The organism is Bacillus sp. FSL W8-0920, assembly GCF_038593215.1.
Lineage (GTDB): Bacteria > Bacillota > Bacilli > Bacillales > Bacillaceae > Bacillus > Bacillus pumilus.
This window is the reverse complement of the sequence record NZ_CP151974.1, coordinates 2017376-2478748: the sequence shown is the minus strand read 5'-3', so window position 1 is coordinate 2478748 and position 461373 is coordinate 2017376. Positions and strand designations below refer to the sequence as shown.

General features: G+C 41.3%; 507 protein-coding genes, 1 tRNA gene, 2 other RNA genes, 5 pseudogenes, 4 riboswitches and 4 other annotated features (1 of these 523 running past the window's edge). Of the genes and pseudogenes, 423 read left to right on the top strand and 92 right to left on the bottom strand.

Translation table 11 applies throughout. The annotated features are described in order from the left end of the window. The first annotated feature begins 184 nt into the window (after positions 1–184). From NSS78_RS12570 to yajC, 7 genes are all read left to right on the top strand, one after another. Entirely contained in the window at positions 185–685 is a 501-nt protein-coding gene (locus tag NSS78_RS12570) for an intercompartmental signaling factor BofC (RefSeq protein WP_170966011.1), read from the top strand. Positions 686–833: 148 nt separating this feature from the next. Continuing rightward, positions 834–1439, top strand: a complete 606-nt coding sequence (gene ruvA, locus NSS78_RS12565; protein ID WP_044140019.1) for a Holliday junction branch migration protein RuvA — start codon at positions 834–836, stop codon at positions 1437–1439. Between the two features lie 11 nt (positions 1440–1450). Then, positions 1451–2455, top strand: coding sequence for a Holliday junction branch migration DNA helicase RuvB (gene ruvB, locus NSS78_RS12560; RefSeq protein ID WP_050943663.1), 1005 nt, complete (start codon positions 1451–1453; stop codon positions 2453–2455). Further along, a complete protein-coding gene (locus NSS78_RS12555) occupies positions 2448–2648 on the top strand; it encodes a DUF2905 domain-containing protein (RefSeq protein WP_003216361.1) in 201 nt (66 codons plus the stop codon). The genes ruvB and NSS78_RS12555 overlap by 8 nt, the downstream gene beginning before the upstream one ends. Before the next feature lie 34 nt (positions 2649–2682). Further along, positions 2683–3711: a tRNA preQ1(34) S-adenosylmethionine ribosyltransferase-isomerase QueA gene (gene queA / locus NSS78_RS12550; RefSeq protein ID WP_044140021.1), complete on the top strand. Its 1029-nt coding sequence runs from the start codon at positions 2683–2685 to the stop codon at positions 3709–3711. 31 nt (positions 3712–3742) lie between these two features. Then, positions 3743–4888 carry a tRNA guanosine(34) transglycosylase Tgt gene (tgt, locus tag NSS78_RS12545; RefSeq protein WP_003216540.1) on the top strand — a complete coding sequence of 382 codons (1146 nt, stop codon included), beginning with the start codon at positions 3743–3745 and terminating at the stop codon, positions 4886–4888. A 48-nt stretch (positions 4889–4936) separates the two neighbouring features. After that, positions 4937–5203: a preprotein translocase subunit YajC gene (gene yajC / locus NSS78_RS12540; protein WP_003216659.1), complete on the top strand. Its 267-nt coding sequence runs from the start codon at positions 4937–4939 to the stop codon at positions 5201–5203. A 51-nt stretch (positions 5204–5254) separates the two neighbouring features. Here yajC and NSS78_RS12535 read toward each other — a convergent pair whose 3' ends face one another. Beyond that, positions 5255–5632: a TIGR04086 family membrane protein gene (locus tag NSS78_RS12535; protein ID WP_003216839.1), complete on the bottom strand. Its 378-nt coding sequence runs from the start codon at positions 5630–5632 to the stop codon at positions 5255–5257. A 165-nt stretch (positions 5633–5797) separates the two neighbouring features. On the opposite strand from NSS78_RS12535, the gene NSS78_RS12530 reads away from it, so the two are divergent. Then, positions 5798–6460 carry a DUF421 domain-containing protein gene (locus tag NSS78_RS12530; protein WP_003216185.1) on the top strand — a complete coding sequence of 221 codons (663 nt, stop codon included), beginning with the start codon at positions 5798–5800 and terminating at the stop codon, positions 6458–6460. 1 nt (position 6461) lies between these two features. On the opposite strand, the gene spoVB is transcribed toward NSS78_RS12530, so the two are convergent. Beyond that, complete coding sequence (spoVB, locus tag NSS78_RS12525) at positions 6462–8012, bottom strand: stage V sporulation protein B (RefSeq protein ID WP_309217034.1); 1551 nt, start codon at positions 8010–8012, stop codon at positions 6462–6464. A gap of 115 nt (positions 8013–8127) precedes the next feature. Here spoVB and NSS78_RS12520 point away from each other — a divergent pair, with 115 nt between their 5' ends. The 8 genes from NSS78_RS12520 to dtd all read left to right on the top strand — a co-directional run bounded on the left by NSS78_RS12520 (position 8128) and on the right by dtd (position 17575). Then, positions 8128–8424 carry a post-transcriptional regulator gene (locus tag NSS78_RS12520; RefSeq protein ID WP_309217033.1) on the top strand — a complete coding sequence of 99 codons (297 nt, stop codon included), beginning with the start codon at positions 8128–8130 and terminating at the stop codon, positions 8422–8424. Positions 8425–8465: 41 nt separating this feature from the next. Beyond that, positions 8466–10694 (top strand): protein translocase subunit SecDF, encoded by a 2229-nt coding sequence (gene secDF, locus NSS78_RS12515; RefSeq protein ID WP_003216337.1) that lies wholly within the window; start codon positions 8466–8468, stop codon positions 10692–10694. 179 nt (positions 10695–10873) lie between these two features. Further along, positions 10874–11362, top strand: coding sequence for a cation:proton antiporter regulatory subunit (locus NSS78_RS12510; protein ID WP_309217032.1), 489 nt, complete (start codon positions 10874–10876; stop codon positions 11360–11362). A gap of 102 nt (positions 11363–11464) precedes the next feature. Continuing rightward, on the top strand, positions 11465–11818 hold the full coding sequence (locus NSS78_RS12505; RefSeq protein WP_003216178.1) for a lipopolysaccharide assembly LapA domain-containing protein: 354 nt from the start codon (positions 11465–11467) through the stop codon (positions 11816–11818). A gap of 81 nt (positions 11819–11899) precedes the next feature. Then, the gene (gene recJ, locus NSS78_RS12500) at positions 11900–14224 is read left to right on the top strand and encodes a single-stranded-DNA-specific exonuclease RecJ (RefSeq protein WP_212046167.1); all 2325 of its coding nucleotides are present in this window, start codon (positions 11900–11902) and stop codon (positions 14222–14224) included. 23 nt (positions 14225–14247) lie between these two features. Continuing rightward, positions 14248–14760, top strand: a complete 513-nt coding sequence (locus NSS78_RS12495; RefSeq protein ID WP_003216770.1) for an adenine phosphoribosyltransferase — start codon at positions 14248–14250, stop codon at positions 14758–14760. A 142-nt stretch (positions 14761–14902) separates the two neighbouring features. Next, positions 14903–17113 carry a bifunctional (p)ppGpp synthetase/guanosine-3',5'-bis(diphosphate) 3'-pyrophosphohydrolase gene (locus NSS78_RS12490; RefSeq protein WP_012010732.1) on the top strand — a complete coding sequence of 737 codons (2211 nt, stop codon included), beginning with the start codon at positions 14903–14905 and terminating at the stop codon, positions 17111–17113. 18 nt (positions 17114–17131) lie between these two features. Then, positions 17132–17575 (top strand): D-aminoacyl-tRNA deacylase, encoded by a 444-nt coding sequence (gene dtd, locus NSS78_RS12485; protein WP_003216527.1) that lies wholly within the window; start codon positions 17132–17134, stop codon positions 17573–17575. A gap of 96 nt (positions 17576–17671) precedes the next feature. Here the strand turns inward: dtd and NSS78_RS12480 are convergent, their stop codons facing one another. Then, on the bottom strand, positions 17672–19252 hold the full coding sequence (locus NSS78_RS12480) for an SH3 domain-containing protein (RefSeq protein ID WP_309217030.1): 1581 nt from the start codon (positions 19250–19252) through the stop codon (positions 17672–17674). 137 nt (positions 19253–19389) lie between these two features. Between NSS78_RS12480 and NSS78_RS12475 the strand changes: the two genes are divergently transcribed. The 5 genes from NSS78_RS12475 to NSS78_RS12455 all read left to right on the top strand — a co-directional run bounded on the left by NSS78_RS12475 (position 19390) and on the right by NSS78_RS12455 (position 24118). Beyond that, the gene (locus NSS78_RS12475; RefSeq protein WP_003216250.1) at positions 19390–19560 is read left to right on the top strand and encodes a YrzK family protein; all 171 of its coding nucleotides are present in this window, start codon (positions 19390–19392) and stop codon (positions 19558–19560) included. Positions 19561–19618: 58 nt separating this feature from the next. Next, positions 19619–19858 (top strand) — a binding site (T-box leader). A gap of 73 nt (positions 19859–19931) precedes the next feature. Then, positions 19932–21206 (top strand): histidine--tRNA ligase, encoded by a 1275-nt coding sequence (hisS, locus tag NSS78_RS12470; RefSeq protein WP_003216423.1) that lies wholly within the window; start codon positions 19932–19934, stop codon positions 21204–21206. Positions 21207–21224: 18 nt separating this feature from the next. Continuing rightward, positions 21225–23003, top strand: coding sequence for an aspartate--tRNA ligase (aspS, locus tag NSS78_RS12465; protein WP_309217027.1), 1779 nt, complete (start codon positions 21225–21227; stop codon positions 23001–23003). Positions 23004–23080: 77 nt separating this feature from the next. Beyond that, a non-coding RNA gene (ssrS, locus tag NSS78_RS12460) (6S RNA) lies at positions 23081–23261 on the top strand. A 92-nt stretch (positions 23262–23353) separates the two neighbouring features. Next, positions 23354–24118, top strand: coding sequence for a tRNA threonylcarbamoyladenosine dehydratase (locus NSS78_RS12455; RefSeq protein ID WP_044140034.1), 765 nt, complete (start codon positions 23354–23356; stop codon positions 24116–24118). Positions 24119–24355: 237 nt separating this feature from the next. Here the strand turns inward: NSS78_RS12455 and NSS78_RS12450 are convergent, their stop codons facing one another. After that, on the bottom strand, positions 24356–25621 hold the full coding sequence (locus NSS78_RS12450; RefSeq protein ID WP_212046165.1) for a replication-associated recombination protein A: 1266 nt from the start codon (positions 25619–25621) through the stop codon (positions 24356–24358). A gap of 207 nt (positions 25622–25828) precedes the next feature. Here NSS78_RS12450 and NSS78_RS12445 point away from each other — a divergent pair, with 207 nt between their 5' ends. The 8 genes from NSS78_RS12445 (at position 25829) to NSS78_RS12410 (ending at position 32692) form a co-directional block, all read left to right on the top strand. Then, positions 25829–26248, top strand: coding sequence for an Rrf2 family transcriptional regulator (locus NSS78_RS12445; protein WP_034620651.1), 420 nt, complete (start codon positions 25829–25831; stop codon positions 26246–26248). Between the two features lie 18 nt (positions 26249–26266). After that, a complete protein-coding gene (locus NSS78_RS12440; protein ID WP_212046164.1) occupies positions 26267–27409 on the top strand; it encodes a cysteine desulfurase family protein in 1143 nt (380 codons plus the stop codon). A 95-nt stretch (positions 27410–27504) separates the two neighbouring features. Further along, positions 27505–28623, top strand: coding sequence for a tRNA 2-thiouridine(34) synthase MnmA (mnmA, locus tag NSS78_RS12435; protein WP_050943674.1), 1119 nt, complete (start codon positions 27505–27507; stop codon positions 28621–28623). A gap of 60 nt (positions 28624–28683) precedes the next feature. Next, entirely contained in the window at positions 28684–29337 is a 654-nt protein-coding gene (locus tag NSS78_RS12430) for a tetratricopeptide repeat protein (RefSeq protein WP_003216571.1), read from the top strand. Positions 29338–29356: 19 nt separating this feature from the next. Then, positions 29357–31741 carry an ATP-dependent RecD-like DNA helicase gene (locus tag NSS78_RS12425; protein WP_327839435.1) on the top strand — a complete coding sequence of 795 codons (2385 nt, stop codon included), beginning with the start codon at positions 29357–29359 and terminating at the stop codon, positions 31739–31741. Positions 31742–31816: 75 nt separating this feature from the next. Then, positions 31817–32335: a hypothetical protein gene (locus NSS78_RS12420; protein ID WP_003216813.1), complete on the top strand. Its 519-nt coding sequence runs from the start codon at positions 31817–31819 to the stop codon at positions 32333–32335. 13 nt (positions 32336–32348) lie between these two features. Beyond that, on the top strand, positions 32349–32540 hold the full coding sequence (locus NSS78_RS12415) for a hypothetical protein (protein WP_003216308.1): 192 nt from the start codon (positions 32349–32351) through the stop codon (positions 32538–32540). Between the two features lie 20 nt (positions 32541–32560). Next, positions 32561–32692 carry a YrzQ family protein gene (locus NSS78_RS12410; protein WP_003216198.1) on the top strand — a complete coding sequence of 44 codons (132 nt, stop codon included), beginning with the start codon at positions 32561–32563 and terminating at the stop codon, positions 32690–32692. A 42-nt stretch (positions 32693–32734) separates the two neighbouring features. Here the strand turns inward: NSS78_RS12410 and NSS78_RS12405 are convergent, their stop codons facing one another. The 4 genes from NSS78_RS12405 to NSS78_RS12390 form a co-directional block, all read right to left on the bottom strand. Further along, positions 32735–33385 (bottom strand): amino acid ABC transporter permease, encoded by a 651-nt coding sequence (locus NSS78_RS12405; RefSeq protein ID WP_003216394.1) that lies wholly within the window; start codon positions 33383–33385, stop codon positions 32735–32737. A 15-nt stretch (positions 33386–33400) separates the two neighbouring features. Next, complete coding sequence (locus tag NSS78_RS12400) at positions 33401–34054, bottom strand: amino acid ABC transporter permease (RefSeq protein ID WP_310426390.1); 654 nt, start codon at positions 34052–34054, stop codon at positions 33401–33403. 80 nt (positions 34055–34134) lie between these two features. Beyond that, positions 34135–34944, bottom strand: coding sequence for a transporter substrate-binding domain-containing protein (locus tag NSS78_RS12395; RefSeq protein WP_327839434.1), 810 nt, complete (start codon positions 34942–34944; stop codon positions 34135–34137). 13 nt (positions 34945–34957) lie between these two features. After that, positions 34958–35686: an amino acid ABC transporter ATP-binding protein gene (locus NSS78_RS12390; RefSeq protein WP_327839433.1), complete on the bottom strand. Its 729-nt coding sequence runs from the start codon at positions 35684–35686 to the stop codon at positions 34958–34960. A gap of 167 nt (positions 35687–35853) precedes the next feature. Here NSS78_RS12390 and NSS78_RS12385 point away from each other — a divergent pair, with 167 nt between their 5' ends. From NSS78_RS12385 to udk, 13 genes are all read left to right on the top strand, one after another. After that, on the top strand, positions 35854–36918 hold the full coding sequence (locus tag NSS78_RS12385) for an AI-2E family transporter (protein ID WP_327839432.1): 1065 nt from the start codon (positions 35854–35856) through the stop codon (positions 36916–36918). Between the two features lie 46 nt (positions 36919–36964). Then, positions 36965–37174 (top strand) — a binding site (T-box leader). Positions 37175–37255: 81 nt separating this feature from the next. Next, positions 37256–39892 (top strand): alanine--tRNA ligase, encoded by a 2637-nt coding sequence (gene alaS, locus NSS78_RS12380; protein WP_327839431.1) that lies wholly within the window; start codon positions 37256–37258, stop codon positions 39890–39892. 89 nt (positions 39893–39981) lie between these two features. Then, positions 39982–40248, top strand: a complete 267-nt coding sequence (locus NSS78_RS12375) for an IreB family regulatory phosphoprotein (RefSeq protein WP_034620648.1) — start codon at positions 39982–39984, stop codon at positions 40246–40248. A 3-nt stretch (positions 40249–40251) separates the two neighbouring features. Beyond that, positions 40252–40668, top strand: coding sequence for a Holliday junction resolvase RuvX (gene ruvX / locus NSS78_RS12370; RefSeq protein ID WP_003216519.1), 417 nt, complete (start codon positions 40252–40254; stop codon positions 40666–40668). A 15-nt stretch (positions 40669–40683) separates the two neighbouring features. Further along, positions 40684–40968 (top strand): DUF1292 domain-containing protein, encoded by a 285-nt coding sequence (locus NSS78_RS12365; RefSeq protein ID WP_003216483.1) that lies wholly within the window; start codon positions 40684–40686, stop codon positions 40966–40968. A 154-nt stretch (positions 40969–41122) separates the two neighbouring features. Next, positions 41123–41689: a biotin transporter BioY gene (locus tag NSS78_RS12360; RefSeq protein WP_284906817.1), complete on the top strand. Its 567-nt coding sequence runs from the start codon at positions 41123–41125 to the stop codon at positions 41687–41689. Continuing rightward, positions 41686–43149, top strand: a complete 1464-nt coding sequence (locus NSS78_RS12355) for an acyl-CoA synthetase (protein WP_284906818.1) — start codon at positions 41686–41688, stop codon at positions 43147–43149. Before NSS78_RS12360 ends, NSS78_RS12355 begins: the two co-directional genes overlap by 4 nt. Next, a complete protein-coding gene (locus tag NSS78_RS12350; protein ID WP_251190270.1) occupies positions 43137–44225 on the top strand; it encodes an acetyl-CoA C-acyltransferase in 1089 nt (362 codons plus the stop codon). The genes NSS78_RS12355 and NSS78_RS12350 overlap by 13 nt, the downstream gene beginning before the upstream one ends. Before the next feature lie 73 nt (positions 44226–44298). Then, positions 44299–45381: an endolytic transglycosylase MltG gene (mltG, locus tag NSS78_RS12345; RefSeq protein ID WP_137054921.1), complete on the top strand. Its 1083-nt coding sequence runs from the start codon at positions 44299–44301 to the stop codon at positions 45379–45381. Positions 45382–45591: 210 nt separating this feature from the next. Further along, positions 45592–46257 (top strand): O-methyltransferase, encoded by a 666-nt coding sequence (locus NSS78_RS12340; RefSeq protein ID WP_003216230.1) that lies wholly within the window; start codon positions 45592–45594, stop codon positions 46255–46257. Next, on the top strand, positions 46254–47183 hold the full coding sequence (locus NSS78_RS12335) for a peptidase U32 family protein (protein ID WP_212046157.1): 930 nt from the start codon (positions 46254–46256) through the stop codon (positions 47181–47183). The genes NSS78_RS12340 and NSS78_RS12335 overlap by 4 nt, the downstream gene beginning before the upstream one ends. Positions 47184–47203: 20 nt before the next feature. Next, positions 47204–48472 (top strand): U32 family peptidase, encoded by a 1269-nt coding sequence (locus NSS78_RS12330; protein WP_212046156.1) that lies wholly within the window; start codon positions 47204–47206, stop codon positions 48470–48472. 7 nt (positions 48473–48479) lie between these two features. Continuing rightward, entirely contained in the window at positions 48480–49106 is a 627-nt protein-coding gene (udk, locus tag NSS78_RS12325; protein ID WP_003216283.1) for a uridine kinase, read from the top strand. A gap of 71 nt (positions 49107–49177) precedes the next feature. Here udk and NSS78_RS12320 read toward each other — a convergent pair whose 3' ends face one another. Continuing rightward, complete coding sequence (locus NSS78_RS12320; protein ID WP_212046155.1) at positions 49178–49936, bottom strand: site-specific integrase; 759 nt, start codon at positions 49934–49936, stop codon at positions 49178–49180. A 149-nt stretch (positions 49937–50085) separates the two neighbouring features. Here NSS78_RS12320 and NSS78_RS12315 point away from each other — a divergent pair. The 3 genes and pseudogenes from NSS78_RS12315 to NSS78_RS12305 all read left to right on the top strand — a co-directional run. Continuing rightward, positions 50086–50241, top strand: a pseudogene (locus tag NSS78_RS12315) (DUF5776 domain-containing protein); the annotation flags it as partial. 256 nt (positions 50242–50497) lie between these two features. Beyond that, positions 50498–50701, top strand: a complete 204-nt coding sequence (locus NSS78_RS12310) for a hypothetical protein (RefSeq protein WP_249118298.1) — start codon at positions 50498–50500, stop codon at positions 50699–50701. Positions 50702–50825: 124 nt separating this feature from the next. Beyond that, positions 50826–51326: a hypothetical protein gene (locus NSS78_RS12305; RefSeq protein WP_137054925.1), complete on the top strand. Its 501-nt coding sequence runs from the start codon at positions 50826–50828 to the stop codon at positions 51324–51326. Between the two features lie 46 nt (positions 51327–51372). Here the strand turns inward: NSS78_RS12305 and NSS78_RS12300 are convergent. The 3 genes and pseudogenes from NSS78_RS12300 to NSS78_RS12290 all read right to left on the bottom strand — a co-directional run bounded on the left by NSS78_RS12300 (position 51373) and on the right by NSS78_RS12290 (position 53181). After that, positions 51373–51559, bottom strand: a pseudogene (locus NSS78_RS12300) (hypothetical protein). Positions 51560–51630: 71 nt separating this feature from the next. Continuing rightward, the gene (locus NSS78_RS12295; RefSeq protein WP_212046154.1) at positions 51631–52461 is read right to left on the bottom strand and encodes a hypothetical protein; all 831 of its coding nucleotides are present in this window, start codon (positions 52459–52461) and stop codon (positions 51631–51633) included. A 132-nt stretch (positions 52462–52593) separates the two neighbouring features. After that, a complete protein-coding gene (locus tag NSS78_RS12290; RefSeq protein WP_309217011.1) occupies positions 52594–53181 on the bottom strand; it encodes a hypothetical protein in 588 nt (195 codons plus the stop codon). A 1022-nt stretch (positions 53182–54203) separates the two neighbouring features. Between NSS78_RS12290 and greA the strand changes: the two genes are divergently transcribed. The 3 genes from greA to NSS78_RS12275 all read left to right on the top strand — a co-directional run bounded on the left by greA (position 54204) and on the right by NSS78_RS12275 (position 57203). Further along, positions 54204–54677 carry a transcription elongation factor GreA gene (gene greA / locus NSS78_RS12285; RefSeq protein WP_003216248.1) on the top strand — a complete coding sequence of 158 codons (474 nt, stop codon included), beginning with the start codon at positions 54204–54206 and terminating at the stop codon, positions 54675–54677. Positions 54678–54727: 50 nt separating this feature from the next. Next, positions 54728–56470, top strand: a complete 1743-nt coding sequence (locus tag NSS78_RS12280; RefSeq protein ID WP_327839430.1) for a penicillin-binding protein 2 — start codon at positions 54728–54730, stop codon at positions 56468–56470. A gap of 67 nt (positions 56471–56537) precedes the next feature. Further along, the gene (locus NSS78_RS12275; RefSeq protein WP_050943687.1) at positions 56538–57203 is read left to right on the top strand and encodes a YrrS family protein; all 666 of its coding nucleotides are present in this window, start codon (positions 56538–56540) and stop codon (positions 57201–57203) included. A 35-nt stretch (positions 57204–57238) separates the two neighbouring features. Here the strand turns inward: NSS78_RS12275 and NSS78_RS12270 are convergent, their stop codons facing one another. Beyond that, positions 57239–57442: a YrzA family protein gene (locus NSS78_RS12270; protein WP_034620637.1), complete on the bottom strand. Its 204-nt coding sequence runs from the start codon at positions 57440–57442 to the stop codon at positions 57239–57241. Positions 57443–57628: 186 nt separating this feature from the next. On the opposite strand from NSS78_RS12270, the gene NSS78_RS12265 reads away from it, so the two are divergent. The 7 genes from NSS78_RS12265 (at position 57629) to NSS78_RS12235 (ending at position 62308) form a co-directional block, all read left to right on the top strand. Next, positions 57629–58270 carry a class I SAM-dependent methyltransferase gene (locus tag NSS78_RS12265; RefSeq protein WP_050943688.1) on the top strand — a complete coding sequence of 214 codons (642 nt, stop codon included), beginning with the start codon at positions 57629–57631 and terminating at the stop codon, positions 58268–58270. A 15-nt stretch (positions 58271–58285) separates the two neighbouring features. Further along, the gene (gene mtnN, locus NSS78_RS12260; RefSeq protein ID WP_050943689.1) at positions 58286–58981 is read left to right on the top strand and encodes a 5'-methylthioadenosine/S-adenosylhomocysteine nucleosidase; all 696 of its coding nucleotides are present in this window, start codon (positions 58286–58288) and stop codon (positions 58979–58981) included. 46 nt (positions 58982–59027) lie between these two features. Then, the gene (locus tag NSS78_RS12255) at positions 59028–59951 is read left to right on the top strand and encodes a cysteine synthase family protein (RefSeq protein ID WP_137054929.1); all 924 of its coding nucleotides are present in this window, start codon (positions 59028–59030) and stop codon (positions 59949–59951) included. Between the two features lies 1 nt (position 59952). After that, complete coding sequence (locus NSS78_RS12250) at positions 59953–61101, top strand: bifunctional cystathionine gamma-lyase/homocysteine desulfhydrase (RefSeq protein ID WP_003216259.1); 1149 nt, start codon at positions 59953–59955, stop codon at positions 61099–61101. A 72-nt stretch (positions 61102–61173) separates the two neighbouring features. After that, a complete protein-coding gene (locus tag NSS78_RS12245; protein WP_003216296.1) occupies positions 61174–61404 on the top strand; it encodes a YrhC family protein in 231 nt (76 codons plus the stop codon). A 447-nt stretch (positions 61405–61851) separates the two neighbouring features. Next, complete coding sequence (locus tag NSS78_RS12240; RefSeq protein ID WP_137054930.1) at positions 61852–61986, top strand: YrzI family small protein; 135 nt, start codon at positions 61852–61854, stop codon at positions 61984–61986. A 166-nt stretch (positions 61987–62152) separates the two neighbouring features. Beyond that, a complete protein-coding gene (locus NSS78_RS12235; protein ID WP_223251167.1) occupies positions 62153–62308 on the top strand; it encodes a hypothetical protein in 156 nt (51 codons plus the stop codon). Between the two features lie 43 nt (positions 62309–62351). Here NSS78_RS12235 and NSS78_RS12230 read toward each other — a convergent pair. Continuing rightward, positions 62352–62426: pseudogene (locus NSS78_RS12230) on the bottom strand (YjcZ family sporulation protein); the annotation flags it as partial. 317 nt (positions 62427–62743) lie between these two features. Here NSS78_RS12230 and NSS78_RS12225 point away from each other — a divergent pair. From NSS78_RS12225 to NSS78_RS12205, 5 genes are all read left to right on the top strand, one after another. Then, complete coding sequence (locus NSS78_RS12225) at positions 62744–63346, top strand: class I SAM-dependent methyltransferase (RefSeq protein WP_003216605.1); 603 nt, start codon at positions 62744–62746, stop codon at positions 63344–63346. Between the two features lie 419 nt (positions 63347–63765). Continuing rightward, the gene (gene fdhA / locus NSS78_RS12220) at positions 63766–64980 is read left to right on the top strand and encodes a formaldehyde dehydrogenase, glutathione-independent (RefSeq protein ID WP_058014590.1); all 1215 of its coding nucleotides are present in this window, start codon (positions 63766–63768) and stop codon (positions 64978–64980) included. A 198-nt stretch (positions 64981–65178) separates the two neighbouring features. Continuing rightward, positions 65179–66123, top strand: coding sequence for an ABC transporter ATP-binding protein (locus tag NSS78_RS12215; RefSeq protein ID WP_050943692.1), 945 nt, complete (start codon positions 65179–65181; stop codon positions 66121–66123). A 19-nt stretch (positions 66124–66142) separates the two neighbouring features. Then, positions 66143–67309 (top strand): ABC transporter permease, encoded by a 1167-nt coding sequence (locus NSS78_RS12210; RefSeq protein ID WP_212046149.1) that lies wholly within the window; start codon positions 66143–66145, stop codon positions 67307–67309. Further along, the gene (locus tag NSS78_RS12205; RefSeq protein WP_050943694.1) at positions 67302–68420 is read left to right on the top strand and encodes an ABC transporter permease; all 1119 of its coding nucleotides are present in this window, start codon (positions 67302–67304) and stop codon (positions 68418–68420) included. Before NSS78_RS12210 ends, NSS78_RS12205 begins: the two co-directional genes overlap by 8 nt. Positions 68421–68552: 132 nt before the next feature. Here NSS78_RS12205 and NSS78_RS12200 read toward each other — a convergent pair whose 3' ends face one another. Continuing rightward, positions 68553–69446 carry a LysR family transcriptional regulator gene (locus NSS78_RS12200; protein ID WP_309217008.1) on the bottom strand — a complete coding sequence of 298 codons (894 nt, stop codon included), beginning with the start codon at positions 69444–69446 and terminating at the stop codon, positions 68553–68555. 138 nt (positions 69447–69584) lie between these two features. Here NSS78_RS12200 and NSS78_RS12195 point away from each other — a divergent pair, with 138 nt between their 5' ends. The 5 genes from NSS78_RS12195 to NSS78_RS12175 all read left to right on the top strand — a co-directional run bounded on the left by NSS78_RS12195 (position 69585) and on the right by NSS78_RS12175 (position 75807). After that, positions 69585–71036 carry an alanine/glycine:cation symporter family protein gene (locus NSS78_RS12195; protein ID WP_309217007.1) on the top strand — a complete coding sequence of 484 codons (1452 nt, stop codon included), beginning with the start codon at positions 69585–69587 and terminating at the stop codon, positions 71034–71036. Beyond that, complete coding sequence (locus NSS78_RS12190) at positions 71033–72190, top strand: iron-containing alcohol dehydrogenase (protein ID WP_327839429.1); 1158 nt, start codon at positions 71033–71035, stop codon at positions 72188–72190. Before NSS78_RS12195 ends, NSS78_RS12190 begins: the two co-directional genes overlap by 4 nt. A 164-nt stretch (positions 72191–72354) precedes the next feature. Then, positions 72355–73104 (top strand): SDR family oxidoreductase, encoded by a 750-nt coding sequence (locus NSS78_RS12185; protein ID WP_106032673.1) that lies wholly within the window; start codon positions 72355–72357, stop codon positions 73102–73104. 77 nt (positions 73105–73181) lie between these two features. After that, positions 73182–73423: a binding site (T-box leader), on the top strand. A 52-nt stretch (positions 73424–73475) separates the two neighbouring features. Further along, a complete protein-coding gene (locus NSS78_RS12180) occupies positions 73476–74696 on the top strand; it encodes an MFS transporter (protein ID WP_327839428.1) in 1221 nt (406 codons plus the stop codon). 70 nt (positions 74697–74766) lie between these two features. Further along, entirely contained in the window at positions 74767–75807 is a 1041-nt protein-coding gene (locus tag NSS78_RS12175; RefSeq protein WP_050943700.1) for a 2,3-butanediol dehydrogenase, read from the top strand. A gap of 155 nt (positions 75808–75962) precedes the next feature. Here NSS78_RS12175 and NSS78_RS12170 read toward each other — a convergent pair whose 3' ends face one another. From NSS78_RS12170 to NSS78_RS12155, 4 genes are read right to left on the bottom strand one after another with little or no spacing between them, the layout of a single operon-like run. Continuing rightward, complete coding sequence (locus NSS78_RS12170) at positions 75963–76676, bottom strand: amino acid ABC transporter permease (RefSeq protein WP_050943701.1); 714 nt, start codon at positions 76674–76676, stop codon at positions 75963–75965. 12 nt (positions 76677–76688) lie between these two features. Further along, complete coding sequence (locus NSS78_RS12165; RefSeq protein WP_050943702.1) at positions 76689–77387, bottom strand: amino acid ABC transporter permease; 699 nt, start codon at positions 77385–77387, stop codon at positions 76689–76691. Further along, entirely contained in the window at positions 77384–78244 is an 861-nt protein-coding gene (locus NSS78_RS12160) for an amino acid ABC transporter substrate-binding protein (RefSeq protein ID WP_309217004.1), read from the bottom strand. Before NSS78_RS12160 ends, NSS78_RS12165 begins: the two co-directional genes overlap by 4 nt. Next, complete coding sequence (locus NSS78_RS12155; RefSeq protein WP_309217002.1) at positions 78241–79029, bottom strand: amino acid ABC transporter ATP-binding protein; 789 nt, start codon at positions 79027–79029, stop codon at positions 78241–78243. Before NSS78_RS12155 ends, NSS78_RS12160 begins: the two co-directional genes overlap by 4 nt. Before the next feature lie 120 nt (positions 79030–79149). Between NSS78_RS12155 and NSS78_RS12150 the strand changes: the two genes are divergently transcribed. The 11 genes from NSS78_RS12150 to NSS78_RS12100 all read left to right on the top strand — a co-directional run bounded on the left by NSS78_RS12150 (position 79150) and on the right by NSS78_RS12100 (position 93598). Then, complete coding sequence (locus NSS78_RS12150; protein WP_137054940.1) at positions 79150–80313, top strand: acyl-CoA dehydrogenase family protein; 1164 nt, start codon at positions 79150–79152, stop codon at positions 80311–80313. 128 nt (positions 80314–80441) lie between these two features. Continuing rightward, entirely contained in the window at positions 80442–81230 is a 789-nt protein-coding gene (blaBPU, locus tag NSS78_RS12145; protein ID WP_309216999.1) for a BPU family class D beta-lactamase, read from the top strand. 167 nt (positions 81231–81397) lie between these two features. Further along, positions 81398–88432, top strand: coding sequence for a DNRLRE domain-containing protein (locus NSS78_RS12140; RefSeq protein ID WP_212046144.1), 7035 nt, complete (start codon positions 81398–81400; stop codon positions 88430–88432). A 3-nt stretch (positions 88433–88435) separates the two neighbouring features. Continuing rightward, positions 88436–88678 (top strand): DNA-binding protein, encoded by a 243-nt coding sequence (locus NSS78_RS12135; RefSeq protein WP_050943707.1) that lies wholly within the window; start codon positions 88436–88438, stop codon positions 88676–88678. 579 nt (positions 88679–89257) lie between these two features. Continuing rightward, positions 89258–89605: a YxiJ family protein gene (locus NSS78_RS12130; protein WP_050943708.1), complete on the top strand. Its 348-nt coding sequence runs from the start codon at positions 89258–89260 to the stop codon at positions 89603–89605. A gap of 18 nt (positions 89606–89623) precedes the next feature. Next, entirely contained in the window at positions 89624–90001 is a 378-nt protein-coding gene (locus NSS78_RS12125; protein WP_050943709.1) for a hypothetical protein, read from the top strand. Between the two features lie 53 nt (positions 90002–90054). After that, on the top strand, positions 90055–90924 hold the full coding sequence (locus NSS78_RS12120) for an alpha/beta hydrolase (RefSeq protein ID WP_212046143.1): 870 nt from the start codon (positions 90055–90057) through the stop codon (positions 90922–90924). 75 nt (positions 90925–90999) lie between these two features. Further along, entirely contained in the window at positions 91000–91356 is a 357-nt protein-coding gene (locus NSS78_RS12115; RefSeq protein ID WP_065098474.1) for a winged helix-turn-helix transcriptional regulator, read from the top strand. Positions 91357–91545: 189 nt separating this feature from the next. Further along, positions 91546–92178 carry a 3-hexulose-6-phosphate synthase gene (hxlA, locus tag NSS78_RS12110; protein ID WP_003216301.1) on the top strand — a complete coding sequence of 211 codons (633 nt, stop codon included), beginning with the start codon at positions 91546–91548 and terminating at the stop codon, positions 92176–92178. Then, on the top strand, positions 92175–92732 hold the full coding sequence (hxlB, locus tag NSS78_RS12105) for a 6-phospho-3-hexuloisomerase (protein WP_212046142.1): 558 nt from the start codon (positions 92175–92177) through the stop codon (positions 92730–92732). The genes hxlA and hxlB overlap by 4 nt, the downstream gene beginning before the upstream one ends. 140 nt (positions 92733–92872) lie before the next feature. Next, entirely contained in the window at positions 92873–93598 is a 726-nt protein-coding gene (locus tag NSS78_RS12100; RefSeq protein WP_137054950.1) for a DsbA family oxidoreductase, read from the top strand. Positions 93599–93631: 33 nt separating this feature from the next. Here the strand turns inward: NSS78_RS12100 and NSS78_RS12095 are convergent, their stop codons facing one another. Next, positions 93632–94732 (bottom strand): GntR family transcriptional regulator, encoded by a 1101-nt coding sequence (locus NSS78_RS12095; protein ID WP_003216759.1) that lies wholly within the window; start codon positions 94730–94732, stop codon positions 93632–93634. A gap of 273 nt (positions 94733–95005) precedes the next feature. On the opposite strand from NSS78_RS12095, the gene NSS78_RS12090 reads away from it, so the two are divergent. The 4 genes from NSS78_RS12090 (at position 95006) to NSS78_RS12075 (ending at position 100190) form a co-directional block, all read left to right on the top strand. Then, positions 95006–96631, top strand: coding sequence for an FGGY-family carbohydrate kinase (locus NSS78_RS12090; protein WP_327839427.1), 1626 nt, complete (start codon positions 95006–95008; stop codon positions 96629–96631). Then, the gene (locus NSS78_RS12085) at positions 96625–97329 is read left to right on the top strand and encodes an L-ribulose-5-phosphate 4-epimerase (protein ID WP_106029116.1); all 705 of its coding nucleotides are present in this window, start codon (positions 96625–96627) and stop codon (positions 97327–97329) included. Before NSS78_RS12090 ends, NSS78_RS12085 begins: the two co-directional genes overlap by 7 nt. Positions 97330–97346: 17 nt before the next feature. Further along, on the top strand, positions 97347–98768 hold the full coding sequence (gene araA / locus NSS78_RS12080) for an L-arabinose isomerase (RefSeq protein WP_106029117.1): 1422 nt from the start codon (positions 97347–97349) through the stop codon (positions 98766–98768). Between the two features lie 81 nt (positions 98769–98849). Further along, positions 98850–100190 (top strand): sugar porter family MFS transporter, encoded by a 1341-nt coding sequence (locus NSS78_RS12075; protein WP_050943716.1) that lies wholly within the window; start codon positions 98850–98852, stop codon positions 100188–100190. A gap of 35 nt (positions 100191–100225) precedes the next feature. On the opposite strand, the gene NSS78_RS12070 is transcribed toward NSS78_RS12075, so the two are convergent. Together NSS78_RS12070 and NSS78_RS12065 are read right to left on the bottom strand one after the other, a co-directional pair. Beyond that, a complete protein-coding gene (locus tag NSS78_RS12070) occupies positions 100226–100438 on the bottom strand; it encodes a hypothetical protein (protein ID WP_003216677.1) in 213 nt (70 codons plus the stop codon). Between the two features lie 35 nt (positions 100439–100473). Then, positions 100474–100791, bottom strand: a complete 318-nt coding sequence (locus NSS78_RS12065; protein ID WP_050943717.1) for a hypothetical protein — start codon at positions 100789–100791, stop codon at positions 100474–100476. 178 nt (positions 100792–100969) lie between these two features. Here NSS78_RS12065 and NSS78_RS12060 point away from each other — a divergent pair, with 178 nt between their 5' ends. The 6 genes from NSS78_RS12060 to NSS78_RS12035 all read left to right on the top strand — a co-directional run bounded on the left by NSS78_RS12060 (position 100970) and on the right by NSS78_RS12035 (position 104297). Continuing rightward, a complete protein-coding gene (locus tag NSS78_RS12060) occupies positions 100970–101263 on the top strand; it encodes a CotD family spore coat protein (protein ID WP_003216648.1) in 294 nt (97 codons plus the stop codon). Between the two features lie 18 nt (positions 101264–101281). Beyond that, positions 101282–101449 carry a hypothetical protein gene (locus tag NSS78_RS12055; protein WP_253622411.1) on the top strand — a complete coding sequence of 56 codons (168 nt, stop codon included), beginning with the start codon at positions 101282–101284 and terminating at the stop codon, positions 101447–101449. A 107-nt stretch (positions 101450–101556) separates the two neighbouring features. Next, on the top strand, positions 101557–101862 hold the full coding sequence (locus tag NSS78_RS12050; RefSeq protein WP_327839426.1) for a GNAT family N-acetyltransferase: 306 nt from the start codon (positions 101557–101559) through the stop codon (positions 101860–101862). Positions 101863–101893: 31 nt separating this feature from the next. Then, the gene (locus NSS78_RS12045; protein WP_268459559.1) at positions 101894–102433 is read left to right on the top strand and encodes a delta-aminolevulinic acid dehydratase; all 540 of its coding nucleotides are present in this window, start codon (positions 101894–101896) and stop codon (positions 102431–102433) included. A 159-nt stretch (positions 102434–102592) separates the two neighbouring features. Beyond that, positions 102593–104005 carry a polysaccharide deacetylase family protein gene (locus NSS78_RS12040; RefSeq protein WP_309216983.1) on the top strand — a complete coding sequence of 471 codons (1413 nt, stop codon included), beginning with the start codon at positions 102593–102595 and terminating at the stop codon, positions 104003–104005. A 100-nt stretch (positions 104006–104105) separates the two neighbouring features. Then, positions 104106–104297: a hypothetical protein gene (locus NSS78_RS12035; RefSeq protein WP_050943721.1), complete on the top strand. Its 192-nt coding sequence runs from the start codon at positions 104106–104108 to the stop codon at positions 104295–104297. Between the two features lie 53 nt (positions 104298–104350). Here NSS78_RS12035 and NSS78_RS12030 read toward each other — a convergent pair whose 3' ends face one another. Beyond that, positions 104351–104482 carry a hypothetical protein gene (locus tag NSS78_RS12030; RefSeq protein WP_267875469.1) on the bottom strand — a complete coding sequence of 44 codons (132 nt, stop codon included), beginning with the start codon at positions 104480–104482 and terminating at the stop codon, positions 104351–104353. Positions 104483–104634: 152 nt separating this feature from the next. Here NSS78_RS12030 and NSS78_RS12025 point away from each other — a divergent pair, with 152 nt between their 5' ends. The 3 genes from NSS78_RS12025 (at position 104635) to NSS78_RS12015 (ending at position 105816) form a co-directional block, all read left to right on the top strand. Continuing rightward, positions 104635–105060, top strand: a complete 426-nt coding sequence (locus NSS78_RS12025) for an NUDIX hydrolase (RefSeq protein ID WP_309216980.1) — start codon at positions 104635–104637, stop codon at positions 105058–105060. A gap of 32 nt (positions 105061–105092) precedes the next feature. Continuing rightward, on the top strand, positions 105093–105509 hold the full coding sequence (locus tag NSS78_RS12020; RefSeq protein WP_309216979.1) for a hypothetical protein: 417 nt from the start codon (positions 105093–105095) through the stop codon (positions 105507–105509). Between the two features lie 139 nt (positions 105510–105648). Next, positions 105649–105816 (top strand): hypothetical protein, encoded by a 168-nt coding sequence (locus tag NSS78_RS12015; protein WP_268458434.1) that lies wholly within the window; start codon positions 105649–105651, stop codon positions 105814–105816. Positions 105817–105933: 117 nt separating this feature from the next. Here NSS78_RS12015 and sigK read toward each other — a convergent pair whose 3' ends face one another. Beyond that, a complete protein-coding gene (gene sigK, locus NSS78_RS12010; protein WP_034738387.1) occupies positions 105934–106662 on the bottom strand; it encodes an RNA polymerase sporulation sigma factor SigK in 729 nt (242 codons plus the stop codon). Between the two features lie 231 nt (positions 106663–106893). Here sigK and NSS78_RS12005 point away from each other — a divergent pair, with 231 nt between their 5' ends. The 4 genes from NSS78_RS12005 to NSS78_RS11990 all read left to right on the top strand — a co-directional run bounded on the left by NSS78_RS12005 (position 106894) and on the right by NSS78_RS11990 (position 109973). Further along, entirely contained in the window at positions 106894–108015 is a 1122-nt protein-coding gene (locus NSS78_RS12005; protein WP_137054956.1) for a Rap family tetratricopeptide repeat protein, read from the top strand. Between the two features lie 176 nt (positions 108016–108191). Continuing rightward, complete coding sequence (locus tag NSS78_RS12000) at positions 108192–108932, top strand: polysaccharide deacetylase family protein (protein WP_050943726.1); 741 nt, start codon at positions 108192–108194, stop codon at positions 108930–108932. Positions 108933–109016: 84 nt separating this feature from the next. Further along, entirely contained in the window at positions 109017–109745 is a 729-nt protein-coding gene (locus NSS78_RS11995) for a GDSL-type esterase/lipase family protein (RefSeq protein ID WP_223251386.1), read from the top strand. A gap of 78 nt (positions 109746–109823) precedes the next feature. Next, positions 109824–109973, top strand: coding sequence for a hypothetical protein (locus tag NSS78_RS11990; protein WP_003217499.1), 150 nt, complete (start codon positions 109824–109826; stop codon positions 109971–109973). A 134-nt stretch (positions 109974–110107) separates the two neighbouring features. On the opposite strand, the gene NSS78_RS11985 is transcribed toward NSS78_RS11990, so the two are convergent. Next, complete coding sequence (locus tag NSS78_RS11985) at positions 110108–110248, bottom strand: sporulation histidine kinase inhibitor Sda (protein WP_003217327.1); 141 nt, start codon at positions 110246–110248, stop codon at positions 110108–110110. Positions 110249–110610: 362 nt separating this feature from the next. Here NSS78_RS11985 and NSS78_RS11980 point away from each other — a divergent pair, with 362 nt between their 5' ends. Genes NSS78_RS11980 through NSS78_RS11945 form a run of 8 tightly spaced genes read left to right on the top strand, consistent with a single transcriptional unit; the run spans position 110611 to position 115628 of the window. Then, entirely contained in the window at positions 110611–111132 is a 522-nt protein-coding gene (locus tag NSS78_RS11980; protein ID WP_034620856.1) for a YqeG family HAD IIIA-type phosphatase, read from the top strand. Between the two features lie 2 nt (positions 111133–111134). Further along, entirely contained in the window at positions 111135–112235 is a 1101-nt protein-coding gene (gene yqeH / locus NSS78_RS11975; protein WP_044139444.1) for a ribosome biogenesis GTPase YqeH, read from the top strand. A 21-nt stretch (positions 112236–112256) separates the two neighbouring features. Beyond that, the gene (aroE, locus tag NSS78_RS11970) at positions 112257–113099 is read left to right on the top strand and encodes a shikimate dehydrogenase (RefSeq protein ID WP_050943728.1); all 843 of its coding nucleotides are present in this window, start codon (positions 112257–112259) and stop codon (positions 113097–113099) included. Further along, the gene (gene yhbY, locus NSS78_RS11965) at positions 113093–113383 is read left to right on the top strand and encodes a ribosome assembly RNA-binding protein YhbY (RefSeq protein WP_003217501.1); all 291 of its coding nucleotides are present in this window, start codon (positions 113093–113095) and stop codon (positions 113381–113383) included. The genes aroE and yhbY overlap by 7 nt, the downstream gene beginning before the upstream one ends. 13 nt (positions 113384–113396) lie before the next feature. Then, positions 113397–113966: a nicotinate-nucleotide adenylyltransferase gene (locus NSS78_RS11960; RefSeq protein WP_106029125.1), complete on the top strand. Its 570-nt coding sequence runs from the start codon at positions 113397–113399 to the stop codon at positions 113964–113966. Beyond that, complete coding sequence (gene yqeK, locus NSS78_RS11955) at positions 113956–114519, top strand: bis(5'-nucleosyl)-tetraphosphatase (symmetrical) YqeK (RefSeq protein WP_003217386.1); 564 nt, start codon at positions 113956–113958, stop codon at positions 114517–114519. Before NSS78_RS11960 ends, yqeK begins: the two co-directional genes overlap by 11 nt. A 12-nt stretch (positions 114520–114531) precedes the next feature. After that, positions 114532–114888 carry a ribosome silencing factor gene (rsfS, locus tag NSS78_RS11950; protein ID WP_342468124.1) on the top strand — a complete coding sequence of 119 codons (357 nt, stop codon included), beginning with the start codon at positions 114532–114534 and terminating at the stop codon, positions 114886–114888. Then, complete coding sequence (locus NSS78_RS11945; protein WP_212045894.1) at positions 114885–115628, top strand: class I SAM-dependent methyltransferase; 744 nt, start codon at positions 114885–114887, stop codon at positions 115626–115628. The genes rsfS and NSS78_RS11945 overlap by 4 nt, the downstream gene beginning before the upstream one ends. 48 nt (positions 115629–115676) lie before the next feature. Here the strand turns inward: NSS78_RS11945 and comER are convergent, their stop codons facing one another. Further along, entirely contained in the window at positions 115677–116525 is an 849-nt protein-coding gene (gene comER, locus NSS78_RS11940) for a late competence protein ComER (protein WP_003217379.1), read from the bottom strand. Between the two features lie 90 nt (positions 116526–116615). Between comER and NSS78_RS11935 the strand changes: the two genes are divergently transcribed. The 3 genes from NSS78_RS11935 to NSS78_RS11925 all read left to right on the top strand — a co-directional run bounded on the left by NSS78_RS11935 (position 116616) and on the right by NSS78_RS11925 (position 120200). Continuing rightward, a complete protein-coding gene (locus NSS78_RS11935; RefSeq protein ID WP_050943730.1) occupies positions 116616–117245 on the top strand; it encodes a helix-hairpin-helix domain-containing protein in 630 nt (209 codons plus the stop codon). A 65-nt stretch (positions 117246–117310) separates the two neighbouring features. Continuing rightward, the gene (locus NSS78_RS11930) at positions 117311–117880 is read left to right on the top strand and encodes a ComE operon protein 2 (RefSeq protein ID WP_003217422.1); all 570 of its coding nucleotides are present in this window, start codon (positions 117311–117313) and stop codon (positions 117878–117880) included. Then, positions 117873–120200, top strand: coding sequence for a DNA internalization-related competence protein ComEC/Rec2 (locus NSS78_RS11925; protein ID WP_050943731.1), 2328 nt, complete (start codon positions 117873–117875; stop codon positions 120198–120200). Before NSS78_RS11930 ends, NSS78_RS11925 begins: the two co-directional genes overlap by 8 nt. A 39-nt stretch (positions 120201–120239) precedes the next feature. Here NSS78_RS11925 and NSS78_RS11920 read toward each other — a convergent pair whose 3' ends face one another. Then, on the bottom strand, positions 120240–120374 hold the full coding sequence (locus tag NSS78_RS11920; protein ID WP_012010638.1) for a YqzM family protein: 135 nt from the start codon (positions 120372–120374) through the stop codon (positions 120240–120242). Positions 120375–120610: 236 nt separating this feature from the next. Between NSS78_RS11920 and holA the strand changes: the two genes are divergently transcribed. After that, a complete protein-coding gene (gene holA / locus NSS78_RS11915; RefSeq protein WP_212045896.1) occupies positions 120611–121630 on the top strand; it encodes a DNA polymerase III subunit delta in 1020 nt (339 codons plus the stop codon). 133 nt (positions 121631–121763) lie between these two features. Here holA and rpsT read toward each other — a convergent pair whose 3' ends face one another. Continuing rightward, positions 121764–122030, bottom strand: coding sequence for a 30S ribosomal protein S20 (rpsT, locus tag NSS78_RS11910; protein ID WP_003217506.1), 267 nt, complete (start codon positions 122028–122030; stop codon positions 121764–121766). 198 nt (positions 122031–122228) lie between these two features. On the opposite strand from rpsT, the gene gpr reads away from it, so the two are divergent. From gpr to mtaB, 12 genes are all read left to right on the top strand, one after another. Then, entirely contained in the window at positions 122229–123344 is a 1116-nt protein-coding gene (gpr, locus tag NSS78_RS11905; RefSeq protein ID WP_003217353.1) for a GPR endopeptidase, read from the top strand. Between the two features lie 66 nt (positions 123345–123410). Then, positions 123411–124619: a stage II sporulation protein P gene (locus NSS78_RS11900; protein WP_003217396.1), complete on the top strand. Its 1209-nt coding sequence runs from the start codon at positions 123411–123413 to the stop codon at positions 124617–124619. 14 nt (positions 124620–124633) lie between these two features. Further along, a complete protein-coding gene (locus tag NSS78_RS11895) occupies positions 124634–124966 on the top strand; it encodes a YqxA family protein (RefSeq protein WP_050943734.1) in 333 nt (110 codons plus the stop codon). 131 nt (positions 124967–125097) lie between these two features. Continuing rightward, positions 125098–126936: a translation elongation factor 4 gene (gene lepA / locus NSS78_RS11890; RefSeq protein WP_050943735.1), complete on the top strand. Its 1839-nt coding sequence runs from the start codon at positions 125098–125100 to the stop codon at positions 126934–126936. Positions 126937–127053: 117 nt separating this feature from the next. After that, a complete protein-coding gene (hemW, locus tag NSS78_RS11885) occupies positions 127054–128193 on the top strand; it encodes a radical SAM family heme chaperone HemW (RefSeq protein WP_050943736.1) in 1140 nt (379 codons plus the stop codon). 81 nt (positions 128194–128274) lie between these two features. Next, positions 128275–129306 (top strand): heat-inducible transcriptional repressor HrcA, encoded by a 1032-nt coding sequence (hrcA, locus tag NSS78_RS11880; RefSeq protein ID WP_050943737.1) that lies wholly within the window; start codon positions 128275–128277, stop codon positions 129304–129306. 64 nt (positions 129307–129370) lie between these two features. Then, complete coding sequence (gene grpE, locus NSS78_RS11875) at positions 129371–129928, top strand: nucleotide exchange factor GrpE (RefSeq protein WP_003217485.1); 558 nt, start codon at positions 129371–129373, stop codon at positions 129926–129928. Between the two features lie 24 nt (positions 129929–129952). Next, positions 129953–131791, top strand: coding sequence for a molecular chaperone DnaK (gene dnaK / locus NSS78_RS11870; protein WP_050943738.1), 1839 nt, complete (start codon positions 129953–129955; stop codon positions 131789–131791). A gap of 165 nt (positions 131792–131956) precedes the next feature. Further along, on the top strand, positions 131957–133090 hold the full coding sequence (gene dnaJ, locus NSS78_RS11865; protein ID WP_050943739.1) for a molecular chaperone DnaJ: 1134 nt from the start codon (positions 131957–131959) through the stop codon (positions 133088–133090). Positions 133091–133112: 22 nt separating this feature from the next. Next, positions 133113–134048 carry a 50S ribosomal protein L11 methyltransferase gene (prmA, locus tag NSS78_RS11860; RefSeq protein ID WP_003217481.1) on the top strand — a complete coding sequence of 312 codons (936 nt, stop codon included), beginning with the start codon at positions 133113–133115 and terminating at the stop codon, positions 134046–134048. A gap of 23 nt (positions 134049–134071) precedes the next feature. Continuing rightward, the gene (locus NSS78_RS11855; RefSeq protein ID WP_050943740.1) at positions 134072–134842 is read left to right on the top strand and encodes a 16S rRNA (uracil(1498)-N(3))-methyltransferase; all 771 of its coding nucleotides are present in this window, start codon (positions 134072–134074) and stop codon (positions 134840–134842) included. After that, on the top strand, positions 134842–136200 hold the full coding sequence (gene mtaB / locus NSS78_RS11850) for a tRNA (N(6)-L-threonylcarbamoyladenosine(37)-C(2))-methylthiotransferase MtaB (RefSeq protein ID WP_050943741.1): 1359 nt from the start codon (positions 134842–134844) through the stop codon (positions 136198–136200). Before NSS78_RS11855 ends, mtaB begins: the two co-directional genes overlap by 1 nt. A 38-nt stretch (positions 136201–136238) precedes the next feature. On the opposite strand, the gene NSS78_RS11845 is transcribed toward mtaB, so the two are convergent. Next, a complete protein-coding gene (locus NSS78_RS11845; RefSeq protein ID WP_003217427.1) occupies positions 136239–137168 on the bottom strand; it encodes a Na/Pi symporter in 930 nt (309 codons plus the stop codon). Positions 137169–137350: 182 nt separating this feature from the next. Here NSS78_RS11845 and rpsU point away from each other — a divergent pair, with 182 nt between their 5' ends. The 25 genes from rpsU to NSS78_RS11720 all read left to right on the top strand — a co-directional run bounded on the left by rpsU (position 137351) and on the right by NSS78_RS11720 (position 160700). After that, positions 137351–137524, top strand: a complete 174-nt coding sequence (gene rpsU, locus NSS78_RS11840) for a 30S ribosomal protein S21 (RefSeq protein WP_003152957.1) — start codon at positions 137351–137353, stop codon at positions 137522–137524. Between the two features lie 14 nt (positions 137525–137538). Beyond that, complete coding sequence (locus NSS78_RS11835) at positions 137539–137988, top strand: GatB/YqeY domain-containing protein (RefSeq protein WP_003217508.1); 450 nt, start codon at positions 137539–137541, stop codon at positions 137986–137988. A gap of 141 nt (positions 137989–138129) precedes the next feature. Continuing rightward, a complete protein-coding gene (locus tag NSS78_RS11830; RefSeq protein WP_050943742.1) occupies positions 138130–139443 on the top strand; it encodes a nodulation protein NfeD in 1314 nt (437 codons plus the stop codon). 26 nt (positions 139444–139469) lie between these two features. Further along, positions 139470–140462 carry a flotillin-like protein FloA gene (gene floA, locus NSS78_RS11825; RefSeq protein WP_003217317.1) on the top strand — a complete coding sequence of 331 codons (993 nt, stop codon included), beginning with the start codon at positions 139470–139472 and terminating at the stop codon, positions 140460–140462. Positions 140463–140493: 31 nt separating this feature from the next. Continuing rightward, on the top strand, positions 140494–140991 hold the full coding sequence (locus NSS78_RS11820; protein ID WP_003217339.1) for a hypothetical protein: 498 nt from the start codon (positions 140494–140496) through the stop codon (positions 140989–140991). A gap of 208 nt (positions 140992–141199) precedes the next feature. Continuing rightward, complete coding sequence (gene yqfC, locus NSS78_RS11815) at positions 141200–141481, top strand: sporulation protein YqfC (protein ID WP_012010618.1); 282 nt, start codon at positions 141200–141202, stop codon at positions 141479–141481. A gap of 18 nt (positions 141482–141499) precedes the next feature. Then, entirely contained in the window at positions 141500–142690 is a 1191-nt protein-coding gene (gene yqfD, locus NSS78_RS11810) for a sporulation protein YqfD (protein ID WP_212045897.1), read from the top strand. A 3-nt stretch (positions 142691–142693) separates the two neighbouring features. Continuing rightward, positions 142694–143653 carry a PhoH family protein gene (locus NSS78_RS11805; protein ID WP_003217430.1) on the top strand — a complete coding sequence of 320 codons (960 nt, stop codon included), beginning with the start codon at positions 142694–142696 and terminating at the stop codon, positions 143651–143653. A 138-nt stretch (positions 143654–143791) separates the two neighbouring features. After that, on the top strand, positions 143792–145879 hold the full coding sequence (locus NSS78_RS11800) for an HD family phosphohydrolase (protein ID WP_212046021.1): 2088 nt from the start codon (positions 143792–143794) through the stop codon (positions 145877–145879). Next, entirely contained in the window at positions 145880–146359 is a 480-nt protein-coding gene (ybeY, locus tag NSS78_RS11795) for an rRNA maturation RNase YbeY (protein ID WP_012010615.1), read from the top strand. Continuing rightward, on the top strand, positions 146337–146723 hold the full coding sequence (locus tag NSS78_RS11790; RefSeq protein WP_003217363.1) for a diacylglycerol kinase family protein: 387 nt from the start codon (positions 146337–146339) through the stop codon (positions 146721–146723). Before ybeY ends, NSS78_RS11790 begins: the two co-directional genes overlap by 23 nt. A 113-nt stretch (positions 146724–146836) precedes the next feature. Beyond that, positions 146837–147235: a cytidine deaminase gene (locus NSS78_RS11785; RefSeq protein WP_003217296.1), complete on the top strand. Its 399-nt coding sequence runs from the start codon at positions 146837–146839 to the stop codon at positions 147233–147235. Beyond that, positions 147228–148133 carry a GTPase Era gene (gene era / locus NSS78_RS11780; RefSeq protein ID WP_003217394.1) on the top strand — a complete coding sequence of 302 codons (906 nt, stop codon included), beginning with the start codon at positions 147228–147230 and terminating at the stop codon, positions 148131–148133. The genes NSS78_RS11785 and era overlap by 8 nt, the downstream gene beginning before the upstream one ends. A 148-nt stretch (positions 148134–148281) precedes the next feature. Beyond that, positions 148282–148425 carry a YqzL family protein gene (locus NSS78_RS11775; protein ID WP_003217288.1) on the top strand — a complete coding sequence of 48 codons (144 nt, stop codon included), beginning with the start codon at positions 148282–148284 and terminating at the stop codon, positions 148423–148425. A 35-nt stretch (positions 148426–148460) separates the two neighbouring features. Further along, positions 148461–149231 (top strand): DNA repair protein RecO, encoded by a 771-nt coding sequence (gene recO, locus NSS78_RS11770; RefSeq protein WP_113387154.1) that lies wholly within the window; start codon positions 148461–148463, stop codon positions 149229–149231. A gap of 329 nt (positions 149232–149560) precedes the next feature. After that, the gene (glyQ, locus tag NSS78_RS11765; protein ID WP_003217487.1) at positions 149561–150448 is read left to right on the top strand and encodes a glycine--tRNA ligase subunit alpha; all 888 of its coding nucleotides are present in this window, start codon (positions 149561–149563) and stop codon (positions 150446–150448) included. Further along, the gene (gene glyS, locus NSS78_RS11760; RefSeq protein ID WP_212045898.1) at positions 150441–152486 is read left to right on the top strand and encodes a glycine--tRNA ligase subunit beta; all 2046 of its coding nucleotides are present in this window, start codon (positions 150441–150443) and stop codon (positions 152484–152486) included. Before glyQ ends, glyS begins: the two co-directional genes overlap by 8 nt. A gap of 166 nt (positions 152487–152652) precedes the next feature. Further along, positions 152653–153291, top strand: coding sequence for a helix-turn-helix transcriptional regulator (locus NSS78_RS11755; RefSeq protein WP_034620854.1), 639 nt, complete (start codon positions 152653–152655; stop codon positions 153289–153291). 25 nt (positions 153292–153316) lie between these two features. Continuing rightward, positions 153317–154138: a pyruvate, water dikinase regulatory protein gene (locus tag NSS78_RS11750; RefSeq protein WP_008342399.1), complete on the top strand. Its 822-nt coding sequence runs from the start codon at positions 153317–153319 to the stop codon at positions 154136–154138. 261 nt (positions 154139–154399) lie between these two features. Then, on the top strand, positions 154400–154900 hold the full coding sequence (locus tag NSS78_RS11745) for a YaiI/YqxD family protein (protein ID WP_003217513.1): 501 nt from the start codon (positions 154400–154402) through the stop codon (positions 154898–154900). 33 nt (positions 154901–154933) lie between these two features. Beyond that, entirely contained in the window at positions 154934–156763 is a 1830-nt protein-coding gene (gene dnaG / locus NSS78_RS11740; RefSeq protein WP_050943746.1) for a DNA primase, read from the top strand. 201 nt (positions 156764–156964) lie between these two features. Further along, on the top strand, positions 156965–158086 hold the full coding sequence (gene rpoD / locus NSS78_RS11735; RefSeq protein ID WP_008342392.1) for an RNA polymerase sigma factor RpoD: 1122 nt from the start codon (positions 156965–156967) through the stop codon (positions 158084–158086). A gap of 303 nt (positions 158087–158389) precedes the next feature. Beyond that, on the top strand, positions 158390–158749 hold the full coding sequence (gene cccA / locus NSS78_RS11730; RefSeq protein WP_003217503.1) for a cytochrome c550: 360 nt from the start codon (positions 158390–158392) through the stop codon (positions 158747–158749). 120 nt (positions 158750–158869) lie between these two features. Next, positions 158870–159586 (top strand): tRNA (adenine(22)-N(1))-methyltransferase TrmK, encoded by a 717-nt coding sequence (locus NSS78_RS11725; protein ID WP_106029136.1) that lies wholly within the window; start codon positions 158870–158872, stop codon positions 159584–159586. Then, positions 159579–160700, top strand: a complete 1122-nt coding sequence (locus tag NSS78_RS11720; RefSeq protein ID WP_003217458.1) for a Nif3-like dinuclear metal center hexameric protein — start codon at positions 159579–159581, stop codon at positions 160698–160700. Before NSS78_RS11725 ends, NSS78_RS11720 begins: the two co-directional genes overlap by 8 nt. A gap of 37 nt (positions 160701–160737) precedes the next feature. Here the strand turns inward: NSS78_RS11720 and NSS78_RS11715 are convergent, their stop codons facing one another. Together NSS78_RS11715 and vrrA are read right to left on the bottom strand one after the other, a co-directional pair. After that, the gene (locus tag NSS78_RS11715) at positions 160738–161682 is read right to left on the bottom strand and encodes a 4-hydroxy-3-methylbut-2-enyl diphosphate reductase (RefSeq protein WP_003217509.1); all 945 of its coding nucleotides are present in this window, start codon (positions 161680–161682) and stop codon (positions 160738–160740) included. A gap of 158 nt (positions 161683–161840) precedes the next feature. After that, entirely contained in the window at positions 161841–162539 is a 699-nt protein-coding gene (gene vrrA, locus NSS78_RS11710; RefSeq protein WP_106029137.1) for a VrrA/YqfQ family protein, read from the bottom strand. Positions 162540–162694: 155 nt separating this feature from the next. Between vrrA and NSS78_RS11705 the strand changes: the two genes are divergently transcribed. After that, positions 162695–164014, top strand: coding sequence for a DEAD/DEAH box helicase (locus tag NSS78_RS11705; protein WP_003217519.1), 1320 nt, complete (start codon positions 162695–162697; stop codon positions 164012–164014). A gap of 9 nt (positions 164015–164023) precedes the next feature. Further along, complete coding sequence (locus NSS78_RS11700) at positions 164024–164917, top strand: deoxyribonuclease IV (RefSeq protein ID WP_113387151.1); 894 nt, start codon at positions 164024–164026, stop codon at positions 164915–164917. 48 nt (positions 164918–164965) lie between these two features. Here the strand turns inward: NSS78_RS11700 and NSS78_RS11695 are convergent, their stop codons facing one another. Then, positions 164966–165220: a DUF2624 domain-containing protein gene (locus tag NSS78_RS11695; protein WP_212045900.1), complete on the bottom strand. Its 255-nt coding sequence runs from the start codon at positions 165218–165220 to the stop codon at positions 164966–164968. Positions 165221–165360: 140 nt separating this feature from the next. Between NSS78_RS11695 and NSS78_RS11690 the strand changes: the two genes are divergently transcribed. The 5 genes from NSS78_RS11690 to NSS78_RS11670 all read left to right on the top strand — a co-directional run bounded on the left by NSS78_RS11690 (position 165361) and on the right by NSS78_RS11670 (position 169469). Continuing rightward, entirely contained in the window at positions 165361–166242 is an 882-nt protein-coding gene (locus NSS78_RS11690; RefSeq protein WP_003217308.1) for a YitT family protein, read from the top strand. A gap of 135 nt (positions 166243–166377) precedes the next feature. After that, positions 166378–167154 carry a metal ABC transporter ATP-binding protein gene (locus NSS78_RS11685; protein ID WP_050943751.1) on the top strand — a complete coding sequence of 259 codons (777 nt, stop codon included), beginning with the start codon at positions 166378–166380 and terminating at the stop codon, positions 167152–167154. Next, positions 167154–168014, top strand: coding sequence for a metal ABC transporter permease (locus NSS78_RS11680; RefSeq protein ID WP_003217436.1), 861 nt, complete (start codon positions 167154–167156; stop codon positions 168012–168014). The genes NSS78_RS11685 and NSS78_RS11680 overlap by 1 nt, the downstream gene beginning before the upstream one ends. Then, complete coding sequence (locus NSS78_RS11675) at positions 167992–168420, top strand: Fur family transcriptional regulator (protein ID WP_003217433.1); 429 nt, start codon at positions 167992–167994, stop codon at positions 168418–168420. Before NSS78_RS11680 ends, NSS78_RS11675 begins: the two co-directional genes overlap by 23 nt. Positions 168421–168551: 131 nt before the next feature. Next, the gene (locus tag NSS78_RS11670; RefSeq protein ID WP_212045901.1) at positions 168552–169469 is read left to right on the top strand and encodes an ROK family protein; all 918 of its coding nucleotides are present in this window, start codon (positions 168552–168554) and stop codon (positions 169467–169469) included. Between the two features lie 18 nt (positions 169470–169487). Here the strand turns inward: NSS78_RS11670 and NSS78_RS11665 are convergent, their stop codons facing one another. Next, complete coding sequence (locus NSS78_RS11665; protein WP_050943753.1) at positions 169488–170066, bottom strand: nucleotidase; 579 nt, start codon at positions 170064–170066, stop codon at positions 169488–169490. Positions 170067–170205: 139 nt separating this feature from the next. On the opposite strand from NSS78_RS11665, the gene NSS78_RS11660 reads away from it, so the two are divergent. Beyond that, on the top strand, positions 170206–170568 hold the full coding sequence (locus NSS78_RS11660; protein ID WP_003217474.1) for a DUF308 domain-containing protein: 363 nt from the start codon (positions 170206–170208) through the stop codon (positions 170566–170568). 43 nt (positions 170569–170611) lie between these two features. Here the strand turns inward: NSS78_RS11660 and ispG are convergent, their stop codons facing one another. After that, complete coding sequence (ispG, locus tag NSS78_RS11655) at positions 170612–171724, bottom strand: flavodoxin-dependent (E)-4-hydroxy-3-methylbut-2-enyl-diphosphate synthase (RefSeq protein ID WP_003217392.1); 1113 nt, start codon at positions 171722–171724, stop codon at positions 170612–170614. 105 nt (positions 171725–171829) lie between these two features. Then, positions 171830–172132, bottom strand: coding sequence for a hypothetical protein (locus tag NSS78_RS11650; RefSeq protein WP_003217371.1), 303 nt, complete (start codon positions 172130–172132; stop codon positions 171830–171832). Between the two features lie 190 nt (positions 172133–172322). Between NSS78_RS11650 and NSS78_RS11645 the strand changes: the two genes are divergently transcribed. Continuing rightward, the gene (locus NSS78_RS11645; RefSeq protein ID WP_212045902.1) at positions 172323–172868 is read left to right on the top strand and encodes a GNAT family protein; all 546 of its coding nucleotides are present in this window, start codon (positions 172323–172325) and stop codon (positions 172866–172868) included. 55 nt (positions 172869–172923) lie between these two features. On the opposite strand, the gene NSS78_RS11640 is transcribed toward NSS78_RS11645, so the two are convergent. Further along, the gene (locus tag NSS78_RS11640) at positions 172924–173694 is read right to left on the bottom strand and encodes a DUF1189 domain-containing protein (RefSeq protein ID WP_003217320.1); all 771 of its coding nucleotides are present in this window, start codon (positions 173692–173694) and stop codon (positions 172924–172926) included. A 143-nt stretch (positions 173695–173837) separates the two neighbouring features. Between NSS78_RS11640 and NSS78_RS11635 the strand changes: the two genes are divergently transcribed. The 9 genes from NSS78_RS11635 to pstB (NSS78_RS11595) all read left to right on the top strand — a co-directional run bounded on the left by NSS78_RS11635 (position 173838) and on the right by pstB (NSS78_RS11595) (position 183441). Beyond that, positions 173838–174323, top strand: a complete 486-nt coding sequence (locus NSS78_RS11635) for a DUF456 domain-containing protein (RefSeq protein WP_003217408.1) — start codon at positions 173838–173840, stop codon at positions 174321–174323. A gap of 187 nt (positions 174324–174510) precedes the next feature. Then, on the top strand, positions 174511–175119 hold the full coding sequence (gene sodA, locus NSS78_RS11630; RefSeq protein WP_003217313.1) for a superoxide dismutase SodA: 609 nt from the start codon (positions 174511–174513) through the stop codon (positions 175117–175119). Between the two features lie 122 nt (positions 175120–175241). After that, positions 175242–176528 (top strand): MFS transporter, encoded by a 1287-nt coding sequence (locus NSS78_RS11625; protein WP_003217361.1) that lies wholly within the window; start codon positions 175242–175244, stop codon positions 176526–176528. Between the two features lie 122 nt (positions 176529–176650). Then, the gene (locus tag NSS78_RS11620; RefSeq protein ID WP_050943970.1) at positions 176651–178786 is read left to right on the top strand and encodes a penicillin-binding protein 2; all 2136 of its coding nucleotides are present in this window, start codon (positions 176651–176653) and stop codon (positions 178784–178786) included. A gap of 214 nt (positions 178787–179000) precedes the next feature. Continuing rightward, positions 179001–179918 carry a phosphate ABC transporter substrate-binding protein gene (locus NSS78_RS11615; RefSeq protein ID WP_342468123.1) on the top strand — a complete coding sequence of 306 codons (918 nt, stop codon included), beginning with the start codon at positions 179001–179003 and terminating at the stop codon, positions 179916–179918. A gap of 79 nt (positions 179919–179997) precedes the next feature. Continuing rightward, a complete protein-coding gene (gene pstC / locus NSS78_RS11610) occupies positions 179998–180924 on the top strand; it encodes a phosphate ABC transporter permease subunit PstC (protein WP_003217329.1) in 927 nt (308 codons plus the stop codon). Continuing rightward, entirely contained in the window at positions 180924–181808 is an 885-nt protein-coding gene (gene pstA, locus NSS78_RS11605) for a phosphate ABC transporter permease PstA (RefSeq protein WP_003217489.1), read from the top strand. Before pstC ends, pstA begins: the two co-directional genes overlap by 1 nt. A gap of 32 nt (positions 181809–181840) precedes the next feature. After that, positions 181841–182644 (top strand): phosphate ABC transporter ATP-binding protein PstB, encoded by an 804-nt coding sequence (pstB, locus tag NSS78_RS11600; RefSeq protein WP_170938397.1) that lies wholly within the window; start codon positions 181841–181843, stop codon positions 182642–182644. A gap of 14 nt (positions 182645–182658) precedes the next feature. Then, complete coding sequence (pstB, locus tag NSS78_RS11595) at positions 182659–183441, top strand: phosphate ABC transporter ATP-binding protein PstB (protein WP_034620853.1); 783 nt, start codon at positions 182659–182661, stop codon at positions 183439–183441. A gap of 43 nt (positions 183442–183484) precedes the next feature. Here pstB (NSS78_RS11595) and NSS78_RS11590 read toward each other — a convergent pair whose 3' ends face one another. Next, entirely contained in the window at positions 183485–183985 is a 501-nt protein-coding gene (locus NSS78_RS11590) for an endolytic transglycosylase MltG (RefSeq protein ID WP_003217472.1), read from the bottom strand. Then, positions 183982–184329: a hypothetical protein gene (locus NSS78_RS11585; RefSeq protein WP_003217285.1), complete on the bottom strand. Its 348-nt coding sequence runs from the start codon at positions 184327–184329 to the stop codon at positions 183982–183984. Before NSS78_RS11585 ends, NSS78_RS11590 begins: the two co-directional genes overlap by 4 nt. Positions 184330–184750: 421 nt before the next feature. Here NSS78_RS11585 and rpmG point away from each other — a divergent pair, with 421 nt between their 5' ends. The 11 genes from rpmG (at position 184751) to NSS78_RS11530 (ending at position 194327) form a co-directional block, all read left to right on the top strand. Beyond that, a complete protein-coding gene (rpmG, locus tag NSS78_RS11580) occupies positions 184751–184900 on the top strand; it encodes a 50S ribosomal protein L33 (protein WP_012010579.1) in 150 nt (49 codons plus the stop codon). A 48-nt stretch (positions 184901–184948) separates the two neighbouring features. Continuing rightward, positions 184949–185509 carry a 5-formyltetrahydrofolate cyclo-ligase gene (locus tag NSS78_RS11575; protein ID WP_106029145.1) on the top strand — a complete coding sequence of 187 codons (561 nt, stop codon included), beginning with the start codon at positions 184949–184951 and terminating at the stop codon, positions 185507–185509. A 78-nt stretch (positions 185510–185587) separates the two neighbouring features. After that, the gene (locus NSS78_RS11570) at positions 185588–186052 is read left to right on the top strand and encodes a hypothetical protein (RefSeq protein ID WP_137054971.1); all 465 of its coding nucleotides are present in this window, start codon (positions 185588–185590) and stop codon (positions 186050–186052) included. A gap of 89 nt (positions 186053–186141) precedes the next feature. Next, positions 186142–186315, top strand: a complete 174-nt coding sequence (locus tag NSS78_RS11565; RefSeq protein WP_212045904.1) for a hypothetical protein — start codon at positions 186142–186144, stop codon at positions 186313–186315. A gap of 86 nt (positions 186316–186401) precedes the next feature. Beyond that, entirely contained in the window at positions 186402–187940 is a 1539-nt protein-coding gene (locus tag NSS78_RS11560) for a rhomboid family intramembrane serine protease (RefSeq protein ID WP_309216942.1), read from the top strand. A gap of 70 nt (positions 187941–188010) precedes the next feature. Then, on the top strand, positions 188011–188214 hold the full coding sequence (locus NSS78_RS11555; protein WP_034620832.1) for a YqgQ family protein: 204 nt from the start codon (positions 188011–188013) through the stop codon (positions 188212–188214). A 13-nt stretch (positions 188215–188227) separates the two neighbouring features. Beyond that, on the top strand, positions 188228–189181 hold the full coding sequence (locus NSS78_RS11550; protein ID WP_003217302.1) for an ROK family glucokinase: 954 nt from the start codon (positions 188228–188230) through the stop codon (positions 189179–189181). Positions 189182–189394: 213 nt separating this feature from the next. Next, positions 189395–191314, top strand: coding sequence for an LTA synthase family protein (locus NSS78_RS11545; RefSeq protein ID WP_212045907.1), 1920 nt, complete (start codon positions 189395–189397; stop codon positions 191312–191314). An 86-nt stretch (positions 191315–191400) separates the two neighbouring features. Further along, complete coding sequence (locus tag NSS78_RS11540) at positions 191401–192525, top strand: M14 family metallocarboxypeptidase (RefSeq protein ID WP_212045908.1); 1125 nt, start codon at positions 191401–191403, stop codon at positions 192523–192525. A gap of 155 nt (positions 192526–192680) precedes the next feature. Continuing rightward, positions 192681–193934, top strand: a complete 1254-nt coding sequence (locus tag NSS78_RS11535) for an MFS transporter (protein ID WP_003217413.1) — start codon at positions 192681–192683, stop codon at positions 193932–193934. A gap of 78 nt (positions 193935–194012) precedes the next feature. Next, complete coding sequence (locus NSS78_RS11530) at positions 194013–194327, top strand: MTH1187 family thiamine-binding protein (protein ID WP_003217504.1); 315 nt, start codon at positions 194013–194015, stop codon at positions 194325–194327. A 25-nt stretch (positions 194328–194352) separates the two neighbouring features. On the opposite strand, the gene NSS78_RS11525 is transcribed toward NSS78_RS11530, so the two are convergent. Continuing rightward, positions 194353–194526: a DUF2759 domain-containing protein gene (locus tag NSS78_RS11525; protein ID WP_003217333.1), complete on the bottom strand. Its 174-nt coding sequence runs from the start codon at positions 194524–194526 to the stop codon at positions 194353–194355. Positions 194527–194683: 157 nt separating this feature from the next. Here NSS78_RS11525 and NSS78_RS11520 point away from each other — a divergent pair, with 157 nt between their 5' ends. Beyond that, positions 194684–195322 carry an MBL fold metallo-hydrolase gene (locus tag NSS78_RS11520; RefSeq protein WP_003217463.1) on the top strand — a complete coding sequence of 213 codons (639 nt, stop codon included), beginning with the start codon at positions 194684–194686 and terminating at the stop codon, positions 195320–195322. Positions 195323–195566: 244 nt separating this feature from the next. On the opposite strand, the gene NSS78_RS11515 is transcribed toward NSS78_RS11520, so the two are convergent. Next, positions 195567–195809, bottom strand: a complete 243-nt coding sequence (locus tag NSS78_RS11515; protein ID WP_003217440.1) for a DUF2626 domain-containing protein — start codon at positions 195807–195809, stop codon at positions 195567–195569. Positions 195810–196021: 212 nt separating this feature from the next. Here NSS78_RS11515 and NSS78_RS11510 point away from each other — a divergent pair, with 212 nt between their 5' ends. Next, positions 196022–196402, top strand: a complete 381-nt coding sequence (locus NSS78_RS11510) for a Spx/MgsR family RNA polymerase-binding regulatory protein (RefSeq protein WP_003217382.1) — start codon at positions 196022–196024, stop codon at positions 196400–196402. 54 nt (positions 196403–196456) lie between these two features. Here the strand turns inward: NSS78_RS11510 and NSS78_RS11505 are convergent. Next, positions 196457–196527 (bottom strand) — tRNA-Gln (locus NSS78_RS11505). A gap of 98 nt (positions 196528–196625) precedes the next feature. On the opposite strand from NSS78_RS11505, the gene NSS78_RS11500 reads away from it, so the two are divergent. From NSS78_RS11500 to NSS78_RS11455, 10 genes are all read left to right on the top strand, one after another. Beyond that, positions 196626–197498: an STAS domain-containing protein gene (locus NSS78_RS11500; protein WP_003217438.1), complete on the top strand. Its 873-nt coding sequence runs from the start codon at positions 196626–196628 to the stop codon at positions 197496–197498. A 177-nt stretch (positions 197499–197675) separates the two neighbouring features. Next, positions 197676–198746 carry a competence type IV pilus ATPase ComGA gene (gene comGA / locus NSS78_RS11495; protein ID WP_249118252.1) on the top strand — a complete coding sequence of 357 codons (1071 nt, stop codon included), beginning with the start codon at positions 197676–197678 and terminating at the stop codon, positions 198744–198746. Then, positions 198727–199122, top strand: coding sequence for a type II secretion system F family protein (locus NSS78_RS11490; RefSeq protein ID WP_342468122.1), 396 nt, complete (start codon positions 198727–198729; stop codon positions 199120–199122). Before comGA ends, NSS78_RS11490 begins: the two co-directional genes overlap by 20 nt. A gap of 51 nt (positions 199123–199173) precedes the next feature. Further along, positions 199174–199767 carry a type II secretion system F family protein gene (locus NSS78_RS11485; protein ID WP_342468121.1) on the top strand — a complete coding sequence of 198 codons (594 nt, stop codon included), beginning with the start codon at positions 199174–199176 and terminating at the stop codon, positions 199765–199767. Positions 199768–199783: 16 nt separating this feature from the next. Further along, positions 199784–200077 carry a competence type IV pilus major pilin ComGC gene (comGC, locus tag NSS78_RS11480; RefSeq protein WP_212045910.1) on the top strand — a complete coding sequence of 98 codons (294 nt, stop codon included), beginning with the start codon at positions 199784–199786 and terminating at the stop codon, positions 200075–200077. Continuing rightward, positions 200070–200516, top strand: coding sequence for a competence type IV pilus minor pilin ComGD (comGD, locus tag NSS78_RS11475; RefSeq protein ID WP_212045911.1), 447 nt, complete (start codon positions 200070–200072; stop codon positions 200514–200516). The genes comGC and comGD overlap by 8 nt, the downstream gene beginning before the upstream one ends. After that, complete coding sequence (gene comGE, locus NSS78_RS11470; protein ID WP_003217390.1) at positions 200500–200817, top strand: competence type IV pilus minor pilin ComGE; 318 nt, start codon at positions 200500–200502, stop codon at positions 200815–200817. Before comGD ends, comGE begins: the two co-directional genes overlap by 17 nt. Further along, on the top strand, positions 200726–201256 hold the full coding sequence (gene comGF / locus NSS78_RS11465) for a competence type IV pilus minor pilin ComGF (protein ID WP_249118253.1): 531 nt from the start codon (positions 200726–200728) through the stop codon (positions 201254–201256). Before comGE ends, comGF begins: the two co-directional genes overlap by 92 nt. Continuing rightward, complete coding sequence (gene comGG / locus NSS78_RS11460) at positions 201253–201636, top strand: competence type IV pilus minor pilin ComGG (protein ID WP_212045913.1); 384 nt, start codon at positions 201253–201255, stop codon at positions 201634–201636. Before comGF ends, comGG begins: the two co-directional genes overlap by 4 nt. A gap of 59 nt (positions 201637–201695) precedes the next feature. After that, the gene (locus NSS78_RS11455; protein WP_034620826.1) at positions 201696–201890 is read left to right on the top strand and encodes a YqzE family protein; all 195 of its coding nucleotides are present in this window, start codon (positions 201696–201698) and stop codon (positions 201888–201890) included. Between the two features lie 33 nt (positions 201891–201923). Here the strand turns inward: NSS78_RS11455 and NSS78_RS11450 are convergent, their stop codons facing one another. Further along, complete coding sequence (locus NSS78_RS11450) at positions 201924–202202, bottom strand: DUF3889 domain-containing protein (RefSeq protein WP_249118272.1); 279 nt, start codon at positions 202200–202202, stop codon at positions 201924–201926. A gap of 299 nt (positions 202203–202501) precedes the next feature. On the opposite strand from NSS78_RS11450, the gene tapA reads away from it, so the two are divergent. Genes tapA through NSS78_RS11435 form a run of 3 tightly spaced genes read left to right on the top strand, consistent with a single transcriptional unit; the run spans position 202502 to position 204511 of the window. Further along, positions 202502–203029, top strand: a complete 528-nt coding sequence (gene tapA, locus NSS78_RS11445; protein WP_212045914.1) for an amyloid fiber anchoring/assembly protein TapA — start codon at positions 202502–202504, stop codon at positions 203027–203029. Between the two features lie 51 nt (positions 203030–203080). Next, a complete protein-coding gene (locus tag NSS78_RS11440; protein ID WP_003217306.1) occupies positions 203081–203653 on the top strand; it encodes a signal peptidase I in 573 nt (190 codons plus the stop codon). Positions 203654–203710: 57 nt separating this feature from the next. After that, positions 203711–204511, top strand: a complete 801-nt coding sequence (locus NSS78_RS11435; protein ID WP_003217403.1) for a TasA family protein — start codon at positions 203711–203713, stop codon at positions 204509–204511. 67 nt (positions 204512–204578) lie between these two features. Here NSS78_RS11435 and sinR read toward each other — a convergent pair whose 3' ends face one another. The 4 genes from sinR to NSS78_RS11415 all read right to left on the bottom strand — a co-directional run bounded on the left by sinR (position 204579) and on the right by NSS78_RS11415 (position 207777). Beyond that, positions 204579–204914, bottom strand: a complete 336-nt coding sequence (sinR, locus tag NSS78_RS11430) for a transcriptional regulator SinR (RefSeq protein WP_012010555.1) — start codon at positions 204912–204914, stop codon at positions 204579–204581. Positions 204915–204947: 33 nt separating this feature from the next. Then, positions 204948–205112: an anti-repressor SinI family protein gene (locus NSS78_RS11425; RefSeq protein WP_003217357.1), complete on the bottom strand. Its 165-nt coding sequence runs from the start codon at positions 205110–205112 to the stop codon at positions 204948–204950. A gap of 182 nt (positions 205113–205294) precedes the next feature. Further along, positions 205295–206092, bottom strand: a complete 798-nt coding sequence (locus tag NSS78_RS11420; RefSeq protein WP_003217448.1) for a YqhG family protein — start codon at positions 206090–206092, stop codon at positions 205295–205297. Between the two features lie 14 nt (positions 206093–206106). Next, positions 206107–207777 carry an SNF2-related protein gene (locus NSS78_RS11415; protein WP_327839411.1) on the bottom strand — a complete coding sequence of 557 codons (1671 nt, stop codon included), beginning with the start codon at positions 207775–207777 and terminating at the stop codon, positions 206107–206109. 250 nt (positions 207778–208027) lie between these two features. Further along, positions 208028–208135, top strand: a riboswitch (glycine riboswitch). 204 nt (positions 208136–208339) lie between these two features. On the opposite strand from NSS78_RS11415, the gene gcvT reads away from it, so the two are divergent. From gcvT to gcvPB, 3 genes are read left to right on the top strand one after another with little or no spacing between them, the layout of a single operon-like run. Then, on the top strand, positions 208340–209437 hold the full coding sequence (gene gcvT / locus NSS78_RS11410) for a glycine cleavage system aminomethyltransferase GcvT (RefSeq protein WP_212045916.1): 1098 nt from the start codon (positions 208340–208342) through the stop codon (positions 209435–209437). Positions 209438–209453: 16 nt separating this feature from the next. Then, complete coding sequence (gene gcvPA, locus NSS78_RS11405; protein WP_212045917.1) at positions 209454–210800, top strand: aminomethyl-transferring glycine dehydrogenase subunit GcvPA; 1347 nt, start codon at positions 209454–209456, stop codon at positions 210798–210800. Then, a complete protein-coding gene (gene gcvPB, locus NSS78_RS11400) occupies positions 210793–212250 on the top strand; it encodes an aminomethyl-transferring glycine dehydrogenase subunit GcvPB (RefSeq protein WP_212045918.1) in 1458 nt (485 codons plus the stop codon). Before gcvPA ends, gcvPB begins: the two co-directional genes overlap by 8 nt. Positions 212251–212294: 44 nt before the next feature. Here gcvPB and NSS78_RS11395 read toward each other — a convergent pair whose 3' ends face one another. Next, positions 212295–212675 carry a rhodanese-like domain-containing protein gene (locus NSS78_RS11395; protein ID WP_034620482.1) on the bottom strand — a complete coding sequence of 127 codons (381 nt, stop codon included), beginning with the start codon at positions 212673–212675 and terminating at the stop codon, positions 212295–212297. 220 nt (positions 212676–212895) lie between these two features. Here NSS78_RS11395 and NSS78_RS11390 point away from each other — a divergent pair, with 220 nt between their 5' ends. From NSS78_RS11390 to NSS78_RS11380, 3 genes are all read left to right on the top strand, one after another. After that, positions 212896–213732: a biotin/lipoate A/B protein ligase family protein gene (locus NSS78_RS11390; RefSeq protein WP_003216009.1), complete on the top strand. Its 837-nt coding sequence runs from the start codon at positions 212896–212898 to the stop codon at positions 213730–213732. An 85-nt stretch (positions 213733–213817) separates the two neighbouring features. Continuing rightward, the gene (mntR, locus tag NSS78_RS11385) at positions 213818–214252 is read left to right on the top strand and encodes a transcriptional regulator MntR (RefSeq protein ID WP_003215946.1); all 435 of its coding nucleotides are present in this window, start codon (positions 213818–213820) and stop codon (positions 214250–214252) included. Between the two features lie 103 nt (positions 214253–214355). After that, complete coding sequence (locus NSS78_RS11380; protein ID WP_003215585.1) at positions 214356–215231, top strand: patatin-like phospholipase family protein; 876 nt, start codon at positions 214356–214358, stop codon at positions 215229–215231. Here NSS78_RS11380 and NSS78_RS11375 read toward each other — a convergent pair. After that, positions 215228–215623: an SA1362 family protein gene (locus NSS78_RS11375; protein WP_003215754.1), complete on the bottom strand. Its 396-nt coding sequence runs from the start codon at positions 215621–215623 to the stop codon at positions 215228–215230. The two genes, NSS78_RS11380 and NSS78_RS11375, sit on opposite strands and share 4 nt — an antisense overlap. Before the next feature lie 38 nt (positions 215624–215661). Beyond that, entirely contained in the window at positions 215662–216618 is a 957-nt protein-coding gene (locus NSS78_RS11370; RefSeq protein ID WP_212045921.1) for a DUF1385 domain-containing protein, read from the bottom strand. 223 nt (positions 216619–216841) lie between these two features. Here NSS78_RS11370 and NSS78_RS11365 point away from each other — a divergent pair, with 223 nt between their 5' ends. The 29 genes from NSS78_RS11365 to NSS78_RS11225 all read left to right on the top strand — a co-directional run bounded on the left by NSS78_RS11365 (position 216842) and on the right by NSS78_RS11225 (position 242169). Next, complete coding sequence (locus NSS78_RS11365) at positions 216842–217369, top strand: YqhR family membrane protein (RefSeq protein ID WP_212045922.1); 528 nt, start codon at positions 216842–216844, stop codon at positions 217367–217369. 108 nt (positions 217370–217477) lie between these two features. Next, the gene (gene aroQ / locus NSS78_RS11360; RefSeq protein WP_003215787.1) at positions 217478–217921 is read left to right on the top strand and encodes a type II 3-dehydroquinate dehydratase; all 444 of its coding nucleotides are present in this window, start codon (positions 217478–217480) and stop codon (positions 217919–217921) included. Next, on the top strand, positions 217915–218979 hold the full coding sequence (locus NSS78_RS11355) for a Xaa-Pro peptidase family protein (protein WP_170966016.1): 1065 nt from the start codon (positions 217915–217917) through the stop codon (positions 218977–218979). The genes aroQ and NSS78_RS11355 overlap by 7 nt, the downstream gene beginning before the upstream one ends. 25 nt (positions 218980–219004) lie before the next feature. After that, positions 219005–219562: an elongation factor P gene (gene efp / locus NSS78_RS11350; protein WP_003215497.1), complete on the top strand. Its 558-nt coding sequence runs from the start codon at positions 219005–219007 to the stop codon at positions 219560–219562. A gap of 177 nt (positions 219563–219739) precedes the next feature. Next, positions 219740–220021 carry a YqhV family protein gene (locus NSS78_RS11345; RefSeq protein WP_050943774.1) on the top strand — a complete coding sequence of 94 codons (282 nt, stop codon included), beginning with the start codon at positions 219740–219742 and terminating at the stop codon, positions 220019–220021. A gap of 66 nt (positions 220022–220087) precedes the next feature. After that, the gene (gene spoIIIAA / locus NSS78_RS11340; protein ID WP_212045923.1) at positions 220088–221011 is read left to right on the top strand and encodes a stage III sporulation protein AA; all 924 of its coding nucleotides are present in this window, start codon (positions 220088–220090) and stop codon (positions 221009–221011) included. Continuing rightward, positions 221005–221520 carry a stage III sporulation protein SpoIIIAB gene (gene spoIIIAB, locus NSS78_RS11335; protein ID WP_327839410.1) on the top strand — a complete coding sequence of 172 codons (516 nt, stop codon included), beginning with the start codon at positions 221005–221007 and terminating at the stop codon, positions 221518–221520. The genes spoIIIAA and spoIIIAB overlap by 7 nt, the downstream gene beginning before the upstream one ends. Before the next feature lie 19 nt (positions 221521–221539). After that, positions 221540–221746: a stage III sporulation protein AC gene (gene spoIIIAC, locus NSS78_RS11330; protein ID WP_003153142.1), complete on the top strand. Its 207-nt coding sequence runs from the start codon at positions 221540–221542 to the stop codon at positions 221744–221746. Continuing rightward, entirely contained in the window at positions 221743–222156 is a 414-nt protein-coding gene (spoIIIAD, locus tag NSS78_RS11325) for a stage III sporulation protein AD (protein WP_095117840.1), read from the top strand. Before spoIIIAC ends, spoIIIAD begins: the two co-directional genes overlap by 4 nt. Before the next feature lie 19 nt (positions 222157–222175). Further along, positions 222176–223369: a stage III sporulation protein AE gene (spoIIIAE, locus tag NSS78_RS11320; protein WP_003215689.1), complete on the top strand. Its 1194-nt coding sequence runs from the start codon at positions 222176–222178 to the stop codon at positions 223367–223369. 14 nt (positions 223370–223383) lie between these two features. After that, positions 223384–224016 carry a stage III sporulation protein AF gene (gene spoIIIAF / locus NSS78_RS11315; RefSeq protein ID WP_327839409.1) on the top strand — a complete coding sequence of 211 codons (633 nt, stop codon included), beginning with the start codon at positions 223384–223386 and terminating at the stop codon, positions 224014–224016. After that, positions 224009–224680 carry a stage III sporulation protein AG gene (gene spoIIIAG / locus NSS78_RS11310; protein WP_003215656.1) on the top strand — a complete coding sequence of 224 codons (672 nt, stop codon included), beginning with the start codon at positions 224009–224011 and terminating at the stop codon, positions 224678–224680. Before spoIIIAF ends, spoIIIAG begins: the two co-directional genes overlap by 8 nt. After that, positions 224680–225312 (top strand): SpoIIIAH-like family protein, encoded by a 633-nt coding sequence (locus NSS78_RS11305; protein WP_003216063.1) that lies wholly within the window; start codon positions 224680–224682, stop codon positions 225310–225312. The genes spoIIIAG and NSS78_RS11305 overlap by 1 nt, the downstream gene beginning before the upstream one ends. Before the next feature lie 196 nt (positions 225313–225508). Next, positions 225509–225985: an acetyl-CoA carboxylase biotin carboxyl carrier protein gene (gene accB / locus NSS78_RS11300; RefSeq protein WP_003215926.1), complete on the top strand. Its 477-nt coding sequence runs from the start codon at positions 225509–225511 to the stop codon at positions 225983–225985. 11 nt (positions 225986–225996) lie between these two features. Further along, positions 225997–227346: an acetyl-CoA carboxylase biotin carboxylase subunit gene (gene accC / locus NSS78_RS11295; protein WP_003215702.1), complete on the top strand. Its 1350-nt coding sequence runs from the start codon at positions 225997–225999 to the stop codon at positions 227344–227346. Positions 227347–227371: 25 nt separating this feature from the next. Then, positions 227372–227779 (top strand): Asp23/Gls24 family envelope stress response protein, encoded by a 408-nt coding sequence (locus NSS78_RS11290; protein ID WP_034620383.1) that lies wholly within the window; start codon positions 227372–227374, stop codon positions 227777–227779. Between the two features lie 211 nt (positions 227780–227990). Continuing rightward, positions 227991–228386 carry a transcription antitermination factor NusB gene (gene nusB, locus NSS78_RS11285; protein WP_003216031.1) on the top strand — a complete coding sequence of 132 codons (396 nt, stop codon included), beginning with the start codon at positions 227991–227993 and terminating at the stop codon, positions 228384–228386. A gap of 11 nt (positions 228387–228397) precedes the next feature. After that, positions 228398–229249, top strand: a complete 852-nt coding sequence (folD, locus tag NSS78_RS11280) for a bifunctional methylenetetrahydrofolate dehydrogenase/methenyltetrahydrofolate cyclohydrolase FolD (RefSeq protein ID WP_003215670.1) — start codon at positions 228398–228400, stop codon at positions 229247–229249. A gap of 70 nt (positions 229250–229319) precedes the next feature. Next, entirely contained in the window at positions 229320–230666 is a 1347-nt protein-coding gene (gene xseA / locus NSS78_RS11275) for an exodeoxyribonuclease VII large subunit (RefSeq protein WP_050943776.1), read from the top strand. After that, complete coding sequence (locus NSS78_RS11270; protein ID WP_003215880.1) at positions 230663–230923, top strand: exodeoxyribonuclease VII small subunit; 261 nt, start codon at positions 230663–230665, stop codon at positions 230921–230923. Before xseA ends, NSS78_RS11270 begins: the two co-directional genes overlap by 4 nt. Next, positions 230913–231803: a farnesyl diphosphate synthase gene (locus NSS78_RS11265; protein ID WP_327839408.1), complete on the top strand. Its 891-nt coding sequence runs from the start codon at positions 230913–230915 to the stop codon at positions 231801–231803. The genes NSS78_RS11270 and NSS78_RS11265 overlap by 11 nt, the downstream gene beginning before the upstream one ends. Positions 231804–231953: 150 nt before the next feature. Continuing rightward, a complete protein-coding gene (gene dxs / locus NSS78_RS11260; protein WP_327839407.1) occupies positions 231954–233855 on the top strand; it encodes a 1-deoxy-D-xylulose-5-phosphate synthase in 1902 nt (633 codons plus the stop codon). Then, positions 233852–234706 carry a TlyA family RNA methyltransferase gene (locus NSS78_RS11255; protein WP_137054989.1) on the top strand — a complete coding sequence of 285 codons (855 nt, stop codon included), beginning with the start codon at positions 233852–233854 and terminating at the stop codon, positions 234704–234706. Before dxs ends, NSS78_RS11255 begins: the two co-directional genes overlap by 4 nt. 159 nt (positions 234707–234865) lie before the next feature. Further along, positions 234866–235315: a transcriptional regulator ArgR gene (gene argR, locus NSS78_RS11250; RefSeq protein WP_003215836.1), complete on the top strand. Its 450-nt coding sequence runs from the start codon at positions 234866–234868 to the stop codon at positions 235313–235315. A 33-nt stretch (positions 235316–235348) separates the two neighbouring features. Next, positions 235349–237085 carry a DNA repair protein RecN gene (gene recN, locus NSS78_RS11245; RefSeq protein WP_003215540.1) on the top strand — a complete coding sequence of 579 codons (1737 nt, stop codon included), beginning with the start codon at positions 235349–235351 and terminating at the stop codon, positions 237083–237085. Between the two features lie 198 nt (positions 237086–237283). Further along, a complete protein-coding gene (gene spoIVB / locus NSS78_RS11240; protein WP_212045925.1) occupies positions 237284–238561 on the top strand; it encodes a SpoIVB peptidase in 1278 nt (425 codons plus the stop codon). 285 nt (positions 238562–238846) lie between these two features. Beyond that, positions 238847–239650, top strand: coding sequence for a sporulation transcription factor Spo0A (gene spo0A, locus NSS78_RS11235; protein WP_003215740.1), 804 nt, complete (start codon positions 238847–238849; stop codon positions 239648–239650). 455 nt (positions 239651–240105) lie between these two features. Then, on the top strand, positions 240106–241206 hold the full coding sequence (locus NSS78_RS11230) for a Rap family tetratricopeptide repeat protein (RefSeq protein ID WP_212045926.1): 1101 nt from the start codon (positions 240106–240108) through the stop codon (positions 241204–241206). A gap of 225 nt (positions 241207–241431) precedes the next feature. Further along, positions 241432–242169, top strand: coding sequence for a glycerophosphodiester phosphodiesterase (locus NSS78_RS11225; protein ID WP_106029162.1), 738 nt, complete (start codon positions 241432–241434; stop codon positions 242167–242169). 34 nt (positions 242170–242203) lie between these two features. Here the strand turns inward: NSS78_RS11225 and NSS78_RS11220 are convergent, their stop codons facing one another. Continuing rightward, positions 242204–242440, bottom strand: coding sequence for a DUF2627 domain-containing protein (locus tag NSS78_RS11220; protein ID WP_050943781.1), 237 nt, complete (start codon positions 242438–242440; stop codon positions 242204–242206). Positions 242441–242589: 149 nt separating this feature from the next. Between NSS78_RS11220 and NSS78_RS11215 the strand changes: the two genes are divergently transcribed. The 9 genes from NSS78_RS11215 (at position 242590) to NSS78_RS11175 (ending at position 253011) form a co-directional block, all read left to right on the top strand. Further along, positions 242590–244662 carry a sigma-54-dependent Fis family transcriptional regulator gene (locus NSS78_RS11215; protein WP_050943782.1) on the top strand — a complete coding sequence of 691 codons (2073 nt, stop codon included), beginning with the start codon at positions 242590–242592 and terminating at the stop codon, positions 244660–244662. 42 nt (positions 244663–244704) lie between these two features. Next, positions 244705–245682 (top strand): phosphate butyryltransferase, encoded by a 978-nt coding sequence (gene yqiS / locus NSS78_RS11210; RefSeq protein WP_223251154.1) that lies wholly within the window; start codon positions 244705–244707, stop codon positions 245680–245682. A 25-nt stretch (positions 245683–245707) separates the two neighbouring features. Then, positions 245708–246802: a branched-chain amino acid dehydrogenase gene (gene bcd, locus NSS78_RS11205; protein ID WP_003215658.1), complete on the top strand. Its 1095-nt coding sequence runs from the start codon at positions 245708–245710 to the stop codon at positions 246800–246802. Positions 246803–246829: 27 nt separating this feature from the next. Further along, entirely contained in the window at positions 246830–247957 is a 1128-nt protein-coding gene (gene buk / locus NSS78_RS11200) for a butyrate kinase (protein ID WP_095117839.1), read from the top strand. Next, positions 247947–249371, top strand: coding sequence for a dihydrolipoyl dehydrogenase (lpdA, locus tag NSS78_RS11195; RefSeq protein WP_137054994.1), 1425 nt, complete (start codon positions 247947–247949; stop codon positions 249369–249371). Before buk ends, lpdA begins: the two co-directional genes overlap by 11 nt. Before the next feature lie 17 nt (positions 249372–249388). Next, positions 249389–250381, top strand: a complete 993-nt coding sequence (locus NSS78_RS11190) for a thiamine pyrophosphate-dependent dehydrogenase E1 component subunit alpha (protein ID WP_050943786.1) — start codon at positions 249389–249391, stop codon at positions 250379–250381. Positions 250382–250393: 12 nt separating this feature from the next. Continuing rightward, on the top strand, positions 250394–251377 hold the full coding sequence (locus NSS78_RS11185; RefSeq protein ID WP_003215848.1) for an alpha-ketoacid dehydrogenase subunit beta: 984 nt from the start codon (positions 250394–250396) through the stop codon (positions 251375–251377). Positions 251378–251395: 18 nt separating this feature from the next. After that, complete coding sequence (locus tag NSS78_RS11180; RefSeq protein WP_327839406.1) at positions 251396–252652, top strand: dihydrolipoamide acetyltransferase family protein; 1257 nt, start codon at positions 251396–251398, stop codon at positions 252650–252652. A gap of 65 nt (positions 252653–252717) precedes the next feature. After that, positions 252718–253011 carry a YesK-like family protein gene (locus tag NSS78_RS11175; RefSeq protein ID WP_111911012.1) on the top strand — a complete coding sequence of 98 codons (294 nt, stop codon included), beginning with the start codon at positions 252718–252720 and terminating at the stop codon, positions 253009–253011. 15 nt (positions 253012–253026) lie between these two features. On the opposite strand, the gene NSS78_RS11170 is transcribed toward NSS78_RS11175, so the two are convergent. Continuing rightward, positions 253027–253920 carry a YegS/Rv2252/BmrU family lipid kinase gene (locus NSS78_RS11170; RefSeq protein WP_050943789.1) on the bottom strand — a complete coding sequence of 298 codons (894 nt, stop codon included), beginning with the start codon at positions 253918–253920 and terminating at the stop codon, positions 253027–253029. 170 nt (positions 253921–254090) lie between these two features. Between NSS78_RS11170 and NSS78_RS11165 the strand changes: the two genes are divergently transcribed. The 6 genes from NSS78_RS11165 (at position 254091) to NSS78_RS11140 (ending at position 258625) form a co-directional block, all read left to right on the top strand. Continuing rightward, positions 254091–254528 (top strand): BrxA/BrxB family bacilliredoxin, encoded by a 438-nt coding sequence (locus NSS78_RS11165; RefSeq protein WP_003215907.1) that lies wholly within the window; start codon positions 254091–254093, stop codon positions 254526–254528. 195 nt (positions 254529–254723) lie between these two features. Next, positions 254724–255491 (top strand): transporter substrate-binding domain-containing protein, encoded by a 768-nt coding sequence (locus NSS78_RS11160; protein WP_212045928.1) that lies wholly within the window; start codon positions 254724–254726, stop codon positions 255489–255491. 126 nt (positions 255492–255617) lie between these two features. Beyond that, positions 255618–256274 carry an amino acid ABC transporter permease gene (locus NSS78_RS11155; protein ID WP_003215691.1) on the top strand — a complete coding sequence of 219 codons (657 nt, stop codon included), beginning with the start codon at positions 255618–255620 and terminating at the stop codon, positions 256272–256274. Then, positions 256267–256989, top strand: a complete 723-nt coding sequence (locus tag NSS78_RS11150) for an amino acid ABC transporter ATP-binding protein (RefSeq protein WP_003215712.1) — start codon at positions 256267–256269, stop codon at positions 256987–256989. The genes NSS78_RS11155 and NSS78_RS11150 overlap by 8 nt, the downstream gene beginning before the upstream one ends. A 120-nt stretch (positions 256990–257109) precedes the next feature. Next, positions 257110–258063 (top strand): aromatic acid exporter family protein, encoded by a 954-nt coding sequence (locus tag NSS78_RS11145; protein ID WP_003216109.1) that lies wholly within the window; start codon positions 257110–257112, stop codon positions 258061–258063. Positions 258064–258115: 52 nt separating this feature from the next. Continuing rightward, entirely contained in the window at positions 258116–258625 is a 510-nt protein-coding gene (locus tag NSS78_RS11140) for a L,D-transpeptidase (RefSeq protein WP_003215693.1), read from the top strand. A gap of 38 nt (positions 258626–258663) precedes the next feature. Here the strand turns inward: NSS78_RS11140 and NSS78_RS11135 are convergent, their stop codons facing one another. Further along, entirely contained in the window at positions 258664–258744 is an 81-nt protein-coding gene (locus tag NSS78_RS11135; RefSeq protein WP_257736823.1) for a hypothetical protein, read from the bottom strand. Positions 258745–258858: 114 nt separating this feature from the next. Between NSS78_RS11135 and mce the strand changes: the two genes are divergently transcribed. Genes mce through NSS78_RS11115 form a run of 4 tightly spaced genes read left to right on the top strand, consistent with a single transcriptional unit; the run spans position 258859 to position 262354 of the window. After that, on the top strand, positions 258859–259281 hold the full coding sequence (mce, locus tag NSS78_RS11130) for a methylmalonyl-CoA epimerase (protein WP_137054997.1): 423 nt from the start codon (positions 258859–258861) through the stop codon (positions 259279–259281). After that, complete coding sequence (locus NSS78_RS11125) at positions 259268–260737, top strand: acyl-CoA carboxylase subunit beta (RefSeq protein ID WP_212045929.1); 1470 nt, start codon at positions 259268–259270, stop codon at positions 260735–260737. Before mce ends, NSS78_RS11125 begins: the two co-directional genes overlap by 14 nt. A 16-nt stretch (positions 260738–260753) precedes the next feature. Then, entirely contained in the window at positions 260754–261875 is a 1122-nt protein-coding gene (locus tag NSS78_RS11120) for a M20/M25/M40 family metallo-hydrolase (RefSeq protein WP_050943793.1), read from the top strand. Positions 261876–261889: 14 nt separating this feature from the next. Further along, on the top strand, positions 261890–262354 hold the full coding sequence (locus NSS78_RS11115) for a chemotaxis protein CheW (protein ID WP_003215942.1): 465 nt from the start codon (positions 261890–261892) through the stop codon (positions 262352–262354). Between the two features lie 36 nt (positions 262355–262390). Here NSS78_RS11115 and NSS78_RS11110 read toward each other — a convergent pair whose 3' ends face one another. Both NSS78_RS11110 and NSS78_RS11105 read right to left on the bottom strand, forming a co-directional pair. Beyond that, positions 262391–263173 (bottom strand): membrane protein insertase YidC, encoded by a 783-nt coding sequence (locus NSS78_RS11110; RefSeq protein ID WP_249118275.1) that lies wholly within the window; start codon positions 263171–263173, stop codon positions 262391–262393. Positions 263174–263239: 66 nt separating this feature from the next. Beyond that, complete coding sequence (locus NSS78_RS11105; RefSeq protein WP_003215677.1) at positions 263240–263521, bottom strand: hypothetical protein; 282 nt, start codon at positions 263519–263521, stop codon at positions 263240–263242. A gap of 97 nt (positions 263522–263618) precedes the next feature. Here NSS78_RS11105 and NSS78_RS11100 point away from each other — a divergent pair, with 97 nt between their 5' ends. The 9 genes from NSS78_RS11100 to NSS78_RS11060 all read left to right on the top strand — a co-directional run bounded on the left by NSS78_RS11100 (position 263619) and on the right by NSS78_RS11060 (position 272579). Then, a complete protein-coding gene (locus tag NSS78_RS11100; RefSeq protein ID WP_212045931.1) occupies positions 263619–264875 on the top strand; it encodes a DNA polymerase IV in 1257 nt (418 codons plus the stop codon). 98 nt (positions 264876–264973) lie between these two features. Next, positions 264974–266383 (top strand): NADP-dependent phosphogluconate dehydrogenase, encoded by a 1410-nt coding sequence (gene gndA, locus NSS78_RS11095; protein WP_106029174.1) that lies wholly within the window; start codon positions 264974–264976, stop codon positions 266381–266383. 119 nt (positions 266384–266502) lie between these two features. After that, complete coding sequence (locus NSS78_RS11090; RefSeq protein ID WP_170966017.1) at positions 266503–267351, top strand: GRP family sugar transporter; 849 nt, start codon at positions 266503–266505, stop codon at positions 267349–267351. Between the two features lie 12 nt (positions 267352–267363). Continuing rightward, positions 267364–268149 carry an SDR family oxidoreductase gene (locus tag NSS78_RS11085; protein WP_003215568.1) on the top strand — a complete coding sequence of 262 codons (786 nt, stop codon included), beginning with the start codon at positions 267364–267366 and terminating at the stop codon, positions 268147–268149. A gap of 144 nt (positions 268150–268293) precedes the next feature. Further along, positions 268294–268605, top strand: a complete 312-nt coding sequence (locus tag NSS78_RS11080) for a PTS sugar transporter subunit IIB (protein WP_044141029.1) — start codon at positions 268294–268296, stop codon at positions 268603–268605. 3 nt (positions 268606–268608) lie between these two features. Continuing rightward, a complete protein-coding gene (locus tag NSS78_RS11075) occupies positions 268609–268941 on the top strand; it encodes a PTS lactose/cellobiose transporter subunit IIA (RefSeq protein ID WP_012010488.1) in 333 nt (110 codons plus the stop codon). 25 nt (positions 268942–268966) lie between these two features. Beyond that, the gene (gene celB, locus NSS78_RS11070; protein ID WP_050943798.1) at positions 268967–270313 is read left to right on the top strand and encodes a PTS cellobiose transporter subunit IIC; all 1347 of its coding nucleotides are present in this window, start codon (positions 268967–268969) and stop codon (positions 270311–270313) included. Further along, positions 270297–271703, top strand: a complete 1407-nt coding sequence (locus NSS78_RS11065; protein WP_342468120.1) for a glycoside hydrolase family 1 protein — start codon at positions 270297–270299, stop codon at positions 271701–271703. Before celB ends, NSS78_RS11065 begins: the two co-directional genes overlap by 17 nt. Before the next feature lie 153 nt (positions 271704–271856). Then, complete coding sequence (locus NSS78_RS11060) at positions 271857–272579, top strand: GntR family transcriptional regulator (protein ID WP_137055001.1); 723 nt, start codon at positions 271857–271859, stop codon at positions 272577–272579. Between the two features lie 46 nt (positions 272580–272625). Here the strand turns inward: NSS78_RS11060 and zwf are convergent, their stop codons facing one another. Next, complete coding sequence (gene zwf, locus NSS78_RS11055; protein ID WP_003216112.1) at positions 272626–274101, bottom strand: glucose-6-phosphate dehydrogenase; 1476 nt, start codon at positions 274099–274101, stop codon at positions 272626–272628. A gap of 221 nt (positions 274102–274322) precedes the next feature. Between zwf and rnz the strand changes: the two genes are divergently transcribed. Together rnz and NSS78_RS11045 are read left to right on the top strand one after the other, a co-directional pair. Further along, a complete protein-coding gene (gene rnz / locus NSS78_RS11050; RefSeq protein ID WP_137055003.1) occupies positions 274323–275252 on the top strand; it encodes a ribonuclease Z in 930 nt (309 codons plus the stop codon). A 139-nt stretch (positions 275253–275391) separates the two neighbouring features. Then, on the top strand, positions 275392–276699 hold the full coding sequence (locus NSS78_RS11045) for an aminotransferase class I/II-fold pyridoxal phosphate-dependent enzyme (RefSeq protein ID WP_050943801.1): 1308 nt from the start codon (positions 275392–275394) through the stop codon (positions 276697–276699). Between the two features lie 45 nt (positions 276700–276744). On the opposite strand, the gene NSS78_RS11040 is transcribed toward NSS78_RS11045, so the two are convergent. After that, positions 276745–277509, bottom strand: coding sequence for an alpha/beta hydrolase (locus tag NSS78_RS11040; RefSeq protein WP_212045932.1), 765 nt, complete (start codon positions 277507–277509; stop codon positions 276745–276747). Between the two features lie 119 nt (positions 277510–277628). Further along, positions 277629–278645 (bottom strand): NADPH dehydrogenase NamA, encoded by a 1017-nt coding sequence (gene namA, locus NSS78_RS11035; RefSeq protein WP_309216909.1) that lies wholly within the window; start codon positions 278643–278645, stop codon positions 277629–277631. Between the two features lie 140 nt (positions 278646–278785). Between namA and NSS78_RS11030 the strand changes: the two genes are divergently transcribed. Continuing rightward, positions 278786–280399 (top strand): M20/M25/M40 family metallo-hydrolase, encoded by a 1614-nt coding sequence (locus NSS78_RS11030; protein ID WP_212045933.1) that lies wholly within the window; start codon positions 278786–278788, stop codon positions 280397–280399. A gap of 158 nt (positions 280400–280557) precedes the next feature. Here the strand turns inward: NSS78_RS11030 and NSS78_RS11025 are convergent, their stop codons facing one another. Both NSS78_RS11025 and proC read right to left on the bottom strand, forming a co-directional pair. Next, positions 280558–280830, bottom strand: a complete 273-nt coding sequence (locus NSS78_RS11025; protein WP_137055006.1) for an antimicrobial peptide LCI — start codon at positions 280828–280830, stop codon at positions 280558–280560. A 153-nt stretch (positions 280831–280983) separates the two neighbouring features. After that, positions 280984–281811, bottom strand: coding sequence for a pyrroline-5-carboxylate reductase (proC, locus tag NSS78_RS11020; RefSeq protein WP_212045934.1), 828 nt, complete (start codon positions 281809–281811; stop codon positions 280984–280986). 41 nt (positions 281812–281852) lie between these two features. Continuing rightward, positions 281853–282064 (bottom strand) — a binding site (T-box leader). 169 nt (positions 282065–282233) lie between these two features. On the opposite strand from proC, the gene NSS78_RS11015 reads away from it, so the two are divergent. Then, complete coding sequence (locus NSS78_RS11015; RefSeq protein WP_212045935.1) at positions 282234–283184, top strand: MBL fold metallo-hydrolase; 951 nt, start codon at positions 282234–282236, stop codon at positions 283182–283184. 12 nt (positions 283185–283196) lie between these two features. Beyond that, a complete protein-coding gene (locus tag NSS78_RS11010; protein WP_137055009.1) occupies positions 283197–283973 on the top strand; it encodes an SDR family oxidoreductase in 777 nt (258 codons plus the stop codon). 67 nt (positions 283974–284040) lie between these two features. Here the strand turns inward: NSS78_RS11010 and NSS78_RS11005 are convergent, their stop codons facing one another. Next, positions 284041–285369 carry a CoA-disulfide reductase gene (locus tag NSS78_RS11005; RefSeq protein WP_212045936.1) on the bottom strand — a complete coding sequence of 443 codons (1329 nt, stop codon included), beginning with the start codon at positions 285367–285369 and terminating at the stop codon, positions 284041–284043. A 187-nt stretch (positions 285370–285556) separates the two neighbouring features. Here NSS78_RS11005 and coaA point away from each other — a divergent pair, with 187 nt between their 5' ends. Next, complete coding sequence (gene coaA / locus NSS78_RS11000; RefSeq protein ID WP_212045937.1) at positions 285557–286516, top strand: type I pantothenate kinase; 960 nt, start codon at positions 285557–285559, stop codon at positions 286514–286516. A gap of 30 nt (positions 286517–286546) precedes the next feature. Here the strand turns inward: coaA and NSS78_RS10995 are convergent, their stop codons facing one another. The 4 genes from NSS78_RS10995 to NSS78_RS10980 form a co-directional block, all read right to left on the bottom strand. Continuing rightward, positions 286547–287782 (bottom strand): MFS transporter, encoded by a 1236-nt coding sequence (locus NSS78_RS10995; RefSeq protein WP_003215590.1) that lies wholly within the window; start codon positions 287780–287782, stop codon positions 286547–286549. 188 nt (positions 287783–287970) lie between these two features. Then, positions 287971–288315 (bottom strand): YolD-like family protein, encoded by a 345-nt coding sequence (locus tag NSS78_RS10990; protein WP_050943808.1) that lies wholly within the window; start codon positions 288313–288315, stop codon positions 287971–287973. 15 nt (positions 288316–288330) lie between these two features. After that, the gene (locus NSS78_RS10985; protein WP_106028734.1) at positions 288331–289563 is read right to left on the bottom strand and encodes a DNA polymerase IV; all 1233 of its coding nucleotides are present in this window, start codon (positions 289561–289563) and stop codon (positions 288331–288333) included. A 150-nt stretch (positions 289564–289713) separates the two neighbouring features. Continuing rightward, positions 289714–290163, bottom strand: a complete 450-nt coding sequence (locus NSS78_RS10980) for a YfmQ family protein (RefSeq protein ID WP_050943810.1) — start codon at positions 290161–290163, stop codon at positions 289714–289716. Between the two features lie 277 nt (positions 290164–290440). Between NSS78_RS10980 and NSS78_RS10975 the strand changes: the two genes are divergently transcribed. The 3 genes from NSS78_RS10975 to NSS78_RS10965 are packed head-to-tail and all read left to right on the top strand — an operon-like array spanning position 290441 to position 291891. Continuing rightward, positions 290441–290920, top strand: a complete 480-nt coding sequence (locus tag NSS78_RS10975) for a GNAT family N-acetyltransferase (RefSeq protein WP_034620502.1) — start codon at positions 290441–290443, stop codon at positions 290918–290920. Beyond that, on the top strand, positions 290917–291423 hold the full coding sequence (locus tag NSS78_RS10970; RefSeq protein WP_249118255.1) for a GNAT family N-acetyltransferase: 507 nt from the start codon (positions 290917–290919) through the stop codon (positions 291421–291423). The genes NSS78_RS10975 and NSS78_RS10970 overlap by 4 nt, the downstream gene beginning before the upstream one ends. Positions 291424–291435: 12 nt before the next feature. Beyond that, positions 291436–291891: a GrpB family protein gene (locus NSS78_RS10965; protein ID WP_309217187.1), complete on the top strand. Its 456-nt coding sequence runs from the start codon at positions 291436–291438 to the stop codon at positions 291889–291891. Positions 291892–291908: 17 nt separating this feature from the next. Here NSS78_RS10965 and NSS78_RS10960 read toward each other — a convergent pair whose 3' ends face one another. Continuing rightward, positions 291909–292616 carry an expansin EXLX1 family cellulose-binding protein gene (locus tag NSS78_RS10960; protein WP_044141052.1) on the bottom strand — a complete coding sequence of 236 codons (708 nt, stop codon included), beginning with the start codon at positions 292614–292616 and terminating at the stop codon, positions 291909–291911. A 212-nt stretch (positions 292617–292828) separates the two neighbouring features. Between NSS78_RS10960 and NSS78_RS10955 the strand changes: the two genes are divergently transcribed. The 3 genes from NSS78_RS10955 to NSS78_RS10945 all read left to right on the top strand — a co-directional run bounded on the left by NSS78_RS10955 (position 292829) and on the right by NSS78_RS10945 (position 294975). Further along, positions 292829–293155, top strand: coding sequence for an iron-sulfur cluster biosynthesis family protein (locus NSS78_RS10955; protein WP_003215572.1), 327 nt, complete (start codon positions 292829–292831; stop codon positions 293153–293155). A 12-nt stretch (positions 293156–293167) separates the two neighbouring features. Continuing rightward, entirely contained in the window at positions 293168–293407 is a 240-nt protein-coding gene (locus NSS78_RS10950; protein ID WP_003215790.1) for a YqkC family protein, read from the top strand. A gap of 305 nt (positions 293408–293712) precedes the next feature. Further along, on the top strand, positions 293713–294975 hold the full coding sequence (locus NSS78_RS10945) for a tetratricopeptide repeat protein (protein WP_003215654.1): 1263 nt from the start codon (positions 293713–293715) through the stop codon (positions 294973–294975). Between the two features lie 26 nt (positions 294976–295001). Here NSS78_RS10945 and NSS78_RS10940 read toward each other — a convergent pair whose 3' ends face one another. After that, positions 295002–295934, bottom strand: coding sequence for an alpha/beta hydrolase (locus NSS78_RS10940; protein WP_050943813.1), 933 nt, complete (start codon positions 295932–295934; stop codon positions 295002–295004). A gap of 125 nt (positions 295935–296059) precedes the next feature. Here NSS78_RS10940 and NSS78_RS10935 point away from each other — a divergent pair, with 125 nt between their 5' ends. Together NSS78_RS10935 and NSS78_RS10930 are read left to right on the top strand one after the other, a co-directional pair. Then, the gene (locus NSS78_RS10935; RefSeq protein WP_003215614.1) at positions 296060–296281 is read left to right on the top strand and encodes a YqkE family protein; all 222 of its coding nucleotides are present in this window, start codon (positions 296060–296062) and stop codon (positions 296279–296281) included. Continuing rightward, positions 296244–296759 (top strand): antimicrobial peptide LCI, encoded by a 516-nt coding sequence (locus NSS78_RS10930; RefSeq protein WP_249118256.1) that lies wholly within the window; start codon positions 296244–296246, stop codon positions 296757–296759. The genes NSS78_RS10935 and NSS78_RS10930 overlap by 38 nt, the downstream gene beginning before the upstream one ends. An 80-nt stretch (positions 296760–296839) precedes the next feature. Here NSS78_RS10930 and NSS78_RS10925 read toward each other — a convergent pair whose 3' ends face one another. Further along, positions 296840–297763 (bottom strand): aldo/keto reductase, encoded by a 924-nt coding sequence (locus tag NSS78_RS10925; RefSeq protein ID WP_212045939.1) that lies wholly within the window; start codon positions 297761–297763, stop codon positions 296840–296842. 167 nt (positions 297764–297930) lie between these two features. Between NSS78_RS10925 and NSS78_RS10920 the strand changes: the two genes are divergently transcribed. The 23 genes from NSS78_RS10920 to lysA all read left to right on the top strand — a co-directional run bounded on the left by NSS78_RS10920 (position 297931) and on the right by lysA (position 315894). Continuing rightward, positions 297931–298488 (top strand): NUDIX hydrolase, encoded by a 558-nt coding sequence (locus NSS78_RS10920; RefSeq protein WP_003215785.1) that lies wholly within the window; start codon positions 297931–297933, stop codon positions 298486–298488. Further along, positions 298485–299666 (top strand): TIGR00375 family protein, encoded by a 1182-nt coding sequence (locus NSS78_RS10915; RefSeq protein WP_212045940.1) that lies wholly within the window; start codon positions 298485–298487, stop codon positions 299664–299666. The genes NSS78_RS10920 and NSS78_RS10915 overlap by 4 nt, the downstream gene beginning before the upstream one ends. Beyond that, positions 299653–300105, top strand: coding sequence for a GNAT family N-acetyltransferase (locus NSS78_RS10910; RefSeq protein ID WP_106028737.1), 453 nt, complete (start codon positions 299653–299655; stop codon positions 300103–300105). The genes NSS78_RS10915 and NSS78_RS10910 overlap by 14 nt, the downstream gene beginning before the upstream one ends. 68 nt (positions 300106–300173) lie before the next feature. Further along, entirely contained in the window at positions 300174–300395 is a 222-nt protein-coding gene (locus NSS78_RS10905) for a hypothetical protein (RefSeq protein ID WP_003215884.1), read from the top strand. Between the two features lie 109 nt (positions 300396–300504). Beyond that, positions 300505–301635 (top strand): S8 family peptidase, encoded by a 1131-nt coding sequence (locus tag NSS78_RS10900; RefSeq protein ID WP_212045941.1) that lies wholly within the window; start codon positions 300505–300507, stop codon positions 301633–301635. A 116-nt stretch (positions 301636–301751) separates the two neighbouring features. Further along, positions 301752–302399, top strand: a complete 648-nt coding sequence (gene spoIIM, locus NSS78_RS10895) for a stage II sporulation protein M (protein ID WP_034661156.1) — start codon at positions 301752–301754, stop codon at positions 302397–302399. A 118-nt stretch (positions 302400–302517) separates the two neighbouring features. Beyond that, positions 302518–302970 (top strand): ferric iron uptake transcriptional regulator, encoded by a 453-nt coding sequence (gene fur, locus NSS78_RS10890; protein WP_003215577.1) that lies wholly within the window; start codon positions 302518–302520, stop codon positions 302968–302970. Between the two features lie 118 nt (positions 302971–303088). Next, positions 303089–303316, top strand: coding sequence for a YqzK family protein (locus NSS78_RS10885; protein ID WP_003215798.1), 228 nt, complete (start codon positions 303089–303091; stop codon positions 303314–303316). 6 nt (positions 303317–303322) lie between these two features. Then, positions 303323–304213: a site-specific tyrosine recombinase XerD gene (xerD, locus tag NSS78_RS10880; protein ID WP_003215982.1), complete on the top strand. Its 891-nt coding sequence runs from the start codon at positions 303323–303325 to the stop codon at positions 304211–304213. 151 nt (positions 304214–304364) lie between these two features. Further along, positions 304365–305549, top strand: coding sequence for a phosphopentomutase (deoB, locus tag NSS78_RS10875; RefSeq protein WP_003215717.1), 1185 nt, complete (start codon positions 304365–304367; stop codon positions 305547–305549). A 12-nt stretch (positions 305550–305561) separates the two neighbouring features. Further along, positions 305562–306374 (top strand): purine-nucleoside phosphorylase, encoded by an 813-nt coding sequence (locus NSS78_RS10870; RefSeq protein ID WP_003216045.1) that lies wholly within the window; start codon positions 305562–305564, stop codon positions 306372–306374. Positions 306375–306498: 124 nt separating this feature from the next. Next, the gene (locus tag NSS78_RS10865; protein ID WP_050943817.1) at positions 306499–307686 is read left to right on the top strand and encodes a D-alanyl-D-alanine carboxypeptidase family protein; all 1188 of its coding nucleotides are present in this window, start codon (positions 306499–306501) and stop codon (positions 307684–307686) included. A 162-nt stretch (positions 307687–307848) separates the two neighbouring features. Beyond that, entirely contained in the window at positions 307849–308202 is a 354-nt protein-coding gene (gene spoIIAA, locus NSS78_RS10860; protein ID WP_012010448.1) for an anti-sigma F factor antagonist, read from the top strand. Beyond that, on the top strand, positions 308199–308639 hold the full coding sequence (gene spoIIAB / locus NSS78_RS10855) for an anti-sigma F factor (RefSeq protein ID WP_012010447.1): 441 nt from the start codon (positions 308199–308201) through the stop codon (positions 308637–308639). Before spoIIAA ends, spoIIAB begins: the two co-directional genes overlap by 4 nt. 13 nt (positions 308640–308652) lie before the next feature. Beyond that, entirely contained in the window at positions 308653–309420 is a 768-nt protein-coding gene (sigF, locus tag NSS78_RS10850) for an RNA polymerase sporulation sigma factor SigF (RefSeq protein WP_003215778.1), read from the top strand. Positions 309421–309533: 113 nt separating this feature from the next. Continuing rightward, on the top strand, positions 309534–310154 hold the full coding sequence (locus NSS78_RS10845; protein ID WP_003215534.1) for a stage V sporulation protein AA: 621 nt from the start codon (positions 309534–309536) through the stop codon (positions 310152–310154). Then, positions 310144–310560 carry a stage V sporulation protein AB gene (locus NSS78_RS10840; RefSeq protein WP_044141069.1) on the top strand — a complete coding sequence of 139 codons (417 nt, stop codon included), beginning with the start codon at positions 310144–310146 and terminating at the stop codon, positions 310558–310560. The genes NSS78_RS10845 and NSS78_RS10840 overlap by 11 nt, the downstream gene beginning before the upstream one ends. Before the next feature lie 19 nt (positions 310561–310579). Beyond that, the gene (gene spoVAC, locus NSS78_RS10835; RefSeq protein ID WP_003215687.1) at positions 310580–311032 is read left to right on the top strand and encodes a stage V sporulation protein AC; all 453 of its coding nucleotides are present in this window, start codon (positions 310580–310582) and stop codon (positions 311030–311032) included. A 12-nt stretch (positions 311033–311044) separates the two neighbouring features. Then, positions 311045–312061 (top strand): stage V sporulation protein AD, encoded by a 1017-nt coding sequence (gene spoVAD / locus NSS78_RS10830; protein WP_003215736.1) that lies wholly within the window; start codon positions 311045–311047, stop codon positions 312059–312061. Beyond that, positions 312061–312411 carry a stage V sporulation protein AE gene (spoVAE, locus tag NSS78_RS10825; protein WP_003215479.1) on the top strand — a complete coding sequence of 117 codons (351 nt, stop codon included), beginning with the start codon at positions 312061–312063 and terminating at the stop codon, positions 312409–312411. Before spoVAD ends, spoVAE begins: the two co-directional genes overlap by 1 nt. A 6-nt stretch (positions 312412–312417) precedes the next feature. Next, entirely contained in the window at positions 312418–313026 is a 609-nt protein-coding gene (locus NSS78_RS10820) for a stage V sporulation protein AE (RefSeq protein ID WP_309216891.1), read from the top strand. Next, positions 312971–314452, top strand: a complete 1482-nt coding sequence (locus NSS78_RS10815) for a spore germination protein (protein WP_106918382.1) — start codon at positions 312971–312973, stop codon at positions 314450–314452. The genes NSS78_RS10820 and NSS78_RS10815 overlap by 56 nt, the downstream gene beginning before the upstream one ends. A 116-nt stretch (positions 314453–314568) precedes the next feature. Beyond that, complete coding sequence (gene lysA / locus NSS78_RS10810; protein WP_268458455.1) at positions 314569–315894, top strand: diaminopimelate decarboxylase; 1326 nt, start codon at positions 314569–314571, stop codon at positions 315892–315894. Between the two features lie 38 nt (positions 315895–315932). Here the strand turns inward: lysA and NSS78_RS10805 are convergent, their stop codons facing one another. Then, the gene (locus tag NSS78_RS10805; RefSeq protein WP_003215933.1) at positions 315933–316817 is read right to left on the bottom strand and encodes a DUF1002 domain-containing protein; all 885 of its coding nucleotides are present in this window, start codon (positions 316815–316817) and stop codon (positions 315933–315935) included. 321 nt (positions 316818–317138) lie between these two features. On the opposite strand from NSS78_RS10805, the gene NSS78_RS10800 reads away from it, so the two are divergent. Further along, positions 317139–317576: a peptidylprolyl isomerase gene (locus NSS78_RS10800; RefSeq protein ID WP_309216890.1), complete on the top strand. Its 438-nt coding sequence runs from the start codon at positions 317139–317141 to the stop codon at positions 317574–317576. Positions 317577–317612: 36 nt separating this feature from the next. Here the strand turns inward: NSS78_RS10800 and NSS78_RS10795 are convergent, their stop codons facing one another. Further along, a complete protein-coding gene (locus tag NSS78_RS10795; RefSeq protein ID WP_309216889.1) occupies positions 317613–318869 on the bottom strand; it encodes an MFS transporter in 1257 nt (418 codons plus the stop codon). A gap of 250 nt (positions 318870–319119) precedes the next feature. Here NSS78_RS10795 and NSS78_RS10790 point away from each other — a divergent pair, with 250 nt between their 5' ends. The 7 genes and pseudogenes from NSS78_RS10790 (at position 319120) to NSS78_RS10760 (ending at position 323461) form a co-directional block, all read left to right on the top strand. After that, positions 319120–319701, top strand: coding sequence for a TetR/AcrR family transcriptional regulator (locus NSS78_RS10790; protein WP_106032594.1), 582 nt, complete (start codon positions 319120–319122; stop codon positions 319699–319701). Between the two features lie 209 nt (positions 319702–319910). Beyond that, complete coding sequence (locus tag NSS78_RS10785; protein WP_003215556.1) at positions 319911–320144, top strand: DUF2164 domain-containing protein; 234 nt, start codon at positions 319911–319913, stop codon at positions 320142–320144. Positions 320145–320368: 224 nt separating this feature from the next. After that, entirely contained in the window at positions 320369–320713 is a 345-nt protein-coding gene (locus NSS78_RS10780) for a hypothetical protein (protein WP_003215701.1), read from the top strand. 105 nt (positions 320714–320818) lie between these two features. Next, a riboswitch (FMN riboswitch) is annotated at positions 320819–320960 on the top strand. 253 nt (positions 320961–321213) lie between these two features. After that, positions 321214–321864: a riboflavin synthase gene (gene ribE / locus NSS78_RS10775; RefSeq protein WP_212045942.1), complete on the top strand. Its 651-nt coding sequence runs from the start codon at positions 321214–321216 to the stop codon at positions 321862–321864. An 11-nt stretch (positions 321865–321875) separates the two neighbouring features. After that, positions 321876–322454: pseudogene (ribB, locus tag NSS78_RS10770) on the top strand (3,4-dihydroxy-2-butanone-4-phosphate synthase); the annotation flags it as partial. A gap of 75 nt (positions 322455–322529) precedes the next feature. Next, a complete protein-coding gene (ribE, locus tag NSS78_RS10765; protein ID WP_012010433.1) occupies positions 322530–322994 on the top strand; it encodes a 6,7-dimethyl-8-ribityllumazine synthase in 465 nt (154 codons plus the stop codon). A 113-nt stretch (positions 322995–323107) separates the two neighbouring features. Further along, positions 323108–323461, top strand: a complete 354-nt coding sequence (locus NSS78_RS10760) for a GNAT family N-acetyltransferase (protein WP_106028745.1) — start codon at positions 323108–323110, stop codon at positions 323459–323461. Positions 323462–323485: 24 nt separating this feature from the next. Here NSS78_RS10760 and NSS78_RS10755 read toward each other — a convergent pair whose 3' ends face one another. Together NSS78_RS10755 and NSS78_RS10750 are read right to left on the bottom strand one after the other, a co-directional pair. After that, positions 323486–324010: a DUF309 domain-containing protein gene (locus tag NSS78_RS10755; protein WP_212045943.1), complete on the bottom strand. Its 525-nt coding sequence runs from the start codon at positions 324008–324010 to the stop codon at positions 323486–323488. Positions 324011–324097: 87 nt separating this feature from the next. Next, positions 324098–324190 (bottom strand): YjcZ family sporulation protein, encoded by a 93-nt coding sequence (locus NSS78_RS10750; protein ID WP_012010430.1) that lies wholly within the window; start codon positions 324188–324190, stop codon positions 324098–324100. A gap of 208 nt (positions 324191–324398) precedes the next feature. Here NSS78_RS10750 and NSS78_RS10745 point away from each other — a divergent pair, with 208 nt between their 5' ends. The 15 genes from NSS78_RS10745 to NSS78_RS10675 all read left to right on the top strand — a co-directional run bounded on the left by NSS78_RS10745 (position 324399) and on the right by NSS78_RS10675 (position 338414). Next, positions 324399–325157 carry a segregation/condensation protein A gene (locus tag NSS78_RS10745; RefSeq protein ID WP_050943826.1) on the top strand — a complete coding sequence of 253 codons (759 nt, stop codon included), beginning with the start codon at positions 324399–324401 and terminating at the stop codon, positions 325155–325157. Then, positions 325147–325740: an SMC-Scp complex subunit ScpB gene (scpB, locus tag NSS78_RS10740; RefSeq protein ID WP_034661126.1), complete on the top strand. Its 594-nt coding sequence runs from the start codon at positions 325147–325149 to the stop codon at positions 325738–325740. Before NSS78_RS10745 ends, scpB begins: the two co-directional genes overlap by 11 nt. A 113-nt stretch (positions 325741–325853) precedes the next feature. Next, a complete protein-coding gene (locus NSS78_RS10735; RefSeq protein WP_003215803.1) occupies positions 325854–326333 on the top strand; it encodes a YpuI family protein in 480 nt (159 codons plus the stop codon). A gap of 313 nt (positions 326334–326646) precedes the next feature. Continuing rightward, a complete protein-coding gene (locus NSS78_RS10730; RefSeq protein WP_212045944.1) occupies positions 326647–327798 on the top strand; it encodes a D-alanyl-D-alanine carboxypeptidase family protein in 1152 nt (383 codons plus the stop codon). Beyond that, positions 327786–328373, top strand: coding sequence for a nucleoside recognition domain-containing protein (locus tag NSS78_RS10725; RefSeq protein ID WP_003215919.1), 588 nt, complete (start codon positions 327786–327788; stop codon positions 328371–328373). Before NSS78_RS10730 ends, NSS78_RS10725 begins: the two co-directional genes overlap by 13 nt. Positions 328374–328377: 4 nt before the next feature. Then, positions 328378–328914, top strand: a complete 537-nt coding sequence (locus NSS78_RS10720; protein ID WP_003216139.1) for a spore maturation protein — start codon at positions 328378–328380, stop codon at positions 328912–328914. A 137-nt stretch (positions 328915–329051) separates the two neighbouring features. Next, positions 329052–329786 carry a 23S rRNA pseudouridine(2605) synthase RluB gene (gene rluB, locus NSS78_RS10715; RefSeq protein ID WP_034620508.1) on the top strand — a complete coding sequence of 245 codons (735 nt, stop codon included), beginning with the start codon at positions 329052–329054 and terminating at the stop codon, positions 329784–329786. Between the two features lie 90 nt (positions 329787–329876). Beyond that, positions 329877–330407, top strand: coding sequence for a thiol-disulfide oxidoreductase ResA (locus NSS78_RS10710; RefSeq protein WP_327839395.1), 531 nt, complete (start codon positions 329877–329879; stop codon positions 330405–330407). A 1-nt stretch (position 330408) separates the two neighbouring features. Then, positions 330409–332088 carry a cytochrome c biogenesis protein ResB gene (locus tag NSS78_RS10705; RefSeq protein WP_327839394.1) on the top strand — a complete coding sequence of 560 codons (1680 nt, stop codon included), beginning with the start codon at positions 330409–330411 and terminating at the stop codon, positions 332086–332088. Further along, complete coding sequence (gene ccsB, locus NSS78_RS10700) at positions 332072–333250, top strand: c-type cytochrome biogenesis protein CcsB (protein WP_050943828.1); 1179 nt, start codon at positions 332072–332074, stop codon at positions 333248–333250. Before NSS78_RS10705 ends, ccsB begins: the two co-directional genes overlap by 17 nt. Positions 333251–333337: 87 nt before the next feature. Next, positions 333338–334060, top strand: coding sequence for a response regulator transcription factor (locus NSS78_RS10695; protein ID WP_003215596.1), 723 nt, complete (start codon positions 333338–333340; stop codon positions 334058–334060). After that, the gene (locus NSS78_RS10690; protein ID WP_003216141.1) at positions 334057–335838 is read left to right on the top strand and encodes an ATP-binding protein; all 1782 of its coding nucleotides are present in this window, start codon (positions 334057–334059) and stop codon (positions 335836–335838) included. The genes NSS78_RS10695 and NSS78_RS10690 overlap by 4 nt, the downstream gene beginning before the upstream one ends. A 201-nt stretch (positions 335839–336039) precedes the next feature. Further along, positions 336040–336648 carry an RNA polymerase sigma factor SigX gene (sigX, locus tag NSS78_RS10685; protein WP_212045945.1) on the top strand — a complete coding sequence of 203 codons (609 nt, stop codon included), beginning with the start codon at positions 336040–336042 and terminating at the stop codon, positions 336646–336648. Beyond that, positions 336560–337669: a sigma X negative regulator gene (locus NSS78_RS10680; RefSeq protein WP_327839391.1), complete on the top strand. Its 1110-nt coding sequence runs from the start codon at positions 336560–336562 to the stop codon at positions 337667–337669. The genes sigX and NSS78_RS10680 overlap by 89 nt, the downstream gene beginning before the upstream one ends. Positions 337670–337769: 100 nt before the next feature. Next, the gene (locus tag NSS78_RS10675; RefSeq protein ID WP_226803640.1) at positions 337770–338414 is read left to right on the top strand and encodes a M23 family metallopeptidase; all 645 of its coding nucleotides are present in this window, start codon (positions 337770–337772) and stop codon (positions 338412–338414) included. Positions 338415–338449: 35 nt separating this feature from the next. Here NSS78_RS10675 and serA read toward each other — a convergent pair whose 3' ends face one another. Next, a complete protein-coding gene (gene serA, locus NSS78_RS10670) occupies positions 338450–340024 on the bottom strand; it encodes a phosphoglycerate dehydrogenase (protein WP_012010415.1) in 1575 nt (524 codons plus the stop codon). A 287-nt stretch (positions 340025–340311) separates the two neighbouring features. Next, positions 340312–340443: riboswitch (FMN riboswitch) on the top strand. Between the two features lie 144 nt (positions 340444–340587). Between serA and NSS78_RS10665 the strand changes: the two genes are divergently transcribed. Next, positions 340588–341169 carry an ECF transporter S component gene (locus NSS78_RS10665; RefSeq protein WP_012010414.1) on the top strand — a complete coding sequence of 194 codons (582 nt, stop codon included), beginning with the start codon at positions 340588–340590 and terminating at the stop codon, positions 341167–341169. A 34-nt stretch (positions 341170–341203) separates the two neighbouring features. On the opposite strand, the gene NSS78_RS10660 is transcribed toward NSS78_RS10665, so the two are convergent. After that, a complete protein-coding gene (locus NSS78_RS10660; protein ID WP_003215700.1) occupies positions 341204–341452 on the bottom strand; it encodes a ferredoxin in 249 nt (82 codons plus the stop codon). A gap of 267 nt (positions 341453–341719) precedes the next feature. Here NSS78_RS10660 and NSS78_RS10655 point away from each other — a divergent pair, with 267 nt between their 5' ends. The 17 genes from NSS78_RS10655 (at position 341720) to fni (ending at position 357747) form a co-directional block, all read left to right on the top strand. Then, complete coding sequence (locus NSS78_RS10655; RefSeq protein WP_212045947.1) at positions 341720–342772, top strand: helix-turn-helix domain-containing protein; 1053 nt, start codon at positions 341720–341722, stop codon at positions 342770–342772. Then, positions 342765–344273 (top strand): ATP-dependent DNA helicase RecQ, encoded by a 1509-nt coding sequence (locus NSS78_RS10650; RefSeq protein ID WP_212045948.1) that lies wholly within the window; start codon positions 342765–342767, stop codon positions 344271–344273. The genes NSS78_RS10655 and NSS78_RS10650 overlap by 8 nt, the downstream gene beginning before the upstream one ends. Then, complete coding sequence (locus NSS78_RS10645) at positions 344270–344911, top strand: CPBP family intramembrane glutamic endopeptidase (protein ID WP_212045949.1); 642 nt, start codon at positions 344270–344272, stop codon at positions 344909–344911. The genes NSS78_RS10650 and NSS78_RS10645 overlap by 4 nt, the downstream gene beginning before the upstream one ends. Continuing rightward, the gene (locus tag NSS78_RS10640; RefSeq protein ID WP_212045950.1) at positions 344856–345617 is read left to right on the top strand and encodes a LysM peptidoglycan-binding domain-containing protein; all 762 of its coding nucleotides are present in this window, start codon (positions 344856–344858) and stop codon (positions 345615–345617) included. The genes NSS78_RS10645 and NSS78_RS10640 overlap by 56 nt, the downstream gene beginning before the upstream one ends. Before the next feature lie 64 nt (positions 345618–345681). Then, complete coding sequence (locus tag NSS78_RS10635; RefSeq protein ID WP_327839389.1) at positions 345682–346134, top strand: DUF2663 family protein; 453 nt, start codon at positions 345682–345684, stop codon at positions 346132–346134. Positions 346135–346221: 87 nt separating this feature from the next. After that, a complete protein-coding gene (locus NSS78_RS10630) occupies positions 346222–347010 on the top strand; it encodes a metallophosphoesterase (protein ID WP_212045952.1) in 789 nt (262 codons plus the stop codon). A gap of 165 nt (positions 347011–347175) precedes the next feature. Next, complete coding sequence (locus tag NSS78_RS10625) at positions 347176–347757, top strand: genetic competence negative regulator (protein ID WP_003215601.1); 582 nt, start codon at positions 347176–347178, stop codon at positions 347755–347757. A 195-nt stretch (positions 347758–347952) separates the two neighbouring features. Then, positions 347953–349227, top strand: a complete 1275-nt coding sequence (locus tag NSS78_RS10620; protein ID WP_003215501.1) for a Glu/Leu/Phe/Val dehydrogenase — start codon at positions 347953–347955, stop codon at positions 349225–349227. 123 nt (positions 349228–349350) lie between these two features. After that, positions 349351–350322, top strand: coding sequence for a YpdA family putative bacillithiol disulfide reductase (locus tag NSS78_RS10615; protein WP_003215846.1), 972 nt, complete (start codon positions 349351–349353; stop codon positions 350320–350322). 155 nt (positions 350323–350477) lie between these two features. Next, positions 350478–351140 carry a glutamic-type intramembrane protease PrsW gene (prsW, locus tag NSS78_RS10610; RefSeq protein ID WP_003215795.1) on the top strand — a complete coding sequence of 221 codons (663 nt, stop codon included), beginning with the start codon at positions 350478–350480 and terminating at the stop codon, positions 351138–351140. 127 nt (positions 351141–351267) lie between these two features. Beyond that, positions 351268–352179 (top strand): spore cortex-lytic enzyme, encoded by a 912-nt coding sequence (gene sleB / locus NSS78_RS10605; RefSeq protein WP_212045953.1) that lies wholly within the window; start codon positions 351268–351270, stop codon positions 352177–352179. A gap of 16 nt (positions 352180–352195) precedes the next feature. Beyond that, the gene (gene ypeB / locus NSS78_RS10600) at positions 352196–353545 is read left to right on the top strand and encodes a germination protein YpeB (RefSeq protein ID WP_268458328.1); all 1350 of its coding nucleotides are present in this window, start codon (positions 352196–352198) and stop codon (positions 353543–353545) included. A gap of 102 nt (positions 353546–353647) precedes the next feature. Next, positions 353648–354295, top strand: coding sequence for a flagellar brake domain-containing protein (locus tag NSS78_RS10595; RefSeq protein WP_309216874.1), 648 nt, complete (start codon positions 353648–353650; stop codon positions 354293–354295). 63 nt (positions 354296–354358) lie between these two features. Then, on the top strand, positions 354359–354541 hold the full coding sequence (locus tag NSS78_RS10590; protein ID WP_003215744.1) for a DUF5359 family protein: 183 nt from the start codon (positions 354359–354361) through the stop codon (positions 354539–354541). Positions 354542–354612: 71 nt separating this feature from the next. Next, entirely contained in the window at positions 354613–355290 is a 678-nt protein-coding gene (cmk, locus tag NSS78_RS10585; protein WP_003216003.1) for a (d)CMP kinase, read from the top strand. A gap of 223 nt (positions 355291–355513) precedes the next feature. After that, on the top strand, positions 355514–356665 hold the full coding sequence (gene rpsA / locus NSS78_RS10580; protein WP_003215529.1) for a 30S ribosomal protein S1: 1152 nt from the start codon (positions 355514–355516) through the stop codon (positions 356663–356665). A gap of 14 nt (positions 356666–356679) precedes the next feature. Further along, the gene (gene fni, locus NSS78_RS10575) at positions 356680–357747 is read left to right on the top strand and encodes a type 2 isopentenyl-diphosphate Delta-isomerase (RefSeq protein ID WP_212045955.1); all 1068 of its coding nucleotides are present in this window, start codon (positions 356680–356682) and stop codon (positions 357745–357747) included. 53 nt (positions 357748–357800) lie between these two features. On the opposite strand, the gene NSS78_RS10570 is transcribed toward fni, so the two are convergent. After that, complete coding sequence (locus tag NSS78_RS10570; RefSeq protein ID WP_003215762.1) at positions 357801–357932, bottom strand: YpzI family protein; 132 nt, start codon at positions 357930–357932, stop codon at positions 357801–357803. A 348-nt stretch (positions 357933–358280) separates the two neighbouring features. Here NSS78_RS10570 and NSS78_RS10565 point away from each other — a divergent pair, with 348 nt between their 5' ends. The 36 genes from NSS78_RS10565 to ypjB all read left to right on the top strand — a co-directional run bounded on the left by NSS78_RS10565 (position 358281) and on the right by ypjB (position 389809). Continuing rightward, on the top strand, positions 358281–358655 hold the full coding sequence (locus NSS78_RS10565) for a hypothetical protein (protein WP_223251245.1): 375 nt from the start codon (positions 358281–358283) through the stop codon (positions 358653–358655). Then, on the top strand, positions 358652–359536 hold the full coding sequence (locus NSS78_RS10560; protein WP_003215905.1) for a YIEGIA family protein: 885 nt from the start codon (positions 358652–358654) through the stop codon (positions 359534–359536). Before NSS78_RS10565 ends, NSS78_RS10560 begins: the two co-directional genes overlap by 4 nt. A 6-nt stretch (positions 359537–359542) precedes the next feature. Next, positions 359543–359737, top strand: a complete 195-nt coding sequence (locus tag NSS78_RS10555; RefSeq protein WP_003215794.1) for a hypothetical protein — start codon at positions 359543–359545, stop codon at positions 359735–359737. 159 nt (positions 359738–359896) lie between these two features. Beyond that, positions 359897–361207 (top strand): ribosome biogenesis GTPase Der, encoded by a 1311-nt coding sequence (gene der, locus NSS78_RS10550; protein WP_003215663.1) that lies wholly within the window; start codon positions 359897–359899, stop codon positions 361205–361207. A 14-nt stretch (positions 361208–361221) separates the two neighbouring features. Next, entirely contained in the window at positions 361222–362259 is a 1038-nt protein-coding gene (locus NSS78_RS10545; RefSeq protein WP_044141099.1) for an NAD(P)H-dependent glycerol-3-phosphate dehydrogenase, read from the top strand. A 266-nt stretch (positions 362260–362525) separates the two neighbouring features. Next, positions 362526–362729 (top strand): DUF2768 domain-containing protein, encoded by a 204-nt coding sequence (locus NSS78_RS10540; protein ID WP_034318888.1) that lies wholly within the window; start codon positions 362526–362528, stop codon positions 362727–362729. 18 nt (positions 362730–362747) lie between these two features. Then, a complete protein-coding gene (locus tag NSS78_RS10535) occupies positions 362748–363473 on the top strand; it encodes a hypothetical protein (protein WP_212045958.1) in 726 nt (241 codons plus the stop codon). 205 nt (positions 363474–363678) lie between these two features. Further along, the gene (gene spoIVA / locus NSS78_RS10530) at positions 363679–365157 is read left to right on the top strand and encodes a stage IV sporulation protein A (protein WP_003215616.1); all 1479 of its coding nucleotides are present in this window, start codon (positions 363679–363681) and stop codon (positions 365155–365157) included. Between the two features lie 374 nt (positions 365158–365531). Continuing rightward, entirely contained in the window at positions 365532–365810 is a 279-nt protein-coding gene (gene hbs, locus NSS78_RS10525; RefSeq protein ID WP_003215863.1) for a non-specific DNA-binding protein Hbs, read from the top strand. A 190-nt stretch (positions 365811–366000) separates the two neighbouring features. Then, complete coding sequence (gene folE / locus NSS78_RS10520) at positions 366001–366570, top strand: GTP cyclohydrolase I FolE (protein WP_003215789.1); 570 nt, start codon at positions 366001–366003, stop codon at positions 366568–366570. Positions 366571–366598: 28 nt separating this feature from the next. Continuing rightward, entirely contained in the window at positions 366599–366829 is a 231-nt protein-coding gene (mtrB, locus tag NSS78_RS10515; RefSeq protein WP_003216082.1) for a trp RNA-binding attenuation protein MtrB, read from the top strand. Between the two features lie 114 nt (positions 366830–366943). Next, complete coding sequence (locus tag NSS78_RS10510) at positions 366944–367711, top strand: heptaprenyl diphosphate synthase component 1 (RefSeq protein WP_003215666.1); 768 nt, start codon at positions 366944–366946, stop codon at positions 367709–367711. Positions 367712–367714: 3 nt separating this feature from the next. Further along, positions 367715–368419: a demethylmenaquinone methyltransferase gene (locus tag NSS78_RS10505; protein ID WP_003215527.1), complete on the top strand. Its 705-nt coding sequence runs from the start codon at positions 367715–367717 to the stop codon at positions 368417–368419. A gap of 24 nt (positions 368420–368443) precedes the next feature. Then, positions 368444–369406 (top strand): heptaprenyl diphosphate synthase component II, encoded by a 963-nt coding sequence (gene hepT / locus NSS78_RS10500; protein ID WP_003215649.1) that lies wholly within the window; start codon positions 368444–368446, stop codon positions 369404–369406. Between the two features lie 130 nt (positions 369407–369536). Beyond that, the gene (gene ndk, locus NSS78_RS10495; protein WP_212045959.1) at positions 369537–369983 is read left to right on the top strand and encodes a nucleoside-diphosphate kinase; all 447 of its coding nucleotides are present in this window, start codon (positions 369537–369539) and stop codon (positions 369981–369983) included. 144 nt (positions 369984–370127) lie between these two features. After that, positions 370128–370907 carry a protein-glutamate O-methyltransferase CheR gene (locus NSS78_RS10490; protein ID WP_050943841.1) on the top strand — a complete coding sequence of 260 codons (780 nt, stop codon included), beginning with the start codon at positions 370128–370130 and terminating at the stop codon, positions 370905–370907. Between the two features lie 73 nt (positions 370908–370980). Next, entirely contained in the window at positions 370981–372153 is a 1173-nt protein-coding gene (gene aroC, locus NSS78_RS10485) for a chorismate synthase (protein ID WP_212045960.1), read from the top strand. Further along, positions 372153–373244, top strand: a complete 1092-nt coding sequence (gene aroB / locus NSS78_RS10480) for a 3-dehydroquinate synthase (protein WP_106028760.1) — start codon at positions 372153–372155, stop codon at positions 373242–373244. The genes aroC and aroB overlap by 1 nt, the downstream gene beginning before the upstream one ends. Further along, positions 373241–373624, top strand: a complete 384-nt coding sequence (gene aroH / locus NSS78_RS10475) for a chorismate mutase (protein WP_034661065.1) — start codon at positions 373241–373243, stop codon at positions 373622–373624. Before aroB ends, aroH begins: the two co-directional genes overlap by 4 nt. Positions 373625–373855: 231 nt before the next feature. Further along, positions 373856–375403, top strand: a complete 1548-nt coding sequence (trpE, locus tag NSS78_RS10470; RefSeq protein WP_342468119.1) for an anthranilate synthase component I — start codon at positions 373856–373858, stop codon at positions 375401–375403. After that, positions 375375–376397 carry an anthranilate phosphoribosyltransferase gene (trpD, locus tag NSS78_RS10465; protein ID WP_003215742.1) on the top strand — a complete coding sequence of 341 codons (1023 nt, stop codon included), beginning with the start codon at positions 375375–375377 and terminating at the stop codon, positions 376395–376397. Before trpE ends, trpD begins: the two co-directional genes overlap by 29 nt. Continuing rightward, positions 376390–377142, top strand: a complete 753-nt coding sequence (gene trpC, locus NSS78_RS10460) for an indole-3-glycerol phosphate synthase TrpC (RefSeq protein WP_137055038.1) — start codon at positions 376390–376392, stop codon at positions 377140–377142. The genes trpD and trpC overlap by 8 nt, the downstream gene beginning before the upstream one ends. Positions 377143–377147: 5 nt before the next feature. Next, on the top strand, positions 377148–377807 hold the full coding sequence (locus NSS78_RS10455; protein ID WP_212045961.1) for a phosphoribosylanthranilate isomerase: 660 nt from the start codon (positions 377148–377150) through the stop codon (positions 377805–377807). Next, positions 377788–378987, top strand: a complete 1200-nt coding sequence (trpB, locus tag NSS78_RS10450) for a tryptophan synthase subunit beta (RefSeq protein ID WP_212045962.1) — start codon at positions 377788–377790, stop codon at positions 378985–378987. Before NSS78_RS10455 ends, trpB begins: the two co-directional genes overlap by 20 nt. Beyond that, positions 378984–379787, top strand: a complete 804-nt coding sequence (gene trpA, locus NSS78_RS10445) for a tryptophan synthase subunit alpha (protein ID WP_212045963.1) — start codon at positions 378984–378986, stop codon at positions 379785–379787. Before trpB ends, trpA begins: the two co-directional genes overlap by 4 nt. Before the next feature lie 10 nt (positions 379788–379797). Beyond that, on the top strand, positions 379798–380895 hold the full coding sequence (gene hisC, locus NSS78_RS10440) for a histidinol-phosphate transaminase (RefSeq protein WP_003215818.1): 1098 nt from the start codon (positions 379798–379800) through the stop codon (positions 380893–380895). A gap of 113 nt (positions 380896–381008) precedes the next feature. After that, the gene (locus NSS78_RS10435) at positions 381009–382124 is read left to right on the top strand and encodes a prephenate dehydrogenase (RefSeq protein WP_212045964.1); all 1116 of its coding nucleotides are present in this window, start codon (positions 381009–381011) and stop codon (positions 382122–382124) included. Between the two features lie 10 nt (positions 382125–382134). Continuing rightward, positions 382135–383421, top strand: coding sequence for a 3-phosphoshikimate 1-carboxyvinyltransferase (gene aroA / locus NSS78_RS10430; RefSeq protein ID WP_212045965.1), 1287 nt, complete (start codon positions 382135–382137; stop codon positions 383419–383421). A 292-nt stretch (positions 383422–383713) separates the two neighbouring features. Further along, the gene (locus NSS78_RS10425) at positions 383714–384985 is read left to right on the top strand and encodes a tetratricopeptide repeat protein (protein WP_034620428.1); all 1272 of its coding nucleotides are present in this window, start codon (positions 383714–383716) and stop codon (positions 384983–384985) included. A gap of 75 nt (positions 384986–385060) precedes the next feature. Then, complete coding sequence (locus tag NSS78_RS10420) at positions 385061–385600, top strand: ReoY family proteolytic degradation factor (RefSeq protein WP_003215573.1); 540 nt, start codon at positions 385061–385063, stop codon at positions 385598–385600. Between the two features lie 61 nt (positions 385601–385661). Continuing rightward, positions 385662–386108 carry a YpiF family protein gene (locus tag NSS78_RS10415; RefSeq protein WP_044141115.1) on the top strand — a complete coding sequence of 149 codons (447 nt, stop codon included), beginning with the start codon at positions 385662–385664 and terminating at the stop codon, positions 386106–386108. A 144-nt stretch (positions 386109–386252) separates the two neighbouring features. Further along, the gene (locus tag NSS78_RS10410; protein ID WP_007500911.1) at positions 386253–386759 is read left to right on the top strand and encodes a ubiquinol-cytochrome c reductase iron-sulfur subunit; all 507 of its coding nucleotides are present in this window, start codon (positions 386253–386255) and stop codon (positions 386757–386759) included. 2 nt (positions 386760–386761) lie between these two features. Then, positions 386762–387436 carry a menaquinol-cytochrome c reductase cytochrome b subunit gene (gene qcrB / locus NSS78_RS10405; protein ID WP_003215804.1) on the top strand — a complete coding sequence of 225 codons (675 nt, stop codon included), beginning with the start codon at positions 386762–386764 and terminating at the stop codon, positions 387434–387436. 42 nt (positions 387437–387478) lie between these two features. Beyond that, positions 387479–388246: a menaquinol-cytochrome c reductase cytochrome b/c subunit gene (locus NSS78_RS10400; RefSeq protein ID WP_003215888.1), complete on the top strand. Its 768-nt coding sequence runs from the start codon at positions 387479–387481 to the stop codon at positions 388244–388246. Between the two features lie 100 nt (positions 388247–388346). Next, entirely contained in the window at positions 388347–388940 is a 594-nt protein-coding gene (locus NSS78_RS10395) for a DUF1405 domain-containing protein (RefSeq protein WP_113387110.1), read from the top strand. 65 nt (positions 388941–389005) lie between these two features. Next, positions 389006–389809, top strand: coding sequence for a sporulation protein YpjB (ypjB, locus tag NSS78_RS10390; protein WP_044141118.1), 804 nt, complete (start codon positions 389006–389008; stop codon positions 389807–389809). A gap of 30 nt (positions 389810–389839) precedes the next feature. Here ypjB and NSS78_RS10385 read toward each other — a convergent pair whose 3' ends face one another. After that, positions 389840–390712, bottom strand: a complete 873-nt coding sequence (locus NSS78_RS10385) for a YitT family protein (RefSeq protein WP_003215598.1) — start codon at positions 390710–390712, stop codon at positions 389840–389842. Between the two features lie 137 nt (positions 390713–390849). Between NSS78_RS10385 and NSS78_RS10380 the strand changes: the two genes are divergently transcribed. The 17 genes from NSS78_RS10380 to NSS78_RS10300 all read left to right on the top strand — a co-directional run bounded on the left by NSS78_RS10380 (position 390850) and on the right by NSS78_RS10300 (position 405801). Continuing rightward, positions 390850–391185 carry a nucleotide pyrophosphohydrolase gene (locus NSS78_RS10380; protein WP_024422788.1) on the top strand — a complete coding sequence of 112 codons (336 nt, stop codon included), beginning with the start codon at positions 390850–390852 and terminating at the stop codon, positions 391183–391185. A 5-nt stretch (positions 391186–391190) separates the two neighbouring features. Then, complete coding sequence (dapB, locus tag NSS78_RS10375) at positions 391191–391994, top strand: 4-hydroxy-tetrahydrodipicolinate reductase (protein WP_058014826.1); 804 nt, start codon at positions 391191–391193, stop codon at positions 391992–391994. 17 nt (positions 391995–392011) lie between these two features. Next, positions 392012–392431: a methylglyoxal synthase gene (gene mgsA / locus NSS78_RS10370; protein WP_050943855.1), complete on the top strand. Its 420-nt coding sequence runs from the start codon at positions 392012–392014 to the stop codon at positions 392429–392431. Next, on the top strand, positions 392418–393122 hold the full coding sequence (bshB1, locus tag NSS78_RS10365; protein WP_050943856.1) for a bacillithiol biosynthesis deacetylase BshB1: 705 nt from the start codon (positions 392418–392420) through the stop codon (positions 393120–393122). Before mgsA ends, bshB1 begins: the two co-directional genes overlap by 14 nt. Before the next feature lie 2 nt (positions 393123–393124). Further along, complete coding sequence (bshA, locus tag NSS78_RS10360; RefSeq protein ID WP_327839384.1) at positions 393125–394270, top strand: N-acetyl-alpha-D-glucosaminyl L-malate synthase BshA; 1146 nt, start codon at positions 393125–393127, stop codon at positions 394268–394270. Next, entirely contained in the window at positions 394263–395465 is a 1203-nt protein-coding gene (locus tag NSS78_RS10355) for a CCA tRNA nucleotidyltransferase (protein WP_327839383.1), read from the top strand. The genes bshA and NSS78_RS10355 overlap by 8 nt, the downstream gene beginning before the upstream one ends. Then, entirely contained in the window at positions 395438–396421 is a 984-nt protein-coding gene (locus NSS78_RS10350; protein WP_212045967.1) for a biotin--[acetyl-CoA-carboxylase] ligase, read from the top strand. Before NSS78_RS10355 ends, NSS78_RS10350 begins: the two co-directional genes overlap by 28 nt. A gap of 197 nt (positions 396422–396618) precedes the next feature. Further along, positions 396619–397458, top strand: coding sequence for a 3-methyl-2-oxobutanoate hydroxymethyltransferase (gene panB / locus NSS78_RS10345; RefSeq protein WP_050943859.1), 840 nt, complete (start codon positions 396619–396621; stop codon positions 397456–397458). Next, on the top strand, positions 397455–398321 hold the full coding sequence (gene panC, locus NSS78_RS10340; RefSeq protein ID WP_106028768.1) for a pantoate--beta-alanine ligase: 867 nt from the start codon (positions 397455–397457) through the stop codon (positions 398319–398321). Before panB ends, panC begins: the two co-directional genes overlap by 4 nt. Continuing rightward, a complete protein-coding gene (gene panD, locus NSS78_RS10335) occupies positions 398314–398697 on the top strand; it encodes an aspartate 1-decarboxylase (protein ID WP_034620444.1) in 384 nt (127 codons plus the stop codon). Before panC ends, panD begins: the two co-directional genes overlap by 8 nt. 113 nt (positions 398698–398810) lie before the next feature. Further along, positions 398811–401603, top strand: coding sequence for an ATP-dependent DNA helicase DinG (gene dinG, locus NSS78_RS10330; protein WP_226803627.1), 2793 nt, complete (start codon positions 398811–398813; stop codon positions 401601–401603). A gap of 132 nt (positions 401604–401735) precedes the next feature. After that, positions 401736–401906, top strand: coding sequence for a YpmA family protein (locus NSS78_RS10325; RefSeq protein ID WP_003215469.1), 171 nt, complete (start codon positions 401736–401738; stop codon positions 401904–401906). Positions 401907–401918: 12 nt separating this feature from the next. Then, positions 401919–402404, top strand: a complete 486-nt coding sequence (gene tseB / locus NSS78_RS10320) for a cell wall elongation/penicillin-binding protein regulator TseB (RefSeq protein WP_050943862.1) — start codon at positions 401919–401921, stop codon at positions 402402–402404. Between the two features lie 115 nt (positions 402405–402519). After that, positions 402520–403812: an asparagine--tRNA ligase gene (gene asnS / locus NSS78_RS10315; protein WP_088001079.1), complete on the top strand. Its 1293-nt coding sequence runs from the start codon at positions 402520–402522 to the stop codon at positions 403810–403812. A 98-nt stretch (positions 403813–403910) separates the two neighbouring features. Beyond that, entirely contained in the window at positions 403911–404615 is a 705-nt protein-coding gene (locus NSS78_RS10310) for a DnaD domain-containing protein (protein ID WP_034661036.1), read from the top strand. 17 nt (positions 404616–404632) lie between these two features. Continuing rightward, entirely contained in the window at positions 404633–405295 is a 663-nt protein-coding gene (gene nth, locus NSS78_RS10305) for an endonuclease III (RefSeq protein WP_012010351.1), read from the top strand. Continuing rightward, entirely contained in the window at positions 405292–405801 is a 510-nt protein-coding gene (locus tag NSS78_RS10300) for a YpoC family protein (protein ID WP_212045969.1), read from the top strand. The genes nth and NSS78_RS10300 overlap by 4 nt, the downstream gene beginning before the upstream one ends. A gap of 34 nt (positions 405802–405835) precedes the next feature. Here the strand turns inward: NSS78_RS10300 and NSS78_RS10295 are convergent, their stop codons facing one another. Then, positions 405836–408550 (bottom strand): PBP1A family penicillin-binding protein, encoded by a 2715-nt coding sequence (locus tag NSS78_RS10295; protein WP_212045970.1) that lies wholly within the window; start codon positions 408548–408550, stop codon positions 405836–405838. 43 nt (positions 408551–408593) lie between these two features. Continuing rightward, complete coding sequence (gene recU / locus NSS78_RS10290) at positions 408594–409205, bottom strand: Holliday junction resolvase RecU (RefSeq protein WP_212046026.1); 612 nt, start codon at positions 409203–409205, stop codon at positions 408594–408596. A 46-nt stretch (positions 409206–409251) separates the two neighbouring features. Between recU and NSS78_RS10285 the strand changes: the two genes are divergently transcribed. Next, entirely contained in the window at positions 409252–410208 is a 957-nt protein-coding gene (locus tag NSS78_RS10285) for a DUF2515 domain-containing protein (protein ID WP_050943865.1), read from the top strand. Between the two features lie 23 nt (positions 410209–410231). Here the strand turns inward: NSS78_RS10285 and sspM are convergent, their stop codons facing one another. Continuing rightward, on the bottom strand, positions 410232–410336 hold the full coding sequence (gene sspM, locus NSS78_RS10280) for an acid-soluble spore protein SspM (RefSeq protein ID WP_050943866.1): 105 nt from the start codon (positions 410334–410336) through the stop codon (positions 410232–410234). A 193-nt stretch (positions 410337–410529) separates the two neighbouring features. Here sspM and NSS78_RS10275 point away from each other — a divergent pair, with 193 nt between their 5' ends. The 3 genes from NSS78_RS10275 (at position 410530) to NSS78_RS10265 (ending at position 411754) form a co-directional block, all read left to right on the top strand. Continuing rightward, positions 410530–410766, top strand: coding sequence for a DUF5446 family protein (locus tag NSS78_RS10275; protein WP_044141135.1), 237 nt, complete (start codon positions 410530–410532; stop codon positions 410764–410766). Between the two features lie 57 nt (positions 410767–410823). Further along, entirely contained in the window at positions 410824–411195 is a 372-nt protein-coding gene (locus NSS78_RS10270; RefSeq protein WP_137055055.1) for a YppE family protein, read from the top strand. Positions 411196–411301: 106 nt separating this feature from the next. After that, positions 411302–411754, top strand: a complete 453-nt coding sequence (locus tag NSS78_RS10265; protein WP_212045971.1) for a YppG family protein — start codon at positions 411302–411304, stop codon at positions 411752–411754. Positions 411755–411774: 20 nt separating this feature from the next. On the opposite strand, the gene NSS78_RS10260 is transcribed toward NSS78_RS10265, so the two are convergent. Next, complete coding sequence (locus tag NSS78_RS10260; RefSeq protein WP_003215994.1) at positions 411775–412194, bottom strand: Hsp20/alpha crystallin family protein; 420 nt, start codon at positions 412192–412194, stop codon at positions 411775–411777. Positions 412195–412361: 167 nt separating this feature from the next. Here NSS78_RS10260 and NSS78_RS10255 point away from each other — a divergent pair, with 167 nt between their 5' ends. Continuing rightward, on the top strand, positions 412362–412868 hold the full coding sequence (locus NSS78_RS10255; RefSeq protein WP_003216086.1) for a PTS glucose transporter subunit IIA: 507 nt from the start codon (positions 412362–412364) through the stop codon (positions 412866–412868). 52 nt (positions 412869–412920) lie between these two features. Here NSS78_RS10255 and NSS78_RS10250 read toward each other — a convergent pair whose 3' ends face one another. The 4 genes from NSS78_RS10250 to NSS78_RS10235 all read right to left on the bottom strand — a co-directional run bounded on the left by NSS78_RS10250 (position 412921) and on the right by NSS78_RS10235 (position 418092). Then, entirely contained in the window at positions 412921–414039 is a 1119-nt protein-coding gene (locus tag NSS78_RS10250; RefSeq protein WP_212045972.1) for an NADH-dependent flavin oxidoreductase, read from the bottom strand. 606 nt (positions 414040–414645) lie between these two features. Beyond that, positions 414646–415950 carry a (Fe-S)-binding protein gene (locus tag NSS78_RS10245; RefSeq protein ID WP_050943870.1) on the bottom strand — a complete coding sequence of 435 codons (1305 nt, stop codon included), beginning with the start codon at positions 415948–415950 and terminating at the stop codon, positions 414646–414648. Between the two features lies 1 nt (position 415951). Then, on the bottom strand, positions 415952–417361 hold the full coding sequence (locus tag NSS78_RS10240; protein ID WP_034319021.1) for an FAD-linked oxidase C-terminal domain-containing protein: 1410 nt from the start codon (positions 417359–417361) through the stop codon (positions 415952–415954). A gap of 23 nt (positions 417362–417384) precedes the next feature. Then, complete coding sequence (locus NSS78_RS10235) at positions 417385–418092, bottom strand: FadR/GntR family transcriptional regulator (protein WP_050943872.1); 708 nt, start codon at positions 418090–418092, stop codon at positions 417385–417387. A gap of 287 nt (positions 418093–418379) precedes the next feature. Between NSS78_RS10235 and NSS78_RS10230 the strand changes: the two genes are divergently transcribed. From NSS78_RS10230 to pbuX, 14 genes are all read left to right on the top strand, one after another. Next, positions 418380–419711: an MFS transporter gene (locus NSS78_RS10230; RefSeq protein ID WP_050943873.1), complete on the top strand. Its 1332-nt coding sequence runs from the start codon at positions 418380–418382 to the stop codon at positions 419709–419711. Between the two features lie 84 nt (positions 419712–419795). Continuing rightward, positions 419796–420974, top strand: a complete 1179-nt coding sequence (locus tag NSS78_RS10225) for an iron-containing alcohol dehydrogenase (protein ID WP_050943874.1) — start codon at positions 419796–419798, stop codon at positions 420972–420974. Between the two features lie 137 nt (positions 420975–421111). After that, positions 421112–422536, top strand: coding sequence for an NAD-dependent succinate-semialdehyde dehydrogenase (locus tag NSS78_RS10220; RefSeq protein WP_309217182.1), 1425 nt, complete (start codon positions 421112–421114; stop codon positions 422534–422536). A 72-nt stretch (positions 422537–422608) separates the two neighbouring features. After that, positions 422609–422800, top strand: coding sequence for a hypothetical protein (locus NSS78_RS10215; RefSeq protein ID WP_050943875.1), 192 nt, complete (start codon positions 422609–422611; stop codon positions 422798–422800). Positions 422801–423753: 953 nt separating this feature from the next. Continuing rightward, positions 423754–423990 carry a spore coat protein CotD gene (gene cotD / locus NSS78_RS10210; RefSeq protein WP_080984739.1) on the top strand — a complete coding sequence of 79 codons (237 nt, stop codon included), beginning with the start codon at positions 423754–423756 and terminating at the stop codon, positions 423988–423990. A 49-nt stretch (positions 423991–424039) separates the two neighbouring features. Beyond that, entirely contained in the window at positions 424040–424582 is a 543-nt protein-coding gene (locus NSS78_RS10205; RefSeq protein WP_221450818.1) for a DUF1273 domain-containing protein, read from the top strand. Positions 424583–424657: 75 nt separating this feature from the next. Next, positions 424658–424963, top strand: coding sequence for a cell division regulator GpsB (gene gpsB, locus NSS78_RS10200; RefSeq protein ID WP_003215578.1), 306 nt, complete (start codon positions 424658–424660; stop codon positions 424961–424963). A gap of 61 nt (positions 424964–425024) precedes the next feature. Then, an RNA gene (rnpB, locus tag NSS78_RS10195) (RNase P RNA component class B) lies at positions 425025–425408 on the top strand. Positions 425409–425518: 110 nt separating this feature from the next. Next, positions 425519–426673 carry a class I SAM-dependent RNA methyltransferase gene (locus NSS78_RS10190; RefSeq protein ID WP_212045973.1) on the top strand — a complete coding sequence of 385 codons (1155 nt, stop codon included), beginning with the start codon at positions 425519–425521 and terminating at the stop codon, positions 426671–426673. A gap of 106 nt (positions 426674–426779) precedes the next feature. After that, a complete protein-coding gene (locus tag NSS78_RS10185) occupies positions 426780–426977 on the top strand; it encodes a hypothetical protein (RefSeq protein WP_050943878.1) in 198 nt (65 codons plus the stop codon). Positions 426978–427052: 75 nt separating this feature from the next. Next, on the top strand, positions 427053–428990 hold the full coding sequence (locus NSS78_RS10180) for an ATP-dependent DNA helicase (protein ID WP_212045974.1): 1938 nt from the start codon (positions 427053–427055) through the stop codon (positions 428988–428990). 128 nt (positions 428991–429118) lie between these two features. Further along, positions 429119–430624, top strand: a complete 1506-nt coding sequence (locus NSS78_RS10175) for a carboxypeptidase M32 (protein WP_212045975.1) — start codon at positions 429119–429121, stop codon at positions 430622–430624. A gap of 136 nt (positions 430625–430760) precedes the next feature. Next, a riboswitch (purine riboswitch) is annotated at positions 430761–430860 on the top strand. A 118-nt stretch (positions 430861–430978) separates the two neighbouring features. Beyond that, positions 430979–431563 (top strand): xanthine phosphoribosyltransferase, encoded by a 585-nt coding sequence (gene xpt / locus NSS78_RS10170; RefSeq protein WP_003215672.1) that lies wholly within the window; start codon positions 430979–430981, stop codon positions 431561–431563. Next, positions 431560–432879 carry a xanthine permease PbuX gene (gene pbuX / locus NSS78_RS10165; RefSeq protein ID WP_003215893.1) on the top strand — a complete coding sequence of 440 codons (1320 nt, stop codon included), beginning with the start codon at positions 431560–431562 and terminating at the stop codon, positions 432877–432879. Before xpt ends, pbuX begins: the two co-directional genes overlap by 4 nt. Positions 432880–432929: 50 nt before the next feature. Here pbuX and NSS78_RS10160 read toward each other — a convergent pair whose 3' ends face one another. Further along, a complete protein-coding gene (locus tag NSS78_RS10160; protein ID WP_212045976.1) occupies positions 432930–433784 on the bottom strand; it encodes a polysaccharide deacetylase family protein in 855 nt (284 codons plus the stop codon). A 364-nt stretch (positions 433785–434148) separates the two neighbouring features. Between NSS78_RS10160 and NSS78_RS10155 the strand changes: the two are divergent. From NSS78_RS10155 to NSS78_RS10120, 8 genes and pseudogenes are all read left to right on the top strand, one after another. Next, positions 434149–434917 (top strand): annotated as a pseudogene (locus tag NSS78_RS10155) (transposase); the annotation flags it as partial. 392 nt (positions 434918–435309) lie between these two features. Further along, on the top strand, positions 435310–435816 hold the full coding sequence (locus tag NSS78_RS10150; RefSeq protein WP_106032571.1) for a GrpB family protein: 507 nt from the start codon (positions 435310–435312) through the stop codon (positions 435814–435816). A 302-nt stretch (positions 435817–436118) separates the two neighbouring features. Beyond that, a complete protein-coding gene (locus NSS78_RS10145; protein ID WP_327839382.1) occupies positions 436119–437219 on the top strand; it encodes a 3-oxoacyl-[acyl-carrier-protein] synthase III C-terminal domain-containing protein in 1101 nt (366 codons plus the stop codon). After that, positions 437216–437725, top strand: a complete 510-nt coding sequence (locus NSS78_RS10140) for an isoprenylcysteine carboxyl methyltransferase family protein (RefSeq protein ID WP_285859399.1) — start codon at positions 437216–437218, stop codon at positions 437723–437725. The genes NSS78_RS10145 and NSS78_RS10140 overlap by 4 nt, the downstream gene beginning before the upstream one ends. A 64-nt stretch (positions 437726–437789) precedes the next feature. After that, the gene (gene fbpC, locus NSS78_RS10135; protein WP_306172627.1) at positions 437790–437897 is read left to right on the top strand and encodes a Fur-regulated basic protein FbpC; all 108 of its coding nucleotides are present in this window, start codon (positions 437790–437792) and stop codon (positions 437895–437897) included. Between the two features lie 133 nt (positions 437898–438030). Next, complete coding sequence (locus NSS78_RS10130) at positions 438031–441630, top strand: dynamin family protein (protein WP_327839380.1); 3600 nt, start codon at positions 438031–438033, stop codon at positions 441628–441630. A 41-nt stretch (positions 441631–441671) separates the two neighbouring features. Beyond that, complete coding sequence (locus tag NSS78_RS10125) at positions 441672–441935, top strand: YpbS family protein (protein WP_050943884.1); 264 nt, start codon at positions 441672–441674, stop codon at positions 441933–441935. A 274-nt stretch (positions 441936–442209) separates the two neighbouring features. Next, the gene (locus NSS78_RS10120; RefSeq protein WP_212045978.1) at positions 442210–443097 is read left to right on the top strand and encodes a 5'-3' exonuclease; all 888 of its coding nucleotides are present in this window, start codon (positions 442210–442212) and stop codon (positions 443095–443097) included. Positions 443098–443113: 16 nt separating this feature from the next. Here the strand turns inward: NSS78_RS10120 and NSS78_RS10115 are convergent, their stop codons facing one another. The 3 genes from NSS78_RS10115 to NSS78_RS10105 are packed head-to-tail and all read right to left on the bottom strand — an operon-like array spanning position 443114 to position 444370. Next, on the bottom strand, positions 443114–443239 hold the full coding sequence (locus NSS78_RS10115) for a hypothetical protein (protein ID WP_003215584.1): 126 nt from the start codon (positions 443237–443239) through the stop codon (positions 443114–443116). A 44-nt stretch (positions 443240–443283) separates the two neighbouring features. After that, a complete protein-coding gene (locus tag NSS78_RS10110) occupies positions 443284–443679 on the bottom strand; it encodes a reverse transcriptase-like protein (protein ID WP_212045979.1) in 396 nt (131 codons plus the stop codon). Between the two features lies 1 nt (position 443680). After that, positions 443681–444370 (bottom strand): queuosine precursor transporter, encoded by a 690-nt coding sequence (locus tag NSS78_RS10105; protein ID WP_003215661.1) that lies wholly within the window; start codon positions 444368–444370, stop codon positions 443681–443683. 93 nt (positions 444371–444463) lie between these two features. Between NSS78_RS10105 and NSS78_RS10100 the strand changes: the two genes are divergently transcribed. From NSS78_RS10100 to NSS78_RS10090, 3 genes are all read left to right on the top strand, one after another. After that, complete coding sequence (locus NSS78_RS10100; RefSeq protein WP_050943886.1) at positions 444464–445135, top strand: ribonuclease H family protein; 672 nt, start codon at positions 444464–444466, stop codon at positions 445133–445135. Between the two features lies 1 nt (position 445136). Then, positions 445137–445319, top strand: a complete 183-nt coding sequence (locus tag NSS78_RS10095) for a zinc-finger domain-containing protein (RefSeq protein WP_003215998.1) — start codon at positions 445137–445139, stop codon at positions 445317–445319. Between the two features lie 169 nt (positions 445320–445488). After that, complete coding sequence (locus tag NSS78_RS10090; protein WP_003215507.1) at positions 445489–445671, top strand: hypothetical protein; 183 nt, start codon at positions 445489–445491, stop codon at positions 445669–445671. A gap of 45 nt (positions 445672–445716) precedes the next feature. Here NSS78_RS10090 and cspD read toward each other — a convergent pair whose 3' ends face one another. Beyond that, positions 445717–445917: a cold-shock protein CspD gene (gene cspD, locus NSS78_RS10085; RefSeq protein ID WP_003215784.1), complete on the bottom strand. Its 201-nt coding sequence runs from the start codon at positions 445915–445917 to the stop codon at positions 445717–445719. A gap of 259 nt (positions 445918–446176) precedes the next feature. Here cspD and NSS78_RS10080 point away from each other — a divergent pair, with 259 nt between their 5' ends. After that, positions 446177–446878 carry an AIM24 family protein gene (locus NSS78_RS10080; protein WP_050943887.1) on the top strand — a complete coding sequence of 234 codons (702 nt, stop codon included), beginning with the start codon at positions 446177–446179 and terminating at the stop codon, positions 446876–446878. Between the two features lie 33 nt (positions 446879–446911). Here the strand turns inward: NSS78_RS10080 and NSS78_RS10075 are convergent, their stop codons facing one another. Continuing rightward, entirely contained in the window at positions 446912–448063 is a 1152-nt protein-coding gene (locus tag NSS78_RS10075; protein ID WP_003215454.1) for a diglucosyl diacylglycerol synthase, read from the bottom strand. A gap of 228 nt (positions 448064–448291) precedes the next feature. After that, entirely contained in the window at positions 448292–449200 is a 909-nt protein-coding gene (gene metA / locus NSS78_RS10070; RefSeq protein ID WP_003215782.1) for a homoserine O-succinyltransferase, read from the bottom strand. A 138-nt stretch (positions 449201–449338) separates the two neighbouring features. On the opposite strand from metA, the gene NSS78_RS10065 reads away from it, so the two are divergent. The 12 genes from NSS78_RS10065 to NSS78_RS10010 all read left to right on the top strand — a co-directional run bounded on the left by NSS78_RS10065 (position 449339) and on the right by NSS78_RS10010 (position 460335). Further along, on the top strand, positions 449339–451021 hold the full coding sequence (locus NSS78_RS10065) for a formate--tetrahydrofolate ligase (protein ID WP_212045981.1): 1683 nt from the start codon (positions 449339–449341) through the stop codon (positions 451019–451021). Positions 451022–451095: 74 nt separating this feature from the next. After that, entirely contained in the window at positions 451096–451578 is a 483-nt protein-coding gene (locus NSS78_RS10060; RefSeq protein ID WP_003216059.1) for a glutathione peroxidase, read from the top strand. Between the two features lie 13 nt (positions 451579–451591). After that, positions 451592–452203, top strand: a complete 612-nt coding sequence (locus tag NSS78_RS10055) for an HD domain-containing protein (RefSeq protein WP_212045982.1) — start codon at positions 451592–451594, stop codon at positions 452201–452203. Between the two features lie 30 nt (positions 452204–452233). Then, positions 452234–453370 (top strand): conserved virulence factor C family protein, encoded by a 1137-nt coding sequence (locus NSS78_RS10050; RefSeq protein ID WP_003215956.1) that lies wholly within the window; start codon positions 452234–452236, stop codon positions 453368–453370. 306 nt (positions 453371–453676) lie between these two features. Next, complete coding sequence (gene ilvD / locus NSS78_RS10045; RefSeq protein WP_212045983.1) at positions 453677–455353, top strand: dihydroxy-acid dehydratase; 1677 nt, start codon at positions 453677–453679, stop codon at positions 455351–455353. A gap of 81 nt (positions 455354–455434) precedes the next feature. Beyond that, complete coding sequence (locus tag NSS78_RS10040) at positions 455435–455869, top strand: BrxA/BrxB family bacilliredoxin (RefSeq protein ID WP_003215999.1); 435 nt, start codon at positions 455435–455437, stop codon at positions 455867–455869. Positions 455870–455935: 66 nt separating this feature from the next. Continuing rightward, on the top strand, positions 455936–456724 hold the full coding sequence (locus NSS78_RS10035) for a class I SAM-dependent methyltransferase (protein WP_212045984.1): 789 nt from the start codon (positions 455936–455938) through the stop codon (positions 456722–456724). A gap of 432 nt (positions 456725–457156) precedes the next feature. Further along, the gene (locus NSS78_RS10030) at positions 457157–457762 is read left to right on the top strand and encodes a YpjP family protein (RefSeq protein ID WP_003215665.1); all 606 of its coding nucleotides are present in this window, start codon (positions 457157–457159) and stop codon (positions 457760–457762) included. 18 nt (positions 457763–457780) lie between these two features. After that, positions 457781–458308, top strand: a complete 528-nt coding sequence (locus NSS78_RS10025) for a phosphatidylglycerophosphatase A (protein WP_003215861.1) — start codon at positions 457781–457783, stop codon at positions 458306–458308. 107 nt (positions 458309–458415) lie between these two features. Beyond that, entirely contained in the window at positions 458416–459210 is a 795-nt protein-coding gene (locus NSS78_RS10020; RefSeq protein WP_212045985.1) for a thymidylate synthase, read from the top strand. After that, the gene (locus NSS78_RS10015) at positions 459207–459692 is read left to right on the top strand and encodes a dihydrofolate reductase (protein ID WP_003215564.1); all 486 of its coding nucleotides are present in this window, start codon (positions 459207–459209) and stop codon (positions 459690–459692) included. Before NSS78_RS10020 ends, NSS78_RS10015 begins: the two co-directional genes overlap by 4 nt. A 19-nt stretch (positions 459693–459711) precedes the next feature. Beyond that, positions 459712–460335 carry a 1-acyl-sn-glycerol-3-phosphate acyltransferase gene (locus NSS78_RS10010; protein WP_212045986.1) on the top strand — a complete coding sequence of 208 codons (624 nt, stop codon included), beginning with the start codon at positions 459712–459714 and terminating at the stop codon, positions 460333–460335. Between the two features lie 35 nt (positions 460336–460370). On the opposite strand, the gene NSS78_RS10005 is transcribed toward NSS78_RS10010, so the two are convergent. After that, entirely contained in the window at positions 460371–461009 is a 639-nt protein-coding gene (locus NSS78_RS10005; protein WP_003215766.1) for a hemolysin III family protein, read from the bottom strand. A 14-nt stretch (positions 461010–461023) separates the two neighbouring features. Continuing rightward, positions 461024–461373 carry the 3' portion of a sigma 54-interacting transcriptional regulator gene (locus NSS78_RS10000; RefSeq protein WP_212045987.1) on the bottom strand. 619 nt of this gene lie beyond the right edge of the window, so only the last 350 of its 969 coding nucleotides appear in the window; the start codon falls outside the window, past its right edge; its stop codon occupies positions 461024–461026.

The window sequence follows — 461373 nt, the reverse complement described above, 5'->3', positions numbered from 1 at the left end:
AACCGAGCATTCGATAAAGCAATGGATTGTATAAAACATACCATTTACGAATGAAGGATACAACGAAAGACTCTTCCCATATATTCATGTCATCGATTTGGTTAATGTTTAGAAAAATGGGTCAAACTACATATGTCATGCATCGATCTCATGTTTTAAAGAGGTGTAAATAGTGAAAGTGAAGATGAAATGTTTCGTTACAGGACTTATCATGACAAGTGTGCTTTTTTTCGCTACGGATATGGAAGGAAAAGAACACTTGCAAAAGCAGTCAAACTCGATCACCGTACAGCTTGAAAAAGTTTATCTAGACGGAGATGTGAGTATTGAAAGACACCGGGCATCATTAGAAGACAAAGACACATTCTGGTCGCAGTATAAAGGCTGGACGCTAGTAGAGCAGAAAGAGGATTTTGCGCTTTTTAGAAAGCAAATTGATGATATCTCTCCATTAAGTAAAGCAAATGGATATATCGGATTATCAGAGGACGGTGTGATTTCTACGTTTCATGGAAGGCCTGACGGCTGGGCGGAGCCCATTCATCTCTTTTTTCAAATTGATACGTCCCGTTTAGAAAGTCATGTGGAGGAGCAGCTTGAGCAAGGCATTCCTTTTCGAACAAAGGATGAATTTGAGCATGTGCTTGAAGTCATGAAGCCTTACCGAAATGAAATATCGTTTTAAAGCGTATAACAGCTTGCTGGTGTGAAGGCCGCAAGCTGTTTTTCGTAGTGTCATCGTAAAAATGCATTGAGCGAACGTATGTTAACTTTTATTGCGGTTTTCTTCTCGATTTATGTTACAATGAAGAACAGTCAAAGAGGTGAAAACGGTGATAGAGTTTGTAAAAGGGACCATTGATTATGTGTGCCCGCAATATGTTGTCATAGAAAACGGCGGAGTGGGATATCAAGTCTATAGCCCAAACCCGTTTATCTATCAAATCAATAAACAAGAAACGATTTATACGTATCATTACATAAAGGAAGACGCTTTTTCGTTATATGGATTTCAAACACGAGAAGAAAAAGCGCTGTTCACAAAACTGTTAAATGTCACAGGGATTGGGCCGAAGGGGGCTCTAGCGATTCTTGCTTCAGGAGATCCTGGCGCTGTCATTTCAGCGATAGAACGTGAAGATGAAGCGTTCCTGATTAAATTCCCTGGTGTTGGCAAAAAGACAGCTCGCCAAATCATTCTCGACCTAAAAGGAAAGCTAGCTGATGTTGTGCCTGAAATGATTGGCAATCTATTTAATCACGAGGACCATATTCAGGTCGAAACGCAGCAAACGGCATTAGACGAAGCGCTTGAAGCCTTAAGTGTTCTCGGATACGGTGATCGCGAAATTAAAAAGGTTCTTCCATTGTTAAAAGAAGAAAAGAATCTCACAACCGATCAATATGTGAAAAAAGCTTTACAAAAAATGTTGAAATAGGGTGATGTCTCATGGATGAACGGCTCGTCTCAACTGAAGCAGACAACCATGAATCAGCCATTGAGCAAAGTCTGCGGCCACAGACACTTAGCCAATATATCGGTCAGCAAAAAGTAAAGGATAACCTCAGCGTGTTTATTGAAGCTGCCCGGATGAGGCAGGAAACACTCGATCATGTCCTTTTATACGGACCGCCCGGACTCGGGAAAACAACGCTCGCCTCGATTATTGCCAATGAAATGAATGTTCAGCTGCGGACGACATCTGGACCAGCGATTGAACGTCCTGGTGATTTGGCGGCGATTTTAACGTCTCTTGAGCCAGGTGATGTGCTGTTTATAGATGAAATTCATCGCTTGCAGCGCTCAATTGAGGAAGTGCTTTATCCAGCAATGGAGGATTTTTGTTTAGATATCGTCATTGGCAAAGGAGATACAGCGCGCTCTGTACGGCTTGATTTACCGCCATTTACACTTGTAGGTGCTACGACCCGTGTCGGGCTTTTAACAGCGCCGCTTCGTGACAGGTTTGGAGTACATGCAAGATTGGAATACTATGAGCAAAGAGATTTGGCTCACATTGTTTCAAGAACAGCAGAGCTGTTCGAGATTGGGATCGATCTTCGCTCAGCCGAAGAGATCGCAAGACGTTCCCGCGGTACGCCGAGGGTTGCCAATCGTCTACTCAGAAGAGTAAGAGATTTTGCGCAGGTGCTTGGGAATCACGCGATTACCGAGGACATTGCAGAAGATGCCCTTGAGCGCCTTCAAGTCGACAAGCTTGGTCTTGATCATATCGACCATAAGCTGCTTTTAAGTATGATTGAAAAATTTAGAGGCGGGCCTGTTGGGCTTGATACGATCTCAGCGACAATTGGAGAAGAATCACATACGATTGAAGATGTGTACGAACCGTATTTACTGCAAATTGGTTTCCTGCAAAGAACACCAAGAGGACGGGTCGTCACAAGAGAAGCGTATGAACATTTTCAAATGGAGGTTCCGATTCGTGACTGAATTCCCTAAAATATTGATGATTTTAGGTGGTGTCCTTTTTGCCGCAGGATTAGGTTTTCAATTGGTTGGTAAGCTTCCAGGTGATATTTTTGTGAAAAAAGGAAATGTGACGTTCTTTTTTCCTGTGATCACATGCATTGTCATTAGCATCGTGCTCACGATATTACTGAATATCTTTGGACGGATGAAATAACGTTAACTAGTTAACTACAGAATAGGTGAAGGAAATGAAGCTAGAACTATTTGATTTTGATTTACCAGAAAGATTGATTGCACAAGTACCGCTTGAAAAACGAGATGCATCAAGACTGATGGTCTTAAATAAACAAACGGGTGAGGTGACACACGATACATTCTCACAAATTACCGATTATTTTCAAACGGGTGATTGTCTCGTTTTAAATAATACACGCGTTCTGCCGGCACGGTTGTTTGGAATGAAAGAGGATACAGGTGCAAAAGTTGAACTTCTTCTCTTAAAACAAGAGGAAGGCGACAAATGGGAGACACTTGTAAAGCCAGCCAAACGGGTGAAAAAAGGAACAGTGATCACATTTGGTGATGGACGGCTTCAAGCGGTATGTACAGAAGAATTAGAACATGGCGGAAGAAAAGTTGAGTTTCAGTATACCGGTATTTTTTACGAAGTACTTGAATCCCTTGGTGAAATGCCGCTGCCTCCTTATATTAAAGAGCAGCTTGACGATCGTGAACGCTATCAAACGGTGTATTCGAAAGAGGTCGGCTCCGCTGCTGCTCCGACTGCTGGTCTTCACTTTACAAACGAGCTGCTGGATGCGCTGAAAGCAAAGGGTGTGCACATCGCATTCATTACACTGCACGTGGGGCTTGGTACTTTTCGTCCGGTCAGTGCAGATCGTATTGAAGAACACGAAATGCACGCGGAATTTTACGAAATGAATGAAGAAACAGCGGCAGAGCTTAATCGCGTTCGCAAAGAAGGCGGGCGGATTATTTCAGTGGGGACAACGTCAACGAGAACGCTAGAAACCATTGCAAGTGCGCATGACGGTGAATTCAAAGCGTCAAGCGGCTGGACGTCAATCTTTATTTACCCCGGCTACACATTCAAGGCAATTGATGGCATGATCACGAATTTCCATCTGCCAAAATCCTCGTTAATCATGCTTGTCAGCGCATTAGCTGGACGAGAGCATGTCCTAAAAGCGTACAATGAGGCTGTAAAAGAGGAATACCGATTCTTCAGCTTTGGCGATGCCATGCTGATTCAATAACATCATACAACAAAGACAGGAGGGCTCATTTTTGTCGCAATTACCGATACGTTATGAGTTCATTAAATCATGCAAACAAACAGGTGCACGACTAGGACGTGTTCATACACCGCACGGCTCCTTTGACACACCTGTATTTATGCCGGTAGGTACACTGGCTACAGTCAAAACGATGGCGCCTGAAGAACTAAAGGCAATGGAAGCAGGCATCATCTTAAGCAATACGTACCACCTATGGCTCCGTCCGGGTCATGACATTGTGAAAGAAGCAGGCGGCCTGCATAAATTTATGAACTGGGATCGAGCGATTTTGACCGACTCAGGCGGATTCCAAGTCTTCTCTTTGAGTGAATTTAGAAAAATTGAAGAAGAAGGCGTCCACTTCCGTAATCACTTAAATGGAGATAAGCTGTTCCTTTCTCCTGAGAAGGCCATGGACATTCAAAATGCGCTTGGCTCTGATATTATGATGGCATTTGATGAATGCCCGCCATATCCAGCAGAATACGATTACATGAAACGTTCTGTAGAGCGGACAAGCAGATGGGCAGAACGCTGTCTAGAAGCACATCAGCGTCCAGAGGATCAAGGGCTGTTTGGAATCATCCAAGGCGGAGAATACGAAGAGCTTCGTAAACAAAGTGCAAAAGATCTCGTGTCACTTGATTTCCCAGGCTACGCCATCGGAGGCTTATCTGTTGGGGAACCAAAAGATGTGATGAACCGTGTACTCGAGTTCACAACGCCATTGTTACCAGCAGACAAGCCAAGGTACTTAATGGGTGTCGGCTCACCAGATTCCTTAATTGACGGCGCCATTCGCGGTGTAGATATGTTTGACTGCGTGCTGCCAACACGAATTGCTAGAAACGGTACGTTGATGACAAGCGAAGGACGTCTAGTTGTGAAAAATGCAAAATATGAGCGTGATTTCAGACCAATCGATGAAAATTGTGACTGCTACACATGTAAAAATTACACACGCGCTTATATTAGACATTTGATCAAAACAAATGAAACGTTCGGAATTCGATTAACAACTTATCATAATCTTCATTTTCTGTTAAAATTAATGGAGCAAGTGAGAGAAGCTATCCGTGAGGATCGTTTAGGTGATTTTAAAGAAGAGTTTTTTGAGCGTTACGGCTTTAACGAACCGAATGCGAAAAACTTTTAACGCATAAACGAAAAGGCTTTACAATGCTTTAGAAAGGGGTGAAATAGAATGGATGGTGGTATGGGTTCAATCATTATGATTGTTGTCATGTTTGCTGTGCTTTACTTCTTATTAATCCGTCCACAGCAAAAGCAACAAAAAGCTGTGCGTCAGATGCAGCAATCTTTATCAAAAGGCGATAAAATCGTCACAATCGGTGGTTTACACGGTGAAATCGACTACATTGATGAATCAAAAGTGGTCATCAAAACAAGCGAAAACAACCGTTTAACTTTCGATCGTCGTGCTATTAGAGAATTAGCTGACAAAGGCTAATCCTCCGATACATAGCCATAAAAAAAAGAGCGATATAGATCCGCTCTTTTTTTATTTGCCTCGAAGATTGACGCCAATCATTCCGCCGAGCATACAAATCCCTAGAAATGCCCCATGATAGATGAACTGCTCTGGTGAAAAGGTTTCTCCAAACCCTAAATATTGAAACAAAAATACAGTGAGGGAAAAGATTAGCGAAGTAATCGCACCAATGAACCAGCCGCGCTCCTTTGCCTTTCCTCCAGAAATGATCCCCCCTAATAAAAGTGCCACAAAGGACAAAATCATAATCATCCATTTAAACGATGATTCCTGCATACTTGTGAAGGTAAGCATGAGCGATACAAGTAAGCTTGTGACAATCATGACGATAAAAATGGCCATTAAGCCGGATAAAATCCCTTTTCCGATTTGTTTCGTTTCCTGCATGTGATTCGTCTCCTCTCCAATTGACCGAAGCTTGTCTTTTACTAAAATGTATTCACATAGAAGAAAAAATAGACATGTTTCTCACGATAAAAACAGAGGCTTTCTTTTCTACATAAATAAAGGGTTTTGACACAAGCTATGGTGGAGAAGGAGGGTTTACATCACATGCAGGACATCTTGATTATCTCCATGAGAACAATCATTTTATATTTTCTTATTTGGTTTATTTTTCGGTTAATGGGAAAGAGAGAAATTGGCGAATTGAGTATTTTAGATCTTGTCATTTTTATGATGATCGCAGAAATTGCGGTTCTCGCTATAGAAGAAGTCGAGGATCACATGTTACATACGGTATGGCCGATCCTGCTGTTAACCTTCATTCAAATCACACTTGCCTATCTCTCATTGAAATTCCAAGGTGTCCGGCGCTTTCTTGACGGCAAACCGGTCCTGCTCATCATTAATGGGAAAATTGACGAGGGTGCGATGAGAAAACAGCGATACAATTTTGATGACCTGCTCATTCAATTAAGAGAAAACAACATCGATAGCATTCAGGATGTGTCTTACGCCATTTTAGAGCCATCCGGAAAGCTTGCGGTTGTCGAAAAAGAAAACAAGCACACACACGGAGCGCTTGAGCTGCCACTTATTGCTGATGGCGTTGTACAGCACGATCATTTGAAGCAAATTAATCAAAATGAACAGTGGCTGAAAGATGAGCTTGCCAAAAGAGGCTATCATGAAATTGATCAAATTTCCTACTGCAGCTTTAATCAAAAGACGTTTTATATTGATTTGAAAGATGAAGTGATCAAGAAGAAATGAGCTAAAGCAGTTTCCCTATAAACGGGATACGGCGAAGCTCTTCTCGCTTCACTAGCCCTAGACAGATTAATAGAATGACATACATTACGCACGTAACAAAGATCAGCATCACAAGCTCAATCGGGGCAGAAAAGAGCCCGTTTACTTGAGATTTCAGCCAAAGGCTCACGGCTCCAGTGCCGATGATCACAAGAACGCATATCCCATATTCCTTCATTGGTAAATGAATAGGCAGTACTTTACCGACAGTTGCCGCATGAAGCAGCGTGACAAGGACGATGCCGATTAATATTGCAAGTGCTGCCCCCATAATGCCAAAGCCCGGCTGTGAAGCAAGAACAAAGATCATTCCTGTTTTCACAACAGCACCTATCAGACTATTCGTCATCGCCGCACCAGCTAAATTGAGTGCTTGCAAGACGGCTTGAAGCGGCCCTTGAAAATAATATAGAAGAAAAAATGGTGCCATGAATTTTACATAAATAGCCGCATGCGATGAACCATACATAAAGAGCGTTAAATCTTCTGCGTAAACGAAAAGAATAATACAGGAAATACCTCCGCTGAGTAGACAAAGACGCATCGCCTGCTTCAGCCTGTATTCGACCGTTTTGCGTTTGTTCTGCTCCATTCCTTCACTGATTGCTGGGACCAGTGCAGTGGAGAGAGAATACGTAATAAAGCTAGGCAGTGTCAAAAGGGTCAGCGCAAGACCAGTCAATTCCCCGTATTGTCTTGTCGCCTCGACGGCCGCATATCCAGCAATGGCAAGACTTTGCGCGACAACTATCGGCTCTAAAAACCATGAAATATTCCCGATAAAACGGCTGCCTGTTGTTGGCAGGGCAATACTCATCAGCTGCTTAAACGTGTCCTTACCGTCATGAATCGCCTTAAAAAATCGTTTTCGAATACGAATGGTCTTTTTATAACGAAAGGCAATCAGTAAATAAGTAAGTGAAATCATCTCTCCAATAACAGATGAAATCATCGCACCTGCTGCCGCATATTCAATCCCATAAGGAAGGAAAGCCGTTGTACATACTGCCACTAGAGAAATTCTTGCAACCTGTTCCAGTACTTGAGATATGGCAAGCGGGCTCATTTGCTGTCTGCCTTGAAAATATCCTCTTAGCACACTGGAAATGGCGATGACTGGGACAACGGGCGTAATGGCAAGCAGTGGATAGACCGTTCTAGGATCTGTCAGCATATTTTCTGCCATGATGGGTGCAAACCATAAAAAGAGCGGCGTGAATATCAGGCTGAGAGTCCCTGTTATCGCAAGAGACATGACAAGAATTCGTTTTGTTTTCTGTTTGTCACCCCGGGCTTCTGCTTCTGCGACAAGCTTGCTGATAGCGACAGGCAGTCCGAATTGTGTTAGCGTCACAGCGAGAAAAAAGGTAGGAGCAGCCATCATATAAAGCCCGACTCCTTCTTCGCCAATGAACCTTGCAATGACAATTCGATTGACAAAACCCAATATTCTCGTGATAAAACCTGCTAAAATTAAAATAATCGTGCCCTTTAAAAACGTTTGCTTCGTCAAATCAAAGATCACCTGCCTTCTCAAACGACATAGAATCATATACAATAAGATATGCGTGTATATCGTCCAAGCATGACAAGTCTCTCGATAAAAACTGAAAAGGGGGAGCGTCCCATTGACACAACATCCGGCTGCAATTTTCAAAGACCATTTAAAGCCTTTTCTGTTCAGTAAGCTTGAAGAATTCATCGTTTTGGGCTATAAAGATGTAGATTTAGAGGAATTATGGTCATACTTAGAGAATAAGAAGTGGAAGAAAAAACAAGAGTATCCGATTCATGAAATGGTTGCAGATATTTTATCTGTGAAAATTGGCGAATTTATGAACTATGCAACCGTTCAGTCGTTTAAAACGTCTGCTTTTTTGGACAGTGAAGATGGCAAGAATATGCTAGATGAACTGTTGAAATAAGCCATCTTAATGGATTCAGGTGTTTAAGGAGGAAATACATAATGAAAAAAGGGCGCATTCTTGCGTTTTTCTTAGTGGTTCTGTTAATCGGAACTGGCGTAGGCTTACTAACAAAGCCTGTTGCGAAAGATATGACGCTAGGGCTGGATTTACAGGGTGGATTTGAGGTCCTGTATGATGTACATCCAGTGAAAAAAGAGGATAAAATCACAAATAGTGTCCTCGTCAGTACAGTGGAGGCTTTAAACCGAAGAGCCAATGTGCTAGGTGTAAGTGAGCCGAACATCTCGATTGAAGGCAACAATCGTATCCGTGTGCAGCTTGCGGGAGTAAAAGATCAAAACAGAGCTAGGGAGATTCTTTCCACTGAAGCACAGCTATCCTTCAGAGATACGAATGATAAAGAACTCCTTAACGGGGCTGACCTGGTCGAAAACAGTGCAAAACAAACATTCAGTCAAACGAATGAGCCAATTGTGACGGTTAAACTAAAGGATGCGAAAAAATTTGGTGACGTCACAAGAAAAGTAGCGGCGATGGCGCCGAATAACCAGCTTGTCATTTGGCTTGATTACCACAAAGGAGATTCCTTCAAAAAAGAAGTCTCAAAATCAAACCATAAGTATGTCTCTGCGCCGAATGTGAATCAAGAAATTAACAGCAGTGACGTGCAAATTGAAGGGAAATTTACTGTCCAAGAGGCAAAGGACCTTGCAAGTATTTTAAATGCCGGGGCATTGCCAGTGAAATTAACAGAAAAATATTCAACATCTGTGAGTGCACAGTTTGGTGAACAAGCACTGGACGAAACAGTGTTCGCAGGAATTGTAGGAATCGCATTTATCTTCTTATTCATGCTGCTTTATTACCGATTACCTGGTCTTATCGCTGTCATCACACTTTCAGCTTATATTTACATTACGCTTCAAGTGTTTGATTGGATGGGTGCAGTCATGACGCTGCCTGGAATTGCGGCATTGATTCTAGGGGTAGGGATGGCTGTTGATGCCAACATTATTACTTATGAGCGGATCAAAGAAGAGCTCAAGCTCGGCAAATCAGTCCGTTCTGCTTTCAGATCAGGGAACCGCCGATCATTTGCAACCATCTTTGATGCAAACTTAACAAGTATTATTGCCGGCGGCGTGCTGTTCTTCTTCGGGACAAGCTCGGTAAAAGGATTTGCAACGATGCTCATCCTATCGATTTTAACTAGCTTTATCACAGCTGTCTTCCTATCAAGATTCCTTCTTGGTCTTCTTGTTGAAAGCCGCTATCTTGACCGGAGAAAAGGCTGGTTTGGTGTTCGTCAAAAAGACATTATGAACATTCATGAAACAACAGAAACCACCGAGCCAAAAACACCGTTTGATAAGTGGGATTTCGTCAGCAAACGTAAAGGATTTATGATTTTCTCAGCTACTATCACCATTGCGGGAATCATCGTTCTTTCCATCTTCAAGCTGAATGCGGGAATTGACTTTACTAGTGGAACTAGAATTGATATCCAAAGTGATCACAAGCTGTCAACTGAACAAGTCGAGCAAGACTTTAAAAAGCTGGACCTTGAGACAGACAGTGTCGTGTTATCGGGTCAAAAAGAAAATCAGGCAGCAGCGAGATTTGTCGGTGTGCCGAACAAAGAAAAGATTGCTGAAGTGAAAGATTACTTCAAAGATAAATACGGAACGGAGCCGAACGTAAGTACAGTGTCTCCGACTGTTGGGAAAGAACTTGCCCGAAATGCATTATATGCTGTCATCATTGCTTCAATCGGGATCATTTTATATGTCTCCGTTCGATTTGAATATAAAATGGCCATTGCAGCGATTATTTCACTGCTGTATGACGCGTTCTTTATCGTGGCCTTCTTTAGTATTACGCGTTTAGAGGTGGATGTCACCTTCATTGCGGCGATCCTCACAGTCATCGGATATTCGATCAACGACACGATCGTCACCTTTGACAGGGTTCGTGAACAAATGAAGAAGCGCAAACCAAAAACCATTGAAGATCTATCGTACATTGTGAACTTAAGTTTACAGCAAACCTTTACGCGATCTGTCAACACGGTATTAACCGTACTTGTCGTTGTAATCGCACTGCTTATCTTTGGATCAGCGTCAATTACGAACTTCTCCATCGCCTTACTTGTCGGTCTGTTAACAGGGGTGTACTCATCTCTATATATCGCAGCGCAAATTTGGCTCATGTGGAAAGGCCGTGAGATGAAAAAACCGGCGAAGATTGATACTGAGCAAGATATTTAATTGAGTGAGACTGCCTGAATGGCAGTCTTTTTTCTTTAGTTTTTCCGAAAATAAGACGATTCGAAAAAACATTCCGGGTATCATTGATCTTGAAATGGTCTTTTGCTATAATGACATACGTTTAGACAAGTATAGAAAGCAAGTGTCCGTTTGAGGCATTTGGCTTTGGAGGGGCTGTTATGAAGGTTCGGGAAACTGAACTGCCAGGTACCGGTCACAAAGCCGAAATGATCACAAGAAATAATGAGAAGCTTGCCATCATTACACACGATGACGGCAGGAGAGAAATGTATCATTTTCAAGAGGACGATCATGAAGAATCTATTTCTGGTATCTTGCTAAACGATGAAGAAGCAAGACAAATTGCAGCAATCTTAGGTGGCATGGTATATAAGCCGAAAGCGCTTGAAACTGTAGAAGTAGCCATTGATAAACTGATGATTGAATGGTTTAAGATTGAAAAGAATGCACCAGCTGTTCAGCAAACCATCGGAGACCTGAGTGTCCGCCAATATGATCAAGTAACAGTCATCGCTATCGTGAGAAAATCATATGAGAAAATGTTAAATCCAGGACCTGAAACGGTCATTGAAGAAGGGGATACCCTTGTTATTTCTGGAGAAAGACAAGAAATAAAGAATCTCATTTTAAAAAAACTCAGCAGCTAATTCATGTCCATGCTGTTAGATTTTCTTCCGCACTTTTCTTTCTGTGTTTAAAAAGGACTATGAAAAGGGAAGAATAAAAGAAAAAGCTTGGGGGATATGTAGATGAACAAACAACAATGGACCATCATACTCGCATTTATTTTCGTATTAATTGTCTCAGTATTTGCCGTGATCAATGTGCGGCCGGTGCAAGTTGACTACTTATTTGGATCGGCTGAATGGCCGCTGATCCTTGTCATTATTGGTTCTGTGCTCATGGGCGGACTCATTGTGGCTTTTGCAGGGATTTTCCAAATTATGAAACTAAAACGTGAACTAAAGGCATTAAAAGCTGAGCGTGCAGCCGCACCTGCACCTGCTGTTTCGAATAAAAAGATCGACAAAGACGTTCAAAAGAAACCGAATGTGACGCCTTTAAAAGAACAGCCAGCATCATTTAACCGGAAGGAAAAATAATCTTCCAGCACAATTTCATAAAATAAAAATTGAAACCCCTCAGGCCACTCTAGTATAATAGTGTGGTTGAGGGGTGAATTTATGTTATTATCCAAAATGCGCTGGGAATATGAACATCCAAGCGAAGAAAAAGTGAAATCACTCTCTGAAAATCTGAATATTTCAGCGCTGACTGCATCGCTTCTTGTAAAAAGAGGACTTGAAGAAGTAGAAGAAGCGAGGTCTTTTTTATTTGATCAAAAAGCCGAATTTCATGATCCATTTCTATTAAAAGGAATGAAAGAGGCAGTAGAGCGCATCAACAAAGCGATCGAAGAGCAGGAATCGATTGTGATCTTCGGAGACTATGATGCGGATGGTGTGACAAGTACGTCTGTGCTTTTACATACATTAAAAGAGTTGTCTGCGAAAGTAGACTTTTATATTCCAGATCGATTTAAAGAAGGCTATGGGCCTAATGAACAGGCTTTCCGATATATCAAAGAGCAAGGCGCATCGCTTGTCATCACCGTCGATACAGGCATTGCAGCTGTAAATGAAGCACGTATTGCAAAAGAAATAGGGTTAGACCTGATCATTACAGATCACCATGAACCAAGTGAGGAGCTGCCTGAGGCACTTGCGATTGTTCATCCTAAGCAGCCAGGCTGTGAGTATCCCTTTAAAGAACTTGCCGGTGTAGGCGTAGCATTTAAAGTGGCGCATGCACTTCTTGGAAAGCTGCCAACTCAGCTGTTAGATCTTGCGGCAATTGGGACAATAGCGGATCTTGTGCCGCTTCATGATGAGAATAGATGGCTCGCTAAAAAAGGGCTTATGCAGCTTAGGCAGTCGAATAGACCAGGGCTGAAGGCGTTATTGAAAGAAGCAGGTGCTACTCTTGAAGAAGCAAATGAGGAAACGGTCGGCTTTCAAATTGCGCCAAGGCTGAATGCTGTAGGACGAATTGAACAGGCCGATCCAGCTGTTCATCTTCTCATGACAGAGGATAAGGATGAAGCAGAAGAACTCGCTCGTTTTGTACAAGAACTGAATAAAGAACGTCAAAAAATTGTGAGTACGATCACAGAAGAAGCCATTCAAATGGTGGAAGAGACAGGTGATGACCAGTCTGCAATCGTAGTAGCGAAAGCTGGCTGGAATCCGGGTGTTGTCGGAATTGTTGCCTCTAAATTGACGGATAAATTTTCTCGTCCGGCGATTGTGCTTGGAATAGATGAAGAGACGCAAATGGCAAAAGGATCAGCGCGGAGTATTCCTGGCTTCGATCTATTTTTCCATTTAAGCAAATGCCGTGACATTCTGCCGCATTTTGGCGGGCACCCGATGGCTGCGGGTATGACACTTCGAGCGGATGATGTTCCTTTACTAAGGGAAAGATTAAATCAATATGCGAATGAAACGTTGACGGAAGAAGACTTTATTCCGATTCAGCGGGTTGATGCTGTATGCAAGGTAGACGAGTTGTCGGTTGAAGCAATTGAAGAAGTGGGGATGCTGTCACCATTTGGCATGCAGAATCCAAAGCCGTTCATCATGATTGAAGATGTGAGACTTGAAGAAATTCGAACAATTGGAGCAAATCAGAATCATATTAAAATGTCTCTGAAAGACGAAGACCAGCTGCTTGACTGTGTCGGTTTTCATCAAGGTCAATTAAAAGAAGAAGTTGTCACAGGTAGCCGCATTTCCGTCATTGGTGAAATGTCCATCAATGAATGGAATAACCGGAAGAAACCACAGCTCATGCTAAAAGATGCCCGAGTAGATGAGTGGCAGCTGTTTGATTTGCGCGGCAAAAAAGATTGGGAAAAGACAATCTCCACGCTTGACCCAGAAAAATATGTGGTGGTCTGTTTTGACGAAGAAACAAAACAGGAAGTCAAAATCCCGATTCATCATGTCCATGCAGAAAATGTTTCAACATTCGATGTAGAAGGCAAGTATGTTGTCTTTGCAGATGTTCCAGCAGATGAACACTTACTAAGGCAGCTGTTAGAAAACCAAAAGCCAGCTAGAGTTTATACGGTTTTCCAAAGAAAAGAAGATCATTTCATGTCCTCTTTCCCTAGCCGCGATCAATTCAAATGGTTTTATGGATTCTTGTTAAAGCGAGGAAGTTTCCCTCTCAAGGAGCAAGGAATGGAGCTTGCGAAACATAGAGGCTGGACAAAAGATACAATGATTTTTATGACAAAGGTGTTTTTTGAACTCGGTTTTGTTAAAATAGAGAATGGTGTGCTGTCAATAGTACGTGATGCCCCTAAAAAAGATTTAACGGCATCAGCATCCTATACAGCAAAACAACGATTGATGGAACTCGATCAAACACTAACATATTCCTCAGCTAAAGAGCTGAAGGAATGGCTGAATAGCATGATGAGCGAAGTCTCACCTGTGCTTTGACGTACGAGGAGGAAAAGGAAAAGATGGATTTAAAACAATATGTGACAGTTGTACCTGACTACCCAAAGGAAGGTGTACAATTTAAAGATATTACAACGTTAATGGATAAAGGCGAAGTGTACCGTTATGCAACGGATCAAATCGTTGAATACGCGAAGGAAAGAGACATTGATCTCATTGTTGGACCTGAAGCGCGTGGATTCATTATTGGCTGCCCTGTAGCTTACGCACTTGGTGTAGGTTTTGCACCGGTTCGTAAAGAAGGAAAGCTTCCTCGTGAAGTCGTTAAAGTCGAATACGGCTTAGAATATGGGAAAGATGTATTAACGATTCATAAAGATGCGATTCGTCCTGGTCAACGTGTATTGATTACAGATGACTTACTTGCGACTGGTGGAACAATTGAAGCGTCCATCAAGCTTGTAGAGGAATTGGGCGGCGTTGTGGCAGGAATTGCATTCTTGATTGAGCTGACGTATCTGGACGGCAGAAAGAAGCTTGACGGTTACGACATCTTGACGTTAATGCAATATTAATGGAGTTTTACGAAAAAAGCACTCGGTAAGAAGGGTGCTTTTTTCCTATCAAAAATCTTTTAGCGGACTTCTTCTCTTTACATCTATCGAATTTTTCTTGATAATAAACTACAATACAGTTTTCATTTAAAAAGGTGATTCCATGGCGAACGAACAAGTTTTAACGGCGCAGCAGGTCATTGACAAGGCAAGAGAATACCTGTCCGCTGAACATATTCAATTTATAGAGCGAGCATATGAATATGCTGAAAATGCACATAAGGAGCAATACCGGAAGTCTGGTGAGCCTTATATTATCCATCCAATTCAAGTGGCGGGGATTCTTGTTGACCTTGAAATGGACCCATCGACCATTGCAGGAGGTTTCCTGCACGATGTTGTCGAGGATACAGATGTGACATTACAGGATTTAAAAGAGCATTTTAACGAAGAAGTTGCGATGCTTGTTGATGGTGTAACAAAGCTCGGGAAGATTAAATATAAATCACAAGAAGAACAGCAGGCCGAAAACCATCGAAAAATGTTTGTGGCAATGGCGCAGGATATACGCGTCATCTTGATTAAACTGGCAGACCGTCTGCACAATATGAGAACGCTCAAACACCTTCCTCAGGAAAAGCAGCGTAGAATTTCAAATGAAACCCTTGAAATCTTTGCACCGCTTGCGCACAGATTAGGGATTTCAAAGATTAAGTGGGAGCTTGAAGATACAGCGCTCCGTTACTTAAATCCGCAGCAATATTACCGGATCGTGAACCTCATGAAGCGCAAACGAGCGGAACGTGAGGAATACTTGGACGAGGTTGTCAATGAAGTAAAAGATCGGGTGTCAGAGGTAAACATCAAGGCTGAATTTTCCGGAAGACCAAAGCATATTTATAGTATTTATCGCAAAATGGTCCTGCAAAATAAGCAGTTTAATGAAATTTATGATCTGCTGGCCGTTCGTATTTTGGTTGACAGCATTAAAGACTGCTATGCCGTGCTCGGGATTATCCATACATGCTGGAAGCCGATGCCAGGCAGGTTTAAGGATTATATTGCAATGCCAAAGCCGAACATGTACCAATCGCTTCATACAACAGTGATTGGGCCAAAAGGTGACCCGCTTGAAGTTCAAATCCGAACAGTGGAAATGCATGAAATTGCAGAGTACGGAATTGCTGCGCACTGGGCATACAAAGAAGGAAAAGAGTCAGCAGAATCAACGGAGGAAGCTGTCTTCCAGAAGAAGCTCTCTTGGTTTAGAGAAATCCTTGAATTCCAAAATGAATCGACAGATGCAGAAGAATTTATGGAATCATTAAAGATCGATCTCTTCTCTGATATGGTGTTTGTCTTTACTCCAAAAGGAGACGTCATTGAACTGCCATCGGGTTCCGTGCCGATTGACTTCTCTTACCGGATTCACTCGGAAATTGGGAACAAAACGATCGGTGCGAAGGTCAACGGAAAGATGGTCACGCTCGATCATAAATTGAAAACAGGTGACATTATTGAAATTCTGACATCAAAGCACAGCTATGGACCAAGTCAGGATTGGGTCAAACTTGCCCAAACCTCCCAAGCGAAGCACAAGATCAGACAGTTTTTCAAAAAACAGCGCCGTGAAGAAAATGTCGAAAAAGGCCGAGAACTCGTGGAGAAAGAAATCAAAAACCTTGAGTTTGATGTCAAAGACATCCTGACAGCTGAAAACCTGCAAAAAGTGGCTGACAAATTTAATTTCTCAAACGAAGAGGACATGTATGCAGCGGTTGGTTATAACGGAATTACTGCACTCCAAGTCGCCAATCGTTTAACTGAAAAAGAAAGAAAACAAAGAGATCAAGAAGAACAAGAAAAAACAGTTCAAGAAGTGACTGTAGAGCCAAAGACGTATCACGGGAAGAAACGAGAAGCAGGTGTAAGAGTCAAAGGGATAGATAACCTGCTTGTCCGCTTATCTAAGTGCTGTAATCCTGTTCCAGGTGATAGCATTGTTGGTTTTATTACGAAAGGCCGAGGCGTATCTGTTCACCGTGATGACTGTCCGAACGTGAAGACAGGAGAAGCGCAGGAACGGTTAATCCCGGTTGAGTGGGAGCATGAACAGCCTGCTCGAAACCGTAAAGAATACAATGTGGAAATTGAAATATTAGGATATGACAGACGCGGCTTACTCAATGAGGTGCTTCAAGCAGTCAACGAAACCAAAACGAACATCTCGTCGGTTTCTGGTAAGTCTGATCGTAACAAAGTGGCGACGATCCATATGGCGATCTTTATTCAAAATATTAACCATTTACACAAAGTGGTAGAACGCATTAAACAAATCAAAGACATTTACTCTGTTCGCCGATTCATGAATTAGAAAGGAAGTATATCGTCTATGAGGCTTGTTGTACAGCGTGTGACAAGTGCATCTGTGAAGGTAGAAGAAGAGATCACAGGAGCCATCAATGAAGGATATATGGTACTCGTTGGTGTCACACACGAAGATACAGAAGAAGATGTGCATTATTTAGCTGATAAGCTTGCACATTTACGTATTTTTGAGGATGAAAACGGGAAAATGAATCATTCGTTATTGGATGTAAAAGGAAGCGTGTTGTCTGTGTCTCAGTTTACCCTTTATGGTGATACGAGAAAGGGCAGAAGGCCAAATTTTATGAAAGCAGCCAAGCCAGATGCGGCGAACGCCCTTTACGAATGTTTCAATAAAGCCCTTAGAGAAAAAGGCATTCATGTAGAAACTGGCCGTTTTGGCGCGATGATGGATGTGTCATTGACCAATTCAGGACCCGTCACCATCTGGATGGATAGCAAAGAATAGATTCACTTTAGACTGTAGATAAACTCATGCAGGAGTTTGTTTAGAGTCTTTTTCTTTTGCGACCAAACAAAAAAGAGGCACAGTGGCCTCTTTTTTCTAGCGGAAATATTGTTTTAATCCTTCTGTCATTCCTTCTGTGACTCGTTCCTGGTAAGAGGCGCTATAAATGATGGCTTCCTCCTGAGGATTGCTTAAATAGCCGAGTTCATATAAAAGAGAAGGACGTTTGTTTTCTCTTAACACAAAATAATCTCCGAATTTGACACCCTTATCAGGGATTTGAGAGCGTTTAGCGACTTCTGTATGAACGTTTGTCGCTAATTGCTGGTCTTTTGCTGCTTGATAATAATACGCCGTACTTCCTCTGACACTTTGGTCCATAAAACTATCATAATGAAGACTAATAAATGCATCTGCATTTCTGTAATGAGATGTCGCGACCCTCGATTGAAGGCTGATAAAAGTATCTTCACTTCTAGTTAAATAAACATTTGCTCCAGAAGCCCTTAATTTGCCTGCCAGTAAATTAGCGGTTTTGATGGTAATGTTCTTCTCAAACGCACCATCTGCGCCAATCGTACCGCTGTCTTTTCCGCCATGACCTGGATCAAGAACAATCGTTTTTCCTTTTAAAGAACCAGTTCCTGACGATGAATCCTGCTGTGGTCTTGGTGCCTCGCTGCTATTTTTATTCGTTTGAACGACCCAGCTTGCCACATAACCAGTTCCGCCGTTTGATAATGTCACCTCGTACCAGTCACCTTGCGTGCGAACAATTTGATAGGCAGCACCTTTTGTGGCTCTTTCTGCAATCTGAGCAGAGGTAGAAGCACTTTTTCGAATGTTGGTGCCATCGTAGACAATGTACGCTTTCTTTTGGGAAGCCGATGAAGATGAGTTCTTTTCACCCTCCGAACTCGCTCCATTGCTTGTGACGATGTAATAGCTTGCTGCCCAGCCTTTCACGCCTTTTGCCTCAATTTCATACCAGCCGTTCTGCTCGCGCAAAATGGTGATCTGTGTGTTGCGGGCAAGTGAAGCGACGACTTGTGCATTAGGTGCCGCCGATTGCCTTACATTCAAGCTCGATACGCCAACTGTGCCTGTCTGTTTAGAGCGAGAGGACTCGCCAGCGCTTGATTGAGAAGCTTTTTGGCCGCCTGACACATAATCAGAGTGAACCCAGCCTACTGCTTGTTTATACGAAATTTTTGTCCATTCGCCGCTTGTCTGCAGCTTTTTAGCCGAAGCGCCTTGCGGGAAAGTTCCGACGACTTGATAGGAAGTCCCTGGGCCCGTCCGTATGCGAAGATCAGAGGCTGTCGATGTAATGGAACTGCTCTCTGCTGAGCTTTGATTTTGTGTCTTCGGCTTAGCAGACTTTTGGCCGCCAGATGATGTCGTAATCAGCCATGAGACGACCCATCCTTTTTGACCGTTCGATAGCCCGATCTGCACCCATTCTCCTTGTTTCGTGAGAATGGGATAGCTTTCTCCGCGCTTCACAACAGCTGCGATTCCATAGCTTAAACCAGGACCTGTTCTCACATTGATTTCATCTGTAGCGACCACAGCTTGATCTGTTTGTGCTGTAGCATGTGCCATAGGCAAAGTACTTGCGATAAGAACAAAACAGGTAAGAAGCATCATCATTTGATTGTGTTTTTTTAGATTCAAAACGGTGTTTTCCCCTCCCTTGTAAAACCGATGAATGTAAATTCGTTATGTAATGGACTAATTCCTTGCAGTTTCCCTAATAAAATTGAATCAATCTGTTTATACTAAATAAAAACGTGATAAAAGGATGTACAAACATGAGATTAAGCAGAAAATTAGGACGAGTGCAATATAATGGACATCGTGATATCGATCGCTGGCAGCACGACGAAATGGATCAACCAGGCTTCCTTGAAGAAACCGCATCTGAATACGGATGTACGTCAAAAGAAGAGCTGGAAAAGAAAAAGAGGCACGGCAAGGGTTGACAGAGTGGCAGCACCGACCTTATTATAATATAAATCAACACACTTGAAAATTTAAAATGTGGAACTGATGATAGAGAATAGTAGGGTAAATTGCGTGAGCAGAGAGGAATCGCCTTAGGCTGAAAGCGAATCCGCATGGCATTTATCACGAAAGAACACTCTGTAGGTTTCCTGCTGAACGCTCTAAAAATGAGTCAATAGGCGGAGAACGTGAATCTGCGTTAAGGATTTGAGCGGGGACATGGCTAGATCATGTTCCAACTAGGGTGGCACCACGGGTATAACTCTCGTCCCTACTATACACATAGTAGAGGCGGGGGTTTTTTATATGTCCACATAAAAAATGAATGATGGTCGTAGGAGGACGAAAAATGAGTTTTAATATTCCAAGAGGCACACAGGATATTTTACCTGGAGAGTCAGAACGCTGGCAGTATGTTGAACAAATTGCAAGAGATACATGTGCGGCCTTTCAATACAAAGAAATCCGCACACCGATTTTTGAGCATACAGAGCTGTTTGCACGGGGAGTAGGCGAATCAACCGATATCGTTCAAAAAGAGATGTATACATTTGAAGATAAAAAGGGACGCAGCATCACCCTTCGTCCAGAGGGAACGGCATCAACCGTACGTTCTTATGTTGAAAATAAATTATTTGCACAGCCGGCGCAGCCAACAAAGCTGTATTACATCGGACCAATGTTCCGCTATGAACGTCCGCAAACGGGAAGATATCGTCAATTTTATCAGTTTGGGATTGAAGCGATCGGTTCAAAGGACCCAGCCATCGATGCAGAAGTTATTTCCCTTGCGATGAGTGTTTATGAGAAAGCAGGTCTTTCAAACTTAAAGCTCGTCATTAACAGCCTTGGTGACAAAGAGAGCCGTGCAGACTACCGCAAGGCACTTGTCGAGCACTTTGAGCCAAGAATCGATGAATTCTGTCATGACTGTCAAACCCGTTTACATCAAAATCCGCTGCGAATTCTTGATTGCAAAAAGGATCGTGACCACGAATTGATGGCAACGGCTCCATCCATTCAAGATTACTTAAATGATGAATCACGGACTTATTTTGAAAAGGTCAAACAATACTTAACAGATATAGGCGTTGAATATGTCGTCGATCCGAACTTAGTGCGCGGCCTTGATTACTACAATCACACGGCATTTGAGATCATGAGTAATGCTGAAGGCTTTGGTGCGATTACCACATTAGCCGGCGGAGGCCGATATGATGGACTTGTTGAAGGAATTGGCGGTCCTGAATCACCAGGAATCGGTTTTGCTATGAGTATTGAGCGTTTCTTATCAGCAATCGATGCTGAAGGGATTGATCTTCCATTGCAAGATGGCATTGATCTATACATTGCTGCACTCGGTGATGATGCGAAAGATTACGCTGTTTCATTATTAAATCGTCTAAGAAAAGAAGGCATTTCAAGTGAAATGGACTATACAGGGAAGAAATTAAAAGGACAATTTAAAGCGGCTGATCGATTAAAAGCCAAGTTTATTGCTGTCCTTGGTGAAGATGAGCTGGCGCAGCACATTGTGAATGTAAAAGATACGACAACGGGTGAACAAATTGAAGTGAAGCTTGATGAGCTGATTCAAATGATGAAGGCCCACAAGAAGGCGTAAAGAAGGAGTGGAATGTTTGTGTTTGGTAGAACTTTTTATTGTGGAGAAGTAACAGAAGACCAAATCGGTCAAACCGTTGTATTAAAAGGATGGGTTCAAAAAAGACGTGACCTTGGCGGATTAATCTTTATTGATCTGCGTGACCGTACAGGAATTGTACAAGCTGTCTTCAATCCAGACCTTTCAAAAGAGGCACTTGAGACAGCAGAATCGATTCGTAATGAATATGTCCTTGATATTAAAGGAACGGTTGTCGCAAGAGAAGAAGCAACAATTAATTCAAATCTAAAAACAGGGAAAATTGAAATACAAGTCGAAACGGTCAGCGTGTTAAATGAAGCGAAGACCCCTCCTTTTGTGATTTCAGATCAAGCGGACGAGGTATCAGAAGATGTGCGCCTTAAATACCGTTACTTAGACCTTCGCCGTCCTGCTATGTTTGAAACGATGAAAATGCGACACGAGGTCACAAGAGCATTCCGCCATTTCTTAGATGACAACGGCTTTCTAGATATTGAAACACCGATTTTAACAAAAAGTACGCCAGAGGGTGCACGTGACTATCTTGTTCCAAGCCGTGTACACGAAGGAGAGTTCTATGCCTTGCCTCAGTCCCCGCAATTATTTAAACAATTGCTGATGGTCTCAGGAATGGATCGTTACTATCAAATTGCCCGCTGCTTTAGGGATGAAGACTTGCGTGCTGACCGTCAGCCGGAATTCACACAAGTCGATATCGAAATGTCCTTTATGAGTCAAGAGGACATTATGACGCTTGCTGAAGAGATGATGGCAAAGGTGATGAAAGATGTCAAAGGCGTAGAGCTGACATTGCCATTACCTCGTATGACTTATGATGAAGCGATGAATTCTTATGGTTCTGATAAACCAGATACACGTTTTGAGATGAAGCTTGTCAACATTTCAGACACGGTAAAAGACTCTGATTTCAAAGTCTTTAGCGGAGCTGTAAAAAATGGTGGAGCTGTGAAAGCCATCAATGTCAAAGGGGCTGCAGCGAATTACTCAAGAAAAGACATTGATGCCCTTGGTGCATTTGCTGCGAACTACGGTGCAAAAGGTCTAGCTTGGCTTAAAGCAGAAGGCACAGAATTAAAAGGGCCGATTGCTAAATTCTTTGACGAAGCAAAGCAAGCAGAATTAAAAGAGCAGCTTCAAGTCGAAGAAGGCGACCTTTTACTCTTTGTTGCAGATAAGACGTCTGTTGTCCATGACGCACTTGGTGCCCTTCGCTTAAAACTCGGCAAAGAGCTTGAACTCATCGATGAGTCTGTATTCAACTTCTTATGGGTCGTTGATTGGCCGCTGCTTGAAAAAGATGAAGAAGAAGGACGCTTCTATGCTGCCCATCATCCTTTCACAATGCCAGTACGCGACGATCTTGAATTAATTGAGACAAGCCCAGAGGACATGAAGGCACAGGCATACGATCTTGTCCTGAATGGCTATGAGCTTGGCGGAGGTTCGATTCGTATTTTCGAAAAGGACATTCAAGAAAAAATGTTTAGCTTACTTGGGTTTTCAAAAGAAGAGGCTTATGAACAATTCGGCTTCCTTCTAGATGCTTTTGAGCACGGTGTTCCTCCGCACGGCGGAATTGCGCTTGGTCTTGACCGCTTAGTGATGCTGCTTGCCGGCCGCTCTAACCTAAGAGACACGATTGCATTCCCGAAAACGGCAAGTGCGAGCTGCGTGCTAACAGATGCTCCAGGTCATGTGAGCGAAGCGCAGCTGGATGAGTTAAGTTTAGCCATTAAAACAAAAGCAAAACAGTAAAATAGACGCTTGGATATAGGCATGTAAACGCTTGAAAAAGCGGCATGCCTATGATATGCTTTCTTCAATCAATAAATAAAGTCCTGATACGTACGGTGGTTACCTAGTTTTGACCGAACATTTTTTTATACGGGAGCTTGCCTTTCCTTTCTGCATAAATGCCTCTTTAGAGGACTTATAAAGTCAGGAAGAAAGCACCCACCTGCATGGTGCGGGGTTCAAAACGAAGGAAAAGCTGGCGGCGTTGTCGGGACTTTTTTGTGTTTTTTTCTTTTTCAGAAGGATGACGAAGAAGGTTGAATATGATATGATTCTTTCGATTCATTTTAAATAAAGGTGGAGTGAGGCACTTGTTACATCAGTTTTCAAGAAACGAGCTTGCCATTGGCAAGGAAGGCTTAGATATATTAAAAAACAGTACAGTTGCAGTGCTTGGTGTGGGCGGCGTTGGTTCATTTGCAGTTGAGGCACTCGCTCGTTCAGGCGTTGGCCGTATTGTTCTTGTTGATAAAGATGATATTGATATTACAAATGTAAATCGTCAGCTGCCAGCATTGCTTTCAACAGTTGGTCAGCCAAAGGTTGACTTAATGCAGGCGAGAATCGCTGATATTAATCCAGAATGTGAAGTTGTTGCACTCAAGATGTTTTATACAGAGGAAACATATGAGCAATTTTTTGAATATCCACTTGATTATGTCATCGATGCGTCAGATACGATTCACTATAAAATTCATTTAATGAAAGAGTGTCTGAAACGCAATGTGAACATCATTTCGAGTATGGGAGCTGCAAACAAAACAGATCCGACCCGCTTCAAAATTGATGACATTTCAAAAACACATACCGACCCAATTGCAAAAGTCGTGAGAACGCGTCTACGCAAAGAAGGGATTCGTAAAGGAATTGAAGTCATTTTCTCTGATGAAAGTCCGATTGTCATCCGCGAAGATGTCAGAAAAGAAGTTGGAAATGATGAAGCGAAGATTCGTAAGGCACAAATGCCGCCATCATCCAACGCATTCGTCCCATCTGTTGCAGGACTGATCATGGGTGGTCATGTCATTATGCAGCTTTTAAAAGATATTCCAATTACACGTGTGAAGGATAAATAAACAGCCCACCTGCTAATTACGCAGGGGCCAGCGTGTAGACAAACCCTCGCATTCGGTGTCAGATATGCGCTTCGGTGCTCACGAATGTTAAATTCGCTCCGCTCCGATGCTCGTCCTTCCTAGACTGCAAAGGTTTTCTATCACGCTGAAAAGAAGACAAAAGGCTAAAATCAAGATCATTTTAGCCTTTTGTCAACAATCTGACAGCCCACCTGCTAATAGGCAGGGGGGCTTTTTTTATTTTTGGCGTTTTAAATTCTCATATACCTGTTTTAGTGCGCCTTCAAATTTACCTGTTTGCTTTGGTTCATAGTATTGCTTGTTTTTCAGCGGATCAGGTAAGTATTGCTGCTTCACCCAGCCGTTTTCATAATCGTGTGGGTATAAGTAATCGACGCCTCTGCCAAGTGCTGTGGCTCCTTTGTAGTGAGCATCCTTTAAATGAACAGGGATTTCACCAATTTTCCCTGAACGAATGTCACCAAGTGCCGCATCGATCGCCTTATATGCTGAGTTGGATTTAGGAGAAAGACACAGTTCAATGACTGCGTTAGCCAGCGGAATTCGTGCTTCCGGGAAGCCGATTCTTTCTGCTGTTTGAACAGCGCTTAACACACGAGGGCCTGCCTGCGGACTAGCTAAGCCAATATCTTCGTAAGCCATCACGAGTAATCTCCTTGAAATGCTTTCGAGGTCCCCTGCTTCAATCAGTCTGGCAAGGTAATGCAGCGCCGCATCTGCGTCAGAGCCTCTAATGGATTTTTGAAAAGCCGAGAGGACATCATAATGAGCATCACCATTCTTATCATGTGAGAAGCTCTTTTTTTGTAAACATTCTTCTGCTGCGGCAAGAGTGATCATAATATGCCCAGCATCATCTGCTTTTGTCGATAAAACAGCTAGTTCTAACGCATTTAAAGCAGAGCGTACGTCCCCGCCGCATCCATTGGCAAAATGATTCATCGCTTCATCGTCCACTGTCACCTCATAACCGCCAAGTCCGCGATGTTCATCCTGTAACGCTCTTGTTAATGCGGCCTTGATTTGCTCTGTTTCAAGCGGTTTTAGCTCAAATATTTGTGCCCGGCTTCGGATGGCAGGGTTGATCGCATGATAGGGGTTAGCTGTCGTTGCGCCAATTAAAATGATCATGCCATTTTCTAAATAAGGAAGAAGAAAATCCTGCTTTCCTTTATCAAGTCTGTGAACCTCGTCTAAAATGAGGATGACCTGGCCGCTCATTTTCGCTTCAGCAGCGACAGCTTCCATATCCTTTTTGTTATGAATGACCGCATTCAACGTCCGAAACGCAATGCTTGTACTGCCAGCGATCGCCGTCGCAATCGATGTTTTCCCGATGCCCGGCGGTCCGTATAAAATCATCGAGGATAAATGTTTTGCCTCGACCATTCGTCTAATAATTTGACCTTCTCCAACGAGATGCTCCTGCCCAATGATGTCTTCAATATGACTTGGGCGCATCCGGTACGCTAAAGGTTTCATGATTATCTCTCCTAAAGCAATGTCTTGTTTGTATAGAGTACCGAAATTTCTTCAAATAGAAAAGGGATGCGTCCTCTTATAGCGCTCAGAACCGGCAAATGAAAGTTGGCTAAAAGTATGATATAATTGCTTTTGGTCTATATAAGCGTATATGAAATCAGAAAAATAATTGATGACATAGAAATAGAAAACGCAGAGGTGTTTAACTTGAAAATTTCTACTAAAGGCAGATATGGTCTGACGATCATGATCGAATTAGCCAAAAAACATGGCGAAGGCCCTACATCATTAAAATCAATCGCTCAAAACAATAATTTGTCTGAGCATTATTTAGAGCAGCTTGTATCACCACTTCGGAATGCCCGTCTTGTGAAAAGTATTCGCGGTGCATATGGCGGCTATGTTCTTGCACATGAACCAAACGAGATCACAGCCGGTGATATTATTCGTGTATTAGAAGGACCGATTAGTCCTGTCGAAGTCATTGAAAACGAAGAACCAGCAAAACGTGCACTTTGGATTCGAATTCGTGATGCAGTAAAAGACGTACTGGACAATACAACTCTTGAAGACTTGGCAAGCTATAAAGATGACGAGGATCAAGAGGCGTATATGTTCTATATTTAGATCAGAGGTGTACCGGGAATGGAACGTATCTATTTAGATCATGCAGCCACAACGCCGATGGATCAGCGGATTGTGGACAAGATGATGCCTTACTTTACAGAGATATTTGGCAATCCCTCTAGCATTCATTCATATGGGCGCGAGGCAAGAAAGTGGCTCGATGAAGCAAGAGAAGTGATTGCAGGAGAATTACACTGTAAACCACAGGAGATCATCCTCACAAGTGGAGGAACAGAGGCGGACAACCTGGCGATTACAGGTGTGGCCATGGCAAGACAGCATGAAGGAAAACATATCATCACAGCAAAAACAGAGCATCATGCGGTGCTGCACACATGTGAACGCCTAGAGAAGCTAGGATTTGACGTGACATATTTAGATGTGGATGAAACTGGATTGATTCATCTTGAACAACTAAAACAAGCACTAAGAGATGATACGATTCTTGTGACCATCATGTACGGCAATAATGAAACAGGTGTGATTCAGCCAATCAAAGACATTGGTGAGCTTTTACACAATCACACTGCTCATTTTCATACAGACGCCGTGCAGGCGTTTGGAACAATGCCAATCGATGTAGCAGACCTTCATATTGAACTCTTATCTGCTTCTGGCCATAAGCTAAATGGTCCAATGGGAACGGGCTTTTTATATGTAAACGAAGGCGTGAAACTTTCTCCGCAAATTTTCGGAGGAGAACAAGAAAGAAAACGCCGTGCTGGCACTGAAAATGTGGCAGGGATCGTCGGACTTGCAGAAGCTGTTCAATTAACGAAGCAAAATAGAAGAGAAAAAGCCATGCATTATGGTAAGCTCAAAGAAATCATGCTACAAGTATTCGAAGAGGAATCACTCGACTTCTCTATCAATGGGCACCCGGAAGAGACATTGCCGCACATTTTAAATGTTCATTTCCCGGGCGTTTCTATTGAATCGTTACTTGTGAATTTAGATATGGAAGGAATTGCTGTTTCAAGTGGGTCTGCATGTACGGCTGGATCCATCCTTCCTTCACACGTGTTAAGCGCCATGTATGGCGAAGAAGCAGACAAGCTGACGTCCTCAGTCAGAATAAGCTTCGGTCTTGGGAATGAAGAGGATCATGTGAAGCAGGCGGCGCGCAAGATAGTAGCTGTTGTCAAACGCTTAGCCAAATAAACGTTCCTCTTTTGTTCGTGTGTGAAAAATGAAACAGCCAGGCACCTGAAGAACGAAACGCACATGCTGTTTCATTGAAAATGGAGTTGATGAAGATGACAAAAAGACCAGAAGACACAAGAGTTGTGGTCGGTATGTCCGGAGGAGTCGATTCATCAGTTGCTGCTCTTATGTTAAAGGAGCAAGGCTATGATGTAATCGGCATATTTATGAAAAACTGGGATGACACAGATGAAAATGGTGTATGTACAGCAACGGAGGACTATGAGGATGTCATCCGCGTATGCAACCAAATTGGAATCCCTTATTATGCAGTGAATTTCGAGAAGCAATATTGGGACAAAGTGTTTCAATATTTCCTTGATGAATATAAAGCGGGCAGAACGCCAAACCCTGATGTCATGTGCAACAAAGAAATTAAGTTCAAAGCGTTCCTTGAGCACGCATTGTCACTCGGTGCGGATTATTTAGCAACAGGTCACTATGCGCGCGTCGACAGAACTGGCGATGAAGTCAAAATGCTAAGAGGTCTTGATGCCAACAAAGACCAAACGTATTTCTTAAATCAGCTGACTCAGGAACAGCTTGATAAAGTCATGTTCCCAATCGGTGATCTAGAGAAAAAAAGGGTTCGTGAATTGGCAAAAGAAGCAGAGCTCGCAACAGCAACGAAAAAAGATTCAACGGGTATTTGCTTTATTGGAGAAAGAAACTTTAAAACGTTCCTCAGTCAATATTTGCCTGCACAGCCTGGCGTGATGCAGACGATGGACGGAGAAGTCAAAGGGGAGCACGATGGACTGATGTATTACACGATCGGTCAGCGCCAAGGTCTAGGCATTGGCGGCAGCGGTGATCCTTGGTTTGTCGTTGGAAAAGACTTGGAACAAAATATTCTGTTTGTCGAACAAGGTTTCCACAATCCACTTTTATATTCTGAAAGCATTTCAGCCGTCAATATTAGCTGGACTCGTCCTCATATTGTCGGTGAAAACGGTGAATTAATCTGCACAGCTAAATTCAGATACCGTCAAGAAGATCACCATGTGAAGGTGAAAATGACTGGTGAGCAAGAAGCGATGGTCATCTTTGATGAACCTGTTCGTGCTGTCACACCAGGACAAGCGGTTGTCTTTTATGATGGCGACGAATGTCTCGGTGGCGGAACAATTGACGATGTCTTTAAGGACGGCCAAAAGCTGTCGTATGTGTAACATGTTTTCAAAACCTCAACGTCGCTGTTGAGGTTTTTTAATGAAAGGATGAGAGAGCGAATGAATCATAACGAAATCGGCATAGAAGCCTTAAATCAAGGGAACATCGAAAAAGCAGCAGAAGCTTTTACGAAAGCCATTGAAGAAAGCCCGAAAGACCCGGTTCCATATATTAACTTTGCGAACTTGCTTTCAAGCATCAATGAATTTGAACGTGCGTTAAACTTCTTTCAAAAAGCAATAGAACTTGATCACGCCGCAGCTGCAGCCTATTACGGGGCAGGAAATGTATACACATTAAAAGAAGACTTTATGAAAGCAAAAGACTATTTTGAACAAGCACTTCAAGCTGGGATGGAAAATAGTGATTTATTTTATATGCTGGGGCAAACGCTCATCAAATTAGAGCAGCCGAAGCTTGCGATGCCTTATCTTCAGCGTGCCATCGAACTGAATGAAGATGATAATGAAGCAAGGTTCCAATTTGGCATGTGCTTAGCCAATGAACAATTGCTGGAAGAAGCGGTGACGACCTTTACCGAGGTGATCGCGCGTGATCCGCAGCATGCAGATGCCTTTTATAATTTAGGGGTTGCGTATGCATACTTAGAGAAAAAAGACGAAGCACTTGAGATGCTAGGAAAAGCGATTGACGTGCAGCCTGACCATATGCTGGCACTACATGCGCAAAAGCTAATTCAAGAGGCAGAATAGACGGAAGGAGGGAAGACCTGTGCAGGAACATCCAGATCAAATGAAGCTTGAGGACGAACCATTTTTAAAGGGGACAGTTCAAGCCGTTATTTTCCATAATGAAAGTAATTTATACTCGGTGTTAAAGGTGAAAGTCATTGAAACATCGGAAAACTTAGAGGAAAAAACAGCATCTGTCACAGGCTACTTCCCAGCACTTCATGAGGAAGAAACTTACACCTTCTATGGCAAAGTCACAAGCCACCCGAAATTTGGTGAACAGTTTCAGGCAACTCATTTTCAAAAGGAAGTACCGACAACAAAGCAAGGAATCATCCATTATCTTTCAAGTGATTTATTTGAGGGGATAGGCAAAAAGACGGCGGAAGAAATTGTAGGGCAGCTTGGCAGTCAGACGCTTCATAAAATAATGCGTGACCCAGCGGTTTTGTATGACGTTCCGCGCTTATCAAAAAAGAAGGCAGATAAGCTGGCCGCAGCGCTCCAGGAGCATCAAGGATTGGAACAAATTATGATCAGCCTGAATCAATACGGCTTTGGTCCGCAGCTCAGCATGAAGATATACCAAGTGTACGAGAGTGAGACGCTGCAGAAGATTGAAGAAAACCCTTATCAGCTCGTCAAGGATGTCGAAGGAATCGGATTTATTAAGGCGGATGAGCTTGGCGCTAGAACCGGTATCTCAGGAAATGACCCAGAGCGAATCCGTGCAGCCTTGCTTTATACAGTGGAGACAGTCAGCCTTCAGGACGGTCATACGTACATACAAACAAAGGATTTGATCGTCGAAACCCGAAAACTGCTCAATCAGACAGGCAATGAGTACAAAGTGACGGAAATGGACGTCGCCAATCAGATCATTGCACTTGGCGAAGGGAAAGAGATGATCATTGAAGATGAGCGCTGCTATCATCCGTCCTTATTTTATGCCGAGCAAAGTGTCGCCAAACGTATACAAAAAATCGTCTCCCAAACGGAATATGCAGACCAATTCCCTGAATCAGAATTCCTTCTAGCCCTTGGTGAGCTAGAGGAACGGCTGGGCGTCCAGTATGCACCGACACAAAAAGAAGCGATTCAAAAGGCGCTCATGTCCCCAATGCTGCTTTTAACAGGCGGACCTGGGACTGGGAAGACAACAGTCATTAAAGGGATTGTTGAGCTTTACAGCGATCTTCACGGTGTATCTCTTGATCCGAGTGATTACAAAAAAGATGAATCCTTTCCATTTGTGCTTGCGGCGCCAACTGGACGAGCAGCTAAACGAATGACAGAATCAACAGGGCTTCCAGCTGTGACGATTCACCGGCTGCTTGGTTGGAATGGGTCAGAGGGATTCTCGCATGATGAAGAACAGCCGATTGAAGGAAAGCTTGTCATTATTGATGAATCAAGCATGCTAGATATTTGGCTTGCGAATCACTTGTTTAAGGCCATTCCTGATCATATCCAAGTGATCATGGTGGGGGATGAACATCAGCTTCCGTCTGTCGGACCAGGCCAAGTGTTAAGAGACTTGCTTGCATCACAAGCTGTGCCAGCTGTTACCCTGACAGATATTTACCGTCAGGCAGACGGCTCCAGCATTGTTGAGCTTGCACATGATATGAAAAATGGCGTCCTGCCAAAGGATATTACCGCACGTTCAAAGGATCGATCTTTCATAAAATGCTCAGTTGATCAAATGAAAGAAGTGATTGAGAAAGTCGTCAGCAATGCTGCTCAAAAAGGCTATTCAGCTAAAGACATTCAAGTGCTTGCGCCCATGTATAGAGGAAAAGCAGGCATTAATGAGCTCAATAAAATGCTGCAGCACATTTTAAATCCTAAAAAACCAAAAGGCAGAGAAATCCCGTTTGGTGATGTGGTGTACCGGACCGGTGATAAAGTGCTTCAGCTTGTGAATCAGCCGGAGAACAATATTTTTAACGGTGATATTGGCGAAATTGTCTCGATTTTTTATGCGAAAGAAAACACGGAAAAAGAAGACATGGCTGTGATCTCCTTTGATGGGAATGAAATTACCTTTACAAAAAAGGATTTTCATCAATTTACACATGCCTATTGCTGCTCCATCCACAAATCACAAGGCAGTGAATTCCCCATCGTTGTGCTTCCAGTCGTGAGAAGCTACTATAGAATGCTTCGGCGAAATCTGCTGTACACAGCCATTACACGAAGTAAAAAGTTTTTAATTCTGTGCGGCGAGGAATCAGCACTGGAGTGGGGCGTGAAAAACAATGAGGATTCGCTCAGACAAACGTCCTTAACGATGCGGCTCGTGCAAACCGAAGAGGTTATGGATGCGGAGCTTGCAGCACTTCAAAAAGAACTGCCGTTTAGCGTGCATGATGCAAATATCGGTATGGAGGGAATCACTCCATTTGATTTTATGCATGAATAAAAGGCTTCCAGATGGGAGCCTTTTTTAGCATGAAAAGAAATCCTCATATTTCGTTCATGGAAGCCATTTCTTCGTATGAGTCTTGCAGTAAACGCACACGATAAGACTGTTCCGCAAAAGGTGGTTGAGCACATTTTGAGAACATGTCGAGAGCTTGAAGGAATGTCAATCTATACAGGTGAAACGTCTCATTCACTTGGTTCGATAAAAGATATTTGCTTATTAGCCGGAGGCAGCTGCGGAGGATATGTGTTAGATGGGAAAAAGAAAGACTGTGCACTCGTTCCATTCTCGGCTGGGGATCAGCTGACAGACAAAGGCTTATATGTGAGCTGCCAGGAGGGAATAGGCATGGATTCCTCCGCCCCATCCTTCTTATTTTCGAAATTGAAAAAGAAAATGATGCAGTCGCCTGATGGTGAAAATTTAGGCATTTTGGAAGATGTATACTTTTGCACAAATTCGGGCACAATCGTAGCATATGAACTCTCGGACGGCTTCTTTACAGAGCTATCAGGGATTCGAAAACAGCTTCAGGCTGCCGGAACCTTGATCAACGTTCAAAAGGAAGCACTTGTTCTAAACCGAACGTAAAGAGGTGCTGATTATGCTCATTTGCCCAAATTGCAAATGTAAAGACATCGGAAAAATTGGGGTCAATCAATATTATTGCTGGGGCTGTTTTATTGAATTGACGCTGTCAAAAGGCAAAATATCTACACACCAAGTGGAAGAAGACGGAACACTAAGCAGCTTAGATGATCTGTTTAGTGATGATGAACGTTCAATTCAACTATAAGTGTTAAGGGGGAATTTCGAATGGGCAAAATGACTTCTTCACTATTAACGCTTGGTGCAGGTGCACTCGCATATCACTTTGCAAGCCGATATGATATGCCATCAAAGCGGGATATGAAAAAGCTAAGAAAACGCGTTATGAGAATGATGTAAACAAAAAGACATCCGCCAAAAGCCAAAAGCGGATGTCCTTTTTTATGCCTGCCTATATTCTAATCGGCGCGCGAGTAATGATAAGCTGAAATTGACGACAAAATACATCATCGCTGCTAATAGGAAAATGGGCAGTAAGTAAGATTGGCTCTGACCGTTTAATATTTGAGCGTGATGCAATAGCTCTGGAAGGGCAATGACAACAGCTAGTGACGTATCTTTTAAAAGAGAGATGAACTGACTAACAATTGGCGGTACCATACGGCGTAAAGCCTGCGGCATAATAATCATTTTTAACGTTTGGATATAGGTTAAACCAGAAGACCTAGCTGCTTCGATCTGCCCCTTATCAATTGATTTTAAACCGCTTCGAATAATTTCTGACAGCATCGCTGATTCAAATACGGTTAAAGCTGCAATAGCCGAGGCTGTAATGCTCAGCTTAATGCCGATTTCGGGCAGTGCAAAATATGTGAAAAAGATGATCAATAAGAGCGGCAGGTTTCGAATGGTTTCGACGACGACTGCAAGTATCTTTGATAAAACCGGAATCTGAGCGAACCGCAATGTGCCAATGACTAATCCAATGAGAAAGCTCAAAATGATGGAGATAAAAGCCACTTTTAAGGTGACAGCAAATCCTTCAAGTAAAAAGGCGAGATGATCAGGCTGGTAGGCACCTAGAAAATCCATGATGTTTCCTCCTTTCTAGTGGCTTCTTGCTAATCTTTTTTCTAAATAACCAACGCCTAAACTGAGCGGAATCGTTAATAGTAGATAGAACATGGCAACAAAGATGTAGACATCAAATGTCACAAATGTTCTAGAAGCGATGAGGTCTCCTTGATACATGAGATCAAACCCTGCAATGACACCTAAAATAGAGGAGTTTTTGACAAGATTAATAAATTGATTCCCAAGAGGGGGAATGACAATTTTAATCGCTTGCGGCAGAATGATATACCGCATCGTCCCGCCATAGGATAGACCTGAAGCACGCGCTGCTTCCATTTGTCCAAGCGGTACAGCTTGTATCCCTGCGCGAATGGCTTCAGCAATAAAGGCAGAGGTATAAATGGCAAGGGCAATTGTGCCAGCGGTGAAGCCATCTGCTACAATGCCAAGCACGGGTAATCCAAAGAAGAAGACAAATGTAATCAATAATAACGGAATATTCCGAACAAACTCCACGTAAGCCGTTCCTAACCAGTTGAGCGGCCTAAGTGGCGCAATTCTCATAATGGCAATGAGTGTACCGATCAAAAAGCTTCCAATCAAAGCAATGACACTTGCACCAATGGTATATTTAAAGCCTTCTATATAAAGCTGAAAATTTTCAATAAGAATGGAAAACCGTAGCAATCAGTTCACTTCCTTCCTGATCAACAGGTGAGCCAATGAGCGGCTCACCCTGAGAGAATCATTCTTCACACGTCAAACGGTCATTCTTTGATCCATTTTTGATGAATCTTGTCATACTCTCCATTGTCTTTTAAGGTTTTTAGGGCTTTATTGATCGCAGCTGTTAATTTCTGATCACCTTTTTTCACAGCAATACCATAAGGCTCATCTGTAAAGGTGCCGCCGACGACTTCGTAATTTGAATCCTCATCTGCCATACCAAATAAGATCGCATTATCAGTTGTCAGCACTTGCCCTTGGTTTGATTTTAAAGCTGTAAAAGCCTCCTGATAGTTCTCAAATTCTAATACAGATGCTTCAGGTGCTTTTTCGCGGATATTTTGAGAAGAAGTAGATCCTTTCACTGCAAGCACTTTCGTTCCTTTTCTAAGATCATCAATCGATTGAATGTCGCTTCCTTTTTTCACAAGCAATGATTGTCCTGCTTCAAAGTAAACATCTGAGAAATTGACTTCTTTTTTACGCTCTTCGGTAATCGTCATAGTTGCGACGATCGCATGAATATCTCCTTTTTGCAGTAGAGGAATTCTCGTTTTTGATGTCACTTCTTTGAATTCTGCTTTTCCTTCATCGCCGAGCATTTCCTTTGCGATGGCTTTTGCAATATCGATATCAAACCCTTCGATATCTCCGTTGCTAGGATTTTTTAGACCGAAGAGACGTGTATCATTCTTGACCCCGAATATGATTTTTTTGTCTTTTTGAATGGCTTCTAAAGAGCTTCCTTTTTTTGCATCAGTCGAGCCTTTTTCAGCAGATCCGCAAGCAGCCAATGCAGCAATACAGCAAGTCATAAAGAGTAGTAGGCCAAAGCGTTTCATTTTTTTCATCAAATCATTCCCCCTAGTGATTTAAAATACGGCTTAAAAAGAGCTGAGCGCGTTTCTCACGCGGTTTCTCATAAAATGCAGCCGGTGTTGACTCTTCAAGAACTCTGCCTTCATCAATAAAGACAATACGGTCGGCGACCTCTCGGGCAAATCCCATCTCATGTGTGACGACAACCATGGTCATTCCTTCTCGGGCGAGCTGCTTCATCACATCTAGTACCTCTCCGATCATCTCTGGGTCAAGAGCCGATGTCGGTTCGTCGAACAGCATGACCTCTGGCTTCATCGCAAGCCCTCTTGCAATCGCAACACGCTGCTGCTGTCCGCCTGAGAGTCTTGAAGGGTAGGCGTCAGCTTTATCAGGAATGCCAACTTTATGTAAATAAAATTCGGCTGTTTCCCTCGCTTCTTCCTTGCTCACCTTTTTCACCTTCATTGGGGCAAGCATAATGTTTTCAAGCACCGTCTTATGCGGGTAGAGGTGAAAATGCTGAAACACCATCCCAATATTTTGCCTGACAAGATTGATGTTGGTCTTCGGATGCTGAACAGGCACTTCATTGACGAGTACCTTTCCCTCATCAATGCTTTCAAGACAATTGATGCATCTGAGCATCGTGCTTTTACCTGATCCTGAAGGACCGATGATCACGACAACCTCACCTTTTTGAATATGTAGGTTAATGTCTTTCAGTACATGGAACTGGCCATAATGCTTGTTGACTTCTTCGAATGTGATCATGAAGAACCTCCTCTTGTACATGATGGAATATTCAGTGTAGACATTTTAGTGACTTTGGATGGAGCTGTATGTTTCATGTGTATTCATTTTTAACAAAGTTAGGACAAATTTTATTTACATGGATAATTACAGAAGATGGATAAACAATAAGAAAAGAGGTGAAAAAGGTGAAGAAACGTCCGGTCCAATTTCTGATATATGCCGCAGGGGTCCTGCTTGTCCTTGCATCCTTGCTCATTTTACTGCAGCTCGACGAGTTATGGATGCCTATTTTTTTGTTGTTAAAGGCGGTTCTAATTCCGCTGCTCATTGCCATTTTTATTTCTTATCTGCTTTATCCGATAGTGGAAAAATTGCACGCGGGGGGCTTGCCAAGGACTGTTAGTCTCTTATTGATTTATGTACTGTTTTTTGGCGGGATTGGGCTTGCGGTTTATAAAGGAGCGCCTGTCATGATCAAGCAGTTAAATGAGCTGTCAGAACAAATTCCTGTACTTGCGGAAACGTATAATGGCGCTTTATCACATATTCATCATCATACAAACCATTGGCCCGACGGACTTCACGACCGCTTGGATCGCTTAATTGTTCAATCGGAGACATATGCAGCTAACGGCGCGGAGCGAATGATTCTTAGCTGTAAAGTATTACTTGATTACGCATTAGTTGCAGCGCTCATTCCTTTTCTTGTTTTTTATATGGTGAAGGACATGAATACGATGAAGCGGACTGCATGGTATTTGACGCCGCCATCATTTCGGAAGAGGGGACATGCGTTTGTGAAGGCAGTTGATGAATCGCTTGGTAATTATATTAGAGGGCAGCTGCTTGTCTGTTCATTAATTGGAGGTGCAGCAGCCATTGTGCTTTGGCTGTTTCATATCCCGTATCCGCTTGTCCTAGGTATGCTGATTGGCGCAACGAATGTCATTCCGTATTTTGGACCGATTATCGGTGCGGTTCCCGCTGTCTTTATTGCGTTTACCATCTCGGTTAAATCGGTTATGATTGTGCTGATTACAGTAGCGGTGCTGCAATTTTTAGAAAGCAACGTCCTTAGCCCGATCATCGTAGGAAGAAGTCTTCATATGCATCCTGTCGTCATTATGCTTGTCTTGCTAGCAGGAGGAGAGTTATTTGGTTTAATAGGCATGATTTTAGCCGTACCAACTGCCGCTATCATCAGAGTGATCATTGTGCAATATATCCTCATGAGACGAAGCGTTTATTGACAAGAGAAGCCGAGTTGTCTATAATAATTTCGATTCATACTACATACTGAATTCAATGACGGACCCGAGTACGTTAAAAAGCTGTTGCAGAGAGAGGCTTTATTTTGCTGAGAAAAGCCTTATCAGACCTTTAACGGAAGCTAGTCCCGAGTGCAGATAAACACTGCCGCTCTCTTCCGGCGTTATCGGATGTGAAGGTGATAGACGGAATAGGTCTATAATCAGGGTGGTACCGCGAGAGCATCTCGTCCCTGTGTAAGTCGTTTTGTGCTTGCATAGGGCGGGATGTTTTTTCGTTTGTGTGGAGATTGATGAATGATAAGGGAGGATTTTTTGAATGAAAACTTTAACTTCAGCTCAAGTACGCCAAATGTTTTTAGACTTTTTTAAAGAAAAAGGACATGCTGTAGAACCGAGTGCATCACTCGTACCGCATGATGATCCGACACTTTTGTGGATCAACAGCGGCGTGGCAACATTAAAGAAATACTTTGATGGCCGCGTCGTACCTGAAAATCCGCGTATTTGCAACGCGCAAAAATCGATTCGTACAAATGATATTGAAAACGTAGGAAAAACGGCACGCCATCATACGTTCTTTGAAATGCTCGGCAACTTCTCTATTGGTGATTATTTTAAAGAAGAAGCGATCGAATGGGCGTGGGAATTCCTCACAAGTGACGAGTGGATTGGTTTTGACCCGAATTTGTTATCTGTCACTGTCCATCCAGAGGACGAAGAAGCGTATGTTCTATGGAGAGATAAAATCGGTGTACCTGAAGAACGTATTATTCGCCTTGAAGGCAACTTCTGGGATATTGGCGAGGGCCCAAGTGGACCGAATACAGAAATTTTCTATGACCGTGGTGAATCGTACGGTGACGACATGAACGATCCAGAATTATATCCTGGTGGAGAAAATGAGCGTTATCTAGAAGTGTGGAACCTAGTGTTCTCTGAATTTAACCATAATCCAGATGGGTCATACACGCCGCTGCCGAAGAAAAACATTGATACAGGGATGGGTCTTGAACGAATGGTATCTGTCATTCAAAACGTGCCAACGAATTTTGATACAGATCTATTCATGCCAATTATTCGTGCAGTTGAGACCATTTCTGGAGAAAGCTATGGCGAGACAAATGAAAAGGATACAGCATTCAAAGTCATTGCGGACCACATCCGAACGGTTGCCTTTGCTGTAAGTGATGGAGCGCTTCCTTCCAATGAAGGCCGCGGGTATGTGTTAAGACGTTTGCTTCGCCGTGCAGTGCGTTATGCAAAAACCATTCACATCCATCGCCCGTTTATGTTTGACCTAGTTCCAGTTGTGGCGGAAATCATGAAGGATTTCTACCCAGATGTACAAGCGAAAGAAGAATTTATTGCGAAAGTCATCAAGAATGAAGAAGAACGCTTCCATGAAACACTGAACGAAGGCTTAGCTATTTTGTCAGAAGTCATCAAAAAAGAAAGAGACAAAGGCAGCACGCAGATTTCAGGTGAAGATGTATTTAAGCTGTATGACACGTATGGATTCCCTGTCGAGCTCACAGAAGAATACGCAGAAGATGAGAACATGACAGTGGATCGAGAAGGCTTTCAGGCTGAGATGGAGAAGCAGCGTGAACGTGCTAGAAATGCGAGACAAGATGTCGGCAGTATGCAGGTTCAAGGTGGCGCTTTAGGAGATATTAAAGTAGAAAGCACATTTGTTGGCTACGAAAATCTAACGGCAGATGCCCATATTGTCGAATTGCTTCAAAATGGTGAAATTGTTACAGAAGCACATGAAGGCGATATAGTACAAATTTTGTTAGATGAAACACCTTTCTATGCGGAAAGCGGCGGACAAGTGGCTGATAAAGGGACATTGAAAAGCGCTGAAGTGAACATTGACATCAAAGATGTGAAAAAGGCGCCAAATGGTCAGCATGTTCATGAAGGAGTAGTCGTAAGCGGTACAGCCAAAAAAGGACTTGAAGTCACTGCGGAAGTGGAATCAGCTCTTCGAAAAGGCATTGTGAAAAACCATACAGCGACACATCTTTTGCATCAGGCGCTAAAAGACGTTTTGGGCAGCCACGTGAACCAGGCAGGATCATTGGTGAATGAAAATAGACTTCGCTTTGACTTCTCTCACTTTGGACAAGTCACAAAAGAAGAATTGTCACAGATTGAAAAAATCGTGAACGAAAAGATCTGGGAAGGCATCTCTGTTGCTATTGACCTGAAGCCGATTGCTGATGCAAAAGAAATGGGTGCAATGGCGCTCTTTGGCGAGAAGTATGGTGATATTGTCCGAGTTGTCCAAGTAGGCGATTACAGCATCGAGCTATGCGGCGGCTGTCATGTGCAAAATACTGCGGAAATCGGGTTGTTTAAAATTGCATCTGAATCGGGTATTGGTGCTGGAACACGCCGGATTGAGGCGGTGACTGGTAAAGGAGCATACGAAGAATTAAATGACCAGCTGACGATTTTAGAGCAGGCAGCGAGTGAGCTGAAGTCAAATACGAAGGATGTACCAAAACGTATCGCTTCATTGCAGGCAGATTTAAAAGAGGTTCAAAGAGAAAACGAATCTCTTCTTGCAAAATTAAGCCAGGCTGAAGCAGGCTCTATTTTAGAGAAAGTGACAGAAATCGGCGGAGTAAAAGTGTTAACTGAAAAAGTAAACGCGAAAGACATGAACCATTTAAGAACAATGGTTGATGACTTAAAAGCCAAATTAGGATCAGCTGTCATTGTGCTCGGAGCCGTTCAAAACGGAAAAGTAAACATTTCAGCAGGAGTGACAAAAGACGTCATCGAAAAAGGTCTGCATGCAGGGAAACTTGTGAAACAGGCAGCTGAAATCTGCGGCGGAGGCGGAGGCGGACGCCCAGACATGGCACAAGCAGGCGGAAAACAACCGGAAAAGCTAGAAGAAGCACTGGCAATTGTCGAAGAATCTGTCAAATCCGTTTTATAATCAGGCGATGTAGTGTAGAATAATGGTATTAGATGAGCGGTTAGAAAAAAGCTTGCTAGTAGAATGTTGGAAGAGAGGTGCAAGAAGCAGTGAGTTCATTTGATAAGACAATGAAGTTTAACTTCTCTGATGATTCAGCTGAAACCAATGTGAATGAAGTGCTCATTAAAGTACATGACGCACTCCAAGAAAAAGGATACAACCCGATCAATCAAATTGTCGGATACTTGCTGTCAGGCGACCCTGCTTATATTCCAAGACATCAGGATGCTCGCAACCTAATTCGTAAACTAGAACGAGACGAATTAATTGAGGAATTGGTTAAATCGTACTTAGAGACACATAAAGAGGCGTAAAACATGAGAATTTTAGGCTTAGATTTAGGCACGAAAACCCTTGGTGTTGCGATCAGTGATGAAATGGGCTGGACAGCGCAAGGGATTGAAACAATTAAAATTGATGAAGCAGGCGGAGACTTCGGTCTCAGCCGCCTGTCCGAAATCGTCTCGCAATATGGAACGGATAAAATTGTACTTGGTTTTCCAAAAAATATGAACGGTACGGTCGGTCCTAGAGGCGAAGCCAGCCAATCATTTGCGAAAGTGTTAGAAAACACGTACAATGTTCCTGTTGTGCTTTGGGACGAGCGCCTGTCGACAATGGCAGCGGAAAAAATGCTCATCTCTGCAGATGTGAGCAGACAAAAGCGTAAAAAAGTCATTGATAAAATGGCGGCTGTTATGATCCTGCAAGGGTACTTAGACAGCTTAAATTAAAATGAGGTGAATCAAATGGAACACGGAGAAAAGCAAATTACAATCGTTGATGATAATGGAAATGAACAGCTTTGCGAAGTACTATTTACTTTTGAAAGCGACCATTTTAACAAATCATATGTTCTTTACTACCCAATTTCTGAGCAAGACAATGAAGAAATTGAAATTCATGCATCAAGCTTCACGCCGAACGAAAACGGTGAAGATGGCGAGCTAGAGCCTATTGAAACGGATGAAGAGTGGGACATGATTGAAGAAACGTTAAATACGTTCTTAGATCAAGAAGAAGACGAAGAATAGAACGAATAAAAGGCCTGTGAACGGATCTTAGTGATCTTTCTTCACAGGTCTTTTTTTACGATCAATATGTTAACTTTATTTTATTTTTTGTTGACATAATAAGTCGTACCTTTTACTCTATTTTTAACAATGAATTGAGTGAGGGGTATGAATATTGAAAATCCAAGACATGATGCAAATGGCGCTAATGACTGCGGTTATAGGGATGTTAGGATTGATCCCGCCGATTTTACTTACGTTTACACCTGTACCCATCACATTGCAAACGGCAGGTCTTTTGCTTGCTGGGGGTCTGTTAAAGCCAAAACATGCACTGATCAGTTTACTTCTGTTTCTTTTGGTTGTGGCAGCAGGCGCACCTCTTTTGTCAGGTGGGAGAGGCGGAATAGGGGTCTTTTTTGGTCCAAGCGGTGGATTTTTACTTGCCTATCCAGTAGCTGCCCTCATGATTAGTTTGTGGATCAACCGACTAAAAAAAGTGACCGCTCTGCGTCTTTTTATGATCTATGCGGTATGCAGTATCGGAATTTTGTATGTATGCGGCATTCCTTTTCAAGCGATGATGATGGATATCAAGGTCACTCAGGCAGCTCTTCTTAGTCTGATTTATATTCCAGGTGATTTCATCAAAGCGGGCATATGTGCCGTTCTCACGGTGAAAATCATTTCGGCCATGTCATATCGAAAAAGGGATGTGCGTAAAGGGAGGCGTGCAGTTTGAATAGAATAACGGAATGCTATGCATCACATGCAGAAATGAACCCAGATCATATCGCCATGATTGATGGACAAGAAAGGATCACTTATCAAGATTGGTATGAGCGTGTCCGGCTATCAGCGCAATGGTTACAACAAACGGCTCATGAGCAAAAAAGAGTCGCTTTTTTATTATCAAATGGTGCTTCTTTTCTCCAAATATTTGCTGGCGCTGCTTATGCAGGGTGGACAGCTATCCCGCTTGATCCGAGATGGAGCCATGAAGAATGTGTAGAAAAGCTTTTGTTAAGTGAGGCAGCTCTCGTCATTATCGAGGATCGATATTTAAATAGATTTGAAAAGTACAGCGAAGACATGCAGGTTCTTTCTTTATCTGAATGGAAGGAAAAAATGAGCCTCATCACACAAGGTCCATTTAACAAATGCGACAGCGAGATCGACCCTATCTTTTATATGGGATTTACGTCAGGATCAACGGGTTCGCCTAAGGCCTTTATCAGGCGTCAGCAGTCATGGATCGAAAGCTTTCGAACGACAGCCGGTACATTTGGAATCACTCATCAAGATCATGTTCTGATAGCAGGTACACTCTTATCCTCTCACTTTTTATATGGTGCCATCAGTACATTATACTTTGGCGGCACAGTGACGCTTTTAGAAAAATTTACGCCAGTGAAAGCGAAAAAAACCTTACAGACAGGAGACATTACTGTGATGTATACTGTCCCGACAATGACAGAATCGTTGCTGGAAATAGACGCTTTTGCGAGAGACAATTCGCTTCTTGTCATATCATCTGGAGCAGATTGGGGCATTCCTTCAAAGAAACAACTCGTGACCAACTATCCGCATGTGACATTTTTTGATTTTTACGGCACATCAGAGCTAAGCTTTGTTTCCTACTTATCTTCAAATGACTTTCTACAAAAGCCTTCTTCTGTCGGACGGCCTTTCTCTCCCATTCAAATTGAAGTGAGGCGAGCTGATCAAACTGTCTGCCAGCCAAATGAGACAGGAAGAATTTATGTGAAGAGCCCGATGTCTTTTGCAGGCTACTTACATGAGGTGAAACCGCCGGAAGAGTGGATAACCGTTTATGATATGGGCTGGCTGGATGAAGACGGCTATTTGTATATGAGCGGCCGTGAAAATGGCATGATCGTCTATGGAGGGCTGAATATTTTTCCAGAGGAAATTGAGCGTGTGCTAAATGAACAGCCAGAGGTGAAGCGATCGGTTGTAGTTGGCGTTCCTGACCCATATTGGGGTGAAATTCCTGTTGCCATTATTGAACAAGGACAGCACACAAAGACGGTTCGGCAAGCTGTCAAAGAAAAACTTGCGGCCTACAAGGTGCCTAAAAAATGGCTTGTCATTGATCAAATAATTGAAACATCCGGCGGAAAAATAGCACGTGCCAGCATGAAAAAGTGGGCGGAGGAACAATTGTCATGCAAGCAGTAATCGTACAAGCAAAACGGACACCCTTCGGTGATAAAAACGGGATGCTGAAGGATTATCGTCCAGAGCAATTAGCTGCGCCTCTTATTCAGTATTTGTCTAAAGGGATGACACCGGACGACATCATATTAGGAAATGTTGTAGGAGGCGGCGGAAATATGGCCCGTCTGTCCTCATTAGAAGCAGGGCTTTCTTTAGGAGTGCCCGGTATGACGGTTGATAGGCAGTGTGCCTCTGGTCTAGAAGCAATCCGAACAGCTTGCGTCATGGTTCGATCAGGGGAAGGCTCAATGTATATCGCTGGCGGGACTGAGAGCATATCCAGATCACCAATGAAAGAAAGAGCACGCTTTTCTCCGGAGTGGATAGGAGATCCGTCTATGGGAGAAGCAGCAGAGCTAACGGCTTCTAGATTTTCCGTCACAAGAAAAGAACAAGATGACTATGCACTTTTAAGCTGGGAAAGAAGTATAGACGCAATCAAACGTGGTACATATTCTGAAGAAATCGTTTCGATTGACGGACTGAGCATAGATGAAGCGGCCGCGAAAATAAGACCGATGGCGAAACTGATCCAGCGGGCAAAGCCTATATTTTCACCGGGAAAAGGATCTGTGACTGCCGCCAATAGCTGCAAAGAAGCAGATGGTGCAGCAGCGGTCGTTGTGATGGAAAGAGCGCTAGCGGAGGCGAATGGATTTCAGCCAATGCTGCGATATGCCGGAAGTGCTGTGGCGGCGATGCATCCCGATTTTCCAGCTGCTGCGCCGATTGATGCGATGAAGAAACTTCTAGATCAAGAGAAAATCAAGGCAGAGGATGTCGCACTGTTTGAAATCAATGAAGCTTTTGCTCTGAAAATAGCGCTGATTGCTCGTACGCTGGATATTCCTTATGACCGAATCAATAAAAGAGGCGGTGCACTTTGTCTTGGGCATCCATATAGCGCATCGGGCGCTGCGATGATGGTGAGACTATTTTATGAAGCGCGCACCTTACAGAATGGAAGCTATGTCATGGCTGCTATTGGGAGCGGTGGCGGCGTTGGTTTAGCCGTATTATGTCAAGTTCTGTCATGACATGCATGAGCAAGTAATTGCCGAACTCCGTCGAATCATGTACTATAAAAGCTAGATGTGAGGAGGGCCATGCATGTTTTCAGAACAAAAGAAACGACCATTTTTCAAAAGGAAAATGGGGATCGTCCTGTTATCTGTCCTTGCTGTCATCATCATTGCAGCATTATCAGGCTTTTTATATGTTAAATCAGCACTTGGACCGGTCGATCAAAAAAGCAAACAAACGATTAATATTCATATTCCTAATGGGACATCAGTCCGTGAGATTGCGGGCATTTTAAAAGAAAATGGGCTCATTTCGAATGACACGATTTTTACTTATTATGCAAAATACAAAAATGCGTCCGGCTTTAAAGCAGGATACTTTCATTTGAAACAAACGATGGACGCAGACACGCTGATTCAAAAGCTGACATCTGGAGGGACAGACTACGCCTTTCAGCTTGTGATTCCAGAAGGAAAACAGCTGTCTGATATTGCGGCAGTTATTGCAAACCAGACGAATTTTTCAGCGAAGGAAGTGGAAGCGAAGCTAGATGATCCAGCGTTTATTCAAACGTTAATGAAAAAATATCCGAAAACGGTGACTTCACAGGTAAATGGCAAACAGGTGAAACATCCGTTAGAAGGTTATTTATTCCCTGCGACGTATCCATTTTATCGTGAGGATGAATCACTCGAAACGATCATTGAAACAATGATTAAACAAACAGATCAATACGTGAAAACGTATGAAAAAGACATGAAAAAGAGAAACATGTCCATACATGATGTGTTAACGATGGCATCACTGATTGAAATGGAAGCAACGGAAAAGACGGATCGTGCAAAAATCTCCAGTGTTTTTTATAACCGGTTGAAAAAGGACATGCCGCTTCAAACCGATCCAACCGTTCTCTATGCACTAGGTGAGCATAAATCCCGTGTTTATTACAAAGACCTTAAGGTGAAATCGCCTTATAATACGTATAACAACAAGGGACTGCCGCCTGGACCTATTGCAAATGCTGGCGAATCTTCATGGAAAGCCGCACTGCATCCAGATAAAACAGATTATGTGTACTTCCTTGCGAAGAAAGATGGAGAAGTCGTCTTTACAAAAACGTTAAATGAGCACAACAAAGCGAAAGCCAAATACATCACAGGCAGCAATTAATGTACATGTGAATCGAAAAAGACTGTAGACAATACAAGATTGCCTGCAGTTTTTTTCGTTGGAATATCCATTTTATAGGTTCGCAATTACCACTTCTTTGTGGTAAAATATATCGGGTTGTTTTACTTAGATGAACGAAAGATTGACGAGAAAGAGAGCTGCAACAGGCAGGACTCTTCTTTTTCAGGTCATGAAGGAGCTAGACAAATAATGACTATCGAAGATGATCAAATGAATGATTATATTGAACATTTAATTCACCCAAGTCCTGATGCAATCGCTCAATTAGAGGCATATGCAAAAGAGCATCATGTGCCAATTATGGAAAAGGTGAGCATTGAACTTTTACTGCAGCTGCTGTCGATGAAGAAGCCGAAGAAAATTCTTGAGGTTGGGACAGCGATAGGCTACTCCGCCATTCGAATGGCGACAGCTCTACCAGCTGCTGAAATTTTTACGATTGAGCGAAATGCGAAACGCTATGAAGAAGCGACACGGAACATTGAGGAATTAAAGTTAAAAGAAAGAATACACGTGTTCTTTGGTGATGCCATGGAATCGGCTAAAACAGTCCAAACGATGGCGCCCTATGATGTGATCTTTATTGATGCCGCAAAAGGGCAGTACAAACGTTTTTTTGAGCTGTTTGAACCGATGCTTGCTCATGACGGAATGATTATTACAGACAACGTATTATTTAAAGGCTTAGTGGCAACGAACTATGAAGAAGAAATAGAAGATAAAAGAAAAAAACAATTAATTGGAAAAATTGATCGATACAATCAATGGCTTATGTCAAACCCCGATTTCCAAACGTGCATTATTCCAGTGGGAGACGGGATCGCCATTAGTACAAAAAGAGGTGACCAATCATGAAAAAACCAGAATTGCTTGTGACGCCAAGCAAGGTGTCAGATGTACTGCCATTAATCGAGGCGGGAGCTGATGCATTCTTAATAGGCGAACAAACATACGGTATTCGTCTTGCAGGCGAGTTTTCAAGAGAAGATGTGAAACAGACGGCTCTGCTTGCACATGCGCAGCACAAAAAAGTGTATGTGGCGATGAATGCGATTTTTCATAATGATCGTGTGCAGCTGCTTGGAGATTACTTAACCTTTCTCGACGCATTAAACGTAGACGGCGTCGTCTTTGGAGACCCAGCTGTGATCATGGCCGCCAAAGAAGCAGGGGTAAGCCTGAATCTCCACTGGAGTACAGAAACGACTGGGACAAACTATTACACTTGTAACTACTGGGGCAGAAAAGGTGCAACGCGTGCTGTTCTTGCCAAAGAACTGAATATGGACAGTGTCATCGACATCAAAGAAAATGCCGAGGTGGAAATCGAAATTCAAGTCCATGGCATGACATGTATGTTCCAATCAAAACGTACGCTCATTGGCAACTACTTTGAATATCAGGGCAAACAAATGGACGTCGAAGGCAGAAATATGGAGGAAGGACTATTCCTTCATGATCAAGAGCGTCAAAACAAATACCCTATTTTCGAGGATGCAAACGGCACTCATATTATGAGTCCAAATGATGTGTGTATGATTGATGAATTAGAGGAATTTGTTGATGCAGGCATTGACTCATTTAAAATTGACGGAATTTTAAAGTCACTTTCTTATATGACAGAGGTGACGTCTCTATATAGAAAAGCAATTGATTTATTAGCGACTGACAAAGACGCGTATGAAGATCAGAAAGAGGACTGGGTGAAGCGGATTGAAGAGATTCAGCCAGTGAATCGTTCAATTGATACAGGGTTCTTCTTTAAAGAAACGGTTTATTAATATAAGAGGAGGCAGAGGAAATGGCACTATTGAAAGATGGTATTTCTGAAATGATTGACGGGAAACGTGTCATTACAAAAAAACCAGAACTGCTTGCACCAGCAGGAAACTTGGAAAAGCTGAAAATTGCTGTACATTACGGAGCAGACGCTGTCTTTATAGGCGGAAAAGAATTTGGACTTCGTTCAAATGCCGATAACTTTTCGATTGAGGAAATGGCTGAAGGTGTTGCATTTGCAAAAAAATACGGTGCACGAATCTATGTGACAACGAATATCTTTGCCCACAACGAAAACATGGACGGGCTGGAGGAATACCTTCAAGGGATTGAAGGCGCTGGAGTAGCGGGCATTATTGTGGCTGACCCGCTGATCATTGAAACGTGTAAACGTGTCGCACCGAAGCTTGAAGTCCATTTAAGCACACAGCAATCTCTTTCGAACTGGAAAGCTGTTCAGTTTTGGAAAGAAGAAGGGCTTGAGCGTGTGGTGCTGGCTCGCGAGACAAGTGCGCTGGAAATTAGAGAAATGAAAGAAAAGGTCGATATTGAAATTGAAACGTTCATTCACGGTGCGATGTGTATTGCTTACTCTGGCCGCTGCGTGCTCAGTAACCATATGACGGCAAGAGATTCTAATCGCGGAGGCTGCTGCCAGTCCTGCCGCTGGGATTATGATCTTTATAAACTAGAAGGTTCTGAGGAAGCGCCATTATTTGGAGAGGAAGACGCATCATTTGCGATGAGTCCAAAAGACTTAAAGCTTGTCGAATCCATTCCTCAAATGATCGAAATGGGAATTGACAGCTTGAAAATCGAAGGGCGAATGAAATCAATTCATTATGTGGCAACTGTCGTGAGTGTGTATCGCAAAGTCATCGACGCCTATTGTGCAGACCCGGACAATTTTGTCATTAAGCAGGAATGGTTAGATGAATTAGATAAATGTGCAAACCGCGATACAGCACCAGCCTTTTTTGAAGGTGTACCAGGAACGGATGAGCAAATGTTTGGCATTCATGGAAAGAAAACGACTTTTGATTTCGCAGGTCTCGTTCTTCATTATGATGAAAAAGAACAAATCGTCACATTGCAGCAGCGTAACTTCTTTAAAGCTGGTGACGAAGTCGAATTTTTCGGACCAGAAATTGAGAATTTCACATGCAAAATTGAGACGATTTGGGATGAAAAAGGAAATGAACTAGATGCCGCTCGTCATCCGCTACAAATCGTCAAATTCAAGCTAGATCAAAAAGTATACCCAAGCAACATGATGAGAAAGGGGAAATAACAGGCACATGAGGAGTAAACCAGTTGTCATTGGGATTGCTGGCGGCTCGGGTTCAGGTAAAACGAGCGTCACCAATTCAATCTATGAAAAATTTAAAGGACATTCCATCCTCATGCTTCAGCAAGATTTATATTACAAAAATCAAAGTCATATGCCATTTGAAGAGCGTCTGCTTACGAACTATGATCATCCGCTCGCATTCGACAATGACCTGATGTTTGAGCATTTGGAACAGCTCTTAAAGTACGAATCCATTGAAAAACCAATATATGATTTCAAGCTCAACACACGTTCAGAAGAGACTGTCCATGTTGAACCAAAGGATGTTATCATTGTTGAAGGCATCTTTGCACTAGAAGACGAACGTCTAAGAGACTTAATGGATATTAAACTGTATGTCGATACAGATGCAGATCTTCGCATCATTCGCCGCATTTTACGCGATACGAAAGAAAGAGGCCGTTCAATCGATTCTGTGATTGAACAGTATGTATCTGTTGTCAGACCCATGCATAATCAATTCATTGAACCGACAAAGCGATACGCTGACATCATCATCCCAGAAGGCGGCCAAAATCATGTGGCGATTGACTTAATGGTGACAAAAATTCAAACGATTCTTCAAGATCGTTGATTTAATAGGGGTGTAATCAAGTGAGCAAAGTGTAATTAGATGACTTTGCCCACTTTCTGCCCACAAATATTCTAAAAAATATCATTTGCTATTGCGTTAAACTGTATAACAGATTCTATTTTTGTTTCACGCATTACGTGCGAATAGACATCAAGAGTGGTTTTGGAGCTAGAGTGGCCCAAGCGCCTTTGTGCTTCTTTAAGGTCTATTCCTGCTGCAAAAAGCAAAGACGCATATGTGTGTCTAAGATTGTGGGGTGTTATTTTTGTAACACCCGCCTTTTTTATATAGGTGGCCATTCTATAATTGAAGTTTCGAGCCGGTTCAGGCATTCCAGAATTATCAGCAAAAACGAAATCTTCATCTTTGTATAGTTCGCCCACATCATTCTTTACTTGTTCCTGAACGTTCTTTAAAATCCTTAATTGCATTATGACTTGAGGTGGCACAGGTACATTTTGAATAGACGATTCAGTTTTGGGACTGAGTAATTCATAATTACTCTTTAAATCTTTTTCTCTAAAAAGAGTGTATCTCACTTTAATCTCCGATTTTTTAAAGTCTACTTTATCCCATGTCAATGCAACTGCTTCACCTATCCTCAAACCCGAATAAATGAGCAGGAGAAACATAGCTAAATCTCTGGGACGCCCTTTTCTGCTGACAACTTGAAGGAACAGTTTTAATTCTTCTTTCTCCCAAAATTTCATATCCTTTAAATCTTCATCTAATTCCTCTACTTTTTTCTCTTTTGCCTTTTTCGGAAGATTCACGGCATGAATTGGGTTATCCTTAAAGTAAGAATCTCGCACAGCTTCACTGATCATCATATTAAAAACTTGATGAATATTAGTTCATGTGTTTTTAGCATACTCTGGTGCGATCTTATAAAACAAGCCCTAAAAAGGAAACGGCACCAAAAGGCGTTAAAATGACCGTAGTGAAGCCGAATGCTGACGGGTGACTATGGGTCTATGATAAGCCGAACTGGTCAGCAAAGCACAAAAAAGTAAAGCCGGGTGAAGCATTTACGATTGATAAGTCCGTTACGGTCAACGGGTCAAAAATGTATAAACTGAAATCAGGTCTTTATATCACAGCTGCATCTAAATATATTGAAGTTAAACAGAAGTAAACAGAGAAGCCCTTCCTTATTGGAGGGGCTTTTTTGTCTTTATTCAGTTACCACAAGTTCACCTATATATTTTCGAAAACAAGCAGCAAAAGGAGGTTTTCACCTATTATGTGTCATGATTCTTATTGCTTATTTTTACATAAATATTGGAAAGTGAAAGGATATTTGCGATAATAAATTGAAATCACGTTGAATAGTGATTAAAAGTCAGCGTGTGGACTGTTTGATTTTTCTCTGAATTAGGAGGTGAACTATAATGAATGGCATAGATATATTGGAGAATGTCTCGAAAATTGGTCAATTAATACTGTTGTTATCTGGTTATGCTCTTCATCGGCGATTGTCGAAATTAAAAAAGGAACGTCCTCTTACAAAGTACGAGAGTTTTCTGAAAGTATTCGTAATGCTTGGTATATATGCTTGGACGCTATCATTCTTCCTTCTATTTATGTGGGGTTAACACCCAACTATTATGTGTCACGATATGTCGATTTTTGTAATAAGAGATTAACTCTCTATTAAAACCCTTTATTTTCTAAAAATGTATGATAAAGTTATTTCGAAAACTTAAAGGGGGTTTTAATATGAAGAGATTATTATTTTTCATGTTAGCATTAGTTCTGGCTGTAACTGCATTTGCGCCAGCTGCTGCCGCAAAGACACAAAGCACAAAGGGATTAGAAGGTTTGACAGAAGAACAAATCGATAAGTCTTTAAAAGAAATTGAATACATTTTCACAAAGATTATCGTTTCTGAGAAAAAGGGCTTCGTTATTAATGACGAAGAGCTTGCAAAGTCACCTTACTCGGCTGAAGTGAAAGATGGAATGGTCGCTTTTGCAAAATACATGAATCAAGAAGTGACTACAAAAAGTAACACAGTAACTCGCTGTGTCGAGGATGCAATTGGTGTCGCTAAGGGCACATTAAAGCATCTGCAAAAATCAATTGAAAAGGGAGATTGGATATCTGTATTAGGCGCTCTTGCAGTTATGAATATAGCAATTAAGCCGCCTATATTATTCGCATTCATGCTGGTTTGTGGTGCGCCAGTAGCCAAAATTGCTCCTGCTCAATATGAATAAGATTATTATGTGAAATTAGCCGTCCATTTGGGCGGCTTTTTTTACATTACTTGAACTTCCACGTTTTCTTCTCTTTATCCCATTGTATTTCATTTCTTGACATAAGGTTTTTAATCGCCTTACGAATCGTTGGCTTATCTTTACCCGTTTTCCTTTTAAGGTCATCCATCGAGGGATTCTTATCTGCTCATGTTGTAGATGATTCGGTAAAGTTTCCTTTCAAGATCGGTCATGGCGTACCTCCTGTAAAATGGAATATACGTTCGATTATAAACGGAAATAAATAGCCCTTCAAGTCGAAGGACTATTTCAGAATGGTTGATTTGCTTTTAATTATCATGTTATCCCCTGATCGTTCGTAGGAGAATTTGGCTGCGCTCTTATCGCTTTTGTATGGCACTTTCCAGAATACGGATAACTGCGAAATTGAGTCATTATCCGATCCAATCTTAGCAGCTAGATCTTCACTAAACATTTCCGTCATATTATAAGAGGTTTGAGCAGAATTCTTTGCATCAAATGACAAGTGAACAAGAGCAATTAATTTATTTGGCTCACTCGATCCCATATCTTCATTAATTTCAATTTTTTCAATTGAGGCAGTAGTGTAATTATCTTCTACAATAGATTCAATTTCATATTCAGCATCACTTTTCAAAGATTCTAATTCATCTTCTTCACCTGCTACTTCTGACTCGTATACCTGTTCGGAATCTGTTTCATTGTGCTTTGTCAGCAAACCACTTTCAAATTTAGAACTTAGTCGATCATCTTCAAATATTAAGTCTGCCGAGGCATCATTTTCAATTCCTTTTTCCCCTTCATATTCCCAAATGAAATAATTATCTTCTTTTATTTCTTCTGATCTAGCGGAACCACCAACAATTTTCTTAACTTCTTTAGGAGTCATACCTTCCTTTAATTGATTATATTTTTCAGGAGTTATTGATGCTATTTCTGAGCTTTCATATTTCCAAACAAATGAATTCAAAAATGATATTGATAACAATATAAGAAGACAAGTAATAAAAACGCCTTTTCCTACTTTCCTTGATTTCGAGAAAATTAATAGAATAAGTCCTACACAAATTCCTATAATCATTAAACCGGCAAATATTGAAATGAAAATTCCCATTTTGTTCCCCCTAAGAATGGCGCTCTTTTAAGTAAATAACCATTATATAACAATAAAGGAATTTATGAATAGTTTTCAACGAAATCTTCAAATATGATGACCACTCTTCAAGATCAGTCATGATGAACTTCCTTAGATATCAAAACTTACTTCTTTTCCATAGACGATTGCATCAGGCTTGTTGTTGTCATTCTTTAATACATCTTCGGCTTTTATTCTAATAGCCCTCTCATTTTCTTTTACAGGAATCCAGACCATGTTATTTTCCAATTTTAATTCTGGCAACATTTCTATAGATGATGGATTTGGTAATCCCATATATAAATCAAAATCTAAATTCACTTGGTGTTTTCCCTGAGTGACAGCAGTTCTAAATCCTCTCCAAGAGATTTGATCTTTACCTGTGTTTTCTGTTTCATAAAGGATTTGGGCATAAGTGAATTTATTTAGTTTCCCATCGAAATGTTCCTCCAATTCAGCTTTGAATTTATCAGTAAGATCGGTGACTGTAATAACTTTTATATTGTTGAAAACAATTTTCAAATTACCTATTTGGACCTTTTTATCGCTTATATCTTTTACATTGTTTAAAGTGATTGTTCCAGTATCAGGGTCGTATAAACTGTCACCAACTTTATCTAATGTTTTTGTTATTGGAATTATAGCTTTCACTCTCTGTGGTTGTTGTCCCGCTTTCTTTTGAAGTGGTGTTGCATCCACTTAACAATGTAATACATAGTAATAGGAAGAAACACGATTTTATGTGATTCAATATAAACCCTCCATAACAATTATTTTCCATAATAGTTTACCATAATATCCATAATTGAAGTTTAAAAACAAAGGGTTTTTGAAGAAGTATGAATCTAAAAACAGTATTCAAAAAGATTTCTGTTGCAAAATCTGTCTCTGCCCACAGATTGCCCACAAAAAAATATAATTGATCTAAAAATAATGAAAATAGCAACATAGTGGAACAGGGAGAAACTCTGAAAGCATTGGGTTTTTTCGTTATCAATAAATAACATATCAAGACCATTGACCTCATGGTGACAAAAATTCAAACGATTCTTCAAAACCGAGCAGAGTAAACGGTGGAGAAGAAAAAGACCTTTACATTGTAAAGGTCTTTTCAACATCATAATAAAGAGAATAAATACCATATTTCACTTGTTTCTAAAAGTAGAAGCTGCTTAAATATTTTAAGAAGTAACACTTTGAATGAAAGATTTGATATGATAGGAAAACAATGATGTGAAATAGATGTAGAAAAATGTCGTTTTCAAGCTGAATATTGAAGTGGTTTCGATTTTGTAAAAGTATATTAAAAAAACGACAAACAAATCATCACAAATTTTCAAACAATTCTTGATCAAAAAGCAATTATGTAATAATATAGCATAGACATATCGTACACTGACCATATTATGTATTGGGAAGATGGAGAATGGATAAGCTATTCTTCTACATATGATCGAAATGGCGAACGAGGTACAGGAGCTTCCTGTGCCTTTCCACAGTTTGTGCGATAAGATAGATCATCTTTTGACCGCTGCGGATGGTCCTATCTGAGAAAAGGCATAATAGTTGCATCTAAAAGGGCCGCCATGTAAGATGGACTTTTACAAATATGGGACAGAAGGAATGAGGGCATGAAGAAGTCCTCATTCTTGTATATTTCAGTCGTCACTCACGTGCAGAAAGTATGTATGATGAGGATTAATAGAAGGAGTGAATGATTCATGGCACAAGAGAAAGTATTTCCAATGACAGAAGAAGGAAAACGTAAATTAGAAGAAGAGCTTGAACATTTGAAAACGGTTAAACGTAAAGAGGTTGTAGAGCGTATTAAAATTGCTAGAAGCTTTGGAGACCTCTCTGAAAACTCGGAATATGATTCTGCTAAAGAAGAGCAAGCGTTTGTAGAAGGGCGTATCACTACGCTTGATAATATGATTCGCAATGCCAAAATTATCGAAGATGAAGGAAACTCAAATATTGTCTCACTTGGTAAAACAGTCACTTTCGTTGAATTACCAGACGGAGAAGAAGAGTCTTACACAATCGTCGGAAGTGCAGAAGCTGATCCGTTCGAAGGAAAGATTTCAAACGATTCACCAATTGCAAAAAGCCTATTAGGCAAACAAGTAGACGACAAAGTAACCGTTCAAACACCTGGCGGAGAAATGTTCGTCCAAATTGTAAAAATTTCATAATCACGTTTATACGATAAACACCTCGTCCACAATAGGGACGAGGTGTTTTTATGCGCAAAAAACGTAGAATTCAATGGACAGGTGCTATTATATTTATACTGCTGCTTGGTCTTCTCATCAGACTGGCAGAAATTCAACTGTTTTTCACAGAATCTTTTTCAAAGCTTGATATCAATTTAATACAAGAAAGTGTCAAACAGCGTACAGAAGAAGTGGTCATTTCAGATGGCCGCGGTGAATTTTTAGATCGAAACGGCGAGGCGCTTCTCACAAAAGAACAGCCTGCGGTGATCTTATTTCCTTTTCTGCAATATGATCTTCCTCATTTAAAACAAACCGCCTCTATTCTTGAGATGGAAGAAGATGAACTCAAAAAACAGCTGATAGAAACCAAAAAACCTCTGATTCTCAAAGATGACATCACGAAAAAAAAGCTGAAAGACATCAATGATATGAAATATTCAGGTGTGTACGGCGTATATATGAAAGAGAAGGACAAAAAAAGACTTGCCCTCCACACATTAGGCTTCACGAGCGAGAATCCAGAATTGCTCAGAAAGCGTTATCCTGACAAAAAAGAGCTTTCCATCCGTACAGAAATCGGCACTTTTGGGCTGGAAAGTACCTTTGACGAATTTTTATTACCCGAGCAAGACACAAAATTGTTATATCATGTGGACGGAAGGGGAAACCCTTTGTTTGGGATGGACGTCAAATATACAGCAGAGGCTCATTCATTTTATCCTCTTCAAGTTCAAACAACAATTGATGAAAACATGCAAGCTGACATGGAGAAGGTACTGAAAGACCAGGGCGTCGAAAAAGGCGGGGCCGTTCTGCTCGACATTGAAAGCAGCAGTGTGCTGGCGATGGCAAGTATGCCAAACGTCACAAGCAAAAACCGGCATGAAGCAAGAAATTACATGCTGACTGCCATGGCACCAGGCTCTGTCTTTAAAACCGCTGTACTTGCCGCAGCAATCGAAAAAAACCTCGACCAGCCACAAACGATGTATGACTGTCGAAAGAATTTATATGGAGAGCCAGAAGGAACGCAGGAAGTCCTGAATCTGTCTGAGAGCTTTTCGCAGAGCTGTAATTATACCTTTGCAACACTTGCTGACAAGCTGATCCAAACAGATGATCAAATCATTGAAAAGACGGCTGCAAAGCTTGGACTCATTGATCGAGCTGGCTGGGAAGGGGATGTCTATCATAAGCAGCATTTCAAACAGTTTGATCGTGAAGAAACCGGCAATGTGTGGGGGGATAAAAGAGACAAGCATGTTAAAAAGGCTATTGCCCAAACCGCAATAGGGCAAAAAAATGTCAAAACGACTCCTTTGCAAATGGCCAATATGATGGCGTCGATTGCAAGAGGCGGAGAACGAAAAGAAGTGAAAATCGCTGAAAAAGTGCTGTATCAAAACGGAACAACGATGCTAACCTTTCAAAACAAACGACCAGAAGGGGGCAGTATTGACCGCTATACAGCACAAAAACTGCAAAGGTACTTAAGGCAGGTGGTAACGTCTGACAAAGGAACAGGAAGAAGGTTTCGAGACCTTCCATTTGATGTGGCGGGGAAATCAGGCACTGCCCAAACTGGCAGTAAAGATAAAAAGGGGAATCCGCTTTATCATAAGTGGTTTGCTGGATACTTTCCGGTGGAAAAACCAAAATATGCTCTTGTCGTTGTTCACCTTGATGAGACAAGTGGGCGGGCTAAGACAAATGATGCGTTTTATGATATTGTAAAAAAGGTCAACGAAATTGAAAAGAAACAGACATAGAACATCCCTTCATGTCATGTTAAAATAGTAACGACTTAGGGAACAGAGGCAAAGGAGTGCAGAGATTTTGAGTAGAAATTCTCGATTTGAACATCGTGATAAGCGCAGAAAGGCCAATATGGTGCTTAACATATTAATTGGTATCGTTGTGGTGCTTATTTTGGTGGTCGCAACGAGTTTATTAATTTTTAATAAACCGAAAGACACAGATGTAGCGAAAGAACCATCTAAAACAGCGCCTGCAACAAGTGAAAATAAACAAAAATCAGATGAAGATGTGAAAGATCAAAAGAAAGACACATCCGATGATTCAGATGCAAAAAAAGATGACTCATCTGATCAAGACGACGATGCGAAGAAGTCAGATGATGAAAAAGAGCCTAATAAAGATGCGTTAAAAGACGCCAAAGAAACAGATGGCGGCAAAACGAGTGACGTAGACAAAACATACGAAAGCGATGACTGGGAGCCTGTAGGAACAGAGCAATCCGGTTCACATACAGCAACCTATGATTCTAACTCAAAAGACTGGAAAGAAATGATGAAAGCCATGTCCTATGCAACGGGAATTTCAGAAGATCAAATGACAGTTCTTTGGTTAGGAAATAACGGAGGCCCTCAAGATGCAAAGGGAACCATCCGTGACAAATCAACAGGCGAACGCTACCGCGTGGAAATCACATGGGTAGATGAAAAAGGCTGGAAACCTGTAAAGGTTGAAAAATTAAAATAAACATGAAAAAAAGATAGCAGCCATGCTATCTTTTTTTAGATATTCGCCTTAAAATGAACAACCGCTGTATACAAAATCCGGTCATCGATCACAGTCGTTTGATGACTGACAGAATGAACGGTCAGCAAGATTGCCTGATTATGTTCAATTTGTTTTTGGATCTTTTGTTCAAGTTCTTTTAAAGACGATGCTTCAAAGAATTCAATTTTATCCTTTAGAAAATCCAACTGGAAATCCATTTGATTCACCTCTCCATACTCTTCATTCATCTTAATCTCTCTCCTCTAAAAGAGCAAATATTTTTCTACCCCTCCCAGTATTTTTTAGTAGGAAAGAAACTGAAGATGTGGTAGGATAGGAACTGTTCGACGGATTAAAACATACTATACGCATAGGAATAAATAGATAAAGTGGAGGGAAAGAAAATGGGACGTGAGTTTCTTTCTTTATTTGATCATTGGGCTGACTCTTATGACGACACGGTAAGTGGTCATGATGAGCAGTATGAAGAAGTGTTTCGCCGGTATCCGGTTATTTTAAAAGAAATTGTTCTGCGTGCAGGTCAAGATGTTCTTGAGTTTGGAAGCGGCACGGGGAATTTAACAGCGGCACTGCTCGCAGCTGATAAGAACGTATTTGGCGTTGAACCATCAGACGCCATGAAGAAAGCGGCTCTTCAAAAGGGAATACCCGATGTGATTCATGATGGGGATTTTTTATCATTTCCAGCGCTGCCATTTGAGCCGGATACAATCGTCAGTTCATATGCTTTCCACCATTTAACGGACGAAGAAAAAAAACAAGCCATTCACACCTATAGCAACATCCTTCACTCAGATGGTAAAATAGTCTTTGCTGATACAATGTTTCAAAATCAAGCAGCACATCAAGCTGAAATTGACAAAGCGAAAGCGGCAGGATTCGATCAGCTTGCTGAAGATTTAGAAACAGAATATTATCCATCCATTGATGTGCTAAAGCAAATCTTTGAAGAAGAAGGTTTTAGTACGTCCTTTCATCAAATGAATGATTTTGTTTGGATCGTAGAAGCGAAGAAAAGGGAATGAAAGGATGTTTTTGATTTGAAAATCGCAGTCATAGGTGCAATGGAAGAAGAAGTGACGATATTAAGAGATCAACTAAAGAATGCTACACAAGAAAACATCGCTGGGTGTGAATTCACAACAGGTGTTTATGAAGATAAAGAAGTGATTTTATTAAAATCAGGGATTGGAAAAGTGAATGCAGCGGTCAGCACAACACTTCTGCTTGACCGCTTTCAGCCGGATTATGTGATCAATACAGGATCAGCTGGCGGTTTCCATCACACATTAAATGTAGGGGATATTGTCATCTCTACTGATGTTAGACATCATGATGTGGATGTCACGATCTTTAATTACGAATACGGACAAGTACCAGGATTGCCAGCTGCTTTTGTTGCAGACGAAAAGCTTGTGAAGCTGGCAGAGGAATCGGCTTTAGAGATCGATCATATCCAAGTGGCAAAAGGAACGATTGCAACCGGAGATTCATTTATGAATGATCCGGATCGTGTAGCGTTTGTGAGAGAGAAGTTTCCAGAGCTATATGCGGTGGAAATGGAAGCCGCAGCCGTTGCACAAGTTTGCCAGCTCTTTGGAACGCCATTTGTTGTCGTTCGAGCGCTATCTGATATTGCAGGGAAAGAATCCAATGTCTCATTTGATCAATTTCTTGAACAAGCAGCGATTCACTCAACCGACCTTGTCTTGCGTATGATAAAGCAAACTCAATAAAAGAAGGGGATTCCCCCTTCTTTTCCATACAAAGGAAGGGAATCATATGGCTGTCATAAAGGATATTACAGAATTAATTGGCCGCACACCGCTTTTAAAACTGTCAGGAATCGGCATCCCGGAAGGTGTAGAGGTATATGCAAAGCTTGAAATGATGAATCCGGGTGGAAGTATTAAAGATCGTTTAGGTGATATGCTCATAAGAGAAGCATTAGCATCTGGCAAATTGCGCCCTGGTGGAACCATCATTGAAGCAACTGCTGGAAACACAGGAATTGGGCTTGCCCTCAGTGCAAGAAAGCATCAATTGCGGACCATTTTTTGCGTACCAGAACATTTTAGTCAAGAAAAACAACAGCTCATGAAAGCGCTCGGTGCAGAGATTATTCATACACCAAGAAAAGAGGGCATGCAGGGTGCGATTGATCGAGCCCTTGAACTAGAGGCAAGCCTTGACAATGCCTATTGCGTTTTACAATTTAAAAACCAAGTAAATCCATTGACTTACTATAAAACACTTGGCCCAGAATTATGGTCCGATTTGCAAGGAAATATCGATGTATTCGTGGCAGGAGCGGGATCTGGCGGGACTTTTCAAGGGTGTGCTGCCTATTTAAAAGAGCAGCATCCTGCGTTAAAAACAGTTGTTGTCGAACCTGAAGGATCGATTTTAAATGGAGGAGATCCGGGTCCGCATAGAACGGAAGGAATCGGCCTTGAATTTATCCCAGATTATATGGAATCTGCTTTATTCGATGAGATATATACCGTCAGTGATGATGATGCTTTCCAAATGGTGAAAGTAGCTGCTGAAAAAGAAGGCGTTCTCATCGGGAGTTCTTCGGGTGCAGCGTTATTTGCCGCTTTAGAAGAAGCGAAGAAGGCAGCACCTGGGACAGTCATCGTCACCATTTTTCCTGACAGCAGTGAACGGTATTTAAGTAAAGGAATTTATGAGGGAGGAAAATAAAATGAAACGAAAAACAATGATGATACACAGCGGAACAACTGGTGATGAAAAAACGGGCGCTGTGTCTGTGCCGATATATCAAGTGAGCACATATAAGCAGCCGAAAGCAGGCGAACATACAGGATATGAATATTCAAGAACTGCGAATCCAACAAGAACGGCACTAGAAACCGTCATTCGTGACCTTGAAGGAGGAGCAAACGGCTACGCATTTGGTTCAGGAATGGCTGCCATTACGGCAGTGATGATGCTGTTTAACAGCGGAGATCATATTGTCCTGACAGATGACGTATACGGCGGAACGTACCGCGTCATCACAAAGGTACTCAACCGTATTGGCATTCAAGCGACCTTTGTTGACACAAGTGATCCTGAAGCAGTGAAAAAGGCGATTTTACCTGAAACAAAAGCGGTTTACATTGAATCACCAACCAATCCTTTACTGAAAATGACTGATCTCAAAGCGATCGGCCAATTGACAAAAGAAGCCAACATCTTAATGATTGTTGATAATACATTTTTCACACCTTATTTCCAAAGGCCGATTGAATATGGGGCGGACATTGTCCTGCATAGTGCCACTAAATATTTAGGCGGCCACAGTGATGTCGTAGGCGGGCTAGTTGTAACAGCGACTGAAGAGCTTGGGGAAGAACTGCATTTTGTTCAAAATTCTACTGGTGGAATTCTTGGACCGCAGGATTCATGGCTTCTCATGAGAGGAATCAAAACGCTTGGACTAAGAATGGAAGCACATCAGCAAAATGCACAGAAAATCGCTGAGTTTTTAGAACAACATCCAGCAGTCACACGTGTTTATTACCCAGGTCTTGATGCTCACCCTGGACATGAACTTGCAAAAACGCAAGCATCAGGCTACGGCGGCATGATCTCTTTTGACATTGGAAAAGAAGAACATGTCGATGTGTTTTTAAGTCAGCTTAAGCTGTTTACGATCGCAGAAAGCCTTGGAGCGGTTGAAAGCTTAATCTCTGTTCCTGCTCGAATGACTCATGCGTCCATTCCAAAAGACCGCCGCGAGGAGCTTGGCATCACTGATGGGTTAATTCGTATATCTGTCGGGATTGAAGATGTGGATGATTTACTGAATGATATGAAGCAGGGACTAAACGCACTAGTGAATGGATAGATTTACATGCCACTACCTTTCTTTTACTATGTTAAGCTATCAATAGACATGTTAAACAGGAAGGTGATTCAAGTGAAGAAAAAGTGGAGTGGTTTAGTGACAGATTACAAGCAGTACGCTTTTATTTTGCTTGCTGTCAGCACCTTTTTATATATTGGTACGATCATACCAAGCCAACACATCGAAGCATCTCCAAAAATGCTGATGATGGGAATTGATTGTATTTTCTTATTAGCAGCTTTTCTTTGTGTGAGACGCGCGATCTTTTTTCAAAAGAAACTGCAAGAACTAGATGAAGATTAATTCGAAAAGTCTCCTCATATACGTGAGGGGGCTTTTTTGATTGTATTGGACAATCGGACAAGAATAAATGTAGAAATTTAGTCAAACACACAAAAATCATCTATTTTACTAAAAACAGGTTTACAAAATGGTGCTTGCTGGATATACTAACAAAGTAATTAAAAACGTAAAGGAGGCTGAAGAATATGTTATTCGTATCTACTTGTGAACAATTCAACCAACAATTTCATCATGTCATCAGCCTGTGGAAGAGCTCGTGTCCTTCCTTTACCTTATACGGTGCACACGCTTCAAAACTGTTAAAGTAAACGAGGATTTTACGTATCATCCATTGCAGGTTGGAAGACACTGTCTTTTGATCTGCATTTTTGTGTGCCCACAGGTCAACTGACAAAGAAGATCTGCGGGCTATTTCGCGTGCTGCGAACTGAAGGGAGGTGAGCGTATATGACAATCCATTTATTTTTTATCACATTGACGATCCGACGAAAATACAAAGACATTGAAACAGTTCTTTATGAACAACAAATCGAAACATTTTATGAAGAAATGAAGCAGAAACAACTAAAGTACATGAACTAAAATACGAAAAGAAAAATGCGAAAAGGAGGAGATTGACATGTTTATGATGCTTGCAATACTTGATTGTTATACTATGGAGAAGGACCAGGTTTAGACACGCTCCACATTGATCATCTGCACATATGATATCCGTAAAAGGAGATTGTGAGGTGATCAACGAATGTCGATGTCACCATATATGAGGTTTCCGTCAGTGGGGCACGGATATGCATCCATTCCGCATTCCTTAAAGCATGGATACGGTAATCCGTACCGAATGCAAAGAGAGCAAGAGGAAATGCTCAGACAATATATGTATCAGTACCGAGCTTATTGGTATTAAAGAAAAGGAGCAGGAAACGTTATCGTTTCCTGCTCCTTTTACATTAGCAAATCCAGCTTGCACCGATGATGATCAACAAAATGAACAGTACAACAAGCAATGCGAATCCGCCTGCAAAGCCGCCACCGTAACCACCGCAGCCTCCAGCATAACCTCCACCAAAGCCCATAATCTAGCACCACCTTTATCTAATCAAGATACATTCATAAAATATGCAGCTCATGCAGAAAACGAAATCAATCTGAGCACAATTAATGAAAACGCCTATTCGGATTAAATTTTTTGAAGTTCTGCGAAACATTTTCTGAAAAGATGCCGTCTAATCAATAACAAATGATTAGGACTAGGTCTTAAACTTTGTTAGGTGTGAGCCGATATGAAAAGTAAGAAAATTCGTAAATAGTTTTATTTACTGGTGCAAAGCAGGTGTTAACATTGATTCAAAGCTGGATTGGAAAACAAATGAGGGAACCAAAAGGCTTGTTCTCAAAATGGGTTGCCCGCTATATGGAAAAAAATCATCATAATATCAATGAATGGACGATTCAACTCTTAAATATACAAGAAAATGACCGGATTTTAGAAATCGGTACTGGAAGAGGCATGACATTATCGAAGGTAGCAGAGAAACTTGATCGCGGTAAAGTATATGGAGTGGATGCCTCTCGTCATATGATCAAATATGCAAAAAGAAAACATAAGAAGCTTGTGGAACAGGATAAAGCCGTTGTGACTCTTGGTAAAGCCGAGCATTTACCTTTTGAAGACAGATCATTCAATAAATTATTTACGGTGCAGACCATTTATTACTTGAAGGATATTGAGCAAGTCATGAAGGAAGTGTACCGCGTTCTTCAAGTGGATGGAGAAGTATTCTTATCATTCCAACAGCAGGAACTGATGAAGGAACAAAAGCGGTCACATTCTTTTTCATCGTATAGTGAACAAGAGATCAGCCGCCTATTTTCAGCGTATCACTTTAGAGAAGTTTCGGTTTATCACTATGATACATACATCTGTATCAAAGCGTTAAAATGATGAAAATATTTCCCAGGTAATGAACAAGCATTCTAAAAGAGGCTCTTCGTGAGAGGAGCTTCTTTGCGTGTCATTGAATCATGTTTGAGCGAATTAAAAAAAGTCTCTTCATCAGAAGAGACTTTTGTATATGATGTAGGCGCCAGCCAGGTGTGTAAGGAATGATAGTATATATAAGGAATTTGTTTGTCGATTAAGGATACCTGTCTGGCTTATTTATTATATCGACACCGTTCTTCAAAAGTTTAGCTTTTTTTTCAATATTTTCTTTTTTATTTGACTGGAAGATACATTTTTCTCTCCGTGATAGACATTTTTCGCTTTTTTTATCAATTGTGCCATTTGGAGCAGGGAATTGCTTCAGAAGTAGAGAAAATTGTAGAGACTTCATTTTTAAACAAAAAGGGAGGAATGAAAATATGTCGGGAAACAAAGGTGTCGTTTATAAAGGAGCAGGAAATGTAGCAGTTGAGGATATTGGATACCCTGATTTGATTTTAAGAGATGGCCCGGGTGTACCGAAAGCCAATGTGGGGCGCAAATGTGAGCATGGCGTCATTTTAAAAGTAGTGACGACGAATATTTGCGGAAGTGACCAGCACATGGTGAGAGGTCGTACCACTGCGCCTGCAGGACTAGTCCTTGGTCATGAAATTACAGGTGAAGTCGTTGAGGTTGGACGAGATGTGGAGTTTATTCAAAAAGGAGACCTTGTGTCCGTTCCCTTTAATATTGCTTGCGGACGATGCGTCATGTGTAAGGAACAAAAAACCCATGTGTGCTTAAATGTAAACCCGGACCGTCCAGGCTCTGCCTATGGATATGTCGATATGGGCGGATGGGTTGGCGGCCAATCCGAGTACGTCATGGTGCCGTATGCAGATTTCCAGCTGCTGAAATTTCCAGACAAAGATCAAGCGATGGAAAAAATACTTGATCTGACGATGCTTTCCGATATTTTCCCGACAGGTTTTCACGGTGCATATTCGGCTGGAGTAAAGCCTGGTTCAACCGTATATATTGCCGGTGCAGGGCCAGTAGGTCTTGCCGCAGCGCATTCCGCTCAGCTTCTTGGCGCTTCTACGGTCATTGTCGGTGATTTGAATGAACAAAGGCTGGAGCAGGCCAGAAGCTTTGGCTGTGAGACGATCAATTTAAGAAAACATGATCGAATCGGCGAACAAATCACCAATATCTTAGGAGAGCCAGAAGTAGACTGTGCCGTCGATTGTGTCGGCTTTGAGGCTTCAGGTCATGGAGATCAAGGAGAAGCGCCTGCAACCGTTTTAAATACAATTATGGATATTACCAAAGTTGGCGGTAAACTCGGAATCCCAGGGCTTTACGTCACAGAAGACCCAGGTGCAGTGGATGCTGATGCAAAAGTTGGATCACTGAAAGTGCGAATTGGACTCGGCTGGGCAAAAGCCCATACCTTTGTGACAGGCCAAACCCCTGTCATGCAATATCACCGCAGTCTAATGAAATCCATTTTAAGCGGAAGAGCACAAATCGCCAAAGCGGTGAATGCAACCGTCATTAACCTTGATCAAGCCCCTCAAGGATACAGCGACTTTGATTCCGGTGTAGCGAAGAAATTTGTCATTGACCCGCATGGGATGATTTCTAAATAATGAATCAATGAGAATAATCGAAAAAACTTACGGGAGATTATATCCTGTAAGTTTTTTTATGTTCAATTTTAAAATGACCTGTACTATTCTCCTGCAATACATCTCATGTTAAAATATATGAATTGGAAAAATTATTCTACAGTTGAAGTTCATACCAGATAATTTAATTGATATTAAATGACTAGGGAGAGGTATTGATTGCTAAACGTACACAACATCAAGAAATATTATGAAGATAAACAGGTATTAAAAGGGATAACCTTTCACTTAAAAAAAGGAGAATCTTTTGGACTATTAGGTCCGAATGGTGCGGGGAAATCCACATTGATTGGCATCTTGACAGGGCTGATTCATGCCACAAGCGGCACCATAACGATTGAAGGTATAGATGTAAAAAAAGAAACAAAAAAGGCGCAGCAAATGATAGGAATTGTTCCGCAAGAGATCGCTTTATATTTACATTTGACAGCAAAAGAAAATTTAATGTTTTGGGGGAGAATGTATGGACTCAAAGGAAAAGAGTTGAAAAGCAGAGTACAAGAAACACTTGAGCTAATTGGTCTTAAAGATAGAGCAAATGATCAAGTGAAAGTATTCTCTGGAGGAATGAAAAGAAGAGTAAATATCGGTTGCGCGATATTACATCAACCAAAACTATTAATCATGGATGAGCCTACTGTAGGCATAGATCCCCAATCTAGAAGTCATATATTAGAAACAGTTAAGACATTAAATGGAGAAGGAATGACCATTATATATACTAGTCATTACATGGAAGAAGTTGAATTTTTATGTGAAAGAATGGCCATTATGGATCATGGGTCTATCATCGCTTTAGGGGATCAGCATGAATTAAGTGAGCTTGTCGGAAATCAAAGAGAAATTGTTTTGACCATAAAATGTGAACATGGACAAAATGATATAGATCGAGTGCGTCAATTCATACATGAAGTCGACCCTTTAAAGGAAATCGACGTTCAAGGAAATCAAATGAAAATATTTGATCAACATCCTCAGCAATTATTAAGTCATCTCATTCAAGGTGTGACCGCATTAAATATTCAAATTATTTCAGCAGAAATCGTAGAACCAAATTTAGAAAATGTCTTTTTGTATTTAACTAGTAAAAATTTGAGGGATTAGACTGTTTAGAGGTGAACACATGAGCATCTGGGTTGTACTAAAAGATCTATTATTGTTTTTTAGAGATAAGAAAAGCTTTTTTACACTTTTTTTTATGCCTATTATATTGATTGCTATTTTAGGTGCAGCATTTGGAGAGAATATGAAGCAAGAAAGTGAAGTCAGCATCAATTCATTTCGTGTAGGAGTTACAGATCAAGATAAGTCCGCTACAAGTAAAATGTTTCTATCGACATTGTCTAAGAATGAGCTCAGTGACATCATTGATGTAAGGGTCATCTCCAAAGATCAGCTAGAGAAAGATTTAAATAATAGAGAAATCAAAGTGGGCATCATCATCAAGCCAAATTTTGAAAAAAGCCTATTTAATCATGAACATGTGCAATTGAATATTTTGAAAGGACCAAATTCAGCCTTACAAGAAATAGTCTTAGAAAATGTGGTTCTACAATTCTTTCAAAATTATCATATGAATCGTATTCTGATGCCGTTAAATCAAGGTGAAAAAGTGGAAATCGTTTCTCATCAACTAAAGAAGGAACTGGTGAACGAAAGGGATATTCATATGAACAACCAGCCGATCACTTCTTTCCAATACTACTCGGGCGGGATGGGTGTTCTCTTTTTATTAATGACTGTTGTTTTCTTAGTTGGAAGTATGATAGAGGAAAAAGAGGAAGAGGTTTATAAAAGGTTAGTTGTATCAAAATTAAGCAATACTAGTTACATCGTTGGGAAGTTATTGGGTATTGTTTTGATGAGTATGATTCAACTTGCGGTCATTATTTTATTTACTAGCTTTGTCTTTAAGGTGAACTGGGGAGAGCCTTTTAGTGTTTTCATGATAGGATGCAGTTTTATAGTTAATGCTGCGGGCTTCGGGGTGCTGATTGGTTCTTTTATCAAAAGGGAAAAAACGTTTAACAGTGTGGGGATTTTAGGCACTCAAGTGTTAGCTGCTTTAGGTGGAAGTATGGTTCCCTTATACTTATTTCCACAATGGTTGATCAACATAAGCTATTTCTTGCCTAATTCTCTTGCACTTCAAATGTTTTTGAAAAGTATGGCAGGTGCTGATTTTAGTGAAATTCAAAGCGGGTTTATACTAAGCTGCGGGATGGGACTAGTTTTCTTCATCACTGCTTTAATTAGAATGTCTTTTGAAAGGAAGCATCGCTATGCATAAAATATCAGCCATTATTGCTTTAAAGCTAAAAGAAACATTAAAGTCCCCAGTGACCCTTATTTTTTTATTTGTTATGCCAATCGTATTTAGTTTTATTTTTGGAAGTACCGCATCTGATACAAAGAAACCTACAGTTGCTTTTATTCTAGAGCATAGTGATGGTAAACTGAATCAAGAAATTTTTCATATCCTTGAAAAGAACACTAAATTTCATTGGATAAAGACGACTGAAAGCGAAGCAAAAGATTTAGTTTATGATGAAAAGGCAGTTGCGTCAGTTAAAGTCGCAAGCCAATTAAAGAGCCAATTAAAAGAAAATAAAGAGATTTTTGATGTGACAGTTTATAAGAAAACTGAGGAATATGCAATCTTATCTCCCTATTTAAAAGAGACAGCGGCCATTATTTATCAGTTAAATCGAGGTGTAAAGGAGCAGAAAAGTGTTTCTCTTATCAGTGCACTCAACGAATTAAATGAATCTGGCAGCATGTCTTTAATTGAAAAAAAAGGTGGTCAAGCAAGCCAGCATCCAAATTTAATACCGCTTGGCTTTACCATCATGTTTATGATGTTTGCGATCTCAAGCTCGGCATCCTCTATTCATCTGGAATATAAAGATTATACATGGCAAAGATTGCTTTCAAGTCCCATCCAGAAAATATCTGTGCTATTGGGGTATTTCATAGCTTATTTTCTTCTTGGATGGATACAACTGGGTGTCCTTCTGACCATCTTATCAATATTCTTCAATGTATACTTAGGAAACTTTATGCTTATTTTAGTGTTTGGATCATTTGTTATAGGGCTTGTTGTGAGTTTAGGTTTTATGATTGCAACCTTATCTCATACAAAAAAGCAAGCTGAAGTATTTAGTGCAATTATCATTGTAGGAACTTGCATGCTAGGGGGTATTTATTGGCCATTAGATATCGTTCCAGACATGATGAAGAAAATCTCGTTGGCTATACCTCAAACATGGATGATGTCTGGTTTTGGTGAGATGATGAGCGGTACTGTCAATTACTCAATCTTATTATTAGACATAACAATTTTAGCTGCGTTTACGATTGTTTTTATGGTGATTGGTTTGAAAAATATACGATCCTATTAATCTCTTTGCATGAAATTACTTTTATCATTTAGAAAGCTTAAGCCCTCTATATAGCTATAGAGGGTTTTTATATACAATAACTCTTCAGTATTTTGGAGGCGGGGCAATGAAAGAAATAGAAAACGGCTCATATTACCCGTTTAAAAGGATATAATCCTCTGTTAAATCCACAAATGCTTTTAAAGCAGGGGACATCCATTTGTTTTTATGCCAAAATAGTTGAATTTTTGTTGAGAAACAGGGTTCCATCCAATTGATTTTGATGATATTGCCTTCCGCTATTTCTCTTTTCACAGAAATTTCGGGAAGTACAGCAATTCCTAAGCCAGCCATTACACATTTTTTTATGGCTTCTACATCTGCTAATTCTAGTTTACTTCTCGGTTTTGCTCCCGCTTGTGTTAATGAATGTTCAAAGGCGTAGCGATAATCACAGTCTTCAGTTAACAACAATCTTTGCTCGTTCAAATCAATTGGATATACTTTTTGTTTTTTGCTCAAAGGATTTGTTGGGCAGCATACAATGGCCATCGGTTCATCTTTTAATTCTTTTACAAGTAAATGTGAGGATACTACAGGATTCATGGACAATAAAGCGACATCAATTTGTCCTTCTAATAATAGATTTAGAACATCCTTTTCCGCTATTCCTGGGCGGAAGATCAGTTCGACTTTTGGATACTTTGTTTGAAAGTCCGTTAAAATATGAGGAAGCCGGTAGGTGCATTGTGTTTCAGATGCACATATTCTCAAAATGCCGCTTGGCTCATTCATTCCGCCAACAGCCTCTAATGCTTCCCCTGTTAAGCCTAAAATTTTATCCGTATAATGTTGAAATTGTTTGCCAGCTTCTGTTAAGATCACCCTTTTTCCAAGCCTTTCAAATAGAGGGGTTCCTAGCTCTTCTTCCAATGCAACAATATTTGCTGTGATGCTAGATTGAGCATAACCAAGCATTTGTGCAGTTTTTGTAAAGTTTAATACTTTTGATGCTGTTTGGAACATCATCAGTTGTTTGATCTCCAACTTCAAGCCTCCCTAAATCGGACGAGCCGATTGATATCATCAGAAAACCTCTATAGATTGATCATAACATTTTTACTATCATAAAAGTAAGCGCTTGCAAGTTGTATTATTTCAAATATTCAGATTTGCAAAGGGGAGATGGCTTTGTTTGAAGTGATTGTCAATTCAGTGAATGATTTTTTATGGACATATATTTTAGTAGTCATGTTAATCGGCATAGGAATTTACTTTACAGTGAGAATGAAATTTATGCAAATTGTCTTACTAAAAGAGATTTTCCGTTCTATTTTTGAAAAAGAGCCCAAAACCAAAAAGGGAAGTCATGAAATTTCATCTATGCAAGCTTTTTTTATTGGAGCTGCTACAAGAATTGGTACTGGAAATATGGCAGGCGTTGCGATTGCCATCACAGTGGGCGGTCCAGGAGCTATTTTCTGGATGTGGTTTGCGGCCGTTTTAGGGGGAGCTTCTGCGTTTGTTGAAAGTACACTAGCTCAAATTTATAAAATTAGAACAAATGATGGATTTAAAGGGGGACCAGGCTACTATATTCAAAAGCAATTCGGAATGAAGTGGCCAAGCAGGGTTTTTGCCTTTTCTGTTATTCTTAGTTTCGGCTTAATTTTTAACGCTGTACAAACGAATACAATTACAAATGCCTTTCAATATTCATTTGGGATCAGCCCAATTGCCATGGGGCTATTTGTCACAATTTTTACTGCTTGCATCATTTTTGGTGGTGTCAAGCGAATCGCTAATTTTACACAAATCATTGTGCCAATTATGTCGGCATTTTATATCATTTTAGCACTTTATGTGATTGTCACAAATATCGGTGCTGTACCCGCGGCATTAACAAGTATTATGAAAAGTGCGTTTGGGTTAGAGCAAATCGTTGGGGGCGGGATTGGTGCTGCGATAATGAACGGTGTAAAACGTGGGCTCTTTTCCAATGAAGCAGGAATGGGAAGTGCTCCAAATGCCGCTGCTGCCGCTAATGTTTCGCATCCAGTAAAACAAGGGTTTGTTCAATTATTAGGTGTATTTTTTGATACATTAGTTGTTTGTAGCTGTACTGCCTTTATTATTATGCTATCGACAGTAGAAACAGCTGGTGAATTATCTGGTATCGAAATTACACAAGCAGCAATGGCACAGCATTTTGGATCTTGGGCTAGTATTTTCTTAGCATTTGCTATATTTACTTTTGCTTTTAGTTCTATTGTAGGTGGCTACTATTATGGTGAAGCCAATATCAGTTTTATCCATAAAAGTGTAACAGCGCTATTGATGTATCGAATTATGGTATTAATGATGATCATGTTTGGGGCTGTGGCCAACATACAAATCGTTTGGACTTTGGCCGACTTGTCGATGGCCATTATGGCAATTGTCAACTTGATTGCGATTGCAATTCTAGGCAAGTTCGCTTTTGCCGCTTTGGATGATTACATTCAACAAAGATTGTTAGGCAAAGATCCTGTCTTTTATGCATCTAGCATACCAGGTTTAAAAGAAATAGAATGGTGGGGAGCAGAAAAACAAACTGCTAACTCCATAAACACAAATGAAGGAGTAGAAAAATCATGATGAATTTTGAATATCATTGCCAAACAAAAATGATGATGGGGACTGGTCAATCAAAAGAAATCGGATCTATAGTAGAAGATATTGTATTGCCGGGTGCCACAGTTATGCTGGTGACGGACTCTGGTGTGAAGAGCGCAGGGCTCGTTCAGCCTATTGAAGCGTATTTGCAGGAAGCTGGTTATTCTGTCGTTGTATTTGATCAAGTATCTCCAAATCCTAGAGATAGTGAATGTCTAGCTGGTGCAGAGCTCTTTAGAAAAGAACAAGCATCAGCGGTCATTGCGATTGGTGGCGGAAGTCCAATGGATACGGCGAAAGCGATTGCTTTATTAGGTCCAAATGGCGGCATTCCTGAAGATTATATATCAGGGAAGAAGGCGTATGCTAATCTATCTCCATTAATTTGTATCCCAACAACGGCTGGTACTGGTTCTGAGGTGACCCGTTCATCTGTCATTACGTTAGCTGCTTCACATAAAAAAATCACATTAAAGCATGGCTTGCTTCGGCCAACCATTGCGATTTTAGATCCTGCTCTTACATTGACGGTGCCAAAAGGCATAACAGCCGCAACAGGCGTGGATGCATTGGTACATGCTATTGAAGGCTATTCATGTAAAGTAACAAATCCTATTTCCGAAGCAATGGGTGCAAGTGCAATGGAGACAATTGTGAAATACTTACCCAAGGCATATGAAAATGGATCTGATCTAGAAGCGAGATATAAAATGCAGGAAGGGAGCTTACTAGCCGGCTTATGCTTCGGTTCAGCCGATGTCGCAGCCGTTCATTGCTTAGCAGAAGCACTTGGTAGTCTTTATGATACACCTCATGGTATCGCAAACGCGGTATTTTTGCCTTATGTTATGCAATTCAATGCAGTCGAAAACAAGGTATTACACGCAGAGCTTGCCAAAATAATGAGCTTTGCAGATAAAACGGATTCAGATGATGTGGCGATTCAAAAATTAATTGATGGCATGTATACATTCACAAAAAATTTAGGTATTCCAGCACTAAAAGATTTATCTTATGTAAAAGAAGAGGATTTTGAAAAAATGGCTGAATTAGCAGAACAAAACGGCTCTACATCAAGTAATGTTCGTACTGTTACGAAAGCCGACTACTTAGATATTTTAAAGGCGGCTTTTTAAAATCACCATATAGAAAAATAGAATCAATGAATTCCAAAGAAACACCCTCTTCATGACACGATCACTTGGAGGGTGTTCTTTTATGTTTCATGTGGCTAGGTATCGTCTATATATGAGTGGTATGATAGACGACAACATCTGATGGAGAAAGGGTTGGATAAACAATGAAATTTCACAATAAAACCGTTATCATCACAGGCGCAGCCAATGGAATTGGTGAAATGATCGCCTGGGGCTATGCAAAAGAAGGAGCACGAGTGGTGCTTGCGGATATAGATGAAGAAAAGGGTAAGCGCTTAGAGGAAGAGCTAAAAAAAGAATCATTAGAAGCTTATTTTAAGAAAACGGATGTGAGGCAAGAAAAGGAGATTCAGCAGTTCATGTCGTTTGCGGCGGAGCGCTGTAAAACGATTGATATTCTCATTAATAATGCTGGTGTCATGTGCACAGTATCGCCTTATGAATTAACGCTTGATGAGTGGGATCGTGTGTTACAGACGAACCTAAGAGGGACTTTTTTATGTGCAAGAGAAGCAGCACGTTATATAAAAGAGAATCCAAAAGGCGGTTCTATTGTGAACATTTCATCCACCCGCGCGACCATGTCAGAGCCTCATACAGAAGCATATGCCGCATCAAAAGGCGGAATATCTGCGCTGACTCATGCCTTAGCGGCTTCTTTTAGTTCGGATCATATCACGGTGAATAGCATTTCACCTGGATGGATTGAAACGAAGGATGAGGAGAATCTTCGAGAGATCGATCACCAACAGCATCTTTCCAATCGAGTCGGCACGCCAAAGGATATTGTGAAGGCCTGCTTTTATTTAACCGATGAGGAGAATCAATTTGTGACCGGCACAGATTTAGTCGTTGATGGCGGCATGACCAGAAAGATGATCTATGCTGATTAACTTGAAAAAACATTGACGCTTTGATCAAGGCGCAGTACAATATGTAACAATTCAACTGAAGATCGTGATGAAATAAAGACATAGCGCAAATAGAGAAGAGTACATCATGAGCTGTCCCGCACAGAGAACTCCGTGAAGCTGAGAAGGAGCCGGGCAGCATGATGGAACCAAGCCTCTTAGCTCTGCACCGGATTCCTTCAGATGATGGTGCAGCGATATTCTCCCGTTACAGAGATGGGTTCATGATGACCGGCTAAGGTTCATCTGGCAACAGATGAATAAACTGAGGTGGCAACGCGGAGTAAATCCCGTCCTCAAGACAGAAATGTCTTGGGGGCGGGATTTTTTTATGACAAATAGGGGGAAAAGTGATGAAAAAACATTGGCGGGATATGAGTTTGCTGCTTGGAGCCATCGGAATTGCGAACATAGGAGAATGGATTTATATGATTGCTCTCCATCTGCTCATTTTTCAAGAAACGGGCTCTGTGCTGGCTGTAACAGCTGTCTATATGCTGAGACCGGCTGCGGCTCTTTTGACAAACAGCTGGTCTGGCAGTTTGATTGACAGGCTGAATCAGCGGAAAGTGATGATCAGCTTAGATATCAGCCGAGCTATCCTGATCGCATGCATACCCTTTGCGTTATTTTCAGGACATCTGCTCATCCTGTATGTGATGGTGTTTCTCATTCAAATGGCACAAGCGATGTTTCATCCAGCGTCGATGGTCTATATGACAGGATTGATCCCGGCGAATAACCGAAAACGGTTTAATGCTATTCGCTCATTATTACAATCGGGTGGGTTTTTACTTGGCCCCGCTGCAGCAGGTCTGCTTTTTTTAGTCGGTACACCTGTTTTTTCAATTTATATAAATGCGATCTGCTTGTTGGTATCTGCTCTATTAACAATGTGTTTACCGAATTTGCTCAAACAAGATGCTGGCCAAAAGGGTTTTACCCTTTCAATGTTAAAAGAGGATGCGAGGCTTGTTCTTCGATTTAGTTTGACATCACGCCAAATTATGGCGGTGTATTTATTGTTTAGTGCCGCTATCACGGTACTTCCTACTGCCATAGACTCTCTTGAAACAGCCTTTGCAAAAGAAGTGCTTCTGCTAACTGATACACAATATGGTCTTCTTGTGAGTATAGCTGGGGCAGGCATTATCGCAGGCGCAGGTCTCAATTCGGTGATTGTGGAGAGGCTGCCTGTTTCGATCATGCTTGGGATTGGCAGTTTGTTGGTGGCATGTGGCTATCTCATTTATGCTTTTTCCAGCACATTGTTTATAGCCGCTGTTGGATTTTTTATATTAGCATTCTTTTTAGCATTTGCGAACACAGGTTTTATGACTTTCTATCAAACGAATATTCCGATAGAGGTGATGGGGAGGGTAGCCAGTTTTTATGCTTTAGTTGAAGCCATTCTGACGATCATGCTGACAGGTGTCTCTGGTGGGCTTGCACATGTTTTATCAATCCGAACCTCCGTTGTCACCGGGAGTCTATGTATGCTTCTTGTCTGTTTATTGCTATGTTTTGTCATCTTTCGTCCATTGACTGGCAAAAAGATAGTGCATCCTACTTAGAAAATTAAAAAAATTATGTTATGATTATTTAAGTAAGTTAATTAAATTGATGAGAAAAGGAGTCTTACACATGAAAGCACTACGCTGGCACGATCAAAAAGACATTCGACTAGAGGAAATTGATGAACCAAAAGTTGCTCCAGGAAAAGTGAAACTTAAAGTGAAATGGTGCGGCATTTGTGGTAGTGATTTACATGAATATTTAGGAGGACCTATCTTCATTCCAGTGAATGAACCTCATCCACTGACAAAAGAAAAAGCACCTATTACACTGGGGCATGAATTTTCTGGTGAGGTTGTTGAAGTAGGAGAAGACGTCAGCAATTACAAAGTAGGCGACCGAGTGGTTGTTGAGCCTATTTTTGCAACTCACGGACATCAAGGTGCTTACAACTTAGATGAAAACATGGGCTTTTTAGGACTTGCCGGAGGCGGCGGTGGATTCTCTGAATATGTATCTGTCGATGAAGAATTACTTCATTTATTACCAGACGAAATTTCATATGAGCAAGGGGCACTTGTAGAGCCTTCAGCAGTTGCTTTATATGCGGTTCGTTCTAGTAAAGTACAAGCTGGGGATACAGCGGCTGTGTTTGGTTGCGGACCAATTGGCTTGCTTGTTATTGAAGCATTAAAAGCAGCTGGTGCTACTGATATTTACGCAGTAGAATTATCTAAAGAACGCCAAGAAAAAGCGAAAGAGCTTGGAGCGATCATTGTTGATCCTTCTCAATATGAAGATGTTGTTCAAGAAATTGCACGCCGTACAAACGGTGGCGTCGATGTTTCTTTTGAAGTGACAGGTGTACCTGTTGTATTGAAGCAAGCAATCCAATCAACTAGAATTTCAGGTGAAACAGTCATTGTAAGCATTTGGGAAAAAGGCGCAGAAATTATGCCAAATGACATCGTCATTAAAGAACGTACAGTTAAAGGGATCATCGGCTATAGAGACGTATTCCCATCTGTATTAAACTTAATGAGAAAAGGCTATTTCTCTGCTGATACACTCGTTACGAAAAAAATCAAGCTTGACGATGTAATCGAGGATGGCTTCAATGCATTAATCAATGAAAAAGATCAAGTGAAAATTTTAGTTAGTGCTGAATAGTAAGACAACGAAGGGGAATGGCAAAAGCCATTCTCTTTTCTATTCATAGTGATCAATCAATGGAAAGAGCAGGACAATTTCCTTTAACATACTTAAAAAAGGTGAATAAATGGATCAAAAAAAGTCGATCAGGTTCTCGTGCCTGATCGACTTTTTTATCGTCCAAGAGATCTTCCGTACACGCTGACACGTTTCTCTAACAAGGCAAAAGCGAGTTCAAAGAAAATGCTCAGCAGCCAATAGATCAACGCAGAGACGAGATACGTTTCTAAAAACTGATAGCCGTCGTTCGCAATGATTCGGGAAATCCCCATGATCTCAAGTACTCCAATCGTAAACGAAAGAGAGGTGGCTTTTAATAGCTGAATGAGCTGATTGCCTAAGTTCGGCAGGGCTACCACAAATGCCTGCGGCAAAATAATGCGCATCATCGCTTGGCGTGTCGTCATCCCCACAATTTTTGCCGCTTCAAGCTGTCCTTTGTCTACTGCAAGAAGTGCACTCCGAACGACCTCTGTTAAATGGGCGGCTGAATGAAGGCTGAATGTAATAAGGGCAACAGCTAATGGAGAGACCATATCTGGATGAAAGGTCAGCCCGAATGTACCGCTCACTTTGGTTAGAACAAAAGGAAGTCCATAAAAGAAAGCGAACAACTGAACAATAAGAGGCGTTCCTCTAAAAAAGGAGACATAGAGCGTCACAAGCTGCCTGAGTACAGGAATGCGAAAGAGACGAATGAAAGCAAAAACAGATCCAATCATCAGGCTTACAGCCATGGAAACGAGTGCAATCAATAAAGTAAAAGGAACGCCTTTTAGAATATGAGGTACTTGGTCAATCGCAAATTGAATATCAATGGTTTGCATCAAATCGCCTCCTTAACGTGACAGGCTGGTGCGGCCTTTTACAAATTTCCTTTCAAGCAGCATGGTGATCAGTTCAATACTCATGCAAATAAGCCAATACACAATCGCAATGATCACATACACCTCAAACAGACCGATTCCGTAGTTATTTCCTAAAATGATCTTCACCTGTCCCATGATATCAATGAGTCCGATTGTAAAGGCAATTGCCGTGTCTTTGACGAGATCAATGGTGTAATTTCCGAGGTTCGGCAGTGCAATGAGGAAGGCCTGCGGGATAATGATCCTAATCAACGCTTGTGTATCTGTCATCCCAACAATGTAGGCGGCCTCCAGCTGATCCTTCCCGACAGATGAATACGCACTGCGAAAAACTTCAGATAAATAAGCGCCCGTATGTAAAGAAAACGTCATCATCACAAATAGCACACGATCCCAATGATTGATTTGAATCCCTGCCACAAGCAAAAGCTGAGGCAGTCCAAAATAAATCAAGAAAAGCTGAACAATTAAAGGTGTACTCCGTGTAAAAGATAAATAAATAACAGCCAATTGCTTCAGTACTGGGATTTGCTTGATACGAATACATGCAAATAGCAAGCCGATGATGATGGCAAAAAACAATGACACGATAATAATGAGAAAAGTGATTGGCAGGCGTTCAAGCACCTGTAAAAAAATGCGCAGCCAATCTCCAGCTGTAAACGTCATGACGCTTCATTCCTTCCTTCATTTTGATCGCCTTGCTCTGAGATGTCATCAATATCTTGAAAGAAATCAATCCCAAACCACTTTTTCGCCAGCTTAGGCAGTGTTCCATCATCAATCATCTCTTGTGTGATCCGGTCCAAATCTGCTGCAAGCTGCTTTTCGCTTGGCTGTAAGACAAGAAAGATAGGCTCCTTTGACACAATGCCGCCAACTTTGACCTTTAGGTTTAAATGCTTTTGAATGGTATCAAAGGTTGAAATGTTCATAAATGCTGCATCGGACCGTCCACTTTCAACGCGCTTTAAGTTAAGCTCATTTGAAGGGCTCTCAATAGTCGTCAGCGGAATATCCGGATCATGCTCTTGATTATATTGATTTAATATCGAACGCAAGCCTCCGCTAGGGCTGACAGGAGCCAGCTTTTTAGATGTCATATCATCAAGCGATCGAATCTCTTTGTCTGATTCATTCACAATTAAACCTGTCATCGAATAACCATACGGAACCTTAGGGTAAAGGAAACGCTTTTCACGTTCAGGATTACTAAAAAACCAATTAGCCGCCATTTCAAACTTCCCTGCGCCTACACCAATTAAATTCGATTCTTCCTCGCCAAAAATGTAATCAAAATGTACGTGAGGAAGTCTTTTTTCCACTTCATTTAAATAATCAATGTTATAGCCAATCGGTTCGTTTTGGTCATTTGTTGCTAAAAAGGGTGGATTGACCTCTGCACTCAGTGCGACTTTTACAATTTTTCTACCATCATCGGTCGTGGTTTTCACACTGCTGCAGCCCATCAGAGAAAGAAAAAACAGAAGGACACCGGACATCATGAATGCTATCTTTTGTTTCATTTGTCTTTCTCCGATTCTTGCCACATGCCGCGATGAATTCTTGATAAAAATCGTTTCGTTCGTTCATGCTGTGGCTTCAATAGGACGTCTTCTGGTGAGCCTTTTTCAACGATTTCGCCATCTGCCATAAAGATCACCGTATCCGCCACGTCCTTTGCAAAAGAAATTTCATGCGTCACAATGACCATCGTCATGCCTTGACTTGCAATATCTTTGATCATTTCTAGAATTTCTCCTACCATCTCTGGGTCCAGTGCCGACGTAGGTTCATCAAACAAAAGCACTGAAGGGTTCATCGCAAGAGCGCGGGCTATGCCAATTCGCTGCTGCTGACCGCCGGACAATTCACTCGGAAATGCATCCTTTTTATGAAGCAGTCCAATCCGCGTTAAAAATTGCTCCCCTACCTTTTCAGCTTCTTTTTTAGACATGTTTTGAGACACGATCAATCCTTCTGTAATATTTTCAAGTGCTCGTTTATTCTGAAACAAGTGATAATGCTGAAACACCATGGAGGATTGCTGCCTGAGTTTTAGCAGATCTTTTTTATGATATCGTTCAAATTGAATCGTGGCTTCACCAACCGTCAGCTCACCTTTGTCTGGAATATCGAGGCTGTTTAAGCTGCGAAGAAGTGTTGTTTTTCCTGACCCGCTCGGTCCAATAATGGCGACCACTTCACCTTCTTGTACGGTGAAATCAATGCCTTTTAACACATGGGTCTGCCCATAAGATTTATGTAGATTAGTAGCTGAAATCATAAAAGCATCACGTTCCTTTGACATATGTACTTAATATTGATAAAATTTAACACATTAAATCCTATAAGTAAAGTGTGTTTTATTTATTCCGATTGGAAAAATCAGATATGATAGATTGTGAGATATAGAGGAGTTGGATACGTTTTGTCTAAAGCATTATTTGTCGATACCGATTTTCAAAAAACATGGCTCAATCAACTAGAATCTCTTCGTGAAACGATCGAACAAACGGCAAAAGAACATGATGAAGGCGCTTATTTTCCTGAAAAAAATATTGAATCATTAGTAGAGATGGGCTATACGACGTTGTCTCTTCCTGCTGAATACGGAGGCGGAGGTCAATCTGTGAAGGATATGGTTCTGTTTCAAGAGACGCTCGGCAGTATGGACGGAGCGACTGCCTTATCAATCGGCTGGCACCAAGGGGTTGTAGGCGAAATTTACGAAAAGAAACAATGGAATGAGCAGCAGCTGCAATTCTTTGCGGAAGAAGTGAAGAAGGGCGCCCTTGTCAACCGTGCCGTGAGCGAGGCGCAGACAGGCAGTCCAACAAGAGGCGGGAAGCCTGGGACAACAGCCACTAGATCAGGTAATGAGTGGATCATCAATGGACGTAAAATTTTCACAACGATGTCACCGGCACTTACATACTTTTTAGTCGGCGTATGGATCGAGGAAAAAGAGGCCATGGGCTTCTTCTTAATTCACCGTGAGACAGAAGGTGTTTCAATAGAAGAAACGTGGAATGTTGTGGGCATGAGAGGAACTGAAAGTCATGATTTAATCTTAGATCAGGTGAAGGTTTCAGATGACATGCTTGTGGAGGTGCAAAAAGGGCCGCGGGGTGTTACGCTAAATCCTTGGATTGCACATATTCCTTCCTGCTATTTAGGGATTGCGCAAGCAGCAAGAGATTATGCTGTTCAATATGCCATCACACACTCACCGAACAGCATCAGCGGAACGATTAGTGATCTGCCAAATGTCCAAACACTGATTGGCGAAATCGACTTACTATTAAAGCAAGCACGCCACGTCATCTACTCAACGACCACTTTGTATGAAAAGCCAGAGAAAAGAGAGCTGTTAATCAATGAATTTGGTGCTGTAAAGCATACCGTCGTTAATCATAGTTTGCAAGTTGTCGATAAAGCTATGCGTTTAGTGGGTGCGAAAAGCTTAAGCCTAGACTGTCCACTGCAGCGTTACTATCGAGATATTCGTGCCGGGCTCCATAACCCGCCAATGGACGATATGACGATATCAAAAATGGCGAAACAGGCCATTCAAGAGAAAAAAGAGAGCTAATATATAGAGCAAAAAGCCGGATATAAACCGGCTTTTTTTATTTGAAAGAAAAGAGAACAAGCGTACCTTATGTCCCATCGCTTAAACATGTTACAATCATGGCAATCATGGGAAAAGGAGCGGTTGACTTGAAGAAAAAGTATATAAAATGGCTGTTTTCTAGCATCATGCTGATGGCACTTTGTATCAGCCAGCCTTCATCAACTGAAGCAAGATCACCAGCGTGGTCAGTAGATGAATTCTTTAAAAATCGGGAAGGCACGTTTGTGATTCAAGAAGTAAAAGAAAAGTCTCCTTGGGTGTATAACAAAAATAGAACGAAAGAGCGCTTTGCACCTCAATCGACATTTAAGGTAGCAAATGCTTTAATCGGACTCCAAACGGGCGCAGTGAGAGATGAATACGACATCAAATATTGGGATGGCGTAAAAAGAGAGATTGACAGCTGGAATAGGGATCATACATTAGGATCTGGCATGAGAGATTCAGTCGTCTGGTACTATCAAGCCATGGCACGTGACATTGGAGAAGAACGTATGAATCATTGGGTGAAAGCCATTCATTATGGGAACAAAGACATATCTGGCGGAATCGATCAATTTTGGTTAAGCAGTACCCTGCGAATTTCTCCTATCGAACAAGTTCGTTTCCTCAAACAGCTATATGAAGAGACTCTTCCATTTGACCTAAAGAACATGAGAACAGTTAAACGAATGATGGTACAAGAAGAAGAGAAACACGCCAACCTATACGGAAAAACAGGCTCTGGATCAGGTATCGGCTGGTACGTAGGCTTCATCAAACATGAAAATAAAACCTACATTTTCGCCACAAATATCGAAGGCACCGGCATAGAAGCAAAAGACATCACCTATCGCATTTTGAAAAAATATCATTTGATTGAAGCATCCGTTTAGGGTGCTTTTTTTATGTGAAAAAGGGGATTTATTGATAAGTTGATGATATATGGTTTAGTTTGAAAGAATGATATATTTATTGAAATATATTGAAGTATCATTTCAAATGTATTATTATATATGGCGTAATGTTACAAATGTTACAAATGTATGATAAGGAGATTAATATGAATCTAAAAAGAAAAGTAAATTGGAAAAAGAATATTGCAGCACTACTATCGTTTGTGATGCTTTTATCAATGTTTCCTTCTGATATTTTTGCAGAAGAACATGACGAAAATACAAAACCAAGTCATAACAGCTTAGAAGAATTAGATAATTCAAAAGCCCTAGAAATGGCAGGTATTGACGAAGATGAAATTGGAAAAGACGGAGAAATTCTTTCAGAAAGAACAGAAAACAGCAAGCTTTTTTATGAAGGAGAGGGTGTATTTACACAAGAGGTATATCCTGATCCAATTCATATAAAAGAGACCCCAGATGCTGAGTGGGAGGATATCTCTCCTGAATTAAAGACGAGCTCGAAAAAAGAAATAGAAACAGAAAATGCAAGATTAGAATCAACTTTTCAAAAGCAAATGAAACAAGGGCTATATGCCACATTTGAACACAAGAAGCATCAAATTGAATTTTCAATTTTAAAAGCTTCAGGGAAAAATAAATCAGAAATCGATTCCAAAGATTCATCTGCACAATTTAAAGAGAACACCAACGAGCTTACATATGAAGAGGTATTTCCAAATATAGATTTACGTTCATTTACCTTTAATGAAAATATCAAAGAAGATATTGTACTCAATCGATATGATGGCTACAATTCATTTACATTTAAAATAAAGACTGATCTAACTGGGGAAATCGAGGAAGACGGTTCTATCACATTTTATGATCAGAAGAAACGGACCATTTTTCAAGTCCCAAAACCGTTTATGACTGATTCTAATTTAGATGAAAAGTCAGGTGAAGTGGCTCGCTCAGAAGATGTGAGCTTTAAATTAGAAAAAGAAGATGATGGCTATTTACTTCGTGTGACAGCAGATGAAAAATGGCTAAAAGATCCTGAACGAGTTTATCCTGTGTCTATCGATCCTTCGACTTCTTTATCTGTGTCAGCAGACACATTTATCATGAGTAAATACCCAACAACAAATTATTCATCCTCTACGCAAAAATGGGATGCTAAACTTAAAAGTTATGTACTGAAAACAGGTTATTATGATAAAACAACTGGTACAAACTATGCGTTTATGAAGTTTAATTCATTCAAGCCGATTCAAAATATGAATGTAACGAAAGCGACGCTCAAAACGTATGTTGCTCATTCATATTACGGGACGAAGGCTACTGGTCTTTGGCTGGATACAGTGAATGCCAACTATGATCATACAAAACTAACATGGAATAATAAACCAAGCTCCAAAAATATCGGCAAAGCCAATGTATATAAAGGACAATGGGCGAGCTATGATGTGACATCGACCATCAAAGCTTGGAATAGCGGAACAGCTAACTATGGATTTAAATTACATGCAAATGGAAATGGGCAAGACCATTGGAAAAAAATAATCTCATCAACAAACTCTACCAATAAACCAGTCATTGAAGTAACGTATACCATTCCGCAGGCAAATGCACCAACTGTAAAAGGTTTTAGTAATGGAAATGGGACAGGCTACTTCAATTTAAGTTGGAAAAAGGTGTCTGGCGCAAAAGGCTACAAAGTATGGCTGTACAACGGAAAAGAGTATGAAGCCATTTCAGTTGGAAATGTGGCATCATGGAGTACAAAAGGAAAGAATATATGGCCGACAGCAAGCGAGATTGCAGCAAAAAAATACAAACTCCATTTAGATGGAAAAGGCGGGACTGAATTAGCAGTTGATCCTTCCCCGGTTTACAAAAACTCAGGCGGCAATTATGCGGCAAGTAAAAATTATTGGGTAGCTGTAAGTGCGATTTTTGACCAAGGTGAAGGCGCAATGTCCGCAAAAGTAAAACCTGTCGTGCCGAATGTGGCTAGAGCGAAAGCACCTAGTACAAAAGGATTCAATAATAATAACGCAACAGGTTACTTTGATCTTTCTTGGAATTCAGTATCCGGTGCGACCGGTTATAAAATACAAATGTTTAATGGGAAAAGCTATGAGACATTGGATCTTGGGAATCAAACATCATGGTCAACAAAAGGGAAAAAAGTATGGCCGACAGCTGCTGAGATTAAAGTAGGTAAATATGCATTGCACCTCCAAGATGGAAAAGGTGCTGAGCTTCCAATTCATCCTGGTGCGACTTACAAAAATGCTGGAGGAGATGGGGCTCAAAAACATTATTCCTTCAGAGTGATTGCCTATAATAAAGATGGAGAAGCCATTGCTTCACCGCCAGCTGGACCAACTTTACCTGATTTATCTAGACCGAAAGCTTTATCTGGATATGCTTATACCAATACAAAAGAGAGCCAAACAGGTTATATCAATTTACATTGGGACAAAGTGAAAAATGCAAAAGGGTATAAAATTAACATCTATAATGGTAAGGCATATCAAACATTTGATGTTGGTGATGTCGATCATTGGACTACACAAAACAAGAACATTTGGCCGACTCCTACTGAAGTTAAAAGTGGGAAATATGTGCTTCATACAGATGGAAAGGGCGGAGAATTAGCGCTAGACCCATCACCAGTATATGAAAATGCGAATGGAAATTATAAAGGACGCAAGAACTACTCCTTTACTCTTTCCGCCTACGATGCAAATGGAGAAACCATTCCGACACCAGCCTTTAACCCGACATTCCATGAAGGGGCTGAATTCCTTGGAACAGAGGATTACTGGTCGATTATTGATATACCAGACGGCCAGCTAAATGGTGCGACTGGTAATGTGATTGTCAGTGAAGAAGAAATGTCGATTGATGGAAGAGGACCGGGACTTGGAATTGGTCGCACATACAATAGTTTAGATGCAGCTGACCACCTGTTTGGTCAAGGGTGGTACGCAGATGTAGAAACGAGTATCACGCCAACAAAAGAAGGTGCCATCTATCTTGATGAAGATGCCACAACTCATGTTTTTACAAAAAAAACAGATGGTACGTATCAACCACCAACAGGTATTTTCCTTGAATTAACGGAATCAAAAGATGAATACATGTTAAAAACGAAGGATCAAACCTTTGCACACTTTAGTAAAAATGGTGGGAAAATCACCAAGGTTGTAGATGGACATAAAAATACAACGACATACAAATATAACGAAAACAATCAGCTCACATCAATAGAAGATGCATCTGGCCGAAAAATAACAATGGAATATGATGAAGATGGTCATATCATCTCGGTTCAAGGACCAAAAGGAAAAAAGCTTTCATATGAGTATGATGCAGGCTTCCTAATGAAAATCATTGATTCAGATGGAACGAGCATCTCGTATGAATACGACAAAGATGGCAAACTGATTAAACAATTCTCTCAAAACAGCACAGAAGATCAGCCTGTTTTTACAGAATACCAATATGAAAATCATCGTTTAGTCAAGGCAATCAATGCAAAAAAAGAAACCTTTGAGTACGCATATGATTTATCTAAAAAGACACTCATGCTGACGCAGCCAAACGGTCGGAAAATACAGTATACGTATAACGAAGCAGCCAATCCAATTCAAGTTGTAGATGATGCGGAAGGGCTTAAAATTACCACTAAAACGAAATATGAAGGCAACCAAATCGTAGAAGAAACTGACCCAAATGATGTAGAAAAAGGAAAAGCTACAGAAAGCTATTCGTATGACAAAAATGGCAACGTCATTCAGGCGAAAGATGCTTATGGCACAGAAACCTACGAGTATAACAAAAACAATGATGTCACTAAAGTGAAAGATACAGAAGGAGATATCACAGATATCGCCTATGATGGATTAGATGCTGTATCTGAGACAGATCAAAGTGGAAATATGTCTTCAGCAAGTATTTATGATTCTTACGGGAATTTGGTACAAACGAGTAAAGAACTTGCTTCAGGTGCGAGTATATTAAAAAATAGCAGTTTTGAAGATACGCTAACTGGCTGGAAGCTTACCTCATCTAAGGATGACGGGAAACTAGCACAAACAGCTGGGAAAAGTGGTGCTTTATCTGGCGGCCGAGTATTAGAGATCAGTTCACAATCGACAACTGAAGGAACAGAACTTGGCTATTCTTCTGCTACTCAAGAAGTAATACTAGAGCCAAATACGACGTATACACTTAGTGGAAAAATAAAGACAGAGCTAACGAAAGCAAGAGCATTTTTTAACATCGATTTAAGAGATACAAATAACAAACGAATTCAATGGATCAGCAACGGCTACAGCACATTATCAGGCAAAAACGATTGGACAAAACGCCAAGTCACGTTTACGACGCCATCTCATGCAGGCAAAGCTGTAATCTATATGGAAGTGGATCATCGAGATAAGGCTGGAAAAGGAAAAGCCTGGTTCGATGAGATTCAGCTAGAAAAAGGAGAAGTTTCATCAAGTTATAATCCAGTCAAAAATAATTCCTTTACGGATAAAACAACAAGCTGGAGCGGAACAGGTGGTTCATTAGATAATGAAGAAGGCTTTAACGATGACGTTTCGTTAAAAATGACAAGAACCTCTACAACTCAAGCAAATGCCATCTATAAACAATCTGTACCGATTGAACAAAGTGTGAATGATCAATCTGTGTATGTCACATTGACTGGGATGTCTAAGGCTGAAAATGTCAAAGCCTCAATTGAGAATGATTACTCACTTCAAGCGTCCGTTACATATACAGATGGCACAACAGGAACGTTTAATGCGAAATTCCCAACCGGTACACAAGAGTGGAACCGAGCGGCGGTTGTCATACCAAAAACAAAACCTTTGAAAAAAGTCGACGTTCAGATTGTTTTCCAAAAAAGCGCGACTGGAACGGCTTGGTTTGATGATATCCGTCTAGTAGAAGGTAGTCTGTTAACGAAAACCACTTACGATGAGAAAGGGAACTATGCTGTTAAAGAAGAGGATGAACTTGGTTACTCATCTCAATCTGCCTACGACGAAACGGGCAAAAAGCTTTCTGAAACAGATGCGAAAGGCGAAAAAACAACATTCGAATATGACCAGGCTGATCAGCTGAAGAAAATCACTTTATCTAACGGGACATCCATTGTGAGAACGTATGATAAAGAGGGCAATGAACAGTCGAAAACGATTCGTGCAGAGTCAGATCAGACGTATCAATTTGAATACGACCTGATGGGCAAATTGACGAAAACCATTGATCCTTTAGGAAATGTGTTAAAAAGTGAATATGATGCGAATAGCAACTTAATCAAAACCATTTCTGCTAATGGACATGAAGTGTCTCTCACGTATGATGGAACAGACCGAGTGAAATCAAAGTCGTATAATGGAACAGAAAAATATCACTTTAGCTATGATAAAAACGGAAACGAAACAACGGTTGTCAACAAAGAACAAAACACAACCAAAAATCGCACGTTTGACCAACAAAATCGCATCACAAAGTTAACAGAGCGTGGCAGCAGCCAAACTTGGACGTATCCAGCCGATTCAGATAAACTGAAATCCTTTGAGTGGACACACGGAAATCAAAAAGGGAAGAACCAATTTAGTTACAATAAGCTTGATCAAATGACGCAGATGAAGGATTCGAGTTCTACGTATTCGTTTGATTATGATGAAAATGGAAATGTTCAGTCCTTTATTACAGGTAACGGCAGTGGTGCTAGCTTTGCTTATGATGAGCGCAACTTAATCAATGATTTGCACATTGGAACAAGCCAAGGCACGACGATCTTAAACGAAGCTTACGAATATGGTCAAAATGGAAACAGAATAACGGTTGATCAAGGAAGCAACGGGAAGATTCGTTATGAATATGGAAAATTAGATCAATTGATCAAAGAAAGTCATCCAGATGGCACGGTCATTGAGTACACATATGATGGGTTTGGAAACAGAAAAACAGTTACGACTGAAAAAAATGGCACTAAAAAAACAATCAACGCATCATTCAACATCATGAACCAACTGACAAAGGTAAATGATGAGACTTTAACTTATGACAAAAATGGCAACCGAACGTCTGACGGACAATTCCTTTATGAATGGGATGCAGAAGATAACATAACGGCCATCACGAAAAAAGGCGAAGACAAGCCATTTGTCACTTACAAATATGATGAGCGTGGATACAGAATTCAAAAAACAGTGAATGGAAAAGTCACCAATTACTTTTATGACGGCGACAGCCTGAATGTTTTATACGAAACAGATGGAGACAACGAAGTCACAAAAGCATACACATACGGTGACAGTGGACAACTCCTTGCATTCACGCAAAATGGAAACAAATATTTCTATCACTACAATGCACACGGTGATGTCATGGCCATCACAAATAGTGCAGGAAAAATCGTTGCTGAGTACGAATACGATACATGGGGCGTTCCAACAAAGGTAAAAGAAGATGAAGAAGTAAAAGGCAACCCATATCGCTATGCTGGTTACCGCTTCGACGAAGAAACAGGACTGTACTATTTAATCGCACGCTACTATGAACCAAGAAACGGCGTATTCCTATCACTTGACCCAGATCCAGGAAGCGATGGAGATTCACTAGATCAAAACGGATATACCTATGGAAACAACAACCCAGTCATGAATGTAGACCCAGACGGCCATTGGGTATGGTTTGTTGTCAATGCAGGATTTGCAGTATATGATGGATACAAAGCTTATAAATCGGGCAAGGGCTGGAAAGGCGCAGCTTTAGCAGCAGCATCGAATTTTGGACCTGGGAAGGTATTCAAGGTGTTAAAAGTAGTAAAGCGTGCTAAACGATCTTCAAATATTGCCCACAATGCTGCTAGGCATAGCAAATTAAAAGAACATTATAAGCAATCACAAAAATATGGCAAGGCAAAAGTTAGGCATTTATCTGGGGGACGTTACCGTTACTATGGCCACGTAACACCGGCTAAGAAAAAAGGGGAAATGGCGGGCAGAAGAGTAGTAAGAGAATGGAATTATAAAACAGGAAAAAAGAGAACATGGCATGAAACTATTGATCATCGTGGTAAAGTAAGACAAGTAAGACCACAAAATGGTAAAGTTAAAGTGCATTACCGCTTTAACAGTAAAGGTCAGTATATAGGGAAGTGGTAATTTATGGTCGAACCAGAAATGATAGACTGTATAAATAAAATACAAAAAGTCTTAAATGGGACTATGACTAGAGAAGAAGTTTCTGATTGGGCTGAGATTTATGTTAGTGCAGATGATCCTGAAGTCGATGATGAAAAAGTTTGGGATATGCTGATTCTTCTAAGTGGAATTGATTTGAAAGATGCTCCCAATTCCTATTTCCACACAGAAGAGGATTTGGAAGAATGGATAAGAAAATATAAATAGCTTTAGTAGAAATGTGCCTTTTAGTATGTTATTCACTATAAGGCGCATTTTTTGTTATTTATTTGTTGCCCAAATTTTAAACATGAGAAGATATGCCAAAAGGGTATATAGTTTTATGAAACCTTATAAACTTTTACGAAAGTTAAAGTAAGTGTATTGTTATAGAGGTAATACAAAAGAAGTCCAAGAATTAAAAATTATTCTACAAATATAAGTAAAAAGTAATTCAAGAGAATAATTGAAAATAAAATAATCAAAATTACAAAATGTCACTCATCATGAAATACGATTTATAAATGTGGTAAGGTAATTCTAGATTTGAAGAATTAATAACAGAAGGGGTAAAATAGAAAATTTTAAATCTGTCTTTCATCTTTATGTTACAGGGAACTTGAACAATGAACTACTTGAAGAATTTGAAGCAAATGCAAATTTTCTATTTAACATCAATGGGATGTTACTCGCAATAGAATCGAAAAACGTATGTTTCGATTCACAAGAATTTATCTGCAGTGTATAGGAAGATCTCATTAGCGTCTAAATAAGAATTTAAAACAATGAGAGATTGGGGAAAGGTCCATGAAAATCAGCCGTGATAAACAAGATTTATTCGATGATTTAAAACAACGTTATCAATACTTATTAGATTCAGCTTATCCAGATGAAATCGTCTCTTTTGAGGAAGAAACTGGTATATGTTCAGGTGATTTTTATATGTTTTTTTCACTTGTTGCAGGCAGCTTAAGTTATGTGATCGATCATAAACGAATACCGAAAAAACAGTTAAACGTGCTACGTCAGTCATTTGAAGAGCAATATCCCCAAATCAAATCGTATCAACAGATCCTTGAATCGTATCCTTTATTGCATTCCTATGTTCAATACCATGAAGAAACAAGAAAACGAATGATTGCACTTATACAATAACCTTTTAGAGGACAAACGATGACATGGTTTTTAGATAAAAAAATCCAGAAACAAATCCCTGATTTCAATATCAACCATCTAAAGCAAATCAATGAATTTCACTACTTTAAAGAGTATAATGAACATTACGACTTGATCAACTGTATTGTAATGCACATCCCATATGTATCCCCGAATCTACAAGCAGACATTCATCTGAAATTCACCAATGTCGCTTCTGTTCAAATCAAAAATTTGGAGTTAACAAACGATGACCATATTTTATTGGACATTCAGTTTTTGGATAGAGGCTGGGAAAATTTGAATTACTTTGTCGAAGACTTTGAAGAACAGTATTTTTCTTTTTATTGTCAAACGGTACAAGTCATACAAGTCGTATCAAATGAATCGGGCTAGTCTCTTTACATATGTGCGAATCAAGCTTCCCCATCCCAACACAGAAAGGTGCAATGACATTGAATCGAATCATGAAATGGCTCTTATTTGCGGTGGTCATCGCTGGATTATTGGTATGCGCATTCTTTGTGTTCCGTTTAAATCAGCCTAAGCCGACGACAAACATCCATTATGCAGACACACAAAACAAACAGCAAACACTCGATATGTATATGCCAAAGGGAAAAGATGAAGACAAAAAGAAGAAGCATCCAGTCATGATCTATCTCCATGGCGGCGGCTGGACAGGCGGAGATAAGAATAGAGTCGCTTCAAAGGCGGATTATTTTACTGGTCAAGGGTATGTGTTTGTTTCGATGAATTATAGGCTTCACCCTGATGCCAACTATGAGCAGATGGCAGATGATACGGCAAACGCCATTAAATGGGTCAAGGATCATGCAGATGAGTATCTAATTGATTCATCAAAAATCAATGTCATGGGTCACTCAGCGGGCGGTCATTTAACGGCACTGGTAGCCACAGATTCGACTTACTTAAAACGTGTGGGGCTGTCGCCAAAAACGATCAATTCTATCGTGATTTTAGATGGTCCGTTAAACATCAATCAATTTATCCAAGCCATTCCATCGTATAAAAAAGTATTTGGTAAACAGGAGAAGAACTGGACAAAGGCATCACCTGTCACTTATATGAATCAAGCGAATGTACCGCCTGTTTATTTGGTCACGGGGTGGGAAAATCCTGAGGTGTATCGATTTGCAGAAAAACTGAACCATGATAAAGGTTCTAAGTTTGTGTTTCGGGTCCATTCGCTGAGCCACAGTGATTTAAATAAATGGTTTGGATCAGACAGAGCGCCAAAAGAAGCGCAAAAAATGACAGAGTCTGTTATGACATTTGTGAACAAACAAAATCAATAACAAAGACTGTATGCTCGACAATCCATTTTGCCGCAGTATATGATAAAGCGTAAATGGTTTGTACCAAAGGAGTGTATGTTGTTGTCATCACGTATGGAAAATAAAGTGTTCAATTGCGAAAAAGAGCTGACGCTAAATATTATCGGCGGTAAGTGGAAAATGCTGATTTTATGGCACCTGGGCAGAGAAGGGACAAAACGGTTTGGTGAGCTAAAGTCGTTAATGCCTGGGATTACGCAAAGAATGCTTGTCAATCAGCTAAGAGAATTAGAGGAAGATCACATTGTGCATCGGGAGGTTTATCCTGTCGTTCCGCCAAAGGTTGAGTATTCTCTGACAGAACTAGGAGAAAGCTTAATGCCGATTTTAGAATCGATGTATGATTGGGGAAAACAGTATCTCGACAGCAATTTTTTAAAGGATGATAAATAGTAATACATGCAAAAGATACTGGTCGAAAGACAGTATCTTTTTTGTAACCATATGCGAAAAAGTATAGTATGTAAAAAAAAAGTGCGTACTTGGATTGCTTCCATCCAGTTGTTATACTCATTTCATCGTTCAAGAAGCCCTATTCACGGAGCTCTTGAAGATGAGATGAAAAAACGGGAGTGAACGTTCATGAAATTACAATTAGCGTTAGATTTAGTGAATATACCAGAAGCGATTGAGCTGATCAAAGAAGTAGAAGGATCTATTGATGTAGTCGAAATTGGAACACCTGTTGTGATCAACGAAGGCTTGCGTGCCGTCAAAGAAGTCAAACAGGCATTTCCAAACTTACGTGTACTCGCTGATCTGAAAATTATGGATGCGGCCGGCTATGAAGTGCAGCAGGCATCCGAAGCTGGAGCAGATATCGTGACCATTCTTGCAGCGGCAGAAGATATGTCCATTCAAGGAGCGGTGAAAGAAGCGAAAGCAAGAGGGAAACAGATTTTAGTTGATATGATTGGTATCAAAGATATCGCTGGCCGGGCAAAAGAGCTGGATGAGCTAGGAGTCGATTATATTTGTGTGCACACAGGCTATGACCTGCAAGCGGTTGGACAAAACTCATTTGCTGACCTGATGACCATTAAACAAGTCGTCAAACAAGCGAAAACAGCCATTGCAGGCGGAATTAAGCTTGATACGTTACCTGAAGTCGTGAAATTAAACCCTGATTTGATCATTGTCGGTGGCGGTATCGCAAGCCAGGATAATAAAGCAGAAGTGGCCGCACAAATGAAGCAGCTGATCGCACAATCATGAAGACCAGTGACTATGTGAAAGCCATTTTGAATGAGCTTTCTGAGCACTCGCCCGCTATTCAAGACGAACAAACGGAGCGACTTGTCTCAAGCATTTTAGCTGCAAGAAAGGTCTTTGTGGCAGGGGCTGGTAGGTCTGGTTTGATGGGAAAATCATTTGCCATGAGACTCTCGCATATTGGCGTCAAGGTCTATGTGATCGGTGAAACCAATACACCTTCCTTTACAGAAGAAGATCTCTTGATTGTGGGGAGCGGATCTGGCCGAACAGAGACTTTGCTTGTCCTTGCAAAAAAGGCGAAAGCAATTGGCGGAAAAGTGGCAGCTTTCACGCTTTCTGCTGAGTCACCTCTAGCTGATCTATCGGATAAAGTCATCTTACTGTCAGGTGCACCAAAGGATCAACAGGAAGGAAGCCATCATACCATTCAGCCAATGGGCTCGCTATTTGAGCAAGCGCTACTTCTGACATACGATGCGGTCATTTTACGTTTAATGGAAATAAAAGAACTCGACACTCATAAAATGTACGGTCACCATGCCAATTTAGAATAGTCATTTTCAAAGCCTTTCCTTTCTTAAAAGGAGAGGCTTTTTCATTCCAATCAAGATCAGAATCTTGACATAACCGATTTGTTGTAACTATAATTGTTACATCGTTAAAGAAAAAGCGTAAACATGGAAGGAAGATGAAGATGAAAGTACAAATCTGGTCAGATATCGCCTGTCCTTTTTGTTATATAGGAAAAAAACAACTAGAAACAGCGCTTGAACAATTCCCTCAAAAGGAACAGGTAGAAATCGAGTTTAAAAGCTTTGAGCTTGATCCACATGCACCTGCTCAGGTCGATTATGATGTCCATGATATGCTCGTTAAAAAATATGGGATGAGCCGCAGCCAGGCCATGGCGATGAATGAGCAGGTGAAGCAGGCCGGCAAAGAGAAAGGAATCGATTTTCAATTTGATCCACTCGTGTTGACAAACACCTTTGATGCCCACCAGCTGGCGCAATATGCTGGTCAAATGGGAAAAGGCGATTTCGTCATGGGAGAGCTGTTTCAAGCATATTTCACAGATGGAAAGCATGTTGGTGATCGTCAAACCCTTTTAGATATTGCAGAAAAAGCAGGTCTTGATTTGCAGGAAGTACAGCAAGTTCTAGGCGGCGAAGAGTTTGCTGATCATGTCCGAAAAGACGAACAAGAAGCGAGACAGCTTGGTATCAATGCTGTTCCGTTTTTCTTGATCAATGGCAAATATTCAGTGGCAGGTGCACAGCCAGCCGATACCTTCCTGCGTGCACTTGAAACGGCTTGGACAGAAGAAGCAGCTCAAGCTGAGAAAGAGGCTGCCAATTCATTTGAAGCAGCATGTGCAGATGGCGTATGCGCAGTGCCTGCCCCTAAAGAAGAGATCTAACCATATAAAAAATGAGCCTTCTCCAAAAAGGGCTCATTTTTTTCTTGCATTCATTTGTTTGATCGTTTCACCTGGAACCAATTCAGGTTCGTAAAAGGTTTGATGAGGGAGATTCTTCTTCCCTTGCACCTTTTTAATCATCCAGTCTGCTGCATCCCGGCCCATTTGCTCCTGAGGGTGCGTCAGTGTTGTCAGCTTCACATGGGCATTTTTCTGGGCAATATACGAATTGTCCTGTCCAATAATGGAAAGGTCCTCTGGAATGGACAGACCGATGTCACTGCATACATTGGCAACTTCTAATCCAACCTCATCGTTATAGCAAACAAGGGCAGTCAGCTCATGCTGATGCTTTAATAAGAAAGTTTTAATATCATCCCCCAAATGCTGCTTCGATTCTGTATCGAAAAAGAGTACGTGCTCAGGCAGGAAATTAAGCTTGGCTTCACCGAGCGCTTGAATATAGCCCTTCATTCGGTACTTTCCCTGTAAATCATCTGTTTTTGAGATCAGGCCGATTTGCTGATGTCCCGAGGTGATCAGCTCTTTTGTGGCTAAATAGCTGGACTTCACATCATCCAAACAGAGAAAAGGGACCTCTAACTGCTCATAATAGGCATTGATCATAATGAGCGGTACATCCTGTTCTTTAAAAGATAGGTAGTACGAGATGTTCGGGTTGTATAAATTGCTTTTCGTCGGCTCGACAATGAGTCCGTCCACACCAAAGGACAGCATCATTTCGAGCGCTTTTTTCTCCTGTTCTACATCATTATTCGTACTCGCCAGTAACAAAGAATAGTTCTCTTCGTTTAATCGGCTTTCAATGCCTCGAATGATGGAAGGGAAAATGTAATCGGATATGTATGTCGTGATAACCCCAATCGTTCTCATATGCGTATGTCCAGCAGGCTTTGTTTGATATTGATTGGTCACAAATGTGCCTGAACCCTTTTCACTTCGCAAAAACCCTTCACTCGACAATTCTAAGATGGCCTTTCGAACCGTATGCCTGCTCACTTGATACATCTCCTGCAGGCTTGATTCAGTTGGAATACGTTCCCCGATCCGGTAATCCCCTGTGAGTATTTTGCTTTTTATATCATCGATAATGATCTGGTACTTCTTTTTCATCGTTTCACTTCTTTCTCAGTTGATCATCTACTCGGATTGAGAAGAAATTGTATGGACATATTTTAACATGGTTGTCGAATCAAAAACAGGCGCTTCCCCTTTCTGTCGTACCTGCTTTAGAAAAGTGCAGGTTTTTGTCATATTGTGTATGTACAACTATATTTATTATTGACATATGTACGTACAAATATTATATTGTGAATGTGCACAGAGAATCAATGAATCTAGAAAACGAAAATTGAAACCGTTATCATTCATGGAGGTGAACGCAGAATGAATCATGAAGAGACGACCAAAGCCTTAAAAGAAGGACGGACATCTTTAGGGATTGAATTTGGTTCAACACGAATTAAAGCCATTTTAATAGATGAAGCGTTTCAGCCAATTGCCCAAGGTGCATTTGAGTGGGAAAGTTCTCTCCAGGAAGGAATTTGGACGTACAACTTAATTGATATCATTACAGGTCTTCAAGTAGCGTACCGAGAGATGAAAGAGCAAGTCGAGCAAAGGTATGGCGTGACCATTCAAACCATTGGCTCAATTGGGGTATCAGCTATGATGCATGGCTATGTGGCATGTGATCATACAGGAGAGGTCCTCGTTCCGTTTCGCACATGGCGGAATGCAACAACCATTGAGGCGAGTCAAAAACTGACGGATGTCTTCCAATTTCATATTCCAGAAAGATGGAGCATTGCCCATTTGTATCAAGCCATATTAGAAGAGGAAAAACACCTTGCCCGTTTAGAATATATAACCACTCTATCAGGATACATTCACTGGCTGTTAACAGGAAAGCAGGCCATTGGCATTGGGGATGCGTCAGGCATGTTCCCAATTGATGAACAAACGAAAGATTACAATGAAGAAATGCTCCATCAATTTGAAGACTTGATCGCAGAAAAAGGCTATCCGTGGAAGCTCCGTCACCTTCTGCCGCGTGTTTATTTAGCAGGCGAGGAGGCTGGCGTGTTAACGGCAGCAGGAGCAGCCATTTTAGATCAAGGCAAACATTTGCGGCCAGGCATTCCATTTTGCCCCCCGGAAGGTGACGCCGGAACGGGCATGGTGGCAACAAACAGTGTAGAAAAACGGACAGGGAACATTTCAGTTGGGACATCTGTTTTTGCCATGATTGTGCTAGAGCAGGAGCTAAAGGGTGTGTATCCAGAAGTGGATATGGTCACAACGCCGGACGGACTGCCAGTCGCAATGGTTCATGCGAACAACTGTACAAGTGACTTAAATGCTTGGATGAATATCTTTAGAGAGGCATTTGACGCACTAGGCGTGCAAGTGTCGTCAGGAAAGGTATACGAAGCCTTATTGCAGCAGGCGTTAGAAGCAGATCGAGATGGCGGCGGGCTCTTAAGCTATGGCTATTATTCTGGTGAAAATATTACAAGACTGCCAGAAGGAAGACCTCTTTTTGTCAGATCAGCTGAAAGCCGCTTTAATCTGGCTAACTTCATGCGTACCCATCTTTTTTCTGCTTTTGGCGCAATGAAAATAGGGATGGACCGTTTAAAAGAACATGAACAGGTTGCGATTGATCGGTTATTAGGGCATGGAGGGTTATTTAAAACACCGCTCGTTGGTCAAAAAATGGTGGCAGCAGCGCTTGATACACCTGTATCAGTCGTTTCTACTGCGGGAGAAGGCGGTGCGTTTGGAATGGCTGTCCTCGCTTCCTATATGGTCCATCATCAAAAGCAAACATTGGCTGAATTTCTCACGCATCAAGTGTTTGCCCATACATCAGAAGAACTGATAGAACCCGATCCACTTGATGTCAAAGGCTTTGGCGAATTTTTAAAGCGCTATCAAGACGGCCTTCCGATTGAAGAGGCGGCAGTATCACATCTGATGCCAAAGAAAGGAGTGACAACCGTATGCTAGAACGCTTAAAAGAAGAAGTATACGAAGCCAATTTAGATTTACCGAAATATGGACTTGTGAAATTCACATGGGGCAATGTCAGTGCGTGTGATCGTGACAGCGGTCTATTCGTTATTAAGCCTAGCGGTATAGCGTATGACCAATTATCAGCTAAAGACATGGTTGTGGTCGACTTTGACGGTGAAGTAGTGGAAGGGGAATACAGCCCTTCATCAGATACAGCAACACATGCTGTTCTTTACAAACACTTTGAAGAAATTGGCGGTATTTCACATAGCCATTCCATGTGGGCAACCGTTTGGGCGCAGGCAGGTCTCGATTTACAGGCAATGGGCACAACACATGCCGATACATTTTACGGCGCTGTTCCGTGTGCTCGATTTCTGACAGAAGAAGAAGTCAATCGCGGTTATGAGGTAGAAACGGGCCGGCTGATCATCGAAACGTTTGAGAAAAGAAACCTAGATGTGATGGCGGTGCCGGGTGTATTGCTTCAAGGCCACGGCCCATTTACGTGGGGGAAAGATGCAAAAAGTGCGGTCACAAACAGTGTGATTTTAGATGAAGTTGCCAAAATGAATTTGTTCGCAAAGCAATTAAATGAATACGCAGAACCTCTTCCGCAGCGAATTTTAGATAAACATTACTTAAGAAAACACGGCGAACATGCGTATTACGGACAAAAACCTTCAAGATAAAGAAAAGAGGGATTTCTATGTTAACAAGTCAACATAAAGAATGCTGGTTTATTGTCGGATCACAGCATTTATACGGAGATGAAGCACTGCAGAAAGTAAAAGCAGATGCACAAAAAATGACGGATGCCTTAAATGAGAGCGGTTTACTTCCTTATCCAGTGATCTTGCAGGAGCTAGCTGTCAGCGCGGATCAAATCACAAAGCTGATGAAAGAGGTCAATTATCGTGATGAAGTTGTCGGCGTCATGACGTGGATGCATACATTTTCACCGGCAAAAATGTGGATACGCGGGACCAATCTTTTGCAGAAGCCTCTTTTGCATCTTGTCACACAGTATTATGAAAAGATTCCGTGGGACACGATCGACATGGACTATATGAATCTTCATCAATCTGCCCATGGAGACAGAGAATATGGCTATATCAATGCACGTTTAAATAAACAAAACCAAATTGTTGCCGGTCATTGGTCTAAGCCGGATGTGCAGCAGCAAATCGCTGATTGGATGGACGTGGCAGCTGCCTATCATGAAAGCTTTCAGATCAAAGTGGCTAGGTTTGGTGACAACATGCGCCACGTGGCTGTAACAGAAGGTGATAAAATCGAAGCCCAGATTCAGTTAGGGTGGACCGTTGATTACTTTGGCATAGGCGATCTTGTCGAATATGTGAGTGCAGTAGAAGAAGCAGAGGTAGATGCATTATTTGCAGAGTATTTAACGCAATATGATGTGGATTATGGAACGTATTCAGTTGAAGATTGGGAAAAAAGTGTTAAGGTGCAAGCGCGCTATGAAATCGCTATCAAACGCTTTTTAGATGAAGGCGGGTACAATGCCTTTACGACAAACTTTGAAGATTTACATGGAATGAAGCAGCTGCCAGGACTTGCGGTACAGCGGCTAATGGCAAAGGGATATGGCTTTGCGGGGGAAGGCGATTGGAAAACTGCTGCGCTGGACCGGTTATTAAAAGTGATGAGTCATCATCAATCCACTGGTTTTATGGAGGACTACACGTATGAAATGACCTCTGGACAGGAAGCAGTGCTGCAATCTCATATGTTAGAAGTAGATCCAGCGCTCGCCCATACGAAACCTGTCATTGTCGTATCTCCGCTTGGAATCGGAAACAGGGAAGATCCAGCTCGCCTTGTGTTTGATGGAAAAGCAGGGGAAGGTGTTGTCGTTTCTATTGCTGACTTTGGAACTCATTTCAAATGGCTCATACAAGAAGTTGAAGCCTTTGAGCCGGAGGAAGCAGCACCTCATTTACCGGTTGCACGTGTGCTCTGGAAAATCAAGCCGAATTTTCAGGACGGCGTCAAAGCATGGATTAAGCAAGGTGGGGGTCATCATACAGTCGTATCCCTCAATTTAACGGTTGATCAAATTGTTCATTTTGCAAAACTTGTCAATGCAGAATATGTGGTTTTATAGAAGGGTAAAAGGTCTTCTACTGAGTGCAGTAGAAGCACGGGATGAAATGAAAGCGGTTAATTAAGTGAGGGGGTCATCCACTTGGAGAAAAAAGTGTCAAGTAAATTTATTTTCTTTTTCGGATCCTTTGCAGGCATCTTATTCGGATATGATATTGGTATTATTGCAGGGGCAGAAGGACATATTCAGCAAGAATTTCAGCTCAGCCCATTATGGCTTGGAATTGTCGTCTCTTCATTAATGGGCGGGGCGATTATCGGCTCCATTTTAAGCGGTCTGTTAGGGGATAAATTTGGTCGCAGAAAGCTTATTTTGGTCTCATCCGTTATCTTTTTTGTCGGAGCGATCGGATCAGCTATCGCACCAGAAGAGATTTCATTAACCATTGCACGTATCTTTTTAGGAACAGCCGTAGGAACTGCCTCATCTTTGGTGCCGGCATACATGTCTGAAATTGCTCCTGCTAAAATTCGCGGGAAATTGTCTGGGCTCAATCAGCTCATGATCGTGAGCGGACTATTGCTGAGCTATATTGTTGCATTTGTGTTTGAACCTGTTCCAGACAGCTGGCGCTGGATGCTCGGTAGTGCCGCTTTATTTGCCATCGTACTTTATATTGGGATGCTGAAACTTCCTGAATCTCCGAGATATTTAATTAAGCACGGAATGCCTCATAAAGCACGAGAGGTATTAGGATCACTACGCTCTTCTCGTGAAGAAATCGAAGCAGAGATGCAGGAAATTTTAGAAGTCGCAAAAGAAGAACGCTCTGGTATTCGTGAATTGTTCCAAAAGAAATTTAGAATGGCTCTTTTCATAGGGGTTGGGATGGCGACCCTTCAGCAAATACAAGGCGCGAACTCCATAGTGTATTATGCAACGAGTATTGCTCGGAATGTAGGCCTTGCACCTCAGGTTGCCGCAGGTTTTACAGTCATTGTCGGTGTCATTTTTGTCGTCACCACCGTGATCTTTTTACAATTTGTCGACCGGTTCGACCGCCGAACGATTCTCACCGTAGGGGGAACGGGCATGGCCCTTTCTTTCTTTGCACCAGCCGCATTAGGTGCACTTGGTGTGAGTGAAGGGATTTTAAACTGGGTGACATTGATTTCACTTTGCTGCTTTATCTTGTGCTACGCCTTCTCATGGGCACCGATCACGTGGATCATCATCGGCGAAATCTTCCCGCTTTCTGTCAGAGGTATCGGCGCAGGTATTTCATCTGCCTTTAACTGGACGGGATCGTTAGCCGTCGGACTCGTGTTCCCTATCCTGGCAGATAAATTCAGCTTTGGGGTTATTTTCTCCTCATTTGGTGTCATCTGCTTAATCGGACTATTGTTCACCCGCTTTGTACTAGTTGAAACAAAAGGAAGAAGCTTAGAGCAAATCGAAACCGATATGGCAGCACGAGTATAAAGAAAACCCTCTATCCCATGTGGATAGAGGGTTTTTTACTCAAGCGTCTGTTTTAGCTCATCTGGCAATAAATCAATCAATTGATCATAAGAAGATAAATCCAGCACTTCAAGCAGCGCATAATATTTTGCATAAACCTCACTCAGCTGATCAGGATGATTCGTTTCATATCGATTCAAATGCAATTGAGTCAGTTCAAGTGCAATGTCCAGCTTGTTTCGTTCGATTGGTTGTGTCGTATTGATCATATCGTTCACCTCGTGTTTGATGATGAGTGGGAAGGTTATGGGGCGGTACCGCAGCTAACCTTATATTCATTTTTCTCGACCTTTTTCGAATAGCAGACAGAAGGTGTCATCCCTGTTTCACTTTTCCAAGCCTGCCAGTAAACATCATAAAGCTGGCCATACTCAGGATCTTTGTACTTCGTTTTTTTCAAAATAGCAAAATAGCTTTGGTAAGGGTATCCTTCTTGGTAAATTGATTTCCGGATAGCGCCTTTTTCGGTTGAATTTGTGAAGATCATAGGTGATAGCATTGGAAGAGCAATGATGATGACAATAAATGTCATGAATAAAAAGAGTTTATGTTTTGTTTTCATAGATGTCCTTTCTGCGCAATATATCATTTGTATAATATGTTAAAAATGACCTTTTGTAAAGAAAGAGAAAACGAGATGAATAGTGGATTTTTTAAAAAATAGACAAGCATCTAATCACAAATGACGTCTCTTACATACGATAGAGTGTAAGTGAAAGACAAATTGAAGGGGTGTTGAGATGAGCCGGAATCGATTAGATGATTTTTTCTTTGGACCTCGCAGAGGAAACCATGGAGAAGATGAAACGGTTGTTTTCCCCACACGTCAAATTGTCAACACAAGAACGAATGAACAAACCATCAGAAAAATTCATCCAACGCATATCACAAACGTCAATAAAAATATCAAAAGAATTGAAAACTACTATCCTGTCACTGAGTCGACTCATAACGAGTATATCGTGAAAGAATACGATTGCGGCAGTGATATCAAAAACCCTTGCTGCCGTCCAGTGAAACGCTGCAAGTGGTAATGAAGGGGGCATCCTTTTATGGGATGCCTTTTTATTTTCAGAAGAAAAATTTTGATCAAAATCTCCTTTCAAGATAAAATTGGACGTATGAATCATTCTGTTGGGGGCGATGTTCTGAATATTCGATTGTTAATTCCAGATGATGCTGAAGAATATGCCGCGTTGAGACTAGAAGCACTACGATGACATCCAGAGGGCTTTGCGATGAGTTATGAAGAAGAGCAAATCGGTACAATACTTCGGTACAATTGATGTGGACCTTTGGCGCCTTTGATCAAGGGAAGCTTGTGGGCATGGTCACGCTCATCCAAGAAAACTTACAGAAATTAAAGCACCGAGCGAATGTGGCAGCGATGTATGTTACAGCGGGCGCCCGCGGAAAAGGAGTAGGCAAGACCTTGATGACAGAAGTTCTTTCATTCGCCGGAGAACGACACGACATCGAGCAAATGTATTTATCAGTCGTGACGACCAATCACTCAGCCAAACGCCTGTATCGCTCTATTGGATTTGAGTCATACGCGCTTGAAGAAAAAGCACTAAAATGGCCAGATCATACATATGCAGATGAGGAAAAAATGGTTTTATTTTTATCATAGTCTGGAGGAGATAGAAGTGGATCAACAAGCCATGTGCATCACATTAGCAGCAGGACCTAATAGTGAGCTGGAATCTTTTGCACTGCGTGCAGCACTTGAAAACTTCGGCGCGAAAGTCGATATGCATTGGATTGGAAGACCGAATGACCTGATTCATGTGTTATCTGGTAGAAATAGAAGAGAAATAGATTACCTTCTTTTATCGTTTCACGGTGAAGAAGGAGCATTGATCATGCCTGAATTAGGGGAAGATGTATACGAAGATGAGGAGCCTAGAGGCGCTGCTTTTGGAGCGGATGAAATCAAGCAGTATGCTTCATTAAAGGGGATTCACGTCATTTCTACAGGCTGCACACTAGGTGAGAAAAAATTAGCAGATGCCTTCTTAGCAGCAGGTGCCCTGTCCTATATAGCGCCGGATGATTACATTGATGGAGATGCGGCATTTATCTTTGTATTGACTATGCTTTATGAGCGCTTGAACAATACAAAGACGGTCAGAGCGGCTTTTGATCGAGCGAGTTCGATTGATGAAGAAACGAGATTATTTCAACTATATATGCAAAAATAATGATAGGGCTGAGAAATCAAGCCCTTTTTCTATTCCTCTTTTAAAATGTGTCTAAAGTGTGACGATTATGTTTTTTGAAAACTAAATTAGGTTCGCACAAAGTCTATCCTACAAACACACGTCATCAAGGCATGACGCCATCACGAGAGGGGAATTATTGTGTCAATGAAATGGAAAATCAGTCTCGTCCTATGCGGACTTGCAATCATCATCGGAATTGCTGCATTTTATCATAATCAGCAGGCAAGTGGGACGGAGAAGAAGAAGGTAGAACCAGATGCGAGCTATAAAGAAGTGGAGATAGTCACCCTCGTGAATGACGGGAGATACATGAGATATGCAGTCAACTATCCGGTCTTTCATCAAGAAAAGCTAGATCAAGAGATGAAAAGATATGCAGAAACAGCGCTAGACAAATTCAAAACATCATTTAGCGAAGCGAGCGATGTCGATGAAGAGAATCGATACGAATTAAATATAGATTACGAGATTATTCATTATGCCAAGCAAACTGCTGCGATTAAATTCAATACATATGAATTGAAAGGCGGAGTAAAAGGCGCACATCAAACGAAGATATTCAATTTTGATTTCAAGAAACAGCATTTTTTATCAATAGATGATTTATTTTTATCAAAGAAAGAAGATCTGCAAAAACTGTCTCAAATGACATTTGAGGAGTTAAAGAAAGATCGTTCTCTTGCTGAAAATGAGCATTTACTCAAGCAAGGAACGTCTCCTGCGGCAGAGCATTATCAGTATTTTGCCATCAAGGATCGTTTTATTGAATTCTACTTTCCAGCAGGGCAAATCGCACCAAGCGAACAAGGCCCTCAAGTGCTGGCGATTAAAAAAACCCTGCTTAAAGGAATGTTAAAGCCTGAATATATTAATAAAGAAAAGAACAAAAATGAGAAAAAAGAACCGATTCCAAAAAGAAAAATCGTAAAACTGCCAAAACAGTCAGCGTTTAATCCAAATCAAAAAGCCATTGCCCTTACGTTCGATGATGGACCAAATCCATCAACGACTTCAAAAATTTTAACAGCTTTAAAAGAAAACAAAGGACATGCGACATTTTTTGTATTAGGCAGCAGGGTTCAATATTATCCCGATATGCTAAATAAAATCAGAAAGGGTGGGAATGAAATCGGAAATCATTCCTATAGCCATCCTTTACTCACAAGACTGCCATTAAAACAAGCCGTCAAACAGGTAGAAGAGACCCAGCAAATCATTGAAAAAGCGAGCGGTTTTACACCGACTCACTTTAGACCGCCATATGGAGGAACAAACGGGCAAATCAACGCGGCTGTCAATATGAAAGTCACGCTTTGGGACGTAGATCCTGAAGACTGGAAATATCGCAACAGCCAGTACGTTGCTAACTACATTCTCACACATGCGTCTAGCGGAGAAACCGTCTTAATGCACGACATCTATGACACCTCGGCAAATGCAGCTGTCACGATTATCAAGGAATTAACCAAACAAGGATATCAATTGTTGACAGTGTCAGAGCTTGAGCAGTGGAAGGAATTGCGGGCGAAGAAAGGTGAATTGAATACGTAATGATCATGCGAATCTTAGTGGATTCGCATCTTTTTTTAAAGCCAATTATGAAAATAAAGGGAAATGATGTTAAAATGAGTGTGGAAAGGGAGGGCTTCGGATGGTATTGATGAGGTTGATCAGCCTATATATGCTGACAGCGTTTTGTTTGGGTTTTATCGTCAACTATGTACCTGGTTTGATGCTGCCCATTTATATTCTTGCGATGATCGGGCTCATTTTATGTCTCGTTCATATTGCGCTGCATTATATTCATAAAATCAGATATATGTTGCTTCATGAGAAACGGTAAGAATTCTCCAATTGCTTTTTCTAAAAAAACTTCCCTCTAAATGAGAGAAGTTTTTATTTTTTCGGTTTTTGATGTTCTAACAGTTGTATGATTTTCTCGTTTGACTTTTTCATTTGTCTTAATAAGGAAACGATATTCCCAGTAAATCCAATGAGGACAATAAGTAAAATGATGATGATCCACATGCTGTGGCCTCCAATCTGCTCACGAATGCTGTTTTGCTTCCTTAACCATTACCTTGTATCAAGGATACCGTATAATGAATGTATTGAAATGAACAGTTCGTGCTATTTATTCGACAATTGATGTGAACAGAGAATGATTGAGGGGGATTCATTTGAAACGAGTAGACGTAGTATCAGCTATTATTTATGATGAGGAAGAAAATATGTTAATGGTCAAAAACGTAAAGGGATATTGGGAAGTTCCTGGTGGTGCTGTAGAAAAAGGAGAACACCTGCATCAAGCCGTGATTCGCGAGGTGAAAGAAGAGACAGGGTATGTTTGCAAAGTAAATGAACTTCATTCGGTTCGAGAAGCATACTTTCAAGACAAAAAGCATCATGCGCTGATGATCACCTTCTTTGCCGAAATCACCGGAGGACAAATGAGTATTCTCGATCCGGATCATGATATCAAAGAAGTAAAATGGGTCAGCAAGCAAACTTTTCAAAAGCTAAATCCCAAGTTATATAACTGGCTAAAATTAAACGAAGAACCACAAGCTTTTTATCAATTTGAAGGAAATAGAACAGTTGGTTAACAAGTTGATATAGGTATGAAGGAGAGATATGGATGTTTTTATACTACGGCCCCACAGGAGCTCCAGTAGAAAATCCGGGAGAAGAATTCTTGAAAAGAATCTTCTTTCAAGAAGATGAAGAGTATTGGAAACAAGGAAATGGGGAATCTTCCATTGAGATTGAGGGAGATTGGGAAAGTGAAAGTCTAGTTTTCTTTTATACGGAACCGTATGGTTTCTTGATCATGAGGTATCCGAATTTTTTGGTTCCTTTTAAAAAGGGAGAAAAAATTGAAACCATCGAACATTTGGTCGCAGGATCCCCATTGTATGTGCCGTCGTGTAGCTACATCAATCGGGATCAAGCATATCAAATCGTTCATCATTTTTTGACGACAAAAACGTTTCCTGATTTTGTTGAATGGATCGAGTTGAGAGATATTGATTTTCAGGAGGATATGGAAAGCTAGGGGTGCCAGATGAAAGTGAGTACAGAAGAAAAATTACATAGCTTAGATGAAACTATGCATTTACATGTAGGGTATTATGAACATGGTTTTGATTATGAAGGCGTGTTTTTTTAAGAGTTTAGAAACAGGAAGATGGCTCTTGTTTTTTGATCAAAAAAGTTATGGAGTAACACTTTTGAAGGAATATGAGAAGTGGAATGATCTAGGGCTATTGATTGGAGAATCTCTGATTGAAGATGACCAAATTGAGGAGGAAGGTCATAAGCTTTTTGAGCGTTACTTAAAAGAAAACAGCATAGTGAAATAAATGGGGATAAAACATGACATAGTTTTCTTTTGTGTATGTGGGCTATATTGTGATGTTCAAATAAAAACAGACCCAACAAGGTCTGTTTTTTTAATAGGAGTTGGGAAAAGTTTGTTTTCACTTCCCCTTCTCCCGCTTCCGCTTCTCCTTCTCCGCCCGGTAAAACTCATGAAACATCTTCATCAGCGCCCGCTTCTCAATACGAGACACATAGCTCCGCGATATCCCGAGCTCCTTTGCTATTTCCCGCTGCGTTTTTTCTTTCTTTAAATCAAGGCCGAACCGGCCGACGATCACTTCTTTTTCCCGGCCGTCGAGAATGTCGATATACTCCTTTACTTTTTCAAGCTCCATGTTGAGCTGAATCGTATCAATCACATCTTCATTTTCGGATTTTAAGACATCAATTAAAGAAATTTCATTGCCTTCTTTATCCTGACCAATGGGGTCATGTAAGGAGACGTCTTTTTTTGTCTTTTTTAGCGCGCGTAAATGCATCAGAATTTCATTTTCAATACACCGCGCCGCATACGTTGCCAGCTTTGTTCCTTTTCCAGAGGAATAGCTTTCGATTGCTTTAATGAGTCCGATCGTCCCGATGGAGATGAGGTCTTCAGCGTCTTCCCCGGTATTTTCAAATTTCTTGACAATATGGGCGACGAGCCGAAGGTTATGTTCAATCAGCATATTTCTTGCGTGTTCATCGCCCTGTGCCATAAGGGCTAAGTATTTTTTTTCATCATCTCCCGAAAGGGGCTGTGGAAAGGCATTGTTTTTGACATAGGACACTAAGAACACCAATTCTTTGACCATCAATCCCATCGCTGTAAATACTCCTGCCACGATTTTCACCTCCACCATGTTTAGGCCACTGCCTATATCCTCAAATGTATGTGAAGGGGGGATTGTCTGTGTCTGTACGATGAAAAAATCATCTTTTTCGAAAAAAACGGGCTTCTGTTCGTCTGTTTTTGCTGCCTTGCTCATATGTTTGCGGTTTCTTTGCGGTGCTTGGCGGTCAAGAAGCGTGCTAAAATATGTAATATTAGACCGAAAAGGAAGGGGTTTTTTCGGAACATGGGGAAGGTTCTATCTTCACATGTAGGTATGAAAATTAATGAATGGTATCGAATGATACGGCAGTTCAGTGTTCCAGATGCGGAAATCCTGAAAGCAGAAGTAGAAGCAGAAATTGAACGGATGGAAGAGGACCAGCATTTACTGATTTATTATCAGCTCATGTGTTTTCGGCACCAGATCATGCTTGACTATATACACCCTTCAAAATATCAACCTTTCTCAGTATCTAATCTTGTCGATAAAATCGAAAACTCCAATCATGAGTTATCTGATATGCTGCATTATTACCATGCATTTTTTCGTGGCATGCATGAGTTTAGTCAAAAAGAATATTTAGAAGCCGTCAAATATTACCGAGTGGCAGAAAAACAGCTGTCTATGGTATTTGATGATATTGAGCAGGCTGAGTTTCATTTTAAAGTAGCAGAAGCCTACTATATTATGAAGCAAACGCATGTCTCGATGCATCATATTTTAAAGGCGCTAGAAATATACGATCAGCATGATGCCTATACTATTCGCATCATTCAGTGCCTGTTTGTGATCTCAGGAAACTACCAAGATTTAAAACGAAAAGATCGGGCACTGCCTCATTTAAAAAAGGCAAAACAGCTCGCATCACAAATTGATCACCCGCGGATATACAGTTCAGCGCTTTATAATTTAGGAAAATGTTACGGGGAGCTGGGCTACCTTGAGGAAGCAGAACGCTATTTAACGGAATCGGCTGATATTGCCTGTAAAGAGAAGCTTCCCACGCTTCCACATACACTCTATACGCTCGCAAAACTGCTTTTTAGACAAAATGAACAAGTAGCAGCACGCCGCATATTAGAAGATGGAAAATTAGCTGCAAAGAAGCATGAAGACCAGCTGTTCTGTCATATGTTTGAGTATCTGGATGCTTTATATGTTCAAGGAATAAATGAAAAACAACTGCAAAAAACCATTGATTATTTGGAAAAACTTAGCCTATACTCTTATATAGAGGATATCTCACTAGAAATTGCGACAGCCTTAGAAGCCTCTCAACAATACCAGAAGTCCAACCAGTATTATCAGAAATTATTATGGGCTCAAAATCAAATCCAAGAAGGAGAGTGTCTGTATGAATTCTAAGCAACGTTCGACAGTTGAAGAGAGAAACCAAACGTGAAACAAAAAGCGGGCCTGATGGGCCGGCTTTTTTTATGTGAAAAAAGAAGTCAGATATGCGGATCGTGACCATGAATGCTGAATGATTCATCAAAAAGCGGGCAATTTAATCTGTAAGAATGTTCTGTGGAGGCGGTCAAATGAGAGGGTTGCATGTCTTGATGTGTATATTGCTGCTATGTGCTTTTGTTCCTAATGAAGTAGAGGCACATACATTAAAACGAGTCGATCTCGAAAAAACGGGACGTGCCTTCTGGGACATGAGAGCGGAACGGAAAAAGATTGCGATCACCTTTGATGATGGACCTCATCCAGTTTACACGAATCAAATATTGGATGTGCTGAAGCAGCATCAAGTAAATGCCAGCTTTTTTGTCGTAGGAAGCCGGGTTCACGCATATCCAAAGATCGCAGAACGGATTGTGGACGAAGGAAATGAGCTTGGCAACCACACGATGAATCATACGTATTTTGACCTGTTATCATCAAAGGAGATCAAGCAGGAGCTAAAAGAATCAGCGGCTCATATCGCTTCACTCCAGCCTGGCGGGCCCTTATTATTTCGTCCTCCTGGCGGCCGCTTGACGATGAAATCTTTCCGCATTTTGTCAAAGCAAGGATATGATGTGGTCATGTGGTCCTTTACGCAAGATCCGAAGGACTGGTCAAGACCAGGCGCGCATAAAATTGCGAGCCGTATTATTGATCATATTCAAGGCGGCGATATCATTCTTTTGCATGATGGCGGGGGAAACCGGAAGCAGACGGTCGAAGCACTGAAACAAGTGATACCTGAATTAAAGGATCGAGGATATGAATTTGTCAAAGTGAGCGAACTGCTGCATCATGACAAAGCGTATGTACCTGTTCAACTGCAATAGGAAGTATTCGTCAAAAACAGTCATTCATTGAAACCAAAAGTCTTGTCGTTTACTATATGAAGAGGGCTTTTGGAGGTGAATGTTGTGAAGAAATATGTTGTCCTTTTCATCCTGCTTTGTGTCGCTGCTGGGTGCTCAAAGCCAGAACAAGAAAGTGTCATTGCATTTGGCGACAGCAATACAAAGGGATCAAACTGGGACTTCCGAGATTATCCAACATCTGAAAAATGGGTGAATCTCATGAAAAACGTCGAGCGCGGTCAAATTCAAGTGAAGAACGCAGGGATTGGCGGGCAGACGACTGAAGATGCGAAGCTTCGCTTTGAGCAGGATATTTTAAAGCAGAAACCAACTTACGTCCTCATCATGTTCGGTACGAATGATGCGGCGATTTTAGACGGGAAACATCCCCGAGTGACGAAAAAAAGATTTAAAGAAAATGTAACCTACTTCATTTCTGAAAGTAGAAAAGCAGGCATTACCCCGGTTCTCATGACTTGTGTACCTGTTGTAGAAGGCGGAAAAAAGGGCTTGTATTATTACTCTAGGTATAAGTCATCTTATTTTGCTGAGAGAGGCGGGGCAAGAGCTTGGCAAAATTCCTATAATGACATCACGAGAGAAATAGCCAAGGATCAGCAAGTACCGCTTGTCGACAACTGGAAAGCGTTCATCCGAGAAGCTGGTGAAGATAGTGACAATGCGTTGATTCAATCAGGTTTAATCGACCCTTCTGGCAATCATATGACGCCAAAAGGGGCAAGAATCATTTATAACGAAATCAAAGAGCGTGATGTCATCAAACATTTTTAAATGATGGCCATCTGCCTAAACAAGATCATCCATTTAGCATAGTCTAACAGTATATCTTCCTAGAAGGAGGTAACTGATATGTGGGGATGCCCTTATCCTTACCCTGCGTGTTCGCCTTATCCAGCTCAAGGAGCAGGAATCGGTTACGCTTTTCTTGTTGTATTCCTTGTGGTTATTTTGGTCGTAGGTGGAGGGTTATGGTTTTGGAATGAACAGCCTTGCAAATAAGACACCTCTTCTTTACTTGAGAAGGGGTGTTTTTTACGGAAAATAGTAGTAAGCCTATAGCGCAAGTGATATAATATCAGTCACCTGAGTTTAAAAAGAGAATGCTCGGGAGGCATGGTTCCTGTGATATGGAATTAAGAGGAAACAGAGAGCATATGCCCGAGCGAACGTCTTTTCATTTCTGTCTCAATTAATTCAATGAAGTCGCGATTTAAGTTCATTTCATTTGCTTTATAATACGATTCTATAAGTAAATCATCTGACAGCTTTTTCATACTAGAAACCCATATGATGGGAAAAACACCTCCCCTGAAAAAGTTGGCATAAAACTTGAGGAAAAGACATATCATCATAGGTTGATCGAATGTCTCTGAAGTACCTTTAATCTACCATGAATGGGAAACAAGAACAATCGTTCTGTTATCCACATGGTGAAGTGGATAACTTGTGGGTAGAGTGTTTATAATTGAATGAAAGCGTGATGAAATATAGGTGGATAATGTGTGTAAAATTATCCACAACTGTTGAAGGTCCTCGTCATATGTCGAAAACTTTTTCATTGTATTCGATAGACAGACAAATTGTGATTTGATTCGACACTATCGCTGAAAAACCAATGGAAGAAAGGGTGCAAATTGTGCTAAAGAAGTATTTCTTACCGGATGAATTTGTGAAAAGCATTTTCCACATTTCACCGCAAAAACTAAAAGAACGAAATGTAAAAGGAATTATTACCGATTTAGATAACACACTAGTAGAATGGGATCGTCCAAGTGCGACGCCCCGCTTAATTGAATGGTTTCAAGAAATGAAGGATCACGGGATACAAGTGACGATTGTATCGAACAATAATGAAAAAAGGGTCAAGCTTTTTTCTGAACCAGTTCATATTCCGTTTATTTATAAAGCGAAAAAGCCGATGGGAAGAGCTTTTAATAAGGCCGTCGCTGATATGCAATTGAAAAAAGAAGATGTGGTGGTCATTGGGGATCAGCTCATGACCGATGTTCTAGGCGGGAATCGTCACGGCTTCCATACGATTTTGGTCGTCCCTGTTGCTGCCTCAGACGGATTTATCACAAAGTTTAACAGGCAGATTGAACGCAGAATTTTAGGAGCCTTAAAGCGTAAGGGCCACATTCAGTGGGAGGAAGAGTAATAATGGAAAAGGTTGTTTGTATTGGCTGCGGTGTAGCCATTCAGACGGAAGATAAAGATCAATTAGGATATGCGCCGGCAGCATCTCTATTGAAAGAAGATGTGATCTGTCAGCGCTGTTTTAGGTTAAAGAACTACAATGAAATACAAGATGTTTCTTTAACAGAAGACGACTTTTTAAATATATTGCACAGTATCGGAGAGACAGATTCTCTGATTGTCAAGGTCGTTGATATTTTTGACTTTAACGGAAGCTGGATTAATGGGCTGAGTCGTATTGTCGGTGGTAACCCGATTTTACTCGTCGGCAACAAAGTAGATATTTTACCGAAATCCGTGAAAAAAGATCGTTTAATTCATTGGATGAAACGGGAAGCGAAAGAAAACGGATTGAACCCGATCGATGTTTTCTTAATCAGTGCAAGCAGAGGTCAGGGCGTACCTGAGGTGATGGAAGCGATCGATCATTACCGCGAAGGAAGAAATGTCTATGTCGTCGGCTGTACGAATGTTGGGAAATCCACATTTATCAATCGAATCATCAAAGAAGTATCTGGTGAAGAGAACGTGATCACCACATCCCAATATCCAGGTACAACACTTGATGCCATTGAGATCCCGCTTGATGACGGATCTGCTCTATTTGATACGCCGGGCATTATCAACCGTCATCAAATGGCGCACTATGTCAGCAAAAATGACTTGAAGATCTTAACGCCGAAAAAAGAATTGAAACCGAGAACGTTCCAATTAAATGAAGCTCAAACGCTTTATTTTGGCGGGCTTGCTCGATTTGATTATGTAAAAGGCGGCAGAACGTCATTTGTCTGCTATATGCCAAATGAGCTGAACATACACAGAACAAAGTTAGAGAACGCAGATGATTTATATGAAAAACATGCCGGTGAACTGCTATCACCGCCATCAAAAGAGGGGATGGAAGATTTTCCTCCACTCGTTCCACATACCTTTACCATTGATCAGCCGAAAATGGATATCGTCTTCTCAGGCTTAGGGTGGATTACGGCAAATGATGCAGGTAAGCAAATCAAAGTCTATGCGCCAAAAGGCGTGCATGTGTTTATGAGACGTTCGTTAATTTAAATGTTCAGAGGGGGAGAGACCTTGAAACCTTTATACGGAGTAATCGGTAACCCTGTTGGCCATTCAATGTCTCCGGATATTCATAATGCAGCATTAAAGGATGCTGGAATTGATGGACATTATCATGGCTTTCAAGTAGAAAATGATGACCTGAAAGATGCCATTAGCGGTATGAAAGCCTTAGGAATCAGCGGCTTTAACGTCACTGTTCCGCACAAGGTAGACATCATGCAGTACCTGGACAAAATTGATGTGACAGCTGAACGCCTGCGTGCAGTCAATACGGTGCGGCTCGAAGGAGGTCAGCTCGTCGGGTACAACACAGATGGGGAGGGCTTTCTTCATTCATTGCTTGAAGCCTTGGATCAGCCTTTATCAGAGCTGTCATTTCTAATGATTGGTGCTGGCGGAGCGGCAAATGCGATTTATACGACAATCGCTGACTATGCACCGAAAAGCTTTGATATCACCAATCGTACCATTGAAAAAGCTGAGGCTTTAATTGAAAGTGCAGATGGGAACTTCACTTCTAGTGCCATTACATTAAAGACGGCGGAAGAGCAGCTTGGGGAATATGATGTCATCATCCATACAACCTCAATTGGTATGCACCCGAATGTTGAAGAAACCCCGATTTCTTTAGTAAACGCAAAAAAAACAGCGGTTGTTTGTGATATTGTGTATAATCCAATAGAAACAAAACTGCTCAGAGAAGCAGCTGGGTTAGGTTTGAAAACAGTAGATGGTGTCGGCATGTTTGTTGGACAAGCAGCTAGAGCCTTTGAACTGTGGACAGGCATCACGCCTGACGCAAGAAAAATGAAGTCAATTGTGATACAGAAATTAGGAGGAACACCATGTTAAAAGGGAAACAAAAACGTTTTTTACGTGCAAAAGCACATCATTTATCACCTATTTTTCAAGTAGGAAAAGGCGGGGTAAATGACAATATGATCAAGCAAATTTCCGAGGCGCTTGAAGTAAGAGAATTGTTAAAGGTCAGCATATTACAAAACTGCGACGAGGACAAAACGGAAGTTGCGAAAGCACTTGTCAAAGGTGCAAAAGCTGAACTTGTTCAAACGATCGGAAATGTGATTGTCCTTTATAAAGAATCAAAGGAAAATAAACAAATTAAGCTGCCGTAAAGGTGGATGTGATATGAAAAAAATAGGGTTGTTTGGCGGTACGTTTGATCCTCCTCATAATGGGCATTTGCTGATGGCAAATGAAGTGCGTTTTCAAGTAGGGCTTGATGAAATTTGGTTTATCCCAAATCACAAGCCTCCTCATAAAACAGACCGGAAGCGAGCAGATAGTCGTCACCGGGTGAAAATGGTGGATGCGGCGATCCAGTCAAATCCACATTTTCGATTGGAGCTCATTGAAATGGAGCGAGAGGGTCCATCTTATACAGTAGATACGGTGGAGCTTTTAAAGAAGCGTCATCCTGAAGATGAGTTCTTTTTTATGATTGGAGCGGACATGGTCGAGTATTTGCCAAAATGGCATCGGATAGATGATTTGCTTCAGATGATTACTTTTATTGGGATGAAAAGACCGGGTTATACCCGAAATACAACATATCCTCTTTTATTTGCAGATGTTCCAGCTTTTGATGTATCATCGACATTGATTAGGCAGCGAATCATGCAGGAAAAACCTGTCGATTATTTGATACCGAAAGCTGTTGAGCGTTATATAAAGGAGCATCACTTATATGAATCGTGAAGAAGCATTAAGCTGTGTCAAAGAGCAGTTAACAGAGCATAGATATACACATACACTCGGGGTTATGGAGACAGCTATTTCTTTAGCGGAACGGTTCGGTGCAGATGTGAAAAAAGCAGAGATCGCCGCTATTTTTCATGATTATGCGAAATTTAGACCAAAGGATGAAATGAAGGGGATTATCCAGCAGGAACAGATGAACCCTCTATTGCTGGAATATTCGCCCGAGCTTTGGCATGCCCCGGTTGGTGCCTATTTGGTTAAAAAGGAAGCAGCTATTAACGACCAAGATATTTTAACGGCCATTGAATTTCATACATCAGGCAGACCAAACATGACATTACTTGAAAAGGTCATTTATGTCGCTGATTATATCGAACCAGGACGTCATTTCCCTGGTGTTGAAGAAGTAAGAGAGTTAGCAGAGCAAGATTTAGATAGCGCACTGATTCAGTCACTAAAAAACACGATCAGCTTTTTATTGAAAAAGAACCAGCCAGTCTATCCAGATACGCTTGCGACTTACAACTCACTTGTGCATAAGAACAATTAAGGAGGAATTTGGATGGATTCATCATCAATTTTAAACGTCGCGGCAGGAGCATGCGATGATAAACGGGTTGAGGATATTATTGCCCTTAATATGCAAGGAATCTCACTTGTTGCCGATTATTTTCTCATTTGTCACGGGAACTCTGATAAACAAGTGCAGGCCATTGCAAGAGAAGTAAAACATCTTGCAGAGGAAAGCGGAATCGAAGTGAAGAAGATGGAGGGCTTTGATGAAGCAAGATGGGTATTGATTGATCTTGGTGATGTCATTGCTCATGTGTTCCACAAAGAAGAAAGAGGATACTACAACCTAGAGAAGCTATGGGGAGATGCGCCGAGAGAAACGCTTTCACTTGGCATTAACTCATGATTTATCAAGGGTTTGCAGGTGTGTATGACGAGCTCATGACACATGCACCTTATGATGAATGGGTTCAGTGGATCCAGCAGAATATCAAACCGAATGCTGCCATTATTGATGTTGGCTGTGGAACTGGAGAGATTTCTCTTCGGTTAGCTGAAAAGGGTCACGCAGTCACAGGAATTGACCTCAGTGAAGAAATGCTGGTTTTCGCGCAGCAAAAAGCACAGGCGAAAAAGCAGTCCATTCAATTTTTACATCAAGATATGAGAGAGCTGACGGGTTTTGAGCAAGTCTTTCAAGCGGCGGTTATATGCTGTGATTCCTTGAATTACTTAAAAAACGAAAATGACGTCAAAAAAACCTTTAAAAACATGTTTCAGCTTTTAGAGGCAGATGGGGTTTTACTCTTTGATGTTCATACTCCTTATAAAATGGAAGAGGTATTCCCAGGTTCAACTTATGCCGATCAAGATGAAGAGATCAGCTATATTTGGCAGAGTGATAAAGGGGATGACATGTATTCGGTCATTCACGATTTAAGCTTTTTTGTAAAGGACGGAGACGTGTATCAGCGTTATGATGAGACACATGAACAGCGTACATTTCCATTTGAGACCTATGCGGCGTTCCTTGAGTCCGCTGGCTTTGAACAAATAGAAGTGACCGCTGATTTTACAAATGAAGCGCCCAGGGAATTCGCCGAAAGATATTTCATTTCAGCTAAGAAGCCAAAAACCATCGTTTAATGGAACGATGGTTTTTTAAAACCCTTTTTTCGCTTGTTGCAGAGTTGATTAATTTCTGCGATCATCAGTAAACACACTTGGCGGATATTGATGCGCAACCGCTTCAAGATCTTCATCGAATTTTTCATGGGTGTTTTGAAAAAGGCGGTGGAACATATCTTGAACACCTGCTTCAAGTGCTTTAATCCCTTCACCCGTAACGCCGCCTTTTACACACACTTTGTCTTGTAGTGTCGGAAGGGTATAGACTCTTTTTTCAATCAAACGGCCAAGCCCTACAAGCATATCTTCTGATAAGGTGGTGGCTTCTTCTTTAGAAATATCTGTTTCTTCAACGGCTGCTTCAATCATTTTCTGAACGAGGAAGCTGATAAAGGCAGGACCGCAGCTGACGATATCTGACGCCGCTCTTGTAATCGAATGATGAATTTCAATAGGTGTTGAAATGCAGGAAGCTAATTGTCTTAACGCTGTTTTCGTCGCGACATTACATGACGATCCAAATGTTAAAAGTGACGCACCTGATAAAGCGCGGTTCGTAATGCTTGGAATCAGCCTGGCTGTTTGACAAGGAACGATATCCTGAAGCTGTTCAGGATGAACCGGACTTGTAATAATGACAATGGTTTGGTGCTCTTTTAAAAGAGGGCTCAGCTCTTTTAAAAGAGGATAAATATCAAGCGGCTTGACACAAACAAAGATGAAATCTTTATCCATGACAGCTCCTGTAAGCTGTTTTGTTACTTCAAGCTCTGGGTGGTTCTTTTTTATATTGAACGCTTTTTCTATGGTCCGGTTTGTAATGGTGATGGATGAGGGATTGACTGCCTTTGATTCAATAAATGCCTCAGTAAGTATGGTACCCATGTTTCCTGTACCGATTATCCCGATATTCAAACGTTCTCCCTCCTTAGGCGCATAGGATCTGTTATCTTCTAAACAGTATGTTGAGCAATAGAAAAATATGATTGAAAGAAGCGTGAGCACGTGAAGCGACTCATTCCATTGAAAAAATACAGTCTTTATATCGGAGCTGGGCTCATGGGCGCGATCATCATCACTTTCTTCCTTTTGGCAGGAAATAAGGGGAGCACTAGAGAGCCAAGTGTATTGAAGGGCGATCAAGACAAACAAGTCACATTAGAAAACAAACAAGAAAAGACCGATAATGAATCATCCTCCATTTTTGTGGAGATCAAAGGGGCTGTAAAAAAGCCAGGTGTTTATACGTTTCAATCTGATGCACGGGTAGAAGAAGCCATTCGAAGAGCAGGAGGTTTTACTAGTAAAGCAGACACGATTGAAATTAATCAAGCAGCAAAATTAGAAGACAGTATGATGATTTATGTCCGGAAGCAGGGAGAAGCAGAGAGAGAGGCACAAACAGCAGGTGCAGACGCTCCATCGGGTAATGAAAAGAGTCAAGGTGTCAATGTGAATCAGGCTGATGCAGCGGAATTGCTAACCATTAATGGAATAGGGCCAGCTAAAGCAGAAGCTATCATTACGTACAGAGAGGAGCACGGAGAATTTCAACAAATTGAAGATTTGCGGAACATTTCAGGTTTTGGGGAGAAGACCATTGAACGGCTGAAAAATGAATTGACCGTTAAGTAGAATTGACGGTATAGAAGGAAGGCATGTACACTTAATACCAACCATCATTCTGGAGGGATCAGCTCGTGGAAAGAATTTCATGGAATCAATATTTTATGGCGCAAAGCCATTTGCTTGCTCTGCGAAGCACCTGTGAGCGGTTAGCTGTTGGGGCGACCATCGTCAGAGACAAGCGTATCATTGCAGGGGGATATAATGGCTCAATTGCTGGTGATGTCCATTGTGCAGATGTGGGATGCTATGTCATTGATCATCACTGCGTTCGCACCATCCATGCGGAAATGAACGCTATTTTACAATGTGCCAAATTTGGTGCACCTACAGCCGATGCTGAAATATATGTCACACATTTTCCTTGTTTGCAGTGCTGTAAAGCCATTATTCAAGCAGGTATTCGAACCGTTTACTATGCAAAGGATTATAAAAATCACCCATATGCCATTGATTTATTTGAGCAGGCAGGTGTTCAAACGGAACAAGTTGAACTCGATGAAATGATCATCGACTTAAAAAATCAAGAAAAATTAGCCTTTGTTGCAGATCTAATTGGCAAACTAAGTGAATCAGGACTTAGTGAATCAGAAATTCGCAATATGCATGAGAAGGCGAATCAATTATTTACTTCCTATGTTTAATTATTTGCCGTTTGGGGCAATTTCAGCAGCTGTTGGAATTGCTCTGGCTGCATATCATCTTCATATGTACTTCCTTCTCTTTCTTCTCATCATCTTCCTTCTCAGCCTACTGAAAAAAATCCCCAAACTCTTTCTCATGATCAGCCTATGTGGAGCCGTCTATACTCTTATTTTTATGGTTCATGAGTTTTTTGAAACGGAGCAACCTGTTCAAGAAAAATTCTTTTCCGGCTCTGTTGTGATTGAAACGATTCCGAAAATAGATGGCAATCGTTTTTCGGCAACTGTGTCAACAGAAGATGACCGGCTAGCCGCTTTCTATACCATTCAAACAGAGCGTGAAAAAGAGACGTTAAAAGACGTAGAGCCAGGTATGAGCTGTCATATGACAGGTGATGTTCGACCGCCTAAACACGCAACCATTCCTAACGGGTTTCAATACGATCAATTTCTACAATCAAAAGGCATTCGCGCTATTTTCTTACCGCAGTCAATCAAAGGCTGTACAACAAATGATCGTCCTTCCTATTATCTTCAAAAGATGAGGCAAAAGGGCTTAAAATTCTTAGAAGATCATGTGCCGAAAAACTCTGTAGGTATTGTACAGGCTCTTATTTTTGGAGACCGTGATTTGATTGATCCTGACACGCTAAGAGACTATCAAATGCTCGGTGTTATTCATCTGTTAGCGATCTCAGGACTGCATGTGCAAACGCTTCTTGCCTGTTTATTTTGGTGTCTGCTTCGTGCCGGTGTGACAAGAGAGACAGCGCGTCTTCTTCTATTATGCTTTCTTCCTGTTTATGCTTGTTTGACAGGTGCTGCACCATCAGTTTTAAGAGCTTGCCTTATGGCAGGAATCTATTTAGTGATGACAAGCCTGCCAAAAGAAATGAAACAGCCTTCTGCTGTCGTATTAAGCGCAACGTTTTTATTCTTATTAGCGATTCATCCTCTATATCTATTCGAGATCGGATTTCAGCTTTCATTCGTGGTTACGTTTTTTATTTTGTTATCGACCAGAATCTTATCGCAAGCGAAAAGCGCCGTGATGCAGTTGTTCCTTGTCTCATTTGTTGCACAGCTTGCCTCGCTTCCTGTTCTTTTATATCATTTTCAGCAATTTTCTTTGCTGAGCATCCCATTGAATATGATATTTGTCCCTTTTTATACAACAGTTGTCCTGCCTCTATCCTTACTCTTTTTTCTTTTGTCTATCATTTATCTTCCGCTTGGAAAAGTGTTGTTCCAGTTGCTTGATTCGGTCATCCAGCTAAGTCATCAGTTGTCAGCACATATGGCAGTTTTTGATGGGTTCAACCTGATTTTTATGAAATCGACTTGGTGGCATATTCTGCTTGAAGTGAGCGCCATTGTTTTTTTGCTGTTTGTGATGGAGTGCAAAATGTCCGTGAAATCCTATGCCGTGCCGATTATATTACTCATCGGTGTCTTGAGTGCACACTATTTCAACCCGAATTTTCTCCAAAAAGGGGAGGTCACGATGCTGGATGTCGGACAAGGGGATAGTTTGTTTATTCAGCTCCCTTACCGAAAGGGACATCTACTTGTGGACACAGGTGGCAGACCTTCTTTTGATGATGAACCATGGAAAAAAAGACGTAAAGTGTCTACGATCGGTGAACAAACACTAATCCCGTTTTTGCATTCTAAAGGTATAGCAAAACTTGATGTGCTGATTCTCACGCATGCAGATCAAGACCACATGGGAGAAGCAGTTCGTTTAATCAAACGAAATAAAGTAAAGCGGCTAGCCATACCAAAAGGTTTTGCCCGAAGTCCAGAAGATGCAAAGCTGCTAAAAGAAGCAGCTGAAAAAGGGATTATGATTGATGAATTAGAAAGAGGAGATCAGCTCCAAGTTGGAGAGCACATATTTGAGGTTCTTCACCCTTCGCAAGACCGGGTGACAAGTAAGAACAATGATTCACTTGTTCTAACTTTTAATCTTGGCGGGAAACGGTTTCTGTTCACTGGAGATCTTGAACATGAAGGGGAACGAGATATTATAGAAGCCTATCCTCACCTGCAAGCAGATGTCTTAAAGGTTGGGCATCATGGGAGCAAAGGGTCAACAAGTGATGAGTGGCTTCGGCATCTGGAGCCGTCGCACGCACTCATTTCGGCTGGTGAACGCAATCGTTATCAGCATCCTCATCAGGAAGTCTTGAAAAAACTAAAGGATCATCAAACGAAGGTGTACCGCACAGATCAAGACGGAAGTGTGACCTATGGATTTCTTGAGAAGGAAGGAACGTTTTACACGCATCCTCCATATGATATCTTACAAAAACAATAAAAAAACTGCCAAAACGGCAGTCATGTAGCAATCATGAAGTTAAGATCCAACGAGGTGTATAATGGTTGCCAAAATAAACATTGAGGCGAAAAATCCGAATGTGACGATAAAACCAACGGCTGAGTCGGTCACATCATTCCGCTTGCTTTGAACATTTTTTTCAAATTCATTCATTTTCATCCCTCCTGGCTAATTTTAGTATACTTGAACTCATTTGGAATTGCTAGAAGGTAAAGTAACCGTTTTCCATTTTCATGATCATTTTATGAATATCGTCTGAAGCAAGCTGACCCGGGAGCTTGCACCAGACGTTTACTATAAATGAGGAGGCGGTACTTTCAGCTTCCTCTTTACTAATGTCTTCGCACACTTTAGGATAGAGGAGGAAGTGAAAGAGAGGGATTCAATTTATGGTCTTTGAGGTTTGGAACAATTTAAAAAGAGGGGATATCCATCCCGTTTATTGCTTATATGGAAAAGAAACGTATTTACTGCAAGAAACAGCAGCTAAATTAAGACAAGCTGTAGTAGACGAAGAGACAAAGGATTTTAATTTCTCCGTCTTTGATATGGAAGAGGTGCCGCTTGAACAGGCTGTGACAGATGCAGAAACCTTTCCGTTCATGGGAGAAAGACGTCTCGTTGTGATCAAGAACCCTTATTTTCTTACAGCGGAAAAGAAAAAAGAGAAGATTGAGCATGAGCTTTCTCTGTTAGAAGCTTATTTAGAAAAGCCGGCGCCTTATACCATTCTCGTCTTATTGGCACCATATGAAAAGCTGGATGAACGGAAGAAAATCACCAAATTGCTAAAAAAGAAAGCGGCTATGGTTGAGGCAAAAGAGTTAAACCCAAAAGAAACAAAGGATTTCACCATTACGCTGGTGAAAACAGAAGGAAAGGCGATGACATCTGAAGCGGCTGAGCAGCTTGTGATGCTGTGCGGCGGAAGCCTATCCTCATTGTTTCAAGAGGTCAGGAAGCTGAGTACATATATTGGAGAGCGAGAAGAAATTGAATTAGCGGATGTCAATCAGCTCGTTGCAAGAAGCTTAGAGCAGAATATTTTCGAATTAATTAACCAAATTGTCAACAGACGCCGCTCTCAGGCCATGCAGATGTTTTATGATTTGCTGAAACAAAATGAGGAACCCATTAAAATATTAGCGCTTATATCCACTCAATTTCGTTTGATTTTACAGACGAAGTATTTCGCTCAGCAAGGATATGGGCAAAAACAAATTGCTTCAAATCTAAAAGTCCACCCATTCCGCGTGAAACTTGCTATGGATCAGGCAAGGCTGTTTTCAGAAGAAGAGCTGAAGCAAATTGTCAAAGAGCTATCAACGATCGATTATGAAATGAAAACCGGTAAAAAGGACAAGCAGCTATTGCTAGAATTGTTTCTGCTTCGCCTATTAGGCGCTTGAACATAAAAAAACGACCTTCTAAAAAGAGGGTCGTTTTTGTTTAGATGTATAATTGTCAGTCTGTCCTAATGGCTGAGCCGGTCAGGACGGACGTACAGTTAAACAGTGCCTCATTACTGAGGCGTTGCAAGCATTATGCAGAAAGTCCGTTTACTTGTTTAGCAAGTCTTGACTTGTAACGCGCAGCTGCGTTTTTGTGTACAAGACCAGTTTTAACGGCTTTGTCAATGCGTTTTGCAGCAGAAGAAAGAGCAGCTTTTGCTTGCTCAGCATCGTTGTTAGCTACAGAAACTTCAACTTGTTTAATCGCAGTACGCATCGCAGACTTGATTGTCACGTTGTGTGCACGGCGTTCGTTATTCGTTTTTGTACGTTTGATCGCTGATTTAATATTTGGCATGTGTTTCACCTCCTAAGATACAACCTAAACACAATTGTCTTAAGGTTAAATCTTCACAATAGAACAAGTTGTATTCTATCAAACACACCTTTAGAATGCAATATAAATGTAAAGTATTTTTCATTGATGAAGCGCTCGAATGTTTCTTTCAAGAGATGGAAAGACTACTGTTAATTACTTGGTGGAAGGAGTCTTTTTATGGAGAAACAGAAACTTGATTTAAGTGCTTATCAAATTCGGACAGACTTGGCTGTTGAAACAAAAGAGATACTAGAACAAGAGAACGATCCGAATGTTGTCAAAAAGGATGGAATTCAAGGGATTGTCGAAAAGGAAAAAGAAGAGCATGGCATCCGTATACGCACGGTGGAGATTACGAAAGAAGGGGAGGCGCTGACCAGCAAAAAGGCAGGAACATACTTGACACTTGAGGCGCAGGGCATTCGGGAGAAAGATTCTGAGATGCAGGAAAAAGTTGTCGAAGTCTTTGCCCATCATTTTGCTCAGTTTTTAAAAGATCGAGGCATTCAGACTGATGCGAGCTGTCTTGTAGTAGGACTAGGAAACTGGAATGTCACGCCAGATGCGCTAGGTCCGCTCACAGTTGAAAGTCTGCTTGTGACTCGGCATCTCTTTGAATTACAGCCGGAAAATGTACAGGAAGGCTACCGCCCAGTGTCCTCTTTATCACCGGGAGTGATGGGACTGACTGGTATTGAAACAAGCGACATTATACAAGGCGTGATCGAGAGGTCCAAACCCGATTTTGTCATTGCAATCGATGCCCTTGCTGCTCGTGCAGTGGAACGGGTGAATACGACGATTCAAATCTCTGATACAGGTATCCATCCCGGTTCAGGTGTAGGGAATAAGCGAAAAGAATTAAGCAAAGAAACGTTGGGAATTCCAGTGATTGCGATTGGCGTTCCGACAGTGGTAGATGCAGTCACCATTGCAAGTGACACAATTGATTATGTCTTAAAGCATTTTGGTAGAGAACTGAAAGATGACAGGCCGTCCCGCTCTCTTGTGCCGGCTGGTTTGACGTTTGGGAAGAAAAAAGTACTAAACGAAGAAGACTTACCAGATGAAGAAACGCGTCAATCATTCTTAGGTATCGTAGGAACTCTTCCAGAAGAAGAGAAACGGCAGCTGATTCATGAAGTGCTTGCGCCGCTAGGGCAAAATCTCATGGTCACGCCTAAGGAAGTGGATACATTCATTGATGATATGGCAAACGTGCTCGCCAATGGATTAAACACAGCGCTTCATCAAAAAATCTCTCAAGATAACATGGGTTCTTATAATCATTAATCGGTTCTACTTTCTCTAGCTCGCTCATAGTGTAATTACTAGAAAGCGTGCTGGAGGGAGTAAATCATGAAAAAAAGACCCCGCCGTCCTCGACAGTTGGTCGTTGCGATTAATGGAACAAAAGTAGTCAAAAGCATTTTCTTATTTATAGCCTCACTTGTTGTAGTGTTTGTGATGTCAGGGGCGTTGACATCTTTAAAACCTGAGCTGAGACCACAAGCCTCGCTATATGGTGTAGCAGATGAGCTTTCCGGGGCGTTTTTCGCCACATTAATGGGCATGGAAAACCAATATTTCGCCTCAGCCGTCCCGAAAGATCAAAAAGGGTTTCATTTCTCTGGACTGTCACTCAAGCTTGCGACCAGTATCAATTTAGAAGACCCGCGTAGTTTTCTAGGTAGAGAACTTCCAGGCTTTGAACATTTTGATACAAAAATCATCTTAGCAGGTGAAGGAACAGACTATACCAACATGCCAATGGAATCGCCGCCGCCAAGTGAAGTCATTCAAGATGAAAAAGAAGCAAATTTAGCAGAGCTGGACAAGCTCGACAAAGATGTGCCGAAAAAGCCTGCGAAAGAGCCGGACCGGTCGACAGGAAAACGAAAAGCTGTGTACATTTACCATACACATAATACGGAATCATATTTACCATTTTTAAAAGGAGAAACGAATCCAAACAATGCACGGCACTCAAAAGTGAATGTCACCCTTGTCGGTGACATGTTCGGAAAGGCGCTTGATCAGCAAGGAATCGGGAATACGGTCGACAAAACAGAAGTTGAAAAACGGCTTCTGCAAAAAGGACTAAAGTATCCCCAGTCTTATAATGAATCAAGACTGGTCGTAAAAGAAGCCTTAGCGAAAAATGATGACCTCGAATATTTAATCGATATCCACCGTGACTCAAGAAGAAAGAAAGACACTACTGCCGAGATCAAAGGGAAAAAATATGCGAGAATTGCGTTTGTTGTGGGAAAGAAGAATCAAAGCTATGAGAAAAACCTCAAGCTTGCGACGGAGTTCCACCATTTGATGGAGAAAAAATATAAAGGACTCAGTGTCGGTGTGTTTGCCAAAGGCGAAATTGGTGATAATGGAATTTATAATCAAGATTTATCCGACAAAGCCCTTCTTTTAGAATTTGGCGGAGTGGATAATAATATGGAAGAATTGAAAAATGCATCCAATGCAGCAGCTGATGTCTTCAGCGACATTTTCTGGGATGCGGAAAAAGTAAACGGCAAAGCAAAGGATGAGAAAAAACGCTCTTGAGGTGGTGACGGTGCATGGGATCATTTATGGGAAAAACCATTATTTTAGGACTGGTCTTGCTATTTGGCGTCTTTTTAGGAATGCAACAGGCAAATAATGGCATGCTGCAAATGAAGGGTTACCATGACCCGCAATTAAAAGGCGCTTTCTCCATCCAAATGAACGACGAAGAAGAACGAGAAGCCTCTATCTTAGGAACGGCTGTTACAGAAAAGGATCTTGCCGAAAAACAAAAGCAGCTTGAGGAAATAGAGAGCTTTAATGCCTTCTCCAAAGCAGGAAAGGTGTTGTCTGATGGCATGACACATGCAGCTCGTTCTCTTTATGATTGGGTAAATGGGAAATAAATAAATCTACACCATATGACTAAAGCCGCTAATCAATGAGCGGCTTTTCTTGATTTCGATTGAATCTTTACAGCCCTATTGATATAATCTAACCTAGCGCAACCCGCGTTTTATAGTAGGAGTGATAGATTGTGACAGATAAAGAAAAACGATTAGAACGGCAATCAAGAATTCGAAATTTCTCCATTATCGCCCATATTGACCACGGGAAATCCACATTGGCCGACCGTATTTTAGAAAAAACAGCGGCGATTACGCAGCGAGAAATGAAAGAACAATTACTTGATTCCATGGACTTAGAGCGTGAACGCGGCATAACGATTAAATTAAACTCTGTCCAGCTGAAATATAAGGCGAAGGATGGAGAAGAATATATTATGCACCTGATTGATACACCAGGGCATGTCGACTTCACCTATGAGGTATCTCGAAGCCTTGCTGCCTGTGAAGGTGCGATTCTCGTAGTAGATGCAGCACAAGGAATTGAAGCACAGACACTTGCGAATGTTTATTTAGCTCTTGATAACAACTTAGAAATTCTTCCGATTATCAATAAAATCGATCTGCCAAGTGCAGAGCCTGAGCGTGTAAGAGGAGAAATTGAAGATGTCATCGGGTTGGATGCGTCTGAAGCTGTTCTCACCTCTGCTAAGGCTGGTATTGGGATCGAAGATATTTTAGAACAAATCGTCGAAAAGGTGCCAGCACCTGCTGGGGACCCAGAAGCACCGCTTCAAGCTCTTATATTTGATTCTCTCTACGATGCGTATCGCGGCGTTATTGCGTACATACGAATTGTGGAAGGAACGGTCAAACCAGGTCAGAAAATCAAAATGATGGCGACGGGCAAAGAATTTGAAGTACTTGAAGTCGGCGTATTCACACCAAAAGCCATGCCGACAGATGAACTCACTGTTGGAGATGTTGGCTACTTAACAGCAGCAATTAAAAATGTCGGCGATACACGTGTGGGGGATACGATCACAAGTGCGGTGAACCCAGCGAAAGAAGCGCTGCCAGGATACAGAAAGCTGAACCCAATGGTTTACTGCGGTCTTTATCCGATTGATACAGCGAAATATAACGATTTACGTGAAGCACTAGAAAAGCTTGAATTAAATGATTCTTCACTTCAATATGAGGCAGAGACGTCCCAAGCACTTGGCTTCGGTTTCCGCTGTGGCTTTCTTGGAATGCTTCATATGGAAATCATCCAAGAACGGATTGAGCGTGAATTTAAAATCGATCTCATTACGACAGCACCAAGTGTTATTTACGATGTGTATATGACAGACGGAGAAAAAATCATCGTCGATAACCCGTCCAATCTGCCTGATCCGCAAAAGATTGAGAAAATTGAAGAACCATACGTGAAAGCAACAATGATGGTGCCGAATGACTATGTAGGCTCTGTCATGGAGCTTTGCCAAGGAAAGCGCGGACATTTCATTGATATGCAATACCTTGATGCAAACCGAGTGAGCATTGTGTACGAAATTCCTTTGGCGGAGATCGTGTATGAATTCTTTGATATGCTCAAGTCCAACACAAAAGGCTATGCGTCCTTTGACTATGAGCTGATTGGCTATCGTCCATCTACTCTAGTGAAAATGGACATCATGCTGAATGGTGAAAAAATCGATGCCCTTTCCTTTATTGTTCACCGCGATTACGCCTATGAACGAGGCAAGATCATCGTAGAAAAGCTGAAAGAACTCATTCCACGCCAGCATTTTGAAGTACCAGTTCAAGCGGCGATTGGACAAAAAATTGTGGCTCGTTCTACCATTAAAGCGATGCGTAAAAACGTACTTGCTAAATGTTATGGTGGAGACATTTCCCGGAAAAGAAAGCTTCTTGAGAAGCAAAAAGAAGGGAAAAAGCGCATGAAACAAGTGGGCTCTGTTGAAGTCCCGCAAGAAGCATTTATGGCTGTGCTGAAGATGGACGACAGCACACCGAAAAAATAACATCCTCCTCAAGGCAACCTGCTTTACAATGTCAGCCTTGGCGTTTATAGTCGAAAACAAACAAAGGTGCCGCAGCGATAAACTGCGGCTCTTTACCTGTAAAGAAGGTGTCATCAAATGAAAGCAGCATACATTCACATTCCATTTTGTGAGCACATTTGCCACTATTGTGATTTCAATAAATTTTTCATTAAAACGCAGCCAGTCGATGAATACTTAGCGGCTCTTGAAAAAGAGATGCAGCACACGATCGAGCAAAAGGGTGAGCAAGAACTCAAGACGATCTTTATTGGCGGGGGAACTCCGACATCATTGACCGTTAGCCAGCTAGACCAGCTTATGAACAGCATTCACCGTGTGTTAAAGCCGGCAAAAAACCTGGTTGAATTTGCAGTTGAAGCGAATCCGGATGAATTATCACTCGAGAAGCTGCATGTGTTAAAAGAAGCCGGTGTCAATCGGCTAAGCTTTGGCGTCCAAACCTTTGAAGATGATTTGCTCAAAAAAATCGGACGAGTTCATCAAAAGAAAGATGTTCTCACGTCCTTTGAGAGAGCTAGAGCGGTTGGATTTGACAACATTAGCCTTGACCTCATGTTTGGCTTGCCGCATCAAGAAAAGCATCATGTTATGAATTCACTTGAGACAGCTTTCTCTTTAGGAGCAGAGCATTATTCTGTCTACTCACTGATTGTGGAGCCGAAAACGGTGTTTTACAACTTAATGCAAAAAGGAAAACTGCATTTACCGCCGCAAGAACGTGAGGCTGAAATGTATGAACTTGTGATGGATGAAATGGAGCGCCATGGATTACATCAATACGAAATCAGCAATTACGCCAAACCTGGCTTTGAAAGCCAGCATAACCTGACCTATTGGAGCAATGAAGATTACTTCGGTTTCGGTGCAGGGGCACACGGGTATGTAGATGGCATCCGAAATGTGAACGCAGGACCAGTGAAGCATTACTTGGAACTGATTGAGCAAACTGGGTTCCCGTATAAAGAAACTCATCAAGTCACAAAAGCAGAGCAGATAGAAGAAGAAATGTTTCTAGGCCTTCGAAAAATCGAAGGGGTGAAAAGTGCCGACTTCCAAGCCAAATATGGTGCTTCACCAGAAGCTCTTTTTCCCTCAGTTCTTGAAGAATTAGAAGAAAAAGGTCTCATTGTAAAAGATGACATTGGAATTCGTTTGACAAGAAAAGGGAAATTGTTAGGAAATGAAGTATTTCAAGCGTTTCTCGGTGAGTTATAATTGACATTTTAATTTGAGTTTGGTAATTTTGTTTATACAATTAGCACTCGTTGAAAGAGAGTGCTAACAGGGGTGATGATGATGTTAACAAATCGTCAGCTTTTGATTCTGCAAGTCATCATTAATGACTTTATTCGTTCGGCGCAGCCAGTTGGATCAAGGACTCTTTCTAAAAAAGAGGACATCACATTCAGCTCTGCGACGATTAGAAACGAAATGGCTGATTTGGAGGAACTTGGTTTTATCGAAAAGACCCATTCTTCATCAGGAAGAATTCCTTCAGAAAAAGGATATCGTTATTATGTAGATCATTTGCTCTCTCCGCGAAAACTGTCGTCTAAAGATCTTGTGCTTATCCAGTCGGCTTTTCAGGAGAAAATTTTTGAGCTGGAAAAAACAGTTCAAAAATCGGCGGAAATTTTATCAGATCTCACAAACTATACATCGATCGTGCTTGGTCCAAAGCTGAGTGAAAATCGATTAAAGCAAATTCAGCTTGTCCCCGTTCAGCCAAATAAAGCCGTAGCAATCATGATTACAGACAGCGGACATGTTGAAAACAAAACCATTACCTTCTCTGAGCATCTCGATGTCTCCGATATTGAGAAGCTGATGAATATTTTGAATAGCCGCTTAGCTGGCGTTCCAATGGACCAGTTGAAGGACAGGATGTATAAAGAAGTAGTCATGCTTCTGCGCACACATTTAAAAGATTATGATCACATTTTAGATGCGCTTGGCAACACATTTACATCGACACAAAATGAATCAAAACTTTTCTTTGGCGGGAAGATTAATATGTTGAATCAGCCTGAATTTCATGACATCGACCGCATTCGCTCACTCATGATGCTGATTGAGCAAAAGAATGATGTCATGCAGCTGTTTCATCCAAATCAGCAAGGTATCACCATTAAAATCGGTTCAGAAAACAATTTGGAAGCAATGGAGAACTGTAGTTTGATCACAGCGACTTATTCGATTGATCAAAAATCACTTGGCTCCATTGCCGTCATCGGACCAACCCGCATGGATTACGGGCGAGTCGTTAGTCTTTTGCATCATGTATCAAAAGACTTGTCAAACGCACTTTCCAATTTGTATGATGAGTAGGGTGATAAAAAGATAGGGGCACTGCCCCTTCGTATTCTTGAATCTTTTGAGGGAGGTGAACACAATGTCAGAAGAAAAACAGACACCTGAGCAAGAAGCAGAGGTTGAAGCACAAGAAGAAGCAGTTCAAGCAGATACTGAGGAAGCAAAGCATGATGAACAGTCTGCCTTCCAAGAGAAAATCGATGAATTGCAGCAGCTTCTAGATGAAAAAGAAAACAAGATTCTGCGTGTTCAAGCAGATTTTGAAAACTATAAACGCCGTGCTCGAACTGAAGTGGAGACCGTGCAAAAATATCGTTCTCAACATGTTGTCAGCGATCTTCTCCCAGCTCTTGACAACTTTGAAAGAGCGCTTGGAATTGATCCAGACAATGAGCAGGCGAAAAGTTTGTTAGAAGGAATGCAAATGGTTTACCGCCAGCTGGTAGAAGCGTTGAAAAATGAAGGCGTTGAACCAATTGAAGCTGTCGGCAAAGAGTTCGATCCAAACCTTCATCAAGCCGTCATGCAAGTTGAAGATGAAAACTTTGATTCAAATATCGTAGTAGAAGAATTGCAAAAGGGCTATAAACTCAAAGACCGAGTTATTCGTCCATCAATGGTAAAAGTAAATCAATAACTACATAATGGGAGGTCATCGATTATGAGTAAAATCATTGGGATTGACTTAGGAACAACAAACTCATGTGTTGCAGTACTTGAAGGCGGAGAGCCAAAAGTCATTGCAAACGCTGAAGGAGCACGTACAACACCATCTGTTGTCGCTTTTAAAAATGGAGAGCGCCAAGTTGGTGAAGTAGCGAAACGCCAATCAATTACAAACCCGAACACAATCATGTCTGTTAAAAGACACATGGGTACAGACTATAAAGTAGAAGTTGAAGGCAAGAACTATACACCGCAGGAAATCTCTGCAATCATTCTTCAACACCTTAAATCTTACGCTGAAGGCTACCTTGGCGAAGAAGTAACAAAAGCTGTTATCACAGTTCCTGCTTACTTCAACGATGCAGAACGTCAAGCTACAAAAGATGCTGGTAAAATTGCTGGTCTTGAAGTAGAACGTATCATCAACGAACCAACAGCAGCTGCGCTTGCTTATGGTTTAGATAAAACAGATGAAGATCAAACGATCCTTGTATACGACCTTGGCGGCGGTACATTTGACGTATCAGTCCTTGAGCTTGGAGACGGCGTCTTTGAAGTACGCTCAACTGCTGGGGACAACCGTCTAGGTGGAGACGATTTTGACCAAGTGATCATTGATCACTTAGTAGCTGAATTCAAAAAAGAAAATGGCATTGACCTTTCAAAAGATAAAATGGCGCTTCAGCGTTTAAAAGATGCTGCTGAAAAAGCGAAAAAAGATCTTTCTGGTGTATCTTCTACACAAATCTCACTGCCGTTTATCACAGCTGGAGATGCAGGTCCTCTTCACCTTGAATTAACGCTAACACGTGCTAAATTCGAAGAGCTTTCTGCAGATCTTGTAGAGCGTACAATGACACCTGTACGTCAATCATTGAAAGATGCTGGTTTATCTGCTAGCGAGATTGATAAAGTCATCCTTGTTGGTGGATCAACTCGTATTCCTGCAGTACAAGAAGCAATCAAAAAAGAAACAGGCAAAGAGCCTCATAAAGGTGTAAACCCTGATGAAGTGGTTGCTCTTGGTGCGGCGATTCAAGGTGGAGTCATCACAGGAGATGTCAAAGACGTTGTTCTTCTTGATGTAACACCACTTTCTTTAGGAATTGAAACAATGGGCGGCGTATTCACAAAGCTGATTGAACGTAATACAACAATTCCAACAAGTAAATCTCAAGTATTCTCAACGGCTGCTGACAACCAAACAGCGGTAGACATCCATGTTCTGCAAGGTGAGCGCCCAATGGCAGCAGACAACAAAACATTAGGTCGTTTCCAATTGACTGACATTCCGCCAGCACCACGCGGCGTACCACAAATCGAAGTATCTTTTGATATCGATAAAAACGGTATTGTCAACGTACGTGCGAAAGATATGGGTACAGGCAAAGAGCAAAACATCACCATCAAATCTTCTTCAGGTCTTTCTGATGATGAGATCGAAAAAATGGTCAAAGAAGCAGAAGAAAATGCTGAAGCAGATGCGAAGAAAAAAGAAGAAATCGAAGTGCGCAATGAAGCAGATCAATTAGTGTTTACAACAGAAAAAACATTAAAAGATCTAGAAGGCAAAATCGATGAAGAGCAAGTGAAAAAAGCAAACGACGCGAAAGATGCACTAAAAGCTGCGATCGAAAAAGGCGAGTTTGAAGACATCAAAGCGAAAAAAGATGAGTTGCAAACAATCGTTCAAGAACTAACGACAAAGCTTTATGAAGAAGCTGCAAAACAAGCACAAGCTCAGCAAGAAGGCGCTGAAGGTGCTCAAAAAGCAGATGACAATGTAGTGGATGCAGAATACGAAGAAGTAAACGACGATCAAGAGAAAAAATAATCACCTTTACTTTTGAAAAAGACTGCTGAAACGTACTCGTCAGAAAGTCAAAGTCAGGATCTCTTGGCTTTGACTTTTTTTCTTTCCAACGATGAAAGCAATTGAAAAAGGTCAAATCAAAATGATACAATCGTACTTATGTGAGAAAATCGGGAGTGTGAAGAGATGAGTAAGCGTGATTACTATGAAGTGCTTGGCGTGAGTAAGAGCGCCTCAAAAGACGAGATCAAAAAGGCATACCGCAAGCTTTCAAAAAAGTATCACCCTGATATTAATAAAGAAGCTGGCTCAGATGAGAAATTCAAAGAAGTAAAAGAAGCCTATGAAACCCTTTCTGACGATCAAAAACGTTCGCAGTATGATCAGTTCGGTCATACCGATCCAAACCAAGGCTTTGGCGGCGGCGGTTTTGGCGGAGGAGGAGACTTTGGCGGCTTCGGCGGCTTTGATGACATCTTCTCTAGTATTTTTGGCGGTGGAGCCAGAAGAAGAGATCCAAATGCACCGCGTCAAGGAGCAGACTTGCAATATACAATGACGCTTTCATTTGAAGAAGCAGCATTTGGGAAAGAAGCAACGATTGAAATTCCTCGTGAGGAATCATGTGAAACGTGTCATGGATCAGGGGCAAAGTCTGGGACAGAAGCGAAGACTTGTTCACATTGCGGCGGCTCTGGTCAATTAAATGTTGAGCAGTCAACTCCGTTTGGTAAAGTGGTCAACCGCAGAGTATGTAACTACTGTAGCGGAACAGGAAAACAAATCGATCACAAATGTTCTACATGCGGCGGCTCTGGTAAAGTGCGTAAGCGTAAGAAAATCAATGTGACGATCCCAGCTGGTGTTGACGATGGTCAGCAGCTCAGAGTGTCTGGTCAAGGGGAGCCAGGTGTAAATGGAGGACCTCCAGGCGATCTATTTGTTGTGTTCCATGTGCGTTCGCATGAATTCTTCGAGCGAGACGGGGATGACATTTACTGCGAAATGCCGTTAACCTTCGCACAGGCTGCATTAGGTGACGAAATTGAAGTGCCGACATTACACGGTAAAGTGAAATTAAAAGTCCCTGCTGGCACGCAAACTGGCACGAAGTTTAGACTCAAAGGAAAAGGTGTGAAAAATGTACGCGGCTATGGCCAAGGCGATCAGCATATCGTTGTACGAGTCGTCACACCAACAAATTTAACGGACAATCAAAAAGATATCATTAGAAAATTTGCTGAAGTGAGCGGAAATAAACCGGACGAACAAGAGATGAGCTTCTTCGATAAGGTAAAACGCGCATTTAAAGGCGAGTAAGACGGATAAGGAGTTGGTAGTATTGAAGTGGTCAGAAATTAGCGTCCATACAACAAATGAAGCGGTGGAACCAATCACCAATATTTTGCATGAAGCAGGTGCGAGTGGTGTCGTGATTGAGGACCCGCTTGATTTAGTCAAGGAACGTGAAAATGTATACGGTGAGATCTACCAGCTCGATCCGAATGACTATCCTGAAGAAGGGGTCATCGTCAAAGCCTATCTTCCAATGAACAGCTTTTTAATGGAAACGGTAGATGAGATCAAAGAAGCCATCAACAATCTTCTTCTATACGATATTGACCTTGGACGAAATACGCTGTCCATTTGTGAAGTAAATGAAGAAGAATGGGCCACCGCATGGAAAAAATACTATCATCCTGTGAAAATCTCTGAAAAATTCACCATCGTTCCAACATGGGAAGAATATACTCCGGTTCATTCTGATGAACTGATTATTGAAATGGACCCAGGAATGGCATTTGGAACAGGGACACATCCAACAACCGTTCTTTGTATTCAGGCGCTTGAGCGCTATGTGAAGGAAAACGATACGGTGATTGATGTTGGAACAGGCTCTGGGATTTTAAGTGTGGCAGCAGCGATGGTTGGTGCAAAGGACATTCAAGCCTTTGATCTCGACACCGTTGCGGTTGAAAGTGCAAAGCAAAACATCGAGCTAAATGGTGTAAGCGAACAAGTGACGGTCAAGCAAAACAACTTACTTGATGGGATTTCAGGTGAACGTGATGTGATCGTCGCCAACATTCTCGCAGAAGTGATTTTGCGCTTTACAGATCAAGCCTATGACTTATTGAAGAAAGATGGCTATTTCATTACATCAGGCATCATTGGACAAAAGAAATTACAAGTCAAAACAGCATTAGAAGAAGCAGGTTTTGACATTGTTGAAGTGCTGTCAATGGAAGATTGGGTCAGCATTATAGCGAAAAAATAAAGCGAGTAGGTGTCAGGACACGTATGCAACGATATTTTATCGACCTCACGAAAGAAGAAGTGATCGCAAAGGGATCTATCGTCATCAATGGTGAAGATGTACATCACCTTTCCAACGTCATGCGCATGAAAGCAGGGCAGGAAATCCTTTGCTTAACGACAGACGGCTTTGAAGCGCTCAGTAAAATTGATACAATAACAAAGGAAGAAGTCATTTGTCACGTTGAAGGCTGGACAAATCAGGACAGAGAGCTTCCGGTAAGAGTAACAATTGCGAGCGGTCTCCCAAAGGGAGATAAGCTTGAGCTGATTATCCAAAAAGGCACAGAGCTTGGCGCAAGCGCATTTATCCCGTTTCAAGCGGCTCGTTCTATTACAAAAATTGACCAAAAGAAGTCACATAAAAAACGAGAGCGCTGGGAGAAAATCGCGAAAGAAGCAGCTGAACAGTCCTACCGGAATATCATTCCTCGTGTTGATCCAGTATCAACATTTAAAGAGCTGACTCAATTAGCTGGTGAATTCGATAAATGTGTCGTTGCATACGAAGAATCATCGAAAGAAGGAGAGCAAAGCCGCTTTCAAACTGTGCTCCAACAGATGAAAGGCGGACAAACCTTGCTAGTGGTTTTTGGCCCTGAAGGCGGTTTAGCAGAAAAGGAGATTGAAGCGCTTGAAACGCATGGTGCAGTCATTTGCGGGCTTGGACCACGCATTTTAAGAACAGAAACAGCTCCTCTTTACGCGCTTTCTGCTATATCTTATCAAACAGAGTTATTAAGAGGTGAATCATGATGGGAACAGTAGCGTTCCATACACTTGGCTGTAAGGTCAATCACTATGAAACAGAAGCGATCTGGCAGCTGTTTAAAGAAGCAGGCTATGAAAGAAAAGAGTACGAATCAAAAGCAGACGTATACGTCATTAATACATGTACGGTCACGAATACTGGCGATAAAAAAAGCCGCCAAGTCATTAGAAGAGCCATTCGTCATAACCCGGATGGTGTCATTTGTGTAACAGGCTGTTATGCGCAAACATCTCCAGCAGAAATCATGGCGATTCCTGGTGTTGATATTGTCGTGGGAACACAAGACAGACATAAATTACTCGGTTACATTGAAGAATATCGCAGAGAAAGACAGCCGATTAATGGGGTTGGCAATATTATGAAAGCACGTGTGTTTGAAGAACTCGATGTTCCTGCTTTTACAGACAGAACACGTGCGTCATTAAAAATCCAAGAAGGCTGTAACAATTTCTGTACATTCTGCATTATTCCTTGGGCTCGCGGACTTCTTCGTTCTCGTGATCCAGAAGAGGTCATCAACCAAGCGCAGCAGCTTGTGGATGCCGGCTATAAAGAAATTGTATTAACAGGTATTCACACAGGTGGATACGGAGAAGACTTAAAGGATTATAACTTTGCAAAGCTTCTGAAAGAATTAGATGAACGTGTCAACGGCTTAAAACGAATTCGTATTTCATCTATCGAAGCAAGTCAAATTACAGATGAAGTGATAGAAGTGCTTGATCAGTCAGATAAGATTGTCAGACACCTTCACATCCCGCTTCAATCTGGCTCTAATACAGTGCTGAAAAGAATGCGCCGTAAATATACGATGGAATTCTTTGCAGAGCGTTTGACAAAGCTGAAAAAAGCATTGCCAGGTCTTGCTGTCACCTCTGATGTGATTGTAGGATTCCCTGGAGAAACAGAAGAAGAGTTTTTGGAAACATACAACTTTGTCAAAGACCATCAATTCTCTGAACTGCACGTATTCCCTTACAGCAAACGTACAGGTACGCCAGCTGCAAGAATGGAAGATCAAGTGGATGAAAATGTGAAAAACGAACGTGTCCACCGCTTGATCGCTCTTTCTGACCAGCTTGCGAAAGAATACGCATCAGCTTATGAAGGAGATGTCCTAGAGATTATTCCGGAAGAATCCTTCAAAGAACAAGAAGGAAAGCACAATCTTTATGTGGGCTATACAGATAACTATATGAAGGTTGTTTTTGAAGGAACAGAGGACATGATCGGCCGTTTGGTCAAAGTGAAAATTACGAAAGCGGGTTATCCTTATAACGAAGGACAATTCGTTCGTATAAGCGATGAAGTACAAACAGACAAAGTGAGAATGACCTCATAATCAATCAAACACCGGTGCCAAAAGGGCAAGCCGGTGTTTTATTTTGATTGATTCGGTAAAAGGCATAAAATCAATGTGTGAAATGGACGGATGAACGGGAAGAAAAGCAAAGAGCTTGCCACATTAAACAGCAGGCTGAAGTGCGCAATTTGCTGTGCGGGAGCGTTTGCAAGAAGGGCGACGAATTCTGTCATCATGGCGAGAAATGGGAGACATAAAAGCACTCCGAGCACATTAAACAAAACGTGTGCATAAGCCGTTTGACGTGCTGCATAGCCGCCAGATATGGCAGCCATTACGGCTGTAATACATGTCCCAATATTGGACCCTAACACAAAGCTGATGCCTTCCTGAAGCCCAACCGTTCCTTCATTCATAAACCCCATTAAAATGCCGATACAGACGGAGCTTGAATGAACAATCGCTGTGAAAATAGTACCAGAAAGCAGCGCCGTCCAGTCAGAATGCTGCATCATTTCGAGAAAGCGCAATGTCTCAGGCTGACTTGTCATCATACCTGCAATTTTAGAAAAGCCTTGAATACAAAAAAAGATCATCCCGAGTCCAAATATACTTTTTCCTGCATGCCTAAAAGATTTTTTGCCTAACATCATGCATATCAGACCAGCTAGGATTAAAACCCACATGAAAACATCCATTTTAATGGCGATAAATTCTGTTGTAAACGTAGAGCCAATATTGGTACCAAGAATCATTGGAATGGATTTTTTAAAAGAGAGAATACCTGTACTGACAAAGCCAATCACGATGACCATAAACGCTGAACTGCTTTGAAGAATCCCTGTAAATACGATGCTGACTAAGAATGCTTTTACCGGATGATCTGTAAAGAGAAGAAGTGATTTCTCAATACGAGACGACGCAAGCGCCATTAATCCTTTTCTCAGCAAACCCATTGACCATAAAAAAATGAAAATAAGTGCACAAAAATAAATGATCGCCATCATAGAAAAGTCCTCCTCTTACCAATGAATATATGGACTTGTCTACCTGCTCATGACGAAAATATATTTCCAAATCACTTAGTTGACCTCACACTAGGCTTATATTATAATGTCTAGGTACATGTTTTACATGTATATCTTTTTTTAATGCAGTCGATTGGTGTATTCGGAGGGAGGGAAAGAGAATGTCAAAAACGGTCGTTAGAAAAAACGAATCGCTTGAAGATGCTCTTCGTCGCTTTAAACGCAGTGTATCCAAAACTGGAACATTGCAAGAAGCAAGAAAGCGTGAATTTTATGAAAAGCCTAGCGTAAAGCGCAAGAAAAAGTCTGAAGCTGCTAGAAAACGTAAATTCTAAAGAGGGTGGATTTTATGAGTCTTCTTGAGCAATTAAATTCTGATATGAAGCTTTTTATGAAAAACCGTGAGAAAGACAAGCTTGTTGTCATTCGGATGGTTAAGGCTTCGCTCCAAAATGAAGCAATTAAGCTTAAGAAAGACAGTTTGACCGGCGATGAGGAACTAACCGTCCTTTCCCGCGAGATTAAGCAACGTAAAGACTCCCTCCATGAATTTTCGAAAGCTAATCGCTTAGATTTAGTAGATAAAGTTCAAAAAGAGATTGACATCTTAGACGTTTATTTACCTGAACAGCTTTCTGAAGAAGAACTGCAAACGATCGTGAAAGAAACGATTGCTGAAACAGGTGCTTCATCGAAGACTGATATGGGTAAAGTCATGAGCGCTATTATGCCAAAAGTAAAAGGTAAAGCTGATGGAGCTGTCATTAACAGACTTGTCAGCGAACAGCTGTCTCAATAAAAAAGTATCCTTCTATTGTTAGAAGGGTACTTTTTTTATACCTTCATCATTCTGTCATATAAAAATGAAACCTATGATACATTTGTAACGTATGTAAAGGAACAGTAAAATGGAAGATAGAGAGGAGGGATCACCAAATAGATGAAAAAAATAAAAATTTCTATTGCTCTCTTCAGTTGTTTTATAATATGCTTATTATTAGGGGTTCAATTGACCGCGAAATCAGTAGATCAGAAAGTTCATGTTATCCCTATTGAAGATACAGTAGAAAAAGGACTTTCTCAATTTATTGAACGATCATTTGAGCAGGCAAAGTCCGAACGAGCAAAACATATCATTCTAGACATCAATACACCAGGTGGTGCAGTCGATGCTGCGCTAGAGATCGCAGATGCCATTCGTGCGTCTGATATCCCTGTGACAGCGTTTGTGAATCATAGAGCGCTTTCAGCTGGGGCATTCCTTGCACTAAATGCCGATCAAATCTATATGACCCCAAATGGAAAGATGGGGGCTGCGGCGATCATTGATGGAGAAGGCAATGCTGCCGATCAAAAATCTGAATCGCTATGGCTTGCTGAAATGAGTGATGCTGCCGAAAAGCAGGGGCGTGATCCAAAGTATGCACTTGCAATGGCAGATGTAGATATAGACGCAAAAGAAGCTGGTGCACCAAAAGGAGAATTGCTCACCTTCAACACAGACCGTGCGCTTCAATTCGGTTATGCAGAAGGGGAAGCGAAAAATATGGATGACTTGCTTCAAAAGCTGAATTTAGCCGATGCTTCTGTTCAATACGATGAAGTGAGCTTTGCTGAAAAGGTTGCGCGCTTTCTCACGCACCCAATCGTCATTCCAATCCTTTTATCCATCGCAAGCTTAGGGTTAATTGTTGAGCTCTATTCTCCTGGCTTTGGGATTCCAGGCACCATGGGAGTGACAGCGCTTCTTTTATTCTTTTATGGTCATCTCGTGGCTGGTTTTGCAGGATATGAGACGTTGTTCCTGTTTATAGCAGGGATATTGCTCATGATTCTGGAATTGTTTTTGCCCGGGGGAATCGTAGGTGTCATTGGACTGATCTGTGTGGTTGTCAGCTTGTTTTTAGCAGCTGGAAGCTTTACAGAAATGGCGATTTCCATCTTGATTGCCACTGCTGTTTCAATCGTAGCAGTTATTTTATTGACAAAGGTGTTGGGGAAACGTATGAAATTTTTCAAAAAGTTCATTTTAACCGATTCAACCAATAAGGAAAGCGGTTATGTCTCAAATGAAACAAGAGAAGATCTTGTTGGGCAAATCGCGGTGACAGCAACCGCACTTCGTCCGTCAGGTACAATAGTATTTGGAGATGAGCGCATTGATGTTGTGTCAGAAGGTGCATTCATCGATAAGGATGAACAAGTAAAAATTGTGAAAGCGGAAGGCTCACGCATTGTCGTGAGGAAAGTATAGATAACTGATTTTATAGGAGGAATAAAATGGATCCATCTACTTTACTATTATTTGTGATTATCGCAGCAGGTCTGATCGTTCTATCGATCTTCTTCACCTTTGTACCGGTGATGCTGTGGATTTCTGCCCTAGCGGCTGGCGTAAAGGTAAGCATTTTTACACTTGTAGGAATGAGACTTCGCCGCGTTATTCCAAACCGAGTGGTCAACCCGCTTATTAAAGCACATAAAGCAGGTCTTGATGCGACGATTAACCAGTTAGAGAGCCACTATCTTGCAGGTGGTAACGTGGACCGAGTTGTGAACGCATTAATCGCAGCTCAACGCGCGAATATCGAATTGAACTTTGCACGCTGTGCAGCGATCGACCTAGCAGGCCGTGACGTACTTGAAGCAGTTCAAATGAGTGTAAACCCTAAAGTCATTGAAACACCATTTATCTCTGGTGTGGCGATGGACGGGATTGAAGTGAAAGCAAAAGCACGTATTACAGTTCGTGCAAACATCGACCGACTTGTTGGTGGTGCAGGGGAAGAAACGATTATTGCTCGTGTAGGTGAAGGGATTGTCTCTACAATCGGTTCATCAGATAATCATAAAAAGGTTCTTGAGAACCCTGATATGATTTCACAAACAGTTCTTGGTAAAGGATTAGATTCAGGTACTGCGTTTGAAATCCTCTCGATTGATATCGCAGATGTTGATATCGGTAAGAACATCGGGGCGATTCTGCAAACAGACCAAGCAGAAGCAGACAAAAACATTGCACAGGCAAAAGCGGAAGAACGCCGCGCAATGGCTGTTGCCCAGGAGCAAGAAATGCGTGCAAGAGTTGAAGAAATGCGCGCGAAAGTTGTAGAAGCAGAGGCTGAAGTACCACTTGCAATGGCTGAAGCATTACGTGAAGGTAATATTGGAGTCATGGACTACATGAATATTAAGAATATCGATGCTGATACGGACATGAGAGATTCATTTGGTAAAATGACAAAAGGTCCATCTGATAATGAAAACAAATAAGCATCCTCTCACGCTTTAAGGAGGGAGCCCAATGGACATTCTATTTGAAAATCCGTTACTAATTGCGATTATCATCGGTATCATCTCTGCTGTCTTTGGGAAAATCGGCAAACAAGAGGAGAACGAACAAAAGAATCAGCAAAACAAGCCAGCTCCTCAGCGTAAGCAGATGCCCCAAAAGCAAACAAAACAAACAAGTCCAGATCCAGTCGTGACGGATCAGATGGACGATTTCGGCGATGTACATGATCATGGCGGGATGAAGAAAAAAACATCTCAATCCTTACAGGACCGCTATACTGCTACACTTGCCGAAATGGAAGAAAGAAAAAGCGAGCTGAATAGAGAATTCCAATCGCTTGAAAGAGAACTGACAAGGCCAAAGGCTGCTTCTGCCGAAGTGAAGCCAAAGATCATTGAGAAGCTCAATCAAGATACAATTGTTCAGGGGATGATCCTTGGAGAAGTATTTGGAGAGCCGCGCGCGAAAAAGCCGCACAGAACGATGAAACGGCCATATAACAGATAAACGAGAAAGTCCCTTTATATAAAGGGGCTTTTTTTTGTTTGACCTGATGGAGATTTCTCGCAGTAAAAATGCTGAAACGGCTGTTTTGCGGGATTCATTAGCATGATCTGAACCGCTGAGGAATAGGATGATATAGAGGCTTTCTCATCAGTCTCACCATCTTTCAGTTTGATCTCATACACATGGGGCGGGAAGGGGTTCTAATTGAATGGGAAAAAGAAAAAATCGACTTAAAGCATGGCTGACAAGAACACTTGAAATCCCTCCAGACGTCATGATGGATCTTCCCCGTATTACGATGGTTGGCAGACTCCACATTTACATAGAGAATCATAAAGGGCTTTTGCTTTTCAGTGATCAAGAGGTAAGGCTGATGCTCAAACAAGGACAATGCATTATTTCAGGGAAAGATTTTGTGATTAAAACGATTTTGCCAGAAGAGATCTTATTAGAAGGGAAAATCGATGAGGTCCGTTATATTGATTCTTAACTGACGGAGGGGAGAAGTGTGAAGAATAAATGGTTCGCCTATTTTATTGGCAGAGTGGAAGTGGAAATCAAGGGAAACGGCATTGAGCGGCTCATCAATGAGTGCACGAGACAGGGGATCACAATGTTTCAAGTGAGCCGCCGTCAAGACAGCGTGCGCTTATTTATTCGCTTATCAGATGTACATGCCTTCAGAAAAGTACAAAGACATCATGAGGTAACATGTTCATTTCATCAAAAGAAAGGATTTCCGTTCCTTCTCCTATGGTCAAGGAAGAATATTGGGTTTACCCTTGGGATTGTGTTTTTTCTAGTGACAATATTGGCACTTTCAAACATGGTGTGGAAAATTGATATTAAAGGGGCCAATCCAGAAACTGAACATCAGATGAGAAAGCATTTAGACGAGATTGGTGTGCAAAAAGGGCGTTTTCAGTTTCTAATGGGAACACCTGAAAAAATTCAAAAATCACTGACCGCCAATATTCAAAGCATTACATGGGTTGGCGTTGAACTAAACGGTACAACATTTCAAATGAAAGTTGTGGAAAAAAATGAGCCGGAAAAAGAGAAATATACGAGTCCTCAGCATATTGTGGCCAAGAAGAAGGCGGTCATCACGAGAATGTATGTGGAAAAAGGGGAGCCGCTTGCCGCAGTTGATGAACATGTGAAGAAAGGACAAATGCTTGTCTCTGGCCTCATCGGCAGCGAAGACCAGCAAAAAACGGTTGGTGCTAAAGCGAAAATTTATGGTGAAACGTGGTATCGTTCTGAAGTTTCTGTCCCTCTTCAAACATCTTTTGATGTCTTTACGGGTAAAATGAAGACAAAGCACAAGCTCTCCGCATTTGGAGGTTCAATGCCATTTTGGGGCTTTTCCTTTAAAAAGGATGATTTTAAGCAGCCAAAAACAGAAACTGAAGTTCACCCACTCCATTTCTTAAACTTCCAGCTCCCATTTTCCTATGAAAAAGAAACGACACGCGAAAGCGAAAAAATAAACCGGACATACACAAATAAAGAAGCGGTTCAAGCAGGGATTAAAATGGGTAAAAAAGAATTAGAAGAGAAGCTAGGTCAAACAGGAGAGGTGAAAAATGAAAAAGTTTTGCACGAGACAACAGGGAATGGTAAAGTTAAGTTAATCATCCTTTACCAAGTAATAGAAGATATTGTTCAACCAACACCTATTGTTCAGGGAGACTAGAGAATGACAGAACATTTACTTGAAATTCAACAAAAATTAGATAGCCCAAACGAAGCCATTGCTTTATTTGGAAATCAAGATGCTTATCTGAAACTGATGGAAAACGAGCTGAATGTCTCCATTATTACGCGCGGAGAAAAGGTGTATGTTTCTGGTCAGGAAGCATCAAGAGAAACAGCGAGCCGTCTGATGACATCTCTCTTACATCTCATCCGAAAAGGAATTGAGATTTCTGAACGGGATGTCGTATATGCCATCAAAATGGCGCAAAAAGACAAGCTCAATTATTTTGAAAATATGTATGAAGATGAAATTACGAAAAATGCTAAAGGAAAGTCAATCAGGGTAAAAACCATTGGCCAGCGGGAATATGCTGCGGCGATGAAAAAAGATGACCTGGTCTTTGGAATTGGACCAGCTGGTACAGGAAAGACGTATTTGGCAGTCGTCAACGCCGTTCATGCACTGAAAAATGGACATGTGAAACGGATTATCCTGACAAGACCAGCTGTTGAAGCAGGAGAAAGTCTTGGCTTTTTACCAGGTGATCTAAAGGAAAAAGTAGATCCTTATTTAAGACCACTATATGATGCCTTGCATGATGTGCTTGGCAGTGATCATACGGAACGTTTAATCGAGCGCGGTGTGATTGAAATAGCGCCTCTTGCCTATATGAGAGGACGGACACTCGATGATGCATTTGTTATTTTAGATGAAGCGCAGAATACAACGCCTGCCCAAATGAAAATGTTTTTGACGAGACTTGGGTTTGGCTCTAAAATGGTCATTACAGGAGATATTACACAGATTGACCTGCCGAAGGGCATGCAGTCTGGCCTTGCAGCTGCAAAGGACATGCTTGCAGAGATCAAGGGCATCTCATTTATTGAGCTAGACCAGACAGATGTGGTCAGACACCCGCTTGTGGCAAAGATCATCGGAGCATACGAAAAGCAAAAATGACCTTAGTGACCCGATCGTCTTCATCGGGTCATTTTGTTTCGATCGTGGTTTAAAGTAAAAAAGGAGGTACTTTCCTTGAGAAAGAATCAGAAAGACAGTAAGCGCAAAAGACTGCTGTCTAAAAAAGAACCTCAGAAAATGGAGCGCTCACGTTATTTAAATGTTTTGCTATACGCTGGTTTAGCAGCCATTCTATTCGTGGTGCTCTTCTTCCATGTAAAGCCTGAATCGCTCGACTTAGATTTATTTTCAGTGAGCGAACAGACCATCTATTCTCCATCAACCGTCGATGATCAAGAAGCGACAGAAGAAAAGAAGCAAGAAGCAACAGATCAAGTAGAGGATCAATATACACTCAAAAAAGCGTATTCTGACAATCGTGTTGACCTCATCTCCTCCCTTTTCGAAGCCATTAAAGAAGAGAAGAAAGCAGCTGATGAAAAAGAAAATCCGCCATCAGATAAAGAAATGGTCAAGCGTGTCAAAGAAAAACTCACATCAGATATGCAGGAGGCTGTTTCAGACCAATCCATCAAAGCACTGCTTCAGGCAAGTGACGAAAATCTCTCTTTTACTAAGGATTCCATCATCACAGTGGTGAATTCACTGATGAGTAAAGAAATCACAGCAGCGAAATTACAAGATGAGAAAAAACAAGTGAAAACAGAGCTTGAAAATAACTCAATTCCATCCAAATACTTAAATGCGGCGAAAGAAATCGGTGAATTTGCGATCATTCCAAACTATGTATTTGATCCAGTGGCGACAGAGAAGAAAAGGCAAGAAGCCGCTGATAATATTCAGCCGGTTCAAATTAAGCAAGGGCAAATCTTAGTCGAAGAAGGAGAACTTATCGACCGAGAAGTGTATCGTAAATTAGAACTGACAGGGCTCTTAAATAGCTCCAATTTGATTAAACCTGTAAGCGGTCTTATGATCTTGATTGGTTTATTCTTAGCAGCGATTATTCATTCACTTGAATCGAGGAAAAAATCGCTTGTTCATAAGAATAAGTCGTTGCTTCTCTACTCGCTCATTTTCACCATTATTTTAGTTATTATGGAAGTATTCAGTCTCTTCCAGGAAACGAAGTATACGACGATAGGTTATGTGGTGCCAGTGGCGCTTGGCACGATGCTGATCAAGCTGCTTATCAATGAGCGGCTAGCGATCTTCTCTGGCCTTGTATTTGCTCTTTGCGGCAGTATGATGTTTAATCAAGGAGTAACCGGCGTCTTTAACTATGTGATCTGCGCTTATTACCTTGTGAGCGGGATGGCGGGCATTTTATTTTTGAGAAAGCATAATGCACGTTCAAAAATATTGCAGGCAGGGCTTTCGGTCGCTTTGGTGAATGTCCTTATGGTTCTATCCATTACGCTGATTCAAAACTCCTCACCATCAGGGCTTGAAATCGGTGTGAACCTTATGATGGCGATTGTGTCAGGGTTTGCATCATCTATTTTGGTCATTGGGCTAATGCCTGTGTTTGAGAGCATGTTCGGCATTCTTTCAACAATGAAGCTGATTGAACTATCAAACCCAAATCATCCGCTGCTTAAAAAGATTTTAACAGAGACACCAGGTACATATCATCATAGTGTCATGGTGGCAAATTTAGCGGATGCTGCATGTGAAGCAGTCGGAGCAAACGGTCTTTTAGCAAGGGTCGGCGCTTATTATCACGACATTGGGAAAACGAAAAGACCGCAATACTTTATCGAAAACCAAATGAATATTGATAATCCGCACGACAAGCTTTCTCCTCAGCTAAGTAAAAATATCATTATTGCCCATACGACAGATGGAGCTGATATGCTGAGAGAAAAGAAGTTTCCTGAAGAGCTTGTCGATATTGCCGAACAGCATCACGGGAAGTCGCTTTTAAAGTTCTTTTACTATAAGGCAAAAGAGCGTGATGATCAGGTGACAGAAGAAGAATTCCGTTATCCTGGGCCAAAACCGCAATCAAAAGAAGCGGCAATTATTTCTGTAGCGGACAGCGTGGAAGCGGCGGTACGATCGATGCATAATCCAAATCCAGAGCGGATCGAAAAGCTCGTCAAAGGCATTATTTCCGATAAAATGCAGGATGGGCAATTTAGCGAATGTGATCTGACATTTAAAGAGTTAAATATTATTAGTCAAACGATTTGTACAACATTAAAGGGGATTTTCCATTCTCGGATTGAATATCCAGATGCCCCGAAGCAGAAGGTGAAGTAAATGACATTGTTAATCGATTTAATAGATGAAACAGGACAAGTATCAAAAGAGCAGCTTGAAGAAGTGGAAAAGCTTCTTCAGTTCGCTGCTGATGCCCTTGAGGTCAAAGATCAAGCGGAGGTATCAGTGACGATCGTTTCGAATGAAGAGATTCATCAAATTAATAAAGAATACCGCGGAAAAGACGCACCAACGGATGTGATCTCCTTTGCACTCGAAGAAGAAGGAGAAGGGGAAATTGAAATCATTGGTGCTGATGATATTCCGCCTGTACTCGGTGACATCATCATTAGTGTGGACCGTACGAAAGAGCAGGCAGAGGAATATGGACATTCCTTTATGAGAGAGCTTGGATTTCTCACCATTCATGGGTTCCTGCATTTGCTCGGGTTTGATCATATGACAGAGGAAGATGAAAAAGAAATGTTCGCCAAACAGACAAAGATCTTGGATGATTATGGCCTTTCAAGATCTTCGTAAGAAAAGAAGGCCGCTTGCCCGTTTTTTTCGGAGCTTTTATTATGCATTTAGAGGAATATGGCGAACTTTCTTGAATGAACGGAATTTTCGATTTCATACAGTCGCAGCCATCATCGTGGTGATCTGCGGCTTTTGGTTTCACATTGAACCATTCGAATGGATGATCGTTTTGCTTTTATGCGGGGGGATGTTTGCCCTTGAACTTGTCAATACAGCCATTGAACATACAGTGGACCTTATGACAGAAGAGAGGCACCCGCTTGCTGAGAAAGCGAAAGACGCCGCAGCAGGCGCTGTTTGCGTTTACGCCGCGATTTCGGTTATGATTGGGTTGATGATCTTCTTACCGAAGATCATGCAATAGAACAATATTACTATTTATTAACATTTTTAGAAATGGGCGTGAAAATGTCACGTGAATTATGTAAAATATAAATGTGACAGTGGGTCCATTTCTTCTGAAAGTGGGAACTAGGAATGAACAAACAAGAGTTGATTTCAGAAGCAGTTAAAGCAAGAGATTTTGCATATGTACCCTATTCAAAATTCAAAGTCGGTGCAGCATTGTTGTCGAATGATGGAAAAGTGTATGGCGGCTGCAACATTGAAAATGCAGCATATGGTATGTGTAATTGTGCGGAAAGAACAGCACTTTTTAAAGCCTATTCAGAAGGCATCACATCGTTTCAAATGCTAGCGGTAGTGGCTGATACAGACCGGCCTGTTTCGCCGTGCGGCGCATGCAGACAGGTTATTTCAGAGCTATGTGCACCTGACATGCCAGTGATTCTAACGAACTTAAAAGGACAAATATACGAAACAACAGTAAACGAACTATTGCCAGGCGCATTTTCACCGGAGGATTTAAATGACTAACGAAAGCTTCAAATCAGGATTTGTATCCATTATTGGAAGACCAAATGTAGGAAAATCAACCTTTCTTAATCGTGTGATTGGACAAAAGATCGCCATCATGAGTGATAAGCCCCAAACGACACGAAACAAAGTGCAAGGTGTCTTAACAACAAACACGTCACAAACGATCTTTATCGATACACCAGGGATTCATAAACCTAAGCATAAGCTTGGTGATTTTATGATGAAAGTGGCTACAAATACACTGAAGGAAGTCGACCTGATCTTGTTTATGATCAATGCAAAGGAAGGCTATGGCAAGGGTGATGAATTCATCATTGAACGACTCAAGCAAACATCTACACCGGTATTCCTAGTCGTCAATAAAATCGACCAAATTCACCCAGATGAGCTGTTCCTTTTAATTGATGAATACCGCACACGTTATCCATTTAAGGAAATTGTGCCAATTTCAGCTCTTGAAGGAAACAACATTGACACGCTTCTTCAGCAGGTTGAAGGTTATCTTCCTGAGGGCCCGCAATTTTATCCAGCAGATCAAGTAACAGATCACCCAGAGAGGTTTATTATTTCTGAATTAATTCGCGAAAAAGTGCTGCATTTAACAAGAGAAGAGATCCCGCACAGCATTGCAGTGGCGATCGAATCCATTAAGCCAGATGAAAATGGCAAGATCCATGTGGCGGCGACCATTGTCGTAGAACGTGATTCACAAAAAGGGATTGTTATTGGGAAACGAGGCAGCTTATTAAAAGAAGTGGGACAAAAAGCGCGCAGAGATATTGAAGCACTTCTCGGTTCAAAAGTGTATCTGGAGCTTTGGGTAAAGGTTCAGAAGGACTGGCGTAATAAATCCACTCACCTTCGTGACTTCGGATTTAGAGACGACGAATATTAAAAAATTGCTGCTATTGTCATAAAATCTGACAATGGTGCGGTTCGATTAGTAAAAATTGTTTATCATGAAATGGAGGTAGCCTGGTCAAGATATAATTAATATGTTGGATGTAGCGTTGCTGCTTCTAATAAAGAAAGGTGGGGTTTTTATGTTGAATTTTACATGGAACGTATTTTCACAAACAGGAAGCGTTGACACGTATCTGCTTTTCAAAGAATTAGAAAAGGAGAACCTGGAAAGACCCGATGTACTTGAAGAAGAGATAGCACGATTTGATTTTCCAATCTTATAATTCTTGACCCCCTCCAATGCTCGGAGTGTAGACAAATGCTCATTAAAAGTGAAGGAATCGTCCTTAGAACAACAGATTATGGCGAAACAAACAAAATTGTCACGCTGCTCACTAGAGAACATGGGAAAATTGGTGTGATGGCAAGAGGCGCAAAAAAATCAAACAGCCGCCTGTCAGCCATAAGCCAGCCGTTTTTATACGGAACCTTCCTGATCCAATCATCAACAGGACTTGGAACGCTCCAGCAAGGCGAAATGATTGAAAGTATGCGAACCATTCGGGAGGATTTATTTTTGACCGCATATGCCGCATATATGACAGAGTTACTCGATAAAGGTACAGAAGAAAAAAAGCCAAACCCTTATTTGTTTGAGCTCCTGCTTCAATCTTTGCGTCATCTGAATGAAGGCACAGATGCTGATATTATCTTATTTATCGTAGAGGTCAAAATGTTATCAGTGATGGGAATGAAGCCCGAACTGGATCAATGTGTCCACTGTGGTCAAAAAGAAGGGCAGTTTCATTTCTCGATTAGAGACAACGGCTTTATTTGCCAAAATTGTTTTTCTAAAGATCCGTATAAAATGCCCTTATCTCCAGCAGCTGCAAGGCTGCTCCGTTTATTTCATTATTTTGATTTATCAAGGCTCGGTCAGGTTGATGTGAAACCGCAGACGAAACAAGAAATTCGTCAAGTGCTCGATCACTACTATGAAGAGTATTCAGGCCTTTATTTGAAATCAAAAAAATTCATGAATCAGATGGAATCCATGAAAAAGCTCATGGGCGGGGAAAACAAAAGTTGACATCTTCCATGACTTTTTGTAAGATCATCTAAGATAAAATATGTTGCATTGACAGAAAGAAGTACTTGCGCAGAATCCATAAAAGCGACCTTAGGGCGGTGTGAGCTAAGGATGGAGGCGTAACGAAAGGCATTCTTGAGCAACGTAAAACAAAGCGGCTGGATGCTACGATACCAGCAAATAGGGTGGAACCGCGGGAAAAACTCTCGTCCCTATGTTTGCAAGGAGCCTTGCGAGCATAGAGACGGGAGTTTTTGTGTTCTTTTGCGGGGTTCTAGACCCACCCGCCATACATAGCGGATGGTGTAGAAAAGATGGAGGTGCGATCATTGAATATTCAAGACATGATTTTGACGTTGCAAAAGCATTGGTCAAATGAAGGCTGCGTATTAATGCAGGCGTATGACACAGAAAAAGGTGCCGGAACGATGAGTCCATACACGTTCCTGCGAAGCATTGGTCCAGAGCCATGGAAGGTAGCGTATGTAGAGCCTTCAAGACGCCCGGCTGATGGCAGATATGGAGAAAACCCAAATAGATTGTATCAGCATCATCAATTCCAAGTAATCATTAAGCCGTCACCTGACAATATTCAAGAACTGTATCTTGAATCTTTGAAAGCGCTTGGCATTGACCCGCTGAAACATGATATTCGTTTTGTAGAAGACAACTGGGAAAACCCATCTCTTGGCTGTGCAGGGCTTGGTTGGGAAGTATGGCTTGATGGGATGGAAATCACCCAATTCACGTATTTCCAGCAAGTCGGCGGCTTAGAATGTAAGCCCGTTTCCGTTGAAATCACATACGGTATTGAACGTCTTGCTTCCTACATCCAAGACAAAGAAAATGTCTTCGATCTTGAATGGACTGACGGATTTACGGTGAGAGATTTATTCTTAATGGCTGAATATGAGCATTCTGTTTATACATTTGAAACATCTAATACTGACATGCTGTTTGATTTATTTACAACCTATGAGAAAGAAGCGCATAGCCAAATGGACAAAGGGCTTGTTCACCCGGCATACGATTATGTGCTCAAATGCTCTCATACGTTTAACCTGCTCGATGCAAAGGGCGCAATTTCTGTTACTGAGCGAACTGGATATATCGGAAGAGTGCGCCAGTTAGCAAGAAAAGTAGCCAAAACATATTATGAAGAACGAGAAAAATTGGGATTCCCTATGCTAAAAGAGGAGGCGGCTTCTCATGAATAAACAAGATGTATTACTCGAAATCGGCTTAGAAGAGATGCCGGCTCGTTTCATGCCAGAAAGCACAAAGCAGCTAGGCGAGAAAGTAAAAGTGTGGTTTGAAGAGCAAAACATTTCATTTGAAGATGTTGCTCTATTTAACTCACCAAGACGTCTTGCTGTACTTGTGAAAGGTGTCGCAGAAAAACAAGAAGACATCAAAGAAGAAGCAAAAGGTCCGGCTAAAAAGATCGCACAAGATGCGGAAGGCAATTGGACAAAAGCAGCGGAAGGCTTTGCCCGCGGACAAGGTGCTTCAACAGATGATCTCTATTTTAAAGAGATCAAAGGAGTAGATTATGTCCATGTCCAGAAGTTTCAAGAAGGAAAGCAAGTCAAAGACCTTCTGCCAGCATTAGGTGAGATCGCCGCTTCATTAAGTTTTCCAAAGAACATGAGATGGGGAAGCAAAGATTTACGCTATATCCGTCCGATTAAATGGATTGTTTGTTTATTTGGAGAGGAGATTGTACCTGCTCACATTGCTGGGGTGAAAAGCGGTCGCGAGACAAGAGGACACCGTTTCCTTGGTAAGGCAGCCACCATCGACTCGCCTGCTTCTTATGAGCAAACATTGCGCGATCAATTTGTCATTGCAGATTCAGATAAAAGAAAACAATCCATTACCGAGCAGCTAAATGCTCTATCTTCAGAAAAAGGCTGGGTGATACCTGTTGATCCTGAGCTTCTAGAAGAGGTCAACAATCTTGTAGAATACCCAACGGTACTATCTGGTTCCTTTGAAAAAGAATTCCTTGCATTGCCGGAAGAAGTATTGGTAACGACAATGAAAGAGCATCAGCGCTATTTCCCTGTGAAAAATGAGCAAGGTGAATTATTGCCTCACTTTATTACGGTGAGAAATGGAAACAGTGAGGCGCTTGAAAATGTCGCAAGAGGGAACGAAAAAGTACTTCGTGCCCGTTTATCAGATGCTGCCTTCTTCTATAAAGAAGACGAAAAACTAGTCATTGAAGACAATATTAAAAAGCTTGATAAGGTTGTATTCCATGAGAAACTTGGCACAATTGGCGACAAGCTCAAGAGAGTGACAGACATTGCGACGCGTCTAGCAGCGCATGTCGGTGCAAATGACGAAACGACAGAGCGTGTGGCAAGAGCCGCAAGTATTTCGAAATTTGATCTTGTGACTCAAATGGTCTATGAATTCCCAGAATTACAAGGAATCATGGGCGAGAAATATGCAAAAGCACTTGGTGAACATGAAGAAGTGGCAAAGAGCATCAATGAGCACTATATGCCGCGCTTTGCCGGTGATGAGGCGCCTTCCACTTTAATTGGTGCGATTGTGGCAGTAGCCGATAAGCTGGATTCTATTTGTTCCTTCTTCTCAATTGATGTCATTCCAACGGGCTCTCAAGATCCTTATGGACTAAGAAGACAAGCGAGCGGTATCGTTCAAATTCTGCTTGATCGTCATTGGAACATTTCATTCAAAGAGCTTTTGGCACTTGCTCAAGTAGAAGCAGCACATGAAACGGCTCTCATTGAATTTTTAACACACCGTTTAAAATATGTCCTCCAAGCAGAGCATATCCGTCATGATGTTGTCGATGCAGTACTGGATGTTGAAAATATTGAACCTTATGCAGTCGTGAAAAAAGCAGCTGTTCTTGAAGAGAGCGTGAAACAAGAAAGCTTCAAAGAAACAGCAGAAGCATTAGGACGCGTCATTTCAATCAGTAAAAAAGGGGAAGACGCAGAGATTCAGCCTGAGCTGTTTGAAAATGAGCATGAGCAAAAGCTATATGAGGCGTATCAGCAAGTAGAGACAGCTGTCAAGGAACATGTAGCAGCAGGGCAATACAGTGCAGCACTTGAGGCGCTTGATACGTTAAAAACACCGATTGTTCATTATTTCGATCACACAATGGTTCATGCAGATGATGAAAAGCTGAAGCGAAATCGTTTGGCACAAATGGTTAAACTAGCAAAAGTCATTCAATCATTTGCGAATATGAACAATTTAATAGTAAAATAAATACCTAAGAACGGTTGCCTTTTTTGAAGGGCAATCGTTTTTTACTCATTTAATTCACGGTTTTTGAGTGGATTTTTGTTTCATTCGGACAAAGATGCGCTATAATATGATGAGTTATGAAAATGATATACATAAAGTAAAGATTCGCTCTCTCTATTTAAAGGTGGTGAGTACAATCGAGTTAAATAAACGGCAAGAGCAGATTTTACAGATTGTCAAAGAGAATGGTCCGATCACTGGAGAGCATATCGCCGATCGGCTGAACTTAACTAGGGCGACCCTCAGACCGGATTTAGCCATATTAACGATGTCAGGCTTTTTAGAAGCAAGACCAAGGGTCGGCTACTTTTTCACAGGAAAAACAGGTACGCAGCTTCTAGCAGATAAGTTGAAAAAACTTCAAGTGAAAGATTTTCAATCCATTCCAGTGGTGATACATGAGAATGTTTCAGTTTATGATGCGATTTGTACGATGTTTTTAGAAGATGTGGGCACATTATTCGTTGTGGACGATCACTCTATTTTAACAGGCGTGTTGTCAAGGAAAGACCTCCTTCGCGCAAGTATTGGAAAACAGGAGCTTCCATCTATTCCTGTCCATATTATTATGACAAGAATGCCGAACATTACCGTTTGCCGCAAGGAAGATTTCATTATGGGTGTGGCGAAGCACTTGATTGAAAAGCAGATAGACGCACTTCCTGTTATAAAAGATACGGATAAAGGCTTTGAAGTGGTCGGCAGAATTACGAAAACAAACATGACGAAAATACTTGTTAACTTATCGGAGAATGAAATAATCTAATTACAGAAGACTGCGAGGGGATGTTATGAGTAATCGCGTAATTTTTGTGGTATCAGATTCAGTAGGAGAAACGGCAGAGCTCGTAGTCAAAGCGGCACTTAGCCAATTTGATGGCGGCTCATCAGACCATTCAAATATCAGAAGAATCCCGTATGTAGAGGATGTCGGTACGATTAAAGAAGTCATTTCACTGGCGAAAGCAGATAACGGAATCGTCTGCTTTACTCTTGTTGTGCCAGAAATGCGCCAATTCTTAATTGAAGAGGCAGAAGCAAACGGAGTCGTTTATTATGACATCATCGGACCACTGATCGATAAAATGGAGACTGCTTATGGAAATGAAGCGAAACATGAGCCGGGGCGTGTACGTCAATTAGATGAGGACTATTTTAAAAAGGTTGAAGCCATTGAGTTCGCAGTGAAGTATGATGACGGCAGAGACCCAAGAGGCATTCTAAAGGCTGATATTGTGCTCATCGGTGTATCACGCACATCTAAGACACCACTATCTCAATACTTGGCGCATAAACGGCTGAAGGTAGCAAACGTTCCAATTGTTCCTGAAGTAGATCCGCCAGAGGAGTTATTTTCAGTTGATCCAAAGAAATGCATCGGTCTGAAAATCAGTCCAGACAAACTAAATCATATTCGTAAAGAGCGTTTGAAATCTCTAGGTTTAAATGATCGCGCGATTTATGCGAACATTGAACGGATTAAAGAAGAGCTAGAGTATTTTGAAAAAGTGGTGGACCGCATTAACTGTCAAGTTGTTGATGTATCGAATAAAGCAGTTGAAGAAACGGCAAATGTCATTCATCAAATGCTGACCAAAAGAGGTTCCGAATAAACTCAGGATGCTCCTCCTGGGTTTTTCCTATGGTGGGAAACGGGTAAACAAAAACAATGGCATATTTGCTGCATTTGTATTATAATAAAAAATTGTGATAAAATGATTGATTTTAGGTTTAAGTTAAGTCAAGAACGAATAAACTAATATTGGCAGAAGTCAAGTGATTCTGAACATAACTTTTCGACAAAATGAGTTTTACTGTTGTTTGCTATATGGGGGAAAAGTATGGTCTTTTTGCTTCTCTAAAGCAGGAATAAGGTGGAGGGATGGAGAATTAGTCACCTGAATGAACATAAACAAGAGAGGACGATTTATGTCGATGCAGATGCTTGTCCTGTAAAAGACGAAATCCTTTCTGTCGCATCTCAATTTCAAGTACCTGTGACGTTCATTGCTTCATATGAGCATTTTCAAACCAAAAGATCTCCACTTGAAGATTGGCGGTTTGTAGATACACATAAGGAAGCAGCGGATTTAGTCATTGCGAACTCAGCTTCAGCGCATGATATTGTCGTCACCCAAGACATTGGTCTTGCCTCCTTACTGCTTCCAAGACAGGTCATTGTACTGTCTGAAAGAGGACGGATGTACACAAACGAAACAATTGATTTTGATTTGGAACGCAGACATGTTTCCAGTAAACAGCGAAGAAAAGGTGTATATGGAAAAGGTCCCAAAAAGCTTTTAGAAGAGGATAAAAAGCGATTTATTACGCAACTACAAAAAATCCTGTCGAATCATGAAGGATTTTTGAATTAAAAGGCGAATAATGTACGACGGAGTGTTATTAGGATGAGCAAACGTATACCAGATGAACTTTTGGAGCAAATCCAAAAAAACGCAGACATTGTCGAAGTGATTGGAGAATACGTACAGCTTAGAAAGCAAGGTCGAAATTATTTCGGTCTTTGTCCATTCCATGGTGAAAATACTCCTTCATTCTCTGTTTCAGCAGATAAGCAAATCTTCCATTGTTTTGGCTGTGGTGCAGGAGGTAATGTATTTTCGTTCCTCAGACAAATGGAAGGCTACTCATTTATTGAAGCCGTTTCACATGTTGCTGATAAGTACCATATTGATTTGCCTGATCATGTAGCAAATGCTCAGATCAGCTCCTCACAGCAAGAGGACACTGCAGATCATAAAATGATTGAAGCGCATGAGCTTCTTAAGAAATTTTACCACCATTTGCTGGTAAATACAAAGGAAGGTCAAAATGCACTCGATTATTTACGGGCGAGAGGCTTTACAGATGAAACAATTGCCAAGTTTGAGATCGGATATGCTCTTGACTCTTGGGATTTCGTGACCAAGTTTTTAGAAAAGCGAGGGTTTGATCCTGCGATGATGGAGAAGGCCGGTCTTTTGATTCAACGTGAAAACGGAACAGGCTTTTTTGACCGCTTTAGGGATCGTGTGATGTTTCCCATTCATGATCATCACGGGACAGTCATCGCTTTTTCCGGAAGATCGCTTGGTGATCAGCAGCCTAAGTATATGAATAGTCCTGAAACGCCACTTTTTCATAAAAGTAAGCTGCTTTATCACTTTCATGACGCGCGTATGCATATTCGAAAACGCGAACGGGCGGTTCTTTTCGAAGGATTTGCTGACGTCATTTCAGCTGTCACATCAGGTGTCGGCGAAAGTGTTGCAACAATGGGTACGTCTCTAACAGAAGAGCACGTAAAACTTCTCAGACGGAACGTAGAAGAGATCATTCTTTGCTATGACTCTGACACGGCCGGTTATGAAGCCACCATGAAAGCATCAGATTTGCTTGGAAAAAGAGGATGTAAAGTTCGCGTTGCCATGATACCAGATGGACTTGATCCAGATGATTACATTCGTAAATATGGTGGCGAGAAATTTAGGAATGACATCATAGATGCAAGTGTGACATTAATGACTTTTAAGATGAACTTTTTCCGTAGGGGAAAGAATTTATCTGATGAAGGAGACCGGCTTACTTATATGAAGCAGGTACTCCGAGAAATTAGCCGATTAAACGGTTCCTTGGAACAAGAGATTTACATGAAACAGCTTGCTGGAGAGTTCTCGATCTCACTTGATTCATTAAAGGAACAACTGGAGCTGTTTGAAAAACAGCAGCGTCAAGAAGCCAAAAGCACGCAGGAAGAAAGCGGGCTTGAAAAACGGCGTGCACATCTGTCAACACAGGTACGAAGAAAGCGCCTGCGGCCAGCATATGAAAATGCAGAGCGAATGCTGCTTGCTCATATGTTGAAAAGCGATGACGTGATCCGAAAAGTACTTGACAGAGTAGGGATTGAATTTAATATAGATTCTCACAGGGCGCTGGCCACGTACATTTATGCTTTGTATGAAGAAGGCAAAGAACCAACGCCGCAGCACCTAATGAACCGTATAGAAGATGATATCATCAATCAACTTCTGACGGATATATTCATGATTCAAGTTGGAGACGAACTAAGTGAAGCTGAATTAAGTGATTATGTAAAAAAAGTGTTGAATCATCGGAATTTGTCAATGATAAAGGAAAAAGAACTAGAACGTGCAGAAGCGGAGAGGCAAAAAGATTTCTTCAAAGCGGCAACACTTGCAAAAGAAATTGTTCAGTTGAACCGTTCGCTGAAGTAATACGTCTAATATTTATGACAAGACTTACGGCTGGCAATGAATCCTTTACGGGAGGAGCATAAGACCGCAAGCATCTTGCCTTCATCATTTTTTATTTTATTCCTATTTGCTCATCTGTTTGATAAAGAGAGAAAAGCAGAGCGGAAGCAAATCGCAAGTTACTTTAGAATTCGTTGCAAGCTTTGGAAGGAGGGATCCATAATGGCTGATAAACAAGCCCACGAAACCGAAACTGAATTAACCTTTGAACAGGTGAGAGATAAGCTCACTGAAACGGGTAAAAAACGGGGCGTTTTAACATACGAAGAAATTGCAGAGCGTATGTCTAGCTTTGAAATTGAATCAGACCAAATGGATGAATACTATGAATATTTAGGCGAACAGGGTGTAGAGCTCATTAGTGAAAACGAAGAGACAGAAGACCCAAATGTTCAGCAGCTGGCTAAAGCAGAAGAAGAATTTGACCTAAATGATTTAAGCGTACCACCAGGTGTCAAAATTAATGATCCTGTTCGTATGTACTTAAAAGAAATCGGACGCGTCAATTTGTTATCTGCTAAAGAAGAAATTACGTATGCTCAAAAGATCGAAGAAGGCGATGAGGAATCAAAAAGAAGATTAGCGGAAGCAAACCTTCGTCTCGTTGTCAGCATCGCGAAACGCTACGTCGGACGTGGTATGCTGTTCCTTGACTTGATTCAAGAAGGAAACATGGGTCTTATGAAGGCAGTTGAGAAGTTTGATTACCGCAAAGGATACAAATTCTCAACATATGCGACTTGGTGGATTAGACAGGCGATCACGCGGGCGATTGCCGATCAGGCAAGAACAATCAGGATCCCGGTTCATATGGTGGAAACCATTAATAAATTGATCCGTGTTCAAAGACAGCTTCTGCAAGACCTAGGCAGAGAACCAACGCCAGAGGAAATTGCTGAAGACATGGATTTAACGCCAGAAAAGGTTAGAGAAATTCTTAAAATTGCGCAAGAGCCTGTATCTTTAGAAACACCTATTGGTGAAGAAGATGACTCGCACCTTGGTGATTTTATTGAAGACCAAGAGGCGACATCTCCATCTGACCATGCTGCATACGAATTGTTAAAAGAGCAGCTTGAAGATGTACTAGACACGCTAACGGACCGTGAAGAAAATGTACTGAGACTACGTTTCGGACTAGATGACGGAAGAACACGTACGTTAGAAGAGGTTGGAAAGGTGTTCGGCGTCACAAGAGAGCGTATCCGCCAAATTGAAGCGAAAGCTCTGCGTAAATTAAGACACCCAAGCAGAAGTAAACGATTAAAAGACTTCTTAGAGTAGAAACTGGACGGATCTTGAAAGAGATCCGTTCTTTCTTCATCAAAAATGAAAACGCTTTTTTCAATCTGATTATATTTTACTGAATAAATAATAAATTTGCAACGTTCTTAGAGAAAAGATGTATAAAAAATACATCAAAATGTGCTGAAGGCTTCATTTCTCATCTTTGCATCATTTTTGTCTAATCTGTGAACTTGACCAAAGTTTTGTATCATAATTCGTTTACTTTTTGTAAAATTAAAGTAGAATTAGAATTGTTTGTATAGTCTTAAAGGGGTTTTCACAAAGGGGAGGATGAAAGAAATGAAACGGAATCCACTTATACCATTTTTATTGATTGCCATTTTAGGTATTGGACTCACTTTTTTCTTATCAATGAAGGGGCTGAAAGATGAAGACAAAATCGCCTCTGGAGGCGAGGAGCAAAAGCAAGAAGAAACAGCGAATGCGACGCCGGAAGAATTGTATAAGCAAAACTGTCTGAGTTGTCACGGGGAAAACTATGAAGGCGGTGCTGGTCCTGCATTAAAAGGTGTTGGAGACAAGCTTGAAGTAGCAGACATTAAGAAGAAAATTCAAGAAGGCGGCAACGGGATGCCAGGCGGGCTAATCCCGAATGAAAAGCTCGATGAAATGTCAGAATGGGTATCCAAAATTAAATAATGTTACGCAAAAAGCTCTTTTTGATCAGAAGAGCTTTTTTCATTTGAAAACGACTTTTAAAAAGTCCATAATTTATATAAGATAGACAAGTATGAACATTAAAGAAAAGTAGTGATACGTATGAATGAAATGAATTTATCAAAACGATTAAAAAGAGTCGCAGACTTTTTACCACATGAGGCTGTCTTTGCTGATATCGGCTCAGATCATGCCTATTTGCCGTGCTATGCAATCCTGCATCAAAAAGCAGTAAAAGCGGTTGCTGGTGAAATTACAGAAGGACCGCTTCAATCGGCGAAGCAGCAAGTACATAGACTTGAATTAGATGACCAGATCTCGGTCAGAAAAGGTAATGGTCTTGAAGTCATTGAAAAGGGCGAAGTGAATGCTGTAACGATTGCAGGTATGGGCGGAGCACTCATCGCAAGCATTTTACATGACGGCAAGCATAAGCTCACAGGCCATGAAAGGCTTATTCTTCAGCCGAATATCCATGCTCACCACATTCGTTTATGGCTCTATCAAGAGGGGTATGAATTGATGGGTGAAGTCATTTTAGAAGAGGATGGCAAAATATACGAAATCATCATCGCCGAAAAAGGCGACAAAGATAAAGCCTATGAAGGGATGTCAATTGAAACAGGCATGCTAGTTGGTCCGTTTCTTGCGAAAGAGCAAAATGACGTCTTCCGGCGCAAGTGGATGCAAGAGCTCCAGCATATGGAGAAGATAGAAAGTCAAATTCAGCAGGCAGCGCGAACAGAAGAGAACAAGGAGCGTCTTGAAGAGCTGCATGTAAAAATAAAGATTCTAAAGGAGGTTTTGACTGTTGGCTAAAACAGTAAACGGACATGAAATCATCCAATTATTTGAACAATTTTCACCAAAGGCATATGCCATGGAAGGAGACAAAATCGGTCTCCAGATTGGGACGTTAAATAAAAAGGTAAACAATGTCATGATCACCTTAGATGTACTAGAGAATGTGGTAGATGAGGCGATCGAAAAAAATGTGGATCTCATGATTGCTCACCATCCGCCGATCTTCCGTCCGTTAAAACATGTAGCGACAGATCAGCCAGCTGGACGAATCATTGAGAAATGCATCAAACATGATATTGCAGTATATGTGGCACATACGAATTTAGATGTGGCTGATGGAGGAGTCAATGACTTGCTTGCGGAGGCTTTAGAGCTTGAAGAAACAAGTGTGTTAGTCCCGACATATGAAGATCAAATCAAACAGCTTGCCCTCTATGTCCCGCAGGAATTTGAAGAAGCCATCCGGACAGCTTTAGGAAATGCGGGCGCCGGCCATATTGGCAACTACAGCCATTGTGCGTTTTCAAATGAAGGGACAGGCAGCTTTTTGCCATCAGAAGATGCGGACCCGTTCATTGGTGAGACCGGTCAATTGGAATTTGTTAAAGAAGTACGGATTGAAACCATTTTCCCGGCAAGTATTGAAAAACAAGTCATTCGTGAAATGATCAAAGCACATCCTTATGAAGAAGTCGCTTATAGTGTACACACGACAGACCTTCCTCCTATTCAAAAAGGGCTTGGCCGTATAGGGGAGCTAAGAGAGCCTATGACCCTTGGAGACTTCGCGCGATTTGTGAAGACAAAGCTGGATGTAAATGGTGCTCGCTTTGTAGGTGATCAGGACGCTGTTGTGAAAAAAGTAGCTGTGCTTGGCGGAGACGGAAATAAATACATTCATCAAGCAAAAAGAATGGGTGCTGATGTGTATGTGACAGGGGACCTTTATTTCCATGTCGCCCATGATGCCATGATGCTCGGGCTGAACGTAGTGGACCCAGGGCATTATGCAGAAAAGATGATGAAAGAGGGCGTAAAGGCGAAGCTTCAATCGCTATGTTCAGAGAAAAAGTATGATGTACAGCTCTTTGTTTCTGAATCAAACACAAATCCATTTCAATTTATGTAAACAAAAAACGTCAGAGCATAGAAGCTCTGACGTTTATTTATTTCTTTGTTTTCACGCGCGGTAGTATTTTCGAAAGAGGAACCGATCGTTCAATCTTCCAAGTTGATTCATCATCCGGCTCGTAGTTTTCTAAGAAACGGATCACTTCTTTTGTAATAGGCGTTGGTGTAGAAGCGCCAGCAGTAATGGCAACGGTATTTACGCCTTGCAGCCACTCCAGCTTGAGCTCACTTAGGTCACCAATACGGTAAGCCTGCGTTCCAGCAATCTCCATTGACACTTGTGCCAGACGGTTGGAGTTATTACTTTTTGGATCGCCGACAACAATGGTAAGATCGGCTTGGCCAGCTTGCTGAGATACAGCTTCCTGACGTACTTGTGTCGCAAGACAAATTTCTTGATGGTACTCGACGTGAGGATATTTCTCTTTTATGAGCTCCATCAGATCGTGGACATCCCACTGAGACATCGTTGTCTGATTGGTGATAAGCAATTTATCTGATGTTAAATCGAGCGCCTCAATGTCCGCTTCTGATTCGACAAGATGCACCTTGTCAGGGGCTACTCCGACAGCTCCCTCTGGCTCAGGATGACCTTTTTTTCCGATATAAATAATGTCATACCCATCGGCTGTTTTCTCTGAAATGAGTTCATGTGTTTTCGTTACATCGGGACAGGTTGCATCAATGGCGACAAGACCTTTTTCTTCTGCAATTTGACGAACCTCAGGTGAAACGCCGTGAGCAGTGAAAATAACTGTTCCGCTTTCAACCTGCTTTAAAATGTCCAAGCGGTTTGGGCCGTCCAGTGTGTAGATCCCATCTTCTTCGAAGGCATCTGTCACGTGTTTGTTGTGCACAATCATACCTAATATATAAATTGGGCGTGGCAAGTTTTTATCAAGTGCGGCATTTTTAGCAATGACCATTGCATCTACAACGCCATAGCAATAGCCACGCGGCGAAATTTTAATTACATTCATTTATTCGTCCTCCTGTAGGGAAGTGCTGCTAGAGAAGAACAATATAAAAAGCCGTGGAAAAACGGCTTTTTATCATTCTCTAGCTTCCATTATAGCCAAAGTAAGCGTATATATCAAAGATTGTTATACGCAGGGGACACTTCGCCGTTAAAAGATCACTAGACATATAGTTTTGGAACAGAGCTGCCAGGTCTTTTTTTCGGTTTTGCTTCAGGAGCAGGTGATGTGTGAGGAGCTGCTTTTTTGACGAGGATGTCCTCTGGTTCTTCGTTTTCTTCTATTTCATCATCTCCTGATGCAACCTCTTTTTGCACTTCTGTTTCCTCGCCGATTTCTTTAGGTTCTTCATCTGTACTTGTTTCATCATCATCTGCACTGCCAAGCTGGCTGTACAGCTTAATCATCGCAGGCAAATTTCTGACTAAAGGACCGTATTGCTGAATCATTGGCGTAAATTGCTGCGCCATTCCGAGCACCTTTTGAACATTTCCCAACATGCTTGAGAGGGTTGCAGGATTTGCGAAGCTCTGGATTCCTTGTAATCCCGCACCACCTCCAGAAACCCCTGCTCCCCCTGCGCCAGGAAGAAATTTAGAGAGCAAGCCTTTCATTCCTGCTCCGCCGCCTAGTGCACGGCTTTCGCCTCCTGGAATTCCGCCCATTCCGCGTACACCGCCTCCCTGTACAGACGGGGAGCGAGGCATCATTTGCTGAAATTGATTGCCTTGCCCTTGAAAAGGCTGTTCGATAGGAGCCTGTTGCCTCCTTTGAAAAATTCCGGGCTGTCCGCCATTTCCAAGATGCCGGCGTGAGGGACGGTGCGGCTGAAAATCGCCCATAGGCCTTTGCCCTAACATACTTGTACCTCCCTTACTGCATTCTCTTTCTAATCATAGGTTATGCAAGGAAGCATCAATTGGTTTCCTATAAGAAAAGCGGACATGGTTTTTTTGCTGAAAATCAGCTATAATGAGGAGATGAGCAAAAAGGCATTGCCTTAAGGAGTGAAAACATGAACGAAACAAAATTTACGACATATGAATTAAAGTCTTTTATAATAGATGCTATTCATGAACTGGGCTTTTATGAGCCAACTGATATTCAAAAAAGAATTATCCCTGCTGTGTTAAAAGGAGAAAGCGTGATTGGTCAATCACAAACAGGAACAGGGAAAACCCACGCGTACTTATTGCCGCTTATTCATTCAATTGATCCAAGCAAAGAGCACGTACAAGTCGTGATTACTGCACCTACAAGAGAATTAGCCAATCAAATTTTCAAAGAAGCCCAAACGATCTTAAAGAAGGCCTCTCCAGAAGAAGAAATTAAAGCAAAGCTTTACATTGGCGGAACGGACAAGCAGAAATCCATTCAAAAGCTAAAAAACCAGCCGCATTTGGTTGTCGGCACACCTGGACGTATTGCGGACCTCATTCATGAGCAGGCGCTGAACGTTTACAAAGCGACATCTCTTGTCATTGATGAAGCGGATTTAATGCTGGATATGGGCTTTTTAGAAGATGTGGACCGTATTGGTTCACAAATGCCAGAGCAGCTGCAAATGCTTGTGTTCTCAGCAACGATTCCAGAAAAACTAAAGCCATTCCTGAAAAAATATATGGACAATCCAAAATATGCCCATGTTGAACCAAAACGGATTACAGCTGAAAACATCCAGCATATTTTAGTCCCATCTAAACAGCGCGACAAGCTAAAATTGCTCCATGAAATGGTGACGAATGTACAGCCTTATTTAGGCATCATTTTTGCCAATACAAAAACAACCGTTGATGAAATCGCATCATTCCTACAAGAAAAAGGAATGAAAGTTGGAGTGCTTCATGGCGGATTAACGCCGCGCGAACGTAAAAAAGTGATGAAACAAATTGATGATTTAGAGTTCACTTATATTGTGGCATCTGACCTTGCAGCCCGCGGAATTGATATTAAAGGTGTCAGCCATGTGATCAACTATGAGCTTCCATCTGATCTTGATTTTTATGTTCACCGTGTTGGTCGAACGGCTCGAGCTGGTTCATCTGGAATTGCGATGACTATTTATGAGCTTGCTGATGAGGATGCACTCATTCAAATTGAGAAAATGGGCGTTGTGTTTGAAAACAAAACCATTGTTCATGGCGAATGGCGAGATGCAGATGACCGCTTGAAGCGTCAAAGACGTAAAAAAGCACCTAATGAAATTGAAGAAAAAGCAAAGCGTCTTGTGAGAAAACCGAAAGCCGTCAAACCTGGATATAAAAAGAAAATGACACGTGAGATGGACAAAATCAAAAGACAGGAACGTAGAAAGTCAAAGCGTAATGGAAAGTAGGGGGAAACATTGTTGAAGATTGGTTCACATGTATCCATGAGCGGAAAACATATGCTTCTTGCAGCGAGTCAAGAAGCTGCCTCTTATGGTTCGAATACGTTTATGATTTATACAGGTGCACCGCAAAATACGCGCCGTAAAAAAATTGAAGACCTCAATATTGAAGCTGGACAAGCGCATATGAAAGAGCATGGTATGACAGATATCGTCGTGCATGCACCATATATTATTAATATTGGGAACACCGTCAATCCAGCGACCTTTGAGCTTGGTGTGGACTTCCTTCGCTCTGAGATTGAACGTACAGAAGCGCTAGGTGCGAGGCAGATTGTTCTCCACCCAGGTGCACATGTCGGAGCAGGACCAGAAGCAGGAATCCAAAAAATCATTGAAGGTTTAAACGAAGTCATCGTAAAAGGGCAAAAGGTTCAAATTGCACTTGAAACAATGGCTGGCAAAGGATCAGAGTGCGGAAGAAGCTTTGAAGAGCTTGCCCAAATTATCGACGGAGTGACACATAACGAAGCACTTTCTGTCTGCTTTGATACGTGTCACACACACGATGCTGGTTATCCGATTGTGACTGACTTTGATGGGGTGTTAGAAGAATTTGATCGAATCGTCGGTATTGACCGAATCAAGGTTCTTCATATTAATGACAGTAAAAACGTACAAGGCGCAAGAAAAGACCGACATGAAAATATCGGCTTTGGTGAAATTGGCTTCGATGCACTGAACAATATTGTGCATCATCCGCAGCTTCAAGATGTACCAAAAATCTTAGAAACGCCTTATGTAGGTGAAGATAAAAAGAACAAAAAGCCACCTTACAAATTCGAAATTGCAATGCTAAAAGAAAAGCAATTTGACGAAGGCTTACTAGATAAAATTAAGAATCAGTAAAAAAGCATATAACATCATGAGGTGCCGCTAAATGCGGCCCTTTTTTGTTTAACTTGTAAACTGATTAAACAGATCATTGACAGTTTGAGCTGTGTGTTTAGATGTAATCGCTTCTACTTGCTTAAGAAGCCGGCTCCGCTCTGCATCATTAAAAATATTGATGTTCTTCCCATTCATGAGTTTGGCCACCTCAGCAGCTTGGTTTGACGTTAAACTGACACCATACTGCTTCGCATACCTTAACAGATCATTTGCTGTGATCTGATTGAGCCGTTGCAGGACAATTTTTTGAATTAAAATCAATTCCATTCCTCCCCTCTGTAACAATGTATGGGCGAAAACGGAAAATGTGCAAAAAATTTTATTTTACCCTGTGAAATGATAAAATAGTAAAGTGAATAAAATGTTCATTGAAAATTTAAGTTGTGTAGAGGGGAGAACGTATGGCAAATAGTAAACAGCATAGAAAGGAATCAGTGCCTCATTTTATATTTAGAATTTTCCTGATTCTAGTAGGAGCTACATGCGCAGCAGTCAGCATTGAATTATTTTTAGTGCCAAACAATATTATCGATGGAGGCATCATCGGCATTTCGCTTATTTTGGATTATCTCTTTACAGATAACCCATTCATCAATTTTGCGACGATTGTTGTCATTTTGAATATTCCATTTATGATATCAGGATACAAACATATTGGCAAAACCTTTCTGGTTTCCACAGTAATTGGGATTGTCAGCTTAGCCGTGATTGAATCTTCACTTCATCATGTAGAGGCATTTACAAATCAGCCAATCTTAGCCACTGTATTTGGCGGGCTATTACTTGGTTTTGGTGTGGGACTTGTCATTCGAAATGGAGGCTCAATGGATGGAACAGAGATTTTAGGCATTCTGCTAACGAAAAAAATTCCATTCTCCGTCGGTGAGTTTGTCATGATCGTCAATGTGTTCATTTTTATTTGGGCAGGCTTTGTCTTCGGACCAGAGCAGGCTATGTATTCTGTTATGACATATTATTTGGCAATGAAAACAATTGATGCTGTCATTCAAGGGCTTGATGAAACAAAAGCTGTCATTATCGTGTCAGATTATTATGATGAAATTTCAGATGCGATTCTTCATCGACTTGGCAGGGGAACGACAAAGCTGAGAGGGAAAGGCGGTTATACAGATGAAGAAAAAGATGTCATCTACGCCGTTGTCACAAGACTTGAAATCACAAAGCTAAAATCCATTGTATTTGAAATTGATAGTCAAGCATTTATTACGATTATGGATACGCATGAAACAAAAGGCGGTAAGTTCAAAACAGCCATTCATTAGCTTTTATTTTACTTTTTAATCTTTCTTTTATATAATGAAATGTATGTATGGACAGAGAAAATGGCAAAAGCCATTTTCTTTTTGTTGTATAAATCGTAATCATTCTTTTTATATTGATTAAAGGTGGAAAGATTCATGGCAAAGCCAATTATTGAAATGAAGGACATTTCGTACTCGTATGGACAGCGAAATGTCATAGATCACATTCATTTAACAGTCGAGGAAGGAAATTTTCTAGCACTTGTTGGACCGAATGGATCTGGTAAAACAACCTTATTAAAGTGCCTGCTTGGGCTCATTAAACCACAGCAAGGTGAATTAAAGCTATTTGGCACGCCTGCTTCAAAATTTAGAGACTGGGATCAAATTGGATTTGTTTCTCAAAAGGCGAATAGTTTTAATACAGGTTTCCCTGCTTCTGTTTACGAAGTCGTCGCAAGTGGATTGACGGCGAAAATAGGTTTATTCAAACGAATGAGCAAGCAGGACAAATGGCAAGTTGAGGAAGCCATTCGTTCAGTTGGGATACAAGATTTAAAGCACCAAAACATCGGGGAACTTTCAGGCGGTCAGCAGCAGCGTGCCTTTATTGCACGTGCGCTCGTCAGTCAGCCGAAGCTGCTCATTTTAGATGAACCGACGGTTGGGGTAGACCAGCGGACAGTAGAAGGCTTTTATCAGCTGCTCGAAACATTAAACAAAGAAAAAGGAATGTCTTTAATTCTCGTCACACACGACGTGGGCACCGTTTCTGATAAAGTCACCCATGTGGCTTGTTTAAATCAGACACTTCATTTCCACGGAGATGCAGCAACGTTTGATTCAATGGATGATCAGGCGTTATCTCAATTTTACGGACATGACATTCAAGTGATTCATCACGATCATCACCATCATGGGGGACATGAATAATGCTATTTCCATTTTTTCATTATGAATTTTTACAAAATGCGTTTATCGCAGGAATGCTGATCGGTTTTATTGCGCCCTTGCTTGGTGTATTTATCGTCGTGAGAAGGCTCTCGCTGATTGCAGACGCCCTCAGTCACGTATCACTTGCCGGTATTGCAGCTAGTTTATTTCTTGATAAAAAGTTTGGCCTCTTGACAGGGGTAAGCCCGCTGTACTTAGGGATGGCGTTTTCTGTTGCCGGTTCGTTATTTATTGAACGCCTGCGCTCTGTGTATAAGCATTATCAGGAGCTGGCGATACCTATTATTTTATCAGGCGGTATCGGGATTTCCGTCATCTTCATTTCACTAGCGAATGGCTTTAATACAGATTTGTTTAGTTATTTGTTCGGAAGTGTCAGTGCGGTGTCGAGATTAGATCTTTGGATTGTTGTTGGGATCTCACTCGTTGTGGTGTTAGTTGTCGTGCTTTTATATAAAGAATTATTTTTACTTTCTTTTGATGAAGAGCATGCAAAGGCTTCTGGTATTTCAGCGAAATGGATTCATTTTATTTTTATCTTAGTTGTCGCACTTGTCATTGCGGCATCGATGCGTATCGTAGGTACACTACTTGTCTCTGCGCTCATGACACTTCCTGTTGCGGCAAGTATCCGCATTGCTAAAGGGTTCAAACAGGCGATTTTCCTTTCGATCTTGTTCGGTGAATTGTCTGTATTGGCGGGATTGATCTTAAGCTATTATCTAGATTTAGCGCCAGGCGGAACCATTGTGATGCTGTCCATTTTGATTTTAATCGGATGTATTTTTATTGGAAAATTCAAAAGGGGGAATCATCATGAACGTACAAGAAGCGCTTGATTTATTAAAGGAAAAAGGCTACAAGTATACAAGCAAACGTGAAGACATGCTTCAACTGTTTTCTGATTCTGATAAATATTTGACTGCTAAAAATGTGCTGACGGCACTAAGTGAAGACTACCCGGGTCTTAGCTTTGATACGATTTACCGAAACCTGTCGCTATATGAAGACTTAGGTATATTAGAAACAACGGAATTGTCAGGTGAGAAGCTTTTTCGTTTTAAATGTTCCTTTTCTCATCACCACCATCATTTTATTTGTCTGACATGCGGTAAAACAAAGGAGATCGATGCCTGCCCTATGGACAAGTTAGACGCCGATCTAGAGGATTATCACATTAGCGGACATAAATTCGAAATATACGGAACGTGTCCTTCCTGCGAACCGAAGGAAGTTCACTCATAAAACAGCCAGCCGCAGAGCTGGCTTTTTCTCTTGTCTTTTTGAAAACGTTTTACAAAGGGCGGCTGTTTCATTAAAATGAGAACAAGGTACTGAAGAAATTTGTGTCTTTTGGAGTAAAGGGAGGGTCAAAAGTGGCGTATTATGTCGTGTTTGATGTAGGCGGGACGAGAACAAAACATGGATTAATGGATCGGGATGGGGGGCTGGTCACGAGCGGTGACTATGAAACGAATTGCCGTCAGCTTGAACCGTTTTTAGAAGCGATGGCGGATGTGGTCAAACAATATCAGAGAACGTCAGATGTCAGCGGAATCGCCATTAGTCTTCCGGGCTTTGTGGACAGTGAAACAGGTTATACAGAATTTGCAGGAGCCATCATTGCCTTAAATGGTCAAAATGTAAAAACTCTTTTAGAAGAGAAAACCTCTCTTCGTGTTGAAGTTGAAAATGATGCGAACTGTGCAGCTCTTGCAGAAAAATACAGTGGCCATGCGAAAGAGTGTGACAGTTTTATTTGTATGACGCTTGGCACAGGTGTTGGCGGTGGTATTTTCGCTGGCGGTCAGCTTGTACGCGGGGCTTCCTTCCGCGGCGGTGAATTTGGCATGATGCTGACAGAGACAGACAATGGACAATTTACAACACTCAACAGCAGTGCTTCAACAGCTGGTTTAATTCGCAGCTATAAAGAAAAGCAAGGAATTCCTCAAAGCACGCAAATAGACGGTCAAGCCATTTTTGAAAAGGCAAAGCATGATCCGTCCATTGAAAAGCTAGTGGATCAGTGGTACAAGCGAATCGCCATTGGTATTTACAATGTAGCAACTGTCCTTAATCCTGAGAAAATCCTCATTGGTGGCGGTGTAAGTGCAAGACCAGATTTGCTATCAAACATTGAGAAACATTTACATACTCTGCCTGCGTGGAAAAACATTCAAGTGAAGATGGAAACGTGCTATTACTTGAATCAGGCAGGCATGAAGGGAGCGCTGTACCATTTCCTCATGACAGAAGGGAAGCTTGCTCCATCAAAAAAGCCGATACATTAGAGTATCGGCTTTTCTGTATTAATAAGCAGTTTCCAAACGCTGCTCGTATTGTTTAATCCATTGAGATGCTTCCTGCCAGTTGTTGACACGTATAATCCTGTCGTCAATGGGCATTTGATTATATGGGGAGTTAAAAAGAATAACCGGGATGTCAGCCTCTTTTGCAATCATTGTGGCATTTCCATGATGATCCTCGAAAAACACATCAATTTTGTGCTTTTGAACAGCTTCGAGCTTATGATGACCGCCAACCAGCTCAATGTCATCATAGTGTACGTGATGTTTGTGAAACCACTCGTAGGTGATATCCGCATGATGCTGCCTTCTCGCTGTAATATAGATCAGCCTGTGTTGATGTTTCATTTGATCAAGCATCTCTTTTGCGTCCTTAGCAGGCTTTGCCTGTTTATATATAAGAGGCTCATGCTGATTCATCCAGCCCCAAAACTCTTCTTGAGAAATATTTAAAAGCTTCGTCAAATCATATTCTGTCATATCATCTAGTGTCATGGCACATTGGAACGACTCATTTAAATAGGGAACAAAGGTGTCCTGCGCCGTCACTGTGCCATCTATATCAATTCCTAAACGTAACATGCCCACACTCCTCATTTTTATACTCTTAAAGTGTAACATAATCAATTCACAATTCCAGCAAGTTTTAGCAAACATGAAACAGACATTTTTGCTCATACTAAAAAAGCTCCTTTCTATTAACCAAAAGGGGGAATTGATCATGGAAAGAGACGAAGATTTCAGAAGAAATGATCGTGAAATCGACACACACTTTAGTAATGATGATGGCTATCTAGAGGAAACAGCTGCTGAAATTGCAGAGCCATATCAGGCTTCAAGAGATCGAGTAGACAGACGAGAACGTGACCAAGTAGGTGACGATTCAGGCAGTAAGGGGATAGGCTATACAGCACTCGCGATTGCGATTATCTCGTTATTTGTCTTGCCGGTGCTATTAGGAGTAGCGGCAATCGTCGTTGGTTATATTGCAAGAAGAAAAGGAGCACATGCGCTTGGCGCATGGTCAATCGGGATCGGAATTGTTTCCGTCATCCTTGGCATATTTATCACCCCGTTCTTTTAACAAGAACAGAAAAACGCCTGACAGTGACGTCAGGCGTTTTTTGTTATGCGTTGGCTTTTGCTTTTTCAGCTTCCATTTTTGCATAATGCTCTTCAGCAATTTTATCGATTTCTTTTTTCAGTTCTTCGACCATTGTTTCTTCTGGCACTTTACGAACAATTTCACCTTTACGGAACAATAGGCCTTCTCCTCTAGCTCCGGCAATTCCGATATCAGCTTCACGCGCTTCACCTGGACCGTTTACAGCACAGCCAAGAACAGCTACTTTAATCGGTGCTTTAATCGTGGAGATATATTCTTCGACTTCATTTGCAATGCTAATGAGGTCAATTTCAATTCGTCCACAAGTTGGGCAAGAGATCAGTGTGGCTGCATTTGCTGCAAGACCAAATGATTTCAACAGTTCACGTGCTACTTTTACTTCCTCAACTGGATCAGCACTTAATGAGATGCGGAGTGTATTCCCAATCCCCATATTCAAGATAGCGCCGAGACCAGCTGCACTTTTAACCGTACCTGCAAATAATGTACCTGATTCTGTAATTCCAAGGTGAAGAGGGTAGTCAAATGCTTTTGCAGCTTTTTCGTACGCCTCAATCGCTAGGTTGACATCAGATGCTTTCATGCTGACGATGATATCATGAAAATCTAGATCTTCAAGAATTTTAATGTGGTGCAGTGCACTTTCGACCATACCATCTGCTGTTGGGTAGCCGTATTTATCAAGAATTTTTTTCTCTAATGAACCAGCGTTTACCCCAATACGGATTGGAATGCCTTTTTCTTTTGCTGCTTTCACAACCGCTTCGACTTTTTCTCGTCTTCCGATGTTTCCTGGGTTGATTCGAATTTTGTCTGCACCTGCTTCAATCGCTTTCAGTGCAAGCTTGTAGTCAAAATGAATATCGACAACTAGCGGGATGTTGATCTGTTTTTTTATGTCTGCAATCGCATTTGCTGCACGCTCGTCTGGGCATGCGACACGCACGATTTGACAGCCAGCTTCTTCAAGACGCTTAATTTCAGCTACTGTCGCTTCGACATCATGTGTTTTGGTTGTTGCCATACTTTGAATGACAACCTCATTATTTCCACCTATAGTTAAAGGTCCCACTTTGACGGGACGTGTTTTAGTACGATGTGTGACTTCACTCACTTGTCAATCGCTCCTTAGTGTACAAGCAATTCTTTGCCATGTACGTCTTGTTTTACAGTTCATATTGTAACAGTCTCTTTGTATGAATGACAAGGAATTAACGTTTTATCTCTTATATACCGGAAACTTATATGTGCTACCTGCCCGAATTTCGTTTGCTTTGACGCCTTGATTCAGCTCTTCAAAATCTTCAATGACTTCATCAAGAGGCTTACTTGTATGGACGATAGAGACGACGGTTTCACCTTGTTTCACTGTGACGTTCTTATATGCTTTTTTCTCAGGTGTTTGAAAGGCATTTGCAGGGACAGCTGGACCTTCTTCAACGGGAATGGTGCCATTTTTTAAATCAAAAAAGATAATAAAGAGGACAAACAAACTGATTAGCAAAAAAATAATACGCCGCATTTCACTCACCGCTTTTAAGAGTTTACTTCAGTCTATGCGTGTCCCGAAATGATAGAACCAATATGAGGAAAAAAGCTGGAAAGGGAGGTTCTAGTTCGTTCTAGTGTGTCTTGTATTGAATTTACGCTCGGCGGTGCTTTTTCAAGCTTCTATCACGATTATGATAAAATAAAAGCAGGGGGGAGAGTTTATGAAGAAAATCAGTCAGCATATATATGTGAGAGCGCTAACAGAAGAAGATGCACAATCACTACTCGTACTTGAACTTGAGAATCGCTCCTATTTTCAGCAATTTACACCTTTGGTCAAAGATGATTTTTTCACGTTATCTCGTCAAATTGAACGAATTCAGCGCAGTGTGGAAAGATGCGTACAGGATGAAGCCTACATGCACGGTATTTTCTTAAATGAAACAGATGCCTTAATTGGGACAATCTCATTAAATTCTGTCGTAAGAGGCCCGGTAGAAGGAGCTTGGCTGGGGTATGTACTTGATGAAAAGCATGGCGGGAAAGGGTATATGACAGAAGCCATTCGTTTAATCATCGATTATGCCTTTGATGAGCTGCACCTGCATCGTATTGAAGCTGGAGTAAAGCCGAGTAATATAGGTTCCATTCGTGTGCTTGAAAAGACAGGTTTTGAAAATGAGGGACTCAATCGTAAAAAAGTAAAGATTAATGGCGTGTGGGAAGATCATTATTTGTTTGCGATCATTCATCCGGATGAATCATAGAGAATGCACATACATAAAAAGCTCCTCCAAGTTGGGGGAGCTTTCATATACTAAATTAATTTTTGACAAGTGGTTTATGTTTAGCGGGTATTTCCTTTACAACAAGGTATAAAAAGATAAAGTTAATGACCCAATTTAATAAAAATGAATTCGCAACAGGCGTGTTTAATGCACTCATGATGGCGAAAAAGACTGTTGTTAATGTGAGTGAGTAAGCAGAGAGCTTCCATAGCATTTGGAAGGACAGCTCTTTTTGCTGCATGCGTTTAATAAATGTACCAAGCATCGCAAGGAAAGTTGCGCTAATGAACATGAGAGCCGCAGTTGATAGATATAGCAGCACACAGATGACTGGGATAATAATCGCTTGATTCTGATTTGTGACGCGGGCAAGTTCGTCTTTTGTCAGCGTCCCACCAAGCAGCTGATACGGGATATCTGTCATTTGCCCATCAATAGCAATCACAGCTTTTTCTTTTAATAATGCGATGGCCGTTTGCTTTGATTCAAGCTCACTTGCTTTTATTTTTTCAGCAGGATCAAAAATGATCGTAATGCCGTTTTCTTCTTTTTCTATCGGTTCACTTTGATCCGCTTGAAGCTTTCCTTTTTCGATTGAGAAATCAGGTAAATCTTTTTTGATCACATGCTGAAATCCTGACATCGCATTCGAGATCTCTTGACTCATATGATAGCCCTGCGGAACTGCTGCGATGATCGAAAGGATAAAAATGAATAAAATCGCTTTGCCAATCCCTGTAAACCGTGCTTTCGCAATATCTTTTGGTGAATAAATGCCTTTTAACAATAGTTTAAATACGTTCAATCAATTCACTTCCTACATTCTTTTCTATTTCTCATATTGTATCAATGTCTATCTAACAAGTACAAGTATGGCCTTCATTGCTGGTTAAGATAGAGGGAATGAGGCATAATGTATACAGCAAATAAAAAGGAGGCGGCTGTGACTTGGACGTGCTGTATTGGATTCTGATCATTTGTGCATTTATCATTGCATTTGTTGGACTTGTTTATCCAATTATCCCTAGTGTGGTTTTTATGGTTCTCGGATTTATTCTATATGGTTTCTTTTTCAGCTTCGAGCCGCTGACACTGACGTTTTGGCTCATTCAAGCCGTATTTACCGCGGTATTATTTGCGGCAGATTATGTCTCGAACCTGATTGGGGTCAAGCGTTTTGGCGGCAGCCGTGCAGCTATTTGGGGAAGCACCATTGGGTTATTAGTCGGTCCTTTTGTGATTCCGATTGCAGGAATTATCATTGGTCCATTTATCGGAAGTGTTATAGCAGAGCTCCTTGTTCATCAAAAAGATGTGAAGACAAGTGTGAAAGTAGGATTAGGCTCGTTAATCGGATTTATATCAGGTGTATTTGCCAAAGGATTGATTCAAGCGCTGATGCTGGGCATCTTTTTATTTTATGTCCTTCGATAAATAGAAAAAGGGCGTTTAAAACTCTTTCTAAAGGGCTAAATACAAAATAAACACTGAAATGTTTCAGATCATGAGCAATAACGTTGAAACAAGCCAATTCTTTTGATACTCTTTGAGTAGGGTGAATTGCTTGCTTACGACCTAAGGAAGCATTTCAGTACATACATTTCTAAGGAGGAATTTAACCATGGCTTTTAAACTTCCAGAATTACCATATGCTTACGATGCATTAGAACCACATATCGACAAGGAAACAATGACGATTCACCACACAAAACACCACAACACATATGTAACAAACTTAAACAAAGCAATCGAAGGTGTATCAGCTCTTGAAGATCAATCAATCGAAGAGCTAGTGGCTAACCTAAACTCTGTACCTGAAAACGTACGTACAGCTGTACGTAACAATGGCGGAGGACATGCTAACCACTCATTATTCTGGACGCTTCTTTCACCAAACGGTGGCGGCGCACCAACTGGTGAACTTGCAGATGCAATCGAAAAAGAATTAGGCGGATTTGAAAAATTCAAATCTGATTTCGCTGCAGCAGCTGCAGGACGCTTTGGTTCTGGTTGGGCATGGCTTGTTGTGAACAATGGCAAACTTGAAATCACAAGCACGCCAAACCAAGATTCTCCTTTAACTGAAGGAAAAACACCAATTCTAGGACTTGACGTTTGGGAGCATGCTTACTACCTAAACTACCAAAACCGTCGTCCTGATTACATTTCAGCTTTCTGGAATGTTGTGAACTGGGATGAAGTGGCTCGCCTTTACAGCGAAGCTAAATAAACCATTTGATTTGAAAAGACCTGCTCTTTAGAGAAGCAGGTCTTTTTATATTTTCCCTCCTTTTTTTACATATCTGCCTTTTGATGAGACAGACTATTGTGTAGAAAAGGAGAATGAAATATATGAGCAGATTAAAGAAAATGTTCGGGGACATGGATGTTACAAGAGATTTAATGCTCCTCCTCACGATTGGCGGATTATACGCACTTGCCATTGCACTTTCTAATACGTTTGTAAACGTGTATTTATGGAAACAGTCTGGGAAATTCACAGATCTTGCGATTTACAATCTGGCTATTGTTGTGCTTCAGCCCATTACATTTTTATTCGCAGGCCGGCTTGCTAAAAAAATAGACCGGGCGTTTGTCCTTCGTTTCGGCGTGATCTTCTTAGCCGCTTTTTACTTAATTGTCTTAATAGCAGGAGAGCACGCGGCCGCGCGGCTTGTTTTATTAGGGAGTGTCCTTGGGATCGGCTATGGTTTTTACTGGCTTGCTTTTAACGTACTTACCTTTGAGATCACCGAGCCTGAAACAAGAGATTTCTTTAATGGGTTTCTCGGAGTCCTCACCTCTACAGCTGGCATGATCGGTCCACTGATCGCGGGTATTGTCATTTCTCAATTAACAGATGATACGGGCTATACAGTGATTTTTACTTTATCGCTAATTTTGTTTTCATTAGCGGTTGTGATGAGCTTTTTCCTCAAGAGAAGGCAGTCCAAAGGAAAATTTATCATCAAGCAAATATGGAAAGAACGCCATGCCGACGAGAATTGGCGTAAGATTACAACAGCTCACTTTTTTCAAGGGCTTCGTGAAGGGGTCTTTGTCTTCTTAATCAGTGTCTTTGTGTTTATCGCAACAAACAGTGAGCTTGCTCTCGGGACATTTGGTTTGGTGAACTCAGGTGTTGCCTTTTTCGCTTATTTCTTCGCTACGCGTTTGATTAAGAAAAAATGGCGTAAGAAAGCCATTATGCTTGGCGGGCTGATTTTATACGGCGCCTTGTTCTTAATCGTCTTTCACTTGTCCTATGTATCACTTCTCATGTATGCGGTAGCCATCGCGATAGGATATCCGCTTCTGCTTGTTCCATATGTTTCCTTAACATACGATGTCATCGGTCATGCAAGGTATGCAAGGAAAGCCCGAATTGAATATATTGTGGTCAGGGAGCTGTTTTTAAATGCTGGCCGTATTTGTTCCATTGTGTTGTTTCTTCTGTCTGTCACTTTACTTGGTGATGAGCTCGGGATACCTGCATCTCTTGTTGTGCTTGGAGCGGGACATACCCTCATTTATTTCTTTGTAAAAGATATTCATTTGAAAGAAAAAACTGCTGATATGAAAGAGGCAGACGGTCAAAAGCCAGTTTCTCAGACGAACCTTATTAAGGGAGAAAGGTAAAATTTCTTACCAATGGAACATCAAATTTCTAGATAAATAATAGAAAAACCGCTAAAATGATGATGGCACCTTTTATACACAAAAAGGGGTGCCATTTCTTTCTTGATAGAAAAGGTGATGTGATGAGAAACAAGAAAAACAAAAAAGACGTGAAGGAAGGGCGCAAAACACTTCCACTTCGGCTGAATTTACTATTTTTAGCTGCGTTTATTATTTTTACCGGTGTTGTTGTAAGACTCGGATTTGTACAAATTGTCAATGGAGAAGATTATAAAAAGCAGGCAGAAAAACAAGAGGATGTGAATGTCAGCTCATCTGCTCCGCGCGGAAAAATTTACGATCGAAACTATAATACGATTGTCAGCAATAAAGCGCTAAATGCCATTACATATACGAGAACCTCGACGACTTCACAAGAAGAGCGGCTCAAAGTGGCTACAAAATTAGCGGATATGATTCATGTGAGTACGAAAAAAATCACCGATCGTGACAAAAAAGATTTCTGGATTTTAACGCACCCGAATGAAGCGAAAAAGCTTGTTCAAAAGGAATCGGAATTAAAGGGTGACGATAAGGTCGCTGATGATAAATTATATGAGCTTCAGCTGAAACGCATCACGGACAAGGAATTAAATCAACTGACGAAAAAAGACTTACAAGTGCTTGCGATTAAAAGACAAATGGATGCAGGCTATGCACTTACGCCTCAATTCATTAAAAATGATGATGTGAAGCCAAGCGAAATTGCTTACGTCTCTGAGCATTTGGACGAGCTGCCAGGTGTGGATGTCACAACAGACTGGTCACGCAGCTATCCGTATAAAGGACTGCTTCGCAGTATGCTCGGCAGCGTGTCCTCAAGTGATGAAGGACTTCCGCAGTCACTTCTTGAACATTATTTATCGCTCGGCTACAGCCGAAATGACCGTGTAGGAAAAAGCTATCTAGAATATCAATATGAAGATGTCCTGCAAGGCCAAAAGGAAAAAGAGCAGAGTACAACTGATAAAGAGGGCAATGTGACAAGCTCTAAAGTGCTAACAGAAGGAAAGAGCGGGAAAGACCTAGTTCTCACCATTGATATTCAGCTGCAAAAAGCAGTAGAAAAAATCGTTGAAAAGAACTTAAGAAGTGCGAAACAAAGAGGCGGGACAGAGCTTCTTGATCGTGCGTTTGTTGTCATGATGGACCCTAGAAATGGAGAAGTTCTCTCCGTTGCGGGGAAACAGATTTCAAACAAAAACGGAAAATACAAATTTGATGACTACGCATTAGGAACAATGACTTCATCCTATGCGATGGGCTCAGCTGTAAAAGGGGCCACTGTACTGACGGGATATAAAACAGGCGTGATTCATATTGGAAGTACCCAGTACGATGAACCGCTGTATATCGCGCAGTCACCGCCTAAGAAATCCTATCAAAATATGGGACTCATTAATGATTTAACGGCACTCGAGCGTTCATCTAACGTGTATATGTTTAAAACAGCGATTGCCGTTGGAAAAGGGGAGTATCGTAAGAACCAGCCGCTCCCAATCGATCCGAAAGCTTTTGATACATTCCGTTATAATTTCAGTAAATTTGGTCTTGGTGTCAAAACAGGGATTGACCTGCCAAACGAAGCGACAGGCTACCGGGGAACGTCTACACAATCTGGTCTCCTGCTTGACTATGCAATTGGACAGTATGATACGTTTACACCGCTGCAAATGGCGCAATACGTTTCAACGATTGCCAATGGCGGATATCGTTTACGTCCGCAGCTTGTTAAAGAAGTGAGAGAGCCAGATCCGCAGCGCGGCATTGGTGCTGTAACAGAATCCGTCAAACCGGACGTATTGAATAAGCTAGACATGACAGGTGATGAGATCAAGCGTGTTCAGCAAGGCTTCAAGCTTGTCATGCAGAACCCAAGAGGGACGGCCTACTCGAACTTTGGCAACAAAAAATATAACCCAGCTGGCAAAACAGGAACCGCTCAATCATTCTATGACGGCCCAATTAAAAGCAAACGCGGCACACCAACATATAACACAACACTTGTTGCGTATGCGCCTGCTGATAATCCAGAAGTGGCCATTTCCGTCGTTGTACCATGGGTGTATCAAGACTACAATCAGCGCTATCCAATTACAAATGATATCGGTGAACAAGTATTAGACAAATACTTTGAGCTAAAATCAAAACAGGAAAGCAATGATACACAAGCGAAGAACAAAAATAAAATTGAAAATGAAGCAGAAACAAATGACTAGACCTTTTCTAGGTAAAAACGCTCACTTTTTGTGGGCGTTTTTTTACGTTTTCTTCAAAATTTTCGAGATAAATTGACAAAATACATAAAAAACATCGCAAGATCTCTACAAAACTTCGACATTTACAAAACCTTAACATTCCATTTAAACGAAATTAATAAAGAACCTTTAATGTATTACTCGTAGGACAAATTATTCAGGGGGTATTCTTGAAATGAAAAAGAACAAATTATGGCTGCTTACTTTCCTTACTATCGCATTGTTAGCATTCATCACAGCATGCGGAAACAGCAGCTCAAGCGGAGATTCAAAAGACAGTAAAGGAAATGCTTCAAACAAAGATGAGGCATCAGGTTCCATTACCATCTCAGGATCATCTGCGATGCAGCCTTTAGTTCTTGCGGCAGCAGAAAAATTCATGGATAAACATCCAAAAGCCGATATTCAAGTACAAGCCGGCGGTTCAGGAACAGGACTTTCTCAAGTGTCAGAAGGATCTGTACAAATTGGTAACTCAGATGTATTCGCAGAAGAGAAAGACGGAATCGACGCAAAAGCTTTAACAGACCACAAAGTAGCAGTTGTTGGAATGGCCGCAGCTGTAAACCCTGAAGTGGGTGTCAAAGACATCACAAAGGACGAATTGAAAAAAATCTTCACTGGTAAAATCAAAAACTGGAAAGAGCTTGGCGGGAAAGACCAAAAAATCACTCTTGTGAACAGACCTGACTCTTCAGGAACTCGTGCAACATTTGTGAAATATGCACTTGATGGTGCAACACCTGCAGAAGGAATCACAGAAGATTCTTCAAACACAGTGAAAAAACTGATTGCAGAAACGCCAGGTGCGATTGGATACCTAGCATTCTCTTATTTAACAGATGACAAAATTACACCGCTTAGCATTGATGGTGTGAAACCGGAAGAAAGCAATGTAGAAAGCGGTAAATATACAATTTGGGCTTACGAGCATTCTTATACAAAAGGTGAGCCAGATGGTCTAGCAAAACAATTCTTAGATTACCTCATGAGTGATGAAGTACAAAAAGAAATCGTCAAAGACCAAGGCTACATCTCAGTTGCTAATATGAAAGTAGAAAGAGACGCAACAGGCAAACAAACAGATAAGTAAGAGGTCTTGAATTGCTGATGAAGGAAAAGTGGAGCTTTTCACTTTTCCTTTTATGACATTCATAGGAGTGTAGAAAAAGATGAAGCAGATAGAACATACAGAAGCGAGCGATCGACTGATCAGCTCGAAGAAAAATAGGCAAATGGATGAAGTAAGAGGAAGTATTTTGGTGAGATTTTGCGCATTCTTAATGATTGCTGTATCAATCGCCATCACCATCTTCCTTGGCATTAAGGGTTTACAATCTTTCATTGTAAATGGTGTAAGCCCAATTGAGTTCTTAACCAGTATCAATTGGAACCCAACAGCAGAAAACCCGCAGTACGGCGCATTTCCTTTTATCTTCGGATCAATCGCCGTCACGCTCCTATCGGCACTCATTGCAGCGCCACTAGGCATCGCAGGCGCAATCTTTATGACAGAAATTGCACCTGCTTGGGGACGTAAAATCCTCCAGCCAGTCATTGAATTGCTTGTAGGGATTCCATCCGTTGTTTACGGATTCATAGGTCTTACAGTATTGGTGCCGTTTATCGGACACTTCAAGTCAAGCGGCTCAGGGCATAGCGTGCTAGCAGGAACGATTGTCCTGTCTATTATGATCCTGCCAACCGTTACATCCATTGCGACTGATGCAATGGGTTCACTACCAAAAAGTTTACGTGAGGGATCGTACGCATTAGGCGCAACAAGATGGCAAACGATTAGACGTGTGCTTGTCCCAGCAGCTCTGCCAACATTAATGACAGCGGTCGTTCTTGGCATGGCTAGAGCATTTGGAGAAGCCCTTGCTGTACAGATGGTCATTGGAAACACGCGTAATTTACCAGAGAGCATTATGGATACAGCTGGTACATTAACAACCATTATTACGTTAAACATGGGTCACACAACGTATGGAAGTGTTGAGAACAATACACTTTGGTCAATGGGACTTGTCCTTCTAGTTGTATCATTTATGTTCATACTCATTATCAGATACTTGTCGTCTAGGAGGAAGATTTAATGAATAGCAAAATGACCGATCGTTTTGCCACATTTATATTTGGATTATGTGCTGCCATTATTACGGCGATTCTCGTTGGTTTGTTTTCTTATATCATTTTCAACGGTGCAAAAGAATTAAATTTCGACTTTTTGACAACCCGCTCAAGTGCGATTGGCTCTGGCGGCGGCATCAGGGATCAGCTGTTTAACTCGTTTTATATTTTGTTTATTACGATGCTGATTACAGTACCGCTTGGCGTCGGCGGCGGAGTGTATATGGCAGAGTACGCTCCTCAAAACAAAGTCACAGACTTTATTCGTACATGTATCGAAGTGTTGTCTTCACTTCCGTCTATCGTCATTGGTATGTTTGGTTTACTCATGTTTGTGAATTTAACAGGCTGGGGCTATACGATTATTGGAGGAGCTCTTGCGCTCACTGTGTTTAACCTGCCGGTGATGGTCAGGGTGACAGAAGATGCGCTGCGCTCTGTACCGAAGGATCAAAAGGAAGCATCACTAGCGCTTGGTGTAACGAAGTGGCATACAGTCAAAACGGTCCTTATTCCAGGTGCGCTTCCGTCTATTATCACTGGTGCGATTTTAGCATCAGGAAGAGTCTTTGGTGAGGCGGCTGCTCTTCTTTTTACAGCAGGTCTCTCCACACCGCGCCTTGATTTCACAAACTGGAGTCCTTTTTCTGATACGTCACCGCTGAATGTGTTTAGACCGGCAGAAACATTAGCCGTTCATATATGGAACGTCAATACACAAGGAATCATTCCAGATGCAGAAGCCATCGCAAATGGTGCATCAGCTGTACTTGTGCTTTCAGTCTTATTATTCAACTTAGCAGCTAGATGGCTTGGTTCATTTATTCATAAAAAGCTTACGTCAAAATAATGTGAGAGAGGTGTGAAGGGGATATGGTTCAAATGCTAGCAGAAAAAAAAGAGATTGCAGCGAAAAAGGCTCCACTTCAGGCGGAACAGATTTTACAGGTGCAGGATTTAAGCATTTATTATGGTGAAAAAAGAGCGGTCAATCACATTTCATTCGAGATTGAGAAGAATGCAATTACTGCATTAATCGGTCCATCCGGCTGCGGGAAGTCAACCTTTTTACGCAGCATTAACCGCATGAACGACTTAATTCCAGGTGCGAGAAGTGAAGGGGCGATCATGTACGAAGGATTAAATATTTTGGATGACCGTATTAATGTGGTGAATTTAAGAAGAGAAATCGGCATGGTCTTCCAAAAACCAAATCCATTTCCTAAATCGATCTACAATAACATCACCCATGCGTTAAAGTATGCCGGGGAAAAAAGAAAATCTGTGCTTGATGATGCGGTTGAGGAAAGCTTAACAAAGGCGGCGTTATGGGATGAGGTCAAAGATCGTCTGCACCGATCTGCTTTGTCATTGTCAGGCGGTCAGCAGCAGCGACTTTGTATTGCACGTACACTTGCGATGAAACCTAGTGTCTTATTATTAGATGAACCGGCTTCTGCCCTAGACCCTATCTCAAATGCGAAAATTGAAGAGCTATTAGGCGAATTAAAAAATGATTATTCAATCGTCATTGTGACACACAACATGCAGCAAGCGCTCCGTGTATCAGACCGTACGGCCTTTTTCTTAAACGGAGATCTAGTAGAATATGATGCCACAGAACGTATCTTTACACGTCCTGCACAGCAAAAAACAGAAGACTATATCAATGGTCGATTTGGATAAGGCGGGTGGATTTGATGAATGCAGTAGCAACTAAAGCAGCAAAAAAAGAAGTGTTTCGTGTGAATGATATGAATCTTTGGTATGGACAGCATCATGCATTGAAGCATATTGACTTAGCGATTAGAGAGCATGAAGTCACAGCGATTATCGGCCCGTCCGGCTGCGGAAAATCAACGTTTATTAAAACGTTAAATCTTATGGTCAAAACAGTGCCAGGTGTGAAAATCACCGGGGATATGATGTATAAAGATGACAACATTTTAAAAGGTCGTGTCGATTTAGTGGAGCTGCGTAAAAATGTCGGGATGGTGTTTCAAAAAGGGAATCCATTCCCTCAGTCAATTTTTGATAATGTCGTATACGGACCAAGAATTCACGGAGTAAAGAGCAAGCAGCAATTAAAAGAAATCGCGGAAAAAGCGCTTCGAGATGTTGCACTTTGGGATGAAGTGAAAGATCGATTAAGTGCTCCCGCTCTAGGCCTTTCTGGCGGTCAGCAGCAGCGTCTTTGTATTGCAAGAGCCATTGCTACAAGCCCAGACATCTTATTAATGGATGAACCAACATCAGCGCTTGATCCTGTCTCAACATTAAAGATTGAAGAATTGATTATGAAATTGAAAGAGAAATATACGATTGCCATTGTGACGCATAACATGCAGCAAGCGGCTCGGGTATCAGACCGAACGGCATTCTTCTTAATGGGGGAGCTTGTTGAGGTCAATGATACGAATGTGATGTTTTCTGAGCCAAACGATCAAAGAACGAATGATTATATATCTGGTCGATTTGGATAAGAAAACCCCCCTGGAGGTCAGTGCCGCCAGGGGGGTTTTGTTGTTATTTTGTTAAGGCTTTGACAATCTGTTTGAATGTCATTCCTGTTTTTAAATTGAACTTGCCTGCACGAATTTCTTTATGGTAGCCGGCGTCAATTACGTAATCATTAAAATCTTTAGACGAGTTGATGATGCCGTCCTTTTCAAGCATGTCTGAAACATCACTTGTACTCATACCGTTTTTAATCACAAATTTGATCGATTTGCCTTTAGGCTTGTCCTCTTTTTGTTGATCACTTTTAGAATCTCCGTCTTCATTTGCCTTCAGCGCTTTTTCCTTATAGTCAAGAAGCTGCTGGTACGTTTCACGGCTGACAGTGACTTCTTTTTTGGAGTCTAAATAGTTTTTCACGTCAGTGTCTGTTACTTTCTGTGCGAGGGTTTCTTTTGTTGTTGTATCAGCTGCTGCCTCGTCTTTCCCAGTGAGGAAAAAGACAATCGCAAGAACCCCAGTTGCAAGAATCATACCTGCTGCAAACGTTTGGATGCTTTTTTTCGTCATACAAGCACCCTCTCGTTGTCTTTAATGATCATGTTGACATCTTCTACAGATACATGCTCAGCGCGCGCAATGGCCTCAGGAGACATGCCATTTTGGTGCTTTGAAATGATCTGTCTTGCGATGGATGGATCAATTTCTGAATGCTTGCGGACGACGATGTTTGTTTCAAGTAATTCTTCTTCAAGCACTTTCATTTTCTTTTTCAGTTTATAGATTTCTTGCATTGCAGATAGTTGAAGTGTTTCAAGTTCCTGCTCGACTTCTTTAATCGGTTCTCTTTGAAAATATGAGAATGCGATCAGTACAATACTGACAACAAGCAATCCGATAATTGCAATTTCCATGTTTCATCACCTTTTATTCATATTTTAATGCTGAAAGCCATAAAAGGCTTCCAAGATTGTTTCAAACAGTTTTCGACCCTTCTTTTTTATACCATAAAAAAGCTAGTTTCAAAAGGAATTGCTGAAGAAAATCACCTTTTTTTCATCTTTTTTCTTTTTATATGTAAAACGGGTATGAAAACCTTGCCTCGCTGTCAAAATAAATGAAAGCGGCGGGGAGAAGAGGGTCTCTCATGTATACAGTACGACAAAGGATCAGGTTTTATAGGGGAGCAGACGATTTTTCATGACATAAGCATGCGATATGTAAGTGGATGCACTCAAATTGAAATTGGTGAAAAAACATTCTAGCATTCCTAAGCTAGAAGTGGTATTATAGTTAGGTCTGAATGTGAATTGATTTTAGTTTGGAGGGAAAAATATGCGCGTAAATATTACTCTAGCTTGCACTGAATGCGGTGAGCGTAACTATATTACTAAAAAGAATAAGCGAAACAATCCAGATCGCGTTGAATTCAAAAAGTATTGCTCACGTGATAAAAAACAAACTGTACATCGTGAAACAAAGTAAGCAGCAGGGAATTTTCCTGCTGTTTTTTTATGATGGGAGATGATCTGTATGAAAAAGGAGCTTCGCCTTCAAACATTAGCCAAGCTTGATCAAATAAGCGCTGAAGAATTTGAGCGCAGCACGGCTTTACTTCATGAGCACTTATTGCAGCTGCCAGCATGGAAACAGGCGAAAACGATCGCTTTGACGATGTCTAGAGGAAAAGAGATACCGACAATGCCTCTAATTGAAAAAGCGTGGGAAGAAGGAAAAACAGTATGTATCCCTACCTGTTTTCCGAAAACAAAAGAGATGATGTTTTATGAATATACACCCGAAACAAAGATGACATCCAGCTACTTTGGGCTATTGGAACCAGACCCTCAAGTATCAACAGCTGTACATAAAGAAACCATTGATTTAATCATTGTGCCTGGGGTATGCTTCGATCAAAAAGGCTACCGGATTGGATTTGGGGGCGGCTATTATGACCGCTACTTAGCTGACTATCACGGGGGAACCATTGCACTTTGTCTGTCTTTACAGCAAATCAGGCATGTGCCGACTGAAGCGCACGACATACCGGTGTCTATGATTGTCAGTGAAAAAGGCACGTTATATCAAAAGTAAAAGTCCGCTGATTGTCCAAAGAACGGGCTTTTTGTTGTTTCATAAGGTCATGGCATTTTAGCTGATAGGAGGTCCGTTTTGAAAAAATTTCGTGGAAAGAAAAGATACTTCCGCAATATGTGGGAGGAAGTGAATACTTGTGATCTCAAACTTGATCAGGATTCATGGTTTTATTTTTGGCATACGCACCTTGATTTTTTTGGGGTCGGGGAAAATAGCTTAAAAATAAGAAGAGAGCATATCAAAGCCCATATCGCTTTATATCATAGGCTGTTAAAACAGCTTGAAGGCTTTGAAAAGCCATACCAAACATGGATTTGTATTCACGAACATGACCCTGGTTTAGACGCTGTATATGTTCATACACCAAATCCATACGACAGTTACTTCCCTCACAAGATGGAAGAGGTAGAGCCGAATTGTAAGCTGCCTCATACGTTCAAGGATTTAATCGATCTTCATCAATTTGACGTTTCTTATGATCAATCCGAGTGTGAAGAGGTCTATTATATTCAATCAAAAGAACAAGGGATTAGAGTGTGAAAGCATATCGCATGGTAAGCGATAAAAATGATGGTTCATGCATAAACACATCCTATTTAAGCCACGATACGAACATAGGAGGGAATATGATGAATAAAATGATTTGGAGCATTGTGTTCACATTGTTTGCATTCGTTCTCGTGCAAAATCGTTACCGGCTGATGAATTTGATCTTAGGTCAAAATCAAGTGCGTCACTTTGTTATTAAGTGGCTGATGAAAATCCCATATTTTCGGACGAAATTTATTCGCCAAGCATTCTAATCCCGCAGACGCCGGGATTTTTTTGTTCAGAAATGCGGATCAGAACGATTCTTGTTATAATAATGTAAAAAATGGAGCGCGAATGAATGAATGTCATAGATAGTTTATTTTGGCGAGTTGTTGATGAATTAAGACAAAAAGGGTACGAGATGATTCAAAGTCCGTTTCCAGAAGATGAAATATTTTTTGAAGCACCACGAAACTCAGGGTATGATCTCATCCGTCTATATAGAAAAGATGTGAATTTTAAACAGGAGATCGTTCGAGATATCGAAGAACAGACGTATCGGATGGATCAGCTGAGAGAGGCCATGCGTAAACGTTCTCTGCATCTCTTACAGCTCCAATTTACAGCTGACGACCCTGTAGATGATTGGGAGGACCTAAACGGTCAACCGCAAAAAAAGCAAAAGGTGACGGTTACACCTGTATTACTGAATGCAGACACTCTTCAACACGACGTAAATGAGCTGCAAAAATGGCTCAATACATCGCTGACAGTGGATGTAGAAGAGGCAAAAAGAGACACAGCTGAAGATGTCATTCAGCTTAAAGTGAGCGTACTTCAAGCATTTGATGATCAGGAAAAGCAGCGTGAACGAGAACGGGCCGTTTTTCAAAATGGCAGACCGATTTTCACCTACCTGTTCATCGCTGTTCAAGTGGTGATGTTTCTTTTACTTGAACTATTTGGAGGAAGTACCAATACGGCAACTTTGACAGCGTTTGGTGCTAAAAATAATGGGCTGATCTTAGATGGAGAATGGTGGCGCCTGATTACACCGATGTTTTTGCATATTGGCTTGACACACTTACTCTTTAATACATTTGCTCTTTGGTCTGTCGGAGCGGCTGTTGAGAAAATTTATGGCTCATGGAGATTTTTGCTCATCTATTTCATTTCCGGCATTTTTGGTTCCATAGCGAGCTTTGTCTTTAATACGGCCATCGCAGCCGGTGCATCAGGCGCGATCTTTGGATGCTTAGGTGCACTATTATATTTGGCAATTTCTAACCGCAAGCTCTTCTTCCGGACGATGGGGACAAATATTATTGTGATCATCCTCATCAATTTAGGGATCGGCTTTACCGTATCAGGTATTGATAACGCAGGGCACCTTGGCGGTCTGGTTGGCGGTTTTTTAGCGGCTTTAGCTGTCCGGCTTCCTAAACAGGTGAAGCCTGTCAAAATGTTTCTTGCTAGTATTGTTCTACTGTTGATTGGTGGTTTTGGATTGTATACAGGGTTTCATTCAGACGATCAAAAGGAAGCGGCAGCAGTAAGTGAGGCAGCAAGTTTATTTGATGACAAGAACTATAACGAAGCAAGTAAACGTCTAGAGGAATATGTATATCAAAAGGATGCATCAGCTGAGGCTCTACATATATATGCACTATCGGAAGCCCAGCTCGGACACCTTGACAAAGCGATTGGATTTTTACAAAAGTCGCTTAAAAAAAATCCAGATGATCCAAATAAACTGTATCATTTATCGTTGTTGTACGTAGAAAAAGGAGAGACAGCGAAAGCAGAGGATCTAATAGAAAAAGGGTTAGACCAAGATCCAAAAAATGATCAATTTTTAAAGCTGAAACAATATATTGAAAACACGCAAACACATTGAATGACTTGACTGAAAGCGCATTTATGAATACGCTTATCCTATCTGTTGATGAGAAGAAATGGTGAAAACAATGAAAACGTTATATGATGTACAGCAGCTGCTCATGAGATTTGGAAATTATGTGTATTTCGGAGATCGTGAAGTGGAATTAGATTTTATGGCAGATGAACTGAAGGAAATGTATACATCGGGCATTATTGACCGGACAGAATGGTTAAACGCAATGACGATTCTTCAAATGGAACTAGCCAAATTAAATCGAAAAACAATGTGAAGGTGGAGGGCATATGATCGGGGATTGGTTTGTAGGAGTAGATCTTGGCGGTACGACAATTAAGCTTGCGTTCATTAATCTATATGGTGAAATTCAGCATAAGTGGGAGATTCCTACGGATAAATCAGGGCAGACGATCACAGTCGATATTGCCAAATCAATTGACCACAAACTAGTCGAAATCAGTATGCCCAAATCAGCGCTGATTGGGATTGGAATGGGTGCACCTGGGCCTGTAGATAAAGTATCTGGGATTGTCTATAAAACAACGAATCTCGGCTGGACAAACTATCCACTCAAAGATCACCTAGAGGCAGAGACCGGACTTCCATCTGTCATCGAAAATGATGCGAATATTGCTGCACTCGGTGAAATGTGGAAGGGTGCAGGCGATGGTGCAAAAAACATCCTGATGGTCACACTTGGCACAGGTGTTGGCGGCGGCATTATTGTAAATGGTGAAGTTGTTCAAGGTGAGACAGGGGCTGGCGGAGAAATTGGCCATATTTGTGCCGTTCCATTCCAAGGAGCACCTTGTAATTGCGGGAGAACAGGCTGTATTGAAACCATTGCATCTGCGACTGGCATCGTCCGGCTTGCAAAGGATAAATTAGTAACAGAGCAGCATACATCTTCACTTGGCACGCTTACTTCGCTGACTGCTAAGGAAGTGTTTAAGGCCGCTGAAAGTGGAGATGATCTTGCCATGCGTGTCGTAGAAGAAGTGACGACTCATCTTGGGCTTGTGTTAGCGAATCTTGCCAGTGCGTTAAACCCAACAAAAATCGTGATTGGCGGCGGTGTTTCAAAAGCAGGTGAGCTCCTTCGCAGTAAAGTAGAGCGCGTTGTTAAGCATCACGCATTTCCGCCTTGCGCTGATGATGTCGAAGTCGTGATTGCCTCTCTCGGAAACGATGCAGGAGTCATCGGCGGTGCATGGATGGCAAAAAACAAATGGTTGTCTTAAACAAAAAAGTCATCATGATGTCATTTTTATTAAAAAAAGCGATAGATGGGCATGAAATGAAATGTTTAGCATATTCATAAGTTTGTCATGAGGAAAAAGACATTGATTTTCCAGCACATACAGGATAAGATATAGTTTAGTTATTTTTGAAGAAGCACCAATAATTAGGGTGTATCCCTAGCTTGAGTGCTCGCTTAGCATAAGGAGGTTACAATGCGAAAGAAAAGATTAAAGGCGATTTCATTTTTACTGATTGCGACATTGCTCATGTGGGTCAAAACCTATGTTATCTATAAATCTAGCTTCAATATTAAAATAGAAAATTTCATGCAGGAGTTCATCCTGTTTATTAATCCGCTTAGCTTTATCTTGTTTATCTTCGGAATCGGTTTATTTATGAAAGAAAAAAATCGCAATCGATATATCATCGTGACGAGCTTTATTCTGACATTTATTTTGTTAGCTAACATTGTGTTTTACCGATTCTATAGTGACTTTTTAACCATCCCCGTCCTATTTCAAACAAACAATATGGGTGACCTCGGGTCAAGTATTACCTCTTTAATTGAACCAGTCGATTTTCTAATGTTCGTTGATATTATCATTTTAATGTGGCTCTATAAAAAGCAGCCTTCCTTTAGAACGGATGTCACCATTTCACGAAAAGAACGAGCAGCCTATTATTTATTTGTGGCAGCGACTTTCTTCTTTAACCTTGGTTTGGCTGAAACAGAGAGACCAGAACTGCTCACTCGCTCATTTGACCGTGAGATGCTGGTAAAAAATATCAGCTTATATAATTTCCATATTTATGATGGAGTGCTGCAATCGAAGCAGTCTGCTCAACGAGCCCTTGCTGACAGCAATAGCTTAACAGAAATTGAAAACTATATAAGTGCAAATCAAACCGACCGTAATGAAAAGACGTTTGGTCAAGCAAAAGGACGAAATGTCATTCTTGTCTCACTTGAATCTACACAAAGTTTCGTGATCAATGAAAAACTAAACGGGAAAGAAATCACCCCGTTTTTAAACAAATTAATCAAGAAAAGCTACAACTTTACTAATTTCTATCATCAAACAGGTCAAGGGAAAACATCTGACTCAGAGTTTATTGTTGATAACTCTCTCTATCCACTTGGAAGAGGGGCTGTGTTCTTCACAAATCCAAGCAATGAGTTTACAGCCACACCTGAGCTGTTAAAGGATGAGGGGTACCATTCTTCTGTCATTCATGCGAATAACAAAAGTTTCTGGAACCGTGACCTGATCTACGATAGCTTTGGCTACGATAAGTTTTTTGATATTAAATCATTTGATGTAAATGAAGAAAATTCAGTTGGCTGGGGGCTGAAAGATGGTCCATTCTTCGAACAGTCAGCGGAATTGATGAAATCGATCCCGCAGCCTTTCTATACGAGATTGATTACATTAACGAATCACTTTCCGTTTGATCTAGATGAAGAAGATAAGCTCATTGATGAATATGATTCTAAGAGCAAAACGCTAAACAAATATTTCCCTACAGTGCGTTATCAAGATGAAGCACTTAAGCTTTTCTTTAAGAAGATGAAGGAAGCTGGGTTATACGATAACTCCATTTTTGTTTTGTATGGGGATCATTACGGAATTTCAGAAAACCATAACGAAGCCATGGGGCAATTTTTAAATAAAGAGATTACGCCATTTGAAGAAGTACAGCTTCAAAAAGTCCCGTTTGTTGTACACATTCCAGGGATCACAGACCAACATCCAAAAGAAATTGATACGGTAGGTGGTCAGGTCGATCTCCGCCCAACTGTACTCAATCTATTAGGAATTGATACAAGTAAACAAATTCAATTTGGCCATGATCTTTTATCGAAAGATACGAATAATTTTACCGTGCTTCGTGATGGCAGTTTTATTACGAAGGACAGTGTTTTCACAGATGGTGTTTGCTACAATAAAAAAACGGGTGAGCCAAGAGATGATGAGACTGTGTGTCAGTCTTATGAAGAGAAAGCAAAGCAAGAGCTCCAATTCTCTGATCAAATCATCTATGGGGATCTCCTTAGATTTTATGACCGGAATAGCCCGGACCATTCTCCATCCAAAAAAGAAGATGAAACTCAGCTAAAAAAGGCGTCCTAACATACGAGAAAACCTCTGTTATTTTTACATGCAGAGGTTTTCTTTTTTGGTCTGCCGGCTCATATAGTATGAGAGGAGGGATGTAAATGAAGACAACGTCGTTTGGGAAAATTGAATGGCACCTAGATGGAGAGGAAAAGGATCATGTAGCAAAGCAGTTAGGGATAGGGAATGCAGCTTTCCATTTATCCAATCAAATCAGCAATGAGTACCTCCTTTTACCGGGATACCGACTTCCGGAAGGCATCCATTCATTTTCTTCCATAGGTGAGCTGCAGAAATTTATTGCGCCTTACAGGCTGCAGCAATCCGATGATTGGATCAATGGAACCTTTGAATATGATAGTGCTCAATTAGAAGAAGAGCTGAGCTACTTGAAAGCCGCATTTCCTTTTCTTCAAATGAGCATCATAGGTCATTCAGTGCTTGATACACCTATTTATGAAATCCGAACAGAGCCTGTTCAGCATTTACATTCTATTCATTTGAATGCCTCTTTTCATGCAAATGAATGGATCACGACGTCTGTTTTAATAAAATGGCTGAAATCGCTGTGTTTGGCTGCATCTGACCCGGTGCAAGCAAGGCATCATGAAGCCGTTCATATTTTGCGAACCACAGCTCTCTCTATCGTACCATTGGTGAATCCAGATGGTGTGGATCTCGTACGAAATGGACCAGAGTCACTTGGTCTGAGCAGTGAAGAATTCACACCGCTACATGATGGATATGCTGACTATCAGGAGTGGAAAGCAAATATACGAGGGGTGGATTTGAACAATCAATTTCCTGCTTATTGGGAGATCGAATACTACCGTCATGAGACTAAGGCTCCGTCCAATCGAGGTTTTCCTGGGTATCAGCCGCTAACAGAGCCAGAAGCGAAAGCGATGGCAAATCTAGCGTTACGAAAACGCTTTGACAGGCTTGTTGCTCTCCATACACAAGGGGAAGAGATATACTGGGGGTTTCTTGGTCATGAACCAGCCATCTCAAAAGAAACGGTCAAACGATTCGAACAAGTAAGCGGCTATAAACCGGTTCAATATCTTGACAGCTATGCAGGCTATCGCGATTGGTTTATTTATCAATGTCACAATGAGGGGTATACAGTCGAGCTTGGCCTAGGAAAAAATCCTCTTTCCATGAATCAATTTGACACGATCTATGAGAAAACAAAGCGGTTGTTATGGGAAGCATGTAAGTGTTAAAAAGCACCTGTCAGGTGCTTTTTACATTTGAACATGAAGCAATTTCTTATTGTCAATAAAAATAATGTTAGGGCAATTGACGAAGGCCGCCTTGTGAGCTATTGTGAAAGGTATGGGTGTAAAAAAAAGGATATGTTTTAGGGAGATGTCGATCATTGAGTGCTCAAAGCCTGTGGAAAAGGAATTTCACTTACTTATTTATGTCTAAAATGTGCAAAATAACAGCTGATAGTTTATCTTTCAACACCATCTTGTGGCTTTTAGTACTAGGCGGAAAAGGGGCAATTGGAACAGCCTTTTTTATTGCGGTCAGCTTTGTTCCGCAAGCCATTGTTGGGCCGCTAATTACCCCAATGATGAAGCCGCATCAATTGAAATTTTGGATGTGTTTTGCTGATTTAACAAGAGGAGCGATAATTCTTGTGATTGTGGTCAGTTACTTTTATGGTTTCACGCCATTAGCACTTGTTATTGGCTGTATGCTGCTTCATTCGGCAACTGGTGGCTCCTACGAACCGGCGTCTGTATCAATTATTCCAAAGCTTGTCCATGAGGACCTCATACAAAAAGCGAATGCAACTATTCAATCAGCAAGTCATGTAGTCAGGCTTGTGACGGTCACGGTTTGTGGTGTCATGATTGCGTTTGTAGGGGTAGGATATACAATGCTTGTGATTATTCCTCTTTATCTCTTGTCCGCTTTACTTGTATTAATCATTACATATGAAACAGAAATCATCATTGATAAAGCCAAAAAAGGGGTATCATACGGCAAAAGATTGATTCGGGGATTTTCACTTGTGAGAAGGCATCATATTTTGTTCCCATTGGCGATTTTTTGTGTCTGCTCAAACTTTGCTGCCGCCCCATGGGAAGCATTGTCTGTTATTTATTTAACAGAGGATTTACATAGTGGACCCGTGATCTATTCATTTATTAAAGTCACAACGGCACTAGGTGCATTCTTGATGGGGTTTGTTTTGACAAAGGTAAAAGTGAACCGGTATGGGCTGCTGTTTATAGGTGCCGGGATTGTTGATGGAATCTCGTTTTTCATCACAGGTATGAACGCATTTTTACCACTTGTGTTTATATCAGCTTTTGCATTAGGTGCCGCCATCAGTGCAGTCAACGTGCCTGAACATACAATGATTCAATTGTCAGTAAAAGCAGAGGATCAGCCGCAAGTGTATGCAATTATCAATATGATCTCCTTCTTCATGATCCCGTTAGGCGCTCTCATTGGCGGCTATATGGCGACATTATTTGGTTCCGGATATGTCATTGCGGCTGGAGGCATCATTGAAGCTGTATCAGGGATATGCCTGCTGCTATTCACAAAAATTGGGAAGGTAGAGAGGGCGGATTTGACGATAGAACGGGACAAACCTTCTTTAAATGCAACGTGAGCATGGCATGATGGATTGCGAATAGGTTACAATGAGGACGAGAAAACATGAGGATTTGAGTGGAAAGGGGCAATAAACATGGCCATAGCAGATGTCACTATCATTCCAATAGGTACGGAAACACCAAGTGTCAGTGCTTATGTAGCAGATGTACAAAGAATTTTAGAAGGCTTTCAAAAAGAAGGGAAAATTAATTATCAACTAACACCAATGAATACATTAATTGAAGGTGAATTATCCGTTTTATTTGAAGTCATTCAGCACATTCATGAAGCACCTTTTGAAAAGGGACTGCACCGCGTAGCGACCAATATCCGCATTGATGACAGGCGGGATCAAACCACAACGCTTACAAGTAAAATAGAAAGCGTGAATAAGCACTTGAATCAATAAAAAAAGCCTGCTAAATGCAGGCTTTTTAATGTGCAGTTGGATAACCGCTATAGATGATGGTCATGACAGTAAACCAGCCAAAAACCAAAAATGTCGCGCCAGCAAAAGCGATGGCAAGTACGTTCACTTTTTTAAGTGAGCGATAGATCCCGAGTGCAGCTAAAATCGTGACTAGACCAAAAATAATGACGAGCATCATGTGAAAGTCCCCCTTTGTCATCAATCCCCTTGATTTCCTTTCTTTTCATTTTAACCGTTTTCATAAAGCTTGTCGAGTAGATTCCAGTTGACGATTGTTTGAATTTTTATTGTGTAGCCTTCATAATAAAAAAGAATGAATAAAGTAGGTGATGAAAATGAATTGGAGAAGAATGCCACTAGGCTATGTACAAGCGAATGCGTATATTTGGAAAAATGAGCACGGAGAATGTTTAATCTTTGATCCAGGCGGTGAAGCACAAAAGCTAATTTCCTATGTAAAAGAAAAACAGCTCACACCGCTTGCGGTCTTACTGACACATGCTCATTTTGATCATATCGGTGCCGCAGATGAAGTGCGCGCAGAGTGGGGAGTGCCACTCTATGTACACGAGAATGAAAAAGAATGGCTCACGAACGCTGAATTAAACGGTTCAGCTCGATTGATTGGAAATGGAATTACGGTCAAAGAAGCTGAAAAATTAATTACGTCAGAAGGAACTCTTCAAATTGGATCGTTTACATTAGAGATGTTCCACACTCCTGGGCATTCACCAGGCAGTGTGTCTTACTATTCGGCGGAAGAAGGATTTGTGATTTCTGGTGACACGCTATTTGAAGGCGGCATCGGGAGAACAGATTTAGTAGGGGGCAGTCAAGAAGTGCTGCTTCAATCAATTCATAACAAATTATTGTCTTTACCAGAATCAACTCTTGTTTTAAGTGGACATGGCGGAGAAACCACTGTACTTACGGAGCAGGAACAAAATCCATTTATCAATGGCTTTTCTCTTTAAACGTATGAAAAAAAGCATCTCTTTTTATAGAGATGCTCAGCGTGTAGACAAACCCTCGCATTCTTTGTCAGGTCTGCGCTCCGGTGCTCACGAATGTCAAATTCGCTCCGCTCCGATGCTCGTCCTTCCTAGACTTCAAAGGTTTTCTATCACGCTGAAAAGAAGACAAAGGGCTAAAATAAAATCATTTTAGCCCTTTGTCAACAATCTGAGCATCTCTTTTTATAGCGATGCTTTTTTTCAATTAATGTCCGGTACCGGGAACCATGATGAAAATCGAATAATATGTAAATCCGGCAAAGAAAATCGTCAAGTACGCTCCGAAAATGTAAATATACATTCTTTCGGATAAATTCAAGTAGGATAAAAATACAAAAAGAACGGTTTGACCGAAGAACAGCAACGATGCATCTTTCATATGCCCTAAATAGAACATGACAGCAAAAATACCCGTCCAAAAGCCAAGCACGCGGAACATGCGATTCATTTCTTTCCCTCCCCTTAAAAAAACCCCTTTGATTCATATTATAGCTGATCACCACTTGTTATGTAAACATTTACATTTTTGACAACGTGTGAACATTTATTTTACGAGTAGAAAAATTTTTTTGAAAAAGTGATCAAAATGTGTTTATGCTGAAATACATGAGGGTACTTACTCCATAAGAGAAAAGGTTAACGACCTAAGGAGGAAGACTAATGAGTGACATTACTTTTTATTCATACCCGAGCTGCACGTCTTGCCGCAAAACAAAACATTGGTTAAAGGCGAATCAAATTGATTTTAAAGAGCGTCACCTTTTCAGAGAAACGCCAACACTAGAAGAATTAAAAAAGATCCTTTCCTTAACAACAGAAGGAATGGATGAAATTTTAGCCACACGAAGTCAGGCTTTTAAAAGCTTAAATTTAAATATTAATGATTTAAAAGTAAACGAGGTTCTTCAGCTTCTCATTGAAAAACCAAAACTGCTCCGAAGACCAATTATCATTGATGGAAATAAATTAGTAGTAGGCTATAATCCAGGCGAACTCATGAAATTATCAAAAAAGAAAGCGATACATCAATCAGTTTCCTAATAAAAACGAAGATCAGCTGAAACATGCTTCAGCCGTCTTCGTTTTTGTGCTGAACTGGGCTAGCTGGGTTCGAACCAACGATCACGGAGTCAAAGTCCATTGCCTTACCACTTGGCTATAGCCCAATATCAAACGTGTAATGATATTGTTCACCATCTGCGGTCATTTATACATAAAAGTTGTATGTCACGAGTTTTAAGTGAAAAAGGAGCGGAAGAAGTAAATGAAAAATGAAAAATCTAAGCAATTATATGAATTTATCCTAAAAGAAGCCCCTGTCATGACCGAAGAATGGCTGAAAACAAGAACAGAAGAAGGCTCATTATATTCCAAACATGCTTCAGAGGAAACGGAAATGAAGTTGAAGGAACAGAACACAGCGTTTATTCAAACCATTGCAGCAACGCTTGTGACGCTGTCAGACAAAGTAGAAAATCATTTGAAAAAGTGGTCTGTTGATATCGCACGTGATCGAGCCGTTCACGAAGTGCCTTTATATGAAATCATTGGACAATTTAAGATATTTCGTCAGATTTTCTGTTCGAGAATCGAGAAATTCATACTAGAAACTGAGCTTGAAGTGACGCTCCAAGATGTATGCGGGTGGAATCAGCATTTTCATTCAACGTTTGATGATATGATCGAGCGTTTATCAGAGGAATACGACCGCGTGACACTGAGTCAGCTCAATGCACAAAGAGAGATGATTCAGGAACTGAGTGCTCCTGTTATTCCAGTTTCAAAGGAAATCGGAATTTTGCCGCTCATCGGGGAGATTGATACGTACCGGGCCAAAATTATTTTGGAATCCGTGCTAGAACAGGCTTCAAGACTGCGTCTAACGCATTTGTTTATTGATATATCAGGCGTACCGATCGTTGATACGATGGTTGCTTATCAGCTGTTTAAAGTGGTGGATAGTGCGAAGCTTCTAGGCATTGAGACGATTATTTCAGGCATCCGCCCAGAGATCGCTCAAACCGTTGTGAAGCTCGGCATTGATTTCTCAAAAGTAAATACAGAACACAGCCTTGCAAAAGCCTTGGAAAAAAGAGGATTTCGTATTTTTGAAGAACAGCCGCAAGAAGCCACATGACTAAAAAACCTGTACTTGTAAAAGTCAGGTTTTTTTATATGCACTTTTTTAAAAAACCACGTTTTCCATCGCAAGCTGATGATTTTTTCGATTGATTAGGCATTAAAATGATAAATTGCTCTTTTGTCAGACAGGTTCCTCTGACTTACAATATGGTCAGAGAAGGGAGTGGACCATTTGTATGGGATTGAATATTTGGGACAAGAGCTGCTAGAAGAAGCATGCCGCATGAGAGCATCTGATGTGCACATTGTTCCAAAGGAAAAGGAAGCGTCGGTATCTTTCCGCGTAGACTCAGATTTAATTCAGCAGCGAACCATTGATAAAAAAAGCGGCGAGCGGCTCATTGCTCATTTTAAATTTTTATCATCCATGGATATCGGAGAAAAACGGAGACCGCAAAATGGGTCATTAGCTGTGATGCTAAGAAGGGGTCAGGTGTTTATTCGGATGTCTACTCTACCAACTGTAAATGATGAGAGCTTAGTGATTAGAATATTGCCGCAGGATCATGTTCCAAAAATAAAACACCTGTCACTATTTCCGAAAGCATCCACCAGGTTATTATCCTTTTTGAATCATTCGCATGGGCTCATTTTATTTACCGGTCCAACCAATTCAGGGAAAACAACAACCCTTTATTCATTGATCCAGTTTGCAAAAAAGAATTTCAACAGAAATATTATTACACTTGAAGATCCTGTGGAAACGAGAAATGAAGAAGTGCTGCAGGTTCAAGTAAATGAAAAAGCCGGTATCACATATGCGGCAGGATTACGCGCTATTTTAAGACATGATCCAGATATGATTGTGCTAGGAGAAATAAGAGATGCTGAAACGGCTCGAACGGCAATTAGAGCAGCACTGACAGGCCATTTAGTGATGAGTACACTCCATGCGAAAAATGCAAAAGGAGCCCTTTATCGTATGCTTGAATTTGGTGTCACGATGAATGAACTCGAACAAACGATGGTGGCGATTGCTGCGCAGCGATTAATCGAGCTCACCTGTCCTTTTTGCGGAGAAACATGCCAGCTTTACTGTAAATTAAATCGACCGGTCAGACGAACAAATGTATTTGAACTGCTGTTCGGAAAGGAGCTTGGTGAGTGTATCAAGGAAGCTAAAGGAGAATATGCTCACTCGTCATATGAAACACTGCATAGATTAATTCGTAAAGGAGTGGCACTAGGCTATTTATCGAAAAACACCTATCATCGCTGGGTTTATGAAGAAGCAAGCCTCTAAAGCATGGTCTAAAAAGGATCAAGCGGAATGTCTATCAAAACTTGCTCAATTGATTCAGGCTGGATATACATTGATTGAGGCATTAACGATGTTGAATATCCAGTTGTCGAACAAGCAGCAGCAACAATTAGCACCGGGCATTCAGTGGCTGCTCGAAGGGGAGCCTTTTTATGTGGTGCTAGAAAGACTCCATTTTCAGCGGGAAGTCATCGCCATTTTAAGTTTCTCCGAAAAGCATGGAAGTCTAGCAAAAGCACTTGAACAAAGCGCACGGTTTTTAGAGAAAAAAATTAAACAGGTAGATACGTTTAAACGCATGTTACGTTACCCGATTTTCCTCATCTTTACAGTTTTGATCGTGCTCATACTCGTTTAGCAAATGATCATTCCTCAATTTTCTCTCTTGTACTCCTCGATGGATACCCGAATGTCATGGCTGATTCAAGGTATGTTTGGACTCTTTCAATTGCTGCATGTATCTCTCCTCCTCATCGGCTGTGTGTGTATCTGTCTGACTGGATACTATGCTTTCTTTTTTAGGAAAAAATCTACCCTTGAGAAGCTGAGGGTGATCAGCAGGTTTCCTTTTTTATATAAAGGAATGCGGCTGATGCATACGTATCTTTTCTCTCTACAGTTAAGCGGACTGCTTCAGGCTGGATTATCGATGTACGAGAGCTTGCTAGCTTTTAAGCAGCAAAGCTACTTACCCTTTCTTCAAGAAATATCAGAACAGATGATTAAAGAGTTAAGAAAAGGAGAGAGAATGGCACATCAAGTGAGCCTGTCTCCTTTTTTTGAAAAACGTTTTGCAGCCGTCATCGAGCATGGTGAAGCGAGCGGGATGCTTGCAAGAGAAATGTACACGTACAGTCAATTTCTATTAGAGAATGCAGAGCTGAAAATTGAAAAATGGATGTCGTGGCTGCAGCCGGTTATCTATGGACTGACGGCAATTCTTATACTCATTGTGTATTTATCTATTCTTTTACCAATGTATCAACTGATGGAGCAAGTGTAAGGAGGAGGGCAAAGACATGAATGATAAAGGATTTACTCTGTTAGAAATGTTAATTGTCATGCTTGTGATTTCGATTCTTTTACTGATTACCATTCCGAATATTACTCGTCACCACCAAACGATTCAAGCAAAGGGCTGTGAAGGGCTTAAATCAATGGTGAGCACTCAGGTGATGGCATATGAATTAGAGCACGATGGCAAGACACCATCTTTAGCTGAATTAGTAAAAGAAGGCTATGTTAAAAAGGGATTAACGTGTCCTAATGGAAAAGCGATTGTCATTCAAAACGGCCATGTGAAGCATGAATAAATTAATTTTTCATGAAAAGGGTTTTACCCTCATAGAACAGCTAATGATCTTACTGGTTCTATCGATTCTATTGTCGATCATAGGAGTAAAAATCCCAAATTTAATAGAAGACGCTGAAGCCAAAAAACAAGTGAACATCATGAAACAAGATTTTCAATTGGCTGCTAATACTGCATTTGTCAAAAAAACACGTGTATATGTTGAATTCCATCCGCCACATGTATCGTATCAAGTAATCGATCAAAAGGATGGCGAAGTCATTGCTTCTTTTCAGCAACAAAAGGGAAGCATTCAGGCTTCTACATTTACACAAGGTATCTATTTTAATGTAAACGGACATCCAAGCAGCGGCGGGTCTCTCATCATTCAATTTGGCAGTCAAACGTATAAGCTCACGATCTATTTAGGAAGCGGGCGAATCCATGTTCAAAAGCAATAGAGGGTTTAGTACGATAGAAGCGCTGTTTGCTTGTCATATCTTCCTATTTGCAGCCCTTGTGCTTATGCCGGCCTATGAAAAAATCATAATAGGGAAAAATGAAGTAAGAGCCAAACTTGAGGCTTACCAAATTTTGCATGAACAGATGAATGAATCGTTTATAGAGGGTACAAAATCTTCTGTCAAAAAGAAGCGAGGCGACATCACATATGTATTCAATTGGAGTAAAGAGAAGGGATGTGTATCATACAACATACAAAAAAAGCAGACCATATGCTTTCACCAGGTTGCTGAACGGTGAACAAGGTTTTACCTTTGTCCAGGCTTTATGGCAATTGCAGCTATTTTTGTTCCTTTCTTTTGGCTGTGTACTGATCTTTTCTACAGCTGAGAAAGCCCGTCCTTTTGAAGAGATTAACCTATTTTCGCAAATGGAGTGGAAACAGACTGTTCTGCAATTAGATGAGGAATTAAGCCGAGCAACGGCTGTTCGATCGGTGCAAGGAGGTAAAGCGTTAGAGTATGTATCTGATCAAGGGCGAGTCGTAACGATTGAGCCATATCAAGAGATGCTTCGGAAGCGAATGGATCAAGCAGGCCATCTCCCTTTATTGCAAAAGGTGAAAGAATTTCGCGTGAGAACAAATCAGCATAGAGCTATCCTTAAAGTCACAGATGAATCTGGTAAGGTGTATGAAGCTGTTTTTTTCATATATAAAGGGGTGGTTCCTACATCGTGAAAAGGGAAGGAGGATTTATCTATCCGCATGTACTGGCTGCAATTCTATTTTTTCTCTTGATCCTAGGGGCGATGACGATAGGGCTTCAAAAAGAGCTGAGAAGTGCAGAGCTGACGATTTCGTTTTATAAAAAACAGCAGCTTTTCAGGGTGGGTGCGAGTGAAGCTGCCCGTACATTCCATCGTTTGTGTGAACAGCAGCAAACTCATATTCACACTGAAGAAGGCCGCGTGACATTAAAGAAGATAACATGCGATCAAAAGAAAAAGCGTATCCACATGTTAGTCAGGGTGAAAACAAAAGATGGTTTATCAGATGAACGGGAACTCGTGCTGAATTGGAAGACCCGTGAAATCATGAAATGGGCAAACCGTGAATAGCCAGTGTATAAAATGATCCTCTTCCTGGTAACACTTGAAGAAAGAAGAGGTGAATGTGCTTGAAAACCAATGACTATGTAAAATATATGACACAGGAAATCATTAAATATATGAATACACCACGTGACGAACGGAAAGAACATAAACAAGAGAGAATGGAAACGAAACCGCCATTTTCACAGCGTTTATTTGGGGTTCTGCCGTTTGGGTTTTCAATGATGCTAAAAAAACGTAAGCGACATCGACAAAAGTAAAAAGCCGCCAGTAGGCGGTTTTTTTATGCCCCTTTAGCTGTATTCTTCCACAACAATCACTTTATTGACCTTGTTTGAGTAAGGGTTATAAGAAATAGTGACAAATACCCCAAATTCTTTGGTGTGGTCTTTTAACGTAATATGATACTGTTTCACAGATTCCTTCTCACGATGACGGTCCCATACTTTTTGTTTGAATAAGACTTGCGTTAGCGGATATCGTTTCTTTGCTTCTTTGACTGCCCGCGTTTCCCATTGATCTGCGGCGGCAGTGAAACCTCTCGCATCCACAGGATTGGCGTCTTGTATCATAGGACCCAACAGTAAACTGAGCATGATTATCATCTTTCCATATTTCACTTCACATCACCTCACCTGCTATTATTCTGACCAAATGCTGCACTTTTATGTAAATTTTTAAGAAGTACAAATGTCACACAAAAAAATATTGAATACGGCGAAAGAATGAGAAAATGGAAGAATTTTCTCGTAATCATTCTTGTTTAAGAACAAAATGGACTAATTTGGCGTTTTGGGTTTTATAGGTATTTCCTTATACTGTATGTAATCGTTCTTATTAAAGAACAATCGTTCAAGGAGTTGGAGAATGAATGAAACAGTCGTTCTTTGTACTTTTTTGTGCCATTTGTTTGATTTTCACGTCACTCTTGATCTCAACAACGAACGCTTCTTTTAACGATATTGAGCACTCAAATTTTGTCATGAAAACATGCGAAAATTTTGAACAGACGGACCAGCATTGTCAGCCTTCCAAATGGGATAGAAGTCATTTGGAACTCATTGATCAAACGATGATCAAAGGAACAGTCTGCGCGCCTCAAAGCTTGAGCATGACACTAAAAAATAGTGGACAACCTATTGCACACTCTGAATGGAAATGGGAATTACATAAAGTGAAAAGTGAGCAGAAGCCGTTACAAGATGGTCATATTCTTGAAAAAGGCTCTATACAGTCCCTTCTTTCTCAACAAACAACGACTGTCACGACAGATAAAGCAAAAACGAATGGAATCTATGTGTTTAAAATCTATTACCCTAAAGGTTTTGAAGGATCTGGAGAAGCATTTATATGGTCTAAACATATGCAGCTTACAAAGTGTCAAGAAAAGGCATCCTAAATGGAGCTGTCTTCTAAATGAAACAATGATAGGCGAAGGGGAGAAGAGGTCATGAAAAAATGGATGAAGATGTCTGGAAGTATTCTTTATGTGGTGGTGTTCACGGTGATGATTGCATGTATTATTGTCGTATTGTCATCAAGAACTACAGGGGGAGATCCTCAAATTTTCGGTTATCAATTCAAGCAAGTATTATCTGGCTCAATGGAACCAGAATTTTCGACTGGCTCACTCATTGTCGTAAAAGAAGTGACTTCACCGGAGGCACTTAAAAAAGGGGATATTATCACATTTCAAACGAAGCAGGACCAGTCTTATGTGACCCACCGAATTGTTGGGGTGAAAGGAAAGGGAGCAAATAAAGCCTTTGAGACGAAAGGTGACCACAATATGTATCAGGACGGCACGCTAGTAAAAGCGGATCAGGTGGCTGCGCAGTATACGGGTGTGACCATTCCATATGCAGGAAAGCTTCTTTCGTATGCAGGGACTTCGGCTGGAACCGCGTTGCTGCTCATTATACCAGGTGTGATGCTGCTCGTTTATTCGACTCTTCATTTTGTAGGCGCTGCAAAACACCGAAGACACACGGCCGATTTACAGATGTCAGAGGAACAAGCTTAAATTTTCGTTTGTAACCTAATTAGGTTTCAATAAAACAATTTATTAGGGGGTTCATTCATGGCAAAGAAAAGATCAATTCGTTTAGGTGTATTATCAGGGGCTTTAGGCCTGGCATTAATTGGTGGGGGGACATGGGCGGCGTTTAACGATGTAGAAACGGCAAATGCGGTCTACTCGACAGGAGAGCTGGATTTATCTGCAAAAGAGAACTCCGGCGCCATCAACCTTTCAAACTTAAAACCTGGTGATCGCATCAAGAAAGAATTTAATTTTGAAAATAAAGGATCACTTGCGATCAATCAAGTGCTGATGAGTCTTGATTACAGCCAGTTTCAAGATGGAGCTTCCTCGAAAAATGGCGGTAAGAATACAGCTGAAGAATTTCTCAGTCAGTTTCAGGTGAGTGTTCTGACGGTTGGAGCCGAAGGTGGAAATGGTTATCCGAAAAATATTATCTTAGACGCTGCAAACCTGCTTGACTTGCATGAACTAACGGCAAAACAGGATCAGACTGCATTTGAAAAGCTTCGTCATGCCGTCGATGAGAAGTTTTTACATGAAAGTGGGAAGATTAATGTAGCAACTGTTGATGGAACAGTGGCTCCAGAGTATGACGGCATACCAAAGAACCCGTTTGATTACGATAAAATGGAAATGATCATTGAATTTGTCAATGACCAGACGAAGGATAAAGCTGGTCACTATATCCAAAATAAATACCAAGGCGATGCGATTCAAATTGATCTTTCCTTCGAAGCGACTCAGTGGAATGGTTTAACGATCAATCCCAAAAAGCATACGGATGAAAAAGGCTACGTGAAAGAAAACGAAAAAGCACACAGCGAAGATAAAAAATAAAGTCAGTCTTTAGACTGATATCAAGTTCTGCATAGCAATTGGAGGAGTATGCGCTAAAATGTGCGCTTTACTCCTCTTCTTGCTTTTTTCTCCAGATTTGATAATCTAAAAATTCACGAAATTGCTTTTTCGAAACCCCTGATGTCATTGCATCTCGAACTAGTTTTTCCCATTCACTATCTAATTGACCATCGTATTCGGTTTCATCTTTTTCGTGTAACAGTGTATGAACCGAGACGTCCAGAACAGCGGAGACTTTTTCAAGAAATTGAATGGAGGGGTTTGTTTGCAAGTTTCTTTCTATTGAGCTTAAATAAGACTTCGCTACCCCAGCCTTTTCGGCCAGTTCTGATAGTGAGTAGCCTTTTTCATTGCGGTATTGTTTAATACGCTGGCCAATCAATGTCATCACCTTCCTTTCGATATTATAGCACATTCAGAAAGGTTTGATAGAATGACTTCTTACCAGAGGGTGAGACTCAGAGGACTTTTCACTTGATTTGAGGAATTGACGGACTTCTTCTACTGTTAGCCCTGCTTTACGAGCTTCAAGTAATAATTGAACCCATTCACTGTCTAATATGTTCGTTTTCTTTTCCATACAAATACCCTCCTAAAATACTGAATCATGTATTTCAGGCACTTAACGCATGAAATGGAAAGACACAGGTGGTAAGACCTCATAGTTTGCTTGCGTCATTTTTCCGCCCAATACAAACAGACAAACGTTGCTTTTGGCTGATCGAAAATTGTACGTCACATGAAAGGGAGGGGACCTATAGGTCAACCTCCTCTTTTTTGCTGTAAGTAAAAAAGTCCGCCATTTTCAATCGTTAGACTGATTTTTGGTTCGTATAAAGTTTTGAGTGCTTGTCTTTCTATTTCATATTCTACAGACGTGTCTGAAGTCCCTTCATAAAATTGGTTTAAAAGTTCAGTGTCTTCTTTCCATTTTTGAACAGCTCTTACCGCCCAATCATCTGGTTCCTCATGGGCGTAATGCTCCATTAAACTGTAGAGCCGTTTGACTCCGCTTTCTGGCTTGATCATTGTACTCATCGTAAAGCAGTAATCGGGAATTTGAGATGACAGCTCACGGGTTTCCAGCTTTTCTTGAAATTGTTCCACGACTTCTCCGCGTATTAGGTGAAGTCCTAGTGATAAAAGCTTATCCTTCTTTCGATCTGCGAGATAAGAAATTTTCACATTGAGACCAAGCCAGGGCTCGAGTGCGATCTGGTTGGCCATGAGAGGGGTGACTCGTTCATAGAGACGGATAAATCGGCCCTGCTGTTTGACAGCTTCGAAAATTTGAAATAAACGAGGGGAGCCGAAGTGGATAAATTCACCCTCAATGGTATCATCCACTTTTTTTTGATCGGTGATGAGGGTCAATTGCCGCGGCTCCGGAACACCACCAGTTTTTTCAAGCCAGTGCCAATAAAAAGGGCGGTTCATAATCAATTTATCCATATCGATGGTTAGTTGTACGGTCATATGTCCAGCACTTTCTTCTAGTATGTCGCATTGATTTGCCTGAAAGAAACGGAGAAGAAAGGTATGTATGTCACGCTGCTTCATTGATCAACTCTCCTTTATGAGCCTTGCTGTCTTTTTTCTAAAAGCGGTGTTTTTGCTTCTGTTAAATAGGAAGCAAACTGAGTTAATTTCTTTTTCATGTCACCGTCTGATTCGTGCTGAAAGAGAATCTGATGCAGTTCTGATTCGGCATCTTTGATATCGATTCGCGTTAAAATATCATCTAGATCGCCAATGACGTTTTCAAACAGCTGAATTTTTTCATATAAAAGCTTTAAGATGTGTTCCTCAACGGTACCGTTAGTTGCCATATTGTAAATGTGGACATCTCGCTCTTGTCCAAGGCGGTGGATACGTCCAATCCGCTGTTCTAAACGCATCGGGTTCCACGGAAGATCGTAGTTGATGATTTGGTTACAAAACTGAAGGTTGATTCCTTCGCCGCCGGCTTCTGTAGCAATTAACACTTGCGCCCGTTCTCTAAATAAATCTTTCATCCAATCCTTTTTGCCCCGCTTAAAGCCGCCCCGAAAAGGAACGGAGCTGATGCCATTTTGCTGAAGAAACCATTGTAAATAAATTTGTGTCGCGCGGTATTCGGTGAAAATAATGACCTTTTCATTTAACTGTTGAATAAGCCTAACGACTTCAAGCGCCTTTGTGTTTTGCTGCACTTGATTGATTTTCTCCATAATTTCCGCTATAGCAGAAGATCCAAGGATATGTTTTTCATCTTCCTGCATTTTTTTAATTGTCATATAGACCGCCTCGCGGCTTGAACAGCATTCTCGTTCCAAGGTCATGATGGAAAACATATGTTTAGTATAGGACGGGTTCTCTTTCAGCTTGCAGATTTCATCATATAATGCTTGTTCCGTCGGAGAGAAATCAATGGAAATCGTTTTGACATGCCGTTTTGTCCACTCGATGCCCGTGTCTTGCCTTCGGTTACGAATCATCACTTTATTCACAAGCTGTTTTAAACGGTCATGGTCTTCTAACTGTAAATCCTTTTTGGCAAAGACATCTTTAAACTGATGTTCATTCCCTAGGTGACCTGGCTTCAGAAGGGAGACAAGATTAAATATTTCTCTAATACGGTTTTGGATAGGCGTCGCTGTCAGCAGCAAGCAGAATTTCTTATTTAGATTTCTCACAAATTCATAGTTTTTCGTTTTATTGTTTTTCAGTTTGTGTGCTTCATCAATAATGACCATATCGTAGGCAATGGATAAAATAGTGTCTCGATGCGGCTGTCTTTTGGCTGTATCAATGGAGGAAACCACGACGTCACACTGCTCCCACACATAGCTCTTTTTTTGTTCGACAGCATCAATATAAAATTTCGTCCGCAGCTCCTGTACCCATTGAGATACGAGAGAGGCGGGGACGAGTATGAGAATTTTTTTGGCAAGTCCACGAATCATGTATTCTTTGATAATAAGTCCTGCTTCTACGGTTTTTCCAAGTCCCACTTCATCTGCTAAAATGGCTTTTCCGTTCATCTCTTCTACGACTCTTCTGGCTACTTCAAGCTGATGTTTTAAAGGCGTGAATGCAGGCAGATGGGCAGGAGCTTGCAGTCCTTCAAATGAATCAATGGCTGTGACTTTTTGGACCTGCGTCGCTAAACGGTACATTTCCCAGTTCGCCCAGGGGCCGTCTGCTGCAAGCCGCTGCTGAAATTCACTTGCCCATTCTTGATCAAAAATCGTTTGAATATTCAATGTGGTCGCCTGCCTTTCTAGTAGGTTGAGGATAAAATTGTTCTGTATTTAAACGCTTCATTTTTTAAGAGGTCTTGAAAAGACTAGATATTTGAATAAAAGCGAACGATAATGAATGGTTATTTAAAAAATGTTAATGATTTTTCTGTTGCTCTTCATCCGTTTCTAATGGTAGGATGTTGGTAAGTGATCTAGCAAATAAGTCACCCATTTTGATAGTATGTCCAATAAATGTGAAGAATATGAGCGGATGATGGTATGGGGAGAGACTTGGCGGTTATTTAGCACTGGCAGGCGCCGAAGGAGCAAGCTGAATCGTTTCAGTGAATCTCTCAGGCAAAAGTACTCTTACCGGACGCAACTCTGGAGAGTGTTTGCTCATCGTTTTTTTAGCAAACCACCAAAGGGGAAAACGCACAATGATGTTGTGCTGTAAACTTTCAGGTGCAAGGACAGAGACTTCTTTTTGATAAAAGGGAGCGCTCTGTCCTTTTTTGCTGTGATTTTTTTCTGAAAATTCAGCTTGTGATCTGCACTGAAAGAAAAAAGGGGGAAACGATTGATGTTGAAACGAACACCGCTTTTTCATGCGTATGAAACGTTTGGCGCAAAAACCATTGACTTCGGGGGCTGGGAATTACCTGTCCAATTTTCTTCCATTAAAGAAGAGCACGAAGCTGTTCGAACAAAGGCAGGGCTTTTTGATGTGTCTCACATGGGTGAGGTGGAAATCAAAGGTCAAGATGCCCTTCCTTTTTTACAAAGGTTATTAACCAATGATGTGTCTAAGCTGACAGACGGCAAGGCACTATATACAGCCATGTGCTATGAAGATGGCGGGACAGTGGATGATCTGCTCGTCTACCAAAAAGAAAAGAACGATTATTTGCTTGTCATTAATGCATCAAATATTGAAAAAGATGTGGAGTGGCTGCTTCAGCATCAAGGTGAGAACGACGTATTGATCCAAAATGTCTCTGATCAAATCGCTTTGCTAGCCCTTCAAGGACCTCTTGCCGCTGACATCATGAAAGATGTGGCGGATGAAGAAGTGACATCGCTTAAGCCGTTTACATTTTTATCAAAAGCTGTGGTTGCTCAAAAAGAGGTGCTTGTTTCAAGAACTGGCTACACAGGAGAAGATGGCTTTGAAATCTACTGCCAGTCAGAAGATGCGGTCCACATTTGGTCGGCTTTATTAAAAGCAGGCGCATCAAAAGGATTAATACCGTGCGGGCTCGGTGCACGTGACACCTTGAGATTTGAAGCAAGACTTCCGCTTTATGGGCAGGAGCTATCAAAGGATATCTCTCCATTAGAAGGCGGGATTGGCTTTGCTGTCAAAACGGATAAAGAAGCCAATTTTATTGGCAAGGAAGCGCTCAAGAAGCAAAAAGAAGAAAGGCCGAAGCGAAAGCTTGTCGGCATTGAAATGATAGATAAAGGGATTCCGCGCACAGACTATCCGGTCTTTTCAGGAGAAAAGCAGATTGGGGTAGTCACAACGGGCACACAGTCCCCAACATTAAAGAAAAATGTCGGGCTTGCTTTAATTGAATCTGCTCAGGCGCAGCTTGGAACAGAGATAGAAGTACAAGTTCGCAAAAAACGTCTAAAAGCGAAAATCGTCGCAACACCATTTTATAAAAGAGCCAAATAACGAGGGGGAATAGAGGATGAAGCATAGGTATTTGCCGCAAACCGAGCAAGATCAAAAAGAAATGCTGGATGTCATCGGCGTTCAGTCGATTGATGAGCTTTTTTCAGATATCCCAGAAAAAGTGAGATTTAAAGGAGCATACAACATTAAAGCAGCCGCATCTGAAACAGAGCTTGTAAGGGAATTATCCCGATTAGCTGCAAAGAATAAAGATACGGTCTCCTATGCATCGTTTCTTGGTGCCGGTGTATATGATCATTACCAGCCTGTCATTGTGGATCATGTCATCTCACGTTCTGAATTTTATACAGCATACACACCTTATCAGCCGGAGATTTCGCAAGGTGAACTACAAGCCATTTTTGAATTTCAAACAATGATTGCTGAGCTGACGGGTATGGATCTTGCTAACTCCTCGATGTATGATGGCGGGACAGCATTAGCTGAAGCGGCAATGCTAGCTGCTGGGCATACAAAAAAGAAAAAAGTGGTTGTTTCTGAAACGGTTCACCCTGAAGCAAGAGTCGTGCTAAAAACATATGCCAAAGGACAGCACATCGAAGTTGTTGAAGTGCCTGCGAAAAAAGGGCAGACGGACCTAGCAGCATTAGAAAAGGCTGTCTGCGAAGATACAGCAGCAGTTCTTGTGCAATATCCAAACTTTTTTGGTGTCGTCGAACCGTTAAAAGACATTGAACCTATTGCCCATCAAGGGAAAAGTTTGTTCGTTGTCTCTAGTAATCCACTTGCACTCGGGTTACTGACGCCGCCAGGAAAACTTGGAGCAGACATTGTCGTTGGTGATGCGCAGCCGTTTGGTATTCCAGCAGCGTTTGGCGGGCCGCATTGCGGATATTTTGCTGTGACGAAAAAGTTGATGCGAAAAGTGCCAGGTCGTTTAGTTGGGCAGACAGAAGACGAAAATGGTGTTCGTGGGTTTGTACTAACCCTTCAAGCGCGTGAGCAGCATATTCGGAGAGATAAAGCGACGTCTAATATTTGTTCGAATCAGGCATTAAATGCATTAGCCGCTTCCGTTGCCATGACAGCACTCGGAAAAACAGGCATCAAAGACATTGCCTATCAAAACGTACAAAAAGCCCACTATGCGAAGACGAAGGCAAAAGCATATGGACTGCTTGCTGATGTAGAAGGGGCCCATTTCAATGAATTTGTAATCAAATTACAAGAACCTGTAAAAGAAGCCAATAAACGATTGCTTGAAAAAGGAATCATCGGCGGCTATGACTTAGGGAGAGACTACTCAGAGCTTCAACATCACATGCTTGTCGCCGTGACAGAGCTAAGAACAAAAGAAGAAATTGATACGTTCATGAAGGAATTGGGGGATCGCCATGAATAAACAAGATCAGCCGCTTATTTTTGAATTATCCAAAGAAGGAAGAATTGGTTATAGCCTGCCTGATTTAGATGTACCTGAACAGGAGATCCCAGCTTTATTTGATGACACGTATATCCGTCATGATGATGCTGAGCTTCCTGAAGTATCTGAGCTTGATATTATGCGTCATTATACAGCATTATCAAGACGTAATCACGGGGTCGATTCCGGATTTTATCCTCTTGGCTCTTGTACAATGAAATATAATCCAAAGATTAATGAAAAGGTTGCACGCCTTGCAGGCTTCGCGCAAGTCCATCCACTACAAGAGGCAGACACTGTGCAGGGAGCATTAGAATTGCTGTATGATCTAGGTGATCATCTTGAAGAAATTACGGGGATGGACGCTGTGACATTACAGCCTGCGGCAGGAGCACACGGGGAATGGACAGGGCTCATGATGATCCGTGCGTACCATGAAGCAAGAGGAGATCATAAACGAACAAAAGTCATTGTGCCGGATTCTGCTCATGGAACGAACCCAGCATCTGCGACAGTGGCTGGGTTTGAAACCATTACCGTCGCATCTGATGAGAATGGGCTTGTTGATTTAGAGGACCTGCGCCGTGTTGTCAATGAAGAAACTGCGGCTTTAATGCTGACGAATCCGAATACACTCGGCCTATTCGAAGAAAATATTTTAGAAATGGCTGAAGTCGTTCACGGAGCTGGTGGCAAGCTTTATTATGATGGAGCGAACTTGAATGCCGTTTTGAGCAGAGCAAGACCGGGGGATATGGGATTTGATGTCGTTCACTTAAATCTTCATAAAACCTTTACAGGTCCACATGGAGGCGGAGGCCCTGGTTCAGGTCCTGTAGGCGTAAAAAAGGATTTGATCCCGTACTTGCCAAAGCCGGTGCTTGTGAAAAAAGAAGGCCGCTTTTACTTCGATGATGATCGACCAGAATCAATTGGCAGAGTGAAGCCGTTCTATGGTAACTTCGGCATTAACGTCAGAGCATATGCGTATATTCGCTCTATGGGCCCAGACGGCTTAAAGGCTGTCACTGATAATGCCGTGTTAAATGCGAACTATATGATGCGCCGCTTAAGTACTCATTTCGATTTGCCATTTGACCGTCACTGTAAGCATGAATTTGTCCTTTCAGGTAAACATCAGAAAAAATTAGGTGTGCGCACACTGGATATTGCCAAGCGATTACTTGATTTTGGCTATCATCCGCCAACGATCTACTTCCCGCTCAATGTAGAGGAATGCATCATGATTGAACCAACTGAAACAGAATCAAAAGAAACACTTGATGCCTTTATCGAAGCGATGATTCAGATTGCAAAAGAAGCGGAAGAGAATCCAGAAGTCGTGCAGGAAGCGCCGCATACAACGGTCGTCAAACGAATGGACGAAACAAAGGCTGCCCGGAATCCAGTTCTCGTTTTTGAAAGATAAAGAAAAAAGACTCAGGGGGGATCATGCTCCCAGAGTCTTTTTTGTTAGTTCTTCGTTTTGATGCGGCCGCCCCATTTTTTAAAGCCGCCTTTTAAATTATAAATCTCACGACAGCCGTTTTTACGTAAAGTTTGCGCTGCTTTTCCGCTTCTCAAATTGTTTTGGCAATAAAGATAAACAGGCTTGTCAGGACGAATTTCATTTTTGCGCTGCTTTAGCTGGGAAAGGGGGATGTTTCTTGCCCCTAAAATATGTCCGCCATCAAACTCATTTGGCTCTCTCACATCAATGAGTTGAGCTTTGCGGTAACCTTTAATAAATTCTTCTTCCGTCAGCGTTTTCATAATACGCTGCTGATAAATGTAGCTGCCGACAGAATAAAGAACGAAAAGTCCACAAAGTGAGAGGACGATATAGTTGAACATTGACAATACAACTCGACTCCTTCTTGAGCATCAGCACAGTGGCCTGTCTGATGGTACGTTTTAGACAAATACTATTATAGTAAAGCAAAAGAAACTTGTCATCATAAATGGTAAGAATTATTTTCAATTCGTTCCCTATTTGATAGACTGATGGAGAGAGAATATCGGTGGTCATGACCATCATCTAACATTGACTACGTAAAAGAGAAGGGATTTTTATATGCAAAAAGAGAAATGGTGTTTCATTGATACAGGAAATCAAGACCCTGCCTTTAACATGGCAATGGATGAAGCCTTGCTTTATTGGCATAGTGAGAAGCTGATCCCGCCTGTCATCCGCTTTTATGGATGGAATCCTGCGACATTGTCTGTTGGGTATTTTCAGCATGTTGAAAAAGAAATTAACATGGAAGCAGTCGAGCGCTATGGCCTTGGGTTTGTCCGCAGACCAACTGGAGGGCGGGGGGTTCTTCATGATCAGGAGCTGACCTACAGCGTGATTGTGTCAGAGGAACATCCAGAAATGCCGGCGACGGTGACAGAGGCGTACCGCGTCATTTCAGAAGGCATTTTAGAGGGCTTTAAAGAACTGGGACTCGATGCGTATTTTGCCATTCCTCGAACAGATAAAGAAAAAGAAAGCTTAAAAAATCCAAGATCGTCTGTATGCTTTGATGCCCCTTCCTGGTACGAGCTTGTCGTAGAAGGCAGAAAGGTAGCAGGCAGTGCTCAAACGAGACAAAAAGGAGTGATCCTCCAGCACGGCTCCATCTTAATTGACCTTGATGAGGACAAACTGTTCGATTTATTTCTTTATCCAAACGACCGTGTGAGAGAGCGGATGCAGAGAAGCTTTAAAAACAAAGCGGTCGCCATCAATGAAATCTCAGACCGAACTTGTACAATAGACGATGCGCGTGTGGCGTTTAAACGAGGATTTGAAAAAGGATTAAATATTGAGCTTGTGCCTTATGAGCTGACAGATGAAGAGTTAGCATTTGTCCACCATCTTGCCAAAACGAAATATGCCTCAGACGAGTGGAATTACAAGCGTTAGGACAAAGGACACTCCTTGTTTTTTAAAGGGCGATGGTGTAGAATTGTTATGATTATTAAGTAAAGGTGCATTATGGAGGGGTTTTATGACTACACCTAGTATGGAAGATTACATTGAACAAATATATATGCTGATAGAAGAAAAAGGATATGCCAGAGTCTCTGATATTGCAGAAGCACTCGCTGTCCATCCCTCCTCTGTAACAAAAATGGTTCAGAAGCTAGATAAAGATGAATACCTCATTTATGAGAAGTATCGTGGTCTAATTTTAACCCCGAAAGGCAAAAAAATTGGAAAACGTCTCGTATACAGACATGAACTGCTAGAGCAATTTTTAAGAATCATTGGTGTAGACGAAGAGAAAATTTATGATGATGTAGAAGGCATTGAACATCATCTCAGCTGGAACAGCATTGACCGCATCGGCGATCTCGTTCAATTCTTTGAAGAAAACGACGAGCGATCTGTTCAGCTGAAAGCGATTCAAAAGAAAAACGAACAAACAAATCAAGAATCTTAAGAAAAAGGACACCCATGCTGAGGGTGTCCTTTTTGATTAAAGTTCTAATTGAAAGCATATGCTCTTACACTATTAATAGCGTGATATCAAAGGGGGCTCCTTGATGAAGATAGATGGTGTGTTCTCAGGTGGAGGCATTAAAGGGGCAGCACTTGCGGGTGCCTATGAAGCGCTTGAAGCAAGAGGATATCAATTTGTCCGCCTTGCTGGTACAAGTGCTGGAGCGATCATTGCTTCACTCATCGCAGCAGGCTTTACAAGTCAGGAGATTCGGGAGCTTTTAGATGAAATGGATGAACATCACTTGCTTGATAGGAGATGTCAATTCATTCCGTTTAAAATGCTTAGGTGGGTCTCCATTTACTGGCGCCTCGGTCTGTACAAAGGCGACCGGCTGGAAAAATGGCTGACAGATGTGTTGAAACGAAAGGGGGTCACCGTATTTGGGGATCTCAAAAAAGATTCGCTGAAAATTGTTGCCTCTGATTTAACAAATGGGAAAATCCTCGTTCTGCCAGACGACCTTCCTTCATACGGCTTAAATCCAGAGCGCTTTTCTGTTGCAAGGGCAATCCGGATGAGTTGCAGTCTGCCGTATTTTTTCGAGCCTGTCAAACTAAAGTCATCAAAAGGCATTTGTACCATTGTGGATGGAGGCGTGCTTAGCAATTTTCCAATTTGGTTGTTTGCCGAAGAGAAAAAAAGACCATTCGTCGGTGTCACATTAACCCCAAACGAAAAAGAACGCCCTCAACACTCCATCCGCAATGCGTTTGAACTGTTTGGCGCTCTTTTTGAAACGATGCGTGGTGCTCATGACGAAAGACACATTGCCACAAAACACGAACGTCATGTTATTTTTATTCCAGTGGAACACGTCATTGCCACTGATTTTCAGCTGATGACAGAAAAGAAAAAGGCGCTCGTCGATCTAGGTAGACAGAAGGCCGAGCAATTTTTAAAAAGCTGGACATTTTAAAACAAAGCGCGATTCTTCTTTTTGTTTTTCTTGCCTTCAATCACAGTTAACTGTGTTTGGCTTTTCTTTTTGAGAAGGACGGGCTTAGACTTGTGGTCAGTCGGCACGCTTCGCAAATGAGTGACCCGATTTTTCATCTGGCTTTTCGTTTTTGGTTTAGGCTGCTGGTAGCGACGTTTTGATTGTTTGACTGCTTTACGATAAAGATTGCCTTCTGTTCCAGTTCTTCGATTCATCAGCCATCTAAATAGGAAAAACATAACCGCTCCAATGATCACAACTGATAGCAGCATTGTAAAAAGTCTGCCTGGATTCGTTGTGAGTAAATACACAAATCCCAAAACACCTAAAGCGAAAATAATGGTAAAAGCAGGATGTACTCGGCGATTCATAACTGTCCACCTCCGAAGGAATTTACCGGATTTATAAGTTAGATCACTTGATGAGCAGAATCTGACGCTTGTTTCAGAGACGCTTCCTCTAAACGAAGAAGTTCATTAAAACTTGCAATGGCTACCTCGACTTGATCGTCAGAGGGTTCTTTTGTTGTGAGCAATTGCAGCCAAAGGCCAGGATAGCCAAGCGCTTTCAGCACAGGCACTTCTCGGAGTTTGTTCGTAAGCTGAAGCACTTCAAATGAAATGCCGAGAACAACCGGAATGAGCGCCAAGCGATTCAGAACTCTCACCCATAAAGGATCTGTCGGTACGAGTAAATAGACGAACATTCCGACAATGACAGTGAATAAAATAAAGCTGCTACCGCATCGATAATGAAGCCGTGATTGTTTTTGGACATTTTCCACTGTGATGTCAAGATTCTGTTCATAGCAGTTTATGACTTTATGTTCTGCGCCATGATATTGAAATACCCTTTTAATTAAAGGGGTCATGGAAATAAAGTAAATATAGCCTAATAACAGGACCAGTTTAAAGAATGTTTCCACTGCGATTTGTGCGAAATTCCCTGAAAAGACGGGCCGCACAAGTTCAGCTAAAAAGACAGGTACTAGGGTAAAGACAAATTTACTAAAGAGAAGAGAGAGAACTCCGATCACAGCAATGCCGAAAATCATAGATAATTTCGAGCTTTTTTGTTCTTTTTCAAGAGTATGATCTTCTGAAGGATCTAAGTCATAGCGCTCGCTGGAGAAGTTCAAGTGCTTACTGCCATTTGCGCTTGCTTCAACAAGTGCAGCAACACCCCTGACAAAGGGGATTTTCTTGAGAAAGGCGGTTCGTTTATTGGAGGTCCGGGGAAGCTTTAAAAACTCAATGGACTGATCCTTACGCCGAATCGCTGTCACATAGTTCTTTTTACCTCCGAACATGACACCTTCGACAACTGCCTGCCCTCCATATGCTGGAGGTTTTGTTTGATTGGACATATTTCATCAACCTGCCTGTTTCCTGTAATTTACATGCATTTCCTTATACCTTTATTGTACAGGAAATGAGGGGAAATCACTAGCGCACAGGTCGATTATCTACTAGAATTCTATCTACCTCTTTTTAGCCAGTATACCCTGTTATAAAAATTTTACACTCACGGATGGAAATCCTTTTTTTTTATGACATTTTGGACATACTACTTGCTGGAGGTGTTCACAAATGAAACGTGATGAAAAGAAAAACCAAGAAGAGAACAATCAGTCTGTACAAACGTCATCGCTATTGGCAAGAGCAGCTGCGACAGGCTTTGTTGGCGGTGTTTTTTGGGGCTTTATCGGGTTTCTGACCCATATGTTTCATTTCTCAGAGGTGAGTCCCAATATGCTCCTTCAGCCTTTTGTGCTCGGAGAGTGGAAAAAGGGCGGACTTGGTACTTTTATCAGCATTGTGCTTTTAGGGGTTTTATCGATCGGAGCAGCCTTTATTTATTATGGGCTTTTGAAACGGATCAAAGGCTATTGGATGGGGCTGATATATGGCGCGCTTTTATGGCTGCTCGTTTTTTACGTATTTAATCCCATTTTCCCAGATGTAAAGCAAGTCCAGGATTTGCAGCAAAGCACCATCGTCACGACATTTTGCCTATATATTTTATACGGTATGTTTGTCGGATACAGTATTTCGTTTGAATATAATGAATTAACGAGTCAAAAGCTTGCGAGGGCACTCGGGAAAAAGACAGAATAAAGTGTAAATCACCTATTCATATGATAAAATATTTTTGGAAACGAAAGGTTTCTAAGGAAAAAGAAACAGATCTCGATATAGATTGAATTAGGGTGAAGGAGTGGTTGTATGCCTCATTTTCTTGTACTGAATGGGCCCAATTTAAATAGGCTTGGCAAAAGAGAGCCGGCTGTTTACGGAAGTAAGACGCTGACAGATTTAGAGACAGATTTGTTCCAGTTTGCAGAAAGAGCCAATATCCAGTTAACGTTCTTTCAATCAAATCACGAAGGAGATTTGATTGATGCGCTCCACGAAGCAGAAGACCAGTACGATGGAGTCGTGTTTAACCCGGGGGCTTTTACACACTACAGCTATGCCCTGAGAGATGCCATTGCAAGTATTTCTTTATCCGTCGTTGAAGTACATATCTCAAACGTTCATAAGAGAGAGGAATTCCGCCATCATTCTGTACTTGCTCCAGTATGCCAAGGGCAAATCGTTGGTCTTGGTTTAGAAGGGTATAAATTGGCGATTCGTTATTTAGTGAGTGAAGGGGGAGCAGTATCATGAAACTTGAAAAGTTAAGAACACTTTTATCTGAATTAGAGATCGATGGTCTAGTCATTACGAGCAGCTTTAATTTACAGTACATGACCAGCTTTACTGGCTCAGCCGGTCTCGCCGTTGTTTCAAAGGACCGGGCAGCTTTTATCACGGATTTCCGTTATACAGAGCAAGCGAAGGACCAAGTAAAAGGCTTCGACATTATTGAACATAAAGGAAACATCGTAGAAACCGCAGCTCAAACGGCAAAGGAATTTGGGATCAAACGCCTTGGGTTTGAACAAAACCATATGACATTTGCCACTTACCAGCAGTATGCAGGTAAAGCAGGTGATATTGAGCTTGTTCCGGTCTCAGAATCAGTTGAAAAGTTGCGCTTGATTAAGTCTAGTGAAGAGATTAAGATATTAGAGGAAGCTGCGAAGATTGCAGATCACGCCTTTGATCATATTCTCACTTACATCAAGCCGGGCTTGACGGAAATTGCTGTCATGAACGAGCTTGAATTTTTCATGAGAAAAGAAGGCGCTGAAGGATCTTCATTCGATATGATTGTCGCCTCAGGTGTTCGTTCAAGCCTGCCGCACGGAAGAGCGAGTGAAAAGGTGATTGAATCTGGTGATTTAGTCACACTCGATTTCGGTGCTTACTATAAAGGATATTGCTCTGATATGACAAGAACGATCGCTGTTGGCACACCGAGCGATAAGCTAAAGGAAATTTATCATATCGTATTAGAAGCAGAAAACGCTGGTGTGGATAGAATCAAGCCTGGCTTAACAGGAAAAGAAGCTGATCGCATCACACGTGACATCATTGAAAAGTATGGCTATGGTCAATACTTCGGGCATTCAACTGGCCACGGGCTAGGGATGGAAGTGCATGAAGCGCCGGGCCTTTCCTCACGATCAGAGGTCGTCTTAGAAAAAGGAATGGTCGTGACAGTTGAGCCGGGAATTTACTTACCGGATGTCGGCGGCGTGAGAATTGAGGATGATATTGTCCTGACAGCTGACGGCAATAAACGATTGACCCACTCACCGAAAGAACTTATCATATTATGATGGTGAAATGTAGGAGGATGACAAAATGATTTCAGTAAACGATTTTCGTACAGGCCTGACAATTGAAGTGGACGGCGGTATTTGGCGTGTAGTGGATTTCCAACACGTAAAGCCAGGGAAAGGCGCAGCGTTTGTTCGTTCGAAACTGCGTAACCTGCGTACTGGTGCTATTCAAGAAAAAACATTCCGTGCAGGCGAAAAAGTAGCGAAAGCTCAAATCGAAACAAAAACAATGCAATACTTGTATGCAAATGGCGACCAGCATGTCTTCATGGATACAAGTTCTTATGAGCAGCTTGAACTAAGTGAAACACAAATTAAAGATGAGCTGAAATATTTGCTAGAAAATATGTCGGTTCATATTGTGATGTACGGTGCTGAAACACTTGGAGTAGAACTTCCAAACACGGTAGAACTAGAAGTAGTAGAAACAGAGCCTGGTATTAAAGGCGACACAACATCAGGCGGATCAAAACCTGCAAAAACAGAAACTGGTTTAATCGTCAACGTTCCTTTCTTTGTGAACCAAGGAGATAAACTAGTCATTAATACATCAGACGGTTCATACGTGTCAAGAGCGTAATGAACGAAGAAAGACTGTAAACCTCGTGTTTACAGTCTTTTTTTATTGTAAAACATGTAAGACTCCCCAAAAGGCAGGCCTTCTCTCAATTCTCTCATTCATCTCTTTTCCTTCCTGAAAAACAAGACTACTTCCAGCTAGACAAGCATATAGTGTAAAAAAAGCTGGAGGTTCTATATGAAACAATTTCTCCCAGGTCTACATCCATCAGTCGCTGCGATGGCAGGCATGAGGTTTTTATCGGCAGCGATTGAACTGACGGCCGCCATCCTCATTTTAGTCACAAATGACGTTCGAAAAGCGGTTGTCATCAATAGTATATTGGCGATCATTGGGCCGCTCATTTTTATTATCACAATGACGATTGGAATCTATCAAATCGCAGGGCAGTTATCCTATGCCAAGCTCGTCTTTATTTTCATTGGTGTCGTATTTATTCTTGTTGGGATCTATAAGTAAAACGGCTTGGCATAATTAACGTCTCCCATCATACATTTTAGAGAAGAAAAAAAGGAGGGGAATTCGTTGCGGAGTTTGTTGGATATTCTCCCGCACTCGATTGGACAAGAACTTAGACTGCTAAAAGAAGCAGAATGGGATCAAATAGAAGAAATCCGCATTCGCACGGATCGTCCTATTGAATTAATGCAAAGAGGAAAACCGCGCTTTCTTTCTTATCGCACAACAGGAGAAGATGCGTCTCAGCTATTAGGCAGGCTGAGCAATTATAGTATGTACACACTTGAAGAAGAGCTAAAGCAAGGATACATCACCATTTCAGGCGGACACCGGGTGGGACTTGCAGGAAAGGTGATCGTTGAAAACGGCATTGTCAAAGGATTAAGAGATATCTCTTCTTTTAATATCCGCATCGCAAAAGAAAAAGTCGGGATTGCGCTTCCCTTTCTTCCCTATTTATATGACGAGCACTGGTGCAATACACTGATCATCGGTCCACCGCAAACAGGGAAAACGACATTGTTGCGGGATATAGCAAGACTGGCTAGTACAGGCACAAAAGCAATTCCTCCTAAAAAAACAGGCATTATAGATGAGCGTTCAGAAATCGCTGGGTGTATAAGAGGGGTGCCGCAGCACCAGTTTGGACACCGGGTTGACGTGCTCGATGCATGTCCAAAGGCTGAGGGCTTGATGATGATGATTCGGTCTATGAGTCCAGAGGTCATGATCGTCGATGAAATCGGAAAAAGCGAGGATGTGCAGGCACTTTTAGAAGCGATTCATGCCGGAGTCACCATTATCGTTTCCGTTCATGGCTATTCACTTGAAAATGTGTATAAACGTCCATCATTGAAGCCGTTATGGGAGCTTCGAGTGTTTGAACGTTATGTTGAATTAAATCGCAAGGACGGTCCCGGCACGATCGGGCGGATATATGACCAAGGCGGAAAAGAGATGAAATGGAGGCGGGGAGTGGACGTATGTTAAAGCTCATTGGCGCTATCTTGATTGTCGCGGCTACGACTTGGGGAGGGTTCGAGTTTGCCAAACGATATAGCGACCGGCCGAAACAAATTCGGCAGCTCCGGTTTGCGCTCCAGTCTCTTGAAGCTGAAATTATGTATGGTCAAACACCGCTAGCGCGTGCAGCAGAGCAAATTGCGTCGCAAGTAGGTCCTCCTGTGAATCGGTTATTTGAACAATTTGCAGAAAAGCTGAAAGTCGGAACCTTTTCCGCACGGCATGCATGGAATGAGAGTCTTGAGGATGTTTGGAAAAAAACCGTCTTAAAAAAAGGCGAATATGAGGCACTGAAGCACTTTGGAGAAACACTTGGCCAGCATGATGTCACGTCTCAGCAAAAATATATCAAGCTTGCTTTAGGTCATTTGGAATCGGAGGAGAAGGAAGCTGAAATCGCCCAAGCCAAAAATGAAAAAATGGTCAGAAGCCTCGGATTTTTATGCGGATTACTACTGATTCTTTTATTGATGTGAGAGGAAGGGAGTCGAGAGCATGGGCGTTGATGTAAACGTCATTTTTCAAATTGCGGGAGTAGGCATCGTTGTGGCATTCCTCCATACGATTTTAGATCAAATGGGGAAAAAGGAGTACGCTCAGTGGGTCACGCTGCTTGGGTTTATCTACATTTTGTTTATGGTGGCAACCATTGTAGATGATTTGTTTAAAAAGATTAAAGCCGTATTTCTATTTCAAGGATAGGGGAGGGCTTACAAATCGACATCATACAAATTGTTGGACTTGGTTTAATCGCTACTTTTTTAGCATTAATCGTCAAAGAACAAAAGCCAACCTTCGCCTTTATGCTTGTTGTATTTACAGGGTGTGTGATCTTTCTTTATTTAATAGATCAAATCTATGCCATTATTTCGATGATAGAAAAAATTGCGGCAAGTGCCGGCGTCAATATGAAGTATGTTGAAACCATTTTAAAAATTATCGGCATTGCCTATATTGCGGAATTCGGCGCCCAGCTGACAAAAGATGCTGGACAAGGCGCCATTGCATCAAAAATAGAGCTTGGCGGCAAAATTCTCATCTTGGTCATGGCAGTCCCCATTTTAACAGTCATCATTGAGACCATCTTAGGTATGATCCCGTCCATGACTTAATTGAAAAGAGGTGATGACAATGAAACGGGTGACAGCTGTTATGGGACTGATGCTTTTCTTCTGGCTGTTCGCTCCGCACGCAGGTGCAGAAGAAAAAGAGCCGTTATCAAATGAAGCACCAGCAGCAGAAGAAGTGGCAACTGGACAGGCTGATGCACTTGAGCTTCATTCCATTAGTGACTTTTGGGAAACCATATTGGACGAGTATGGCGGCTTTCTGCCAGAAAGCCAAAAAGGAACAGTGAAGGAAATGATTGATGGCGATAAAGAGCTGTCTCCCCAGACATGGCTGAAAGCCTTTGTTCATTATCTTTTTCACGAGGTCATCGCAAACGGAAAGCTCCTTGGTACACTGATTTTACTCACCATCTTTTGTTCGCTTTTACAGCTTTTGCAGAATGCATTTGAACAAAGCACTGTCAGTAAAGTCGCATACGCACTTGTTTATATGGTGCTGATCATTATTGCACTCAACAGCTTTCATGTGGCGATTTCTTATGCAACAGAAGCGATTCAAACGATGACCAGTTTTATTCTTGCTCTTATTCCTCTGTTATTAGCACTGATTGCTTCATCAGGCGGGCTTGTCTCAGCCGGATTCTTTCATCCTGTTATTTTATTTTTAATGAATACGAGCGGCGTTTTTATTCAATATGTCGTTCTTCCGCTTATTTTTTTATCAGCGATATTGAGCATTGTCAGTACGCTGACTGAACAATACAAGGTTACCCAGCTTGCCCAGCTGTTAAGAAATGTGGCGATAGGCGGGTTAGCCGTTTTTTTAACTGTCTTTCTTGGCGTCATTTCTGTGCAAGGTGCATCTGCTGCGGTTACGGATGGTATCGCACTTCGTACAGCCAAATTTATTACCGGAAATTTCATCCCCGTCCTTGGCAGAATGTTTACAGATGCGACGGATACCGTCATCAGTGCCTCTGTATTACTTAAAAATACGGTCGGACTTGTTGGCGTTGCTATTCTCATTTCAATTGCCGCTTTCCCTGCGATCAAAGTGCTCTCGCTAGCCCTTATATATAAGCTTGCCGCAGCCATTCTTCAGCCATTAGGAGGCGGACCGATTATCAGCTGCCTTGATGTCATTTCAAAAAGTGTGCTTTATATCTTTGCTGCACTTGCTGTCGTGTCGCTCATGTTCTTTTTAAGCATTACCGTCATTATCACTGCTGGCAACCTGACCATGATGATGAAGTAAGGAGGGGACACCTTTTGAGTTTTCTCACGGAATGGATCACAAGTATTATTCTCTTTATCTTATTTGCGATTGTCATTGATCTTCTGCTTCCCAATTCAAGCATGCAAAGATATGCCAAAATGGTCGTCAGCCTCCTGTTGATTGTGGTGATGCTCAATCCGATTTTTGCTTTATTTCGGGCAGACCCTGACCAAATTTTCTCAGAATTGATGAAGGGAAAGGAAGAAGCACAGTCAGAAGAAATAAAAAATCAGATGAATTTAGAAAAAAAAGAAATACAAGCCTCTCAGCGTGCATATATTTTAAAGCAAATGGCTGTCCAACTAGAAAAAAGCGCAAAGGAGCCACTGGAGAAGGAGAGCTACGAAATGAAACACGTAGAAGTGTTGGCAGATGAAGAGCACCTGGATCAGAATATGGAGGCGGATCAATTTCGCATCAAAGCAGTTCTTTCCCCGCTCACAGGTGATGATGTAGAAACGGTGGCAAAGGTGGACATTGATCTCTCCAGGCAAAAGGAGGAAAGCGCTGGATCTTCTAGCAAAGAGATCAAGAGGGTGAAAGAGACGCTTGCTGATGTTTGGAATACGAGTCCTGAGCACATTGCGCTGAACATTGAGGGAGGTGACGCAGCAGATCATGAATAACAAGGACTGGAAACAAAAGCTGAAATCATTCTTGCAGCCGCCTGAAAAAGGTGAAGGGAAACCAAAATTAACGAAGCACCATTACTTGCTGCTTGTATTCATCATCGGCGTATCTTTCATGTTAGTCAGTCAGATCTTGTCACCGCCATCAAGCAAAGAACAAGCTGCTGTTCCTACTTCTAAAAAAACAACCTCACAAGAGCAGGAGGTATTCAAGCCGGCATCGTCAAGTAAATCAAAGAATTCGATTGAAGATGTGGAGCAAGAATACGAAAATCAGCTGAAAGAAATTTTAGAGACCATTATTGGCGTTGAGGATGTATCGATTGTGGTCAATGTAGACGCCACTTCTTTAAAAGTGTTTGAAAAAAACAAATCCAATAAAAGCACAACGACCGAAGAAACAGATAAAGAAGGCGGCGTGCGAAGTGTCACCGATCAAACAAAAGAAGAAGAAATCGTCATCATCAAAAATGGCAATGAAGAAACGCCAGTCGTGGTGCAAACGAAAAAACCAGATATTCGAGGTGTTCTCGTTGTTGCTCAAGGAGTAGACAACGTTCAAATAAAGAAAACCATCATTGAAGCGGTTACACGAGTGCTTGATGTACCGAGCCATAGAGTGGCTGTTGCCCCTAAAAAAATCAAGGAGGATTCGGAATGATGTTAAAAAAACAAACGGTTTGGCTATTAACGATGCTAAGTTTAGTTGTCGTCTTAAGTGTGTACTATATCATGTCTCCACAAGGTGAAAATGCAGTGACAGTAGAAGAGATGAAATCAAAAGGAACGGAAGAGAAAAAGACTGAACCAGAAAAAGGAATGGACAAAGGAACGGAAAAAGGCGCTGATGAGAAGTCCACTGACAAAGAAACAAATGGTAAACAAGAGGATATCGAAACAAGCGGTGAAGAAGGAAAGGCTGTGTCAGAGCAAACAGACGATGAGCTTTTTACAACATACAGATTAGAGCTTGAAGATAAACGAAGCAAACAGCGTGAAGAGTTCAACGAAATCGTATCCAGTGATGATGCAACAGCACAAGAAAAAAGCGAAGCGTATGACCAAATGACAGCGCTTAGTGAGGCAGAAGGAACGGAGCGTCAGCTCGAAACCTTAATTAAAACAAAAGGTTATAAAGATGCGCTAGTGAGTGCAGAGGGAGATAAAGTGAGCATCACAGTTCGTTCTGACAAAAAATCAAAGTCCCAAGCGGCCGATATTATTGATATGGTCACAAAAGAAATGAGAGGTCTTGATAACGTAGCGGTCACTTTTGAGCCCTCCAATGAATAAAAAATGAACAGGCGCCCTTTGCCGTAAAGGGCGTTTTTTGATGCGGTTTGGTGCCCTCTCCAAGGTGCTCTCACAAAGCGCTTCGCCACAATAGTAGTTGAATTCAATGAAATCCTCCTGTAAGATGGTTATAGTATGTACTTTTAGTACTAGCCTATAAAGAAAAAGATAAATCCATACATAGGGGTGCAAATCCATGTTAAAAATTGAAGAAATTCATGAACTGATTAAATTAATTGACGAATCAACAATTGATGAATTTACGTACGAAAACGAAGGTGCAAAAATCAAACTGAAGAAAAATAAAGAAGTCGTTCAGCAAGTAGCGGCACCAGTGGCTCCTGTCCAAGCAGCTCCAGCTCAACAAGCTCCTAAAGCACAAGCTCCAGCTCAGACCGAAGCCCCTGCACAAGAGGCAGCTGCGTCTGAAAATCTGCATAAAATCACATCCCCAATGGTTGGCACATTTTATGCTTCATCTTCACCAGAAGCAGATCCATATGTGACATCAGGTTCTAAGGTGAAGGAAAACACAGTTGTGTGCATCGTAGAAGCGATGAAACTGTTTAATGAAATCGAAGCAGAAGTAAAAGGTGAAATCGTCGAAGTATTAGCTGAGAACGGTCAGCTTGTAGAATTCGGACAACCCCTCTTTCTAGTGAAAGCAGAGTAAGGAGTACGATCATGATTAAAAAGCTATTAATTGCAAACAGAGGAGAAATCGCAGTTAGAATTATCCGCGCTTGTAAAGAGCTTGGAATTGAAACAGTTGCGGTATTTTCTGAAGCGGATCGCGATGCGCTTCATGTTCAAATGGCTGATGAAGCATATTGCATCGGACCGACTGCTTCAAAAGATAGTTATTTAAATGTCACGAATATTGTTAGTGTAGCCAAATTAACAGGGACAGATGCCATCCATCCAGGATACGGCTTCCTTGCTGAAAATGCAGATTTCGCAGAGCTTTGCGAGGAATGCAATGTCATCTTTGTTGGGCCAACTGCGTCAGCGATTTCCAAAATGGGAACGAAAGATGTCGCAAGGGAAACAATGAAAGATGCTGGCGTTCCGATTGTTCCTGGTTCTCAAGGAATTGTAAAAGATCTTGATGATGCTGTTTCAACAGCAGCAAGTATTGGGTATCCTGTGATTATAAAAGCAACTGCCGGCGGCGGTGGTAAAGGAATCCGTGTGGCTCGTACCGAAGAAGAGCTTATTAACGGTGTCACCATCACGCAGCAGGAAGCAGCGCAAAACTTTGGTAACCCTGGCGTCTATTTAGAAAAGTTCATTGAAGACTTTAGACACGTTGAAATCCAAGTGCTTGCAGATCAGCATGGCAATACCATTCATTTAGGAGAGCGTGATTGCTCGATTCAAAGAAGAATGCAAAAGCTTCTTGAAGAAACGCCATCACCAGCGCTGAATGCAGACATCCGTGAGCAAATGGGTGAAGCAGCCGTAAAAGCTGCAGAAGCTGTTGAATACACTGGTGCTGGAACAGTCGAATTCATTTATGATTATAATGAAGAGAAGTTCTACTTCATGGAAATGAATACCCGTATTCAAGTAGAGCATCCTGTAACAGAAATGGTCACAGGTGTTGACTTGATAAAAGAACAAATTAAAGTCGCATCAGGTGAGAAGCTTTCTCTTACACAAGAGGATGTCGTATATGAAGGATGGGCAATCGAATGCCGTATTAATGCAGAGAACCCAGAGAAAAATTTCATGCCTTCAGCTGGTGAAATTAAAATGTATCTTCCGCCAGGCGGTCTAGGAGTACGTGTTGATTCTGCCGCTTATCCGGGCTATGTGATTCCGCCATATTACGATAGTATGATTGCAAAGGTGATCACATATGGTAAGACGAGAGAAGAAGCGATTGCGAGAATGAAACGCTCGCTTCAAGAATTCGTCATTGAAGGAGTCTACACAACGATCCCATTCCATCTAAGGTTGCTTGAGCATGAAACATTTGTGAGTGGTAATTTTAATACGAAGTTTTTAGAAACATACCAAATCATGAAATAATCACAGCTTTCGGAGGTGAATGATCGTGTCAGAAAACAATTTGCTTGAAATGAACCTTGATGAAGATCAATTGGGAAAAGTGCAAATTGCACCAGAAGTGATTGAGGTCATTGCTGGGATCGCCGCTTCAGAAGTCGAAGGCATTGCCGAAATGCGCGGCAATTTCGCTGCTGATGTAGCAGAACGCTTTGGTAAGAAAAATCACCGTAAAGGTGTGAAAGTAGATGTCTCTGATGAAGGCATCACAATCGATGTATATTGTGTGGTTGAATTTGGCCTATCCATTCCAAAGGTATCCACTGCTGTACAAGAAAATATCCGTCAAACTCTTTTGAACATGACTGCTTTAACGATTAATGAAATCAATATTCATGTCGTTGGTATTCAATTTGATACTAAAGCATCTGAGGCTGAAGTAGATCAAGAAATGTAAAAAAAGAGTTCAAGTGAAACCAAGGAGGCATTGCCTCTTTGGTTTTTTAAAGCCCATTTTTGGGTCATTTCCGAATAATAAAGATCTCACACGTTGATTGATTCGTTTTTCGTCACAGCTCGCATGGATCTTGGTGCGACCACGGTCAAAATATGTTATGATCTCTGTATGGCTTAACGACAAGCGGATAAAGTGGTTAAAGGAGTAAATAATGAAAAGAAGAACTGCAAGAGAAAAGGCGCTACAAACATTATTTCAAATTGATGTGAGCAATATTGATCCGAAAGAGGCCATTACACATGCGCTGGATGAACAAGAATCAGATCCTTTTTTCGAGGAGCTGGTTTTCGGTGTGCTTGAACAAAAGGACAAGCTCGATGACATGATTTCACAGCATCTAGTGAATTGGAAACTCGATCGTATTGCAAACGTAGACAGAGCCATTTTAAGGCTGTCTGTGTACGAGATGGTGTATCAAGAAGATATCCCGGTTAGTGTCTCAATGAATGAAGCGATTGAACTGGCCAAATTATTCGGTGACGATAAAGCATCGAAATTTGTAAATGGAGTACTTTCAAACATTAAAAACGACCTAAAGCAGCAATAGGAGGATTCGACATGACAGCAACAATCATCGATGGGAAAGAAACAGCAAAAGAAAAGCGTGAGCAATTAGCAAAAGAAGTAGAAGAGCTAAAACAAAAAGGTGTCACACCTGGTCTTGCCGTTATTCTAATCGGTGATGATCCGGCTTCACTTTCTTACGTACGCGGGAAGAAAAAAGCAGCAGAAGCAATGGGGATGCATTTCCAGCTAGATCATTTAGATGCTTCTTTAACAGAAGAAGCATTGCTTCAGCTGATTGATCAGTACAATGCGAACGATCAATTCCACGGGATTCTTGTTCAGCTTCCACTGCCAAAACATATTTCTGAAAAAGCCGTGATTGAACGTATTTCGCCTGAAAAAGATGTTGATGGTTTCCATCCATTGAATATCGGGAAAATGCTCCTTGGGGAAGACACATTCCTTCCATGCACACCAGCAGGCATTGTTGAATTACTAAATAAAACGGGCGTCAGTCTTTCTGGAAAAGAAGTCGTTGTTGTCGGACGTAGCAATATTGTCGGTAAACCAGTAGGACAATTACTGTTAAACGAAAACGCAACGGTTACTTATTGCCATTCAAGAACAGCGAATATTTCAGAACATACGTTGAAAGCGGATATTTTAGTTGTTGCCGTCGGTCGAGCAAACTTTATTAAAGCTGACCAAATTAAAGAAGGCGCTATTGTGATCGATGTAGGAGTCAATCGTTTGGATAATGGAAAGCTTGTTGGAGATGTTGATTTTGAAGAGGCAAAAGAAAAAGCTTCTTATATCACACCAGTCCCTGGCGGAGTCGGTCCAATGACGATTACGATGCTTGCACATAATACGGTTAAATCAGCAAAACGTACATTAGCATAAGCTTTATCCATTCATCCACCTGCATGCTGCTGGTGGATGAATGTGCGTTTTTGAAGAGGAGGAATACGTCATGAGTGAAAAAGCCTTTGTGACGGTCACAGCCCTTACAAAATACATAAAAAGAAAATTTGATGTTGATCCGCATTTAGAAGATATTTGGATCAAAGGTGAGCTATCCAATGTCAAGATTCATTCAAGAGGACATGTGTACTTCACCTTAAAAGACGAAAACGCACGCATGCAAGCTGTCATGTTTCAGCGCTCTGCGGCGAAGCTGCCTTTTTCACCTAAGAGTGGAATGAAGGTGTTTGTACGCGGCGGAATTCAAGTCTATGAACCAAGCGGCAACTATCAATTATATGCAAAAGAAATGCAGCCTGATGGTGTTGGTGCTCTTCATCTCGCTTATGAAGAGCTGAAGAAAAAGCTAGCAAGTGAAGGCTTATTTGATGCGCGCTATAAAAAGCCAATCCCTGAATATCCAGAGGTTGTTGGTGTCATTACGTCTCCAACAGGAGCGGCTGTTCGAGATGTCATTACGACCATTAATCGGCGCTATCAGCAGGCGAAAATCATTGTGCTTCCGGCGCTCGTTCAAGGTGAGCATGCGACCCGTTCCATCGTAGAGCGGATTAAGGAAGCGAATGAAAAACAGCTCTGTGATGTCTTGATTGTCGGAAGAGGAGGCGGTTCGATTGAAGAGCTTTGGGCTTTTAATGAAGAAGCTGTCGCAAGAGCCATCTTCGCATCAGACATTCCAATCATATCTGCAGTTGGACACGAAACAGACTTTACGATCAGTGATTTCACTGCAGATATGAGAGCACCCACACCAACAGGAGCAGCCGAACTTGCTGTTCCAAGCACGACCGATTTAATTGAACGAATCAAATCAATCGATATACGGCTAACAAGAGCGGTAAAGAATCAAACCTCACAAGCGAAGGATCGTCTTGTGGCGCTGCAATCCTCTTATGCCTTCCGTTTTCCAAAACGATTACAGGAGCAAAAAGAGCAGCAATTCGATTTGGTATTTGACCGTTTTCAAAAACAGCTATCGAGGCAAATTGAGCTAAAACGCAGTCAGCTAGATCGCCAGACATACAGGCTGAAGCCGCTTCACCCTAAAGAGCAGCTGCTTCAAGCGAAAAAACGCCACGCCAATGAAACAGAACAGCTCATTCGCAGTATGAATGTGCAAATGAAAACAATTCATTCGCAGTTCCAATCGGTTCTTGGTAAACTAAATGCATTAAATCCACTTCAAGTGATGGAAAGAGGCTATAGCTTAGCCTATAAAGAAGATGAACTAATAAAAAGTGTGAACCAAGTAGAGACGCAGGATCAGCTGACCATCACGATGAAGGATGGACGTCTGATTTGTGAGGTTATTGAGAAGGAGGGGCAATCAACATGACAGAATCCAATAAACAAAAAGAAGAACAAATGACATTTGAAGAGGCGATGAAAGGTCTTGAGGAGATTGTGGGAAAGCTCGAAGAAGGAGATGTACCACTTGAGCAGGCCATTCATTATTTCCAAGAAGGGATGACCCTTTCGAAGCTTTGTCATGAAAAATTACAGCATGTTGAAAAGCAAATGGATTTCATTTTAAAAGAGGACGGTGAGCTAGCTCCCTTCTCAGTGAAGGAGGCCGATGCTGGTGACAAGTAATTTAAATGAATTTTTAACAACACGAAAACAGGCCATTGAAGATTATTTATTTACATATGTTCAGGAATTGACGATTCCTGAAGACCTGAAATCTTCTATGCTCTATTCTCTTCAAGCGGGCGGGAAAAGGCTTCGACCTGTTCTCGTTCTTGCTCTTCTAAATGCCTACGGTAAAAACGAAGAAGACGGTATACCTGTCGGCTGTGCGGTTGAGATGATTCATACGTATTCATTGATACATGATGACCTTCCTTGCATGGACGACGATGACCTTCGCAGAGGAAAACCGACAAATCATAAAGTGTACGGAGAAGCAACAGCGGTTCTCGCAGGTGATGCCCTTTTAACAGAAAGCTTCCGCCTGATTACATCTCAGCTGTCTAGCAGTGTCTCTGCTGACAAAAAGCTCAGAATTGTGGATGAGCTTGTAAAGTCAGCAGGTGCTCTAGGAATGGTTGGCGGTCAATTTGACGACATGGAAGCAGAGCAAAAGCAAGTATCGCTTGCTGAACTAGAATCCATTCACGCCCGTAAAACAGGAAAACTCCTTACGTTCAGCGTCGCAGCAGGTGCAATGCTAGCAGGAGCATCAGATGACGATATCGAAAAGCTAAGGGAATTTAGCTATCATATTGGCATTGCGTTTCAAATCCGTGATGATATTTTAGATCTCGAAGGAAGCGAAGAAAAAATCGGAAAACGGGTCGGCTCTGATACAGCAAATGAAAAGTCGACATATCCTTCTTTATTAACGCTTTCAGGAGCCAAAGAAAAGCTGCATGAGCACATCACACGTGCAAAAGAAATTGTCTCAAATCTTCAATTAGAGCAGCAATTGTTGCATGATTTATGTGATCTAATTGCCTCAAGAGATCATTAAAAACAGCCTAGATTTGAGGGTCCTCGAGCAATTGTGGTAAACTGTAAACAGTTTATTATGATGAGACAACTCTTATTCCCTATTGGTTTTCAAAGGAATGAGGCATTATAGATGTATATAGAAATTTTGTTGAAAGCGAGTTGATCCTAATTGGATCTTTTATCAATAAAAAATCCAACGTTTCTAAAAGGAATGTCAAATGCAGAATTAGAGGAGCTTAGCGCTGACATTCGCATGTTTTTAATTGAGTCCTTAGCTAACTCTGGTGGGCATATCGGTCCGAACCTAGGAGTCGTTGAACTGACTGTTGCGCTTCATAAAGTATTTGACAGCCCAAAAGACAAATTCCTCTGGGATGTTGGACATCAGTCTTACGTTCATAAGCTGTTAACGGGAAGAGGGGCGGAGTTTGATACACTTCGTCAATATAAAGGGCTTTGCGGTTTTCCTAAACGAAATGAAAGCGAGCATGATGTGTGGGAGACAGGTCACAGTTCAACCTCGTTATCTGGCGCGATGGGTATGGCGGCAGCGCGTGATATCAAAGGGACAGATGAATATATCCTGCCGATTATCGGAGACGGTGCACTAACCGGAGGTGTGGCGCTAGAAGCTTTGAATCATATCGGTGATGAAAAGAAAGATATGATTGTGATCTTAAATGACAATGAAATGAGTATTGCACCAAACGTCGGTGCGATTCACACAATGCTTGGCAGATTACGTACAGCTGGCAAATACCAATGGGTAAAAGACGAACTTGAATATTTATTCAAGCGCATTCCAGCTGTAGGTGGAAAGCTTGCTGCCACAGCAGAGCGTATCAAAGACAGCCTCAAATATCTACTTGTATCTGGCATGTTCTTTGAGGAAATGGGATTTACCTACTTAGGTCCTGTCGATGGACATTCGTATGAAGATCTTTTTGAAAATCTTGAATATGCAAAGAAAACAAAAGGTCCGGTTCTTCTGCATGTCATCACGAAAAAAGGAAAAGGCTATCAGCCGGCAGAATCCGATAAAATCGGGACTTGGCACGGTACAGGTCCATACAAAATTGATACAGGTGATTTTGTAAAACCGGCAGCAGCAGCTCCTTCTTGGAGTGGTCTCGTTAGTGAAACGGTCAGAAAGCTGGCGCGGGAAGATGAGCGGATTGTTGCGATCACGCCTGCGATGCCTGTTGGTTCAAAGCTTGAAGGCTTTGCGAAGGAATTTCCAGAGCGGATGTTTGATGTAGGAATTGCCGAGCAGCATGCAGCCACAATGGCAGCTGGGCTTGCGACGCAGGACATGAAGCCATTTTTAGCGATTTATTCAACGTTCCTGCAAAGAGCCTATGACCAAGTGCTACACGATATTTGCCGTCAGAACCTTAATGTATTTATTGGCATTGACCGTGCGGGACTTGTCGGTGCAGATGGAGAAACCCATCAAGGTGTGTTTGATATTGCCTTTATGCGTCATATGCCGAATATGGTGCTCATGATGCCAAAAGATGAAAATGAAGGACAGCACATGGTCAATACAGCCATTCAGTATGATGACGGTCCTATTGCTATGCGCTTCCCGCGCGGTAATGGGCTAGGTGTCAAAATGGATGATCAGCTGAAAACCATTCCGATTGGGTCCTGGGAGGTTCTTCGTCCAGGGAAGGATGCTGTGATTTTAACATTTGGTACGACAATTAAAATGGCGCTCCAAGCTGCAGAAGAACTTCAAAAAGAAGGGAAATCGGTTCGTGTTGTCAATGCTCGTTTTATTAAGCCTCTTGATGAAGCGATGTTAAATGACATTTTTTCTGAAGGTATTCCAATTTTAACGATTGAAGAAGCTGTGCTCCAAGGCGGATTTGGCAGCAGCGTCTTAGAATATATACACGATAAGAAAGCATCTCATATAAAAGTAGAACGTATGGGCATTCCAGATGAATTTATTGAGCATGGAAGTGTTGATGCCCTGCTTGAAGAAATTGGTTTGACGAAAGCACAGGTTGCTGACACTTTACGTGACCTGCTTCCCGCAGCACCAAGAAAAGGAATTGGATCATGACATCAAAGAAAGAACGACTTGACGTTTTATTAGTCGAACAAGGACTAATGGAAACGAGAGAGAAAGCAAAGCGTGCCATTATGGCAGGGATCGTTTACTCAAATGAAAACCGTTTGGATAAACCAGGAGAGAAAATCGCTCGTGATACACCGCTCACTGTGAAAGGGAACCCTCTGAAATATGTGAGCCGCGGCGGATTAAAGCTGGAAAAAGCGCTAAAAGAATTCGACTTAACCGTTGAAGGGAAATTGCTAATTGATATTGGTTCATCAACAGGTGGATTTACAGATTGTGCGCTTCAAAATGGAGCAGTCAAATCATATGCTGTTGATGTTGGCTACAATCAGCTTGCGTGGAAATTAAGGCAGGATGACAGGGTAATCGTCATGGAGCGCACCAATTTCCGTCATTCCGTCCCAGCAGATTTTACTGAAGGATTGCCAGAAGTAGCATCAATTGATGTCTCTTTTATTTCACTTAAACTCATCCTTCCGGCTTTAAAGCACATTCTTGTCCCGGGCGGAGACTGTATTGCACTCGTCAAGCCTCAATTCGAAGCAGGCAGAGAGCTTGTTGGGAAAAAAGGCATCGTGCGAGATCCATCGGTCCACCTTGGTGTACTCGAAGAGATGAATGAATTTGCTGCAAAAGAAGGCTATGATGTGAAGGATGTATCATTTTCGCCTATTACTGGCGGAGACGGGAATATTGAGTTCCTTCTCCATTTAGTGCTTCATCCCGATCAAGAAGAGAATGCGGCACTTCAGGTTTCAGAGCTTGAAAAGATCGTCAAGGAAGCCCATTCTGTATTGAAAGAAAAGAAAAACAGTCCTGAGCCGGCTGACACATGAGATTGAAACAAAAGGAATAATAGCTCGCTATTATTCCTTTTTACATGGTCAAAAGATGAGAATTGGCCGTTTCTCACGTAACGCTTGTTTTTTGAACTGTGGTTCATATAACATAGAACGTAAAGACAAACTGAGATCAAACGCCTAGGGGGGTCAAAAATGAATAAAGGTCAAAGGCATATTAAGATTAGAGAAATCATCGCGAGCCAAGAGATTGAAACACAAGATGAACTAGTCGATATTTTAAAATCCGATGGATATAACATTACACAAGCGACCGTTTCAAGAGATATTAAAGAATTGCATTTAGTGAAAGTGCCAACGAACAATGGAACATATAAATACAGCCTTCCAGCGGATCAGCGGTTTAATCCGCTGTCTAAACTAAAGCGATCTTTAATGGATGCATTTATTAAAATGGATGCTGCCAGTCATTTAATCGTCCTCAAAACCATGCCGGGTAATGCACAGGCGATTGGGGCTTTAATGGATAATTTAGATTGGGAAGAAATCATGGGAACCATTTGCGGAGATGACACCATTTTGATCATTTGCCGCACTCCAGATGATACGGAAACAGTTTCAAGCAAAATTTTAGAGCTTCTATAAAGAATCAGGTTTACAAAAAGAGGTGTCAAATGAGTGTTAGCAGAACTAACCATTAAAAACTTTGCAATCATTGAAGAGTTAACAGTTTCATTTGAAAAAGGACTCACAGTCCTAACAGGGGAAACAGGTGCAGGGAAATCCATCATGATTGATGCTGTCTCACTTCTTGTGGGAGGTAGAGGGTCGTCTGAATTTGTTCGTTATGGTGAGAAAAAGGCTGAGCTGGAGGGGCTTTTTCTTGTACCAGCAGCTGACCACCCTGTATTTGCTTTATGCGAAGAGCATGGAATTGACGCAACGGATGAAATGATGATTCTTCGCCGTGATATGAACAATAACGGGAAAAGCATATGCCGCATCAATGGCAAGCTCGTTACAATCTCACTTTTACGCGAAGTAGGACGCCTTTTGCTCGATATACATGGACAGCACGATAACCAGTTATTGATGGAGGATGAAAATCATCTGCATTTACTCGATCAATTTGGAGCAGAAGAAATTGCACCTGCTCTGTCACAATATCAAGAAGCATATGAGCAATATACAAAGACAGCCCAAAAACTAAAACAGCTCTCTGAGAATGAGCAGGAAATGGTGCACCGGTTAGATTTACTGCAATTTCAGCTAGAAGAGATTGAAGCGGCACAATTAGAGCCGGGAGAAGATGAGAAGCTTCAAGAAGAGCGCCATCAGATCAGCAACTACGAAAAAATCTTTTCCTCACTCCAAAACGCCTATAATGCCTTGCGCAATGAGCAGGGGGGACTTGATTGGGTTGGCATGTCATCGAGCGAGCTCGAGCAGGTTTCTGAGATCAACGACGATCTGAAAAAGCTATCAGAACAAGTGTCGAACTCTTACTATTTATTAGAGGATTCGACGTTCCAAATGCGAAGCATGCTGGATCAATTAGAGTTCGACCCAGCACGTCTTGATTTAATTGAGTCTAGGCTGAATGAAATGAAGCAGTTAAAACGAAAGTACGGGACAACGGTTGAGGAAATTTTGGAGTATGCGGCGAAGATTGAAGAAGAAATCGATCAAATTCAAAATCGAGACAGTCACCTGCAGACGCTTAAAAACAAACTGGATGCAATGAGCCGTGACGCCCTGCTTGAAGCACTTAACGTTTCGGAGCTTCGTAAAAAATGGGCCAAAAAGCTAGCGAAGCAAATTCAAACAGAACTAAAGGATTTGTATATGGAGAAGTCGACGTTTGATACATCCTTTTCCATTCGGTATGCGCCTTTTAGCAGCACGGATAATCCGCTGCTAGATGGAAAGCCCGTCCAGCTTGGAAAAAACGGAATCGACCAAGCTCAATTTGTGATTTCTACTAATCCTGGCGAACCGATGAAATCTTTATCAAAAGTTGCCTCGGGTGGAGAAATTTCACGTGTTATGCTCGCCGTGAAAAGTATCTTCTCGGCCAAACAAGAAGTCACTTCCATTATTTTCGATGAGGTCGATACGGGCGTAAGCGGCAGAGTTGCACAGGCGATTGCCGAAAAAATTTACAAAGTGGCGGCTGGCTCACAAGTGCTCTGCATTACGCACCTCCCGCAAGTAGCAGCAATGGCTGACACGCACCTCTTCATTTCTAAACGCTCTAAAGCAGGCAGAACACTGACAAGCGTCAAACCATTAAGTCATGAAGAAAAAGTGAGTGAAATTGGCAGGATGATTGCGGGTGTGGAAGTCACTGAACTGACAAAACAGCACGCAAAAGAATTGCTGCATCAAGCAAATGATGTCAAAACAACAGGGTAGCTGAAAAACCAGCTGCCTTTTTTATATTGTGTCAAAATCGCTGTATATACCCACGAAATCGTCTTTTTCTTTTATCAATTTATCCAATCATTTTCTATAGCTGCCGGTTATAAATCAAAGCGAAGAAGGCAAAAGTAAAGATGTAGCCAAAACATGAGTGTTCTGGTGTGGGTAAGGAGCGAGGAGAGTGAAAAATGAATGCCCGAAAAGATGAGAAAAGCCATTGGTGTAATTCTCCTTGTTTCTTTAATAAGTACAGGGTTTATGAGCATAGTGAAGGAATACATCAGCATTCCAACAAATGTTGCTGTATTTGAAAAACAGAAGCACTCAATTGACACATCAATAGAAGCGTCAGCCAATGCTTCTTCACAAGCCTTTAGTCTTTCAGAGAAAAAGAATCAGCTTGAAGTAACAGGACAAAAGGCGGGAAAAGCCGAAATTGTTTATGATTTTAAAGGATTTCCTATTAAGAAAACAAAAGTCGACGTTCTCCCTGAATTAAAAGTCGTTCCTGGAGGACAATCCATTGGCGTCAAGCTCCACTCTGTAGGAGTTCTCGTTGTAGGTTTTCATCAAATCACAACAGCAGACGGCAAAAAATCACCAGGCGAAGCCGCAGGCATTCAATCAGGGGATATGATCATTGAAATCAATGGTCAAAAGATGGAGAAAATGAATGACCTCACCCCCTTTATCCAGAAAGCAGGGAAAACAGGTGAAACGCTTCGTTTACTCTTAAAAAGAGACCATAAAACTTTTCAAACAACATTAACACCCGCAAAAGATGCAAGTGAAGGCACCTATCGAATTGGTCTTTACATTCGAGATTCCGCAGCAGGAATCGGCACGATGACCTTCTTTGAACCATCTTCTAAAAAATATGGTGCCCTAGGGCATGTCATTTCTGACATGGATACAAAAAAACCAATTGTTGTCGACAATGGTGAAATTGTCAGATCAACCGTAACATCGATTGAAAAAGGCACAGGAGGCAATCCTGGAGAAAAATTGGCAAGATTCTCTTCCGAACGAAAAACGATAGGGGATATATCCCGCAACAGCCCATTTGGTATCTTTGGTACGTTAACCGAAAAGCTTGAAAATCATGTATCAGATAAACCGCTTCCAGTCGCTTTATCAAATGAAGTAAAAGAAGGTCCAGCAGAAATTTTAACCGTTGTGGATCATGATAAAGTGGAGAAGTTTGATATTAAAATCGTCAGCACGACTCCGCAGAAATTCCCGGCAACAAAAGGGATGGTATTGAAGGTAACAGATGAGCGTCTTTTAAGTAAAACGGGCGGTATCGTCCAAGGTATGAGCGGAAGCCCTATCATCCAAAACGGAAAAGTCATCGGGGCAGTCACACACGTTTTCGTCAATGACCCGACAAGTGGCTACGGCGTACACATTGAATGGATGTTGTCAGAAGCAGGCATCGATCTTTATCAAAAAAACAAAAAAGCAAGCTGATCATCAAACTGCCGCGAATCTTCCGGCAGTTTTTTTCTTCCCTTTCTTTCTCTGCCATCATGTTATAAAATAAGGAAAAAGAGATTTTTCGACAAAATGGAAAATGGTATGTTGTCAAATTGCAATAATCGTCGATTCGTTAAGAAAAACGTAGAAAAAGCTAGATAATGCTCTATTATTCGGAAAATTAAAGTTTTTTAAAGGGGATAGCATGCTTTTGTCGAATTGAACACTCAGAAGAGAAATGCAAAAGACTAAAGGAATCGACATTGGGGAGGAAAGAACGTGGAGAAAATTAAAGTGTGTGTAGCTGATGACAATCGAGAGCTTGTTGGCCTTTTGACAGAGTATATTGAGGGACAGGAAGATATGGAAGTACTTGGCGTGGCGTATAATGGTCAGGAATGTCTAACATTATTTAAAGATAAAGAGCCCGACGTTCTCCTCTTAGATATTATCATGCCTCATTTAGACGGTCTTGCTGTACTGGAACGCCTCCGTGAAAACAATGACATGACCAAACAGCCAAGTGTGATTATGCTAACGGCGTTTGGACAAGAAGATGTCACGAAAAAAGCAGTTGATCTAGGCGCATCTTATTTCATCTTAAAGCCATTTGATATGGAAAACCTAGTCGGTCATATTCGTCAAGTCAGTGGAAACGGCACACAAGTCACCCATCGATCTTCATCTATCCAAAACAGTGTCCTTCGAAACAAACCTGAACCGAAACGCAGAAACTTAGATGCGAGCATTACAACGATTATTCATGAGATTGGCGTCCCGGCTCATATTAAAGGTTACTTATACTTAAGAGAAGCCATTTCGATGGTGTACAATGACATCGAGCTTCTCGGAAGCATCACAAAAGTGTTGTATCCAGACATCGCGAAGAAATTTAACACGACCGCGAGCAGAGTAGAACGAGCGATTCGTCATGCGATTGAAGTGGCTTGGAGCAGAGGAAACATTGATTCCATTTCCTCACTCTTTGGTTATACAGTCAGCATGTCTAAAGCAAAACCAACCAATTCTGAATTTATCGCAATGGTGGCTGATCGTCTGCGCTTAGAGCATAGAGCAAGCTAGTTCATTTTCATAAAAAAACGTTTCTTCAAAGAGACGTTTTTTTATTTTGAAAAATATTGTCAAAAATTGGTTGTATTGATACAATCATCTTATTGTCTCATTTAAACAACTCAGCTTGATTTATTTTCAGAATAAAATGAACAATAAAGCATGAAAGAAATGGGTATGACATAAATTAGTGGTAATCAGCTACGCCAATCAATTGTTTGGTCTTCAAAATAGAAGAAAGAAACGCTCATTCTAAGAAAAAGGATGAGAGGAAAAGGTCTGATGGATTTGGTAAATAAAGCAAATGAGATCGAAAGTTCTATTTCTATTGACCTGATTGGTTGGCGTTTTAAAGTCACTGGCTTCTTAGAGATTGTGCCATTTGAACTGAATATTCCCATTGTCGAATTTAATAATTTTCACATTCTTTTACTATGCTATAATAATGAAAAGAAGAGGGTGAGGTTATGGGAAAGCTGAAAATCCACTCTGCTGAGGTAGCGAACGAAATTAGCAAGTGGACGAGGGTCATTTCTCAAAATGACCTAGAAAAATCTGCTATCTATAAAGAGAAAATTCAGAATTTGCTAAAAAATACAGACGAAGACCGCGAAGTTCTCCTGTATTATCAGCTTGTGAATGGCCGACATGAAATGTTACTTGGAAATATTGAAAAAGCCAATCACATTATGAAGAGTGTCGGAACGCTCGATGAGAAAGCAGATGACATTATTAATTTTTATTTTTACTTTTACAAAGGCCAATATGCTGCATATGTGAAAAAGTATGATGAAGCCATCAGCTTTTACAAAATTGCAGAACAGCGTCTAAAACGTGTGAATGAGGACCTTGAAGTAGGGACTTTTCATCATAAGGTTGCTTCAATCTATTACGAACTGAAACAAAATTTCATATCCATTAATCATATTAAAAAAGCCATCGATACGTTCAAAGCGCATGAAGAATATACAGCGCAGGCGATTGACAGCTTGATTTTACATGCAAGTAATTGTATCGATTTGATCCAATTTGACGAAGCGGAGGAAAAATACCAAGAAGCACTTGAGAAAAGTAAACGCATTAACAATGAAGTGCTGATTGGGAAATGCTATCATAATTTAGCCGTTCTTTATTATGCGAAGCATGATTACGAAAAAAGCGCACAATATGCCAAAAAAGGGATGGGCATTCAAATTCACCGTGACAATAGCCATTATTACATCCAATCTTTATACGTTCTGGCAAATGCCTTGGTTCATCTAGGAGATCAAGTGGCGAAAGAATATATTAAAGAGGGCATTCAGTATAGCTGCGATATCCAAAATAATGAATATATAGTAAAATTTGAAATTTTAGATTTAATGTGCGAAAATAGTGGAGCAGCAGACGTATTCTCTGAAAAATTAGACTACATAGAAAAAAATAGATTATATGTGGAGCTTGAGGATTTGTCTGAACAAATATCGAAATACTTCAAGGAACGAAATGACTATCAAAACGCCATTCGTTTTCTTGAAAAGAAATTCGATGCACAAATACTTCAAAAGAAAGTGGAGGTTATCTTATGAAAAAGTTGTTGTTAGGTTTAACCGTCGTTACAGCAGTCGCAGTTGTTTCTTCCCTTTTTGCTCTTGACGCAGAGACGACAGAGCAAGCCATCAGAGCGATTACGTGATCGAATTTATACAGAACCTCTTCGTACGAATCAGAAGAGGTTTTTTTATGTGCTTAAACTGGAAAAACGAAAAGAGACACGTCATAATGAAAGGAAGCATCATACTTAGAGGTGACCTATGACGAAAATTTTTGCACACAGAGGTTTTAAAGGAATCTACCCTGAAAATACCATGATAGCCTTTGAGCATGCACTCCATTCTGGAGCTGACGGAATTGAGCTGGATGTTCAGCTGACGAAAGATGGCAGGCTTGCTGTCATTCACGATGAGAAGCTGAACAGAACAACGAATATGAAAGGCTTAGTGAAAGACTATACATATGAAGAGTTAAAAGCAGGAGATGCGAGTCATTCTTTTTATGAAGAAACCGGTGCTGTATCCATTCCTCTTTTGGAGGAAGTATTGGAGCTCGTGACGCAGCAATCATCACTCATCATCAATATTGAACTGAAAAACTCTATTTATCGATATCCAGGTATTGAAGAGAAGGTAAAGGAGCAAATTGAACACTTTCAAATAGAAGATCGTGTACTTGTCTCATCGTTTCATCACGGCAGTTTAGCTCTTTTTCACAAGCTGATGCCGCATGTTGAGCTTGCTGTTCTCACGATGGATGTCATTCATCAGCCAGAGATGTATATAAAAACAGTACCTGCAAGAGGTTATCACCCGAATATAAAGGGCGCAGGGGTAACAAAAGAAGTCGTATCGGCTCTCCATGCCGCCCAGCAAGTGATCAGACCATTTACAGTAAACAGTGAAAAGCAAATGAAAAACATGTTTTCCTTAAGTGTCGACGGAATTTTCACTGATTTCCCTGATAGAGCCGTCAAAATAAGAGAAGAAATGAAATAAAGACCTGCGATCAATAGCGGGTCTTTTTTCATGTTTATCTCTGTTTAAAGCGGGTGGTCACTTTATTTCGTTTGCGGTCTCTATATAAAATAAAGCCAGCGACTACGTAAAGACCTCCTCCTAAAAAAAACAACCCTGCAATTCCTTGCAGCCATAAAAATGGAAATGGTGCAATGATGATACCGAAAACAGTGTCACGCAAAAGCTTAATCCCAAGTGCAGCAAGCGCCCCAGGTATTAAAATAATCACTAATGCAAGTATTCTCCCCATCAAATGTCCCCTTAAACGTCATTTACTTCCATTGTCTAATTCAAAAAATATTTTGTCAAGAAAGGAAAACGTGGTAATATAAGAGTTGTGCAATTTTTTGCAACGGAAAAATATGGTGTGCAAATTTTTTCATATAAAGGGGTAACGGGATGCAGAGAGTCTTGATTGTCGGTGCAGGACAGGGTGGATCAGCTTTGCTTGAAACATTGCTGAAAACAAATATGATTCAAATCGTTGCAATCGCCGACCTTGATCTTGAGGCACCGGGGATGGTAGAAGCGAAAAAGAATGGAATTGATACGACAACGGATTGGAAAGAATACATAAAAGATGACATTGATATCATCATTGAAACAACGGGCAGTTCAGCTGTGCTGAAAGAACTGATGGAAGAAAAAGCAGAGCAGTCTGTCATTGTTCCAAGTTCGATGGCATACGTCATATCAGAATTAATGTCAGAAAAGCATCAGCTTATACAAATATTAAAGGAACAAACCTATAAACATGACCGCATTTTTAATGCAACGAACGATGGCATGATTTTTATTAATATGGATGAAGAAGTCGTTCTGTTTAATCGATCGGCTGCCAAAATGGTTGGACGTTCGCAAAAAGATGCGATTGGCCGGCACATACGTGAAGTGATCCCGAATACAAAACTCCCCGATATTTTAAGATCGAGGGAGCCAGAATTTCATCAAAAACAATTTCTGAATCAGCAAATACAAATTGTCACAACGCGTTTACCGATTATTGATGACGCAGGAAGAATGCTAGGCGCTCTATCCATTTTTAAAGATATTACAGATGCAGTGGAGCTTGCGGAAGAAGTCACAAACCTGAAAGAAGTGCGCACAATGCTTGAGGCCATCATTCAATCATCAGATGAAGCGATATCCGTCGTAGATGAGCAAGGGAAAGGAATTTTAATCAACCGAGCTTACACGAAAATGACGGGGTTAACAGACAAAGAGGTTGTGGGCAAACCAGCAGGTGCGGATATTTCTGAAGGGGAAAGCATGCATTTGAAGGTGCTTGAAACAAGAAGGCCGGTTCGAGGCGTCAGAATGAAAGTCGGACCTAATAAGAAGGATGTGATCGTCAACGTAGCGCCAGTGATCGTTGATGGTATTTTAAAAGGCAGCGTCGGCGTCATTCATGATGTATCAGAAATTCAATCACTCACGAATGAATTAAATAAAGCAAGACAGCTCATCCGGACACTTGAAGCAAAGTACACTTTTGAAGACATTATTGGAGAAAGTGAGCAAATGCTTGTGGCGCTTGAGCAGGCAAAGCTAGGGGCTAAAACCCCAGCCACCATTTTACTTAGGGGAGAATCAGGTACTGGGAAAGAGCTATTTGCACACGCTATACACAATGAAAGTGACCGGAAATATAATCGCTTTGTAAGAGTCAACTGTGCTGCCTTATCAGAAACTCTTTTAGAGTCAGAGCTTTTTGGCTATGAGGAAGGCGCATTTTCTGGTGCGAGGCGCGGCGGGAAGAAAGGGCTGTTTGAAGAAGCGAATCACGGCAGCATCTTTTTAGATGAAATTGGTGAAATGACGCCAAGTACACAAGCGAAATTATTACGCGTGATGCAGGAGAAAGAAATTGTTAGAGTAGGCGGAACAAAAGCGATACCAGTTGATGTGCGTGTGATTACCGCAACAAATGTCAATATTGAAAAAGCGATGGCAGAAGGGAAGTTCAGAGAGGACTTATATTATCGGATGAACAGATATCCGATTTCGATTCCGCCACTAAGGCAGCGACTTGAAGATATTGACTCCTTAAGTAAACGCCTTATTCAGAAAATCAATTTAGACTATGGTCGAAATGTGAGCGGCTTAACGGAAGGGGCGCTCGATAGACTTCGATCCTACAGCTGGCCTGGGAACGTAAGAGAACTGGAAAATGTCCTTGGACGAGCCATGATCTTTTTGAATCCGCAAGAAGAATGGATCGATGAAGATCATATTTCCTTCATGGAATCAGAAGAGCAGGAAGAAAAAGAGCAGCAGGAACTGGCTGTCAGTCAATTTGAGGGAGAGACCCTTTCGGATGCTGTTGAAGCGTTTGAAGCGCAGCTCATTAAACAAACCCTTGAAAAGCATCAATTCAACCGCACGAAAACAGCGAAAACGTTAGGGATTAGCATTCGGAATCTTTACTATAAAATGGATAAATATCAACTTGCAAAAGATAGCATGCAATAAAATGCACGTTACCTGCAAAAAGCTGCATGTATTTCATGCGAAATGCCTTATTTCGCTGCGTTTCAAGCTGGCATAGAACTTGCATATAAAAACCATGAACCCGAGCATAAGGAAAGGTGGGCATATATGAAGCTTGACGATCTGATTATGAAAGCCGCCCAGTTGCAGAATAAAACTGCTGCTGTGGCTCATGCAGAAGACGAAGAAGTGCTTCATGCCATCAAGATGGCAATTGAACGAAAGGTCGCTCGCTTCCTGCTGGTTGGGAACAAGCGCAACCTGAAGGAGCTGGTGAAACAGCATGAGATCAATGAAGACTGGATAGATATTATTCATTCGGATTCTCCTGAAGAATCAGCCAAAATTGCCGTGCAGGCAGTGAGTGAGAAGCATGCAGATATATTGATGAAGGGGCATGTCACGACAGCCGTTCTATTAAAAGCGGTGCTGAATAAAGAGTACGGGCTGCGGACGGCGAGTGTACTATCACATGTCGCGGCATTCGAGGTGCCGGGCTTTGATCGGTTTATTTATGTCACAGATTCTGGGATGAACATCGCGCCCGATTTAAACATGTTCAAAGAGATTACGATCAATGCTGTTCAAGTAGCGCAAGCTGTCGGAAATGACATGCCAAAGGTGGCCGTGTTATCTGCGGTAGAGGTCGTGAACCCGGCAATGGATTCCACTTTGACAGCGGCAAGCCTGGCGCAAATGAATAAGCGAGGTCAAATTTCTGGCTGCCTCATTGACGGGCCTCTGGCATTAGACAATGCCATTTCTCAAACAGCAGCTTCTCATAAAAATATTACGAGTGATGTCGCCGGTCATGCAGATATTTTGCTTGTGCCAACGATTGAAGCAGGGAACATTCTTTATAAATCTCTCATCTACTTTGCACATGCAAAGGTGGGAGCTGTGGTGGCAGGAGCGAAGGCACCGATTGCTTTAACAAGCCGGTCGGATACAGCCGAAAGTAAGCTTTATTCAATTGCACTTGCCATCTGTACATCAAATTAAGCGAAAGTTATAGGAGGAATAAACAATGGAACTTTTTAAATATATGGAACGATACGATTATGAGCAGCTTGTATTTTGTCAGGATGAACAATCTGGCTTAAAAGCGATTATTGCCATTCATGATACAACACTTGGCCCAGCACTAGGCGGGACAAGAATGTGGACGTATGAAAACGAAGAAGCAGCAATCGAAGATGCACTTCGTCTAGCAAGAGGCATGACTTATAAAAACGCAGCAGCAGGCCTGAATCTTGGCGGCGGGAAAACAGTCATCATCGGTGACCCGAGAAAAGATAAAAATGAAGAAATGTTCCGTGCGTTTGGACGCTACATACAAGGATTAAATGGCCGCTATATCACAGCGGAGGATGTCGGTACAACGGTAGAAGACATGGATCTGATTCATGAAGAAACAGACTTTGTGACAGGTATTTCTCCTGCATTTGGTTCATCCGGAAACCCGTCTCCTGTTACGGCTTACGGTGTATATAAAGGGATGAAAGCTGCTGCCAAAGCTGCATTTGGAACCGACTCACTAGAAGGAAAAACGATTGCAGTCCAAGGTGTTGGGAATGTCGCCTACAATTTGTGTAAACATCTGCACGAAGAAGGCGCACAGCTAATTGTCACAGATATCAACAAAGACTCTGTAAAACGAGCTGTAGAAGACTTTGGCGCAAAAGCTGTAGACCCTGACGATATTTATGATCAAGCATGTGATATTTATGCCCCTTGTGCACTTGGTGCAACGATTAATGATGTAACGATTCCTAAGCTGAAAGCAAAGGTCATCGCAGGTGCAGCGAATAACCAGCTGAGAGAAACGCATCACGGCGATCTGATTCATGAAATGGGTATTGTGTATGCACCTGATTATGTGATCAATGCAGGCGGTGTGATTAACGTTGCTGATGAGCTTTATGGCTATAATGCAGATCGTGCGATGAAAAAGGTAGAAGGTATTTACCAAAATATTGAACGCGTGATTGAAATTTCAAACCGTGATGCCATTCCAACTTATAAAGCGGCAGACCGATTGGCGGAGGAGCGAATTGAAAGAATGCGCAAATCAAGAAGTCAATTCCTGCAAAATGGCCAACATATTTTAAGTCGTCGCTAATTTGAAGAATGAGTTGAAACGGAGGTTTTGTTTTTGCTGACAAAAGAATGGCGTATTCTCACAATTAATCCTGGCTCTACTTCAACAAAAATTGGTGTGTTTCACAATGAACGATCTATTTTTGAAACGACACTCAGACATACAGATGAGGAATTAAAGCAGTTTCCTCATATCATTGATCAGTTTTCATTTCGTCAAGAAACAATCCTGAAGACGCTGCATGAACAAGGAATGAACATCTCAAAGTTTGATGCAGTTTGTGCGCGCGGCGGTCTTCTTCGTCCGATTGAAGGTGGCACATATGAAGTCAATGAGCAAATGGTGCAAGACTTGAAAGAAGGATATGCTGGCCAGCATGCATCAAATCTGGGCGGTATCATTGCACGAGAAATTGCACTTGGTTTGAACATCCCAGCTTTTATTGTCGATCCAGTTGTAGTGGATGAGCTAAAGCCAATTGCTCGTATTTCAGGGCTGCCAACGATTGAAAGAAAAAGCATCTTCCATGCATTAAATCAAAAAGCAGTCGCAAGAAAAACAGCTGCATCCTTTGGGAAGCGCTATGAAGATTTGAACATGATTATTACACATATGGGCGGCGGCATCACCATTGGTGTCCATGAAAAAGGTAAAGTCATTGATGTCAATAACGGATTGCATGGCGAAGGACCTTTTAGCCCAGAGCGAGCGGGGACCCTGCCAACAGGTGACCTCGTCAATCTTTGCTTTTCTGGTCAGTACAGCCAAGAGGAAATGCTGAAACGCATTATTGGTGAAGGTGGTCTTGCGGGCTACCTTGGTACGACAGATGCTGTGAAAGTTGAGCGCATGATTGAAGCAGGCGATGAACGGGCGGCGCTGATTTATGAAGCGATGTGCTATCAAATTGCCAAGGAAATCGGTGCGGCTAGTGCTGTCTTAAAAGGCGCAGTTGACGTTATTGTGTTAACAGGCGGACTTGCGTACAGCAAACAAATTACATCAAGTATTAGAGGTCACATTGACTGGATTTCAGATGTTGTCGTGTATCCAGGCGAAAATGAACTGCAATCCTTAGCAGAAGGTGCACTTCGTATTTTAAAAGAAGAAGAATCTCCGAAAGAATACCCAAATGATCAACGGATGAAGAAAGGAGTGACTAGTCATGGCAACTGAATATGACCTCGTCATTCTTGGTGGGGGCACAGGCGGCTATGTAGCGGCCATTCGTGCCTCACAGCTTGGATTGAAAACAGCAGTTGTAGAAAAAGAAAAGCTTGGCGGAACATGTCTGCATAAAGGATGCATTCCGTCTAAAGCGCTGCTTAGAAGTGCTGAAGTCTATCAAACCGTCCAACGTGCTGCTGATTTTGGCGTTGAGGCAAATGGCATCGCCTTGCAGTTTGCCAATGTACAGAAAAGAAAAGCAGAGATTGTAGAGAAACTAGCAGGCGGCGTCAAACATTTAATGAAACAAGGGAAAATTGATGTTTATGAAGGGATCGGCCGTATTCTTGGCCCATCTATCTTTTCGCCAATGCCAGGAACCATCTCCGTAGAAATGGCAAATGGAGATGAAAATGAAATGCTTATTCCAAAGCAGGTCATCATTGCGACAGGTTCAAGACCGCGTGTGCTGCCTGGACTTGAAGCAGATGGGACGCATATTCTTACATCAGATGATGCACTTGAACTGCCAGAGCTTCCGCAGTCGATGCTCATTGTCGGCGGCGGGGTGATCGGAATCGAGTGGGCTTCCATGCTCAATGATTTCGGTGTGAAAGTGACTGTGATTGAATTTGCAGACCGCATATTGCCAACAGAGGATCATGACATTTCTAAAGAAATGGAAAAGCTTTTATCTAAAAAAGGCATCACCTTTGTGACAAATGCGAAAGTACTGCCAGATACCGTTAAAAAGCTGGAGAATCTCGTGACGATTCAAGCAGAAAAGGATGGAGACATTCAGACGTTTGAAGCGGAAAAACTTCTTCTATCAGTCGGCAGAGTACCAAATATTGAAGGCATTGGTCTTGAAAACACGGAGATCCAAACAGAAAAACAAGGCATTGTCGTGAATGAACATTATCAAACGAAAGAATCGCATATTTATGCAATAGGAGATGTCATTGGTGGGCTTCAGCTGGCACATGTGGCTTCACACGAAGGCATGATTGCAGTGGAGCATATGGCTGGTCAAGATCCAAAGCCGCTCGATGAAACACTCGTTTCTAAATGTGTTTACTCTCACCCGGAAACCGCGAGTGTTGGACTCACTGAACAGGCGGCAAAAGAGCAAGGCTTCGAGGTCAAAATGGGGAAATTCCCATTTATGGCGATCGGAAAAGCACTTGTGTACGGGGAGTCAGATGGATTCGTCAAAATCATTGCTGATCAAAAGACAGATGATATTTTAGGGATTCATATGATTGGTCCTCATGTCACAGATATGATATCTGAAGCTGGATTAGCCAAAGTACTTGATGCAACGCCGTGGGAAGTCGGGCAAACAATTCACCCGCACCCAACCTTATCAGAGGCGATTGGCGAGGCTGCCCTTGCTGTTGACGGGAAAGCGATCCATTTTTAATCAAGGAGGGAAATAAGATGAGTAACATGCGTCATCATGAATTAGGATTATCTGATGAACAAGCAATTGATATATATAGAACAATGCTTCTAGCAAGAAAAATTGATGAACGGATGTGGCTTTTAAACCGTTCAGGTAAAATTCCATTCGTCATTTCTTGTCAAGGGCAGGAAGCGCAGCAAGTCGGTGCTGCTTTCGCTCTCAATAGAGAAGAGGATTACGTCTTGCCTTACTACCGTGATATGGGTGTTGTCCTCGCATTTGGAATGACAGCAAAAGATTTAATGATGTCAGGTTTCGCAAAACAAGACGATCCAAACTCTGGCGGAAGACAGATGCCAGGGCATTTTGGACAGAAATCAAATCGAATTGTGACAGGATCTTCACCTGTTACAACGCAGGTTCCTCATGCAGTAGGGATTGCACTTGCTGGACGACTAGATCAGAAAAACTTTGTCAGCTTTGTCACGTTCGGTGAGGGCTCTTCAAACCAAGGTGATTTCCACGAAGGTGCTAACTTCGCTGCTGTGCATAAGCTGCCTGTTATTTTCATGTGTGAAAACAATAAGTACGCGATTTCTGTGCCGTATGACAAACAAGTAGCATGTGAACGCATTTCAGATCGTGCGATTGGGTACGGAATGCCTGGCGTAACCGTTGATGGCAATGATCCGCTTGAAGTATATGCCGCTGTCAAAGAAGCGAGAGACCGTGCAGCAAGAGGCGAAGGACCAACGTTGATAGAAACGATCTCTTACCGTTTAACTGCGCATTCAAGTGATGACGATGATTCAAGCTATCGAGAAAAAGAAGAAGTGCTCGAAGCGAGAAAGAAAGATCCGCTCATCCAATATGAAACGTATTTAACCGAAGGAAACGTCATGACTTCAGAAATGAAAGAAGAGATGACAAAAGAAATCATGCAAATCGTAAACGAAGCCACTGATGAAGCGGAAAACGCTGCTTATGCTGATGCTGAAAGCGCACTTCGTTACGTGTATGCGGAGTAAGGGGGAAGAAAAATGCCTGTTATGTCATATATAGACGCCATTACACTGGCGATGAAAGAAGAAATGGAGCGAGATCCGAAAGTGTTTGTGCTCGGAGAGGATGTCGGGAAAAAGGGCGGCGTATTTAAAGCGACAGCGGGTCTCTATGAGCAATTCGGAGAAGCGCGCGTCATGGATACACCTCTTGCAGAATCAGCTATTGCTGGTGTAGGGATTGGAGCAGCGATGTATGGAATGCGCCCAATTGCTGAGATGCAATTTGCGGATTTTATCATGCCTGCTATTAACCAAATCATTTCAGAGGCTGCGAAAATTAGATACCGCTCAAATAACGATTGGAGCTGTCCAATGGTCATCCGCGCACCTTATGGGGGCGGAGTTCACGGGGCGCTTTATCATTCACAATCAGTTGAAGCGATTTTTGCCAACCAGCCTGGTTTGAAGATTGTCATGCCTTCTACGCCTTATGATGTAAAAGGTCTTTTAAAAGCTGCGGTGCGTGATCCAGATCCTGTATTGTTCTTTGAACACAAACGTGCCTACCGTCTCATTAAAGGAGAAGTACCTGAAGAGGATTACACACTCCCTATTGGAAAAGCAGATGTGAAACGTGAAGGCGATGATATCACGGTCATTACATATGGCCTCTGCGTCCATTTTGCGTTGCAAGCAGCAGACCGCCTTGCAAAAGATGGCATTTCTGCGCATATTCTCGATTTGAGAACAGTGTACCCGCTTGATCAGGAAGCCATTATTGAAGCGGCATCAAAAACAGGCAAAGTGCTTCTTTTAACGGAAGATACAAAAGAGGGCAGCATCATGAGTGAGGTAGCGGCGATCATATCAGAGCATTGCTTATTTGATTTAGACGCACCAATCAAACGTCTAGCCGGACCAGAAATCCCGGCAATGCCTTATGCACCGACGATGGAAAAATTCTTCATGGTCAACCCAGATAAGGTTGAAGCTGAAATGAGAGAGCTAGCGGCGTTTTAAGAAAGAGGAGGGTTTCAAGTGGCAATTGAACAAATGAAAATGCCTCAGTTAGGTGAAAGTGTAACAGAAGGAACCATCAGCAAATGGCTCGTTTCACCTGGCGATCATGTGAATAAATACGATCCTATTGCGGAAGTTATGACGGATAAAGTGAACGCAGAAGTCCCGTCATCTTTTACAGGAACGATTACCAAGCTATCGGCTGAAGAAGGCGATACACTGCAAGTAGGAGAAGTGTTCTGTGAAATTGAAGTAGAAGGTAGCTCACAGCAGAGTGCGAAAGAAGAAACGGCACCTGAGCAAAGTGAAGCACCTGAAGCAGATCAAACAAAAGAGAATCAAAGTCAAAAGAAACGCTACTCTCCAGCAGTCCTTCGGTTAGCAGATGAGCACAGCATTGATTTAGCGGCAGTGCAAGGAACGGGAGCAGGCGGACGAATCACAAGAAAAGATTTACTTCAGCTCATTGAAAACGGCGGCATGCAAGAGAAGACAGCACCTGGCAATGAACAGGCGGTCAAGCCAGAGCCTGTGCAGCCATCAAAACCAAAAGCGGCGCCTTCCATCTCTACAATGCCTGGTGATGTTGAAGTGCCAGTCACGCCAATCAGACAGGCGATTGCGGCAAATATGCTGAGAAGCAAACATGAAATTCCGCATGCATGGACGATGATGGAAGTTGATGTGACAAACCTTGTGACTAGAAGAAATCAGCTCAAGGACCAATTTAAAGCAAAAGAAGGCTTTAATTTGACGTTCTTTGCGTTCTTTGTCAAAGCAGTGGCTCAGGGCTTAAAGGAATTCCCAGAAATGAACAGCATGTGGGCTGGAGATAAAATTGTGCAAAAGAAAGCGATCAATGTCTCGATTGCTGTTGCGACTGATGACGCTCTTTTTGTTCCAGTGATTAAGGATGCAGATGAAAAAACGATTAAAGGCATCGCCAAGGAAATTCATGAGCTTGCTTCCAAGGTGAGACAAGGTACGCTGAAGCAAAGTGACATGGAAGGCGGCACCTTTACTGTAAACAACACGGGATCATTTGGTTCTGTACAATCTATGGGAATCATCAATTATCCGCAAGCGGCGATTTTACAAGTAGAATCGATCGTGAAGCGTCCGGTGATTGTAAATGGTATGATTGCAGCAAGAGACATGGTCAACCTTTGTCTCTCATTAGATCACAGAGTTCTTGATGGTCTTGTATGCGGCAGATTCCTTCAACGGATTAAACAAATCCTTGAAGGCATTGATGAGCAAACATCTGTTTACTAAAACAAGAATGTCCCCCTCCCGCTAAGGAGAGGGGGATTTCCACATGATGAGAAAGGAGCGATGGTATGTCTGGACTAGACTTTTTTGCGTTTTTAACGATTGGACTCATGTTTATCACGGCAATTGCGTTTGCTTTTCTTCGATATATTTCTAAATCACGCAATCATCCTGAAAGATTACTACTGATCATATCAATCGTTTCAATGATTCAAGTTTTGTATTGCTTGCTGATTGTCGGTGGATTTAAAGGAGCAGCGAATAGCCTCTTAGGAATTTCTCTTCTTGCCGGGACGCTGCTTGGCTATGCACTTGAATATTTATACAGACGCTATATCAAAAAAACGCCCGAAAAAGAATGATCTCGGGCGTTTTCTTTATTCTGCTGGAACAATAAAGGTCAAATGTTGTTTTAACACTTCTAAAAAAGCAGGGGCTGTCATGTACACTTCGCCATCTGTATCAGCATCCATTTCCTCTTTTGTGTGAATCTGAATATTGGATGCTTGAATGAGAGACAGATCGCCGGTGAAATCCTCCAGCTCTTCCCGGTTCATAGAAAAGATTTCTTTTAGAGCAGAGAAGCTCGTATTTCTGCAAATTAAGATTTCTGCTTTCCCATCATCAATCGCTGCACTCGGCAAATCAATTTTATTTGTCCCGATGAAATGTCCATTCATGACAAGAACGATGACAGCGTCCTCTTCCCAGCTTTCCTCCTCTGTTTCAATTCGTACGTGAAAAGGATCTGTTTGCTGTAAGGTGCGCAAGGCACTTGTGAAGTAGCTAATTTTACCGAGTACGGCTTTTTCCTTGTCATTAATATTGTTGGATGTGTCTGCAATCAGCCCGATGCCCCAAAAGTTTAACAAGTATCGATCTCCTGCTTTGATTAAGTCGACCTTTTTTTCTACGCCGTCTACAATCATTTGAGCGGCTTTCTGCATTTGTTGCGGAATACCAAGCGTTCTAGAAAAGTCATTGCATGTCCCGCCTGGTAAAATCGCTACAGCTGGCCTTTTTTCTAAACCACCGATGCCATTCATACATTCATGCACAGTTCCATCTCCACCTAATATGATAAGCAATTCTATCGTCTCATCAATTGTACGACAGAATTCATAAGCATCATTTGCCTGCTTTGTTGGTTTAAGAATGAGTTCATCAATATGTAGAGAAAGAAGAGGTACTGTTTGTCCGAGAACTTTTTCCATGTTTTTTTGTCCAGCATTTCCATTATAAATGAGCATCGCTTTTTTGAATTGTGCCATCACGCAGTTCTCCCTTTCATCTCTTTATCATCACTTTTCCCCAATTTCGCGGCGTATAAACGATGTTCAGAAAAAGTGGGGAATGAGAAGACAACACATTTGCCCGCAGGCGTTTTCCTTGATATGATGTTGTTAAAATGGTTTTGGCATGCTAAAGGAGTGAACGGACAATGAATATTGATTTTAATTTATTTATGAATGATATTGTGAAACAAGCGAGAGAAGAGATCAAACAGGCTGGCTATAATGAGCTTACATCAGCTGAAGAAGTGGATGAAGCCCTGTCTAAAGAAGGCACGGCACTTGTGATGGTGAATTCAGTATGCGGATGTGCTGGCGGTATTGCAAGACCAGCTGCAGGCTATTCTGTTCATTACGATAAGCGACCAGATCAATTGCTGACAGTGTTTGCTGGACAAGACAAAGAGGCAACCGCAAGAGCCCGTGAATATTTTGAAGGCTTCCCGCCATCTTCACCATCCTTTGCATTATTAAAAGATGGAAAGATCATTAAAATGGTCGAACGTCATGAAATTGAAGGGCACGAACCAATGGAAGTCGTGTCAAAGCTTCAAGCTGCATTCGATGAGCATTGCAAAGAAATTTAACATGTGACGTTTGAATGATGACATATAAAGCAGTCCGGTCTTTAGATCGGTCTGCTTTTTGTTTTATAAGACCATTGAATCAAAATAATTTTAGCGAAATACTATTGCATCTTAAAAAGAAAGTGTTTAAAATACATTATAGTGAATAAATATTCAAAACAATACATGATTTTAAATACTAGGAGGCACTATCTTATGAAAAAGTGGTTATTATTACTTATGACAGCTGGTCTTGCAGCTGCACTCGCAGCTTGCGGAACTTCTTCTAATAATTCAAACGCATCAGGAGATGACAAAACACTCGTTATGGCGACATCAGCAGATTATCCGCCATTTGAATCAAAAGACGGAGATAAAATTGTCGGTTTTGATGTTGATCTTGCAACAGCACTAGCGAAAAAGAACGGCTACAAGCTAGAAATTCAAGATATGGATTTCGCAAGCCTTGTATCCGCCCTTAAAACAAACAAAGCTGATATTGTCCTAGCAGGCATGACCCCAGATGAAAAGCGTAAAAAACAAGTAGACTTCTCTGATGTTTATTACAATGCTAAAAACTTAGTTGTCTCAAAGAAATCTAGCGGGATGAAAACAGAGAAAGACTTAAAAGATAAAACAGTCGGCGTTCAATTAGGTTCAATCCAACAGGATGAAGCAAACAGTTTGCAGAAGAAATATAACTTAACAGTTGAAGATCGTAATAAAATCTCTGATATCATTCAAGAGATCAAAGCAGGCCGTTTTGATGCAGCTATTATTGAAGATAAAGTAGCAGCTGGCTATTTAAAGAAAGAGAAAGACTTTCAGGCTTTTGACCTTAGTGGGTCAACAAATAATGGTTCAGCCATTGCATTCAAGAAAAATAGCGACTTAACAGCTAAATTTAATAAATCATTAAAAGAAATGCAAGACAATGGCGAACTTGATAAATTAATTAAAAAATGGTTTGCTGATGAAAAATAAGTCAGGAAAAGGATCAGCGTCATTCACGAAAATTCAGTAGAAAGCGCTGAAAAGTTCAACTCATGTTGAACTTTTTTCCTGTTTTATTTTTTGATTTCGTATGAAGGTATAAAAAAGGAGACTGTCATGTTAGATTTTAAAGATGTAATACCTCAGATGCCCTTTATTTTAGAAGGGCTTAAGGTCACACTTTCTATTGTAGTGGTATCACTTTTTCTTGGATTTATTTTAGGGATTTTATTAACGCTTTGCAAAATTAGTGTATTTAAGCCGCTCATTTGGCTTGCAGATTTTTATACATCCATCTTCCGAGGCACACCGCTTGTGCTTCAATTGCTCATTATTTATTTCGGTCTGCCTCAGCTTCTTGGGTTTCAAATCGATCAATACTGGGCTGCTGTAGCGGCATTTTCACTAAACTCTGCGGCTTACGTATCTGAAATTATTCGCGCTGGTATTAATGCCATTGATAAAGGTCAAAAAGAAGCAGCCGTTGCTTTAGGCATCCCTTATGCTAAAATGATGAAGGACTTATTGCTTCCGCAGGCATTTAAAAATATTTCACCTGCACTTGTGAACGAAACGATTACACTGACAAAAGAATCAGCTATTGTGACAGTCATTGGACTGGGAGATGTCATGAGACGAGCCTATCAAGCAGGTGCCGTCACGTATAATTATCTTGAACCGCTTATTTTTGCGGGTCTCATCTATTATGTCATCGTGCTTGTTCTCACCTTTGTCGGCAAATCGGTGGAAAGGAAGTTAAAATCAAATGATTAACATAGAGAAACTCACAAAATCTTTTGGCAAAAATGAAGTATTAAAAGGGATCGACACCACCATTAAAGAAGGGGAAGTTGTCGCAGTCATTGGACCATCTGGTTCAGGAAAATCGACGTTTCTTCGCTGCATCAACTTGCTCGAAAAGCCGACTTCTGGTGTCATTACGATTCAGGATACCGAAATCACAAACCCAAAAACCAATGCACTCAAAGTGCGTGAGAACATCGGAATGGTGTTTCAGCATTTTCACCTGTTCCCGCATAAAACGGTGCTGGAAAATATCACATATGCGCCAATGAATGTGAAGAATCAATCGAAGGAAGACAGCATCAAACAAGCTGAAGATCTGCTGAAAAAGGTAGGACTTTTAGAGAAAAAAGATGATTTTCCGAACCGTTTGTCAGGTGGTCAAAAGCAGCGTGTCGCAATTGCACGTGCGCTTGCAATGACACCAGACATCATGCTGTTTGATGAGCCAACATCTGCACTAGATCCAGAAATGGTCAAGGAAGTGCTAGAGGTCATGAAAGAGCTGGCTCAATCTGGTATGACTCTTGTGATCGTCACACATGAAATGGGCTTTGCAAAAGAAGTGGCTGACCGCGTGATCTTTATGGACGATGGGAAAATTGTAGAGGATGCAAACCCTGTGCAATTCTTTGAATCACCGTCGTCACAGCGCGCGAAAGACTTCTTACAAAAAATATTATAAAGAAAAAAGAGAGGGAGACTTAACATCTCCTTCTTTTTTTGATTATAATGGGGAAAGTAAAAAAGTTCATCATTTCACAATAAGTGAATAGAAACAAGACAGAAAAGAGTGACTCATATCATGTTTAAAATCGGCTACCGAACGCTGAAAACAGCATTAGGAACAGCGATCGCCATTTATATTGCGCAACTGCTTGGCCTTCAAAATTATTCCGCTGCCGGGATTATTACGATTCTGTGTATTCAGGTGACAAAGAAACGGTCGCTTCTTGCATCAGGCGCCCGCTTTGCCGCATGCAGTCTTGCCATTTTATTTTCTTATCTATTTTTCGATCTGATTGGGTATCATCCTTTTGTGATTGGTCTGATGCTGCTTGTCTTTATTCCGACAACCGTATTGCTCCGCATTAAAGAAGGAATTGTCACAAGTTCAGTCATCATCCTCCATTTATACATGTCGGGCGGGATTACCCTTCACCTCATCTGGAATGAGCTGCTGCTGATTACGATTGGTGTTGGCGTGGCACTTATCATGAACCTGTATATGCCAAGTGTCGATAAAAAGCTCAAACGCTACAGCGAACAGATTGAAGACAACTTTGCAAAAATTTTTGAAGAAATCGAGCAATACTTAATGACAGGGAAACAAGACTGGACAGGCAAAGAAATACCAGAGACACATCAATTGATTAAAGAAGCGAAAGCTCTCGCATATCGTGATGTTGAAAACCATGTCTTAAGACATGAAAACCTGTATTATCATTATTTCAATATGAGGCAAAAGCAGTTCGAAATCATCGAGCGTGTGCTTCCGAAGATCACGTCCATTTCCATTACAACAGAGCATGGACAAATCATTGCAGAATACATTAGAGACTTACGCGAACATATTCACCCAGGGAACACGGCGCATAAGTTTTTAAGGCGCCTCATTGATATGAAAGAAGAGTTCGATAAGCTACCGCTGCCGCAAACAAGAGAAGAGTTTGAGGCAAGAGCTGCACTGTTTCATTTCCTCGGAGAAATGGAACAATATTTAGTATTGAAAAGCTATTTTAAAGGGATGAAAGAATAGAGACGCATGAGTTCCTCCTTCATTGGTCAATCTAATGAAAAAGGAGGAGCCTATGCGTCTTTTATTTTATACCGTATTGACCATGTCCCTTTCACCTATCTGGCCGCTCGGACAAAACCCGCTTCCAGGAGACCCTTATGTCATTATTAATAAACAAACAAATGAACTTGCCTATATTGATCAAGGACAAATCCAAAAAATATATCCTGCTTCTACAGGGAAAACGTCCGATTTAACGCCAGAAGGGGAATTTACCATTATGATCAAAGCGAAAGATCCCTATTACAGAAAAAAGAATATCGAAGGCGGTGCGAAGAATAACCCTCTTGGCAGAAGATGGATTGGATTTGATGCACGAGGAACAGATGGTAGAACATACGGAATTCATGGGACGAGTGACGAAACATCGATAGGGAAATTTATCACGGCAGGCTGTGTGAGACTTCATAATCAAGATGTAGAGCTTCTATTTGACCAGCTTCCGGTTGGGACAAAAGTGTGGATTACAACATCAACCGATTCATTTGAAAAGCTTGCCAAAGACAAACAGGCCATTCGTTGATTGAACGAATCACCTGCTTGTCTGCTTTTATTGAAACCTTATAAAAAGGTTGCGGCTCCTGCTAAAAGTGAAGATATTAGCAGCAGGCTAATCATGAGCAATACCATGAATTTCATCATTTTCTGAGACATATCGCACCCCTATAACCGAAGATTTTTTGCGACGAACGCACCTTTCTTTATTCTAGCTCGTTTTTTCAAATGCGACAAGTGATCAACAAAGGAAGTGAACGGATGAATCAAATCGACCATATTGCCATTGCGGTCTTTTCTATAAAAAACACATCTCGAATTCTTCAACAGCTGTTTAACTGGCATTTTTCAGACATACAAGAGATTCCTGAGCAGGAGATTAAAGCGTCCTTCGCTTCACTTGATCATGTGCACATTGAATTAATTGAACCGATGTCCGGTAGCAGCAAACTACATACCTTTTTAACAAAAAGAGGAGAGGGACTCCATCATATTGCGCTAAAGTCAGGTGACATACAGGCGGACCTTAACCGTCTTGATCATCTTGGCGTGGAGCTTCTCCAACAATCAGCACAGATAGGCGCGAGCGGGAAGCGGATTGCTTTTATTTCACCGAAAGAAACGTCCGGTGTGTTATTCGAATTGTGCGAGCCCTTGAAAGGAGAGGAACATGGCAATGAATGAATCGTTCAATGACTTGGCTAAATGGCGCGAAAAAGCATTCATGGGCGGCGGCGTGAAACGTGCAGCTGCGCACCGGAACAAAGGAAAACTAACGGTTCGTCAGCGGCTGCATGAACTTCTTGACGGGGGCAGTTTCATGGAAATTCAAGGATTTGCAACAGGCCGCATGTCAGAGCATGTCGGTGATGGCGTCGTCACTGGAACTGGACTCATTCATGGAAAGCCGGTATGTGTTTATGCACAAGATGCAACAGTGCATGGAGGGTCTTTAGGCGAAATACATGCCAAAAAAATTGCTTCTCTAATGGATCTCGCAGCTAAAAATCAGATGGCGGTCATCGGTCTAAAAGACTCAGGTGGTGCGAGAATTCAAGAGGGTGTGGTATCATTAGAAGGATACGGACAGATTTTTAAACGGAATGTGCTGTACTCTGGTCAAATCCCGCAAATATCCGTTATTTTAGGCTCTTGTGCTGGAGGAGCAGTCTATTCTCCTGCCTTGACTGATTTTGTGTTCATGACAGAACAGACAGCTCATATGTTTTTAACAGGTCCGAAAGTCATAGAAAAGGCAACAGGAGAAACGGTCTGTCCTGACCGTCTTGGCGGTGCAAGTGTTCAGCATCAGACAAGCGGGAATGTGCACTATACTGGCAAAGATGAGAAAGAAGTGTTAAAAGCGGTTCGAACACTTTTAACGTACATACCAACGAAACAACAGACTGTCATGGACGCTGAAACGAGTAGGCAAGACGCAGCTGATCCAGGCAACATCTTGCCGAAGGATCCATCACGCACCTATGATGTCAAACAAGTGGTGACAGCGATCATCGATTCAGGCTCATTCTTTGAGACACAACCTTGTTTCTCAAAAAATATCGTCACAGGGTTTGCCAGATTACAAGGGGCTTCAATTGGTATAGTTGCTAATCAGCCAAAGGTGCTGGCAGGAAGCCTTGACCTTGATGCTGCTGATAAAGCGGCCAGGTTTATTCGATTTTGCGATGCGTTTCATATTCCGCTCTTAACACTTGTAGACGTCCCCGGCTTTTTACCAGGTGAGAAAGCCGAGCATGCGGGAATTATCCGTCACGGCGCAAAGCTTTTATATGCGTACGCTGAAGCGACCGTTCCAAAAATCACGGTGATTTTAAGAAAGGCGTATGGCGGTGCGTATGTCGCAATGAATAGCAAGGGATTAGGCGCTGACTTTGTTTATGCATGGCCAGCGGCAGAAATAGATGTCATGGGGAAAACGTTCGCTGACGAAATCGTTCATCCTGCTTCGCGCAAGGTTGAAACGGAGCCAAGTGTATTCAAAGCGGCTCAGGCAGGGCTGATAGACGATATTTTCATGCCGTCTGAAACGAGAGAACGATTGATTCGCTCATTTGATTTGCTTCGCAGGAAGGAAGAAGATAGACCGTTAAAAAAGCATGGCAACATGCCGCTATAAGAGGAGGAGCATCATCATGATCAATGAAAAACGTTTACTAGACGAATTTTTAGAACTAGTTCAGATTGATTCGGAAACAAAACACGAAGAGAAAATTGTGGAAGTCTTAAAAGAAAAATTCTCGCAGCTTGGACTAAAAGTGGTGGAAGACGACTCAAAAGCGAAAACAGGCCACGGTGCAGGCAACCTTATTTGTACACTGGAAGGCACTCAAGAGGCTGATACCATCTATTTCACGTCTCATATGGACACAGTTGTTCCGGGTAATGGCGTAAAACCAGTCATTGAAGACGGCTATGTGAAAACAGATGGAACAACCATTCTTGGTGCTGATGATAAGACAGGACTTGCGGCAATGTTTGAAGCGATCCGTGTGCTGAAAGAGAAGAATTTACCGCATGGAACGATTGAATTTGTCATCACAGCAGGTGAGGAATCAGGACTTGTCGGAGCAAAAGCGTTAGATCCGAAGTTGATGACAGCGGCATACGGCTATGCCCTTGATTCAGATGGCAAGGTCGGAACCATTATCGTTGCAGCGCCAACACAGGCAAAAGTACGCGCAACCATTTACGGGAAAACAGCTCACGCAGGTGTCGCGCCTGAAAAAGGTGTGTCTGCGATTACCATTGCATCAAAAGCCATTGCCAGTATGCCGCTTGGCCGAATTGATGAAGAAACAACGGCGAATATCGGTCGTTTTGAAGGCGGAACGCAAACGAATATTGTGTGCGATCAAGTCGATATCCTTGCGGAAGCACGCTCTTTAGAACCTGCAAAAATGGAAGCCCAAGTAGCGAAGATGAAAGAAGCCTTTGAAAAAACCGCTAAAGAAATGGGCGGAAGTGCCGATGTACACATTGACATCATGTATCCAGGCTTCAAATTCTCTCACGGCGATCAAGTCGTAGAAGTGGCGAAAAAAGCGGCTGCGAAAATTGGCCGTCCATCAGAACTACAGACGAGCGGCGGAGGCAGTGATGCAAACGTCATTGCAGGAAACGGCGTCCCAACTGTCAACCTAGCTGTTGGATATGAAGATATTCATACGAAAAATGAGAAAATGCCGATTGAAGAATTAGTCAAAACAGCTGAAATGGTTCTCGCCATTATCGAAGAAACGACAAATCCATCGTAAAGGCAGGAGACTCTGTGAGCACGCAAAAAATCATTATTTTCCAAGTGGGGCAAGAGGATTTTGGCATCAGTGTAGAGCATATTCGTTCGATTGAGAAGGTCCCTTATTTACAAGAAGTATCGAACCTTCCTAAAGAAATAAAAGGACTCATGTCTTTAAGGGGAGAGGTCATTCCTGTCAGTGACACAGGCGTGATGCTTCACGGAAAGCCTCTTGATGTGAACGAACAATCCAAGGTGTTGCTATTTGAATTAAACGGACAAATGGTAGGCTGTCTTGTCTCGGATGCAAAAGATATTATTGATATCGAGCTAAGCGAGATCAAGCCATTTCATATGAACACGAAAGCCTCTGAATATTTTTTCGGCGTTGTGGAGAGAGAGAACAAGATGATTTTACAAGTGGACCCGAATAAGTTCCTTGGGAGAATTGAGGATCTCGATCAATTGCCAGAACGGTTAAAAGAAGAATTGGCATAAAGATAATCCCCTTATCAAATGATAAGGGGATTATTTTTATTCAGCAGCTGGGCTAGCTTGGTCGTTTGCCTCAGCTTTTTTTGATTTTGATTTTTGGTACATGACATTTAAAATAATCGTTTGGATTGTGAGTAATAATCCGCTTGTCATCCAGTATAAAGGAAGGGCAGCGGGTGCATTGATTGAAATAAACAGCATCATGATTGGGAAAATCATGCCCATCACTTTGGCTTGCTTCAGCGCAGCCTCTGTCTGGGTGCCTGATTGCTTCGCAAACCTTTGCGTAACATAAAATTGCAAGAAATACATAGCGCCTGCAAAGATCGCGACCAATAGATCGGTTTGTCCTAAGTTAAACCATAGGAACGAATGTGTTGCGATCTCAGGTGTTGAGCGGATCGCTGAGTAAAAGCCAAGAACAATTGGAATTTGAATCAGCATAGGCAGACAGCCCATTGCCAGCGGGTTCACATTGTTCTCTTTGTATACTTTCATCATTTCCATTTGTAGTTCTTTTTGTTTTTCAGGTTCTTTCGTTTTCTTCAATTTGCTTTGAATTTCGTCAATTTGAGGCTTCACTAGTGCCATTTTCTCCTGCATGACTCTTTGCTTCTTAAATTGGTTCGCAAAAAGAGGGAAAATTAGCAGACGGACGATCAAGGTCACGAACATAATCGATAAACCATAATCATCATGGAAGAAGTTCGCAAGCCAAATGATCAGCTCAGAAAAAGGCTGGACAAAATAATGATGGAAAAACCCATCAGAGCTCGTATTCGTTTGCCCACTCGCTGCAAAAGCAGGTGAGGCAATCATCATTAAACATAAAGTCGTACAAATCGTTAATAAACGTTTCAATTCGTTTCCTCCTCATTTTTAAAAAAATTAATTAGAGAGAGGAAGCGAATGGTCTTCATCATCGTTTGATGATCGTTTCATTCGAATGACTTTACTAATCCAAGTTGTAATGCGATCATATATGATAAACAGAAAGTCTGTTCGATTCAATAAAGATGCGTCCAACTCTTCCAAACGATGTCCACCGAGGTGTTCGTTCATACGGCAGTCTTTTAATAAAAAAGCAATGCCGATGGCCGTCAGCGCTGGAAGAATAATCGTAAAGAATTCAACAAGGAAAAAGACTTCATTGAATGTATCAATAATCATGATTATCACATCCATTTCATTACTCACAGTGTACTATACACCATATGAAATGTCTATTGGAACAAACATCAAGTCGATAGATTTAGGAGGCAGGCAAATGGCTGATTCTCAAAGGAAGGGTCGAATCATTTTTCATATTGATATGAATAGTTTTTATGCATCAGTCGAGATGGCGTATGATCCTTCTTTGAGAGGGAAACCATTAGCCATTAGCGGAAATGCGAAAGAGCGTAAAGGGATTGTGGTCACGTGCAGCTACGAGGCAAGAGCGCTAGGTGTAAAGCCCCCGATGCCGTTATGGGAAGCGAAGCGGCTTTGTCCGGGGCTGATTGTCCGTACACCAAACTTTGACCGGTACCGAAGCTCCTCACAAGAGATGTTTACGATACTAAGAGAATACAGCGATTTAGTCGAACCCGTATCCATTGACGAGGGCTATATTGATTTAACGCATACGCCATATGCCGAGCATGCGGTGAAAACGGCTCATGATATTCAAACGAGGCTTGTAGAGGAGCTCATGCTTCCTTCAAGTATTGGCATTGCACCGAATAAATTTTTAGCGAAAATGGCGTCTAATTGGAAAAAACCAATGGGCATCACCATTTTGCGTAAACGAGATGTACCCCAAATGCTATGGCCGCTGCCAGCGGGTGACATGCACGGAGTTGGACAAAAAACGGCTGATAAATTGAAAACGATTGGCATTCATACCATCGAAGACTTAGCGAAAGCAAATGAGTATACACTAAAGGAATTACTGGGTATCAATGGACCGAGATTAAAGCAAAAGGCGAATGGTGAACATGACGGCAACGTGGACCCAGAAAGGATATACGAATTTAAATCCGTCGGTAATTCGTCAACCCTTCCTCATGATTCTGACGATCCAGATGAACTTGTCGCGTTAATTGATAAGCTGTCACAATCTGTGAGTGCAAGGTTAAGGAGAAAAGAAGTGATGGCCAATCGGCTGCTCATCATGATTCGGTACGCAAGCTGGAAAAATATCACGCGAAGTGTCACCCTCACGAATCCGACCGATCGGAAGGAAGACTTATTTGAGGCAGCAAGGCAGTTATTCCTTAAACATTGGAATGATCAGCCTGTGAGACTCTTAGGTGTGACGGGGACAGACCTTGTAGAACGAAAAGCAGCCGTTAAACAGCTTGATTTATTTTCCTATACAGAAGATGCAAAAGAAGAGCCTCTTCAAACCGTTTTAGAAGGACTGAAAGAAAAGTATGGAAAATCACTCGTTCAAAGAGGGATGACCATCAAGGAAAAAGAGAGCAAAACAAGTGGAACAAGTTTTAATAAAGACTTTTTTCAGGACGAAAAAGGAAATGACTAGCCTGAAAACTTGATAAAAGAGGTGGTGTTGTGGTAATTTCAAAGGGTACATCATTTCAGCAGTAATCAATATAGTGTGTTAGAAGGGACGTCAGAATTATGTCAAAACAACAAATCGGTGTGGTTGGACTAGCCGTTATGGGGAAAAACCTTGCCCTTAATATTGAAAGCCGCGGGTTCTCCGTGTCCGTTTATAACAGATCTAGCAGCAAAACGGAAGAATTTCTTCAAGAATCAAAAGGGAAAAACGTTGTAGGCACATACAGCATCGAAGAATTTGTTCAGTCGCTTGAAACACCGCGTAAAATTCTTTTAATGGTAAAAGCTGGTGCAGCAACGGATGCAACCATTCAATCATTACTTCCTCACCTAGAAAAAGGTGACATCTTAATTGATGGTGGAAATACATATTACAAGGATACGCAAAGACGTAATCAAGAGCTTGCGGAAAGTGGTATCCACTTCATTGGTACAGGTGTTTCTGGCGGTGAAGAAGGTGCACTAAAAGGTCCATCGATCATGCCAGGCGGTCAAAAAGAAGCGCATGAGCTAGTGAAACCAATTTTAGAAGCGATCTCTGCGAAAGTAGATGGCGAGCCATGTACAACGTATATCGGCCCAGATGGAGCAGGACATTATGTCAAAATGGTCCATAACGGCATCGAGTACGGAGACATGCAATTGATTTCTGAATCATACTTTATCTTGAAGCATGTGGCTGGCTTGTCAGCAGAGGAGCTTCATGAAGTATTCTCAGAATGGAATAAAGGCGAGCTTGACAGCTATTTAATCGAAATTACAGCTGATATTTTCACAAAAGTGGATGAAGAAACAAACCAGCCGCTTGTGGATGTCATCTTAGATAAAGCTGGGCAAAAAGGAACTGGAAAATGGACGAGCCAAAGTTCTCTTGATCTAGGTGTTCCGCTTCCAATCATTACTGAGTCTGTTTTCGCGCGCTACATTTCAGCAATGAAAGATGAGCGTGTTGAAGCAAGCCAATTAATCGAAGGTCCTAAGCCAGCGCAATCAGCAGAGAATAAAAAAGAGCTGATCGAAGCGGTTAGAAAAGCCCTATTCATGAGTAAAATTTGCTCATATGCACAAGGTTTTGCGCAAATGAAAGCAGCATCTGATGAGTATAACTGGGATTTAAAATATGGTGAAATTGCAATGATCTTCCGTGGTGGATGTATCATTCGTGCAGCCTTCTTACAACAAATTAAAGAAGCATATGACCGTAACCCAGAACTGAAAAACCTATTGCTTGATCCTTACTTTAAGGATATTGCTCAAAGCTATCAATCATCTCTTCGTAAAGTCATTTCACTTGCAGTGGAGCAAGGAGTTCCTGTTCCTTCATTGTCAAGTGCACTTGCTTACTTCGATAGCTATCGCACAGCCGTCCTGCCAGCGAACTTAATTCAAGCGCAGCGTGACTATTTCGGTGCACATACGTATGAGCGCACAGATAAAGAAGGCATCTTCCATACAGAATGGATGAAATAAATATAGAACGACTGAAAAACCTTACCCTTTGGTAAGGTTTTTTTGTGTTTGCATCTTTTCGGCTAAAAATGCGAAAAAGAGGGATGCTATGTAAAAAAGAAAAGAAAGTAGGGGTCGAAGTGGGCATTTTATATGCACTTCTCCCAGCGATATTTTGGGGAAGTATTGTTCTCATCAGTGTCAAACTTGGCGGGAATGCATACCAGCAAACCCTCGGTATAACGCTTGGCGCATTTCTCTTTTCAATTGCAGCCTTCTTTATCAAAATGCCAGAGCTGACACCGCTTATTTTTGCGGTTTCTGTCATTTCAGGCATCTTTTGGAGCATTGGACAAATGAATCAGCTTTCAAGTGTTGCGTTTCTCGGAGTCTCGAAGGCGGTTCCTTTATCAACGGGCATGCAGCTTGTGAGCACTACTTTATTTGGCGTCATAGTCTTCAAAGAATGGCAAACGATGACGGTCATACTCATTGGTTCTTGTGCCATTTTACTGATTATTGCAGGTGTTGTGCTGACATCGCTCGGTCAAAAAAAGAATGGCGGCGGGAACGGTGGAGGCAATTTCAAAAAAGGGATCATGATTCTGCTCATCTCAACCGTTGGCTATGTCGGATATGTTGTTATTTTGAGATGGTTTCATATTGATGGCTGGTCTGCCCTCGTTCCGCAATCGGTCGGCATGCTGCTTTCATCCTTGGCGATTAGTCTCAAGCAGCACCCGTTTAGTAAATATACGTTTAGAAATATCATTGCCGGCCTTGTTTGGTCGACAGGAAATCTCGGACTTCTTTTAGCTATTCCGCTCATTGGTGTCGCCGTAAGTTTTTCGATGTCGCAGACAGGGATCGTTATCTCGACATTAGGCGGCATTTACTTATTAAAAGAGAAAGCATCCAGAACAAGCTTTGTCATTGCAGGCTGCTTGATGATCATTGCAGGCGGAGTGCTGCTAGGTTTTACAAAATAGGAGGGTAAACGAATGTATCCAGATTTAGAAGGGAAAACAGTCCTGATTACAGGAGCTGGTACAGGAATAGGTCAAGCGATGGCGCGCCGGTTTGGACAAGAAAAAGCCAATGTGGTGATCAATTATTTCTCAGATCAAGAAAGTCCAGATGAGACCATTGCGGATATTCAAAAAAATGGCGGACAGGCTGTGAAAATCAAGGGAGATGTCTCAAAGGAAGAGGATATGCAGGCGATGATTGATAAAGCCGTTGATACATTTGGCAGTCTTGATGTCATGATCAATAACGCAGGCATTGAAAATGAAGTGCCTTCTACCGAAATGACGCTAGATAATTGGAACAAAGTCATGTCGACCAATTTAACAGGTATGTTTCTCGGCTGCCGCGATGCACTGAAGTATATGACAGATCACGGAATAGAAGGATCAATCATCAATATGTCGTCTGTTCACCAGCAAATCCCTTGGCCTCATTTCGTGCATTATGCAGCAAGTAAAGGAGGCGCCAAGCTGCTGACAGAAACACTGGCACTAGAATATGCCCCTAAAAAAATTCGTGTAAACAGTATTGCACCAGGCGCCATCGATACCCCGATCAATGCGGAAAAATTCGATGATCCCGCATTGAAAAAAGGTGTGATCGAGCTGATCCCCATTGGTTATATTGGAAAGCCTGAAGAAGTGGCAGCATGTGCTGTCTGGCTGGCGTCAAAAGAGGCAAGCTACGTCACAGGCTTGACACTCTATGTGGACGGCGGCATGACAAAATATCCTGGCTTCCAAGCAGGAAAAGGATAAGAAGAAAGGCAAAGAGCGTACACACACATACGCTCTTTTTTTATATAAAATACAGACAAATAGATCTAAATGTCTAGACATTTAAAAATAAAAATATATAATATTAACTGGAAGCGCTTTTATTACAACAATGGGGTGAGAGAAATGAAACGTATTTTATTAGCATGCAGTTCAGGAATGTCTACAAGTTTACTAGTTACAAAGATGAAGGCTCATGCCGACTCAATAGGGGACGAGGCAGAAATTTGGGCAGTTGGGCAAGATCAAGCGAAAAAAGAAATGGCGAATGCGGATGTTGTGTTAATTGGACCGCAAATGAGCTTTTTAAAAGGGGATCTTCAAAAAGAAGCAACAAAATACGGAATTGCAGTAGAGGTCATCGATATGCAGGCGTACGGGCTTGCCGATGGACAAAAAGCGTATGAACAAGCCGTTACATTGATGGAGGAATCGTAAAGAATGGAAAAGAAAACACTTGAAGGGCTCACGGAGGAACAAGTCAGTTTTCAATTGATCTTACACAGCGGTAATGCACGCAGCAAATTGCTTCAATCTCTTAAACAATTTCGAGAAGGTCAAGAAGATGAGGCATTTGGTCTTATGAAAGAAGCAGAAGAAGATTTACGTCATGCACATGGCATCCATTTTCAACTCGTGCAGCAAGAGGCAGGCGGGGAGAAAACGCCTTTCTCCTTATTGCTCATGCATGCCGAAGACCACTTAATGTCGACTATGACGATCAAGGAGCTTGTGGGAGAGCTCCTGCCGATTTTCCAATCACTTAAACAATAAAGGGTGTAAACAAGGGGGGAAACCAATGTTTGATAAAATAAGTGCTATTTTGGTTCCAATTGCTGGGAGACTGAACAACAACCGCTATTTAGGTGTATTACGGGATGCCTTTATGCTTGCGTTCCCGCTTACTATTTTTGGTTCCATTATGGTTGTGCTAATGAATTTGCCATTTTTAGATAAAATCATGAGTCAAACCGCACTGGAAGGCGTCCAGTCTGCACTGAATATCGCGCCAAGTGCGACCATCAGCATTATGAGTGTGTTTGTTGTATTTGGGATTGGCTACTATTTATCGAAAAGCTATGATGTGGAAGCAGTATTTGGCGGAGTGATTGCATTAGCCTCTTTCCTACTTCTGACACCATTTTTACTAGAACAAGAAGGCGGTGCATCTATTGCAGGCGTGATTCCAGTCGATCGTTTAGGAGCAAAGGGGATGTTCCTTGGCATGATCACAGGCTTTTTGTCTGCTGAAATTTATCGTTATTTTGTCCAAAAGAAATTTGTCATCAATATGCCGCAGGGGGTTCCGCCAGCTGTTGCTAAGTCTTTTGCTGCACTGATCCCGGCTACTTTGACACTCACAACCTTTTTACTGATCAATATCATCATTACACAAGGCTTCAAAACAAACATGCATGACCTGATTTATCATGCGATCCAGGCACCTCTTGTCGGACTTGGAAGCGGTATCATTCCGACCCTGATCGCTGTTTTCTTTATACAAATTCTTTGGTTCTTTGGGCTTCACGGCCAAATTATTATCAACTCTGTCATGGACCCCATTTGGAATACGTTGTCCATTCAAAACCTAGAGAGCTATACAAAAACTGGTGAGGTTCCAAATATCATCAGCAAGCAGTTTATCGAAATTTATACGGTTGGCATGGGCGGAACCGGTATGACGCTAGCTGTTGTGTTTACGATTTTAATTTTCCTGAAAAGTAAGCAATTAAAACAGGTAGCAAAGCTCGGCCTAGGACCAGGATTATTTAACGTCAATGAACCGATTATCTTCGGTTTACCGATTGTCATGAACCCGCTTATTCTCATTCCATGGATTTTGGCGCCAATGGTTATTACATGTATTTCTTATTTTGCGATGGCATCAGGCATTGTACCACCGCCGACTGGCGTGAATATTCCCTGGACCGTGCCGATCTTTATAAGCGGAATAATGGCAACCAATTCACTGGCGGGTGGTCTGCTTCAGCTGTTTAATCTGATGATCGTGTTTGTCATTTGGTTCCCGTTCCTGAAGTTTATTGACCGAATGAATGTGAAAAATGAAAAAATAACCACAACGGAAAAAACGAAGACAACCAACATCAAAGGTGAAGGAGACTCAATACATGTCGATGGAAAATAACAAGCAATCATATACATTCCCAGAAGGTTTCTGGTGGGGATCTTCTGCCTCTGCCACGCAAACAGAAGGCAGCGTCCCTGGTGATGGAAAAGGACCGAATATTTGGGATCATTGGTTTGAGCAAGAGCCGACTCATTTTTTTGATGGCGTAGGACCGAACGTGACATCTCAATTTTACCGAAAATATAAAGAGGATATTCGTCTGATGAAAGAAATTGGCCACAATTCATTCCGGTTGTCCATTTCATGGTCACGTCTTTTGCCTGAAGGGACAGGTGCGGTCAATGAAGAAGCAGTATCTTTTTACAATGATGTGATCAATGAACTGATTGCACATGATATTGAGCCGTTTGTGAACCTGTACCATTTCGATATGCCAATGGCGCTGCAGGAAAAAGGCGGCTGGGTCAACAGACAGGTAGTAGATGATTATGTGAGCTATGCAGAATTGTGCTTTCAATTATTTGGCGACCGGGTGAAAAAATGGTTTACCCATAATGAACCGATCGTTCCTGTAGAGGGCGGGTATATGTATAGCTTCCATTATCCAAACGAAGTCGATTTCCAAAAGGCTGTGCAGGTCGGTTATCATGAACTTTTATCAAATGCGAAGGCGATTGCGGCTTATAAAAGCCTGCAGCAAGGCGGTAAGATTGGCATCATCCTCAATCTTACCCCATCTTATCCGAGAAGCCAGAATCCACGCGATGTAGAAGCAGCTGAGGTGGCGGATGCTTTCTTTAACCGGTCCTTCCTAGATCCTGCGGTGAAGGGACATTTCCCAGAGAAACTAGTAGAGGTCTTAAAGAAAGAAGGCTTTATGCCGAGTATGGAAGAAGGAGACCTTGAGCTCATTCGAGAGAATACCGTCGACCTCCTTGGAATCAACTATTATCAGCCAAGAAGAGTGAAGGCGAAAGAGCATATGCCGCATCCAAATGCTCCATTTATGCCAAATCATTATTTTGATGCGTTTGACATGCCAGGAAGAAAAATGAATGTGTATCGAGGCTGGGAAATCTATGAAAAAGGCATTTATGATATATTGAAAAAAGTCCAAACAGACTATGATAATATTGAATGCTTTATTTCTGAAAATGGAATGGGTGTCGAAGGAGAAGAGCGGTTTAAGGATGAAGAAGGAATGATTCATGACGATTACCGCATTGACTTTATCTCTGAGCATCTTAAATGGGTGCATCAAGCCATTCAAGAAGGAAGTAATGTAAAAGGCTATCATCTGTGGACGTTTATGGATAACTGGTCATGGTCGAATGCCTATAAGAATCGCTATGGATTTGTCTCAGTTGATCTTCAAGAAGACGGAAAACGTACAATTAAGAAAAGCGGATACTGGTTTCAATCGGTATCAGAAAATAACGGTTTTTAATCAAGATACTTGCTCTTTCCTTGAAAAGGGCAAGTATTTTTCTTATGTGACGGTAAGTGGATGAAACAAAAAGGGCTGGTACCTTTTAAGCTCACTAGGCTTAGTGTAGAATGAGAGGAAGCTATGAAAAAACAAGTCAGTTGGTGGTGTGAGATGAAAAAGTACGAACTCATTTCAGAAGAAATCAGAAAACGAATAGGAACAGCATATTATCCAGAAGATCAACCCATTCCAGATGAAAACTCGCTTGCCGCTGAATTTCAATGCAGCCGAATGACGATGAAGCGTGCGCTCGATCTTCTCGTAGCAGAAGGTCTGCTCTTTAGAAAAAGAGGTCACGGTACATTTATTGTGAAGGCAGCGCTCAATCAAGGGGCTATTAATGTATCAGGACATGAAAATAAAGGGTTCACAAAAGTCATGGCGGATAAAAACGTCACGACTCAAATCATTCACTTTGATGTCCATTTTCCAAGCAAAGAGGTGGCAGCCCACCTATCCATAGACTCCACCACACCCATTTATGACATCATCCGTCTCCGTCTTGTGGACGAGGAGCCATACGTATTAGAAAAAACGTTTATGCCCGTCAATCTTATTAAGGGAATAGATGAAGAGGTTCTATTGGGATCAATCTATGGCTACATATCAAATGATTTGAATTTAAAAGTGGCAGGAGCGCATAAGAAAATTAGAGCGGCTAAATCAGATGAGCTTGACCAGCAATATTTAGGCTGTGACCCAACGGATCCTGTGCTAGAGGTCGAACAGGTTGCTTATTTAAACACAGGCCGGCCGTTTGAGTACTCCTTTAGTCATCACCGCTATGATAAGTTCGACTTTTCAACAGTTGAACTTACGAAAACAGGACGTTAAAAAAAGAGCAGAACCCCCAAGGGAGACTGCTCTTTTTTATATTATTTTATATATTCCACCAATGATACCCATCTTTTTCTAGAAGCTGATCGGCTTCTTTCGGTCCCATAGAACCAGCAGGATAATTTGGTTTTAATGTTTTGTTTTCTGCCCATTTCTCAGAAATCGGATCCACAAAGTTCCAAGAAAGCGCCACTTCATCCCAGTGAGCAAAGTTCGTAGCATCGCCTAGCAAGCAGTCGTGAATCAGCTTTTCATAGGCTTCTGGTGTGTTCATGATGTCGTTATAGTTTGTTTGGTAGTCGAGCTTAATCGGCTTTGCAAATGTACCGCCATCAAGCTTGCGAGCGTTCAGGTGAAGGGTAATGCCTTCATCTGGCTGAATGTGAATGACGAGTAAGTTTGGATGCATGGAATTTCCGTTACCATAGTACAGGTTCATTGGAATGTCTTTAAATTGAACAACAATTTGAGTAGATTTCTTTTCTAAACGTTTTCCAGTACGAATGTAAAATGGCACGCCGGCCCATCTAAAGTTATCAATGAGCAGTTTCCCTGCAACGAATGTTTCCGTGTTTGAGTTCGGGTCAACATTTTGCTCTTCAAGATACGAAGGAACCATGCCGCCATCAACCGTACCAGCATCATACTGTCCGCGGACAAAGAATTGATCGACCTCATCTTTAGAGAAAGGACGAAGAGCGCGTAATGCTTTCCGTTTTTCACTACGGATTTCCTCGGTATTCAGCTTAATTGGCGGCTCCATTGCTAAAAGTGCAACCATTTGAAGCATATGGTTTTGGACCATGTCTCTTAGTGCACCTGAACTTTCGTAATAGCGGGCCCGGTCTTCAACCCCTAATGATTCACTAGATGTAATTTGAATGTTTGAGATATATCGGTTTGTCCAAAGTGGTTCAAAGATGGCATTTGCAAAACGGATGACCTCAATGTTTTGAACCATTTGTTTACCGAGATAGTGGTCAATACGATAAATTTGATCTTCAGAGAATGCATCTCGAATTTCTTCATTTAACTTTTTCGCACTTGGCAAGTCATGGCCAAATGGTTTTTCGATGACAAGTCTTGACCATCCAGTTGTTTTTGATACACCTTCACTTTTTAGGAACTTTGCAATCGTTCCGAAGAATTCCGGTGCCATCGCTAAATAGAACATCCGGTTGTTTGGGATACTGTACGTATCTTCAAGGCCTGCTAGAAGTGTGTTAAGCGATTGATAGGAAGCAGGGCTTGATACGTCAAAGTCGTGATAATAAAAATGTGAACTGAATTCCTCTATTTTCGCTTCTGCATCATCAGAAGAAACAGATTCTTTCACCACAGCTCTTAGATCCTCATGAGACCACGGACGGCGTCCAACACCGACCACGGCGAATTGATCGCCAAGTTTTCCGCTATGATAAAGTCTATGTATAGAAGGGTAGAGCTTGCGTTTGGCAAGATCTCCTGTTGCGCCAAAAATGACAATGACTGCTTTTGGATTGTTAGTTTCTGTATTCACGAAAAGTACCTCACTTTATTCGTAGCATTGTTGTAAAAACCGAGAATGTATGTACATTTTCTTTATTTTAAAGGTTCATTGTTCGTAAAGCAAACATTTGATTCGACTTTTTCTGCTCTCGTTTGACTTTTTTCGAAAATTCCGCTGAATTCACATTTACCTTGTCTTCATGTATTCTATATGAATAAAGATATTGTATACCGGCTTTAGGAGGAAAAGTAATGGAACTGCTCTTTTTAGGAACTGGTGCAGGCATTCCTGCGAAAACTAGAAACGTCACTTGCACTGCGCTAAAGCTTTTAGAAGAAAGAAAAGCAGTGTGGCTTTTTGATTGCGGAGAAGCGACGCAGCATCAAATATTACATACAACGATTAAACCGAGAAAAATTGAGAAAATATTTATCACTCATATGCATGGTGATCATGTATACGGTCTCCCAGGACTGCTCGGCAGCAGATCCTTCCAAGGCGGAGAGGATGAACTAACGATCTATGGACCTAAGGGCATCAAAGCGTTTGTGAGCGCAACACTTTCAGCTACACAAACGCATTTGACATATCCGCTGCATATTATAGAGATAGATGAAGGGATCGTATTTGAAGATGATACCTTTCAAGTAGAAGCAAGACGAGTATCTCACGGTATTCCAGCTTACGGCTATCGGGTAGTGGAAAAAGATGTACCAGGTGCATTAAAAGCCGAAGACCTAAAAGAAATCGGTGTAAAACCTGGACCTTTGTATCAGAAGTTAAAAAATGGGGAAACCGTGACACTCGAAGATGGAAGAATCATTGATGGAACCGATTATTTGGAACCCCCTAAAAAAGGGAGAATCGTTGCATTTTCAGGAGATACCCGTTTATGCGAGAATATAACAAGGCTTGCCAAGGATGCGGATGTGTTAGTCCATGAAGCAACATTCGGTAAAGAAGATGCTGATCTAGCCTACAATTATTATCACAGCACAACAGAACAAGCAGCGAAAACAGCGCAGGAAGCAAGCGCAAAAAGATTAATTTTGACCCATATTAGTGCACGTTACCAAGGAGAAGAGGCACTAAAACAACTATTGAAAGAGGCCCGCGATATATTCCCGCTGACAGAAGCTGCGCAGGATTTCTCTTCTTATTCCATTGACCGCACCCTGTAAAAATTGGATGAATCGTCAAAAAAAGTTGTGTGATTTTTTTGATATTTATAATGACTCTCTTTTTCAGGTAGTGGTAAAATGGTGAAGAAAAAACAAATGACGAATGAAACTATGAAGAATACGGGAGGCACAATCAAAGATGAGCGGTTTTACAGCGTTAAGTGAAGCAGAATTAAATGACCTATATGCAGCACTACAAAATGAGTACGAAACGTATAAAAGTAAAAACTTACACTTAGACATGTCTAGAGGAAAACCTTCACCAAAACAGCTCGATTTGTCTATGGGCATGCTCGATGTTGTGACATCAAAGGATGCGATGACGGCTGAAGATGGCACAGATGTGCGTAACTATGGCGGTTTGACAGGTCTTCCTGAAACGAAGACATTTTTTGCAGATGTGCTCAATCTGAAACCAGAACAAATCATCATCGGCGGTAATTCCAGCCTTAATATGATGCATGATACCATTGCCCGTGCCATGACCCACGGCGTATATGACAGCAAAACACCTTGGGGAAAGCTGCCAAAGGTAAAATTCCTTGCACCAAGCCCAGGATATGATCGTCACTTTTCCATTTGTGAGCTATTTAACATAGAGATGATCACGGTAGATATGAAAGCTGATGGACCTGATATGGATCAGGTCGAAAAATTGGTCGCAGAGGATGAAGCGATTAAAGGCATTTGGTGTGTACCAAAATATAGCAACCCAGATGGCATTACGTATTCAGATGAGGTGGTTGACCGCCTTGCTTCGATGAAAACAAAAGCAGACGACTTCCGCATTTTTTGGGATGATGCATACGCAGTTCATCACCTAACTGATACGCCTGATACGTTAAAAGATATTTTTCAAGCAGTAGAGGAAGCAGGGCACCCAAATCGTGTGTTTATGTTTGCGTCTACTTCTAAAATTACATTCCCAGGCTCAGGTATTGCACTCATGGCATCTAGCCCGGATAATGTGAGCTTTACTCAAAAACAATTATCGATTCAAACGATTGGACCAGACAAAATCAATCAATTAAGACACCTTCGTTTCTTCAAGAATCCAGAAGGCTTGAAGGAACATATGAGAAAACATGCTGCGATCATTAAGCCAAAGTTTGACCTCGTTCTTTCTATTCTTGATGAAACACTTGGCGGGAAGGACATTGCAGAATGGCACAAGCCAAATGGCGGATATTTTATTAGTTTAAATACGCTTGATCATTGTGCAAAAGCTGTTGTGCAAAAGGCAAAAGAAGCTGGTGTGACCATGACAGGTGCAGGCGCGACTTATCCTTATGGAAAAGACCCGCTTGATCGTAACATTCGCATTGCGCCAACGTTCCCATCACTTGAAGAACTAGAGCAAGCGATTGACATCTTTACATTATGTGTTCAGCTTGTCAGCATTGAAAAGCTGCTGTCTAAAAAAAGCCAGTCAGCTCCAACGGCATAAAGAAAAAAACTCCTTGACGCAAAACTAGTCAAGGAGTTTTTGTTTTTAATTGGCTGTTTGATAATAGGAAACAGGTTGCTTCGCTGCGCACCATACATCATAGATTGCAAGCTGCACAATATGCGGTTCATCATGATGAATATAGTGCGAGCTGTTCTGCGCTTGAATCCATCCGCTTTGGGATGACAACGACAGCATCCGTTTATGAAGTCTGAGCCAAGCCTCGTGCGCTGGATGAAACAATCGGCTCTTACCTGATGAAATGACAAGAAGCGGCATCATCCCATAATGGGTTTGTTCCTCTTTTATTGTGCTGAGCATTTGCTGAAAGTCCTCATGCGTACATTCTGCTGTAAATTGCGCCATATATGAGGTGCGTTCTTCTTTTGATAAAAGAGGGAGGATGACCTGTTCTTGCTCCTCACTTGCCGGGTCTAACAGCACCATGCCAATGACCTCATCTCCTCTGCGGCTTGCCCATAACCGGCTGACAAGAGAGCCAAATGAGTGAGCCACAATGAGAAAGGGCGGCTGAATATTGGCTTCTTCTAGCAGTGCATCTAAATCATCTGCAAGATCATGCAATGTTCTTCCTTCACTACTGTCACTGCTTTTTCCATTTCCTAATCGATCATATAAGAAAACCCCAAGCTCAGGATCAATATCACGGGCCATATTCGACCACGTATCACCCGTAATGCCGTAGCCTGCTTCAAAGATAATGGTGGCTTGCCTTTTGCCCTGACGATGTTTTGTATAAAAATGATGTCCATCTATATGATACATTCTTTCAATCATTGCCGAGTTCATTCTTCCATCTCCTCTAAGTGGTTCTTTAGCTAAAAGACGGCACAAAAGGCAGATATGTTTCTCTTAAAAACAAAAAAGATGCCTATTTCAAAAAATAGACACCTTTTTCCTATGCATTTTTACCAAGCGCGGTCATATTGACGCGGGCCTTCGATGGATGTACGAAGCTCTTGGGCAGCTGTTTTTGGAAAGTATGGATCCCGTAAAAATTCTCTACCTATAAAAATTAAGTCTGCACGCTGATTTCGTAAAATCTCCTCTGCCTGTACACCAGATGTGATCAGACCGACAGCACCTGTTTGAATACCGGCACCTTCTTTGATTTTTTCTGCGAAGGTGACTTGGTAGCCAGGGAATGTGCTGATTTTTGCCTGTACGACAGCGCCTGAGCTGACATCAATTAAGTCGACACCTTGTTCCTTCAGCCATGTAGCAATGCCAATGTAATCGGCAATATCAAGTCCTTTTGTCGTGTAGTCAGAGGCAGACACACGGACAAATAATGGTCCGTTCCATACTTCATTGACTGCATCGACGACTTCTCTTAAGAAACGATAACGGTTCTCTGGTGAACCGCCATAATCATCTGTTCGATGATTTGCCAGCGGTGAAAGAAATTCATTAATCAAATAGCCATGCGCCCCATGAATTTCAATGATGTCAAAGCCGGCTTTTTTTGCCCGGACAGCTGCATCCTGAAACGCCTGAACGGTATCTTTGATTTGATCGACGGACATCTGGGTAGGGATTTTAGACTGTTCATCAAATGGAAGGCTAGATGGTGCCAGGATGTCACCATCTAGTTCAGCTTTACGTCCTGCATGAGCCAGCTGGATGGCTGTCTTGGTTCCGTATGCTTTGATTTGTTCGTTTAATGAAGCGAAGCCTTCAATGTGCTCATCACTCCAAATGCCGAGGTCTTGATCACTAATTCTTCCCTCGGGGGAAACGGCACTTGCCTCCACCATGATCAGGCCAGCTTGACCTTGGGCACGGGAAATATAATGTGTAAAGTGGAAAGGCTGTAATTTCCCATCACGATCATAGGATGAATACATACACATCGGGGACATTACGATGCGGTTTTTCAGCGCAACACCTTTTAATGTCCAAGGTGAAAAGAGTTTTGTTTCCAAATACCTTCGCCTCCTCATAGAATTGTATAGCCGATTATAACAGCCATTCAAACTTTCGTCATAAAAGGTGCTCAAAGAATATAGCTTTTATACACGTTTTTGTATAATGGAGAAATAGAGAAAGCAAAGGGGGAGAACGAATGAAATGGCAAACAGAGAGTGAACGAAAGGAACTGCTCACAGCTCTTATGCAGTATGAAAGCATATCGGGTACAACTGGAGAAGTGGCGTTAGCAGAATATTTATATTATTTACTGAGGGAGCGGCCTTATTACAAGCAGAATCCTGATCATTTGGCTTTGCATCCGATGAAAGATGGCCGGTATTATTTAACGGCGCTTGTAAAGCGCAGTTCGCTTTCTCGTACCGTTTTGCTGCTTAGTCATTTCGATGTCGTCGATACAGAAGATTACGGTGAATTTCAAAACATGGCATGCAAGCCTGAAGAGTTAATGGCATCATTTTCTCAAAAAAGTGCGCTTCTCCCAAAAAGAGCAAGAGAAGATCTAGCTTCAGGTGACTGGTTATTTGGAAGAGGTGCCATGGATATGAAGGCAGGTCTTACGGTACAGCTGTCCATGCTGGAAAGAGCGATGGCAGAGACATTTGATGGAAATGTCCTACTCGTCACAGTCCCGGATGAAGAAGTGAATTCTCAAGGAATGCTTGAAGCTGTTCCAAAACTAAAGGAGCTTAAGGAAAAGCATGACCTTGACTATACCGCGTGCTTAAACAGTGAGCCTATGTTTGAAAAGTATCCAGGTGATGAACATTATTATATGTATACAGGCAGTATAGGGAAGGTGCTGGCCGGATTTTTCTGCAAAGGAATTGAAACGCATGTAGGAGAGCCGTTCTCAGGCTTAAATGCGAATTTTATGGTATCTGCATTAAATCGGCTGTTAGAGCTGAATAGTGATTATTGTGAGGAAGTAGATGGTGAAGTCACGCCGCCCCCAACCAACTTAATGCAAAAGGATTTAAAAGAAGCCTATTCCGTTCAAACACCTCACACAGCTGTTTCTTTATTTAATGTGCTGATGATGAATCGTTCAAGTGAAGAACTGCACGGACTTCTTTATGACACGGCGAAACAAGCAGCAGACCAAATCGAAGCTGATATTAAACAAAAAACAGCAGAATTTCAGCGCTTTAAACCTTTTACACCGATTGATACGAGGATTACCGTTCTCACGTATCATGAGCTGTATCAAAAAGCTGCTGAACGCTCAGGTAAACAGGAGGTTGAACGCATTGTAAACTATGCGTTCGCCAATCGAGGTGAGCTTGGAGATCGTGATTTTTCAACCAAAATCGTCTCTGAGCTGACGACGCTTTGTAAGGAAGATGGGCCGCTCATTGTTCTATTTTATAGTCCACCATTTTATCCAGCGGTTTCCTCAACGGAAGATCCGCATATCCAAGCAACCTTAAAGAGGATTCAAATAGAGGCAAAGAAGAGTTATGGACTTGAAATAGAAGAAGTGAAATATTTCCCGGGATTATCTGATTTAAGTTACTTACAGCTCGAAAAACAGGAAGTAGGTCATTACACGACCAATATGCCGCTTTACCAAAAAGGCTATTCTTTACCAGAAGGAGAAAAGGGAGCACTTTACGTTCCAGTTATTAACGTGGGTCCATTAGGAAAGGACCCGCACAAATGGACAGAGCGGCTGCACATCCCGTTCTCATTCGGCATTTTGCCAGAATTACTAGAATCAGCGATTCATGCTTTGTTAGAGAAAAAGTAAGTAATGTTTATGTATGAGGCCTCTAGAGCCTTTGAAAACTTATGTGCTTTTGAGGGGGGGAATGTAGAGTAAATGGAGGTTAATGAGAGAAGAAGAAGGGTGGAGAATGTTTCATTACTTTAAAATAGATAAAGGGAGCCATAGGCTCCCAATTAGGATTATACTCGTCTACCCTCATAATGAGCTGTCCAAGTTCCATCAGAATTTTTAGTGATGCCTTTTAGATACCATTTAATCCCATCTTGTTCGAACGAATTGGCAAAAATACCAGTATTGTTGGTAATATCCCATGTGTAAAGTTGAGCTTTAAAATCACTTGTAACGTGGACATCCTCTGCGTTAGAATGTGCACTTGTAGCAAATGCAGGTGCTGCGGAAAAAAGTAAAGCGAGTGACAATGCGGATCCAGTAAGAACCTTAACTAATTTCATTTAAAACACTCCTCTTCCTCATTTTTGTGGTACATATAAGTAATTCTATATTAGGTAATATATTCCTTGTTAATATTTGTTAATTATTTGTGAAAAATCACTCATTAGATAAAAATAAAAAGCACCTGTCATCAAAACAGGTACTTTTCTCTATCATTTATACGTGCTTGCTGAAAACACTTCGTTTAATTCTGCTGCACGTTTTGTTGCGGTTTTGACACAATCGACAACGGCTTCTTCAAATTGATAGGCAGCAAGTGTGTTCAGGCCGGCTTCTGTCGTTCCGCCTTCACTTGTGATTTCTTTGCGCAGTTCAGCAGGTTCTTTACCGCTGCTTTCAAGCATGTTTGCGGCGCCTGCAATCATTTGGCAGATGAGCAGCTTCGCTGTTGCTTGGTCCATCCCAAGTTCCGAAGCGCCTCGCTCCATTCCTTCAATCAAATGATAAATGAAGGCTGGACCGCTTCCTGCAATAGCTGTAACAGCATTTAGCTGTGATTCATCTAATACCGTCACATGACCGATCGTTTCAAACAGCTCGATTGCTTTATTCTTTTGATCCTCTGTCACTTCTTGACTGACAGAAATGCCTGTTGCTGATTGCTGAATGGCGGCTGATGTATTTGGCATCGCGCGAACCACCGCAGTCTTCTCGCCAGCATAGTGTTGGATCGTTTCAATTGAGATGCCTGCTAAAATCGAAATGATCAGCTGCCCTTGTAAATGAGGCCGAACTTCAGATATCCCGCTCTCAGCATCTTTCGGTTTTAAAGCAAATACGAGAATATCCGCTTCTTCATAAATAAAAGAACGAGAGAAATCCGTTTTGACCCCATAACGCACCTTTAATTCTTCTAGACGTTTTTCATTCGTTTTGTTTGTGACAATAATATCTTCGTTTGACATGATGCCGCTTTTTAATAAACCTTTCATCATCGACTCTGCCATTGAGCCTGCACCAATAAATCCAATTTTACTCATAAGCCGCTCCTCCTTGTAGAAAATAAAAAAACCTCTCGCCTGAAAAGGACGAAAGGTTTTTCGCGGTACCACCCTCAATTAGCATGCAAATATGCATACTCAGCTCTAGTCCCTTAACGCGGGAAACGTTTAGGTTTGCCTAACAGCTCAAAGGGCAGGTTCAGCAAATAAGAGGATGGTGAGGTCTTACAGCCGGTGGACCTCACTCTCTTGCATCATTATTTTGCTTACTAATCCTTGTCATCACGCATTTTATATTTGTTGTTCATTATGCAACGATGGACAAGTTTGTGTCAATAGGGACAGATAAAAAAATTGACCGCCTAAACCGCATGACAGTCTGCCCTTTGCAGGATACAATGAATAAAGAAGACGAAGTGACAATGAATCATGAGTCAAAAAGCAGGAGATGACATAAAAAAGTGAAAGAAGACATCATTCAACTATCTATCCCGACCCCTTTTGCTGTTGGGGATGTACATGCATATATTTTAAAAGGAGAAGCTGTGACCTTAGTGGACTGCGGGCCGATGACAGAAGAGGCGGAGTACGCCTTTGTCACGCAATTACATGAGCATCGTTTATCAATTGACGATATTGATCAAGTGGTGTTGACCCATCATCATGCAGATCATGTCGGTCTTTTAAATTTGATGAAACCTCATGTCCGTGTGATCGGACATGAGTTAAATGAGCCGTATATTAGCCAGGACCCTGTGTTTAAAGAGCGTCAAATTGCTTTTATGGAACGATTTTTTCAGCAGTTAGGTGTGCCGCTTCGCCGAGGTGAGTGTGAAAGAATCGTGAAGCAATCTTATACATATTCTTGTACTGCACATGTAGATGACGTCATCAAAGAAGGCGATCGATTGAAAGGACATGAACACTTCTTTGTGATGGAAACACCGGGACATGCACAATCTCATCTTTCCTTTCTAGATGAAACAACGGGCCACTTCATTGGTGGAGACCTACTTTTGACGACTATTTCTTCAAACCCGTTAATGGAAGCGCCGTATGAAGGGGAGGAGCGCCAAAAATCGCTGCTTCAATATAAAGCATCACTCAATCGATTACTTCATCTGCCGATCAAGACGATTTATCCAGGACACGGGCAGCTCATCACGTCTCATCATGAATTGATCGAAGAAAGATTTAAGAAACAAGAAAAGCGGGCAAATACGATGTATCAGCTGCTTAAACGAAAAGAAATGACTGCCTTTCATCTTTGCCGCAAGCTATTTCCAGTGCTGTATGAAGAGGCCTTGTTTTTAACGATGTCAGAGACAGTAGGGCAGCTTGATGTCCTCTTAGAGGCTGGACAAATTGAAGAAGTGCAAAAAGATGGAATTCTCTACTACAGGGCAAACTAAGGAGTGAAACGCATGGGGCGATTAACAGGAAAGAGAATATGGATTACTGGCGCATCTGGTGGCATTGGTGAAAAAATGGCGTATTTGGCAGCAGAAGAAGGCGCAGAGATCATGATTTCAGCAAGACGAATTGAAAAGCTGACGGGTGTAAAAGAAAAGATTATGAGTGCTGGCGGAGTGTGTCACATCGTGGAGCTAGATGTCAGTCACCTTGAGGACATTGATCGCGCATATGAAGAAGTGGGGGCTGTTGATATTTTGGTGAACAATGCCGGTTTCGGTGCGTTCGATCTCGTTGAAGATGCGTCCATTGAGGAAATGGTGTCGATGTTTGAAGTAAACGTGTTTGGTTTAATCGCTTGCACGAAAAAGGTCATTCCAGAGATGAAACAAAGAGGACATGGACATATTATCAATATTGCCTCTCAGGCAGGAAAGATTGCCACCCCGAAATCAGCCATTTATTCCGCATCCAAGCATGCCGTCCTTGGCTTTTCAAACAGCCTCAGAATGGAGCTGTCAGACATCGGCATTCACGTCACCACAGTGAATCCAGGCCCGATTGCCACTGACTTCTTTACCATCGCCGATCGCAGCGGTGAATATGTGAAGAATGTGGAATTCATGATGCTTAGTGCGGACAAGGTGGCTGGGAAGGTCGTATCCGCTATGATGACGAAAAAAAGAGAGATTAATCTGCCTGGATGGATGAACGCTGGCAGTAAATTGTATCAATTATTCCCATTTTTATTTGAAAAAGTAGCACGCAAAGCGATGATGAAAAAATAACAAAAAAGAAACCGGTTGTGAACTGGTTTCTTTTTTTTTGAAGTAAGCTGCCATTGTGACCGTCTTTTTATCTCCGCCTTGCTGCTTGCTGAAGCGGGTCCCACACACTGTTAAAAGGCGGTGCATAGCTAATATCTAAATCTTCAAGATCTGTTATGGTTAGCTGTTGGTAAAGAGCAGTTGCCATCACATCGATCCGTTTATCTACACCGTTTCTTCCGATGATTTGGGCACCGAGCAAGGTGTAGTCATCACTTCTGTAAATCAGTTTGATTTTCATTTTCTGCGCATCTGGATAATATCCAGCGTGATCCGTACTGTCAATGGTGATGGTGGAAAAAGGAATGTCAGCTGCTTGTGCTTCTTTTTCAGATAAGCCCGTTCGTCCCGCTGTCATGCTCATAAATTTCATGACGGCAGTTCCAGTCACCCCTTGAAACGCCCGGTCTGTTCCCGTCATATGAAAACCAGCGATTCTCCCTTGTTTATTCGCCGTTGTGCCGAGCGGGATATAATCGAGTGATTGTTTGATGCGGTGATAAGTGGCTGCGCAATCCCCGGCAGCATAGATGTCTTTTACATTGGTTTGCATGTATTCATTTACAACAATGGCACCATTTGAAAGCCGTTTGATTCCTGTTTTGTCTAAAAAAGAGGTTTGCGGGGTGACGCCGATGGCCATGATAACCATATCTGTTTTTATGGTTTGTTTGTCTGTTTGAACAGCTGTGACACGTGACTCGCCCTCTAATGTCTGCACGGTTTCCCCGAGAGTTACGTGAATGCCTTGGGCATCCGCCTCTTCTTTCAGGTGCTTTGCCATATCGGGGTCAAAGCCCGGACCAATTGTTGAACCCCGCTGAATAATATGTACATTTTTTCCTAGTTCCTTTAAATTTTCAGCCATCTCTAAGCCGATATATCCACCGCCAATGATCGTGACATGTGTGATATCTTGTTTTAAGTGGTCTAAAATGGACAGCGCATGCGGAATGGTTTTTAATACGTGTACGCCTTCTAGCGGCTGATTATTTAAATCCAGTTTAACAGGGCTTGCTCCTGTCGCAATTAAGAGGCGGTCATAGCTTTCGGTAAAGGGTTCTTTTGTTTTCGTATGATGACCTGACACCGTTTTTTGCTTTGGATCAATGGAGGTCACTTCGTGTAAGCATCGAGCATCAATTCCGTATTTGTCGCGAAATGTTTCAGCGCTGCGTGCAATCAGCTTGCTGTGGTGATCAATGAGACCGCCGATCAAGTAGGGGAGGCCGCACTGTCCATATGAGAAAATCTCTCCTTTTTCAAAAGCGACAATATGTGCATCTGGATCCTCTCGATATATTTGCATAGCACAGCTCATTCCTGCTGCATCTCCGCCAATGATCACATATTTCATTTGGTGTGCTCCCTTCTATCTATCGAACTGAATACTCTTATTTACCCTCATTTTCCTTTTTTTAATGCTTTTTTTCGCAAAAGAAGCAAACTTTAGTGGAAAAATAAAGACAGCGCCTTCATTTTAAGCTACAATCGGATTATCGTCTTTTTGGTTACGAGTTTAGTGAAGATTGGTGGGAAAGACTTTGAGTGACACGCGACTAGATTTTAATACTTTATATACACGTCATACAAGAGAGGCTTGGTCTGCTCTTGGAGAATATATGCCGGTATCTGTTTCAGAAGAGGAAGCAAGAGCACTTCAAGGATTAAATGACTATTTATCGCTTGAAGAAGTTCAGGATATTTACATACCACTTATTCGTTTTCTGACATTGCATGTCTTTGCAGAAAAACAAAAAAATCAGCATGTGAATGCCTTTTTAAACTACCCGCATCATGCGAAAATTCCTTTTCTCATTGGGATTGCTGGAAGTGTGGCTGTCGGGAAAAGCACAACGGCCCGTATCATCGAAACGCTTTTATCGAGGCTTGGAGATGGACTGAAAGTGAGTCTTGTGACAACCGATGGCTTTTTGTATCCTCAAAAAGAATTAAAGGTTCGAGGACTCATGGAAAAGAAAGGCTTCCCAGAAAGCTACGATGTCAAAGCCTTGTTGTCTTTTTTAAACGAATTAAAATCAGGGAAACAAACTGTGCATGCCCCGGTATATTCGCATCTGACCTATGACCGGCTTGATGGTGTGTATGAAACGGTGGAGGATGCCGATATTGTTATTATTGAAGGAATCAATGTGCTGCAATCCCCAGCGCTGGATGATCTGAAGGATGAACCGCGTGTGTTTGTATCAGATTTCTTTGATTTTTCGATTTATGTAGATGCTGCTGAAACGCAAATTCAATCATGGTATAAAGAACGGTTCCGTTTGCTGAGGGAAACAGCTTTCCAAGATCCTGAATCCTTCTTTCATCAATACAAAGATTTGACGGATGAAGAGGCAGATCACATGGCAAGCACAATTTGGAATACCGTCAATCGCCCTAATTTATATCAAAATATTTTACCGACAAAATATCGAGCTGATCTCATTTTGAAAAAAGGTGATCAGCATAAGGTGGAAGAGATTGCTATCCGCCGAGTATAAAGAAAAACCGCTCAAACGAGAGCGGTTTTTTTAATGATCTCCACTGACTTTCACAGCGATGGCAGCTGCGGATCGCTTTTTCAGGCGGTAGTATCCAATGAGTAGGAACGGAACACCTGCGATGGTGATGATCGACAAGACTGAAAAAATGGAGAAGGGATGGGCTGCGCCAAAATAGTCAATGCACAGTCCGCCGACAAATGGTCCGATGACGCTGCCGAGCTGAGAAAATCCCATCGCGCCAAAGTACGACCCCTTTACTTCTGGCTTTGCCACATTGTCTACAAATAGATCCATCATCGCAAACAGCAGAACCTCTCCAATTGTAAACACGACAATGATGAAAGCAAGCATGCCGAGACTCTGTGAAAAAGCAATGGCAAACAAACTGCCCGCAAGAAGAATATTCCCAGTGGTGAGCGACAAAATGGTGGAGTAGCGTTTGGCGATCATGATGAGCGGATATTGTACGACAATGACAACAACTGCATTTAAAGATAAAAGGTATCCAAACAGTTTCGGACCATCCTCAATCATAGGCGAAGCGGATAAATATTGAGGCAGCGTTGAGCTCAAATGCGAATACCCGAACGAACATAAGGTAACGCCGATGAGGATAATGCTAAAGACCGTATCTTTTTGGATAATGGAAAGGGCTTTTTTGACCCCAATTTGTTTCGTGTTTTCTGGAGCAGCAACTGGATGTTTCTGAAATTGCCAGGCCAGCGTTAATCCGTATAACAAATAAATGAAGGCAGCGACGAGAAATGGAAAGGTTGTTTTCGATGACCCGAGATATAAGCCAAGCAGCGGACCGAAGATGACCCCTATGTTAATGGCTGTATAACGTAAATTAAACACAAACAACCGAATACTTGACGGGGTGACATCAGATAAGAGCGCCTTAGATGTTGGTTCAAACAGTGCCCGGCACAGTCCGTTTAAAGCGTTCATGATAAAGAAGACCCAAATGGCATCTGCAAATGCAAAGCCAACAAAGACAAGTGTCCAACCGAAGATTGATAGAAGCATGACCTTTTTTCTTCCGATACGATCAGAAATATATCCACCGTAAAAACTCGCAACGATCCCAATCAGAGAGCTAACGGCAATGATTAATCCAGCAGAAGAAGCTGAGGCGCCTTTGACTTGTGTTAAATAAACGGCCAAAAAAGGAATGCTCATGGACGTCGCCATTCGGCCAAATATGGTGCCGATGATGATCGTCCAACTAAGCGGATGTAGCGTACGTAAGTTATTTTTCATGCTGTTTCTCCCCTGAGTTTGTAAGATGTTCCAATCATACATGAAAAATTGTGCAAATTAAATACACAATTTGATGGAGGGGACATCCGCCATATGGCAGAGAAGTTTGATTGGCTCGTATTTGGAGACGCGTGCTTTTTTCTGCTGGTGCTTTTATGCCACTGATTCGCGCGGTCATTTGACCCCATTTAATCAAGGTCGATCGCGACGATTTGCTGCAAGGACAGGTTGAGAACATCTTCATCATTGACGATTTTTATGCGCTGCGTTTCATAATGAATGGCTTTGACCCAGCCCCAAAACTGTTCTTTTCTATCTGCTGCGGCATATGTCACGCAAATCGCTTGATCCTCAGTAATCGACTGTGTGATCAAAAAATTCATTTCTTCCAGTTGATCGGTGCTCAGCGGGGGAGGGGTGTATTTTTTTTTCTGCCGTTTTTGAGCAAGCAGCTGCTCCCGGTGCTCTGGAAGCATCATTCGGCTTGATTCCCACATGAGGTTGTATCCAGGTGTTAATTTATTGGGATTCATGGCTGTTCGCCTCCGTTATTTGTAATGTCCGCCAATTTTTTCGGCGCGGTGATACGCCTGCCCTGCGCTTGTCAGTGAAGAAGCGTGCAGCAGGGCAGCAGGTCCATACTTTATGTGGATCGCATCAAATACTTTGCTGAGTTTGTCTTTTTGAACATGATGATCAAATAAAGTTAGCTGATACTGGCTGTCAGACTGCAGCTGTGAGAGAGTAATACCGACACTGCGAATGGGCTGACCATCCCAGTGCTGCTGGCATAGCTGAATGGCTGCCTCTGCAATATCTGTCCCGTACTGTGTAGGTGAATGAAGCTTGATTTGTCTATGAAATCCGGTCGGGTGAGAAAAATCAGCGCCTCTCACGCCAACAGACACTGTTTGCCCAAGATAATGCTTAAAGCGTGCACGTCTTGCCACCTCTTCGCTCAATTCAAGAAGAGCGACTTTGATATCCTCAAAAGACGCATAATCATGGGGGAGAGTCATATGATGTCCCACCGCTTTTTGCTCATTATGTGTGTGAACGGTGACCGGAGAGGGATCATGTCCTAAAGCTGTTCGCTGCAAAAGCTCTCCGTTTATTCCCCAGCGTTTTTTAAGCCGGTCTAACGGATAAGCAGCAAGCGTCCCAATGGTACTGATGCCCATTCGTTTTAAATGGTGCTCCATTCGTTTACCAACGCCAAATAATTTTCCAATCGGAAGCGGCCATAAATCAGTCGCAACACTGTCTGCGCGAAGTTCATAAATGCCAGATGTGTTTTTTTTAGCAAAATGGTCACAGGCCATTTTAGCGAGCACTTTATTAGGACCGATGCCAACACGTGCGTAAATACCCGTCTGGTTCATAATGGTTGTTTGTATATTTTGAGCGATCTCACGGGGAGAACCGAGTAGTGTCAGGCTGCCTGTAATATCGAGAAATTGTTCATCAATTGAATATGGTTCGACAAGATCTGTGTATTGTTCAAGCAGCTCTGTGATCATGACAGAGATATCAAGATAGCGCTGCATACGAGGGCGTACGACGACAGCTTCAGGGCATTTCTCCTGTGCTTCCCATAATCTGGATGCATTTTGAACGCCCCGTTTTTTAGCGAGCGGGCAGGCGGCAAGTACGACTCCGCTCCGCCGCTCAGGATCTCCAGAGACGATGAGCGGCACATCCTTCAAGTGGGGAGCCTCCACTTTTTCGACTGACGCATAAAACGATTGCATATCCACAAGCAGAATGGCTCGTTCATTCATTATTTTCACCCCTTAGAACGTATGTTCTGTTTCTATTTTAACCGTCAGGAGGCGAAATTGATACTGGTAAATCATTCAAAGAAAAGAGTATAAATCCATACAAAAAAAGACGAAGTGGAAGACACTTCGTCTCATTTGATGCAACATATTTTAAGCATGTGCCAAGTTGTGGGATGTTTGGAGGGGCTCAGAACGCAAACGATAGGCCATCAGTTTTTTCTTAGGCTTATGTGTAAACTGCCGCACCACATCCACGTGGTCATCGTAATGATACAGATAAAGGGTCACATCATGCTTGCCAAGCTTTGTTTGCATGGTAAGAGGCGCCGGCCCTTCCTGCGGATGAAGAAAGCGCTCTTCATCACCAGGATAAATATAATAGCGTTCAATAAAGATCGCATCATTAAAATGTTGAATAATTTCAGATGTTTGTTGATCATTGAGCGGACGATCTTCAAACATGATCGTTGTTTGATCACTTGTTACTTTTGCATGCACTGCATAACGACTAAAAAGGCGTTCCACAACACCAGAAGGCAGCGAAGTGACAAGAAGCTTTAAAAGACTAAACACAACAAGTGAAGTAACAATCCAAACCAATATCATCATCTCCAATAAACATTTGTTACATTTCCTATATGAACCATCTTAACATACCAAAAGAATGAAACTTTCGCACAAAAAGTGAACTTTTTGAAATAAGTGTGAAGATTTACAAGGAGATGACGGCGAAAGAACGAAATCAACAAAGCTGAAAGGAAAAAAGGCTGCCACGTAATCTTTACAAACAATTAATCGGACAGGTAGACTATTGAAACAACAGTTTTTTGTAAAAAAAGAGAGCGGTAAGCCAAAAATGAAAAGGGGCGAGGTCATCATGATACGTCAAGTGAAGCCGTCAGATTTTTACGCCGTCACATCCGTCATCCAAAGCTGGTGGGGAGGTAAAGATTTGCGCGCAACATTGCCGAAGCTATTTTTTGAACATTTTCAGCAAACAAGTTTTGTCGTCGTTGAAAAAGGTGAACTGATTGGCTTTTTAGTCGGTTTTTTATCGCAATCTCGTTCAGATGAAGCGTATATTCACTTTGTTGGGGTACATCCAGATCACCGGAAATTAAAGATCGGAAAAATGCTGTATCAAGCCTTTTATGATGTGGCAAAACAGGAAGGAAGAACAACCATTAAAGTGGTAACAGCACCTGTAAATAAAGTATCAATTGCCTATCATGCAAAATTGGGCTTTCAAATTGAAAAAGGGGATAAAACTGTAGAAGGAATCTCCGTGTTTTCAGAATATGAAGGAATAAATGAAGACCGTGTTTTATTTGTGAAAAAGTTAGAGGCGATGTCATGATTGTCAATTTAGATCAAACAATAGGAGATGTAGCAAAGCAGATCTTACATATTCAACTAGCTGCATACCAACAAGAAGCTGAACAAATTGGCTATGCCGATCTTCCGCCATTAAAAGAGACCATTCAAGATGTAATGAAAGCAAAAGAGCAATTTATTGGTTTTGAGCAAAAGGGAATCTTACTAGGTGTTGCCTCTTATGAAGAGCAGAAAGATTATTTGATCATTAGTCGATTGGCTGTACATCCAAAAGCGCTAAAGCAGGGTATTGGAACAAGACTTATGTCTACAATTATGGAGAAAAATGTCCCTATAGAACTGACCACTGGGCAAAAAAACACCCCTGCAAAAAGGCTATACGAAAAGTTAGGATTTGTTGAAACAAATGTGATTCATGTTGCAAAAGAGCTCACCTTATCAAAAATGAAATGGACACCGAGGCGAAAGGTTGAGGTTGTCGAATTCAAAAAAGAATGGCATGAAGAATTCCATCAAGAAAAGTAGCGACTCAAGCAAATCATTCAAAAGAGCTGGATAGAAGGACATCATATTGGTAGTACGTCAGTTGAAGGACTTGTTGCCAAACCCATTATTGATATCTTAATAGAAGTAAGTCATATAAAAGAGATCGATAGAAAAAGAGAGAGATTTGAACATCTTGGATATCAAGCGCTCGGTGAAAATGGCATAAAAGGGAGACGTTTTTTTCAAAAGGGTGGCTTGAATCGTACGCATCATGTCCATATTTATGAGAGAAATCATCCTGATGTGAAAAGGCATTTATTGTTTCGAGATTACTTAAGGGCCCATCCAGAACGAGCTGTAGCGTATGCGTCTGTCAAGGAACAATTAGCAAATCAGTATCGGGAAGATATACAAAGCTATATGGCAGGAAAGAATGAAATCATAAAAGTAATAGAAAATGAGGCATATCGCTGGGATAGAAAAGGAGGAGAGGAAGCTCTTAAATAAGCTACCTCTTTTCCTCGTTAATTAGGAAGCTGAACATTGCCTTTTACAGTATAGGCCTGTGAAGCAGCAGTAGATGGAAGAGCGGGTAATTTATCCTTTACGATGACCCCGCGGATATCTGTGATTCGAACAGGAAGAGATTTAGACCCCATATTAAATCCAAGGAAATGGTTGTAGTCTGTCTTTTCCATGTTCACCCATTGTCCATCTTTGTAATATTCCATTTTCATAATCGGATATTTATGATTGCGCACTTGAATCGCAGCCCACCACTTACTGCTACCTTCTTTTATTCTGTAAACTACATTTCCGCTAATCGGTGCTTTTACAATTTTCCAACTAATTGGGATTTTCCCATCTGCCATATTGCCGATTTTGGCAAAGGCATTATGAGAAAGATCAAGAGCTCCTTTCGCTCCTTCTGGATATTTATCGGTTACATACACAACGGTTTTTCCTTTTGGACCCTTTACTTCAAGGTAAGCCCCTGCAAGTGCCGCATTTATCCCTTTATAGTTATAGTCATGGGGATTTAAAGCCGTAATTTTCATGTCAGATGGAATAGGATCTAATAATGCGGCGCCCCCTGAGTAACCAGATCCCGTATAAGTTGCATAGCTTTCTCGTACTTCATCAAGGACAGATGCCGCTTTCATGTTTGGCACAGCGAAACTCAACATCAATATCAGTGCCCCGATGAAGCAGAGAGATAATCTTTTTTTCACGATCTAAAACCTCCTGTTTATTCTTTTAAAATTGGTAGCGTCATAAGTATAATTCTAAAAAACAAGAAGCAAAAAGAGCCAATAGATAGATATAATCATAGTGAGAAGAGCGTGTATTTCAAAGAATATGACTTTCGGATTTAGTCGTGTGTCATGTTTTATGGTGTTTTATGTGTTACAATGTAAGCATCAATTTAAAAAGGATGTTCGCCATGTATATTCACATCACAGAACAGGCTAAAACATATATAGAAAAACAGCAAACAGGAAACGAAACTAAGGAATTACTGCTTCGCTACGATTCAGAAGGTTGTGGCTGTGCAGTGAGTGGCGTACCAATGCTTTGGTTAACAAGTGAAAGAACAGGTGAATGGGAACAACTTAAAAATAGCCAACATTTAAAACTATATATACACATTGCACAGAAGGTATTTTTTGATGAGGAAATGACCATCGATTTTAATGAAAAAGCCAATACATTGATGCTGAAAAGTCCTCAGCAAATACTCAGTCCAAGAATGGGCATACTTGTAAAGTAAGGTGGAAACGTAGTGGATCAGAAGCTTAGAGTGATACAAAACACGGCACAAAATAAAACATGGGTGTCGTTTTTAAATAACAATCATCCCTATACCCTTTTGCACTGGTCAATAGGTGGAATGGATTCGGTGAAAAAGGATGTTTGGCTTCTTCAGGATGAAGTCACATTTGAAACGGAAGAATTCCCAACGCTCGAATTAGCTGTCAATTGGATCAAAGAGAATATGGAACAGGTAACAGATGTATTATAAAAGCCCTTTTTGACAAAAGGGTTTTTTTCGTGTCTTCATCATCTCATTAAACAACTGGGAACGTCTAATCTGAAAAATGATCTTTTGCAACGCAAAAAAACTGTTTTATAACAACCAATTCGACAAAACGAGAAAAATAGACATGAAAAAATCGTGGATATAAATGCCGAAAAATAGGCAATGGAAGCGGTTATTGCGGGATACCGAAAACTTTGCGAAAAATGACATTTCATATTTCTTCCATTCGAGGAAATATGATAGAATACAACATGTATCGTATATGAGAAGGGAGGTGCTAAAGTGAATTGAAGCTCAAGCTGTCATCGCCTCAGGTTGGAATTAAAATAAACGAATGGTATAGGCAGATTTGCGGATTTCATGTCATGAAAGCAGAGAAGCTGAAGGCCGAGATCGAGCAGGAAATTCTGGAGATGGAGCAAGATCAAAACTTGTTGCTGTTTTACCAGCTGATGGATTTTCGCCATAAGGTGATGCTTGAATATTTTGAACCGGCAAAGAAAGCCTCAAATGATGAAGAAATTAAAAACCTGCTAGAAACGATCGAACATTCGCAAACGAAATTAACGGACATGCTTGAATACTATGTTCATTTTTTCACAGGAATGTTTGAGTTTGAACAGCAAAACTATTTAAGTGCCATTGCCTATTACCGTTCAGCAGAAAAAAAGCTCAATCTCATATCAGATGATATAGAAAGAGCAGAATTTTACTTTAAATTAGCTGAAATATACTACCACATGAAACAAACCCACTTTTCGATGCACTATGCCTTGCAAGCGTTAAATACGTACTCTGCCTACAGAACGTACACGCTGAGAATCATCCACTGTGAATTTGTCATCGGTGCAAACTATGATGATTTGAAATGCTATGAACATGCATTGCCCTACTTTAAAAATGCTCTAAATCGAGCACGATCGATTGGAAACCCTCGAGTCATAGGTTCGGCCCTTTTCAACTTAGGTAACTGTTATTACCAAATGAACGATCTTGCGGAAGCAAGCCGTTATCTGAAAGACTCTCTTGAAGTGTTTGAAAAGGAGAATTTAACCCATCTTAATCGCTCTCTAGACCCACTATTTATGCTCACCCAAATCCTGTTTAAACAAAAACAAATAGAAGAGTCGTTAACCCTCTATCAAAAAGGTATTATGAAAGCCTGTGAATTAGAAGATGAAATTTACATCTGCAAATTTCAGTTCTTAAAAGCATTATACGTTGATGCAGAAATAACGATCATAGACGATACATTAGACCTGCTCGAGGACAAGCGCTTATACCCAGACATTGAGGAATTGGCACTTGATGCGGCTCATTATTACAATGAGCTTGGACTGTATGAAGCATCGACACGGTTTTACGAACGGAAGATTCAAGCCATATCAAAAATTCAAAATGGGGGTCATTTATATGAAAACGAGTTTGATAGTTCTTTTATTGGCAGCAACTGCAGGATTATCGGTCATGAGTCAGCAGCAATCGGAAGAGAGTCATATGGAACTGGCGGGCAGACACCATACAACAGTAGTGACTATCGCATAAGTTAGCTCAAAAAGAGGAGACGAACCACTGTTCATTCTCCTCTTTTATCTTCATTTGATTCAAATGGTTGAAGGAATACTTGAACTTCTTGTTCGTAAGCTTCTTTATTTTCACTAAAAGACATCGCGTGTGCCCCGTGCGGCGCTATAAATAGTTGTTTATCACCTTTTTTTCGAGCATATAGCTGCTGACTCTGCTCGCATGGAATATAGTCATCATGAAGACTATGGATAAAAAGCACAGGTTCTCTCACTTGATCGATCACATCCAGCGGTGACACTTGCCGAATGCTGTATCCATCCCGCCATTTTAACACTCGATCACTTAGTGGAAGAATCCATTGACCTGAAAGACGAAAATCTGTTTTTAATCGATAGAGAAGCTGATCCTCAAAAGAAGCAAAAGGACAGTCAGCTATGTAAAAATTGGCGCTTGCTTCCGGCTTTGCGGCATATAACAAAGTCGTGACTGCCCCCATAGATTCTCCATGTATTCCGATAATGGCATTTTCCCCAAGTTTTTGTCTAAGCCACTTCACGACCTTCGCTAAATCTTCTTTTTCGTAGTATCCATAACTCGTGGTTTTCCCGCCACTCATTCCATGTCGTCTATGATCATAAAGCATCACATTCCATCCAAGCTTTTGGAATAATTTCATATACTTAACGGAATTTATTAAACTGACTGTGACGCCATGACAAAGTACAATGGTGCGTGTTGTATGAGAATGCGGATGCGGCACAAAATAGCCATGAAGCTCATAACCAAATGCTGAAGGAATACACACTTTCTCTTTGTTAAGCTGTTGAAACTCTTCATGATGATAATGCCCTTCATCTGATTCTCGTTTGATGAGCTCTTCATCTGTTAATTTTCGAATATACATCATTTTGTTGGTGAAAAAAATGCCGATTGCAACGAGCGGACATAATATGAAGGCAAGTATAGCGATCCATTTTTTCATCTAGCTGATTCTTCCTTTCCGAGGTTTTTCCTATGACGATCATACCACATGTTGGGAGATTGGCGTGACTCTTGCTCAGGAAATAAAACGGATGATACACTTAGAGGCAAAAGGAGAGAGGCACAATGAAAAAGAACAATGATCAAGCGAAATTAAAGGACGGCATAAACGAAAATCTCAAACAGCAGCTTCTTCAAATGAAGCAGAATCTGGCCGCCGAGACAGAAAAAAGAGAAGAACAAAAACGACAAGACCTCCTTCGGCAGCAGAAAGAAAAAGAAAAAAACAAAAGCTTCTCCGAGCTGCTAGATGAAAGTCATTTGGACTGGAGAAAATATAAAAGCTAAAAAAGGGAGCACTGATGCTTCTTTTTTTATGTCATCATTGAGGTTGATCAACACGCAAGTGCTTCCGGTTCCTTCGATTCCTCCTTCATTTAAATCCCTTTTTATAACAAATATAGTATTTAAGACCCTTTTGATAGAAGGTCGTACTACTTATAATGAAGGTGTATTACAATATTTGGGAACGGAGATGATTTACATGAAAATGAGAAAAACAATGGCTGGAGTCGCTTTATCTTTAGGATTGCTTTTACCTGTTTCTGGACAAGCTCTTGCTACAAATGAATTAACGAATGCGGATTTGCGTACAAAGGCTACTTCAATTGTAGATTGTTCTGTAACTCCTTTTAAAGGCGCAAGTAATCGATTATGTATGTATTCGGATAATGGTTCTTTTGCAAATAGTTTCAGTCGTTTTGGTACGACATTTTATCTTAAAGGCAAATCTGGAAATTATGCATATTACGAAAGTGCAAGATAAGACAACGGGGCCTTTAGCCCCTCTTTGCTTTTGTCTGTCGAATATGAAAAAGAGATCACATCAGATGATCTCTTTTTATCTCATTTAAACCGGTGCGCGTCGTACATAGATGATTTTGTATAGTAAGTCAATGCTTTTACTTCTTGGTCACTTAAAGAACGTGCATTGGCCGCTGCCGCATTTTCTTTTAATTGTTCCACCGAGCTTGCGCCAAATACAACGGAACTGACCGCAGAATGCTGAAGCAAATATTGAATGGAGAGCTCTGTGAGTGATAGGTCATAAGCGACTTTCTTTAAAGAAGGAATGATCTGCTGTAGCTCGTCAAATGAATATTGAAGATAGCCGTTTTTTTGAATCGCTGCACTTGTTTGTGAAAGTGGTTTTTCGGTTAAAAGCCCTTTTGCTAAAGGTCCTCTTGCCACAACACTAATGCCTTGTTCTTCAAGAAGAGAGAACCATTCCTCTGGACGGCGGTCGAGTAAACTATATTGCATCATGACGCTGACGATGTTTGATTTTTTGGCGTATTCTTTAATGACGTTTGGACGGATAGAAGAGATGCCATAATAGCGAATAACGCCTTCTTCCACTAATTCTTCAAAAGCCTCAATCGTCTCATCGATAGGGTCATCGATCGTGCCTCCGTGCAGTTGGTATAAATCAATATAATCTGTTTGCAGCCGCTTGAGGCTTTGTTTTACGGCTTCTTTTATGTATGCCTTTGAAGGGTCCCAGTCCCAGCCAGATTTGCCTTTTTCAAAGCGGTTGCCGCCTTTTGTGGCCAAAATTAAATCTTGCCGCCTGTTTTTAATCGCTTCCCCGACAATTTCCTCATTTGTCCCAAAATCATATAAATCGGCTGTATCCAAATAATTAATTCCAAGATCAATGGCTTCATCTAATAAAGAGAGCGCTTTTCCTTTTTCTGTTCCTAGGGACATACATCCTAGAGCCGCTTCGCTCACCAAAAGATCCGTTGTACCAATTCGTCTTTTTCTCAATTCCATCACACTCCTATTCCTTCACATTAAGTGAAAAAAATCTGGAATTCAAGCTAGGTGACTTCAAGTGGCGCATTGAAGCAAGCGTCCGCATTTCGCTTCTCTTAAATCATCTATGTTAAAATGAATGAAGTAAAAAGTGAAAGTAGAACGAGGAGCTGACAAAATTGAAGGACTTTGAAGAAAAAACATTATCGACTAAAGAATTATACAACGGAAAAATCATTGATTTGGTTCTTGAAGATGTACAATTGCCAAATGGAAAACAAGGCAAACGCGAAATCATCAAACATCCTGGTGCAGTAGCCGTCATTGCTCGGACAGACGAAAATAAAATCATCTTGGTCAAGCAATACCGTAAAGCACTAGAGAGAGCCATCGTTGAAATTCCGGCTGGTAAATTAGAGCCAGGGGAAGAGCCGGCACATACAGCACTACGAGAATTAGAAGAAGAAACAGGATACACCACTCAGAAGCTTCAAAAGCTGACAGCCTTTTATACATCACCAGGTTTTGCAGATGAAATCGTCCACATGTATCTTGCAGATCAGCTAGTTCAGCTTGAAGAAAAAAGAGAGCTGGATGAAGATGAATTTGTTGAAGTGATGGAAGTTTCATTAGAAGAAGCCTTGCACCTCATTGAAAAGCAGCATATTTATGATGCAAAAACAGCCTATGCCATACAGTACTTACAACTGCAAGAGGTACTTAAGTCAACAAAATGAGGGAGTTTTTTGCAGACATCCATATTCATATCGGCAGAACAAGAACAGGCAGAGCTGTTAAAATTACAGGTGCAAGGTCACTGACAATTGACCAAATTTTCATTGAAGCAACGCAAAGTAAAGGGATGGGGATGATTGGTGTGATTGATGCACAATCTCCAGAAGTCCTAGAAGAATTAATAGAGGGTGTAGAAGAAGGCAAGTACACTGAACTAAGTGATGGCGGTCTATCATTTGAACAGACCGTGCTGCTTTTAGGCAGTGAATTAGAAATTAACGATAACCATTCAAAAGGTCCAATTCACGTGCTTGCATTTATGCCCACACTGCGCAAAATGACTGAGTTCTCCGCATGGCTCGCGCTACATATGAAAAATGTGCATTTAAGTTCACAGCGCCTCTATGTGGATGGGAAAACACTTCAGCATAAGGTCAAGGAGCTAGGAGGCTTATTTATTCCTGCTCATATTTTCACGCCGCATAAAAGCTTATTTGGCAAAGGAGTCAGCACGTCTTTAACGGAAGTATTCGATCCGGACCTCATTGATGCTGTTGAACTAGGACTTAGCTGCGATACGTCAATGGCATCCCAGTTAAGCGAACTGAACCGTTATCCCTTTTTAACGAATTCAGACGCTCATTCTTTAGGGAAAATCGCGCGAGAATATACAAAAATCCGCATGGACCATACCTCTTTTGCCGAATTCAAACTAGCCCTTGAAGGGAAAGAAGGGAGAGCCATCACAGGAAATTATGGGCTCGCCCCGCGTCTTGGGAAGTACTATCATACAACCTGCGAGAAGTGCGGAGTAAGACCTCGCGCGCTAGATCAAGAAAAGTGCCAAGCATGCGGACATACCCGGATGACAAAAGGAGTGAGCGAGCGTTTAAAGGAGCTTGCTGACCAAGAAAGTGACAATGGAACAAGACCTCCTTATGTTCATCAGCTTCCACTTCAATTTATTCCGGGTGTTGGAGCCAAAACGCTGGAGAAGCTAAAAGCCGTGTTTCACACAGAGATGAATATCCTTCATCAAGCAACAGAACAAGAACTAAAAGCTGTCCTGCCAGAAAAAACAGCCAATTACATCATCAAAGCAAGAAAAGGTGAAGTCGAACTGATCGCTGGCGGGGGCGGAGTATACGGTAAGGTGGATATCAATCATGAATCAAGTTAACTGGACATGTGAAACGTTTGAACAATTGACAAAAGAGGATCTTTACCTAATCTTAATGGAAAGAGTCAATGTGTTTGTTGTTGAACAAACATGCCCTTACCCTGAAATTGATCACCGGGACCAAGAAGCGCTTCATCTGATGGCAAAAGAGAACGGCACGATTGTGGCTTATTGCCGAATTTTTCAAAGCGGAATCATGTACGAAGAGGCGTCCATTGGCCGCGTTCTTGTGACAGAGGCAGGCCGAAAAAAAGGCTATGGAAAAATGCTACTTAGCAAGGCTTTGGAAAAGCTGAGTGAATTAGGTGAAACAAGTGTCAAAATTCAGGCGCAGGCCTACCTGAAGTCGTTTTACGAATCCTTTGGTTTTAAGGCCGTTTCAGATTGTTATGATGAAGATGGAATTCCCCATCTTGATATGGTGAAAACAGAAAGATAGGCGTGTATACGTCTATCTTTTTTATGTCACATCGTGTATCATAACGTCAACGAAAGGGGTTTTGCCAAATGGGAAAAAGCAATGCAAAGAAAAAACGAGAACATATTGAAAGGCAGCACAGCCGAAACCCGGAACTGTCGAGAGGAAACATGCCGCACTTTAGTACACATGAAAGAAAAACAAAAACAAAACAAGAAGCCTTGCAGCACATGATGAAAAAACATAAAAGAAGGAATGCTTATGATCACTATCAAGAGGATCATAAGCATTTTTATTTTGCTTTTTTGTGACAACCAATTCAAATAAATGGAAAAATTTTAAAAAATAGGACAAACGGTCGTTTCTTTTTGTCTAAAAATGTAGTTAAATGACAAAAAGATGAAAGGGAGAGTGAGTATTGTGAACATCAAGTCAATTGGAGCAGGGCTTTGTATGGCAAGTATGATGCTGGCATCGGTCACGTTCGGCGCCTCACATATTTCTGCAAAGGAGCAAGCGAAAAAAGAGTACATGATCGGCTTTTCTTCTTCCGTTCAAGATCATACACAAAAACAGCTTGTTGAAGAAGCTGGTGGACATGTAAAAGAATCCATAGAGCAGATAGATATGATGAAAGTTTCCTTGAATGAGGCATCGAAAAAGAAACTAAATCAGGCAAAAGAAGTGACCTTCATTGAGGAGGACCAAAAGGCAAAAACAAGCGGTCAAACGTTCCCATATGGCATCAAAAGCATCAAAGCACAAAAGGTACATAAACGGGGATACGCTGGACAAAATGTCAAAGTAGCCGTTCTTGACAGCGGCATTGATGGCAAACATGAAGATCTACATGTCACCGGGGGAGTCAGCTTTGTTCCAACAGAGTCAGATCCGCTTGTTGACCCGCATGAACACGGGACGCATGTGGCGGGCACAATTGCAGCGTTAGATAATAAGGTAGGTGTCGTTGGTGTTGCGCCAAAAGCTTCAATCTATGCGGTCAAGGTGGCAGATGAAAATGGTGATGGCTACTATAGCTGGATCATTAAAGGAATTGAATGGGCCATTGAGAATGACATAGATGTCATCAATATTAGTATGGGAGGAGCAAGTGAATCTGAAGCGCTGAAAGAAGCGGTAGATCGAGCATATGACAAGGGTATTCTCATTGTGGCTTCTGCTGGGAATGAAGGAAGTTATGGCTCTCTCAACACGGTTGACTATCCAGCTAAATACAGCTCAGTGATAGCGGTTGCTTCTGTTGACCAAAGAAAACAAAGAGCTTTTGATTCATCTGTAGGCGAAGAAGTGGAAGTTTCAGCACCAGGCGTTTCAACGCTCAGTACCATTCCCCATAATGAATATGGCTACAAGAGCGGGACATCCATGGCATCACCGCATGTAGCAGGAGCTGCGGCTGTCATTCTATCAAAACATCCGAATCTGACAAACGATGAAGTGCGCGAGAGACTTTCAAAAACGGCTACACAGCTTGGAGATCCTTTTTACTATGGTGCCGGGCTTGTGAACGTACAAAAAGCGGCACGATAAATGAGAAGAGAGAGCAGTGTTTAGGCCGCTTTCTCTTTTTTCTTTCAATAAAACTGTCATGTTTCGTAATCTCTCTCATAGAATCTAGTAACCTTTACTATTTGGGAGGAAGACGCATGCGGAAAAAGTCTTGGAAGGAACATCTTCTTCAGCACGTAAAAGACCATCTATCGATTTATTTGTTTGTCTCTGTACTCTTTTTAATGGGCGTGATTTTTGGGGCCATCATCGTCAATAGTATGACAATTAGTCAGAAAGAGGATTTATTCTATTATTTAAATCAATTTTTTGGTCAGCTGACAAATGAGAAAGCAGCAGAATCAAAAGAAATGTTTTTGCAAAGCTTTTTGCATCATATGAAATATTTAGGTCTTATGTGGATACTAGGGATATCTATCATTGGCCTGCCGCTCATCTTTCTCATGATCTTTTTAAAGGGAATTGTCGTTGGGTTTACAGTTGGTTTTCTAGTAAATCAAATGGGGCTGAGTGGTTTTTTCCTTTCGTTCGTATCGGTTCTTCCGCAAAACATATTACTTATTCCAGCCTATTTAGTGATTGGGACATGTGCGATTGCGTTTTCCATCCGTCTCATTGGGCAGCTGTTCATGAAAAAAACCATCAGTCAAGCACCTGTGCAGTGGTTCGCCCGGTATGCATCTGTTCTACTGATGATTTTAGCACTTGCTGCACTTTCGTCCTTTTTTGAATCGTACGTCTCCTTCATGCTCATGAAAAAGCTGGCAGGTGTTCTTTTTTCATGATTTTATAATTGTTATTAAATAATAATCAATTTATTTATCAATTTAAAATGATTATAGTTGGCTCCCAGCACATCATTTGATATAATGATCAAGTAATGTGGCGTAGGAGGGAAAGTCAATGGAAAATCGGATTGATCGAATTAAGAAACAGCTTCATTCTTCCAGCTATAAGCTCACGCCACAGCGTGAAGCAACAGTAAGAGTACTGCTTGAGAATGAAGAAGACCATTTAAGTGCAGAAGATGTATACCTCCTCGTAAAAGAGAAGTCTCCTGAAATTGGTCTTGCTACTGTTTATCGAACGTTAGAATTGCTAACTGAACTGAAAGTTGTTGATAAAATTAACTTTGGAGACGGCGTTTCGCGATATGATCTTCGCAAAGAAGGAGCCGCTCACTTCCATCATCATCTTGTCTGCATGGAATGCGGGACAGTCGATGAGATAGAAGATGATTTATTAGAAGATGTTGAAGAGATTATTGAACGTGACTGGAAATTTAAAATTAAGGATCATAGATTGACATTCCATGGTATTTGCCACCGGTGTCATGATGATGAATCCGGCAAATAATCCGAATTGGAACCTTTTCATTTAAGATGAAGAGGTTTTTTGCATTTTCGCTGTATATTCCTTGTCCCACCTGGCATATGCTGAAGTAATGAGAAGCTCGAGAAAGGACATGAGAATCATGCGAAAATGGCTCAAAACAACAGGTGAAGTGATGAAGGTATTTATCTTGTTCACTGGTTTTACCGTCCTGTTCTATTATGCTATGATATGGATAAATTCAGAATATGAAAGCTACCATCGTTATGATAAACCAGAGGGTGCAGCAATTAAAGTGATGGAAATGGATCAGCCGAATCAAGACAACTGGCAAGACCGATTGATTTATTTTTATCAAAACGGGGAGTAGAAATCATTGAACGATCAATTATCCGACTTTATTCATTTTATGACAGTAGAGAGAGGACTCTCTGAAAATACCATTGTTTCTTATAAACGAGATTTACAGAACTACTTGTCTTTTTTAATGACACATGAGCAGCTGACGGATATAAAAGATGTCACACGCCTGCATATCATTCATTATTTAAAAAAGCTAAAAGAGGAAGGGAAATCGAGCAAAACGTCAGTGCGGCATCTCTCCTCGATCCGGTCCTTCCACCAATTTCTGCTCCGGGAAAAAGTGACAACAGATGATCCATCATGGAACATTGAAACGCAAAAAACAGAGCGGAAATTACCGAAAGTTCTCTCACTAGGGGAAGTCGAAAAGCTGCTTGATACACCAAATCAGCACACTCCATTTGACTACCGTGACAAAGCGATGCTCGAGCTCTTATATGCGACAGGCATTCGCGTCAGTGAAATGCTGGATCTGACCCTTGCCGATGTTCACCTCACAATGGGCTTTATCCGTTGTTTCGGTAAAGGAAGAAAAGAGCGGATTGTGCCAATTGGTGAAGCAGCTGCAAGTGCGATTGAAGAATATCTCGAAAAGGGAAGAAGCAAGCTGTTAAAAAAACAGCCGGCAGATGCCTTATTTCTCAATCATCACGGGAAAAAAATGTCGCGGCAAGGTTTCTGGAAGAATCTGAAAAAAAGAGCTCTCGAAGCAGGGATTCAAAAGGAACTCACACCCCATACACTCAGGCATTCATTTGCCACGCATCTGCTTGAAAACGGTGCAGACCTAAGAGCTGTGCAGGAGATGCTCGGACATGCCGATATCTCGACAACACAAATTTATACACATGTGACGAAAACAAGACTGAAAGATGTGTATCACAAATTCCATCCAAGGGCATAAGTAAAGCATGACACGGTGAACGTGTGTCACGCTTTTTCATGTTTGCACCGTTTATGGTTGTCAACCGGCTTGTAAACGGTTTATACTTGAGATGTCAGACCTCTCTTTTTGAAAGGTTAAAAGACAAGAATATTGAAGGAGGCGCTTTTTAATGCCTGATTATCAGTATAAACGCATTTTCCTCGTCGTAATGGATTCAGTAGGAATTGGGGAAGCACCTGATGCTGCTGAATTTAATGATGTAGGTGCAGATACACTAGGACATATTGCTGAAAAAATGAACGGGCTTCATATGCCGAATATGGCGAAGCTTGGGCTGAGTCATATTAAAGAAATCAAAGGAATTCCAGCGGATGAGAAGCCGCTTGCGTATTATGGAAAGATGCAAGAGGCATCAAATGGGAAAGATACAATGACAGGACACTGGGAAATCATGGGTCTTTACATAGACACACCGTTCAGAGTTTTTCCAGACGGATTCCCAGATGAACTATTAAATGAACTAAAAGAAAAAACAGGCAGAGGCATTATTGGAAATAAACCTGCGTCTGGTACTGAAATTTTAGACGAGCTTGGCGAAGAGCACATGAAAACAGGCGATCTAATCGTTTATACATCTGCGGATTCTGTGCTGCAAATTGCTGCGCACGAAGAAGTGGTGCCATTAGATGAACTTTACCGTATTTGTGAAATTGCACGTGAGCTCACATTAGATGAAAAATATATGGTTGGCCGCATTATCGCCCGTCCATTTGTCGGGGAGCCTGGCGCATTTGTCAGAACACCGAACCGTCATGACTATGCTTTAAAACCATTTGACCGAACAGTGATGAATGAGCTGAAAGATGATGGGCTCGATGTGATTGCGATTGGCAAAATCTCTGATATTTATGATGGAGAAGGAATCACCTCTTCTCTCAGAACAAAATCGAACATGGACGGAATGGACAAGCTGGTTGATACACTTAAAACAGACTTTACGGGACTCAGCTTTTTAAACCTTGTTGATTTTGACGCCCTTTACGGACATAGAAGAGATCCAGAGGGTTACGGAAAAGCACTAGAGGAATTTGACGCCCGTCTTCCTGAAGTGTTTGATCTGTTAAAAGAGGATGATCTTCTTGTCATTACAGCAGATCATGGAAATGACCCGGTTCATCACGGAACAGATCATACAAGAGAATACGTTCCGCTCATTGCTTACAGCAAAAAGCATCAAGGAGCAAATGAACTGCCAACTCCAAAAACCTTTGCTGATCTTGGAGCAACGGTCGCAGACAATTTCAAGACAACGATGCCAAAATACGGCACAAGCTTTTTATCTAAACTCAAATAGGGGGGAAATCTCGTGGGAGCACAGTTTTCAGAAGCGGCGGCATACATTAAACAAGCATCGACATACGTACCAACAGTTGGATTGATCTTAGGTTCAGGGCTTGGCATTTTAGCAGATGAGATTGAAAATCCAATCAAATTGAAATATGAAGATATTCCTGGATTCCCTATTTCAACAGTAGAGGGTCATGCAGGACAGCTCGTCATCGGGACGCTGAAAGGCACTGTCGTATGTGCGATGCAAGGACGTTTTCACTTCTATGAAGGATATGATATGAAGCAAGTGACGTTTCCAGTCCGTGTGATGAAAGAAATTGGCATTGAGACATGCATCGTGACAAATGCAGCCGGCGGTGTGAATACTTCATTCCATCCAGGCGATCTCATGCTGATTACAGATCATATCAATATGATGGGGACCAATCCATTAATTGGTCCAAATGACAGTCAAGGCGTTCGTTTCCCTGATATGTCTGCCCCATACGATAAAGATTTGCTGGCACTTGCAGAAGAAACAGCTCAGCGGTTAGGCATATCTGTACAGCAGGGTGTTTATGCAGGGATGACAGGTCCTTCATATGAAACACCGGCTGAAGTTCGTTTCCTTAGAACACTTGGCGCAGATGCTGTAGGCATGTCGACGGTTCCAGAGGTGATTGTTGCGCGTCATGCAGGAATCAAAGTGCTAGGTATTTCATGCATTTCTAATGCGGCATCAGGTATTTTAGATCAGCCGCTGTCTCATGATGAAGTCATTGAAGTAACCGAAAAAGTGAAAGCGAGTTTCCTTGATTTAGTAAAAGACATTGTCAAACAACTCTCATAGCATGTTTTAAGAAGCCTTCTGTTTATCGACAGAAGGCTTTTTTTATGGCAATCATACGATCTCTGAATAAAACAGCCTCGATGAGGAAAAAATAGAAAGGATTACGATAATGGAGGTCTGCCACTTGAAACGTCATATATGTGCATTGTTTATTTTAATGATCCTTATCTCAATGGTTTCACCATCAGCGATAGCAAAAGAAAAGATTGAAAAACCAGAAGAAAAACAAACATCAGAATTGGTGCACGAAGCCAAATCAGCCATCTTAATAGAACGTGACACGGGAAAAGTGCTTTACAACAAAAACAGCGATGAAAAGCTGGCACCCGCAAGTATGACCAAAATCATGACGATGCTTCTCATCATGGAAGCCATTGATCAAGGAAAGCTGAAAATGACTGACAAGGTAAGAACAAGCGACTATGCAGCTTCAATGGGAGGGTCACAAATCTTCCTTGAACCTGGAGAAGAAATGACCGTGAAAGAAATGCTGAAAGGCATTGCGATTGCGTCTGGAAATGATGCTTCAGTTGCCATGGCAGAGCATATTGCAGGATCTGAAGAACAGTTTGTGGAGCAAATGAACAAAAAGGCAAAAGAACTCGGCCTCACCTCTACGGTCTTTCAAAACCCAACAGGACTTCCTGAAAAAGACCATTACAGTTCAGCTCATGATATGGCAAAAATGGCAAAAGAGCTGTTGAAATATGAACAAATCACCAAATTCACCGGGGTCTACGAAGACTATCTCCGTCAAAACACCGATAAAAAATTCTGGCTTGTGAATACGAACCGATTGATTAAATTTTATCCAGGTGTCGATGGGTTGAAAACAGGTTTTACAGGCGAAGCCAAATACTGTTTGACCGCAACCGCTAAAAAAGGAAACATGCGCGTCATTGCAGTTGTCTTCGGCGCAAGTACACCGAAAGACAGAAACGCTCAAGTGGTCAAAATGTTAGACTATGCATTTAGTCAATACACCACACACCCACTTTACAAACGAGGACAAGATGTAGCTGAAATCAAGGTAAGCAAAGGGACAAAGAAAAAAATTCAGCTTGTCACCTCTGAACCAATCTCCCTTTTAACGAAAAAAGGCGAAAATGTGGATCAGATTAAAAAAGAAATCAAATTGTCTCAGGATGTTACGGCTCCATTCTCAAAAGGAACGGAACTTGGAACCATTGTCTTGAAAAAAGACGGAAAAGTGCTGCATGAAAGCCCTGTACAAGCCAAAGAAGGAATGGAAAAAGCGGGCGTTTGGACATTCTTCAAACGAGCGATGGCTGAATTTGTGAAATGGAAATAAAATGTGAAAGACTGCTGAAACAGGCAGTCTTTTTGCTATGAGGAAGTAGAAAAGAACATCTAAATGTGACGAATGGTCACTAGTTTTGTCATGGTGAAGGATTTACTTGATAAAAAAGAGAAACAATCTTTATCCGAAATTAGAGCAAGGAGGAATAAAAAGATGAGCCTTGATATTGATTTTCAAGTAAAAGAGAGCGTACTTTGCATTCGATTAACAGGAGAGCTCGATCATCACTCCGCAGAAACATTGAGACAAAAGGTGACGAATTATTTGGAAACAGAGGACATTCGCCACATCGTGCTCAATTTGGCTGATTTAACGTTTATGGACAGCTCAGGTCTCGGAGTGATTTTAGGAAGATATAAAGAAATTAAACAGCTTGGCGGAGAAATGGTCGTCTGTGCTATTTCGCCAGCAGTGAACCGGTTATTTGATATGTCTGGCTTATTTAAAATCATCCGTATGGAGCCTTCAGAGCAAACGGCATTGCAAACATTGGGGGTGGCATCATGAGGAATGAAATGAACCTGACCTTCTCTGCTTTAAGTCAAAATGAATCCTTTGCGAGGGTGACAGTCGCGGCGTTTATCGCCCAGCTTGATCCGACATTAGATGAATTAACAGAAATCAAAACCGTTGTGTCAGAGGCGGTGACAAACTCCATTATCCATGGCTATGATGGGAATCCAGATGGCAAGGTGCATATCGAAGTCACACTTGATGACCATGTTGTGTACCTCACCATCCGTGACGAAGGGATGGGCATTACAGATCTTGAGGAAGCAAGACAGCCGCTTTTCACGACAAAACCAGACTTAGAACGCTCTGGAATGGGTTTTACCATTATGGAGAATTTTATGGATGATGTCATGATAGACTCATCTCCAGAAATGGGCACAACCATCCGTTTAACAAAGCATCTATCAAAAAGCAAAGCGCTTTGTAATTAAAGGAGCTGCTCATATGGATGTGGAGGTAAAAAAGCAAGCAAAAAAAGCCCAGCTGTCAAATGATGAAGTCAAAGAGCTCATCAAAAAAAGCCAAGACGGTGATCAGCAAGCAAGAGACCTCCTCGTAGAAAAAAACATGCGTCTTGTTTGGTCCGTTGTTCAGCGCTTTTTAAATAGAGGATATGAACCAGATGATTTGTTTCAAATTGGCTGTATTGGACTGCTAAAATCTGTTGATAAATTTGATTTGTCATATGATGTGAAGTTTTCGACCTATGCTGTCCCAATGATCATTGGTGAAATCCAGCGATTCATTCGAGATGATGGAACAGTCAAAGTCAGCCGGTCACTAAAGGAACTTGGTAATAAAATCCGGCGGGCAAGAGATGAATTGTCTAAGTCTCACGGAAGAATGCCGACCGTCCAGGAAATAGCCGAATATCTTGATATCACACCAGAGGATGTCGTCCTCGCCCAAGAAGCGGTCCGAACGCCGTCGTCGATTCATGAAACGGTGTATGAAAATGACGGGGACCCGATTACATTACTTGATCAAATTGCCGATCATTCAGAAGAAAGATGGTTTGATAAAATCGCGCTGAAAGAAGCGATCAAGGAATTAGAAGAACGAGAAAAACTCATTGTGTACTTAAGATATTATAAAGATCAAACACAATCTGAGGTAGCGGAGAGACTCGGCATTTCACAAGTACAAGTCTCGCGGCTCGAAAAGAAAATTTTAAAACAAATCCAAATGCAAATGGATCAAAAAGAGAGCTAGCCAATTCGGCTGGCTTTTTCGTGTGGTAATTACCGGTAAATCAAGTTCTCTCGGTATGAGAACCATTTTTCACCACATACTATTTTTAACCCATCGTATAGGAAGTGACTTGGATGGACGGACAAATCTTTCTTCGGCTGCGCCATCGCATTAAGACCGGTAATGATCAGCTCATTTATTTAGAAGATATCGCCCAAATCACTGGTGATGAGTTTGCTGTACAAAAGCTTAGCAAGATGCCGATATATCATGTCAGTAAAAAGGATCGTCACATCGCCGTTCTTGATATCATGCATGTGGTCAAAACGATCAAAAAAACATGGCCAGACATCGACATTCAAACCGTCGGAGGCGCTGAAGCCATTGTTGAAATTGATACAGGCAAACGCCAGCTTTCTCCGATTTTATTTGTGTTCGTGTGGCTCCTATTATTTGTCGGAGCGGCGCTTGCCATTATGAATTTCCACGAGGATGTCAGTATGCGGCTCGTTCATATCCGCCTATATGAAATGATCACAGGAAAAACGGTTGAGCATCCTTATTTATTGCAAATTCCATATAGCTTTGGACTAGGCTTTGGCATGATTTTATTTTTCAATCATGTATTTAAAAAGCGTTTAAATGAAGAACCAAGCCCGCTCGAAGTGGAGATGTTTAAATATCAGCTCGATCTCGATCATTATGTCGCCCTTAAAGAAAATAAAGAGACAATGAAAGATATCCATGATCGGTAAGTGGCTTTTTGTCGCGTTAGTTGGACTTGGCGGCGGTTTAACGGTAGGAGCAGGGTTTGTGGCATTTCTCACAGTGCTTGGCATCATCCCTCGTTTAATGCAATTAACGAAAACGCAGCGCTTCATACAAGGATACGAGGCAGCTGTCATCACCGGGGCGGTCGTTGGCGGCTGGGCAACCTTGAGCGAGGTGCATTTGCATTTATCCAAATGGCTGGCGCTCCCGATCGGTCTTTTAGCAGGCATTTTCGTCGGCATGCTTGCAGCTGCGCTGACTGAAGTATTAAATGTACTTCCTATATTAACGAAAAGAATTGGAATGGACGGGAAAATTGTTTTGCTTCTCATGGCCATTGTCTTAGGCAAAGTATTTGGTTCACTATTCCATTGGCTGATTTATATTTAAAAATTTGGAGGGAACAACCGTGTCGAGTTTAAAAGAGAACTATCCATCTAAGGTGAAAACGTATCAGCCTAAACCTCCTTATGTCCTCAACTGCATCAAGGCTTTTCTTGTTGGCGGATTGATCTGTGCCATAGGCGAGGGGCTGCAACATTTCTATATTCACTTTTTTGATTTTAATGAAAAAACAGCAGGGAACCCAACAGTGGCGACCCTCATTTTAATTTCTTCTATATTAACTGGTATCGGTATTTACGATAGAATCGGCCAGTTTGCCGGAGCGGGATCGGCTGTTCCGGTGACAGGATTTGCAAACAGTATGACAAGTGCTGCCCTTGAGCATAGAAGTGAAGGGCTTGTTTTAGGGGTTGCCACAAATATGTTTAAGCTCGCTGGGAACGTCATTGTATTTGGTGTCGTCTCGGCATATGTCGTAGGGATCATTCGATACGTCTTGGAAAAGATGTTTTCGTAGGAGGAATGAAACGTGAAACTAACAGGTAAACAATCTTGGGTTTTTGAGCACAAGCTTTACGTCAATGCAGAGGGAACAGCTGCAGGGCCGAAAGAAAAAGAAGGACCGATTGGTCATTTAATTGATAAAACGTATGACGAAATGCATTGTGATCAAAAGAACTGGGAAATGGCTGAAAGAAAACTGATGGAAGATGCGATATCCAGTGCTTTATCAAAAGCAAATTTGCAAAAAAGCGATATTGATCTATTGCTGGCAGGAGATTTACTTAATCAAAACGTCACAGCAAACTATGTGGCGAGAGAACTAAAAATCCCGTTTCTATGTTTGTTTGGGGCATGCTCAACCTCAATGGAATCGGTCGCCATTGCGTCAGCACTCATTGATGGCGGTTTTGCCAATAGAGCCATTGCAGCGACAAGCAGTCATAATGCAACGGCAGAACGCCAATTTCGTAATCCAACAGAATACGGCGGACAAAAGCCAGATACAGCCACAAGTACCGTCACTGGGAGCGGAGCCGTTATTATTAGCCAGGAGACCTCTCCAATTCAAATTACAAGCGCTACAGTAGGCAGGGTGATGGATCTTGGAATTACAGATCCATTTGACATGGGATCGGCCATGGCTCCGGCAGCGGCAGATACCATCAAGCAGCATTTAGAAGACCTCGGAAGAACGGTGGACGATTACGATCTGATTTTAACAGGGGATTTATCTGGTATTGGTTCACCAATCTTAAAGGATCTTCTGAAGGAAGAAGGCATTCAGCTTGGGAGGAAGCATGATGATTGCGGTTTAATCATCTATACACCCGATCAAAATGTATTCGCTGGTGGGAGCGGCTGTGCTTGTTCAGCTGTTGTGACATTTAGTCACATTTTTCAAGAAATGAAAGCAGGAAATCTGCAAAGAGTACTCGTTGTGGCAACCGGAGCGCTTCTAAGTCCAATGATGGTCCAGCAAAAAGAGACCATTCCAACCATTGCGCACGGTGTCGTATTTGAGCGTGCAGGAGGAGAGAGCTAATGGATTATCTTATCGCTTTTGTTGCAGGCGGACTTATTTGCGTCATTGGTCAGCTTTTACTAGACATACTCAAACTTACGCCTGCACATGTCATGACCACCTTTGTTGTGGCGGGCACCATCTTAGACGGATTCGGTATTTATGATAAATTTATTGAATTTGCGGGTGCGGGCGCAACCGTACCAATCGTCAGCTTTGGTCATAGCTTGCTTCATGGAGCGATGCATCAGGCAGATGTACACGGGTTCATCGGAATCGGGATCGGTATTTTTGAATTAACTTCTGCTGGAATTTCAGCTGCGATTTTATTCTCATTTATTATCGCTCTTATCTTTAAACCGAAAGGATAACCTAATATGGGGCAAAGACGAAAAGTCATTTTAGTGACAGACGGAGATATATATGCTGCCAAAACCATTGAGCTTGCTGCTAAAAATGTCGGTGGGCGATGTATTTCCAGCTCAAAAGGAAATCCAAGCAAACGAACAGGACCTGAACTTGTGCAGATGATTTTAAAAACGCCGAATGATCCAGTGTTTGTCATGTTTGATGATTCTGGCCTGACAGGTGAAGGAACAGGGGAGATAGCGATGAAGCATGTGGCGCGTCATCCTAAAATTGAAGTCATTGGGGCGATCGCCGTTGCATCCAAAACGCATCAAGCTGAATGGACAAAGGTTCATGTTTCCATTGACCGGGAGGGTGAACTGACAGAATACGGTGTCGACAAGCATGGTCTTCCCGAAATGGAGCCTCATAAAATGAGCGGAGATACCGTGTATTGTCTTGACTCGCTCGATCTGCCGTTTGTTGTTGGAATTGGAGATATTGGCAAAATGGGACGGAAAGATGATCTGAGCAAAGGATCTCCGATCACAATGAAAGCAGTTGAATTAATTTTAGAAAGGAGTGGTTTCCATGAAGAAAGACAAGGTAAACGTGTACCGAGATCCGAAGAAAAATGAAGATTACTTTAAAGAAAATGTCGGAATGGGTCTCAGCTTTGACCTTGGCGTGCGGAAAATTTATATACACGATCAGGAAATCCAACTTTACTATGTAAATGGACTGTGTGATACACAGTATGTCATCTACTTATTAAAAGAGCTAGTTGAAATCAATGACAACGAACCTGAATCAGATGACATGGCCCGTGTGATTGAGAATCGTCTTGTCAATCAGCAGGTCTCAAAGGTTGAAACACTTGATGAAGCGGTAGACCAAGTGCTGTCGGGCCTTGTGGCAGTTGTAGTTGAAGGTGAAAACTACGCATTTATCATTGATGTTAGAAGCTATCCTGGCAGAATGCCTGAGGAGCCGGATACAGAAAAGGTTGTCCGGGGAGCAAGGGACGGCTTTGTTGAAAACATTATTGTGAATACAGCGCTGATTCGAAGAAGAGTACGGGATGAAAAGCTGCGATACAAAATGCTCAAAGTAGGCGAACGTTCAAAAGCGGATGTCTGTGTTTGCTATATTGAAGATATTGCAGACCCGGATCTTGTAGATATTATAGAAAAAGAAGTATCAGGAATCAAAGTCGATGGGCTGACGATGTCTGATAAAACGATTGAAGAATTCATTATTAAACAAGGATACAATCCCTTTCCCCTTGTACGTTACACCGAGCGTCCAGATGTCGCCGCTAACCATATACTAGAAGGGCATGTCATCATTATTACGGATACATCTCCTAGTGTCATCATTACGCCAACCACCATTTTTCACCACGTTCAACATGCAGAAGAATACCGCCAAGCACCTGCAGTTGGTACGTTCCTAAGATGGGTACGCTTTTTAGGCATTTTATGTTCAACGTTTCTTTTACCAATTTGGTTTCTGTTTATCCTTGAACCAAGTCTTCTGCCAGATAATTTAAGCTATATTGGCTTTAACAAACCATCCCATATCCCAGTGATTTTACAAGTATTTCTAGCTGATTTTGGGGTAGAATTTTTAAGGATGGCTGCAATTCATACGCCAACTGCATTGTCGACCGCCATGGGGCTGATTGCGGCTGTTTTAATTGGGCAAATTGCCATTGATGTCGGTTTATTTACACCAGAGGTCATTTTATACGTCTCACTAGCGGCAATCGGTACATTTACAACCCCAAGCTATGAGCTGAGTGTCGCCAATAAGATTGTACGACTCATCATATTAGCGCTCGTGGCGATCTTTAAGCTGAATGGACTCATCATTGGTTTTACGTTGTTACTCATCTACTTAACATCCATTCGTTCATTGCAGACGCCTTATATGTGGCCATTTCTTCCTTTTAACGGGAAGGCTTTGTGGCAAGTGCTGATTCGGACGTCTGTTCCTGGCTCAAAAGTAAGGCCAAGCATTGTTCACCCTCAAAACAGATCAAAAATTCCGCCAAATTCTTAACGCTCATTGAAAGTGGCTGAAGATTGTGATATTGTATTTTTAACTTTGAGAAACGGCAAAAAGGCAGCTCACGCAGCTGTCTTTTTTCAGCCGAGGCGGAGAAAGAGGGAATGACATTGTATTTACACGGCACTTGCAGACAAAATGAACTCGGTCATTTAGAAATTGGTGGTGTTGATGCCGTTTCTTTAGCTGAAACGTATGGGACACCACTTTATGTATATGATGTGGCTTTAATACGGGAGCGTGCAAAAAGCTTTCAAAAAGCATTTATAGAAGAAGAGTTAAAAGCGCAGGTAGCATATGCGAGTAAAGCATTTTCCTCCATCGCGATGTTTCAGCTTGCCAAGGAAGAAGGATTATCTCTTGATGTCGTATCAGGCGGGGAGCTTCACACAGCCATTTGCGCTGGGTTTCCGGTAGAAAAAATTCATTTCCATGGCAACAATAAAAGTAGAGATGAATTAAAAATGGCGTTAGAGCACGAGATCGGCTGTATCGTTGTAGATAATTTCTACGAAATGAAGCTCATTGAAGAGCTTGGTCAAGAGCTGTCAAAACAGGTGAAAGTGCTGCTCCGTATCACACCAGGTGTCGAAGCGCATACGCATGATTACATTACAACAGGCCAAGAGGATTCCAAATTTGGCTTTGACCTTCACAATGGACAAGCAGATGAAGCGGTGAAACAAGTGCTTGGATCAGAAGTGATCGAACTGTTAGGCGTTCATTGCCATATCGGATCACAAATATTTGATACAGCTGGTTTTGTCCTTGCAGCAGACAAGATCTTTTTGAAGCTGGAAGAATGGAGAGAATCATTTGGTTTTATTTCGACCGTGTTAAACTTAGGCGGCGGCTTTGGCATCCGTTATACAGAAGAAGATGAACCACTTCCTGCGACAGAATACGTCGAGAAAATTATCCAAGCTGTAAAAGAGAACGTGACACGCTATGAGTTTGATATACCGGAGATTTGGATTGAGCCAGGCCGCTCTCTTGTTGGTGACGCAGGAACAACGCTTTATACGATCGGCTCATCAAAACACGTACCTGGCATTCGCGATTATGTTGCGGTAGATGGGGGAATGAGTGACAACATTCGTCCAGCATTATATCAAGCGAAATATGAAGCGGCAAGTGCCAACAAAATGAGCCAATCGCACAATCAAACAGTTTCTATTGCAGGGAAATGCTGTGAAAGCGGAGATATGCTTATTTGGGATATCGATCTGCCAGAGTTATCACAAGGAGATTTATTAGCTGTCTTTTGTACCGGAGCTTACGGCTACAGTATGTCAAATAACTATAACCGCATCCCGCGTCCGGCTGTTGTATTTGTAGAAGACGGGGAAGCGCAGCTTGTGGTTGAACGTGAAACATATGCGGACATTGTCAAACTTGATTTACCTTATCAATCAAAAGTGAAATCATCTACGTAAAAAAGCTGCCTGTACATCAGGCAGCTTTTTATAATGACTTATTTACCTCCAGTAAATACAGAGACGATCGCGTTCCAAATGGAGACAAAGAAATCCCAAATCTTTTGAAGTAGGTTTTTCCCTTCATCTGATTCTATGAATTTCGTAATCTTGTCTTTTGCTTTATCGATTTGAGATCCTACCTGGTTCCAATCGATATTGATGTTCTTCATTTTATCGAATAGTGAAATAAGCTGATCCTTTTGATCTTGCGTTAGATTTAAGTTTAAATCAGAAGCAGCCTGATCCACTTTTTCTTCTACTTCTTTTGTTGTTTTAGGGACACCATTTTTCGCAATGTCATCTTTGATTTTTGCAATAAGGGCAGAAGCATTGTCTTTCCCGATAGAGTCACCCAATTTAGACGTTGTCACAAGCTCTTCGTTTGCTACCTGCTTCACATCTTCTGGAATGGCTTTGTCGCTAGACACTTCATAGGCTTTTAATAAACCTGTCAGTGCGGCTGTCCCAGAAACTTCAAACGGTGCAGTCACAACAACCTTGGCATCCTTGACACCGGCTGTCATTAAAGCATTTAAATACATCTCATCTGTAATGGTCTTGATGTTATGTGTATCCACAGTCAGACCAGTACCTGATTTTTCAATGGTGATAGATGAAGATGATAATGCTCTCGTCCCGATAGAAGAACGGGGGATATACTTTCCTAAATATTCATGCTCTTCTTTATTGGTTACTTCAATTTTTGTCGCATTTTCAGGTGGATTCAACTCGTCAAGCACCTTTTGGCGATCAGCCGGAGTTAAGTCTTGCCCAAGTGTGACGATGACATCGCCGACAGCTGCATCCGCTAAGCTGACTTTTGGCGCACCAATGAGGAAAAGGAGCGCTGCCATCATACTAAGCATTGATTTTTTAAACATGTTGACCTCCTTCAAGTCGAAAGGGTTCCTCTTTCAAGAGAAACTCATCTTTTGAGTACACGTAAAGAAATGTACTCCATCATATAGACGTAACAAATCGATTCGACGTTTCAATTTTCTTTTTAAGATGTTTTCCTTTTCCAATAAATAAAGACCTGTTGCTCATTCTGTTATCAATTTAATAGGAAAAAAGGATCAAGCTCTTCTATTGTATCAATCCTAAGAAAAGAGGTAAATCACAATCAAAGAGCAGGGGATGTTTAACATGACCGAAAATGTGCTATAATGAGCGTTGTTTAACCTGAAAGGAGAATGTGAAAAATGGCAAAAAAAGGATACATACAACTAACGAATGGTAAGAAACTTGAGTTTGAACTATACCCAGAGGCTGCTCCAGGTACAGTAGCAAACTTTGAAAAATTAGCGAATGAAGGCTTCTACGATGGATTGAAATTCCACCGCGTCATCCCAGGCTTCGTAAGCCAAGGTGGCGATCCAAACGGTAATGGAACAGGCGGTCCTGGTTACACAATTAAATGTGAAACAGAAGGGAATCCACATCAACACGAAAGAGGTTCATTATCAATGGCGCATGCTGGTAAAGACACGGGCGGCAGCCAATTCTTTATCGTCCATGACCCGCAGCCGCACTTAAACGGTGTTCACACTGTTTTTGGCAAAGTAATATCTGGTATCGAGGCTGTTCTAGATATGGAACAAGGCCAAGGAATGGAAAAAGTCGAAGTTTTCGATGCTTAATCCAAAACACCGCTTAAACGCGGTGTTTTTTTATTATCAATCTGATTTTACGGTTATTTGTTCCGTGAGGCGGTAGGTGATGAACCAATAAAAAAGGGCAATAGCGCTAACAGAGGCGCCAAATAAACATACTCCGCTCCAGCCATTGTTTGCGTATATGCTAGTGGAAGCAATGGAACCAGTCGCACTGCCGATGGAGTAAAAAATCATATAAGCAGCAGTGAGCCGGCTTCTCGCCTCAGGCAGCACTGTGAAAATCATACTTTGGTTGGTCACATGTACGGCCTGCACAGATAGGTCAAGAATAATAATACCGATGATTAATAAAATGAGTGAATATTCAGTGAAAAAGATAAAAAACCATGAAACGAATAATAGGACAAGGGCTATACAAGTTGTTAATTGTCCTAAGCCTCGATCAGCAAGGCTTCCTGCCCGAGTAGCGCCTAATGCTCCGGCAACTCCAGCAAGACCAAATGCACCGATCGCCGTATGTGAAAGATTGTGTGGCGAGCTGCTGAGAGACAGCACGAGCGAAGTCCACAACGTACCAAACACGATAAAGATCAGAAAACCCAGTATGCCTCGGATGCGCAGAATTTGTTCTTGTCTGAACAATGTAAACATTGAAGCAAGCAGCTTCATATAGGATATTGACGCTCTCTCGCTATCAGCCCGCGGGAGATACCGGTATAACACGGAGGTTATGATGAGCATCATAACGGCAGACACGAGATAGACTGACCTCCAGCCGGCGAGATCGGTTAGTACACCAGCAAACGTTCGTGCGAGAAGAATACCAATCACAATGCCACTTTGAACCAAGCCCACGATACGGCCTCGTTCTTCAGGAGCAGCCCATGTCGCTACGAACGCTACGAGTACCTGAGTGACCACAGCAAGCATGCCGACGGAAGCCAGCCCTATAAACAGGACGGTGGCAGTAGGGGCGATGCCGACTACAATCAGAGATAACACGGATACTAGCATCTGAGCCATGATGAGCCGCCTTTGATTGAACAGGTCACCAAGTGGTACGATCAGTAGCAGTCCTAGTGCATAACAAAGCTGAGTAATCGTAATGACAATGCCAATGGATGAATAGGTGATACCAAACTCGGATGCGAGGGAGTCTAATAACGGTTGTGCAAAGTATATGTTTGCAACTGCCATCCCGCAGGCTGACGCAAAAAGCAGAGCCATATAGCGAGTCATCGCTTGCTTCGGTTTGTTTTGTAAATGAGCCGTTTCCAAATCAAGATGTTCTATGGAAGTGATTCTTTCTTTCACCATGCATGTCGTCGTCTCCTTTTGTACTAAAAAGTATAATATACTGATCGATATATTATGATTCCTGTTAAGGATAACCAACAAAACATTTTAAAGTCAATACTTTCATCTTGAAAGAGGAAGGAAATTTGACAATCATACGTCGATAAAATAAAATTATAATGTACCGATTGGTAATCAAATAGACAATAATATCAAAAAATAGATACCTGACTTTGTGAAGAAATTTTAATGTTGAAATGAGGAATTGCTGATGGTTCGACAACGGGAATTTGACAAGGAAAAAGCATTGGATGAGGCAATGGTGCTTTTTTGGGAAAAGGGGTATAGGGCCACTACATTAAGCGATTTGACTGAAAAAATGGGAATACAGCGGCCAAGTTTATACTCAGCGTTTGGAGATAAAGAGGAATTATTTGAGGCTGCATTACGCAAATATACAAAGCAGCATGCTGCCCATATTCGAACAAAACTTCAAAACAAACTTTCTGTCAAGGAAGCATTTCATACATTATTTGCAGATTTAGTAGAAGAGGAATATAGAGATGGTCCGAGTAAAGGGTGTTTTTGCATCAATACAATAGTGGAACTTGCGCCACACGAAGAGAAATTTGAAATTCTGACAAGAGAGCATCAGATGTATCTTTCCGTTATTTTCGAAGAAAGAATTGTTCAAGGTATTCGCTCGGGTGAGCTCAAAAGTAGCCTGAATGCTAAAGCTTTAGCACAAACACTGGTCGTTTCTTTCATAGGACTGACCGTCCTCATGAAATCTCGTCCAGAACGTTCATTTGTAGATCATTCTGTAGCGACGATACTTTCCATATTAAAATAATGACAACATGCTATGGTATCCTCCTTCAATAAGAGTGATAGCGTATTTTGAACTAAATATCAAAATACGCTTTTTCTTTTAGGACAGTGGTGGACAAAATTCGATTTTGTGATATGATAAGAGAACAAACATTCGTATTTGTGGGTGTCGCCACATTGTCAGTACAAATCTAAAAAGCGTGGTCAGGCTGAAAGAAAGCAGGAGATAATTTGAAACCATTAACAAAAGAAGAAAAAAATCAAATGATGATTGCCATTCAGCGTTACTTTGCCGAAGAACGAGAAGAAGAAATTGGTGAATTAGCAGCCATCAATATACTAGAATTTATCACAAAAAACCTTGGAAGCTACTATTATAATCAAGGGGTTCGTGACAGCCGGAACATCGCTGTTCAGAGATCGCAATTGTTAGAGGAAGATTTATTTGCACTCGAAAAAAGATGATCATCAATAATGTGCGCCTTGCTAACTGATAAAGAGGAAAGAGACCCCCTTAATAAAGAACGCATATTCGTATCATATGTAATGATGAAAAGGTGGAACCAAAAGTCCATCTCAATCGTTATATAAGTAACCATTAATGGAAAACAGCTTTTTTGGTTTTATTTCATCAAAAGAAGGAATAAAACATACAAATAGGCGAAGTGCAGATGATGGAGGTTCTAAATATGGGGAAAATTAAATTGAAAATGGCCATCTTATTTGTTTTACTGCTTTGTTTAGGCGCAGGTTATTTATACATGAATGGCATGAAAATTGAAGATGTGCCAACAGCCATTGGTGAAAGCTTAACAAATAATGATAAAGATTATACCATCTATGAATATACCATTACGAAAATTGACGGAGATGAATATTACGGTCAAGCAAAAAACGGCACAAAAATCATTTTTAGTGGAAAGAAGTTCGAAGATGATGTGGCCGACTTGAAGAAAGGTGATCGTATTAAAGCCTACTTTAGTAATGAAAAGAGAATAGATGGTCTTATAAAAGTAGTAAAAGTCGTTAATTAACAAGTCTCCTTTCCTATAAGGAGGCTTTTTTTGTGAGAAATCTTGATTGTTGCATTTGACAACAAGGATCGCTATAATAGCCCCTAAGGACAGCTAAATATCGATTGTATCCTTCGGGGCAGGGTGAAAATCCCGACCGACGGTAATAAAGCAAATGCTTTACAGCCCGTGACCCGTTAATTTATTAACGGTTGATTCAGTGAAAAGCTGAAGCCGACAGTGAAAGTCTGGATGGGAGAAGGATAAAGAAAGCTATGAACGAAAAATATTTATCGATCATAGTTTTATTTCTGATGCAAAAAAGCCACAGCCCCGGAATTTTTCCGGGGCTTTCTGTATGTTCATGTAGTGAATAGACCGGCATGCAGTGTTTATTAGGTGATCCCTCATCTACCTTGTATGGACCATAAAAAGCGACGAAGGTGCTCAATCGATCACATGTCCCTAACATCGCTTTTTTAAAAAGTGAGAAATACAAATGAAAAGAAAGGGAGGATCACATGTTTACGGGGATAATTGAAGAAGTAGGTGCAGTTCAGTCATTAAGCAAAAAGTCAGCAGATGCCATAGAAATTGTCATTCAGTGCAGCCGTGTGCTAGAAGATGTTCACCTCGGAGACAGTATTGCGATCAATGGTGTATGTCTTACAGTCACAAGCTTTACAAAAGCACAGTTCGCAGCAGATGTGATGCCAGAAACGGTCAAAGCGACATCACTGGATCAGCTGACATCAGGCAGTCCAGTGAATTTAGAGCGGGCCATGTCCTCGAATGGACGATTCGGAGGTCATTTTGTCTCAGGCCATGTTGACGGGACGGCAGTCATTACCCGAATAGAAAAGAAAAGTAATGCTATTTACTATGATTTAGAGATGGACAAGACCCTCACAGATATGCTCGCGCAAAAGGGTTCGATCGCAATAGATGGTGTCAGCTTAACCATTTTCGATTTGCAAGATTCACACGTCACAGTCTCTATTATTCCTCATACGCTTGAAGGAACTATTTTCCCGACTAAATCTATGGGAGAGATCGTGAATATAGAGTGTGACATGATCGGTAAATACATCTATCGCTTTTTAACAAAAGAACAAGGCGGAAAGCAGCCATCCCGATTGACCCCATCATTTTTAAAAGAGCACGGATTCTAGGAGGCGATTGTATGTATCATTTAGTAGAAGAAGCAGTAAATGCTCTGAAAGAAGGAGAAATCATTATCGTAGTGGATGATGAAGACAGAGAAAACGAAGGAGATTTTGTGGCACTTGCTGAGCATGCCACGCCTGAAGTGATTAACTTTATGGCTTTACATGGAAGAGGTCTCATTTGTACACCGGTCCATGCGTCGATTGCCAAACACCTGAACCTGCATCCAATGGTAGAACAAAATACAGATGCACACCATACAGCTTTTACAGTGAGCATCGATCATGTGACAACGACGACTGGTATTAGTGCTTTTGAGCGCTCTACGACCATGCTTGCCATGTTAAATAAAGACGCAACACCAGAAGAATTTGCCCGCCCAGGTCATGTATTTCCGCTCATTGCAAAAGAAGGCGGCGTACTAGAAAGACCAGGTCATACAGAGGCGGCGGTAGATCTTGCGAAACTGGCAGGTTCAGAGCCAGCGGGTGTCATTTGTGAAATCATGAATGTAGATGGCTCAATGGCGCGTGTTCCAGAACTAAAAGAAATCCAAAAACAGCACGGTTTAAAGATGCTGACAATAGAAGCATTGCAAACCTATTTAAATAATAAAGAAACAGCAGCTATCGAAACAAAATAAAAAATCACAAAAAAGGATGATCAACATATGAATACAATACAAGGGCATGTAGTAGCAGAAGGATTAAAATTTGCAATTGTCGTCGCGAGATTTAATGATTTTATTACAAGTAAACTGCTTGACGGAGCAGAAGATACATTGCTCAGACACGGAGCAAACGGTGACGATATTGATGTCGTGTGGGTACCGGGTGCTTTTGAAATTCCGTACATGGCAAAAAAACTAGCTGAAACAGAGAAATATGATGCTGTCATTACACTTGGAACTGTAATCAGGGGCGCAACAACTCACTACGATTATGTTTGTAATGAAGCCGCTAAAGGAATTGCTCAAAGTGCCATGTCAACAGGAGTACCGATTATCTTTGGTGTACTAACAACAGAATCCATTGAACAAGCTATCGAAAGAGCCGGTACAAAAGCTGGAAATAAAGGCAGCGAATCGGCTGCAGCTGCCATTGAAATGGCGAATCTCAACCGTACCTTTCGTTAATTTAGTGAAAAAGAGTTTAAAAACGGTATAAAAATGTTTATAATGTGTGATGAGCAAATGATTCGTGAGACATTTGCTGGACATAAGGATAATTTGAATATTGAGGGGTATATATGTTAATTCGTTATAAGAGGTCTTTTGAAAAAATTGCCATGGGGCTACTCTCCTTCATGCCGGGTGAGAAAGACGTCAAACAGCTTCAGCAGACGATGAAGTCATATGAAATGGATGAAAATCGGCAGCTGTTCCTTTGGAAAGATGGCGAGGATATCGTAGGTGCTATTGGTGTGTTGAAAACAGACGACCAAGTACAAATCGAGCATATTAGTGTGAATCCATCCCATCGAGATCAAGGAATCGGCAAGGAAATGGTTTTAGCCGTGGAAGAGGTATTCAAAACCAAAACACTCATTCCAAATGAATTAACGCAAGGCTTCTTTCATAGGTGTCACAGCGAAACAAATTAAATATCACACATGTAAAAGCAGAGGCTACAGTCCTCTGCTTTTTTTACGTTCGATTTGCTTTTTTCGTTCAAGCAATACATCTGTCCGGTCACGCAGTCTATGTTTTTCGATCAAAAATGTGTGGGATAAGTTGCTCTCCTGGCCAAAGATCAGTCCGTCTTTTTGAGCCATTTCTTGGCATAGAGACAGGAGCGCTTCATCTTTAATCGGGAGCATCACACTTTCGTAGGGCATGTCTTCAGCCATTTTCTTCTTCAGCGTTCTCAGAAGTTTGAGAAACGCCTCATCATCCAGACCGAGGTTCGATAATACGGGCCGGTTTGCTTCCAGCAAGTGGAGGCTATTTGAAATGAGCCGTTTTGCACCTTTTCCATTTCCCCGTCTTTGATGATACAAAGCAACGGCAAGCTGAATGAAGCCAACCCAATATTCTTTGCGCTGCTCAGGCGGGTCTTCCTTCCAATATTCCTCAAGAATTTCATGACACTCAAAATAATCTCTTGTCGTATGAAATTCATGTAAAAAAGCCACGTACGCTTCAGGATACACAGTGGTCATCTCCTTTTCCACTCTCAGTCTAACATATTGAAAAGAAAAGAAGAAAGAGCGCCCTTCGTGAAAGGACGCTCTGTTTCTTTAATAAACCCAAGCCGCGCCAACGATGATCAGCAAGATGAAAAGCACGACAATAAGCGCGAAACCTCCGCCAAAGTTATAGCCATCTCCCATAATGATACGGCCTCCTTTTTCATCAGTTCTGTTTACAATGGTATTCTATGTATAAATGCCCTAAGTGGTATGGGCGAAACCACTGTTTTTCTTATTTTGCCTAGGACATCATGGTCGAAATTATATTGGACGAGAGCTTTATCCTGTCTTATACTAAAGGTTAGCCGGTGAAACGGTACTTAGAAGACAGTAGAAATGGTGAGAAAAAATGCTGGAATATCAGGTGAAAATAGATTCGTTTGAAGGTCCATTGGACTTACTTTTACATTTAATCAACCGGTTGGAAATTGATATTTATGATATTCCCGTTGCTAAAATTACGGAGCAGTATTTATTATATGTCCATACCATGAGGGAGCTTGAACTTGATGTGGCAAGTGAATATTTGGTGATGGCTGCAACCCTCCTGAGTATTAAAAGCAGAATGCTCCTTCCGAAACAAGAGGAAGAGCTATTTGATGAAGACTTGCTTGAAGAGGAAGAGGACCCTCGAGAAGAGCTGATTGGCAAACTGATTGAATACCGAAAGTATAAAGATGCAGCACAAGAACTAAAGGAACGCGAGGAAGAAAGGCAAAATGCCTTTACAAAACCTCCGAGTGATTTAAGCGAATTTGCAAAAGAATCGGAAGCGAAGGACACAAACCTGCATGTCACGGTGTATGATATGTTAGGTGCGTTCCAAAAGGTATTGAACCGAAAGAAAATAACGAAACCAGCACCATCTAGGATTACAAGACAAGAAATCCCGATTGAAGACAAAATGAATGAGATTATGAACCATTTAAGAAAAACGAAAAAGCGGACCAATTTCATGACTCTATTTCAACATGATCAAAAGGAGCACCTTGTCGTGACGTTTCTTGCTGTTCTTGAATTGATGAAAGGTCATCAAATCATGTTAGAGCAGGAAGGAAACTTTGAAGACATTTATATTATAGGGAGTGAAACGATTCATGACGCTTGATATCGTGAATTGGAAAGCCATCATAGAAGCGCTGCTTTATGCAGCAGGTGACGAAGGCTTAACAAAAAAACAGCTCATGTCTGTTCTTGAAGTAGAAGAGGCAGCGTTACTCGATATGATGTCTGCCGTAAAGGAAGAATATCAAAAACAAGAACGAGGAATTGAGCTCATTGAATATGCAGATTCATATATGCTGCTGACGAAAAAGGAATACAGCATTTATTTGAAAAAATTAGTCGAGACCCCATCCAAAGGTTTGTCTCAGGCAGCGCTTGAAGTACTCGCAATCGTTTCTTATAAACAGCCGATCACACGCAGTGAGGTAGAAGAAATCAGAGGAGTCAAATCAGAGCGGGTGCTTCATAGTTTAGTAGCCAAAGCGCTGCTCTGTGAAGTTGGACGTGCCGATGGCCCTGGGCGAGCAATTCTTTATGGGACAACACCTACCTTTTTAGAGCAGTTTGGCTTAAAGGCATTGGATGAATTACCGCCACTTCCAGAGAATGTGGAAGCAGATGGTGTACAAGAAGAAGCTGATCTATTTTTTGAAAACTTCAATCAAACATTTGAAGAGATAAAATAGTTCAAAAGAATGAAAAATGTATGATAAAATATAAAAAAGATTTTAGGTCTAACATCTATTGATGTCAGATAAAATGGTCATAAAGCCATGAGGGGAAGGTAAACACAAAACAAATGGCACATATGAATGTAAAGGCTCAAGTTGATCAAGCAGGCGTCTTTTTATCAAAGGTTGCAACTGAAATGAATGGTTTTCTGAACGAAGCTACCTTATCAAGTATGAAACGATTAAACCCTGAAGCGGAAGCCTATTATTGTGACATATTGAATACATTACGGAAGCTTGCAGTGTACAGCGAGGATGCAGCGGCAGTTTGCAGGAAAATCAGCCAGCAGCAGACATTCCCGCAGCAAGCCGCGCAGCAGACGCTTCACCGTATTTATCATCAATGTATTGAAGAGTTTTTCACGCCGAAAAAGGATACATGGTATGAAGACAGCCGTTCCGCATATACAGGAAAGAGCAGCATTGTTTTCCACCATGAAGTATCCGCTGAGATCAAACGATTATTTTCTTCATTAGAAAAAGATTTTTTAGCGATGAGAGAAGAGCTAGAATATACGACATCTCATCAGCAAATGAAAATGGTATAAGCAAGAGGAAGGAGCGTCTCTACATATAGAGACGCTCAGCGTGTAGACAAACCCTCGCATTCGTTGTCAGTCCTGCGTGCTGGTGCTCACGAATGTCAAATTCGCTCCGCGCCAGTACTCGTCCTTCCTAGACTGCAAAGGTTTTCTATCACGCTGAAAAGAAGACAAAGGGCTAAAATAAGGTTCATTTTAGCCCTTTGTCGACAATCTGAGCGTCTCTACATATAGAGACGCTTTTTTTTTATGGACGAGGCATCATAACTTTTTCAGCCGCGCATACACTTGTACAAAACGGACAAGGACGTGAATGAACATGCCCTATTTAAAAATTGGAACAGCAGTCCTTCTTCTATTTACACTCTTACTGCCTTTTTCCTCACATGCCAAAGCAGATATGTCATTATCAGTGAGTGCAAGAAGCGCCATTTTAATAGATGGACAGTCAGGCAGAGTCCTATTTGGAAAGGACGAGCATGAAAAAAGAAGAATCGCCAGTATTACGAAAATTATGACGGCAGTATTAGCCATTGAATCAGGAAAAATGAAAGACACCGTCAAAGTATCAAAGCGCGCGATACAAGCAGAGGGCTCATCGATTTATTTAAAAGAAGGGCAGAAGGTGAGCCTAGAAGACTTGACATACGGGCTTATGCTGCGTTCTGGAAATGATGCAGCTGTTGCCATTGCAGAGCATGTGGGCGGCAGCTTAGAAGGATTTATTTTTATGATGAATCAAAAAGCATCTGAACTAGGAATGGAGAATACGAATTTTCAAAATCCGCATGGACTCGATGATCATAAACATCATTATTCATCAGCCTATGACATGGCTATCTTAACAAAATACGCCACGGAGCATAAACAATATCAAAAAATTGCAGGCACGACTTTCTATAAAGCAAAAACGATGGAAGGCTATTGGAAAAATAAAAACAAGCTGGTCACCGGATTATACAAATATTCAACTGGTGGGAAAACGGGATATACGAAGCTTGCAAAACGCACACTTGTCTCTACTGCGGCAAAAGGGGATGCGGCACTTATCGCTGTGACCATTAATGCGCCAGATGATTGGAAGGATCATATCTCTATGTTTGAATATGCATTTGATCACTATAAAACGTACGTACTTGCTGAAAAAGGAAGACTCGCTTCATTAAAAGGAACCTTTTACGAAAAAAAAGCATTTATCAAACGTGATGTGGACTATTTTTTAAATGAAGATGAGAAAAAGCTAGTAGAAATTGAAACGGAAATGCTTACTCCTCAAAAGAAGTGGAAAAAAAACGCCGAGGCCATCCCGGATGTTGTAGGGAAAATGACGTTTTTATTAGATGGACAGGTGATCGAGCAAGTACCGATTTTTTATGAAAATAAACGAAATCGAATGCCTCAAAAAAGCTTCCAAGAAATGTTTAAGTCTGTCTTTCAGACATCTATAGGCGGATCTTCATGGTCAATCTAATTTGGGTATTCCTCACTGTCATCGGTCTTGTGTACGCGATGTTCAACGGAACGATGGAGGAAGTAAACGAAGCTGTATTTAAGGGATCAAAGGAAGCAGTGACCATTTCAATTGGTCTGATTAGTGTCCTCGTTTTTTGGCTCGGGCTGATGAAGATTGCAGAAGAGGCAGGCTTGTTACATTTCTTTAGTAAATTGTGCCGTCCCTTTATTTCAAAGCTATTTCCGGATATTCCGCCTAACCATCCTGCGATGGGATATATTTTGTCCAATCTGATGGCGAATTTCTTTGGTCTCGGGAATGCCGCTACACCGCTTGGGATTAAGGCAATGGAGCAGATGAAAGCATTAAACGGCGGGAAAAATGAAGCAAGCCGGTCCATGATTACATTTTTAGCGGTCAACACATCCTCTATCACACTCGTGCCAACAACCGTCATTGCAATTAGAATGACCTATGGTGCAGATCAGCCAACAGACATTGTAGGGCCAACCATTTTGGCGACACTCATTTCAGGCATTGGTGCCATTCTCATTGATCGCTATTTCCACTATCGCAGAAGCAGGCGGGGGTGATCTCGTGTCATTTATTAACTGGCTGTCACTTGCTTTGATCCCACTGATCATCGCAGGAATTTTAATTGCGGGAACCATTAAAAAGGTACCGACCTATGAAACATTTGTCGAGGGCGGGAAAGAAGGTATTCAAATTGCCTTTTCAATCATTCCTTATTTAGTCGGCATGCTCGTGGCCATTACGATATTCCGCGCGTCTGGTGCGCTTGATTTTGTCATGGGACTGTTAAAACCCGTGTTTACAGCGATCGGCTTCCCGGCAGAAGTAGTGCCGCTTGCGTTTATTCGTCCGATATCTGGCACAGCTGCACTCGGGATGACATCAGACCTCATTGCGACATATGGACCAGATTCATTTATCGGACAGCTCGCAGCTGTCATGCAAGGGTCAACTGATACCACTCTCTACATTTTAACGGTCTATTTTGGGGCAGTCGGTATAAAAAAAATGGGAGATGCGCTGAAAGTAGGTCTGTTAGCGGACCTCATTGGCATCATTGCATCTGTCATCATCGTCAGTTTGTTATTTAGCGGCGCCTAATGAGGCGCTTTTTTGTCTTTCAATGGATGGAAAATTGCTTTTTAGCTGAAATTAAACAGACGAATCGCTTATTTTTCCACGAATGCTTGTTTGTTTTAAGTCAAGCAAGTAAGATAGTACATGAGGTGAAAGACAAAATGGAACGTTTACAGAAAGTAATTGCACATGCCGGCGTCGCTTCTAGACGAAAGGCAGAAGAATTAATTAAAGAAGGACGAGTTACCGTTAATGGTCAAACAGTGACAGAGCTCGGAGTAAAAGTGGGCTCTTCAGATAAAATTGAAGTCAACGGATTAAAGCTTGAAAGAGAAGAACCGGTTTACTTTATGCTTTATAAACCGCGCGGCGTCATTTCAGCTGCCGAGGATGATAAAGGACGTAAGGTTGTCACAGATTTCTTTGATGACGTCCCGCAGCGCCTTTATCCAATCGGCCGCTTAGATTATGATACGAGCGGTTTGATTTTAATTACAAATGACGGGGAATTTGCCCATAAGCTCATGCATCCGAAATACGAAATTGATAAAACATATGCAGCGAAGCTAAAAGGCATCCCATCAAAGGAATTGCTTAGAAAGCTAGAAAAAGGGATTATGTTAGATCATAAAAAGACTGCACGTGCTCGTGCCAAGATGCTTTCTATCGATAAACGAAAGCAGACATCTATCGTTCAATTAACCATTCATGAAGGCAGAAACAGACAAGTGCGCCGCATGTTTGAAGCGATCGGTCATGATGTGTTAAAGCTAAAAAGAGAGCAATATGCGTTCCTTCATATTGAAGGCATGAGACCAGGAGACCGCAGAGAATTAACACCGCATGAAGTAAAGCGCCTGAGAGCAATTGCAGATCACGGGAAAAGCGCTTTTTAATTTTCACATAAACTTCAAAAAATGAAGAAGCATCAAAAGAAGGAGAATGCTATAATTTACCTGAATGTCTATGGGGAAGGGGTACTTCAGATGAAAAAAAGACGGTTTTTCATACGGACAGGCATTCTCCTCGTGATGCTTGCTGCACTATGTTATACCATGTATAACTCAGTATTTGCCAAACAGGATCGGGTCAAAGAAGGAACTATTGCGCCAAACTTTGTCCTTCAATCTGTGGATGGGGAACGGATTGAATTAAAGGACTTAAAAGGCAAAGGTGTCTTTCTTAATTTTTGGGGGACCTGGTGTGGTCCATGTAAACAAGAATTCCCTTACATGGCAAATCAATATGAAGTGTTCAAGGATCGCGGTGTGGAAATTGTTGCAGTCAATGTTGCAGAATCCAATATTGCCGTGAAGAATTTTATGGGGTCCTATGGCGTGAATTTTCCTGTTGCCATGGACAAGGATCGTCAAGTGACAGAGGCATATGATATTACGCCGCTGCCAACCACATTTTTAATTAATCCTGAAGGCAAGGTAATCAAAGTCATAAAGGGAACCATGACAGAACGTAATGTCTATGATTATATGAATTTGATTAAACCAAAGGGGTCATAGAATGAAAGAGGTAAAATGCGAGTGTGGACATATTAATCCAATCGGTACTGTTTTATGTGAATCCTGCGGGAATCCTATTGCGGCTAAAGAGAAAAACTCTTCAAAGCTGCTTGATATGAGATATGACGGCAGTGCGAGACGCTCGCAAACATACAACAAAACGATTGTTGATAAAGTATGGAACTTTTTTTCTTCCGTTAAGGTGGGTGTGTGGCTGATTGTCATCACACTGCTTGCTTCCTCATTAGGAACGATTTTTCCGCAGGAGAGATTTATTCGGCCAGGTGCATCTGCTTCCACCTATTATGAAGAGCAATATGGGTCGTTTGGCAAGCTGTATTACACACTTGGATTCCATGATCTTTATAATTCTTGGTGGTTTTTAGCTTTAGTTGCATCCATCGGAATCTCCCTTGTCATTTGCAGTCTCGACCGGGTTATTCCTCTTTATCGAGCACTCAAAAACCAAGGGGTTATTAAAAAAGAAGGCTTTATGAGAAGACAGCGTCTGTTCAGTGAGACAGACAAAACGTTAGATCAGCATACATATGAAGGCATCAAGAAAGCAATGAAACAAAAGCGTTACCGCGTGCGAGAAGAAAACGGACATATTTTAGCGGAAAAAGGCCGCTTTTCACGCTGGGGCCCTTACGTCAATCACATTGGATTAATCATCTTTCTCATTGGATCGATGCTCCGGTTTGTCCCAGGCATGTATGTGGATGAAACGCTGTGGGTTAGAGAGGGTGAAACTGCCCCAATTCCAGGCACAGATGGTCAATATTTTTTGAAAAATAATGCGTTTTCAATTGACCGCTATGAAACTGGAAATGAAAAAGAAGTGTTTGAGAATGCGATTGAAAGAGCTGGCGACGGTCAAGTAGTGAAAAGTTATAAAACCGATGCCACTTTATACAAACGTGAAGGGGAAGTTGTGTTTGGTGAAAAGCCCAAGCTGAAGCAGGTATCAGAACATGATATTAAAGTGAACGAACCGCTCAAGTTTGATCATTTCTCATTATATCAAGTGGATTTTAAACAAAATGAACTCGATCAAATGGTCTTTCAGCTGATTCGTAAAGATACTGAAAAATCTTTCGGAACAGTGAAGATTAATCTGCTGGAGCCTAAGTCAGAATATGATCTTGGTAGCGGTTACAAAGTCAAAGTGATGAGCTATCTCCCTGATTTTTATTTTGACGATGATGGAACGCCGAGTACGAAAACAAGGAATCCGAATAATCCTGCTTTCGTGTTTGAAATGGTTTCTCCTGAAAAGCCTAAAGGTGAAAAAAGCTTTGTGGCGATTCAAGAGACAGTAGAGGGCTCTGATAATAACCTATATAAAATGAAGTTTGATCGAGTGGAAACGAAAAACGTCACGGGATTGACGGTGAGAAAAGATTTAACTCTTGGGGTGCTCATCGTAGGCGGGATCATCTTCATGATTGGTGTCGTGCAGGGGATGTATTGGCAGCATAGAAGAATTTGGCTGTCTGCAAAGGATGGAAAAGTATTCGTGGCAGGACACACAAACAAAAACTGGTTTGGGTTAAAGTCTGATCTTGGCGTGATCCTAAGTGACAGTGGCATCAAACAGCCAGTTGATCAAAAAGAACTGCCTGATACAACAAGTATCAGCAAAAGCAAGGGGGAAGGATTAGATGGCAGCAGTCAGTGAAAACCTGTTATTTGCAGCTTTTCTATTGTATTTAGCGGCAGTTCCTTTTTTTGGTGGTGCCATTAAAGGAAAAAAGAAAGTTGATGGACCGCGCAGAAATAAGGCGGCACTTATCGGTATTACGCTCACCATCATCGGTTTTTTAAGTCAATTTGGCTACTTTATTTCAAGGTGGATGGCGTCTGGTCATGCACCAGTCAGTAATTTGTTTGAATTCACAACGGCTTTTGGCATGATGCTTGTGCTCGCATTCATCATTTTATATTTTGTGTATCAAGTGTCGGTACTTGGTTTATTTACACTTCCAATCGCTTTATTGATTATTGCCTATGCAAGTATGTTCCCATCTGATATATCACCGCTAATTCCTTCATTACAAAGTAATTGGCTTTATATTCACGTGACAACAGCAGCACTAGGGCAAGCTATTTTAGCGATCAGCTTTGTGGCAGGTGTCATCTTCTTATTAAAGCATGTCGATCAAACAAAACCAGGTAAGAAGACATTTGGTTTAGAGCTTGTCATGTTTATGATTGTTGTGACACTTGCATTTATCGCAGTCACGTCCATCTTTAGAATGACAGGATACGAAGCGAAATTTAATTGGGTCGATAAAAATAAAGAGGAAAGTGTGATGGTCTATGAGCTGCCAGCTCTAGTTGGACCTCATAAAGGAGAGCTTGTGACGCAAGATCGTTTGGAACCGTTTGTTGATTTGCCGCCTGTTTTTTCAGGAAGAAAGGTCAATACGGTGTTATGGTCATTCGGCACGGGGCTGATTTTGTATGGACTGATTCGCTTGATCATTCGCAAACGACTGAGTGCTCTGCTTCAACCGCTCGTGAAGCAGGTGAACCTAGATTTAGTCGATGAAATTGGATACAGAGCTGTTTCCATTGGTTTCCCTGTATTTGCGTTAGGCGGGCTCATTTTTGCAATGATCTGGGCGCAAATTGCATGGACTCGGTTCTGGGGCTGGGACCCGAAGGAAGTATGGGCATTGATTACGTTTCTCTTTTATGCAGCCTACCTTCATCTTCGCTTATCCAGGGGCTGGCATGGCGAAAAGTCCGCTTGGTTAGCTGTCATCGGATTCGCCATCATTATGTTTAATCTCATCTTTGTCAATCTTGTGATTGCAGGGCTTCATTCTTACGCGTAATCACATGAAAAAGGCCAACTTTTTATGAATCGATTCGGCTTTTTGTTAAAATGAATGTAACAACGGAGAAAGCAGGAGGATTGTCTAATGGAACACACAACTCAAACGAAAATATTAGTCGTAGATGATGAGGCAAGAATTCGCCGCCTTTTAAAAATGTATTTAGAACGTGAAAATTATGAAATCGATGAAGCGGAAAATGGAGATGAGGCCATTCAAAAGGGACTCCAAACAGATTATGACCTCATTTTGCTCGATTTAATGATGCCTGGTACAGATGGGATCGAAGTGTGTAATCAAATTCGAGACAAAAAAGCGACCCCAATCATTATGCTGACGGCAAAAGGAGAAGAAGCCAACCGCGTGCAAGGGTTTGAAGCAGGTACGGATGACTACATCGTCAAACCTTTTAGCCCGCGTGAAGTTGTTTTACGTGTGAAAGCATTGCTCAGAAGATCTTCTCAAACGTCTTATCTCAATACTGGGACAACAACAAAAGACGTCCTTGTGTTTTCTCATCTTTCAATTGATCACGACGCGCATAGAGTGACAGCTGATGGCAAAGAAGTCAGTCTCACGCCGAAGGAATATGAGCTTTTATATTTCCTTGCGAAAACACCGGATAAGGTTTATGACAGAGAGAAGCTGTTAAAAGAAGTATGGCAGTATGAATTCTTTGGAGACTTGAGAACAGTCGATACCCACGTCAAACGACTTCGCGAAAAGCTGAATAAAGTGTCACCAGAAGCTGCGAAAAAAATCGTGACGGTATGGGGTGTCGGGTACAAATTTGAGGTCGGCGCTGAATGAAACTGTGGAAAAGTGTCGTTGGAAAGCTATGGTTAACCATTCTCTTCCTCGTCCTCATCGTTTTATCTATTTTAACCGTGCTTCTTTTAGAGTTCATTGAAAATTACCATGTAGAAGAAGCAAAGTCAGATTTAACGCAAATGGCAAATAAAGTGGCGGTCATTTTAGAAAGCCATGACGATCAATCACTCGCAAGGTCGATTACATCAGAGCTTGCTGACAAATTGACGAGTATTGCGATTATCCAAGAGGACGGGCTAGAGTGGTATTCGTCTGAAAAAGACGGGAAGCTTCCTGCGATTACAAAGAAACAAATTGAAGCAGACGGTGATTTGAATCAAGCACTAAAAGATCGTAAAAAAATCAGTAAACGTGCAGAACCAAATGCAGGCAATCATAAGGATGAACGAATTGTTGTCGGTGTTCCATTTGAGGCAAACGGAAAAAAAGGCATGGTCTTTCTTTCTCAATCATTACTTGCGGTAGAGCAAACAACAAAACATACGACGCGTTATATCTTCCTAGCAGCCGGAATTGCCATTGTTCTGACCACTATTTTCGCGTTCTTCTTATCAACACGTGTCACCTATCCTCTTAGAAAGATGAAAGAGGGAGCGCAGGATCTGGCGAAAGGGAAATTTGATACAAAGATTCCTATATTAACGCAAGACGAAATTGGAGAACTGGCCATCGCCTTTAACCAAATGGGCAAGCAGCTTAAATTTCATATCACAGCTTTAAATCAAGAAAAAGAGCATTTGTCCAATATTTTAAGCAGTATGGCTGATGGTGTCATCACCATCAATATTGATGGAACGATCCTCATGACGAATCCTCCTGCAGAACGATTCTTGCAGGCATGGTATTACGAGCAAAATATGAAGATCAAAGATGGAGATGAACTGCCTCCAGAAGCGCGAGAATTGTTTCATACAGCCGTCAGCACGGAAAAAGAGCAAATGATTGAAGTCACACTGCAAGGACGTACTTGGGTTCTTCTCATGTCTCCGCTTTATAATCAGCAGGACGTTAGGGGAGCAGTTGCGGTCCTTCGTGATATGACAGAGGAACGAAGACTTGATAAGCTGAGAAAAGACTTCATTGCCAATGTCAGTCATGAACTTCGTACTCCAATTGCTATGCTGCAAGGATATAGTGAGGCAATTGTAGATGATATTGCTGGCTCAGAAGAGGAAAAGAAAGAGATTGCGCAAATTATTTACGACGAATCACTTCGAATGGGACGTCTTGTGAACGATCTTCTAGACCTAGCGAGAATGGAAGCTGGCCATATTACACTGAATCTTGAATCAACAGATACAGAAGAGCTGACCGAGAAGATTTACCGCAAGTTTCTTGGTATAGCAAAAGAAAAGCAAGTTGATCTCACATATGACATTCAAGTGGATGAACCGTACTTTGTACTCGATCCGGATAAGATTGAGCAGGTGTTTACGAATCTTATTGATAACGCCATTCGTCATACACCAGAAGGCGGAGAGGTTCACTTCTCGGTTCAATCGGTGGAAAGCGGTTTGAAAATGGATGTGAAAGATTCAGGAAGCGGAATCCCGGAAGAGGATTTGCCATTTATTTTCGAACGATTCTATAAAGCGGATAAGGCAAGAACAAGAGGGCGTTCTGGTACTGGACTTGGTCTTGCGATTGTGAAGAATATCGTAGAAGCACATCAAGGCTCCATTCATGCACATAGCAAAGCGGGTACTGGTACACACTTTACCTTTTATATTCCGAGAAAAAAGCAGGAACTCGTCTAATCCTGACGAAGAATCTTGTTACATGAGAAACACTTCTTTTCGAAAGAAAAAGAAGTGTTTTTTTATTTTCATATTTTTAAGGAGAAGTTAAACAAAAAGCCCTTCCCAAATTGTCGAACTTGTAATATATTTGTCATAAAGTTGTAATGTAACGTTTTTTAAGAGTCACTCGACAAAAATAAGTGAACGGAGGGGTTTCCTATGCAAGAAACCTTTCAAAAAATATATGATTCGTACCATCAAGATTTGTACCAGTTTTTATTTTATATGGTTAAAGATAAAAATCAGGCAGAGGATCTCGTTCAGGAGGTTTACATCCGGGTACTTCACTCATATAAAACTTTTGAAGGAAGAAGCAGCGAGAAAACATGGCTGTTTTCAATTGCGAGGCATGTGGCAATTGATTGGTTTCGCAAACAGCAAACCATTAGACAACGGGTACTCGGCACGTTTGATTGGGATAAGCAGGATGTAAAGGACCCAGACTTGCTCCCAGACGAACTAGCTGTACAGGATGAAAATGTAAAAGAAATCTATGCCGCACTTGATCAGTGCACGATTGATCAACGAGCTGTCATCATTTTAAGATTTATCCAGGGCTACTCAATCATGGAGACGGCAAAGGCGCTAAAGTTCTCGGAAAGCAAAGTCAAAACAACGCAGCACCGAGGCCTGAAAGTGCTCCGAAAACATATGGAGCTTTTGAAGGAGGAGCTAGTGAATGAAAACGAACAGGTCCGATTGGAGCGAAGAACGAATCAAGGTGTTACTAAGTCAGCTTCCAAAGGTGGAGGACAACCGTTCATCTAAGCAGATATACCAGCAGATGCTGATGGCAAGCGGGCAGAAAAAGAAAAGTGCCAAATGGATCGGTCCAGCGGTCGCAACCGTTGTGGTTTTATTTATGGCGTTTTTAATTTCTCCTCATTTATTTCAGCCGGCTGCTCAAGATCATCATCAGCAAATGAAAATGGACTCAAGTGCTGACAAAAGTCAGGTAAACGCCACATTAGAGGCGGTCAAACAGACTAATGGCCCCTCACACGTTGTGTCTCGTAAGCAGCAGCAAAAGTTTATGACCATAGCATACATAGATGAATCGACCTCTCAAGTGGTTCCGATTAGCATTGAAAAAGAGGATGAGTATGATCATTTGCAGGATATGGTGAACACATATGAACAGGTGCAGCTGCCTGAAATGACAAAGCCTCTTCAATCTTATATGGATATGGTGGACCTTCGTGAAAAAGGAGATACACTTGTTTTTCAATTAAAAAGTGATTTGTCCCTTGATACGTTAAAAGAAGCCAGCAGGTTTAAAGATATGGTAAAAGAAACGCTAAAATGGAGCAAATATGAGCAGGTGCAAGTCAAGACAGCCAAAGGTTCTCACCTTCAACTAGGAGCAAATGGAAGCGTTGGAACAATATCGATTGAAAAACAAACAAAGCACGCTTATTATGTTTTAGAGAATAAGAGCGGGACTTTTTTGGTGCCTTCAAAAACGCATTATTCATCGTATGAAGATGCGGTAGAAGCTATGAAGCGTACAAGCGATGCAGGACTTAATCCATTAATTAAAGACGAACCGATTAAAGAAGTGACGTCTAAAGGAAAACATGTGACCATTACGTTTGGAGCATCAGCGCAATTATCGGACTCAAATGATCATATTTTACTCATTGAAGGTCTGCTGCTCTCAGCGAAAGATTTTGGTTTTACAGAGGTCACCATTCAACAGGCGGGAACAGATCAAGTTGGTCCGTATGAATTAGAAGAACCGATAGAGGTGCCGGCTCTGCCGAATCCAGTTGTCATAAAAGACCGTTAAAGGACGCAAGAAATTGCGTTCTTTTTTGATGTATAGAAAATAGCTTCCTTGCTGTATACTAAGCTGTCATAAAAAGAACCTCAAAGAAGGGGAGTCACTAATGAAAAGGTATTGCTTCATATGTGCCAGCTGTTTTTTGATGATCTTTTCACCTGTTGCTCATGCACAGGAAACAAGCGAATGGGTGGAGCCGATAAAAGGAGAAGTCACAGATTTGTTTGGGACAAGAGGCGGCTCGCACATGGGATTAGATATAGCTGCGCCAGAAGGAGAATCCATCTTTGCTGCAAGTGAAGGTGAGGTCTCGCGTTCGTATGTATCTGCTACATATGGCGAGGTTGTGTTTATCCAGCATCCAAATGGATATGAAACCGTCTATGCACATTTACACGAGCGTTTTGTTAAAAAGGGTGACCATATAGAAGCAGGACAGCCGATCGGCATTATCGGCAACACAGGGGCGTCTAGAGGCACTCATTTGCATTTTGAGGTGCACAGGGGGCATTGGTCAGTCAGCAAAGAAGATGCGGTAGATCCACTCACAATCATTGCAATGGATCGCTTCCAAGAGCCGGCTCTACATGTAAACGGACAAGAGAACAATACATATCTCATTAAACAAGGAGATACCCTTTGGTCGATTGCAAAGGCGCATGAGATGACTGTGGAACAATTGAAACAGATCAATGAGCTGACTACTCATCTCATCCGAACGGGAGATCGTTTAATGGTTTCAAAAAAATAAACCTCATGCATGTGCATGAGGTTTATCATGATTTTTTATAGGTCGATCAGACGGACAGAAAGTATATCGTGCACTTCGGTTAATTCTTTGACAATTTCGTCCTCAAGATGCTTGTCGAAAGAAAGCATCATGATGGCTTCGCCGCCTTTTTCTTTACGTCCTACCTGCATTGTCGCAATGTTGACATCGTGGTCGCCTAAAATTTGTCCAACCTTTCCAATTACACCAGGTGCATCAGTATGCTGGATGTAGACAAGGTGTCCATCTGGATAAAAATCAATATTAAATCCATTAATGGAAACAACGCGTTCTCCTAAATGCGGGATATAGGTTGCTTTTAGAGTAAAGGTTGAAAGGTCGCCTTTGACTTCAATAGAAATGCTGTTTTCGTAACCAGATTCACTGGAAGAAATCTTTTCACTAAAGCTAATGCCGCGTTCTTTTGCCACCATTCCAGCATTGACTTCATTTACAGTCGAATCAACACGCTCTTTTAAAAAGCCTGACAGAAGACTTTTTGTAATAAAGGATGTTTCGAGTTTTGAAATAGAGCCTTCGTAAGAGATGCCTACTTCTTTTACAGGTTCTCTCATTGATTGAGAGACAAGACGTCCGAGCTTTCCTGCAAACTGATGATAAGGCTGAATTTTTTTGAACTCGTCTTTTGTCATCGCTGGTAGGTTAATAGATGACATAACAGGGAGTCCTTTTGCAAATTGAAGTACTTCTTCAGATACTTGCGCCGCTACATTTAATTGTGCTTCCTTCGTCGATGCGCCAAGATGCGGAGTCGCAATGACGAGCGGATGGTCTACAAGCGGATTATCAGTAGGAGGTTCTACCTCAAATACATCGAGTGCAGCTCCTGCAACATGGCCGCTTTCAAGCGCTTCAAGAAGGTCACGCTCGTCAATAATACCACCGCGTGCACAGTTCACTAGGCGAACGCCTTTTTTCGTTTTTGCAATTGTTTCTTTATTGAGAAGTCCTCTTGTTTCTTTTGTTAACGGGGTATGTACAGTGATGATATCTGATACTTCGAGTACTTCATCAAGTGACTTGGCATTGACACCGATTTTTTCTGCGCGTTCCTTTGTCAGAAACGGGTCAAATACGTTGACTGTCATGCCAAATGCTCTTGCACGCTGGGCAATTTCGCTTCCGATTCTGCCAAGTCCAACAATCCCAAGAGATTTTCCATAAAGCTCTGCACCAACATAGGCACCTCTGTTCCATTCTTTTGATTTCACAGAAATGTTGGCTTGTGGAATATGACGCATGAGTGAAGAGATCATCGCAAATGTATGCTCAGCTGTGGAGATCGTATTACCGTTTGGTGCATTGATCACAATGACGCCATGCTTGGTTGCTTCATCAATATCAATATTGTCTACTCCCACACCGGCACGGCCGACAATTTTTAATGAAGTCATTTTTTCATAAAGCTCTTTGGTCACTTTCGTCGCACTTCTGACAAGTAAGGCATCAAATGTGTGTAATTCATCTTCTGCTTCTGTTACATTTTTTTGGACAATTTCAACAAAATCTGATTCTAAAAGTGGTAAAAGACCATCATTGCTCATCTTATCTGAGACTAATACTCGAAACATCGTAAGATTTCCTCCTAAAATAAACGTCATAAATATCTGATAATTTACCATATTCCTTTTCGCTGTGTCAATCAAATTAAAGCAGTAAAGCGAAAAAGAAAACACGAACATTTCTTAGTGTCTTTATAAAGAATGGACACCTTTAAACAAAAGATAACCAATTTTTTCGTATTTGTCATTATAATTTTTAAGTTTTTTGCGATTTCTTAAAACTGATGAAATTGCTCAGGATTTTTATCTGTACAAATGCTCATATATCATATATAATGATGTCGAATTGAATAATGATCAATCTTCGGGGCAGGGTGCAATTCCCTACCGGCGGTGATGAGCATAGTCTCTAAGCCCGCGAGCCTTTTTTGGCAGGATTCGGTGTGATTCCGAAGCCGACAGTATAGTCTGGATGGGAGAAGATGGAGGTTCGTAAACGTTGAAAACTTGGTTTTTCACACGTTTATTTGTCTAGCCTAAATTCCCCGCTCCTGTTTTCATGAGCGGTTTTTTTGTGGCTGAAATTGAACAATCCTCTTTTCGAAAGATTTGATCGAAAAGGAGAGAGAATATTGAATCAAAGTAAAGTAAAACGTTTAGTCGTCACCAGTATGCTTAGCAGTATTTCGTTCGTGTTAATCTTATTGGATTTCCCTTTCCCAGGGCTTCCAGCGTATTTGAAAATTGATTTCAGCGATATCCCAGCGATTATTGCGATTTTAATTTATGGGCCAGGTGCAGGAATTGCCGTTGAGGCATTAAAAAATGTTCTGCATTATCTCATTCAAGGCAGTATGTCCGGCGTTCCAGTTGGGCAAGTCGCGAACTTCATTGCAGGCACACTATTCATCTTACCAGTCGCCTTTATGTTCAAAAAAATTAAATCAGCAAAAGGAATGGCTTGGTCAATGATCATGGGTACATTACTTATGACTGTGATGATGAGCATTTTAAATTACTTCTTATTCCTGCCAGCTTACACATGGTTTTTAAACGCACCTGAACTATCAGATCATGCGCTCAAGACGACCATTACAGCAGGGATTTTACCTTTTAACTTTATTAAAGGAATCATCATTACCATCGTATTTAGCTTCATTTTTGTGAAAATGCGTCCATGGTTTGAAAATAAACGCCGACTTCAAAATAGTTAATATAAAAAAAGCCCCTGCATAAGGGGCTTTTATACTATTCATGCTTAAGTGGGTCACCCTCGAAAGATTCGTCCGCAACTTTGATTGAGTCAGTTGGACATCCTTCAAATGCATCAAGCATATCTTCTTCAAGTACTTCTGGAACTTCTACAGTCCCTTGGTTGTCGTCAAGCGTAACAAATGCAATGCCTTCATCATCATAATCATAAATGTCTGGAGCAGCTGCACCGCATGCGCCGCAAGCAATACATGTGTCTTTGTCTACAATTGTATATTTTGCCATGTTAAAAAAATACCTCCCAAATAGTTCGATGGAACACATGGTTTAACCTTTTTAGTTTCACCGATAAAAAACAATTTCCTCAAACCTTATTGTAATGATTTTAAATTCACATTTCAACTGTAAAGTGATTGAGAATGCTTATCACATAAGGGTTTGTTCATAACTTTCCCCCATAAATTGAGTTTAAACATTTCTTCTTGTATGAAATCTGTTAAAATAAAGGGAGAAAATATTCGAATTTTGTCAGGAAGACAGGTGCTTTGATGAATGACTCTTCATTATTTGGATGTCATGTTAATGGACAGCGTATATAAATTGAACGGCGAACGCTCCATTAGTGCTGTCTACCATCTTTTTAAAGGAAAAAAATCATCTCAAACCATACAGGATGCCAGCTTGTTTGAGCTTTCCAGGTACTTCGGCTGTTACCCGGGGTTTACGAGGGATCAGCTGAATCGTTCTGCTTTAAAGCTTGAAGAGAAGCACTATATTAGAAAAAACGATGAGACACTGAGTATCACTGAAGCAGGGCAGCAAATGCTACACCAGCATTTCTCTGAAAAACCGATGCCTGCTTATTTTCATGGTGCCAAATACCACGATAAAGCAAAGATGCTATGGATGAGGCTCTCTTTACTTGTACAAGTGCTTTCTCACCATATGGCTGGATCACATCAATATGTTCCAATACAAAGAGATGTCTCAGTTCAAAGCTGGACGAAATCTTTTTTGAAACAGCATCAGCAGAAAAGCAAGCTTTCAGAAGAGCTGCATCATGAACTAGAAAAACTCCTAATGAACCTAAGTGATCAAGAGGCACTGATTTTTGTTTACTCATTGACCTCACATGAACGAATCGGGCGTACGTATCAGCAAATGGCGGAGTGGATGAAAGAAGATGTGTGGTATGTGTACTTGCTTTTTTGGAATGTACTCCATTATTTTATTCAATCTGCCCAAAAAGGTGAGGCGCCGACTTTGCAGAAGCTCGTAGGTGACCTTGAATTTAAACGCGTGTTAACAACTTCTACTCACAAAACACTTGAGCTTGTCCAAAAAGGATTTGATATTGAACAAATTGCTCACATTCGTTCATTAAAAAAGGCAACGATTGAAGATCATATCGTGGAGCTGTCGATACATGAGCCAAGCTTTTCAATAGATCCCTATGTGAGTATAAAAGAGCAGCGGGAGATCCTTGCTGTAGCCAGAGAACTGCAAACAAATAAAATGAAGCTGATTAAAGAAAAACTCGAGCATCCATTTACTTATTTTCAAATACGATTGGCACTGACAAGGATGGTGAAAGCAAATGGATAAGCTTCATCAGACGCTCATGCGATACTTTGGCCACGATACATTTAAAGCAGGTCAAGAGGACATTATTCGAAGTGTACTGCATCAAAAAGATACGGTTGCCATGCTGCCTACTGGTGGAGGAAAGTCACTTTGCTATCAAATTCCCGGTTATATGACAGACGGGCTGGTTCTGATTATTTCGCCGCTTTTATCGCTTATGGAGGACCAAGTCGAACGAATGAAAATGCGCGGAGAAAAACGAGTGGCGGCGCTTAATAGCACATTGTCTTTTCAGGAGAGGCGACATATCATTCGGCATTTGCCATCATATAAATTTCTATTCGTCGCACCTGAGGCATTAATGTCAGAAGTGCTGCTTGAACAGCTCAAATCGATGCGTATTGGTCTGTTTGTCGTCGATGAAGCGCATTGTATATCAGAATGGGGGCATGATTTCCGTCCTGAATATTCGAAGCTCGGAGAATGGAGAGAAGCGTTAGGTCATCCTGTGGCTTTAGCTCTTACAGCCACAGCAACGAAACAAACGCTAAAAGATACTGTGCAAACGCTAAGATTGCAGCATCCAGACTTTCATATTCATTCTGTCAACCGTCCGAACATTGCTTTAGTCAAAGAAATGCACGAATCGAAAGAAGCAAAAGAGAAACGGGCCATTGAGCTTGCGGATTTTTTGCAAGGACCAGGCATTATTTATTGCCCAACCCGGCAAATGACAGAAGAGCTTGCTCTCTGTATGAAACAAAAAACCAATCAGCGTGTTGAGTTTTATCATGGCGGAATGGACGCAGGAGATCGTATGCTCATTCAGCAGCAATTTATCAGCGGTCAGCTTGATCTCATTTGCTGTACGAGTGCTTTTGGCATGGGAATCGATAAAGCAAATATCCGGTTTGTCATTCATATGAGCCCTCCGCAATCGATTGAAGCATTTATGCAAGAGATTGGAAGAGCGGGAAGGGACGGGAAAAACAGTGTGAGCATTCTTTTATATACAGAAGAGGATGCAGATATTCAGCTACACTTGATCCAAACAGAAGGATTTGACGAACCAGAAATTGATTTCTACTTATCACAACTGACTCAAATGCAGACAAATGATGAAAAAAAATTACGTGAACGATTGATGGAAACAGGGCTTCAGGAGACGCGTGCAAGAATGCTGACGCACTATTACATGATGCATGAGTCCGAACAGCGCCCGGCAATTCTGATGAATCTAAAAGAAATATTGCAGGACAGACAAACAGAAAAGCTAAAAAAAGTGTGGCAATTTAAAGAGCGGATCATGGATCATGACTGCTTTAGACAATCTCTGTTATCATACTTTCACGAACAGCTTGATCAAACAGAGCGCGCGTCCTCTAAGCATTGCTGCTCTTCTTGCGGACTGAACCTGTCTGATTATGAAAAAAAAGAACAATCATTGGAGCTGAATGAAATGAAACACTGGAAGACTGTGCTGGATCGTATGTTTCATCTGACAAAAGAGGCGCAGCATTGATTGAACAACATCGCCGAATCATTGAAAAATTAACCGATCGACAAGTCGTAGAACAGCTGTATTTCACGCAGCTGCTCATGCTTATCGTTTCTTTTTTACTAGGCATATTTATGTTTGATCAATGGACGGAATTTACAGCCCTTTGGCAGATTCGTGATATGCGCATTCTGACATATGGAATTGGCGGTGCTTTGCTCGTCATTATTGTGGATGCAATTGTCATGAAGGTGTTTCCTGCTTATATGTATGATGATGGTGGTTTAAATGAAAAGATGTTCAAAAACCGAAGCATCCCGCATATTGTTTGGTTAGCACTTCTCATTGCCTTTTCAGAGGAAATACTATTTCGCGGAATTGTTCAACAGCAATTTGGACTTGAGATTGCCAGCATCGTGTTTGCGCTACTTCACTTTCGCTATTTATCAAAAATACTCTTGTTTATCCTCGTGGGTTCCATTAGTATTTTTTTAGGACTTTTATACGAGTGGACGGGGAATTTGTTTGTTCCTGTCATGACACATTTTGTCATTGACTTAGTCTTTGCTTGTCAAATTCGTTTGAAATATAAGGGGAGGGATGAACATGGAAGAAATGTCGAGAATGCAGAGAAAGAAGGAGCAGCTCACAAACAACCATGACGACAATGTAGAGGAAATTCTTGAAGAAAAAGTACATCCTTCTGATGACTCTCACTTTCCTACACGAGAAGACTTTCATGAATATAAGAAGCAGCGTACGAAAAAAGTGCGCAATCCTTTGTTTACGACATTGGCTATTATTTTTCCAATCATCGTCATCACTGTTTTCTTTCTATTGATCTACTACACTTCAAAGGAAATTAACGATAATAACAATCAAGATGTCTACATTGATAAAACCTCAAGTGCTGACACAGACCCAGTTCCGTCAGCACTAGCCGAAACAAAAAATGACGCAACCGCTGATAAAGCGGATGCGTCTGATGAAGAGAAGAAAAAGAAAGATGAAGAAAAAGAAAAGCAGCGATCAAAAGAAAAAGCAGAGCAAAAGAAAAAAGAAAAAGCTGCTAAAGAGAAAGAAGAGCGTGAAAAAGCCGCAGCTGCGAAAAAGCGTGAGCAGCAGCAGCTAGCCCTCCAAAAACAGCAAGAAGAGAAAAAACGAAAAGAAGTCGAAGAGAAAAAGAAGCAGGAAGAAAAGCCAGTTCGTGTCGTCCAGCACACTGTTGGCCCAGAGGAAAACCTGTATCGAATCTCGATGAAATATTACAAAAGCCGATCAGGTGAAGAGAAAATAAAAGCCTACAATCATTTAAATGGGAACAGTGTATACAGTGGTCAAGTACTCAATATTCCATTGGAAAACTAATTACCTGACATGAACGAATGAAAAAGCACATACATATGTAGAAAAAAGGGACAGGGTGTATGTGATGACTTTGCACGCAATCAGCCACTATATGGATCAGCCGACACAGAAAATGATGGAAACGTTGATCAAAAGAAAGCACAAATATGAGGGCTTTGCCAAGCAGTGTAGAAGGTGGCAATGGACAGCCCTTTTGTCACTGGCGATTCTTTTGTTTTATTTTGTGATAACGGCAAATAAGGGAGGCTCGCTTCAGCCGGAAGCGATGATTGCAACGCTGCTCAGTCATGAGGTCTTTCTATTTTGGATAATGGCTGAGGTGTTTGCTTTTTATGCATCTTATTATTATAAGAAAAAAGAAGAAAAGGCTGAGGATGAATATCATCGCCTTAGATGTGAGATTATACAAAAAAGCACAGACTTATGGCCGCAATCAGACCAGTGGAAAGAGCGTGAAGCGGTTTTTCGCTATATGCAGCAGCAATATGACATTAATCTCTATTATGAAAGTAAATAAATGTGTAAAAAGACGTTTTAATAGTTGAAACGTCTTTTTTCATTCAAGCGTCTTATGAACGACACATATGCAAGGGAGCCATTTATGATGAAATATGCCATCGGATTTACTGCCGCCATTGCGGCTGTTACAACAGGTGTGTGTGTAACGGCAAAAATGGTGAAAACGGCAAAACAAAACAACATCAAAAAGCATTACTTTACAATAGAAGCACTTCAATCAGATCGACCAGCAGTGATTTTCTTTATTTCTGATACACACCGGCGGCTGATTAGTGATTCATTATTAGCTGAGGTCACACAAGAAAAACCGGATGTCATTATGATAGGCGGGGACTTAGCAGAAAAAGGTGTACCCTACGCCAGAATTGAAGAAAATGTGAAACGTTTATCAAGAATTGCGCCCGTTTATTTTGTTTGGGGAAATAATGATCACGAGCTGCACCAGCAAAAGCTTAAAGAGATTCTTCATGCTTACGATGTGACGACCCTGCAAAATGAAACAGCTGTGTGGGGTTTCGAAGGCCAGTCAATCAAAATTGGAGGCATCGATGATATTCGGCTTGAAAAGGCGGATTATGAAGCGATACGACCTGAGTTTGTGAAAGATGACGTAAATATTCTCTTATCACACAACCCAGATGTACATCATTTAATGAGTGAAGATGAGGGGATCGACCTTGTTTTGAGCGGTCATACACATGGAGGTCAGATTCGAATTGGGAAATTTGGTCCGTATGAAAAAGGAAGAACAGGTCAGGTCAAAGGCGCATTTTTTCTCATTAGTAATGGCTATGGAACAACAAAGATTCCAATGCGTCTCGGGGCAGAACCGGAAACGCATCTGATCTATTTAATGCCTGTAAAAACGCGATGACTGGCTGCGCCCTCAATATTTTCCATAAAAGTCACCGTAAGCATAGCTTCATGCTTGTCTTCCGTCTTGACACAGTGTAAACTGAATACAAAATTAAGAACCTATGACTCATCATCTCATATACTACAGTATGATGTGTGTTTAGAAGAGGCAGGAGGGAACGTTATGCGACTGGAGCGTCTGAATTATAATAAAATCAAAATTTTTCTCACACTAGATGACCTGACAGACCGGGGTCTTACGAAAGAAGACCTTTGGAAAGATTCGTTCAAAGTCCATCAGCTGTTTAAAGACATGATGAACGAAGCGAATCAGGAGCTCGGTTTTGAAGCGAGTGGACCGATTGCTGTTGAAGTATTTTCACTTCAGGCGCAGGGGATGGTCGTCATTGTCACAAAGAGTCAGCAGGATGATGCTGATGATGATGAGTTTGATGAAGATTACATTGAGATGCAAGTCAAGCTCGACGAGAGTCATCATGTGCTCTATCAATTTGCCTCGTTTGAAGATGTGATTCAACTGTCCCATAGTTTAAGTCGTATTGGACTTTTAGGGGGTACAGTTTACCATTATGAAGGTCAATATTTTCTCAGCCTAGATGATTTTGAAGAACTATCAGCTGATACCGTCATTTCCATTTTAGCGGAGTTCGGTTCACCTACGACATTAACGATTCATCGGCTAAAAGAATACGGAAAAGTGATCATGCAAGATGATGCAGTGAAAACGATTCAAATGTATTTTTAATCACTTTTTTCTATTATATTTAATACTGTTGTGATGAAACAACAGTATTTTTTTATATCCTTTTTATATTTATAAACGCTGATATTTTATTTTGATAAAAAACGTTTTTTACCTTTGCTTTACCAGTACGAAGGTGTATACTATTGCTTGAAAGGGAGCAGTAGATCATGAAAGATTTCTAGGGGGTTTATTTTAATGGCAGCCGATCAAAACGCCGCTCATAACGCAGAAGATAAGCTAGATGTTTTAAAGTCAACTCAAACCGTCATACATAAAGCGCTAGACAAATTAGGGTACCCGCAAGAAGTGTATGAATTGCTGAAGGAGCCAATTCGTCTATTAACTGTGAAAATTCCAGTACGAATGGATGATGGATCAGTGAAAATTTTCACTGGTTACCGCGCGCAGCACAATGATGCTGTTGGACCGACAAAAGGCGGTATTCGTTTCCACCCGAACGTTACTGAAAAAGAAGTAAAAGCGCTTTCAATTTGGATGAGTTTAAAATGTGGTATTGTGGATCTTCCTTATGGCGGAGGAAAAGGCGGTATTATCTGTGATCCAAGAGAAATGTCATTTAGAGAGCTTGAAAAACTAAGCCGCGGCTATGTTCGCGCAATCAGTCAAATCGTTGGTCCAACAAAAGATGTACCAGCTCCAGATGTGTTTACAAACTCTCAAATTATGGCATGGATGATGGACGAATATTCTAGAATGGATGAATTTAACTCGCCAGGATTTATTACCGGAAAACCAATTGTTCTTGGAGGATCACACGGACGTGATACTGCAACAGCAAAAGGTGTGACGATCTGCATCAAAGAAGCGGCGAAGAAAAAAGGAATTGACATTAACGGGGCACGTGTTGTCGTACAGGGATTCGGAAATGCAGGAAGCTACTTGGCTAAATTCATGTATGATGCCGGAGCGAAAATCGTAGGGATTTCAGATGCTTACGGCGGGTTATACGATGAAGATGGTCTTGATATTGACTACTTGCTTGACAGACGTGACAGCTTTGGAACCGTTACTAAATTATTTAACGATACCATCACAAACCAAGAGCTGCTTGAGCTCGATTGTGATATCTTAGTACCTGCAGCCATTGAGAACCAAATCACTGAAGATAATGCGGCAAACATTAAAGCTAAAATTGTCGTAGAAGCAGCGAATGGTCCAACGACACTTGAAGGAACAAAAATTCTTTCAGATCGTGGAGTACTGCTTGTCCCAGACGTACTTGCGAGTGCGGGTGGTGTAACGGTTTCTTACTTTGAATGGGTGCAGAATAACCAAGGGTTCTACTGGACTGAAGAGGAAGTCGAAACTCGTTTAGAAGATATGATGGTGAAATCATTTAATAATATTTATGAAATGGCGCAAAACCGCCGCATCGATATGCGTCTTGCTGCATATATGGTCGGCGTACGTAAAATGGCTGAAGCTTCTCGATTCAGAGGCTGGATTTAAGCGGCTTATTTGCATCGCGCCCAAAAATCTCCTATCCTTATATAGGAGATTTTTTTATGGAATGGGAACAAATCATCAACAGCTAGCAATTGTTATTGCATTGAAACGACAGGAGTGGAACAAATGAAACAAGAAAAAGCGATCATAATAGGAGGCGGCCCTTGCGGATTATCAGCTGCCATCGCATTCCAGCAAATCGGAATTGATGCACTAGTCATTGAAAAGGGGAATGTCGTTAACAGTATTTATCATTACCCAACACATCAAACCTTTTTCAGTACAAGTGAAAAGCTTGAGATTGGTGATGTCGCTTTTATTACTGAAAATCGCAAGCCCGTTCGTATCCAGGCGCTTTCTTATTACCGAGAAGTAGTCAGACGAAAAAACCTGCGTGTGCATGCCTTTGAAAAAGTAACCGCTGTGACGAAAAAAGATGGCCATTTTACCGTGAGCACATCAAAAGACGACTATTCATGTGATTATGTCGTGATTGCTACTGGCTACTATGACCATCCAAACTATATGAATGTCAAAGGGGAAGACCTTCCACATGTGTATCATTATTTTAAAGAAGGACACCCATACTTTGATAAAGATGTAACGGTGATCGGCGGGAAAAACTCAAGTGTCGATGCTGCGCTAGAACTTGTGAAATGCGGAAGCAGAGTCACTGTACTTTATCGAGGAACTGAATATTCATCTAGCATCAAACCTTGGATTTTGCCAGAGTTTGAAGCACTTGTGCGAAATGGAACGATTCGAATGGAGTTTGGAGCACAGGTGAAGGAAATTACAGAAGAAGAAGTGATTTTTACAAACCAGCAAGAGCAAACGGAGCGAGTGAAAAGTGATTATGTTTTTGCCATGACAGGCTATCATCCAGATCATTCTTTCTTAGAAAAAATGGGTGTGACAATTGATCAAGAATCAGGCCGCCCAGCATTTGATGAACAGACGATGGAGACAAACGTAGAAGGTATTTTCATCGCAGGAGTGATTGCAGCTGGAAATAATGCCAATGAAATTTTCATTGAAAACGGGAGATTTCATGGGGGGCTAATTGCAGAAGAAATTAATAAAAGAATGAACGCATAAAAAAAGAACTGGATCCTTCCAAGGGATTCGGTTCTTTTTGATATAAAATGGGATTATATAGAAGAATATTTTCATAAAAATGGGCTCGAGTCATATAAAAAAAGGGTAAATCATGGTACGATAATGAAGGATAATGTAGGGAAAGAGGTCTGGTTATGATCGCAATCATCTCAGCAGGTTTAGCTCCCGGCATCGCACTTTTAAGTTATTTTTATTTGAAAGATCAGTACGACAATGAGCCGGTACACATGGTCATCAGATCTTTTATGCTAGGTGTTATACTTGTGTTTCCAACCATGTTTATTCAATATGTCCTTCAAGAGGAGCATATCGCAACGAACCCTATCTTGATTTCATTTGTGACGTCGGGCTTCTTAGAGGAATCTTTAAAATGGTTTATTTTAATGGTCAGCGTCTATGCGCATGCCCAATTTGACGAACACTATGATGGAATTGTATATGGAACCAGTGTCTCACTTGGTTTCGCAACACTTGAAAATATTCTTTATTTGGTCGGTCACGGGGTTGAATATGCATTCACCCGTGCTTTATTACCCGTCTCAAGTCATGCTTTATTCGGTGTTGTGATGGGATTTTATATCGGCAAAGCCCGCTTCTCTGATAAAAAGGAGCAGCGCAAATGGCTGATCCTTTCTCTAACGCTTCCTGTGCTTTTTCACGGCCTATATGATTTCATATTGTTAGGAATGAAAAATTGGGGATATATCATGCTGCCATTCATGATTTTTTTATGGTGGTTTGGCCTGCGAAAAGCAAAAAAAGCTCGTTCAGTGAAAATGGTGCAAAATTTAATGTAGAAAACGTCTTATCAGTTGATAGGGCGTTTTTTTGACTTTTCATCCATTTCTCTCCTGTGATGAATGTATAAAAATAGGGATTGGAAGAAATATATATTCAAACATCAAAAGTACAGGAGGATCAAATATGGACAAAGCTCGTTTCGTGAAACAAATCGTCCTTATCTTCTCAATCGTTCTACTCGCAACATCACTGATGACAACTGAAAAAAGTGAAGCCTTCACCAGTCAAGTCATCCAGCGAGGTGCGACAGGAGAAGATGTAGTCGAGCTGCAAGCACGGCTCCAATACAATGGCTTTTACAATGGCAAAATTGATGGTGTATATGGCTGGGGGACGTACTGGGCCGTTCGCAACTTTCAAAGCCAATATGGTGTAAAGAAGGTCGACGGACTTGTAGGTAAACAAACAAAAAGCCTATTAGTTCAAAAGACAAAATACTATAAAGACTTTGTTCAGCAGCAGCTGCAAAAGGGGAATGAGTTTACCCATTATGGCGGGAAACCTCTTGATCAGCAAACAAAAGCTCCTGCGAAAAGAAGCTCACAAAAAAAGACTGCTCAAGGTGCGAAAGAGAATCAAAAAAGTCAAAGCGGAGCACCTGGAAAGTCTGCGAAACAGTCAGGCAATCAGCAAGCAAATCAAACACCGAAACAAACGGCAGCCAACATGCCAGGTGGTTTTTCTAGTAATGATATTCAGCTCTTATCACAAGCGGTTTATAGTGAAGCAAGGGGCGAGCCGTATGAAGGACAGGTGGCGATCGCTGCCGTCATCTTAAACCGTTTGAACAACCCGACTTTTCCAAATACAATCGCAGGAGTTATTTTTGAACCGCTTGCGTTTACAGCTGTGGCGGATGGTCAATTTTATATGTCACCAAATGAAACTGCAAAAAAGGCTGTGTTTGATGCCATTAACGGCTGGGACCCGTCTGAGAGCGCCGTCTATTACTTTAATCCTGATACAGCAACAAGTCCATGGATTTGGGGAAGACCACAAATTAAACGAATTGGGAAACATATTTTCTGCGAATAGAAAGAGGTGTAAATAAATGATCAGAGGAATATTGATTGCCATTTTAGGAATTGCTGTCATCTCAACAGGTTATTGGGGCTATAAAGAGCATCAAGAAAAAGACGCAGTGCTGCTGCACGCAGAGAACAACTATCAGAGGGCCTTCCACGATTTAACGTACCAAGTGGATCAGCTGCACGACCAACTTGGGGCAACGCTTGCGATGAACAGCCAATCGTCGATTTCACCGGCACTTGCAGATGTATGGAGAATGTCATCAGAAGCACATAACAATGTGAGTCAGCTTCCGCTCACATTAATGCCTTTTAACAAAACGGAAGAATTTTTGGCGAATGTCGGAGACTTTAGCTACAAATCATCAGTTAAATCCTTATCAGATGAACCATTAAACAAAAATACGCACAAAACCATTACGTCCTTATATCAGCAAGCATCTGATATCCAAAACGAACTGAGACAAGTGCAGCACCTCGTCCTCAATAAAAATTTAAAATGGATGGATGTTGAAATGGCACTTGCTGATGGTGACCGAAAAAATGATAACACCATCATTGACGGGTTGAAAACAGTCGAGAGAAATGCAGATGCATTTGCAGATGTCGATCTCGGACCGACAAATGTGTCCACAGAAGCAGAAACACGCGGCTACAATCATTTAAAGGGTAAAAAGATTTCAAAGAAAGAAGCGATACGCATTGCCCAGCAATTCGCACCTGATCATAATCAACATTTTAAGGTGAGAAAAAGCGGAAGCAAAACCAATCGAGATGTGTACAGCTTATCGATGTCAGATCCTGATAGTAAAGCGAATTTCTATTTAGACTTGACTGAAAAAGGAGGACATCCAGTCTACCTTCTTCAAAATCGAGACGTGAAAAAACAGAAAATCAGTTTAAACCAAGCATCAGAAAAAGCACTCAGCTTCTTAAAGAAGCAAGGATTTGATGCAGAGTCATTCCATTTAGATGAAAGTGCACAATTTGATAATATCGGTGTATTTACCTATGTACCTCTTCAAAAAAATGTACTGCTGTATCCAGATAGTATACGCATGAAGGTCGCACTAGACGATGGTGAAGTGGTTGGATTTTCAGCGAAAGACTATTTAACGAATCATAAAACAAGAGACATCAAAGCACCTAAAATCTCGCAAAAAGAAGCGAAGAAAACGCTCAATCAGCATGTGAAAATCGAAGATACTCATGTAGCGATTGTTCAAAACGATATGTCAGAGGAAGTTTTATGCTATGAGTTCCTAGGAACGATAAAAAATGATACGTACCGAATGTTCATTAATGCGGATACTGGAAAAGAAGAACGAGTAGATAAACTAAAAAACGCAGAACCTATATATAAAGACCTATAAAAAAGGAAACGAGGAAAAGGCGAATAAGCCTTTTCCTTTTGTTTTATACATGGTTTAATATAGGAGAGGATATGATTTCACAGATGAAAAGAGTGATGAGGAATGTTACAAATAGGGGATGCAATCACAATTGAATATGTCAATGAGAACAAAGAAGTGAAAACTGCAAAATCGAAAGTTTTGGAAAATAATAACGATGATATTTGCATTAATTATCCAGCTGATAAAGAAACGGGACGCACGATCTATTTAAACCAGCAAACAGAAATCACCGTTTTCTTTTTCGATGAAAATCAAATTCCATACAAATGCACAAGCGAAGTCATCGGCAAGAGGAAAGAAGATATTCCGATGATCGTCATTTCCATTCCGCCAAAAGAAGAAATGATTCGGCTTCAGCGTAGAGAATACCTGAGAGTCGATACAATGGTCAAAACCGCGATCACGCAAACGGGTGAAGAATCCTTTGACACGTTTATTGTCAATATGAGTGCTGGCGGCTTAGCAATTGCTGTTCCTGAAGGTGTCTCATTGAAAGAATACGAAGAAGTGATCACAGAGTTTGAACTTCCGCTGAAAGAGCCTGTTAAAATTAAAGCGGTTGCAGAGATGAGCCGAGTTTATCAAGATGAGCAGACTGGCAAAACAAGAGCGATCATGGAGTTTTCTGAGATCACAAATGATCAGCAACAGCACATTATGAAGTACTGCTTCCAGCAGCAGCTTTTAACACGTGTGAAAAAAGCATAAGAATAAAGGATGTTAAAAGCTTCCATACTAGAGGTAATAGAATCTAGCGTGGAGGCTTTTTGTATGAAAACAATGGAAAGATGGCTATTTAAAGCGGTGCTCATTCAGCTTGTCTTATTATTAGCCGTTCAGATCACACTTCATTTGACAAAAGGAGAACTATTTTTGTCAAAAGTCGTGCAATACGAGGGTGTAAATAACATGAGCATTGAAGATTGGATCGAGACGTTTAAGCAGAAGGATTGATAGAAAATTCCCCCGTTTGACCGGTGATCGTGTTACAATTCATAAGGGAGATTCAATCAAGGAGAGGTATTATGAAAAAGAAATTATCTATCGCAATTGACGGTCCTGCAGCAGCAGGAAAAAGCACTGTGGCAAAAATTGTCGCAGCAAAAAAATCATATATTTATATCGATACAGGTGCCATGTACCGCGCGATTACGCTTGCGGCACTTCACCATGGTGTAGATCTTGAAGACGAGCAGGCGCTTGATGCACTACTAAAGAAAACGGTGATTGAACTTGTCTCAACAGGCGAGGGTCAAAAAGTGCATCTAGACAATACCGATGTGACAGAAGAGATTCGCACAGACCGCGTGAGCAACCAAGTATCGGTTGTCGCAAAGCACAGAGCTGTTCGGGAAGAAATGGTCCGCAGGCAGCAAGAGCTTGGTAAAAAAGGCGGTGTCGTGATGGACGGAAGAGACATAGGTACTCACGTTCTTCCAGATGCCGAAGTGAAAATTTTCTTGCTTGCATCTGTAGAAGAAAGAGCAAAACGCCGCTTTGAAGAGAATCAGAAAAAAGGCTACGATGTCAATTACGATCAGCTGATCGAAGAGATTGCAAGACGTGACAAGCTTGACTCTGAGCGCGAAGTTTCACCGCTTAAGAAAGCGGATGACGCCATTGAGATTGACACAACTTCTCTTACCATTCAAGAGGTAGCAGGTAAAATTTTAGATGCAGCAGACCGTGTGGAGAAACTGTAAGAAATTTTAGAAAACTTTTATAAGTTAGAGGTTTATCTCTTGACAAACAAGGTCTTTTATTAGAAGTTTATACTAATACTATTTTTATTGATCATTCAAGCAATTCTGTTGATTTGAATGTTTCTATAATACATACTCGGCTGGCAATCATCATGCTTAAGACACATATTCACCCAGTCGTTTTAACTAAGCTGTGTAGGTTTGGACCAAGGAGGTTATCGAAATGACAGAGGAAATGAATCAAATCGATGTTCAGGTACCAGAGGTTGGAGATGTAGTGAAAGGGATTGTTTCTAAAGTTGAGGACAAGCATGTCAATGTAGATATCGTCAATGTGAAACAACCTGGGATCATCCCAATCAGTGAATTATCAAGTCTTCACGTTGAAAAAGCATCAGATGTCGTGAAAGATGGCGACGAATTAGAGCTTAAAGTAACAAAAGTCGAAGACGATGCTTTGATTTTATCGAAACGTGCTGTTGATGCAGACCGCGCTTGGGAAGACCTAGAGAAAAAGTTTGAAACAAAAGAAGTATTTGAAGCTGAAGTAAAAGACGTTGTAAAAGGTGGTCTTGTCGTAGACATTGGTGTGCGTGGATTTATTCCTGCATCTCTTGTAGAAGCGCACTATGTTGAGGACTTTTCAGACTACAAAGGTAAAACACTCTCACTTGTCGTGGTCGAACTTGACCGCGAAAAAAATCGTGTGATTCTCTCGCACCGTGCAGTAGTGGAGCAAGAGCAATTAGACAAAAAGCAAGACTTCTTGCAAAAACTTGAAGTAGGCAGTGTGATTGATGGTAAAGTGCAACGCCTTACTGATTTTGGTGCATTTGTAGACATTGGCGGCATTGATGGATTGGTTCACATTTCTCAACTATCCCATGCGCATGTTGAAAAGCCATCTGACGTAGTGGAAGAAGGCCAGGAAGTCCAGGTCAAAGTACTTGCTGTTGATCGTGATAACGAACGTATCTCACTATCTATTAAAGAAACATTACCAGGACCTTGGAGCCAGATTGGTGAAAAGGTAAAACAAGGTGATGTGCTTGAAGGAACTGTCCAACGTCTAGTAAGCTTTGGTGCATTTGTTGAAATTCTGCCAGGCGTCGAAGGACTTGTGCATATTTCTCAAATCTCTCATAAACATATCGGTACGCCGCATGAAGTCCTTGAAGAAGGGCAGACTGTGAAAGTAAAAGTGCTTGATGTGAATGAAGATGAAGAACGCATTTCACTAAGCATCCGTGATTTAGAAGAAAATCCTGAAAAACAAATCGAAGAGAATTATCGTCAATATCAGGCGAAAGAAGAAAACACAAGTGGATTCCAGCTTGGTGACCTGATCGGAGATAAGCTCAATAAATTAAAATAATTTGGTGATCAAAATTGACGCGAGCAGAAAGAAAGAAGCAGCATATTGAACATGCCTTGTCCACTGGACAGCATGCAGCAACAGGTTTAAAAGATGTTTCCTTCGTTCACGCCAGTTTACCAGATCTTGCAACATCACAAATTGATACACATTCAACAATTGGCGGACTGACTTTCGGTTCGCCAATTTTTATCAATGCAATGACTGGCGGAGGCGGAAAATCGACCTATGAGATTAATCGCTCTTTATCGATCGCAGCGAAGGAAACCAATATTCCGGTGGCAGTTGGATCGCAAATGGCTGCACTGAAAGATAAAGAAGAAAGACGTACGTATGAAGTTGTTCGTAAAGTGAATCCAGATGGAATTGTCTTTGCGAACCTAGGCAGTGAGGCAACGATGAAGCAAGCGAAGGAAGCCGTTGAGATGCTGGAGGCCAATATGCTCCAGATTCATTTAAATGTGATTCAAGAGATTGTCATGCCTGAAGGAGACCGTGATTTCAGGGGGGCACTTGAGCGCATCGCAGCCATCAATGAATCAGTTGGTGTGCCTGTTGTCGTAAAAGAAGTTGGATTTGGCATGAGCAAGGAAACGGCCAAAAAGTTATTTCATGCTGGGGTTGCGGCCGTTGATGTAGGCGGATTTGGTGGTACGAACTTTTCTAAGATCGAAAATCTTCGCCGCCAAAAAGCACTTCATTATTTTGATCAATGGGGGATTCCAACTGCAGCGAGTCTTGCTGAAGTACATACAAGTTTTCCAGATCAAACGATTTTAGCCTCGGGAGGTATACAAGACGCCCTTGATGTAACAAAATCAATCGCACTTGGCGCATCCGCTGCTGGTCTAGCTGGCTTTTTCTTAAAATCACTGACTGACGGAGGGGAGAGCGGTCTCATCGCGAATATCATAGATCTTCAAGAAGATGTGAAGATGATGATGACAGTCCTTGGCGTGAAGACCATTGAAGAGCTGAGACAAACCCAAGTTGTCATTTCAGGTGAAACGAGTCATTGGCTCAAAGAAAGAGGCATCGACACAACGTACTATAGTTTAAGATCAAATAAGAAAAAGGACTAAAAGCAAGTTTAGCCCATAAACATCTAAGGCATGTGGTCATCACATGCCTTTTTTTATTGATTTCTTTTTCGCGCACTATCTGGACCTTCTAATGCTGTTGCCCCTTTATAATGAATGGATTGATCACGGTCAGATTCCACTCTTTTTGATGCCTTTAAGCGTTTTTCCTGTCTATCTTTTCCCATCATACATCCCTCCTCAACCATTAGGGTGTCACCTCTTGTTTATTTCATACAATGCCCCAAGCGATCTCTTACGTTTAAAAATTGGGGATTTTCCCATAATGTAATTGAGGTGATGAGACGTTGGAGGCTTTGTACTATTATTGGTCCATATGGTTCGTTTGGATTATCGTGACATTTATTATGGAAAAAAGCTCATGGCGCAATGTGCTAGGCGTCTTTGTCCTTGTCCATATTATATGTAGTCATTTCATGATATCCATATTTGATATGAGCCTGAATGCGGGGTACTTGATGACCTTTTTATATGCATGTGCGGGTTTCGTTATATTCCGGTCTGGGCATCAAATAATGAGAATCATACAATTAGGTTCTATGGTGAGCGCATATGCCTTTTTTATGATTTTTGCATTATATGATCCGGTTTGGTTCACGCTAATAAAAGTGGATTGGGTCGTATTTGCCTTGCTGATCTTGATGTCTTTGACATATGGACATCATTTCACAGAACGAGTCACCTTATGGATGATGGCTGTATGTCTTGGCGAAGCCCTTTATGCGCTCACAATTCACCGCCTGACATCATCGATTGTCATAGGAGATCTCTCTTTTCTGTCCCTTGTTGTTCAAGGGTCCATCTTCCTATTAGGTGTCGATCAGCTTGAAAAGCTCTTGAACGCCCGTTCATCAAGAAAACCAGTAAAAGGGGCTGCAAAATCAACATGACGGATTATACGTTTCCTGTGATTATTGGTGTCATCTTTGGGATGGCGGCCAGGCTTTATATGTTAAGAACAGATTACCGGCAATACCCTACGTATATTCATGGACAAGTGATTCACATTGCGCTTGGTTTTATCGCTTCAGGACTTGGTGCGATCATTATGCCTGCACTCATTCAGGAGGAATTTACGGCGATTACCTTTCTCACGCTGGCGGCCACGCAATTCAGAGATGTCCGCAATATGGAAAGAAATACGTTAACTCAAATGGATTCATATGAGCTAGTCTCAAGAGGCAGTACATATATAGAAGGCATTGCCATTGCCTTTGAAAGCCGAAATTATATTGCGATTCTCACGGCACTGATTACGACCACAGCCTGTATTTTCTTCTCGCTCGTTATAGGGACAGTGGTCGGTATTCTTTGTTTTTTCTTGGCAAAGCTATTAATGTCTGGCAGCCAATTAAAGGATATTGTCAACATACAAAAAGGAGAGCTTCGCTTTGATGGGGCAGGGCTTTATGTGAACGATATTTACATCATGAATATCGGACTGCCCGAAAAGCAAAAGCTCATATTAGAGCATGGGATGGGCTTTATTTTGACACCGAAAAATTTCAACGCAGCCACAACGATTGCCAACCTTGGGCAGCGGCAAGCCATTTTATTTGATTTATCCAATGTACTTGGTGTGTATCGCGACTCCGGTGAACCATCACTCTGTCCGCTCGCAAAGCGTGATTTGAATAACGGCACACTTGGCGTGTTCATTTTACCGCAATGGTATCGTGAAGATCTCGCTGTCCGTGTATTAGAAGAAGTACCCATTTTAGAAAATGCCATCAGAATGCCGACAGAGTTCATAAAAAAGAAAGTGAGGTAATAGGGCATGGCGAACACCATTGAACAATTTATACTCGCTGTGGCTACAACAAATAAAGAGCGGGTCATGGGCGGAACAGCCGTTTTTTTCTGTGAAAATAAAGAAGAACTCGACATGTACGCCATGAATTTAGAGGCCATTTTAGATGGAATTGCACACGGAATTGGAGAAGATCTTTACTTGATTGTCAAACATTTTTAAGTTATTCATTGTGGTCTGATTAAAAATTGATATAATATATAAGTTGAACCCTTCATGTTTGAAGGGTTTATTTCATAAAACTGAATGAAAATTTTAAATCCCGGTTGAAACATGATGATGAACATATTGAATCGCGGCTGGATTGAAAGGAAGGGTACTATGGGTAAACCTGTCGTAGCCATTGTTGGAAGGCCCAACGTTGGAAAATCTACAATTTTTAATCGAATCGCAGGCGAAAGAATATCGATTGTAGAAGACACACCTGGTGTAACAAGAGATCGTATTTATAGCTCTGCTGAATGGTTAAATTATGACTTTAACTTAATAGATACTGGTGGAATTGATATTGGAGATGAGCCATTTTTAGCGCAAATTCGCCATCAAGCAGAAATTGCAATGGATGAAGCGGATGTCATTATCTTTATGGTGAATGGCCGAGATGGTGTGACATCAGCGGATGAAGAAGTCGCAAAAATTTTATATCGCACGAAAAAGCCAGTTGTACTTGCTGTCAATAAACTGGACAACCCTGAAATGAGAAGTGACGTGTATGACTTTTATGCACTAGGGTTTGGCGAGCCATATCCGATTTCTGGAACGCACGGATTAGGTCTTGGTGATCTACTTGATGCTGTTGCAGAACACTTTAAGAACTTACCAGATACGCAGTATGACGAACAAGTTGTCCAGTTCTGCTTAATCGGTCGCCCGAATGTAGGGAAATCTTCTTTAGTGAATGCGATGCTCGGAGAAGACCGCGTCATTGTCAGCAACATCGCTGGTACAACAAGAGATGCTGTCGATACGATGTTTACGTACAATCAGCGTGATTTTGTCATTGTTGATACAGCAGGTATGAGAAAAAAAGGAAAAGTATACGAAACAACAGAGAAATACAGTGTGCTTCGTGCATTAAAAGCCATTGATCGTTCTGATGTTGTCGCTGTTGTTCTAGACGGTGAAGAAGGCATTATTGAGCAGGATAAACGTATTGCGGGCTATGCACACGAAGCTGGTAAAGCCGTTGTAATCGTTGTGAACAAATGGGACGCTGTTGAAAAAGATGAGCGTACGATGAAGGAATTTGAGCAAAACATTCGTGAGCATTTTCAATTCCTAGATTATGCTCCTGTCTTGTTTATGTCTGCTCTCACGAAAAAGAGAATTCATACGTTAATGCCGTCCATTATTACAGCTAGTGAAAATCATGCGATGCGCGTTCAAACGAATATTTTGAACGATATCATCATGGATGCAGTAGCAATGAATCCAACGCCGACTCATAATGGACAGCGCCTGAAAATTTACTATGCGACACAGGTGGCGATTAAGCCTCCGTCCTTTGTTGTGTTTGTAAACGATCCAGAGCTTATGCACTTTTCTTATGAACGTTTCCTAGAAAATCGCATTCGAGATGCGTTTGGTTTTGAAGGAACACCGATTAAAATATTTGCGAGAGCGAGAAAATAAAAAGGGTGAGCAGAATGAAGAAAATTTCAGTACTTGGAGCAGGAAGCTGGGGAACAGCCCTTGCTCTTGTATTAGCTGATAATCATCATGATGTACACATGTGGGGACATAGACAAGAGCTCATTGACCAAATCAATGAGAAACATGAAAATCATGATTACTTGCCAAATGTCGCACTGCCGGTGTCTATTCAGGCGACGACAGACATGAAGCAGGCGTTAGAGGGGACAGACGCTATTATTGTCGCTGTGCCAACAAAGGCCATTCGTGAAGTGTTGAAGCAGGCAAATGAGCTGATTACGTCGAAAGTGCCGTTTGTCCATGTAAGTAAAGGAATTGAACCAGATACACTTCTGAGAATATCTCAAATGATTGAACAAGAAGTCCCGGATGAGAAAAGAGAAGCTGTCGTCGTCTTATCAGGACCGAGCCACGCCGAGGAAGTAGGCTTGCGTCACCCGACAACTGTCACTGTCTCATCAGAAAATATTGAAGCGGCTCAATTTGTTCAAGATTTGTTCATGAACAACAACTTTAGAGTTTATACAAACCCTGATGTGATTGGTGTAGAAATTGGCGGCGCACTGAAAAATATCATTGCTCTTGCGGCAGGGATCACAGATGGGCTTGGATATGGTGACAATGCAAAAGCGGCGCTCATCACTAGAGGACTCGCTGAAATCGCACGTCTCGGTACAAAAATGGGAGGGAATCCTCTGACATTTGCCGGTTTAACGGGCGTTGGAGATTTGATCGTGACATGTACAAGTGTTCATTCACGTAACTGGCGCTGCGGAAATCTGCTTGGTAAAGGGTATAAGCTTGAAGAAGTGCTTGAAAAAATGGGGATGGTCGTCGAAGGCGTCCGTACAACAAAAGGCGCTTATCAGCTCTCCAAAGAATACAAGGTCAGCATGCCGATCACAGAGGCACTTTACCACGTCCTGTTTGAAGGGAAAAAGGTCGACGATGCGGTCGAATCATTGATGGCACGTGTGAAAACACATGAAATGGAAGACCTTGTGAACATGTTTGAAAACCAAACAAAATAAATGGAAGACTGAACTTAGGCATGTAGAGGATGCAAGAAGGGGAAGACTTGCATAACATAGCAATGAAGTTTGAATAGAGCTTTGCCTCTACAGAATGAGGAAAAATAGTCGACCTAATGACTGAAGCGGAGTCCCCCTCTTTGCTTCAGTTTTTTTATGCGCTTTTTTCTGAATGATTGGAAAAATGATTGATATTTACCTTATTTTTGGTTTAGAATGAAATATAAACGCTTACAATTTGTTCGTTTTAAAGGGGGACAGGCACGATGAGTTTTGCTTTAATCAAGATGTGGTTTGCACTTGGTTCAATGGGGCTCATGTTTTTAGCTGTAGTAACCATTTATTTCAGTCGATTTAAGCTGAAGAGCCGGTTTCTTAAAATAACAGCCTCGACCGTCGCATACAGCTTGATGCTGATATCAGGTATCATTGTGTTTTTAGTTGTATTTAGCGGGCCGGTCAATGAATAAAGAAAAAGGAAGAATGTGATGATCAAAGCAAAAGTCAGTGTCACGTTGTTAGCACTTATTTTACTAACAGGATGTCTGTATCCAGAAAATCGCAAAACTGAAAACCGTGTGCCGTACGAAGAGCAGCTGCAAAGCGTTCAGACAGCGATTGAGGAATTTCAAAAAGCAACAAATGGTCTTTTGCCGATTGAAACGAAAGAAGCAGACACGCCGATTTATCAAAAGTACGTCATCGACTTTAAGCGCTTGTCACCAAGATATTTACACGATGTACCGTCTACATCCTTTGAAGGCGGAGGGGAATATATGTATGTCCTCACAGACGTCGAAAAAAACCCAACTGTGAAACTGCTTGATGTCAAAATGACGCAAACCATCAGTGAATTACGGCTTAGAATCAAAATATATCAAGATGAACATACATATCCGCCATACGGCAAAGTAGTATCAAACAATTTATATACGTTAAATGAAAAAAAGCTAGGCTTAAAATCGCCGCCTACGGTCATGAGCCCGGTGACAGGGAATTCCCTCCCATTACTGATTTCATCAAATGGCGAAATCTATGTGGATTACCGCAGTGATTTTGTTCATATTTTGAAGAATACGAAACGAAAGCTGAAACCAGGTGAAAACATTCAAGATGTCTATTGGCAGGAAACCCCGTTTGTACCCGCGTTTTCTGTCCCATATACCATCAACAAAAAAGGTGAGCCTGACTTTTTAGAAAAAAAGACGTCATAAACAAGAATGAACCTTTTTCCTCTGCATATAAATGAGGAGAAAGGTTTTTTTATGGCTAAACATACTCTCAAAACAAAAAAAGGTGTCATATTCAAATAGGACAACGTCATACACATATATTGTCCAGACACCTTTCAAGCAAGTTTGATTGAAGAATAGAGTATTTTATTTGAAAACGAGGATAGCAAGTCCGGGAGGGGATCACTTGGAAAAAGTCGATATTTTCAAGGATATCGCTGAACGAACAGGAGGCGATATATATTTAGGAGTCGTTGGCGCTGTTCGTACAGGGAAATCTACGTTTATTAAAAAGTTTATGGAGCTCGTGGTGCTCCCGAATATCAATAATGAGGCAGATCGTGCAAGAGCACAGGATGAATTGCCGCAAAGCGCAGCAGGAAAAACCATTATGACCACTGAGCCAAAATTTGTACCGAATCAAGCGGCATCGATTCATGTGAGTGACGGTCTTGATGTCAACATCAGGCTTGTAGATTGTGTAGGATACACAGTCCCTGGTGCGCGCGGGTATGAAGATGAAAATGGTCCAAGAATGATCAACACGCCGTGGTATGAAGAGCCAATTCCGTTCCATGAAGCAGCGGAAATTGGCACACGCAAGGTCATTCAAGAGCATTCAACCATCGGTGTTGTGATTACAACGGATGGTTCTATTGGAGAAATTCCAAGACATGATTATATTGAATCTGAAGAACGTGTGATTGATGAACTCAAAGAGGTAGGAAAGCCGTTTATTATGGTGATCAACTCTGTGAGACCCTATCATCCTGAAACAGAAGCGCTGCGGCAGGAACTGAGCCAAAAATATGATATTCCAGTACTCTCCATGAGTGTAGAAAGTATGAGAGAGCAAGACGTCCTTAGTGTGCTTCGTGAAGCATTATATGAATTCCCAGTCCTAGAGGTGAATGTGAACCTGCCAAGCTGGGTCATGGTGCTGAAAGAAGATCATTGGCTGAGAGAAAGCTATCAGGACTCAGTGAAGGAAACCGTAAAGGATATTAAAAGATTAAGAGATGTTGACCGTGTTGTTGGCCAGTTCAGTGAATTTGACTTTATTGAAAGAGCGGGCTTAGCAGGGATTGAAATGGGTCAAGGGATTGCGGAGATTGACCTGTACGCCCCAGATGATCTATATGATCATATTCTAAAAGAAGTGGTTGGTGTAGAAATTAGAGGGAAAGACCATCTTCTAGAGCTCATGCAAGATTTTGCGCATGCGAAGACAGAATATGATCAAGTATCAGATGCCTTAAAAATGGTGAAGCAGACGGGATACGGAATTGCGGCCCCGGCCTTGTCAGATATGAGTTTAGATGAGCCAGAAATCATTAGGCAGGGCTCGAGATTTGGCGTAAGACTAAAGGCGGTTGCGCCATCTATTCATATGATTAAGGTAGATGTAGAAAGTGAATTTGCACCGATTATCGGAACAGAGAAACAAAGTGAAGAGCTCGTCCGCTACTTAATGCAAGACTTTGAAGATGATCCGCTTTCGATTTGGAATTCAGATATATTTGGGCGCTCACTCAGCTCCCTTGTCAGAGAAGGCATTCAAGCAAAGCTGTCACTGATGCCAGAAAATGCAAGATATAAACTGAAAGAAACACTTGAAAGAATCATCAACGAAGGATCAGGCGGTTTGATCGCGATTATTCTATAGCATGTGAGACCTCTCATTGACAGGGGTCTTTTTTTGCGTAAGGAATGAGTCATAAAAAGACAATTGTATAAAGATTAGTCAGATTCAGGCTGAAATTAGGAATATTCGTTCGTAAAAGTGCCCTTAATCCTTGACGAATAAGGATTCTTCCCTTTAAAATGCTTGATATGGTATTTCATATGTGTTAATCTACTTACAGAAAATCTTCACTTTGTTGGACAAACATTCCTTCAAAGAGTTGTTTTCTAATGAAAAGCCATGTATACCGCTTTCTAGACGCTCTTTTTTTCGAAAAAAGTGTATAGAAAGAAGATGAATTGTGAAGAAATGATAACAATCTACTGAATGCATATTTTTGGGAGGAGGTGAAAGGCATGAACAAGACAGAACTTATTAACGCGGTTGCTGAAGCAAGCGAGTTATCTAAAAAAGACGCGACAAAAGCAGTTGATTCTGTTTTTGATACAATTTTAGATGCACTTAAAAATGGTGACAAAATCCAACTTATCGGTTTTGGTAACTTTGAAGTACGTGAGCGTTCAGCTCGTAAAGGACGTAACCCACAAACTGGTGCAGAGATCGAAATCCCTGCAAGCAAAGTACCTGCTTTCAAACCAGGTAAAGCACTTAAAGACGCGGTGGCAGGTAAATAATCGTTATGTGTAATGATCCTATTGCAGGAGTTATACATATACAGTTTCACACTGGTCTAGAAAAGCCCCTTTCATAAGGGGCTTTTCCTTTTGAATCAAAAGGTTCGTTTAGAACGCTCTCCTTTGCTTTTAGGATCTGAAGTGTGCTAGAATCTGATTGAAATGTAATCGCCTTTGGAGGATATAATACATGAGTGAAATAAATAAAGAACTAATCGAACACGCAGTACGCGATATATTAAAAGCCATCGGAGAAGATCCAGATCGTGAAGGACTTCTTGATACCCCTAAACGAGTAGCAAAAATGTATGAAGAAGTGTTCTCGGGATTAAATGAAGATCCAAAAGAACATTTTAAAACCATTTTTGGTGAAGACCACGAAGAACTCGTTCTTGTAAAAGATATTGCTTTCCATTCAATGTGTGAACACCACCTTGTACCTTTTTACGGAAAAGCGCATGTCGCTTATATTCCGCGCGGCGGAAAAGTGACAGGACTTAGCAAACTTGCAAGAGCTGTAGAGGCTGTTGCCAAACGCCCGCAGCTTCAGGAACGCATCACATCAACCATTGCAGATAGTATGGTGGAAACACTCAATCCGCATGGCGTGATGATTGTCGTTGAAGCAGAGCATATGTGTATGACGATGCGCGGAGTGAAAAAGCCAGGCGCAAAAACAGTGACTTCAGCAGTACGCGGTACATTTGCAAATGATGCAGCGGCAAGAGCAGAAGTACTTTCCTTTATTAAAAACGACTAATTCAATAGATAGATGGAAGGTGAACAGATTGAGTGAAAATAAAGCATCTGATTTTGTAGTGATTAAAGCCAATGAAAATGGTGTAAATGTCATCGGCCTAACTAGAGGCTCTGATACAAGATTTCACCATTCCGAAAAGCTCGATAAAGGTGAAGTCATCATTGCACAATTTACTGAGCATACGTCAGCGATCAAAGTAAGAGGCGATGCTGTCATTCAAACAAGCTTCGGGGAAATTCAAAGCGAAGCAAAGAAATAAATACTTGAGTGCACTTGATAGCATAAAAGTGAGAGCTGATATGGTATAATAAATCTCTATACAATGTGCAGGGCTACATATGAAACTGTAATTTTTGGGACAAGGGTGATATCTTTGCAAGACATCTACGGAATTTTATCTAATCTAAATATAAAATTAAATAAAAAGCTTTCTCATCCTTATTTGGCGAAACATTTACGTGCGCCACTCATCGATGAAGATAAGCTCCTTCTTTTTCATGCAATGTTTGATGAAGCTCAAATTGATGCAGAGAAAAAAGAAAATTATATTTTAACGGCGATGCTTGTGCAAATTGCCCTTGATACCCATGATGAAGTCACAACTGCTGCAGCGATCAAACAAGACGAATTCAAAAATCGTCAGCTGACGATCCTGGCAGGAGACTATTTCAGCGGTCTCTATTATTCTCTTCTCTCTGACATGAAAGACATCTACATGATTCGCACGCTCGCAACGGCGATCAAAGAAATCAATGAACATAAAATTAGACTGTATGATCGATCCATTCAAGATGCAGCGCACTTTTACAAAAGTGTAGCAACGGTTGAGTCTGCGTTATTCCAAAGGGTTTCTGAGCATTTTCAATTAACGCATTGGAATGAGATTGCAAGTCGTTTCCTTGTTTATAAGCGTTTCATGAAACAAGCAGAAGATGACAAACATTTAAAACTTTTTTTGAACGATAGCTATACGGACGCCTATACATGTTTTGACAACTTTGAGAATGAAGGCTATGAAAAGGCCAAACGATCCATCAAGGAGCATCTTGTTTCATCTCCGGTCGTTCAAAAAGAGCTATTAAATCGCCTGGATCATATGAAAAATGAACCTGCGTATCATCAGAAAGTGGAAGAAGGGTAAGTCATGCAGCAATCAAAAGAACAGCGAGTACACGGTGTATTTGAAAAAATTTATAAAAACTATGATCAAATGAACTCCGTCATCAGCTTTAAGCAGCATAAAAAGTGGCGCGATAAAACAATGAAACTGATGAATGTTCAAAAAGGAGCCAAAGCATTAGACGTATGCTGCGGAACAGCCGATTGGACCATTGCGCTTGCTGATGCTGTTGGAGACAAAGGCGAAGTCAAAGGCCTTGATTTTAGTAAAAATATGCTGAGTGTTGGAGAAACGAAGGTGAAGACTGGGGGCTATAATCAAATTGAATTGCTTCACGGCAATGCGATGGAGCTTCCTTTTGAGGACAACACATTTGATTATGTCACGATCGGTTTTGGCCTGCGGAACGTCCCTGATTACTTAACAGTGCTAAAAGAAATGACAAGAGTCGTGAAGCCTGGTGGAATGGTTGTCTGTCTAGAGACATCACAACCTGAAATGATTGGGTTTAAACAAGGCTACTATGTCTATTTCAAATACATCATGCCGCTCTTTGGTAAACTGTTTGCCAAAAGCTATCAGGAGTATTCATGGCTTCAAGAATCAGCCAAAGCGTTCCCTGGCATGAAAGAACTGGCGGCTCTTTTCGAAGAGGCGGGTCTGTCTGATGTCTCGTATCATCCATTTACAGGCGGTGTAGCAGCAACACATATCGGAAAGAAGCTTTGAATAAACGATATTTGGGTGAAAATAATGAAACTAAAAGCAATGATCTCTTTTTTAAATCATGATATCGATATTATTGAAAAAGAGCTTGAACAAACAGTTCGCTCTGATTATGCATTATTAAGTGAAGCGGGTCTTCATTTGCTGCAAGCGGGCGGAAAACGAATCCGCCCCGTTTTTGTTCTCCTTTCAGGCATGTTTGGCGACTATGACATTAATAAAATTAAATATGTTGCCGTTGCGCTTGAGCTCATTCATATGGCATCGCTCGTTCACGATGATGTTATTGATGATGCAGAGCTGAGAAGAGGCAAGCCAACGATTAAGGCAAAATGGGACAATCGAATTGCCATGTACACAGGAGATTATATGTTTGCAAGATCTCTTGAGTATATGACAAAGATCAATCACCCAATGGCGCATGAAATTTTGTCAAAGATGGTCGTCGAGCTCTGTCTTGGTGAAATCGAGCAAGTGAAAGACAAATACAATATGGATCAAAACCTACGTACATATCTAAGAAGAATCAAACGAAAAACAGCCTTGCTCATTGCAGGCAGCTGTCAGTTAGGTGCGATAGCAGCAGGTACAGATGAGAAAACACATAAAGCCCTTTACTGGTTTGGCTACTATGTCGGTATGTCCTATCAGATCATTGATGATGTGCTTGATTTCACATCAACTGAAGAAGAGCTTGGTAAGCCTGTTGGAGGAGACCTTTTACAAGGAAATGTCACACTCCCGGTCTTATATGCACTGAAGAATCCTACACTCGAAGGACAATTAAAGCTGATTAATAGTGAAACAACGGAAACCCAGCTAAAACCTGTGATTGAACACCTCAAACAAACAGATGCGATCGACCGCTCGATTCGAGTGAGTGAAATGTATTTGAAAAAGGCATTCGAACAGCTAGACAAACTTCCTCGAGGACGAGCGAAAACGTCACTCGCTTCCATTGCCAAATATATTGGAAAACGAAAATTCTAATCAACATATTGTTGATTGGTTTTTTTGTGAAATTTTTTGTCAAAAATTGATTATTATATAAAAAAATGATACGATCACTTTGTAACAATGTAAGCCTATACATACATAAACGACGGGGTGGAGAACGTATATGGACAAAACATTTCTTATGGTCAAACCTGATGGTGTGGAAAGACAATTAATCGGTGAAATTGTGTCAAGATTCGAAAAAAAAGGGCTTCAGCTTGTTGGTGCAAAGCTAATGAGCATTCCAAAAGAAGTAGCAGAAACACATTACGGTGAGCATAAAGAAAAACCATTCTTCGGGGAATTGGTTGACTTTATTACGTCAGGACCAGTATTTGCAATGGTATGGCAAGGTGAGCAGGTAGTAGATGTCACAAGACAGATTATCGGCAAAACAAACCCGAAGGAAGCGCTTCCGGGCACAATAAGAGGAGACTATGGATTGACGGTTGGAAAAAACATTATCCATGGCTCAGACTCACCAGAAAGTGCTGAAAGAGAAATCAACTTATTCTTCAAACAAGAAGAACTCACAAACTGGAATCAAACCATCTCAAGCTGGATTTATTAAAATTCAAGCCAAGGTGTTCATCAAATGAGCACCTTGGCTTTTTTATATGAATATTTCTACACGAAATTTCGCATGAGAAGATACAAATTTTCGATAAAAACAGCTATACTAGGACAAAGATAGATGAGACAGGAGAGGACTTTGATGGATCAATATCAAGTGTTTGTCGGAAAATGGAAAAAGCTAACCGGGGTGGATCTGAATTTATATAAAGAAGCACAAATGAAACGAAGATTAACGTCACTATATGATAAAAAAGGATATAGAGATTTTGAAGCGTTCGCGTCTGCCCTTGAAAAGGATAGAGCACTATTAGACGAGACGATGGATCGAATGACGATCAATGTGTCAGAATTTTACCGAAACTATCAGCGCTGGGAAGTGCTTGATCAAAAAATTCTTCCGCTGCTTTTGAAAAACAGCGGGACCCTAAAAATATGGAGTGCAGCATGTTCGACAGGAGAGGAGCCGTATACACTCTCAATGCTGCTATCAAGCCATCCGCTTGTGAAGGACTTCCAAATTATTGCAACTGATATTGATGATAAAGTGCTGCAATCAGCTCAAAAAGGAAAATATCATGAACGATCACTGCAAGAGGTACCAGATCAAATCAAGCAAAAATATTTCACAAAAGAAGATTCTTCATTTTACACTGTGAAGGATGAGGTGCGAAAGCACATTCAATTTAAAAAACACAACCTTTTAGCAGATCCTTATGAAAAACAGCTTGATCTTATCGTGTGCCGAAATGTCCTTATCTACTTTACAGAAGAGGCAAAAGAAGAGATTTACAGGAAAATGAGCAGCAGTTTAAAACCAAATGGCGTATTATTTGTTGGTTCAACTGAACAAATTTTTCATCCAGAAAAGTTTGGACTCACATCAGCTGATACTTTCTTTTATCAAAAGAAGGGGTTGTAGCTGACTTTTTAGTAGTAAGTGTGTTATCATAGTTTTACTTAAAAGCGTTAATGCGATGAAGGGAGATCAAGTCATGAGATACTTAACAGCAGGTGAATCACATGGACCACAATTGACCACAATTATTGAAGGCGTTCCAGCGGGACTTTGCATAGAGCAGGATGACATCAACTATGAATTGGCTAGAAGACAAAAAGGTCACGGCCGCGGCAGAAGAATGCAGATTGAAAAAGACCAAGCGAAAGTGTTAAGTGGTGTTCGTCACGGGAAAACATTAGGTTCTCCTATTGCACTTGTCGTTGAAAACAACGACTGGAAGCATTGGACAAAAGTGATGGGGGCAGAGCCGATCACAGAAGAAGAAGAGAGTGAAATGAAGCGTCAAATTTCACGCCCTAGACCAGGACATGCGGATTTAAATGGTGCGATTAAATATGGACATCGTGATATGCGAAATGTATTAGAGCGTTCATCAGCCCGTGAGACAACCGTGCGCGTAGCAGCAGGCGCAGTCGCTAAACAAATCTTGGCTCATTTAGGAATCAAGGTAGCTGGCCACGTTCTTGAAATTGGCGGAGTGAAAGCAGCTCAAACGGCATATGAATCAATTGAAGATTTGCAAAAGGTAACGGAAGAGTCACCTGTTCGCTGCTACGACAGTGAAGCAGGTCAAAAAATGATGGATGCCATTGATGAAGCGAAGAAAAACGGTGATTCAATTGGCGGAATTGTGGAAGTCATCGTTGAAGGAATGCCGGTTGGAGTCGGAAGCTATGTTCACTATGACCGCAAATTAGACAGCAAGCTTGCAGGTGCTGTTCTGAGTATCAATGCTTTTAAAGGGGTCGAATTTGGTATCGGCTTCGAGGCGGCTTCTAAAAATGGTAGTGAGGTCCATGATGAAATCATCTGGGATGAAGAAAAGGGCTATACGAGAAAAACAAATCGCTTAGGTGGTCTTGAAGGCGGAATGTCAACTGGTATGCCAATTGTCGTAAGAGGGGTCATGAAACCAATCCCAACGCTTTACAAACCGCTTCAAAGCGTTGACATTGAAACAAAAGAACCTTTCTCTGCAAGCATTGAGCGTTCTGACAGCTGTGCTGTTCCTGCCGCAAGTGTTGTCGCAGAAGCAGTCGTGGCTTGGGAAATCGCCAATGCTGTAGTGGAGCAGTTTGGCCTTGATCAAATTGACCGCATTAAAGAAAATGTTGAAAAAATGCGCCAGCTTCAGAGGGAATTTTAATGAAAACACTGGAAGTTAAGACGTCTTCAGCCACTTATCCTGTATACATCGGTGATGGGATTAAACGCAATATCGTCGACTTGATGACTTCCACGGGGCATTCCTATACGAAGCTCTTAATCGTGACAGATACAGCGGTTGATGCCATTTACGGTGATGAAATGGTTCGATTACTTAAGCAGAAGTGGTCTGTGCATAAAGTGGTTGTGCCAAGCGGAGAGCAGTCGAAATCTTTTGCTGAGTTTGAGCATATTCATACGAAGGCCATTCAGTTTCAGCTAGATCGCTCCTCGTGCATCATTGCGCTTGGAGGCGGCGTAATTGGCGATTTGGCTGGCTTTGTTGCTGCTAGTTATATGAGAGGCATTGATTTTATTCAAGTTCCGACGACACTACTGGCACATGACAGTGCAGTTGGCGGGAAAACGGGGATTAACCACCCGCTCGGTAAAAATTTAATCGGTGCCTTTCATCAGCCGAAAGCCGTGATCTATGATACGAGCATGCTTGAGACACTATCTCAAACTGAAATGAGGTCAGGCTTTGCTGAGGTCATCAAACATGCCCTCATTTCAAGTGAAGACTTTTTATCAGAGCTGATGTCTATTCGTTCTTTGGCGGAATGTTCAAAGAGCGAGCTGGCACATATGCTGTATCAAGGGATTGAGGTCAAAGCGTCGATTGTTCAAAAAGACGAAAGAGAACAAGGCGTGCGTGCATTTTTGAATTTAGGTCATACACTTGGGCATGCCATAGAAGCAGAGTATGGATACGGCGTTATTACGCACGGAGATGCTATTGCAATCGGCATGCAGTTTGCGCTATATGTGAGCGAAAAGAAGCTGGGACTCAGCCTCAATCGGACGGAACTAAAAGAGTGGATGAAAGAACTCGGATTTCCGGTACAAGTCACTCAAGATATTTCCACGAAAACATTTGTTGACCGGATGATTGGTGATAAAAAGGCAAGAGGCGGGACCGTTCAATTTGTTTTATTAAAACAGGTTGGAGATGCTGTCTTGCAGTCTTTCACAAAAGATGATCTGCATCAATGGCTCGAAGAATGGAAACGGGAGGAGGGATGTCTATGATGTTTCGCGGGATACGTGGGGCTACAACTGTGACAGAAGATACAGAAACAGAAGTGTTAAACAAAACGAAACAGCTGCTAGAAGCGATTATTTCAAGAAATCAAGTAGATCCAGAACGTGTCGTGCAGATCTTAATTTCAGCTACACAAGATATTCACTCCGTTTTTCCAGCAAAAGCCCTTCGTCAGTTTGAAGGGTGGACGTATGTGCCTGTTACTTGTATGCAGGAGCTGGACATTCAAGGCGGTTTAAAACATTGTATTCGTGTGTTAATGACGGTCCAAACAGACACAAAGCAGGAAGATGTGCAGCATGTGTACTTGGAAGAAGCTGTGACGCTTCGCCCTGATTTACAGTTGACAAAAAACAAGGAATTATAATACGATATGAACAGCCGAAGTTTACACACAGGTGTAAACGGCATTGCAAGTTTAGAGAAGATGAGAATGAGACTAGGGTAGTTGAGATGAGTAGAGTTGAGCAGAGATACGATACGTCTATTTCATCATACTGCCTAAAAGAGCACCCCTCTTTTAGGCTTATTTCGTATACTCATACAAACCCTCTATATGTCCCCTCATTCTCCTTAATCCCATTTAAGGAGTGTGCTTATGAATTCCCAATCAAATTTGACCCGATTTTTAAGGGACAGCGAGTCCCACAAAACGATCCCGATTGTTGAAACCATTACAGTTGATACGCTCTCACCGATTCAAATTGTCGAAAAACTCAAGGCAGATATTGTGTATCTACTAGAAAGCAAAGATGAGTCTTCTAGCTGGTCGAGATATTCCTTCATCGGATTACATCCTTTTTTAACCTTACATGATGATCAAAACGAATATATTGCACGTGACGCGGCAGGGCAGGAGGTCATGAAAAAACAAGAACTGAAAGACTTATTAGACTGGATGAAAGAGCAATATCAAATCAAGACACCAGACGTTGACATCCCGTTTACAGGCGGGGCAGTTGGGTACTTAAGTTACGATCTTATTCCAAGCATTGAACCATCTGTCAGGCCGCATCTAAGCGCCCCAACGACAGACAATTGTACACTATTTGTCTGCCAAACGATGATTGCCTTTGATCATGAAACGAATCATGTTCATTTTATCCAATACACCCAGCTAACCGGAAATGAAACAGAAGACGAAAAAATACGAGCTTACAAAGAAAATCAAAAGCGGCTTGAACAGATGATTCACAAGCTCCATACAAAGGTCGATATGAAAGAACTGATTTTATCAGGGAATATGAACGAATCACCGTCCTTTGAACATGTGACATCAACCTATGAAAAAACACAATTTCTAAAGGACGTAGAAAAAATAAAAAAATACATTCGAGCGGGTGATATTTTTCAAGGCGTACTCTCACAGCGCTTTGATATCCCAGTGTCAGTGAGTTCATTTGAATTATACCGTGTGCTTCGCATTGTGAATCCATCTCCATACATGTATTTTATGAAATTAAAAGACCGTGATTTAGTCGGAAGCTCACCAGAACGATTAATTCATGCCAAAAATAGGCACCTAGAAATTCATCCTATTGCAGGCACTAGAAAAAGAGGAGCAACAAAAGAAGAGGATGCCGCACTGGCAAGAGAGCTGCTAGAAGATGAGAAAGAAAAAGCAGAACATTACATGTTAGTAGATCTAGCCAGAAATGATGTCGGCCGCGTAGCAGAATACGGCAGCGTGTCCGTACCGACCTTTACAAAAGTTGTGAACTTTTCACATGTCATGCACATCATCTCCATTGTGACAGGGAAGCTAAAGCAGGATACACACCCAGTTGATGCACTCATGTCCGCATTTCCAGCAGGCACATTAACAGGGGCACCGAAAATAAGAGCGATGCAATTATTAAATGAAATGGAGCCTGAGCCAAGGGAAACGTATGGCGGCTGTATTGCCTATATTGGGTTCGACGGTAATATCGATTCTTGTATTACCATTCGTACCATGAGCGTCAAAAATCAGATCGCTTCCATACAAGCAGGTGCTGGCATTGTCGCAGATTCTGTGCCAGAAAATGAATGGGAAGAGACATGTAACAAGGCAGGAGCGCTTCTGAGGGCCATTCAGCTTGCTGAACATATTTTTTCAGAAAAGGAGAGTGTGCAGGATGAATCAGCGACTATCAGCTCTTGTTAACGGAGGCTTCCTATCAGAAAATGAAGCACATAGACTAATGCATGATATGATGAGCGGCTCTTTAACAGATGCTGAAGTCGCTGCAAGTCTATCGATTTTAGCGCATAGAGGAGAAACAGCTGAAGAAATGACAGGCTTCGTGAGGGCCATGCGGCAAAAAGCAGAACCAGCGGAAAGATCGCTTGATGTCGTTGACACATGCGGCACAGGAGGCGATGGACTCTCCACATTTAATATATCAACTGCAGCTGCTATTGTAGCTTCCGCCGCTGGTGCTAAAATCGCAAAACACGGAAATCGTTCAGTCTCTTCAAAAAGCGGAAGTGCCGACGTGCTAGAGTGTCTTGGGATTCACATTCAATCCACTCCAGAAGAAACAAGAAGGCAAATACAAGAGAAAAACATGGGCTTTTTATTTGCACCACTGTACCATTCATCTATGAAACAAGTAGCAGCAGTCCGCAAGCAGCTTGGCTTCCGGACGGTATTTAATCTATTAGGACCGCTTTGCCACCCGATGCAAGCCAAAAAGCAAATCATCGGTGTGTATGCAAAGGAAAAGGCAAAATTAATGGCAGAAGCCCTTGCCCCATTAGAGCCAGAGCATGTCCTGTTTGTATGCGGGGAAGACGGGCTGGATGAACTAACGATTACAGCCAATTCATATGTGATTGAACTCAAAAAAGGTGCCATGACAGAATATACGCTAAACCCAGAAGACTTTGGACTGGAAAAAGGATACTTATCAGATATTCAGGTCCAATCACCGGAAGAGAGTGCGAAATTGATTCAGAATATATTGAATCATCAAACAGGAGGGGCGCCGCTTCATATTACAGCTCTGAATGCCGGGGCGGCTTTATATGTCGCAGGCAAGTCAGAAAGCCTCATGGCAGGAACATTAAAAGCATTAGAAACGATTAAAAACGGAGCAGCCAAAGAACAATTGGCTCGTTTAAAACAAAAAACGAAAGAGGAAGAGATCTATGCTTAATCAAATCATTGCACGTAAAAAAGAACATATCCAAACGTTGCAGTTACCTGTGGATGGACACTTTGAAAGACGATCATTTAAAGAAGCACTCATGAACCCTCACCGCTCGATTGGGCTGATTGCTGAGGTGAAAAAGGCTTCTCCTTCCAAAGGAATCATTCAGCCAAATTTTGATCCTCTGCAAACAGCAAAAGCCTACGAAAAATCGAATGCTGATTGCTTATCAGTCTTAACAGATGAACCATTTTTTCAAGGGAAGAACGAGTATCTTTCCTTAATTAAAGAAAAAGTCGCACGTCCAATTTTAAGAAAAGACTTTATCATCGATTCCATACAAATAGAAGAGTCAAGACGTATCGGTGCAGATGCCATTTTATTAATTGGGGAAGTACTTGAACCGCAACAGCTGCATGAATTCTATGCTGAAGCGAAGGAAAAAGGACTAGATATTCTTGTCGAAGTTCATGCAGCAGATACACTGGAACATATCTTAAACCTATTCACCCCCGAAATCATTGGCGTGAATAACCGAAATTTAAAGACATTTAAAACAACAGTTGAGCAAACAAAAGAGATTGCACCACTTGTTCCAAAGGATGTCTTGCTAGTAAGTGAAAGCGGTATTCAAACATTTGATGATCTGACCTTTGTCAAAAAACATGGAGCGAGTGCTGTCCTTGTAGGTGAATCATTAATGAGAGAACCCTCACAAGAAAAAGCCGTTCAGACGTTATTTGGAGAATGACCACGATGAAGCCTTTTTTAAAATATTGCGGGGCGGTCTCACTAGAAGATGTAGAATGCATTGCGCAATCTCAAGCAGATGCGATCGGATTTATTTTTGCTCCAAGTAAAAGGCAAGTCGATCCAGATCAAGTGAAACAATGGCTCACCGATTCGCAGTGCAGGAAAAAGATTACTGGTGTATTTGTAAATGAAAAAATCCAAAAAGTGTGTGACATCACAAAGCATATTCCTTTAGATATCGTGCAGCTGCATGGAGATGAAACAAGAGAGGATGCAAAAGAAATAAAACAACAAACAGGGGCGGTAGTGTGGAAAGTCTTTCATCACGATCCCGATATAAAAGAAACACTTGATCAAATGACGGCATTTGCGCCGTTTGTCGATGGTTTTCTCATTGATGCGAAAGTAAAAGGGATGAGAGGCGGTTCTGGCACAGCTTTTACATGGGAAGCGGTACCTGTATACAATCAGCAAGCAAAACGACTGAAGAAAGCATGCATCATTGCCGGCGGAATAACACCAGAAACACTGCCAGAGCTTCTTGCCTATAGCCCAAAAGCGATCGATCTTTCAAGCGGCATAGAAGAAAACGGGAAGAAAAGCAGCGCTAAGATCAAAGCGCTTGAAGAAAGGATGTTAAACGATGTACGCATATCCAAATGAGCTTGGCAGATATGGAGAATTCGGAGGGAAATTTGTTCCCGAGACGCTCATGCAGCCACTCAAAGAAATCGAACAAGCATTTAACGAATTAAAAGAAGACCCAGCCTTTAAGCAAGAATATCTTTCTCTATTGCAAAACTATTCAGGCAGACCGACTGCGCTGACATATGCTGATCAATTATCTGCATACCTCGGCGGCGCAAAAATCTATTTAAAAAGAGAAGATTTAAACCATACAGGTGCTCATAAGATCAACAATGCACTTGGTCAGGCACTGCTTGCAAAAAAAATGGGGAAATCAAACATCATCGCAGAAACAGGCGCTGGACAGCACGGAGTAGCAGCTGCAACGGTGGCCGCCAAGTTTGGATTATCGTGCACGGTATTTATGGGAAAAGAGGATGTGGAGAGACAATCTCTCAATGTATTCCGAATGAAGCTCCTTGGCGCTGAAGTCATACCTGTCACAAGCGGAAACGGCACATTAAAAGATGCAACGAACGAAGCGATTCGTTACTGGGTCCAGCACTGTAGTGATCATTTCTATATGATCGGTTCAGTTGTAGGACCTCATCCATATCCCCAAATCGTCAGTGAGTTCCAGCGGATGATTGGTGATGAAGCAAAAGAGCAGATGCTGAAAAAAGAAGGCAGTCTCCCTCATAAAGTCATTGCTTGTGTCGGCGGCGGAAGTAATGCTATTGGAATGTACCGAGCGTTTTTGGATGATGAGATTGATTTGATTGGTGTAGAAGCGGCTGGAAAAGGAATCGATACGCCGCTTCATGCAGCAACCATTACGAAGGGGACAAAAGGGGTCATTCATGGATCTTTGACCTATTTAATCCAAGACGAATTTGGCCAGATTATTGAGCCCTATTCCATTTCAGCTGGTCTAGATTATCCCGGGATCGGACCAGAGCACGCATATTTACATGCGAGCGGACGCGTTCAATATGTGAGTGCTACAGATCAAGAAGCACTGGATGCACTAAAGCTGCTGACAGAAAAGGAAGGAATCCTGCCAGCGATTGAATCAGCACACGCTTTAGCCAAGGCGTTTGAGATGAGCAGGACAATGAGTGAAGATGAAATCATCCTTGTCTGCCTATCAGGAAGAGGAGATAAGGATGTGCATACATTAATGAATGTGCTTGAAAGTGAGGGCAAAACCAAATGATCACATTTCGATTAGAGCAAGACGAGAAATTATTCATCCCATTTATTACAGCAGGGGATCCGTCAGAAGAAATCACGATCGATTTAGCTGTGTCCCTTCAAGCAGCCGGTGCACATGCGATTGAGCTAGGTGTTCCTTATTCCGATCCGCTAGCAGACGGTCCTGTCATTCAAAGAGCCTCCAAAAGAGCTCTAAATCATGGCATGAATATCGTAAAAGCGATAGGATTAGCAGGGAAGATGAAAAAAAACGGTGTAAAAATTCCTGTAATTCTATTTACGTATTATAATCCTGTGTTACAATTAGACACAGAATACTTTTTCGCTTTACTGCGCAAAAATCATATTTCGGGACTCTTAACACCCGACTTGCCTTTTGAAGAAAGCAGTGAGCTGCAAAAGAACTGTCAAACATATGACATTTCATATATTTCGCTCGTTGCACCAACCAGTAAGGAACGATTAGTAAATATAGTAGAGCAGGCAGAAGGTTTTGTGTATTGTGTTTCATCTCTTGGTGTAACAGGTGTCAGACAAACCTTTGACGAATCGATTACTGATTTTATTCAACAAGTGAAACAGCTGAGTCACATACCGGTTGCGGTCGGTTTTGGTATCTCAACAAGAGAGCAGGTAGACGCAATGAATAAACTGAGTGACGGCGTCGTTGTAGGCAGTGCACTTGTAAAAAAAATTGAAGAACTTCAGGATCAATTGTTAGCAAGTGATACTCGTCAAGACGCTTTAAGAGAGTTTGAAACCTATGCAAAAACATTTGGTCCCCTCTATTCATTCAAATGAGGTGAAACTTTTGCAAATCAAAGATCAATTAAAACAACTAAAACCGTATCAACCTGGGAAACCAATTGAAGAGGTCAAAAAAGAATATCAATTAGACAAAATTGTGAAATTGGCTTCAAATGAAAACCCTTTTGGATGTTCCGCTCATGCAAGAGAGGCGATACAAGCTGAGCTTGAACATTTAGCGATCTATCCAGATGGATACAGCGCAAGTTTAAGAACAGAGCTCGCTGAGTTTCTTCAAGTAAATGAAAAACAATTAATATTCGGGAATGGCTCAGATGAACTTGTGCAAATTATTGCTAGGGCATTCCTTGACCAACATACAAATACCGTCATCCCAGCTCCGTCTTTTCCGCAATATCGTCACAATGCAATCATTGAGCGGGCAGAGATTCGAGAGGTGCCGCTTTTAGACGGAGGAGCTCACGATCTGAAGGGCATGCTGGATGCGATTGATGAGAACACGAAGGTCGTCTGGGTATGCAACCCGAATAACCCGACGGGAAATCATTTGTCAGAATCTGAGCTTGTGGCGTTTTTAGATCAAGTACCAGCTCATGTGCTTGTAGTACTAGATGAAGCATATGTCGAATACGTTCGTGCGGAAGACTTTCCGAACAGCTTATCTTTATTACACAACTATCAAAATGTTATCGTACTCCGTACGTTTTCTAAAGCGTATGGACTGGCCGCGCTTCGAGTAGGCTATGGCATTGCATCAGAAGAGTTGATTACTGCGATTGAACCAGCGAGAGAGCCGTTTAATACGAGTCGTATCGCTCAGGCAGCAGCTCGTGCAGCGATAAAAGATCAGGACTTCATTCAATCATGCAGACAAAAAAATGAAGCAGGTCTCAAGCAATATCAAGAATTTGCTGACCGTTTTGGACTATTTATTTATCCGTCTCAAACAAACTTCGTGCTGATTGATTTTAAAAGAGATGCAGATGAATTATTCAATGCATTATTGAAAAAAGGCTACATTGTTCGTTCTGGTAAAGCACTTGGTTTTCCAACGTCTTTACGTATTACGGTCGGAACAATGGAGCAAAATGCAGAAATTCTAAGTACACTTGCTGATTTAATGCAAGGCATTCGAGCGTAGCATAACCATAAAGTCATATCCTTTTACAGGATATGGCTTTCATTGTACCAACCTCATACATATAAGCTGTTGAAATGGCTTTTTTAATTTTCACGAAAAAACAGGTGATGAACATGAATGATGCAAATGAAACAATATTAATTGCTGGACTTGGTTTAATTGGAGGTTCCATCGCACTGTCGATTAAAAAAGAGTATCCTCATAAAAAAATTGTTGGATACGATGTGTCCAAAGAACAAATGGTTGCAGCAACAAAGCTGGGTATCATTGATTTAGCAGCTGATTCATTTGCGGCAGGTTTGGCTGAATCTGCGACTATTATTTTGGCAACACCAGTTCAGCAAACAGTCAAGATGCTTCGTGATATTGCAAACTCTGGAATTGAGAGAGAGCTTACAATTACCGATGTTGGCAGCACAAAGCAAAAGGTTGTCCATTTTGCTGAAAAAACGCTTCCTAAGCACTATCAATTTATTGGTGGACATCCAATGGCAGGCTCTCACAAGTCAGGTGTTATAGCAGCGAAAGACTTTTTATTTGAAAATGCGTTCTACATTTTAACGCCGGCAAAGGAAACAAACCGCGACGCTGTTGATCGTTTGAAGGACTTGTTAAAGGGGACAAATGCTCATTTTATTGAGATGACCCCAGAAGAACATGATGGTGTAACAAGTGTGATTAGTCATTTCCCTCATATTGTTGCAGCCAGCCTTGTGCATCAAGCACATCATTTTGAAGAACAATTCCCACTTGTCAAACGGTTTGCTGCTGGAGGCTTTCGTGACATTACACGTATTGCGTCAAGCAACCCTGCAATGTGGCGAGATATCCTTCTGCACAACAAAAACAAGATTTTAGACCGGTTCCATGAATGGAAAAAAGAGATCGATCGCATTGAGACCTTTGTACTGCAAGAAGACGCTGAAGGCTTGTTCTCTTATTTTCAAGAGGCAAAGGAATATCGTGATGGGCTTCCTCTGAGGAAAAAAGGTGCCATTCCTGCTTTTTATGACCTTTATGTGGATGTTCCAGATCACCCTGGGGTCATTTCGGAGATTACAGGACATTTAGCAAATGAGAGCATCAGTATTACGAATATCCGTATTATTGAAACGCGGGAAGACATTAATGGGATTTTACGCATTAGTTTTCAAACAGAAGACGACCGTAAACGTGCAGAGATCTGTATAAAAAATAGAGCGAATTACGATACATTTTATGCTGACTGAGGTGACAAATATGAAAATTCATAAACATGCTCCTATGAATGGAGTCATTCATATTCCAGGTGATAAATCCATTTCTCATAGATCAGTGATGTTTGGTGCAATTGCTGATGGGACGACAGTGGTGAAAAACTTTCTCCCTGGAGCCGATTGTTTAAGTACGATTGACTGTTTTAGAAAAATGGGCGTTGAAATTGAACAAAAAGGGACAGATGTTGTGATCCGTGGGAAGGGACTGAAAGAGCTCAAGGAGCCGTCTGACGTCCTCGATGTCGGGAATTCTGGTACAACCATTCGATTAATGATGGGAATATTAGCTGGTTGTGAGTTTCACAGTACACTGATCGGTGATGAGAGTATTGCTAAAAGACCAATGCAGCGAGTAACAGGTCCACTTAAACAACTAGGAGCGAAAATAGATGGCAGAGCAAACGGCGAGTATACGCCACTTTCTATTCGTGGCGGCCATTTAAAAGGTGTCTCATATGAGTCTCCGGTGGCAAGCGCCCAAATTAAGTCCGCTGTCCTTTTAGCAGGTCTTCAAGCAGAAGGAACAACAACATTAACTGAACCGCATAAATCAAGAGATCATACAGAAAGAATGCTCTCTATGTTTGGTGTGAAACTAGACGAAGATGAACAAAGTGTTTCCATTGTAGGCGGTCAAACATTAAAAGCAACAGATATATTTGTTCCTGGAGACATCTCCTCAGCTGCATTTTTCCTTGTTGCTGGATCTATTGTTCCTAACAGCCGAATTGTCTTAAAAAATGTCGGGCTAAACAAAACAAGAACGGGTATTATTGATGTTCTGAAACAAATGGGTGCGAATCTTGAGATCAATGAAGTAGATGCAAAAGGCGGAGAGCCATATGGAGATTTAACGATCTCTACCTCTTCATTAAAAGGCATCGAAATTTCTGGTGATATGATTTCAAGACTTATTGACGAGATTCCAATTATAGCGCTTCTAGCGACACAAGCAGAGGGAACAACGATCATTAAAGATGCTGCTGAGTTAAAAGTAAAAGAGACCAATCGAATTGATACAGTCGTGTCAGAACTTAAAAAACTCGGTGCTGATATTGAAGCAACAGATGATGGTATGAAGATTCATGGTAAAACCACGCTTCAAGGCGGCGCAGCCGTGTCAAGCTACGGAGATCACCGAATTGGTATGATGCTGGGGATTGCTGCTTGCATCACAAAGCAAGCGGTTGAGATTGAAGATACAGATGCTGTACGCGTCTCATACCCGAATTTCTTTGAACACATTGAATACTTAACCAAAACAGTCTGAGGATGTCCTCAGGCTTTTTCTTTCCTTATGCATATTTGTAAGGAATATAGCATAGCTTGTCTCAAGATGAAAACCTGGAAAAAAATCATTTTATCTGATCAAAAAATGAATTTCAGGTGTTTTCAGTTTACAAAACTTCCGTTTCGTAAAGGATGAAATGAAAACCAGTCTTTAAAACACAAAAATGGGTTCATTTTAAAAGTGCAACATATTTGCTGGATGAGTACCTGTCGATTATGATATGAAGTAACAATAGTTTAGGTTTTTGGAAAACAGAAAGGAACGGTTTGATTTGAATAGTTCATTACAAGAAGCCATAAAATTAGTTGAGGCGGGTGAGACTGAAAAAGGACTTCAAACACTTGCTCAGGCAGAAAAGCATTTGCATGATGAAGAAAAGGCGCAGGCAGCTCAGTTATATTATGATTGGGGAGATATCGATAAAGCGAGAAATCTCATCAGTGATTTACATGATTTATATCCAGAGGAAACGGGGTTAACATGTTTTTATGCAGAACTGCTGATTGACTCTGATGAAGAAGAAAAGGCGATTTCGGTATTAGAGACGATTCCTGAGGATGATGATGCCTATCCAGAGAGCCTACTGTTAATGGCAGATTTGTATCAAATGCAAGGACTATTTGAAGTCAGTGAACAAAAGCTCTTAAAAGCAAAAGAGCTGCTGCCAAATGAAGCCATTATTGATTTTGCGTTAGGTGAATTGTATTTTTCGCAAGGTCTTTCAAAGAAAGCGGCCGACTATTTCTACAAGGTCGCAGATCAACAACATGAGGTTGGCGGCGTCAATGTTTATCAGAGGCTCGCTGAATCACTCAGCACAGCTGGAGAATTTGAAGATGCGCTTGAATGGTACGAAAAGGCAGTGAAAGATCAAACAGATCCGAATACACTTTTTGGCTACGGATTTACAGCGATGAGGGCTGGACGAACGAAAACAGCCATTCAGCAGCTTTCAGAACTAAAAGATATTGATCCATCTTATTCGTCTCTATATATGCCTTTAGCGAAAAGTTATGAGGAAGAAGGACTATATCACGAGGCTTTAGAGGTAGTAAAAGAGGGTATTAAAATTGATGAGTATAACAAAGAGTTATATTTATATGGTGCAAAGATTGACTTGAAAAATGGGGATTCAGAAGATGCGAAAAAGCTGCTTCAAGAAGCACTTGCTCTTGATCCGGGATATATTGAAGCGGTCCAAACATTGCTCGCGATCTATTTAAATGAAGAGCTTTTTGATGAAATTCTGGATGTCATAAAAGAGGTTAAAAGCTTTGGGGAAGATGATCCAAAATGGAATTGGTATGCTGCATCTGCATCTGTTGGACGAGAAGAATACAAAGAAGCAGCTGAGTACTTCAAGCTGGCTCTGCCTGATTTTGATGAGGAACGTGACTTTTTATATGAATACGCATCGTTCCTTTTAGAAGAAGGCAGACAAAAAGAAGCATTGCCGCTATTACGTAAAGTTCTTCAGAAAGATGGCACGAATGAAGAAATCGAAGAAACGATTTTAAGAATTGAAGACGAAATTTCCTTATAGTTTGCAGGAATGAAGAACTGGTTTGTTGAATAATTCATGTATAGCAATTTAATTTACGATAGAGGAGGGAATAACATGCAGACCCCTGTTTCTGTCAATGAAAAGAAGGAATTCATCCGGTGGTTTTTAAACCATTATCAGTTAAAGCGAAGAGAGTGCGTTTGGATATTAAATTATTTAATGAGTCACGACTCTTTGATGGAAAAGGTTCATTTTGTAGAGCAAGCAGAATTTTGCCCAAGGGGAATCATTATGTCAACACACTGTGTGGATGAAGTTCCCTTTAGATTTTATAAAGAGAATATCATGACGACAGATGCTGAAAAGTCATTTCATGATATTCGTTTGAATAAACAGCAAGATTTGTTTATTCAATTGAATTTCCGTTCTGCTTATCGTTCGCCGGAATATGCAGCTGTGCTTGAAACAAATCCTCATATTCCAAAGGATCTTTATGAGAATGAAAAAGATAAGGATCTTGCGGAGAAAGTGCTTGAACACTCAATCGCAACTTTCCAAAAAGAACGGCTTATGAAAGAGATAGATGAAGCACTTGACCGTCATGATCAAGAAACATTTAATAAGTTAGCAAGAGAATTAAGCCTATTGTCATAAACTGAACGAATAAGCCTTGCCCTATCCAGGCAGGGCTTATGTCATGAAAGAGGGGAAATTGATGAAGTTTCAAGCGGAGGATGCAGATCGCTTTTTGCAATCTAGAGATTACATTGATACCGCTATCATTCCATTAGTTGGAATAGATGTGAATCAAATCAAACAAACCGTATCTTTAGGGGAGTTTACCATTCTTGTAACAGAGGAACTTGAAAGACAGCTGAAAGGGCGGGTCTTTCTTTTTCCACCACATACATATGTAGAAGCCAATGACCGAAAACTAGAAGACATCTTCACGATGAAGCAGTCGCTAGAAGATCATTTTCAGCATGTTGTGTTGATCTCATCTGATCACCAATGGAAAGAGCATGCGGCGGTTAGTGAATCACTATTTTTGTTAAAGCCGGTTCCGCTCGAGCATTTAAAGGTAGAATTAAAGCAAAAAATTGTTCAAGACAGTGTAGAACAAATTTTGAACTTTTTGTTACAAAAGTGGAACCCTTCATAAAAACCCTTACATTTGCATTGTACATAGCTTTTTAGGATGTTGACCTTGTGAATAGATTGATATATTATGAGGGTGTCCTAGTTTTATGAAATTTTTTCTAATTCAGTTATAAAGTAGCTGACGACCTGAGGGGGGGAGAAAAAAATGAGCGAGAAGAGACATGGAGTGTCCAGGCGTCAATTTTTGAATTACACGTTGACCGGCGTGGGGGGATTTATGGCCGCTGGAATGCTCATGCCTATGGTTCGCTTTGCGCTTGACCCTGTGCTAAAAGGAACAGAGGATCAGGATATGGTTCAAGTTGTCAGTGTAGATGAACTGACGAAGGAACCGAAGCGCTTTGACTTTAAAATTGATCAAGTAGATGCATGGTATGAGTCAAAGGAATCTAGGTCAGCATGGGTGTACAAAGAAGGGGATGAAATTGTCGCTTTATCGCCTATCTGTAAACATTTAGGCTGTACAGTGAACTGGAACAGTGATCCGAAAAATCCAAACAAATTTTTCTGTCCATGCCACTATGGGCTGTACGACAAGGATGGTACAAACGTACCCGGAACTCCGCCACTTGCACCGCTTGATCATTATAAGCAGCAAGTGAAGGACGGATACCTCTATCTTGGAAAAGCTGTGCCGAAAGGGGAAGGGTAACGATGCTTAACAAGATTTATGATTGGGTAGATGAGCGGCTAGACATTACACCAATATGGAGAGATATTGCGGATCATGAGGTGCCAGAGCATGTCAATCCAGCACATCATTTCTCCGCTTTTGTGTACTGTTTTGGCGGTTTAACGTTTTTTGTGACAGTCATTCAAGTCCTTTCGGGCATGTTTTTAACGATGTATTACGTGCCGGATATTAAAAACGCCTGGGAATCTGTCTATTATTTACAAAATGAAGTGGCATTTGGTCAGATTGTCAGAGGGATGCACCACTGGGGTGCGAGTTTAGTTATTGTCATGATGTTTTTACATACGCTAAGGGTCTTTTTCCAAGGGGCGTATAAAAAGCCTAGAGAGCTCAACTGGATTGTTGGTGTGCTCATTTTCTTTGTGATGCTTGGACTTGGTTTTACAGGTTATCTCTTGCCATGGGATATGAAGGCGCTATTTGCAACGAAGGTTGGTCTTCAAATTGCAGAAGCGACGCCTTTCATTGGTAAAGAGATCAAAACGCTGCTTGCAGGTCATCCTGACATTGTAGGGGCACAAACGCTGACGAGATTTTTCGCTATCCATGTCTTTTTCTTGCCAGCGGCATTATTTGGGCTGATGGCTGCCCACTTTATTATGATTCGTAAGCAAGGAATTTCTGGACCGCTATAAAAAATTTGCGTTTGATGAATGTTCAATGAGGAGGGGATGACTTTGCATAGGGGAAAAGGGATGAAGTTTGTCGGAGACTCTAGAATTCCGGCAGAAAGAAAACCTAACATACCTAAAGACTATTCCGAATATCCGGGAAAAACAGAAGCCTTTTGGCCGAACTTTCTTTTAAAGGAATGGCTTGTAGGTGCCGTTTTTTTAATTGGATTTCTTGTCCTAACTGTGGTTCATGCACCTCCGCTTGAGCGGATGGCTGATCCAACAGATACCGGCTATATTCCGCTGCCAGACTGGTATTTCTTATTCTTGTACCAGTTATTAAAATATGAATTTGCTGCAGGTGGCTATACGGTAGTTGGTGCGATGATTATGCCTGGGATTGCGTTTGGTGCACTGTTGCTCGCACCATTTCTTGATTCTGGTCCTGAACGCAGACCGTATAGAAGACCGGTTGCAGTGGGGATGATGATCCTTGCAGTCGGCGCAGCAACATATTTAACGTGGGAGTCTGTTGCTACTCATGATTGGGAAGCAGCGGCAAAGCAAGGTGAAATTAAGAAAGAAGCAGAAATTGATACCTCAGCGGAAGAGTATAAAATTTATCAGGAGCAGACATGTATCTCCTGTCACGGGGATAACATGCAGGGCGGAGCAGCCGGACCGTCACTTGTTGACAACGGTCTTGCACCTGAGGAGATCGCTAAGATTGCTGTTGAAGGTAAAGGCAACATGCCTAAGGGTATCTTTAAAGGCAGCGATGAAGAACTTGAAAAGCTGTCTAAATATTTATCTGAGGTCAAATCTAAATAATTCAGTTGTTTAAATGCAAGTACAAGGATATACTCAAAAGAGAAAAAGCTGGCGCTGTCAGCTTTTTTCTGATTTTAATAGATCGTGAGTGAAGAGACGTATGAGATGGATTCAATATCTGCTAGCCACGCGCTATATGCTTGTGCTAGTCTTGATGATCAATTTCCTTGGCACTGTGTACGGCTACTATTGGTATATTCCACAGCTTGTAGAGACGCCGGCTATCTTTTTAGCTTTTGTTCCAGACAGTCCAACGGCAAGCTTTTTCTTTTTATTTGTTCTACTTGCTTTTTTGATGAAACGAAACGCTCCTTATTTTGAAGCACTTGCCCTCGTGACCTTAATGAAGTACGGGTTATGGGCTGTAGGAATGAATATCTTTGTCCTTTTATCTGTGGATGATTTTCCGTGGGAAGGGTACATGCTGATTGGGTCCCACTTTGCGATGGCGGTTCAAGCCGTATTGTTTGCACCGTATTATCGTTTTAAAATGCGTCATTTGGTGGTAGCTGGCATATGGATTTTACATAATGATGTGATTGATTATGTATTTGGTATGATGCCGCGTTATTCTATGCTGTCTGCCTATACAAACGAGATCGGCTACGTCACGTTTTGGTTAAGCATTGCCGTTCTTCTTGTTTCGTATTATTTCGTCCTATCGAAAAAATCGGTCAAGCTCGAACTCCCTTAACAATATTGGTCTAACCTTGTCCTTTTCTTCATACGCTGTATGGAGAAGGGCTAGGAGGGACTTGCATGAAACGAAAGCCAATCGCGATGATTCTATTATTTTTTCTCGTATTACAGCCATCTGTTGCCAAAGGCGAGGAAACAGCCGCTAGTGTGCTGCAAGAATTAACGGAACTATCAGATTCAATCTTTCAATTAACGAGACAAGCTAAATATGATGAGGCGTTACAGGTCGCATTGTATGTTGAAAAGACATTTAAAGCTGAGAATTGGCGCGGAACGCTGACAAATACGCAGATTCGGCAAATTACAGTTGGCTATCAAGATATCATAAAAGGGCTGCCGCAGGAAGAATTGAATGAGCGCGAAAAGCTTCGTTATGCCTCTCAGTTTAGAATGCTGCTCGATGCGATCCAGTCAGACTCTGAGCCACTTTGGGGTTCGCTGGAGAAGCCCATTATGGGGTCTTTTCCTACGTTGAAAAAAGAAGTGAAGGATCCGGAATCAACGACGTTTTATGAAACTTGGAATGAGCTGGTTTCTTTATACGATATGATCTATCCGAGTTTAACCATTGATGTTTCGCCTGAAAAGCTGCAAACGATTAAGCAGCATATGGAAGTGATTGAGCAAGGTGAATTTTTAAAAGCATCAAGTGGGACAAAGCTTGAGCGCCTCACGAAGCTTGAAGAGGATTTATCGAGTGTATTTGCCCACGTTGATCAAGATGAGGCTGACCCATCGCTTTTATGGGTCATTTTAACAACGGGTAGCATCATTTTATTAACGTTAACGTATGTTGGATTTCGGAAATACCGTGCTGAAAAAGAGAAGAAGCAAAAGCGACAAGCTGATTATCCGAAATCATAAAAAAGAAGCACCATTTTTGGGCTTCTTTTTTTAATGCGGATTGAGCGGCTTTTTGTGTTCATCTAATGTGAAGCCTTCACCAAGCACATCATGCACGTCACTGACGGATACAAACGCATGAGGATCGACTGAGGTCACGACGCTTTTGAGATGGACAAGCTCGTTTTTTGGGACGACGCAATAAAGAACGTTGCGCTCCTGTTTTGTATAGGAACCGACCCCTTTTAAAATGGTCACACCCCGCTCCATTTCCTCTGTGATTTTCTTTTGAATGATGTCATCTTTTTCAGATATGATCATGGCACCTTTGGCTGCGTAAGCGCCTTCTTGCATGAAGTCAATGACCTTCGCAGCAACAAATACTGCGACGAGTGTATACATGGCTTCTTTGTAATTTAAATAAGTAAGAGAAATCGTAATGACGCAAGCGTCGAAGATGAACATTGTTCGTCCCATAGCTACTTGATAATGCTTGTTGATGAGTCTTGCGATGATGTCCACACCGCCGGTAGTACCGCCGAACTTAAAGATGATCCCGAGGCCTGTTCCGATAAACACACCTGCAAAGAGTGCGGCTAGGGCCAAATCGTGCTGGAGAGGCATATGTATTTGAAAGCGCTGGAAGATGGCAAGAAAGACAGAAAGACTGACAGTACCTACAATTGTATAAGTAAACATCGTTCTGCCGAGCATTTTCCAGCCGATAAAAAAGATCGGAATGTTTAAGACAAGGTTTGAAATGGATGGGTCAATGTGGAATAGAAAATATAAAAGCAGTGTAATACCTGTAAATCCGCCTTCCGCCAAATTGTTCTGCATATTAAAATGAACAAGACCGAAAGAAAAAATCGCAGATCCTATTAAAATAAAGACGATATTTTTAAGACGAATTTCTTTTAGCAAGAGACCACTCCTTTTTTTGCTTAGACAGCGATAATATTATATGGTATGGGAGAGAAACAAGCAAACTGAGTTTTAAACATTTGTCAAATATTTATGATTTCGCTAACATGTAAGAGATGGATAGGAGGATGAGCTTGATGACGAAAGAAAAAACGCTGCGTCACGTGCAGCAAGAAGTAGATGATTACATAGGACAATTTAAAGAAGGCTATTTCAGCCCGCTTGCCATGATGGCCCGTCTGACAGAAGAATTAGGCGAGCTGGCAAGAGAGGTTAACCATTACTATGGAGAAAAGCCGAAAAAAACAACGGAAACAGAAAAAAGCATGGAAGAAGAAATTGGCGATGTTTTGTTTGTGTTAACATGTCTCGCTAATTCACTAGATATATCACTAGAGGAAGCACATGATCGTGTGATGCATAAATTCAATACAAGAGACAAAGACCGCTGGACGAAAAAAGAAGGGAAGTAGAGACGATGACGAACCAAACCATCAAAGTAGTAATCGCTGGAGCAAGAGGAAGAATGGGGATAGAAGCTGTGAAACTGGCAGAAGAAACGAGCCATTTTGAGCTTGTGGCAGCCCTTGATCACGCGCACGAAGGAAAAAAGTTATCTGATGTGATTCATACGACATCTGAGGCGCCGATTTATACAGATATTGATGTGTGTCTTTCAGAGACAGCACCTGATGTATTAATTGATTTGACGACACCAGAAATCGGGAAAGTACATACAAAAAAGGCGCTTGAACATGGCGTGCGTCCAGTCGTCGGAACCACTGGTTTTTCTGAAGCTGACCTGAAAGAGCTCCAGCAATTAACAGAAGAAAAGGGCATAGGCTGTATTATTGCGCCAAACTTTGCTGTCGGTGCGGTCTTAATGATGAAGTTTGCCAAAATGGCAGCGAATTACTTTCCTGACGTTGAAATCATTGAGCTTCATCATGATAAAAAACTTGATGCTCCGAGCGGTACTGGGCTTAAAACAGCTGAAATGATTGCAGAAGTCAGAGAAAGCAAAAAGCAAGGACATCCAGAAGAGAAAGAATTAATCGAAGGTGCACGAGGCGCAGATTATGACGGTATCCGTCTGCACAGCGTAAGACTTCCGGGTATGATCGCACATCAAGAAGTACTGTTTGGAATGGACGGACAGACGCTCACCATTCGTCATGATTCTTATAACCGTGCCTCATTTATGTCAGGTGTAAAGCTTTCAGTTGAACAGGTTATGCACATTGATCAGCTTGTCTATGGTTTAGAAAATATCATCGACTAATAAGGAGTGGATTCCTGATGAACATTGCTTTAATCGCTCACGATAAGAAAAAAAGTGACATGATCCAATTTGCCATTGCGTACCGTGATATATTGGCAAATCATACACTTTACGCAACAGGGACAACAGGTTTGAGAGTGAAAGAAGCGACGGGGCTTCCCATTCATCGTTTTCAGTCAGGACCACTTGGAGGAGATCAGCAGATTGGTGCTTTAATTGCTGATAATGCAATGGATCTTGTGCTCTTTTTTAGAGACCCGCTTACCGCGCAGCCGCATGAACCGGATGTATCTGCACTTATTCGGCTATGCGATGTGTATACCATTCCACTTGCCACCAATATGGGGACCGCAGAGATTTTAGTCAGGAATTTAAATAAAGGTACGTTTGATTTTCGAGATGTAGCAAAAAACGGAGGAACAAATGAAACGACTTGATATCCTTGCATTCGGAGCCCATAGCGATGATGTAGAGATCGGTATGGGCGGAACGATTGCAAAATACGTAAAAAAAGGGGCGCGTGTCGGAATTTGCGACTTGACCCAGGCTGAATTATCCTCGAATGGAACGGTAGAGAGCCGTAAAGAGGAAGCGAAAGCGGCTGCCGCCATTTTAGGCGTGTCAACGCGAATCCAGCTCACGCTGCCAGACAGAGGTCTTTATTTAAATGACGAAGCAATGAAGGACATTGCGGGCGTGATTCGTACATACAAACCGAAGCTAATTTTTGCTCCGCATCACCAAGATCGGCATCCAGATCATGGTCATGCGGGTTCACTTGTAGAAGAGGCTGCTTTTTCGGCAGGTATACATAAATTTGAAGATTCATACAAGCAGCCAGCGCATAAAATAAGTCAGATGTATTATTACATGATTAATGGCCATCATCGTCCAGATTTTGTGATTGATATTTCTGAGGAAATGCACCAAAAGATTGATAGCTTGCATGCATATCAAAGCCAATTTGTAAAATCGGCGCATTCAGTGGAGACACCTCTTGTGAACGGGTATATTGATTTTGTGAAAATGAGAGAGTCTATGTATGGAAGAGAAGTCAATAAAGCTTATGCAGAAGGGTTTATCACAAAGAAACCACTTTTGATCGATGACGACTTACTTGGGGGGTAATTATGAAAAAACTAAAGGTCGGAATCACTTGTTATCCAAGTGTCGGCGGATCGGGCATTATTGCGACGGAACTTGGAAAACGTTTAGCTGAAAAAGGGCACGATGTTCATTTCATTACCTCAAGTATTCCGTTTAGGCTCAATAAAGTGTATCCGAATATTTATTTTCATGAGGTGGATGTCAATCAATATGCTGTTTTTCAATATCCACCTTATGACCTTGCACTAGCTAGTAAATTGGCGGAAGTCGCAAAACGAGAGAAGCTCGATATTATTCACGCGCATTATGCGGTCCCTCACGCCGTCTGTGCGTTCTTAGCGAAGCAAATGACGGGACACACAGTGAAAATCGTTACCACGCTTCACGGGACGGATATTACGGTTTTAGGCTATGATCCATCTTTAAAGGAAGTGATTCGGTTTGCCATCGAATCATCAGACCGGGTAACAGCTGTGTCGCATTCATTAGCTGCACAGACGTATGATCTGATTAAACCGGATAAAAAAATCGATACGATCCATAATTTCGTCGATGAGCGTGTGTATTTGCGTGAAGATCATGAAGTGCTGAAGAAACATTATGGTCTCATGCAGGACGAAAAGGTCATCATCCATGTATCGAACTTCCGAAAGGTAAAGCGCGTGCATGACGTGATTCATGTCTTTAAAAAGATTTCTGACCAGGTGCATGCAAAGCTGCTGCTGATTGGTGATGGTCCTGAAAAGTCGGTTGTATGCGATCTTGTGAAAAAGCTGGAACTAACTGATCGTGTGTTGTTTTTAGGAAAGCAAGAGAAGGTAGAGGAGCTTTATTCAATTAGTGATTTGAAGCTGCTGCTTTCTGAGAAGGAGAGCTTTGGGCTTGTACTTCTTGAAGCAATGGCCTGCGGTGTCCCTTGTATTGCAACAGATGTTGGCGGAATACCAGAGGTCATTGAACATGGAGAGACAGGTTTCCTTGTCCCGCTCGGCGATATAGAAGCGGCAGCTAAACACGCAGTCTCAATACTCAAAAACAAAGCGCTTCATGAGCAAGTGTCAGCGGCGGCCCAGTCTAGCGTTCAAGCCCATTTCTCTTCTGAAAAAATAGTGAGTGAATATGAAGAGCTTTACCTAGAATTGATCGAAGGTGATGATGAAGATGAATGAACCATTCACACATGCGATCCCTATTTTACATACACTGCACGAACATGGGCATCAGGCTTACTTTGTCGGCGGAGCAGTGAGAGATGTCCTGTTAGGCAGGGAAATCGGTGATATTGATATAGCAACCGATGCAACGCCTGATACGGTCGAGTCTTTATTTGAAAAAACAGTTGATGTTGGCAAGGAGCATGGCACTGTCATTGTGTTACATGATGGGGTCAGCTATGAGGTGACGACGTTTCGAACTGAATCAGAATATGAAGATTTTCGCAGACCGAAAGAAGTGGCGTTTATCACATCCTTGAAGGAAGATCTTTTAAGAAGAGATTTAACAATCAATGCGATGGCCATGGATATAAATGGGGAGATTATTGACCATGTAGAGGGAAAAAAGGATATTGAGCGGAAACGAATTCAAACCGTAGGAGATCCTGCGTGCCGCTTTCAGGAAGATGCGCTTCGTATGATGAGAGCGGTCCGTTTTTTAAGCCAGCTTGGCTTTGAGCTCGCTCCTGAGACGGCTGAAGCGATGGAAAAAGATAAGCGCCTCCTTGCCAACATATCCGTTGAACGCAAAAAGATTGAAATGGAAAAGCTTTTAAAAGGTCGTTATTGTGAGCGGGCGATCAAGATGCTCGTTTCTACCAAATTGTATGAAGAATTGCCGGGTCTCAAAAAGGATCGTCTGCAAGCATCCTTTCAGTCATTTCCGTATTATTTACTGGATGGACTGGAAGAGGTATGGGGGGCTGTTATCCATTTGCTTGGCTTAGATGAAGCGGAGGCTGTGCTCTTCTTAAAAGAATGGAAGCTGTCAACAAAGCTTTTGAAAGACGCTGTGGCTATTAGTCAATACGTCGATTGTGACTGGGATGCGGAGAAGATGTTTGAGGCTGGTGAACACGTGCTCTTATCTAGCTTGAAGATCTCACAGCTAAAACACGAGCGCCGCATTTTCTTTGACGAGCTGGAGGCAGCGAAGCGTTCTTATGATGCACTGCCGATTAAAACGCTTCAAGACCTCGCTGTTTCAGGAAAAGATTTAATGGCCTTTCGGCAAAAGACATCAGGAAAATGGATCGCAGAAGAGCTTGATTTGGTGAAAAAAGCCGTTCTGCACAATCATTTAGAAAACCGAAAAGAAGCCATAGAGGAGTGGCTTACAGCATGCGATCAGCAATTAGAAAACGATTAATCGAACTATTTACAGCATCTAGCCAGGATTTTGTCTCAAGTCAACAAATATGTGATGAGCTTGGCTGTTCTCGAACGGCTGTCTGGAAGCATATAGAGGACCTCAGAAAAGAGGGCTATGAGGTAGAAGCCGTCAGAAGAAAGGGATATCGCCTGCTACGTAAACCGGACAAAATTAGTGAGGACGAAATTCTGTTTGGTCTCGACACAGAGAGCTTTGGCAGTCACATTTATTTTCAGAAAGAAGTCGCCTCCACCCAGCTGATTGCCCATGATCTTGTAAATGAAGGTGCGCCCCACGGCACGCTCGTTGTCAGTGATCATCAGACAAACGGGAAAGGCCGCCTTCAAAGAATGTGGCATTCACCAAATGGGACAGGCATCTGGATGAGTCTCATTCTAAGACCTGAAATTCCGCTGCACAAAGCGCCGCAGATGACGCTTTTAGCATCTGTAGCCATCGCAGAAGCCATTGCAGAGCAAACAGGACTCAGTCCATCTATTAAATGGCCAAATGATATTTTGTTAAACGGGAAAAAAGTCGTTGGCATTCTGACTGAATTAAAAGCAGAGGCGGACCAGGTTCATGCGGTGATTATTGGCCCGGGAATTAATGTGAACCAAACGGCTGATGACTTTCCGGATGAACTAAAGGATGTCGCCACGAGCCTGCGAATGGAATTGAATGAAAAAGTGGACCGTGCTGCGCTCATCCAACAGATCATGTCCACCTTTGAAAAAAGGTATGCTGATTATATGAAGCAAGGATTTGCGCCCATTAAACAATTATGGGAATCGTTTGCGATGACGATCGGCCAGCATATTGTGGCCCGCACCGTCAATGGGCAATACACTGGAAAAGCGCTCGGAATCAATGAAGAAGGTGTTTTATTGCTTGAAACGGAGGAAGGGATCCAAAAAATCTACTCCGCAGACATCGAGATCAAGTCAACTTAAGTGGAACACCCGGCACATTTTTGATATACTTCGTGTGGGCAGTATCTGAAAAGAGCTGTACCTGTTAGAAACAAAAATTTGATAAATTTCTGCCTTGATCCTAAGGGACTTGGACAGAGGGATGATTCGCCACGCATGAGAGATCAAAACATGTGATGTGAGGCAAGCCATCTCCTCTCCAGAATGAGGAGGAACAAATGAAGACAAAGCTAGATTTTTTCAAAATGAAAGAACAAAATGAACCAATTGTAATGCTGACAGCATACGACTATCCATCTGCAAAGCAAGCAGAAAAAGCGGAAGTCGACATGATCTTAGTCGGTGATTCACTTGGGATGGTTGTACTTGGACTCGATTCGACAGTACAAGTCACGATCGATGACATGATTCATCATACAAAAGCAGTGAAAAGAGGCGCAAAAGACACATTTATTGTGACGGATATGCCATTTATGTCTTACCATTATTCATTAGCAGAAACATTGAAAAACGCAGCACGCATCATGCAAGAAAGCGGTGCGGATGCCTTAAAGCTAGAAGGTGGAGATGGCGTATTTGAATCCATTCAAGCTCTCACAAGAGGCGGGATTCCTGTCGTCAGTCATTTAGGCCTCACACCTCAGTCAGTTGGAGTACTTGGCGGGTATAAAGTGCAAGGAAAAGACCACGAAAGTGCGCAGAAATTGATTGAAGACAGCTTAAAATGTGAGGAAGCTGGTGCGATTGCACTTGTGCTTGAATGCGTACCTGGCGAACTGACAAAACGAATTACCGACATGCTGAAAATTCCTGTGATCGGGATTGGTGCAGGGGCTGAGGCAGACGGACAAGTTCTCGTTTACCATGATGTGGTAGGATACGGGGTGTCTAGAACACCTAAGTTTGTGAAACAATACGCGCAAATTGATACTGTATTAGAAGAAGCGCTTATTCAATATACGAAAGAAGTAAAAGGACACACATTTCCAGAAGACAAGCATACATTTCATATCAAAGAAGAAGTCCTTGATGGTTTATATGGGGGTATCAAAAAATGAACATTGTCACCCATATTCACGAGTTGAAGGAATTGATCAAACTGCATCAAGAAAAACAGCATTCCATCGGCTTTGTCCCAACGATGGGTTTTCTTCATGAAGGACATCTGACGCTTGCGAAAGAAGCAAGGGATCAAAATGACATTGTGGTAATGAGCATCTTTGTCAATCCTTTGCAGTTTGGACCGAACGAAGACTTTGAATCCTATCCAAGGGATATGGAAAGAGATCAGCGCCTTGCAGAAGAAGCAGGGGTAGATATTTTATTTACACCTGATGTGAAAGAAATGTATCCAAATGAACCATCAATCACGATGACGGTTCAAAAGCGGACTGATGTCTTATGCGGGAAAAAACGTCCAGGACATTTCGACGGCGTTGTGACTGTGCTGACAAAGCTATTTCATCTTGTAGCACCAACAAATGTATACTTTGGTTTAAAGGATGCACAGCAAGTCGCTGTGATCGATGCGATGATCAAGGATTTCTTCTTTGATCTTCATCTTGTCTCAGTGCCGACAGTTAGGGAAGAAGACGGTTTAGCGAAAAGTTCAAGAAATGTGTACTTGTCTGATAAAGAAAGACAAGAAGCTCCTGCTTTGTACCGCGCATTGAAAAAAGGACAGTCAGCGGTTGAAAAAGGTGAACGTGACGTCAGTCGCATTTATCAGTTGGTAGAAGAAGAAATTCTTCAAACGAGCGGGGAAATTGATTATATTGAGATTTACTCCTATCCAGAGCTTGAGCCGCTTCAGCAGTTAGCAGGTCAGGTCATCATTGCGATTGCGGTGAAATTCTCACGGGCAAGACTGATTGATAATGTGATATTCCATGTTCCTGAAAGCGGTGAAAAGCATGTATAGAACCTTTATGACTTCTAAACTTCATAAAGCGACAGTAACAGAAGCAAACTTACATTATGTAGGAAGCATCACCATTGACGAAGATTTACTTGATGCGGCAGGTATGATGGCAAATGAGAAAGTACAGATTGTCAATAATCATAATGGCGCGAGACTTGAAACATATATTATTCCCGGTGAAAGAAAGAGCGGTGTCATTTGTCTAAATGGCGCAGCAGCAAGATTGGTTCAGCCGGGTGATGAAGTGATCATTATCGCTTATGGGATGCTTTCAGAAGAAGAAGCAAAGACACATACACCAAAAGTGGTCGTGTTAAATAAAGAAAATCAAATTGAACAAATGATTGGGCAAGAGCCTGCGAGAACGATTTTATAACGCATGCTGCAATGAAACAGAACAGTTTAAGAAAAGGAGCTGTTCTGTTTCAGCTATTTTTGCCCAGAGCGTGTTTCACTTCGAGTGGAACGAGGAATTGAGGTGTCCATTTTATGGCCGATCAAAGGTTTGTTGTCGTTGATATTGAAACCACCGGAAATTCACCTAAAAAGGGTGATAAAATCATTCAAATTGCTGCGGTGGTCATTGAAAATGGACAAATTGTCGAACGGTATTCAAAATATGTGAACCCGGGAAAAGCGATCCCTGGATTTATTGAACAGCTGACAGGCATTCAGCAGCATATGGTAGACGATGCAGTGTTTTTTGAGGACATTGCCCAAGAGGTGTATGATCTCATTCAAGGCGCTTATTTTGTTGCGCACAATGTTCATTTTGACTTGAATTTTTTAAATGATGAACTAAAAGCATGCGGGAAAAATGAGCTGGATGTGCTAGCGATTGATACAGTTGAAATTTCTAGAATTCTTTATCCAGAGCTTGAAGGCTATAAGCTCACTGAATTAAGCGAAGAGCTCATGCTTCCACATGACCACCCGCACAGGGCGGATAGTGATGCGGAAGTTACTGCCATGTTATTTTTAACCTTACTCCATCAATTAACACATACACCGCCAAATGTGCTAAAGCAGCTGCGCAGATTATCCTCTTATCTCTTAAGTGATATAGGACTTTTAATCCAGCAGCTTGAAACGAGTGATGCTAGCCGCGAAGATTCTTTGGTAGAAGTCGGCTCTTTTGCTGTTAAAGATGTCACCAATTCTGAAAAGGATACGACAGATTCAGTAGGGGAAGACGATGAACAGCTATTTGAGGAGATCAAAAAGAAGCTTCCCCACACAGTGGAAGGCTATGAAGTAAGAGAAGGCCAGCTCAAGATGATGAATAAAGTGAGAGATGTGTTTCATGAAAGAGCTTATGCTTTAATTGAAGCGGCACCAGGTATTGGAAAAACGCTCGCATACCTCATACCAGCTGCATTAGAAGCAAAGAAATCAGGAAAACCTGTCATTATTAGTACATATTCCATTCTTTTGCAGCAGCAAATGCTTCAGCGTGATGTGCCGATTTTAAATCAATTGCTTCCATTTGAGCCAGCAGCCTGTGTATTCAAAGGTCGGGCGCATTATATTTGCTTAGATAAGTTTGAGCATGTGCTGCATGAGGAAGATGATAATTATGATGTGGTCTTAACGAAGGCGCAAATATTAATGTGGCTCCTTGTGACAGAAACGGGTGATTTATCTGAACTAAATTTACCGTCGGGAGCTGCCAATATAAAAGACCGGATTTCGTGTGTGCACATGCCGTTTACATCGAAAAAGCGCCGCTTTAAAGAATACTGCTTTTATGAGCGTGCGAAAAGAAGGGCCAAAACAGCTGATTTAATTTTAACGAATCATCGCCTGCTCTTATCACAAACGGAAGCATCATCTATCTTTCAGCATGCTGACGTATATGTGATTGACGAGGCTCACCAATTTGAGAAAACAGCCAATGAAACGCTAGGGGATAGTGCGTCGTATATTCAGCTTCATGCGAAATTAACGCAGCTTGGCTCCATGCAGGGCGGTCTGTTAAAGAAGCTCAAAAAGAGATTTCACGGTGCCGGCTTACAGACGGACACCTTTATCGAAATGGATGAGTATCTTCATCAGCTTCAAATGGAAAGTGACGCCTTTTTTAGTACCGTTCATTCTTTTGTCAAAAGGACAAAACCAAAAGCAGACATCAATCGTCTCATTCATAGAGTCCGTCATCATTCGAAGCATGCGCAGTGGAAACGGATTAAAGAGACGGCAAGTAAGCTTTGTTCTTTGTTAATTGCTTGTGAAAAGCTGTATGAGCAGCAAAAAAGCGAGCTTCTTCAAAAAAGTGATCAGTTGACAGAGCACTTTGCGTTTGAAGCAGAGGAATACGATCAAGTGATGTCGTTTATGCATACATTTTGCAGTACGCTGTACCGATTCATTTTTGAACCGAAAAACGATGAAACGGTTTGGATTGAGATTGATGCAAAAGGTGCCAAAAATGCTGTCTTTATGCATGCACAGCCGCTAGATACTGGAGAGCTTTTAGCGGATCGATTTTTTATGAACAAAAAAAGTGTTGTCCTCACATCGGGGACACTCACAATCAATGGGCGCTTTGATTATTGCTTAGAACGATTTGGTCTGCAGGATTTTTATCCGCATCTTGTACAGATTGAGTCACCGTTTGAACTTGAAAAACAGCTCAAGGTTATCGTACCAGCTGATATGCCGCCGATTACGAACCGTGATGAGCGCGACTATGTAAAGCAATCAGTACGGTACATTAAGATGATGGAAAAGCAGCATCAAGCGAAAATATTGGTGTTATTTAATTCACATGAGATGTTAAAAGCAGTGTATGATGAACTGAAAACAGAAGGGATGCAAGCCGCCCTTTTTGCTCAAGGTCTGACGGGCGGTAGCCCTGTTAAATTAACGAAGATGTTCAAATTAGCAAAACATGCGATTTTACTTGGTACGGGTAGTTTTTGGGAAGGTGTCGATTTTCCAGGATCAGAGCTGACAACAGTCATTATGGCACGCCTCCCGTTTCGGCCGCCTGATTCACCGCTCATTGAAGCAAAATGTGATGCCGCTAAAAAACAGGGAAAGAACCCGTTTAAAGCCGTTGCACTCCCAGAAGCTGTGTTAACCTTTAAACAAGGTGCAGGACGCTTGCTGCGCTCTGAAAAAGACATAGGGACATTGCTCATTTTAGACCGCCGAGTGAAAACCGCGTCATATGGAAAGCTATTTTTAGAATCACTCCCTCATGCGCCAGTCCACGAGATGTCAAAAGAATCACTTGAGGCGTATATAGAGAAACTCAACAACGAAAAGCCGCTGTCATAAGCGGCCTTTAGCTGGTGTGGGTTTGGAGTTAATTTATCGTAACGGCTTTTTGTGTTCCGTTGTAAAAATAGTATCGGTTCCTGCGCCGAAAAGTATGACTAACAATATTTACGTACCGAGGAGGAATTAGAAGTGGAAAGTAAAATAGAGGTACTTTCAACTGTTCACATTAAGCATTCAGAGGACCTGTATAAAATTGTTGACTTATTGAACAGAACGCTTAAAAGAGAAGATCTCATGTTTGGATTGGCATTAGATCAAGAAGATCAAAATCAAGCGATATTTACAATATATCGCACATAGGGGAAGCTTGACATGAAAAAAATAGTTTGGATCATTTCATCCGTTGTGGCTCTCGTTTTGCTCATTGGCATCATCAGCTTTACGTGGATTTATCAGATTGCCATGGGGCAAAAGGAACAAGGTCATGAGGCGGCGATTGAACGAGCAAAAAAACAAGCAAACATCGTACAAGTGGAGCAAGTAGAAACCTTTGTCGGAAAAGAAAAACAATTTATTGTTGAAGGGAAAAACAAACAAAACGAAACAACCTATGTTTGGGTACCTGCCAGCAAAAAAGAAAAAGTGATTGCAAAAAAAGCAAAAGACGGTATTACCTCAAATCAAGCAGTACAAGCTGTTCAAAAGGAGAACACAGTCTCTAAGCTAAAGGACGTTCAATTAGCAAGAGAAGGTGACGTACTCCTTTGGGAAGTGACGTACTTAAATGAAAACAATCAATACAGCTTTAGCTATGTCGACTTCTCAACAGGACATGTGGAAAAAAATGTAACACCATAGTTTCTCCTGTCTTGCGTTGACCATGCTGATTTAGAACGGTTATAATAAAATGTATGAAAAAAGAATCACACCTATCGAAAAGGTGAGCTTCTTTCTGGCTTTGGAGGGAATTATGTTGAAAACAACGATTAATCAAGTGTTCAAACATGTCGATGAAGATGTAACCATCGGCGCATGGATTGCCAATAAACGTTCAAGCGGTAAAATTGCATTCTTGCAGCTGCGTGACGGGACAGGCTTTATTCAAGGAGTCGTAGTAAAAGCAGAAGTGGAAGAGGAAGTCTTTAAGCTTGCGAAATCAGTCACTCAAGAAACATCTGTCTATGTGACAGGACAAGTAACAAAAGACGAGCGTTCACCTCTTGGTTTTGAATTGCAAGTGAAATCCATTGAAGTGATTCACGAAGCAACTGACTACCCAATTACACCAAAAGAGCATGGAACAGAATTCTTAATGGATCACCGTCATTTATGGCTTCGTTCTAAAAAGCAGCATGCCATTATGAAAATTCGTAACGAAATCATTCGTGCTACATATGAGTTCTTCCATCAAGAAGGCTTCGTGAAAGTAGATCCGCCAATTTTAACTGGAAGTGCACCTGAGGGCACAACGGAGCTGTTTGCGACGAAATATTTTGATGAAGATGCGTACCTTTCTCAAAGTGGACAACTATACATGGAAGCTGCGGCAATGGCACTCGGAAAAGTATTCTCATTCGGCCCAACATTTAGAGCTGAAAAATCTAAAACTAAACGTCATTTAATTGAGTTTTGGATGATCGAGCCTGAGATGGCTTTTGTCGAATTTAATGAAAACCTTGAGTACCAAGAAAATTATGTGACTCATGTGGTTCAAAGTGTACTTGAAAACTGTAAAGTGGAACTGCATACACTTGGCCGTGATACAGCAAAATTAGAAAATATCAAAGCACCATTCCCGCGCATCACTTACGATGAAGCAATTAAATTCTTGCAAGAAAAAGGCTTTGACGATATTGAATGGGGAGATGACTTCGGCGCACCTCACGAAACAGCGATCGCTGAAAGCTACGATAAACCAGTGTTTATAACTCATTATCCAACATCATTAAAACCATTTTACATGCAGCCTGCACCAGATCGTGATGATGTTGTTCTTTGTGCAGACTTGATTGCACCAGAAGGCTACGGAGAGATCATTGGCGGTTCTGAGCGTGTCCATGATCTAGAGCTGCTTGAAGCAAGATTGAAAGAACATGGGCTAGATCAAGAAACATACAAATGGTACACAGAATTAAGACAATATGGTTCTGTACCGCATTCAGGTTTTGGTCTTGGACTTGAACGTACTGTTGCTTGGATTAGTGGAGCGCCGCATGTGCGTGAAACCATTCCTTTCCCAAGATTATTAAACCGTTTATATCCTTAAGACGTGAAAGCCTCCAACATATGGAGGCTTTTTCAAACGTTTTTTGAAGGGGCACGTGAAATAAAACGTGATATACTTAAAGTGAAGAGGTGTATCCGATGAATAGGCAGCAATTTATTAATATGCAGCAAATGGGTTCGACCAGTTTGCCTAATTTGCTGATTGCTCATTATGAGCAGTTAGGACTGAATGAATCACAAATGATGGTGATGCTTAAGATTAAAATGAATGAAGAACAAGGTGTGTTCTTTCAAACATTTGAAGAGCTATCCCATGGCATGACCATTTCAGCTGAAGAGTGTGCGTATATGGTTCAGCATTTAATTCAAAAAGGATTTATTTCGATTCAGCCGTTTGAAGACGGGTCTGGTATTCAGCATGACCGTTACTCAGTTGAGCCTTTATGGGGCGTGCTGTATGACTTTTTAGAGGCAAAACAAGCGAAGGAAGGTCAAAAACTTCACGTACAGGCTGAAAAGTCTTTATATGCTTTATTTGAAGATGAATTTGGCAGACCGCTCTCTCCTCTTGAAGGAGAAACACTCTCGATCTGGATGGATCAAGACCATCATGATGCTGAAATGATTCGCCTAGCATTAAGAGAAGCGGTTTTATCAGGAAAATTAAATTTCCGTTATATCGACCGAATTCTGTTTGAGTGGAAAAAGAAAGGGCTAAAAACAGCGGAAGAAGCAAAAGAGCATAGCCAGCATTTCCGTTCTCAGCAAAAAGCGCCACCATCAAAAGAAGAGACGTCAACATATAAGCGACAAGTTCCTTTTTATAATTGGCTGGAACAATAACCAATGAAGGAGAAGTCATGTTATCAAAAAAACAAATCAATGAATGTTTAGATATTATAGGAGATATGTTTCCAGAGGCCGAGTGTGAGCTTGTTCATTCGAATCCATTTGAACTTGTGATCGCTGTAGCACTCTCTGCGCAGTGTACCGACGTGCTTGTCAACAAAGTGACCAAAACGTTATTTCAAAAATATAAAACACCAGAAGACTATTTAAGTGTACCGCTTGAAGAATTGCAGCAAGATATTCGTTCGATTGGCCTTTATCGAAATAAAGCCAAAAACATTCAAAAGTTGAGCAAAATGCTGATTGAAGAATATGGCGGCGAAGTGCCAAAGGATCGGGACGAGCTTGTGAAGCTTCCTGGGGTGGGCCGGAAAACAGCAAATGTCGTTGTTTCGGTCGCTTTTGGGGTGCCGGCAATTGCAGTGGATACACATGTAGAACGTGTTAGCAAGAGACTGGGAATCTGCCGCTGGAAGGATTCTGTTCTCGAAGTAGAACAAACCTTAATGAAAAAAGTGCCAGAAGAAGATTGGTCTGTGACGCATCACCGCCTGATCTTTTTTGGCAGATATCACTGCAAAGCGCAACGTCCGCAGTGCGAATCTTGTCCGCTTCTTGATATGTGTAGAGAAGGGCAGAAGAGGCTGAAAAAAGGATTGGTGAAGCTGGCATGAGCGGGGCAGTTGTTTTTTTCTCATATGTCGAAAAACTAAAAGGGAAAAAGGTAGAGATGAAAGGCGATCGAGTAGACATCCTTAGAGAGCATCCACTCGCATATGATCTATCTTCAGAACCTTTAAGAGATGAACTTCCATGGCAGAAAACAGAAGAATTTGTTCCTGTGATGTTCGAACTGTGGAATGAATTAAAAGGAAAAATGCTTCCTCGTTTTCAAACAAGAAAGTCCCGGTGTGAAGAAGATGATATGCTTCAAGGGATTGTCAGTATGATTGCGATGTTTTACTGGATCAAAGGGGAGAGACTGCAAACGCTTGATTGGGAACATATTAAGCAAGAGACATTTCCTGTTGCTCCTATTAATTGGACAGAACGTTTAGAGTTCATATTGGTAAAACCGACTCAATATCACTGCTTCATTCAACTAGACGAGCTATACACAGAACTAAAAAAGCAGTATGGAAAATATGAAGCACTTAAAAAAATCAGACAAAACCGTTAAAAAAGCACTTGCCATATAGGCAAGTGCTTTTTCATTATTCATTTTCTTTTCGATTAGGAGAAGTTGATTGCGAACTTGAGTTTTGAGAGTTCGTTTTCGCATCATCTTTCTTTTTATCTTTATTGTCAGTTTGTGAATTGCCGTTCCCATTTGTATTGTCTGAGCCATCATCCGAAGAACCATTATTTCCGTTTTCCGTATTTCCGCCTTGATCCTGATCTTTATCTTTGTCTTGATCTTTTTTATCATCTGGCTTTTGCTCATCAGTGCCTGGGGGTTGATTTTTGTTATCGTCAGTCTGGTCTGTCTGCTCGTCGTCAGGCTGCTGCGGTTCTTCTTCTTCTTTGTTCTCATCATCTGCTTTTTCTTCCTTATCTTCATCATCCTTGATGGTGAGGAAGGTAGAAGCTGCTTTACTTGTGACATCCTCTACAGTGGCTGTCACTTGGAATTTATAAGTAGAGCCAGGCTTTACATCAGAGATGACCGCTTCTTTAGCAGAACTGTTTTGAATTTCTTTATAGCCGCCGTTATCTACCGCTTGTTTTACATTAAATGTAGCATCTGCGTCGTTATCATAGCCCCAAGTCAGTGTGATGGATTTTTTCTCTTCATCATACACTGCTTTTAAGTCAGAAGGCTTATCAGCTTCTTTTTTCTCATATGTGTCAGACACTTTTGTCGGAACCGTACCTTTTACAAAGTATTCTGTTGTCTTCTTCTCACTAGGTGTATTTGGTCCGGCCAATTTCGCTGGATCCGATCCTTTTTCAACCGTAGCTTCTACGACACTGTCTGGTTTTTCAAATGAGCCGCTTCCATCATCAATTTGAGAAATTAATCGCTGGAAGACGAGTTTGGCAACACGCTGCTCATAATCTGTGAGCCACATTTTGCCGTCCGCATCTTTTGAGTTACCGATTCCAGTCCAAACGGCTGCTGTATATTGCGGCGTATAACCAACAAACCACGAATCTTTCGCACCGCCAGAAGGAATATTGTATTTATTGATATCATCTTGTGTAAAGTTCGTTGTACCTGTTTTACCAGCTACTTGAACGTTCGGTACTTGTGCAAGTGTCCCAGTTCCAGATTGGACAGCAGTTTTCAGCATATCTGTGACCATAAAGGCTGTGTAATCACTCATAGCCGCTTTGGAATCTGGCGTTAGGTCCAGCTTTGTACCGTCATTAAATTCAACAGACTTGACAGCATGCGGTTCGTTATAATATCCATTATTACCGAATGCACTAAAGGCCCCAGCCATTTTTAGAGAGGACACACCATCATCAAATCCACCGATTGAGTAAGATTCTGGAATGTCAGACGGTAAGTCCATACCTAAATTATTGGCGAATTGAACGGCATTGTCTGTCCCAGCTTCTTGGAAAGCTTTTAGGGCAGGGATGTTTCGTGATTGTGCCAAAGCACTTCTCATCGACATTTTCCCTAAATGTCTTCTGTCAAAGTTATTAATTGGTGTACCGTTTGAGTACGTATACGGTGCATCATCAATTTGCTGGTACGTTGACCATTTTTTGTTTTCAATGACTGGACCGTAATCTAAAATTGGTTTGATTGTTGAACCTGGCTGACGCTTTGCATCAGTCGCATAGTTAAAGCCGCCGGCTGGTACATCACGTCCACCGCCAATAGCGCGAATTTCACCATTTTTCGTATCAAGCAGAGTAACACCTGCCTGCATACCTTTCGTAAATCCAACTGAATCTCCATTGATAATATCATCTAGGTGATCCTGTGCTTTTCGATCGAGTGAAGTATAGATTTTTAGTCCATCTGTTGATACATCCACTTTGGCTTTTTTCTGTACTTCTTCCATGACTTCTTCAATATAAGCAGAATACTTACTTGAGTTCTGGCTCTTATATTTATCAGCAGGGATGACAGTTTTGCTGACAGGGGTTGCTTTTGCAACTTCATAGTCTTTCTCTGAAATGTAGCCTTGTTTTTTCATGAGCCCTAGCACGATATTGCGGCGTTTTTCCGCTGCCTCAGGATTTTTCACTGGGTTATAAGCAGAAGGACTCTGCGGCATACCTGCAAGTGTGGCAGCCTGTGCAACCGTTAGTTTATTTAAATCTGTCACGCCGAAAAATTGTTCAGCCGCTTTCCCAACACCGTAAGCATAAGGTGAGAAGAAAATGCGGTTTAAATACATTTCTAAAATTTCATCTTTAGAGTACTTTTGCTCAAGCTGAATCGAGAGCCATACTTCCTGTACTTTACGTTTTAACGTTTTTTGATTGTTAAGTAGAGTGTTTTTCACAACTTGCTGTGTAATTGTACTTCCACCTTCAGCTCCAAAACCGTCCTCGACGTTTGCGACAAGGGCACCGCCAATACGGATTGGGTCAATCCCGTGGTGTTTATAAAAACGTGCATCTTCCGTTGCGATAAATGCTTCTTTTACCACATCGGGTATATCTTTAATCGAGACATACGTTCTTTTTTCCGCACCGACTTCTGCAAACACTTTCTTGTCTATGTCATAAAGCTTTGAAGAATACGGTGTTTTGAGCTTACTATCATCAATTGAAGGAGCGCTCGATGCAAAAACGGCAAAAGTTGTGATTCCGGCCACTACACAAAGAAGACCGATCACGAGTAAAGATAAAAATATTTTTTTAAATAGACCTGCTTTCTTTTTGCCTTTTTTGTTCTTTTGCTTCTTATTGTTTTCTTGACTTGCTTTACGTCGCTGTTCACGACTTGTAAATTGATCAGACATCACATCTCAACCTTTCGTGTTAAACCTTTTTCGAACGTCATTGCTACTCACTTTCATCCGAAAAATGAAGTGTCTCCACTACTTTAATATAATCAATTCTTGGCGAATATCCAAGTGTCATTAAGTGGCCGGCTTCCATTAATTCATCTTTACTAATGGATTTCCGGCCGTTTAGCTTCTGCCGCTCCCAGAAGAAAAAGAGATCTGGAGCGGGCAAATAATAAACGGAGCCAAATGCGGATATAATAACGAAACAAATGCCGCCTAGCTTTTCAACCTGTTTCATATGCTCAATTTGATGGTCGTGGAAATTTTTGAGCGGAAACGAGGTGGTGCTTTTGGTCTCCTTTGCTTCAAAATCGATATAGCGCCCTTTGTACACTCCATTATAGTCTGTTGTGGATGATTGCTTAAAATAGGCTTCTTTGATCACAGCAGCGCTTCTTTTTGGATAATCCACATTCACAATCTGAACGGGGGTAGGCTTTTTATGAATGACTGCGATCCCATTGACCAAATAGTACTGGTTGGTTTCATTTAAGTCAGCCTCAAGCGTCATCCCGCGGTTACTATAAGAGGATTCGCCGCTGATTCTTTTTTTTGTCCCAATTGGTTGAATGGGCTGATACGATTTTCCGTTTGGATACCGAATCATCAAGTTTCAGCCTCCTTTTAATGCATTTTGTATTGGAGAGATACCTATGTTGTCACAAGAAGAGTACATCATCACTCAGCATATATTGCGTGAAACGAAAGTGAAAAATAAAGACAACCTGACGAGGACAAATGCTTACAAGCGCTTTTATGATCGTCATCCAGAGATGAAATGGTCGCTGCTTGCTTCCTTTGTCTCGAGAAATGCTGGATGGTCTATGACGGATCTAAAGGGCGAGCTCTTCCATCCAGGTTTAACAGATCAAGAGGGGCACCTTTTTTTCACAGCATATGAAAGAGCGAATTGGCTGATCTTTTCGGATGCTTACCCTCAGCTTCTTTTGTATGAATGGTCTAAGCGGTGCGGCAAACCTTTGTTCCATCTGCTTCCGTATTTTTCTGTATCTCGTTTTATGAGCACTGAGTGGGAACGTTTTTGGCTAAAGCGTGACACAGAGCGCCTGCTTTATGCACTCATCATAAATGAACAATATACTATACAATCTCCTATTATACAAAATCCTCTACTGAAAAAGAATGTTTTTCACTCGATTCAATATCTGTTTAGTGAGTGGGGACATTTTCAAACCGTTGTTTTTCCAACGGTGGACGGGCATTTGTACGGGTTAACCATACGGAAGTTTTCCCACGTAAAGGAGCGTATTTCATTAGGGAAAAAACTAGCGAAACTATTATTTCGGGCCGATTTATTTTCGGATTTTTATCATTTTTTGCATACTGTTCCGCATACCGGATCACGGTTTGATTTTGAGCCGTTTTTAGGGATCGCTAGAAGGTCAACACCTTTTCTTCGAACTGTTTATCCAGTGATGACACATTCATTAGACGATCAAAGAGAAGATTGGTTTCAAAAGAAATTGAGCTCATCTTTGTTTGATGCAGAGACATTGCCAAAACAAATTGAGCTGACCGACTGGTATTTTCATAAAAAAAGACAGCTTCGTTTTCTTTTCTCATTAGAGCACTATTTTTTGCATAAATAAAAAGCAGGGGGTACCTGCTTTTTTTACGTGGATGGTCGATTAGGACCGCCGAGTTTTTTATCAAGCTGATCTGTACTGTTTTCTTTCCCTTTTGGCTTTTGCTCTTTTGGTGCTGACTGCTTTTTCATGAAATCTACCTCCTTTGTCCTTAGAATTTACACAATCGGACGCAATCATACAAAGAAGGACAAGCATATGTCGAAAAGGAAGAAATAGCGCTCATCTACACTTAGATTGGCGATTTGCTTCTAGTTTTGTCATGTGTGAAGGAGGGTGTGAAAGAAAAGAGAATGTAACGAGAGACGATAAAGGAGGAATCTGATGATGAGCGAATTTGTATCAAAAGAATCCATTTTGCAGTTATTAGAGGAAATCGAGCGAAAAATTGATGCGGTGGAAGAAGAGCTGTCTCTTGCTGTGAACGAAACAACACGTGCAGCCATAGAGGAGCAAGAACAAATGATAGACCGGCTTGAATCAGAAGTAAAGGACTGTGAAGTGAAGATTCACGCAGCTGAGTATCAACTGGCGGCAAGACCGGCATACCACGCAGGGTAGCTTTCTATTTGAGCAATAAGTAAACGTTTGATAGGATGGTTCATAGAGGTGAACACTTTGGATAATCAAACATTACTTGAACATACACAAGAGCTGAGAATATGGATCGAAGAGGCGTATGAGCAGTACCAAAAGGGAAAGGCTGAAGAGGAATACCCCGTATATGATTTTCACACAGAAATTCAGCCGGCCGTTGAGTCATTTGATCAGAAAATGGAAGAGTGGCTCACTGCTGCGATCTCGTTTATTCATCTAGCGAAGCCTAGATATTTACACGAAGAACAGCTTGAAGCCGTCAAAGAAAATGGGAAAGAGGTTGTCCTGCAATCTTATTTTGGCAAACAGCATGCACCCCGTGTGAAAAATTTAGTTGAGTCAGTGATTTACACACTGAACCTTTTAATAGAAGAAATCAACAAGCGCAGCTGAAGACATCGCTGCGTTTTTCTTATGGCTGCTTTAGGCACATCTTCTGCTTTTCGTCATAATATGTGAGTGACAAGACTATGCGCTGAGAGCGAGAGGAGCGAGATATATGATCCCTTATTCAAACCAGCAGCCGTATGAATTCAATCCATTCAATCAAGGGCCATTTCCGTATCCAGAAATGCAGCAGCAGCCTCCGCAGCCTCCAGAATATTTTATGCCGCCACATCAAGGTGGAATGAGCCAGGCATCACCTGCTGTCCATCCGCCGCCTTATGGATATCAAGAAAATGTGCCGCCTTTTCAGCCGCCCGAAGCGATCAATCAACCCCAGATGCAGCCACCAGGCATGATGCCCATGCAGCAGCCTATGAACCCTTATCCTTTGCCAAGACCGCAAAAACAGCAATCATCTCAATTTAAAAGTGTGCTATCGCAATTCAAAAAAACGAATGGACAATTCGACTTTAACAAAATGTTTGATACAGCTGGGCAAATGATGAGTACGATGAATCAAGTAGGCTCATTAGCGAAAGGATTTACGAGCATTTTTAAAGCATAGTTAAAACCCAATAGAAGGATCTATTGGGCTCTTTGCTTTGGTGCCGTCACACGAAGCGTTTGATCTTTCCACACGCTTTTCATGTTCGTTTCATCTATTTTTGCCGGCATTAAAATGGTTTTTGTAAAGCTCGAATACGAGGAAGTTGTATCCGTTTTAATTGTTTCCTGTACGGATAAGTGTAAATATTGGGCTTTTACTTCTAGTGCGATATCGCCTTCGACAAAATGGTCGGGAAATTGGATTGCGATATACACAAACTGCTCATCCTCTGTCACATCGGTCGTAATCGATGCAAGTGAATGCGATGTGGTCATGAGTGCCTCCGCACTATTTAATATCTCATGAAACGGGGAGGATGCGAAAAATTGTTCAATCGCTTCATAGAGAATATCTTCATTTGCCAGCAATTCATGTTTCTTTTCGCCTTCATGTTCCATTTGAATCACCTCTCATCTACAGCCTATGCAGAAAGGACTCAGGCGGTTATCAATTGATGAGAGGAAAAAATTATGATTAAATAGTGTTGAATGAAGCAAGGTGTAGGATCGCAGCGTTTCATACACGGAATAGATATAGAAGCAAAGCTTGAAGGGAGCAATTGACATTGCTGAAAAAATTATTCGGTTTCGGGAAAAACCAAGATGATGTAAAAGAAGAAATCATTTATTCTCCAGCTGATGGAGAGTTAATGGATATGACGGATGTACCAGACCCTGTTTTTTCTCAAAAGATGATGGGAGACGGCGTAGCAGTCAAACCAAATAGTGGCACGATTGTGTCACCAGTAGAGGGTGAAATCATCCAGCTCTTCCATACAAAACATGCAATTGGCATTCGAACACTCTCAGGGCTTGAGCTTCTGATTCATATCGGACTTGAAACAGTGGGATTAAATGGTGAAGGATTTGAAGCGCACATCAAAGAGGGCGATAAAGTGAAGATCGGTGACCCTCTCATTACGTGTGATTTAGAACTGATTGAAGAGAAAGCGGCAAGTACAGTGACACCGATTGTCATTATGAATGGTGACTTGATCGAGCATCTCGATAAAGAGCCAAAGGGATCTGTTGAAAAACAGACATCTAAGCTTTTTACCGTTAAATTAAAATAATCAGGACACAAAAAAACTACCCAATCGCATGAGGGTAGTTTTTTTGATGACATTAATCTTCCATCGGAACCCAGCCTTGACTTGCTTCCATAACAGACCACAATCCTTCTGGGATCAAATATTGATCTTTTTGGCTGCGTTTAATAACAGTTTCAATCTCGCTTTCTCTGCCTTCTTTAATCTTCTTTGCCCAATCTGTGTCGACGATTAGCTCACGTGCGACAGCGATAAGCGGAATTCCTTGGTTATAGGCACTTAGTGCATCTTCGGCTGTAATGACGCTGCCTACACCGATGAGCGGAAGGTTATCGCCGCAGCGATCTTTTAGCAGCTCCATACGCGTCTTATCCGTATCTGCACCGCGTCTTGCTTTAGAGTCAATCTCCATTAAAGAGATATGCAAATAATCAAGGTTTTTAGTTTTAAGAACATCGACTAAGGTAAACGTCTCTGTCATCGTTAAACCAGGCGTTTCTGGTTCTTCAGGGGATAATCGATATCCAAAGATTAACGGTTTTTTCGCATGCTTTTCAATTGCTTCTTTCACTGCATCCACAACAGCGATAGGGAAAGCTAGACGCTTTTCTTCATTTCCTCCCCACTGATCTGTCCGCTGGTTGCTATGCGGAGAGTAAAATTGCTGTAATAGATAACCGTTTGCACCGTGGATTTCCACGCCGTCAAATCCTGCTTCGACCGCTCGTCTTGCCGCTTCTTTAAAAGAGTCAATGATATGAACAATTTCCTCTTCTTTTAAAGCGCGTGCAATCTGTTTTCCATCTTTAAACACGTCACTTGGCGCAACCACATCACCATTTGGAACTAAGTGAGGGAGAGCCTGAGAGCCGCCGTGATGAATTTGAATGATGGCTTTTGTTCCCTTTGCCTGAATCGCAGAAGCTAGTTTTTTCAGGCCGGGTATATCTTCATCTCTTGCGATAGAAGGCTGTCCTTCAAATGCCTTACCATCTGGAGTCACGTTCGCACATGCTGTGATCACCATGCCCATATCACTAGATCTAGCTGTAATGAAATCAATTTCCTCTTTAGAAATAGTGCCATCCTCGTGAGAACCGAAGTGTGTCATTGGCGCAACGACTAACCGGCCATTAATAGACGCACCTCCTGGAAACGTAAATGGTTCAAATAAAGGCTCAAAATCTTTTTTCATACGATTTCCTTCTTTCTTGAAATGTTTTCTCTTCTGAAGTGTAATTGATATGGTTACATGCAAACAAATAATTTGCTCAGAAAAACATTTCAAAAATTGTCGTCTGGTCATGCAAACAAATAATCGGTGCACTAGAATTAAGAGGTGGAACGTAATGGAAAGGAAAATAATGACTGATCTTATTGATGAATTAAAAGCAGATGAACAAGTTGTACATTGGCATGAAATAAATGAGAACACCGCAAAGACATCGATAATTTCGCAGCAGGTCGCTGAAAGATAAAAGTCGCGTTAGAAAAAAGGACGTGAGTGAGCTCTATATACATCAAAAAGAAGCCAATGAGCGTGTCATGGCAGGGTGGGATGATCGGAAATCAATTAGGAGATGAAGATGCCCATAGCATGCAGGGAGAACTTTCCTATGTTTGTTGATTCGTCATGGCTTTATTCTGAAATGAAACCCACAAAAAGTGGGTTTCATACAGTAAGAAATAGAGAGAGGTTCATTCTTTAAAAAAGAAAGAACTTAGAAGGGGCTTGGGATGAAATCATTTCAATCTTCTTTTGTTTTTGGAATTGATCATGATCAAATAGTGAGAGAGAAGCTCATGAGATCCCAGAGGCTTCCGCTAAATATTCAATTAGATGCAGGGCACGCATAGAATGAGAGAGACCTTCACGTTCTATACCAAGTTTCATCTGCAATAGGCAACCTGGATTGGTTGTGATGACAACGGTTGCGTTTGTAGCTTTCGTATGCTTCATTTTTTCATCAAGAATCTGCATGGAAGCATCATAATTTACGATATTATAAATGCCTGCTGATCCGCAGCACATATTTGCTTGCTCCATTTCGATAAATTGTATTCCAGGGATACTTTTCAATAATTCCAAAGGTTCTTGATTTACTTTCTGAACATTGGTCATATGACAGGAGTGCTGATAGGTCACCCTTTCGCCATGACGGGGCTGTAAGTCTGGCAAACCACCGCAAGCTACAAGTACCTGGCTTATATCTCTTGATTTAGCAGAGAAAGCAGCAGCTTTTTCGGCCCACTCTTCGTCATTCGAAAGTAAATGTCCGTACTCATAAAGCTGGGCGCCGCAACCTCCTGCATTATTAACTATAAAATCGGCATTTATTTGTTCAAATGCGAGAATATTTTGCTTTGCTAGGTGACGTGCTTCGTCCATTTCTCCAGTATGAGCTTGTAGTGCTCCGCAACAGGTTTGTTTCGGAACCACCACAACATCACAGCCTACTTCTGAAAGTAACTTTATAGATAGTTGATTTATAGTGTGGAACATAGAGTCCATAATACAGCCAGTAAAAAATGCAACAGTATATTTTGCTTTTAGCTTTGCCTTCACTTCGGTTGATGCTCGACTACGCTCTATAGGGGAAGTAGGAGTAGGAATAATCGACTCAAATTCGCCTAAGTTATATGGGGTATTTTTCATAATGCCAGACGCCCGGGCAGCTTTTTGTAATCCGCTTGTTTTGTATAGCCAGATAGAATGACCAGCTACATTCATCATCTTTTTGTTCGGAATGACTTTTTTCAGCATCACTTTTCGTAATAGACGTACTGGTAAGGAAAATTTTTTACGTTTTACAATTGCTGCACGTGCCGCTTCTAGGATCGAACCATATTCTACACCTGTGGGACAAGCTGTCTCACACGCCCGGCAGCCCAAACACAAATTGAGTGGTTCTTCAAGAACGGATAAATCTGTAATCTTTCCTTCACCAACCATCTTTACTAGATTAATCCGACCACGAGGTGAGTGAGTTTCTGTACCGAAAGTTACATATGTTGGGCATACAGGTAAACAATAGCCACACTGAACACAATTTTTTGTTTTGTCATACTGAAGTTCTTCTCTTAATTCATTAAGTGGTACCGTCATGTTATCTCAACTCCAATTTTTGTCCTGGCTCAGGGAATATCTTACCAGGATTCATAATATTGTTCGGGTCCCATGCTTTTTTTATACGTTTCATCATATCAAGTCCAACTGCACCGAGTTCCATTTCCATAAACGGTGCTTTCATCGTTCCAATCCCATGCTCACCTGAAAGTGTCCCACCAAGCTCAACAGCAGCCGTGAAAATTTCTGCTACAGCTTGTTCAACACGAATCATTTCTTCCTGATCTGTTTTATCACAAATAATATTCGGATGAAGATTACCATCACCAGCATGACCAAACACAACAAGGTGAATACCGTATTTATCACGTATGTTCAGTAATCTTTCACACATTTCAGGTATTTTACTTCGAGGGACGGTAGCATCCTCAGAGATTTTAGTTGGCTTAATCCGCGCGATGGCCGGTGATACAAGCTTACGAGCTTTCCAAAGCTCTGTTTCCTCGGCTTTATTCTTTGGAATTGTTACTTCTCTCGCCCCTACAGTACGACATAATACAGCCGCTTGTTCCATTTCTTCTTTCAGAGAGAGGGGGTGGCCGTCAAGTTCAATTAATATAAGTGCTGCTGCGTCAGTGGGTAAACCAAGAGGTTCAAAATTCTCGACTGCTACAATAGAAGACTGATCCATTAGCTCCATTTTAGATGGCAAAATACCGGAAGAAAGAATTTTGGAAATGGCACTTCCAGCATCAACAAGGTTATCAAAAATGGCCATAATGGTCCCACTGGCCTGTGGTTTAGGAATGAGTCTCAATATTGCTTTTGTTATAATACCAAGTGTTCCTTCTGAACCCACAATGAGTTTCGTTAAATCGTAACCGGTAACATTCTTTACTGTTTTACCGCCGGTTTTGATGATTTCTCCTTCCGGGGTAATGATTTCAAGACCAATGACATAATCTTTTGTCACGCCATACTTCAGTCCTCTTGGGCCACCTGAGTTTTCTGCTAAATTACCAGCAATCGTAGAAACGTGAGAACTGCTTGGATCCGGTGGATACATGAGTCCTTTTTGTTCGGCAGCTTTATGAATGTCTGATGTCAATACACCTGGAGAAACAATTGCAATAAGATCTTCTTCATGAATTTCAAGCAAATCGTTCATAATAGATAAATCTATGACAATTCCTCCTTTAACAGGAAGAGGACCTCCGCTTAGGCTCGTTGCCTGACCTCGTGGGCAAATAGGTATTTTTTCGCAATTAGCAAACTTCACAAGGGAGGCTAATTCGTCTACGCTTTTAGTCTGAATGACGATATCGGGTAAATAGGTTCCAAAAGAACCATCGAATGAATAACTAAAACGATCACTTTCATCTATGAGTATTCTCCCCGTTTTTATGATTGCTTCGATGTTCTCTATATGATAATCGGTCACTACTTTCATTTAATCCTCATCCTCTCGTTTTGCTATAAAGTGTAATCTTTTATAAACAAGCTTATTTTCTCTTCTGCATTTTTCAAATGAATCATAGACAGAACTTTGGCTAACTCAGGCTCTTCTGCTTCGATTGCAAGCAAAATATCTCGATGTTCTTTGTATACAGCTTCTCTTTTAAGTTTTAACTCTGTATTTGGGCGAAGAGTAATTTGTAATGTTTTTTCATAAAGGGAAGCTAGGTTATTTTGTGTTTGAATCATAATAGGATTTTGTGTAGCTAAAGTAATAGAGTTATGAAAATCTATATCTTCCTTTCTAGCAGTTGTAGTATTCTCGATTGATTTTTTCTCCCATTCGTCTAATATTCTTTTCATGTTTTCAAGTTGTTTTGGCGTGCGACGGAGGGCAGCTAAGTAAGCAACTTCAGGCTCTAGCACTTTTCTCATTTCAAAGAGATATTTAATATTGTCAATATCATCAGTTTCGATATGAATTCTTTGAAGCAATGTTGAATTGGCAGAATCTTCTACGTAACTTCCCCCACCTTGACGTGAATAAATGACACCTGCAGCACGAAGCATGCTTAACGCTTCTCGAATTGGAACTCTGCTTACTCCAAATTGTTCAGTTAGTTCCATTTCGGTTGGCAGCTTTGAACCTGGAGGAAACTCTCCATTTTCAATCATAGTTAATAATTTACGAGCAATTATCTGCGAAACTTTTTCTTTTTGAGACACGATACCAACCTCCATAAAATTTTAATTTGTATGATGAATTTTAAATTTTAAATTTACAAAACGTTCATTTATGTATAAAATGATAAACAAACTTACTAGGTTTTGCAATAGTTGTAATACAAATTTTCAAATTGCGACAATTTAAGCATTGCTTTCAATGTTTTCGAACTGAAATGAAAGCACTTACAAATCTGAATATTTTAAAGTTCGTGGCTTACTCCACTTTATATATATTGAAGTTCATCATTTCAATACTTACACGCTTTTATACATTAGGAGGAATGGGTATGAACAATGCAGTTTCATTAGAAAAGCAAACAACTCGAAAAGTCACTAGACGACTCGTACCATTTTTAATTATTCTCTATATTGTTGCGTTCCTTGATAGGGCAAATTTAGGTTATGCTGCTTTAGAAATGAATCAAGCATTAGGACTAACGAGTCAGATGTTTGGAATTGCTTCTGGTATCTTCTTTATAAGTTATTTTTTGTGTGAAGTGCCGAGTAATATCATGTTAGAGAAGTTCGGAGCAAAAAAATGGATTGCACGAATTCTTATAACTTGGGGGATTGTAGTTGTTTTAACTGGATTCGTTCAAAATGCTACACATTTGTATATTTTACGTTTTGTACTCGGTGCATTAGAAGCGGGATTCTTTCCGGGAGTTATTTTGTATTTAACTTATTGGTTTAGAGCAAAAGAGAGAGCAAAAACAATTGCTATGTTTATGACAGCTATTGCTATTTCGTACATTATTGGGGCTCCACTTTCTACATGGATTATGGATAACATCCAATGGATGGGGCTTGATGGATGGCGTTGGATGTTCGTTCTTGAAGGTGTACCAGCTGTTATTTTAGGGATTGTGACGTTATTTTATTTAACGAATAGACCAGACCAAGCAAAATGGCTTTCGAGCGAGGAGAAACAATGGTTAATAGCTGAATTGGAGAAAGAAAGAGTAGAAAAAGCAAAGGTAGATGCTGACAAAAAACTAGTTGGACACAAACAAACCTTAACTAATCCACGAGTATGGTATCTAGCAATAATTTACTTTATGTTTAACATTGGTATATATGGTGTAGGCTTTTGGCTACCTCAAATTATTAAATCTCTTTCGGAAGTCCTAACTAATGTGCAAATTGGATTACTTACAATGATTCCTTATATCGCAGGAGCTATTGTAATGAATATCTGGTCTCGTCGTTCTGACCGTTCTGGAGAGAGACGTATTCATGCGGCTATTCCGTTGATTGTGGGCTCATTAGGACTGTTTGCATCTGGAATGACCTCAAATCCGTTTCTTTCAATTGCATTTATGGTTATAGCTGTATCAGGCATGTACAGTTTCTATGGGCCTTTTTGGTCTTTGGCAACTCAATTTTTAAGTACTTCAGCTGCTGCTGTAGGAATTGCTGTTATTAATTCAATTGGAAATTTAAGTGGATTCGTTGGACCTTATGGTATTGGGATGATTCAAGATGCCACAGGAAATGTAAGTGTTGCATTGTTCTTCTTAAGTGGATCTTTGCTAGTAGCTAGCGCTCTGTTGTTTGCAATGCGAAAAAGCCAATTAAAAGTTTCACAAGATAATTCACATATCTCAACAAATCAATAATCTTTTCGTTTGATTCAAGTTCAATAGATTTGAAGAATGAGTTTTACTAAACTCAAAATGATTACTTATGGGGAGTTGTTAACAATGTCTTTAATGCCATACACATATTTTATGCCCACGCGAGTAGAATGTGGCAACGGAATTTCAAATAAAACGGGAGAAATGATTAGTGAATTAGGGATTAAGAGAGTACTGATCGTTACAGATAAAGGTATACGTTCAGCTAATCTTTTAGAAGGGATTGAGAAGTCACTTCAGGCTGTTCATTTGGAATATGAAATATATGATGAGATAGAGCCAAATCCATCAGATGATACGATTCATAAAGGAACAAACTGTCTTAAACAGCATAAAAGCGAGGCTGTATTAGCTGTCGGTGGTGGTAGTAGCATCGATACAGCGAAGGGGATAGCCGCAATGGCTACTAACCCTGGTCATATCTTTGATTATGAAGGGGTAGGAAAAATCACCATACCGCCTCTACCTATCATAGCCATTCCCACTACAGCAGGAACAGGAAGCGAAGTAACAGCCTCGACCGTTGTTACGAATAAAGATACATTATTTAAATTGGCAGTGATTAGTCCGAAGTTATTTCCAATTTTAGCTATATTAGACCCTGCTCTTACATTGCATCTCCCACAAGGGATTACAGCAGCAACAGGGATGGATGCGCTAACACACGCGATAGAATCATATACATCTAAATCTGCTAGTCCTGTTAGTCAAGGATTTGCTATACAGGCTATAAAAATGATTGGTGAAAATTTAACTAAGACTTATTTTGTTGGAACAGATATAGAAAGCAGGGAGAAAATGCTTGTTGGTTCAATGATAGCAGGGGTGGCATTTTCTCAATCACTTTTGGGAAATGTCCATGCCATATCTCATACGTTTGGTGGAGTTTTTAATATTCCTCATGGTATTGCAAATGCTGCATTATTGCCGTTCGTAATGAAATATAATTTACCAGCGTGTGCAGAACAGTATAAAGATATCGCAATTGCTTTAGGAGTAGATGTTAGCGGATTATCTACTCGATTGGCAGCAGAAAAAGCAATTGAAATTGTTATCCAAATGAATCAGTCGATGAATATCCCTCTTAATATAAAAGATTTGGGTGTTTCACTTGATTATTTACCAAAATTAGTAACCGATTCGATGAGAAGTGGTAATGTATTAAGAAACCCTAGACTGACAAAGGCTGAAGATATTCACTTGATTATTGAAAAAGCATATTATGGTGCGTTAGATGAGATGTAATCTACAAAAGATTGCAAGTGTAATGACAAACTAGACGCCTGAAATTTAGATTTTATAGCAGTGCTTGAAGATAATTTATTTAAGGGGGAATTTTTTTGTTAAAAGTCAATTCTTTAGTTGAATTAGAGAAATTAAAAATGTATGTCAATGGTGAATGGACAGCTGCATTAGATGGAAAAACATTTTCAATAACAAACCCATCAACTGGTCAAATTATTGCTCAAGCTCCAAAAGGGGGGCATCAAGAGACAAAGCTGGCGATTGAAGCTGCAGATCATGCTTTTAAATCCTGGTCCAAATTAACGGCAAACGAACGTGCTCACTATTTACTGAAGTTGTATGATCTTATGCATGAATATCAAGATCAATTAGCAGAAATCATCAGTTTGGAAATGGGAAAACCTTTTACGGAGGCAAAAGGAGAAGTAGCTTTTGCAGCTAGTTATTTACAATGGTTTGCTGAAGAAGGAAGAAGGATTTATGGAGAAACGATTCCTGCTTCTGCTGTTAACAAAAGGTTAATGGTTATCCGCCAGCCAATTGGTGTCGTTGCAGCAATTACTCCATGGAATTTCCCTTTAGCCATGATGACTAGAAAAGTAGGTCCTGCGATGGCAGCTGGGTGTACATCTGTTGTGAAACCAGCTGGACAATCTCCTATTAGTGCGATTGCGTTTGGAAAATTGGTAGAAATGGCAGGAGTGCCAAAAGGAGTTGTAAACATCGTAACAGGTGCTTCAGGCCCAATTTCTGATGAAATTTTTGAAAACCCAACAGTTAGAAAGATTTCATTTACAGGATCTACTGAGGTTGGGAAATTATTAGTGACCAAGTCTGCTGCACAATTGAAGCGGTTGTCATTGGAACTTGGTGGACATGCACCATTTATTGTTTTTGAAGATGCTGATTTAGAAGCTGCTGTTACAGGTGCGGTTGAAAGTAAATTTAGAAATACAGGGCAAACGTGCGTATGTGCAAATCGAATCTATGTCCAAAGCTCTGTTATAGATAAGTTTTCAGAACTTTTTGTAGAAAAAGTGAAAGCTCTTAAAGTTGGGAATAGTATTGATCCAAGTGTACAAGTTGGACCCTTGGTAAGTCCCGAAAGTTTAGAGAAAGTGGAAGAGCATGTAAATGATGCTGTTTCTAAAGGAGCTCGCCTTCTTTATGGCGGACAACGCCTTAAAGGTGAATTGTCTGAGGGGTTGTTTTATGAACCTACCATTTTGGGTGAAGTAAATTCAAACATGCTTATTACGAGTGAGGAAACATTTGGGCCAGTTGCTCCAATTATTCCATTCGAGACAGAAGAAGAAGTCGTTCGATATGCAAATTCGACAGAATATGGTTTAGCTGCGTATTTCTATACAGAAAATTTTAGTCGATCCGTCAGAGTTTCTGAAGCTCTAGAATTCGGGATTATTGGTATGAACGATGCAGTTCCTGCAGTTGCTCAAGCTCCATTTGGAGGAATTAAAGAGAGTGGAATGGGGCGTGAAGGCGGACATCAAGGGCTGGACGAATACTTAGAAGAAAAATATATTTCCATGGGTATTAAATAAAAAATGGTGTAATGACGAATAATAAAAAAACATTGTAACGATCAATATTCAAGATACTTCTGAGAAATTCTTATGAATGATAGTGAAAATGTTAGCAAAATAAATGAGGAAATTGCAATAGGAACTGAGCAGGCTGCTGCGCGTGTGAAGCAGACGGTGGTTTCAGCAGATCAATCGAGTAATGCGCTACAAACAGTTACAAAGAGTACGGATCAGTTGGCAGTAACCTCTAATAAATTAGAGGAAAGAAGTCAAACTCTTTAATGGATGATATCCGAAAGAGTTCTCCTGTTTTCGGATAATAAAGTTCTTTGATTGTAACCGTATTTAAGATCATAATGATCTTAAATACGGTTTTTTATTGTGAACATGGCAAAAAGAACGAGTAGGCAAACAGAAGAGGAAATTACACGATAAGTGTAGCTTTGAAATTTAGGATAAGGGGCGCAACTTAATTATCCTTATACACATACATGGAATATCAGTTCGTAGACTCTGCCAAAATTGTCTCACCTGTTCAAACTTTTGGAAACAACTGTTCAGCTGGTTGCAATTGTTTATTTGCTTCATACCGTTCTCGGACCAGATGTTTTTAACAACGAGTGTTCCAGTTTTTCTCTCCCCGATAATATCGGCTCGTCCAATGAAACTCTCGCCATATAATAGAGGCAGTACAGCGTACAACAGCAACAATACGAGCTTCGTGTCATAGCTGACGGAGAACCTCTTTGAGTTGTGCTACATGATCTCTGCCTCATCGGGATCAAGAAAGCGCAACAAGGCATTTAAAAGAGCTCAGAACGGTTGATTTTGAACATACCAGTTAAAAAAAGTATTGAGCTCTCGAAATATGCTGAGCTCGAAAAAAGAATAACTCGTCTACTTCGGAAAGCTGGACAATGAAATTATTGCCCGGGAAAGCGCAAAACATGACAACGTTCGGCTCTCGGCCGAAAATAAAAATTGTTTAGCACTTTTATTGTAGAAAAGTCATGAATCCTGTAAAATAACGTTAGATATTGAATGAGGAGCGTAGAGCATGTATAAAGGTCTTTTCTACTTGTTTTTTCTTGTTGTCATTTTGGTCGCATTTGTGTTTTCAAACTATAAGGATGTTTTCCTTGCAAACTTTTAAAATAGGTTAATGCATTAGTACATGTACACCTCTTAATTCATACATTGTTAATGTAAGAAAATTAAGGAGAGGGGAATGCTACATGTACCATCATCATCATTGCCAACCGAATGTTACACAGCCAATTGTTCATCCGACGAATCATTGCTGTACACACAGTGATTCAACAACAATTGTGCCGCATATCCATCCGCAACATGTGACAAATGTACACCATCAAAATTTCAAACATGTTCACTACTTCCCGCATACGTTTTCTCAGGTGGACCCAGCAACACATCAACACTTTAACTGCGGTGGACCTTGCTGTAACAGATAAAGTGGAATGGGACTTTTATAAGTCCCTTTTTTTAAAAGCAGGTGAAAAAATGAAAATTATTGCTGTCACAGGGTACAAGCCATTTGAGCTTGGGATATTCAAACAAGACGAGCCTGCACTTCAATACATAAAAGCGGAGCTTCAAAAAAGGCTGACAGCTCTGATTGAAGAAGGCCTGGAATGGGTTCTCATATCAGGCCAGCTTGGGGCAGAAATCTGGACAGCTGAAGTGGTATTTGAGCTTCAAGAGGAGTATCCAGCGTTAAAACTTGCCGTCATTACGCCATTTTATGAACAGGAAGAGCGCTGGAATGAACAAAACAAAGAGTTGTATGAAGGAATTCTTGCACAGGCTGATTTTGTAGAAAGTGTCACGCATAGACCATATGAAAGTCCGGCACAATTTAAACAAAAGAACCGTTTTTTTATTGAAAAAACAGATGGACTCCTCGTTCTTTATGATCCGGAGCATGATGGCTCGCCAAAGTACATGATCAAAGAAGCGGAAAACTATACCGATTACCCCATTATGTACATCACAATGGATGATTTGAGAGCGCAAGTTGAGGCGGAAGATCCGTTTTTTGACTAAAAGCAAGAGAAAATTTGACAACGTCACGTATTTCTGAAAAAATATACTATGAATTCACGATATGAGGTGAAAAAGATGCTTGCTGATAAAGTAAAGCTTTCTGCAAAAGAAATTTTAGAAAAAGAATTTAAAACAGGTGTCAGAGGATACAAACAAGAAGAAGTCGATAAATTTTTAGATATGGTCATTAAAGACTATGAGTCCTTCAACCAAGAAATCGAAAAGCTTCAACAAGAAAACCTCCATTTGTCTAAACAGCTTGAGGAAGCCGTTGAGCAAGGGAAAAGACAGCCTGCACAGTCTAATACAACAAACTCTGATATTTTAAAAAGACTATCTAACCTTGAGAAACATGTTTTCGGCAGCAAACTTTATGATTGAGCCTTACTGAAAAAAGCTTGTGCCTGATGTCATTGTCGTTTATAATAACGCTTGTTGATTAACGTTCGGGTAATCGCTGCAATGCTTTTAGACATTGCAGAGGAAAGTCCATGCTCGCACGGTGCTGAGATGCCCGTAGTGTTCGTGCCTGGCGAAAAAATAAGCCAGGGCAGCCTGGGAAAGGCTGACGGCAGGAAAAATGCCTACGTCCTTTTAGGATATGGCAAAGTATCCTTGAAAGTGCCACAGTGACGAAGTCTCACTAGAAATGGTGAGAGTGGAACGCGGTAAACCCCTCGAGCGAGAAACCCAAACTTGGTAGGGGAACTTTCTCAAAGGAACCAAACGGAGAGAAGGACAGAGAATTCTGTAGATAGATGATTACCACCTGAGTACGAGGCATTTGCCGTTTGCAGTACAATGGAACAAAACATGGCTTACAGAACGTTATATCCGTTATGATAAACATGATGAAAACAAAGCTCTCCTATTTCAACATATGGAGAGCTTTTATCTTGGAATACATAAAAGGACGAGAAAACAGGTGATAAATCAATGAAAACCTATACACTTATCGCAACGGCTCCAATGGGAATTGAAGCGATTGTTGCAAAAGAAGTAAGAGACCTTGGCTATGACTGCACAGTAGACAACGGAAAAGTGATTTTCGAAGGAGACGCTCTTGCGATTTGCCGTGCGAACCTTTGGCTGCGTACAGCAGACCGCATAAAGGTACAAGTTGCTGAATTTTCGGCAAAAACCTTCGATGAGCTGTTTGAACGCACAAAGGCGATTGACTGGGCCTCTTTTTTACCGAAAAACAGCACGTTCCCAGTCATCGGTAAATCTGTGAAATCACAGCTTGCCAGTGTGCCGGATTGCCAGCGTATCGTCAAAAAGGCAATTGCGCAAAAGCTCATATCCTCTTACAACATACAGTCTGAATGGCTTGAAGAAACAGGACCTGAGTATAAAATTGAGGTTGCCCTTTTAAAAGATAAAGCTGTGCTCACGCTTGATACATCTGGTGTAGGTCTTCATAAACGGGGGTACCGCATGGATCAAGGCGGAGCACCTATTAAAGAAACCCTTGCGGCTGCACTCGTGCTATTAACGAACTGGACACCTGACCGTCCGTTTGTTGATCCTTTCTGCGGATCAGGAACAATCGCCATTGAAGCGGCCATGATTGGGCAAAACATTGCCCCAGGATTTAACCGGGAATTTGCGTCTGAGTCATGGGAATGGATTGGTGAAGATGTATGGAACAAAGCGCGTCACGAAGTGGAAGAAAAAGCAAACTATGATCAGCCGCTCCACATTATTGCAAGTGATATCGACCACCGGATGATAGACATTGCAAGAATGAATGCAGAAGAAGCGGGACTAAGTGAATTGATTGAGTTTAAACAAATGCAAGTGAAAGACTTTCAAACAAAAGAAGATTACGGTGTGATTGTCGGAAATCCGCCTTACGGAGAACGACTCAGTGATAAACCAGCGGTTGAAAAAATGTATCAAGGAATGGGCGAAGCATTTAAAAGCCTAGACACATGGTCCATTTACATCTTAACGTCACATGAAAAGTTCGAAGAGTGCTTTGGTAGAAAAGCAACGAAAAAGAGAAAACTGTTTAATGGTTTTATTAAAACAGACTATTACCAATATTGGGGAAAACGCCCGCCTAGAAAACAGACAACTGAATCATAAAAAAATGTCACACCTACAGAAGGTGTGGCTTTTTTTATCCCAGAAAGGTATAAACCTTCACGGGACGGAATAAACTGAACTTGATTTTAAAAAAAGAGGTGTCTCCATGATACAATATGATCAATTTCAGTTAATCCAAAAAGCACTCGCTTCGACTGCTCAACAAATTGAAGGGCAAGAAGGTGGACAATCTGCTCAGCTGACTGCAGCCATCGAAGATTTAGCGCTTGCTCAGGCTTACATAGAGCGTTCTGAGCACGCATTTTTAATGAAGGAAACCTATCAACATCGTTTGCGGTCATAAAAAAAGATTGTCATTCCCCAGCATAAATGTTACTATAGAATGTCTGAATGATTCAAAAGTTGGGGGTTGAAGCAGGTGACAGCATCTCGTTTGCCTTTTTCATTATCAAAAGAACATAATTTTTACGAAGAACTGGGCAACTGGATTGGTGATGTGTTCTATGACATTTTGCCAGAAAAGGGCTTTGATCTTCGAGATGAACAAATATTCATGGCTTTTCAACTAGAAAGAGCCTTTAAAGAAAAAAGTGTGATGTTTGCCGAAGCTGGGGTAGGCACAGGCAAAACCATCGTTTATCTATTATTTGCGGTCACATATGCAAGGTATACAGGGAAACCTGCGATTATTGCATGTGCAGACGAAACGTTAATTGAACAGCTAGTGAAACAAGAGGGCGATATCTATAAAATTGCCAATCACCTTGATATTCAAATAGATGCGAGATTAAGTAAATCGCATGATCAATATTTATGCTTAAAGAAATTAGAGAAAACCATGCAGCGTGAAGATGATGAGAAGTGGCTCGATATTTATGAATCGCTTCCTTCATTTGTTCATGAATCACATGGCATGCAAAACTTTTATCCGTATGGTGATCGAAAAGAGTACCCAGAGCTATCCAATGATGAATGGTCACGCATTGGCTATGACTCGTTTCAGGACTGCTTGACGTGCGATATGCGTCATCGCTGTGGTCTGAATTTATCAAGAGATCATTACCGGAAAGCAACAGACCTCATCATCTGTTCTCATGATTTTTATATGGAGCATGTGTGGACGAAGGAATCACGCAAACGTGAGGGTCAGCTTCCGCTGCTTCCAGAACATAGCTCCGTTGTATTTGATGAAGGCCACCTTCTTGAATTTGCTGCACAAAAAGCACTGACATACCGCGTGAAGCAATCAATGCTCGAAACCTTTTTAGAGCGCCTGCTACAAAACGATATACGCGAAGAGTTTGCCGAGCTCGTTGAAGATGCACTTGCTACAAACGATGAGTTCTTTTATCTCTTAAAAACACATGCCAAAGAAATCAAGGGCTCACATCGACTTGAAATTGGACGTGTGGATGAGGTGAAGCGTTCAGCAAGTGAATTGTGTGATTTACTTGAAAAAATCGGAGAAGCACTCGTATTTGAATCAGAGATGTATACAATCGATCAATACGAATTGTCTGTTGTGGAAGAGTACATTGAACAAATGGCGTATTCTCTGTCGCTTTATCAAAAAAATGCGATTAGCTGGCTTGAAAAGCAGGAATTAGATACGACATTTGTTGTGATGCCAAAGACTGTCGCAGAGGTGCTTGGTGAAAAGGTATTCTCGCAAAAAAGACCATACATTTTCTCTTCTGCTACATTGTCTGAAAATCAATCCTTTGATTATTTAGCTGAAAGTCTTGGGATTAAAGATTACTTATCAATGAGTGTCGCTTCGCCGTATGATTACGATGAACAAATGAAGATTTATTTCCACGGGATTCAGCAGCTTCAAGAGCAAGAAGTAAAAGGACAGCAAGTGATCACTCAGCTGAAAGATAATGGAGGACGGTCTCTCATTTTGTTCCCTTCATTTGATGAACTTCATTTCTTTAGAAAGCAGCTTGAGGCATCGAATGAATCACTGCCTTTCGACGTGTACTTTGAGGGAGACGAGGAAATCAGTACAATTGTTCAAAAGTTCCAAGCAGATGAGACGTCTGTGTTATGCTCTGTTCACCTTTGGGAAGGATTAGATATTCCAGGTCAATCATTAACAAATGTGATCATCTGGGGACTTCCTTACCCGCCTCGTGATCCGGTATTTGAGGCGAAACGGAATGAAGCAAAGGACGCTCGTGCTGAAGTCGATCTTCCGTATATGCTGCTGCGCTTACGACAAGGAATTGGGAGACTGATTCGGACAAGCCAAGATGCAGGAACCATTCATATTTACTTTGACCGTAAGGAAGATAAAGAGCTTCAAAGTAAAATTGAATCCGTTCTGCCAGTAAATCCAATCATCACATCCTAAATAACATATGAACGAGAAAAGAGAGGAGGATACCATCTGCGTATCCTCCTTTTTGATTGACAAAAGAACATTCCTTGAAGTAGCCTTGAAACGTACATACATATTTTATCGATTGGGGGAACAAACGTATGAGTCTTGAAGCAAAAGAGAAAGCGTTTTATCAATTACTAGGAAAAATCGCCCACTATACGGAGGCGCTCCATTTACTTTATTGGGACTCTAGAACACAGGCGCCTAAAAAAAGCGCCGATTTCAGAGCTGAAACGATCGGTCAATTATCAAGTGATATTTTTAATATGAAGACTTCTGATGAAATGAGAGATCTTCTCCACGCATTAAATAAACACCGAGATGAGCTGTCAAAAGATACACAAAAGGCGCTCGAATTATCACAAAAAGAGTATGATGAAAACAGCAAAATTCCGAAAGAAGAATTTAAAGAATACTCGATTTTACAATCAAAAGCAGAGCATGTTTGGGTAGAAGCAAGGGAGAAATCAGACTTTTCACTCTTTGCACCATACTTAAAACAGCTCATTGATTTTAACAAGCGTTTTATTCAATATTGGGGCGTGAAACAAACGCCATATGATGTGCTGCTCAATAATTATGAACCAGATATGACGGTTGAACAGCTAGATCAAAAGTTTGGTGCACTTCGTGATGCCATTGTTCCTCTCGTGAAAAAAATCGAAGCCTCTCCTCATAAACCGGATACTTCATTTTTATCGAAAAGCTTTCCGATCGACAAACAAAAGGAACTGAGTCTTTTCTTCTTAAAAGAATTAGGGTATGACTTTGACGCAGGACGTCTGGATACAACAGTTCATCCGTTTGCTGTGACATTGAGCAGAGGGGACGTTCGTGTGACGACCCGTTATGATGAGCATGATTTTCGGATGGCGATCTTTGGCACGATTCATGAGTGTGGTCATGCCATCTATGAACAAAACATTGATGAGGCGCTGAGCGGAACGTTATTATGTGATGGCACATCAATGGGGATCCATGAATCACAGTCTCTTTTCTTTGAGAACTTTATTGGCAGACATGAAGACTTCTGGAAAACGTATTATCAAAAGCTTCAAGAAGCGTCTCCTGAGCAGTTTAAAGATGTCCCTTTAGAAGACTTTGTGCATGCAGTGAATGAATCGAAGCCAACTTATATTCGAATTGAAGCAGATGAGCTTACATATCCGCTTCACATTATCATCCGCTATGAAATTGAAAAAGCGATATTTAATGAAGAAGTGGCAGTCGAAGACCTGCCTGCACTGTGGAATGAAAAATATAAAGCATATCTTGGCATTACGCCTCCTAATGATGCACTCGGCATCTTGCAGGATGTTCACTGGTCTGATGGAAGCTTTGGATATTTCCCTTCATATGCCCTTGGTTATATGTATGCGGCGCAACTAAAGCACCAAATGATCAAAGATTTACCGAATTTTGATGAGCTGATTCAAAATGGGTCTTTTGCACCGATAAAAGAATGGCTCACAACACATGTTCACCAGCATGGAAAACGCAAAAAGCCTTCTGAAATCATTCAAGATGCGACTGGTGAGGAATTAAATGTACAATATTTAATCGATTATTTAACGGATAAATATACGAAACTGTATTTATCTTAAATAAAAGGCACCCTTTGCTTAGAAGGGTGCTTTTTTGATGCTTGAATATTCTAAAAACGAACGTTTTGACCTGATCTATTATTTAAGTTCGGTATTTTTCTAGAAAAGTGCTTTCCAAGCGTCTGAAATCTTGTTATAATTTGAACACTATAACACTCATATAATCGCGTGATGATGGCACGCAAGTTTCTACCGGACACCGATACCGTCCGACTATGAGTGAGCAAATGAAACAGCTCTTGTTTGAGCTGAAGATCCGTGGATCGTTTTCGCATTGCTTGCTCCTCATGGACAGCAATGCTTTTTTTATGCAAAAAAATGAAAATGTTTGCCAATATGCTGGGAGGAAGAATGATGGAATTGTTACGTCAAAAAATTGAGAACGAAGGAATCGTTCTGTCAAATCAAGTGTTAAAGGTAGATGCCTTTTTAAATCATCAAATTGATCCTGTGTTAATGCATGAGATCGGGCAAGAGTTTGCTAGATTATTCAAGCATGATGGCATTACAAAAATTATCACAATCGAATCTTCGGGCATTGCACCTGCTGTGATGGCAGGACTAGCTCTTCAAGTACCCGTTGTTTTTGCTCGAAAACGTCAATCATTAACACTAACAGAAAACCTATTAACAGCGAGTGTGTATTCTTTTACAAAAAAAGTAGAAAGCACGATCGCTGTCTCAAATACGCATCTCGGTGAAAAGGATTGTGTATTAATCATTGATGACTTTTTGGCGAACGGTGAAGCCGCTAAAGGACTTGCCGCAATCGCAAAGCAGGCGAAGGCAAAAGTAGCCGGATTTGGGATTGTCATTGAAAAGTCATTCCAGCCGGGAAGAGATGCACTTGTTCAAATGGGCTACCGCGTCGAATCCCTTGCACGGATTGAATCACTTGAGGAAGGGAAAGTCACGTTTGTACGAGAGGTACAATCATGAGTGCAGCTAAAAAAGCCAAAACGCTCTCGCTAGGGATTCAGCATGTGCTGGCGATGTATGCAGGGGCCGTTCTTGTGCCGCTCATTGTGGGAGATGCACTCGGCCTCACACCTGCACAACTGACTTACTTAATCTCAGCAGATATTTTCATGTGCGGGGCTGCCACGCTCCTTCAAGTTTGGAAAAACCGTTTCTTTGGTATCGGTTTGCCTGTTGTATTAGGCTGTACATTTACTGCGGTTTCTCCTATGATTGCGATTGGCTCTAAATACGGGATTTCGTCTATCTATGGAAGTATTATCGCTTCGGGGTGTATCATCATTCTGCTTTCCTTTTTCTTTGGGAAGCTTGTGAAATTTTTCCCGCCTGTCGTGACAGGGTCTGTCGTCACCATTATTGGCATTACCCTTATTCCAGTAGCGATGAACAATATGGCAGGGGGAGAAGGAAGTGCTGATTATGGTTCTTTTGAAAATCTAGGCCTCGCCTTCCTTGTGCTGTTTATCATTGTGCTTCTCTATCGATTCACAAAAGGCTTTATGAAGGCGATCGCCATTTTAATCGGTATTCTCCTTGGGACAGCCGTTGCTGCATTTATGGGGAAAGTGGAAACAGCTGAGGTGGCGAACGCACAAGTTTTCCGTATGATTGAACCATTTTATTTTGGCATGCCTACCTTTGAATTTGCACCCATTATGACGATGACGTTAGTTGCCATTGTGTCACTAGTCGAATCAACAGGTGTTTATTTCGCATTAGGTGATTTAACAAACCGCTCATTAAAAGAGAAGGACTTAGCGAAAGGCTATCGCGCAGAAGGGATTGCTGTGTTATTAGGTGGTATCTTTAATGCTTTTCCTTACACAGCCTACTCGCAAAACGTTGGGTTGATCCAGTTGACAGGGGTCAAGAAAAATCAAGTCATCGTTGTGACAGGCGCATTGCTCATGTTATTTGGACTTTTTCCTAAAATTGCTGCATTTACGACGATTATTCCAAAGTCAGTTCTTGGCGGCGCAATGGTTGCCATGTTTGGGATGGTCATTGCCTACGGTATTAAAATGCTCTCGCGTGTGGATTTTGCCAAACAGGAAAACCTACTGATTGTTGCTTGCTCAGTGGGGATTGGCTTAGGTGTCACCGTCGTGCCGCAAATGTTTGAGCATCTGCCAGAATCAATCAAATTATTAACAAGTAATGGCATCGTGGCCGGTAGCTTTACCGCTATTTTGCTTCATATTATTTATCACATGATTCCTTTTAAAAAAGAAACCGGGCAGGACCTGATGGAAGAGCCTAAGAAATCTGTTGTGTAAACACTGAAAGCCCGCATCTATTGGATACGGGCTTGTTGTGATTAGCGCTATTAATGTTGTACCGGCTGCATTGTTTCGTTAATGACTGCAAATGTATAGCCCCTTGCTTTTAGCTGTGTAATCAGGCTATCTAAATAGTTTGTGGTAGAGGGTTGATCATGCATTAAAATAACTTTTGGTTCCCATGGTTTAGTTTTCTCAAACAATTGCAGTTGATTCAATACCTCTGGAACATATTGTGAGTTTTTATATCTCCAGTCAAGACTATCAATCGTCCAATCCCAGTAAATAAAGCCATTTTGGTTTAAACGTACTTTTTGATGATATGTTAAATTTGGAACACTGCCATAGGGTGTTCTCACAAGACGGGTGTAAACGCCTGTAACAGAAGCAAGAATGCGCTGAGCTTCTCTCATTTCATTTGCGGGAGACTCACTGTTCTGATAAAAGCGGTTTATATCATGCGTCATGCCATGAAGCCCTAATTGATGTCCTTCTTGATAAAGTCTTTTCACAGCTGCTTGGTGTGCTTGGATTTGCGGTCCAAGCATGAAGAATGTCGCCTTCACGTGATGTGCTTTTAATACATTTAACAGCTGATTTGATGTAGCAGTAGGACCATCATCAAATGTTAAAAAGACCGTTTTATTCGTTGTCTGTTGGTTTGGATTGGTCTTAACATGTGTATCCAATGTTCTTGTAGAATGATCTTTTGCTTTCAGACTGATGCTTGTGTCTCGGAAGTCACTGCTGGCAACAATTTTTGCTTGCCCATTTGTCGCCTGCAAATGGGGTTTAGACATATCCCAGATAAAAAAGAGAAACAGTGTAAGAAGCACTAAACCAATTATCTTCGAGAGAAGTATCGTGTTGTAGGGTGTCTGTTTTTTGGACACCTTTTTCATTACAATCACTCCAGTCAATTAAATTTTGTGCCGAATCATGTAGTAGATTCTATCTTTTTTCACTGTTTTTCATGGTGTTCATATTGATTAAGTATACAGGAAAAAAACACCTTTTTATATATAATAATCAAATAAATTAGCATTTCATGGTTATTGCTTTGTATTGATCAGAAAAAAAGGTGATCCATTCATGTTTAAATGAAATCATTCTGAATAATGATCGAAACGTTGATATTTATACGCTAAGATAGCATCAGATTTAACCATTAATGCGAAGCGAAAGGGAGATTCCGTATGAAAGTGTTGTATAATGACGATTTCATTGAAAAAAAGGATGCTCATGTGGATATTGGAGATAGAGGCGATCAATCGCGAAATACATAGAGAAAAGCTCTTACCCCTACAAAATAAAGAAGAAACAAAAGAAATCAAAGTCAGTACAACTGAATCAGAGATTGGCTACTATGTAAAAGGTGAATGTGAAAAGTCATGTGCTTATTCCTTTCATACAGCTTGTGATTCAACAGGATTTATTTTTGGATCACTGGTCACAGGTGGCAATGTTCATGATACTCGTATGTTAAATTCACTCGTATAACAGGTGACAGAGAAAATCGGAAAACGAAATGTAGACACGGTAGATGCTGTATATAAAACACCATATATCGCTAAGTTTTTAATGGATCAAGAGATAAGACCTGTCAAGCCTTACACTCGTCCGAGAACAGAAGCTGGTTATTTAAAAAAAGAATGAATGCGTGTATGGACGCATATTTTGATTGTTACATGTGCCTAAACCGGCAAATTCTCTCTTACCGTACAACGGCTAGAGAAGGATATAAGCAATATGTGTCCGATTCAGAGGTATGTAAAACTTGTTCTTTTCAAGATAACTGTACACAAAGTCAAAATCATACCAAACAAATTCATCGGCATATTTGGCAAGACTAAATGAACCAAACTACCTAAGACTCACTGAAATGAATAAGAACATCTAAGCAAAGCGGAGAGAAATAATAGAACGCGTCTTTGCAGATTCAAAAGAAAAGCATGGTATGCGTTGGGCGAAACTTCGTGTACTAAAAAAAGTTTCAATGCAAGCGATGCTTACTTTCGCTGCCATGAATCTTTAAAAATTAGCAAACTGGACATGGAAAGAACCATGTCCAGCGTAAGACATCAGATAGATTTTATCGAAATAAGTGAAAACCCCACTTTTACTTGAAGTAAAGGTGGGGTTTGTCTACGGTCTAACACCTCTCATTTGAGAGGTGTTTTTTTGCATAAAGCTATGTTAAATAACTCTATTAATAATCGGTTGAAGAGAATTTTTGTTCTTTAGATATAAAATAAGATGAGAGTGAATTGTTAAGAATCGTATTGAATGACATCAACCAAGAAATAGATCTAAACGAATAGGATGATTATTGAAATCTGTCTGCTCTCTACATATGAGACCTATGATAAACTTGGTTTATTAAAATTTTCCAAATGGACGTTAAAATTAAAAAGGTGGGATAAGCAAATGCTGGGATTACCAAGAGGGGAAGTCTTTTTAGTCCCTTGGTCTATTGAGTGGACAAAAGAATTTGAAAGAGAAAAGCGAAAGATAATAGGTGATATTGGTCAATACACAGTCAATGTACACCATATTGGAAGTACAGCAGTAAAAGGTTTAAGCGCTAAGCCAATTATTGATATTGCAATTGAAATAGATCATTTTTTTGATGGAGAAAAATGTGTAGTAGCTTTGGAAGGACTCGGTTACTCATATAAAGGAACAAATGTATTACCTGAAAGACACTACTTTAATAAAGGAGAACCAAGAACACATCAAATCCATATGTACCAAAGAGACAATAAGTATTTACTTGAACAGTTAAATTTCAGAGATTACTTGAGCAATAACGAGCAAGCTAGAAGTGAATACCAACAGCTTAAACTTAAATTATCAAGTTTACATGAAAATGACAAACACAAATACGCAGATGAAAAAACTGATTTTATTAAGTCAATCCTTGAAAAGATTTAGGTGAAGTTTTGCGCTTTAGGTGTTGATAAGAGAGGAAATTCAAAGAGAGTCCTTTTATTTTTTACTGAATCAATATTATTCTTGAACATAGCTTACATAAAAAAAGCAGGTTCGCTTGGCTTGGAACGAACCTGTGAAGGAGGAAAACTACATCATGTTTTCACCTATATTATCCAATATTTATCAATTGTCGTCAAGACAAAAAGTTAGACGGAGGAAAATGTTTTGACTGAATTGTGACGGTTCGGCATGTATATCCTTTTTTCGATAGGGGATATTAACCGAAAAAAGAGGTGAAGCCGATGGCGTACATTCTTTCAGTTGGAACGAGTCACCCGAAGCATCACGTGGATCAGAAAACAGCTGCTGATTTTGCTAGGTCTCAATTTAAACGATCGTTTAAAGATATTGACCGGCTGCTGAGAGCTTTTCAAAATGGAGAAATTCAGAGCAGGCAGTTTGTGCAGCCCATTGAATGGTATCAGACGCACCACTCTTTTGAAGAGAAAAACAATATCTATTTGGAAAAGGCACTGGCTCATGCAAAGGAAGCGATCATACATTGTCTTCAAGAGAAGGCGTTTCTAAAAAAACCAGTCCCGGTTGAAGAGATCGATGCATTGTTTTTTATTTCAAGTACCGGCTTATCGACCCCAAGTCTTGACGCAAAGCTCATGAACGTCCTTCCTTTTTCTCCTTATACGAAACGAGTACCGATCTGGGGCCTAGGGTGTGGGGGCGGTGCGGCAGGGCTGTCGCGAGCTTATGAATACATAAGGGCATTTCCAGAAGCAAAGGTACTTGTCGTTGCCTGTGAGCTGTGCAGTTTAACCTTTCAGCCGCAAGATCAATCAAAAAGCAATTTAATCGGCACCTCCTTGTTTGGAGACGGGACGGCAGCGGTTCTTTTAGCTGGGGAAAAAGCTGCGCTTGAATATGCCCATTTAAAAACGGTCCCTAAAGTACTAAGCACGCAATCCGTCACGATGAAGGATTCTGAGGATGTGATGGGCTGGGAATTTACAAGTGACGGCTTTCGGGTTATTTTCTCCCGTGACATTCCGAGTTTGATTTCCGGCTGGTTAAAAGAGCAGGTGGATCAATTTTTAGAGGAGCAAGGATATTCAACTAATGACTTATCCGTATTTCTAGCCCATCCTGGAGGAAAAAAAGTGATTGATGCCTATGTTGAAAGTCTATCTTTACGAGAGGATCAGCTGTTTTCTTCAAAAGAAGTACTCAAACAACACGGAAATATGTCCTCTGCCACAGTTTTGTATGTCATCAAGCATTTCCTGGAACATCAATCAGCTGAAGAGGGGGAGATGGGACTTTGCGGGGCGCTTGGTCCGGGCTTTTCCTCAGAGCTGCTGCTTATGAAGTGGGAGGAGGTCTTGTCATGATCATTTGGCTTGTCATCGGTTTCTTCGTTTGTCAACGGCTCATTGAAATGCTTGTGGCCAAAAGAAATGAAAAGAAAGTAAAAGCACTAGGTGCCATTGAATTTGGTGCTAGTCATTATCCCTATATGGTCGCTATGCATACGGCTTTTTTTCTCTCACTTATAGTTGAGATAGGGCTTTTACATAAGGGGCCGTCCGGGTATTTTCTTGTGCTGCTCCTTTTTCTCATGGCTACACAGGTCATTCGATACTGGGCATTATGCTCCCTTGGGACGTACTGGAATACGAAAATTTTAGTCGTACCAAACGCGATGATTGTAAAAAAAGGACCGTATCGCTGGTTGAAACATCCTAACTATGTAGTCGTGGCGATTGAGCTTTTACTGATCCCGCTATTGTTTGATGCGTATGTCACTGCCATTTTGTTTACATGTTTAAATGCATGGATGATGGCTGTACGAATTCAAACAGAGGAGAAAGCATTAAATCAGTATTTGCTAAATTAATATTGAAAATCATTATCAATTGTGCTACACTTTCATTAATGATAAGCATTCTCAATCATGAAGGATGGACGGTGATCACATGACAATGATTTTCTTACTCGGTACGGTGTGTGTGTACAGCCTATTAATTGGCTTCGTATTAAAAGGTGTCTCCAAAAAATCTGCTTCCTGATTCCAGTCAACTGCGACTGATCGGGCAGCAGATTTTTTTTATTTCCTCAGATCAGAAGAAAAATCTCTTTATTTTGTGTAAAATGGTATCACATACATAACTGACTTTTCTAAAAACAAAGGGGTTTATCGTCATGAAAGACTTGTCTATTCGAGATTCGCTCGTTCAAACTACAGGAGCTTTATATCAAAGCTTTCTCAAAAGGGATGATCATGAGCGCGCTGCCAAACTTGCATCGATTATCAAAAAGGAAGCAGAAGAAGAAGTATATATCGCATTTACCGGCCACTATTCTGCTGGAAAGTCATCACTTGTGAATCATCTGCTTCATGATCACATTTTGCCAACGAGTCCAATCCCAACAAGTGCAAACTTGGTCGTCGTGAGGAAAGGGGAAAGTGAAGTGCAGCTTCACACCTCTGATGGCCGTTTTGCAAAAATGAGCGGCTCCTATGATAAAGAAGCAGTACAGCGTTTCTGTAAGGATGGAGAACAGATTGAGATGGTGGAAATTAGCGGTGACTATAGAGGCCTTGAAGAAAAAGTGGCACTGATTGATACGCCAGGAATTGATTCCACGGATCATGCCCACTTTTTATCTGCTGCGTCTATTCTTCATCAAGCAGATGCTCTTTTTTATGTCGTTCACTACAACCATGTTCATTCTGAAGAAAACATTCGTTTCATTCGCTCCATCAAAGAAAAAGTGCCAAATCTCTATTTCATCGTGAATCAAGTGGACCGGCATGATGAGCATGAGACAGCATTTGAAGACTACAAAAATCAAGTGGTTGACATGCTCCTTAAAGAAGGCATTGAAGAAGATCATCTATACTTTACATCTGTAACCGATGAGACGCATCCAAGAAATGAAATGATTCGTTTAATCAAAAAACTGCAAGAATTACAGACGTTGCCGAAAGCCTCACTTCGGGCTTATACGGAGCAGAAAATTGAGCATGTCTTAAAAGAACACATTGACTCGATAAAAGAAGAGTTGCAAGGTGAGGAGCTTGAGTCACAGCTCCAAGAAAAAAGAAAAGAAGTAAAGGATTTGGAAGCGAAAAATCACTTCATTGAAAATGGAGCCAAGCAGTTAGAAGAAGAAGTATCTACTGAAGTCGAGAGCATTTTGAAAAATGCCAACCTAACTCCATTTAAAATGAGAGAACTCGCAAGCGACTATATTGAATCAAAAGCACCTGGCTTTAAAGTGGGACTGCTTTTTGCTAAAAATAAAACTGAGCAGGAAAAAGAAAAACGGGCAACTGACCTCTTAACAGATGTCAAAGCGAGAATGAAGGCAGAAGTGGACTGGCATATTGCTGAGCTACTAAAAAAAGAAGTCAAGAAACATCAGCTTGGTGAAGAGTTATTAAATCAAGTGATGGCGTTTGAAACACCTGTACAAGAATCACTTCTTGAAAGTGTGATTCATCATGGAGCAACGTTCTCCAATGAATACGTACTGCAATATGCAAAAGATGCTGGCGAAGCCTTGAGAAGACAGGCTAAGCAGCAAGCGATGCCACTGATTGAACAAATGGTGGAGTCGCTCAAAGCCAAGCTTATGGAAGATCAAGCAGAGCAGCAAGAAAAATGGGTTCAGTCTGCAAAAGAGCTCCAAACACTCGAGCAATGCACCAGAAAAAATGAACAAATGAAGCGAGATATTCAGGATGTATGGGATATATGGCAAAATGGAACGGATGAACAGATCGAAGAAGATTGGTTTTATACGAAAAAGAGACAAATGCAGCATGATCTGCTAAAGCAGGAGCAAGCGACCATTCATCCTGCTGAGAGCGACCAAGAAAAACCGAACAAGCAGATTGATCAGCCTCAAATGCGTCAGTCACAGCATGTCACGACGGCACAGTCGATTGACCAGTTTGAGCAGCTTTCTCAGATTTTATTGCCATTAGATGCGCTCCAATCTCAAAGAAAGTCCTTTGAAAAACGAACAAAACGGCTGCAAGCGAAAGAATTCACACTCGCTTTATTTGGGGCGTTTAGTTCGGGGAAATCTTCCTTTGCAAATGCACTCGTCGGGAGAAAGGTGCTGCCATCCTCTCCCACGCCAACAACGGCAACCATTAACAAGCTAACGCGGCCGACGGAAGATCACCCGCATGAAAGTGTCAAAGTGGTGTTCAAAACAGAACAGGATATATTAGAGGAGCTCAATCAGATCCTAGGATTTCCGATCTCAGAAGAAAAAGGGGAGACGTTTACATCCAAGCTCAAACGAACGCTTAAAAAAAGACAGCTTGAACAAGATCACCGCGTCATTGTTGAACATTTTTTACAAGCACATACCCGTTTCGTTGATCACATTACTAAGCAAACGCCGCTTCATGTCACCCTTCAAGAACTGAGGCCATATGTGGCGGAAGAAGCTGTTTCTTGTGTGGTGAAGGAAGTAACGGTTTATTTGAGTACACCTCTAACAGATAAAGGGCTGACTATTGTTGATACGCCAGGCGCTAGCAGTATGAATAAGCGTCATACAGAGATCGCCTTTCAATATATGAAGGACGCAGATGCGCTTCTTTATTTAACTTACTACCAGCACTCTTTTTCGAAGGCAGATCGGTCATTTTTACGTAAGCTTGGGCTTGTAAAAGATTCATTTAGCATGGATAAAATGTTCTTTATTATCAATGCAGCTGATCTCGCAAAGGATCAAGCAGAGCTTGACACCGTCTTTGACTATGTGAAAAATGAGCTCACAAAAGAAGGGATAAGAAACCCAAACCTTCATCATGTATCCAGTAAGGAAGAGATCGAAGGAAAGGGAGAGACAGCTTATAATCAATACGCAAAGCTTAGAAAGCAGCTCGACTATTTTATAGAGGAAGAACTAACGAAAGATGCGATCGAGCTGTTATATTTTGAAGCACGTACGTTATGTAGAACGGTCGACAAACTGCATGCGACGCTGCATCAGTCAGAAGATGAGAAGCAAGCGGAAAAGAAAAAGATAGACGCATCCTATGAAGCGATTCTTGATCAAATGAGTCAGATAAAGCAATCTAAGCTAGTGACAGAAAGCGTGAAAAAGGACTTACATGAGCAGCTCTATCATATTGTGCAGCGCCTCTCATTATTTGCGAATGATCTCTTTAAGACAGCCTTTTATCCTGGAATATCTCAAGGGAATTTCGGACAGCAATTGAAAGAAGCACTTGAGAAGGCACTAAAGGATTATGAATTTGAATTTGTACAGGAGTTAAAGGCGCTTGATATCCGAATGGAATCGTTTATTCATCAATACTTCCAAGAGGAGTGGGAGAAAGGATTGCAAGCGGCATGTGCAGAAGACCCTTACTTTTCTCTCTCACTGTCGCCGCCTGAAGAGAAAAATGCTGAGCTGAAACAAATTGAAATCGAAGCTGAACTAACGCCATTCGAACCGCTCTTAAAGAAACAAAAATCACCGAAAGTTTTCTTTGAACAGAATGGAAAGGCTGCGTTTATTGAAGCGATTCGAGACATTCTTCATCAGTTAACCACGAAATGGGCTGATAAAGAAAAAGAAGAATTACTGAGCAGGTACGACATGATGGTGAAGACGTTTACGGAAAGATATGAAACAGAAGCGCTCGAGCAGCTAAGTGAACAAAAACAAACATTTATCACGAGCCTAACGACAGATGCCAAAGAGCAGGCCGTCATTGAACAAGTTTATGAACAAACAGAAGAATGGAAGAACCAGTTGAAAACCATTTGATTCATGGTAGACTAAATAAAAAAGAAAGCAGTTGATAGAAAATGACGAGCGTACACGAAGAGATTTCAGCACACTCACAAAAGCAGCATGCTCATATTCAGTCCTTTCTTGAGCTTGAACAGAAAAGAGAACAAGCAATAGAGATGGCTGTTGTCAAATGTGAGCAAAACGAGCCATTTACAACAGACGAGATCAACGCCATTACGTCGAAGATGAATGAGCTTGCACGAGGCGGTATTGTTCCGCTTCGTAAGCTTGTGACGAATGATATGGTCAGAGAGTATGTCGAGCAGAAACAGAAGTAAAGAGTAACTTTCTCTTTTTTGGTCATCTTAATGAATGTACCGAGAAAGGGGAATGATCATGAAAAAAAAGCAACAGACAAAGCAGCAGGATGAGCGTGACCCTAAACAAAAAGACATGCCGTCCTATGCAGAAGCAGAAACGAAAAAAATGCAATACGGTCAAAAGTAAACGGGCTGCCTCTTCTTTTGTAAAAGAAGAAGGCGCCTTTTTCATGTCTAGTTTTGTGTTCTGTGATAGAATGGGAGTATTGTTTTGAAAAGGGAGTTTAAGAGAATGAATAAACACGTACTGCTTGTAGATGGAATGGCGCTTTTGTTCAGATCGTTTTATGCGACGGCTGTCCATCGCAATTTTATGATAAATGACCACGGTGTACCAACAAATGGAGTGAATGGCTATTTGAAGCACTTATTAACAGCTGTACAGACATTTGAGCCAACTCATATTGTGTGCTGCTGGGATATGGGAAGCCAAACCTATCGAAACGAATTGTTTCAAGAGTATAAAGCAAATCGAGGAGAGGCGCCTGTCGAGCTCATTCCGCAATTCGATTTAGCAAAAGAAGCTACAGAAGAACTAGGAATTGTGAACATTGGTTTAAAGGGCTTTGAAGCAGACGATTGTATTGGTACACTTGCTACGCTTTACCAAAAAGAAGCACGTGTGACTGTCCTAACTGGTGACAAAGATTTGCTGCAAATTTTGAATGAACAAGTGACTGTTGCCCTGATGCAAAAAGGAATTGGCAATTATAAGCATTATACAAAAGCCTTATTTGAAGAGGAAATGGGAATCTCGCCAAAGGCACTCATTGATATGAAAGCACTCATGGGTGATGCAAGTGATAATTATCCAGGTGTCAAAGGAATCGGAGAAAAAACTGCTTTAAAATTTATTCAAACATATGAAACGATTGACGGTTTGTTAGAAAATGTCCATGAACTAACGGCTGCGCAGCAAAAGAAAATGCAAGCAGGATTAGAAGATTTGAAGCTTTCTCGTCTATTGGCAGAGATTAAATGTGATGTCCCGCTCAGCTGTCCAATGGATGAGACGAAAATGAACATCAATCAAGAACGTGCTGCTGCTATGCTGAGGCACCATCAAATCAAAGGAATCGAACCGATGATGAATCGATTAAGTACAATAGAGATCAGCTAAAGCCGATCTCTAAGGTTCATCTTTTTGTATTGCTTTTCTTTGCTCTATTTTCCAGCTGAGATAGTGGCTGTTTATCTTTTGTTTGCGCATCACCTTGTGGGGTTGTCCCATTTGTGACACGACCTTTATTTTCTTTATCCAATCAGTATCACCTCACACACATTAGCATAACCGAAAAAAAGCGATTCATCCTTTAGATAGGTGAATCGCTTTTCTGGCGAGCTGATCTGCTATTTGATTTTCCTTACTCGGAATCCATTTAATAAAAAATAAATCAAACTGGCTTTGAAGCTCGATCATCTCTTTGATAAAGTGCTGAAAGGCTGGATTTTTAGCAAATCCTACATTGGCTGCGCGGTCAACTACTTGTGAATCTGTTCGAAATGAAACGGTACGCAATCCTTTTTCTGCGCATATTTTCATCCCCTCGATCAGAGCAGAAAATTCTGCTTCGTGATTGCTCATGGGTTCAAGAGGAATGGAGAAGGACTCAGCCTTTCCATTATATTTGATGAAAATGCCGATGCCAGAGGGACCCGGATTCCCTGCACTCGCACCGTCAATGTATATTTCTGCTGGCACATCATTTCACCCTTTCATCAAGCGGAACCATTTTTTTCGCTGCATACGCGTAAGGTGTTGCAATCGCAGCGACGATAAATTTAATGACATATGTCGTGATGAAGATTTCTATCCATACATGAAATGGATACGTGCCAAGAAAGGCAATGGTCGTGAAAATCAATGTATCAAGAAGCTGGCTAATCATCGTACTTCCGGCATTGCGCACCCAGAGCGCGCCATCGGAAGGAAATATGCGGCGAATAAAAGAATATACATAAACATCTAGCATTTGACTGATGATATAAGCAGCGAGACTGCCAAGTGCAACCCTTGGCATAAAGCCAAATATGGTTTCCAGCGATGATTGTGAGATATCAGATGGAGCGGGATGGAAAAGCAAGGCTTCCTGCATGACAACAGTTAGTGTTAAAAGGGTAGCAAAACCAATCCAGACAGCTTTTCTCGCTTCATTTTGTCCATATTTTTCATTCAATACGTCCGTTGCAAAGAACACACTGCCATATAAAATATTTCCAAGTGTTGCGGTTAGGCCGAATAATTCAACGGTTTTGACAACTTGTAAATTTGCGGCAACCGTCGCAAAGCCAATCCAGACAAAAAGGCCCATCTTGCCAAATCCTTTATAAAATAGAAGAACAATGATAAAATTAATGATCGCAAATAAGATCCAAATACCTTCATTAAACAAGTGACATGAACTTCCTTTCTCATTGTAAATGTAACTTTTTGATTATAGCATAACGTATGTTTACCTTAAAAGCACGGGAAGGCGATGTGATCAATGAAACTAAGAGCACACTACACAATGAAAGTGAAATCAATTGGGTCCATTGCTTTTTACCAAGAAGATTGGTTGGAGCTAAAAGAGGCCTTGAGGTTAGCAAAACATATTGACAAAAAAGAACCACAGTCACTTCTGTCATTTGAAGATGAAAAAGGGGCTATGTGGTCTATAAAAGAGCTTGAAAAGCTAAATGAAGAATTAAAGCTTGAACCTGATCAGCTTCAAGTCTATTTTGATGCAAGTTTTCACAAAGAAACCGGTGACTCTGGTCTTGGTGTTGTCGTCTACTATAAGCTAGGAAAAGACGCTTATCGATTGAGAAAAAATCAGCCTTTCCAAGGGAGTACCAATAATGAAGCAGAGTATGCGGCTTTATTTGAGGCAGTAAAAGCTTTAAAAAATCTGGGGGCAAGCAGAAATTCTGTCACGATTAGAGGAGATTCACTTGTTGTCATGAATCAGTTAAAAGGAGAATGGCCTTGTTATGATGATGTACATAACAAATGGCTTGACCGAATTGAAGCGGCTTTAAAAGAGCTGAAGCTGACGCCAACCTATGAAGCCATCGATCGGAAACAAAATGCAGAAGCGGATCAGCTTGCAAGACAGATTCTTGCAGACGTCCCAATCGAAAGTACATTGAAATTAGAAGCAGACGGAGCTGAATAATGTGGATAAAAAAACAGCAGTACAAGAATTGACCGATCTTCAAGACACGTATTGTTCAGATTGTTTGATTAAGAAGCATTTTCGAAAAGAATTTGGCAAAAAATATGCCCATTCCTTTTGCATACAGCAATGCACTGTTGGAGAGAAAATAAAAGAATATGGCCAAACGCTGCTCAAAAAATAAACGAACGGACCGGTTTTCCCTGCTCAAACATTCGCTCTTGAAAAAAAACGGATAGAATGTGTAAAAAAAGAACATATTCCGAAAAATGAGCCGATATAACTATAGAAAGTTTTGGTTGAGTTACTTTTTGACTAAGTGACGGATATTAGAGGAAAAGGGGAAGGCCGGTATGAATAATAAGGAGTTCGAAACGGTATTACATCGAACATTTCAAGAGGTGTACAGCGATCTAGAGCAACTTGTAGATGTAGCAAAGAAGGGAAGACCTTTTCTCGAAAAAGATATCTCTGAAATTGAACAACGACTGAAGCAAAATATTTTAGCAATTGAAATTCAGCTGAAAATCAAATAAGAGAGGCATAAGCCTCTCTTTATTTTGCATCATTGATTTAGTTGATTAGATTTTTGTTACGTTTGCAGCTTGAGGTCCACGATTACCTTCAACGATTTCAAAAGAAACTTCTTGTCCTTCTTCTAAAGACTTGTAACCGTCACCTTCGATAGCTGTGAAGTGAACGAATACATCGTCTCCGCCTTCAACTTCAATGAAGCCGAAACCTTTTTCATTATTGAACCATTTTACTTTACCGTTTTGCATATTGCTTTTTCCTCCTAGTACTGTAGCATACCTTTTGGCATACTAAAAAAAATTTTCATCACCTAACGACTTTGCAGTTGTTAAATGATGGTTCCACTATACACCATCAAAAGTAAAGCGTCAAGCGGGAGAGCCAAATTTTGAGCAGAATGTTTGATTTTTTTTGACAAATAACAATAATAGCTAAACCGTCCCCATTTTCTGAAACTTTATGCACAGTTTGTCCGTATATAAAAAAAATACAGAAAGAGGTGCTATCATGAATCGTTATACACTCGAAGAATTTGTTCAGAATACGCAGCAGGAAGATAAGGGAGAAGGGGTCTTCGAACTTGAAACATCAAGACTTTTAGAAATTAATTTGACTGATACCATTTGGGCAAAAACAGGTTCCATGGTTTCGTACCGAGGCAAAATTAAGTTTGAACGTGAGGGCGTGTTTGAACATGGCGTCTCAAAGATGTTCAAAAAAATGCTGTCAGGAGAAGGCACTTCACTCATGAAGGCAACAGGTGATGGGAAATTATATGTAGCAGATCAAGGCAAAAAAATCTCAATTCTTCGTTTGGCTGAAGGCGAATCCATTTTTGTGAATGGGAATGATTTGCTCGCATTTGAACCTTCAGTCCGTTGGGATATCAAATTGATGAAAAAAGTGTCGGGGATGCTTGCAGGCGGATTATTTAATGTCAAATTAGAAGGACCAGGCCTTGCTGCGATTACGAGTCATTATGAGCCGCTCACATTGATTGTTCAGCCGGGTGACTCTGTCTATACAGATCCAAATGCGACAGTTGCATGGTCAGGGGATTTAAAAACTGAATTTGTGACAGATGTTTCATTCAAAACCTTTATTGGCAGAGGAAGCGGAGAGTCTATTCAAATGAAATTTAGCGGAAGCGGCTTTGTTGTCGTGCAGCCGTTTGAAGAAGTGTACACAACAAATGGAAATCAAGGATAAAGAAAAAGGTGTCCGTCAATGACGGACACCTTTTTATGATAATGCGCGAGCATACGTTTTGTTATTCGTGATGATATCTGATTGCTCAACGATATCTTCCAAAATGGTTTGAGAAGAATGCTTTAAGTGAAGATTTTTCATGTTTTGTTTCATGGTTTCTAACTTTTCTTCATCTTGAAGCAAGTTGGTCACAGATTCTAAAATGTCTTCATGTCTGTTGATGACGATGGCTGCCCCATAATCTTCAAAGAAATGAGCATTTTCCTTTTCTTGTCCAGGGACAGGCTTGTAAAGAATGACTGGGACGCCGATTGCAGTTGCTTCTGTTAAAGTAATGCCACCTGGTTTTGTGATCATACAATCTGTTACTCTGAACAATTCATCAATTTGTTCCACATATCCAAGCGCCTTCAATTGATCTGGATGTGCTTGTTCAAGATCGCTTAGTGATTGTTTCAGCGCTGCGTTCTTTCCACATACAACAACAATTTGTACTTCACTGTCTAGAAGCAATGCTTCACATAATTCCTTGACATTTTTCAGTACACCATGAGCACCGGCCATAATCAGAAGAACTTTTTTGTTTGATGATAATCCATATTTTTTATAAATCTTCGATTTTGGCACGTCTGCTTCAAATTGTGGTCTAATAGGAATGCCTGTCACTTTGACATCGCTTGGATGTGTGCCGATTTCCACTAATTTTTGTTTCACATAATCGGTTGCAACATAGTACCGGTCGATGTTTTCATGTACCCAAATCTTATGAAGACAGAAATCTGTCATGACATTAAATGTCGGGATGACTTTTCCTGTTTTGTTCCGGTATTCAGGAACAACAATCATCGGGAATGTAATAATAATCATATCCGGATTGTGTAATTGAATAAGTTCATCAAGACGCTTATTTCCCATTTTTAAATAAATGTTAAATTTGCGTTTATTGTAAATTTTATCTACACCGTAATAAAACAAGCGATAAAATTGTTTCCCAATGGAAAAGCTCTTCAAGTATAAATATTGAGTCACTTCCGACACAATGGGGTTTGATTCTTGATACAAATTAGAAACTACAACATGCTCAAAGCCTTGAGATTTGCACTCATCATACAGTGTTTTAGCCACCTGCATATGTCCATTTCCATAATTTGCGGTCAAGATTAATATTTTTTTATTGGTATTCAAGAATATTCACCTCAAATGTAATCAACAACAACAAAACTTCGTACGAAAACTATTAATCTCATAGGTCTACATATACATAAAGATAACATATAAACAGTCAGAGCATATCATTCGTTACGAAAGAATTAAACTAATTTTAAAAAACAACAAGACTAAATTGATAATGGAAGACAGAGCCATTTGTATTTTAACACATTTTGGCCATTTATCATCAGACTACAGTCTATTTTATTCCCAAACGTATGGTGTTTCTTGATAAACATAATAATTGAGCCAGTTCATAAACAGTAAAGTGGCATGGGCTTTCCAGCGATTCACTGGGACTAATGTGTCACCATCTTCTATAAAATAGTGGACAGGTTTTTGGACTGTATCATCCTTCAACAAATCTCTTTCATATTCCTGCTTCAATGTGTCCGTATCATATTCAGGATGTCCAGTTAAAAATACTTGTTTATCATCATCTGAAACAATTAAACAAACACCCGCTTCTTCAGAGACACTCAATACTTTCAAATTCGGCGTGTTTTTTAATTGTTCTGTATTAATATCTGTATGCCTCGAATGTGGGACATAGTATACTTCATCGAAACCTCTGACTAATCTTTCTTTTTTCTCTTTCACAAGATGCTCAAATACACCAAATTTTTTCTCAGCAAGCTTGATTTTCTCAATACCATAATGGTGATATAGGCCTGCCTGTGCACCCCAGCAAATGTGAAGAGTAGACGTCACATTCGTTTTACTCCAGTCCAAAATGTCCTGCAGCTCTTTCCAATAGGATACTTCTTCAAAAGCTAAATGCTCAATTGGTGCGCCGGTGATGATCATTCCATCAAATTTCTTATGGCGAATCGATTCAAAGGTCGTATAAAATTCATCTAGATGCTCTCTCGACGTATTCTTCGGTGTATGCGTACTTGGAATCAAAAACGTAAAATACACTTGCAAAGGAGAATTTCCGAGCATTCTTAGCAGCTGCGTTTCAGTTTGTATTTTTTTTGGCATTAAATTTAAGATCACGATATTCAAAGGACGGATATCTTGCTTGAATGCCCTTGTCTCATCCATGACGAAAATGTTTTCGCTCTCTAGTATTTGTTTTGCCGGCAGATGAACTGGTATGTTAATAGGCAACTCGCCACCCCCTGAACCAAAGATAATTTCATTTCATTATAGGAACTTTCTGGCGATATTTCAATGTTTCAATTATGTTACAATGAAAAACAGAGCAAAAACAAAGCTGTTTCTCGAAAAAAAGGAGGCCGTTTATTTATGATCACAAAGCATTTATCAGATATTGACATCGCCCAAAAGGCAAAGCTGAGACCTATTCAAGACATCGCAGCAAAGCTGCAAATACATGACGAAGAATTAGAATGCTATGGTTTCACAAAAGCGAAAATATCTTTGACTATTTTTGACCGTTTAAAAGAACAAAAAGAAGGACATGTGATCCTTGTCACATCGATCAATCCAACGCCAGCAGGTGAAGGGAAGTCCACCGTCACAGTCGGGCTCGGTCAAGCCTTCGAAAAAATAGGGAAAAAAGCAATCATAGCAATGCGAGAGCCTTCATTAGGTCCTACAATGGGTATAAAAGGCGGTGCAGCAGGTGGAGGATATTCACAGGTGCTACCAATGGAAGAAATCAATCTTCATTTTACAGGAGATTTTCATGCCATTACTTCTGCACATAATGCCTTATCTGCGTTCATTGATAACCATATCCATCACGGAAATGAACTTGGCATCGATGCGCGCCGCATTGTATGGAAGCGAGTGCTTGATTTAAACGATCGTGCTTTAAGACAGGTCGTTGTCGGACTTGGTGGACAGGTAAATGGGTATCCTAGAGAAGACGGGTTTGACATCACGGTTGCCTCCGAAATGATGGCCATCCTTTGTTTAGCAGAAGACTTAACCGACTTGAAAAAACGTCTTTCTTCTATTGTTGTTGCCTATAATCAAGACGGGGAGCCAGTCACTGTTGGTGCACTTGGATATGAAGGTGTTCTGACGTTACTTTTAAAAGACGCACTCAAACCGAATCTTGTACAAACGATTGAAGGAACTCCGGCCCTCGTTCATGGCGGTCCTTTTGCCAATATTGCGCATGGATGTAATAGTTTAATTGCAACTAAAATGGCGGCGAAATTAGCCGATTATGTCGTAACAGAAGCTGGATTTGGAGCAGATCTTGGAGCAGAAAAGTTCCTGCACATTAAAACAAGAGCTGGTGATTTCGAGCCTGGTGCAGTTGTCATTGTGGCGACTGTCAGAGCATTAAAGATGCATGGCGGAATGAAGAAAACAGAACTCAAAGAAGAGAATGCACAAGCTGTATTAAAAGGTATACATAATTTAGAAAAGCATATTGAAACCGTCCAAGCTTTCGGTCTTCCGTACATTGTCGCAGTTAACAGATTTATCACTGATACAAAAGAAGAGATTCAAGCGATAGAAGATTGGTGCCACGCACATGGCCACCCAGTCCAAGCTGTGAATGTATGGGAAGAAGGAGGCGAAGGCGGGACAGCACTTGCCGAAGAACTCGCAACACTTATTGAAAAGAAGAAGAACAGCTTTTCCTATTTGTATGAAGAGCATGATTCCATCGAAGAAAAATTATCTAAAGTTGCCAAAGTGGTTTACGGAGCAGACGGGGTCACACTCACTTCAAAAGCAAGAAAACAGCTGGCAGCCATCGAGGAAAACGGCTGGGGGCATTTACCGGTTTGTATGGCAAAAACGCAATATTCACTTTCAGATGATCCAGCTTTAATTGGGAGGCCTAAGGGCTTTACCATTACGATTCGTGAGTTAAAACCATCTGTAGGAGCAGGATTTATTGTTGCTTTAACTGGAAGCATTTTGACAATGCCTGGATTACCTAAAAAACCAGCGGCGCTCGAGATGGATTTATTAGAAGACGGCAGTGTGACAGGACTCTTTTAACCGGAAGCATAAAAAGCGATTTTATAAAAGAAGCATGTTACGATAGGAAAAAGTGAATCCTAGGAGGCTATGAGATGTCAATTTATGATATTCAGGTCAAGACCATTAACGGTCAAGAAAAATCAATGGCAGATTACAAAGGAAAAGTACTCATTATTGTCAACACAGCAAGCAAATGTGGACTGACTCCTCAATTTAAACAACTGCAGGAGCTATATGATCAATATCATGAAAAGGGCCTTGAAATTTTAGGATTTCCATGTAACCAATTTATGAACCAAGAACCAGAAGGAGAAGAAGCCATTCAAGAATTCTGTTCTTTGAATTATGGGGTGACCTTCCCTATGTTTGCGAAAGTAGATGTCAATGGTGACAACGCGCACCCGCTCTTCAAACATTTAACAAGTCATGCAAAAGGTGTACTTGGCACAAAAACAGTGAAATGGAATTTCACAAAATTTATCGTGGATCAAAACGGAGAAGTCACTGAGCGGTTCTCTCCGAAAACATCACCAAAAGAATTAGAAAGCTCCATCATCGCTCTTTTGGACAAATAAGGTGCTCACCGTCATGCAGAAAAAACAATTGGAGGCAGTTGCCTCCTTTGTTTCAGATCGGCTGAAATATGAACCGACTGGACACGATGCGGCTCATATTGATCGTGTGCGGCAGCTTGCCTGCCAGATTGCTAATCAGGAAGGCGGCTCTCTGTTTGTGATCGAAATGGCAGCGATTGTTCATGATGTCATAGATGAAAAGCTGCCGGGTGAATGGAAGCTTTCACCAAAGCAGCTTGAGCTTCAGCTCCTTTCTTGGGAAGTTCATACGCGAGATATTTGTTATATCATGGACATCATTACAACGATGTCTTTTCGTCATCGACATAAGCAGAATAGACCAATAACGTTAGAAGGGGCCATTGTTCAAGACGCAGATCGGCTCGATGCGATAGGAGCAACCGGTATTGCGAGGGTGTTTACTTATGCAGGCGCAAAAGGGGAACCCCACTATACAAAGGACACGCAGCAGGGCTCCGTGCTAAAACATATGGAAGAAAAACTGCTCAAATTAAAAGACTTAATGAACACTCGTTCTGGAAAGCAGCTTGCTGAGGAGCGGCATGATTTGATGAGCCTATTTATCAAGACATGGAAAGAAGAATGCGGCCTTACAGATGAGTAGGGTCTTTATGTGTGTAAGGAGGATGTATAGATGAAAATAACAGCGATAGAACCGACGCCAAGTCCAAATACGATGAAGGTCATTTTGACAGAAGCACTTGCCGGCGGGAAAAGCAACAACTACAAAAAGGATCAAAAAGACGAAGCGCCAGAGATGATTAAGCGTATTTTGAACATTGAAGGTGTAAAAGGTGTTTATCATGTCGCAGATTTCTTAGCGGTTGAGCGTAATGCAAAGTTTGACTGGCAGGGCATTTTGCAGCAGGTCAGAGAAGCCTTTGGTCAAGAAACAGAAGGCCTTCAGGAAGGGTCGCAGTCTGGCGGTGACACATTTGGCGAAGTCAAAGTGTTCATCCAAATGTTTAATGGGATTCCGATGCAAGTCAAATTAACGGACGGTGAAAGAGAAGAGCGGTTTGGCATGCCTGAACGCTTCCAAGCAGCCATTTTAAAGCTCAGAAGCAGTTCAGACAATGTCGTATTTGAACGTGTGTGGAAAGAACATGGCGTTCGTTTTGGTGACTTTGCAGATATCGGCCAGGAAGTGACAGAAGAGCTCCAAGCAGCCTATGATGACGAACGTTTAGCCCGCTTAACAGAGGCAGTCAAAGAAGGACAAGAAGCTGTAGATCGACAGGTGAACCGAAAGGCATATGATGTGACAGAAGAAATGCTGCGCGAGGAAGATTGGAAAAAGCGTTTTGCCCATTTAGAGCAAATGCAGCCAGAGCAAAAGGATATACCTGTTTTAATGAAAGCAATGGAGGACCCTAAAACATCGATTCGCAGACAAGCCGTTGTGAATGCTGGAATGATTGAAGATCCTGCTATTCTGCCTATTTTATATAAAGGGCTTAAAGATAAAACAGTGACGGTCCGCAGAACCGCTGGAGACTGCATTTCAGACCTCGGTGACCCGAGCGCTATAGAAGCAATGATCGAATCATTAAAGGATCCAAGTAAACTTGTTCGCTGGCGTGCAGCGATGTTTCTTTATGAAGAAGGTGACGAAACAGCACTTGACGCATTAAAAGAAGCTGAGCAAGACCCTGAATTTGAAGTCAGCCTTCAAGTGAAAATGGCGATTGAGCGCATTGAGCACGGAGAAGAAGCGAAAGGCTCAGTATGGAAGCAAATGACAGAAAGTAGAAAAAATGCATCAGAATGATGAGACTTATGAGCAAGCTGCCAATGATAGGTAGCTTGTTTTTCTAAAATCATAGACGGAAAAATTTTTTTAGAAAAATTATTTTGAATATTGTTGAAATATACGAAAAAACTCTATATAGTAGTACCAATATAGAATATTGGAGGTCAGATTTTATGACACGAACCATGCTGAACACTAGCTTCAGCAGCTATGCTGGTCATCGGTCATTCATCGGTGGCTAAATAAACAGAAAATTTGTAAAATAAAATCAACTCAAAATCATACAGTCAACAAGACTTGTAGTATAGGAGGCTTTTTAAACAGATGGCAGAACTTCGTAGTAATATGATTAAACAAGGAATTGACAGAGCACCTCACCGAAGCTTACTAAGAGCAGCGGGGGTAAAGGATGAGGACTTCGGCAAGCCATTTATTGCTGTTTGTAATTCCTATATTGATATTGTCCCAGGACATGTCCATCTTCAGGAATTCGGAAAGATTGTGAAAGAAGCCATTCGTGAAGCTGGCGGGGTCCCATTTGAATTCAATACGATTGGGGTCGATGATGGAATTGCGATGGGCCATATCGGGATGAGATATTCACTACCAAGCCGTGAAATCATTGCTGACTCTGTCGAAACCGTTGTATCTGCTCACTGGTTTGATGGAATGGTTTGTATTCCTAACTGCGATAAAATTACACCGGGGATGATGATGGCAGCAATGCGTGTCAATATTCCGACGGTCTTTGTCAGCGGTGGACCGATGGAAGCGGGTAGAACAAGTGATGGCAGAAAGATTTCCCTCTCTTCTGTATTTGAAGGTGTCGGTGCTTACCAGTCAGGTAAAATTAACGAAGAGGAATTAAATGAATTAGAACAGTTTGGCTGTCCGACCTGCGGATCTTGTTCAGGTATGTTTACAGCAAACTCAATGAACTGTTTAGCAGAGGCACTTGGAATTGCTCTTCCTGGAAATGGAACGATTTTGGCGACATCACCAGAGCGAAGAGAATTTGCGAAAAAGTCAGCAAAACAACTAATGGAGCTCATTAAAAAGGATATTAAACCACGTGATATTGTGACTGAGAAAGCAATTGATAACGCATTTGCATTAGATATGGCACTTGGTGGTTCAACGAATACAGTTCTTCACACACTGGCGATCGCAAATGAAGCAGGTGTTGAATATTCACTTGAACGCATCAATGAAGTAGCAGAGCGTGTGCCTCATTTATCAAAACTTGCTCCAGCTTCGGATGTTTATATTGAGGATTTACATGAAGCAGGCGGTGTCACAGCTGCGCTAAATGAATTGTCCAAAAAAGAAGGCGCCCTTCATTTAGATACAATGACCGTCACAGCGAAAACGATGGGTGAGAACATTGCAGGTCACGAGGTTAAAGACTATAACGTCATTTATCCAATCGACAAGCCATTTACTGAAAAGGGCGGCTTAGCGGTTTTATTTGGAAACCTTGCGCCAGATGGAGCCATCATTAAAACGGGCGGAGTACAAGATGGGATCACACGTCACGAAGGACCTGCGATCGTATTTGAATCCCAAGAAGAAGCTCTTGAAGGCATCATTAATAGAAAAGTAGAAGCAGGACATGTTGTCATCATTCGCTATGAAGGACCTAAAGGCGGACCTGGTATGCCAGAAATGCTTGCTCCTACTTCACAAATTGTCGGGATGGGTCTTGGACCAAAGGTTGCTTTAATTACGGACGGACGTTTTTCCGGCGCTTCTCGCGGCTTGTCTATCGGACACGTCTCTCCTGAAGCAGCTGAAGGCGGCCCGCTTGCCTTTGTTGAAAATGGTGACCATGTCGTGGTTGATATTGAGCAGCGCATTTTAAGCGTAGAGGTTCCAGAGGAAGAATGGGAAAAACGAAAAGCGAACTGGAGAGGCTTTGAGCCAAAAGTGAAAACGGGCTATCTTGCCAGATATTCAAAACTTGTGACATCAGCCAACACAGGCGGAATTATGAAAATTTAATCTGAAATAGAACATTTGAAAATTGGCTCTCTCTATAGTATCCTTTATTCACAACATAAGGATTTTAGAGGGGGCTTTTTTATGTCAATGGCATATGAAGAATATATGCGCCAGCTCGTTGTGCCAATGCGCCAAGAGCTGACAAGTGCAGGATTCCAAGAACTGACGACGGAAGAAGAAGTAGAACAAACGATGCAAGAAGCTGAAGGAACAACATTTGTTGTTGTTAATTCTGTATGCGGCTGTGCTGCCGGCTTAGCACGCCCAGCAGCGACTCAAGCTGTGATGAAGGCAGAAAAAGCGCCAGACAAAATCGTCACAGTATTTGCTGGGCAGGACCGGGAAGCAACGGCAAAAATGAGAGAATACTTCACTGGTGAAGAGCCATCATCTCCTTCTATGGCCCTTTTAAAAGGAAATGAACTCGTTCATTTTATCCCACGTGACGAAATTGAAGGTCATGAAATGGAAGATATCATGAAAAATGTCTTAACTGCATTTGAAAAACATTGCTAATACACGTGTTGAAATGCCCTGTAACTAGATCAGGGCATTTTTTCTTGATCATGATGGAGGAACGATATGCTCATTACAACAAGCTTTAGAGTAAATGAACAAACGATTAAAACAGCGAAGGCTCTTGCAGAGGATTTACATGGTGAGTATGTAGAAAGACGCAAACAATCTGTCAAGCAGCTTGCGATGAAACGAGGAGATGTCCTTGTTGTCGGAAAAGAAAGATTTGAATGGTATCAGCCAAATGGTGAAAAGTTCTTCTTTCATCCAAGCTCAGCGATGTTCAGGGTGAAGCGGCTCTTGCGCGAAGAAAAGGATCCTTTAATTGAAGCAGCACAGCTAAAGCCGGGAGATTCCTTTTTAGATTGCACACTTGGCTTAGGGTCTGATGCGATTACTGCAAGCTGTGCGATAGGCAGGAATGGAAGGGTCGTCGGTATTGAAAAGAATCCCATTACGGCGTTACTAGTGAAAGAAGGACTGAATACATGGGAGACGGGGATAGAGGAAGCTGATGAAGCGATGAAACGGATTTCTGTTATCAGTGGAGACAGTATCGAGCAGCTAAAGAAGTATCCTGACTGTTCATTTGATATCGTCTATTTTGATCCGATGTTTGAGGAAACGATCCAAGAATCTACAAGTATAGCGCCGCTACGTCATGCGGCAGAGCACGACTTTGATCACGAAGCAGCCGTGCAAGAAGCATTAAGGGTGGCAAGAAAAAGAGTGGTGTTAAAAGATCATTGGAAAAGCACACGATTTAAAGCGGACTCTTACCAATTTCACGTCATCAAACGAAAAACAGCCCAATTTCATTATGGGTATATCGAGAAAGAAAAAAGCCCTCTCTAAGGGCTTTTCAGCGTGTAGACAAACCCTCGCATTCGGTGTCAGTCCTGCGTGCTGGTGCTCACGAATGTCAAATTCGCTCCGCGCCAGTACTCGTCCTTCCTAGACTTCAAAGGTTTTCTATCACGCTGAAAAGAAGACAAAGGGCTAAAATCAAGATCATTTTAGCCCTTTGTCAACAATCTGAAAAGCCCTCTCTAAGGGCTTTTAATCCGTAATCTCCATATAGACAAAATAAAACAGTGTCAGCAAGGAAGCTGTGACGAAAAAGCCTTCAAGCATACCCATTCCTCCCAAATTTTAGTTGCCATTACTGTCATTGTAAACGTTTTATTATGAAAAAGAAAGTCTCAAATCAGTGACCAAATTGAATGACTGAAAATTCATTATATGCTAGAATAGCAGTATGATAACTTATGGAAGGAATTAGATATCATGAAGATGTGGATGAGAAAAACGCTTGTTGCGCTCTTTACCATTGCAACTTTTGGTTTGGTCTCTCCTCCGTCGGCTTTGATGACAGACAAGCCATCTGAACTTTCTTCACCTGATAAAACGCCTTATACAGCGGTTTATGATACATCAGGCTGGGAACGATCGCAAGAGGCAAGCAAAGAGCAGGTAGACCCCTTTGAGCAATATAAGGAAGAGGTTCTATCAAGTGCAGAAAATCAGTCATTTCTCAAATTCGGCCGTAAAATCACACCTGTCATTGAAGACGAGTACAGAGAAGAGATTCAACCGAAAATTGAACAAGTGTTAACCGATGTTTTAACAAATTTCAAAGATGACGAAAAATTTCAAGATGTTGTGTTAACTGATCAGCCTTCAAGCGGAAATGGCGAAAAAATCTTTCACATCTACAACCGGAAGACTGGAGAAGATTTGCTCCGTTTTCATGTGAGAAGAGATCAGCCGCCACACAGCGGATATTGGTTTAACTTTCACTACCATACAGCAGAAGATGGATTCCAGACGCATCATGAACTCGGTAATATTTACTGGGACAAAAACACCCCGCCGAGCTGGATGAGCCACTAGAAGGAGATGTCATGCCAATTGAAAAAGTATACAATGAACGAAATGGTGCAGATTACAAAACGAATGTTAAACGAACGCGGAGTGAAAATTGAAGATATTGCACACATTGTGCTAAAGCTTCAAGAAAAATATCATCCAAACCTTCCACTTAGTGTCTGTATTGAAAATGTTGAAAAAGTGTTGAATAAAAGGGAAATTGTCCATGCGGTTTTAACAGGACTTGCCCTTGATCAGCTGGCAGAAAAAAAGCTGTTGCCAGAACCTTTGCAGCACTTAGTTGAAACAGATGAGCCGCTATATGGAATTGATGAGATTATTCCGCTTTCCATTGTCAATGTATATGGATCAATCGGCTTGACCAACTTCGGTTATTTAGATAAAGAGAAATTTGGTATTATCAAGGAATTAGATGAAGGTCGTCCAGGTGAAGTGCATACCTTCCTTGATGATCTTGTCGCCGCGCTTGCCGCAGCAGCAGCTAGCCGTATTGCTCACTCACACCAAGATATTAAGGACGAAGAGCAGGATCGAGTGAATCAAGTATAAAAGAAAAACATGTCTGCTCATGATTATGCAGGCATGTTTTTTTGGTGTTTAAACAAAAGCGGAAATAAGGTAAACTACAACAAGAACATAAATAAAGGATGAAAAAAATGAAACAATACAAAGAGTTATGCCGTCATGTATTACAGCACGGGGATGAAAAAGGTGACAGAACGGGAACAGGTACAATCAGCACGTTCGGTTACCAGATGAGATTTGATTTGCAGGAAGGATTTCCGCTGTTAACAACAAAGAAATTGCACCTGAAATCAATTATTCATGAGTTACTGTGGTTTTTAAAAGGTGATACAAATGTCAAATATCTTCAGGAAAATGGTGTCCGTATTTGGAACGAATGGGCAGATGAAAATGGCGAACTGGGCCGTGTATACGGAGCTCAGTGGCGATCTTGGGCTAGTGGGGACGGTGAGACAGTGGATCAGATCACAAAGCTGATCCACGATATCGAGCATAATCCGAATTCAAGAAGACTGATCGTCAGCGCTTGGAACCCGGCTGAAATTGATCAAATGGCACTGCCACCATGTCATTGTCTGTTTCAATTTTACGTATCAAACGGGAAGCTTTCTTGCCAGCTTTATCAAAGATCGGCAGATATCTTTTTAGGCGTGCCATTTAATATTGCTTCATATGCTCTTCTCACGATGATGATTGCCAAAGTCACAAATCTTGAGCCAGGAGAGTTTGTTCATACGCTAGGAGATGCACATATTTATCAGAATCATCTTCCGCAGGTGAAAATGCAGCTAGAGCGCGAGGAACGCACGCTTCCGCAGCTTCGCATCTCAAGAGATGTGAAGAGCATTTTCGATTTCACGTTCGATGATTTTGTACTTGAGAACTATGATCCGCATCCGCATATTAAAGGAGAAGTCAGTGTATGATTTCGATGATTGTGGCGACAGGAAAAGACAGAGTCATTGGTCAAGATAATCAAATGCCTTGGCATTTACCAGCTGATTTAGCGTATTTTAAGAAGGTCACAGGCGGCCATACGATTGTCATGGGCAGAAAAACGTTTGAATCCATTGGACGAGCGCTGCCTAACCGCCGAAATATCGTGCTCACAACAAGTTCTTCTTTTGAAGCAGAAGGATGCGAGGTTGTCCATTCCATTGCCGATATTTTGGCAATTGGGGAAAGCGAGACCGAGTTATTTATCATCGGCGGGTCTAAGCTGTATGAAGAAATGATGCCATATGCGGATCGTCTATATATCACGCATATTCACCATGCGTTTGAAGGAGACCGCTACTTTCCTGATTACAATGAAAACGAATGGACGGTTGTATCACGCAAAAAAGGCCATCGTGACGAAAAGAACCCCTACAATTATGAATTTGTCGTATATGATAAAAAAGGATAAATGAGTAGGAGGAGTACGGTTGTTTCGTTATTGGTTTTTAACGCTTTATGTTGTTGTATCCTTTTTTAAAAGTATGAGGCATTTGCATGCCCATGAATTAACTGATCCACGCATTTCCTATACGAAACGAATGCATCTCATTCATGAGCATGCAAAAAGGTTTGCCCGAGGATGTATTGACCAGTCAGGATCAGTTATGACCATTCACCAGCAAAAGAAGCTGCCAGATGGACCCGTTATTTATATCACACAGGCACTGAATCCAGTCACAACCACATTATTGATTGGTCACCTTGAAAAACCATTTGCTTTCATGGCAAAGCCGAATCTTTTTCGATATCCCATTTTAAAACAATGGCTGAAGAAGATGGCGGTTATTCATCAGAATCAATCTGATGATGCCTTATTAGAAGAAGCAAAGGAAAGAATCTTATCGGGGCAGAGTGTATTGCTTTCAGAATCATATCGTCACATGGCAGAGGCACTTGCTGAAGATTGTGATTGTCCGCTTGTACCGGTTGAAACAAGTGGAACGGATCGTCTATTAACTGGGAAAGTCGTGAAAAGGCTGCGCCCTGTTAATGTTGATATTCATATTAAAGCACCTGTCATGATGAGCGATTACGCCCAAAAGCGCGCATAGAAAAACCAGCATCCACTTTCGGATGCTGGTTTTTTTCATGCAGCAGGAATGTTCACACAGTAGAAGAGAATGCAGAAGAACATTGATGCACTGCCGCCGAGAACAAAGCTGTGCCAAATGGCATGATGATAGGGGATTTTCCGCCAAATATAAAAGATGGTTCCGACTGAATACAATAGACCGCCTAACAGCAAGAGGCCAAATCCTGCGCCCGTTAATCCAATGTAAAGTGGTTTGATGGCAATGATAATCATCCAGCCCATTAATAAATAAACGAGGGTGGACACAATGATAAACCGTTTGACGAAAAAGATTTTAAAGACAATACCGCCAGCAGCAAGAGCCCATACAATTGCAAGAAGCGTATAGCCGAGTGCGCCTTTTAATGGTCCGAGTAAAAAGGGCGTATAGGTACCAGCAATCAATACATAAATAGCCGAGTGGTCGAGGATTTCAAATACATCTTTTGTTTTTTTGTGCCGAATGCTATGAAGCAAGGTCGAGCTTAAATAGAGCAGCAGCATGGATGCCCCAAATATTGAAAAGCTCACGATCTCTGTGATAGTGCCGTATTGAACAGCGAATAACACGAGAAAAACAATGGCTGGTATGGATAAAATAACGCCAATGCCATGTGTAATGGCGTTTGCAATTTCTTCTTTTACAGTAAACAATGGATGTCCTCCTTTTATTGAACCGGTATATAACCATCAAGTGACTTCAGGAATGAAAGACCTTCAAGTGTAATCTTTGTGCCGGCCCTGCCTTTTCCTTTCGTCACGTATGCTTTTTTCTCAAGGTCATCTAATCGGCTCCTCACCTGCTGAGGGGTCAGCGGGATGTCGCCTTGCTTGCTTAATTCAGACAAGATGCGTCTGCTGGCTGCTTCACCTTTCTCATTGAGAGATTTAATGGCTTCTAGCAGGAAAACAAACTCTTGTTTTTCCATTAGTGTGAGCTGATGATCTTCCTTTTTTCCTTTTACCTCCGGCGAAAGAGGGGTTAACACAAAAGGCGGCAGGTGGTGTAAAAATACCG

Coding starts and splice junctions, on each gene's coding strand:
- NSS78_RS12570 (WP_170966011.1), top strand. CDS start 185: ATGAAATGTTTCGTTACAGGACTTATCATGACAAGTGTGCTTTTTTTC.
- ruvB (WP_050943663.1), top strand. CDS start 1,451: ATGGATGAACGGCTCGTCTCAACTGAAGCAGACAACCATGAATCAGCC.
- queA (WP_044140021.1), top strand. CDS start 2,683: ATGAAGCTAGAACTATTTGATTTTGATTTACCAGAAAGATTGATTGCA.
- yajC (WP_003216659.1), top strand. CDS start 4,937: ATGGATGGTGGTATGGGTTCAATCATTATGATTGTTGTCATGTTTGCT.
- NSS78_RS12535 (WP_003216839.1), bottom strand. CDS start 5,632: ATGCAGGAAACGAAACAAATCGGAAAAGGGATTTTATCCGGCTTAATG.
- NSS78_RS12530 (WP_003216185.1), top strand. CDS start 5,798: ATGCAGGACATCTTGATTATCTCCATGAGAACAATCATTTTATATTTT.
- secDF (WP_003216337.1), top strand. CDS start 8,466: ATGAAAAAAGGGCGCATTCTTGCGTTTTTCTTAGTGGTTCTGTTAATC.
- NSS78_RS12510 (WP_309217032.1), top strand. CDS start 10,874: ATGAAGGTTCGGGAAACTGAACTGCCAGGTACCGGTCACAAAGCCGAA.
- NSS78_RS12505 (WP_003216178.1), top strand. CDS start 11,465: ATGAACAAACAACAATGGACCATCATACTCGCATTTATTTTCGTATTA.
- recJ (WP_212046167.1), top strand. CDS start 11,900: ATGTTATTATCCAAAATGCGCTGGGAATATGAACATCCAAGCGAAGAA.
- NSS78_RS12495 (WP_003216770.1), top strand. CDS start 14,248: ATGGATTTAAAACAATATGTGACAGTTGTACCTGACTACCCAAAGGAA.
- NSS78_RS12490 (WP_012010732.1), top strand. CDS start 14,903: ATGGCGAACGAACAAGTTTTAACGGCGCAGCAGGTCATTGACAAGGCA.
- dtd (WP_003216527.1), top strand. CDS start 17,132: ATGAGGCTTGTTGTACAGCGTGTGACAAGTGCATCTGTGAAGGTAGAA.
- NSS78_RS12475 (WP_003216250.1), top strand. CDS start 19,390: ATGAGATTAAGCAGAAAATTAGGACGAGTGCAATATAATGGACATCGT.
- hisS (WP_003216423.1), top strand. CDS start 19,932: ATGAGTTTTAATATTCCAAGAGGCACACAGGATATTTTACCTGGAGAG.
- NSS78_RS12450 (WP_212046165.1), bottom strand. CDS start 25,621: ATGAAACCTTTAGCGTACCGGATGCGCCCAAGTCATATTGAAGACATC.
- NSS78_RS12440 (WP_212046164.1), top strand. CDS start 26,267: ATGGAACGTATCTATTTAGATCATGCAGCCACAACGCCGATGGATCAG.
- mnmA (WP_050943674.1), top strand. CDS start 27,505: ATGACAAAAAGACCAGAAGACACAAGAGTTGTGGTCGGTATGTCCGGA.
- NSS78_RS12430 (WP_003216571.1), top strand. CDS start 28,684: ATGAATCATAACGAAATCGGCATAGAAGCCTTAAATCAAGGGAACATC.
- NSS78_RS12420 (WP_003216813.1), top strand. CDS start 31,817: ATGAGTCTTGCAGTAAACGCACACGATAAGACTGTTCCGCAAAAGGTG.
- NSS78_RS12415 (WP_003216308.1), top strand. CDS start 32,349: ATGCTCATTTGCCCAAATTGCAAATGTAAAGACATCGGAAAAATTGGG.
- NSS78_RS12410 (WP_003216198.1), top strand. CDS start 32,561: ATGGGCAAAATGACTTCTTCACTATTAACGCTTGGTGCAGGTGCACTC.
- NSS78_RS12405 (WP_003216394.1), bottom strand. CDS start 33,385: ATGGATTTTCTAGGTGCCTACCAGCCTGATCATCTCGCCTTTTTACTT.
- NSS78_RS12395 (WP_327839434.1), bottom strand. CDS start 34,944: ATGAAAAAAATGAAACGCTTTGGCCTACTACTCTTTATGACTTGCTGT.
- NSS78_RS12390 (WP_327839433.1), bottom strand. CDS start 35,686: ATGATCACATTCGAAGAAGTCAACAAGCATTATGGCCAGTTCCATGTA.
- alaS (WP_327839431.1), top strand. CDS start 37,256: ATGAAAACTTTAACTTCAGCTCAAGTACGCCAAATGTTTTTAGACTTT.
- ruvX (WP_003216519.1), top strand. CDS start 40,252: ATGAGAATTTTAGGCTTAGATTTAGGCACGAAAACCCTTGGTGTTGCG.
- NSS78_RS12365 (WP_003216483.1), top strand. CDS start 40,684: ATGGAACACGGAGAAAAGCAAATTACAATCGTTGATGATAATGGAAAT.
- NSS78_RS12350 (WP_251190270.1), top strand. CDS start 43,137: ATGCAAGCAGTAATCGTACAAGCAAAACGGACACCCTTCGGTGATAAA.
- mltG (WP_137054921.1), top strand. CDS start 44,299: ATGTTTTCAGAACAAAAGAAACGACCATTTTTCAAAAGGAAAATGGGG.
- NSS78_RS12340 (WP_003216230.1), top strand. CDS start 45,592: ATGACTATCGAAGATGATCAAATGAATGATTATATTGAACATTTAATT.
- NSS78_RS12335 (WP_212046157.1), top strand. CDS start 46,254: ATGAAAAAACCAGAATTGCTTGTGACGCCAAGCAAGGTGTCAGATGTA.
- NSS78_RS12330 (WP_212046156.1), top strand. CDS start 47,204: ATGGCACTATTGAAAGATGGTATTTCTGAAATGATTGACGGGAAACGT.
- udk (WP_003216283.1), top strand. CDS start 48,480: ATGAGGAGTAAACCAGTTGTCATTGGGATTGCTGGCGGCTCGGGTTCA.
- NSS78_RS12320 (WP_212046155.1), bottom strand. CDS start 49,936: ATGATGATCAGTGAAGCTGTGCGAGATTCTTACTTTAAGGATAACCCA.
- NSS78_RS12310 (WP_249118298.1), top strand. CDS start 50,498: ATGAATGGCATAGATATATTGGAGAATGTCTCGAAAATTGGTCAATTA.
- NSS78_RS12305 (WP_137054925.1), top strand. CDS start 50,826: ATGAAGAGATTATTATTTTTCATGTTAGCATTAGTTCTGGCTGTAACT.
- NSS78_RS12295 (WP_212046154.1), bottom strand. CDS start 52,461: ATGGGAATTTTCATTTCAATATTTGCCGGTTTAATGATTATAGGAATT.
- greA (WP_003216248.1), top strand. CDS start 54,204: ATGGCACAAGAGAAAGTATTTCCAATGACAGAAGAAGGAAAACGTAAA.
- NSS78_RS12280 (WP_327839430.1), top strand. CDS start 54,728: ATGCGCAAAAAACGTAGAATTCAATGGACAGGTGCTATTATATTTATA.
- NSS78_RS12270 (WP_034620637.1), bottom strand. CDS start 57,442: ATGGATTTCCAGTTGGATTTTCTAAAGGATAAAATTGAATTCTTTGAA.
- NSS78_RS12265 (WP_050943688.1), top strand. CDS start 57,629: ATGGGACGTGAGTTTCTTTCTTTATTTGATCATTGGGCTGACTCTTAT.
- NSS78_RS12255 (WP_137054929.1), top strand. CDS start 59,028: ATGGCTGTCATAAAGGATATTACAGAATTAATTGGCCGCACACCGCTT.
- NSS78_RS12250 (WP_003216259.1), top strand. CDS start 59,953: ATGAAACGAAAAACAATGATGATACACAGCGGAACAACTGGTGATGAA.
- NSS78_RS12240 (WP_137054930.1), top strand. CDS start 61,852: ATGACAATCCATTTATTTTTTATCACATTGACGATCCGACGAAAATAC.
- NSS78_RS12235 (WP_223251167.1), top strand. CDS start 62,153: ATGTCACCATATATGAGGTTTCCGTCAGTGGGGCACGGATATGCATCC.
- fdhA (WP_058014590.1), top strand. CDS start 63,766: ATGTCGGGAAACAAAGGTGTCGTTTATAAAGGAGCAGGAAATGTAGCA.
- NSS78_RS12210 (WP_212046149.1), top strand. CDS start 66,143: ATGAGCATCTGGGTTGTACTAAAAGATCTATTATTGTTTTTTAGAGAT.
- NSS78_RS12205 (WP_050943694.1), top strand. CDS start 67,302: ATGCATAAAATATCAGCCATTATTGCTTTAAAGCTAAAAGAAACATTA.
- NSS78_RS12195 (WP_309217007.1), top strand. CDS start 69,585: ATGGCTTTGTTTGAAGTGATTGTCAATTCAGTGAATGATTTTTTATGG.
- NSS78_RS12190 (WP_327839429.1), top strand. CDS start 71,033: ATGATGAATTTTGAATATCATTGCCAAACAAAAATGATGATGGGGACT.
- NSS78_RS12185 (WP_106032673.1), top strand. CDS start 72,355: ATGAAATTTCACAATAAAACCGTTATCATCACAGGCGCAGCCAATGGA.
- NSS78_RS12180 (WP_327839428.1), top strand. CDS start 73,476: ATGAAAAAACATTGGCGGGATATGAGTTTGCTGCTTGGAGCCATCGGA.
- NSS78_RS12175 (WP_050943700.1), top strand. CDS start 74,767: ATGAAAGCACTACGCTGGCACGATCAAAAAGACATTCGACTAGAGGAA.
- NSS78_RS12170 (WP_050943701.1), bottom strand. CDS start 76,676: ATGCAAACCATTGATATTCAATTTGCGATTGACCAAGTACCTCATATT.
- NSS78_RS12165 (WP_050943702.1), bottom strand. CDS start 77,387: ATGACGTTTACAGCTGGAGATTGGCTGCGCATTTTTTTACAGGTGCTT.
- NSS78_RS12160 (WP_309217004.1), bottom strand. CDS start 78,244: ATGAAACAAAAGATAGCATTCATGATGTCCGGTGTCCTTCTGTTTTTT.
- NSS78_RS12155 (WP_309217002.1), bottom strand. CDS start 79,029: ATGTCAAAGGAACGTGATGCTTTTATGATTTCAGCTACTAATCTACAT.
- NSS78_RS12140 (WP_212046144.1), top strand. CDS start 81,398: ATGAATCTAAAAAGAAAAGTAAATTGGAAAAAGAATATTGCAGCACTA.
- NSS78_RS12135 (WP_050943707.1), top strand. CDS start 88,436: ATGGTCGAACCAGAAATGATAGACTGTATAAATAAAATACAAAAAGTC.
- NSS78_RS12130 (WP_050943708.1), top strand. CDS start 89,258: ATGAAAATCAGCCGTGATAAACAAGATTTATTCGATGATTTAAAACAA.
- NSS78_RS12125 (WP_050943709.1), top strand. CDS start 89,624: ATGACATGGTTTTTAGATAAAAAAATCCAGAAACAAATCCCTGATTTC.
- NSS78_RS12120 (WP_212046143.1), top strand. CDS start 90,055: ATGACATTGAATCGAATCATGAAATGGCTCTTATTTGCGGTGGTCATC.
- NSS78_RS12115 (WP_065098474.1), top strand. CDS start 91,000: ATGTTGTTGTCATCACGTATGGAAAATAAAGTGTTCAATTGCGAAAAA.
- hxlA (WP_003216301.1), top strand. CDS start 91,546: ATGAAATTACAATTAGCGTTAGATTTAGTGAATATACCAGAAGCGATT.
- hxlB (WP_212046142.1), top strand. CDS start 92,175: ATGAAGACCAGTGACTATGTGAAAGCCATTTTGAATGAGCTTTCTGAG.
- NSS78_RS12100 (WP_137054950.1), top strand. CDS start 92,873: ATGAAAGTACAAATCTGGTCAGATATCGCCTGTCCTTTTTGTTATATA.
- NSS78_RS12095 (WP_003216759.1), bottom strand. CDS start 94,732: ATGAAAAAGAAGTACCAGATCATTATCGATGATATAAAAAGCAAAATA.
- NSS78_RS12090 (WP_327839427.1), top strand. CDS start 95,006: ATGAATCATGAAGAGACGACCAAAGCCTTAAAAGAAGGACGGACATCT.
- NSS78_RS12085 (WP_106029116.1), top strand. CDS start 96,625: ATGCTAGAACGCTTAAAAGAAGAAGTATACGAAGCCAATTTAGATTTA.
- araA (WP_106029117.1), top strand. CDS start 97,347: ATGTTAACAAGTCAACATAAAGAATGCTGGTTTATTGTCGGATCACAG.
- NSS78_RS12070 (WP_003216677.1), bottom strand. CDS start 100,438: ATGATCAATACGACACAACCAATCGAACGAAACAAGCTGGACATTGCA.
- NSS78_RS12065 (WP_050943717.1), bottom strand. CDS start 100,791: ATGAAAACAAAACATAAACTCTTTTTATTCATGACATTTATTGTCATC.
- NSS78_RS12060 (WP_003216648.1), top strand. CDS start 100,970: ATGAGCCGGAATCGATTAGATGATTTTTTCTTTGGACCTCGCAGAGGA.
- NSS78_RS12055 (WP_253622411.1), top strand. CDS start 101,282: ATGGGATGCCTTTTTATTTTCAGAAGAAAAATTTTGATCAAAATCTCC.
- NSS78_RS12050 (WP_327839426.1), top strand. CDS start 101,557: ATGGTCACGCTCATCCAAGAAAACTTACAGAAATTAAAGCACCGAGCG.
- NSS78_RS12045 (WP_268459559.1), top strand. CDS start 101,894: ATGTGCATCACATTAGCAGCAGGACCTAATAGTGAGCTGGAATCTTTT.
- NSS78_RS12035 (WP_050943721.1), top strand. CDS start 104,106: ATGGTATTGATGAGGTTGATCAGCCTATATATGCTGACAGCGTTTTGT.
- NSS78_RS12030 (WP_267875469.1), bottom strand. CDS start 104,482: ATGTGGATCATCATCATTTTACTTATTGTCCTCATTGGATTTACTGGG.
- NSS78_RS12020 (WP_309216979.1), top strand. CDS start 105,093: ATGTTTTTATACTACGGCCCCACAGGAGCTCCAGTAGAAAATCCGGGA.
- NSS78_RS12005 (WP_137054956.1), top strand. CDS start 106,894: ATGGGGAAGGTTCTATCTTCACATGTAGGTATGAAAATTAATGAATGG.
- NSS78_RS12000 (WP_050943726.1), top strand. CDS start 108,192: ATGAGAGGGTTGCATGTCTTGATGTGTATATTGCTGCTATGTGCTTTT.
- NSS78_RS11990 (WP_003217499.1), top strand. CDS start 109,824: ATGTGGGGATGCCCTTATCCTTACCCTGCGTGTTCGCCTTATCCAGCT.
- NSS78_RS11985 (WP_003217327.1), bottom strand. CDS start 110,248: ATGAAAAAGCTGTCAGATGATTTACTTATAGAATCGTATTATAAAGCA.
- yqeH (WP_044139444.1), top strand. CDS start 111,135: ATGGAAAAGGTTGTTTGTATTGGCTGCGGTGTAGCCATTCAGACGGAA.
- yhbY (WP_003217501.1), top strand. CDS start 113,093: ATGTTAAAAGGGAAACAAAAACGTTTTTTACGTGCAAAAGCACATCAT.
- NSS78_RS11960 (WP_106029125.1), top strand. CDS start 113,397: ATGAAAAAAATAGGGTTGTTTGGCGGTACGTTTGATCCTCCTCATAAT.
- yqeK (WP_003217386.1), top strand. CDS start 113,956: ATGAATCGTGAAGAAGCATTAAGCTGTGTCAAAGAGCAGTTAACAGAG.
- rsfS (WP_342468124.1), top strand. CDS start 114,532: ATGGATTCATCATCAATTTTAAACGTCGCGGCAGGAGCATGCGATGAT.
- NSS78_RS11945 (WP_212045894.1), top strand. CDS start 114,885: ATGATTTATCAAGGGTTTGCAGGTGTGTATGACGAGCTCATGACACAT.
- NSS78_RS11925 (WP_050943731.1), top strand. CDS start 117,873: ATGTTTAATTATTTGCCGTTTGGGGCAATTTCAGCAGCTGTTGGAATT.
- NSS78_RS11920 (WP_012010638.1), bottom strand. CDS start 120,374: ATGAATGAATTTGAAAAAAATGTTCAAAGCAAGCGGAATGATGTGACC.
- holA (WP_212045896.1), top strand. CDS start 120,611: ATGGTCTTTGAGGTTTGGAACAATTTAAAAAGAGGGGATATCCATCCC.
- rpsT (WP_003217506.1), bottom strand. CDS start 122,030: ATGCCAAATATTAAATCAGCGATCAAACGTACAAAAACGAATAACGAA.
- gpr (WP_003217353.1), top strand. CDS start 122,229: ATGGAGAAACAGAAACTTGATTTAAGTGCTTATCAAATTCGGACAGAC.
- NSS78_RS11900 (WP_003217396.1), top strand. CDS start 123,411: ATGAAAAAAAGACCCCGCCGTCCTCGACAGTTGGTCGTTGCGATTAAT.
- NSS78_RS11895 (WP_050943734.1), top strand. CDS start 124,634: ATGGGATCATTTATGGGAAAAACCATTATTTTAGGACTGGTCTTGCTA.
- hemW (WP_050943736.1), top strand. CDS start 127,054: ATGAAAGCAGCATACATTCACATTCCATTTTGTGAGCACATTTGCCAC.
- hrcA (WP_050943737.1), top strand. CDS start 128,275: ATGTTAACAAATCGTCAGCTTTTGATTCTGCAAGTCATCATTAATGAC.
- grpE (WP_003217485.1), top strand. CDS start 129,371: ATGTCAGAAGAAAAACAGACACCTGAGCAAGAAGCAGAGGTTGAAGCA.
- dnaK (WP_050943738.1), top strand. CDS start 129,953: ATGAGTAAAATCATTGGGATTGACTTAGGAACAACAAACTCATGTGTT.
- dnaJ (WP_050943739.1), top strand. CDS start 131,957: ATGAGTAAGCGTGATTACTATGAAGTGCTTGGCGTGAGTAAGAGCGCC.
- NSS78_RS11855 (WP_050943740.1), top strand. CDS start 134,072: ATGCAACGATATTTTATCGACCTCACGAAAGAAGAAGTGATCGCAAAG.
- mtaB (WP_050943741.1), top strand. CDS start 134,842: ATGGGAACAGTAGCGTTCCATACACTTGGCTGTAAGGTCAATCACTAT.
- NSS78_RS11845 (WP_003217427.1), bottom strand. CDS start 137,168: ATGATGGCGATCATTTATTTTTGTGCACTTATTTTCATTTTTTTATGG.
- rpsU (WP_003152957.1), top strand. CDS start 137,351: ATGTCAAAAACGGTCGTTAGAAAAAACGAATCGCTTGAAGATGCTCTT.
- NSS78_RS11835 (WP_003217508.1), top strand. CDS start 137,539: ATGAGTCTTCTTGAGCAATTAAATTCTGATATGAAGCTTTTTATGAAA.
- NSS78_RS11830 (WP_050943742.1), top strand. CDS start 138,130: ATGAAAAAAATAAAAATTTCTATTGCTCTCTTCAGTTGTTTTATAATA.
- floA (WP_003217317.1), top strand. CDS start 139,470: ATGGATCCATCTACTTTACTATTATTTGTGATTATCGCAGCAGGTCTG.
- NSS78_RS11820 (WP_003217339.1), top strand. CDS start 140,494: ATGGACATTCTATTTGAAAATCCGTTACTAATTGCGATTATCATCGGT.
- yqfC (WP_012010618.1), top strand. CDS start 141,200: ATGGGAAAAAGAAAAAATCGACTTAAAGCATGGCTGACAAGAACACTT.
- NSS78_RS11805 (WP_003217430.1), top strand. CDS start 142,694: ATGACAGAACATTTACTTGAAATTCAACAAAAATTAGATAGCCCAAAC.
- NSS78_RS11800 (WP_212046021.1), top strand. CDS start 143,792: ATGGAGCGCTCACGTTATTTAAATGTTTTGCTATACGCTGGTTTAGCA.
- ybeY (WP_012010615.1), top strand. CDS start 145,880: ATGACATTGTTAATCGATTTAATAGATGAAACAGGACAAGTATCAAAA.
- NSS78_RS11790 (WP_003217363.1), top strand. CDS start 146,337: ATGGCCTTTCAAGATCTTCGTAAGAAAAGAAGGCCGCTTGCCCGTTTT.
- NSS78_RS11785 (WP_003217296.1), top strand. CDS start 146,837: ATGAACAAACAAGAGTTGATTTCAGAAGCAGTTAAAGCAAGAGATTTT.
- era (WP_003217394.1), top strand. CDS start 147,228: ATGACTAACGAAAGCTTCAAATCAGGATTTGTATCCATTATTGGAAGA.
- NSS78_RS11775 (WP_003217288.1), top strand. CDS start 148,282: ATGTTGAATTTTACATGGAACGTATTTTCACAAACAGGAAGCGTTGAC.
- recO (WP_113387154.1), top strand. CDS start 148,461: ATGCTCATTAAAAGTGAAGGAATCGTCCTTAGAACAACAGATTATGGC.
- glyS (WP_212045898.1), top strand. CDS start 150,441: ATGAATAAACAAGATGTATTACTCGAAATCGGCTTAGAAGAGATGCCG.
- NSS78_RS11750 (WP_008342399.1), top strand. CDS start 153,317: ATGAGTAATCGCGTAATTTTTGTGGTATCAGATTCAGTAGGAGAAACG.
- dnaG (WP_050943746.1), top strand. CDS start 154,934: ATGAGCAAACGTATACCAGATGAACTTTTGGAGCAAATCCAAAAAAAC.
- rpoD (WP_008342392.1), top strand. CDS start 156,965: ATGGCTGATAAACAAGCCCACGAAACCGAAACTGAATTAACCTTTGAA.
- cccA (WP_003217503.1), top strand. CDS start 158,390: ATGAAACGGAATCCACTTATACCATTTTTATTGATTGCCATTTTAGGT.
- NSS78_RS11725 (WP_106029136.1), top strand. CDS start 158,870: ATGAATGAAATGAATTTATCAAAACGATTAAAAAGAGTCGCAGACTTT.
- NSS78_RS11715 (WP_003217509.1), bottom strand. CDS start 161,682: ATGAATGTAATTAAAATTTCGCCGCGTGGCTATTGCTATGGCGTTGTA.
- vrrA (WP_106029137.1), bottom strand. CDS start 162,539: ATGTTAGGGCAAAGGCCTATGGGCGATTTTCAGCCGCACCGTCCCTCA.
- NSS78_RS11705 (WP_003217519.1), top strand. CDS start 162,695: ATGAACGAAACAAAATTTACGACATATGAATTAAAGTCTTTTATAATA.
- NSS78_RS11690 (WP_003217308.1), top strand. CDS start 165,361: ATGGCAAATAGTAAACAGCATAGAAAGGAATCAGTGCCTCATTTTATA.
- NSS78_RS11685 (WP_050943751.1), top strand. CDS start 166,378: ATGGCAAAGCCAATTATTGAAATGAAGGACATTTCGTACTCGTATGGA.
- NSS78_RS11680 (WP_003217436.1), top strand. CDS start 167,154: ATGCTATTTCCATTTTTTCATTATGAATTTTTACAAAATGCGTTTATC.
- NSS78_RS11675 (WP_003217433.1), top strand. CDS start 167,992: ATGAACGTACAAGAAGCGCTTGATTTATTAAAGGAAAAAGGCTACAAG.
- NSS78_RS11665 (WP_050943753.1), bottom strand. CDS start 170,066: ATGTTACGTTTAGGAATTGATATAGATGGCACAGTGACGGCGCAGGAC.
- NSS78_RS11660 (WP_003217474.1), top strand. CDS start 170,206: ATGGAAAGAGACGAAGATTTCAGAAGAAATGATCGTGAAATCGACACA.
- NSS78_RS11650 (WP_003217371.1), bottom strand. CDS start 172,132: ATGCGGCGTATTATTTTTTTGCTAATCAGTTTGTTTGTCCTCTTTATT.
- NSS78_RS11645 (WP_212045902.1), top strand. CDS start 172,323: ATGAAGAAAATCAGTCAGCATATATATGTGAGAGCGCTAACAGAAGAA.
- sodA (WP_003217313.1), top strand. CDS start 174,511: ATGGCTTTTAAACTTCCAGAATTACCATATGCTTACGATGCATTAGAA.
- NSS78_RS11625 (WP_003217361.1), top strand. CDS start 175,242: ATGAGCAGATTAAAGAAAATGTTCGGGGACATGGATGTTACAAGAGAT.
- NSS78_RS11620 (WP_050943970.1), top strand. CDS start 176,651: ATGAGAAACAAGAAAAACAAAAAAGACGTGAAGGAAGGGCGCAAAACA.
- NSS78_RS11615 (WP_342468123.1), top strand. CDS start 179,001: ATGAAAAAGAACAAATTATGGCTGCTTACTTTCCTTACTATCGCATTG.
- pstC (WP_003217329.1), top strand. CDS start 179,998: ATGAAGCAGATAGAACATACAGAAGCGAGCGATCGACTGATCAGCTCG.
- pstA (WP_003217489.1), top strand. CDS start 180,924: ATGAATAGCAAAATGACCGATCGTTTTGCCACATTTATATTTGGATTA.
- pstB (WP_170938397.1), top strand. CDS start 181,841: ATGCTAGCAGAAAAAAAAGAGATTGCAGCGAAAAAGGCTCCACTTCAG.
- pstB (WP_034620853.1), top strand. CDS start 182,659: ATGAATGCAGTAGCAACTAAAGCAGCAAAAAAAGAAGTGTTTCGTGTG.
- NSS78_RS11590 (WP_003217472.1), bottom strand. CDS start 183,985: ATGACGAAAAAAAGCATCCAAACGTTTGCAGCAGGTATGATTCTTGCA.
- NSS78_RS11585 (WP_003217285.1), bottom strand. CDS start 184,329: ATGGAAATTGCAATTATCGGATTGCTTGTTGTCAGTATTGTACTGATC.
- rpmG (WP_012010579.1), top strand. CDS start 184,751: ATGCGCGTAAATATTACTCTAGCTTGCACTGAATGCGGTGAGCGTAAC.
- NSS78_RS11575 (WP_106029145.1), top strand. CDS start 184,949: ATGAAAAAGGAGCTTCGCCTTCAAACATTAGCCAAGCTTGATCAAATA.
- NSS78_RS11565 (WP_212045904.1), top strand. CDS start 186,142: ATGAATAAAATGATTTGGAGCATTGTGTTCACATTGTTTGCATTCGTT.
- NSS78_RS11560 (WP_309216942.1), top strand. CDS start 186,402: ATGAATGTCATAGATAGTTTATTTTGGCGAGTTGTTGATGAATTAAGA.
- NSS78_RS11555 (WP_034620832.1), top strand. CDS start 188,011: ATGAAAACGTTATATGATGTACAGCAGCTGCTCATGAGATTTGGAAAT.
- NSS78_RS11550 (WP_003217302.1), top strand. CDS start 188,228: ATGATCGGGGATTGGTTTGTAGGAGTAGATCTTGGCGGTACGACAATT.
- NSS78_RS11545 (WP_212045907.1), top strand. CDS start 189,395: ATGCGAAAGAAAAGATTAAAGGCGATTTCATTTTTACTGATTGCGACA.
- NSS78_RS11540 (WP_212045908.1), top strand. CDS start 191,401: ATGAAGACAACGTCGTTTGGGAAAATTGAATGGCACCTAGATGGAGAG.
- NSS78_RS11530 (WP_003217504.1), top strand. CDS start 194,013: ATGGCCATAGCAGATGTCACTATCATTCCAATAGGTACGGAAACACCA.
- NSS78_RS11525 (WP_003217333.1), bottom strand. CDS start 194,526: ATGATGCTCGTCATTATTTTTGGTCTAGTCACGATTTTAGCTGCACTC.
- NSS78_RS11520 (WP_003217463.1), top strand. CDS start 194,684: ATGAATTGGAGAAGAATGCCACTAGGCTATGTACAAGCGAATGCGTAT.
- NSS78_RS11515 (WP_003217440.1), bottom strand. CDS start 195,809: ATGAATCGCATGTTCCGCGTGCTTGGCTTTTGGACGGGTATTTTTGCT.
- NSS78_RS11510 (WP_003217382.1), top strand. CDS start 196,022: ATGAGTGACATTACTTTTTATTCATACCCGAGCTGCACGTCTTGCCGC.
- NSS78_RS11500 (WP_003217438.1), top strand. CDS start 196,626: ATGAAAAATGAAAAATCTAAGCAATTATATGAATTTATCCTAAAAGAA.
- NSS78_RS11490 (WP_342468122.1), top strand. CDS start 198,727: ATGAAGAAGCAAGCCTCTAAAGCATGGTCTAAAAAGGATCAAGCGGAA.
- NSS78_RS11485 (WP_342468121.1), top strand. CDS start 199,174: ATGTCATGGCTGATTCAAGGTATGTTTGGACTCTTTCAATTGCTGCAT.
- comGC (WP_212045910.1), top strand. CDS start 199,784: ATGAATGATAAAGGATTTACTCTGTTAGAAATGTTAATTGTCATGCTT.
- comGD (WP_212045911.1), top strand. CDS start 200,070: ATGAATAAATTAATTTTTCATGAAAAGGGTTTTACCCTCATAGAACAG.
- comGE (WP_003217390.1), top strand. CDS start 200,500: ATGTTCAAAAGCAATAGAGGGTTTAGTACGATAGAAGCGCTGTTTGCT.
- comGF (WP_249118253.1), top strand. CDS start 200,726: ATGTATTCAATTGGAGTAAAGAGAAGGGATGTGTATCATACAACATAC.
- NSS78_RS11450 (WP_249118272.1), bottom strand. CDS start 202,202: ATGATACAAGACGCCAATCCTGTGGATGCGAGAGGTTTCACTGCCGCC.
- tapA (WP_212045914.1), top strand. CDS start 202,502: ATGAAACAGTCGTTCTTTGTACTTTTTTGTGCCATTTGTTTGATTTTC.
- NSS78_RS11440 (WP_003217306.1), top strand. CDS start 203,081: ATGAAAAAATGGATGAAGATGTCTGGAAGTATTCTTTATGTGGTGGTG.
- NSS78_RS11435 (WP_003217403.1), top strand. CDS start 203,711: ATGGCAAAGAAAAGATCAATTCGTTTAGGTGTATTATCAGGGGCTTTA.
- NSS78_RS11425 (WP_003217357.1), bottom strand. CDS start 205,112: ATGGAAAAGAAAACGAACATATTAGACAGTGAATGGGTTCAATTATTA.
- NSS78_RS11420 (WP_003217448.1), bottom strand. CDS start 206,092: ATGAAGCAGCGTGACATACATACCTTTCTTCTCCGTTTCTTTCAGGCA.
- gcvT (WP_212045916.1), top strand. CDS start 208,340: ATGTTGAAACGAACACCGCTTTTTCATGCGTATGAAACGTTTGGCGCA.
- gcvPA (WP_212045917.1), top strand. CDS start 209,454: ATGAAGCATAGGTATTTGCCGCAAACCGAGCAAGATCAAAAAGAAATG.
- gcvPB (WP_212045918.1), top strand. CDS start 210,793: ATGAATAAACAAGATCAGCCGCTTATTTTTGAATTATCCAAAGAAGGA.
- NSS78_RS11395 (WP_034620482.1), bottom strand. CDS start 212,675: ATGTTCAACTATATCGTCCTCTCACTTTGTGGACTTTTCGTTCTTTAT.
- NSS78_RS11390 (WP_003216009.1), top strand. CDS start 212,896: ATGCAAAAAGAGAAATGGTGTTTCATTGATACAGGAAATCAAGACCCT.
- mntR (WP_003215946.1), top strand. CDS start 213,818: ATGACTACACCTAGTATGGAAGATTACATTGAACAAATATATATGCTG.
- NSS78_RS11380 (WP_003215585.1), top strand. CDS start 214,356: ATGAAGATAGATGGTGTGTTCTCAGGTGGAGGCATTAAAGGGGCAGCA.
- NSS78_RS11375 (WP_003215754.1), bottom strand. CDS start 215,623: ATGAATCGCCGAGTACATCCTGCTTTTACCATTATTTTCGCTTTAGGT.
- NSS78_RS11370 (WP_212045921.1), bottom strand. CDS start 216,618: ATGTCCAATCAAACAAAACCTCCAGCATATGGAGGGCAGGCAGTTGTC.
- NSS78_RS11365 (WP_212045922.1), top strand. CDS start 216,842: ATGAAACGTGATGAAAAGAAAAACCAAGAAGAGAACAATCAGTCTGTA.
- aroQ (WP_003215787.1), top strand. CDS start 217,478: ATGCCTCATTTTCTTGTACTGAATGGGCCCAATTTAAATAGGCTTGGC.
- efp (WP_003215497.1), top strand. CDS start 219,005: ATGATTTCAGTAAACGATTTTCGTACAGGCCTGACAATTGAAGTGGAC.
- NSS78_RS11345 (WP_050943774.1), top strand. CDS start 219,740: ATGAAACAATTTCTCCCAGGTCTACATCCATCAGTCGCTGCGATGGCA.
- spoIIIAB (WP_327839410.1), top strand. CDS start 221,005: ATGTTAAAGCTCATTGGCGCTATCTTGATTGTCGCGGCTACGACTTGG.
- spoIIIAC (WP_003153142.1), top strand. CDS start 221,540: ATGGGCGTTGATGTAAACGTCATTTTTCAAATTGCGGGAGTAGGCATC.
- spoIIIAE (WP_003215689.1), top strand. CDS start 222,176: ATGAAACGGGTGACAGCTGTTATGGGACTGATGCTTTTCTTCTGGCTG.
- spoIIIAG (WP_003215656.1), top strand. CDS start 224,009: ATGAATAACAAGGACTGGAAACAAAAGCTGAAATCATTCTTGCAGCCG.
- NSS78_RS11305 (WP_003216063.1), top strand. CDS start 224,680: ATGTTAAAAAAACAAACGGTTTGGCTATTAACGATGCTAAGTTTAGTT.
- accB (WP_003215926.1), top strand. CDS start 225,509: ATGTTAAAAATTGAAGAAATTCATGAACTGATTAAATTAATTGACGAA.
- accC (WP_003215702.1), top strand. CDS start 225,997: ATGATTAAAAAGCTATTAATTGCAAACAGAGGAGAAATCGCAGTTAGA.
- nusB (WP_003216031.1), top strand. CDS start 227,991: ATGAAAAGAAGAACTGCAAGAGAAAAGGCGCTACAAACATTATTTCAA.
- folD (WP_003215670.1), top strand. CDS start 228,398: ATGACAGCAACAATCATCGATGGGAAAGAAACAGCAAAAGAAAAGCGT.
- xseA (WP_050943776.1), top strand. CDS start 229,320: ATGAGTGAAAAAGCCTTTGTGACGGTCACAGCCCTTACAAAATACATA.
- NSS78_RS11270 (WP_003215880.1), top strand. CDS start 230,663: ATGACAGAATCCAATAAACAAAAAGAAGAACAAATGACATTTGAAGAG.
- NSS78_RS11255 (WP_137054989.1), top strand. CDS start 233,852: ATGACATCAAAGAAAGAACGACTTGACGTTTTATTAGTCGAACAAGGA.
- argR (WP_003215836.1), top strand. CDS start 234,866: ATGAATAAAGGTCAAAGGCATATTAAGATTAGAGAAATCATCGCGAGC.
- spoIVB (WP_212045925.1), top strand. CDS start 237,284: ATGCCCGAAAAGATGAGAAAAGCCATTGGTGTAATTCTCCTTGTTTCT.
- NSS78_RS11230 (WP_212045926.1), top strand. CDS start 240,106: ATGGGAAAGCTGAAAATCCACTCTGCTGAGGTAGCGAACGAAATTAGC.
- NSS78_RS11225 (WP_106029162.1), top strand. CDS start 241,432: ATGACGAAAATTTTTGCACACAGAGGTTTTAAAGGAATCTACCCTGAA.
- NSS78_RS11220 (WP_050943781.1), bottom strand. CDS start 242,440: ATGGGGAGAATACTTGCATTAGTGATTATTTTAATACCTGGGGCGCTT.
- NSS78_RS11215 (WP_050943782.1), top strand. CDS start 242,590: ATGCAGAGAGTCTTGATTGTCGGTGCAGGACAGGGTGGATCAGCTTTG.
- yqiS (WP_223251154.1), top strand. CDS start 244,705: ATGCCTTATTTCGCTGCGTTTCAAGCTGGCATAGAACTTGCATATAAA.
- bcd (WP_003215658.1), top strand. CDS start 245,708: ATGGAACTTTTTAAATATATGGAACGATACGATTATGAGCAGCTTGTA.
- lpdA (WP_137054994.1), top strand. CDS start 247,947: ATGGCAACTGAATATGACCTCGTCATTCTTGGTGGGGGCACAGGCGGC.
- NSS78_RS11190 (WP_050943786.1), top strand. CDS start 249,389: ATGAGTAACATGCGTCATCATGAATTAGGATTATCTGATGAACAAGCA.
- NSS78_RS11185 (WP_003215848.1), top strand. CDS start 250,394: ATGCCTGTTATGTCATATATAGACGCCATTACACTGGCGATGAAAGAA.
- NSS78_RS11175 (WP_111911012.1), top strand. CDS start 252,718: ATGTCTGGACTAGACTTTTTTGCGTTTTTAACGATTGGACTCATGTTT.
- NSS78_RS11170 (WP_050943789.1), bottom strand. CDS start 253,920: ATGGCACAATTCAAAAAAGCGATGCTCATTTATAATGGAAATGCTGGA.
- NSS78_RS11165 (WP_003215907.1), top strand. CDS start 254,091: ATGAATATTGATTTTAATTTATTTATGAATGATATTGTGAAACAAGCG.
- NSS78_RS11160 (WP_212045928.1), top strand. CDS start 254,724: ATGAAAAAGTGGTTATTATTACTTATGACAGCTGGTCTTGCAGCTGCA.
- NSS78_RS11155 (WP_003215691.1), top strand. CDS start 255,618: ATGTTAGATTTTAAAGATGTAATACCTCAGATGCCCTTTATTTTAGAA.
- NSS78_RS11150 (WP_003215712.1), top strand. CDS start 256,267: ATGATTAACATAGAGAAACTCACAAAATCTTTTGGCAAAAATGAAGTA.
- NSS78_RS11145 (WP_003216109.1), top strand. CDS start 257,110: ATGTTTAAAATCGGCTACCGAACGCTGAAAACAGCATTAGGAACAGCG.
- NSS78_RS11140 (WP_003215693.1), top strand. CDS start 258,116: ATGCGTCTTTTATTTTATACCGTATTGACCATGTCCCTTTCACCTATC.
- NSS78_RS11135 (WP_257736823.1), bottom strand. CDS start 258,744: ATGATGAAATTCATGGTATTGCTCATGATTAGCCTGCTGCTAATATCT.
- mce (WP_137054997.1), top strand. CDS start 258,859: ATGAATCAAATCGACCATATTGCCATTGCGGTCTTTTCTATAAAAAAC.
- NSS78_RS11125 (WP_212045929.1), top strand. CDS start 259,268: ATGGCAATGAATGAATCGTTCAATGACTTGGCTAAATGGCGCGAAAAA.
- NSS78_RS11120 (WP_050943793.1), top strand. CDS start 260,754: ATGATCAATGAAAAACGTTTACTAGACGAATTTTTAGAACTAGTTCAG.
- NSS78_RS11110 (WP_249118275.1), bottom strand. CDS start 263,173: ATGATGATTGCCTCACCTGCTTTTGCAGCGAGTGGGCAAACGAATACG.
- NSS78_RS11105 (WP_003215677.1), bottom strand. CDS start 263,521: ATGATTATTGATACATTCAATGAAGTCTTTTTCCTTGTTGAATTCTTT.
- NSS78_RS11100 (WP_212045931.1), top strand. CDS start 263,619: ATGGCTGATTCTCAAAGGAAGGGTCGAATCATTTTTCATATTGATATG.
- gndA (WP_106029174.1), top strand. CDS start 264,974: ATGTCAAAACAACAAATCGGTGTGGTTGGACTAGCCGTTATGGGGAAA.
- NSS78_RS11085 (WP_003215568.1), top strand. CDS start 267,364: ATGTATCCAGATTTAGAAGGGAAAACAGTCCTGATTACAGGAGCTGGT.
- NSS78_RS11080 (WP_044141029.1), top strand. CDS start 268,294: ATGAAACGTATTTTATTAGCATGCAGTTCAGGAATGTCTACAAGTTTA.
- NSS78_RS11075 (WP_012010488.1), top strand. CDS start 268,609: ATGGAAAAGAAAACACTTGAAGGGCTCACGGAGGAACAAGTCAGTTTT.
- celB (WP_050943798.1), top strand. CDS start 268,967: ATGTTTGATAAAATAAGTGCTATTTTGGTTCCAATTGCTGGGAGACTG.
- NSS78_RS11065 (WP_342468120.1), top strand. CDS start 270,297: ATGTCGATGGAAAATAACAAGCAATCATATACATTCCCAGAAGGTTTC.
- NSS78_RS11060 (WP_137055001.1), top strand. CDS start 271,857: ATGAAAAAGTACGAACTCATTTCAGAAGAAATCAGAAAACGAATAGGA.
- rnz (WP_137055003.1), top strand. CDS start 274,323: ATGGAACTGCTCTTTTTAGGAACTGGTGCAGGCATTCCTGCGAAAACT.
- NSS78_RS11045 (WP_050943801.1), top strand. CDS start 275,392: ATGAGCGGTTTTACAGCGTTAAGTGAAGCAGAATTAAATGACCTATAT.
- NSS78_RS11040 (WP_212045932.1), bottom strand. CDS start 277,509: ATGAACTCGGCAATGATTGAAAGAATGTATCATATAGATGGACATCAT.
- NSS78_RS11030 (WP_212045933.1), top strand. CDS start 278,786: ATGAAATGGCAAACAGAGAGTGAACGAAAGGAACTGCTCACAGCTCTT.
- NSS78_RS11025 (WP_137055006.1), bottom strand. CDS start 280,830: ATGAAATTAGTTAAGGTTCTTACTGGATCCGCATTGTCACTCGCTTTA.
- proC (WP_212045934.1), bottom strand. CDS start 281,811: ATGAGTAAAATTGGATTTATTGGTGCAGGCTCAATGGCAGAGTCGATG.
- NSS78_RS11010 (WP_137055009.1), top strand. CDS start 283,197: ATGGGGCGATTAACAGGAAAGAGAATATGGATTACTGGCGCATCTGGT.
- NSS78_RS11005 (WP_212045936.1), bottom strand. CDS start 285,369: ATGAAATATGTGATCATTGGCGGAGATGCAGCAGGAATGAGCTGTGCT.
- NSS78_RS10995 (WP_003215590.1), bottom strand. CDS start 287,782: ATGAAAAATAACTTACGTACGCTACATCCGCTTAGTTGGACGATCATC.
- NSS78_RS10990 (WP_050943808.1), bottom strand. CDS start 288,315: ATGAATCCCAATAAATTAACACCTGGATACAACCTCATGTGGGAATCA.
- NSS78_RS10985 (WP_106028734.1), bottom strand. CDS start 289,563: ATGAATGAACGAGCCATTCTGCTTGTGGATATGCAATCGTTTTATGCG.
- NSS78_RS10975 (WP_034620502.1), top strand. CDS start 290,441: ATGATACGTCAAGTGAAGCCGTCAGATTTTTACGCCGTCACATCCGTC.
- NSS78_RS10970 (WP_249118255.1), top strand. CDS start 290,917: ATGATTGTCAATTTAGATCAAACAATAGGAGATGTAGCAAAGCAGATC.
- NSS78_RS10955 (WP_003215572.1), top strand. CDS start 292,829: ATGTATATTCACATCACAGAACAGGCTAAAACATATATAGAAAAACAG.
- NSS78_RS10940 (WP_050943813.1), bottom strand. CDS start 295,934: ATGAAAAAATGGATCGCTATACTTGCCTTCATATTATGTCCGCTCGTT.
- NSS78_RS10935 (WP_003215614.1), top strand. CDS start 296,060: ATGAAAAAGAACAATGATCAAGCGAAATTAAAGGACGGCATAAACGAA.
- NSS78_RS10930 (WP_249118256.1), top strand. CDS start 296,244: ATGAAAGTCATTTGGACTGGAGAAAATATAAAAGCTAAAAAAGGGAGC.
- NSS78_RS10915 (WP_212045940.1), top strand. CDS start 298,485: ATGAGGGAGTTTTTTGCAGACATCCATATTCATATCGGCAGAACAAGA.
- NSS78_RS10910 (WP_106028737.1), top strand. CDS start 299,653: ATGAATCAAGTTAACTGGACATGTGAAACGTTTGAACAATTGACAAAA.
- NSS78_RS10905 (WP_003215884.1), top strand. CDS start 300,174: ATGGGAAAAAGCAATGCAAAGAAAAAACGAGAACATATTGAAAGGCAG.
- spoIIM (WP_034661156.1), top strand. CDS start 301,752: ATGCGGAAAAAGTCTTGGAAGGAACATCTTCTTCAGCACGTAAAAGAC.
- fur (WP_003215577.1), top strand. CDS start 302,518: ATGGAAAATCGGATTGATCGAATTAAGAAACAGCTTCATTCTTCCAGC.
- NSS78_RS10885 (WP_003215798.1), top strand. CDS start 303,089: ATGCGAAAATGGCTCAAAACAACAGGTGAAGTGATGAAGGTATTTATC.
- deoB (WP_003215717.1), top strand. CDS start 304,365: ATGCCTGATTATCAGTATAAACGCATTTTCCTCGTCGTAATGGATTCA.
- spoIIAA (WP_012010448.1), top strand. CDS start 307,849: ATGAGCCTTGATATTGATTTTCAAGTAAAAGAGAGCGTACTTTGCATT.
- spoIIAB (WP_012010447.1), top strand. CDS start 308,199: ATGAGGAATGAAATGAACCTGACCTTCTCTGCTTTAAGTCAAAATGAA.
- sigF (WP_003215778.1), top strand. CDS start 308,653: ATGGATGTGGAGGTAAAAAAGCAAGCAAAAAAAGCCCAGCTGTCAAAT.
- NSS78_RS10845 (WP_003215534.1), top strand. CDS start 309,534: ATGGACGGACAAATCTTTCTTCGGCTGCGCCATCGCATTAAGACCGGT.
- NSS78_RS10840 (WP_044141069.1), top strand. CDS start 310,144: ATGATCGGTAAGTGGCTTTTTGTCGCGTTAGTTGGACTTGGCGGCGGT.
- spoVAE (WP_003215479.1), top strand. CDS start 312,061: ATGGATTATCTTATCGCTTTTGTTGCAGGCGGACTTATTTGCGTCATT.
- NSS78_RS10820 (WP_309216891.1), top strand. CDS start 312,418: ATGGGGCAAAGACGAAAAGTCATTTTAGTGACAGACGGAGATATATAT.
- NSS78_RS10805 (WP_003215933.1), bottom strand. CDS start 316,817: ATGTTTAAAAAATCAATGCTTAGTATGATGGCAGCGCTCCTTTTCCTC.
- NSS78_RS10800 (WP_309216890.1), top strand. CDS start 317,139: ATGGCAAAAAAAGGATACATACAACTAACGAATGGTAAGAAACTTGAG.
- NSS78_RS10795 (WP_309216889.1), bottom strand. CDS start 318,869: ATGGTGAAAGAAAGAATCACTTCCATAGAACATCTTGATTTGGAAACG.
- NSS78_RS10790 (WP_106032594.1), top strand. CDS start 319,120: ATGGTTCGACAACGGGAATTTGACAAGGAAAAAGCATTGGATGAGGCA.
- NSS78_RS10780 (WP_003215701.1), top strand. CDS start 320,369: ATGGGGAAAATTAAATTGAAAATGGCCATCTTATTTGTTTTACTGCTT.
- ribE (WP_212045942.1), top strand. CDS start 321,214: ATGTTTACGGGGATAATTGAAGAAGTAGGTGCAGTTCAGTCATTAAGC.
- ribE (WP_012010433.1), top strand. CDS start 322,530: ATGAATACAATACAAGGGCATGTAGTAGCAGAAGGATTAAAATTTGCA.
- NSS78_RS10760 (WP_106028745.1), top strand. CDS start 323,108: ATGTTAATTCGTTATAAGAGGTCTTTTGAAAAAATTGCCATGGGGCTA.
- NSS78_RS10750 (WP_012010430.1), bottom strand. CDS start 324,190: ATGGGAGATGGCTATAACTTTGGCGGAGGTTTCGCGCTTATTGTCGTG.
- NSS78_RS10745 (WP_050943826.1), top strand. CDS start 324,399: ATGCTGGAATATCAGGTGAAAATAGATTCGTTTGAAGGTCCATTGGAC.
- scpB (WP_034661126.1), top strand. CDS start 325,147: ATGACGCTTGATATCGTGAATTGGAAAGCCATCATAGAAGCGCTGCTT.
- NSS78_RS10735 (WP_003215803.1), top strand. CDS start 325,854: ATGGCACATATGAATGTAAAGGCTCAAGTTGATCAAGCAGGCGTCTTT.
- NSS78_RS10730 (WP_212045944.1), top strand. CDS start 326,647: ATGCCCTATTTAAAAATTGGAACAGCAGTCCTTCTTCTATTTACACTC.
- NSS78_RS10725 (WP_003215919.1), top strand. CDS start 327,786: ATGGTCAATCTAATTTGGGTATTCCTCACTGTCATCGGTCTTGTGTAC.
- rluB (WP_034620508.1), top strand. CDS start 329,052: ATGGAACGTTTACAGAAAGTAATTGCACATGCCGGCGTCGCTTCTAGA.
- NSS78_RS10710 (WP_327839395.1), top strand. CDS start 329,877: ATGAAAAAAAGACGGTTTTTCATACGGACAGGCATTCTCCTCGTGATG.
- NSS78_RS10705 (WP_327839394.1), top strand. CDS start 330,409: ATGAAAGAGGTAAAATGCGAGTGTGGACATATTAATCCAATCGGTACT.
- ccsB (WP_050943828.1), top strand. CDS start 332,072: ATGGCAGCAGTCAGTGAAAACCTGTTATTTGCAGCTTTTCTATTGTAT.
- NSS78_RS10695 (WP_003215596.1), top strand. CDS start 333,338: ATGGAACACACAACTCAAACGAAAATATTAGTCGTAGATGATGAGGCA.
- NSS78_RS10690 (WP_003216141.1), top strand. CDS start 334,057: ATGAAACTGTGGAAAAGTGTCGTTGGAAAGCTATGGTTAACCATTCTC.
- sigX (WP_212045945.1), top strand. CDS start 336,040: ATGCAAGAAACCTTTCAAAAAATATATGATTCGTACCATCAAGATTTG.
- NSS78_RS10680 (WP_327839391.1), top strand. CDS start 336,560: ATGAAAACGAACAGGTCCGATTGGAGCGAAGAACGAATCAAGGTGTTA.
- NSS78_RS10675 (WP_226803640.1), top strand. CDS start 337,770: ATGAAAAGGTATTGCTTCATATGTGCCAGCTGTTTTTTGATGATCTTT.
- serA (WP_012010415.1), bottom strand. CDS start 340,024: ATGTTTCGAGTATTAGTCTCAGATAAGATGAGCAATGATGGTCTTTTA.
- NSS78_RS10660 (WP_003215700.1), bottom strand. CDS start 341,452: ATGGCAAAATATACAATTGTAGACAAAGACACATGTATTGCTTGCGGC.
- NSS78_RS10655 (WP_212045947.1), top strand. CDS start 341,720: ATGACTCTTCATTATTTGGATGTCATGTTAATGGACAGCGTATATAAA.
- NSS78_RS10650 (WP_212045948.1), top strand. CDS start 342,765: ATGGATAAGCTTCATCAGACGCTCATGCGATACTTTGGCCACGATACA.
- NSS78_RS10640 (WP_212045950.1), top strand. CDS start 344,856: ATGGAAGAAATGTCGAGAATGCAGAGAAAGAAGGAGCAGCTCACAAAC.
- NSS78_RS10635 (WP_327839389.1), top strand. CDS start 345,682: ATGACTTTGCACGCAATCAGCCACTATATGGATCAGCCGACACAGAAA.
- NSS78_RS10630 (WP_212045952.1), top strand. CDS start 346,222: ATGAAATATGCCATCGGATTTACTGCCGCCATTGCGGCTGTTACAACA.
- NSS78_RS10625 (WP_003215601.1), top strand. CDS start 347,176: ATGCGACTGGAGCGTCTGAATTATAATAAAATCAAAATTTTTCTCACA.
- NSS78_RS10620 (WP_003215501.1), top strand. CDS start 347,953: ATGGCAGCCGATCAAAACGCCGCTCATAACGCAGAAGATAAGCTAGAT.
- NSS78_RS10615 (WP_003215846.1), top strand. CDS start 349,351: ATGAAACAAGAAAAAGCGATCATAATAGGAGGCGGCCCTTGCGGATTA.
- prsW (WP_003215795.1), top strand. CDS start 350,478: ATGATCGCAATCATCTCAGCAGGTTTAGCTCCCGGCATCGCACTTTTA.
- sleB (WP_212045953.1), top strand. CDS start 351,268: ATGGACAAAGCTCGTTTCGTGAAACAAATCGTCCTTATCTTCTCAATC.
- ypeB (WP_268458328.1), top strand. CDS start 352,196: ATGATCAGAGGAATATTGATTGCCATTTTAGGAATTGCTGTCATCTCA.
- NSS78_RS10595 (WP_309216874.1), top strand. CDS start 353,648: ATGTTACAAATAGGGGATGCAATCACAATTGAATATGTCAATGAGAAC.
- NSS78_RS10590 (WP_003215744.1), top strand. CDS start 354,359: ATGAAAACAATGGAAAGATGGCTATTTAAAGCGGTGCTCATTCAGCTT.
- cmk (WP_003216003.1), top strand. CDS start 354,613: ATGAAAAAGAAATTATCTATCGCAATTGACGGTCCTGCAGCAGCAGGA.
- rpsA (WP_003215529.1), top strand. CDS start 355,514: ATGACAGAGGAAATGAATCAAATCGATGTTCAGGTACCAGAGGTTGGA.
- NSS78_RS10570 (WP_003215762.1), bottom strand. CDS start 357,932: ATGGGAAAAGATAGACAGGAAAAACGCTTAAAGGCATCAAAAAGAGTG.
- NSS78_RS10565 (WP_223251245.1), top strand. CDS start 358,281: ATGAGAATCATACAATTAGGTTCTATGGTGAGCGCATATGCCTTTTTT.
- NSS78_RS10560 (WP_003215905.1), top strand. CDS start 358,652: ATGACGGATTATACGTTTCCTGTGATTATTGGTGTCATCTTTGGGATG.
- NSS78_RS10555 (WP_003215794.1), top strand. CDS start 359,543: ATGGCGAACACCATTGAACAATTTATACTCGCTGTGGCTACAACAAAT.
- der (WP_003215663.1), top strand. CDS start 359,897: ATGGGTAAACCTGTCGTAGCCATTGTTGGAAGGCCCAACGTTGGAAAA.
- NSS78_RS10545 (WP_044141099.1), top strand. CDS start 361,222: ATGAAGAAAATTTCAGTACTTGGAGCAGGAAGCTGGGGAACAGCCCTT.
- NSS78_RS10540 (WP_034318888.1), top strand. CDS start 362,526: ATGAGTTTTGCTTTAATCAAGATGTGGTTTGCACTTGGTTCAATGGGG.
- NSS78_RS10535 (WP_212045958.1), top strand. CDS start 362,748: ATGATCAAAGCAAAAGTCAGTGTCACGTTGTTAGCACTTATTTTACTA.
- hbs (WP_003215863.1), top strand. CDS start 365,532: ATGAACAAGACAGAACTTATTAACGCGGTTGCTGAAGCAAGCGAGTTA.
- folE (WP_003215789.1), top strand. CDS start 366,001: ATGAGTGAAATAAATAAAGAACTAATCGAACACGCAGTACGCGATATA.
- NSS78_RS10505 (WP_003215527.1), top strand. CDS start 367,715: ATGCAGCAATCAAAAGAACAGCGAGTACACGGTGTATTTGAAAAAATT.
- hepT (WP_003215649.1), top strand. CDS start 368,444: ATGAAACTAAAAGCAATGATCTCTTTTTTAAATCATGATATCGATATT.
- ndk (WP_212045959.1), top strand. CDS start 369,537: ATGGACAAAACATTTCTTATGGTCAAACCTGATGGTGTGGAAAGACAA.
- NSS78_RS10490 (WP_050943841.1), top strand. CDS start 370,128: ATGGATCAATATCAAGTGTTTGTCGGAAAATGGAAAAAGCTAACCGGG.
- aroC (WP_212045960.1), top strand. CDS start 370,981: ATGAGATACTTAACAGCAGGTGAATCACATGGACCACAATTGACCACA.
- aroB (WP_106028760.1), top strand. CDS start 372,153: ATGAAAACACTGGAAGTTAAGACGTCTTCAGCCACTTATCCTGTATAC.
- aroH (WP_034661065.1), top strand. CDS start 373,241: ATGATGTTTCGCGGGATACGTGGGGCTACAACTGTGACAGAAGATACA.
- trpE (WP_342468119.1), top strand. CDS start 373,856: ATGAATTCCCAATCAAATTTGACCCGATTTTTAAGGGACAGCGAGTCC.
- trpD (WP_003215742.1), top strand. CDS start 375,375: ATGAATCAGCGACTATCAGCTCTTGTTAACGGAGGCTTCCTATCAGAA.
- trpC (WP_137055038.1), top strand. CDS start 376,390: ATGCTTAATCAAATCATTGCACGTAAAAAAGAACATATCCAAACGTTG.
- NSS78_RS10455 (WP_212045961.1), top strand. CDS start 377,148: ATGAAGCCTTTTTTAAAATATTGCGGGGCGGTCTCACTAGAAGATGTA.
- trpB (WP_212045962.1), top strand. CDS start 377,788: ATGTACGCATATCCAAATGAGCTTGGCAGATATGGAGAATTCGGAGGG.
- trpA (WP_212045963.1), top strand. CDS start 378,984: ATGATCACATTTCGATTAGAGCAAGACGAGAAATTATTCATCCCATTT.
- NSS78_RS10435 (WP_212045964.1), top strand. CDS start 381,009: ATGAATGATGCAAATGAAACAATATTAATTGCTGGACTTGGTTTAATT.
- aroA (WP_212045965.1), top strand. CDS start 382,135: ATGAAAATTCATAAACATGCTCCTATGAATGGAGTCATTCATATTCCA.
- NSS78_RS10420 (WP_003215573.1), top strand. CDS start 385,061: ATGCAGACCCCTGTTTCTGTCAATGAAAAGAAGGAATTCATCCGGTGG.
- NSS78_RS10415 (WP_044141115.1), top strand. CDS start 385,662: ATGAAGTTTCAAGCGGAGGATGCAGATCGCTTTTTGCAATCTAGAGAT.
- NSS78_RS10410 (WP_007500911.1), top strand. CDS start 386,253: ATGAGCGAGAAGAGACATGGAGTGTCCAGGCGTCAATTTTTGAATTAC.
- qcrB (WP_003215804.1), top strand. CDS start 386,762: ATGCTTAACAAGATTTATGATTGGGTAGATGAGCGGCTAGACATTACA.
- NSS78_RS10395 (WP_113387110.1), top strand. CDS start 388,347: ATGAGATGGATTCAATATCTGCTAGCCACGCGCTATATGCTTGTGCTA.
- ypjB (WP_044141118.1), top strand. CDS start 389,006: ATGAAACGAAAGCCAATCGCGATGATTCTATTATTTTTTCTCGTATTA.
- NSS78_RS10380 (WP_024422788.1), top strand. CDS start 390,850: ATGACGAAAGAAAAAACGCTGCGTCACGTGCAGCAAGAAGTAGATGAT.
- dapB (WP_058014826.1), top strand. CDS start 391,191: ATGACGAACCAAACCATCAAAGTAGTAATCGCTGGAGCAAGAGGAAGA.
- mgsA (WP_050943855.1), top strand. CDS start 392,012: ATGAACATTGCTTTAATCGCTCACGATAAGAAAAAAAGTGACATGATC.
- bshB1 (WP_050943856.1), top strand. CDS start 392,418: ATGAAACGACTTGATATCCTTGCATTCGGAGCCCATAGCGATGATGTA.
- bshA (WP_327839384.1), top strand. CDS start 393,125: ATGAAAAAACTAAAGGTCGGAATCACTTGTTATCCAAGTGTCGGCGGA.
- NSS78_RS10355 (WP_327839383.1), top strand. CDS start 394,263: ATGAATGAACCATTCACACATGCGATCCCTATTTTACATACACTGCAC.
- NSS78_RS10350 (WP_212045967.1), top strand. CDS start 395,438: ATGCGATCAGCAATTAGAAAACGATTAATCGAACTATTTACAGCATCT.
- panB (WP_050943859.1), top strand. CDS start 396,619: ATGAAGACAAAGCTAGATTTTTTCAAAATGAAAGAACAAAATGAACCA.
- panC (WP_106028768.1), top strand. CDS start 397,455: ATGAACATTGTCACCCATATTCACGAGTTGAAGGAATTGATCAAACTG.
- panD (WP_034620444.1), top strand. CDS start 398,314: ATGTATAGAACCTTTATGACTTCTAAACTTCATAAAGCGACAGTAACA.
- dinG (WP_226803627.1), top strand. CDS start 398,811: ATGGCCGATCAAAGGTTTGTTGTCGTTGATATTGAAACCACCGGAAAT.
- tseB (WP_050943862.1), top strand. CDS start 401,919: ATGAAAAAAATAGTTTGGATCATTTCATCCGTTGTGGCTCTCGTTTTG.
- NSS78_RS10310 (WP_034661036.1), top strand. CDS start 403,911: ATGAATAGGCAGCAATTTATTAATATGCAGCAAATGGGTTCGACCAGT.
- nth (WP_012010351.1), top strand. CDS start 404,633: ATGTTATCAAAAAAACAAATCAATGAATGTTTAGATATTATAGGAGAT.
- NSS78_RS10300 (WP_212045969.1), top strand. CDS start 405,292: ATGAGCGGGGCAGTTGTTTTTTTCTCATATGTCGAAAAACTAAAAGGG.
- NSS78_RS10295 (WP_212045970.1), bottom strand. CDS start 408,550: ATGTCTGATCAATTTACAAGTCGTGAACAGCGACGTAAAGCAAGTCAA.
- recU (WP_212046026.1), bottom strand. CDS start 409,205: ATGATTCGGTATCCAAACGGAAAATCGTATCAGCCCATTCAACCAATT.
- NSS78_RS10285 (WP_050943865.1), top strand. CDS start 409,252: ATGTTGTCACAAGAAGAGTACATCATCACTCAGCATATATTGCGTGAA.
- sspM (WP_050943866.1), bottom strand. CDS start 410,336: ATGAAAAAGCAGTCAGCACCAAAAGAGCAAAAGCCAAAAGGGAAAGAA.
- NSS78_RS10275 (WP_044141135.1), top strand. CDS start 410,530: ATGATGAGCGAATTTGTATCAAAAGAATCCATTTTGCAGTTATTAGAG.
- NSS78_RS10265 (WP_212045971.1), top strand. CDS start 411,302: ATGATCCCTTATTCAAACCAGCAGCCGTATGAATTCAATCCATTCAAT.
- NSS78_RS10260 (WP_003215994.1), bottom strand. CDS start 412,194: ATGGAACATGAAGGCGAAAAGAAACATGAATTGCTGGCAAATGAAGAT.
- NSS78_RS10250 (WP_212045972.1), bottom strand. CDS start 414,039: ATGAAAAAAGATTTTGAGCCTTTATTTGAACCATTTACGTTTCCAGGA.
- NSS78_RS10245 (WP_050943870.1), bottom strand. CDS start 415,950: ATGACGGTACCACTTAATGAATTAAGAGAAGAACTTCAGTATGACAAA.
- NSS78_RS10240 (WP_034319021.1), bottom strand. CDS start 417,361: ATGAAAGTAGTGACCGATTATCATATAGAGAACATCGAAGCAATCATA.
- NSS78_RS10230 (WP_050943873.1), top strand. CDS start 418,380: ATGAACAATGCAGTTTCATTAGAAAAGCAAACAACTCGAAAAGTCACT.
- NSS78_RS10225 (WP_050943874.1), top strand. CDS start 419,796: ATGTCTTTAATGCCATACACATATTTTATGCCCACGCGAGTAGAATGT.
- NSS78_RS10220 (WP_309217182.1), top strand. CDS start 421,112: ATGTATGTCAATGGTGAATGGACAGCTGCATTAGATGGAAAAACATTT.
- NSS78_RS10215 (WP_050943875.1), top strand. CDS start 422,609: ATGAATGATAGTGAAAATGTTAGCAAAATAAATGAGGAAATTGCAATA.
- cotD (WP_080984739.1), top strand. CDS start 423,754: ATGTACCATCATCATCATTGCCAACCGAATGTTACACAGCCAATTGTT.
- NSS78_RS10205 (WP_221450818.1), top strand. CDS start 424,040: ATGAAAATTATTGCTGTCACAGGGTACAAGCCATTTGAGCTTGGGATA.
- gpsB (WP_003215578.1), top strand. CDS start 424,658: ATGCTTGCTGATAAAGTAAAGCTTTCTGCAAAAGAAATTTTAGAAAAA.
- NSS78_RS10190 (WP_212045973.1), top strand. CDS start 425,519: ATGAAAACCTATACACTTATCGCAACGGCTCCAATGGGAATTGAAGCG.
- NSS78_RS10185 (WP_050943878.1), top strand. CDS start 426,780: ATGATACAATATGATCAATTTCAGTTAATCCAAAAAGCACTCGCTTCG.
- NSS78_RS10175 (WP_212045975.1), top strand. CDS start 429,119: ATGAGTCTTGAAGCAAAAGAGAAAGCGTTTTATCAATTACTAGGAAAA.
- xpt (WP_003215672.1), top strand. CDS start 430,979: ATGGAATTGTTACGTCAAAAAATTGAGAACGAAGGAATCGTTCTGTCA.
- pbuX (WP_003215893.1), top strand. CDS start 431,560: ATGAGTGCAGCTAAAAAAGCCAAAACGCTCTCGCTAGGGATTCAGCAT.
- NSS78_RS10160 (WP_212045976.1), bottom strand. CDS start 433,784: ATGAAAAAGGTGTCCAAAAAACAGACACCCTACAACACGATACTTCTC.
- NSS78_RS10150 (WP_106032571.1), top strand. CDS start 435,310: ATGCTGGGATTACCAAGAGGGGAAGTCTTTTTAGTCCCTTGGTCTATT.
- NSS78_RS10145 (WP_327839382.1), top strand. CDS start 436,119: ATGGCGTACATTCTTTCAGTTGGAACGAGTCACCCGAAGCATCACGTG.
- NSS78_RS10140 (WP_285859399.1), top strand. CDS start 437,216: ATGATCATTTGGCTTGTCATCGGTTTCTTCGTTTGTCAACGGCTCATT.
- fbpC (WP_306172627.1), top strand. CDS start 437,790: ATGGACGGTGATCACATGACAATGATTTTCTTACTCGGTACGGTGTGT.
- NSS78_RS10130 (WP_327839380.1), top strand. CDS start 438,031: ATGAAAGACTTGTCTATTCGAGATTCGCTCGTTCAAACTACAGGAGCT.
- NSS78_RS10125 (WP_050943884.1), top strand. CDS start 441,672: ATGACGAGCGTACACGAAGAGATTTCAGCACACTCACAAAAGCAGCAT.
- NSS78_RS10120 (WP_212045978.1), top strand. CDS start 442,210: ATGAATAAACACGTACTGCTTGTAGATGGAATGGCGCTTTTGTTCAGA.
- NSS78_RS10100 (WP_050943886.1), top strand. CDS start 444,464: ATGAAACTAAGAGCACACTACACAATGAAAGTGAAATCAATTGGGTCC.
- NSS78_RS10090 (WP_003215507.1), top strand. CDS start 445,489: ATGAATAATAAGGAGTTCGAAACGGTATTACATCGAACATTTCAAGAG.
- cspD (WP_003215784.1), bottom strand. CDS start 445,917: ATGCAAAACGGTAAAGTAAAATGGTTCAATAATGAAAAAGGTTTCGGC.
- NSS78_RS10080 (WP_050943887.1), top strand. CDS start 446,177: ATGAATCGTTATACACTCGAAGAATTTGTTCAGAATACGCAGCAGGAA.
- NSS78_RS10065 (WP_212045981.1), top strand. CDS start 449,339: ATGATCACAAAGCATTTATCAGATATTGACATCGCCCAAAAGGCAAAG.
- NSS78_RS10060 (WP_003216059.1), top strand. CDS start 451,096: ATGTCAATTTATGATATTCAGGTCAAGACCATTAACGGTCAAGAAAAA.
- NSS78_RS10055 (WP_212045982.1), top strand. CDS start 451,592: ATGCAGAAAAAACAATTGGAGGCAGTTGCCTCCTTTGTTTCAGATCGG.
- NSS78_RS10050 (WP_003215956.1), top strand. CDS start 452,234: ATGAAAATAACAGCGATAGAACCGACGCCAAGTCCAAATACGATGAAG.
- ilvD (WP_212045983.1), top strand. CDS start 453,677: ATGGCAGAACTTCGTAGTAATATGATTAAACAAGGAATTGACAGAGCA.
- NSS78_RS10040 (WP_003215999.1), top strand. CDS start 455,435: ATGTCAATGGCATATGAAGAATATATGCGCCAGCTCGTTGTGCCAATG.
- NSS78_RS10035 (WP_212045984.1), top strand. CDS start 455,936: ATGCTCATTACAACAAGCTTTAGAGTAAATGAACAAACGATTAAAACA.
- NSS78_RS10030 (WP_003215665.1), top strand. CDS start 457,157: ATGAAGATGTGGATGAGAAAAACGCTTGTTGCGCTCTTTACCATTGCA.
- NSS78_RS10020 (WP_212045985.1), top strand. CDS start 458,416: ATGAAACAATACAAAGAGTTATGCCGTCATGTATTACAGCACGGGGAT.
- NSS78_RS10015 (WP_003215564.1), top strand. CDS start 459,207: ATGATTTCGATGATTGTGGCGACAGGAAAAGACAGAGTCATTGGTCAA.